General features: G+C 34.0%; 306 protein-coding genes, 1 tRNA gene and 1 pseudogene (1 of these 308 only partly in view). 172 read left to right on the forward strand and 136 right to left on the reverse strand.

Features of this window, described 5'->3' with window-relative positions:
* From WBG07_RS03005 to WBG07_RS03055, 11 genes are all read left to right on the forward strand, one after another.
* On the forward strand, positions 1 to 1,525 hold the 3' portion of the coding sequence (locus WBG07_RS03005; RefSeq protein ID WP_340198999.1) for a 3-hydroxyacyl-CoA dehydrogenase/enoyl-CoA hydratase family protein. The gene continues 881 nt to the left of window position 1, outside the view; only the last 1,525 of its 2,406 coding nucleotides appear in the window; the start codon falls outside the window, past its left edge; the stop codon is at positions 1,523 to 1,525.
* Positions 1,526 to 1,579: 54 nt separating this feature from the next.
* Complete coding sequence (locus WBG07_RS03010) at positions 1,580 to 2,764, forward strand: acetyl-CoA C-acyltransferase (RefSeq protein WP_340199000.1); 1,185 nt, start codon at positions 1,580 to 1,582, stop codon at positions 2,762 to 2,764.
* 27 nt (positions 2,765 to 2,791) lie between these two features.
* Positions 2,792 to 4,594 (forward strand): acyl-CoA dehydrogenase family protein, encoded by a 1,803-nt coding sequence (locus WBG07_RS03015; protein WP_340199001.1) that lies wholly within the window; start codon positions 2,792 to 2,794, stop codon positions 4,592 to 4,594.
* Positions 4,595 to 4,702: 108 nt separating this feature from the next.
* A complete protein-coding gene (locus tag WBG07_RS03020; protein ID WP_340199002.1) occupies positions 4,703 to 5,878 on the forward strand; it encodes a nuclear transport factor 2 family protein in 1,176 nt (391 codons plus the stop codon).
* A gap of 13 nt (positions 5,879 to 5,891) precedes the next feature.
* Positions 5,892 to 7,229 (forward strand): M28 family peptidase, encoded by a 1,338-nt coding sequence (locus WBG07_RS03025; protein ID WP_340199003.1) that lies wholly within the window; start codon positions 5,892 to 5,894, stop codon positions 7,227 to 7,229.
* Between the two features lie 134 nt (positions 7,230 to 7,363).
* Positions 7,364 to 8,161, forward strand: a complete 798-nt coding sequence (locus WBG07_RS03030) for a dienelactone hydrolase family protein (protein ID WP_340199004.1) — start codon at positions 7,364 to 7,366, stop codon at positions 8,159 to 8,161.
* A gap of 177 nt (positions 8,162 to 8,338) precedes the next feature.
* Positions 8,339 to 9,058 (forward strand): hypothetical protein, encoded by a 720-nt coding sequence (locus WBG07_RS03035; protein WP_340199005.1) that lies wholly within the window; start codon positions 8,339 to 8,341, stop codon positions 9,056 to 9,058.
* Positions 9,059 to 9,666: 608 nt separating this feature from the next.
* Entirely contained in the window at positions 9,667 to 11,334 is a 1,668-nt protein-coding gene (locus WBG07_RS03040) for a proton-conducting transporter transmembrane domain-containing protein (RefSeq protein ID WP_340199006.1), read from the forward strand.
* A 51-nt stretch (positions 11,335 to 11,385) separates the two neighbouring features.
* Complete coding sequence (locus tag WBG07_RS03045; protein WP_340199007.1) at positions 11,386 to 13,899, forward strand: YbcC family protein; 2,514 nt, start codon at positions 11,386 to 11,388, stop codon at positions 13,897 to 13,899.
* Positions 13,900 to 15,093: 1,194 nt separating this feature from the next.
* Positions 15,094 to 15,792, forward strand: a complete 699-nt coding sequence (locus WBG07_RS03050) for a hypothetical protein (protein ID WP_340199008.1) — start codon at positions 15,094 to 15,096, stop codon at positions 15,790 to 15,792.
* Between the two features lie 257 nt (positions 15,793 to 16,049).
* Positions 16,050 to 16,349, forward strand: coding sequence for a hypothetical protein (locus WBG07_RS03055; protein ID WP_340199009.1), 300 nt, complete (start codon positions 16,050 to 16,052; stop codon positions 16,347 to 16,349).
* Between the two features lie 114 nt (positions 16,350 to 16,463).
* Here WBG07_RS03055 and WBG07_RS03060 read toward each other — a convergent pair whose 3' ends face one another.
* Positions 16,464 to 17,078, reverse strand: a complete 615-nt coding sequence (locus WBG07_RS03060; RefSeq protein WP_340199010.1) for a TlpA family protein disulfide reductase — start codon at positions 17,076 to 17,078, stop codon at positions 16,464 to 16,466.
* 128 nt (positions 17,079 to 17,206) lie between these two features.
* Entirely contained in the window at positions 17,207 to 18,514 is a 1,308-nt protein-coding gene (locus WBG07_RS03065; protein ID WP_340199011.1) for a hypothetical protein, read from the reverse strand.
* Between the two features lie 683 nt (positions 18,515 to 19,197).
* Between WBG07_RS03065 and WBG07_RS03070 the strand changes: the two genes are divergently transcribed.
* Together WBG07_RS03070 and WBG07_RS03075 are read left to right on the forward strand one after the other, a co-directional pair.
* The gene (locus tag WBG07_RS03070; RefSeq protein WP_340199012.1) at positions 19,198 to 19,698 is read left to right on the forward strand and encodes a hypothetical protein; all 501 of its coding nucleotides are present in this window, start codon (positions 19,198 to 19,200) and stop codon (positions 19,696 to 19,698) included.
* 78 nt (positions 19,699 to 19,776) lie between these two features.
* On the forward strand, positions 19,777 to 20,790 hold the full coding sequence (locus WBG07_RS03075) for a pirin family protein (RefSeq protein ID WP_340199013.1): 1,014 nt from the start codon (positions 19,777 to 19,779) through the stop codon (positions 20,788 to 20,790).
* A 52-nt stretch (positions 20,791 to 20,842) separates the two neighbouring features.
* Here WBG07_RS03075 and WBG07_RS03080 read toward each other — a convergent pair whose 3' ends face one another.
* Entirely contained in the window at positions 20,843 to 22,699 is a 1,857-nt protein-coding gene (locus WBG07_RS03080) for a leucine-rich repeat domain-containing protein (RefSeq protein WP_340199014.1), read from the reverse strand.
* 504 nt (positions 22,700 to 23,203) lie between these two features.
* Between WBG07_RS03080 and WBG07_RS03085 the strand changes: the two genes are divergently transcribed.
* The 3 genes from WBG07_RS03085 (at position 23,204) to WBG07_RS03095 (ending at position 25,768) form a co-directional block, all read left to right on the forward strand.
* Complete coding sequence (locus WBG07_RS03085) at positions 23,204 to 24,484, forward strand: hypothetical protein (RefSeq protein WP_340199015.1); 1,281 nt, start codon at positions 23,204 to 23,206, stop codon at positions 24,482 to 24,484.
* Positions 24,485 to 25,137: 653 nt separating this feature from the next.
* Positions 25,138 to 25,395 carry a TM2 domain-containing protein gene (locus WBG07_RS03090; RefSeq protein ID WP_340199016.1) on the forward strand — a complete coding sequence of 86 codons (258 nt, stop codon included), beginning with the start codon at positions 25,138 to 25,140 and terminating at the stop codon, positions 25,393 to 25,395.
* A 115-nt stretch (positions 25,396 to 25,510) separates the two neighbouring features.
* On the forward strand, positions 25,511 to 25,768 hold the full coding sequence (locus tag WBG07_RS03095) for a TM2 domain-containing protein (RefSeq protein WP_340199017.1): 258 nt from the start codon (positions 25,511 to 25,513) through the stop codon (positions 25,766 to 25,768).
* A 340-nt stretch (positions 25,769 to 26,108) separates the two neighbouring features.
* Here WBG07_RS03095 and WBG07_RS03100 read toward each other — a convergent pair whose 3' ends face one another.
* The gene (locus tag WBG07_RS03100) at positions 26,109 to 27,716 is read right to left on the reverse strand and encodes a lanthionine synthetase LanC family protein (RefSeq protein ID WP_340199018.1); all 1,608 of its coding nucleotides are present in this window, start codon (positions 27,714 to 27,716) and stop codon (positions 26,109 to 26,111) included.
* 339 nt (positions 27,717 to 28,055) lie between these two features.
* On the opposite strand from WBG07_RS03100, the gene WBG07_RS03105 reads away from it, so the two are divergent.
* From WBG07_RS03105 to WBG07_RS03115, 3 genes are all read left to right on the forward strand, one after another.
* Positions 28,056 to 28,256: a class I lanthipeptide gene (locus WBG07_RS03105; RefSeq protein WP_340199019.1), complete on the forward strand. Its 201-nt coding sequence runs from the start codon at positions 28,056 to 28,058 to the stop codon at positions 28,254 to 28,256.
* A gap of 167 nt (positions 28,257 to 28,423) precedes the next feature.
* Positions 28,424 to 28,624: a class I lanthipeptide gene (locus WBG07_RS03110; RefSeq protein ID WP_340199020.1), complete on the forward strand. Its 201-nt coding sequence runs from the start codon at positions 28,424 to 28,426 to the stop codon at positions 28,622 to 28,624.
* 166 nt (positions 28,625 to 28,790) lie between these two features.
* Positions 28,791 to 28,979 (forward strand): class I lanthipeptide, encoded by a 189-nt coding sequence (locus tag WBG07_RS03115; protein ID WP_340199021.1) that lies wholly within the window; start codon positions 28,791 to 28,793, stop codon positions 28,977 to 28,979.
* Positions 28,980 to 29,035: 56 nt separating this feature from the next.
* Here the strand turns inward: WBG07_RS03115 and WBG07_RS03120 are convergent, their stop codons facing one another.
* Positions 29,036 to 29,923 carry a DUF6734 family protein gene (locus tag WBG07_RS03120; protein ID WP_340199022.1) on the reverse strand — a complete coding sequence of 296 codons (888 nt, stop codon included), beginning with the start codon at positions 29,921 to 29,923 and terminating at the stop codon, positions 29,036 to 29,038.
* A gap of 3 nt (positions 29,924 to 29,926) precedes the next feature.
* Positions 29,927 to 30,262 (reverse strand): LytR/AlgR family response regulator transcription factor, encoded by a 336-nt coding sequence (locus WBG07_RS03125; protein WP_340199023.1) that lies wholly within the window; start codon positions 30,260 to 30,262, stop codon positions 29,927 to 29,929.
* 595 nt (positions 30,263 to 30,857) lie between these two features.
* Between WBG07_RS03125 and WBG07_RS03130 the strand changes: the two genes are divergently transcribed.
* The 3 genes from WBG07_RS03130 (at position 30,858) to WBG07_RS03140 (ending at position 34,755) form a co-directional block, all read left to right on the forward strand.
* Positions 30,858 to 31,955, forward strand: a complete 1,098-nt coding sequence (locus WBG07_RS03130; RefSeq protein ID WP_340199024.1) for an amidohydrolase family protein — start codon at positions 30,858 to 30,860, stop codon at positions 31,953 to 31,955.
* 232 nt (positions 31,956 to 32,187) lie between these two features.
* Positions 32,188 to 34,188 (forward strand): amidohydrolase family protein, encoded by a 2,001-nt coding sequence (locus WBG07_RS03135; RefSeq protein ID WP_340199025.1) that lies wholly within the window; start codon positions 32,188 to 32,190, stop codon positions 34,186 to 34,188.
* Between the two features lie 384 nt (positions 34,189 to 34,572).
* Positions 34,573 to 34,755, forward strand: coding sequence for a hypothetical protein (locus WBG07_RS03140; RefSeq protein WP_340199026.1), 183 nt, complete (start codon positions 34,573 to 34,575; stop codon positions 34,753 to 34,755).
* Between the two features lie 518 nt (positions 34,756 to 35,273).
* On the opposite strand, the gene WBG07_RS03145 is transcribed toward WBG07_RS03140, so the two are convergent.
* The 3 genes from WBG07_RS03145 to WBG07_RS03155 all read right to left on the reverse strand — a co-directional run bounded on the left by WBG07_RS03145 (position 35,274) and on the right by WBG07_RS03155 (position 39,129).
* A complete protein-coding gene (locus WBG07_RS03145) occupies positions 35,274 to 36,191 on the reverse strand; it encodes a glycosyltransferase (protein WP_340199027.1) in 918 nt (305 codons plus the stop codon).
* Between the two features lie 162 nt (positions 36,192 to 36,353).
* The gene (locus tag WBG07_RS03150) at positions 36,354 to 37,883 is read right to left on the reverse strand and encodes an ATP-binding protein (protein WP_340199028.1); all 1,530 of its coding nucleotides are present in this window, start codon (positions 37,881 to 37,883) and stop codon (positions 36,354 to 36,356) included.
* A gap of 7 nt (positions 37,884 to 37,890) precedes the next feature.
* Positions 37,891 to 39,129, reverse strand: a complete 1,239-nt coding sequence (locus WBG07_RS03155; protein WP_340199029.1) for an SIR2 family protein — start codon at positions 39,127 to 39,129, stop codon at positions 37,891 to 37,893.
* 1,533 nt (positions 39,130 to 40,662) lie between these two features.
* On the opposite strand from WBG07_RS03155, the gene WBG07_RS03160 reads away from it, so the two are divergent.
* The 5 genes from WBG07_RS03160 to WBG07_RS03180 all read left to right on the forward strand — a co-directional run bounded on the left by WBG07_RS03160 (position 40,663) and on the right by WBG07_RS03180 (position 44,435).
* Positions 40,663 to 41,226 carry a GNAT family N-acetyltransferase gene (locus WBG07_RS03160; protein ID WP_340199030.1) on the forward strand — a complete coding sequence of 188 codons (564 nt, stop codon included), beginning with the start codon at positions 40,663 to 40,665 and terminating at the stop codon, positions 41,224 to 41,226.
* A 173-nt stretch (positions 41,227 to 41,399) separates the two neighbouring features.
* On the forward strand, positions 41,400 to 42,179 hold the full coding sequence (locus tag WBG07_RS03165) for a hypothetical protein (protein ID WP_340199031.1): 780 nt from the start codon (positions 41,400 to 41,402) through the stop codon (positions 42,177 to 42,179).
* Between the two features lie 24 nt (positions 42,180 to 42,203).
* Positions 42,204 to 43,028 (forward strand): sulfurtransferase, encoded by an 825-nt coding sequence (locus WBG07_RS03170; RefSeq protein WP_340199032.1) that lies wholly within the window; start codon positions 42,204 to 42,206, stop codon positions 43,026 to 43,028.
* Positions 43,029 to 43,307: 279 nt separating this feature from the next.
* Entirely contained in the window at positions 43,308 to 43,517 is a 210-nt protein-coding gene (locus WBG07_RS03175; RefSeq protein WP_340199033.1) for a hypothetical protein, read from the forward strand.
* A gap of 711 nt (positions 43,518 to 44,228) precedes the next feature.
* The gene (locus tag WBG07_RS03180) at positions 44,229 to 44,435 is read left to right on the forward strand and encodes a hypothetical protein (protein ID WP_340199034.1); all 207 of its coding nucleotides are present in this window, start codon (positions 44,229 to 44,231) and stop codon (positions 44,433 to 44,435) included.
* A 109-nt stretch (positions 44,436 to 44,544) separates the two neighbouring features.
* Here WBG07_RS03180 and WBG07_RS03185 read toward each other — a convergent pair whose 3' ends face one another.
* The 4 genes from WBG07_RS03185 to WBG07_RS03200 form a co-directional block, all read right to left on the reverse strand.
* The gene (locus tag WBG07_RS03185; RefSeq protein ID WP_340199035.1) at positions 44,545 to 45,468 is read right to left on the reverse strand and encodes a hypothetical protein; all 924 of its coding nucleotides are present in this window, start codon (positions 45,466 to 45,468) and stop codon (positions 44,545 to 44,547) included.
* Entirely contained in the window at positions 45,468 to 52,004 is a 6,537-nt protein-coding gene (locus WBG07_RS03190; RefSeq protein WP_340199036.1) for an FG-GAP-like repeat-containing protein, read from the reverse strand. The genes WBG07_RS03185 and WBG07_RS03190 overlap by 1 nt, the downstream gene beginning before the upstream one ends.
* A gap of 304 nt (positions 52,005 to 52,308) precedes the next feature.
* Positions 52,309 to 53,115 (reverse strand): hypothetical protein, encoded by an 807-nt coding sequence (locus WBG07_RS03195; protein WP_340199037.1) that lies wholly within the window; start codon positions 53,113 to 53,115, stop codon positions 52,309 to 52,311.
* Positions 53,116 to 53,170: 55 nt separating this feature from the next.
* Entirely contained in the window at positions 53,171 to 56,368 is a 3,198-nt protein-coding gene (locus tag WBG07_RS03200; RefSeq protein ID WP_340199038.1) for a cytochrome c biogenesis protein CcsA, read from the reverse strand.
* A gap of 283 nt (positions 56,369 to 56,651) precedes the next feature.
* On the opposite strand from WBG07_RS03200, the gene WBG07_RS03205 reads away from it, so the two are divergent.
* From WBG07_RS03205 to WBG07_RS03245, 9 genes are all read left to right on the forward strand, one after another.
* Positions 56,652 to 57,416: a Rossmann-like and DUF2520 domain-containing protein gene (locus WBG07_RS03205; protein ID WP_340199039.1), complete on the forward strand. Its 765-nt coding sequence runs from the start codon at positions 56,652 to 56,654 to the stop codon at positions 57,414 to 57,416.
* Complete coding sequence (locus WBG07_RS03210) at positions 57,397 to 57,927, forward strand: KdsC family phosphatase (protein ID WP_340199040.1); 531 nt, start codon at positions 57,397 to 57,399, stop codon at positions 57,925 to 57,927. The genes WBG07_RS03205 and WBG07_RS03210 overlap by 20 nt, the downstream gene beginning before the upstream one ends.
* 21 nt (positions 57,928 to 57,948) lie before the next feature.
* On the forward strand, positions 57,949 to 58,869 hold the full coding sequence (locus WBG07_RS03215; protein WP_340199041.1) for a geranylgeranylglycerol-phosphate geranylgeranyltransferase: 921 nt from the start codon (positions 57,949 to 57,951) through the stop codon (positions 58,867 to 58,869).
* A complete protein-coding gene (locus WBG07_RS03220) occupies positions 58,869 to 59,456 on the forward strand; it encodes a Maf-like protein (RefSeq protein ID WP_340199042.1) in 588 nt (195 codons plus the stop codon). The genes WBG07_RS03215 and WBG07_RS03220 overlap by 1 nt, the downstream gene beginning before the upstream one ends.
* 33 nt (positions 59,457 to 59,489) lie before the next feature.
* Positions 59,490 to 60,428 (forward strand): septum formation inhibitor Maf, encoded by a 939-nt coding sequence (locus WBG07_RS03225; RefSeq protein ID WP_340199043.1) that lies wholly within the window; start codon positions 59,490 to 59,492, stop codon positions 60,426 to 60,428.
* 1 nt (position 60,429) lies between these two features.
* Positions 60,430 to 60,960 carry a mechanosensitive ion channel domain-containing protein gene (locus tag WBG07_RS03230; protein WP_340199044.1) on the forward strand — a complete coding sequence of 177 codons (531 nt, stop codon included), beginning with the start codon at positions 60,430 to 60,432 and terminating at the stop codon, positions 60,958 to 60,960.
* A gap of 100 nt (positions 60,961 to 61,060) precedes the next feature.
* Positions 61,061 to 63,592, forward strand: coding sequence for a PIG-L family deacetylase (locus WBG07_RS03235; RefSeq protein ID WP_340199045.1), 2,532 nt, complete (start codon positions 61,061 to 61,063; stop codon positions 63,590 to 63,592).
* A gap of 109 nt (positions 63,593 to 63,701) precedes the next feature.
* Positions 63,702 to 65,423 carry a sodium:solute symporter family transporter gene (locus tag WBG07_RS03240; RefSeq protein WP_340199046.1) on the forward strand — a complete coding sequence of 574 codons (1,722 nt, stop codon included), beginning with the start codon at positions 63,702 to 63,704 and terminating at the stop codon, positions 65,421 to 65,423.
* Positions 65,401 to 66,384, forward strand: a complete 984-nt coding sequence (locus tag WBG07_RS03245; RefSeq protein ID WP_340199047.1) for a Gfo/Idh/MocA family protein — start codon at positions 65,401 to 65,403, stop codon at positions 66,382 to 66,384. The genes WBG07_RS03240 and WBG07_RS03245 overlap by 23 nt, the downstream gene beginning before the upstream one ends.
* Before the next feature lie 94 nt (positions 66,385 to 66,478).
* Here WBG07_RS03245 and WBG07_RS03250 read toward each other — a convergent pair whose 3' ends face one another.
* Complete coding sequence (locus WBG07_RS03250; RefSeq protein WP_340199048.1) at positions 66,479 to 67,318, reverse strand: DUF2911 domain-containing protein; 840 nt, start codon at positions 67,316 to 67,318, stop codon at positions 66,479 to 66,481.
* A 190-nt stretch (positions 67,319 to 67,508) separates the two neighbouring features.
* Between WBG07_RS03250 and WBG07_RS03255 the strand changes: the two genes are divergently transcribed.
* The 8 genes from WBG07_RS03255 (at position 67,509) to WBG07_RS03290 (ending at position 74,480) form a co-directional block, all read left to right on the forward strand.
* Positions 67,509 to 68,168: an MIP/aquaporin family protein gene (locus WBG07_RS03255; protein WP_340199049.1), complete on the forward strand. Its 660-nt coding sequence runs from the start codon at positions 67,509 to 67,511 to the stop codon at positions 68,166 to 68,168.
* Between the two features lie 123 nt (positions 68,169 to 68,291).
* Positions 68,292 to 68,789, forward strand: a complete 498-nt coding sequence (locus WBG07_RS03260; protein ID WP_340199050.1) for an SRPBCC family protein — start codon at positions 68,292 to 68,294, stop codon at positions 68,787 to 68,789.
* 28 nt (positions 68,790 to 68,817) lie between these two features.
* Positions 68,818 to 69,510 (forward strand): SDR family NAD(P)-dependent oxidoreductase, encoded by a 693-nt coding sequence (locus tag WBG07_RS03265; protein WP_340199051.1) that lies wholly within the window; start codon positions 68,818 to 68,820, stop codon positions 69,508 to 69,510.
* A 15-nt stretch (positions 69,511 to 69,525) separates the two neighbouring features.
* Positions 69,526 to 70,836, forward strand: coding sequence for a cryptochrome/photolyase family protein (locus tag WBG07_RS03270; protein ID WP_340199052.1), 1,311 nt, complete (start codon positions 69,526 to 69,528; stop codon positions 70,834 to 70,836).
* Positions 70,837 to 70,885: 49 nt separating this feature from the next.
* Positions 70,886 to 71,101 carry a (4Fe-4S)-binding protein gene (locus WBG07_RS03275; protein ID WP_340199053.1) on the forward strand — a complete coding sequence of 72 codons (216 nt, stop codon included), beginning with the start codon at positions 70,886 to 70,888 and terminating at the stop codon, positions 71,099 to 71,101.
* Between the two features lie 3 nt (positions 71,102 to 71,104).
* The gene (locus tag WBG07_RS03280; RefSeq protein WP_340199054.1) at positions 71,105 to 72,571 is read left to right on the forward strand and encodes a cryptochrome/deoxyribodipyrimidine photo-lyase family protein; all 1,467 of its coding nucleotides are present in this window, start codon (positions 71,105 to 71,107) and stop codon (positions 72,569 to 72,571) included.
* Between the two features lie 45 nt (positions 72,572 to 72,616).
* Positions 72,617 to 73,036, forward strand: coding sequence for a DUF1801 domain-containing protein (locus WBG07_RS03285; protein WP_340199055.1), 420 nt, complete (start codon positions 72,617 to 72,619; stop codon positions 73,034 to 73,036).
* A 10-nt stretch (positions 73,037 to 73,046) separates the two neighbouring features.
* Entirely contained in the window at positions 73,047 to 74,480 is a 1,434-nt protein-coding gene (locus WBG07_RS03290; RefSeq protein WP_340199056.1) for an amidohydrolase, read from the forward strand.
* Positions 74,481 to 74,593: 113 nt separating this feature from the next.
* Here the strand turns inward: WBG07_RS03290 and murA are convergent, their stop codons facing one another.
* The 3 genes from murA to WBG07_RS03305 form a co-directional block, all read right to left on the reverse strand.
* Positions 74,594 to 75,901 (reverse strand): UDP-N-acetylglucosamine 1-carboxyvinyltransferase, encoded by a 1,308-nt coding sequence (gene murA, locus WBG07_RS03295; RefSeq protein ID WP_340199057.1) that lies wholly within the window; start codon positions 75,899 to 75,901, stop codon positions 74,594 to 74,596.
* Positions 75,902 to 75,919: 18 nt separating this feature from the next.
* Complete coding sequence (locus WBG07_RS03300) at positions 75,920 to 76,582, reverse strand: DUF4290 domain-containing protein (RefSeq protein ID WP_340199058.1); 663 nt, start codon at positions 76,580 to 76,582, stop codon at positions 75,920 to 75,922.
* 109 nt (positions 76,583 to 76,691) lie between these two features.
* Positions 76,692 to 76,979 carry a DUF493 family protein gene (locus WBG07_RS03305; RefSeq protein WP_340199059.1) on the reverse strand — a complete coding sequence of 96 codons (288 nt, stop codon included), beginning with the start codon at positions 76,977 to 76,979 and terminating at the stop codon, positions 76,692 to 76,694.
* Between the two features lie 95 nt (positions 76,980 to 77,074).
* Between WBG07_RS03305 and WBG07_RS03310 the strand changes: the two genes are divergently transcribed.
* The 5 genes from WBG07_RS03310 (at position 77,075) to WBG07_RS03330 (ending at position 81,603) form a co-directional block, all read left to right on the forward strand.
* Positions 77,075 to 77,614 (forward strand): AAA family ATPase, encoded by a 540-nt coding sequence (locus tag WBG07_RS03310; protein WP_340199060.1) that lies wholly within the window; start codon positions 77,075 to 77,077, stop codon positions 77,612 to 77,614.
* Entirely contained in the window at positions 77,607 to 79,508 is a 1,902-nt protein-coding gene (locus WBG07_RS03315; RefSeq protein WP_340199061.1) for a RecQ family ATP-dependent DNA helicase, read from the forward strand. The genes WBG07_RS03310 and WBG07_RS03315 overlap by 8 nt, the downstream gene beginning before the upstream one ends.
* Positions 79,505 to 80,455, forward strand: a complete 951-nt coding sequence (gene fmt, locus WBG07_RS03320; protein WP_340199062.1) for a methionyl-tRNA formyltransferase — start codon at positions 79,505 to 79,507, stop codon at positions 80,453 to 80,455. The genes WBG07_RS03315 and fmt overlap by 4 nt, the downstream gene beginning before the upstream one ends.
* Positions 80,456 to 80,642: 187 nt before the next feature.
* Positions 80,643 to 80,915, forward strand: a complete 273-nt coding sequence (locus tag WBG07_RS03325) for an HU family DNA-binding protein (RefSeq protein ID WP_340199063.1) — start codon at positions 80,643 to 80,645, stop codon at positions 80,913 to 80,915.
* 127 nt (positions 80,916 to 81,042) lie between these two features.
* Positions 81,043 to 81,603 carry a YqgE/AlgH family protein gene (locus tag WBG07_RS03330; protein WP_340199064.1) on the forward strand — a complete coding sequence of 187 codons (561 nt, stop codon included), beginning with the start codon at positions 81,043 to 81,045 and terminating at the stop codon, positions 81,601 to 81,603.
* Here WBG07_RS03330 and WBG07_RS03335 read toward each other — a convergent pair.
* Both WBG07_RS03335 and WBG07_RS03340 read right to left on the reverse strand, forming a co-directional pair.
* On the reverse strand, positions 81,600 to 82,445 hold the full coding sequence (locus WBG07_RS03335) for an aminotransferase class IV (RefSeq protein ID WP_340199065.1): 846 nt from the start codon (positions 82,443 to 82,445) through the stop codon (positions 81,600 to 81,602). The genes WBG07_RS03330 and WBG07_RS03335 overlap by 4 nt on opposite strands.
* 51 nt (positions 82,446 to 82,496) lie before the next feature.
* Positions 82,497 to 82,883, reverse strand: coding sequence for an START-like domain-containing protein (locus tag WBG07_RS03340; RefSeq protein WP_340199066.1), 387 nt, complete (start codon positions 82,881 to 82,883; stop codon positions 82,497 to 82,499).
* 139 nt (positions 82,884 to 83,022) lie between these two features.
* Between WBG07_RS03340 and WBG07_RS03345 the strand changes: the two genes are divergently transcribed.
* The 9 genes from WBG07_RS03345 to WBG07_RS03385 all read left to right on the forward strand — a co-directional run bounded on the left by WBG07_RS03345 (position 83,023) and on the right by WBG07_RS03385 (position 95,596).
* Positions 83,023 to 83,096 (forward strand) — tRNA-Met (locus WBG07_RS03345).
* A 718-nt stretch (positions 83,097 to 83,814) separates the two neighbouring features.
* Entirely contained in the window at positions 83,815 to 85,473 is a 1,659-nt protein-coding gene (locus WBG07_RS03350) for a hypothetical protein (RefSeq protein WP_340199067.1), read from the forward strand.
* Between the two features lie 1,361 nt (positions 85,474 to 86,834).
* Positions 86,835 to 87,497 (forward strand): DUF2461 domain-containing protein, encoded by a 663-nt coding sequence (locus WBG07_RS03355; protein ID WP_340199068.1) that lies wholly within the window; start codon positions 86,835 to 86,837, stop codon positions 87,495 to 87,497.
* 2 nt (positions 87,498 to 87,499) lie between these two features.
* Positions 87,500 to 88,816: an MFS transporter gene (locus WBG07_RS03360; protein WP_340199069.1), complete on the forward strand. Its 1,317-nt coding sequence runs from the start codon at positions 87,500 to 87,502 to the stop codon at positions 88,814 to 88,816.
* A 349-nt stretch (positions 88,817 to 89,165) separates the two neighbouring features.
* Positions 89,166 to 91,646, forward strand: coding sequence for an ATP-dependent Clp protease ATP-binding subunit (locus WBG07_RS03365; protein WP_340199070.1), 2,481 nt, complete (start codon positions 89,166 to 89,168; stop codon positions 91,644 to 91,646).
* Positions 91,647 to 91,732: 86 nt separating this feature from the next.
* Positions 91,733 to 92,182 carry a hypothetical protein gene (locus WBG07_RS03370; RefSeq protein ID WP_340199071.1) on the forward strand — a complete coding sequence of 150 codons (450 nt, stop codon included), beginning with the start codon at positions 91,733 to 91,735 and terminating at the stop codon, positions 92,180 to 92,182.
* Positions 92,183 to 92,192: 10 nt separating this feature from the next.
* On the forward strand, positions 92,193 to 93,548 hold the full coding sequence (locus tag WBG07_RS03375; RefSeq protein WP_340199072.1) for a DUF5458 family protein: 1,356 nt from the start codon (positions 92,193 to 92,195) through the stop codon (positions 93,546 to 93,548).
* Positions 93,549 to 93,751: 203 nt separating this feature from the next.
* Positions 93,752 to 94,639 (forward strand): hypothetical protein, encoded by an 888-nt coding sequence (locus WBG07_RS03380; protein ID WP_340199073.1) that lies wholly within the window; start codon positions 93,752 to 93,754, stop codon positions 94,637 to 94,639.
* A 114-nt stretch (positions 94,640 to 94,753) separates the two neighbouring features.
* Entirely contained in the window at positions 94,754 to 95,596 is an 843-nt protein-coding gene (locus WBG07_RS03385) for a hypothetical protein (protein ID WP_340199074.1), read from the forward strand.
* Positions 95,597 to 95,608: 12 nt separating this feature from the next.
* On the opposite strand, the gene WBG07_RS03390 is transcribed toward WBG07_RS03385, so the two are convergent.
* From WBG07_RS03390 to WBG07_RS03480, 19 genes are all read right to left on the reverse strand, one after another.
* Positions 95,609 to 96,616 carry a hypothetical protein gene (locus tag WBG07_RS03390; protein ID WP_340199075.1) on the reverse strand — a complete coding sequence of 336 codons (1,008 nt, stop codon included), beginning with the start codon at positions 96,614 to 96,616 and terminating at the stop codon, positions 95,609 to 95,611.
* Entirely contained in the window at positions 96,604 to 100,416 is a 3,813-nt protein-coding gene (locus WBG07_RS03395) for a PAAR-like protein (RefSeq protein WP_340199076.1), read from the reverse strand. Before WBG07_RS03395 ends, WBG07_RS03390 begins: the two co-directional genes overlap by 13 nt.
* Complete coding sequence (locus WBG07_RS03400; protein WP_340199077.1) at positions 100,409 to 101,296, reverse strand: hypothetical protein; 888 nt, start codon at positions 101,294 to 101,296, stop codon at positions 100,409 to 100,411. The genes WBG07_RS03395 and WBG07_RS03400 overlap by 8 nt, the downstream gene beginning before the upstream one ends.
* 52 nt (positions 101,297 to 101,348) lie before the next feature.
* Positions 101,349 to 102,383: a DUF2931 family protein gene (locus WBG07_RS03405; RefSeq protein ID WP_340199078.1), complete on the reverse strand. Its 1,035-nt coding sequence runs from the start codon at positions 102,381 to 102,383 to the stop codon at positions 101,349 to 101,351.
* 2 nt (positions 102,384 to 102,385) lie between these two features.
* Positions 102,386 to 103,819, reverse strand: coding sequence for a phospholipase effector Tle1 domain-containing protein (locus tag WBG07_RS03410; RefSeq protein WP_340199079.1), 1,434 nt, complete (start codon positions 103,817 to 103,819; stop codon positions 102,386 to 102,388).
* Between the two features lie 9 nt (positions 103,820 to 103,828).
* Complete coding sequence (locus WBG07_RS03415; protein ID WP_340199080.1) at positions 103,829 to 105,613, reverse strand: type VI secretion system Vgr family protein; 1,785 nt, start codon at positions 105,611 to 105,613, stop codon at positions 103,829 to 103,831.
* Positions 105,614 to 106,651: 1,038 nt separating this feature from the next.
* Positions 106,652 to 107,428 carry a hypothetical protein gene (locus tag WBG07_RS03420; RefSeq protein WP_340199081.1) on the reverse strand — a complete coding sequence of 259 codons (777 nt, stop codon included), beginning with the start codon at positions 107,426 to 107,428 and terminating at the stop codon, positions 106,652 to 106,654.
* A 47-nt stretch (positions 107,429 to 107,475) separates the two neighbouring features.
* On the reverse strand, positions 107,476 to 108,168 hold the full coding sequence (locus tag WBG07_RS03425) for a hypothetical protein (protein WP_340199082.1): 693 nt from the start codon (positions 108,166 to 108,168) through the stop codon (positions 107,476 to 107,478).
* A gap of 3 nt (positions 108,169 to 108,171) precedes the next feature.
* Positions 108,172 to 110,958 (reverse strand): OmpA family protein, encoded by a 2,787-nt coding sequence (locus WBG07_RS03430; RefSeq protein WP_340199083.1) that lies wholly within the window; start codon positions 110,956 to 110,958, stop codon positions 108,172 to 108,174.
* A 9-nt stretch (positions 110,959 to 110,967) separates the two neighbouring features.
* Complete coding sequence (locus WBG07_RS03435; RefSeq protein ID WP_340199084.1) at positions 110,968 to 111,450, reverse strand: DUF4280 domain-containing protein; 483 nt, start codon at positions 111,448 to 111,450, stop codon at positions 110,968 to 110,970.
* A 15-nt stretch (positions 111,451 to 111,465) separates the two neighbouring features.
* Positions 111,466 to 112,434, reverse strand: coding sequence for a hypothetical protein (locus WBG07_RS03440; protein ID WP_340199085.1), 969 nt, complete (start codon positions 112,432 to 112,434; stop codon positions 111,466 to 111,468).
* 27 nt (positions 112,435 to 112,461) lie between these two features.
* The gene (locus WBG07_RS03445; RefSeq protein ID WP_340199086.1) at positions 112,462 to 114,246 is read right to left on the reverse strand and encodes a type VI secretion system Vgr family protein; all 1,785 of its coding nucleotides are present in this window, start codon (positions 114,244 to 114,246) and stop codon (positions 112,462 to 112,464) included.
* A gap of 42 nt (positions 114,247 to 114,288) precedes the next feature.
* A complete protein-coding gene (locus tag WBG07_RS03450; protein ID WP_340199087.1) occupies positions 114,289 to 115,044 on the reverse strand; it encodes a hypothetical protein in 756 nt (251 codons plus the stop codon).
* Positions 115,041 to 115,808 carry a hypothetical protein gene (locus WBG07_RS03455; protein ID WP_340199088.1) on the reverse strand — a complete coding sequence of 256 codons (768 nt, stop codon included), beginning with the start codon at positions 115,806 to 115,808 and terminating at the stop codon, positions 115,041 to 115,043. Before WBG07_RS03455 ends, WBG07_RS03450 begins: the two co-directional genes overlap by 4 nt.
* A gap of 9 nt (positions 115,809 to 115,817) precedes the next feature.
* On the reverse strand, positions 115,818 to 116,213 hold the full coding sequence (tssD, locus tag WBG07_RS03460; RefSeq protein ID WP_340199089.1) for a type VI secretion system tube protein TssD: 396 nt from the start codon (positions 116,211 to 116,213) through the stop codon (positions 115,818 to 115,820).
* Between the two features lie 130 nt (positions 116,214 to 116,343).
* Positions 116,344 to 116,730 (reverse strand): type VI secretion system tube protein TssD, encoded by a 387-nt coding sequence (gene tssD / locus WBG07_RS03465; RefSeq protein ID WP_340199090.1) that lies wholly within the window; start codon positions 116,728 to 116,730, stop codon positions 116,344 to 116,346.
* A 199-nt stretch (positions 116,731 to 116,929) separates the two neighbouring features.
* Entirely contained in the window at positions 116,930 to 117,799 is an 870-nt protein-coding gene (locus WBG07_RS03470) for a TssN family type VI secretion system protein (protein ID WP_340199091.1), read from the reverse strand.
* Between the two features lie 11 nt (positions 117,800 to 117,810).
* Entirely contained in the window at positions 117,811 to 118,731 is a 921-nt protein-coding gene (locus tag WBG07_RS03475) for a hypothetical protein (RefSeq protein ID WP_340199092.1), read from the reverse strand.
* 29 nt (positions 118,732 to 118,760) lie between these two features.
* Positions 118,761 to 119,363, reverse strand: a complete 603-nt coding sequence (locus WBG07_RS03480) for a C40 family peptidase (RefSeq protein WP_340199093.1) — start codon at positions 119,361 to 119,363, stop codon at positions 118,761 to 118,763.
* Positions 119,364 to 119,884: 521 nt separating this feature from the next.
* Between WBG07_RS03480 and WBG07_RS03485 the strand changes: the two genes are divergently transcribed.
* From WBG07_RS03485 to WBG07_RS03560, 16 genes are all read left to right on the forward strand, one after another.
* Positions 119,885 to 120,316, forward strand: coding sequence for a GPW/gp25 family protein (locus WBG07_RS03485; RefSeq protein ID WP_340199094.1), 432 nt, complete (start codon positions 119,885 to 119,887; stop codon positions 120,314 to 120,316).
* Positions 120,317 to 120,322: 6 nt separating this feature from the next.
* Positions 120,323 to 122,176 (forward strand): type VI secretion system baseplate subunit TssF, encoded by a 1,854-nt coding sequence (locus WBG07_RS03490; protein WP_340199095.1) that lies wholly within the window; start codon positions 120,323 to 120,325, stop codon positions 122,174 to 122,176.
* Positions 122,173 to 123,171 carry a PKD domain-containing protein gene (locus tag WBG07_RS03495; protein ID WP_340199096.1) on the forward strand — a complete coding sequence of 333 codons (999 nt, stop codon included), beginning with the start codon at positions 122,173 to 122,175 and terminating at the stop codon, positions 123,169 to 123,171. Before WBG07_RS03490 ends, WBG07_RS03495 begins: the two co-directional genes overlap by 4 nt.
* Before the next feature lie 4 nt (positions 123,172 to 123,175).
* Positions 123,176 to 124,336, forward strand: coding sequence for a hypothetical protein (locus tag WBG07_RS03500; RefSeq protein WP_340199097.1), 1,161 nt, complete (start codon positions 123,176 to 123,178; stop codon positions 124,334 to 124,336).
* A gap of 28 nt (positions 124,337 to 124,364) precedes the next feature.
* Positions 124,365 to 124,871 (forward strand): type VI secretion system TssO, encoded by a 507-nt coding sequence (gene tssO, locus WBG07_RS03505; RefSeq protein WP_340199098.1) that lies wholly within the window; start codon positions 124,365 to 124,367, stop codon positions 124,869 to 124,871.
* A gap of 190 nt (positions 124,872 to 125,061) precedes the next feature.
* Positions 125,062 to 126,186, forward strand: a complete 1,125-nt coding sequence (locus WBG07_RS03510; RefSeq protein ID WP_340199099.1) for an NAD(P)/FAD-dependent oxidoreductase — start codon at positions 125,062 to 125,064, stop codon at positions 126,184 to 126,186.
* Positions 126,183 to 126,893, forward strand: coding sequence for a methyltransferase domain-containing protein (locus tag WBG07_RS03515; protein ID WP_340199100.1), 711 nt, complete (start codon positions 126,183 to 126,185; stop codon positions 126,891 to 126,893). Before WBG07_RS03510 ends, WBG07_RS03515 begins: the two co-directional genes overlap by 4 nt.
* 17 nt (positions 126,894 to 126,910) lie before the next feature.
* Positions 126,911 to 127,966 carry a type III polyketide synthase gene (locus WBG07_RS03520; protein ID WP_340199101.1) on the forward strand — a complete coding sequence of 352 codons (1,056 nt, stop codon included), beginning with the start codon at positions 126,911 to 126,913 and terminating at the stop codon, positions 127,964 to 127,966.
* A gap of 30 nt (positions 127,967 to 127,996) precedes the next feature.
* The gene (locus WBG07_RS03525) at positions 127,997 to 128,773 is read left to right on the forward strand and encodes an SDR family NAD(P)-dependent oxidoreductase (protein WP_340199102.1); all 777 of its coding nucleotides are present in this window, start codon (positions 127,997 to 127,999) and stop codon (positions 128,771 to 128,773) included.
* 3 nt (positions 128,774 to 128,776) lie between these two features.
* Complete coding sequence (locus WBG07_RS03530; protein WP_340199103.1) at positions 128,777 to 129,229, forward strand: 3-hydroxyacyl-ACP dehydratase FabZ family protein; 453 nt, start codon at positions 128,777 to 128,779, stop codon at positions 129,227 to 129,229.
* A complete protein-coding gene (locus WBG07_RS03535) occupies positions 129,222 to 130,496 on the forward strand; it encodes a beta-ketoacyl-[acyl-carrier-protein] synthase family protein (protein WP_340199104.1) in 1,275 nt (424 codons plus the stop codon). The genes WBG07_RS03530 and WBG07_RS03535 overlap by 8 nt, the downstream gene beginning before the upstream one ends.
* A gap of 18 nt (positions 130,497 to 130,514) precedes the next feature.
* On the forward strand, positions 130,515 to 130,766 hold the full coding sequence (locus WBG07_RS03540) for a phosphopantetheine-binding protein (protein ID WP_340199105.1): 252 nt from the start codon (positions 130,515 to 130,517) through the stop codon (positions 130,764 to 130,766).
* Positions 130,767 to 130,887: 121 nt separating this feature from the next.
* Positions 130,888 to 131,712 carry an aminotransferase class I/II-fold pyridoxal phosphate-dependent enzyme gene (locus tag WBG07_RS03545; protein ID WP_340199106.1) on the forward strand — a complete coding sequence of 275 codons (825 nt, stop codon included), beginning with the start codon at positions 130,888 to 130,890 and terminating at the stop codon, positions 131,710 to 131,712.
* A gap of 14 nt (positions 131,713 to 131,726) precedes the next feature.
* Positions 131,727 to 132,164 (forward strand): hypothetical protein, encoded by a 438-nt coding sequence (locus WBG07_RS03550; protein WP_340199107.1) that lies wholly within the window; start codon positions 131,727 to 131,729, stop codon positions 132,162 to 132,164.
* A gap of 235 nt (positions 132,165 to 132,399) precedes the next feature.
* Positions 132,400 to 132,789, forward strand: coding sequence for a VOC family protein (locus WBG07_RS03555; RefSeq protein WP_340199108.1), 390 nt, complete (start codon positions 132,400 to 132,402; stop codon positions 132,787 to 132,789).
* 3 nt (positions 132,790 to 132,792) lie between these two features.
* On the forward strand, positions 132,793 to 133,554 hold the full coding sequence (locus WBG07_RS03560; protein ID WP_340199109.1) for a DUF3667 domain-containing protein: 762 nt from the start codon (positions 132,793 to 132,795) through the stop codon (positions 133,552 to 133,554).
* Positions 133,555 to 133,634: 80 nt separating this feature from the next.
* Here WBG07_RS03560 and hisS read toward each other — a convergent pair whose 3' ends face one another.
* The 6 genes from hisS to rpsF all read right to left on the reverse strand — a co-directional run bounded on the left by hisS (position 133,635) and on the right by rpsF (position 139,982).
* The gene (gene hisS / locus WBG07_RS03565; protein ID WP_340199110.1) at positions 133,635 to 135,014 is read right to left on the reverse strand and encodes a histidine--tRNA ligase; all 1,380 of its coding nucleotides are present in this window, start codon (positions 135,012 to 135,014) and stop codon (positions 133,635 to 133,637) included.
* A 47-nt stretch (positions 135,015 to 135,061) separates the two neighbouring features.
* Positions 135,062 to 135,538 (reverse strand): DUF6495 family protein, encoded by a 477-nt coding sequence (locus WBG07_RS03570; protein WP_340199111.1) that lies wholly within the window; start codon positions 135,536 to 135,538, stop codon positions 135,062 to 135,064.
* A gap of 57 nt (positions 135,539 to 135,595) precedes the next feature.
* A complete protein-coding gene (locus WBG07_RS03575; protein WP_340199112.1) occupies positions 135,596 to 138,760 on the reverse strand; it encodes a TonB-dependent receptor in 3,165 nt (1,054 codons plus the stop codon).
* 110 nt (positions 138,761 to 138,870) lie between these two features.
* Complete coding sequence (gene rplI / locus WBG07_RS03580; RefSeq protein ID WP_340199113.1) at positions 138,871 to 139,323, reverse strand: 50S ribosomal protein L9; 453 nt, start codon at positions 139,321 to 139,323, stop codon at positions 138,871 to 138,873.
* A gap of 14 nt (positions 139,324 to 139,337) precedes the next feature.
* Entirely contained in the window at positions 139,338 to 139,637 is a 300-nt protein-coding gene (rpsR, locus tag WBG07_RS03585; RefSeq protein ID WP_340199114.1) for a 30S ribosomal protein S18, read from the reverse strand.
* A gap of 6 nt (positions 139,638 to 139,643) precedes the next feature.
* The gene (gene rpsF / locus WBG07_RS03590; protein WP_340199115.1) at positions 139,644 to 139,982 is read right to left on the reverse strand and encodes a 30S ribosomal protein S6; all 339 of its coding nucleotides are present in this window, start codon (positions 139,980 to 139,982) and stop codon (positions 139,644 to 139,646) included.
* 180 nt (positions 139,983 to 140,162) lie between these two features.
* On the opposite strand from rpsF, the gene WBG07_RS03595 reads away from it, so the two are divergent.
* Positions 140,163 to 140,855: a LytR/AlgR family response regulator transcription factor gene (locus WBG07_RS03595; protein ID WP_340199116.1), complete on the forward strand. Its 693-nt coding sequence runs from the start codon at positions 140,163 to 140,165 to the stop codon at positions 140,853 to 140,855.
* 3 nt (positions 140,856 to 140,858) lie between these two features.
* On the opposite strand, the gene priA is transcribed toward WBG07_RS03595, so the two are convergent.
* The 4 genes from priA to nadC form a co-directional block, all read right to left on the reverse strand.
* Positions 140,859 to 143,312, reverse strand: coding sequence for a replication restart helicase PriA (gene priA, locus WBG07_RS03600; protein ID WP_340199117.1), 2,454 nt, complete (start codon positions 143,310 to 143,312; stop codon positions 140,859 to 140,861).
* A gap of 80 nt (positions 143,313 to 143,392) precedes the next feature.
* On the reverse strand, positions 143,393 to 143,857 hold the full coding sequence (locus tag WBG07_RS03605; RefSeq protein WP_340199118.1) for a DUF2147 domain-containing protein: 465 nt from the start codon (positions 143,855 to 143,857) through the stop codon (positions 143,393 to 143,395).
* A 1-nt stretch (position 143,858) separates the two neighbouring features.
* Entirely contained in the window at positions 143,859 to 144,779 is a 921-nt protein-coding gene (locus WBG07_RS03610) for a YihY/virulence factor BrkB family protein (RefSeq protein ID WP_340199119.1), read from the reverse strand.
* A gap of 3 nt (positions 144,780 to 144,782) precedes the next feature.
* Positions 144,783 to 145,640, reverse strand: coding sequence for a carboxylating nicotinate-nucleotide diphosphorylase (nadC, locus tag WBG07_RS03615; RefSeq protein WP_340199120.1), 858 nt, complete (start codon positions 145,638 to 145,640; stop codon positions 144,783 to 144,785).
* Positions 145,641 to 145,730: 90 nt separating this feature from the next.
* Between nadC and rlmH the strand changes: the two genes are divergently transcribed.
* The 13 genes from rlmH (at position 145,731) to WBG07_RS03680 (ending at position 158,232) form a co-directional block, all read left to right on the forward strand.
* Complete coding sequence (gene rlmH / locus WBG07_RS03620) at positions 145,731 to 146,204, forward strand: 23S rRNA (pseudouridine(1915)-N(3))-methyltransferase RlmH (protein WP_340199121.1); 474 nt, start codon at positions 145,731 to 145,733, stop codon at positions 146,202 to 146,204.
* Positions 146,205 to 146,411: 207 nt separating this feature from the next.
* Entirely contained in the window at positions 146,412 to 146,981 is a 570-nt protein-coding gene (locus WBG07_RS03625) for a non-canonical purine NTP diphosphatase (RefSeq protein WP_340199122.1), read from the forward strand.
* Positions 146,982 to 147,220: 239 nt separating this feature from the next.
* The gene (locus WBG07_RS03630; RefSeq protein ID WP_340199123.1) at positions 147,221 to 149,005 is read left to right on the forward strand and encodes a DEAD/DEAH box helicase; all 1,785 of its coding nucleotides are present in this window, start codon (positions 147,221 to 147,223) and stop codon (positions 149,003 to 149,005) included.
* Positions 149,006 to 149,089: 84 nt separating this feature from the next.
* Positions 149,090 to 149,863 (forward strand): carboxypeptidase-like regulatory domain-containing protein, encoded by a 774-nt coding sequence (locus WBG07_RS03635; protein ID WP_340199124.1) that lies wholly within the window; start codon positions 149,090 to 149,092, stop codon positions 149,861 to 149,863.
* Between the two features lie 93 nt (positions 149,864 to 149,956).
* On the forward strand, positions 149,957 to 151,624 hold the full coding sequence (locus tag WBG07_RS03640) for an alpha-amylase family glycosyl hydrolase (protein ID WP_340199125.1): 1,668 nt from the start codon (positions 149,957 to 149,959) through the stop codon (positions 151,622 to 151,624).
* Positions 151,625 to 151,660: 36 nt separating this feature from the next.
* Complete coding sequence (locus WBG07_RS03645) at positions 151,661 to 152,545, forward strand: SDR family oxidoreductase (protein ID WP_340199126.1); 885 nt, start codon at positions 151,661 to 151,663, stop codon at positions 152,543 to 152,545.
* A gap of 130 nt (positions 152,546 to 152,675) precedes the next feature.
* Positions 152,676 to 153,449, forward strand: coding sequence for a ParA family protein (locus WBG07_RS03650; RefSeq protein ID WP_340199127.1), 774 nt, complete (start codon positions 152,676 to 152,678; stop codon positions 153,447 to 153,449).
* A complete protein-coding gene (locus tag WBG07_RS03655) occupies positions 153,450 to 154,358 on the forward strand; it encodes a ParB/RepB/Spo0J family partition protein (RefSeq protein ID WP_340199128.1) in 909 nt (302 codons plus the stop codon).
* A 41-nt stretch (positions 154,359 to 154,399) separates the two neighbouring features.
* Complete coding sequence (locus tag WBG07_RS03660; protein WP_340199129.1) at positions 154,400 to 154,957, forward strand: DUF5683 domain-containing protein; 558 nt, start codon at positions 154,400 to 154,402, stop codon at positions 154,955 to 154,957.
* A gap of 9 nt (positions 154,958 to 154,966) precedes the next feature.
* On the forward strand, positions 154,967 to 155,668 hold the full coding sequence (dapB, locus tag WBG07_RS03665) for a 4-hydroxy-tetrahydrodipicolinate reductase (protein ID WP_340199130.1): 702 nt from the start codon (positions 154,967 to 154,969) through the stop codon (positions 155,666 to 155,668).
* A gap of 65 nt (positions 155,669 to 155,733) precedes the next feature.
* Positions 155,734 to 157,287, forward strand: a complete 1,554-nt coding sequence (gene lepB / locus WBG07_RS03670) for a signal peptidase I (protein ID WP_340199131.1) — start codon at positions 155,734 to 155,736, stop codon at positions 157,285 to 157,287.
* The gene (locus WBG07_RS03675) at positions 157,287 to 157,913 is read left to right on the forward strand and encodes a WbqC family protein (RefSeq protein ID WP_340199132.1); all 627 of its coding nucleotides are present in this window, start codon (positions 157,287 to 157,289) and stop codon (positions 157,911 to 157,913) included. Before lepB ends, WBG07_RS03675 begins: the two co-directional genes overlap by 1 nt.
* A 1-nt stretch (position 157,914) precedes the next feature.
* The gene (locus WBG07_RS03680; protein WP_340199133.1) at positions 157,915 to 158,232 is read left to right on the forward strand and encodes a DUF6122 family protein; all 318 of its coding nucleotides are present in this window, start codon (positions 157,915 to 157,917) and stop codon (positions 158,230 to 158,232) included.
* Here WBG07_RS03680 and WBG07_RS03685 read toward each other — a convergent pair.
* From WBG07_RS03685 to WBG07_RS03715, 7 genes are all read right to left on the reverse strand, one after another.
* Positions 158,212 to 159,237 carry an endonuclease/exonuclease/phosphatase family protein gene (locus WBG07_RS03685; RefSeq protein ID WP_340199134.1) on the reverse strand — a complete coding sequence of 342 codons (1,026 nt, stop codon included), beginning with the start codon at positions 159,235 to 159,237 and terminating at the stop codon, positions 158,212 to 158,214. The genes WBG07_RS03680 and WBG07_RS03685 overlap by 21 nt on opposite strands.
* A 3-nt stretch (positions 159,238 to 159,240) precedes the next feature.
* The gene (locus tag WBG07_RS03690; RefSeq protein WP_340199135.1) at positions 159,241 to 160,128 is read right to left on the reverse strand and encodes a rhomboid family intramembrane serine protease; all 888 of its coding nucleotides are present in this window, start codon (positions 160,126 to 160,128) and stop codon (positions 159,241 to 159,243) included.
* Positions 160,125 to 160,850, reverse strand: a complete 726-nt coding sequence (locus WBG07_RS03695) for a rhomboid family intramembrane serine protease (RefSeq protein ID WP_340199136.1) — start codon at positions 160,848 to 160,850, stop codon at positions 160,125 to 160,127. Before WBG07_RS03695 ends, WBG07_RS03690 begins: the two co-directional genes overlap by 4 nt.
* Positions 160,851 to 162,710, reverse strand: a complete 1,860-nt coding sequence (gene mutL, locus WBG07_RS03700) for a DNA mismatch repair endonuclease MutL (RefSeq protein WP_340199137.1) — start codon at positions 162,708 to 162,710, stop codon at positions 160,851 to 160,853.
* Positions 162,710 to 163,003, reverse strand: a complete 294-nt coding sequence (locus WBG07_RS03705; protein ID WP_340199138.1) for a hypothetical protein — start codon at positions 163,001 to 163,003, stop codon at positions 162,710 to 162,712. The genes mutL and WBG07_RS03705 overlap by 1 nt, the downstream gene beginning before the upstream one ends.
* Positions 163,004 to 163,207: 204 nt before the next feature.
* Positions 163,208 to 163,690 carry a 6,7-dimethyl-8-ribityllumazine synthase gene (gene ribH, locus WBG07_RS03710; protein WP_340199139.1) on the reverse strand — a complete coding sequence of 161 codons (483 nt, stop codon included), beginning with the start codon at positions 163,688 to 163,690 and terminating at the stop codon, positions 163,208 to 163,210.
* Positions 163,690 to 164,448, reverse strand: coding sequence for a tetratricopeptide repeat protein (locus WBG07_RS03715; protein WP_340199140.1), 759 nt, complete (start codon positions 164,446 to 164,448; stop codon positions 163,690 to 163,692). The genes ribH and WBG07_RS03715 overlap by 1 nt, the downstream gene beginning before the upstream one ends.
* A 130-nt stretch (positions 164,449 to 164,578) precedes the next feature.
* On the opposite strand from WBG07_RS03715, the gene recF reads away from it, so the two are divergent.
* The 3 genes from recF to WBG07_RS03730 are packed head-to-tail and all read left to right on the forward strand — an operon-like array spanning position 164,579 to position 166,376.
* On the forward strand, positions 164,579 to 165,658 hold the full coding sequence (gene recF, locus WBG07_RS03720; RefSeq protein WP_340199141.1) for a DNA replication/repair protein RecF: 1,080 nt from the start codon (positions 164,579 to 164,581) through the stop codon (positions 165,656 to 165,658).
* On the forward strand, positions 165,655 to 166,080 hold the full coding sequence (locus WBG07_RS03725) for a hypothetical protein (protein ID WP_340199142.1): 426 nt from the start codon (positions 165,655 to 165,657) through the stop codon (positions 166,078 to 166,080). Before recF ends, WBG07_RS03725 begins: the two co-directional genes overlap by 4 nt.
* A complete protein-coding gene (locus WBG07_RS03730; protein WP_340199143.1) occupies positions 166,080 to 166,376 on the forward strand; it encodes a DciA family protein in 297 nt (98 codons plus the stop codon). Before WBG07_RS03725 ends, WBG07_RS03730 begins: the two co-directional genes overlap by 1 nt.
* Before the next feature lie 64 nt (positions 166,377 to 166,440).
* On the opposite strand, the gene WBG07_RS03735 is transcribed toward WBG07_RS03730, so the two are convergent.
* Positions 166,441 to 166,860 carry a nucleoside-diphosphate kinase gene (locus WBG07_RS03735; RefSeq protein WP_340199144.1) on the reverse strand — a complete coding sequence of 140 codons (420 nt, stop codon included), beginning with the start codon at positions 166,858 to 166,860 and terminating at the stop codon, positions 166,441 to 166,443.
* A 52-nt stretch (positions 166,861 to 166,912) separates the two neighbouring features.
* A complete protein-coding gene (locus WBG07_RS03740) occupies positions 166,913 to 167,956 on the reverse strand; it encodes an alkaline phosphatase D family protein (RefSeq protein ID WP_340199145.1) in 1,044 nt (347 codons plus the stop codon).
* Positions 167,957 to 168,033: 77 nt separating this feature from the next.
* Between WBG07_RS03740 and WBG07_RS03745 the strand changes: the two genes are divergently transcribed.
* The 3 genes from WBG07_RS03745 to WBG07_RS03755 are packed head-to-tail and all read left to right on the forward strand — an operon-like array spanning position 168,034 to position 170,738.
* Positions 168,034 to 169,053, forward strand: a complete 1,020-nt coding sequence (locus tag WBG07_RS03745; RefSeq protein ID WP_340199146.1) for a DHH family phosphoesterase — start codon at positions 168,034 to 168,036, stop codon at positions 169,051 to 169,053.
* Positions 169,050 to 169,607: a gliding motility-associated peptidyl-prolyl isomerase GldI gene (gene gldI, locus WBG07_RS03750; protein ID WP_340199147.1), complete on the forward strand. Its 558-nt coding sequence runs from the start codon at positions 169,050 to 169,052 to the stop codon at positions 169,605 to 169,607. Before WBG07_RS03745 ends, gldI begins: the two co-directional genes overlap by 4 nt.
* Before the next feature lie 15 nt (positions 169,608 to 169,622).
* On the forward strand, positions 169,623 to 170,738 hold the full coding sequence (locus WBG07_RS03755) for a peptidylprolyl isomerase (protein WP_340199148.1): 1,116 nt from the start codon (positions 169,623 to 169,625) through the stop codon (positions 170,736 to 170,738).
* 57 nt (positions 170,739 to 170,795) lie between these two features.
* Here the strand turns inward: WBG07_RS03755 and WBG07_RS03760 are convergent, their stop codons facing one another.
* Positions 170,796 to 172,256 (reverse strand): aminoacyl-histidine dipeptidase, encoded by a 1,461-nt coding sequence (locus WBG07_RS03760; protein WP_340199149.1) that lies wholly within the window; start codon positions 172,254 to 172,256, stop codon positions 170,796 to 170,798.
* 72 nt (positions 172,257 to 172,328) lie between these two features.
* Between WBG07_RS03760 and WBG07_RS03765 the strand changes: the two genes are divergently transcribed.
* The 3 genes from WBG07_RS03765 to WBG07_RS03775 all read left to right on the forward strand — a co-directional run bounded on the left by WBG07_RS03765 (position 172,329) and on the right by WBG07_RS03775 (position 177,908).
* A complete protein-coding gene (locus tag WBG07_RS03765; protein WP_340199150.1) occupies positions 172,329 to 173,396 on the forward strand; it encodes a DUF3810 domain-containing protein in 1,068 nt (355 codons plus the stop codon).
* A gap of 204 nt (positions 173,397 to 173,600) precedes the next feature.
* A complete protein-coding gene (locus WBG07_RS03770; protein WP_340199151.1) occupies positions 173,601 to 176,597 on the forward strand; it encodes an amidohydrolase family protein in 2,997 nt (998 codons plus the stop codon).
* Positions 176,598 to 176,606: 9 nt separating this feature from the next.
* Positions 176,607 to 177,908: an amidohydrolase family protein gene (locus tag WBG07_RS03775; RefSeq protein ID WP_340199152.1), complete on the forward strand. Its 1,302-nt coding sequence runs from the start codon at positions 176,607 to 176,609 to the stop codon at positions 177,906 to 177,908.
* 50 nt (positions 177,909 to 177,958) lie between these two features.
* Here the strand turns inward: WBG07_RS03775 and WBG07_RS03780 are convergent, their stop codons facing one another.
* The gene (locus WBG07_RS03780) at positions 177,959 to 178,750 is read right to left on the reverse strand and encodes a hypothetical protein (RefSeq protein WP_340199153.1); all 792 of its coding nucleotides are present in this window, start codon (positions 178,748 to 178,750) and stop codon (positions 177,959 to 177,961) included.
* Between the two features lie 86 nt (positions 178,751 to 178,836).
* Between WBG07_RS03780 and WBG07_RS03785 the strand changes: the two genes are divergently transcribed.
* The 12 genes from WBG07_RS03785 to WBG07_RS03840 all read left to right on the forward strand — a co-directional run bounded on the left by WBG07_RS03785 (position 178,837) and on the right by WBG07_RS03840 (position 194,448).
* Positions 178,837 to 179,637: a TrmH family RNA methyltransferase gene (locus WBG07_RS03785; RefSeq protein ID WP_340199154.1), complete on the forward strand. Its 801-nt coding sequence runs from the start codon at positions 178,837 to 178,839 to the stop codon at positions 179,635 to 179,637.
* A gap of 32 nt (positions 179,638 to 179,669) precedes the next feature.
* On the forward strand, positions 179,670 to 180,902 hold the full coding sequence (locus WBG07_RS03790) for a M48 family metallopeptidase (protein ID WP_340199155.1): 1,233 nt from the start codon (positions 179,670 to 179,672) through the stop codon (positions 180,900 to 180,902).
* Positions 180,903 to 180,943: 41 nt separating this feature from the next.
* Positions 180,944 to 183,148, forward strand: a complete 2,205-nt coding sequence (locus WBG07_RS03795) for a RelA/SpoT family protein (protein ID WP_340199156.1) — start codon at positions 180,944 to 180,946, stop codon at positions 183,146 to 183,148.
* A gap of 45 nt (positions 183,149 to 183,193) precedes the next feature.
* Positions 183,194 to 183,637 carry a Fur family transcriptional regulator gene (locus tag WBG07_RS03800; RefSeq protein WP_340199157.1) on the forward strand — a complete coding sequence of 148 codons (444 nt, stop codon included), beginning with the start codon at positions 183,194 to 183,196 and terminating at the stop codon, positions 183,635 to 183,637.
* Between the two features lie 18 nt (positions 183,638 to 183,655).
* Positions 183,656 to 184,927, forward strand: coding sequence for an adenylosuccinate synthase (locus tag WBG07_RS03805; RefSeq protein ID WP_340199158.1), 1,272 nt, complete (start codon positions 183,656 to 183,658; stop codon positions 184,925 to 184,927).
* Positions 184,928 to 185,053: 126 nt separating this feature from the next.
* The gene (locus tag WBG07_RS03810) at positions 185,054 to 186,784 is read left to right on the forward strand and encodes an OstA-like protein (RefSeq protein WP_340199159.1); all 1,731 of its coding nucleotides are present in this window, start codon (positions 185,054 to 185,056) and stop codon (positions 186,782 to 186,784) included.
* An 18-nt stretch (positions 186,785 to 186,802) separates the two neighbouring features.
* A complete protein-coding gene (locus WBG07_RS03815; RefSeq protein WP_340199160.1) occupies positions 186,803 to 187,996 on the forward strand; it encodes an aspartate aminotransferase family protein in 1,194 nt (397 codons plus the stop codon).
* 88 nt (positions 187,997 to 188,084) lie between these two features.
* Positions 188,085 to 189,485, forward strand: a complete 1,401-nt coding sequence (locus WBG07_RS03820) for a tetratricopeptide repeat protein (protein WP_340199161.1) — start codon at positions 188,085 to 188,087, stop codon at positions 189,483 to 189,485.
* A gap of 35 nt (positions 189,486 to 189,520) precedes the next feature.
* Positions 189,521 to 190,495, forward strand: coding sequence for a DUF368 domain-containing protein (locus WBG07_RS03825; RefSeq protein ID WP_340199162.1), 975 nt, complete (start codon positions 189,521 to 189,523; stop codon positions 190,493 to 190,495).
* Positions 190,488 to 191,504: a DUF368 domain-containing protein gene (locus WBG07_RS03830; protein WP_340199163.1), complete on the forward strand. Its 1,017-nt coding sequence runs from the start codon at positions 190,488 to 190,490 to the stop codon at positions 191,502 to 191,504. Before WBG07_RS03825 ends, WBG07_RS03830 begins: the two co-directional genes overlap by 8 nt.
* Positions 191,482 to 192,237 (forward strand): shikimate dehydrogenase family protein, encoded by a 756-nt coding sequence (locus WBG07_RS03835; RefSeq protein ID WP_340199164.1) that lies wholly within the window; start codon positions 191,482 to 191,484, stop codon positions 192,235 to 192,237. The genes WBG07_RS03830 and WBG07_RS03835 overlap by 23 nt, the downstream gene beginning before the upstream one ends.
* 111 nt (positions 192,238 to 192,348) lie before the next feature.
* Entirely contained in the window at positions 192,349 to 194,448 is a 2,100-nt protein-coding gene (locus WBG07_RS03840; protein WP_340199165.1) for a DUF349 domain-containing protein, read from the forward strand.
* Positions 194,449 to 194,747: 299 nt separating this feature from the next.
* Here WBG07_RS03840 and WBG07_RS03845 read toward each other — a convergent pair whose 3' ends face one another.
* The 10 genes from WBG07_RS03845 to WBG07_RS03890 all read right to left on the reverse strand — a co-directional run bounded on the left by WBG07_RS03845 (position 194,748) and on the right by WBG07_RS03890 (position 204,227).
* Positions 194,748 to 195,911, reverse strand: a complete 1,164-nt coding sequence (locus tag WBG07_RS03845; protein WP_340199166.1) for a sigma-54-dependent transcriptional regulator — start codon at positions 195,909 to 195,911, stop codon at positions 194,748 to 194,750.
* Positions 195,912 to 195,920: 9 nt separating this feature from the next.
* A complete protein-coding gene (locus WBG07_RS03850; RefSeq protein ID WP_340199167.1) occupies positions 195,921 to 196,787 on the reverse strand; it encodes a DUF6268 family outer membrane beta-barrel protein in 867 nt (288 codons plus the stop codon).
* 25 nt (positions 196,788 to 196,812) lie between these two features.
* The gene (locus WBG07_RS03855) at positions 196,813 to 197,652 is read right to left on the reverse strand and encodes a mechanosensitive ion channel family protein (protein WP_340199168.1); all 840 of its coding nucleotides are present in this window, start codon (positions 197,650 to 197,652) and stop codon (positions 196,813 to 196,815) included.
* 1 nt (position 197,653) lies between these two features.
* On the reverse strand, positions 197,654 to 199,000 hold the full coding sequence (locus tag WBG07_RS03860; RefSeq protein WP_340199169.1) for an ABC transporter permease: 1,347 nt from the start codon (positions 198,998 to 199,000) through the stop codon (positions 197,654 to 197,656).
* On the reverse strand, positions 198,966 to 199,922 hold the full coding sequence (locus tag WBG07_RS03865) for an ABC transporter ATP-binding protein (RefSeq protein ID WP_340199170.1): 957 nt from the start codon (positions 199,920 to 199,922) through the stop codon (positions 198,966 to 198,968). Before WBG07_RS03865 ends, WBG07_RS03860 begins: the two co-directional genes overlap by 35 nt.
* Positions 199,923 to 200,162: 240 nt before the next feature.
* A complete protein-coding gene (dnaJ, locus tag WBG07_RS03870) occupies positions 200,163 to 201,281 on the reverse strand; it encodes a molecular chaperone DnaJ (protein ID WP_340199171.1) in 1,119 nt (372 codons plus the stop codon).
* A 31-nt stretch (positions 201,282 to 201,312) separates the two neighbouring features.
* A complete protein-coding gene (locus WBG07_RS03875; protein WP_340199172.1) occupies positions 201,313 to 201,861 on the reverse strand; it encodes a nucleotide exchange factor GrpE in 549 nt (182 codons plus the stop codon).
* A gap of 116 nt (positions 201,862 to 201,977) precedes the next feature.
* Positions 201,978 to 202,925, reverse strand: coding sequence for a TIGR01777 family oxidoreductase (locus WBG07_RS03880; protein WP_340199173.1), 948 nt, complete (start codon positions 202,923 to 202,925; stop codon positions 201,978 to 201,980).
* A gap of 133 nt (positions 202,926 to 203,058) precedes the next feature.
* On the reverse strand, positions 203,059 to 203,721 hold the full coding sequence (gene mnmC2, locus WBG07_RS03885; protein ID WP_340199174.1) for a tRNA (5-methylaminomethyl-2-thiouridine)(34)-methyltransferase MnmC2: 663 nt from the start codon (positions 203,719 to 203,721) through the stop codon (positions 203,059 to 203,061).
* A gap of 5 nt (positions 203,722 to 203,726) precedes the next feature.
* Complete coding sequence (locus WBG07_RS03890; protein ID WP_340199175.1) at positions 203,727 to 204,227, reverse strand: DUF4920 domain-containing protein; 501 nt, start codon at positions 204,225 to 204,227, stop codon at positions 203,727 to 203,729.
* A 157-nt stretch (positions 204,228 to 204,384) separates the two neighbouring features.
* Between WBG07_RS03890 and WBG07_RS03895 the strand changes: the two genes are divergently transcribed.
* Positions 204,385 to 205,455 (forward strand): branched-chain amino acid aminotransferase, encoded by a 1,071-nt coding sequence (locus WBG07_RS03895; protein WP_340199176.1) that lies wholly within the window; start codon positions 204,385 to 204,387, stop codon positions 205,453 to 205,455.
* A 35-nt stretch (positions 205,456 to 205,490) separates the two neighbouring features.
* Here the strand turns inward: WBG07_RS03895 and WBG07_RS03900 are convergent, their stop codons facing one another.
* Positions 205,491 to 205,877: a nucleoside triphosphate pyrophosphohydrolase family protein gene (locus tag WBG07_RS03900; RefSeq protein ID WP_340199177.1), complete on the reverse strand. Its 387-nt coding sequence runs from the start codon at positions 205,875 to 205,877 to the stop codon at positions 205,491 to 205,493.
* Positions 205,878 to 206,547: 670 nt separating this feature from the next.
* On the opposite strand from WBG07_RS03900, the gene WBG07_RS03905 reads away from it, so the two are divergent.
* The 5 genes from WBG07_RS03905 to WBG07_RS03925 all read left to right on the forward strand — a co-directional run bounded on the left by WBG07_RS03905 (position 206,548) and on the right by WBG07_RS03925 (position 211,086).
* A complete protein-coding gene (locus WBG07_RS03905) occupies positions 206,548 to 207,576 on the forward strand; it encodes an SRPBCC family protein (protein ID WP_340199178.1) in 1,029 nt (342 codons plus the stop codon).
* A 27-nt stretch (positions 207,577 to 207,603) separates the two neighbouring features.
* Complete coding sequence (gene crcB, locus WBG07_RS03910) at positions 207,604 to 207,972, forward strand: fluoride efflux transporter CrcB (protein ID WP_340199179.1); 369 nt, start codon at positions 207,604 to 207,606, stop codon at positions 207,970 to 207,972.
* Positions 207,973 to 208,237: 265 nt separating this feature from the next.
* Positions 208,238 to 208,576, forward strand: a complete 339-nt coding sequence (locus WBG07_RS03915) for a P-II family nitrogen regulator (protein WP_340199180.1) — start codon at positions 208,238 to 208,240, stop codon at positions 208,574 to 208,576.
* 41 nt (positions 208,577 to 208,617) lie between these two features.
* On the forward strand, positions 208,618 to 209,862 hold the full coding sequence (locus tag WBG07_RS03920) for an ammonium transporter (protein WP_340199181.1): 1,245 nt from the start codon (positions 208,618 to 208,620) through the stop codon (positions 209,860 to 209,862).
* A 138-nt stretch (positions 209,863 to 210,000) separates the two neighbouring features.
* A complete protein-coding gene (locus WBG07_RS03925; RefSeq protein WP_340199182.1) occupies positions 210,001 to 211,086 on the forward strand; it encodes a porin in 1,086 nt (361 codons plus the stop codon).
* Between the two features lie 93 nt (positions 211,087 to 211,179).
* On the opposite strand, the gene WBG07_RS03930 is transcribed toward WBG07_RS03925, so the two are convergent.
* Positions 211,180 to 211,833, reverse strand: a complete 654-nt coding sequence (locus tag WBG07_RS03930; RefSeq protein ID WP_340199183.1) for a DUF1684 domain-containing protein — start codon at positions 211,831 to 211,833, stop codon at positions 211,180 to 211,182.
* A 230-nt stretch (positions 211,834 to 212,063) separates the two neighbouring features.
* On the opposite strand from WBG07_RS03930, the gene WBG07_RS03935 reads away from it, so the two are divergent.
* The 3 genes from WBG07_RS03935 (at position 212,064) to WBG07_RS03945 (ending at position 215,698) form a co-directional block, all read left to right on the forward strand.
* Complete coding sequence (locus WBG07_RS03935; protein WP_340199184.1) at positions 212,064 to 213,299, forward strand: MDR family MFS transporter; 1,236 nt, start codon at positions 212,064 to 212,066, stop codon at positions 213,297 to 213,299.
* A gap of 94 nt (positions 213,300 to 213,393) precedes the next feature.
* Entirely contained in the window at positions 213,394 to 214,059 is a 666-nt protein-coding gene (locus WBG07_RS03940) for a DJ-1/PfpI family protein (protein WP_340199185.1), read from the forward strand.
* A gap of 61 nt (positions 214,060 to 214,120) precedes the next feature.
* Entirely contained in the window at positions 214,121 to 215,698 is a 1,578-nt protein-coding gene (locus WBG07_RS03945; RefSeq protein ID WP_340199186.1) for an amidohydrolase family protein, read from the forward strand.
* Here the strand turns inward: WBG07_RS03945 and WBG07_RS03950 are convergent.
* Genes WBG07_RS03950 through WBG07_RS03960 form a run of 3 tightly spaced genes read right to left on the reverse strand, consistent with a single transcriptional unit; the run spans position 215,672 to position 219,544 of the window.
* Positions 215,672 to 216,292 carry a sugar transferase gene (locus WBG07_RS03950; protein WP_340199187.1) on the reverse strand — a complete coding sequence of 207 codons (621 nt, stop codon included), beginning with the start codon at positions 216,290 to 216,292 and terminating at the stop codon, positions 215,672 to 215,674. The two genes, WBG07_RS03945 and WBG07_RS03950, sit on opposite strands and share 27 nt — an antisense overlap.
* Positions 216,289 to 218,742 carry a GumC family protein gene (locus WBG07_RS03955; RefSeq protein ID WP_340199188.1) on the reverse strand — a complete coding sequence of 818 codons (2,454 nt, stop codon included), beginning with the start codon at positions 218,740 to 218,742 and terminating at the stop codon, positions 216,289 to 216,291. Before WBG07_RS03955 ends, WBG07_RS03950 begins: the two co-directional genes overlap by 4 nt.
* A gap of 4 nt (positions 218,743 to 218,746) precedes the next feature.
* Positions 218,747 to 219,544, reverse strand: a complete 798-nt coding sequence (locus tag WBG07_RS03960) for a polysaccharide biosynthesis/export family protein (RefSeq protein ID WP_340199189.1) — start codon at positions 219,542 to 219,544, stop codon at positions 218,747 to 218,749.
* 101 nt (positions 219,545 to 219,645) lie between these two features.
* Here WBG07_RS03960 and WBG07_RS03965 point away from each other — a divergent pair, with 101 nt between their 5' ends.
* From WBG07_RS03965 to secA, 5 genes are all read left to right on the forward strand, one after another.
* Positions 219,646 to 221,508: an ABC-F family ATP-binding cassette domain-containing protein gene (locus tag WBG07_RS03965; RefSeq protein ID WP_340199190.1), complete on the forward strand. Its 1,863-nt coding sequence runs from the start codon at positions 219,646 to 219,648 to the stop codon at positions 221,506 to 221,508.
* An 18-nt stretch (positions 221,509 to 221,526) separates the two neighbouring features.
* Positions 221,527 to 222,297, forward strand: a complete 771-nt coding sequence (locus WBG07_RS03970) for an O-methyltransferase (protein ID WP_340199191.1) — start codon at positions 221,527 to 221,529, stop codon at positions 222,295 to 222,297.
* A gap of 176 nt (positions 222,298 to 222,473) precedes the next feature.
* The gene (locus tag WBG07_RS03975) at positions 222,474 to 223,049 is read left to right on the forward strand and encodes a cob(I)yrinic acid a,c-diamide adenosyltransferase (protein WP_340199192.1); all 576 of its coding nucleotides are present in this window, start codon (positions 222,474 to 222,476) and stop codon (positions 223,047 to 223,049) included.
* Positions 223,050 to 223,211: 162 nt separating this feature from the next.
* Positions 223,212 to 223,433: a DUF2795 domain-containing protein gene (locus tag WBG07_RS03980; RefSeq protein ID WP_340199193.1), complete on the forward strand. Its 222-nt coding sequence runs from the start codon at positions 223,212 to 223,214 to the stop codon at positions 223,431 to 223,433.
* An 87-nt stretch (positions 223,434 to 223,520) separates the two neighbouring features.
* Positions 223,521 to 226,883: a preprotein translocase subunit SecA gene (gene secA, locus WBG07_RS03985; protein WP_340199194.1), complete on the forward strand. Its 3,363-nt coding sequence runs from the start codon at positions 223,521 to 223,523 to the stop codon at positions 226,881 to 226,883.
* 93 nt (positions 226,884 to 226,976) lie between these two features.
* Here the strand turns inward: secA and WBG07_RS03990 are convergent, their stop codons facing one another.
* The 4 genes from WBG07_RS03990 to WBG07_RS04005 form a co-directional block, all read right to left on the reverse strand.
* The gene (locus tag WBG07_RS03990; protein ID WP_340199195.1) at positions 226,977 to 227,276 is read right to left on the reverse strand and encodes a hypothetical protein; all 300 of its coding nucleotides are present in this window, start codon (positions 227,274 to 227,276) and stop codon (positions 226,977 to 226,979) included.
* A gap of 431 nt (positions 227,277 to 227,707) precedes the next feature.
* A complete protein-coding gene (locus tag WBG07_RS03995; RefSeq protein ID WP_340199196.1) occupies positions 227,708 to 228,397 on the reverse strand; it encodes a peptidoglycan DD-metalloendopeptidase family protein in 690 nt (229 codons plus the stop codon).
* Positions 228,394 to 228,789: a hypothetical protein gene (locus WBG07_RS04000; RefSeq protein ID WP_340199197.1), complete on the reverse strand. Its 396-nt coding sequence runs from the start codon at positions 228,787 to 228,789 to the stop codon at positions 228,394 to 228,396. The genes WBG07_RS03995 and WBG07_RS04000 overlap by 4 nt, the downstream gene beginning before the upstream one ends.
* Positions 228,786 to 229,361 (reverse strand): RNA polymerase sigma factor, encoded by a 576-nt coding sequence (locus WBG07_RS04005; protein ID WP_340199198.1) that lies wholly within the window; start codon positions 229,359 to 229,361, stop codon positions 228,786 to 228,788. Before WBG07_RS04005 ends, WBG07_RS04000 begins: the two co-directional genes overlap by 4 nt.
* 133 nt (positions 229,362 to 229,494) lie before the next feature.
* Here WBG07_RS04005 and WBG07_RS04010 point away from each other — a divergent pair, with 133 nt between their 5' ends.
* The 3 genes from WBG07_RS04010 to WBG07_RS04020 all read left to right on the forward strand — a co-directional run bounded on the left by WBG07_RS04010 (position 229,495) and on the right by WBG07_RS04020 (position 231,438).
* A complete protein-coding gene (locus WBG07_RS04010; RefSeq protein WP_340199199.1) occupies positions 229,495 to 229,836 on the forward strand; it encodes a DUF6249 domain-containing protein in 342 nt (113 codons plus the stop codon).
* A gap of 153 nt (positions 229,837 to 229,989) precedes the next feature.
* Complete coding sequence (msrA, locus tag WBG07_RS04015; protein WP_340199200.1) at positions 229,990 to 230,658, forward strand: peptide-methionine (S)-S-oxide reductase MsrA; 669 nt, start codon at positions 229,990 to 229,992, stop codon at positions 230,656 to 230,658.
* 48 nt (positions 230,659 to 230,706) lie between these two features.
* Complete coding sequence (locus WBG07_RS04020) at positions 230,707 to 231,438, forward strand: sugar-binding protein (RefSeq protein WP_340199201.1); 732 nt, start codon at positions 230,707 to 230,709, stop codon at positions 231,436 to 231,438.
* A gap of 2 nt (positions 231,439 to 231,440) precedes the next feature.
* On the opposite strand, the gene WBG07_RS04025 is transcribed toward WBG07_RS04020, so the two are convergent.
* Genes WBG07_RS04025 through WBG07_RS04035 form a run of 3 tightly spaced genes read right to left on the reverse strand, consistent with a single transcriptional unit; the run spans position 231,441 to position 234,004 of the window.
* On the reverse strand, positions 231,441 to 232,910 hold the full coding sequence (locus tag WBG07_RS04025; protein WP_340199202.1) for a hypothetical protein: 1,470 nt from the start codon (positions 232,908 to 232,910) through the stop codon (positions 231,441 to 231,443).
* On the reverse strand, positions 232,882 to 233,475 hold the full coding sequence (locus WBG07_RS04030; protein WP_340199203.1) for a hypothetical protein: 594 nt from the start codon (positions 233,473 to 233,475) through the stop codon (positions 232,882 to 232,884). The genes WBG07_RS04025 and WBG07_RS04030 overlap by 29 nt, the downstream gene beginning before the upstream one ends.
* The gene (locus WBG07_RS04035; RefSeq protein WP_340199204.1) at positions 233,459 to 234,004 is read right to left on the reverse strand and encodes an RNA polymerase sigma factor; all 546 of its coding nucleotides are present in this window, start codon (positions 234,002 to 234,004) and stop codon (positions 233,459 to 233,461) included. Before WBG07_RS04035 ends, WBG07_RS04030 begins: the two co-directional genes overlap by 17 nt.
* A 599-nt stretch (positions 234,005 to 234,603) precedes the next feature.
* Here WBG07_RS04035 and WBG07_RS04040 point away from each other — a divergent pair.
* The 7 genes from WBG07_RS04040 to WBG07_RS04070 all read left to right on the forward strand — a co-directional run bounded on the left by WBG07_RS04040 (position 234,604) and on the right by WBG07_RS04070 (position 241,008).
* Entirely contained in the window at positions 234,604 to 235,536 is a 933-nt protein-coding gene (locus tag WBG07_RS04040) for an aldose epimerase family protein (protein WP_340199205.1), read from the forward strand.
* 108 nt (positions 235,537 to 235,644) lie between these two features.
* Positions 235,645 to 236,202, forward strand: coding sequence for a DUF2911 domain-containing protein (locus WBG07_RS04045; protein WP_340199206.1), 558 nt, complete (start codon positions 235,645 to 235,647; stop codon positions 236,200 to 236,202).
* Positions 236,199 to 237,290, forward strand: a complete 1,092-nt coding sequence (meaB, locus tag WBG07_RS04050) for a methylmalonyl Co-A mutase-associated GTPase MeaB (protein ID WP_340199325.1) — start codon at positions 236,199 to 236,201, stop codon at positions 237,288 to 237,290. Before WBG07_RS04045 ends, meaB begins: the two co-directional genes overlap by 4 nt.
* Positions 237,291 to 237,348: 58 nt before the next feature.
* Positions 237,349 to 238,062, forward strand: coding sequence for a glycosyltransferase family 2 protein (locus WBG07_RS04055; protein WP_340199207.1), 714 nt, complete (start codon positions 237,349 to 237,351; stop codon positions 238,060 to 238,062).
* Positions 238,063 to 238,683: a lipid-A-disaccharide synthase N-terminal domain-containing protein gene (locus WBG07_RS04060; protein WP_340199208.1), complete on the forward strand. Its 621-nt coding sequence runs from the start codon at positions 238,063 to 238,065 to the stop codon at positions 238,681 to 238,683.
* The gene (locus tag WBG07_RS04065) at positions 238,680 to 240,335 is read left to right on the forward strand and encodes an ArnT family glycosyltransferase (protein WP_340199209.1); all 1,656 of its coding nucleotides are present in this window, start codon (positions 238,680 to 238,682) and stop codon (positions 240,333 to 240,335) included. Before WBG07_RS04060 ends, WBG07_RS04065 begins: the two co-directional genes overlap by 4 nt.
* Entirely contained in the window at positions 240,328 to 241,008 is a 681-nt protein-coding gene (locus WBG07_RS04070; protein ID WP_340199210.1) for a hypothetical protein, read from the forward strand. Before WBG07_RS04065 ends, WBG07_RS04070 begins: the two co-directional genes overlap by 8 nt.
* On the opposite strand, the gene WBG07_RS04075 is transcribed toward WBG07_RS04070, so the two are convergent.
* From WBG07_RS04075 to mazG, 4 genes are read right to left on the reverse strand one after another with little or no spacing between them, the layout of a single operon-like run.
* A complete protein-coding gene (locus tag WBG07_RS04075) occupies positions 241,005 to 241,577 on the reverse strand; it encodes a phosphatase PAP2 family protein (RefSeq protein ID WP_340199211.1) in 573 nt (190 codons plus the stop codon). The genes WBG07_RS04070 and WBG07_RS04075 overlap by 4 nt on opposite strands.
* 41 nt (positions 241,578 to 241,618) lie before the next feature.
* Positions 241,619 to 241,846: a hypothetical protein gene (locus tag WBG07_RS04080; RefSeq protein WP_340199212.1), complete on the reverse strand. Its 228-nt coding sequence runs from the start codon at positions 241,844 to 241,846 to the stop codon at positions 241,619 to 241,621.
* Positions 241,847 to 241,852: 6 nt separating this feature from the next.
* Positions 241,853 to 243,232: an MATE family efflux transporter gene (locus tag WBG07_RS04085; protein WP_340199213.1), complete on the reverse strand. Its 1,380-nt coding sequence runs from the start codon at positions 243,230 to 243,232 to the stop codon at positions 241,853 to 241,855.
* A gap of 57 nt (positions 243,233 to 243,289) precedes the next feature.
* The gene (gene mazG, locus WBG07_RS04090) at positions 243,290 to 244,066 is read right to left on the reverse strand and encodes a nucleoside triphosphate pyrophosphohydrolase (RefSeq protein ID WP_340199214.1); all 777 of its coding nucleotides are present in this window, start codon (positions 244,064 to 244,066) and stop codon (positions 243,290 to 243,292) included.
* Between the two features lie 254 nt (positions 244,067 to 244,320).
* On the opposite strand from mazG, the gene WBG07_RS04095 reads away from it, so the two are divergent.
* Positions 244,321 to 244,974 (forward strand): leucine-rich repeat domain-containing protein, encoded by a 654-nt coding sequence (locus WBG07_RS04095; protein WP_340199215.1) that lies wholly within the window; start codon positions 244,321 to 244,323, stop codon positions 244,972 to 244,974.
* Between the two features lie 63 nt (positions 244,975 to 245,037).
* Here the strand turns inward: WBG07_RS04095 and WBG07_RS04100 are convergent, their stop codons facing one another.
* The gene (locus tag WBG07_RS04100; RefSeq protein ID WP_340199216.1) at positions 245,038 to 245,967 is read right to left on the reverse strand and encodes a hypothetical protein; all 930 of its coding nucleotides are present in this window, start codon (positions 245,965 to 245,967) and stop codon (positions 245,038 to 245,040) included.
* Between the two features lie 178 nt (positions 245,968 to 246,145).
* On the opposite strand from WBG07_RS04100, the gene WBG07_RS04105 reads away from it, so the two are divergent.
* Positions 246,146 to 246,619 (forward strand): hypothetical protein, encoded by a 474-nt coding sequence (locus tag WBG07_RS04105; RefSeq protein WP_340199217.1) that lies wholly within the window; start codon positions 246,146 to 246,148, stop codon positions 246,617 to 246,619.
* 82 nt (positions 246,620 to 246,701) lie between these two features.
* On the forward strand, positions 246,702 to 247,232 hold the full coding sequence (locus tag WBG07_RS04110) for a CIA30 family protein (RefSeq protein WP_340199218.1): 531 nt from the start codon (positions 246,702 to 246,704) through the stop codon (positions 247,230 to 247,232).
* Between the two features lie 5 nt (positions 247,233 to 247,237).
* Here WBG07_RS04110 and WBG07_RS04115 read toward each other — a convergent pair whose 3' ends face one another.
* Complete coding sequence (locus WBG07_RS04115) at positions 247,238 to 247,969, reverse strand: NYN domain-containing protein (RefSeq protein ID WP_340199219.1); 732 nt, start codon at positions 247,967 to 247,969, stop codon at positions 247,238 to 247,240.
* Between the two features lie 132 nt (positions 247,970 to 248,101).
* Between WBG07_RS04115 and rluF the strand changes: the two genes are divergently transcribed.
* Together rluF and WBG07_RS04125 are read left to right on the forward strand one after the other, a co-directional pair.
* Positions 248,102 to 248,833, forward strand: a complete 732-nt coding sequence (gene rluF, locus WBG07_RS04120; RefSeq protein ID WP_340199220.1) for a 23S rRNA pseudouridine(2604) synthase RluF — start codon at positions 248,102 to 248,104, stop codon at positions 248,831 to 248,833.
* Positions 248,834 to 249,039: 206 nt separating this feature from the next.
* On the forward strand, positions 249,040 to 249,231 hold the full coding sequence (locus WBG07_RS04125; RefSeq protein ID WP_340199221.1) for a cold-shock protein: 192 nt from the start codon (positions 249,040 to 249,042) through the stop codon (positions 249,229 to 249,231).
* 139 nt (positions 249,232 to 249,370) lie between these two features.
* Here the strand turns inward: WBG07_RS04125 and WBG07_RS04130 are convergent, their stop codons facing one another.
* On the reverse strand, positions 249,371 to 250,396 hold the full coding sequence (locus WBG07_RS04130) for a quinone-dependent dihydroorotate dehydrogenase (RefSeq protein WP_340199222.1): 1,026 nt from the start codon (positions 250,394 to 250,396) through the stop codon (positions 249,371 to 249,373).
* Between the two features lie 193 nt (positions 250,397 to 250,589).
* On the opposite strand from WBG07_RS04130, the gene pepT reads away from it, so the two are divergent.
* From pepT to WBG07_RS04145, 3 genes are read left to right on the forward strand one after another with little or no spacing between them, the layout of a single operon-like run.
* On the forward strand, positions 250,590 to 251,822 hold the full coding sequence (gene pepT / locus WBG07_RS04135) for a peptidase T (protein WP_340199223.1): 1,233 nt from the start codon (positions 250,590 to 250,592) through the stop codon (positions 251,820 to 251,822).
* Positions 251,823 to 251,856: 34 nt separating this feature from the next.
* A complete protein-coding gene (locus tag WBG07_RS04140; RefSeq protein WP_340199224.1) occupies positions 251,857 to 252,369 on the forward strand; it encodes a DinB family protein in 513 nt (170 codons plus the stop codon).
* A 36-nt stretch (positions 252,370 to 252,405) separates the two neighbouring features.
* Positions 252,406 to 252,996 (forward strand): YdeI/OmpD-associated family protein, encoded by a 591-nt coding sequence (locus WBG07_RS04145; protein ID WP_340199225.1) that lies wholly within the window; start codon positions 252,406 to 252,408, stop codon positions 252,994 to 252,996.
* A 1-nt stretch (position 252,997) separates the two neighbouring features.
* On the opposite strand, the gene WBG07_RS04150 is transcribed toward WBG07_RS04145, so the two are convergent.
* The 5 genes from WBG07_RS04150 to WBG07_RS04170 form a co-directional block, all read right to left on the reverse strand.
* The gene (locus WBG07_RS04150) at positions 252,998 to 254,317 is read right to left on the reverse strand and encodes a Gfo/Idh/MocA family protein (protein ID WP_340199226.1); all 1,320 of its coding nucleotides are present in this window, start codon (positions 254,315 to 254,317) and stop codon (positions 252,998 to 253,000) included.
* 129 nt (positions 254,318 to 254,446) lie between these two features.
* Complete coding sequence (gene yajC, locus WBG07_RS04155) at positions 254,447 to 254,731, reverse strand: preprotein translocase subunit YajC (RefSeq protein WP_340199227.1); 285 nt, start codon at positions 254,729 to 254,731, stop codon at positions 254,447 to 254,449.
* Between the two features lie 23 nt (positions 254,732 to 254,754).
* Positions 254,755 to 255,231 carry a DUF1573 domain-containing protein gene (locus WBG07_RS04160; protein WP_340199228.1) on the reverse strand — a complete coding sequence of 159 codons (477 nt, stop codon included), beginning with the start codon at positions 255,229 to 255,231 and terminating at the stop codon, positions 254,755 to 254,757.
* 43 nt (positions 255,232 to 255,274) lie between these two features.
* A complete protein-coding gene (gene nusB / locus WBG07_RS04165; protein WP_340199229.1) occupies positions 255,275 to 256,219 on the reverse strand; it encodes a transcription antitermination factor NusB in 945 nt (314 codons plus the stop codon).
* A gap of 78 nt (positions 256,220 to 256,297) precedes the next feature.
* Positions 256,298 to 257,395, reverse strand: a complete 1,098-nt coding sequence (locus WBG07_RS04170; protein ID WP_340199230.1) for a Glu/Leu/Phe/Val family dehydrogenase — start codon at positions 257,393 to 257,395, stop codon at positions 256,298 to 256,300.
* 139 nt (positions 257,396 to 257,534) lie between these two features.
* On the opposite strand from WBG07_RS04170, the gene WBG07_RS04175 reads away from it, so the two are divergent.
* The 4 genes from WBG07_RS04175 to WBG07_RS04190 all read left to right on the forward strand — a co-directional run bounded on the left by WBG07_RS04175 (position 257,535) and on the right by WBG07_RS04190 (position 263,176).
* The gene (locus tag WBG07_RS04175) at positions 257,535 to 259,286 is read left to right on the forward strand and encodes an ABC transporter ATP-binding protein (protein WP_340199231.1); all 1,752 of its coding nucleotides are present in this window, start codon (positions 257,535 to 257,537) and stop codon (positions 259,284 to 259,286) included.
* 78 nt (positions 259,287 to 259,364) lie between these two features.
* Complete coding sequence (locus tag WBG07_RS04180; protein ID WP_340199232.1) at positions 259,365 to 259,739, forward strand: PUR family DNA/RNA-binding protein; 375 nt, start codon at positions 259,365 to 259,367, stop codon at positions 259,737 to 259,739.
* Positions 259,740 to 259,832: 93 nt separating this feature from the next.
* Complete coding sequence (locus tag WBG07_RS04185; RefSeq protein ID WP_340199233.1) at positions 259,833 to 262,349, forward strand: M14 metallopeptidase family protein; 2,517 nt, start codon at positions 259,833 to 259,835, stop codon at positions 262,347 to 262,349.
* Positions 262,350 to 262,354: 5 nt separating this feature from the next.
* On the forward strand, positions 262,355 to 263,176 hold the full coding sequence (locus WBG07_RS04190; RefSeq protein ID WP_340199234.1) for an SH3 domain-containing protein: 822 nt from the start codon (positions 262,355 to 262,357) through the stop codon (positions 263,174 to 263,176).
* On the opposite strand, the gene WBG07_RS04195 is transcribed toward WBG07_RS04190, so the two are convergent.
* Positions 263,173 to 264,117, reverse strand: coding sequence for an NAD(P)H-dependent flavin oxidoreductase (locus tag WBG07_RS04195; protein WP_340199235.1), 945 nt, complete (start codon positions 264,115 to 264,117; stop codon positions 263,173 to 263,175). The genes WBG07_RS04190 and WBG07_RS04195 overlap by 4 nt on opposite strands.
* A 31-nt stretch (positions 264,118 to 264,148) precedes the next feature.
* A pseudogene (mnmA, locus tag WBG07_RS04200) lies at positions 264,149 to 265,354 on the reverse strand (tRNA 2-thiouridine(34) synthase MnmA); the annotation flags it as partial.
* Between the two features lie 279 nt (positions 265,355 to 265,633).
* On the opposite strand from mnmA, the gene WBG07_RS04205 reads away from it, so the two are divergent.
* Both WBG07_RS04205 and WBG07_RS04210 read left to right on the forward strand, forming a co-directional pair.
* The gene (locus WBG07_RS04205) at positions 265,634 to 266,665 is read left to right on the forward strand and encodes a fasciclin domain-containing protein (RefSeq protein ID WP_340199236.1); all 1,032 of its coding nucleotides are present in this window, start codon (positions 265,634 to 265,636) and stop codon (positions 266,663 to 266,665) included.
* Between the two features lie 223 nt (positions 266,666 to 266,888).
* The gene (locus WBG07_RS04210) at positions 266,889 to 267,890 is read left to right on the forward strand and encodes a fasciclin domain-containing protein (RefSeq protein WP_340199237.1); all 1,002 of its coding nucleotides are present in this window, start codon (positions 266,889 to 266,891) and stop codon (positions 267,888 to 267,890) included.
* Positions 267,891 to 268,253: 363 nt separating this feature from the next.
* Here WBG07_RS04210 and WBG07_RS04215 read toward each other — a convergent pair whose 3' ends face one another.
* Complete coding sequence (locus tag WBG07_RS04215; RefSeq protein ID WP_340199238.1) at positions 268,254 to 268,949, reverse strand: M57 family metalloprotease; 696 nt, start codon at positions 268,947 to 268,949, stop codon at positions 268,254 to 268,256.
* A gap of 332 nt (positions 268,950 to 269,281) precedes the next feature.
* Here WBG07_RS04215 and WBG07_RS04220 point away from each other — a divergent pair, with 332 nt between their 5' ends.
* Positions 269,282 to 270,316: a fasciclin domain-containing protein gene (locus WBG07_RS04220; protein ID WP_340199239.1), complete on the forward strand. Its 1,035-nt coding sequence runs from the start codon at positions 269,282 to 269,284 to the stop codon at positions 270,314 to 270,316.
* 77 nt (positions 270,317 to 270,393) lie between these two features.
* Here the strand turns inward: WBG07_RS04220 and yidC are convergent, their stop codons facing one another.
* From yidC to WBG07_RS04235, 3 genes are all read right to left on the reverse strand, one after another.
* Positions 270,394 to 272,259, reverse strand: coding sequence for a membrane protein insertase YidC (yidC, locus tag WBG07_RS04225; RefSeq protein WP_340199240.1), 1,866 nt, complete (start codon positions 272,257 to 272,259; stop codon positions 270,394 to 270,396).
* A gap of 82 nt (positions 272,260 to 272,341) precedes the next feature.
* Positions 272,342 to 273,976, reverse strand: coding sequence for a CTP synthase (locus WBG07_RS04230; protein ID WP_340199241.1), 1,635 nt, complete (start codon positions 273,974 to 273,976; stop codon positions 272,342 to 272,344).
* Between the two features lie 136 nt (positions 273,977 to 274,112).
* Positions 274,113 to 274,343 carry a DUF3820 family protein gene (locus tag WBG07_RS04235; RefSeq protein WP_340199242.1) on the reverse strand — a complete coding sequence of 77 codons (231 nt, stop codon included), beginning with the start codon at positions 274,341 to 274,343 and terminating at the stop codon, positions 274,113 to 274,115.
* A 73-nt stretch (positions 274,344 to 274,416) separates the two neighbouring features.
* Here WBG07_RS04235 and WBG07_RS04240 point away from each other — a divergent pair, with 73 nt between their 5' ends.
* Complete coding sequence (locus tag WBG07_RS04240) at positions 274,417 to 274,956, forward strand: hypothetical protein (RefSeq protein WP_340199243.1); 540 nt, start codon at positions 274,417 to 274,419, stop codon at positions 274,954 to 274,956.
* Between the two features lie 829 nt (positions 274,957 to 275,785).
* Here the strand turns inward: WBG07_RS04240 and WBG07_RS04245 are convergent.
* From WBG07_RS04245 to guaA, 4 genes are read right to left on the reverse strand one after another with little or no spacing between them, the layout of a single operon-like run.
* Entirely contained in the window at positions 275,786 to 276,313 is a 528-nt protein-coding gene (locus tag WBG07_RS04245; RefSeq protein WP_340199244.1) for a DUF922 domain-containing protein, read from the reverse strand.
* Positions 276,310 to 276,714 carry an OsmC family protein gene (locus WBG07_RS04250; protein WP_340199246.1) on the reverse strand — a complete coding sequence of 135 codons (405 nt, stop codon included), beginning with the start codon at positions 276,712 to 276,714 and terminating at the stop codon, positions 276,310 to 276,312. The genes WBG07_RS04245 and WBG07_RS04250 overlap by 4 nt, the downstream gene beginning before the upstream one ends.
* A complete protein-coding gene (locus WBG07_RS04255) occupies positions 276,711 to 278,705 on the reverse strand; it encodes an amino acid ABC transporter substrate-binding protein (RefSeq protein ID WP_340199247.1) in 1,995 nt (664 codons plus the stop codon). The genes WBG07_RS04250 and WBG07_RS04255 overlap by 4 nt, the downstream gene beginning before the upstream one ends.
* A gap of 13 nt (positions 278,706 to 278,718) precedes the next feature.
* Positions 278,719 to 280,248, reverse strand: coding sequence for a glutamine-hydrolyzing GMP synthase (guaA, locus tag WBG07_RS04260; protein WP_340199249.1), 1,530 nt, complete (start codon positions 280,246 to 280,248; stop codon positions 278,719 to 278,721).
* Between the two features lie 132 nt (positions 280,249 to 280,380).
* Here guaA and WBG07_RS04265 point away from each other — a divergent pair, with 132 nt between their 5' ends.
* Positions 280,381 to 282,417, forward strand: coding sequence for a glycosyl hydrolase family 95 catalytic domain-containing protein (locus WBG07_RS04265; RefSeq protein ID WP_340199250.1), 2,037 nt, complete (start codon positions 280,381 to 280,383; stop codon positions 282,415 to 282,417).
* A gap of 47 nt (positions 282,418 to 282,464) precedes the next feature.
* Here the strand turns inward: WBG07_RS04265 and rimO are convergent, their stop codons facing one another.
* Positions 282,465 to 283,766: a 30S ribosomal protein S12 methylthiotransferase RimO gene (gene rimO, locus WBG07_RS04270; RefSeq protein WP_340199326.1), complete on the reverse strand. Its 1,302-nt coding sequence runs from the start codon at positions 283,764 to 283,766 to the stop codon at positions 282,465 to 282,467.
* A gap of 84 nt (positions 283,767 to 283,850) precedes the next feature.
* Between rimO and WBG07_RS04275 the strand changes: the two genes are divergently transcribed.
* Positions 283,851 to 284,951 carry a serine hydrolase domain-containing protein gene (locus WBG07_RS04275; protein ID WP_340199251.1) on the forward strand — a complete coding sequence of 367 codons (1,101 nt, stop codon included), beginning with the start codon at positions 283,851 to 283,853 and terminating at the stop codon, positions 284,949 to 284,951.
* Here the strand turns inward: WBG07_RS04275 and WBG07_RS04280 are convergent.
* From WBG07_RS04280 to WBG07_RS04335, 12 genes are all read right to left on the reverse strand, one after another.
* Positions 284,948 to 285,220, reverse strand: coding sequence for a hypothetical protein (locus tag WBG07_RS04280; RefSeq protein WP_340199252.1), 273 nt, complete (start codon positions 285,218 to 285,220; stop codon positions 284,948 to 284,950). The two genes, WBG07_RS04275 and WBG07_RS04280, sit on opposite strands and share 4 nt — an antisense overlap.
* 10 nt (positions 285,221 to 285,230) lie before the next feature.
* Positions 285,231 to 286,880: an amidase family protein gene (locus tag WBG07_RS04285; protein WP_340199253.1), complete on the reverse strand. Its 1,650-nt coding sequence runs from the start codon at positions 286,878 to 286,880 to the stop codon at positions 285,231 to 285,233.
* A gap of 11 nt (positions 286,881 to 286,891) precedes the next feature.
* Positions 286,892 to 287,902, reverse strand: a complete 1,011-nt coding sequence (locus WBG07_RS04290; RefSeq protein WP_340199255.1) for an alpha/beta hydrolase — start codon at positions 287,900 to 287,902, stop codon at positions 286,892 to 286,894.
* Positions 287,902 to 288,762: a DUF2911 domain-containing protein gene (locus WBG07_RS04295; RefSeq protein ID WP_340199256.1), complete on the reverse strand. Its 861-nt coding sequence runs from the start codon at positions 288,760 to 288,762 to the stop codon at positions 287,902 to 287,904. Before WBG07_RS04295 ends, WBG07_RS04290 begins: the two co-directional genes overlap by 1 nt.
* 34 nt (positions 288,763 to 288,796) lie before the next feature.
* Positions 288,797 to 289,750 (reverse strand): signal recognition particle-docking protein FtsY, encoded by a 954-nt coding sequence (ftsY, locus tag WBG07_RS04300; protein ID WP_340199257.1) that lies wholly within the window; start codon positions 289,748 to 289,750, stop codon positions 288,797 to 288,799.
* A gap of 109 nt (positions 289,751 to 289,859) precedes the next feature.
* Complete coding sequence (locus WBG07_RS04305) at positions 289,860 to 290,012, reverse strand: DUF4295 domain-containing protein (protein WP_340199259.1); 153 nt, start codon at positions 290,010 to 290,012, stop codon at positions 289,860 to 289,862.
* 9 nt (positions 290,013 to 290,021) lie between these two features.
* Positions 290,022 to 290,204, reverse strand: coding sequence for a 50S ribosomal protein L33 (gene rpmG / locus WBG07_RS04310; RefSeq protein WP_340199260.1), 183 nt, complete (start codon positions 290,202 to 290,204; stop codon positions 290,022 to 290,024).
* Positions 290,205 to 290,222: 18 nt separating this feature from the next.
* Positions 290,223 to 290,459, reverse strand: coding sequence for a 50S ribosomal protein L28 (gene rpmB / locus WBG07_RS04315; protein WP_340199261.1), 237 nt, complete (start codon positions 290,457 to 290,459; stop codon positions 290,223 to 290,225).
* Positions 290,460 to 290,535: 76 nt separating this feature from the next.
* Complete coding sequence (locus tag WBG07_RS04320; RefSeq protein WP_340199262.1) at positions 290,536 to 291,783, reverse strand: competence/damage-inducible protein A; 1,248 nt, start codon at positions 291,781 to 291,783, stop codon at positions 290,536 to 290,538.
* Positions 291,783 to 292,121 carry an Hpt domain-containing protein gene (locus WBG07_RS04325; RefSeq protein WP_340199263.1) on the reverse strand — a complete coding sequence of 113 codons (339 nt, stop codon included), beginning with the start codon at positions 292,119 to 292,121 and terminating at the stop codon, positions 291,783 to 291,785. The genes WBG07_RS04320 and WBG07_RS04325 overlap by 1 nt, the downstream gene beginning before the upstream one ends.
* A gap of 2 nt (positions 292,122 to 292,123) precedes the next feature.
* A complete protein-coding gene (locus tag WBG07_RS04330; RefSeq protein ID WP_340199264.1) occupies positions 292,124 to 292,735 on the reverse strand; it encodes a fumarylacetoacetate hydrolase family protein in 612 nt (203 codons plus the stop codon).
* A 15-nt stretch (positions 292,736 to 292,750) separates the two neighbouring features.
* Positions 292,751 to 293,527, reverse strand: a complete 777-nt coding sequence (locus tag WBG07_RS04335) for an exonuclease domain-containing protein (RefSeq protein ID WP_340199265.1) — start codon at positions 293,525 to 293,527, stop codon at positions 292,751 to 292,753.
* A 326-nt stretch (positions 293,528 to 293,853) separates the two neighbouring features.
* Here WBG07_RS04335 and WBG07_RS04340 point away from each other — a divergent pair, with 326 nt between their 5' ends.
* Positions 293,854 to 294,294 (forward strand): BLUF domain-containing protein, encoded by a 441-nt coding sequence (locus tag WBG07_RS04340; protein ID WP_340199266.1) that lies wholly within the window; start codon positions 293,854 to 293,856, stop codon positions 294,292 to 294,294.
* A gap of 80 nt (positions 294,295 to 294,374) precedes the next feature.
* Here the strand turns inward: WBG07_RS04340 and WBG07_RS04345 are convergent, their stop codons facing one another.
* Positions 294,375 to 295,700: a dihydrolipoamide acetyltransferase family protein gene (locus tag WBG07_RS04345; protein ID WP_340199267.1), complete on the reverse strand. Its 1,326-nt coding sequence runs from the start codon at positions 295,698 to 295,700 to the stop codon at positions 294,375 to 294,377.
* Positions 295,701 to 295,874: 174 nt separating this feature from the next.
* Positions 295,875 to 296,495: a recombination mediator RecR gene (gene recR, locus WBG07_RS04350; protein ID WP_340199268.1), complete on the reverse strand. Its 621-nt coding sequence runs from the start codon at positions 296,493 to 296,495 to the stop codon at positions 295,875 to 295,877.
* Between the two features lie 81 nt (positions 296,496 to 296,576).
* Between recR and WBG07_RS04355 the strand changes: the two genes are divergently transcribed.
* The gene (locus tag WBG07_RS04355) at positions 296,577 to 298,040 is read left to right on the forward strand and encodes a sodium:solute symporter (protein WP_340199269.1); all 1,464 of its coding nucleotides are present in this window, start codon (positions 296,577 to 296,579) and stop codon (positions 298,038 to 298,040) included.
* On the opposite strand, the gene WBG07_RS04360 is transcribed toward WBG07_RS04355, so the two are convergent.
* Positions 298,011 to 298,370 carry a CoA-binding protein gene (locus tag WBG07_RS04360; RefSeq protein WP_340199270.1) on the reverse strand — a complete coding sequence of 120 codons (360 nt, stop codon included), beginning with the start codon at positions 298,368 to 298,370 and terminating at the stop codon, positions 298,011 to 298,013. The genes WBG07_RS04355 and WBG07_RS04360 overlap by 30 nt on opposite strands.
* Before the next feature lie 118 nt (positions 298,371 to 298,488).
* Here WBG07_RS04360 and WBG07_RS04365 point away from each other — a divergent pair, with 118 nt between their 5' ends.
* The 4 genes from WBG07_RS04365 to WBG07_RS04380 all read left to right on the forward strand — a co-directional run bounded on the left by WBG07_RS04365 (position 298,489) and on the right by WBG07_RS04380 (position 302,333).
* A complete protein-coding gene (locus tag WBG07_RS04365; protein WP_340199271.1) occupies positions 298,489 to 300,894 on the forward strand; it encodes a TonB-dependent receptor in 2,406 nt (801 codons plus the stop codon).
* Positions 300,895 to 301,038: 144 nt separating this feature from the next.
* Positions 301,039 to 301,374 carry an ArsR/SmtB family transcription factor gene (locus tag WBG07_RS04370; RefSeq protein ID WP_340199272.1) on the forward strand — a complete coding sequence of 112 codons (336 nt, stop codon included), beginning with the start codon at positions 301,039 to 301,041 and terminating at the stop codon, positions 301,372 to 301,374.
* Positions 301,375 to 301,403: 29 nt separating this feature from the next.
* Complete coding sequence (locus tag WBG07_RS04375; RefSeq protein ID WP_340199273.1) at positions 301,404 to 301,901, forward strand: ArsI/CadI family heavy metal resistance metalloenzyme; 498 nt, start codon at positions 301,404 to 301,406, stop codon at positions 301,899 to 301,901.
* A gap of 15 nt (positions 301,902 to 301,916) precedes the next feature.
* Positions 301,917 to 302,333 (forward strand): arsenate reductase ArsC, encoded by a 417-nt coding sequence (locus tag WBG07_RS04380; protein ID WP_340199275.1) that lies wholly within the window; start codon positions 301,917 to 301,919, stop codon positions 302,331 to 302,333.
* A 93-nt stretch (positions 302,334 to 302,426) separates the two neighbouring features.
* Here WBG07_RS04380 and WBG07_RS04385 read toward each other — a convergent pair whose 3' ends face one another.
* The 3 genes from WBG07_RS04385 to WBG07_RS04395 form a co-directional block, all read right to left on the reverse strand.
* On the reverse strand, positions 302,427 to 303,434 hold the full coding sequence (locus WBG07_RS04385; RefSeq protein WP_340199276.1) for a 3-oxoacyl-ACP synthase III family protein: 1,008 nt from the start codon (positions 303,432 to 303,434) through the stop codon (positions 302,427 to 302,429).
* 158 nt (positions 303,435 to 303,592) lie between these two features.
* Entirely contained in the window at positions 303,593 to 304,903 is a 1,311-nt protein-coding gene (locus WBG07_RS04390) for an ABC1 kinase family protein (RefSeq protein WP_340199277.1), read from the reverse strand.
* 10 nt (positions 304,904 to 304,913) lie between these two features.
* Entirely contained in the window at positions 304,914 to 305,579 is a 666-nt protein-coding gene (locus WBG07_RS04395; protein ID WP_340199278.1) for a TetR/AcrR family transcriptional regulator, read from the reverse strand.
* Between the two features lie 400 nt (positions 305,580 to 305,979).
* Here WBG07_RS04395 and htpG point away from each other — a divergent pair, with 400 nt between their 5' ends.
* The 4 genes from htpG (at position 305,980) to WBG07_RS04415 (ending at position 310,842) form a co-directional block, all read left to right on the forward strand.
* Positions 305,980 to 307,851, forward strand: coding sequence for a molecular chaperone HtpG (gene htpG, locus WBG07_RS04400; RefSeq protein WP_340199279.1), 1,872 nt, complete (start codon positions 305,980 to 305,982; stop codon positions 307,849 to 307,851).
* A gap of 242 nt (positions 307,852 to 308,093) precedes the next feature.
* Positions 308,094 to 309,881: a DUF885 domain-containing protein gene (locus tag WBG07_RS04405; protein WP_340199280.1), complete on the forward strand. Its 1,788-nt coding sequence runs from the start codon at positions 308,094 to 308,096 to the stop codon at positions 309,879 to 309,881.
* Positions 309,882 to 309,887: 6 nt separating this feature from the next.
* Entirely contained in the window at positions 309,888 to 310,241 is a 354-nt protein-coding gene (locus WBG07_RS04410; RefSeq protein ID WP_340199281.1) for a DoxX family protein, read from the forward strand.
* A gap of 16 nt (positions 310,242 to 310,257) precedes the next feature.
* Entirely contained in the window at positions 310,258 to 310,842 is a 585-nt protein-coding gene (locus tag WBG07_RS04415) for an alpha-ketoglutarate-dependent dioxygenase AlkB family protein (protein ID WP_340199282.1), read from the forward strand.
* Between the two features lie 64 nt (positions 310,843 to 310,906).
* On the opposite strand, the gene WBG07_RS04420 is transcribed toward WBG07_RS04415, so the two are convergent.
* Entirely contained in the window at positions 310,907 to 311,305 is a 399-nt protein-coding gene (locus tag WBG07_RS04420; RefSeq protein WP_340199283.1) for a DoxX family membrane protein, read from the reverse strand.
* Between the two features lie 249 nt (positions 311,306 to 311,554).
* Between WBG07_RS04420 and WBG07_RS04425 the strand changes: the two genes are divergently transcribed.
* The gene (locus WBG07_RS04425) at positions 311,555 to 311,839 is read left to right on the forward strand and encodes a TIGR03643 family protein (protein ID WP_340199285.1); all 285 of its coding nucleotides are present in this window, start codon (positions 311,555 to 311,557) and stop codon (positions 311,837 to 311,839) included.
* On the opposite strand, the gene WBG07_RS04430 is transcribed toward WBG07_RS04425, so the two are convergent.
* Positions 311,840 to 312,607 carry a S1/P1 nuclease gene (locus tag WBG07_RS04430; RefSeq protein WP_340199286.1) on the reverse strand — a complete coding sequence of 256 codons (768 nt, stop codon included), beginning with the start codon at positions 312,605 to 312,607 and terminating at the stop codon, positions 311,840 to 311,842.
* Between the two features lie 116 nt (positions 312,608 to 312,723).
* Here WBG07_RS04430 and WBG07_RS04435 point away from each other — a divergent pair, with 116 nt between their 5' ends.
* The 9 genes from WBG07_RS04435 (at position 312,724) to WBG07_RS04475 (ending at position 322,342) form a co-directional block, all read left to right on the forward strand.
* A complete protein-coding gene (locus WBG07_RS04435) occupies positions 312,724 to 313,584 on the forward strand; it encodes an SPFH domain-containing protein (RefSeq protein ID WP_340199287.1) in 861 nt (286 codons plus the stop codon).
* A 17-nt stretch (positions 313,585 to 313,601) separates the two neighbouring features.
* Positions 313,602 to 314,111, forward strand: a complete 510-nt coding sequence (locus WBG07_RS04440) for a hypothetical protein (RefSeq protein ID WP_340199288.1) — start codon at positions 313,602 to 313,604, stop codon at positions 314,109 to 314,111.
* Complete coding sequence (locus tag WBG07_RS04445) at positions 314,098 to 315,033, forward strand: alpha/beta hydrolase (RefSeq protein WP_340199289.1); 936 nt, start codon at positions 314,098 to 314,100, stop codon at positions 315,031 to 315,033. The genes WBG07_RS04440 and WBG07_RS04445 overlap by 14 nt, the downstream gene beginning before the upstream one ends.
* Positions 315,034 to 315,037: 4 nt before the next feature.
* Positions 315,038 to 315,214, forward strand: coding sequence for a type II toxin-antitoxin system antitoxin (locus WBG07_RS04450; protein ID WP_340199290.1), 177 nt, complete (start codon positions 315,038 to 315,040; stop codon positions 315,212 to 315,214).
* A 52-nt stretch (positions 315,215 to 315,266) separates the two neighbouring features.
* A complete protein-coding gene (locus tag WBG07_RS04455; protein ID WP_340199291.1) occupies positions 315,267 to 317,465 on the forward strand; it encodes a DUF5916 domain-containing protein in 2,199 nt (732 codons plus the stop codon).
* A gap of 7 nt (positions 317,466 to 317,472) precedes the next feature.
* Positions 317,473 to 318,282, forward strand: coding sequence for a Cof-type HAD-IIB family hydrolase (locus WBG07_RS04460; protein ID WP_340199292.1), 810 nt, complete (start codon positions 317,473 to 317,475; stop codon positions 318,280 to 318,282).
* Between the two features lie 68 nt (positions 318,283 to 318,350).
* Positions 318,351 to 320,228 (forward strand): M61 family metallopeptidase, encoded by a 1,878-nt coding sequence (locus WBG07_RS04465; protein ID WP_340199293.1) that lies wholly within the window; start codon positions 318,351 to 318,353, stop codon positions 320,226 to 320,228.
* A gap of 81 nt (positions 320,229 to 320,309) precedes the next feature.
* On the forward strand, positions 320,310 to 321,572 hold the full coding sequence (locus WBG07_RS04470) for a DUF819 family protein (protein WP_340199294.1): 1,263 nt from the start codon (positions 320,310 to 320,312) through the stop codon (positions 321,570 to 321,572).
* Between the two features lie 50 nt (positions 321,573 to 321,622).
* Positions 321,623 to 322,342 (forward strand): DUF4369 domain-containing protein, encoded by a 720-nt coding sequence (locus WBG07_RS04475; RefSeq protein WP_340199295.1) that lies wholly within the window; start codon positions 321,623 to 321,625, stop codon positions 322,340 to 322,342.
* Positions 322,343 to 322,390: 48 nt separating this feature from the next.
* Here the strand turns inward: WBG07_RS04475 and WBG07_RS04480 are convergent, their stop codons facing one another.
* From WBG07_RS04480 to WBG07_RS04495, 4 genes are read right to left on the reverse strand one after another with little or no spacing between them, the layout of a single operon-like run.
* Positions 322,391 to 322,657: a hypothetical protein gene (locus tag WBG07_RS04480; protein WP_340199296.1), complete on the reverse strand. Its 267-nt coding sequence runs from the start codon at positions 322,655 to 322,657 to the stop codon at positions 322,391 to 322,393.
* A 30-nt stretch (positions 322,658 to 322,687) separates the two neighbouring features.
* Complete coding sequence (locus WBG07_RS04485) at positions 322,688 to 323,650, reverse strand: type I phosphomannose isomerase catalytic subunit (protein ID WP_340199327.1); 963 nt, start codon at positions 323,648 to 323,650, stop codon at positions 322,688 to 322,690.
* A gap of 8 nt (positions 323,651 to 323,658) precedes the next feature.
* Positions 323,659 to 324,111 (reverse strand): peroxiredoxin, encoded by a 453-nt coding sequence (locus WBG07_RS04490; protein WP_340199297.1) that lies wholly within the window; start codon positions 324,109 to 324,111, stop codon positions 323,659 to 323,661.
* 3 nt (positions 324,112 to 324,114) lie between these two features.
* On the reverse strand, positions 324,115 to 324,522 hold the full coding sequence (locus tag WBG07_RS04495) for a 6-pyruvoyl trahydropterin synthase family protein (RefSeq protein WP_340199298.1): 408 nt from the start codon (positions 324,520 to 324,522) through the stop codon (positions 324,115 to 324,117).
* Positions 324,523 to 324,593: 71 nt separating this feature from the next.
* On the opposite strand from WBG07_RS04495, the gene WBG07_RS04500 reads away from it, so the two are divergent.
* Entirely contained in the window at positions 324,594 to 325,403 is an 810-nt protein-coding gene (locus WBG07_RS04500; protein WP_340199299.1) for an alpha/beta fold hydrolase, read from the forward strand.
* Here WBG07_RS04500 and idi read toward each other — a convergent pair.
* From idi to WBG07_RS04540, 8 genes are all read right to left on the reverse strand, one after another.
* Positions 325,383 to 325,907 carry an isopentenyl-diphosphate Delta-isomerase gene (gene idi / locus WBG07_RS04505; RefSeq protein WP_340199301.1) on the reverse strand — a complete coding sequence of 175 codons (525 nt, stop codon included), beginning with the start codon at positions 325,905 to 325,907 and terminating at the stop codon, positions 325,383 to 325,385. The genes WBG07_RS04500 and idi overlap by 21 nt on opposite strands.
* 369 nt (positions 325,908 to 326,276) lie before the next feature.
* On the reverse strand, positions 326,277 to 326,948 hold the full coding sequence (locus WBG07_RS04510; protein ID WP_340199302.1) for a response regulator: 672 nt from the start codon (positions 326,946 to 326,948) through the stop codon (positions 326,277 to 326,279).
* A 19-nt stretch (positions 326,949 to 326,967) separates the two neighbouring features.
* On the reverse strand, positions 326,968 to 329,001 hold the full coding sequence (locus tag WBG07_RS04515; RefSeq protein WP_340199303.1) for an ATP-binding protein: 2,034 nt from the start codon (positions 328,999 to 329,001) through the stop codon (positions 326,968 to 326,970).
* 110 nt (positions 329,002 to 329,111) lie between these two features.
* Positions 329,112 to 329,270 carry a hypothetical protein gene (locus tag WBG07_RS04520; protein ID WP_340199304.1) on the reverse strand — a complete coding sequence of 53 codons (159 nt, stop codon included), beginning with the start codon at positions 329,268 to 329,270 and terminating at the stop codon, positions 329,112 to 329,114.
* 212 nt (positions 329,271 to 329,482) lie between these two features.
* The gene (locus WBG07_RS04525) at positions 329,483 to 330,217 is read right to left on the reverse strand and encodes a LytR/AlgR family response regulator transcription factor (RefSeq protein ID WP_340199305.1); all 735 of its coding nucleotides are present in this window, start codon (positions 330,215 to 330,217) and stop codon (positions 329,483 to 329,485) included.
* A gap of 298 nt (positions 330,218 to 330,515) precedes the next feature.
* Positions 330,516 to 332,459 (reverse strand): OmpA family protein, encoded by a 1,944-nt coding sequence (locus WBG07_RS04530; protein WP_340199306.1) that lies wholly within the window; start codon positions 332,457 to 332,459, stop codon positions 330,516 to 330,518.
* 11 nt (positions 332,460 to 332,470) lie between these two features.
* Positions 332,471 to 333,430: a PorP/SprF family type IX secretion system membrane protein gene (locus WBG07_RS04535; protein ID WP_340199328.1), complete on the reverse strand. Its 960-nt coding sequence runs from the start codon at positions 333,428 to 333,430 to the stop codon at positions 332,471 to 332,473.
* A 51-nt stretch (positions 333,431 to 333,481) separates the two neighbouring features.
* Positions 333,482 to 335,720: DUF7507 domain-containing protein (locus WBG07_RS04540; RefSeq protein ID WP_340199308.1), on the reverse strand; the 2,239-nt coding region annotated here is incomplete at its 5' end.

Below are 335,720 nucleotides of genomic sequence, written 5' to 3' on the forward strand. Positions count from 1 at the left end.
CAAATGGTTAGGCAGTAAAACCGGGCAAGGCTTTTATAAAAAAGAAACCTCCGCAGATGGCAAGCGTAACATTCTCGCTTTGGATTTAGAGACTATGGAGTACAGAGCAAGTAAAAAAGCTTCTTTTGCCACTTTGGAACTCACTAAAACTATTGATAATGTAATAGATCGTTTTCCAGTACTTGTGAGTGGAAAAGACAAAGCAGGCACATTTTATAGAAAGAATTTCGCTGCTATGTTTGCTTATGTACAAAACAGAATCCCTGAAATTTCAGATGAGTTGTATCGTATAGACGACGCTATGAAGGCGGGTTTTGGTTGGGAACACGGCCCTTTTGAAATATGGGATAGTATTGGAATAGAAAAAGGAATTGAATTAATGAAAGCCGAAGGTCTAGAAATAGCACCTTGGGTAAATGAAATGATCGCCTCAGGAAATACCTCCTTTTATACGGTAAAAGAGGGCGCAACTTATTATTACGATATCGTTTCTAAACAACAAGTTAAAAAACCTGGGCAAGATGCGTTTATTATTCTGGATAACATTAGAGACTCCAAAGTGGTATGGCAAAACACTGAGGCTATTGTAGAAGATTTAGGTGATGGAATTCTAAATCTTGAATTTCGCTCTAAAATGAACACTATTGGGGGTGGCGTTTTACAAGGAATCAATAAAGCTATTGATCTTGCTGAAAAAGAATACCAGGGATTAGTGATTGGAAATCAGGCAGCCAATTTTTCAGTGGGAGCTAATATTGGAATGATATTCATGATGGCAGTAGAACAAGAGTATGACGAATTAAACATGGCTATTAAAATGTTTCAAGATACCATGATGCGTGTTCGCTATTCTTCCATTCCGGTGATTGTTGCACCTCACGGTATGACGCTGGGTGGCGGTTGTGAAATGAGCCTGCATGCAGATAAGGTAGTAGCCGCGGCAGAATCTTATATAGGGCTTGTAGAATTTGGCGTTGGTGTAATTCCAGGTGGGGGTGGTTCTAAAGAGTTTGCCCTTAGAGCAGCAGATACTTTCCGTAAAAATGATGTAGAACTCAATGTTTTACAGGAATACTTTCTCACCATTGGTATGGCAAAAGTATCAACTTCTGCCTATGAAGCTTTTGACTTAGGAATTCTTCAAAAAGGAAAAGATATAGTGGTGGTTAACAAAGATCGCCAGATTGCAGAAGCTAAAAAACACGCATTATTAATGGCAGAAGCTGGGTATACCAAACCTATTAAAAGAACCGATGTAAAAGTACTTGGAAAACAAGCGCTAGGCATGTTTTTAGTAGGTACAGACTCAATGGAAGCAGGTCATTATATCTCAGAACACGACCGAAAGATTGCTAACAAACTGGCTTATGTGATGGCTGGAGGAGATCTTTCAGAACCTAATTACGTAAGTGAGCAGTATCTTCTTGATTTAGAAAGAGAAGCCTTCCTTTCGCTTTGTACAGAGAGAAAAACTCTAGAACGTATTCAGCATATGTTAAAAACAGGAAAACCGCTTAGAAATTAAGCATTATTTAACGAAGGTTTTAAAAATAGAAGATCACAAATTAAAAAACATAAAATGAGAACAGCATATATTGTTAAAGCATATAGAACAGCAGTTGGTAAAGCTCCCAGAGGTCTGTTTCGTTTCAAAAGACCTGATGAATTGGCAGCAGAGACTATTGAAAATCTGCTAAAAGACATCCCGCAGTTAGATAAAAAACGAATTGACGATGTTATTGTAGGCAACGCCATGCCAGAGGCAGAACAAGGTTTGAATATGGCACGGCTTATTTCTTTAATGGGATTAAAAATTGAAGACGTACCCGGTGTTACTGTAAATAGATATTGCGCTTCTGGTATAGAAACCATTGGTATTGCTACGGCAAAAATTCAAGCGGGTATGGCAGATTGTATTATTGCAGGAGGTGCAGAAAGCATGAGCTATATTCCTATGGGAGGGTACAAGCCTGTGCCAGATTATAGCATTGCAAAAGAAGGTCATGAAGATTACTACTGGGGTATGGGTCTTACCGCAGAAGCGGTAGCAAACCAATTTAAAGTATCCAGAGAAGATCAAGATGAATTTGCTTTTAACTCGCATCAAAAAGCACTAAAAGCACTTAGTGAAGGAAAATTTAAAGAACAAATTATTCCTATCAACATAGAGGAAACCTATGTGGACGCTCAAGGAAAAAAAGCAACCAGAAATTATACGGTAGACACAGACGAAGGTCCTAGAGCAGACACTAGCAAAGCAGTGCTTGGAAAATTACGCCCAGTATTTGCGGCAGGTGGAAGTGTTACTGCCGGTAATTCTTCTCAAATGAGTGATGGAGCAGCCTTTGTTCTGGTAATGAGCGAAGAAATGGTTAAAGAATTAAATCTGGAACCTATTGCACGTATGGTAAACTATGCAGCTGCAGGAGTTGAACCAAGAATTATGGGAATAGGTCCGGTTAAAGCAATTCCAAAAGCCTTAAAACAGGCCGGAATGAAATTAAACGATATTAACTTAATAGAACTCAATGAAGCCTTTGCCTCACAGTCATTGGCTGTTATCAGAGAGTTAAATCTTAATCAAGAAATTGTAAATGTAAATGGAGGTGCTATCGCTTTAGGACATCCGCTAGGGTGCACGGGAGCAAAACTCTCGGTACAATTATTTGATGAAATGCGAAAAAGAGGCGATAAATACGGTATGGTAACAATGTGCGTAGGAACCGGACAAGGTGCTGCCGGAATTTATGAATTTTTAAATTAAAAGAAACTAACAGATTATACAAGAGACATGGAAACAATAGATAAAGAATTAACACGTGGAGGTCAGTTTCTAGTAAAAGAAACCAAAGCAGAAGATATTTTCACTCCAGAAGATTTTACAGAAGAACAACAAATGATGCGAGATTCTGTAAAAGAATTCGTAGACCGTGAAATATGGCCAAATAAAGAAAAATTTGAAAAAAAAGACTATGCACTTACCGAAGAAATTATGCGTAAGGCTGGTGAACTCGGACTATTAGGCGTATCTGTTCCAGAAGAATATGATGGTTTAGGAATGGGGTTTGTAACCACTATGCTCGTTTGTGATTATATCTCTGGAGCTACCGGATCTGTGGCTACTGCATTTGGAGCGCACACTGGTATTGGAACCATGCCTATTACCTTATATGGCACCGAAGCTCAAAAAAAGAAATACGTACCAAAACTCGCTACAGGAGAATGGTTTGGCGCTTATTGCCTTACCGAGCCAGGCGCAGGATCGGATGCAAATAGTGGTAAAACCAAAGCAGTTTTAAGTGAAGACGGCACGCATTATAAGATAAGCGGACAAAAAATGTGGATTTCAAATGCTGGATTCGCTAGTATTTTTATTGTATTTGCCCGTATTGAAGATGATAAGAATATCACTGGTTTTATTGTAGAGAATGATCCTGAAAACGGGATTACTTTAGGAGAAGAAGAAAATAAACTGGGGATTCACTCCTCCTCTACGCGTCAGGTTTTCTTCAACGAAACCAAGGTGCCCGTTGAAAATATGCTTTCCGAAAGACAAAACGGATTCAAAATAGCCATGAATGCTTTAAATGTAGGTCGTATTAAATTGGCTGCTGCTTGTCTTGACGCTCAGAGAAGAGTCATTACAGAATCAATTAAATATGCTAATGAACGTATTCAGTTTAAAACACCCATTGCAAAATTTGGTGCCATCAAATCAAAAATGGCTGAAATGGCCACTGGTATCTACGTAGGTGAATCTGCAAGCTACCGGGCAGCAAAAGATATTGAAGATAGAATCGCTATAAGAGTAGCAGAGGGCAATTCACATCAAGACGCAGAGTTAAAAGGTGTAGAAGAATATGCTATTGAATGTTCTATTCTTAAAGTAGCGGTTTCAGAACATGCACAAAATTGTACGGATGAAGGTATCCAAATTTTTGGAGGAATGGGCTTCTCGGCAGATACCCCCATGGAGTCTGCATGGAGAGATGCAAGAATTTCAAGAATTTATGAAGGTACTAATGAGATTAACAGAATGCTTGCCGTAGGAATGTTGATCAAAAAGGCGATGAAGGGTCATATAGATTTATTAGGCCCTGCTAAAAGTGTAGCAGATGAGTTAATGGGAATTCCTTCATTTGACACTCCTGATTATTCAGCATTATTTGCAGAAGAAAAAGAACTCGTCGCAAAACTTAAAAAGGCATTTTTAATGGTCGCGGGTGCGGGTGTTCAAAAATACGGACCCCAATTAGAAGAGCATCAACAATTATTAATGGCGGCAGCAGACATTCTCATTGAAGTATATATGGCAGAATCTGCCATTCTTAGAACGGAGAAAAATGCCAAAAGATTTGGTGAGGAATCTCAAAAACATCAAATAGCTATGGCGAAGTTAAATCTTTTCCATGCGGTTGAAAAGATAGGTTCTAAAGGCAAAGAAGCAATTGCTTCTTTTACAGAAGGCGATGAACAGAGAATGATGTTAATGGGACTTAAACGGTTTACTAAATATACCAATTTACCCAATATTGTTAAATTGAGAAACGAGATTGCAGAAAAACTTTCAGAAGAGAACAACTATTGCTTTTAGTATTTGAGCTTCCTTAGTTTTTAGATCATAACAATGTATAAAACAAGAGTACCCAAACGCCCTGAAAATTCAGGGCGTTTTTTAGTACCTTTAACCAAAATTGAATTCATGAAAAAAGTTTTATTTCTTTTGTGTTTTATGCTCTTGTATATAAGTGGCAATTCCCAAACAAATACAGAAGTTTATGTTTTTGATTATACCCCGGGATTTGGGTTAACCAATCCAGTAAATATCTCAAACAATCCAGGTGTTTATGACAATCAGCCTTCCTTCATTGACGATGAAACACTCCTGTTTTCTTCTACCAGAAATGGGCAGACAGATATTCGTAAAATGAATATTAGAACCAAAGAAGAAACCTGGCTTAGTGTAACAGATGGCAGTGAATATTCACCTTTAAAAGTCCCTGAAAAAGCCTTGGTTTCTGCTATTAGGCTTGACAAAGATGGGAAGCAATTATTGTATGTATACGATATGGATACCGGTATTTTTAAAGCCTTGAGGGATAGCCTAAAAGTGGGCTATCATGTCTGGTATGATAATCATACTGTGGTATCTTTTGTTTTAGGAGCGCAATCTTCCTTAGTAGTTTCAGATTTAGAGAAAAAGAATGATATCATTTATCAAAAAAATATAGGGCGCTCTCTTCATAAAATTCCCGGCACCAATCTCATAAGCTATGTAAGTAAAAGTAGTGAACCCTGGGAACTGCGATCTTTGGATCCGGCTACCGGAAAAATAGAATTTCTAGTTAAAATGCCAGAAGGAGCAGAAGACATGTGCTGGACCCCCGCCGGAGTAGCTTTAGTTTCAAAAGGCTCTCAAATTTATGAATATAATCCATCTGTAAATCAAAATTGGAACTACGGGCAAAACCTTGCAGAATTTGGACTTAGAGGCATCAGTAGGCTTGCGGTAAATCCATCGGGAAATAAAATAGCAGTCGTTGTTACAGAGCAACCGCCAGAAATAGTGGTACAAGCACAATTGGAAGCTTACAATAAAAGAGATATTTACGCCTTTCTGGACACCTTTGACGACCAGGCAGAATTATATGAATTTCCCCATAAATTTATAAGTAAAGGTAAATATGCCCTGCGAAAAAGATATGAGGAAATGTTCAAAAACACTCCAGATCTTCATTCAAATATTAAAAATAGAATCGTACAGGGAAACACGGTCATAGACCATGAAGAAATTACTAGAAACGGACAAATATTATACATTATTGCTATTTATGAAGTATCTAACGGTAAAATTACCAAAGCGACTTTTATTAGATAAAAACCCACTAAAAATGAAAAAGACACTTTTTGTACTCAGCATACTATGTTGCTTTTTGGTAAATGCGCAAACAGATCAAAAGATTTATGAGATTATCAATGCCGTTTCTGCCGATAGAATTGAAAAAGACATCAACATCTTAGCGGATTTTGGCACCCGAAACACCTTTAGTGATACCCTTTCCAATACTCGGGGAATAGGAGCAGCCAGAAGGTGGATCAAAAAAGAATTTGATCAAATAAGCAAAGATTGTCATGAATGCTTGAATGTGTTCTATCAAAAAGACTTTGTGAAAAAAGGAGATGGACCAAGAATTGTAAAAGATGCCTATATCGTAAATGTACTCGCTGTGCAAACTGGTACTAAATATCCTAACCGCTATATCATTATGAGTGGTGATATAGACAGCCGCAATTCAGATCCATTAGACTATACCAATGATGCTCCTGGTGCCAATGACAATGCTTCTGGAATGGCAGGCGCTATAGAGGCTGCAAGGGTACTTTCTAAATACAAATTTGAAAGTAGCATTCTCTATGTAGGTCTTTCAGGAGAAGAACAAGGCCTCTTTGGAGGTGCTGGTCTCGCCAAACATGCTCAGGAAAAAGGATGGGAGATTATAGGTATTCTCAATAACGATATGATTGGAAATATTGAAGGAGTAGATGGCGTAATTGACAACCGTACGTTTCGTATTTTTTCAGAACCTGTACCACCTACTGAAACCGAAAGAGAGCGAAGACTTCGTAGGTTTTATGGAGGTGAAGTAGACGGAATCTCAAGGCAGTTAGCACGCTATGTACATAAAACAGTAAAAACCTATATGCCCGAAATGAACCCTATGATGATCTACCGCCTAGATCGTTTTGGGCGTGGCGGTCACCATCGCCCGTTTAATGATTTGGGCTTCGCAGGCATCCGGATTATGGAGGCGCATGAAAACTATAATAGACAGCATCAAAACATTCGCGAAGAAAACGGAATTAAATACGGTGATGTGATTGAAGGTGTAAACTTTGCCTATGCCAAAAAATTAACTGCTGTTAATGCTATTAATTTGGCGAGTCTAGCCGCTGCACCGCCAGCACCAAAAGAAGTAGAAATAGGTGGTATTGTAGAAGCTTCTACCAAATTACGATGGAAAAAAGAAGAAGATTCTGAAATAATGGGCTATAAAGTGTATTGGCGATTGACCACCTCTCCTACTTGGGATAACAGCCGTTTTGTAGGTAATGTAGATGCTATCACCTTAGAAGGGATTGTAATAGACAATTATTATTTTGGTGTTGCCGCGGTTGGGAAAAACGGTTATGAAAGTATGGTTGTATTCCCATCAGGGGTTTTTAGATAAAAGTTAGTAGCTTCCATCTGGATGGTATGAATACAAAATGAGACGCCAACAAACCCATAAGGTCTAAAAAAAACAAATTAGAACCCACAGAAAAACGAGTCAGAATTAAGCCAAGCCAACTTTAATTAAATGCTATGAAAACTTTTAACATCCTATTAATAGTTATGGTGCTGTATGCTGCGAATGCATCTGCACAACAAACCTATGCAGAGAAACTTTCTGCCTCACCAAGACATCATGAGTGGATAACAATTGAAAATGGTACTAAAGAACTCTATTGTTTTGTTGCATTCCCAGAAGTGGCAGATAAAGCCAAAGTAGTAATTGTAATACATGAAAACAGAGGTCTCAATGATTGGGCACGACTCTTCACCGATCAATTAGCAGCAAAAGGTTTTATTGCTATTGCTCCAGATTTACTCTCTAACACCAATGATTCTATTGCCAAAACAACCGATTTTAAAAATACAGATGAGGCGCGAAAAGCAATCTATTCCTTAGATCCAGAAAAAGTAACTAGTAATCTTAATGCTGTATTTAAGCATGCAAAATCAGTAGAAGCTGGTAACGGTGAAGTCTCGGTAGTTGGTTTTTGCTGGGGAGGATCTCAAAGTTTTAAGTATGCTACAAATAATCCCGATTTAGAAGAGGCTATTGTTTTTTATGGAACGGCACCCAAGGAAAAAGAAAGCTTGCTGAATATTGATATTCCTGTTTATGGATTTTATGGTGGTAATGACAACCGGGTAAATGCTACCATTGCTCCTACCGAAGAAATCTTGAAAACGGCTTACAAAATTTATTCTTATGAAATCTATGAAGGGGCAGGCCATGCCTTTATGCGACGTGCAGAAGATGAAAACGAAGACAGCCCCAATAAAAAAGCTGCCCGGAAAGCTTGGAGTAAATTGATAGAAATTTTACAATACTAAAGGTCTTTCTTCCTATTTTTTAGTCAAATCAGAAAGAAAAAAGAACTTTCCATTCAATTCTAAAAAAATAAATTAAAAAAACATTACATTTTAGTAATTTTAATGCATACATGTGTTTATGGTGAAAACCAAGTAAACATTTACTTATCAATAGCATTAAAAGTTAAAACGGCCTATATGAATATTAAAATATTTATAAAATTATTTATAATCATCCTACTTTTAAATTTTACGGTTTCTTGTACCAAGGAAGTTAAGGTGAATGACCTACATAAATCAGGAATCAAAGGAGAAGTGAGTTCTTATTTTGAAAAACATTATGAACCGGTCTTAAAAGCCGGACAATGGAAGAAAGGTCGGATTGCCAATTATGGAAATAATAAAGTAATATTTGACTACGATGGTAATTATATCTTGGCTGAATATTATGGTGACCAAAATGAACAAATATTTAAAATTATCCCTAAAAGAAAAGACAAACTGCTAGTTGAAGAGTTATTATTTGACAACTTTGGAAAATTAATTCATCAAACTAAAATTAAAGAACTATCTGACCAGAAAAAAGACTTTACTAGTTTTGATGCGGAAGGCAAAGTAATAAAAAAAGGTAAATCTTTATTAGCGGACCATATATTAGTTAAACAAAAGATTAAAGAGGTTCAAAAAGAAGGAATATCTGAATATTTGTTATTTTATGAATATGATGTAAATGGAAATTTACAGTCCCAAAAAAAAATGAGTCTGGAAGGAAAAGTACTTTCTTTTGAGAGATATGAATACTTAGACTTTGATGAAAAGAATAATTGGATAAAGAGGCACGACTATAGTTCTGAAGACGCAAAAGAACCTTATAAAATAGTCATTCGTGAATTTGAATACCATCAAACTGAATTCTAGGGTATCAAAGAAGATCAAAATAGCACTTAAAAGTTCGTAATGGTCTTTATCGCATTTCTCAGCATATATACGCTAATTTCCTTATTTTAAATAGCTCTTGTATAGGCTATCTCTTCATTCTATGCGTGTAATAAACCTATATCATAAAGCTAGCAACAACTATTTTAGTTAAAAATTAAAATAGTTCTATATTTTTTTAAATAGTTTGGTTTTAACGGAGGCTTACCCCAGATAGACAAAAATAAAAGTACCTAATTCAACTGCTACCTATTCATAAGTTTCTTCAAAGGTCTTAAATGCGTTAAGAACGCTTAAAATTAGTGTACAACCTCAGATTAACCGCTACCTAAAAGCTGTTTTTCAATCAACCAGAAAACAAGCTGAAATTGACACTCCTTCTAAAACATAAGCAAATACTTATGATCTTCATAATAAATATAAATAAAAATTTATCAATTTTTTTAAAGAGCTTTGTACCGTTCATAATCGTTTCTTAAAGAGGCGGCATAAATGTAAGATCACAGAACAATTCGGCAAAAAACGAATGCTAGTATCAAGACCAAACAAAATGATTCATAAACCAGTAATCCAATAAAATAGTAAATGTCATGAATGAAAATTTAGTAGCCCTCATTGCCATCATAGCTCCTCTATTTTTTATTATCACTGCAGTAGTCTCCTGGTTTCAAACGGGTATGCGTCCAAAACTACTTAAAAAACTAAGTGTTACCGCTACGGTTGTAAATATTATAATTGCTACAATCTGTAGTTTTTTTGTGATACAAAACGGATTGCTTGAAACTGCTTTTATGGGGTATGATGATTTAGGCTTTAGCTTAAGACTGGATGCTTTGAGTATGCTAATGTTAGGGATGATTGCGTTACTAGGATTTATTGTAGTAAGGTATAGCCTTAATTATTTAGACGGAGATCATCGTCAGGGTATTTTTATTGGCAGGCTTGCAGCCACCATCGCTTCTGTACAATTCTTAGTACTCTCTGGGAATCTAGGTTTATTATTTGTGTCTTGGGTACTCACCAGTATGTCTTTACACCGTCTATTAATTTTCTATAGAGAAAGACCGGGTGCTATTATCGCAGCGCGCAAAAAATTTATTCTCGCCAGATTAGGAGACCTCTGCCTCTTCCTTGCGGTAATTCTGTTATTCAATCAATTTGGTACTGGTAATTTAGAAATTATTTTTCAGCAGATACAAAACAGTATAACTGCTGGAATCTCTCTAGATGGAATAGAGTTTGTAGCACTTTTACTTGCAGGTGCCGCATTGTTAAAGTCGGCTCAATTTCCTACTCACGGTTGGCTTATCGAGGTCATGGAAACCCCTACCCCTGTTTCCGCTCTGCTGCATGCAGGGCTTTTGAATGCAGGTCCCTTTCTAATTATTAGAATGGCTTTTGTAATGGAAGCTAGTGTATATGCCCCTTTGGTACTAATTGTTTTAGGCGGATTCACTGCTTTATTTGCCTCCGTGGTGTTTCTTACACAAACCTCTATTAAAACAGCTCTTGGATATTCCAGTGTAGCTCATATGGGATTCAGCTTGTTAGTTTGCGGATTAGGCGTTTATCCTGCTGCTATGTTGCATTTGGTTGCGCATTCTTTTTATAAAGCGCATTCCTTTTTATCATCCGGTAGTGTAATAGATGTGATACGTGCTAATAAGATCACCGCTGCCAAAAGAATGGGCAATCCTTCCAGAATACTTCTGGGGATCTTGCTGGCATTAGGTACTTATACAGCTTTTGCTTTTGTTTGGGGTATTGATCCGGTAAATGAACTTTCACTACTGGTTATTGGCGCCATTATTACCCTAGGGCTTTCCAAAATATTTACTACTGCTTTAGATTCAACAGCAAGCATCCAACTCATACTGAGGGCTTCTTTTATGGCCATACTGGTAACCATTGCATTTTTCTCCTTAGAGTCTGCAATGCATTTTTTACTGGATTCACAAGTGCCGGAATTGGTAAGACCCAACTTTACGGAGATGGTTTTAGTAGGTGTATTGTTATTTGCCTTTGCGGCAGTGGTATTCCTTCAAATACTAGCACCCGTACTAACAACTTCACCTTTTTACAGTGCCATCGCTGTTCACTTAAGAAACGGATTCTACATCAATACGGTATTTGACAGAATGGTACGCGCTTTATATGCTCATGGCACACAAACAAAGCCACAGGTAATAGAAAGCGTAGACTACATCAACAACCAAGAAGTAATCTCCATAGAAGATTATCAAGAACAACCTGCCTAAGACACACCAACTATTATAGTTAATAATTCGCATCAAACTAAAGCTAAAAAAATGAGCATACAAACCTTAGAACAGCCACATTTCTTAGAGCATATAAACGGCCAACAGCAAGCTTTTTTAAACACTATGCGGGCAGCTTGTAAAAAGATTGCTCCAGTATGGCCTTTAGAAAATTTTGTAGCTGTGAATCCTTATTTAGGACTTACCGATAAAAAGTTTGAAAATGTAGCACAAGAACTTGCGGCAACGGGTGGCATACAAATGACCTTACCTGCTTCTTTTTATCTACAAAAGCTAAAAGAAGGAAAAATAAGTTTAGACGACATAGCGAAGGTTTTGAAAAAAAGAAAAAGTGCTTATGATGCGCCTACCTTTATAAAAGCGTTAGAAGACAATACCGCAAAAGTAGAAGAAACCGCCACTTTTGCGAACGTAGCAGATATCGCTACTCAGGTAACCAACAAAGACTGGAATCGTTTTGTAATCTCTAGAATATCTACTTGGGCGGCTTCTTATTTTGATAATGGGCAGGCAGTATGGGCTGCCGCCAACCAAGAAGAAGAACTTTTTATAGCTTGGAAAGCAGAAGCTTCTATAGATCGTACGCCTGAATTATCTGGTTTAAAGAATTTTAGAAAACTTATAAAAGCGCTTCCAGATAATCCAGTTCTAGCTACTGAATTCGCAATAGACAGATTAGGCATTCCAGAAAAAGGAATTCCGTTATACCTTCATAGACTCTTGCTAAGTGTGGGTGGGTGGTCTGCTTATGCAGCTCAACTAGATTGGAATAGTGAATTATACGGTGGTAAAGATGGAAAACTCATTTCCTTTTTGGCAGTATTGGTATGCTGGGAAGCTTGCTTACTTGAAAGTTTAGATAGATCTGCACTTTACGAAAAATGGAGCGGTGCCTGCGAATTGTTGGCATTAGCCAATGTACAAAACCAGTTGAACCAGTCACTCACGCAAAAACTAATTCTCCAGGAAGCATTTGATCTGGCTGCACAACGCAACATCATTCATAAATTTGAACAGCAAACCTCTTCAACTGAAAAGGCTACAAAAGAACAAGCCAAAGCACAAGCGGTATTTTGTATAGATGTGAGATCTGAGGTCTTTCGCAGAAATCTGGAAATGGTAGATTCTGAAATAGAAACCTTAGGGTTTGCAGGGTTCTTTGCTTTTCCTATTAAATATGTTCCCATAGGCCATGAAGAAGGAGGCGCGCAATGCCCTGTATTATTACCAACCGGACCTACCATTTTAGAAGAAATAGCAGATAAAGCAACCCATAAAAAAGTATTAGAAACCAGAATCTTAAACAGGCAAGTAAAGCAAGTCTGGAAGTCTTTCAAATCTGGAGCTATTACGTGTTTCAGCTATGTAAGCCCGGTAGGTCTCTCCTATCTTCCCAAATTGTTTACAGACTCTTTTGGATTAACAAGACCGGTACCGCATCCAGATCATGCTGGGATGTCGTTTTCTGCCTCAAAAAAGAAGAATATTACGCTGGAAACGGCTTCTTTTAAGAATGAAATCACTGGTATTCCTTTAGAAAACCAAATAGAAATGGCCAAAAATGCACTCAATGCCATGTCGTTATCAGACGACTTTGCCAAATTTGTGATGATTACTGGGCATGGTTCCAGCATTGTTAACAACCCTCATGCTACGGGTTATGACTGTGGTGCGTGTGGAGGACGCTCAGGAGAATCTAATGCCAAAGTAGCCGCTGCGGTATTAAATAATACCAAGGTGAGGGCTGCGCTTCAAAAAGAAGACATTTTTATCCCTGTGAATACTACCTTTCTAGCTTGCTTGCACGACACAACTACAGACGAGATAACCATTTTTAACGAATACGAAGTTCCTGAAGAGAACAAAGAAGCGCTTCATTCTCTTAAAAAATCTTTGACATTGGCGGCTCAGGCTACCAGAACAGAACGTTCTTTAAGATTAGACAGTAATCTTACCCAGAATATTGACAAAGCGGTGATTGGCAGAAGTAAAGATTGGTCTCAAGTAAGACCAGAATGGGGACTTGCCGGCTGCGGCGCCTTTGTGGTAGCGCCCCGTGAAAGAACCAAAGCTATAGACCTTGAAGGGAAATCTTTTTTACATTCTTACAACTGGAAAAAAGACAAAGACTTTTCTATTCTAGAACTCATCATGACGGCACCTATGGTTGTAACCAGCTGGATAAGTCTTCAATACTACGGATCTACCGTAGACAACAAGAATCATGGTTCTGGTAACAAGACCCTCCATAATGTAACGGCAGGAATAGGCGTTTTAGAAGGGTATTCCGGAGACCTGAGAGTTGGGTTACCCATACAGGCGGTGCATGATGGAGAAAACTATCAGCATGAGCCACTAAGATTAAATGTAGTGATTGAAGCTCCTATAGAAGCCATGAACGCTATTATTGAAAAACACCCTTCTGTAAAAGATTTGTGTGATAATGGTTGGTTACAGCTCATGGCACTTGATGAAGAAGGCAAAGTATCTCATAGATACACCGGAAACTTAAGTTGGGAAAAAATTCAACAAAATGCAGCCTGATGCTATAAGTGGAACCTTTGTTTTTTAGATACCTTAAAAGCACCTTAGCTCTTCTTTGTTCCCCTACAACTAAGCTAAGGTGTTTTTTATTGCTAAATAAATGCTTGTATATGCGTAAATGTTGCATCTAACCTGATTTCTACCCAAAAAATTAGGGTCTTTAAGACGCCCTTGCACAAGGAAACGCTTCATTTAAAAATTAATCTCTTCTTATGTAAAGCCTCCTAAAACACAGCTAACGAGCCTTATTCCCTGCCTATATTTATAATACCATACCTATAGCTAGCCTTCTTAGATTGCCGCTGGAAAGCCCTGCAAGGCTTACCAGAGGAAAAATCATCCTTTTATGGAATACCTAAAAACGTATGGTTGATATAACCTCTATAAAATAATTTTCCATGGTATTTTAAGCTAACCATCTTATTTTTAGAATACTAATTTCATTTTCACTGTGCCAGCAAAAGAAATAAGAATAAATCTTGTGCTACCGTAAAAAAGTTATTTGTGCAAGTACTCCACAAAATTTACTTTAGTTGGAAAAACGGCTATACATTAATACTCCTTCTGCTCCCCTAAAAAAATGTAAAGTATTTACGACGGGCATCCATTATTGATCCTGTAATAGCTGTCTTTGGCATGATACAGACACCCAACTAAAATATGGCAAAAATAAAACCATCACATCTACACTACACAAAAACTTTCTGCAACGTATAGCATCGAGTTTACGCGACAAAGAAGTGTTGGAAGATTTGGTTTGAATACTACCTAATGTCTGTTTTGATAAATATTCCTTTTTAAAACCTTATTTTCCTAGGTTCAACCCCCCAAATACCTTTTTCCCTTCACAGAAAAACCGTTGGTTTTTAGTATGTTTGAAAGGAAAATCCCGCACCCTACTTACGCTCTATACCACTTGTCTGGATGATATGACTGCAATGCAAAATTAAGCAGATTGTGCTACCTGCTGCACCGGGGATTCAAAATGATTACCCTTCTTTACTAAAAAGAAATAAAATCAGAAAAAATGCATTGTTATGCAATTTTACGTACAAACCCTGAAAGTAAGTGCTTGTGCACCGAGGCCTAGGGGTGCTATTCCATTTCTATTTGCTAAATTAGGTGCTTTAAACTTGTTGCTGGTATCGCGCAAAACCACTATTTATTATTTCACCAATAGAATCTTATAAAAGAATGAAAAAAATTAAATGGAGAAAATACGTATTTGAATTCTTATCAATTTTTATTGCCGTAGTTTCTGCTTTTGCACTTACTAATTGGAATGATAACAGAAACAGTAAGCAGTCTGAAGAAAAGATTCTAACTGAAATAAAAAATGGAATTGGGATTGACAAACAAGATTTTGAAGGAAATATAATAGGCCATACCATAAGTTTAAGAGCTAATTATATGTTTAGAGAATTGCTAAACGGGAAGGAGATATCTCAAGATTCAATAGGGCTATTTTACACCTCACTTTTTAGAGATTACACACCCGTTATTAATCGCTCTGGGTATGAATCATTAAAAGAAACGAGTTTAAAAACAATTACAAACGACTCTTTGCGTTTTCAGATCATTTCTCTTTACGATTACTATTATGGTATTATTGAAATTTTAGATAACGTAAGTGAAATGCAATCATTTGAGAATTATTTTGCCTCCGTAAATCTATTATTACATCCATATATGGAATTTGATGAGGATGGAAATTTAATACATATAAATTACCCCAAAGAATTAAGCGAAAATCAACGAAAAGAACTATTAAGCTATCTATGGCGCTTAGAGAATAATAGAAAATTTAAACTTGGGCGGTACAAGTCTATCATTCAAATTATGGACAACGTAAAAAGTAATATTGAAGAAGAAATAGAAAACAATGGCTCATAAGTGAAGTTGCTATACAAACCGCTAGTTTTTAAGCCATTCTTATGGTCTTTCGTGTTTTTTAAATGGATAAGGAGTAAGGAATCTAATTCTAAGACATAAAAAAAACAGCGCTAATTTAATTCAAGGGATATTTCCATTTAGAAATTCAACTAAGATTTCTAATATGCCTTTATTCTTTTTCCAATTTCGGAAGAAGAAACAATGCTGATTCATATAAATTATCAGTACCTTTTTCCAAATTTAAAATTTAATAAACCATGCAAGTCTTAATCAACCTAAAAAACAATTCTTCTACTGATTTGGTTAATCCAAAAGTAATTGGCAATGTAAATCCTCCACCTCCACCTCTTATTGCAAAAGGAGCTTCCTTCACTTGTAATTTAATGATTGGAAATTCATCATCAGACCAAGGAGGGCTATTCTATACAGAAAATGCGAATGGTACAAGTGTTGGAATACAAGTTAGGAATGGAATTACGCCTGAATTTACAATTAGAAATAGAGGTACTTTCAGTTCTAAAATTATCAATGAAGTAACCATTGAATTCAATCCTTAAAATATAAATGGACTACTTGAAAAGTTACCTTTTTAAGAGTAACCAGTAACTAAAAATCCCCTGTGATATTACGGGGATTTTCTTATTTAGACACATACATATGTCTAATGTGTATTACTCTGCTTCCACAAAAGCAATAAGTTCTTCCATATTAAGAACATTCCTTGAACCAACTACGATCCCTTCCTCGTTTATTAAAACAGAAGTGGGAGTGCCTTTTATTCTATAGTTGATTAATTCTTCCTCTGTGGCAGCCAGTACCGGAATATTGATTTTCTTGTTAGCTTTAAATGCCTTGTTAGCTTCCGAAGAAGAATTTAATTGCATCATTACTACTTCTAAACCAGGATGCGATTGCGCCGTAAACTCATTTAATACTGGATAAAATTGCTCGCAATACCCACAACCTTCTTGGGAGAAAACTACCAATACTTTCTTTCCCTTAAAGTCGTTTAAGGCCACTTCGTTATTTTGTTCATCTTTTAAAGCAAATTCAGAAGCTGGAGTGCCAGGCTCTAATGCTTTGTTTAGAGATTCTAATTGTTCTTGTGCCGCTTGCACTTTCTTTATAAAGCTTACAGTAGATAACATGTCTTCTTGGGTATTTACGATGACTCTTTGAGCCGCCTGGATGCGGGCTTTGTTCATATAAGTAAAGTAGGCTGTAGCGGCAACGCCTGCCATAGTGAGTATTTGTAACGAGATTATAATAAGTGTTGACTTTTTCATATTAGAAATATTTTAACTAGTTCCTTTAGTGTTTTTTAAGAAACTGATACAATTGAATGGGTAACTAGCATTTAAAAACAATTGTATCAGCTTATTCTAATTACTATTTATTTGTTAGCATACAACTTTTAATCCTGTTGAGTGGTAGCAGATATATCATCACATTTATTCTTTAAACTATTACAAAGCGTAGCACTTACCCCCCCACTGACAAGTTTAGTAATTATAGATGCTACACAAACTGCCATACTAATATTTCCTATTGGAGTTGTTACACCAAGTGCCGCATTAGCAGCGATACGGGCAGTATCGCCTGCCAAAGTTCCAAGAAGATACCATTGTCCAGTAGTTACAGCATTAATAATATTAGCAGCAAGGCTAAATATAGAGAAGATGCCAGAACAGGTAACTTTTGAGCCAATTGTACTAACTGCACTTAAACTGGTAGTCCAAGCTTTACAAGTTCTATAGCCAGAAAGGCAGGCATTCTGTTCTGCAGCAGAAACCGTTGTAGAACCATCAGATACCCCCAACGCATAACCATTAATAATAGTATTAACAGTACTACTGTCATAATTACTATTAATTTCTAAATCAAAATTTACTTCAGGATAAAAAGCATCAGGAAGTGACGTTAAATCTGAATCATCATTTGTAGCTAATACAATCTCTCTTGAGTCTGAGTCAACTGTTTTATCAGTATCAACAAAATGAATTGCTACACATTCCGAATTGCTAACAGCCTGAAACGAATTAAAATAATTGAAACCAAAGCCTTCAGCTTGCGTTTCACTTAGTCCAGTAGACCTAAACACTGGAATACTTTTACCAGAGCTACTAGCTCCTGTATACGCATAGCCGCATAATTGCTGGGTTGATTTTTCAGAACCACAAGCAATGGTTAAATTTGTAATGTAAGCGCCATTGTTATAAAAAGCTCCTCCAATATCTCCAATGTATCTGGCTGTACTATTACTCCAATTAGTAAAATTTCCACTATTCCCATTACTAGCTGTAATATTAACATTGCAATATGGAGGAATTACCATAGATTTAGCATAGTATGTTCTATTGTTATAATAATGATTTGAATTATTTGGAGAACTAGTTGTCAACCTTCTTTTAGTTCCAGAAAAATTAGTATCAGCAGATAAAATCAATCTGGTATACGTAGAAGTAGTTATTTTTCCTGTAGTTGACTCCCCATCCGCCAAGACTAATTCTTCTGGAGCCTCTTTAACAAAAGTCTCCATTTTAGCTAAAATTTCATCAGGGTCTTCTTCTGTGAAAATTTCTATTGCCAGATCATCTGAAGTTAAACTAATTACCTCATCTTCTGCATCACAACTACCAAATAGCATTACCAAACCTGGCAGGGTGTACAGAAACATTTTTCGTGCTAAGTGCACGTAATTCTTTTTTTTAAAATTTATCATATTTAAATTTAAAAAGGATTAATAATTATATATTAGTGTTGACTAGTACAACCATGTTGAGTATATAAACAGAAATTGTTTATACTAGTACCTGTGTAGATTCGTACCTAAAACGAGATCTCTTAAGAGATTTATTTCAACTTAAATTACACGGATAATTGAAAGTAAAAAGCATCAAAATTGAGAAGGCTGCGCAGATGAAATTTTAGCCTCACTTTTTGCTGGGTAGGTTTTCTTTTCATAATTTTTTGTGTAGCAATTTTTAATCATTAAGATTCAGGTATAGCAATTATTGTATTTTTTATATCAAAAAAAACAACCCTAAATAAGCGTTTTTATTTTCAATAATAAATAGTAATTTTTTCTTTAAATGTAAGATTTTAACACCTAAAAAATGTAGGCGTAAGCAATAAATGAAGCTGTAAATGTAACAAGTGGGAGATTTGACCAATAGCTGAGAATATGATCCTCTAAGAAACAGATTTTTTAATTTAATAGTTTTTTTTTAAAATTTTTATCATAAAAAAAGCTATTTTATTGAAATATTTATAATTTCTAATTGAAATTAATTGTCCTATTCTTAGGATAGATTTTTGTTTCTTAAGATATTCTATTAAAAATTTATAACTTTAGTACCTACTACGTTTACTAAGATGTATTATTTAAAAGGCAACAAACTCAAGATGGAAACTACTAAAAGTAGTATGGCTATTTTTATAGAATTCTTCACGTTGCTTTTAATTGTCACCACGCTTATAATGGTAGTCTTCTATTATGGAAAACTCCCGGAAAAGATTCCTGTTTATTTTAATGAGGCTTCCGAAACTTCAAACATATTTGGATCTAAAAATTTGTTATGGATAGTTCCCATGGTAAGCGGAATTATAACAATACTCTTATCTTATTTAAATCAAAAGACTTGGTTATCTAGTTTTTTAATAAAAGTTGACAAGTTAAATGCTAAAAATCAGTATGACATATTCTTACCATTGATCCGGCATCTTATCTTTATGGTAAGCATTTATGGAGCATCCATTACCCTAAATGCAGTGCTGGAAATAGTAGATCATTCTTCTCCAACTTTAAAAAATGCGCATATTGCTTCCATTATCTTATTGACAGGAGTGTTACTTTTTTATCTTTTTAAATCTATATTCAATAGAAAAAAAAGTGCGGTATCTTAAAAATGAATAGCGTACACTATTCTTCAAAAGAAGGGTGCTCCAAAAAAGATAAGATATAAACTTTGAACTCAAAAAAACATGAAAAAAATAGTACAGATAGCGCCACTTGGTTTTCCTTGGAAAACGCAAGATCCTTTTCTTTTTTGTGCTTACCACAGAGATGAATATCCAAAGGGAAATGCTGAAATGGGAATTGACAGTTCATTCTTGAAAGGCAGAAATCTAGGTCAGGATTTTATAATTAAAGATGGATGGAGAATGTACCATGGTAAAAATGTTCCCGGTTTTCCTTACCATCCGCATAGGGGATTTGAAACCGTAACTATAAATAAAGAAGGCGTGGTAGATCATTCTGATTCACTTGGAGCGGCGGGTCGTTTTATGACCGGAGATGTGCAGTGGATGACTGCTGGAAAAGGCATTCAGCATTCAGAGATGTTCCCTATGCTCTATGAAGAGAAAACCAATCCGTTAGAGATTTTTCAAATCTGGTTGAACCTTCCTAAAGTTTCCAAGATGGTGGCTCCGCATTTTAAGATGTTATGGAACGAAGAAATTCCAGTATACACGCATAAAGATACTTCTGGAAAAACTACCACCATTGAGATAATTGCAGGAAAAATACAACAGGTAAGAGCCATGAGTGCTCCACCCAATTCATGGGCTGCAACTCCTGAAAATGCTGTGGGAATTTATACGGTAAAAATGGAGGCAAATGCTGTCTGGACAATGGAAAAAACCAGTAAAGAGGCAAATCGTTCTATTTTTTTCTACAAGGGAAATGAAATACACATTGAAAATGAAAAAGTAGCCTCTCAACATCTTATTGAAGCACTGGCAGGGGAAGATCTTATCATTAAAAACGGTTCTTCTGATGCTTATTTTTTAATTCTAGAAGGAAAGCCTATTAATGAACCCGTTGTTCAACACGGGCCGTTTGTTATGAACACAGAAGAAGAAATAAGAACGGCTATGAAAGAATATGGTCAAACCCAATTTGGAGGCTGGCCGTGGCCAGAAACAGAAGTGGTGCATCCAAAAAAGAAAGGAAGGTTTGCTTTGTATGCAGATGGAACCGAAGAAAAAAAATAAGCTATTGCATTTACTAAATTGCTGGCAACCTCCAAATGCTTTGTCATACCTGTTACATACTCTTGCTTTTACCGTATTTTTTTGCAAAAGTATTCTTCTTATTTGCTAGTTGCTGGAGATTTCTATTTTGAGTAGAGCCAGAAGCATTTTGTCTATTTTTTGATGAATTCTGAACTACTGTGAAAGCCATTAAGGATGGTTTCTGGTACTTTTTCCCTAAAAATTCAACAGTGGCCAATTGCTTGGAAAGCAATCCTTTAAAAACATCTTCAAGTTGTTCTTTTTCAACGGCATGCAAAGTAGTGGCTAATTTATTTTTTTGGGTATGCAGGTCTAATTCTGGAAGCACATCCTCTTTGTCATAATGCAAAAATAAATCATGTTTTGTTAAGGCTTCTTCCATCATTGCCTGATAGCATTCCAGATAGTTTTCTACTTCGCTACGGGTTACTACTCCATGATCTGATAAGTAAGGTTCTGTAATGGCTCTAAATTTATTCATATCTAGTATCATTTTGCCACTGCTATCTTTTATAAGCTGATTTTGTTCGTTGGTTTTACAATACATTCTGGCAAATGCCTCTGCCAAATCTTTAGATACCGCATTAAATGAAAAATTAATATACCTCGTCTTTGACGGTAAACGATGTCTTTTTCCTGTAATTTTTATTTTATTTCGTATTCTATTTTCTGCATTTTCTAAAAACAAGCTATTGCAAAGACCTTGAACCTGTTCAATCTTTTCTGTATCTTGTAACAACGTCCCTAATGTTTTTTGGATTTTTTCTTCAACAGCTTCCCGTTCAATTATAGCATATAAGAGTTCTGAAATTGCCCCATCTTTTTTAAGTGCTAGCCCAATGGCAGTTTGTGTCAACAGACTTTTAACAGGAGTAGCACAATTACCCAAAGACATGGCCATTAAATATAAATTTTTATTCTCTTCAATACGCTTTGCTTTATCCTTAAACACTCCATCTATCAATTCTTTGGCTGCTGGCACATATACCTCCATGTCAAAAGGATTTTTAACTGGTACTTTTTCTAAAAACTCTTCTAATACCATCCTTCCCGATACGCTCAGAGCCGGACGATTAAGTTCATCATCTCCAAGCTTAAAACTTCCATATGTCAATGCCTTTAGCTTAGCTAATACATCAGGAGCTTTAGCTCCGTACATTTTAGAAAGTACGGCGCTATAGTGTTGGTTTTCATCATTTGCAGTGCCACTAGTTAAAATTCTAACATGGTTAAAAGTAGTATTGATCCAAGAGAGCGTATCTTGAGATAATGGATTATTACTTAACTCTAGATGTAGCAGATTATTGGTTAGATTAGAAAGACTTTCAGGTACGTATTGCAGTTGATTTTGATTCAAATACAAATGTCTTATTCTCAAAAGTCTCCCCATCTCTTCAGGAAGTGCTTCCAATTGATTACGTGAAACCTGAAAGAAGCTTAGGTTTGTTAAATTTCCAATACTAGCGGGTAGGGATTGAAGCATATTTCCAGCTACTTCTAATCTTAGTAAATTAGATAGATTTCCAATACTAACCGGCAGTGTTTGCAGACTGTTCTGTCCCACATCTAAATATTTAAGCTCGGTTAAATTCCCTATGCTTTCTGGTAGGCTTTCAAGTTGATTATGGTTTACTCGTAAAGTCGTTAAATGGTACAATTCACCTATGTTTTCAGGCAAATCTTGAAGGTGATTTCCCGTCAGATCCAATGTTTGGAGGTTCCTGATTTCTTTTATACTCGGAAGTAGCTCTGCCAGTTCATCTGAAGTTAATCCCAACATCTGAAGACCCAAAACCGGAGAACCTTGTACTTTGGCCATATATATAATTCCAAGAGCTTGTTTAAACTCTCTTCTATCACCAATTCCTTTGCATGGAATATTTCCCATAATTTTCAAGGTTTTAGTTTAAATACCATCCTAATTAAATTTGATTTTAATCAATCATAATTTTATGGTAAACAGTGGTTTACAATAACTTTTTGTAAATAAAATATATTCTTATCTTAATATGGAGTACCCTAAAACTTAGAAACCCCCTAGCGTTTAAAATGCTATTTTTTAGTAGAAGTTTATACGCATTTAAAACACGGAATTACCCTTATTAAAAGCAGAAAATCATTTCCTACATAACAGAGAGTAGTTATGGTTTTATCTAAGAGAAAAAACATTTATTTTTGGCGAGTTTGAATGATCTAAATTAGTTATTGATTAATCATTCTAGAAGAATAAATTGAGAAGTATATAGGTATCTATACAAAAAAATAGCCTTTCAAGCCTTAGAAATCTCCTTACATCTTACGTGAAAATACCTGATTTCACTTTTTAACATGAGTAAACCATTCATTTTCATTAACTTTTATTTTTTGTATACAGTGCTAAATTTAAAAAAATATGAATGCCGAGAGTAAACAAGCGTTAGAAAATAAGAGCACATTGGTGCCTAATGAGGCTTCCCAAAGGCAAAGGCAACACCAAAATAAAGCTGTTTCTCCATTTATAGATCATAGACGGCAAGCCATTACCCAAAGAAATATACAGGAAATTGCGAATGATAGTTCTCAAATAAAACAATTAAAAGGACTTCAAAACATAGCTAATAACTATGCTCAAACTCAAAACAACCAACAAGCCATTCAATTAAAACCCGCTACGGCAGTGGGGAGTACACATATAGTTCCTATGAATGGCAAATCACTCATGCGTGCAGAAAAAGGAGAATTTATCACTTCGGGAACCCCTCTTGATGTGGATCCTAATACGAGAGTAATTTCCAGGAGAGGGCCTAATCAGGAACTGGTTAAAGATTACGATACCAGAGGTGAACATATGTACCGTTGGTATAAAATAGATGAATATAACGGTAACAATATTGCTGCTAACAATGAATATATTAGAGAGCATACATTTAAGTTCAATGAAAACAACAGCGAGCCAGAAAAAGCACATAAGAACCTAGATGCAAACCCAGATAAGCGGTCTCGACAAAGTCATGTTGCCATACGATATGATGTTTGGTTCAATAGCAATCGCGCTATTGATAGAACAGCACACATGGTGATGGAAGATTATAGTGCGCATCATCGCAAAGAGAACCCCATGTATGAATATACTTGGGGAGAAAATAAGGAGATACCAAGAGATAGTCCAATAGCAGAACCTACTCCCATGGGGGGTGATATTGAAGAAAGTAAGATTCATAAAGATAGCATAGAAATGTCTGGAGGACTGCCCAATGCTATGCATAAAGAATTACTTAGAAAACAAGAAAGCCATAAGGATAAAGAAGAAAGTATGAAGGGGCAAAAGCGATATGAAAGCTCAAAAACTAAAGGGAAATTCTTTATGAATCCACCCAAAAGTAATCCTGACGCTCAACCCATTCCGCGATTCAACAAGGTGAAATCAGTAGAAATATTAGTCACCATGGAAGAATACAATATGTTAAAGGGTATGTATGAACTGCGAAGAAAAGGTGGTTTTTATTGTCTTTATAGAGAAGCAAGAACGGTTCATGGGTATGAATTGGCAACAAGATGCCTATCCTTTCTTGAAGATATTGCAATTAAACGTAAACAATTGGGTTTAAAACCCGGTCATGGTGCGGACGTTCTAAAAAAGTTTGCAGAATTAAACAAGGTAACCAATGCGCATCAAGGAGAAAAAGATGTTTAATAGCAGACCTCATTAAAGCATTAATGTACCAATCGTACCACCGTCTGTTCTTAAACCAAGCTCCCTTTAATGCACCCGGTGTGAGCTAAAACGCAGCTGCCCGGTAACACATAATTGTAACTCTTCATAGGCTAAATCCTAATAAAATCAACATCATTTAGTGGTTATTATTCTCAACTATTTTATTTTACAAACAAATAAACCTAACCCCCCTTCTAAAAAAGGGACTATTAAAGAGCAAAGTGCTCATTTCTCAGAGACACTCCCCCTATTTCGATAGAAATATCTGCTCATTTTAAAAAAAATTAAAAATTAATGTAACATTTTTAATTCATGTGCGACAAATAAAGTAGACAATGCCAAAAGAGTAGTTTCGGCTGAATAGAAAGACCCACTTACAGTTATCTTATTCGAAATATTCACAAGTATTGACTTCCAAAATTTTTACATTAAATACCAAAGATTAGAGCTGTTTTTCTTTTAATCTTTTCTTGATCGCGTAAATATTATTTGCAATTGTATTGATTTATAAGCTCGCAGCACTGTAAACTGCAAGCAGGAAAACTTGTGTTTAAATGGCAAATTATGGATCTATATAAACAACATTGAATACTAATAATTTTTATTAACTCTTAACTTAAAAACAGATATATATGGAAAACGAAACCGTTCAAATTGAAAATCAAACCATACAAACAGAACAAAAAAGCGACAAAAGCTTTCTCGTAATGATTTTATTATGCTTCTTTCTTGGAACCTTAGGAATACACCGATTTTATGTTGGCAAAATTGGTACTGGCATATTTATGCTCATCACCCTTGGAGGACTTGGAGTCTGGACCTTCATTGACTTGATCTATATAATAACGGGTTCTTTTAAAGACAAAAATGGCCTTAAAATAAAGAATTAGTAGTACCATAACAAAATCCCAAATACTAAAATATACATGATCAATCACGAATGCAGGAAAAACAAAATTTAATACAAATACTTTTATTAATCCTTTAACTTAAAAACAGATACATATGGAAAATCACACCGTTCAAATTGAAAATCAAACCATGCAAACAGAAGAAAAAAGCGACAAAAACTTTGTCGTGATGATTCTATTATGCTTATTTCTTGGAACATTAGGAGTACATCGGTTTTACGTGGGTAAAATTGGTACTGGCATATTTATGATCATCACCCTTGGAGGACTTGGAGTCTGGACCTTGATTGACTTGATCTATATAATAACGGGCTCTTTTAAAGACAAAAATGGCCTTAAAATAAAAAGTTAACCATATGTAAGTAAGCATAAGGGGAGTTGCTGAACCTCCCTTTATGTTATAAACTTCTTCCATGCTAACAGAACTAATAAGCAACTAGGTTTTTACAATACTGGGGAAATTTTAACCATTTAAAGAGCTTTAAATAGACTCTAATGGAAATTTCAAATTCAAAATAGTTGGATATGTTTCCGTCCAAGTTAATAGTTACAGGGATGTTCCCCACCAGCATCGTCTTGATTTTATTTTTTATTAACTAATAATCTAACCTCTTCACATACTTGCAAAAGACTCATATACTTGTATATGTATTTAAACTATTTCAAGCTGAGTTTATTGTTTGATACATCATTTAAGGAGCTACTAAAAACCTATCAAAAATAGCTTCTTCTACAATATCCAAAACCATTTTTTTTACCGATTGAAGTTCAGCATCTGTATTAATTTCAAACAGTGTTAAAAATTCTTCGATCACTTCTATTACCGTTACCGGATACTCAAACAAATCTAAAATGATATATTGATATTCTGAGAGTGACTTTTCATGTATATACGTTTTTCTTTTTGTATCGTATTGAGAAGTTACTTTTAATACTGCATAGTTAACAGAAGTATCTTTATTCATATTCTCTGTTGGATCAAACAAATCCATAAATAATTCAAACTCATCTACTATCCATTTCCATTTGGTTTTTACAAGTAAAAGATTCTTATTTAGTATTAATTCCGTATTTAATAAATGGGCTTCATCTAGCGTAAGAAATACATCTCTTTGCGCTACTTGCACGAGGTCTTCCATTTCTAATAAAGCAAGACTCTTCATAGATTTTTGAAGTTTGATTTTTTTGTACTCCAAACGCAAAATATCCTTGAGTAGATTTGCACCGTGCATGTTAGCCTTTTTTAGAAGTGCTTTTGTGAAAAAGTAAAAAGATTTTAAAGGATTTGTCTTTTTATATAAATCCTCATTGTAATTAACACTAAATTCTTTAACAAGGTCTAGATTTAAGTTCTCAGCAATTTTTAAAGTAATAAAATACGGTACTCTTAAATGACTTCTTAAAACAGTAGCATACGCTATCACTGCCGGTTCTTTTAATGGTAAAACTTCTTGAAATAAAGGAGGAAAAACAATAGTATCACTGTTGTTTAATTGATGTATTAATTTTGTCTCAGATTTGGACAGAAGATGAGAATCCATATGTAATACCAAATTAATTTTTTTAAGTGCCTTTTTAAAACTTTTAAGGTATTTTTCATTATTTGTACACTCAAAAGCTTTTAAGCGCGTAAAAGCAATTCCAATAGCTCCGTTTTTAAAGCCAATATTGTCTCCTGGATTCGACAAATAATCGTACTCTTTATTTAGATATTTTTCTTTACGTATATGATGTTCTTTTAACGATGTGATTTTTTTTCTGTAATCGGGATAATTCTTGGTTTCTGCATTCCATAATGTATCCTCATAAGAAATTAATTTATCTGCTATGATGTATAAAACAGGACTCTTAAAAAAAGTACCCAATTGCATAAAAACCAGAGCCATTCCAGAATTTCCTTCATATAATTCACAAAGAGGTGCTATAGCATGTTCTCCCGAAATGTATATGAGGCTCTCTTTTTGGTATGGAAATAAAGATGCTATAAAAGAATCCATCAAATTTTTTATATAAGAAAGCATCCATCCTTCTTTTAGATACGGAAAGGTATAAAGAAGTATTAACAGAAAGCCCGATTTACCATTTTCAAAACAATGATTTTTAACACCAGATCCCATAAAATTATGGGCTTCTTTTTGGTTCACAAATAAAGATAGAAAAGTAATATACTTCTTCTCTTCTGTTAGTAAATAAGACTGAATTAATATGTTAACTACTATTATTTTTTCTTCTATAGAAGTTTTCTGTTCGCTTAAAGATACCATGAAATCTAGTTGCTTTTGAAACTTTGCTGATTTCAATAGCTCTAAATTTTTCAGGAGCAAGTCATCAAGAATCCCGATTAATTGTTTAGGTAGGTTTTTCTTTAAAAAAGAATTTCCTAAATCATTATTTTGAGTGCTTTTTATCATTATAATACTGAAAATTCAATCAATGAAGGTAGTTAAATTTTAAAGAGTAAAGTCTAAAAATAAAAGTAGTGAAAAGCTATTTACTTATATAAGTTATACGAATATAAAAAAAAGACATACGAATACCGTCAAATAAAGTACAGTTACAAGTTTGACGTAACTTCTTAGTTTTCAGTTATATTATAACGTAACTTTAAGGAGACAATAAATTCATTAAATCTTTAAATTATGAAGAAAAAAAAGTTGAACGCAAAACTTACACTTAACAAGAGAAATGTAAGTGAATTAACCGATGCTTTAAATAACAATGTAAAAGGGGGAGGTACCTGGCAGTCTTGTGTGCCTTATTGTAATACATATTATTCATGTGGTTGCAACCCAAATACCAATTATTGGGATTGTACCCAGCAAGTGCAGTGTACAAACTAATTTAACAATGTAGTCAATTCAAAAACAACGCCATGTGTGAAGGAATTTTCACACATGGCGTTGTTTAATTTCGTATATTGTAGGTAATTTATTCAAAAACACTTTTTTCAGTTACACCATAATGTAACATTCAAAAGGAGTATATAATTAATTTAAATCTTTAAATCATGAAGAAAAAAAAATTAAATTCAAAACTTACGCTTAACAAAAGAAATGTAAGTGAATTAACAGATGCTTTAAATAACAATGTAAAAGGGGGAGGTACTTTTCAGTCTTGTGTACCGTATTGTCAAACATATTATTCATGTGGTTGTAACCAAAATACTAATTTTTGGGATTGTACCCAGCAAGTGCAGTGTACAAACTAATATAGTAATGTAGTGAATTAAAAAATAACAGCTTATTTGAAAGAATTTTCATATAAGCTGTTGTTTAATTTCGTATCTTGTAAGTAGTGTTTTTAAAAATACTTTTTTCAGCTACTCAATAACGTAGCTTTCAAAGGAATATATAATTAATTTAAATCTTTAAGTTATGAAGAAAAAAAAGTTAAATGCAAAACTTACACTTAATAAGAGAAATGTAAGTGAATTGAACGAGTCTTTAAAAGATACTGTAAAAGGTGGAGGACCAACGGATTCTTGTGTACCTTATTGCCAAACGTATTATTCGTGTAAATGTACACAACCAACTTATTATTGGGCTTGTAGCAACGGTTGTTAAGCAATCTTAAACATTCATTTAAAGGCTTATTATCTAAACTTGGGTGATAGGCTTTTCTATTTAAAACCCCACAAAACCTTTTCTATTTTATAATAATATGCTGGAAACTCAGCTCTTAATATGTTTTCTAGTTCAAAACAATAGGAGTTTAATTTCTTACGCATGTCTATGACATGCGTATATTTTTTAGGAGCATACTTATTTTTAAAATCAGATAATTGCTTATAATCAACCGTAAAATCTGGAAAGAAATAGTTGATTTCTAATTGATTTTTCCTTGCCATACAAGAAAACAAATACTGTTCATACATAATAGCAAACCTAGATCCAAATACGTTATCATTTTCTAAACATTTTATATTATTATCAATGAAATCAAATGCTTTCTTTACGTATTCCTGAAAAAAATCAATATTGTTTCCACCAAAAATACCTGCATTACTAGCGTCAATTTTACCGTGTTTTTTATAATCCTGTGTAATAACTTCCGGAATATAATGGTGATATTTAATTAAATCATCATAAGCATCCTGATAGTGTGCCAAATCAATTTCTCTGTGTTGTGCTACTAAAGAAGCAGCTTCTATAGATGCTCCAAGCTTTTCCCAAATAAAAACATCCCCATCCACATGTAAAAAAGGCTCCTCCTGAATTCGGTATGCATGCAATTTACCAATCGCCCAGAGTTTTTCGTGATAGTTGTTTAGAATGTCTAACTCAACCTTGACACTGGTATATGGTAATTCTAAGGTATTAATAAGTAATTCATAACCTGCCTTATCAGTTACTAATTCAATGTTACCATATATTTCTTTGAATTTTAAACAACTTAGTGCCCAACTAAAATAATAGTATTTTTTATGAAGCCAGCCTCCATTACTTTTATGAATACTATTTTCATTTAACAAACTTGGTTTAGACCAATAGCTATGAACAATTTTCATGGTCTATAAATTAGTATAGTTATTGTTTAAAGTTGATAAAAATTTACCTCTTCGCCTTTTTGCTATCGGTAATTCTTGTTCATTTGAAAGTATCACCAAAGAGTTTTCTACTCTTTTTACATAGCGGAGATTTATGATAATAGAAGCATGAATTCTAAAAAAAGAATCGTCGGGTAATTTAAGCTGAGATAAATTTTTACTGAGTATAAAATGATCTCCATTGAGAAAGTTAATTACACAATAACTACCCTCAGCTTTTACATATAAGATTTGGTCTAGACTTCTAATAACAACCCCTTTGGGCGTCTTAATTAGTACTTTTTCATGTGAAGGGGCCATAAGTATTTAATTGATAATGTAAATTTCATTCGTTTCTTTTAACAAGCTATTTTTAAATGCTAAATATCGTACGATTACGGTGAAATAATTAGTCATAAAAACCCATTCATTTATTTAAAATAAAATGAATTTGATTTAAGAAAATTAGTTTTTGATTACAAAAAAAACGGAGCATTTAGTAAATTAAAGTGTTGTATACAGTTTTTTAACTAAACAATCCGCTAGTGAATTCTTACTTTAAAAGTACCAAAATTTTCTGTTATATAAATGACTTTTTTTGAGGAATTTGTCTCGATCTTTTAAAAAAAACACCTTATAAACACAATGGTGAAAGAAAAATCTTATTTTAAAAAACTAATTTATGACGAAAATTTAAAGTTGCTAAAACGACAGGATTTAAGCGGCATTGAATTGGACAAAATAAATTAAGATTTAAAATAGAATCTTTAGCCTTATAAAAAGTATAATAATCAAAAAATACCTCTCCCCCGCTTCTAAAACTTTCGTTAAACTTAGACATTATTTACCTAGAATTAAAGACCTTTAAAAATATCCATTAAATTAAATTAAATTAAACTAACCTAACAAAGTGTTTATGAAATTTATAGTGACCAGCTTCTTTCTTTTTCTCCTCTCCCTACCCTGCTGTATTGCGCAACAAATGAATTTTGAAGACTACAATCCGCCAGCGACCTTAAAAGTACCTGGAAAAGAAATTAAACGTGCCAAGTTCCCGTTTATAGATGTACACAATCACCAGTTTCGTATGCCCACTCAAGACCTCAGCATATTGGTAGAAGACATGAATCAGTTAAATATGGGAGTGATGGTAAACCTTTCTGGCCGTGGACGTGGTTCTGAGGAACACCTCAAAGGTGCACTTAAAAATGTACACACCCACTACCCCAAACGTTTTATTGTTTTTACCAATATTGATTTAAATGGCATAGATGAAGCTAATTGGACGCAACGCACCGTACAACAACTAGAAAATGATGTTAAAATGGGTGCTAACGGACTCAAAATTTATAAGAGTCAGGGAATGGACAATAAAGACAGTCAAGGCAATCGCATTAAAATCAATGATAAAAGACTAGACGCAGTCTGGGCAAAATGTGGCGAATTAGGAATCCCTGTGCTTATTCATGCTGCAGATCCTAAATCCTTTTGGGAACCACACAATCAAAATAACGAACGCTGGTTAGAACTTAAGCTCAAACCCCGCCGTAAACGAGAAAACAATATTACGGGTTCTTGGGAAACTATTATTGGCGAGCAGCATGCTATTTTTAGAAAGCATCCCGGTACTAAATTTATCAACGCACATCTAGGTTGGTATGCCAATGATCTGGCTGCCTTGGCAAAGCTTATGGACGAACTCCCTAATATGTATGCCGAAATTGGCGCTGTAATTGCTGAGTTAGGGCGGCAGCCTCGCTTTGCAAAACAGTTTCTCACTAAATATCAAGACAGAGTGATGTTTGGCAAAGACTCTTGGAATCCAGAAGAATACTACACTTATTTTAGAGTCTTAGAATCTACTGATGAGTATTTTCCATACTATAAACGCTACCACGCTTTTTGGAGAATGTACGGCTTAGGTTTAGATGACCAAGTATTGCGTAAACTCTACTATAAGAATGCTTTAAAAGTGATTCCCAACATAGACAAAAACCTTTTTCCCGCAGATTGAATTAGTTTTTAAAAAAATAAAAGGATAAAGTAATTAAATTACGTGTGGATTAGATGCCACAAAATCAGTAAGTCTAACTAGTTATCCTAATCTACTATCATTTGAAGTTTTATTCTTCTTAATAAAAGAAGTAAATACCTAATTAAAAGTAAATAGTATATTATTTTTAGTTAATTTTAAAGGGTAACTTTTTGGCAGAAAAGCTTACAATCATTTATAATAGTAAGTTCTCATGATGATAGCCGTAAAGTACTTTTTAAAACGCAGCCATAAACTATCTCCTACAAAATTTGCGCTTTATACGTGTTTATGGGTCTTCTTCACGGGCTGCGCCTCCCTAAATAATAACACAAAAACAGCCGTATCTTCTTTAAATACAGAAGTGATACTCATCAAAAATGTGACTGTGGTTGATGTTATAAACAAAAATTTCTTAGCCAATCAGAATATCTTAATAAGAGACGGAAAAATAGCATCTATTAGTAAAGCGTATCCTAAGCCGGGTGTTACCCCTCAAGTAATTAATGGTGAAGACCTTATTGCAATGCCGGGCTTTGTAAATACCCACACACATCTTTGGCAACATTTAACCAGAAGCCTTCAGGCTACTGCAATACTACAAGACTGGGTTAAAGTTATTTACCCGTATGCCCACTATATCAGAAATGATCGGCTCGAAAGAATAACCTACATTGCTGCAAGACAAGCACAACTATCGGGAATTACTACGGTTTCAGATTTTGCTTCGGTTAATTTCCAATACGGTTCATTAGAGGCTACTTTTAAAGGGTTAAGTAAAGCAAATATGGGTGGCTTTGTTACATGGTGGCATCCGGCTGTCTTTTTACCCCCTGATTTACGAAAATTACATTTTGAACAAACTGTTAATAAAGCGAAAGAATATGGTTTGGGTTTATCTATGGGATTTGGCCCTCTTTCATTCATGCCACTACCTGCTGTTTATGATGGTATTCAGCTCGGTTTGGAAAACTCGGTTTTACTCTCTGAACACACTATGGAAAACTTAACAGAGACTCGTGATTTTCAAAAAGCAATTACCAATTATGTCACGGAATACAAAGACCATCTAAAACAGAACGACCTAGAAGTTCTTCGTGCCGTTATAAATACACCGGTACTAGATAGTTCTAACCTAGTGGTAAGAGCTAAGCGTAATCTTGCCATTGCTAATAATAAACCAGCCAGTGAGGGTGTGAAGGTTCCGTCAATGTATCCGCTATTGTACCATCTTGAAGCGCTGAATAAATTTTTAGCTATCCACAGTGTTTGGTTAAATGAGGAAGATCTAAAGATTATGAATCAAACCAAAGCCAGCGTATCTCATAATCCTGAGTCTAATATGTACTTAGCATCGGGTGCCGCACCCCTTCTTGATTATAAAAGGGCAGAAATACCCATAACTATGGGTACAGATGGAGCTGCAAGCAATGATAGAATTGATATGTTTACTGCCATGCGCAGTGCAGCTAATCTTTTAAAAGTAAGTAGGCTTAATGCCAAACAAACAGCTGCTATTGATTCTTGGGCTATTTTGCAGGCGGCAACCATTAATGGAGCAAGGGCTTTAGGTTTAGACAGACAAACAGGTTCCTTATCTGTAGGTAAGGAGGCAGACATTATATTATTATCTAAAAAGCGCCTTTCGGCTTCTCCGTTTTCTTCCCTAAATAATGCAGCTATCTTAGTAAATAGCGCAAGTACAAGAGATGTTCATACGGTACTATCTAATGGCCATGTGGTGGTAGAAAATTTTTCTTTGAAACCAGCCGAAGAAGCAAGTCTGTCTCAAGAATTAAATCAACTTTTTAATACTATAAATACACTAAAAGAAACGGGTATTACTAGGAGTTACCCCTATATTATCAGTAGTAATCCTATTATAGCCTATTTTTCGGTTAGAAAAAAGGATGCCATTGATCTTTCCTTTAATAATGGTTCTTCTGCCGAATCTAGATTTATTCGCATCATGATGTCCGCTCAACCTTTTGGAGGTGCTACTGCGGTTACATTAGCTCCAGAAACCCTTAACAGGTTTCCGCTAAACAATGATTTTGCTGCTTTCGATAAAAAATTTCTCTTAAAACCAAATGAGAAAATAACCATTTTGAAATCAAAAGGGAACTATGATTATATCATCAAAACTCCCCAAGGTGATTATCACTATACAGGAAAAAGCGGACAGATTTCTATAACTACATCCTCTCAGAATTAATAAACCTTTTAACCATCCCAATTGCACCTCAAAAATATTTAAGTGAGGTTTAAATGCTGCTTTGTGCATAACAGCTTTTACATATTAGCGTACTATCCAGTGCAATGCAAACAAAGCCTGTCAACAAATAGCTTGCCATCTATAGGTGGAGGTATTTAATCTTTTTTGTAAACTATAATCTATAGTTACCTGTACGAGGTTTGCCTGTATGAAAATCATTTTTGATTTTTAATGAATCCCATATAGTTACTGCTTCTTTTCATTCACTGCTTTAATTAAAAGCAAAATCTAGTATCTTTCTTCTTGAAACAGCATAAACCAAGGTTTTAAAATCATAACAAGGATATATGAAGAACTGGTTACAGGAAGTTACATTAACAGGAAATGGCGGTTTTCTTTATTTCACATCGCTTGCATTCTTTAAAAAATCTGGCAGATAGAATCTATGTATTAGAAGATGGACATATTAAAGCCAATGGTAACCATCTAGAACTTATGAAATCTGAAAATTTCTACAGTGATTTCTGGAAAGAAATTGATCCAGAAAGAGTTTTGCAACTAAAATAGTGAGGGCTTCACAACGGTCGTGGCTATGAGTAGTTGCGTTTTTTGTGTTCCTTTAATTTCGTTTGTTTCAGACTATACTGAAAGTGAGAAATTCTCCTCTTATTAACCGACTTAAGCAATTGTTTATAGCCATTGTGCCTGTTGCACAACTATTGTTTAAAGATAGGAAAAATCGTATTTTTAGTTATGCAAGGCAAGACTTGTGCTGAGTTTATCGAAGTAACCATAGGCATAAGGCAAGCAAATAAATGCATGCAGCTATCTGCAATCGCTTATAACCCTTCGGTAAACTCAGGGCAGGCCTCAAGAAGTATCTGAAGTTCACACAAAATAAGGTGAAAAGCAGGGCGAAAGGCCTCCACTTTGTTCAAATCATGAAATCATGGCTTCAAAACTGTTTTTCCGCCTATTTAAAACCTGTTAATTTGACAATCTAAAACAATAAACTAAAATAAAAAAGCCCTTCTGAAGGGCTTGAAATAATTAACTTTATCATCGATTATTGGCTTGTGCAACGGTTACCGTTGTTGTAAACCGTACTTACGCACGATTTTGTCGGCTTTTCTATATCCAATTCGTAATCCAATATACTGAAATTTCGCTAAAATCTCATTCGCAAAAGTTCTTTCATTTGGTCGGAATAAAGTAGGACTTAAATCGGTATTCCATAATTCTTCGACAATTCTGTTTCCTTGTCCGTATCTCTTAAATCTCTTGTAGAAACCCACAAATCCATCTGAAAAGTCGTGGATTGCAATACTATCGAAAGCGTATGACAAATTTCCGATTTGTGAAAGTCGTAAGCCTAAATCAACATCTTCGCCACCTGCTATTGCAATTTGCTCATTAAATCCACCAATTTCATCAAATGCTTTTTTCCAAATTAGCGCGTTAGCTGTTATTAAATATTGCGGAACAAAATCGCCATTGTCATCGTAAGTCTTTAAAGGAATTAAAATTTCTTGGCTCTCATAATATTTTGAGAGCTTGTCATTATCTAAAGATTTTATATTTCCAGCATAAGCCACAGAATTATTATCAGCTTTTAAATAGCCTTTAATAATTGACTTTGTTGGGATACAATCGCTGTCATTAAAAAGCAACCATTTTCCTTTCGCAATTTTTGCGCCTTTATTTCGGGCTGAAGCTGGTCCAACTTTTTTGCACTCAATTAATTCAATCGGTAAGCCGAATTTCATAAATTCAGTTTTCAATTCGATTCTTGGACTTGAATTGTTGTCCACAATTATAATCTCTTTCGGAAAGTCAGTTTTTGAGTGAGTTTTAAAGAACTTGGTTAAATAATTATCAATTCCTTTTTGATTGTCTTTTACAGGAATTACAATTGAAATTTCATTTTTTGTAATTCGTTCAGACGATTTTTTTTCCGTCTTCATTTCATTGTTGAAGAGGACTAATTGACTTATTAATGTCATTCGCAGTGTTTTTTGGGTATGGTTTACGGTCTAGTATAAGAATAGTAGCGGATTTGCACGCACTAACTTTTCGGTTAAACACAGACCTTTTTTATATTTTCTTACTTTGGCTTTAGCGATTAAACCGCTATTATTTTTATACATTGTTGTCTGTAGTGCTTTCTATTCTTTCGTAAATATTTTCGGTGTTTCACTTATTGGTAAAGGACTTGCATCAGCTATTTTTATTAGTGATGAAAAAGCAAATGCTTCTCCTAAAACCAAGGCTTGTTGTTGTTTCAAACTTGTAAGTAAATCAATTTGACTTTTGTCGTCATATTCTATTGTGTTTCTTACAAATTCTAAATCCCTATTGTTGGTTATTTTATGAACTATTAAAGAATTACATTGAGAAATTACTGTATTAGAAACCTCAGACGGTCTTTGGGTCGACACTAATAAGTTAACTCCAAATTTCCGTCCTTCTCGGGCTAATTTTTCGATATAGTAATTATTCATTTGGTCAGTTGATGAAGTAGAAATATATCTGTGAGCTTCTTCTAAAACTAATAAAATATTATCCTTGTTCCTATTTGCAGGATTGGACTTGTAATTAAAAATGCTTTTACTAATCATATATACCAAAAGAGCTAAAATATCATTTGAAACTCTTAACGATAATATTAGAACGCTTTCATTTGGTGAGTTTAGAAAATCTTCAATTGAATTTCCTTCTTTTTTGAATACAGAATCAAATCTTTCATCTGACGAAAAATGTTTAATTCTTTTTACAATATGTTTTAAAAAACCAATCGTGAAATTATCTTTATTTCCTTTGTAATCAAGAGGTACAGCATTTTCAATCTCTACTTGTAATTCCGAAAATTCATAGTAGATTTTTGCATCTGCATTTGTGTGATTTTTTAATTTGAGAACAGCCTCTTTTAAATACGGTATTACATTGGGGGAATCTTCTTTAAGTAACTCTGTTAACTCATAAAAGCTTAAATCTTTATGAGACAATTCTAAATCAGAATAGTCCTTCAAAACGACCCAATCTGGCTTTGCAGAGTCTGGCGAATTAAAGATTTCAGAGTATTCTTCATTTGAATCAATAATTATAGTCTTCAGTTTTTTATTAGAAGTATTTAGTAATCTTCCTTTTTCGAGATATACACCTTGAAGAATTGATGTAACTGTACAAGACTTTCCACTACCTGTATTTCCAAATACTGCACAATGTTTGCCAAAAAGAATATTTGGGTCAGCATTTATACTAACTTGATTATAATATATATCGCTCCCAATCTTTAAGGTCGCTGTATCACTTTTGATTGTTGAATTATAAATTGATTCTAACTGTTTTTCATCAACAGTAAAGACATCAGAATCGAGAGTTGGGAAAAAATCAACACCTCTTTTGAAACTATTATTAATAGGATTAAACGAACCAATAAGTCTAATTTTAGATATAATAAGCTCTGTTTTGGATGAAAATAACGCTTCTCTTTCTTTTGATGGTTCAAGTTGTTCGAATATTATACCAATTGCATTTTGAGCATTGAAAAGTGGTATTGAAATGTAGCTATTTAGCATACCTACAATATGTAGTCCATTACCCGAAGATATTGGTTTTGAGAAAATATCCTTATCGTGAATTATTTCTAAATATCGATTTGTAATTCTATAGACTTGTCCGATTTTGAATGCCATACTCTTTTTATTTAGATAATTCTTTTAATGTTTCGATAAGAGTATCTTTTGGCTGAATAAATGAATTTAAAGGAATCAAATATTTCACAATATTTGTAAAATCTCCTACTAAACTTCCTTCAAAAATGATTATTCTGTTATCACTCGAACTTCTGTTTTTAAGAGTTTGTAAAAATTCAGGACTTGTATCATTAATTAAGCTATACGAGTGAATTATTAGAGTTAAGTTAGGATTGTATAAACCTGTCCTGATGATGTCATTTATGTGTTCGTCAATAAATGAATATCCTATTACTACAAGAGTATTTTGGGTCTCAGTTAAAGATTTAGAAAAGTTTCTAAATAGTTCTGAATATGGTAAGTCTAATGAGTATGATTTTTTAGTTTGTATTGGATAAATCATAATAGAGTCAAATCCAATATCCTCTTTTTTTGATGTGTCAGAAATTTGCACCTCTTTTACATTATACAAATCATTGATGTTTTCAGCATATTGCCAAGAAATACTACCGTGAAGTTTGTATATATTTAAATAGGTTGAAATCCTCTTTCCTTTTTGACTTGAATCTTGTTTGATATATGTTTCATTATGGAATGTGTCAGGGTCGAATTTTCTCATATGAACACCTCTAAATCCATTATTATAACTTACTCCTATTTTCTCGCAACCATTTTCAAATGCTAGGTCATAATTTGGTGTGAAAATTTTAGGTCTATTTAAAGTGTCTTTTCTACTAATTATCTTATTAATAAATAATTCGTGAATACTGAGTTTGTCTTTCACATAATCTATTGGAAATGGAACATAATTTTCAACGAAAATCTTTAGAGATTTATCCAAATAATTTTTTATTTCAGTCGCTGAATCTTCATCTTCTTTGTTGTTTAGATAGTATAAATATTCCTGGTTGATTTTATCAAATTTCTTTTCTAATAAATCATCCGATTCTAAAAACTTAATTAGTTGTGAAACATATTCTTTTGGTTCTGATAAAGCTTTTAATTCAGCGATAACTGTAGCAAATGGATTTTCATCTTTATTAATAGTTTTCCCTCCGATACTTACAGATGTTCCTGAGCCACATAAAAAATTCAAACTTTCGTTCAAATAATATTTTGCGAGCTTACTTAACGGAACTTTCTCCTCATCCTTGAAAAAGTTACTTAATTCTGTCTCGTTTGCAATGTTTTCATCAGGAAATTCAGACACTATTGTTTTTCCTTCAATTGTTATTTGATTCTCCATATTATTTTTTTCGCATTACAGACAACGTAAAGTGTAAAAAGCGTTTTAATGCTTTTTTACATAGTGTTAAGTTTAGTTGTTCTACCCAAATGTAAGGAATTTTCCCCTTTCTTACAGTGGGGTAAACTAACGGAGTTTCAACAGGCCGCGCAAATCATGAAAAGCCAACACTTGATGGAGGGATCAGTGGCGGCTATGGGCCTTTATCCCTGATAAGGTACGTAGCTGGCAATGAAGTAGAGCGTTAAAATCAAACCCTGCTCGCGGGCCTATTTTTAGCACAAAGCGGTTCGGGAAGAAAAAAGCATTTCTTGACTTTATCATTTTTTTTCGATATCTTAACAAAGTCTTTAGTACGTTAGCTACGTTTGCAAATGCAAATTTGCACGATGCAATCGAAAAGACTTTGACTTCCCGCTTTTTAAAAAATCTAAGCCTTAAAAATACTTGCCAATCCTTACTTTTTTAACGCGTCCATCCATGAAGTTTTGTCTGATGGGCTGCTTGAAATTAAACTTAACTAGTTAGTAAACGCAATTGCGTTTACTTCTCTTATATTTATTTTTGTAATCAACTTAAAATCAATACTATATCCATTTTTAGTCGTTTGTAAGCGTTTGTAAACATTTAGAAACGCTTAAGGTTTCCATAGATTGCTAATTCAAACTTACCAAAAACCAATGGTTTTTCTTATAGTCAAGCTACAAACACGTATTTATTCGTAAGAAAATAACAACAATAGTTCTTATGCTTGCGGCAAGATAAAGAAGTGGGGTTTAAAAAGGGTACGGGAATCCGTAAGGGTAGGAGTGGGTTTTATTGTTTTGGTTATTGGCATTTTGGTAATCTTCTAAAACCACGATGCTTCGGAGTCCGTCGCTATGCGCCTTTGGAATAGCAGTTTCTAGCTGTACGTATATTGATATAAATAAAGTTTCTCTTTGTATTTTTTTAAGAACATTGTCTTTAATAACGTGAATTCGATCTAAATTCAGTTTTATATTGTAATCTTAAATAGAGTCTTTGAATTATTAAAAATAGGGTATATAAGTCACTTACGTTCATTTTCTTTGCTCGCACAGGGGCGAACGTAAAGAAAACAGCTAGTAGCTGTTTTTAGTGCAGCAGCCAGGCGGCGCGGGGAAACCAAAAGAAAAGACACTTTTTAGTTCATGTCATGTCTGTTTTGCATGAAGGTATTCATGAATCTTCTATTTCCAAGGTATTTTTGTCCAGAGAGTGGACAAAACCACAAGGCTTTCCTATATTTTAGTTCACTAAATTCTATTTTCTGTAAAGGAGTTCATGAATTTACATTTCTCCCCCGAAGGATTGGGGTTTCGAAAATTCTTAACGGAAAATCTTGTTATACTGCGGAAAAAGACAATTTCGCAATCGATTTTAATTCTTGTTTACGTCGAACTGACGTTATTTTATTTTAAAAAGGTTTTGTAATTTTAAAGTATCCATTTAACGCAATATTTGGTAAGCGGGATGAATTGTCCCGTATACTTATAAAGCTAGATACCTGATATGAATCCTACTCCTTTTGTACCTCAAAAAGTAATTCTTAAGAATCATAAAACCGTTCTGCTTAGGCAGGCAGTACTAGAGGATGCTAAAGAACTTAGTAGAATGATTAAGACGTATCTGGAAGACAGTCCCTACATTCCAAAAAACCCAAAAGAATTTAAGCTAACATTAGAAAAAGAAGAGGCTTGGATAGATTCGTTTATCACCAAAGAAAACTCCTTATTATTAGTAGCGGTTTATGAAGGTCAACTAGTAGGTAATATTGATCTTACCGGACATCACCGAGAGGTAATGCAACATACCGCTATGGTTGGTATGGGTATGTTAAAAGCATGGCGAGAAGTAGGTTTGGGCAGTGCACTCTTACATGCTGCCATTATATGGGCACAACAAAACCCTATTTTAGAAAAATTATGGCTTCAGGTCTATACAGACAATAAAGCAGGTGTAGCTTTGTATAAGAAGTTTAGGTTTGAAGAAAACGGTATCCTTACTAATTTTTTTAAACAAGATAATAGGTATTATGACAATCTTACAATGAGTCTGAATCTACTCGCTAAATAATGCATTATCTAAAAACATCCAACACAATTAAAGTTTTTAACCCTCAGAAAACACTATTGATCTGGTTTACCCTATTTTTTATAACGGTGAGTTACGCACAACATTCTCATACTATACAGCCAATACAAAATACTAAAGACTCTGAAGCTTTTTTTAGTAAGGTGGTGCGTTTTATGAAGCAAAAAAAAGCAGATTCTATTTGGTATTTGGCAAATAGCACATTTAAAACTACGATTCCGTTCTATACGTTAGAGGAAGAAGTAGCCAATATTGCCGTTCTTACTGAAATATCTGAAACCGAATTTTATAAGATTGACAACGCAGAAACCGTAAAATTTATAAAAGGACCACCTGCCATAAAACAAGAAACTAAAAAACTGCTCATTGTTCCCCTTTACTTCACTCAAAATACCAGTGCCCTGCTCAATTGTAATGATTATAAAATAGGTGATGAAATTGAACTTGTAGCACAACTGGCAAATAACCAATGGCTACTGCACGATTTTAATTTTATCAATCATAAATTGGAAATGGATTTTAATTTTGAAGAAACCATAACCCACTTTTTTGAAGCCAAAGACCCTATTTCTGTTACTTATAGTAAAATTGAGCAGGATACGAAACGAAGCGGTACTAAAATATTGAATGCTACCGAGGAAAAACAATTATTACCAAAGCTCTTAAAAATACTTAGCGAAAAAGGAGCCGAAGTTTTAGCCAACGATTTAGATGCCACGTCTAATTTATGGTACAGCTTTACTTTCTATAAGAAAGAGACCAACACTAAAAGTATTTTTGAAAAAAACGCTGTAAAAACATTACAGTTTATCTTTGAGGAAGGTACAAATATCCTCTTATTTTCGCCCGGTGATTCTAAATACATTGCCTTTAAAACACCGCAAAAAGAAGCCATAACGTCTTTATTTAATAAATTTAAGGCCATTGAAAACTAACCTGTATACTCAATTATCAATACGATGCAAGCAACCGCAAACCAACACTTAGTAGACACCCAATGGTTATCTGAACATCTTAACGATACAGATCTTATTATTCTGGACGCCACCATTGGCAAAACAACTACGCACACATCTGCCAATGTTTGCATTCCGGGGGCTCAATTTTTTGATCTGAAAAAAGATTTCTGTGAACCAGATGCACCTTTTCCAAGCACCGTACCCACAGCGAAAACATTTGAAAAAGGTTGTCAAAAATTGGGAATCACTGCGCAAAGCACTTTGGTAATCTATGATGACAAAGGCATCTATTCAAGTCCGCGAGCGTGGTGGCTTTTCTCTATTATGGGGCATCCCAAGGTTTTTGTGTTAGATGGAGGCCTACCTGCATGGCAAGCTGCTAATTATCCGGTAACCAATAAGTATGCTGCTCCTAAAGCTCTTGGAAATTTTAAGGCGCAATTACAGCTTGAAAATATCAGGTTTTTTAAAGATATAGAAGAAAATCTACTCCAAAAAGAATTTTTATTGGTTGATGCCAGATCCGCCGGAAGGTTTACTAATACAGAAGCAGATCCAAGACCAGGATTAAGAAGCGGACATATACCGGATAGTTATAACCTTCCCTATACAGAATTACTTGAAAATGGTAAATTTAAATCTGTTGAGAAACTTAAAAAGGTATTTCAACCTTTATTAAAGGAAAAAAGACCGCTAGTCTTTAGTTGCGGCTCTGGCATTACTGCATGTGTTGTATTGCTTGCAAGTGAAGGCATCCTGCCACAGCCCAAATCAGTATTTGATGGGTCTTGGACAGAATGGGCAACGAGAGTTGCTGCTGATTGAAAAGAGGAGTTTTTTTAACAAACCAAAAAGTAGCAACCCACCCTTGCTGCACATGAACGGTGGGTGAGCAGATGGTAACCCCACCCCTGCAGGAAGGAATCTTTACTCAAAAATTAACTGTTGCACCCCTGCGGGAAGGAATCTTTACTCAAAAATTAGCGGTTGCACCCCTGCAAGAAGGAATCTTTACTCAAAAATGGCTGTTACACCCCTGAAGGAAGGAATCTTTACACAAAAATTACTGTTGCACCCCTGCGGAAAGGAATCTTTACTTAAAAATTGGCTGTTGCACCCCTGCAGGAAGGAATCTTTACTCAAAAATTGGTTGTTGCACCCCTGCAAGAAGGAATCTTTACTCAAAAATTACTGTTGCACCCCTGCGGGAAGGAATCTTTACTCAAAAATTGGTTGTTGCACCCTAGCGACAAGGAAACAGCGGGTGAGCGAAGTCTTATCCTGATCTATGGTAACGTAACGGTGGGTGGGTGAGCGAAGTCTTATCCTGACCTATGGTAACGTAACGGTGGGTGGGTGAGCGAAGTCTTATCCTGACCTATGGTAACGTAACGGTGGGTGGGTGAGCGAAGTCTTATCCTGACCTATGGTAACGTAACGGTGGGTGAGCGAAGTCGAACCCCACCGGTGCGGGAAGCTTTTACATAAAGTTTATTCTACAGATAAACTTTCAGTGACTTTTTAATTTGTGTTTTAGGAAAATCGATTATACTTTACACTGTGTTTAAGGTATGGATTAATGATGGATCATTAGGGTTTTATTTACCTTAAATAGTAGCTGCTTTTAACACACTCCAGGATAAATAGAAATAAAAATCACATCTAAGTAGCAATCTAAAATAAGACATCCATGCAAAAAACCTATGTTGGATAGCTTTGGTTGTCCATACTATTGCAAATAAAATGTTATGTTGGCAGACTTCCAGTGCCTCAATCGCCATTTAAAAATACTTTTCTAATCACTACTCCTAGCGTCGAAATAAATGGGAAATTGACCTCAGGTTAGTAGCTCTAACTAGGATTTAACACCCTATCCCCCACTATTATTGAAGTCTAGGTTATGAAAACATTCAAAGCGGCTCGCAAGAGTCGCTTTTTTCTTTATAATTGTTAAATGAGGTAAAACCCTACTTTTGTATAAAGATTTATACGTAACTTAAAGATTGAATCTAAAAATAAAGAGTCATGAAAAAAAAGAGTCTTAAACATTTGTCTTTAGGCAAAAACACCGTTTCCAATTTAACAAAAAATGAGGTCTCAGGAGGTGCTATTACCTTCCCTACCTTTAGGTATTGCCAAACAGCAGGCTGCGGCACCAATATTCAAGGTTGCAACTCCCGTGAAGTTTGTGAAACTATAGAAGTAGATAGATTTACTACGCCAATTTGCTAGATATTTTAGTTTTTTATTGCCCTTTTAAAACGCAAAAAACCCCGATACAAAAAATTACATCGGGGTTTTTAATTGGCTATCTATCAATTTAATCTACTAAATTGGATACTTACTCTAATGTAAAAATAGTACTATTTGTTGTAATTTCCCCTATATAACAATTAAAATCTCCTACTGATGCAGGTAATGGTAGCTTTTTCCTAACCCATTGTTTCTTAACCTCATCCCATTCAGCAGCACCATAAACCAGTCCCTTTAACTCTTTGGTAGCCATTTCAAACTCGTATGAAGCGCCCAATAGTTTAAACCCAATTAGGTTTAATTGAACCTCATAAGATTCGCCAGCTTTTAAGAAAATAAATTGCTCTTTATTATCTTTAATACTAAAGGTTTTTGTAGCTAATTCTGTAAACTGCAAAAGAGGTTCAGGTCTTTGCTCAATAGTTTGTAAAAGTTGTTGTGCTTCTTTATAAGAAATCAATTGCTTTTGAGTACCCAAGAAAAAATGCAATCGCCTTCCCGTATTATAATGATCTAATTTTAGTTGCGTTTGAAGAATTTTATAAAAAACAGCCAATTCACTATTCACCATAGGATATTCTATTTCTTCCTCTTCATCCGCACTTTTTTCTAAAAGTACCAATCCCCCAGAATATTCGTCAAGTCCTTGAAAATAAACATGAAATGCGTGGTTGTGAAACTTTGAATAGAGGCTTTGTAACGAAGAATTGTTATCTATACGCTCCAGCCGATCAGTAACATCCAGAGAACCATTTACTTTTGGTAATTGCCATATATCGCTAATTACAGGTTTAGGAAAATAAATTGCTTCTCCAGTTTGATTTTTAAATCTAAAAACCAGAAAAGGAATTTGCTTTTCCTGTTCAAAAATAGGATTCTCTGGAAGTACGACCGATTCCCTCTTCTTCCATATAAGTTTAGTTTCCAATACTACATTTTGTGCCATGGGCATCTGTGAAGCGCAAGCGCTTAGTATTAATAAAATAGCTAGTATTGGAACTGTTTTCATCATTAATCTAACGGATATTTAAATTTAAAATTGAGTGACCAGGAGAAGTTTAAATGCCCTAAAGCTTTAAACATATCTGGGTTATTAGTCATCCAACCTCTAATTTCAGCAGCCGTAAATGAATTTCCTGTAGTACCGGCTCCAATAACGCTTTGATAATTATAGGCATGAAACTCCATCATATCTCGTAAACTGTTAATATACGTAGAGGTTTGTCCCGCAAGATGTGCAATTTGAGATACATGAATAAGTTCGTGCCCCATTACTTTAAATAATTGTTCTGCACTGGTAAAAGCGGTATCTGGATTAAAATATACATTTGAGTTTCCGGAGGCAATTAATTGTCCATCTACTCTTTGATAAAGTGGCGAAGTTAATCCATCTGCTTTTCCGGCTGCAAAATAATTCTTTGCATTATCACTTAAGTTTTCTACAGAGAAGTTTTTTACGTTTTCCATTGGTGCATCCGGGAACCAGGCTTCTTGTGCCTTCTGTAAAAATTCATCGGTAGCCGGAACAGGATCACTGGCATTAATTCCCATTTCATCTAATGATTTCCTAAACGGTGCTATGTGTTTTTGATAGCGTATTTCACTCACTACTCCGTTTACCAATCCACCAACAATACCTCCTACGAGTCCGCCTACTAGCCCCGCCTTGAGTCCGTCCCCAAAACTGGCACCACTGAGCCATGCATTTCCGGCGGCTCCCACAAAGCCACCGGCAAAACCTCCGGCAAAGCCTGAGGCGGCTCCTGCCCAGAAGCCCACCGTTGTAGCAACCTGACTGCCAAAGAAGGTGCCTCCGGCGACCACATTACCCACACCGGCACCTATGGCTCCTGCCACCGCACCAATAAGAATTCCTCCTAAAATAGAACCAAAAGTGGCTCCAGGTTTGAGTGCCGCAGAAATACCCCCAATAACTGCACCTATAATGACCGCTACCCAGAAGAATTCACCACTAGGGTCTGTGTACATTAAAGGATTGTTTAATACATACCCATATCTATTAAAGTTTTGTGTATTGTATGGGTTCTGCACAAAATTATCTGGCTGTATAAATCTATGTAAAACAGGATCATACAATCTGCCATTCATATGCACGAGTTTTACCCCTTGCAAATGTTCATGCCCTGTATATCCACGGTCTAAAATGCCAAAAGCCGAAAGATTTGTGCCACTACCATTGGTGAGTTTTACCAAATTACCCCAGGCATCAAAATGTCTTTTTTCTTTAAAGGCTCCGTTCTTATCGGTAATCCCAATAATACTTCCCAAATAATCTCTTTGTAAATACAAATAGCTCTGGCTGGTAGTACCTGTTTGTTCTGATCTCCAAATGGCAGTTGCAGCATAGGCATCTCCATTCGCATAACTCACAAAGGTAGTTTTACCAGATTGTGTGTCGTGTGAAATTTCCATGCTACCATCATAGGAATAATGTTTGCGATACCTTCGCTGTAATTTATTACTCTGGGTACCACCATAGAACATATTGGAACGGTTCTCAAATGCATTGTATTCAAAACTAACGCGGTCTTTACCGTGTTCATGAATTTCTACCGGGCTTTTAAATGCGTTATAAGAAACCTGTTGCCGGGTATAATTATTGTAGTGGCTTTGTCCAGAACTGTTTAGGGTTAAGGATGCAAGTTGGTAAGAGCTACCGCTATATACGTAATCACCTATTTTATTGTTCTTTTTAATTCTTCCTTGTGCATCATACGTATGCGTTTTACTTCCTGTATTATCACTAAAACTGGTAAGCCTGTCCATCGAATCATATTGAAAATTCTCTGTCCAGTTAAACAAACTATTCGTGCGACTGTTAAGGATTCCTCGCTGCGAATTAAAATTGTAATTGAGTCTGGTGAGCTCTACCGTGCCGGGATTAGGCGATCCAATAGGCACTAAAGTCACCTTTTTTGTGACCATACTGGTGTGAAAACCATAGGAGTTATAGCTATTGGTTTGCACCAATCCTACCCCCGAAGAATAAGACGTTATTTGTCCTCTGGCATTTATACCAGAAAGGCTCCATAGGTTTTCATTAGAGGTATAATCTTTTAGGGTTCGTAAACCTCCATAGGTGTATGTTTTTTTAACTTTATGTTTGCTTACTTTATTATTAGACAATAAACGCGCTTCATTTTCTACAGTATATTCTCTTCCGTAGCTATCATACGTATATCGTTTTATAAAACGAGCATAGGGTGTGTTTTCTGTGACGGAAGAAATTCTTTTGTAACTATCATACGCATAACTATATGAACTATTATTACCATCACCCGATGTTAAGCTCATACTAGTGAGCAACTTAGTAGAACTATTATAGGTGTAATTAGTAGTCATGTTGGTAGCATCGCCTATAATCTTCCTCTGTGTGATTTTTCCTGTGGGAGAATAGGTATACGTGGTAGTGCCTTTAGGGCCTATTTCTTTAGTAACCTCTCCAAAACCGTTGTATTCATAGTTATAGGTTCCCGCAGAAGGGTCTGAAAGTTGGGTTTTATGCCCCCAACCGTCTTGTTGTTGAGACAGCGTAACAGAACCATAACTGGCCGTTTTCATATTCCCATTTCCAAAATAAGTATAATTGATAGTGCCTCCAGGATCTACTACACGGGTTACGTTACCCATGGCATCTTTGGTAGTAGTAACTGTTTTAGTGCCGTCATTTACTGTAGTCACCAATCCAGAATAACTATAGGTAACTACTTTACCAGAAGGCGAAGTAATTTTGGTAAGCCTGCCATATAAATCAAATTCTTTAGTAGTGTATTGAGATGGAGAACTGGTAAAGGGTTCGCTTTCACGATACATTCGGTCAAACTTATCATATTGATGACTGGTTTGAACCCATTGCCCCATGGCGTTTTTTTCTTTGGAAAGGGTGAGCCTTTTTAAAGGGTCGTATACCGATATTTTACTGGCACCATCATCTGAAGTAGTAGTAACTGTATACGTGTAATTAGATTCTGAATAGCTTGTATTTACATTTTTATTGAGGTAGTCTCTTGCTCTTATCAATCTATTCCAACCATCATAATAGAAATAGGTGTTTTGCCCAAAACGATTCACTTCACGCGTTTGCAAACCTTTAGAAGTGTTGTAATACCAGGTAGTTGTTTGCCCTTCTTCATCTATCTGTTTGGTTCTGAATCTTCCGGTAGCATCATATTCAAATCTAATTTCACGAGAATTAGAGCCATAGGGTGTAATTATTTTTTTAGTTACGTTTCCATAAATATCATAGGTAAACGCTTCTGTATTAAACTGAGTGCCGTCTCCTCTAAATTTACGTTGACTCATATTCCAGCCAGAATAGACGTACTGCTCTTCGCTATTATAGGAATTACCCCCAATAACGGTAGTTTCTACTTTCTTAGTAGGTCTTCCTATATAATAACTAGAACCTGTGCTATTGGCATAAGTCATATCTACTACTTTACTTCCCTGACCTGAATAATTGGTGGTAGTTTTAGTAGGATTATTATAAGAGTCATAAATAAAGCTATTGGTAATCGTAGTTCCTTCTAGTCTGTCTTGCGTAACAATAGAGGTATTGGTAAGTTTAAAAACCTTTGATGCAGATAAAGATGAAGTATAACTATAGGTGTTTTTGTGGGTATAATTAGACGGAATAGAATTAAAATTAATGCTATAAGGCGCCTGATACTCTGAGGTAACCGCTCCCCTAAGGGTAGTTGTATTATGCAATCGCATCGTAAATAACCGATCACTATTACCGGTATGCCAATTACTTTTTGCTATTCCAGTAAACCCTTGAAAACCGCGTTCTACATTAGTTACTGCTCCTTTATAAGAATAGATTTGTTTTAAAGTAGTTGTACCACTGCGAATGCGCTGCAAGGCAGTTACAACTTTTGTACCCGGAGCAATTTCAATATCTATATAAGGATACGTATTGTTATAGGTATATTGATAAACAGGCATATAATCTAGTCCCTGATCACTCGTATTTAATGAATTATACCGAATGCTTTGGGTGACTCCATTGGAGACTACAGATCTTAAGAGCATCTCTTCTCTATGATCTTTGGAAAATCTAAACGAGGAAACCCAACTGTTACTTATAGAACCAAAATCTAAGTTGGAATTAGGACGGTCTTGTGAAACAAAAACAGGTATAGGAAAATGTTTCAGGTTTCCATATTTTGAAGCATAACCACTATAACTAAAGGTTGGCGTACCGTTGGTAGAGGTACTATATCCATTATTATAAATTCTCACATACTGGGTTCCATTACTACTACTGTTATAGGTTCTGGTTTGGTAATCTACAATATCTGTACGGCCATCTCCATTGATGTCTACAGGAATTAGGTTATACCCATAAAGCGTTCCATTACTGCCATTCCAATTGGTTTCTTTATACTGAAAAGACATAGAAGACTCCCTTTTACTAAAGGAGTTTCCGGTAGATAAGAAAGTGGTAAATGTATATGAGTTATTCGCAACAGGTGTCATAAAATCTGTCTTCCCGTCTCCGTTATAATCACCTAGCATGATAGGTCTTGTTGTGGTAATACGACTATCTGATGTAGACCATAATAACTGAATGTAATTATTACTTTTTAGGGTGTACGCATAAATTCTTCCTGCTTTTACATGTAAAATATCGGTTTTACCATCTCCATTTACATCTCCGGTATATAATTTATCACTTGAACCAAAAGAGGAAGACAAAAAACCCGCAGAATTGGCAAAGCCACTCGTAAGTCTTCTATCTAAATTAATAAAGCTCACCCTAGCAGAACTACTGCTATAAGAGTTACATTCACAACAAGTACCACCTCCTCCAATAGGTATTCTGGATTCATCTCTTGGTGGACCCACTAAATCAGGGCTTGACTCTTTTAACTCTTTACTTTCATTTTCATCCAATCCTGTTTTTTCATAATTAGAAAGAAAAGGATCGTCAAAACCACCACATGGGTTGTTTGGATCTGGCAGTGTTTGATAACAAGAAGAATAGGAATAAGGCTTGCTTATTGCAATTACATCAGACAGCCCATCCCCATTAAAATCTCCAGAGATATATTGCTGATTAATCCGGTAAGTATTGCTGCTTCCACACGAATAGCTAGAGGTATAGGTGGGTGCATTCCATAGTTTTTCATACTGATAGTAAATAGGATTGGTAGTACCATTAGAATACACTTTAAATTTTACCTGAGTTGATCCATAATTTTGTGCAATGGCGATTCCTTGGCCTGATAAGATTTTATTATTGTGAGTTAGCCAAGTCACTGGAAACAAAGATTCAAAACGACCTCCTGTATTTACCTCATAAGCAAAGTTTGGATATCCAGACTGGATTTCTTTAAAGACCCAAAATTTATTGCGCAGAGAAGAAGACTTTGGATGTACTACAAAGTCCATTTTGCCATTTCCTGTGATATCTAGTGAAATTGCTTCTGCGTTTCTTTGCTCTATATTACCTACTGAAAGTGAATACGTAGTATTTACAGAGCTTATAGATGAAGAAGTATTGTTATAATTAAAGGTAATTGGGGTATGGCTCAAAGAGTTGTCTCCACTTTTTTCTTGTACACTAGTAAGCCGGTCATAGCCCAATGTGGTATAATTATGATTTAAAATATAGTTACGATACCCTACCCCACTACTAAGGACTTTTATTTCTTTAAGCAAATTGGTACGTACAAAAGACATCCCTCCAACATAAGAATGTTCATACCGTTTACGAGTGCCGTATACAAATTGTATTTCATTCATATGAGAAGAACTACTTCTCGCACCCCATCTTATTTTACTAATGGAAAGTCCGTTGCCACTGGTTGTATAGTTGTAATGAATGAGCACTCCTTGCGGACTTCTCCAATACGTAATTGCATAATCTGTTCTAGAACGGGAATCGCCTCCTAAACCATAATAAGAATAAGAACCATCTGGGTATTTCACCTGAAAATATCCTGGACCATAGGCAGCTCCAAAATAAGAAGTGCCATAGGCGGTTATTTTTATATTTGAATATTGTTCTGTTTCATAGACAGCTCCACTTGCACCATGGGTACCACTTTTTAAGATCATTCGTTGACCGTCAAAAGCAAAACGATCTGAACTATCAAAATCTACCGGATCTATATCCCCATCATGATATTTTGAAGAAGGTATCCGGCTAATTACAGAAACACCTGATACATTCCATCCAAATCCTGCCATTCCATTTCCTGCTTGACTACTATAACTTAAGGCTATAGATGGTTTAATCCCAGCCGGCCCAACAGGTACCGCAATAGGTACCGAATAATTGGCGCCACCCGATAACGAAACAGATAAAGATCCTGACGTTTCTCCTACTCCAGAACCACCAGAGGCAGCCGATAAGCTTTCTTCGGTAACCTTTGCCTGAACATTGGCTGGAGCTTCAGACATAGGTAAATCCTGTTTCTGAATATCAGTGCTTTTAATTTTTTTATACGTAAACGTGTCTTGTGCAAAAACACTGGTATACACAAATAGGAACATTAATAAAAATCCGATTTTTTTCATGGTCTTGTCTTTTTGCAAAAAAAAATTGCTCGTTGGTTGGTTTATGTGATTATTGACTTAAAAAATTTAGGAAATTAGGATTATTAAATTAGTATCGTTTGAATTAAGATTTAATTACAAAAAGAAACGTCTTCTTAATTTTTCCCTTTTTCATTAAAAATTTAAGATATCCTTAACAATTTCGGAAAAAGCAAGAGTATATACAATAAGTAGCAATCGTAATTCATGAATCTCGTGTAATTAATAGTTTTTGTAGTAATAAAGCTTACATCATTATAAAGTAAAAGCTTAAAAATCAGTAGTTTTATAACTGTAAATGAAGATGGTCATCATGTCTTACTGCCTGGCAGCCATGGAATCTTATTTTTTTACTGGAAAGTCTTAATTTGGTTTTTAGATGTGGTTCTATAAATATTTTGCTCGTGTTGCCATTATTGGCTAATAACTGAACAAGATGTGCGGTGGCTTTAGCATGCAGTGATAGTTTGGAATTTATAGTGCCAAACGTAAGATACTTTGGAAAATCATATTGAAAGTATCCTTTAGATTTGCAAAAGGCTGTTTGATTAAAGTTTCGCTTAGTAGGTTCTTCAAAAACACCGTACCCACTTACCGAAGGTTTTTGATTAGTAATCACTCCACTTACGTCCCTATAAATAAAAGCCAAGTCTATTTTCTTTCCGTCATTATGACTGAGATGCGGTAACAAAGGAAAACCGTCAAAAAAAGGAAAAGATGCATCTAAATAGGTTATTTTAATATTCGGATATTGTTTTTGAAATTTTAGTGCTGTTTTTTGAAGTATTTCATGCAATTGTGGTTTTACATAATTACGATTTAAAAGCACGGTGAAGACTGTATGGTAAGTTACCATTGTATTATTTGAAATCTTTTGCCTCCCTGCATATGGAGCTGTAAAAGGAACTAAAAAAAGGGTAAATACTACATAAATTGCAAGGAACAGGAATGTTTGTTTTAAACGGTAGTTTCTGCTCTCCTTTTTTAGAATTAAAAGAGAAATTAACCAAAGTATACCCCCAATCTGAGTAATAGCAGTAAGCAATATGACCAAAAGTAAATGAAATAGAATTTTCAGAAACTTACGTAGCACAGTTAGCGTTTTTAGTAAAACGGAAAGTTTAAATCAATGTTGTTACTTAGGCACCCTATGCCGCTTTTTTACCGTAATGAATTCTATATCTCCAATAGCTAAAAGCCCCTAAAGTAATCACAAATGCAACACTATACCAAACAAATGAAGGTGTAATCACTTTATCTCCACTGGCATAACTATGCAATCCTGAAAGATAAAAATTTACACCAAAATAGGTCATCATAATACTCGCAAAGGCTACAATACTCATAAAATTAAACAACCACCTATTTCTAAGTCCGGGTACCAGACGCATATGCACTACAAAGGCATATACCATAATACTGATGAGCGCCCAAGTTTCTTTGGGATCCCAACCCCAGTAGCGTCCCCAACTTTCATTGGCCCATTGTCCTCCTAAAAAATTACCAATAGTAAGCATAATTAACCCTACAGTGAGCGCTAATTCATTAATAATGGTTAATTCTTTAATATTGAGCTCCATTTTAACCTTATTCTTTTTAGTGGTAAGTAGCATCAGCAATAGCACGGTAATTCCTAATATCATTCCTAAAGTAAAGGGGCCGTAACTACCAACAATCACAGAAACATGAATCATTAACCAGTAACTGTTTAAAACGGGCTGTAAATTAGCTATAGATGGATCAAGCCAGTTCATATGGGCTCCAAACAAAATAATAGAAGTTACAAATGCTGTTGAAGCAATAGTAAGATCACTTTTTCTTCCAAAAGCAAGCCCCATAGCCATGGTTGCCCAGGCTACATAAATTACACTTTCATAGGCGTCACTCCAGGGTGCATGCCCACTAATATACCATCTAAAAGCGAGTCCGGCAGTATGCGCTAAAAACAGTAGCACAATACCTATTTTACAGGCTACTATTAACCATCGAATTACCTTTACATCTTTAAAAATTTGCGCTATTATAGCCAGAAACATAACAATGCCTATAACCATAAACCAGACCAATAGCATCTCAAAGATATTGACCTTATTGTATAAAATTTCTGCTTTTATTTTGTTTTCTGATGGCATTACCTCTGCTCCTATTTTCAATTGATTTTGCTTAAAAGCATCCACCAATTTATTAGAGGTATTATAATCTCCCATTGCTTTTGATCTCTGCAAAGACATTAAATAAAAACGCAGCGATTTATCAATAAAATTAGCATATAGTGAATCCTGAATAGGGTATTTTCCGCCCTTATACTCCACTGCAGAAATCCATTTATTATTTTCATTATCTGGCAATGGATAAATTTTTAAAATTTCTCCTGAAAAAGCACGATTTAGCAAGCCTAGTTTCAAATCAAATTCTCTAAAACCTTTCTGGAATTGATTGGGAGTATTAGTGGCGTATGCACTCTCCAGATAAGGGGCAAGTTTATAGTTTCCGGAGTTGTCAAAGAAATCTGTTGCTTTTACAAATTTCTGTCCGTTTGGCACCCCTATAATTTTTCGAATACTATCATTCTTTTTGGTGATGTATATAAAATCTACATTATACCATGCAGAAGGACTTTGAATCATGGATAGGAATACCTGTACGGCATCCATATCATTATAGGTATTTTGCTTACTAATCTTTCTTACTAGTTCTGAAGCAAACGTATGAAGCGGTTTCATTCTACCTCCATCATCCTGAATAACTAAGGTTCCAAACTTTTCTGCATGTTCTTTAGAAACCAACGTTCTTTTTAGTACCGCAGCTACTTCTTCTTTCGTAGGAAGTGAAGTTTCCGATTTGTGATCGTGTCCATCTCCTTCGCTATGCTCTTGCACGTCTTGGCCTGCCACATTAAAAGTGAACATTAATAGCGTAATTACAGAGAGTGCTGCTTTTTTTGCTTTCACTTTCTCAAGAGATTTTGCCAAGTCTTTAAAGCGGGTTTTTCCATAAAACATAATTCCCAATAGGCCTATATAAAGAAGAAAATATCCAATATAGGTAATCCAAGTTCCCCAAAAGTCATGATTTACAGAAAGTACTGTTCCTTTTTCATCTGGGGAGAAAGATGCCTGAAAAAAACGATACCCTTGATGATCTAAAACATGATTCATAAAGATGTCATAGTCAAAAGACCTTTCATCTTCTACAGTTACCTTACTCATATATGAAGAATACCCACGTTCTGTACCAGGATATTTTTCTGCTATAAAGTCATTTAATTTAATTGCGAAAGGTAATTCTTTGCGTTCTGAACCGTATGTAAGATAAAAATCTAGTACCTCCATCTTTACTTGCTTTGGTTCTGAAGCCGTACCCTGGCCACCCAGTAATTTCACTTCTTGCTTTTCATTTCCGGCAGCAATTTCAACAATCAAAGCATCCAGATCATTCTCTGTTTGTTCATTCAAAGGAATTTGAACTACGTCATACCTGCCCTTAATTACGGGTTCTGGCATTACAAACTGCATGCCAGCGGTATTGTATAAAGAACGTAACATTAATGGCTGTACACTATCTTTTACCACTGCGCCTTTAAACTGGTCTGCCATGCGCATAAAGTCACCTTCAAATGGAGATTCTAGTGTATATATGGAATCTTTTGTATTGATATTAATGGCTCCAGGAGTAGGCTTATTGAGTGCGAAAAGTACGTTGTGAATACTTGCTACTTCACCACTTTTGAGGTAATGATCGTGTCTTGATCCATCACCTGCTTCTACTATTTTTAGATATTCTAAACCATTTTCGTCAGGTATCAGTCCTTCCTTGGCATGTGCCAAAAAGCCTTTGTAGGATACTGAAAATGGTAAACCATTAAATTCTGAATCCCAAGGTAGCGAAGCATCCATTCCTTCCGGTGTTACTAAGATTTTATCTTTTAAAACCTTTCTTCTGGGTTCTCCGTTAATTTCTCCATCTGCAAATACGGTTAAATACGTTTCCTGTGAGTAGAAAACATTTTCTGTTTCGCCCTCGCGTATTGGCATCATGCCTTCATAACTAATATAACGGGTAACAAATGCACCTAATAATATCAAGATAAATGAAAGGTGTATGGTAAGTACAGCCCATTTCTCTTTTTTATAAAGCCGGTATCTAAAAATATTTCCTGAGAAATTAATAACAAAAAATACCATAATGGTTTCAAACCACCAAGCGTTATAAATCCAGATGCGAGCCGTCTCAGTACTGTATTCGTTTTCAACAAATGTGCCAATACCCATAGCGACAGCGAATGATACAAATAGAAAAGCCATTAATTTGGTGGAAAAGAAAATCTTCTTGAGAGAATCAGTCATTACAGCGTTGATTTTTGATAAACAAAAATATGAGTGCAAAAATACAGTGTTTTTCTCTTTTAAAAGCACAAAGCGACGGCATTCTAGCTTCAACAATTGTTAATATTTTCTAAAGTAATCTTAGTTATTAAAAAAGCGGGGCTAATGATTCAAATCTAGACACCAAATTAAAAGCAAGGGCCATTCATTTCATTCTAAATGTTGCTGTCACCTCATAAATGGAATCATTTAAGGCCTGTTATTTCACATAGTGAACAATGTTAAAAATGATTATTTTAGCAACATGATAAAAGTAGTTGTATTTGGTAATGGTAATATGGCGTGGCATTTATGCAACGTATTTAAAAACAACCAAACTGTTGAAGTAATACAACATTATCACTACCAAAAGCGAAATAGTAGCTTTGAGGGTTTCAAAATTCCATTTATTAACGATCTTCATAAACTTCAAAAAGCAGATTTCTATCTTCTAGCTATATCAGATGATGTAGTTAAGAAATTTAGTAGTCAACTACCCCTTTTAGAAGGAATTGTAATGCATACTTCTGGTGCGCTCTCTATAGATCAATTGCATCCCAAAAACCGGAATGGTGTTTTTTATCCCTTACAAACTTTAAGTAAAGGAAAGGAAGTAGATTTTTCACAGATACCTATTTGTATTGAAGCAAGCAATGAAAGAGATCTACAAGCTATAAAAGAGCTGGCAAGTGCCATTTCTCAAACCTATGAAGAAATCACCAGCGAAAAACGAAGTGCTTTACATCTAGCCGCGGTTTATGTAAATAACTTTGTGAATCATTTATATCAAGAAGCCTATCAAATATGTGAGGAGCATCAGGTAAATACAAGTTTATTAGATTCACTTATTATAGAAACTGCACAAAAAGTGATTCAGACCTCTCCCGAAGAAGCACAAACGGGGCCTGCCAAACGGGGAGACTATCAAACTATAAAAAAGCATTTATCCATGCTTTCACAATCCCAAAAAAAAATTTATAAAACCTTATCAGAATCGTTATTAAAAAAGTATGGAAGAGAAGAGTTATAAAGAATACCTGGAACATATTACCACCTTTGTTTTTGATGTAGATGGGGTTCTTACCGATGGAACCATTGTAGTAACTACAGATGGACAAATGCTTAGAAACATGAACATTAAAGATGGTTATGCTTTAAAAACAGCGATTCAAAAAGGATATAATGTTTGTATTATTTCTGGGGGCACCAATGAAGGTGTGCGAGCACGATTAAGGGGCTTAGGTATTACCGACATCTATTTGGGAGCAAGCCATAAAACTGATCAATTAGACGAGTATTTTGACGTGTATGATATAAAACCAGAAAATGTATTGTATATGGGAGATGATATTCCCGATATTCCAGCTATGAAAATGGTTGGATTACCATGTTGCCCTCAAGATGCTGTGGTAGAGATTAAAGAAATTAGTAAGTATGTGTCACATAAAAATGGCGGAAAAGGTTGTGTACGAGATGTTATTGAACAAGTTCTTAAGGTTCAGGAAAAATGGAATGAAAACTATGAGGCTCGCTATGATTAATTAAAAGAAATTACGCGTACTATGCATTTCCTATATCTTATCCGTTACAAAAATTTACTCATTATTGGGTTAACCCAATGGTTGTTTAAATGGATATTAATTGATTTGTTTTTTAAAAATTCTGCGTTGAGTAATACCAGGTTTATATACTTAATACTGGCTACTATTTGTATTGCCGCTGCTGGTAACATTATTAATGACATACAGGATGTTTCCATAGACCGTATTAACAAGCCTGAGAAAGTGATTATTGGAAAAAAAATTTCTGAAAAAACAGCTAATTGGTTCTATATCTTATTGAATATAATAGGTGTTGCATTAGGGTTTTATGTAGCTAGTGTAGTAGATAAATCTAGTTTTGCTGTACTTTTTGTTTTAATTTCTGGCCTGCTTTATTACTACTCAGTAAGCTTAAAAAAAGTCCCTTTAGCAGGTAATATACTTATTTCAATATTGGTAGCTCTCACCGTTTTAATTGTTGGCATCTTTACCCTCTTACCCATTATATCAGATGCAAATCAATTTTTAGTGAAATACGTTTTTAAGATTTTATTCTGGTACAGTTGTTTCGCTTTTTATATAAATTTATTACGAGAGCTTATAAAAGATATTGAAGATGTAAATGGAGACTATACTGGTGGAGTTATCTCTATTCCAATTGTTATTGGTAAGAAACGAACTGTAAAGTTGGTAAGCATACTTTCTATCCTGCCCTGTTCGGCTTTGTTTTTTGTGGTTTATGAATATCTTTATTCCTATCCTTTTCTTAATATTTATTTATTATTTGCTATTATGGGGCCTTTGCTCTATGTATCAATTACCGCATGGAGTGCAAAAAAGAAAAAAGAGTATACCAGGCTTAGCACCTTATTAAAATTAATTATGGTGCTTGGTGTTTTATCAATAATAGTAGTTAGATACACTTTATTCCAGAAATTATAATGCTTTCAACCATTCTTAAAGATTATCATTTGATTCTTGCCTCTGGCTCTCCAAGAAGACAACAATTTTTTAAAGACCTAGGACTTCCCTTTGAGATAAGGTTAAAACCTATTGATGAAATATACCCATTGCACCTTAAACGAGCTGAGATTAGCGATTATCTCTCTAAACTTAAATCTGAAGCATTCAAGGGTGATCTTAAAAAAAATGAAATTTTAATTACCTCAGATACTATTGTATGGCATCAAGAAAAAGCATTAGGCAAACCAGCAGATGAAGCAGAAGCCTTTAAAATGATTCAATCCTTATCTGGCGGTGTACATGAAGTAATTACCTCTGTTAGTTTTACAACACCCCAAAATCAAATTACCAAACATGCTATTACAAAAGTCTATTTTAAAGAACTTTCCAGTGAAGAGATACTTTATTACATCAAAAACTTTCAACCATTTGATAAGGCGGGGGGTTATGGAATACAAGAATGGATAGGATACATTGGCATACACAAGATAGAAGGTAGTTATTTCAACGTTATGGGGCTGCCCTTGCATCTTGTTTATAAAACGTTAATAGCCATGGTTTCTTAATATAGTTTTTTTAATTTCACCTAAATAAATGCTATGAAACTTAAAATACATATACCTATAGTTGCTGTTTTAGCAGCTAGTTTAGCTATAGGGTGCAGTCAGAAAAATAATACCCCAGACCGCAAGGAAATTGCCCCTACCACACTTATTCCTGAAATAGAAAAAAGAACTATCCCCAAAGAGTTTTCTGATTATTGGTATAGGGGAAAAGCAGAAATTACGTCTTATGAATTAACTCAAGCGAGATATGGAGAGCTGAGAGAAGGGACTGCAGTATTTGTATTTGTCACAGAAGATTTTTTACGAGAAAAACAAGTAAAAGCAGACCAGAAAGACCCTGATAATATTCCGGTTTTGAAATTGAATACTACTAAAAATTTTCTTACAGGCATTTACCCTTATTCAATTATGACAAGTACCTTCTATCCGGTAAAAGATAAAAAACATGCTATTAAAATATCCAATTCAGTACAGGAGTGGTGCGGACATGTATATGCACAATTGAACAATAGGGATAATTTTGAAATTATGGCACATTCATATTTTCAAAGCGAAGCGGATCAAGAGTTTGAAGTAGAAAAAAGCTATCTTGAAAACGAATTTTGGACACAAATACGTTTGAATCCAGAAGAGCTTCCAACTGGAAATATTGAAGTGATTCCTTCTTTTGAATATCTACGCCTAAGACATATTGATTTTAGAGCTTATCAAGCCAATGCTTTTATTTCCAAAAGTGATTCAAATACTATTTACACACTAAATTATCCAAATTTGAAGCGAACCCTTAAAATAGAATTTACCAATAATTTCCCTTATGCTATTGAAGGTTGGGAAGAAACGTTTACCAGTGGTTTTGGTGCCGATGCAAAGCAACTAACCACCAAGGGCATTAAAAAAAGCCGGATAAAATCTGCTTATTGGCAAAAAAACTCAAATGTTGATGTACATTTACGCGATAGTTTAGGTATTTAAAATGAAAGAATTTCTAATAGCTCATTATGATGCACTTATTAAAAGTGCTATCACCATTGTTTGGTTAATTCTTATTCGGCTAGTAGCAGACAAATCTATTAGAAGAGTAGGAAAAATTAGCGATATCAATCAAGTACGTACCCGGTTGATTATCAAATATGTTAATGCTGGTATTATTCTTATTGCTATTGCTACATTAAGCTTTATCTGGAGCGTTGACTTTAAGGAAATTGGATTACTTTTTTCTTCTATCTTCGCCATTCTTGGGGTTGCACTGTTTGCCCAATGGTCTATTCTGAGTAATATCACTGCGGGAATTATTCTTTTCTTTTCTTTCCCGTTCAAAATAGGAGATTGCATTCGTATTCAAGATAAGGACTTTCCCACGGAAGCCATAATAGAAGATATAAAAGCATTTCACCTTATTTTAAAAACGCAAGATGGAGAGATTGTTACCTACCCTAACAACCTTATTTTACAAAAAGGAGTATCAATTATCCAAAAATATAATGGAGGTGAAGGAGGTCAATAATTTTTCTATCTAAACCTAACTGCTTGTTAAAGAATCTTTAAAACCATTAGGTTGGTAGTGATTCTTAGTATATTTGACTTTATCTAAATAAAACTCCAAAATGCAAACTTTTTTCTTGCGTGTAGCTTGTTTTCTTGTTATAGGATTCGCACAAGCTCAAAAACCTACAACCTACAGTAGCTCAGATATCTATGAAAGTATTAAAAAACTTAATTTTCTAGGAACCGCCCTCTATATTGCTGCGCATCCTGATGATGAAAATACCAGACTTATCTCTTACATTTCTAACGAAATAAAAGCGAGAACTGCTTATTTATCTATAACTCGCGGTGATGGAGGACAAAATTTAATTGGTACAGAATTAAGAGAGCTGCTAGGTGTAATTAGAACTCAAGAACTGTTAGAGGCCAGACGTATTGACGGAGGAGAACAGTTTTTTACCACTGCAAACGATTTTGGATATTCTAAACATCCAGATGAAACTTTGAAATTATGGAATAAAGAAGAAGTGCTTAAAAACGTGGTGTGGACTATTAGAAATTTTAAACCTGATGTAATTATTAATCGGTTTGATCATCGCACACCAGGAACCACTCATGGACACCATACCTCGTCTGCCATGTTAAGTGTAGAAGCCTTTGACCTTGCCGGTAATGCTAAAATATTTGAAGACCAACTAGACTTTGTTTCTACCTGGCAACCCAAACGATTATTTTTCAATACTTCCTGGTGGTTCTATGGAAGTCAGGAGAAATTTGAAAAAGCAGATAAAAGCAAAATGCTTCAAGTAGATGCAGGCGTATTTTACCCGCATAAAGGGCTTAGTAATGGCGAAATCGCTGCATTAAGTAGAAGCAGTCATAGCAGCCAGGGGTTTGGAAGCAGAGGTTCCAGAGGCACAGACTATGAGTATGTTGAGTTTTTAAAAGGAGATTTTCCCAAGAATAAAAACAATTTGTTTGATGGTATTAATACTACATGGAGTCGCGTTGAAGGAGGAGAAGCAATCGCTTCCATTCTTACCGATATTGAAAAAGATTTTAATTTTAAAAATCCTGCTTTTCATATACCTAAGCTTGTAGAGGCATACAAACTAATTCAAAATCTAAAAGATGATTACTGGAGTGTTCAGAAAATCAAGGAAATTAAAAGTATCATTGCTGCATGCGCTGGTCTGTATTTAGAAGCGTCAGCAAAAAATGCTTCCACTACCCATGGCGAAGAATTTATGGTAGCTATTGAGGCGGTAAATCGCGGTGGTAAAAATATTTTTTTTAAAGAAATTATTATTACTCCAAATCAAGACAGACTAAAGGTTTTTAAAAAATTAGAGCTTAATAAAAGGTTGAATACAGAAATTAAGGCTAAAACCAGATATTTACAGCCTTATACAGCTCCCTATTGGCTATTGAACAAAGGAAGTCTGGGTATGTATACTGTTGATGATCTGAATATGATAGGGAAACCAGAAACACCCAGAGCGGTTAAAGCAACCTTTTACTTAGTTGTAGAAGGCGTAGAAATTCCGTTTCAAAGAGAATTAGTATATAAATACACAGACCCAAAAAAGGGAGAAATTTACCAACCGTTTGAAGTGTTGCCAGAAGCTACAACTTCTATTGCAGATAAAGTGAATATTTTTGCAGATTCAAAAGCCAAAATTATTCCGGTAAAAATAAAGGCACATAAAAAAAATGTAACCGGAACTATCTCTTTAAAAGTACCAGAAGAATGGAAAGTAACTCCATCGCAAGTTTCATTTACCATTGAAAGACAGAATGAAGAAGCTACTATTCCTTTTAAAATAACTCCTCCAGCTTCAGAAAGTGAAGGTTCTTTAGAGCCTATTTTAGAAATTAATGGTGCCAGTCTATCGTATGAACTTACAGAAATAAACTATGATCACATTCCAAAACAATCCGTTTTAATTCCTTCGGTAGCAAGAGTTGTTCGCTTAAATATCCAAACTGCGGGTACTAATATTGCCTACATAGCAGGGGCCGGAGATGCGATCCCTGAAAGTCTCCAACAAATTGGATATAACGTTAGAATAATTGATCCAGCTTCTATAGAACAAGGATCTTTGTCTGATTTTGATGCAATAGTAGTAGGAATACGTGCTTACAATGTTATTGAATCACTAAAATATAAACAAAAGCATCTTTTATCTTATGTGAAGGATGGTGGAAATCTCATTGTTCAATACAATACTTCAGGACGTAGAGGTATAGACATTGAAAATCTGGCACCTTTCCCCTTGGAAATCTCCAGAGATCGCGTAACAGATGAAAATGCGGAGGTCACTTTCTTGGCAAAGAACCATTCTTTGCTTAACTTTCCAAATACAATTACCAAAGATGATTTTAAAGGATGGGTACAAGAACGAGGTTTGTATTTTCCCAACAAATGGGATGCCGCATTTACTCCCTTACTATCTATGAACGATAAAGGAGAAACTCCAAAACAAGGAAGTTTGTTAGTCGCCAAATATGGAAAAGGAAATTATATTTATACAGGACTTAGCTTTTTTAGAGAACTTCCTGCGGGTATTCCCGGAGCATTTAAGCTATTTGCAAATATGCTTTCAATAGGAAAAGATAAAGTAGAAAAGAAAGAAAACTTTAAGGGATAAATTATGTTAGATAAATTTGTCTGGAAAAAATCATACACGTTAGTTTTAGTTGCTAACATTGTCTATATCGTGATTTTTTATTTAGTTATGACCGGAAACCGTTAGTACTATGCAAACAATAGACTGGATCATACTTATAGGTACCTTAATCTTTATTGTAAGCTACGGTGCCTGGAAAACCAAGGGAAGCAAAAACGTCAAAGACTATATTCTAGGAAACAATGAAGCACAATGGTGGACCATTGGGCTCTCTGTAATGGCCACTCAAGCGAGCGCTATTACCTTTTTATCTACTCCAGGTCAAGCTTTTCATGATGGAATGGGATTTGTACAATTCTATTTTGGGCTCCCGCTGGCTATGGTTGTAATCTGTATTGTTTTTATTCCTCTTTATCATAGATTAAAAGTTTACACTGCTTACGAGTTTTTAGAAAATCGTTTTGACCTAAAAACACGAACTTTGGCAGCTATCTTATTCCTTTTACAACGAGGCCTAGGGGCAGGAATAACTATTTTTGCACCAGCAATTGTGCTTTCTGCAGTACTGGGCTGGGATCTTAAAACACTCAATCTTATTATTGGAGTACTCGTAATTATCTATACAGTATCTGGGGGGACCAAAGCCGTTAGTGTTACTCAAAAACAACAAATGTTTGTTATAATGACGGGCATGTTTATTGCTTTCTTTCTTATTCTAAGCTACCTACCTTCTGATATTACTTTTGGAAAAGCGCTAAAAATGGCGGGAGCTAATGACAAACTCAACATATTAGATTTTTCTTTTAATACGAAAAGCAGGTATACTTTTTGGAGTGGGATTACCGGTGGCTTTTTCCTAATGCTCTCTTATTTTGGTACAGATCAAAGTCAGGTACAAAGGTACCTATCTGGTAAATCTATCAGAGAAAGTCAATTAGGCCTTATTTTTAACGGATTGTTGAAAGTGCCTATGCAATTCTTTATTTTGCTTGTAGGGGTAATGGTATTTGTATTTTATCAATACAACCACTCCCCCCTTAACTTTAATCCCGCTGCAAACGAAGCGGTATTGAACTCAGCATATGCAGAAGAATATAACGAACTACAAGAACAACATCTCAAACTTGAAACGGAAAAGAAGATAGCGCAAGAACAATTTTCACAAGCTTTAGATGTTCAAGAATATGATCCCATTGTTTCCGCCAAGCAACACATTATGGCGATTAATAAAGAGGAACGCATTAACCGTGAAAAAGCGAAGCAAATTATTGAAAAAGCAGATGCTGATGTTGAGACCAATGATAAAGATTATGTATTTATTCATTTTATCTTAAACCAGTTACCAAAAGGACTAATTGGTTTATTGCTAGCAGTTATTTTGTCTGCTGCGATGTCTTCTACAGCCTCTGAATTAAATGCTTTGGGAACTATTACTACAATGGATCTTTACAATCGCAATCTCAAAAAAGAAAAAAGTGACACGCAACTTCTAAATGCCTCAAAATGGTTTACGCTAGCTTGGGGAATAATTGCTATCTTATTTGCGAATTTTGGTTCATTAATAGATAACCTTATTCAGCTAGTAAATATAATAGGGTCTATTTTTTATGGAAATGTTCTGGGCGTTTTTCTTATTGCCTTTTTTATAAAATATATTAAAGGAAATGCTGTTTTCTGGGCAGCTGTTCTTACCCAAATTAGTGTACTTTTTATCTACTACCAATTTATATTTAAAGAAGAGCTCATAGGCTATCTCTGGTTGAATTTTATAGGGTGTGCTTTAGTGATTATTATTTCTTTCATACTTCAATTGTTTAACCCTGCAAAACATGTCCAAGCAAACGCAAGTTAACTGGGGGATTTTAGGAGCAGGAAAAATTGCTCGGAAATTTGCTCAGGATTTAGTACGGGTCTCCGATGCAAAATTAATGGCAGTTGCGGCAAGAAATGGTACAGATGCCAAAAAGTTTGCTAGTGAATTCCATATTGAAAATGCATACAATGGGTATGAAGCCATGCTGATGAATTCAGAATTGGATATCGTTTATATAGCTACTCCACATGTATTTCATTGCGAACATGTGCTGCTTTGTATTACCTATAAAAAAGCAGTGCTCTGCGAAAAACCTTTTGCGATGAATACAGCGGAAGTTCAAAAAATGATACTGGCTGCAAAAGAAAATAATGTGTTGCTTATGGAGGCGCTATGGACTGCTTTCTTACCACACTACCAATACACTCAAAATTTTCTCAAAAAAAACACATTTGGACGCATTAAAAAACTAGAGGCAGATTTTGGATTTCCAGCAAATCCAGATCCCTCTCTTAGACTTTACAATAAATCCCTAGGTGGAGGTAGTTTACTAGATATAGGAATTTACCCTGTTTTTGCGGCACTAAGTACCTTGGGAATTCCCAAAAGCATAAAAGCAGAAGCAACCTTTACAGCAACGGGAGTTGATGCAGCTTGCACTATTGAATTTACCTATTCTAATGAAACAATTGCCGTACTGAAAAGTACGTTTCAAGAAGAAACACCAACAACAGCTACGTTTTATTGTGAAAATGGAACTCTAAAAATTAAGAGTCGCTTTCATGAACCTTCGGAAGTTTTATTAATCAATTCAGCAGGCGAAGAAGAAACAATCAGTTTTAATTACCAAACTAATGGATATTCATTTGAAGCTGCGCACATGAATCTTTTGTATAAAAGCGGGGTCACCGAAAGCCCTATCATGAACTTTGAAACTAGTTTAAATCTCATGAAATTATTAGATGATATAAGAAAAAAAATAGGCTTATCTTACACTTAACTTTTATTGAATTATCATTTCAGTATAGCATATAAACCAAAAAAACCCACACTTAAAATAAGTATGAGTTTTGGTATTTTATAGAATTAAGAACCTATTTAGCGCCCCATTCTTTCAATGAATTTTCATTAAGCTTAATATAATCAGCATTGTTGGCTTTCTTAGCAAGCTCTAACGAAGATTTTGCAGCGGCAATTGCTCCTTTTGTATCTCCCATCTTAGCATGAATCAAAGATTTTTGACGATACATCCAGAAAGCTTCAGGTCTTTTAGCAATAGCCATATCAATCCATTCTTTTGCCTTTGCTAAATCTTTATCTTCTTGCAGGTAATAAACTGCGGCACCGTAATAATCATTAGCAGAAGGTCCCGCCATTGTAGCTTCAATACTAGCTACTGCTTTAGCATCAGTAGGTACAGTAAAGGGAACAGCTATATAGCTTTTCTCCCAAAGGATCTCCAGATGAGCTCCGTTATTTGTAAGATTATTAAAATCTATGGCAAACGTTTCAACATCAAAAGGTATAGGCATTACCTCTGCTGTAAAGCTTGCCGCAACTTTAGCATCATCCCATTCTCTTGGGGTACCCCAGTTATCAGTATCACTATAGAAAATTACTTCCCATTGAGTTTCTCCAGGCTTTGTAAAGATGGCATAAGAACCAGATTTTAATTCTTGGTCACCAACTTTCACGTCATCACTAAATGTAATTATTGTATTAGCGTTGGCACCAGTTCTCCACAACTTATTATAAGGAACAAGATCTCCAAAAATGGTTCTTCCTTTCATGGAAGGACGGCTGTAAACTACAGATACGTCTGTAAGACCTACCTTTTGTTCAATTTTTGACACAGGACTAGGTGCAGGTGTTTTTACCTGAGCGGTTATGGATGCTACTATAAATAGCATCGCAACGATCATTAATTTTTTCATTGGAATTTGGTTTAATAAGGTTTATGTAACGAAATTAATCTATTCAAGAGGCATCACATGTTAACGAAAACCTAAAAAAAAGATTTCCATTAAGAATTCTACTTCCGATAAAGACAGACTAAAAAAATTGATCAATTTTTACTTAACACAATGGTAACATGCCTTGTTACAAATATGGTAAATTTGCAAGGTGAAATTACAGAAAAAGCTCTTTGCAGAATTCATAGGAACTTTTGCCATGGTATTTTGTGGTACTGGAGCAATGACTATCAATGAAATAACTAATGGGAGTATTACGCATCCGGGAATAGCTATCACCTGGGGACTTATAGTAATGGCTATGATTTATGCGTTTGGTGAGATTTCAGGAGCTCATTTCAATCCTGCTGTTACCATTGCATTTACCTACGCTGGAAAGTTCAAAAAATCAAACATACTTCCGTATATCGGTGCTCAAATTCTAGGTGCCATTGTTGCGTCTGCTTTGTTATGGATTCTTTTTCCACAAAGTGAGTTTTATGGAGCTACCATACCTTCTATAGATTCATGGCGTGCATTTATCATGGAGTTAGTACTCGCATTCTTTTTAATGGTCGTTATCATTAATGTATCTACAGGCAGCAAAGAAACTGGTACGATGGCTGGTATTGCCATAGGTGGTATTATCTTATTGGAAGCCATGTTTGCAGGTCCTGTTACCAAAGCTTCTATGAATCCGGCAAGATCAATTGGTCCTGCATTAGTTTCAGGCCATTTTGAGCATCTTTGGCTATATCTCACTGCACCAATTTTGGGAGCTTTACTGGCAGTAATAAGTTGCCGGTTGGTAAAAAAAGAACAATGTTGTTAGTGGCTTACAATACTATATTCACTTGTAAAAATCTGAGTATTGGGTAACGATTTAAAATTGTTTAACGTTTTATTATAAAGTTTAAACAATTTATTTGGTAAATTTGGCATATATAATATGTATATGAAACTTTATCAGCTGCACTCCAAACAAAAACTTCCCATTACGGTTCAGGAAGCATGGGATTTTCTTTCAAACCCCAAAAATTTAAAACTTATAACGCCAGATTCGATGGGTTTTGTTATAAAATCAGGAGCAGACCGCCCTATGTATCCAGGACAACTAATACAATATACGGTAACTCCAATAGCAGGAATACAGACGAAATGGGTTTCAGAAATTACTCAGGTAAAAGAACCAGAATATTTTGTAGACGAACAAAGATTTGGTCCTTATGCCATGTGGCATCACAAACATTTTATTACACCTATTGAAGGAGGTGTAGAAATGGAAGATATTGTAGATTATAAACTTCCTTTTGGAATTTTAGGCCAGTTAGCGCACCCTTTATTAGTAAAAAATAAATTACTTGAAATCTTTAAATTCAGAGAAAAAAAATTAGTAGAAATTTTTGGCGAATATAATGATGAGCCTAAAGTAATTACCATGCAATCCATCTAATAAATTACCCTATTAACTATTAAATTTTATGAATAAAAATATACTTCTTATTGGAGGTTCTCACGGAATTGGAAATGCTATAGTGGATGAACTTCAGAAAGATCACAACGTTTATGTAGCCTCAAGAACTAAGGAGAACCTTAACTATGCCAATGTGCATCATATAGTATTTGATGCAGAAACGGAAAACTTAGAGCTTTCATCACTTCCAGATACCTTAGATGGTTTTGTTTTTTGTCCTGGTAGTATCAATCTAAGACCTTTTAAGATGTTAAGTGAAGATGCTTTTGAACAAGACATGCAACTTAATTTTTTCAATATGGTAAAAGTACTCAAAGCAATTATTGGGAGAATGAATCCTAAAAGTAGTATTGTTTTGTTTAGTACAGTTGCTGTGGGCACAGGAATGCCATTTCATACCAGTGTCGCTGCAGCAAAAGGAGCCATAGAAGGTTTTGCAAAATCCTTAGCAGCAGAGTATGCTCCAAAAATTAGGGTTAATGTAGTAGCTCCTTCTTTAGTAGACACTCCTTTGGCAGATAAATTACTTAATAACGATAAGAAAAAAGAGAAAATGAATGAGCGTCACCCGTTAAAACGGTACGGTCAACCAGAAGATATTGCTGCAATTGCTAACTTCTTGTTAAGTGATAAAGCCTCCTGGGTAACTGGGCAGGTTTTTGGAGTGGATGGAGGAATTTCTACCCTCAACTTAAGCTAACAAAGTATATTCTAAATGAGCAAATTAAAAGTGTCTATTTTTTGGTTTAGGAGAGACCTTAGACTAGATGACAATATAGGCTTTCTTAAGGCATTAAAAGGAGATGTTCCTGTAGTACCCATATTCATATTTGATAAAGATATTCTTGATGAGTTGGAAGAAGAAGACCCAAGGGTTACTTTTATCTTCAATACATTGCAAAATATGAGAAATGAATTGCAGCAAGAGTATGGTAGTTCTATTGGATTATTTTATGGCAAACCTTTAGTGGTTTTCAAAAATTTGATTCATGATTTTGAAATTTTAGAAGTACATACGAATCATGATTACGAACCCTACGCTAAAAAAAGAGATAAGGAAGTAGCTCAATTATTAGAAGATCATAACATTGTATTTCAAACTTATAAAGATCAAGTTATTTTTGAAAAAGATGAAGTAGTTAAAGATGATGGAAATCCTTATGTGGTGTATACCCCTTACATGAGAAAATGGAAAGAACGATTCAATGAAGACCAATTAAAAATTCATTATACGAGTCAACATCTATCTAACTTACTGCAAAATTCGAGGCTTCCTACTGTTACTTTAAGTGATATGGGTTTTAAAAAAGCATCTATTGAGATTCCACCATACGATGTAACTCCTACCCTGATTCAGAATTATGAAGATACGCGTAACTTTCCAGCAAAAGATGGTACTTCCCATTTGGGACCACATTTGCGTTTTGGCACCGTAAGTGTCCGCAAAATGATAAAAAAAGCCATTGCAGAAGAAAATGAAGTATTTTGGAATGAACTTATATGGAGAGAATTCTTCATGCAAATTCTCTGGCATTTTCCACATACCACCAAAAAAAGTTTTAAAGAAAAATACGACCGTATTGAGTGGCGAAATAACGAAGATGAATTTAAAAAATGGTGCGAAGGAAAAACTGGATATCCACTTGTAGATGCAGGTATGCGTCAATTAAATGAAACCGGGTATATGCATAATAGGGTGCGAATGTTAGTGGCTAGTTTTTTATGTAAACACCTTTTAATAGATTGGCGATGGGGAGAAGCCTATTTTGCAAGTAAATTATTAGATTATGAGATGTCTAGCAATGTAGGGAACTGGCAATGGGCATCGGGAAGTGGTGTAGATGCTGCACCTTATTTCAGGATTTTCAACCCTATAACTCAGATAGATAAGTTTGATAAAAATCATGAATACATAAATACATGGGTAAAAGATCTTAATGAGTTTTCCTATCCTGAAAAAATAGTCGATCACAAAGAAGCAAGAGAACGCTGTCTTAGCGTATATAAAGAAGCAGTTAGTAATTGAGATAAAATTTTCCTAATTTGAAGGTTTAACTAATTAAACTGCATCTATTATGGCTTCAAAAGAATATGATAATGGTGAAATTACCGTAGTCTGGAATCCTTCCATTTGCACTCATTCAGGAAATTGTGTGAAGGGTTCTCCTAAAGTTTTTAAACCTAAAGAAAAACCGTGGATTAAGATGGAAGCTGAAACTTCTAAATCTATTATGAAAACTATCAATACGTGTCCGTCAGGCGCTTTGAGTTTTTATAAGAACAAAAAATAAACTATGAATATTGTCTGGTTAAAGCGTGATTTGCGCTTAACAGATCATGAACCTATTTACAGGGCTTTAGAAACTTCCTCTAAAGTCCTTTTATTGTATTGCTTTGAACCTTTTATCTTAAATGACCCTCACTACAGTGAAAGACATTTTAATTTTATAAAAGAAAGTCTTAATGATCTTAATACTGAACTATTCAATTATAGCAGTAGTGTTTTGGTTGTAGAAGCAGAAATAACAAATCTACTTTCTTTTCTCCTAGAAAAAATAGGCTCCTTCCAGCTTCACTCTTCTCAGGAAACCGGACTTAACTGTACCTTTAAAAGAGATAAAAAGGTAGCCAAATGGTGTAAGTTACACGATATTTCATGGTCAGAATACGGTCAAAATGGAGTGAAACGCAGAATCAACCATCGTAAAACCTGGAAAGATGATTGGTATGAAAATATGAATGCAATTCCTTTTACCTTTCAACCCTTGGCAAATCAATTATTTGAAATTTCAGAGATACATTCATTGGAAAAAGAGCTACAGATTCCTTCTTTAAAAACTCCAAAATCAATTTTTCAAAAAGGAGGCACCAAAGAAGGAATTAAATATTTACACAGTTTTCTACATAATCGTATCACAGCTTATAATTCTAATATTTCCAAACCCGAAGCCTCCAGAAAGAGTTGCAGTCGTCTTTCTCCTTACATTGCTTGGGGAAACCTCTCCGTAAGACAAGTATACCAGAGTGCCATTGTTCACAAGGAAAAAGTTAACAACAAAAGAAACTTAACTTCGTTCACCTCTAGATTGAGATGGCAGGCGCATTTTATTCAAAAATTTGAATCGGAATGCTCTATGGAGTTTTTGAGTATTAATAAAGGATATCACAAACTTCAGAAAACAGTGAATAGAAATTTTCACGATGCTTGGATTTCAGGAAAAACGGGGTTTCCGCTAGTAGACGCAGCCATGCGATGTCTTAATCAAACTGGTTATCTCAATTTTAGAATGCGTGCTTTATTAGTTTCATTTTATACCCATTTATTATGGCAACCATGGCAAAATGCTTCCTGCCATCTCGCTAGTCAGTTTTTAGATTTTGAACCAGGTATCCACTATCCACAACTACAAATGCAAGCAGGTGAAACCGGAATTAATCTACTTAGAATTTATAATCCTATAAAAAATAGCTACGCCCATGATCCCCATGGAACATTCATACTTAAATGGATACCAGAATTAGAAGTCATTCCTCCCTCTTTTATACATGAACCATGGAAACTAACGATGTTAGAACAACAGTTTTATAATTTTAAATTAGGAGTCAATTATCCTGAACCAATTATTCAACTAAATGAAGCTTGGCGAAAGGCTAGTGATCTTTTATGGTCCTATCAAAAAGAATTAGAAGTAATTAAAGATGCTAAACGAATTTTAAAAAAACATACTATTCCTGAAAGACCTGTTTGGGATGAAGATTAAGAAGCTTTTAGTATCTTTATAAAGCAATCAAGCAAGTAAAAAACCATGGCAGAAAATAAGACCAAGCCTACTCAGGTATCCGTTGTTGATTTTTTAAATAAAATAGAGGATTCTCAAAAGCGAAAAGACAGTTTTGAATTGCTTGAAATTATGAAAAAATTAACTGGAGAAGAAGCCGTATTGTGGGGCCCTTCACTAATAGGTTTTGGCACTTATCATTATAAATATGAAAGCGGAAGAGAAGGCGATTTTTTCCTTACGGGATTTTCTCCGCGAAAACAGAATCTTACCATTTATATTATGTCTGGTTTTAGCAAATACGAAGTTTTAATGAATAAATTAGGGAAACATAAAACTGGAAAATCTTGTCTTTACATTAAAAAACTAACAGATATCGATATATCAGTTTTAGAAGAATTAATAATTTTAAGTGTAGCATATACTAAAAAACTATATCCAAACTAATCTAAAAACTATGAAAAAACTCATTTTTCTATGCCTTGCGGTCATTTGCTTTACAACTCAGGGTTTTAGCCAAAAAATCAGTAAAAACAAAAAAGCCGTTATTCAATCTGTAGAAGAACACAAAGCAGAATTGATTGCACTTAGCGATCAAATCTGGGCAGCAGCAGAAACCGCTTTTAACGAAAGTACCTCTTCCAAATTATTGGCAGATTATGCTCAAAAACAAGGCTTTACCGTAGAAAGAGGAGTTGCAGGAATGCCTACAGCTTTTGTAGCAACTTATGGATCTGGGAGTCCTGTAATAGGCGTTTTAGGAGAATTTGATGCCCTTCCGGGGATCTCTCAAAAAGCACAACCTACAAAATCTCCCCTTCAAGAAGGCGCAGCAGGTCATGGTTGTGGCCATAATTTATTTGGTGTTGCCAGTTTAGCCTCTGCTATAGCAGTAAAAGAACTTATGGAACAAGGTAAATTTACAGGTACTATTAAATTCTATGGTACTCCGGCTGAAGAAAAGTTTTTTGGAAAATTATGGATGGCAAGAGAGGGATTATTTAGCGATTTAGATGTTTGTTTGGATTGGCATCCTTCTGCCTCTACTAAAGCAGATGTACAAAGTTCGCTTGCATTAGTAGATTTTACCGTTGAATTTAGAGGCCAAGCGGCTCATGCTTCTGCCGATCCATGGAACGGACGTAGTGCTTCTGACGCTTTAGAACTCTATACCACAGGAATCAATTATCTCAGAGAACATATTAAACCTACGGTACGTATCCATTACCATATACAAGATGGTGGCCAGGTGGTGAATGTAGTACCTGATTATTCTCGTATTTGGGTGCGAGTAAGAGATACCAAACGAGATGGTATGCTGGAAGTGTATGAACGCGTAAAAAAAATGGCAGAAGGCGCAGCTATTATGGCAAATGTAGATTACGAAGTAAAACTGGTATCTGGCCTTCATGAAGTTTTAGTAAATAGAACAGGTGGTGAAGCAATGCAAAAAAATCTAGAGCTATTAGGTCCTATTACCTATACGGAAGAAGAGGTTGCCTTTGGAAAAACCATTCAAGCGTCTACAAATAAGCCACAGGTAGGTATGGATAGTGAAATAAGACCGCTAGAAGAAACCAAGGAGCATCCTGGTGGTGGCTCTACCGATGTTGGAGATGTAAGTTGGTTAGTTCCAGAAATACGTCTTGGCGTGACTACGGCACCAAAAGATACTCCGTGGCATTCATGGGCAGTGGTAGCATGCGGAGGAATGTCTATAGGGCACAAAGGACTTGTTTATGCTTCTAAAGCACTTGGAATGACGATGACAGACTTATTTGAAAATCCAAAATTGGTAAAAGCAGTGCAAAAAGAATTTAAAGAACGTAAAGGAGATGCAACCTATGAAGCAATTTTACCAGCGGGACCTCCACCTTTAGATCAGGATTAAAGTTTACCCAATAAAATAAAACTGCTTCCAAAAATTTATTTATTTCTGGAAGCAGTTTTTAGCTTGTATCATCATTTGAAAAATTCTGTTTGTAATCTTCTTTGCAGCGTTTTTTAGACCCTTATAATTTTCGCACCAATGGCACGAAGTCGGGTATCTATATTTTCATATCCCCTATCAATTTGTTCTATGTTATGAATAGTTGAAGTGCCTTTAGCAGATAAAGCTGCTATAAGCAAAGAGACACCTGCCCGAATATCTGGTGAGGTCATTACCGTTGCTTTTAAAGATGATTTAAAATCATGTCCTATCACAGTAGCTCTATGCGGGTCACAAAGAATAATCTTTGCCCCCATATCAATAAGTTTATCTGTAAAAAACAACCTACTTTCAAACATTTTTTGGTGAATCAAAACACTCCCTCTTGCCTGCGTAGCAGTAACCAAAATAATACTTAGTAAATCTGGTGTAAAACCGGGCCAAGGAGCATCAGAAATGGTTAATATAGAACCATCAATAAAACTTTGAATTTCATAACCATCTGGGTGTGCCGGAATGTGAATATTATCTCCATCTTTCTCAACAGTGATTCCTAACTTGCGAAATACAGATGGTATCAAACCTAGATTATTCCAACTTACATTATTGATGGTAAGTTCACTTTTGGTCATAGCCGCCAAGCCTATCCAACTCCCTATTTCAATCATATCTGGCAAAATAGTATGCCTACAACCTCCTAAAAACTCTACTCCTTCTATTTTTAATAAATTTGAACCTACTCCTTCTATTTTAGCGCCCATACTTGTAAGCATTTTACACAATTGCTGCAAGTAAGGTTCACATGCTGCATTATAAATAGTAGTAGTACCTTTTGCCAATACTGCTGCCATTAAAATATTTGCAGTTCCAGTAACAGAAGCTTCATCTAATAACATGTAGGCGCCTTTTAGCTCCTTTGCTTCTACTCCATAGAAGTGTTCTTCGCGATTGTAGCGGAAACTAGCACCCAATTTTACAAAACCTTCAAAATGGGTGTCAAGTCTGCGACGCCCAATTTTATCTCCTCCAGGTTTTGGGATATATCCTTTTCCGAATCTGGCCAATAATGGTCCCACAATCATTATGGAGCCTCGAAGCCCTCTACCATCTTGTTTGAACTGTTCTGACTGAAGATAGTCCAGATTTACATCATCTGCCTGAAAAGTATAACTGCCAGATCCATTTTTTTGGATTTTAACACCTAGATTTTCTAATAAGTTTATAAGCTTGTTGACATCAATAATGTCCGGAATATTCCGTATTTCTACTTTTTCTGAAGTTAACAATACGGCACATAATATTTGAAGAGCTTCATTTTTTGCCCCCTGAGGCGTAATCGATCCTTTTAAACGATGACCGCCTTCTATTTGAAAAGTTCCCATAAAAACTGAAGACCTATTTTAGTAACGCTTTTTATTTCGGTTGTTTCGGTAGTTCTTTTTACCCCCCTGATTATTGGATGGGCGATTATTATTGGTATTGGCTTTACCTCTACTACGTAAAAGTTCTGAACTGTTAACCAAATCTTCATCCCATTTAGCCAGATTAATCTTTCCATCACTTAATTCAAAAAGATGTTTAAAAATAACATCGTCATCAACCGTATCTTTATTCCAGTTAAGGAAGCTTTTTTTCATGTGGTTGGCAATGGTGTATTTAAGTGCTTGCTTCATATCTCCCTCTTCCCAACTATTAGCAACATCAATCATCTTCTTGATATTGTTGCCATAAAAACGATATTTTGGAAAATTCTGAGGATAATCAAGTCTCTCAGGACGCTCCATAAGCTTTTCTTTGGTAAGGGTTTCATAAGGACAGTCTACATCCAATTGAAAATCAGACATAATAAAAAGCTGATCCCATAATTTATGTTGAAAATCTGGAACATCTCTTAAATGAGGATTGAGGTTCCCCATAACTCCTATGATTGCTTGAGCAACTTTATTGCGCTCTTCACGATCATCAATAGATATAGCAAAATCTACCATTTTCTGAATATGCCTTCCATATTCTGGTATAATAAGCTTAGATCTTTCTGTATTGTACTCTAGGTCGTCTGTCAAAATATTAGAAATTTATTTCAAAGAATTGAACGGATTTCATCCGTAAACTCGAAGTAGTGCAAAATACTAAAAATTAAATAAGCATACATAAAAAAAAGACAAAAATTGTTTATAACGAAATTACTCCTTCCACAACAGACACTTCTTTGTACAAACGAATCACCTCATCCGGATTTTTTAAGTGAACCGTAATGGAAACACTTGTATACTTTCCATTAGATGATTCTTTCTTTTGAATCACAGCACCCATATATTGAAAAATATCCTCAATCTGTTTAATTTTAGTGAGATCTGTAGTTACTATAAATTTATATAAATAATCTGATGGCCAAGTAGTGCTATTTGCCAATTCATCTTTTAATCGCGTATAAAATTCGTCCTGTTTTGATGCATCCATAGTCTTTTTTTTACGCTACAAAGATATAAATTTACAACCTTTTAGATTCTCGGTTGATTTCTGTAATTTGCCTATTCAAATCGCTAACTGAAAGGATGCGCAAAATTGTAATTACTGGAGGCCCGGGAACAGGTAAAACATCTATAATAACTTCACTTGAATCAAAAGGTTACACTTGTATGCCTGAAATTTCAAGGCAAATTACCCTAGAAGCACGAGAACAAGGTATTGATCAACTTTTTCTTGAAGACCCTATGCTGTTTAGCAATAAATTATTGGAAGGAAGAAAAAAACAATTTCTTGAAACTAGCCGGTTAAATGCTACTGCTGTTTTTTTAGACAGAGGACTCCCAGATGTACTTGCTTATATGGATTATATAGGAGATGTTTATCCACAAGAATTTGTAGAAACTTGTAGGATTCATAGATACGATCAGGTTTTCCTTCTTCCGCCGTGGAAAGAAATTTATACGGAAGATAATGAACGTTACGAAAGTTTTGAGCAAGCAACTCTTATTTATAAAGCATTAAAAGAAACCTATCTTAGTTTTAACTATGAATTGATTGAAGTTCCTATTGGAAAATTAGAAAACAGAATAGATTTTATAATGAATAGTTATCATAAAAATGAGTAATGCATTAGATATTCTTCAAAAATATTGGGGCCATAAGACTTTTAGATATCCTCAGGAAGAAATTATCAATTCCGTTTTACAAAAAAAAGATACGCTCGCCTTACTTCCTACCGGAGGAGGGAAATCTGTGTGTTTTCAAATTCCAGCATTATTACAACCCGGAATTTGTATTGTTATTTCGCCTTTAGTAGCTCTTATTAAAGATCAGGCAACAGCTCTTAGTGATAAAGGAATTAAGACTATTGCACTTACAGGGGCTATCAATTATAGTGATTTGGATGCCGCGTTGGACAATGCCATTTATGGAAACTACAAATTTTTATACTTGTCTCCTGAACGGCTTAAGCAAGAATTAGTAATGGATCGTATTCGGCAAATGCCCGTAAATCTTATTGCTGTAGATGAAGCACATTGTATTTCTCAATGGGGTAATGACTTTAGACCCTCCTACAAAGAAATTGCTTTATTAAGAGACCCTTTTCCTCATGTTCCCATAATTGCTTTAACGGCAACTGCGACTACTAAAGTACGTGAGGATATTATTGAATCTCTTAATTTTCAAAATCACCATACTTTTGTCAACTCTTTTGAGCGAGCTAATATCTCCTATCAAGTAATCAGGCATGAAAATAAATTACAAACTACCATCCATTTATTAGGTAAACATCCCGGAAGTGCTATCATCTATGTACGAAATAGAAAAGCTACTTTAGATATTAGTACTTATTTGAAACAACACCGTATAACAGCCGACTTTTATCATGGAGGTATCTCATCAGAAGACAAGCAAAATAAACTACGTGCGTGGCTTAAGAATGAGATTCGTGTAATAGTTGCAACTAATGCATTTGGTATGGGGATTGATAAGCCAGATGTAAGAAGTATATTTCATTTGGCAATGCCCGAAAATGTAGAAAATTATTATCAGGAGGCTGGACGTGCAGGAAGGGATGAAAAACCTGCTTTTGCTTATCTTATAGTGAGTGAAAGTGACGGAATCCTTTTAAAAAAACAATTTCTTACGCATTTACCAGATGTAACCTTTGTAAAACTTGTGTACAGAAGGTTAAATAATTATCTTCAAATACCTTATGGTGAAGGAAGTGAAAGTACCCATCAATTAAAATTTGCCCATTTCTGTTCCGTATACGAATTGCCAAGTAAAAAAACGTACAATGCCATGAAGCTTTTAGACCGACATGGTGTATTGCGACTTTCTGAGAGTTTTCACAGAAAAACTAAGGTTCAGTTTAAGGTCTCTACAAATCAATTGTTTGAATACCTAAATAGAAATCGAAATTTTGAAGAAATCACAAGGGCTATCCTTAGAACTTATGGAGGGATTTTTGATTTACAAACTCCAATCAATCCTACACTCATAGCTAAAAAAACGGGGAATTCAGAAAAAAAAATACTAGATATTCTAAATCAATTAGAGAAAGATAATATCATCTACTATACTGCAAACCATACCGATGCAGAAATTACTTTTTTAGTACCAAGGGAAGACGAGCAAACCATTCATCTTTTCGCCAATGATATTAAAACACATTTAAAATTAAGGCACCAACAGGTAGAAGACATGATCTCTTATGTGAATACCAATAATGTTTGCAGAAGCATCCAATTATTAAGGTACTTTGGTGAAACAAATGCATCTTCTTGTGGTATTTGCTCTGTTTGTATCTCCCAGCCAGATAAACTTACGGAAGAAGTTGCTGTTTTGGTTGGAGAGGCAATTATTGACCTTTTAAAAAAGAAACCTGAAACTTCAGAAAATATTTTGAAATCTCTTACTTTTAAAGAGCAAACCGTACTTTTTATTTTGCGATCACTTTTAGAAAAAGGAAAAATTAAATTAAACAACATCAATCAATATAGTCTTCACAAATGAGAAATTTAAGAATTGTATTTATGGGCACACCAGATTTTGCGGTGGCCATCTTAAAAAAAATGCTAGAAGAAAAATTAGTCGTCGTGGGGGTTATTACTGTACCAGACAAACCTGCGGGGAGAGGTAGAAAGCTTCAAGAGTCTGCAGTGAAAAAGTTTGCAGTTACTAAAGAAATTCCTGTGCTACAGCCTACAAATCTTAAAGATGAAGAATTTATAAAAGAATTGAAAGATTTAAACGCGAATTTGCATGTAGTAGTTGCCTTTCGTATGCTTCCAAAAGTAGTATGGGACATGCCATCCTATGGTACTTTTAATTTACACGCCTCCCTCCTTCCCAATTATAGAGGAGCTGCTCCTATTAACTGGGCACTTATTAATGGGGAAACTAAAACTGGTGTTACTACATTTTTTATTGACGAAAAAATTGATACCGGAGAAATCATTCTTCAAAAAGAAGTCTCCATAGATAATAGTATGAATGCTGGTGAATTACATGATTTGCTAATGTATACCGGAGCTGAATTGGTAATAGACACCATTAGAGCTATTGAAAAAGGAACCGTTAAGACAAGGAAACAACCGGGAACAGACGTCCATAAAGCAGCACCCAAATTATTTAAAGACAACTGCAAGATTGACTGGAAGAACTCGGCTGAAAACGTTCATAACAAAATTCGTGGTTTAAGTCCATATCCTGCAGCTTGGAGTTGGTTGGTAAATGAAGAAACTAAAGAAGAGAAAGTTAAAATTTTTAGATCCCAACCTGAAAAATCTAGTCATACGTTGGAACCAGGTCAATTAATAATAGAAAAACATAGTCTTAAGGTAGCAGTTAAAGATGGGTACATACACATTTTGGAAATGCAGCTTCCCGGAAAGCGAAAAATGAACATAAAAGATGTGCTTAATGGATACTCATTTGATAATAATGCCAGAATGCGGTAAACCCTTGCTGCTAAAGGGTTGAACGAAAAAACCGATAATTCTGCTCACTTTATTAACAAAGGTGTTAAGTTATCAACAAAATAAGCGTTTTCCCTTGATTTTACTTGCGTGATACATAAATCCATATAAATTTGTCACAATAATTAAAATAAATGTTTAACCAACAATTAGTTTTAAAAATTTTATTATGAACAAAACAGAATTGATCGATGCTATTGCAGCAGATGCTGGCATCACTAAAGCAGCAGCAAAAAAAGCATTGGAATCTTTCTTAGGCAACGTTGAAGGTGCTCTTAAGAAAGGTGGAAGAGTTTCTTTGGTAGGCTTTGGTACTTTCTCTGTAACTAGAAGAGCCGCTAGAGACGGAAGAAATCCACAGACAGGAAAAACCATTAAAATTGCTGCTAAAAATGTAGTTAAATTTAAGGCAGGAGCTGATTTAAGTAAGTCAGTGAATTAATTTTTCCTTAGAAAATAAATTATTAAAGCACCTTTTTAGGTGCTTTTTTATTGTCTTATATCGAAATAAACACGCTAAAATTTGATTTTTTTGATTTTTTATTTAGCTTTAGGAAAACTTTATATGTATGGTAGCTACTAAACCGCAGAAAGGGCATTTGCTTATTTCGGAACCATCTATTATAGGAGACGTATCATTCAATAGGTCGGTAGTACTGCTAGCTGAACATAACGAAGAGGGATCTATAGGTTTTATTCTTAATAAGCCCCTTGCTTTTCATCTCAATGAATTAGTTCCGGAGATTAAAAAATCAATGAAGGTATATAATGGAGGTCCCGTAGAGCAGGATAACTTATACTTTATTCATCGTGTCCCTGACCTTATTACCAATAGCATTGAAATTTCACATGGTGTATATTGGGGAGGAGACTTTGAAGAAATTATAGACTTAATTAACCAAGGAACTATCAAATCTTCAGATATTCGTTTCTTTCTTGGGTATTCAGGATGGGAAATTTTGCAATTAGACAAAGAACTACAGTCCAGTTCTTGGATTGTATTGGAGAATAAATACAAAAGCAATATTATCCGTAAATCTGCAAATTACTTCTGGAAAGAAAAAATGTTGGAATTAGGGGGAGATTATATGCTTTGGTCTAATGCTCCTGAAAATCCCAATCTCAATTAAGAGATTCTAATGAATACATTCAAATCCTGAACCAGTTTTGTACTGATTAAATTGCCGAAAGATTTTTTACGATATTTGGTAACTGGTTGTATCCCCGAAATTACATTTGTTATAAATAGCTCGTCTGCTTTCTGCAACTCAAAAGGAGATACCGAAGATTCCTCGAAATGTAAATCGGGATTTTTATTAATCATCTTAATCAATTGCTTTCTTAAAACACCATTGAGACAACCATCTGTTAACGGAGGTGTTTTAACCGTGCTCCCAGAGACTACAAATAGATTCCCATTAAGAGCCTCTACTACATTTTTTTCATGATTTAACAAAAGACAATTATCATATCCATTTTCATCTGCGAAAATACCTGCTAAAACATTGATAAGTTTATTGGCAGATTTAAGCGTAGAAAGCAACCCTGTATTCACCCAATGATCTTTGAAAAGTTCTACTTCATAAGGTTCAGAAGACAGTTTATAAAATGGATTTGACATAGGTGCCGCCTCTATAATGTAAGATATGTCATGATTCTCTGGAGTATATAAACCTCCTCCATTTCTAAAAACTGTAAACCTAATTCTTACCGTTTTCAATGCGAGTCCGTTTGCATTAATGGTTGTAAGAATAGATTCTTCCAGAAATTCCATGGTAAAGTTCATGGGGATATCCATTCTTAATATGCGCATAGACGCCATTAGCCTTAGGTAATGATCTTCCCAAAAGATAATTTTTTTATTCACCACTCTTATGGTTTCAAAAATTGCATCTCCATATTTTAGAGCACGATTAGACTCAGCTAAAAAAGCTGTTCCATCTGCAAGTAGTTTACCATTAAAATTAACCATAAAAAAACCCTGATTTAAATCAGGGCAAATATACTTTATTTAAGGATCATTTTAAACGGAACCTATTACATGTTTTAAGTCGGAAATTTGATTATCCCATAGCATTTTGGCTTCTTCAACTTCGTCTTCCTCTGCAAAATCTGTCACAACCAAAGAAACGTCTTTAGTTATTTCATCAACTACAATACGTAGTTCAAAAAATGATTCATCATCTTCTGCTTCTTCCCATCTAAATTTAACCATCTCTCCATTCTTCTTTCTCAACAACTTAGCCTTTTCTTCGGTGTCATCCCAGATAAATGTAAACAATTCTCCTCTTGAATTTACATTATCTGCAAACCATTCAGACAATCCCGAGGGTGTTGAAATGTATTGATATAATAACGTTGGTGAGGAATGAAGGGGAAACTCTATTTCGTATTTTATTTTATCCTGCATGGGTTTGTTGTTTAATAATTGACAATATAATTATTTCTGTTTAATACTAACAAGTTATTATCAAAAATATTTTCTCGCAATCATTTGACATACGTTATTTTGTTTTTATATTTGCAGCCGCGTTCAAGGAGCGTTATTTGGCGAGGTAGCTCAGTTGGTTAGAGCGTCGGATTCATAACCCGGAGGTCTCGGGTTCAATTCCCGATCTCGCTACATTACAAAAAACCCGGTTTATCCGGGTTTTTTTTATTTATAGAAATCCGTGGCGATTGTAATCGTCTAAGGATTGAGATAAATAAAAAAAGACAGCGCAAAGCGATGGCGGTTTTGTGAAATGTAAAGCTTCCCCCCAAAGGAATCACCGAAGGTAATTCTCGATAATAGATATAAAAACTCAATAATTAAACAGCGTTATTAAATTTCACTCAAACATAGCTTAAACTTCCCGTGGCGATTGTAATCGTCTAATGATTGAGATAAATAAAAAAAGACAGCGCAAAGCGATGGCGGTTTTGTGAAATGTAAAGCTTCCCCCCAAAGGAATCACCGAAGGTAATTCCCGATCTCGCTACAGGATACAAAACCTGGTTATACTAGGTTTTTATTTAAATGTCTTATCTTGAAAAAAGCGAACAATACATTCCAAACTCTATAAAAAATATAGACTTATCAAGTATAAGTAAAGTTTATAGCTACCCAAAATTCGTCCTGAAATTAAAGAAAGTTAGTATTCAATTAGAGATATCTTATCAAGTATTGTGAAAAAACTTACGAGAAAAGAAAACAATTGTAAGTGATTAGATTTAAACCCCTTAGGTCTTTTTTACATTCAACTCATTTATTACGAAATAGCGCACAGTTATAACTTACAATGAATCACAAGCAATTATTTCTCATTATATTAAAATGTTTTATAATTTATTTAAAATACATGGCTCAAGAACTAAATGACTTCTTAACTCCTGCACAAATAGGAGTGCTTAAAAGAGCTGCAGCACAAGTAACAAAATCTTTTGTTACAGATATGCACCAAAAATCCATTACTGCCTTTTGTAAAAAAAACAACATAAGCTTATCAATTCGAGAAACTGGCTTATTTTCTCTATTGAGAATAGAACAAGGTGCCAAAGCCAAACCTCATTCCATTTTAGAAAAAACGATAAAATCTAGCTCTTTAGAAAAAAATTATCCAGAAGTTTCGGAAGTAATGAGTACTATCAGTAGTCAAAACAGCATCAATCGTAGGGGAAGTATTGAAGATATAGGTCGTATGAGCATTACAGAAAGTATGGGTGATAATGCTAAGGCTTACACAAATCGAAGGAGATCTATGGACGGCAGTAATATTAGTTCCTATAAGAAAAGTACGGCTGGTAAAAGTGGTAAAGACAATGTCCATCGTTCCAGCAGTATGACAAGTATGGATAACATTTCTGGGGAAGACTTAAGGAAAAGTGACTTTATGAACCGCAGAAATAGTAGGGTACTCAGTAAAAGTAATAAGAGTAGTACTGGTCCTTTAAGTAGTATGAGCAGTATGAGTAGCGGTTTGAGCAGTATGAGTAGTTTGAGTGATAGTGGTGCAAGTGACAGTAGTGTAAGTGATAATGGTGTAAGTGAGAATGTTGAAAGTAATAGTCTGAATCAAGAAATTTCATCACAAATAGATAGTCATGATATAAAAGGGGTTTCCACAAGTGACCTCGTTGGATTTGTAGGTCACTGGTCTGAAGATAAAACATTATTAGGCCTTGCTATAGATAAAAGGGATTTATTAGACGAATCAGATCCCATATTAGAGAACAAAAACGATCCATTAACAATACTTCAGAAGTATCTCAGCATAGATCCTGTTCAAAATGAAGAGGGTTCAATAGAATATATACCTTATTTGGAATTAGAAAATCTTGAGCCTTATCAAAAAGAAATGGAAGACAAATGGCAACATCTTTTATATACTGGTGATTATGATATTGGTGAAATATATAAAGATGGGAAACCTATTCCAGAAGGGTCTAAGGAAAAAGCTGCAATATTATCAGGTCTTAATAAACAAATTGCGGATGACCAAAGGAAAGATCCAAACAACAAACTACCTATTAGATCAGGAACCTTTCGTGTAGATAAAACAGTAAATAAAGGTGACAAGAAGAGACGAACTCAAGTAGCCTTCTTAATTAATATTGAGAAAGGATCAGACTATGCTATGTTCCAACATGGCGATCAAATGGGCTACTTAACAAATCAAATGAATGAGAATATAGCAAAAGCAGCCAAAAGTGAAAATAAGGAAAAGGGGAAAGCAGAACTTGTTCCAGCTGTTGCGCAAGAGCCTGATGAACCCTTGGCATGGTGCATTAAAGGAGATTGGTTTTGCTCTCAAAATGTTCAAGAACATAAAATAGTAAGACAACACCATAACTTAAAAGTAACTTCTGGTTGGAGCGCAAAAACCCAAAGTTTAATCCGTGGAGAACATACTCCGCTAGATAAAAGAAGAATCGAAGAAAAAAACAAAGGAAAAAAGAAAGGAAAAAATAAAGAAGAACCTCCAAGAAGAAGTAGCATATTTAAAATGAAGGGCATGTAAGGCACTATGCTACAAACGGTATGAATTAAAATAATGGACTTCAACTTTATTTAAAGTCTGTCCTTTTTTTCTTAGATGGTCAGGAACTGATTTAGTATTATGTCCAAGCTATTGATGAGCATTGATAATTTTTTGACAGACTTCGTCTATATTTTCACTAATGAGTTTTTCAATCATACTTCTTAGCTTGGCTCGGTCTGTAGTTGCTAAGATTGCTAATTAACGTCAGTTCGATGTAAATAAGAATTAAAATCGAGTTCGAAATTGTCTTTTTCCGCAGTATAACAAGGTTTTCCGTTAAGAATTTTCGAAGCCCCCGTATTCTATGGTTAAAACAAGTAAATTCATGAACTCCTTTGAAGAAAATAGAGTATAGTGAACTAAAATTTAGCAAAGCCTTGTGGTTTTGTCCACTTTCTGGACAAAAATACCTTGGAAATCAAAGATTCACGAACACTCTAATGCAAAACAGATATGACATGAACTAAAAAGTGTCTTTTCTTTTGGTTTCCCTACACCACCTGGCTGCTTCACTAAAAACAGCTACTAGCTGTTTTCTTTACGTTCGCCCCTGTGCGAGCAAAGAAAATGAAAGTAATAATCTAAAAATAAGATTGTTAGATTAAAATAGTGTAAAATTTTCGAGATTATATTTTATGGAGGTTATATCATAGAAATCACGTTAATTAATATTTACTTCCCATTATAGATCTAATTTTAAATCACTCAGGCAGGAGCATTGATCTACAACTTAAAGTCACTCATCAATTCCTATGAGATCAATAATAGCAACCTGTGAATCTTTATATATGATTTCTCTTGTGATCTATTTCTTTTTAATTCTCTCGATACCGTACCCTCATTAACAGTAATTAATGGTCTCTATTTGGATACTCCTTATTCATATCTCCTAAGAAACGGAAGTTTAATACCCTCGTGACAAGGTAATTTGTTTGTAATGTTTTATCTAAAATTAATATAAACATTACGCCTAAAATAAATGGTGATCGCGTTATCCATTTTTAATGTTCGTGTTGCACTTAGAATTCAATTAAACTTAAAAAAATAAAAAACCATGAACAAACATAATTTTATCCATAGTTTTTAGATAGAATAAATCTACTTATAACGATACCGTTGTTACTAGTATTATAACAGCCTTGCCTAATTATCAAATAATAAAGTCATTCGCTACTTTCGATTTTTAGTAAATATAAGTTAAACAATCTGGTAATAGTAAATTCAGAAACATCATATTGATCATCAAAATCATTAAGGTTCACTTTGTATGCAATAAGGATCTTTTTCTAACATTAAAGAGCTTTATAGTGATGTAAATTATTTATTTTTATACAAAAATTATGAGTTTTCATAAACTTTATACTTTCTTAAATGCTTTGCAGGAAAATAATTCCAAAGATTGGATGGATACCAACCGCAAAAACTATCATGAAGTAAGAGGTTGGTACATCAACTGGCTAGATAAGATGAATTTAAAACTTGCACATATTGATCCTGAATATACGGATACTCCTGGAAAAAAAGCCATTAATAGAATAAACAACAATTTAATGTTTCATCCAGAAAAACCAATATATAAAGATCATTTTGGAGCGGGTTTAGATCAAGAATCAAAACAAGGTGATTTCTATATACATTTAGGAACCAATGAATCTTTTATTGCGGGTGGTTATTATCGTCCATCAAACAATATTTTAAAAAGTATTAGAGATGCAATTGATTACGATGGCGAAAAATTTCTAAAAATCATCCACAAAGAAAGTTTTAGACAAATTTTTGGAGGTTTACTTAAAGATGAAGAAAAATTAAAAACAGCACCAAAAGGATATTCACAAGACCACAAACATATTGATCTTTTGCGCCATAAAACTTTTGCCGTGCAATATGATCTCAACCAAAAAGAAGTAATGAAAGAAGATTTTGATCAAAAAGTAATTGCTATTTATAAAGAGATGTTACCATTTAGACGTTATCTAAATCTTGCCGTTTCTGTTCCTGCATAAATATGTCAAAAAAAAGAAATCCCATTCTAGACCGTTTTTATGACTTTATAAATAAAGAAAATGAAAAACGGATTTGCAAAGATATTACTGAAGACGCCTGTAAAGAAACTCCAAAGAATTACTTTCTACTTCTAATTAGTTTTTCTTTAACCAAATTAGGAGATACGTTAAGCAATCCTAAAACTGTTCTTGCTTGGCTTATGACTTATGTGAATGCTCCAGTATATTTAATAAGTTTTATAGTACCTATTCGAGAGTCCGGTTCAATGCTTCCGCAGATTATAATTGCTAATTATGTGAAAAAAAAGCAAATTCGAAAATGGATTTGGGTTCTTGGATCTGTTTTACAGTTTATCTCCATAATTACTATAGGCATAGTGGCTCTTTCATTTACGGGGGTAAATGCCGGCTGGTTGATCATAATATTCATCGTGACTTTCAGTCTGTCTCGCGGTCTATGCTCAGTAGCTTCAAAAGATGTACTTGGGAAAACCATCCCTAAAACACGTAGAGGTAAACTCAAAGGGTATACCGCATCTGTATCAGGTATTTTAGTTCTTGTAGCAGGACTATATATGATCTATAAATCCAAAGGTGATGTAGATGTACAATTTTATTCTAATGTAATTTTCTTCGCGGGTTCTCTATGGCTTTTAGCCGCAATTATTTATGCCAATATCAAAGAATTTCCTGGAGCTTCTGATAATGACAATAATGATTGGAAAGAAGCTTTTAAAAAGTTAAATCTAGTACACACAGACAAACACTTCAGAAACTTCATAATTTCCAGATCTCTGCTTCTTTGTTCTGCTTTAACAGCTCCTTTTTACATAATTTTAGCCCAAAATTACCTTGGTACAGAAAGTTATATACTTGGCTTGTTTATCATAGCAAATGGAATTGCTTCCATTATTAGTGCACCCATTTGGGGTAAAATGGCAGATATTGCAAGTAATAAAGTAATGGTAAGAGCAGCATTGCTTACAGCTTCTATTGGTATTTTCATGTTTATTATCTTAGTTGGCTTTCCTTATCTAAGAACTCAAGTGTGGCTCTACCCTATTGCATTTTTCTTACTAGGTATTGCCCATAGCGGTGTTCGGTTAGGGAGAAAAACCTATATAGTTGACATGGCTAAAGGAAATAAAAGAACTGACTATGTGGCGGTTAGCAATACGCTAATTGGTTTTATATTGCTCATCACTGGAGGAATTAGTGCTTTGGCATCTCTTATTTCAACTGAATGGGTTATTCTAATCCTATCTCTCTTTGGTTTTGCAGGAGCTTATACTAGTTATAAATTGCCTCAAGTAGAGTAATTCTCTTTACTTAAATCAATAGCATCCCATTTAAAAAAACTATTTGCAACTAAATCTTTCATATGCGTAAAAACCATATATAAATGTAAGTTAAAAGCTTATTTAATTAGAAAATAATAACAAAAAAATAGTAGTTTTTTTGTTAAATAAATAGTTTATTGTACTTTCCCTTCATGAAGTAATTCTTATTTATTTCGCTTTAATCATAACAATAAACGAACTGTGCCTACTAATGCACATCAAAAGTTAGCTCAAGACAGGGCAATCTATTTGATTAAATGGTAATTAAGATTTTCTTTATACATGAATTTTCCAAAATAATCATCGGTAATAATAGTTTTCAATCTTTATGCAAGTATTAGACTATCCAATCTCAAAGAATGTAGAAAGTATCATTCACATTGCTCAATCCATTTCAAGAGAATTTCATAATAAAGAGTATAATTCTGCACATCTTTTAAAAGCATTACTGCATAAAGATGCACAACTCAATAGTATTTTTTCTGCAATAGATGCAGATATATACTATGTAGAAGAATGGTGCGAAGTTCGTATAGAAGCATTACCAAGGTCTGCCGTTATTCCAGATAAAATACTAGGAGATAAAACAATTGATGCTATTTTTAATGAGGCAGACAACATCAAACTTAAACTTGGAGAAGATGAGATATCTCCGGTATCCTTATTGATATCCATATGCACTCCTGGTGTAGGATTTTCTTATGAACAATTAAAAACGCTCCCGCTTAAATCAGATGAAATTTTAATTTCTGTCAAGCAATCTACTTCCAATTCAAACACCTCCTCTTCTACATTAAAACAGAAAAAATCTGGTATTAATAGTAAAGTTGATCTAAGTATCCTAGATGAATACTGTATTGATAAAACCCATGAAATTCACACAAATACATTTCAAAATATTTTTGGAAGAGATGCCGAAATAAAAATGATTATTGAAATATTAGGAAGACATTCAAAACCCAATGTTTTAATTATGGGCGAGCCAGGTGTTGGTAAAACTGTTTTGCTTGATGGTTTTTCTGAAGCAATTGTTAAAAGTACGGTTCCAAACGCCTTGCAAAATGCTCAGATATACGAGTTAGATTTTGTTCATTTAGTTTCTGGTGCCAGTTACAAAAGTGAAATAGAAGATAGATTCAAGAAGATTATCAATGCTTTAAAAGAATTTGAAAAGCCTATTTTATTAATAGACGAAATAAATAATCTTACCAATAAAGATTCAGGCAATCAAGGTTTGGTAAATATTTTAAAATCGGAATTAGCTAAAGGTGAAGTTACTTTTATCGCAACATCAACTAATGATTCGTATAGAAAATATATTGAAATAGATGAGGGATTATCTCGCCGATTTGAAAATGTATTATTAGAAGAACCCTCAGAAGATGATGCATTAGAAATGATCTCAAACACCATTGATAAGTACAAGCAGCATCATAATCTAGAGATAGATGATGAAACAATTTCTGAAGCAATTAGACTGTCAAAAAGATTCAGTAAAAATAGAAGTCTGCCAGATTCTGCTATCGATTTAATAGATCGTACTATGTCTGCTTCTCGTTATATGATTGAAACTACCATCTCAAAAATCACACTCGTAAAAAATAATTTAAAAGGGATTGAGGATAGTGATAAAACGGTTCTTGAAAAAACTGAAAGTATTAACTGGCAATTGAAAAATCTAAAAAATATTTTTAGCTATCTTTTGTTTACTGATCTCAATGAAGATGATATATTCCATCCGAGTGATGATTACAATTTAGGTGTTAGCAAAATAGAAAATATACTGGATAAATTTTCGGAAAAAGCAAATACCAAAAAAGACGTTATTGACAAACACGATATTTCCTCAACAATCGCAAATAAAACAGGGATTCCAGTAGGAAAACTACAAGCAGATGAAAAAGAGCGGCTATTAACTATGGAAGATCACCTAAAAAAACGTGTTATTGGTCAAGATCATGCTATTAAAACAATTACAGAAGCAATTCTGGAATCTCGTTCAGGATTAAGTAAACCTGGATTACCCATAGGCTCATTCTTTTTTACAGGACCTACAGGCACTGGAAAAACAGAGTTAGCCAAAGCACTTGCAGAATTTCTATTTCAAACGGAGGAGGCTATTATCAGGTTTGATATGTCAGAATTCAAAGAAGAGCACTCAGCGGCCTTGCTCTATGGAGCCCCCCCTGGTTATGTTGGCTATGAAGAAGGTGGCTTATTAGTGAACAAAATAAGACATAAACCCTATTCTATAGTACTGTTTGATGAAATTGAAAAAGCGCATCCTTCCGTTTTTGATATTTTTCTTCAGATTTTAGATGAAGGCAAGTTAAATGATCGTCTTGGAAAAACAGGTGATTTTTCAAATGCAGTTATTTTATTCACCTCAAATATTGGGAGTGAACATGCTGTAAAATCTTTTGAGCAAGGCATTATTCCAAAATCATCAGATTTGTTAGAACTAATGTCTAATCATTTTAGACCCGAGTTTCTAGGACGTTTAACCGAAATAGTTCCATTTTCTCCTATTACTAAAGATAATGTAATTAAGATTTTTGAAGTTCAAATGAAAGATTTACATAAGGCATTAGAAAAACAGGAAATTACGCTCGAATTAACCGAGGATGCCAAAAAATTTCTTGCCTATAAAGGTTTTACACCAAAATATGGTGCGAGACCCTTACGGGGTATTATAAGAACAGAATTAAGATCTCCTTTATCAAGACAACTAATTACAGGGAAAATTCAAAAAGGAAGTTTAGTGCATTTAGATGAAAAGAAAGAAAAGTTAATATGGAATTATAGCTAATGATATCATTATACATACGTATTTATATATTAATTTGTAATATTTTTTTTATTTTTATAAAATACTAACACTTAATCTAACATTAGATGGATAAAACTTACGGACTAGGAGGAACTGAGGTAAAAACAGATGCGGGTGAAGCTATTCTTGAAATTGGACAGAATAAAACACTCCTCATTCAAAAACTAACTCAGGATCAGCCGTTAAAGCCAAAAGTGGTTACAGGACTAAAAACTATAGATGATGTTTTTGAGAACTATAAACCTGAAGTTGAAGTGGCATTTGAAGATGCAGATGGAGTTCAATCTAAGGAAACATTAAAATTCAGTCACCTGGGAAATTTTGGAAAAAAAGGAATTATAGATCAAAGTAAATACCTTAATGATCTAGATACTGAAAAAGACCAGTACCTGAAAGTTGTTAAACAACTCAAATCAAATAAAATTTTGAAAGCTGCCCTTACCGATCCAGATGCAAAAGATGCTCTTTTGAAATCTATTAAATCGTTAATTGCTGAAATACAACAACAAGGCTAAAAAACATACCATGGCAATATTAGGAAAGAAGTCAAAAGAAACTATTCAAATAGAGAATCCTGCCCAAGAGCTAAAGATAAATGAGGAAAAGTTAGCTAAATATGGTGGGTTTGATCTTTTAGAAGCATGTATTGATGACGTTCAAAACATGAATCCAGACCGAAAAGCAAGAAAAAAAATATTCTTAACCGAATCATCAAAAAAGTTAGAGCGCCAGAAGTTGGTGAAAACCTTGGAGATATGGGATGAAATACTTTCTTCTTCAGACGATTTATCAGCAATGGTAGAAGAATCAGAAAAAAGATCTGATGTTGCTTCTAAATCCTTAAAGAGAAATTTGGGTGCCGCACTAGAGCAAACCAGAGACCTTGAACAGTCTTACAGATCTGTTGCCTTATTCTTTAAAAATACGGAATCTCAAAAAGTTAAAAATATAAATATCTTAAATGCAGAACTGGAACAGCTTAAGGATCTTGACAATACAAGGTTTATTGATGCAGTACAAGAAGAACTAGTGCAAGGATATGATCGTTTAGACCTTAGAGACAACTACGGCCTTTTAATAGTACCTGGGTACTTAGGTTCTAACAAAGTAGTAGAAAAATGGGCCAAAATTGCACATGAAAACAAGGTGATGATGGTGACAGATTTTGAGCATCTAGACGAACCAGATGATGTAATGGAGATGTTTGAAGCTGCTAACCTTACCGGAGGGGATAAATACCGTTCCAATGTGATTATGGCTTGCAATTGGTTGGTTGGACGTGGTAAACACGATGAAATAGGTGAAGATGAAGACTTGTTTGTTCCCCCATCCAGTGCATTGGGAGGGAAAATATATAAAACCTTGATGTCTCAGGTAACAGCTGGTAAGAAATTTGGAGGAATGAATGAAGTGGATGGGGTTCGTTTTGATCTTAAAAAAGGTGAAATTTCACAATTGGAAAAACTAGGTCTCGTTCCTATGGTTAACGAATATGGTAAAGTAATGGCCTTTTCTGCTAAAACACTGTTCAATGGCGATAATCTAGGTTTACAAACCTATTCTGTTGTTAGAGTATTTGACTATGTAACCAAAGTATTAATGGACTTCTTAAATAGAAGAGCTTTTGAAAACTTTAATGCAAAAACCAGAAGAGAATTAATGGATGAAATTGTTAAATTTCTGGATGGCATTACTGGACCAGATCAATTGATTGAGGACTTTTCTATCAAAAGATTTGAACAGGATTTACAAGAAAAAGACCGGATTCATCTGGATATTCATATGAAACCCTACTTCCCCGCTAAAAATTTTATGATCAAAATGGATGGTCAAAAAGGAGACGACGGATCCGAATGGAATTCTGATTATGAACAACAATAAAAAGTGTTACCCTTATATTATAACATAAGGGCTGACTATTATTAGGTTAGCCTTTATGTTAAATATATATCATAATACAAGCGTTTCTCTGATAACAATCACTATCCAAATTTAAAGAGAGAAGCTAAAAAACTAGTAAGTATTAGCGGTGAAATTTCTTTTCTACTATTAACTATTTCATTAACTCACAAGATTATTCATCAATGCTCTCTAAGCGTAAAAGTTTTATAACAATCATATTCCTTCTCGTTTATTCTTCACTACTTTTTAGTCAGCCAATCACCAATAATTGGGTTTCTGGAAAGTGGAAGATTGAAGAGGTTATTTTGCCAGAAAACAAATTCAATGATAAAAGAGAAAAAAAGCTGTTTAATGAATTAGCTAAAACCATTTTGCATTTTAAAGGAGATGGTTCCTTTTTATTCATTTATGATGGCAGTGAGGAAGAAGTCAAAAGAAATATTAAGCAGTTTGAGAATTCTATTTGGCGAATTATTGAAGGAGAAAATATAATTTCTTTAGAGAAAGAAGTCCCATTGGCCTTTATGCCTGTTGAAAACGGTGAAAAAATAATATTTGGATTCATAAAACCCGTAAAATTTCAGGTACAAAAGATAGAGGACGAAAAAGTTAATTTTTTACTTAAATCGACAAATACGCAGGAGAACACCATTGTAGATGTAGAACAAAAAATTGATTCTGTTTTTAAACAAGTTAACATAAATGAAGAAATTCTTAAAAATGATCTCATATCAAGATATCCCATTGTAGAAACCTGCGAGGATTTTGAAAACACCAGTCGTTTAAGGACTTGTTTTAATCGAGCTATACGGGAAATTATTTCAGATAAACTTGATTTAAAAAAATATGAGTCCTTAGCGGGAAACAGTAGGTTTAGATTTTTTTTGGATTTTGTAATTGATATAGATGGAGTTATAAAAAATATAAATGTCGAATTTCCAGATGCAGAGCTTTGTTATGATCTCAAATTAATTGTGAATAATATTAAGGTGATAAGTCCTGCAAAGAATAAGGATGGAGAACTCATGCTAAGTACTTATACAATTCCGTTAACTTTGATGATGCAGTAAAAACTTTTGATGTTGTAATTTTATAAAAAAATCTTTTACGTTATAATAAACTAACCAAAGGATTGTTAAGTAAGACATACTTAGGTTTTATTAATTTTAAAACAATGATTTAAAGTGGTATCTAAAAAATACAAATTTCTAATTTCCATCAGTGTAAAAATATTCTATGTTGTAGCATTGGTTATTTCTACATCTTGTAAATCAGGTCTTGATAAAAAATATCAAAAATCTTCATTAGAACAAGATCTGGAAAATATTTCAGAGCAAGTTTCAAAGCAAGATTTAATTCTTGTACGTGATTATATTGGAGAGCTGGAAGCAAACAATATATCTGTTGAGAATAAAACTTATTTTGATCTTTTAATTGAAGCTGAAAATAGTGATCGAGAAAGGAAAAGAAAAATTGAAGAAGAAAAACAACTATTATTAGAGCAAAAAAATAAGAAAATTGCTGATTCGTTTGTAAAAATTCTAAGTTCCAAAAAATGGATTGTAACGGATTATGCTTTTCAGCTGGAAATACCAGATGATTCCGAAAAGAATATTGAGATAGCAAAAAACATATTGAATAAGGCGATGTTTCTGAAAGATGAAACCGTGTCAGTTTCAGTAAAAAAGGTATCAGCAAAGACAATTGTGGAAGGGCGTAATGAACGCTTTACCCGTCTTTTTAGCCATAATGGAAAACGCTGGAAAAAGTATTTGGCAGATGGAACTTTTGAAGAGAATTCAGAGGATAAAACTATAAAAGGAACCTGGGAACTTACCGATGTTAATGAAATACAGGAAAAAAAGAAAACATACAATCCCACCAATCCAATGAAAGCCGATATTGTTTATCTTGAAATAAAAAAATTAAATGATAAGTTTTTTAATTTTGTACAAACAAAATATGATTACTTAAACCCGAACTCAAGAGTAAGTGTCTATATTTCTATGGAAGCAAAAGAAGATTGAAATTTACTGTTTTTATTTTTTGATATTGATAAACTGCATTTCGAAATTCTCATGCTCTGGTGGTTCAAAAAGACTTCCTTTTTCGTTTGTTTTTGAATATATGATACGACCGTCATTAAAAACAAACTTCACATATCGATTGGCAACAGGTATCTCTGTGTTCGGTTCATAAAAAATAGCTTCATGCCAATTTGTATGCTTCTTCGGGTCATACCGTTCTGATCTATCTTCTCTTTCAAATTTTTCAGTATACTGCTCATCTGTCCAGTATTGTTCTCTCTCTGCTTGTTGTTCTGGAGTGGCTTCTGGAGTAGGGATATAGCTTTTATAGAGTGGAGGAGGAAATCCCTCCGCTTTTCGTCTTAAAAAATCTTTTTCTCTATATGGATCAAAGGCATCTCCAGGAGGTAAAGGCCTGTTTTTATCCATATACCATACATAGAATGACCAAATTTCATAGTAAAATTCTACATGAGCACTAAGATACGTTCCTAAAAGCTTATTATTAGGATATGCTACTGCAAGTTTCATATCTATGTTACCAGATGCTCCACCGGTTCCTACCCAATATACTACAGCTTTATCGAATTCAATTGTAAATGGTGGCCCATATAACTTTCGTGGAAATGTAAATAATCCATTAACTCTATCCAATATTATATATTGTTTTGATAATGTAAGCGCATATATTGTGAATAGAACAAACACTAAAAAAAGTATTGAATAAAAAACAATCCACGGAATTGTGAGAAAACTATTGTCAGGAGCAATAATAAATAATAAAATAAGTCCGAAAACAGATAGAATACCTCCTGCATAGGCTGAAAGAATTCTCATAGTATCGATAACAACTGTGCGGTCATCAATTTTTTCAAAAACTTCCCTTTTCTTATATTGTTTTAGAAATTTTTTATCAATTTTTTTGAAGGAATCTGTAATCTCAAATTTAAGATACGTGTTTAACCTCTTTTTTATTTTCTTTTTTAATTTTTTAGAACCCATTGGATTTACTTCTTCCACGCATTTCCAGATTTTAGACTTTCTAAAGTATTTACACGTGCGTTGCTATGGTAGGTGTGATTCATTTTAGTAATACCCATATTTCCTATAGTTTCAGATTTTAATTGGTTAACACCCGCTATAACTCCAATATATCGTTCTGCTGTATTATAACGATTCGGATAGTATTTGCCTTGACCAATATCTAGGTAACATACTACTAATACTTGGCTTTTTTTATTATCACCGACCAGATATTGATCTGGTATTTCAAAATTAATAATCGCTTGTGGTGGTTTTTCTTTAGTTCCTTTTTTACGGGTAACGGACGCATTAATATCTAATTTAATACCTCCACCTTTAAGGACACCTTCTTGGTAGTAATATACTTCATACGATAACTGACTAGGGTCTGTAAAAAATTGTCTAAAGCTAATAGTAGCTGTAAACTCCTTGATATCACCTTCTTTGATAGTGGTTCCTACTATATGTCTACTATAAGATTGTATATAGTCTTTGGTTTGATTTACTACTTTACCAGGAGTTAATCGTATATCTGCACAAACGATAAGATCCGTTAATTCTGCAGCTGCTAGCTTAAAATCTGTATAGCGCTGGTACTCGTTATCAGAATCTCCCATTAACTGTAATCGATTATCGTAAAAACGTTGGTTATATCGCCAGGTCAATTCACCAGGATTTTTATCTAGTGCTTTTTCATCACTAAAGGCAAAATGTTTAAAATAGGCTTCTAGTGGAGAATCTTTCAAATAATAGGCCAAGATGACTAAACCAACTCCAATGCCTGCAGCAATCCATCCAAAAGGACCTAACACTGAACTTGAACCCATAATTGTTGCTGCGGTAGCAACTGAGAACGCGGCACTAGCACCAACCCAAGCCCACATAGCATCCTGATCACGTCTGCCATAACTTTCTATGGCTTCCCATCCGCATACAATAACAGTCACCCCCATACCTGCAATTTCAGCTCCGAAAGCTAACCTAGAAATAAGTTTTGATGAAGAGCCGCTCAACTGATTTGCTAATAAAGATTTACTGAAATATGCAGATGCTGCTAATAGTTCAAAACTCACACCAGCTAAAGCTACTCCATTTTTACCACTCTCCTGATCACTAAAGGAGTCATAGGCAGCAGTTATATTAAATACTTGTAACAAGGCTACTACTCTTCTAAATGGAGTTCCATTTACGAAACCAACAACACGTTTGGCTAATTTGGTAGGTTGTTTTGTTGTAGTTTCTGTATAGTTTACGATCTCTCTTTCCACTTCTTCTATGACAGGGATGTCAAAAATATGATTTCCTCTTTTGGAATCAACTAATATAATTTCTGGAGTATTGGTTTTAAAACGTATGATTTCATTTTTTTTCCTGCCACCATAAAATCCAAAAATGTCTTTAGAACGATCCAGTTTCATTCCTTTGTCTCCTAATTTTTGGATTATTTCCTTATTTTTTACTTCGTATAATTTTACGCTTCCTCCATCGGGTCCTTTAGTTTTTAGGTTGATGGTGTTCATTCTATTTAAGGTAAGTTTATACCTGCCCTGAACTGGAACTTTTTTTAATGTGATATTTGATTCAACCTTCACCACATCTTCTAATGCAAATTTAGCATAGGCTTCTAAACTAGCTTCAGCAAAAGCAGCCATTTTGTTAGAGACATCTATACCTTGTTTAATCAATTCTTCATCAACCGTAGCTTCTTTATTAAGAACAGCTTTATAAGAGAAATCTTCACCTTCTTTTAAAGAATCTTCAACTAAAGAATCCCATTTATCATTTTTCTCATACTCATCCTTAAGATCTAACGTACGATCAATATCATGAGGGTTTATGACTAATAGTCTGATATGTTGCATGATGGTATGTTTCCCATCAATTATATTTAAAACAGAACCTTCTAAATAATCTACATAAGCATCTTTATAAAAATTAGTACTCATAAAGTTTCCAAGATCATCCCTGAAACCATTAACTATTTTTCTTTGCGCTTTTCTTTCTTCAACACCTAAGACTGCTAGTAATTTTGGTTTATAGATACCACGAAATCTTCTGATTTTCCCTCCATCGTAGTCATCAATCATATCTTCGCTGTTGTAGACTAATTGATAGGTTGTTAGAGCGAGATTAAACATGGCATTAATTTGCTCTTTCTCTCCAGATAGTCTTTCAGGTGTTCCTCTAGACAGCATTCGTTTATGAATCTGATTAACATCAGATGCTGTTTGGATAGACTCAAGAATAGCACGATGCCTAATGATTTCTGTTGCCAAAACAGTAGCAATTTCATTGGCATTTCCTATTGGATCATCTAAGGTAACAAACATATCTGTCATTACTTCAGGTTCTTGATGATCTGGATTTTCATTTCGATTTTGCTGTCTCTTTTCTTCTATTCTCTGAATGGTATCTATTTTTTGCTGAATACTGCGACAAAGGTTTTTATTTTCGGAAGAAAAATATGCAGTAATGCTAGCATATGGAGCGTGATCTGTTGAACTTTGTATAGTTCCTAACGGAAATCCATTAGCTTGTATCTGAGTCATCCGATCTTTACGCTTGGCACTATCACTTACCAATGAATCATAATACTTTTTTGTCCATTGAATAGGAGAGTAGGCGGCCCAAACTACAGATTCAAATTCCGCTTCGTAATATCCGTTATTGTTGTTTTTTCCATCTACTGTTCTAATATCGGGAAAACCTTCTTCTCCCTTTTCCCAGGAAATGGATTTAAAATTACCGTTTTCATCAACTTCAAACTCTATAGGTTCACCTAGTTTGTTTTCGTCTATGATATAAACATACCCGGGATTTATACCCGTATGGACGATGCTAAAATTCTCTAATTTAGGATTGAAAACAATTACTTCTTCCAGAATGATATTACCGTTCTCATCTTTTTGAGCCTTTCCCGACTCGGTTTTTACTTTAGCTTGTAGATGACTTTCCTCCGGATTCTCCAGCAATACACCAAAACTTAGAAAATGCAATTTAATTGTAGGTTTGGCTTTGCATTCCAAAACCAAAGTCTGATCACTAAAATCAAAAAATCTTCCTTCAGCTTCTATTTGTAATGATAATTTTCTAGTTCTACTGCCAATATTATAAGATGTTATTTTCTCTTTATTCCAATCTTCTTCTGTTTTCAGTTGTTTTAATTCAGCGGTACCATCTGCTTTTACAGTTCCGGAATATACTAGCCGATTTTGTTTTCCATCTATCTGTTTTTCTTCTTTTTCTGAAATATTTAATTTTAAATATTTTCCAGGATTCATATGCTCTGTCATGACAAAAATGGAAGCTTTTTGACCATAGCTTATACGACCAACTCTTTCTTTTCCAGCCTCATCCATCCAATAACTTTCAACTACTTTTGGAGCTTTATCATTACCAAGCATCGCTCCGGGGATAGCCATCACAAGATTTTTAAATTCTTCTTTTACATTACCTGCACTATTTACCTGCATAGGTTGTATGATGGTTACTTTACCTCCTGTAGCGCACATACACTCTGAATCTTCATATAAAAATTTCTTCCTTCCGCCTAGCGTCACTTTTTTAGTAGTTTTTGTCCATTTCTGCAACCCAGGTATGCAAGGCAAATATCCGCTATTGGTAGGTTTCAACTTGCATTTTCCAAAAGTAGCAGGAACCTGCACATCCATATCGGTTGCCTTAAATTTACCTTGTATTTTTACTTTTCTATTTTCTGTAACCAGCAGTTTAGCTGGCGTAAACCCTTGGTTACATTCTAATAAAGCACCGTCTAATACATATATTTTACTACTCATCGTGCTGTAGGTTAAAAGTTATTCTGGAATTTTTGGTATATACATCCTTTACATCAAAACTATATTCTAAATGTCCTTCTGTAACTAATCCTTCTTGTGGCTTTACCTGATAGGTTCCTGCATACTTAAATTTCAATGAATGTTGACTGTTAGGTTCTGTTGGAAGCTTGCCCAAAAAAATATTTAATTTTGCCAATGGGAAATTCTCATCTTTGGTATGCATATCTCCATTCATGGAAATGGTTGCTTTGCTAAAAAACATATCTTGCTTGGTAATATTTCTTTGTTCTTTTATGGGTATAGAAATGGTGTCTAATGCATTGCTAATACTTTTTTCTTTTACAAGCACTTCTTTACCAAGGAAATCTTGATTGAATACATCCGCAAACAAAAAGCTAAAGAAATTATCTTCTAAAAATACTTGTTGTATGTGATCTTCTTGTAGTTGCCAGTCAAGATCTTCTACCATTTTAGATAAATCAGGAAATTCTTTTAACAAATCTGATTTCACCTCCTGCCATTTTGATCTTATTTCCTCTGTGTTGGTAATTGAAATCAGTTTAAAATTTTTATTTACTAATATAGCTAAGGTATTGTTAATAGAAGCCGCTTTAAGTGCTATTTGCTGTGCCTTAGAATGTTTTTTGATAATATTAAATTTCTCGTTCAGCAAAAAACGCTTTGTTGTGTTAAGTGTATATTTTAATAACCCATCTTCATTCAAACCATAAAAAGTAAGATCAAATTCCAACCCTATTGCGTTATAATACTTCTTTTTTCCTTGAATAATCTCACTACTTATCTCTGCTATATAGCTTCTCGTTACACGTTCACTACTAAGCTTTATTTGCTTTTTGATTTGAGATAGGGTTTGGTTCATACTTAATAATCATTTTAATGAAATTGCCAAAAAAACAGATTATGCCTTCCTGTTAACTTTGAGCCTCGTATATCTTAACTTTTACATTTTTAAGAGCAATCTTTTCTGATTTATTTTCAACAAACACTACAATCATGCTATTGTAGCGATCTATTTCTATGGCAATCCGCATTTCATTATGGCTTTCTTCAGACTCATATAGTTTTTTAAACGTTTCAAAAATTTCATCCTTATCTAAATAGACCTTACTCGCATATGAATTATGATTTTTATCATCCCAAGCTATTCTAAAATAATTAGGAATCGCCGTTTCTTTAAATTCTGTAATGTTGGTTTTAATAAAAACCATCTCTTTTTCTCCATTGACCATTTCTATCATTGCTGTTTTTGAACGAAAATTGTCTTTATGAGTAAGTTTAAGCTCCCAGTTATATTTTTTTTGATATTCCTTCCATTTCGTTAAGGGAATATTGCCAGCTGTTATTAATTGTCTTGTAGCCGCATCTGTATCTTTGTTTAAAATAAATTCAACGTACTCTTTTCGATTCATTTGCATTGCTGGAAATAACTCATTCCATTCTATTTCATTTTCTAAGGCTCTAAAACTCGCTACTTCTTTTTGAATACCTGGTCCTGCTAACCAAATACTTATAAGACCTCCCGGAGCTAAACCAGTTATAATTCTCTTATACTTTACTTTCTGTTGAGTTCTAGTATGAATTGTCTCAACTTCAAATAAAGCTTGAATTATGTTGGTGGGTAATATATAGTTTCCTTCATAGTACTTATTTTCTGCTACGGAAAACCAACTAATGAATAATTCATTTGGTATTGCTTTTAAAGCATCACCCACAATGTGTGTAGATCCAATAGTACCCCATCCGTTTTTCACCAATCTTTTATTGGGTATGGAAATTACATTTCCATTATTGGTTTTAAAGTGTGCTTTATGTAAATAAATAGGATAATCTTTGGGCGCACACTCGGAGGGAAGCCAATTGTACTCTTTCATCGTCATTGTTTTAGTTTGGGAATATCCATTTCCAATTATAAAAACTAGTAGTATTAAATAAAGTGTTGTTCTCATTGCTATCCATCAATAATTTTTCTAACGCGTCTTCTAGTAAATAATGTTTTATTGGGGAAGTTGACTGGATGCCAATTTTGGGCAGAAAAATGTAAGAATTGATTTCTAAGACTTTTATAGGCTTCTCTATCGGAAACATTTTCAAAAGAAAATGCAGGTCCTCCGTTATAAATCCAATCAAAAATTCGGGTTTTGACAATAGTCAAACGTGGATCTTCAATAGGATGAACTGCTTTTAGTCCGGCTCCATCAAGGGGTACGCCCTTTTCAAAAGCCTTATCTGTCATAATCGTTAAGGGAATTCTTGCGTACTCATAAGAGATATTGTCTCTTCTTGCAATTATTTTATCTCTACGTAATCTACGTGGCACATGGGTAATTTGACTCTCCAAATACCAACCTTGGGAAACTAAATATTCTTGCTCTGCGGCTGAATATGTTAACTCGTCTGCTGTTATAGGATTATAGGCTCCTCCTAAGTCTCCATGTGACCCTGGTAAAGTATATTCTTCACCTCTTCCTATCAACCGTGCACTATTTATATTTGTTAATGCAAAATTTCTTCTATGTTCATCTCCTGCAGTTAGGTGTAATGTGAAATTAGCTCTCCTCACAGCATCAAGGAACAAGGCACTCACATCATTCTGATAGCCTGTTATTGCTCCTGCACCATGAGAGGATACCGTATCATAAAGTCCTACAAAATTCACTTTTAATCTATTTGGCAAAACCTCTATTTGCTTTGAAGCCAAGCCTTCTCCCAAAGCTCCATGATCAACCTCATAATAGGTTATTTTGTTATTTCTGGGGTGTCTACTTTTAATACTTCCTGCTCTTTTGTTTACCTCATGAATTAAATATCTTGCTGCGGCAGCTCCCCTGCTAAATCCAAAGACATCAATGCGAAATTCTCCAATTTTTTCAACTCCAAGGCTACTAATTAGTTCTACTGATTCCTCCAGAGCTTTATAGACTTTTGCTTTCACACCCGTACTTCCAACTCCCATTGCACCACCGTTCAATGCATCATCGTTCTCAAAATCTTCTGTACCTATACCTTCTATGTAAACCTTATTAATTATTAGCTCTTGTGTCTGATTAACATCATAATAGGGCTCCATTCTGGCTACATTCGTGGCATAATTAGTTCCGCTTGTTTGTCCTTCTACCCATAAATTGGCAAGTTCTTCATCATAATCTTCGGCACCACTTTCTCTTTTTTCATGTTCTTGTCTAGCTCTTGTATTGTTACGGTTATTATAAGTACCATCAATATAGATGCCTAATTGTACCCTATGACTTTCTTCTGGTATTAGTTCATTATATTCTGAATCACCAACAAGTACTGGAGCAGTAGTTGTATTAACTCCGCTTAAAACTTCTCTTGTCTCTTGAGCACCTGCAGGTGTAGACGTTAAATTTACTTCTTCGGCCATGGTAAACTATTATTCTCCGTATTCTATACTTTCTGCACTGGCAATGGTAATTTTGCCTCCTGCATTGGTTTTTATTTCACCGCTGGTGTCTGTTGTAATCTCTTGTGCTTCTTGTTTATACTTGCTACTGATTACTTTAATCGTTTCTCCAATTTGTCTATCCTCATTGGTTGCACTTATAAAATAATTATCTGTTATACTTTCAGTTTTATTTTTACCTACTGAAACATCCAAATTTTCTTCTACATTAATCTGCATATTTTTTGCATTCAATGTCATATTTTCTCCTGCAGAAATGGTAATATCGTTATTCTTGGTATTAATATGAATTAGGTTTTTGTTCTTATCTGTAATTGTTATAAACTCTGCTCCATTCGTGTCATTTAATTCAATAGTATGCCCACTACGTGTGCGAATGGCTTTGATATCATTCTTATCTGTTTGCCAGCTATCCGGTTTTTTGGTGCCTGTATATAAGGCTCCCATGACATAAGGACGTTCTGCATTTCCTCCTTCAAAACCCACCAACACCTCTTCTCCTACCTCGGGTATAAAATGAAATCCTTTATCTCCTCCGGAATGTGGAGTTACCATCCTAAGCCAAGGGGTCATCTCTCCATCTGGCTTTTGCCAGGGAAACTGTACTTTGATCCTACTCAATCCATCCGGATCCGCATTCTCTGTTACTAACGCTACCTGTGATTCACTTCTTGGAAATGCTAAAGGATTCGTGTTTGGATACACATCAATAGCTGCCGTAACTCCTTCAAAACGATTTATATAATTGCCATTTTCGGTAGCGGTATGCATTACTTTTGTAATACGATAGCTCCCTTGGGCACCTACTGCTTCTTGTATTTTTATAACTTGACCTAGATATACGCCAGGGTTATCACTAACCCCTTTTATCAATACCTGTTTAAGTTCCTGCACTTTCTTTTGTTTTTCTACATGCGTATCAAAACGTTGTTTTAATTGGGAATCGTTGTAGGTATTTAGATACACATTGGTTTCTTTCGCATAAATTGCTTCGCTCTTATTACTTGCAAAACCAGTATACCCATTCACCCCAGTATTTACCTCTGTAGTTGCTTTTTGATGCACCCCATCTGTTAGATAATCATTGGTGAAATAGTTGAAGTTATTGGGAATTGGATTGAGTTCTAAGGTGAACTTTTTAAGATCATGTCCATACGTGAGCGGCACTTCTCCAGTATCTTTAGGTTTCCCAAAGACTAGAGATTTGCCATCGTAATAAAACCATTCGCTATATTGAGCAGCCAATCTGCTAGCGTATTGAAAAGCACTATCATTATGTTGAACACTATAATGAATACTGCTTGTTTGTCTGGGGTTAAAACTCGTTTCTAATTTTGATTGGTCATACCCCTGAAAGGTCTTATTGAGTATTTCTGATAAACCTACATTGTTATGAGAAGCGAAATGAGGCCCGTCGTCTGCTAAAATACTAGCACTCTGTGCCTTGATTTCAATATTATCTTCTTCTCCATTATCAAAACCTTTTGTATTGTTGATTTGCGTTACTATGCCTTTAAATTCCAGTTCTTTATACCCAGAGAAATTTTCTGCCGAACCTATTTGCAATGTAATAATCTCTCCTAGAAAACTTTTACTCTCTGAAGCCATTTCCTTGTCTATTCGTTCAAGCATATCCATACGACAGACTAGTGTCAAAAGATGATGAGCGTCTAGGTCTTGTTGCAACATAAATCGTTTATACGCAAGTATAGGAGTGCCTCCTATAAATATTTTAATGTTAGATTGTAATGCCATAGTAATTTTTATTTCAATACCTCCATACTTAGTACGAGATAATGATTTAATATTGTTTTATAAAGTTCATCCAATACTCCAATTTCAATGGTAGTAGATTACATCAGTTCCTTTGCAATAGATATTGCTTTTCATGTATTGAGTTTTTAGTGAAATATTTATAAGAATTAAAAATTAAATCAAGCAAAGTGAGTTAGACTCATAAGGGATGTATTTTTAGAGAGCAAAAGCAAAAAATTAAATATGCAAAAAATCTGATTTTCATAATTATAACTCCATTTTTTACTTTAATTTCTATAACTAAAATACTAAATTTTACTATTCTATTGATATATTTTGTAGGTATTTTATTTCTTTTTATCGAAAAGACTGGTTCTTAGTGAGAAAAAGAGTATTCAAATATCAAATATTTTCTTTTTAAAAGTGAAATTCACTCAGGTGCTATTCCATGTCTTTTTTGATATATAACTTTCAAGTAATTCTAGACCTTTTGCATACCTATAATAAATAGGAATCAATTGCTTAAAGAAGTCGGTAGATACATTTGCCAAATAATCCGAAATACTTAAAAAATCAGATATCTCATAATAATACAAATTAGTAATAGTAACATTAGAAATTCAGATTTTGAAATCCGTAGTGATCTGAAACTTCCTTTAAATCGCCTTTATCATAAAACTTTAGTGGATGAAAAGAATTAAAACGGATATCATTGAAAGTGGTCTTTGTTCCTTTTGTATCTGAAAATTTAGTTCCCTCAAAATTAATTTCTTCCAATGTTGAATCTACAAATGTACAATGGTTAAAATGAGTCCATCTAAAACACACATACCGTAGGAAATTGCGCCTCCAATTGCATCGGTAATCAATGTTCTGCTTGCTAATCGAGCTATGGCTTTTTGTATTGAATGTTTTCCAACAGCATTGAGATGAGCAGAACGTAATCAAATTGTTGCCCTAAAATGAAAAATTCTCTTTAAGAAAGATACTATTTTCAATGTAAGTTGTGTCCCATCATTTTTATTTCAATTCAAAAGATTAAATTACTTCCAATACAACTGTATTTTGTGGTAAATAGAACTCTACATCTAAAAGTAATTGCTTTCCTTTTTCTCTATTCACAAAGGTTAATATAGGGTCGCCATCTAATTTTTTAAGACTTGCTTTTTTACCATATGCCGAATAAACAATTATAGAGTCTTTAATTAATGGTAAAACATTATATCCATTAGAAAACTTGTCAATAAGATTGTTTATTCTAGAAGCTGCCCTATTTGGTTTTATATACATGGATGTTACCATATTATCTTCTCTATCTTGAAGTCTTTTTTTAAAAATATCATAATTACCAGTTGAAATATCATTAGAAAGTCTGCTATATGCTTTTTCTAGTTTTTCTCTAAGATTATCAACGTCTTTTAAGTCTTGACCTTCTTTCCAAAAATCTTTAACTTTATAGGGAATCGTAGCTACGAAAATATTCTCATTAATTACAATAGGTTTTACCTCATCTTTTTTAATTTTTTGAGATTGGTAGGATATTATTTCATCTTGGTATTTAAAACCATTGGTAGTATCAAAAAGTTCCAATTTGTATTTTAACTCTGAACCTTCGAGTAAATTAGTATTTCCCAACACAGGTAACATCTTAATGGAAATATGTTGCTTACCAGATTCGGTGATCGCATAATTCACTGGAATTCTTGTGGATATTTGATTCTTCATGTTCATACAAATCACAGGAATATCATTTACACGCATCTCGAATAAACAGGATACGGCGGTAAATTCTATCATATAATATGGTTGAAGCATTTTGATATATTTTAATTAGTTTATTCAGTATCTAATAATAACTTTGTTTATCTAGAAAAGCGTTTCATCAATCTTTTTTCGATTGTTTCAACTTGGCCGTTAGGATATTCAATTTTCGCATCATTCTTATAAATATAGACTAAAAGCGTTTGTATTTTTTGCGAGCCTTCTTGTTTTGTCAACCCTCCTATTGTGAATTCTGAGTATTGAGAAGTAATAATAGATTGGCCTTCAATATAATTTTTCCAATAAAAATTCTCTCTACGTTTCATAGTATTTATTGACTTATCATCATTAAGCTTGTTATTTTGACCGAGCTTTTTGCTTAGCTCGTTTATAACAGCATCTTTGTTTCCTATATAGTTTATTTTAAGGTGTATCGATATAATTTCATTTGTGCTATTACTTTTAACAAAAGAAACATAGTTTCCATTTGGCAACTTATTACCTTGGTAAGAATATGCAGTATCTATAGGAATAGCTCCAAGTGTATAAGGAATTTCTTTTTCCGTTTTAAATGATATAAGATATTCTGAAAATTCACTTGGGGATTCGTTAAATCCGTTTTCTAGTCTAAACTCATCTGGACTAAGAGTAGATAATTTAGTTTCAAGCAAATCTTTAATTATCAATTTCTCATTATTTTCTTTTTTTTTAGCAATATTATTTTCTTTTTTTTGTGCGTTACAACTAGCTAGTAAGCTTAGAAAAAGTGATAGGTAAAAAAAGTGTTTTTCCATATTTTAAGAATCATTTCTCATTAAAGGAACTTTAGGTTCAAAACCAGTAAGATCCGCAAGGCTTTTAATAACATCAAACTTAGGGACTAATCCTTTATATTCTCCTCTAGATATCTCCCAACTATTATCCCAATCAATTTCAGGACTATTATCTAATACATCTTTCTCAATTGAAAGGCCAGCCGCAGCAGAAACCTCATATTCCACATCTAATCCATCAAATCCTAATTGTGGAACATAAAATAATCCATTATTATCATATTCGACACCATGACCAAATGTTACAGATGTTTTCCCGCTGGCATGTGCTTTAAAGTATGCATTAGCTTTTACTACCCAAGCTCTTATTTCTCCTTCAACAAGAACTCCTGCTTTTAATTCAATTCCTATTTTACTAGCCAATTCTAATTCTACGCCTGGGTTAGGGTCTCCAATAGTATTGAATGAAAAACCAATTTCTGAAGAAATTTCACCTGAGAGTACTAAATCTATATATACGTCTGCTTTAACATCAACACCAGCATTATCATTTCCTACTCCTACTCCTTTGTTAAGCGCACCATCAATATTTTGCCATAATTCTACGGCTTTTGGAGCAGCAGATCCACCACTTATTGCTCCAACTCCTAATCCGATTGCTGCACCTATTAGATCTATTGTTATCTCTAAACCAATAAGTGGGCTCGCGCTAAAAGCAATTTCAACCTGTGTCCCTATTTCTTTTATTACTTCATTTTCTTTTTGAGCTCGTTTTAGGAACCATTCTCCTTTTAAACTTAGGTTAGGAGGGAGTATAACAAATACAGCCGGAATACCACCTAACCCTACATTTCTTACGGTACCTTTTGTTTTGTTTGTAATACCATTCACAACATTTCCTATGGAAGCAAACATATCATAGAGTTTCTTAATTTTTGTTTCAAACTCTAGTTTTAGCGACTGATCTCTTTGATAACTATCTTCTCCACTTTTATTCCATTTAGCATTAATTTCAAAACCAAAGGAAGCATCTTTTTGTTGCCATCTTCTTTCAGCACCAATTCTTCCAGCCTTTTGTTGTAATTCTCTATGCTGTACTGGGTTTTGATTTTGCCAACTCACAGCCAGTTCATTGGTAAGGTTTAAAAAGAATTCTAGTTTCCATTTAATATCTGGATATATTTTTGCAACTACCGTCGGGATATCGGGAAAAGCATAATATCTACAACTATGTATATGGAATAAAAATTGATTTATACTAGCACTTATTGGCCAAATATATCGTATCGGAGTTAGCCTTAGTCTTGACATGTCAGAAAACACCTTTGTAACAAAAGGTGTTTTTCCATCTATACTATCTGTATTAGATACATCTTCATCAATAGTCAATAATTTAATATCTACTATTGTGCTATGATCTGCGGTTTCTATACCTCTCCTAATACATTGATCTGTATTAAAATCGTCGATCTTTACGTTAAGGTCAATTGAAAAATCTTTATCACCAGAAATAGTTTCGAAAATAATACTTTGTGCATCCGCTCCAAAAATTAAAAATTCAATGGTAACACGTCTGTTTAATTGATGTTCATCTTCCGTTAATTCTCTTCCTTTTTGTTCGATTAAAGGACGTCTTTCTCCATAACCTCTGTAACTTATTCGATCTTCATTAACGCCTTTACCGACTAAATAAGAAACCGATGAGGATGCTCTTCTCCAAGATAACTCATCATTATATTCGTCTGAACCTCTATTATCGCAATGAGCACCCAATTCAACAGGTATCTTAGGATTATCTAGTAGCAACCTAGATATCCCATCAAGTATAGGTTTAGCATCCGCTCTAATTACATCTTTATCTAGATCAAAGTGAATGGATTCTGAAACTGCAAATTCACGTTTAGTATCATTTTCATCAATTTGTAAGGTTCCTTGGTCAAATAATACGATGTCTTCTTGACCATCATTGATTGATATCTTTTTGAACCTGCACAACTCGTACCTTTCAAAATTAATTTGATTTTGTTCTATAGTAGCTGGTCTGTCAGTGGTAGAAGATGTAACATCTCTACTGCTTACTTCATTGTTAATTCTTAAATATCTTGCGTGTTCTTCATCATCATTACTATCCTTAAGAAAATCCGAGCTACCTCTCTTTTTTATTTGTATGTAAAATTCATCTTGCCCAACCTGAAAACGACTTTTCCAAGTAAAAGTATTAGCAAATTTGATATTTACCTCACCATCAATACATCTTGTTGTTTCGGTGGCTACCTTACTATCACTCCATGCCGTATTTTTATCATAAACTTCTATAGTGAGATTTGTACCATTTAGTCCTTCTGTTTGAATATTTAGCCAAACATCGTCCCCATATTTAATTGGCGAGTTGCGTATATCTTCGCCTCCTTTAGAATTGCTCCACACTGTACTTATAATTTTTTCAGGAGCATATCCTCGAAATGTAAGTTGTTTTGGGTATTGATTTGTAGGATTATCGAGAAAAGCTTCTATAGTATACTCTTGAGGCCCACAATACTTTGGTTCAATTGATAAATGACCTACATCTCCAATTTTATCAATACGGTCATTAGAAGTGTAACCTGTTGCTTTTTTTGGGCCAATAATCCATTTTGCTGAGTTCCTAGCTGATTCTGGGGTATCTGGATAATACTCTGCTCTAAATTCTACGCTTTTATTGGCTCTTATTATCCAGTTAGTGTTTGGATTTGAATTGCCAAAAGACAAAAAATTATCCCAATTAATGTCGCTTGGATTTGCAAATACTATTTTTTCAACTCCTTGAGGCATAAACTATTATTAGGTGAATTTTACTTGTTTGATTTCAGAAGAATTTTGTTCCTCAGTTTCAGATAGTGGATTTAGTTGATTTTCAACTTCTTTATTGTCATTATCCCCAGAAATGCTACCTTCGGTACTCTGGCCGTGGTTTGTAACACTTATGCAGGGACTACCGGCAATTGGACAAATAGCTTTGCTTTTGTCAGTTAAGATCTTGCCTCCATTTCCGAGTTCTACATCTTTATAAAAACCATCCCACTGTGTAATGACTATCTGACAAGGTTTAAAGCTACTTCCTGTAGGTTGTAATTTACACTTTCCAAAGGTATTAGATTCAAAGGTATTTGCTCCGAGTTCTATAGAGGTTGCTATTAATTTATCTTCTGCATTTTGATCACTAGCATAGTACTTACTATGAGATAAAACTTTTAATTTATCTGGGCTATCACCAAACTGACATTTACACAGTGCTCCTTGAACTAATACATATTGTTTGCTCATATTATATATGTCTTGTTATCCCTTAAATAATTTACTAAAGAAATTCTTTTTAGGTTTGGTTTTAGTTGTGTAAGTCTCATCTTCAATAATCACAGATTTTTTTGTTGAAATATGCTCTAATAAAAACATTTTAATTGTCACTTTTTTAGGAATATAGAAAGAGGTCTCAAAAACAGCATTATATCCTTCTATTACTCCAGAATTTTTGTTAACAAAGTATAAAATGTCATTCGTTCCTTTCAGTTTTTTTTCTTTAGGATTAATTATACTGAAATATGGAGTGTTTGAACCTTGTTCAATATCCAACGCGCATCTAGGATCATCAATTTCACCATTTAGTGTTATTCTAATATCTTTAGGTGATTCTATTATCTTCTGTTTTATCTGATAATTTATTGGGGAGATTCCTTTTATTATAGGGTATCCTATTTGTTTGAAGGTATATAAATCATCTGAATATGATGTGTATATTGGAGCGAAATACAAATTGAGAAACCAATCTTGAAATATCCTTTTTTCAAAACTTTGAATAGATCTCAGATAGTTTTCTGATTGTTTTATATACTTTGCTAGAATAGCATTATCATATTTACGATTTAGAGTGTTTTTTAATTTTTTCCATCGAATTTTTATTTCATCAAAATTATTAATTCTGGAAATATTCCCTTGGTAATTGGTCTCAACAACCAAGGGGTATATAAAACTACTCACTTCAAAAGGGATAATCTCATTTAAATTATTAGGAATTTTGTCATTAATAAAAAAATCTGGCTCACGATCAACCAGCAGAGTAGATGTAAACTCCTCTTGTTCTAAAAATGTGACATTTAGTTTATAACGTAGCTCATTTATAACATCATCCTCTTCAAATATGATCATACATCCATATTGAGCAGAAAATGATTCAGGTTCAAAATGAAGTTTTGACAACCTAAATGAACTTTTTTCAAATTCTAATGTCGCTTGACTTTGAGGATTAGACATTACTTTTTAATTTTGAAAATCAAATTATTAAAATAACTTAACTTTCTCTTCACTCTGCACATCAACTGTTTTTCCAGAGACAAGGGTAAGGTTTTGTTTATTGCTACTTATAGTTATTTCATCAGAAATATTTTGCTGTTTCTTAGAATCAGTAGAAAGTTTTTCTTCAACGATTAATGTATTATTTTTAGTCATTATATTATAATTCTCAGAAATACTTTTGGTAAAATCTTTCCCAGCTACCATATCGATATTCTCATCTGCTCTAATTTTTATGTTTTTAGCAGTAAGTGTCATTGTTTCTCCTGCAGAAATGGTAATATCGTTATTCTTGGTATTAATATGAATTAGGTTTTTGTTCTTATCTGTAATTGTTATAAACTCTGCTCCATTCGTGTCATTTAATTCAATAGTATGCCCACTACGTGTGCGAATGGCTTTGATATCATTCTTATCTGTTTGCCAGCTATCCGGTTTTTTGGTGCCTGTATATAAGGCTCCCATGACATAAGGACGTTCTGCATTTCCTCCTTCAAAACCCACCAACACCTCTTCTCCTACCTCGGGTATAAAATGAAATCCTTTATCTCCTCCGGAATGTGGAGTTACCATCCTAAGCCAAGGGGTCATCTCTCCATCTGGCTTTTGCCAGGGAAACTGTACTTTGATCCTACTCAATCCATCCGGATCCGCATTCTCTGTTACTAACGCTACCTGTGATTCACTTCTTGGAAATGCTAAAGGATTCGTGTTTGGATACACATCAATAGCTGCCGTAACTCCTTCAAAACGATTTATATAATTGCCATTTTCGGTAGCGGTATGCATTACTTTTGTAATACGATAGCTCCCTTGGGCACCTACTGCTTCTTGTATTTTTATAACTTGACCTAGATATACGCCAGGGTTATCACTAACCCCTTTTATCAATACCTGTTTAAGTTCCTGCACTTTCTTTTGTTTTTCTACATGCGTATCAAAACGTTGTTTTAATTGGGAATCGTTGTAGGTATTTAGATACACATTGGTTTCTTTCGCATAAATTGCTTCGCTCTTATTACTTGCAAAACCAGTATACCCATTCACCCCAGTATTTACCTCTGTAGTTGCTTTTTGATGCACCCCATCTGTTAGATAATCATTGGTGAAATAGTTGAAGTTATTGGGAATTGGATTGAGTTCTAAGGTGAACTTTTTAAGATCATGTCCATACGTGAGCGGCACTTCTCCAGTATCTTTAGGTTTCCCAAAGACTAGAGATTTGCCATCGTAATAAAACCATTCGCTATATTGAGCAGCCAATCTGCTAGCGTATTGAAAAGCACTATCATTATGTTGAACACTATAATGAATACTGCTTGTTTGTCTGGGGTTAAAACTCGTTTCTAATTTTGATTGGTCATACCCCTGAAAGGTCTTATTGAGTATTTCTGATAAACCTACATTGTTATGAGAAGCGAAATGAGGCCCGTCGTCTGCTAAAATACTAGCACTCTGTGCCTTGATTTCAATATTATCTTCTTCTCCATTATCAAAACCTTTTGTATTGTTGATTTGCGTTACTATGCCTTTAAATTCCAGTTCTTTATACCCAGAGAAATTTTCTGCCGAACCTATTTGCAATGTAATAATCTCTCCTAGAAAACTTTTACTCTCTGAAGCCATTTCCTTGTCTATTCGTTCAAGCATATCCATACGACAGACTAGTGTCAAAAGATGATGAGCGTCTAGGTCTTGTTGCAACATAAATCGTTTATACGCAAGTATAGGAGTGCCTCCTATAAATATTTTAATATTAGATTGTAATGCCATTTTTTTATCCTTTAAGCAGGTTCATTTAAATATGAACACTTTTTATTTGATTTTTAAAAACATTCCGGCTTTGTATTCAAGGGTAATTGTGTTTCCAGTTGGCTTTAAGACACCTGTTTCTTCATCCTCTGTATATTCTGGATAAATTATTGTTTTAGATTTTGAGTCATACGTGGGAGATGCTTTTTCGGTTCGATTTTTTTCGAATAGCAAATAGTTTTTTCCATCAAAACATGCTTTACAATCAACGAGTTTATTATCCCTGAAAGAAAGTAACCGAAACGTGTAGAAATCTAGTCCGCCACCATGAGTACCATAGCTTTTTACGAGATAAGTATTTGTATCAAAATCATAAATTTTAAAGTGATATGAATCTGTAAAATCAATAATTTCACCAGATTTATTATTCTTAGTAAGTAAACCTGTATAAATTTTATCATTATTTAGAAACTGATACATTGAGTTATAAATATGCCACGTTCCCATATTGAAGGTATCCCAAGAAAATAGTTTTAATTTAGCATCTTTCGAAGAAACCACAGAAACTTGTTTTGACTTTGTTAAAGAGTCAAAAGAAAATCCTATAAATCTCTTATCACTTAACGCCGTTTCTAATTTCTTGGTAAACTGTGATAACAATGAATCTTTTTCATGACCAAAACCTAATCGATCTTTATAATATTCCTGATAGATATTTGTAAGCTCTAAATCCTTTTCATTTAATACTTTAATAGTTGAGTCCTGCGCGTTACAAGCAGAAAAGAAGTATAAAACTACTATCAAAAACAAGTATTTCATCTTGAAAATATTTTAAATTCTTGTAAATATCGCCAAGATGCTAAATTGGACAAGGCAACATCATTTGGATCTCTTTGCTCCTTTGTTATGGTTCTATTTGATGCCAAAGTAGAATTAATTTTAAAAATATCAAGTCCGTTATTCTTTAAACTCTTATATGCTCTACCTTCTCCTTGATAATACATATAGGTCCAATATGCTAGCTGATCTTCTGAAGGTTTTGAATACCCTAACTGTGCTACATGTTTTAAAAATAAATCTCTTCTATGGGCCAAGGTTGCTCCACAAGCCCAAATCAAACTTTCCATATTATTGAAATCTGCCGTAACAATAGATTCTCCTCTTTCATTACTTTGATAAACCTTCATAAACTCCGCTCCGCTCTTTAAATCTGATTTAGAAAAACCTTCGTTAAAACTTTTTGGGAGATATTTTTTATAGCGATCTTTAAAATGATACCCAAAATCATCTACTCCTCCTAATTGATATCCTTCAACAATAATGTCATTTCGAAGGTTATAAGGTGCAGTCTTTGAATAACTTGAAGCCAAATCTAAATAAGTGATACCTAAGCCTTCAGTCAACACTATAGTAGCAAAATAAGAAGGTATAAATCCATTTTCCAAAGCTACCTTTTCAATGATTTCTTTTGCTAGACTTTCCCTCTCTTCATTCACATATCCTGCAACAGCAATTACTTTCCACGCTTGATAGTGTTTTCTAATTTCTTCTTTACGTTCTAGCTTAGATTTTTGCTTACCCATGACATACTATTAAGCTTTCAATGGCCAGTTATTGCTAAAAGTAGTTCCTCTCATCACTAATTCCTTAGCTGAAAGCACTAACAATATTCTTAACGGCTGTGAATCTACCGCATTAAAAACTTCTCGATATTTCAAGCAATAGGCTTCTTTAAATTCCAACTTTTTAAGACTGGAAATATTATCTCTTCTAAAAAAAATAATTTCTCCTGATTTAGTTGCAGATCGAGAAGATGCCCATTCAAAAAAATCTATCTTCACGGTTGACTCAACTAACAACTCTATTTGACCTCCTTTTGGCTTGGCGCTTGGTCTCCCTGATTCATCTGCGTTTTGATCTATTCCAAAACTACATTCTAATATATTAAATTCTTCTCCGTCCAGACTTAATTTTGCTAAAAAAGACATATTACAACTAATTTAATTAAATAGGTAAGTGATAAAGTTTAGAGAAATATCATTTAAAAACTTGTAAGACAACAAAGGGAGCTAAAACACCCCCTTTGAAATTTTTAAATGTATTTAAAATCTTGAGGTTTTAAACCCATTCATTTGCAAATGATCCATTTCCTATACTTATTTCTCTTGCAGAAATAGTGATTGATTCAGTCATCGGATTTTTACCAGTAGCATCAAAGTTTTCCTTGTATTTTACTGCATACGCATTTTTAAAGTTAAGTTCTTTGGCAGTTGCATTGGTATCTCTCTTAAAGAAGGCAATTGAGCCATCTCTCATTTCGAAGTTATTAAACATCCAATCAGAAAGATCCGTATCCGCAGTAGATTCTACCGTGATAGTAATCATACCACCTCTGGTTACCGAAGATGGTCTACCAGTAGCATCAGTTTCCTGAGCCATACCGTAATTACAGCTCAAAACGTTAAATTCTTTACCACCTACTTTAAGTTTTGCTTTAAAAGACATAAAAATAAAATTTTAATTAATAATTATTATAAAACGTGACTCGCACACAGCTAATATAATAAAAAAACAATAAAATAAGGTTTTTTCTTATTATTTATGTACTTAAAATATTCTAAATTATCAAGTGTTAAAAACCTACAAATAAAAAATTATTATTTGAATAATTAAACCATAACTTAAGAATGGTTAAACAGGAATCTTAAGCTCTACGGCATACGATAACATCTTTCTCTTTTATGTTATTCCCTATTACAGTTCGTGCAAAATCAATATGCCTTTGCCCTTTAAACCAATTAGGTTTCGTATGAAAAATCCATCCATTAGGATTATTATGCGCATCTAAATAACTAATCATCCCTTCAGGATGACGTTCATTATAATCATTTATAAAAATGTAAAATAATCTACCAAATTCCATTCTTTCGGGCGCTTTAAGACTAAAACGACTAAACTCATCTTGACTTTCACCCTTATTAAATTCAAAAAAGATCACATGCGGATTCTCAAATTCCTCAGCCTTAGGATCCTTCACTTTTTGATGGATTGGATAAAACCATTTTTTATAAATAGGAACTGGCACAGAAACTGCAAATTCATAAAGTTTTACAATCAAAAAAGGAATAACAAAGTAGATCGCCGCAACTGTAAAAATATAAGTATAAGCTGGCTTGTAAATATCATTAACAAACATGAATGAAATTAAACCGATACCACACACCACAATTGTATATAAAAATTCTGTCCAGAAAAACGTTCTATTTTCTGAAATATCTGGGAAAAATTTACGAAGTGCCAACACATGTAATACGCCAAGAATTAAAAAGATTACTTGAAAACTAATAAAGTTATTAAGAGGTACATCGTTTAATACTTTATCATTGCTAAGCAATGCGGTAGCCCCAAAAACAACAAGAATTACTAGCACATAGAGGAAAAATCTTTTTTTATTTTTTGTAAACAGTCTTTTCAAGCCAGAAACAAAACCCATAAGAATTGCGCCCAAAATCAAAAAAACAATTCCAATTTTGAAGATATCTGCATTAACAGTCATAAATAACTTCATACTCATTACCTTATCATTTATATAGTTGTTGTTAATCCCATTCTTGGGCTATTCTGTTCATGAAGCACAAAGCCACTATCTGCATTTGAATAAGTAACATTTACATTTGTTTCTATTTCAAGAGGGATAAAAAAATCGCAAAAAACATCGATAAATTTTTTAGCGATCCCATTTTCCAAATACTTTTCTTCGTCTTTCTTTTCTACAGGACCAATATTAATTTCGTAAAAAGGATAAACCAAAGAAGACTCATCTAATGCAAGAACAAAATCTATCCCTAACCTATTCCTTTTCTCAAGGTCTCCATTACATTTCAAAGAAGTAATTACCTTTTCTACAGTGACCTGTTCTCCCAGTATTTTTTCCAAACAAAATGCTATTAATTCTGGCTTACCAGATATTTTATGCGCAAAGGGTAATAATTGGGATAGAACTAAACCATAATCTTTAGCCACTGTATTATTAATACCCCAGAAATTTCTTAAAAAGTCATTTTTAAGATTTAAAAACCCATCAATTAAAGCTCGCTCATTTTGTTCTACTCGAACTTTCTGAACAAAAAATTCATTCTCCAAAGGAGCAAAAAAAGCTCTCGCATCTTTTTCTTCTTTTTTATGCTTTTGCCTTATTTCTTTGTAGGAAAGCGAAGAATTTGTTTTTAAGGGTTGGTGAAACATTCCTTCTGGAAGAATATCGTAGAGACCATTACGTGCCAGATTGAATACCAATTTCTCCTTTTCTCCAGAATGTGTATCGTAGATATAATTAATTACATCTCTTCTAAAAGGTCTTGAAAAGGCACTTTTGTTTGCAATATCTACGTCCTCAAACTTAATATTTGAATTCTCTAATAACTCCGCAAAAATAGCTTCTGCTTTAAAATTTTTGTAAGCAGAAACCAGTTCTCTAAATATGTTATCAAGCTCTTTGTTACCCATAAAGTATCAGTAATTCGTTGTTTTCTGAATTAATTGCTACCAGATGTTGTAACTCTGGAATTATTCAAAGATTTTCTCCCAGCCGCCACAAACATATCTTGCCATCGCTTATCCTTAAAATTACTGATTTGAACTCCGTTACTACCAGAGGCAGTTCGGTTAGATGAAGAATGCACAAATTTACCATGTCCTAAATAAACCCCTACATGCGTTATTGCATAATATTGAGAACCGTTGGGGTTAAAAAATAACAAATCACCTTGTCTTAAGTATTCCTGACCTATAAATTTATCAGTGCTGGGTGCCATAAACTGCTTCTCTGCAGTTCTTTCTATCAAACTCCCATAAACATCATGGAATAAAAACTGTGCAAAGAAAGAGCAGTCTATTCCTTTTTTTGTTTCTCCTCCCATTTTATAAGGAGTTCCCATCCAACTATCTATAAATTCATATAGAACAACTGGTTTAACTTTTTCAGGAGTTACACCAATAATAGCTCCATATTTTTCCTGAATTGGCAATATTTTCACCAATTTATTGCTGTCATTATAAACAACCTCATCAGTGCTTTTACAACTTACAAAGCCCATGAGTAGTATCCAAATAACTACATTTTTAAAAAAAATTCTCATACCTAAAATTCTAAAACCAATCAACAAACACTTACATTTCGCTATTCTTTTTAAGCTTTCTGTCTAGATTAAAAATTATTCTTAACAGAATCATCATCTGAACTCACTACTTAATATAACCTAAGCAAAAAATGTCATATTCAACATTATTTCTTATTAAGAACATACTACTTAAACTTAAATTTTATAATCTTTTTCTTATCGAAAATATAAAATTTTCAGTAAATTGCCTTATATTTATTTCTTTATTTTTAATAGTTATATTCTTTCGATTACTAAATGTTAAACTTGCGTGATTAAGAATATGAATTGAAACACTTGAACCTCAAATAGGTACCTATAATTTATTTATTATAAAAATGAGAGAAAGACAAAGATGATAATTTATAAAACTAATATCGCCATTTAAACAAGCAAATGGTATTATTAAGAGTAGAATTAGCGTTTGCTCAGTGAAGTGAACGACAACTTATCCTAAATCTAAAATTCCGTAATACTTATTATAGCCCCACCTAAGAAGTATGATAAATTCTTATTACAAAATACCTCTAGAGACCAAGAAGATCATTGACAATGAAAATGTTAAGAAGTCTAATATCAGAGAATCTATTTCTGACTATATCCATTTAATTGTTACAACGCATTTTGGAGAATGCAGTTTTGACGAATCTTTTGGATGTTCTATTTGGGATGTAGACTTTGACAATTTAACGAGTACCAATAAGCTTAGAGATCTCATTAGTGAATCTTTAAGGTTAAATATTTCTACCCAAGAGAAAAGATTAAAAAAAACACAAATAAAAGTTACGATAAGACAAGAAGAATTTAATGAAGGAAAAAAATTAAAAAGAGTAAAAAAACGTGTTGATATCAAAATAGATGGAATTGTTCGTCAGACAAATGAAGCGTTTTCCTGTATAGAAAGATTTTATATTGCTCCACTTTCATATTAACCACTCATGAATATAGAAAATAAAACACAGATCAAAAACCGGATGATCAAGAAGGCTGCCGATCTTTGGGGAGTCACACCAAACGAGATAGAGAGTTCTTTTGACCCTGTTGTTTCTTTACTTATTAGCGCCTGTTCATCAGAAATGGCGAAAATATCCAATCAAATCAACAACTCAGAGACTCGGGTTACAGAAAGACTTATACAATTAATGACTCCTGAAAGCTTATACGGAGTTAAACCTGCCCATGGAATTGCTTATGCTGAACCAACGAGTCCAAACGGTTTAATTAAACCTGAAAACCTTTTCTATTTTAAAAAGAAGATCAGTGATCCACAAACCGGTGAGAAAGTTAAAAATATATTTTTCTCTCCTGTTCATGAAAACAAATTAATTGATGCACGTATAACCCATCTTGTTTGTGGAAAAGAAGGTTATGAATTAGACGGAAAATCAAAAGCGACCATTTTTACGCTCAAAGAGAATTCCTCATTACCTCCTTCAACACTGTACCTAGGAATAAAAACAAGTGATCAAAAGATTGCTTTAAATGATATTTCAATTTTTTTTGAATCCTTAAATCTCATAGATAAAGAAATATTCTATCACAATCTAAAACAAGCACAGTTTTATTATAAAGATGCCCCATTAGAAGTGTCGCCAGGTTTTATTAATAGTTTGGAGTTTGAAAAAAACGAATTGAAATCTATTTTTTCTAATAAACCTAAAAAAACGCAAACCATTGAGAATTACATAGAAAATACCTATAAGAAATATTTTATGACTTTAAGGTCTGATGTATCTCTTGAAGATCCTTTAAAAGTTCCTGTAGAATTTGCAGACCTCATTGATTTAAAAACCCATTCTGATTTTCAAGAACTTCATTGGATTAAAATCGTTTTTCCAAGAATTATTAACAATACCATCTTAAACGGTTTGTTTTGTTCTTTTAATGCTTTTCCGGTGTTGAATCGAAAAATTGAAAGTATTACCTATCAATTAAAGGATTATATCCATATTATTCCTCTAAGCACAATGGATTTGTTTTTGGATATTAAAGAGGTAAACAATACTTCTGGTATGTCTTATAAATTTAGAGAAAATGACACTGAAAAGGATCAAAAAGGCACTTTTATTATAAGAAGAGACAACACTAGCAAATTAGATTCAAGAAAAGCCAAAGAATACCTCTTACATCTTATTGAATTATTAAAAGATGAAAGTGCCGCTTTTTCAATCTACGGTAATGACTTTTTACAATCTAGTCTTAGAGAATTGAATCAAAATATTGCAACGCTAGAAAACAAACTCAAAGATATGACTAGAAATGTAGCCGAGATGAACTACATATCTATTAAACCTTATGCTAAGAAAGATACGTTAATGATAAAGTATTGGACTACTAACGGGGAAGAGGCCAACCATATTAAATCAGGAAGTGCTTTAGCAGTTTATAAAGGAAGTGAATTGAAACAAAAAAATAGTTTCTTCCTCACCCCTACTTTTCAAGGTAAAAATAATCTAAGCATGGAAGAGCGCTTATATACCTATAGAAGTGCCTTGTTATCAAGACAAAGAATTGTTAGCAAAGAAGATGTAAAAGCACTTTGTTTTGAATTATGCGGGTCTAAAATTCAAAAAGTAGAGATCCAAAAAAGTTTTAAAACAGCTATTGATGTTAACAAAGGATTAATACCTGCTATTGAAATACTCATCTACCCCAAAAGAACTGACAATACTTCTGAAACGGAATGGGATTTCCTGAAAACAAATATTTTGTCCATTTTAGAAAAAAGATCTCTTAATGTCTTCCCCTACTACGTAATGATCATGAACGAACTAAAAACAGATTCCAAATGAAAACAGAAAACAATCCCAATAACCACTATTTAGACAGAAGCATTGTCTTATTCTTCATTATTACGATTTTGATTACTACTTCTGTTTTTTCGTATAAGTATATCAACTATTTTCCATGTGATGTAGTGGATTTTGAAATCAATACAAAGAGCTACCGAGTGGGTGATATTATAAGGTTTAGAGATAACACACAAAATGTCTTAGATAGAGTTTGGGATTTTGGCGACAACTCTTATCAAAAAACCGGCATCGCCACATTTCATACTTTTGAAAAACCTGGAGAATACCAAATTAAACTTAAAGTTAATGGGAAATGTGAAAGTGTTAAAACAATTACCATCAAAGAAAAAGCCTTTATTCTTGATTCCTCAAAATTAGCCCGTTTCAACGTGCCTGAAACCATTAAAGTAGGTGAAGTATTAAAAATACAAGATGAAACGAAAGATGCGTACAAATGGGAATGGCGATTTGGAGAAACTGCAGAGGTGAATTCCACTGATAAGAATCCAGAATACACCTATGAATCCCCAGGATTAAAGACTATCATACTTATTGTAAACGGTAATTCAAAATACAAGGGTAGAAAGCAAATAGAAGTTTTACCAAAAGAAAAAGAAACACGCAAACCTAAAAGAAGAATTAGAAGATCTGAAGAGAGCAAATCTATAATTAAATATATTCCTGGAGACACTACTTCAACAACTGAGTTAATACCCATAAAAAGAGCGCCCAACATCACGGATAAAAAATTTAAAGACCGAATTGAAAATATTTCGAAAAAAAGAATAAATGATGTTGAAGAAAGTTTCAGTAAATTTCTTTGTGGTAATCTCCAACTGCCCATCATTGCCAAAGGTAAAAAAACCACTTTTGCAGAATTTTGCGAAAAGATCAGAGGAAGAACCATCAAGATTAAAGAATTAAAAATCACTAGAAATCCAAATACTAATTGTATTGAACATATCAATATAGATTATCGTAAAAGTTTATTTTAGACCTATGAAAATAGAAGATCAGAATCATTACCAGGTTAACTGGATAAATGGGATGAAAATCAATAAAGAACACTTTATTGAGGCCGAAAATGCCTTTACCCAAAGGACTCAGCTAATGAATTCTAAAAATATTAATGAATTCAATTACGGTTTATTACCGCAGACTGGGCTAGAAAGGTCAATTGAAATGAGTTTATCTATAGATGGGCAAGGTACAGTTAAGATACAACTCCAGAAATGCAGCGCCATAACCTCTGGAGGACATTTAATTTACATAACTAAAGAAATCTCAGAATTACTGGAAAGAAATAACCGTGTTATTGAAACAGATTATAAGATTGAAGGTGAAACAGAAGCCTGTTATATTATTATATCGGTTAATCCGTACCAAAGGATTCCTTTGGGAGATTCTTTACCTAATGAAGAACCTCCACGACATCCCTTTGTGATCCCTGAATACAAACTTAGCATTGTTCCAAAATCTGAAACAAATGATGAAGAATTGGGCAAATACCATATTACTTTAGGTAAAATACGCTTTGACGAAACTACAAATGCCGAACTGGCAGAAGAATTCATCCCTCCATGCACATCAATACAAAGTCATCCAGATTTAATACATACTTATCAAGAAATAGGTGTTTTCTATAACAGAATAGAAAATTACTCGATGCTTATTATTCAGAAGATATATCAAAAAAAGCAATCTAATGAACTTGCCAAAATGGTATTAACACTTTCTCAAAGCGTTCTGCAGTATATTGGAGGAATGTTGTCTGAATATCGTCTTAATGACAAGTACGCCCATCCAGTTGTTTTAATTAGTAAACTCATGTCTTTAGCCCGGGTAATAAAAAATAATTTGGATGTATACAATGGAACCGGAAAAGAAGAATTATTAAACTATCTATCAGATTGGTGCGATCTTAATCAGGGTGCATTTGAAAATACACTCATTGATTTAATAGAACTACAATACCAGCATACAGATATTAATACCTCACTAAACCATGTTTCTGAATTTACCAGATTGATGCATACGCTGTTCAAAAAATTAAGTGAACTGGATTATATAGGTAAGAAGTTAGACCCAAATATCTTTGTAAAAGAAGAAGTTATTGCAGAAAAAGATTCAAAACCCCGTCGTAGTTTTTTATGGGACTAATCAATATTAATCATTCTTAACATTCAAAATGAAACCAAAAAACAACAAAGAAAGAAGAATCAGTATCTTAAAGTTTGCCCTTTTATTTCTTTTTACTACCGCCTTAATTGTGGTGTCTTTCTTCTTTGATTTTAACAAGGTGCCCCTAAAAGAAAATAAAGTATTAAGAGATAGATCAGAAGTAATTGAAAAAGAGGCTGAATTTCAACGAGAATTCTCAGAAGAGATGGTTAAAATTAATTCCTTACTTGATTCGCTAGATACTCCTGGGCAAAATGACCAATATATTAATGCACTCATAAATTCAGGAATAGTAGATTTAGAAAAATCAATTCCTAAAGAAGGTTCTAGCGATAGATATGATATGTATAAAAATATTATAAAGTCTTATGTGCAATTGCACCAATTTAAAAACAAACTTAAAGAATATGAGGATATAGATCAACAATTAGACGAATATGAAGAAGAGTTAGAAAGAGTGAATACAGAATTAGAAACAGCTAAAAGAAACCTAGACGCGATGAGAATAAGATAGCTCATTGATGACCTATTCACCTGCGCTTTCATTATGAAACAAAAATGATATAAATACGTTTAGACTTTTAATCATCTTAAGTATTCTATTTCGATATACAAATATGGATAATTAAAAAAATAACACCTACTTATTCGCTTTTCAATAAACAATATCTTTAAAAGATTTAGATATATGTATCTTAGCAAAAGTGAATCATTACAACATAGTTATTATTGGAGGTGGATTGGCTGGTCTTACAGCAGCATTAGATTTATCCAAAAAAAAATACCGCGTTCTTTTAATTGAGAAGCATATATATCCGCATCACAAAGTGTGTGGTGAATATGTATCTAATGAGATTCTGCCTTATTTAAATACTTTAGGCATCTCCTTAGAAAAAGTAGGAGCTGTTTCCATTACAAATTTTCAACTAAGTACAAAAAAAGGTACTTGTACCTCAACTAAGTTGCCTCTTGGCGGAAAAGGTATTAGTAGATATGCCTTTGATAATTTACTCTTCAAACACGCAAAAAAACAGGGTGCAAAATTTTTATTTGATACGGTTAATACTATTAATTATGAGAATAACCTTTTCACGGTAAGTACAGCTTCAAACCAACAATATACAGCAGAAATCACTATTGGAGCCTATGGCAAAAGAGCCCATTTAGACAAACAACTAAATAGGGACTTTTTTAAAGAAAAGTCTTCTTGGTTAGGCGTTAAAGCACACTACCAAATTGATCATTTTCCAGATAATTTGGTTGCTCTTCATAATTTTGATGGTGGGTATGGAGGATTGTCTAAAACCGAAACCGGTGCTGTAAACTTTTGCTATCTTACTACTTACAATAGTTTTAAACCCTACAATACTATTGAAGCGTTTCATAAAAATGTAGTTTCGGAAAATCCGTTCTTAAAAGAATTTCTTGAAAAAGCTACTCCTTTGTTTGAAAAACCATTAACCATAGCTCAAATAAGTTTCCATAAAAAAAAACCAGTTGAAAACCACATATTAATGTGCGGTGATACCGCCGGACTTATTCACCCCTTATGTGGTAACGGCATGGCTATGGCAATTCATAGTGCCAAAATTGCTTCAGATCTAATTCATGAATACTTTATAGGAAATCTTAAAAATAGATCTGATTTAGAAAAAGCATATCATCGCTTGTGGAATTCTACATTTAAACGCAGATTGTGGATGGGTAGAAGACTACAGGCATTGTTATTATCACCAACACTTTCAAAGCATTCCATGACGCTTGCTAGCAAAGCTCCTAAACTCCTGCAAAAGCTTATTAAACTCACTCATGGAAAACCAATAGTATGATAAAAGATCTTTCTAAAAGGAGCCATGATCCTGAGATTATGGATGACTTTGATACACCTCTTCCCGATTTAAAAGAAGTACTTGACGATATTAACCGTGTGAATACCATACTTGGTGGTTTTGAGATTACTAACAAAGCAGTTACTAGACTTATTCAAGAAAACCCAAAACAAAGTTATACCATAGTAGACGTTGGTTGTGCTGAAGGAAGTATGCTAAGAAAATTGGCTACTTCTTTTAGAAAAAAAAGACATCAAGTAAATTTTATTGGAATAGATCTTAATGAAGAAGCATTACTTATAGCGAAAGAACGATCTAAGAACTTCCCTGAAATAAGCTATCTCAAACAGGACATTTTTACTGCCAATTTTCAAAATTTAGGATGTGATATCGTTATAAGTACTTTAACTATGCATCATTTTAATGATGAGGCTATTGTACGTTTTATAAAATATTTTATTAAAATAGCCACTATTGGCGTCGTTATAAACGATTTGCAAAGAAGTGTCTGGGCGTATTATCTTTTTAAATTGTTTAGTCTTATTTTTATAAAAACACGTGTTGCCAAAATTGATGGATTAATTTCAATCAGAAGAGCATTTATAAGGAAAGAATTAATTTCCTACACAAAAAATTTACCTGGAGTAAATCATAAAATTGAATGGAAATGGGCTTTTAGGTATCTATGGCTCATAAGAAAAACCTAATAAACAAACCTTTATTAATGAACGCTACACATATTGTACATTGCGCTAAACAACTCCCCCCCTATTGCAGAGAAACCAAAAACATTTTACCCTTCGTAAAACTTTGGCTTTCAAATGAAGATGAAAGATTTCAACGCAAAGTGATGAAAATTTTTGAAGGTGCTGCTGTAGATAAAAGATATGGAATCATGGATATTGAAGAAGTATTTACTGCGACCTCTTTTGAGGATAAAAATAATATTTATGTACGTGAAGCTAAAAAACTAGGTTCTTCTGTATTAAGGAAGGCATTGCAAGAAACAGATTGGTCCCCAGACTCTATAGATTATGTTATCACCGTAAGCTGTACCGGAATCATGATTCCCTCTTTGGATGCATATCTTATTAATGAATTAAATCTTAGACAAGATGTGGTAAGGCTTCCCGTTACTGAAATGGGTTGTGCAGCCGGCGTCTCGGGGCTTATTTATGCACATAATTTTTTAAAGTCTAACCCAGAGAAAAGAATTGCGCTGGTAGCTGTGGAAAGCCCTACCGCTACCTTTCAGCTGAATGACCACTCCATGGCAAATATGGTAAGTGCTGCTATTTTTGGAGATGGTGCAGCTTGTGTATTACTTTCTTCAGAAAAAGATGCTTCTGGGCCAAAAATTATAGGGGAAGAAATGTTTCATTTTAAAGATGCTACCCATCTTATGGGGTTTGATTTGACAAATGACGGATTAAAAATGATTTTAGACCCCGCAGTTCCAGAAACCATCACAGAAAAATTTCCGGAGATTGTGCATCCCTTTCTTGCCAAACACCATAGCAGCATTGAAAAAGTAAATCACCTCATCTTTCATCCGGGAGGGCGCAAAATTGTGCAAACAGTAGAAGAACTCTTTGGAAAACTGGGCAAAAATATTGATGATACTAGAGAAACACTACGTTTGTATGGAAATATGAGTAGTGCTACTGTCTTATATGTTTTGGAAAGGTTTCTATCAAAAGAGATCCATTCTGGAGAACAAGGACTCATACTCAGTTTTGGCCCGGGATTTTCTGCACAAAGAGTATTAATTGAATGGTAACTAAAAGTTTTTCCTAATTTTATAAAGGATATGAAGAACAATCATTGGGCATTAATCTTAGGAGGTAGTTCTGGACTTGGGCTTGCAACCGCAAAAAAGTTGGCTAGCCATGGCTACAACCTTATTATAATTCACAGAGATCGTAAACTAGATCTTGAAGAGATTAATCGTTCTTTTAATGAAATAAGAAAGACGGGAGTTACACTGATTTCATATAATAAAGATGCAGTAAACTTAAAGGTTAGAGAAAATCTTTTATCCCTTATCTCAGCAGTACTGCCTAAAGAAGCAAAAATAAAAGTGCTTGTTCACAGTATTGCTAAAGGCAGTTTAAAACCTATGAATTCAAAAGAATCATTAACTAATGAAGACTTTCAAACCAGTATTCAAGCAATGGCATTAAGTTTATATGACTGGACCAAAGCATTACATACAAATGATCTGTTTGATACAGACACCAGAATTATTTCTTTTACCAGTGAAGGAAGTAGTAAAGCATGGAAACATTATGGAGCCGTCTCCATTGCTAAAGCTTCGCTAGAAGCATTAACCCGAAGTATTGCATTAGAATTTGCCTCATGCGGGATTAAGGCAAATTGCATTCAAGCAGGAGTAACAGAAACCAAATCTTTTAATCTGATTCCTGGTTATGAGGAAATAAAAGAATTTAGTTTGAAAAAAAATCCATTTGGCAGGTTAACAACCCCACAAGACGTGGCAAATGCTGTATATTTATTAACCACTCCTGAAGCTAAATGGATTAATGGTACCATAATCAAAGTAGATGGAGGTGAAAGTTTACAGTAATTGATGAATTTTGAGCAAATCATACAAAAACTCCCTTATCAACATCCATTTTTGTTTGTAGATGAATTAAATAATATAACTAACGATGGAGTTTCTGGTACTTATACATTTCATCCAGAATTGGACTTTTATAAAGGACATTTTATTGAGAATCCTATAACACCCGGAGTGATTTTAACAGAATGCTGTGCTCAAATTGGACTCGTATGCCTAGGTATCTATTTGTTATCACAAGAAAATTCTATAGAGACCACTCATTTTAAAATAGGGTTTAGCAGTTCTAAAATGGATTTTTTGTTACCTGTCTTTCCAGGAGAAAAAGTAGTGGTTACTTCAAAAAAAATATACTTTAGGTTTCAGAAATTAAGATGCAAGGTTGAAATGCATAACGAAAAAGGGAATTTGGTATGTAAAGGTGAATTAGACGGAATGCTTATTACTAAAAAAAATGCGTAGAAGAGTTGTCATAACAGGTATGGGAGTTTGTGCCCCAAATGCCAATAATATTAATGAATTTGCACATGCCTTAAAAATAGGAAAAAGTGGTATTAAACACCATCCAGAATTAGAAGAACTTAACTTTCGCTGTCAAATTGCTGGAAAACCCAATATTCCTGAAGAGCACATCAAAAAATATTTCACTCCACTGCAACTTCGCGATTTAAAAGCAAGCGGAATTGTTTATGGGGTTATTTCCGGTGTAGATGCCTGGAAAGATGCGGGACTGGAAATTGCTACAGATCTTGCGCCAGACTGGGATAGTGGTATTATTTTTGGAACCGGAATTTTAGGTGTAGATAAATTTCGTGATGCGATTTATAAGGTAGATGCTAAAAATGTACGCAGGTTGGGCAGCACAACCGTCCTTCAAACAATGGCTAGTGGTATTAGTGCATATCTCGGTGGGCTGCTAGGCTGCGGAAATCAGGTCACCACCAATTCTTCTGCTTGCAGTACAGGAACGGAAGGTATTCTAATGGCTTACGAGCGAATTGCTTCTGGAAATGCTGAAAGAATCCTCACCGGTAGCTGTAGCGACAGTGGTCCCTATGTATGGGGCGGATTTGATGCCATGCGCATTCTTCCTAGAAAATATAATGAAAATCCTGAAGATGCCAGCAGACCCATGAGTGCTTCTGCCAGTGGGTTTGTTCCAGGAAGTGGTGCTGGAGCCCTGGTACTTGAATCTTTAGAAAGTGCCCAAAAAAGAAATAGTAAAATCTATGTTGAAGTACTTGGTGGAGCAGTAAATTGTGGAGGACAGCGGGGCGGTGGCACTATGACCGCACCTAATTCAACAGCTGTAAAACGATGTTTAAAACAAGCCATTGCTTATGCTGGAGTAGCAAAAAGCGAAATTGACGTTATAAACGGACATCTTACGGCGACTTCCAAAGACCCAGTTGAAATACAAAACTGGCAAGAAGTCTTAGGCTGCTCTAAAGAAGACTTTCCTTATATAAACTCTTTCAAAAGTCTTATAGGCCATTGCCTTGCTGCTGCTGGTAGTATAGAGTGTGTGGGTGCTATTTTGCAGTTCACTGAAAAAATGGTTTTTGGAAATAGAAATTGTGTAGATCTACATCCAGAAATTTTAAAAATGGTATCTAAAGAAAAAATTCCTATTAAATCCGTTGTATTTGATCCTGAAATTATGGCAAAAGCAAGTTTTGGCTTTGGGGATGTAAATGCTTGTGTTATTTTTAAAAAATATAAATCTTGACGACTTAAAAGAAATCTCATGAACGAAGAGCATTATCAAAAACTCAAAGAAATTATTCAAATATACTTACCTGAAGATGTTTCTGTGGAAGCAATTACTCCAGAAAGTAATTTGGTAACTGAATTAAACATAAATTCTGCAAATCTTGTTGATATCATTCTTGATGTGGAAGATTCCTTTGACATCATGATTGAAGATGCAGATATGGATCAAATGCAAACAGTAAAAAATGCACTTGACATTGTAGAAAAGAAATTAGCTGAAAAGTAGATATTAGCACAACTTTCAAAAAATTAATTCTCTGGAAACCAAAAAACTAAAAAGCTGGCGTTTATATTTACAGTATCCTTTTTAATTTTACTGAAGCTATAATTGTTAAAATACAAGCACTATGAATCAAAAATCGATTTCAAAGCGCAATGCTAAGTTATTTGAAGTTGTAAATGCCGGTATAGGGTATAAAGTTGGACATCTAAACAGTGAAGATGACACTTTTAATGGAAAAGAAATAACAATTGATGGAAGAAAAATGATCAATTTTGCCTCTTGCAGTTACCTGGGATTAGCTCTGGATGAAAGGCTAAAACAAAGTGCAAAAGAAGGGCTGGAAAAATATGGAAATTCTTTCCCTACTTCTCGATCATTTATCTCAATGGGCTATTTAGACCAACTGGAAAAAAGACTGGAAGTACTTTTTGGTCATCCCTGCTTACTTACTACTTCAACTTCTCTAGGGCATGTGGGCTGGCTGCCACTATTGGTAGGTCCTAATGATCTTGTTATTCTAGATCACCAAGTTCATAGCAGCGTTACTGCTGCATCAGAACTTTTAAAAGCACAAGGTACCAAATTAGAAGTCATAAGGCATAACCGTATGGATCTACTGGAAGAACGACTCATTACTAACAAAACTAATTATAACAAGATTTGGTATCTGGCTGATGGTATTTACTCTATGTATGGAGATCTGGCTCCCATGGATGAAATTACCAGAATGTTAAACACCTATGATCATTTTCATGTTTACATGGATGATGCGCATGGAATGAGCTGGAAAGGCAAAAACGGTGAAGGCCATGTGCTGGAAAAATACCCCCTTCATGAGCGTATAGCTTTAATTACCTCCTTAGGAAAAAGTTTTGGTTCGTTGGGAGGTGTGATGATTTTTAAAGATGAAAAAGCAAAAAATGAAACTAAATTCATGCAGGACCTTTAATTTTTTCTTCACCTATGGTTCCCGCAGTAATTGGGGCGTCTATGGCTTCTGCTAATATTCATCTAAGTGATGAGTTACCAGTCTTACAAAATCAACTAAAAAATAAAATTAGTTTCTTTAGAACCCGTGCTACAAAATATGGTATCCCATTTTTAGGATTAGGAAATACTCCCATTTTTTTTATCCCTATTGGAGACCCCGAAGACGTATTTGTCCTTGGAAAAAAAATGATGGAAAAAGGCTTTTATCAAAGTCCTTCAGTTTTTCCCAGCGTACCATTAAAAAATGCGGGCCTGCGTTTTACCATTACGAACTGGATTTCAGAAGAAAATATAGATAGTATGCTTAAACAGCTTTCTGAACTCTATCAGCAACAATTAACCCCAGCGCAAAGAAACCTCTCCTTTCTTCAAAAAAGGTTTAAGGGTTCATTAAGAGAATTTAGTGTCTAAAGAATATAAACTCAATTAAAATAATTTAACCGCAATTTTTGATTCGGTTGCATGTTTAACCACTAATTTGCTGTAAAACAAATAAAAGAAGCTGTTTACATACTTATTTTAAAAAGCAGGTTCTGGTTGTGATGGGTTATCTTTTTAATTCTACATTAGAAATACAGGTAAATTCTTATAGCTTTGTAAAGCAACAACTTAGTGAAATCCATTCATTAACAAATAAACTCATACAATGCCTACCTTAATTCCATACATCGTATTTTCAGGAAATTGCCGCAAAGCATTAGACTTCTATTGTAATGTATTTAATGGCACCATACAATCCATTGAAACATTTGATGATTCTCCAATTCCGGTAGATGCAGAAAATGCCAAAAGAATTTTTGACTCGGAATTTTTTGCTAATGGAATTCATTTCAAAGCTTCAGATGATCTGCCAGAACACAAAGTTACTAAGGGTACGAATATTTCCATGTTTGTTGCTTTTGATGATATGCTGTTTAGAAAAGAAGCCTTTGAGAAACTCGCTGAGCATGGAAAAGTCTTATTTGAATTAAACGAGAATTTTGGAATGGTAAAAGACCCATTTGGTATTCAATGGATGTTTACCATAAATACGTGAGCAATGAATTTTAACACTCAAAACTCTAAAAAATGCCTTAATTGCTTGTCTGATCTATCAGGGAATTTCTGTTCTCAATGCGGACAAAAAGGAAATTTAGGACGTATCACTTTTAAAGAAACTTTAAATAGTTTTATGAGTGCTTCTTTTGCGTTGGAGGGACCTCTTTTTTATACCATTAAAGGACTTATTCTTAAACCTGGGGACGTGTTTAGGGAATATTTTTCCGGTAAACGAAAAACTTACTATAAACCGGTTGCATTTTTTATTTTGATGACTGCTTTGTATATCATTCTAAGAACTATGATTAATTTTGATCCTTTAGAAGGACAGGTAGCTATAGACCCTTCCAGCAATGAGCTGCCAAGGAGCGTAGTCAAAACAAGACAGGCGGCCAGATTTATGGTAGCTCATATTAATCACATTATGTTTTTTCTAGTATTTTCTATAGCAGTAATCACTAAATTATTTTTTTGGAAAAAACAAAATTTGGCAGAATATATAGCTATGGGTTTTTATATTTCTGGAATGTATATTCTATTTGGTATTCCGCTAATGTTTATTAGCAAGTATAGTAGTTTTAACGCCAATGAAATACAATTAATTCTATTAGCAATATACATCTTATTTTGTATAGGTTCTTTTTTTAAGAAAAGGTCTTTTCGCAATATAGTCACCTATTTTTTTACAAGTATTTTGAGTATTCTTTTATATATTTCTTTAGGGTTCGGCTTTTCCCTATGGATAGTTTTGTTAAAAGACTAAAAAAATCTGCTATTAAAGAGAAATACCTGAGTAATGAATTAAATAACGTTAATTTTTAACATACAAACTCCTATCAAATTTTATTTTTGGGACACCAACTTATTCAACAATTCTTCCAAATCCAAGATATCCTGCGAGCCGTCTATCATATTTTTTAGCGTAAATTGATTATTTGAGATTTCTTCGCTTCCTGCAAGAACAACATACGGAATAGCTCTTTTATGTGCGTATTTAAGCTGTTTTTGCGTTTTTGTTGTGTCAGGATATAACTCAGCTTTAATTCCCTCTTTTCTTAATTTTTGAATTGCTAGCATAGCATACATGGCCTCTTTTTCACCAAAATTAACAAAGAGTACTTGTGTTCCAGTAGTAACCGCTTCCGGGAAAAGGTTTAGTTCTTCCATGACTAAGTAAATACGATCTAATCCAAAAGAAATTCCTACTCCACTAATGTTTTTCAAACCAAAGATTCCGGTAAGGTCATCATAGCGTCCACCACCTCCTATAGAACCCATTTTAACCCCTTTTGGTGCTTCCACTTCAAATATGGCGCCCGTATAGTAATTTAAACCCCTTGCAAGAGTTACATCAATCCCGAGGCTAGCTGTTTGTAATCCCAATTCTTGTATTGATTTCACAATAAATTGAAGCTCTTCCACTCCCTTTTGTCCCTCCTCAGACGAAACCAGAATACCCCTTAACTGTTCCAGTTGCTCTTCATTAGTCCCAGATAGGTCTAAAATAGGTTCAATAGCCTTTATTGCTTTTTCTGAAATTCCTTTGTTTAACATCTCTTTCTTAACACCTTCCCTTCCAATCTTATCCAATTTGTCTAAGGCAACTGTAAAGTCAATCAGTTTATCTGCTTCACCAATTACTTGGGCTATACCCGAAAGTATTTTGCGATTGTTTAATTTAATATGTACCCCGCTAATTCCTAAGGATGTAAATACGGCATCATACAATTGCACAAATTCAACCTCCTGCCATAATGAATCTGAACCTACTACATCTGCGTCACACTGGTAAAATTCTCTAAACCTTCCTTTTTGTGGACGATCTGCTCTCCATACAGCTTGTATCTGATAACGTTTAAAAGGAAAGTCAATTTCATTCTGATGCATTACTACATATCTGGCAAAAGGAACGGTTAAATCATACCTTAATGCTTTTTCAGATATTTTTGAGGTAAGCAAACTTGAAGACTTCTCATTGTATAAAGCAGTATCTACCTTTGAAAGGTAATCCCCAGAATTTAATATTTTAAAAATTAATCGGTCTCCCTCATCTCCATATTTACCCATTAGGGTTTCCGAGTTTTCAAAAGAAGGGGTTTCTATGGGTTGGAATGCGAACGTCTCAAAGTGTTTTTTGATAGTGTTTATGATATAAGTACGCCTTGTTACTTCTTCAGGAGAAAAGTCTCTGGTTCCTTTAGGAATTCCGGGTTTCTGTGCCATTAATCACCAATTTATCTGGGTGCAAATATCTTAATTTCTATGGGAACTCAGGTTGCTTTAATAAATTTATCTAAAGATTGATAAAGAGCTCCTTTAGTAATAACAGATCCTTGTAAAATTAACTGAAATATATCTTCATACTTATCTTCAGAGAATTCTTTAGAAGCTGTAAAAAATTCTACACTATCCTCCTTCAGATTCTCTTTGAACCACTGGAATCCACTCTTAGTGGTAAGATCATGAGATTTATGGGTAAGTTTAACCGCTATCAGTTCCATTTTTTTATCGCCAATATGAAATAATTGCATGGAATAAGCAGAAATATTTTCAAGATAGCGCACCTTTTTTAAAACTCCTTCCCAGATCAAGTCACTAAATATATCTAATTCTTGTTCTACAATATCAGACTTATTAACTTTCAACTCTTTCCATTCCGAAGCAGTAATAGACTGTGTTGCTAAAAAATTAATAAACTCCTGATGGAGTTCTTCAAATTGCTCTCGTGTTAATCTTTGGTACTTCATACTAATTAAAAAAAACCGCCCCTAAAACGGAACGGTTCAAAAATACTTATTTTGCTATTAATTAAATATGTAACGCAACCCAAATTGCGCTTGCCATCTGGAAAGCAAACTAGAGTCATATACAAACGTTTCCTGCAGTTCTGGGTTAAATGTAAATGTTGGGTTATTGTTGGAATCAACGGTTACACCTAAAGGCTGAACATTTGTTGGTTGCTGAATAAGTCCCCAGTCTGAACTAATAAGATTCCCTATATTTAATACATCAATACTAAATTGAATGGTATTTGTTTTATTACCAGAAACCTTGAAGCGATAATCTTGAAGAAAACGTACATCCCATTTTCCTCTCCAAGGGGCTAAAGCCCCGTAACGTTCTGCATATTGACCTCTTCTTCCGCTTAAATAGTCGTCTTGGAGTATAAATTGTTCAAAAGCTTCTGCTTGTCCAGAACCCGTAAATTGCATTTGAGATACTTCTGCTTGCGTAGGTATATAGATAAGATCGTTTAAATTAGAACCATCATTATTAATATCTCCTCCATATGTATAATTAAATCTTCCACCTTGTGCATACTCAAAAAAAGTAGAAATAGTAGTAGACCATGTTTCCCCTCCATAATTGAACTTCTTACTGGCAATACCAATAATGCGATGTTTATCTCCATATCTTGAGTTGGCAAGCACATCATTATTTACATTGCCTAAAGCAGGATTAAAAGCAAATGCATCACCTGTTATCTCGGCTTCTATGGAGTTAACATCTTTTGCATCCAGATAATTGTAGGCAAGGCTCGCATATAATCCATTCGTCCATGTTTTTTGCGCTTTGATAGTCGCATTAAAGATGCGTCCTTTATCAGAGTTTGTAAACACATAGGCATTATTAATCAAATCAGCATCTGCATAAATTGGTCTGGTATCTACCCCACTTAAATTTTCAGATGGCTCCAAAAGTCCCCAATTCTGAACGTGGGGTGCGTTTATGTCTTTTGTGTAGGCAAAATCTGCCGAGAGAATGGTACCATCTTTTAACTTATAATCGGCACCTAGGCTAGACCTCCATACCTGTGGAAATTTAAAATCGGGGTCAACCACCTGATAGAAAAAGACATTTGGGTTTGCAATTTGATTTCCTATCCAAACAAACGGCAATCTACCAGTAAAAACCCCTGTGCCTCCTCGAACCTGAAATGAATTATCCCCTTTCACATCCCAATTAAAACCAACACGGGGCGAAACTAAAACATCATTTGTTGGTAGCTCCGTAGAGTCAAAAAATACGGTTTCTCCTGTTTCAGGATCTACATATGGTATATCTGGGACGTATGCTGGAGCAACGTCTATAACATCCTGTGCCTTTTCTGAAGAATCAAAATACAAGGGTTTATCGAAACGAATTCCATAAGTTAATTTGAATTTTTCATTTACATTCCATTCATCCTGAAGATAAAATGCTAATTGACCTACATTAGTCTCTGCAAGTGCCCAACCTCCAGCATTTCCTTCCCCATTAGCTTCTAAACTTGCATTAGCTGCAATAGCAGCATCAAAAGCATTCTGGTAAAAATCTACCAATCCAGGAGTATTAGATGGATCTCTAAAATCTGAAATGTTACCCGTTGGGAAGAAAACTCCCTGCGCACCATAAACTCCAAGATTGAATGAATTATCAAATTGGAATTTTTCAAAAGAAATACCAATAGTAAATGTATGATCTCCTTTAAAAACGTTCAAATTATTTGTAAACTGAAATACTTTTTGGTCAAGTTTGTTATTGATAGAAAAAGGCTCATGACCAGCGATTATATAATTGGAACCACCCTCCTGCAATGTTATGGTAGGTGCGGGTGTGGAAAGTGCATTTCTAAAATCGTCAAAATGTGTGTATCCAACTTGCAATTTATTAACTGCTGTTTCTGATAAAGTTGAGTTTAATTCTAATTGGAAAGATTGAATGCGATTATTAATTTCATAACCTGCATTTTCAAACTGAAGCGTAGTTGCGTTAGGTCCTCTAAAACCTAATGCACTAGGGTGTGCCGGCTTTTCTTTGGAAGCATCCAGAAAATTGTATATGAATGCTAGGCGATTATTTTCATTGATATTCCAATCTAGTTTAAAAATACCCTTTGTAGAAGAAGCATCGTAGGTAAAGCCTTCAAATCTTCCGGGATTATAAAAAATATCATTTCCTTGAGAATCCTGTCCTATAACTACTTGACGTAATACATTATCGACCAATTCAAAATCTGAAGCCAGCACTCTAGATTCATTCACCGCTCCGGTACCTCTGTTAGGTACAAAACCAGCAGATCCCAAATCACTTCGTTCATCTTTTTCAAAGTTGGCAAAGAAAAATAGTTTATTTTTCACTATTGGCCCACCAATACTTATTCCGTATTGATTTTGACTTAAATCTGGTTTCACCAAATCCTCTCCTCTTATTTTACCTCCGGTAAGATCTTCATTTCTAAAGAAACCATAGACTGTTCCATAAAAATCATTTGTACCACTTTTAGTAACTGCATTAACAGACGCCCCTGTAAATCCTGATTGTGTTACGTCATAAGGAGCCGTAGAAACCTGAATTTGATCAATCGCATCAAGTGATATGGGTTGCGAATCTGTTTGACCTCCAGGAGTTGCTGCGTCTAGCCCAAATGGGTTATTAAAAATGGCTCCATCCAATGAGAAATTATTAAATTGGTCATTTCTTCCTCCAAAAGACCCCCCACTTGCGGAAGGTTCAATACGGTAAAAATCAGATGCCGATCTTGTTATGGTAGGCAATCTAGTGAGTTCTCTTCTTCCTACATTTGTTTCAGCTCCAGTGCGATCATTCCCAAAAACACCATTTCTATCTACAGTTACCACCACTTCTTCTAAGGCCTGACTGTCTGAAATCATTTTTAATTCTACATTATAGGTTTGCCCTAAAGAAAGAAATACATCTGAAATTAATTGTTCTTGAAAACCTATGTAGCTTACCGATATCGAATAAGGCCCACCTACCCGAAGATTAAGCATATTAAAGCGTCCATCTTCATTAGAAGCTGCTCCATATTTAGTACCTGTTGGAGTATGTATCGCTACAATATTTGCTCCTAACAGAGGTTCTCCTTGATCATCTAGTATAAGTCCCCTTATATTAGAAGTAGTTACTTGAGCATTTCCTGCCAAAATCACCAGAAGGAAAAGAACACTCGCTAATATTTTTTGCATTTTTATTTAGTTAAATAAATACTGATTAATACTATAATACTTACAAAACTAAAACAAAAAAAGGCTGCTCTAAGAGCAACCTTTAACAAGTTATTAACGAAAATTGTTTACTATTTTGCTTCCGCAATTACCTCAAATGGCACTTCAACAATAACATCTCTATGCAATCTTACAGTAGCTTCATACTTACCGGTTCTTTTGATATTACCCCCAGTAACGCTAATGTATTTACGATCTATACTAAATCCTTCTTTTTCAAAAATCCCTGCAAGGTTTGCATTGTTAACAGATCCAAACAATTTATCTCCGCCACCAGCTTTTGCAGTAATTTTTACTTCTAATTTTTTGATGCCGTTTGCTATTTTATTGGCTTCATCCACAATTTTTTGCTCTTTAAAAGCACGTTGTTTCAAATTTTCTGCTAATACTTTTTTAGCAGAAGGAGTAGCCATTACAGCAAGACCTTGAGGAATCAAAAAATTACGACCATAACCATTTTTAACGGCTACTACATCGTCCTTAAATCCTAAATTTTCTACGTCTTTCTTTAATATAAGTTCCATAGTTTGCCTTTCTTTTATTTTAATAAATCAGCTACATAAGGCATTAAAGCCAAGTGACGTGCTCTTTTAACTGCTACAGAAACTTTTCTTTGATACTTCAATGAAGTTCCAGTAAGTCTTCTTGGAAGAATTTTACCTTGATCGTTTACAAATTTCAGAAGAAAATCAGGATCTTTATAATCAATATATTTAATACCTGATTTCTTAAAACGACAATATTTTTTCGTTTTTGAGGTCTCTATGTTTAATGGAGTTAGATATCTAATTTCTCCATCTTTTTTTCCTTTAGCCTGTTGCTCTATAGATGTTGACATAATTCCTTAAGCTTTTTGTTTCATTTTAACTCTTCTTTTTTCCGCCCATTCTATAGCATATTTATCAAGCTTTACGGTTAAGTATCGCATAATACGCTCATCTCTTCTGAATTCGGTTTCAAGAGGATCAATAGCTTCTCCGGGAACTTTGAATTCAAAAAGATGGTAAAATCCACTTTTCTTGTTTTGAATTGGATACGCTAATTTCTTTAGCCCCCAATCTTCTTTTGATACAAACTCAGCGCCCTTCGCAATTAAGAAATCTTCGAACTTCTTAACTGTTTCCTTTATCTGTACATCAGATAAAACGGGATTGAGAATGAAAACAGTTTCATAATTGTTCATAAATCTTGTTTTATAATTTAAGGCTGCAAAACTACGAATAATTAATCTATTGACCAATTAAAATAGACACAATACTTTGAAGCACGAGAAAAACCCCCTTTTTATAAACAAAAATTGTAGCCTTGCAATATTTTCACTAAAATTGTGTTAAATTTACAACCCGGATTATCCATAACAAAAATGAGGTTAAACTGTATTATTGTCGACGATTCCAATCTACAACGCATGGCGGTGGCAAGATTAATTAAGAATCATCCTTCGCTAAATCTAGTTGCAGAATATAGCAATGGGATAGAAGCTAAGAATGGATTAAAGAACGAAAATATAGACCTCATCTTCTTAGATGTGGAAATGCCTGTAGTAAGTGGTTTTGATCTTATAGAATCTCTGGAGTCACCTCCTCAAATTATTTTAGTAACTGGCAAGGCAGATTATGCATTGAAGGCATTTGATTATGACGTTACTGATTATCTTCATAAACCAATTACTAATGAACGTTTTGAAGCTGCTGTTAAAAGAGCAATTCAAAACTACCAATTGAAACATGCATCAAAGGAAGATGAAGAGCACATTTTTGTAAAAAGCAATCTTAAGAAACGTAAAGTTTTACTTAGTGAAATAAATTGGGTAGAAGCATTAGGTGATTATATTAAGTTGGTTACAGATAATGCAAATATTGTCATTCTATCAACAATGAAATCTTTTGAGAAAGAACTTCCAAGTGATCGTTTCCTAAGAATTCATAAATCCTACATTGTTAATCTTGATAAAGTACAGAAGTTTAATAGTAAAAATGTAGAAGTAAATGGAAAACAAATCCCTTTAAGTCGGAACAAGAAAGCGGAACTTACTGAGGCACTAAACAACGCCTAAAACTTAATAAGGATCCACATTGTAAATTACTCGAATACTCCTGTAGAAAGTTACTGCTTTGAAACTTTTGTCTATCCTTTTAATAACTACTTTAGTTTGTCCTAATGGTTGTTTTTTCGGAATCTTTAGTGTGATGTGTTTAATATATTCATTTCGTATTCTCCCAATAGCAGGCTGCTCTGGACCAAGCACATAAGCTCCAAAATTATTTCTCATCGCTTTGGCAAACCAAGCTGCTCCTTCATTGAGTTTATTAAAATCTTTATGACGAAACGTAATCCGAATCAATCTAAAAAACGGTGGATATTTAAATTGTATTCTATCATTTAACTCATCACTGTACATACCTTCATAATCATTGGTAGATGCTTGTTGTAAGATTTGATGAAACGGATTGTATGTTTGGATTAGCACCTTTCCTCTTTTTTGGGTTCTTCCTGCTCTACCTGCCACTTGTTGAATTAGTTGAAAACTTCTTTCAAAAGCTCTAAAATCAGGATAATTTAATAATTGATCTGCATTCATAACACCTACCAGAGAAACATTTCTAAAATCCAATCCTTTAGTAAGCATCTGTGTACCTACTAGAATATCTGTTTCCATTTCTTCAAAAGAGCTAATTATCTTCTCATAACCATACTTCCCTCGGGTGGTATCAGAATCCATACGGGCAGTTTTAGCTTTTGGAAAAAGAGTATCCAACTCATTAGCAATTTGCTCCGTTCCAAACCCTTTGGTATCCAACTCATTACTACCACACGCTCTGCACTGTTGCTGCCATGCCATATGATAGCCACAGTAATGGCATCGTAACTGCTTTCTGAATTGATGATACGTAAGACTCACGTCACAATTGGGGCATTGAGGCGAGTGTCCACAAATGTTACATTCTACAATAGGTGCATACCCTCTTCTATTTTGAAAAAGTATTACCTGTTCTTTGTTAGAAAGTGCTATTGAAATCTCTTCTATTAAACGGTCTGAAAAATGCCCTTTTATTTGTTTTTTTCTTCGTTTTTCTTTTAAATCTACCAACTCCATTTCAGGGAGTAAAACATTACCATATCTCCTTTTAATGGCTGCAAACCCATATTTGTTTTCTTTGGCATTTAGATAACTTTCAATAGAAGGTGTAGCAGATCCAAGGAGTGTTTTGGCATGATGTTGAGCGGCCAAAACAATGGCACTATCACGGGCATGATACCTAGGTGCTGGATCATGCTGACGAAAAGAAGTTTCATGTTCCTCATCTATAATGATAAGTCCAAGATCTGTAAAGGGTAAAAAAATAGCAGATCGGGCCCCAACAATAATTCTGGCTTTTTTTTGTTTATTTAGAATATTATTCCAAACTTCAATCCTTTCATGAACATTATATTTGGAATGATAGATACTGATCTGATCTGCAAAATATAATTTTAAGCGACTTATCAATTGTGTAGTCAATGCAATTTCAGGTAACAAATACAAAACCTGCTTTCCGGAAGCAATAATTTTTTCTATGAGTTTCACATAAACTTCTGTTTTCCCAGAAGAGGTGATCCCATGTAACAGGGTGACTTCTTTCTGTTCAAAGGATGTATTAATAGCTGCTAACGCAGTTTGCTGGTATTCATTTAGTTCTTTTGATTCTGACAATATCTTCTGGTCAAAAGAAATTCGGTCTTTACGAATGGAATACACATCCAAAATACCCTTGTCTTGCAAGGCTTTAATAATAGCAGCAGAAGCACCGCTTTCTGAACTCAACCTTTTTATTGTAATAGGTTTACGATCAATAGCTTTCATTGAAAATAAAGCGAGTATTACTTTTTTTTGTTTTGGAGCTCGATCAAGTTCATCTAATAATAAATGCAATGCTTCATCAGACTGGTAACTCTCATGGAGCCTTGCATATTTAACCATTTTTGGCTTGTATTGCTCGTAAAGTTCTTCTTTAAGTGTGATTACCTGTTTTTCCATTAACCTATGTAAAACAGGTAAGGCATTTTTACGATCAATAATATCACTAATCTCTTGTATACGAAGTATAGATTGATGCTGAAGGGCTTCATACACTAACCACTCATCATCCTTTAAATCAAGACTTTTATCTGTAAAATTTTCACCACGAGTTATTATAGTTTCGCTTTCTAACAAAAATGCACTGGGTACTGCAGCTCTAAAAACTTCTCCTAGCGTACACATATAATACGCACTTATCCATTTCCAATGTGCTATTTGATGTTGTGTTACTATGGGACTTTCATCTAAAATCTGATGAATCTCTTTTGCTTCATAAATTTCAGGGGGTGTTTGATGTACCTTATACACTAAAGCTGTGTAAATTTTTGATTTTCCAAAAGGCACAGATACACGCATTCCTGTTTTCAAGAAGGCCGCTTCAGCCTTATTGATTTCGTATGTAAAAAGATTTTCAACCGGAATAGGAAGAATCACATCTATAAAATACCGCATTCTACAAATTTACGGTTCTTCAAAAATTTTTATAAAAAAACCATCTAAAAATAGATGGCATCTTGTTTATTGTTAATAACTTATTTGCTTCTAGGCCAATATTGAGTCTTGTAAAAAAGAGACACGTACCCACGCACATTAAGCACATCTGGTTTAGCCGGATCTACCCAAATTTTGCAACGGTATTTTTTTCCCTTCGCAGGGTCAATTATAGTACCCCCAGAATAGGCATCCTCCTCTTTTTCCAATCCTTCTATTATTACTAACCCTTTGAGTGGTTCATTCTTTTTATCACCAGGGCATAGGGTACACTTTCCATTTTGTCTGCCCTTTGCCAATACTTTTATAATTTTCCCAAACACTTTCCCTTCTTCTTCATAAACTTCTATAATAGATCTTATCTCTCCGGTTTCATGATCTATACTTTTCCATTTTCCAAAAATATCCTGTGATTGCATTGGCATAGCAAAAAGAAGTATGATCATGAGGACTATAGACTTAAACAAGTCTATTTTTTTTGTTGTTTTGTTTTTTTGTTTCTTCATATTATTTTTTCTTTTTAAGACTATTAAGACTCGCATTTAATTCAAAACCCAGTAAGAGTATATTACTGTTAATCCATATATAAAGCATCATAATAAGTAACGCACCTATAGAACCATATATTTCATTGTATTGAGAGAAATTTTCTATATAAATACCAAATAAAAAGGTGGTGACTATAATAAGAAAAGTAGTTAACATAGCTCCAGGCGAGAAGAAATTAGATTCTTTTCCAGTAGTGGTTCCAAAATAATAAAGCAACGCTGTAGAGATATAGATCATAAAAACCAAAAACACATATTGAGCAATGTTAACTGCTAATTCAAGATCACTCAAGTACCCCTCTTTCTCAAGTGCCTCCAATACGTATATTTCAAAATAAATAAACCCTACAACAGTAACTAGCAACAAAACTGACATAATCAAAGCTACTCCCAATGCCATGAAATACTGTCTTATTACATTACGCGTTATTGTGATATGATAAGAAGTTTCAAATCCCCCAAAGATGGCATTGATTCCGTTGGCCATTAAAAAGATGGACAGAATGAAAACAGAGGAAAGAAGACCCCCACGTCTGTTTTTTGCGATATCTTCAAAAATAGCATCAAAAAAATCAGAAGTTCTAGGCGGAAGTAATCCTTCAATAAAAGCAAGGAAGTCATTTTGAAATTCAGCAATAGGAACAAAGGGAACCAGATTTAAAATAAAGAGTAAGAACGGAAAAATTGCCATAAAGAAACTAAAGGAAATAGCACTCGCTCTATAGGTAAGCGCTCCTTTCAAAATTCCAATCACATACATTTCCATTAAATCGTATAGCGAAAGTCCTTCAAAAGCACCGAGTCTTATTTTTTTAAGTCCTATAATTACCCATTTTACAATGGGTACTTTTTTCAGTCTAGCTTCAATTTCTTCAGACATAACTTATACAGCCTTTAAACTGAGATCCATATTGTATACGGAGTGAGTAAGTGCCCCCGAAGAAATATAATTGACACCACATTCTGCATATTGCCTGATAGTATGTTCATTTATACCACCAGAAGATTCAGTAAGGCATTTATTTCCAATTAAAGCTACTGCTTTTCTTGTGGTTTTGTAATCAAAATTATCAATTAGAATACGATAAACTCCTTCATTCATTAAAATTTCTTTTACTTCTTCTAAGTTTCTAGCCTCTACAATAATTTTAAGGTCCTTCCCTTTTTCTTTCAAATACTTCTTAGTTTTGGTAATAGCATGGCTAATCCCTCCAGCAAAATCTATATGATTATCTTTTAGCATGATCATATCATATAATGCAAATCGATGATTTTCACCACCACCTATTTTTACCGCCCATTTTTCAAGAGCTCTAATTCCAGGAGTTGTTTTTCTAGTATCTAATATTTGCGTATTTGTTCCCTCTAACAGATTTACAAACTTTCTAGTTTTAGTAGCTACTGCACTCATACGTTGCATGGCATTTAAAACCAACCTTTCTGCTTTTAGAATAGATTGTGAATGCCCTTCAATATAAAATGCAATATCACCATGCTTTACAGGAGTACCATCCTCAATCAACACCTCCATTTTCATTTCTTTATCCACAAAAGAAAAAACCATTTCAGCAAATGCTACTCCTGCCAAGATACCAGTATCCTTCACCAATAATTTTGCCTTTCCCATTGCTTCAGAAGGGATGCAAGCAAGTGAACTATGATCTCCGTCTCCTATATCTTCTCTTATCGCATTTGCTATAATAAGCTGTAACTCTTTTTGAAATTGAACTTCTGAAATCATTCCTTTTACTGTATTTTACGCTAAAATAAGCATTAGCCTTCAAATAAAAAGCATCTGTTTTTGAAACACCATAATTCGTACATTTGGAGTATGCAAATAAAATTGATCGCCATAGGCAAAACAGATAATTCCGCACTGGCAAATTTGATAAATATCTATCAAAAACGACTTCAATTTTATATTCGTTTTGAGATAGTATTAATTCCTGATATAAAAAAGGCAAAAAGTCTCTCTGAAAATCAACAAAAAGAAAAAGAAGGAATGCTTATTATTTCTAAAATAACAGGTTCAGACTTCCTATTGTTATTAGATGAGAAGGGAAAACAGTATAGCTCCATAGAATTTTCAAACCTATTACAAAAGAAAATGAATTCAGGGATCAAACAACTGGTATTTGTAATAGGAGGCCCCTACGGCTTTTCAGATGCTGTTTACAAAAGAGCGAATGGTCAATTGTCTTTATCTAAAATGACTTTTTCTCATCAGATGATTCGTCTTTTCTTTACAGAACAGCTTTATAGAGCATTTACGATATTAAGAAATGAACCTTATCATCATCAATAATTCAAGAAATAAATATTAAAATTATCTTCCCTGTAAACATTTCTCATTTTCTGTGGTACTCTATCTTTAGGATACTTAAAGAAAATAATTGCAAAAAATAATTAAGGAATGATTGGTTACCCTCTGCTTATATTATTAAAAATCAACTCCCAACTAGCAACCTAACTTTCAAAATTGATATCTTTGCCTTCAATTTTAAAAGTAGCTATGGAACTTGTTTTCGCCACCCATAATAAGAACAAACTTATTGAAGTAAAGGCATTATTACCTCATTCGTTTACCATTTTGAGTTTAACAGATATTGGTTGCGATGAAGAAATTGAAGAAACAGGTCAAACCATTGAAGAAAATGCTATTATTAAAGCCAACTATGTTACCGAGAAATACGGATATGATTGTTTTGCAGATGATTCCGGATTAGAAGTAAAAGCATTAAATGGTGCTCCAGGAGTACTTTCTGCAAGGTATGCTGGCAATGCTAAAAGTACAGAAGCTAACAATCAATTGTTATTAAAAAATCTTAATGGTGTTTCACTTCGCAAGGCGCGGTTTAAGACGGTTATTGCTTTGAACCTTCAAAACACCAAAGTAATGTTTCATGGAATCATTAATGGTACTATTCTTCAAGAACAAAGAGGGAAAGGTGGTTTTGGCTATGATCCTCTTTTTTTACCAGATGGTTATGACAAAACTTTTGCAGAACTCCCTCTTACCGTTAAAAACGAAATTAGTCATAGGGCAAAGGCAATGCACCAATTAATTGATTATTTAAAATAGATTTCTTCCTAAGAAAACAATGTTTCATTTTACCAATTAAATTTTCAAGGTTTAGCGTTTTAAAGCAATGAATTGAAGTATAACATTTTTTTACCAACTTAAATACACACTTTAAGGTCTTTTAAAACGCCTGCAAACCCTTCAAAATCAGCGTCCACCGTCAAGCCCTAAATAAAACCTGAAAACAACTAATAATCAGTTAAATAAGAGTACCTTTGCAGCTTATTTTAAAACAGTATATGAATAAATTTGAACAATTAGGACTGAACGAACAGCTATTAGACGCCATTAAAGACATGGGGTTTGAGACACCTTCTGAGGTGCAGGAAAAAGCTATTCCGGTCCTACTAGAGCAAGACATCGATATGGTTGCACTTGCACAGACCGGTACGGGTAAAACAGCTGCTTTCGGATTTCCAATGATTCAAAAGATTGACGCAGGAAGCAAAAAAACACAAGGTTTAATACTTTCCCCTACAAGAGAATTATGTCTACAAATCACAAACGAGCTTAAGAATTACTCTAAGTATGTCAAGGGTTTACACGTAGTCGCCATTTATGGAGGCGCTAGTATTAGTGAACAAGCCAGAGATGTGAAACGCGGTGCCCAGATTGTAGTTGCTACTCCTGGTAGGATGAAAGATATGATTAACCGTAAAATGGTTAACATTAATGAGATAAACTACTGTGTACTAGATGAAGCAGATGAAATGCTTAACATGGGGTTTTATGAAGATATCACTTCCATTCTATCACACACACCTAAAGAGAAGCTTACATGGCTTTTTTCTGCAACGATGCCGAGAGAGGTGTCTAGTATTGCCAAAAAGTTCATGAAAAAGCCGCTTGAAATTACCGTTGGAACCAAAAACTCCGGCTCCATTAATGTCCAGCATGAATATTATTTAGTTAGTGGTAGAGAACGTTATCAGGCGTTAAAAAGGTTGGCAGATGCCAATCCTGATATTTTCTCAGTAATCTTTTGTAGAACAAAAAGAGATACCCAAAGTGTAGCAGAAAAGCTCATTGAAGATGGTTATAACGCTGCAGCTTTGCATGGCGACTTAAGCCAGAATCAAAGAGATCTCGTTATGAAATCTTTTCGGAGTAATCAAATCCAAATGCTCGTAGCAACAGATGTTGCTGCCCGAGGGATTGATGTAGATGATATTACGCATGTAATTAACTACCAACTTCCAGATGAGATAGAAACCTATACACACCGAAGTGGCCGGACTGGAAGAGCTGGAAAATCTGGTATCTCCATGGTTATTCTTCCCAAGAGTGAAATTCGTAAGATAAGAGCTATTGAGAAAAAGATACAAAAAGAGTTCATTCAGAAACAAATTCCTAGTGGAATGGAAATCTGTGAAATTCAATTATACCATCTGGCAAGCAAGATTAAAAATACGGAGATAAATCCAGAAGTTACTAACTATCTGCCTGCTATTAATGATGTTTTGCAGGAGATAGACCGGGAAGAACTGATTAAAAAAATGATTTCAGTAGAGTTCACCAGATTTTTTAACTATTACAAAAATGCCCGTGATCTCAATGCAAATTTAAGTGGAAATGACAGAGCTGGTGATCGTGAATCTAGAGGCAATCGTTCTGGAAATAATGGTGAAACCAGATACTTCATCAATGTAGGCGAACGCGATGGATATGATTGGAGAAGCTTAAAAGATTTCTTAAAAGAGACCATGAATCTAGGAAGGGACGACGTATTTAAAGTAGATGTTAAAGAAAGTTTTTCTTTCTTTAACACAGATGAAAGCCATACTCCGGCTTTTCTTGAAATGTTCAAGGACTTCAAAATGGATGGCCGTTTTATCAATGTAGAAGTGTCAAGCCAGCCAGCAGGAGGAAGAGGAAGAGATCGAAAAGGAAAAGGAGGAAGAAAACGCGTTGGAGAAGGATCGGGTGGTTTTAGTAAACGCAAAAAAAATAATGATTTTCAGAAAGATTCTTTTAAATCGAAAAACAATAGATCAGGAGATAAAAAACGAAAACGCTCGTATTAATTCTGCTGTTAATTTTAGTATAAAAAATGCGCTCCGGCGCATTTTTCTTTTTTTGTTTATTACTTTTATGCGCTAATTTGAAGTATGAAAAAAGGTTTTTTACTGTTATTTCTTTTCTTTACTCTAATAGGGTATTCACAAGAAACACAATCTTCTGAAGAACCTTTAAAAGTTGTTGGTACAGTAGTTAATGCTGAAGATGATTCTTCTTTAGCTAATGTGCATATAGTAAACCTCAATAAAGTTATTGGAACTATTACAGATGATGAAGGTTCTTTTACGATAACAGCCGCCGTGAATGATACACTTTATTTTTCTTTTCTTGGCTTTAAATCTATCAAAATAAGAGTTACTAATGACATTCTTAAGTTTGAAGGAACCAGAATAGGCCTCACCGAACTTGCATATGCCTTAGAAGAAGTAGTAGTAAGACCTTATAAACTTACCGGATACCTAGAAATAGATGCAAAAAACATACCTATAAACAAGGGATACAGATACAGTATTTCTGGCCTGCAAAAAGGGTATGAAGCACGAAGTTCAAGTGGTGTTTCAAATGTACTTGGTGCTATTTTTGACCCAGCTACTACTTTGTATAAAATTTTTGGCAAAAAACCACGACAACTCAAAAAACTCAGGCAAATGAAACAGGACGACGAGATTAGAAATCTGCTTGCCTCCAAGTTTGACCGAGAGACACTTACGGAGTTAATACAAGTAGACAAAGAAGATATTGAAGAAATATTAAGGAGTTGTAACTACTCTAAAGATTTTATTAATTCGGCTAACGATCTACAAATACTAGATGCAGTAAGTCAATGTTACGAGGAATTTAAAGTTTTAAATAGAAAAAATTGAACCTACGGTAGCCATACCAACTTACCATTTTCCGAACCTATTAACTATTTTTTCTCGTTTATTTTTTTAGCTTTACTCTTTAAACTTTTTTTGATGCGAAAATTCCATCTCCTAATCCTGAGTTGTATGTTGTTATCTCAATGCCAAAAAAAACAAGACACCCCAAAAGAAGAAATTAAAGAAAATACTCAAACTCCTTTTTTGTGGGAAGCTGCAAATGTGTATTTTTTACTTACCGATCGTTTTAATATTGGAAATACGAATCCACAGATGATTCTAGAACGAAATAAAGAAACGGGTAAGTTGAGAAACTTTTTGGGTGGCAATATCACAGGTGTAACCCAAAAAATAGAAGAAGGATACTTTGATGAATTGGGTGTAAATGCAATCTGGCTTACTCCCTTAATAGAGCAAGTTCATGGTTCTGTAGATGAAGGTACTGGAAATACATATGCCTATCATGGATATTGGGCAAAAGACTGGACTGCACTTGACCCAAGCTTTGGGACTATGGATGAACTAAAAATGATGGTGAAAAGTGCACATGCCAGAGGCATCCGGATTTTATTAGATGTAGTAATTAATCATACGGGGCCTGTTACAGATAAAGATCCGGTTTATCCTGAAAACTGGGTTAGAACCGGTCCGCAATGCGAATACACTAATTACGCCAATACTACTTCCTGCACGTTGGTAGCAAACCTTCCAGATATACGGACAGACAGCAACGAAGAAGTAATGCTTCCAGACATGTTAGTTGAAAAATGGACCAAAGAAGGCAGGCTTGAAAAAGAAATTTCAGAATTGAATACATTCTTTAAGAGAACCGGGTATCCCAGAGCGCCTAGGTTTTATATTATTAAATGGCTTACAGATTATATAACAGAACTTGGTGTAGACGGTTTTAGAGTAGATACGGTTAAACATACGGAGGCTCATGTCTGGGCAGAATTACAAACAGAAGCGACGTATTGCTTTAAAAAATGGAAAGAAGCAAATCCTGATAAAGTTCTGGACAACAATCCTTTCTATATGGTTGGTGAAGTATATGGATATGGTGTTTCAGGAGGTAGAATGTTTGATTTTGGAGATAAAAAGGTAGATTTTTTTGCCCATGGTTTTAAAAGCCTTATTAATTTTGATTTCAAATATGATGCTGCTAAAGACTATGAGACCGTTTTTGAAAAATATGATTCTATACTTTCTAATACCTTAAAAGGTAAATCTATCTTGAATTACCTAACTTCCCATGATGATGGGGAACCTTTTGATAAATCGAGAGAAAATTCATTTAAAGCAGCTAATATGCTTTTGCTAAGCCCGGGAGCTTCACAAATTTATTATGGAGATGAAACTATTAGATCTTTAATGATTGAGGGAACCGAGGGAGACGCTACACTTAGATCTTTTATGAATTGGAATGCTTTACAAAACGATTCCAAAACCCAAAAAATATTTGAACATTACTCCAAACTGGGCAAATTTAGAAAACGTCATCCTGCCATAGGAATGGGTTCTCATCAAATGATCAGCGAACATCCGTATGTATTTAAAAGAAGTCTTACAGTAAATAACTTTAAAGATATGGTTGTAGTAGGTCTAGATTTAGCTGTAGGATTAAAATCATTAGATGTTTCAACCGTTTTCCCGGAAGGCACTAAACTAAAAGACACCTATAGCAATTCCTTTTCTATAGTCAAAAACGGAGAAGTTTTAATTGATTCACCCTACAAAATTGTACTTTTAGAAAAAAGTAATTAACAAATCTAATACGATTCTAATAAAGAATATATCTATATGAATTACACATCAAAAATGCTTCGAGATGATGCCTTAAAAGGTAAAACTATTATTGTCACCGGAGGAGGAAGCGGACTCGGAAAAGCTATGACCCGTTATCTTCTGGAATTAGGTGCAGAAGTAGCTATTACTTCCAGAAACCTGGAAAGACTCAAAGAAACCGCCTCAGAATTAGAAAAAGAAACTGGTGGTAAGTGTCTTCCGTTGCAATGTGATGTTAGGCATTATGATCAAGTAGAAAATATGCTCCAAGGTGTCTTAGATTCTTTTGGCAAGGTAGATATTCTTTTAAATAATGCTGCTGGTAATTTTATTTCTCCTACAGAAAGACTCTCATCCAATGCATTTGATACTATTATAGATATTGTTTTAAAAGGTACTAAAAACTGTACATTGGCCGTTGGTAAACATTGGATAGATTCTAAAACTACCAATGCAGTGGTACTTAATATTGTAACCACTTATGCATGGACAGGATCTTCTTATGTAGTACCTTCTGCTACCGCCAAGGCGGGTGTTCTAGCTATGACTCGTAGCCTTGCGGTGGAATGGGCTAAATACAATATTAGGTTTAATGCTATTGCTCCAGGACCATTCCCTACGAAAGGTGCTTGGGATAGATTATTACCAGGAGACTTAAAAGAAAAATTTGATTTGGCTAAAAAAGTTCCTTTAAAAAGAGTGGGAGAACATCAAGAACTTGCTAATCTAGCTGCATATCTGGTATCTGATTTTTCTGCTTATATAAATGGAGAGGTAGTCGTAATAGATGGAGGCGAATGGCTAAAAGGAGCTGGACAATTCAATTTACTGGAAGCCATACCTGAGGAAATGTGGGATATGCTGGAAGCCATGATTAGAAGCAAAAAAAATAAAGATTAGATTCTCCTAAAAAATACATCTTGAAAAGAGCGCTGTAAAGTCGCTCTTTTTGTTTGAGAAGTGTTAACAAAATTCATTTTCAAAACCCATAAATAATTGTATTTTTACCTCTCTAAATCTGAAAGAACACATGGGCAAAATTATTGCTATTGCTAACCAAAAAGGTGGTGTAGGTAAAACTACCACTACTGTAAATCTTGCTGCCTCATTAGGCGTCCTTGAAAAAAAAGTACTGCTTATTGATGCCGATCCACAAGCAAATGCCACTTCTGGTTTGGGTATTGATGTAGATAATGTGGAGAAAGGAACATACCAACTTCTAGAGCATACCAGTAGTGCAAAAGAAGTGATTATAAGAACAGATTCACCAAATGTAGATTTAATTCCCTCTCATATTGACTTAGTTGCTATAGAAATTGAGTTGGTTGATAAAGATCGTCGAGAGTACATGATGAAAAAAGCAATCTTGGACTTAAAGAAAGTATACGATTATATTTTAATTGACTGCGCTCCTTCCTTGGGCTTGCTAACATTAAATGCACTAACGGCGGCAGATTCTGTAATCATTCCTATTCAATGTGAATATTTTGCACTGGAAGGACTCGGAAAATTATTGAATACAATTAAAAGTGTACAAAAAATACATAATGCTGAATTAGATATTGAAGGATTATTGCTAACTATGTATGATTCCAGATTAAGATTGTCTAATCAAGTGGTAGAAGAAGTACAAAAGCATTTTAGCGATATGGTTTTTGAAACTATTATACAACGTAATGTAAGATTAAGTGAAGCTCCAAGTTTTGGGGAAACCATTATTAATTATGATGCAACCAGTAAAGGTGCCTCAAATTACTTAAATTTGGCTCACGAAATTATCAAAAAAAACAAGGAGAAGGTATAAATGGCAAAGGCAACAAAAAAACAGGCATTGGGCAGAGGACTTTCAGCATTATTGAAAGATCCTGCAAATGACATCAAGTCTGTTGAAGATAAAAATGCAGATAAAGTTGTTGGTAACATTGTAGAATTGGATATTGATTTTATTGAAGTTAATCCTTTTCAACCAAGAACAAACTTTAACGAAGAAACTCTTAAAGAACTTGCCTCCTCTATAAGAGAACTAGGTGTTATACAGCCTATTACAGTAAGAAAACTTGACTTTAACAAATATCAATTAGTTTCTGGGGAAAGACGCTTTAGAGCTTCAAAATTAGTTGGACTTGAAACCATCCCTTCATATATTCGTATTGCTAATGATCAAGAATCATTAGAGATGGCTTTGGTTGAAAATATTCAACGTCAAGATTTAGACCCTATTGAAATTTCATTATCCTATCAAAGACTCATTGATGAAATACAACTTACCCAAGAACAATTAAGTGAAAGAGTAGGCAAAAAACGATCAACCATTGCCAATTACCTGAGACTTTTAAAACTAGATCCTATTATCCAAACTGGCATGAGAGATGGTTTTGTTACCATGGGACATGGCAGGGCTCTAATTAATATTGAAGATAGAAATAAACAGCTTGAGATTTATGAAAAAGTAATCTCAGATCGTTTATCGGTAAGAGAAACTGAAAATTTTGTAAGGTCTTTTCAATCACCAGAGCAACAAAATACTTTGGGGGCAACAAACACTTCTAAAGCGCATGATTTACCAGATTACATCTCTGAAAGTATGGGAGATATAAAAGACTATCTTTCATCTAAAATTGATATAAAAGTAGCTAAGAACGGTAAAGGTAAATTGATTATTCCTTTTCATTCAAAAGAGGACTTCATTCGTATTAAAAAACTTCTCAAATAGTGGCAGCGCGGAAATTGCTTCTGTTTTTTATACTATTTTCTGTGTTTTCGTTAAACGCACAGAAGAAAAGTAAAGACACCTTAATTGTAGAGGAGCGCATTTCATTTAAAAGACCAAATCCCAATCCATTGGCTCCAAGCAAAGCAGCATTTTATTCTGCCATCTTGCCAGGCTTAGGTCAGGCTTACAACAAGAGATACTGGAAAATACCAATAGTCTATGCCGCTATTGGCACTGGTGTTTATTTCTATATAGACAATACAAATGAATACAACAGATATAGAGATGCCTTTAAAAGAAGGCTTGCCGGTTTTACAGATGATGAATTTTACGATCTTAATGGAGATAATGTTGCAGGTGCTGCCCCAGATGTTTCAGAGCAGGCATTAAGAGATGCTCAAGAAGTATTTCAAAGAAATAGAGAATTATCATTACTTATAACTGTTGGTCTATATCTATTGAACATCATTGACGCAAATGTAGATGCGCATCTTCAACAATTCAATGTTAGTGAAGACCTCTCTTTTAAACCCGTTATTTACCAAAATGATGTGAATTTTAAATCCTCTTTAGGGTTTAGATTTTCGTATCGTTTTTAAATTAATACCATGAAAATTGCATTATTAGGATATGGAAAGATGGGTAGAACCATCGAAAGACTCGCGATAGATAGAGGTCATGAAATTGTATTAAAGGTTGATAAAGGTGATAAGGATTTTGCCATTGATGTAGCGGATGTCGCCATTGATTTTAGCTTACCAGAAGCGGCTTTTGGTAATATCTCTATGTGCTTTGAAAATAAGGTTCCTGTAGTATCAGGAACAACTGGATGGTTAAAAGATTATGAAAAAGCCGTTGAACTCTGCACAAGTAAGCAAGGTGCTTTTATTTATGCCTCTAATTTTAGTTTGGGAGTTAACCTATTTTTTGAGTTAAATAAACAGTTAGCTCAAATGATGCAGTCCTTTAACGAATACAAAGTAGGTATGGAGGAAATTCATCATACCAAAAAATTGGACGCGCCCAGCGGTACAGCAATAACGTTAGCAGAAGGTATTATTGAGCACACAAAGCTTACAGGATGGCAATTGGGTGAAGCTAAGGAAAATGAAATTCCCATAGTGGCTAAAAGAATAGAAGATGTGCCAGGAACTCATAGTATTTTTTATGAAAGTATCGTAGATCAAATTGAAATAAAACACACGGCATACAATAGAGATGGTTTCGCTTTAGGCGCTGTAATAGCAGCAGAATGGCTTGTTGGCAAGACAGGAGTTTATGGTATGAAAGATGTGTTAAATCTTGGTTAAAACAAATAACTACTGTAACGAATCGGTTAGATTTAACCCTAACTGACATATAGATTATAAAAGAAATGGAAGTTTTATTATACGTTATTGCAATTACCGGCCTTTTAGTAGGCGCTATTTTTTGGAAAGGATATATTAAAGCAGGGAGAAAAGCATGGGAAGCATTTATTCCGTTTTACAATATTGTTATTCTTTTAAAAATTATTAAACGACCTGGCTGGTGGGCGATTCTTCTGTTTATTCCTGTTATTGGAAATATTATATCTGTAGTTCTCATTTATGAATGGCTGCATGTATTTGGGTATCGTAAAAAAAGGCATACATTTTATGCTTATATCACCATACTTTTATATTTAGTTTATGTAAATTATTCCGCTTCTACTAAATATATTGGCAAGGACAACGAAACTATTTTGAAATCTGTTACCGCATGGACCAGTGCCGTTCTTTTTGCTGTGGTCGCTGCAACGATTGTTCATAACTATTTTATGCAACCCTATGTAATCCCTACTCCTTCTTTGGAAAAAACCCTTTTAGTAGGAGATTTTCTGTTTGTGAGTAAATTTCATTATGGGGCGAGAACACCTATGACACCAATAGCATTACCTATGGTGCATGATTCCATACCCCTTACCGGATTGAGATCATATCTAAAAGAACCGCAACTACCCTACTTCAGGATACCTGGATTTCAAAAAATTAAACGCAATGATATCGTAGTCTTTAATTGGCCTACGGATACGGTACGTTTTTTTAGAGATCCTTCAAGAATTCATGTCTATAAGCCTATAGACAAAAGGTCTAACTATGTTAAACGTTGTGTAGGGATTGCCGGAGATTCATTGGAACTAAGAGATGGCTATGTATTTATTAATGGAAAACGCTCAAAGCTTCCAGATCGTGCAAAAACTCAATTTGGCTACTACGCACAAACTAATGGTTCAAATTTGAATCCGAATTTCCTTTACCAAAGGTTTGGTGTGAGACCCGGAGAATCAGGTTATATTGATAATGAAAAACAAATCTACTATTTTCAATCACTTACAGAAGAAGCCGCTCAAAAATTAAAAAACAACCCTAAGATTGTAAATCTAAAACGAGAAATTACTCCCGCCGGAAATTACGATAATAAAATTTTCCCGCATTATTCAAAATATGCGTGGAGTAGAGACAACTTTGGCCCTATTTATATTCCAGAAGAAGGCAAGACCGCAGAGATCAATAAATCAACCCTTCCTTTCTATCGTAGAATTATTGAAGAATACGAATCAAACACCTTGGAAGTTAATGGAGATCAAATCAAGATTAACGGCAAAATAGCAGATCGCTATACCTTTAAACAAAATTACTACTGGATGATGGGTGACAACCGTCATAATTCGGAAGATAGCCGCTATTGGGGCTTTGTTCCTTTTGATCATGTGGTGGGAAAACCTGTTTTTATATGGTTTAGTTGGGATTCTTTTGGCGAGAGTATTACCAATAGGATTAGACTAGACAGATTATTCACTACAGTAGGTGGCGAAGGTAAACCAGTTTCTTATTTCTGGTATTTCCTTATAGGTGTAGGAATATGGATGCTCGTGAATTTTATTCGTAACAAGCGAAAAGAGGCTTAATGACTCCTTCTCTGTTGCATCCGGCTTATTTTCCGTCTGTTGCCAGTTTTGCTGCCATTGTTCAAGCAGAGACCCTTCTCTTTGAAGCTATGGATAATTATCAGAAGCAAACCTATAGGAATAGATTCTATATCTATGCTTCAGACGGAAAGCAAACTTTAACAGTTCCTATTAAGCATTCGCGCTCCACCGCGAAACAAAAGTATAAGGATGTCCTTATAGAAAATAATTTTAATTGGCAAAAGCAACATTGGAGAACGCTAGAAACAGCTTACCGTACCTCTCCTTTTTTTGAGTTTTATGAAGATGAAATTTCGCCATTGTTTCAAGAAGTTCATACCTCTCTTTATGAATTAAATTTAAAATCGATTCAGCTAATTTGTGACTGCATGCAGTTTGATCTTTCTTTTAATCGCACTAAAGAATATCTAAAAAATTATTCTAAAGATCTAAATGATTATCGCTATTTAATCCATGCGAAACAACCTTTACCTTTTGAGTTGACTGCTTATACACAAGTTTTTGGTGAAAAATATGGATACCTAAAAAATCTAAGCATTCTAGACCTTCTTTTTAATGAAGGGCCACAGGCACTAGATTTTTTAAAGACTCAAAAACTTCCATAATATGTTACGCTTCTTGTTACATTATGGGATTCATTTTGTAGCGCCCATTCTAGTAGCTTACTATTTTTATAGGGATAGATTTACCAAAACGGCTTTTCTATTAGTTTTAGGAATTTTAATAGATCTAGATCATTTATTAGCAACACCCATTTTTGATGCAAATCGATGTAGCATCAATTTTCATCTATTGCACTCCAATCTTGCCATACTGGTCTATATAATTCTATTTACTGTAAAACGCACCAGAATAGTAGGTTTGGCTCTTATAATCCATATAATAGCCGATAGCGTAGACTGTTTATTTATTCTTCAAAGTTAGATAAGCAGCAATTGGAAAATGGTCTGAATATTGCTCAGAATAGTTTTTGTGTCTGTTCACTTCAATACTTTCATCTACCAAAATAAAATCTATCCGCACCGGAAAATACTTAAAATTAAAAGTTCTTCCAAAACCAGATCCAGCTTCCATAAAAGTATCTTGCATCTCGCCTTTTACCTGTTTGTAAATATTAGAATACTGTGTATTATTAAAATCCCCACATACAATTTTCGTGAGTTCGCATTGATCTCTATGTGCATTAAAAATTTCCGCTTGTGCTTGTTGTAATCCAAAAGAAGCTCCCATGCTCTTAAAAAGTTTTTCAGATTCTTCTTTTGTTACCTGTTCTTGGGTATTAATTCTTAAAGATTCTAAATGCAAATTATATATTCTAAGTGAATCTTTTCCATTTGCTATATCTACAAAAATGGCATTGTTTCCTGTGCTTGGAAATTCTAAAGAACCTTCATTATAAATAGGGTATTTAGAAAATATGGCTTGACCAGTCTGTTGGTTTTTGGTCTTATATCGAATATATTTATAGGGATAAGAATCAAACAAATGCTCCTTTTCATATAAAAACTCTTGAAAACACAGTATATCTGGTTGTTCTTTTTCAATAAAACGTACGATCTTTTTGTCAATACCTTTTTTCGGAATCCATTCGTACTTATTAAAAATTCTAACATTATAACTCATTACAGAAAATGTAGCTGCTTTTATGGGTTTGTCATTTCCAGAAATTCCATAAAACGCAGTAATGTGCTGATAGCCCAACACCAAGATTATAAAGGATAATAAGAATTGTTTTTTTAACTGTAATGCCCAATATAACAGAAACAACAGATTACAAGTTATCAATACAGGAACAGTAAGACTTAAAACCGATAAAGAGGGGAAACTTTTTGGAAATAAATAAGGTAGCACATAAGAACCCAATAACAGAGTTGCAAAACAGGTGTTGAGTATAAAAACTATTTTGTTTAAAAAACCAAGTTTCTTCATTTTCTAGTCTTTCCCTGCCTGAAACAGGTAATCTTTCTCTGCTTTAGATAAACTTTCATAACCGCTTTTACTTATTTTATCTAAAATATCATCAATTTTTTGCTGGTGATTGTTCTTTTCTCCTTTAACTACTGAAACCTTCTTGACCGTTTTGGCACTAGATTTAGACTGTTTTTTGTGTACCGTACGCAATGGAGATTTTTTCCTAGGTTTATAAGTGTTAATAATTGCAGATATTCCGTTACCAAACCAGGCGCCTATATCTTTTCCTTCCCCTAATTTTCTTGCATACATAAAACCAAGTAATGCGCCTCCTAGATGTGCCAACCGCCCGCCTGCATTTCCATTAGGGAGTAATAAAAGGTTTAATACTACCAGAAAAGCACCCAATTGCCATAATTTAAGGTTAAAAAAGAATACGCGTACTTCTTGTTTAGGTAGATATGTACATATAAAAATAAGTACTGCGTATACCCCAGCAGAAGCACCAATGAGTGCTGTGTTTGTATTTTGAAAAACAGGGAAAAGGTTATAGCTTATTAAAAAGAAGAGACCACCTGCAATCACACCCAGAAAATATACGTTTAAAAATGTTCTTCCCTGAAACAAGTTCAAAAAGATGCGTCCAGAAAAATATAAGACCATCATATTGAAAAGAATATGAAAAAAACCTCCGTGAAAAAAAGAATAGGTTACCAAAGACCATGGTTGTATAATAAATTCAGATAAATCTTTGGGTAATTGAAACCACTGAATAATTAAATGATCTGGTAAACCAGAAAGAAATATAGTCAATCCGTGTACAATAAAAACTGCTACGTTAATAACGATTAGCTTTTCTGCAATGGAAAGCATTGAATATTTATAACGAATATCTTGCATTGAACTCATTGATCCCAACGATTTTTATTAAACTGATTTCTTTTCCAGTACCACATCATAATAAAACCAAACAGAGCTCCGCCTACATGAGCAAAATGTGCAATTCCAGATCCAAAGATAGAATACCCCGTAATTCCTGAGAATAAGTCCAGACCTACAATTACTGGTATAAAATATTTAGCTTTGATAGGAAAAGGTATAAAAATAAGAAACAGTTCTGAATTAGGAAACATCATACCAAAAGCTACTAATATACCATAAATTGCACCCGAAGCCCCTACGGCGGGTATGTAATAGGAAATAAGCATCTTGTGAAACTGCTCGGGAGCACTTACACTTGATTCCTTTATAAATTGTTGTATCTGTTCGTTTGAGAGCCCCATATTCACCAAATCCTGATACCCAGATTCAAAATGAAAATAGTTTACAGCCGTATGTATGATAGCAGCCCCCAGACCGGCAGAGATGTAAAAAAATATAAATTTGTTACGCCCCCATATCTGCTCTAAAGGCGAACCAAAAGCCCAAAGCGCATACATATTAAAAAAGATATGCATAATACCTCCATGCATAAACATATGTGTAAGAAGCTGCCATATTTGAAAATTTTCATACTTGGGAAACCATAATGCAAACTGTTGCATCATGAAATCTTCATAGAAATACGTAGCAACAAAGAAAAGTATATTGATAATCAATAAATGTTTTACAACTTCAGTAATTCTTCCCATTTATAAAAATTTTTTATCTAATTCATCAACCGTAATGGTTATATAGGTTGGTCTGTTAAAAGGTGAAAGATCTGGTTCTTTGCATGCAAATAAATTATTCACCAATGCTTCTTGTGATGCAGCGTTTAAAAGTTCACCCGTTTTTATAGCTAAAGATTTGCACAATGCTTTGGAAAGTCTATCTGCTTGAGAAAAAGCTGAATCTGGAATATCTTCTTTAAAATCTGCTATCATTTGTTCTAATATAATACCTACTTCACTTTCATTTACATGCATTGGAATTCCCGTAATGTGAACCGTATCATGCGTAAAATCATCAAATGCAAAGCCAGTATATTCAAGACTCTCTTGGAGTTCTGTAATTAATTCTATATCTGCCTTAGAATAATGTAATTTTAAAGGAAACAGTAATTGCTGACTCAGTGCTTGTTTAACAGTAATGTTTTTTAAATATTGTTCGTAAAGTACTCTTTGATGTGCTCTTTGCTGATCTATAATAACCATTCCAGACTTGATAGTACTCACTATGTACTTACGTCTCAACTGATAGGTTGTATGACTGTTTTCAACTTTTTGAAGTGTCTCATCAAAGAAAGATTTTTCAGTGACTTCTGATTCAAACTCAATTGAACTAAACCTATTATCTTCGTTTATATCTGTTTTAAGTCCCGAGTAGAGGCTTTCCCAACCAGCTATGTTTTCTTTTCTAAATGTATTTGATACTTGCTTAGCACCGGGTTTATTTTCTTTTTGGAAAGGGTTAAAAGAAGAATCTACTTCTATAGTAGGAAAAGATGCGCTTTTATTTTTAAAATTATAAGGCGTATCTAGATTTGAATCTCTTTCAAAATCAAGTACAGGTGCTATATTAAATTGTCCTAAACTATGCTTTACGGTAGATCTTAACATTGCATAGATGGTATGTTCATCATCAAACTTAATTTCCGTTTTAGTAGGATGAATATTGATATCAACACTTGCTGGATCCACCTCCAAAAAGATATAATAGCTAGGATATGTTTGTTCTTTTATTAATCCTTCAAATGCTGCTACTACTGCATGATGCAGATAAGGACTTCTAATAAATCTATGATTAACAAAAAAGAATTGTTCTCCTCTGCTTTTTTTGGCAAAAGCTGGTTTACAGACAAAACCATTAATTCTAACTACTTCTGTTTTTTCACTTAAAGGAACCAATTTTTCGTTTGTTTTAGCACCAAAAACATTAACAATTCGTTGTCTAAGGTTTGAAATTGGTAAATCAAACATCTCACTGCCGTTATGATACATTTGAAAATGAATGGAAGGATGCGCTAATGCAACGCGGTGCAATTCGTCTATAATATGCCTTAACTCAACTTGATTTGATTTCAAAAAATTCCTTCTTGCCGGAATATTATAAAAAAGATTTTTAACTAAAAGAGAGGTGCCTATAGGGGTAACTACTGGTTGCTGAGAAACTACCTTGCTTCCTTCTATTTTTATTTGCGATCCTAAATCTTCCGCATTAGGTTGGCGGGTGTTCATCTCTACATGTGAAATAGCAGCTATGGAAGCAAGTGCTTCTCCTCTAAAACCTTTGGTATGCAAATTGAAAAGGTCTTCAGCTAGCTTAATTTTGGAAGTAGCATGTCTTTCAAAACTGAGGCGGGCATCTGTGCCACTCATACCTGTACCGTTATCTACTACTTGTATAAGTGTTTTGCCTCCATCTTTAACAATCAATTTTATTACTGTAGCACTTGCATCTATTGCATTTTCAAGCAATTCTTTCACTACAGAGGCAGGTCTTTGTACCACTTCTCCTGCCGCAATTTGATTTGCAACATGGTCTGGCAGAAGCTCAATAATATCAGGCATTAAAAAAGTTTGTCAAAATTAATATACTTCACGGCCGCAGCAGCAAACATAATTAAAAAGGCGAGGATCACATAAAAGCGCAAGCGGGAATTCTTATCTGCTTTTGCATTTCTAACAGCCTTCCAATCTTCGCGATAACTTTTCTTTCGGTATCCTTCAAAATAGTCTTCATCATGTTTTACTTCTTTGCTTTTAATCAGTCGTTCTATACGCTCTTTTCGTTCATCATAATACCTAGGCGTATAACTATACGACTTATTTCGATGTTGCTTAAAAAGTGTTGGAAGCTTCATGATACCAAAAATGTATATTTCAAAATTACTTAAAATAGCAGATATAGCAGGAGATTTACTCCTAAAAAATGTTAATACTAGTAATCCTTATTCTTAATTCTTAAAAGAAAGAATAAGAATTCATGATTACTTACTGCTTATACAATAGGTGTCAAAAATAATGCCCAAATTGAAAAGAAAATTATTTCTACTAAAAAAGAAGGATTATTTACCTAATGATGCCATTTTAATAGCAGCGATAGCAGCCTCCGCACCCTTATTTCCGTGCTTACCTCCGCTTCTGTCTATTGCCTGTTGCATTGTATTGTCTGTTAAAACACAGAAAATAACGGGCACATCATAAACTACGTTGAGATCTTTGATTCCCTCTGCTGTAGCACTACACACAAAATCAAAATGCTTAGTTTCTCCTTGGATAACGCTGCCTATTGCTATAACTGCGTTGGGCTTTTCTTCTTCTATAATTTTTTTGGAACCAAACGTTAGCTCAAAACTACCTGGTACGTTCCATCTTATAATATTTTCACTTTGTGCCCCACAATCCACTAAAGCATCATAAGCTCCTTTATAAAGACCTTCTGTTATTTGTTCATTCCATTCAGAAACAACAATCCCAAACCGAAAGTTTTTCGCATTTGGGATTTGTTCTTTTATATATGCTGAAAGATTTTTGTTAGCAGTGGCCATTACTTTAAATTTTCAACCTGTCCTATCATTACATCTACTTGATTCGCTTGATCACTAGTAGGAAACTCTTCTTTGATCCTATTAAAGAAACCAAGTGCTTTTTCATATTTTGAAAGTGCCTTTGCTGCAATTCCAGCCTTCAAAAGGAATAATGGAGTCGTAAAATCATTCACTTGCATAGCAATTGCTTTTTCATAATACTCTAATGCATCACTTGGTTGATCTAATTGCATAAATGCATCTCCAATGGCTCCTTTAGCAATGGGTCCCATCATAGCATCCTCAGAAGAAAAATCTTGTAAATAATCTATGGCTTTATCATATTGTCCCGTATTTAGGTAGGCCATACCCGCACTATAGCTAGCTATATTTGCAGCATCTGTGCCACTGTAAGTATCAATGATATCTAGCAATCCATATTTACCTTCAGCGCCAGTAAGTGCTAAATTATATAACGAATCACTATCTGCAGTATTTAATGCTTTATCAAAATATTGTTGTGCAAAATATAGCTCATTAGAAGCCTCTATCTCTTTGGGCTTCTGTACAAACTGATTATACGCCAGATATCCAAGTACTACCAATGATATCACCCCAATGAGGCCTACGATATAATTCTGATTTCTAGCAACCCATTCTTCTGTCTTAGATGCGCCCTCATCTAGTGAGCTAAATACCTCCGCAGTTGTGCTGTCAAGTTCTTCAACTTGATTTTTATCTCTCCCCGGTTTTCCCCCTCTTTTCTTATATGTTGCCATAATTATTTATTTGTGCCGCAAAAATAAAATTTTATTTGAAAAAGGAAAGGTAATTGTTTTGATTAATTTCAATAATTTGCGATATTTTTAAATCCTATTACACAATTACCCACCTATTGTAAATAAAGTCATGTTTATCAAAAAATTAGCCCTTATAAATTATAAAAATTTTGCGTCTGTAACTTTTGAGTTTGATGCAAAGATAAACTGTTTAGTTGGGAATAATGGTAAAGGAAAAACGAATGTACTAGATGCCATTTATACCCTGGCTTTTGGAAAAAGTTATTTTAATCCTATCTCTTCCCAAAATATTAAACACAACGAATCTTTTTATGTGGTTGATGGTCTTTTTGAAAAGCAAGAAAGAGAAGAAAGAATTATTTGTAGTCTCAAAAAAGGACAAAAAAAACTAATTAAAAAGAATGATAAGGCATATGATAAATTATCAGAACATATTGGTTTTATACCATTAGTCATTATTTCTCCTGCAGATAGAGACCTTATCACAGAAGGTAGCGATACAAGAAGACGTTTTATAGATGCTGTGATTTCTCAATCAGACAAAGCCTATCTTTCAGATCTTATTAATTACAACAAAATACTGTCGCAACGTAATTCTCTTCTAAAATATTTTGCTTTAAACAGTAAATTTGATGCTACAACTTTAAGTGTCTATAATGAACAACTTCACTCTTATGGCACCACTATTTTTGAAAAACGCCAAGCATTTCTAACCTCTTTCATTCCTATTTTTGAAGATCATTATCAAAGTATCGCTGCAGCTAAGGAAAAGGTTAGTCTAAGTTACCAAAGTCAACTAGCCAATGATTCCCTTCAGAATCTATTGGAAGCAAATATTCAAAAAGACCGTAGTCTTCAATATACTTCGCAAGGTATCCATAAAGATGATCTAAATCTTGAAATTGAAGGGTACCCAATTAAAAAATTTGGTAGCCAAGGACAACAAAAATCTTTTTTGATAGCATTAAAATTGGCTCAGTTTGAATTGATAAAAAAGCAATCAGGAATAACGCCTATTTTACTATTAGATGATATCTTTGACAAATTAGATGAAACCCGTGTTGCCCAGATCATTAAAATGGTAGATAGTGATGATTTCGGACAATTATTTATTAGTGATACGCATGCAGACCGCACGGAAGCAGTCGTTAAAGAAACCCATCTATCGTATAAACTATTTCAATTATGAGAAAAACAGACCTCTTGGTTTTGATTTTGGTATTCTTAACAAGTTGTCAAGGTATTACAAAAGATGATGTAGTTACCAACATATCTGGTTATTGGGAAATAAAAGAAGTGAAATTAAAAGATGGCACCCTTAAAGAATATAAAATAAGTACTACAATAGATTTTATTAAAATGCTAGATTCCACCAAAGGGTTCCGAAAAAAATTACAACCTAATCTCATTGGGAAATTTTATGGAAGTGATGATGTTGAACAATTTACTATATTAGAAATGGATAATTCCTTTTGGCTACAATATGCTACCAATCTAACAAAATGGAAAGAAAGAATTCTGGAAATTGAAGAAAACTTGCTAGTAGTAGAAAACGAAAATGGAATTACCTATTATTACAAACGTTTCAAACCTATTAATGTATCAGAATAATGGCAAAACGCATCAATAATAATCTTTCTATGGCAGACGCACTCAAGGAATTTATTTCTGAAAATCACCTAGAGAAAGGAATGGATAAAATTGAGGTGCAAAATGCATGGAAACAATTAATGGGTAATGGAGTAAATAATTATACTACCGAAGTTAGATTACAAAACACCACTTTATATGTACAGCTTTCTTCTGCGGTTCTTAGAGAAGAACTTAGTTATGGCAAGGAAAAAATCATTAAATTAATCAATGAAGAAATAGGTAAGGAAGTAATTAAGAAATTAGTACTCCGATGAATAAAAAAAGCATCTGATATACTAATATATTAGATGCTTTTTTCTTATGTTTTAGAAAATTTAATTAGAAAATTTCTCTTCCTGAAAAATGAAATGCGCCTTCTATTGCAGCATTTTCATCACTATCAGAACCATGTACTGCATTTTCACCTATAGAAGTAGCAAACAATTTACGAATAGTTCCATCTGCTGCTTCTGATGGATTTGTAGCTCCTATAAGGGCTCTAAAATCTTCTACTGCATTTTCTTTCTCAAGTATTGCTGCTACAATAGGTCCCCGAGTCATAAATTCTACCAATTCTCCAAAAAACGGACGCTCTTTATGAATTGCGTAAAATTGTTGCGCATCTCTTTTACTTAGCTGCGTATACTTCAATGCCACAATTTTAAATCCTGAAGCCGTTATTTTTTCTAGTATAGCACCGATGTGTCCGTTTTCAACCGCATCAGGCTTAATCATTGTGAATGTTCTATTTGTTGCCATTGCTTTCATAAAATTTGCGCAAAAATAAGACTTTTAATATTAAAAACGAGTATTAATATAATTGCTTTAATGTTTGTTGAATTTCCCCATTATCTCCTTTCATTTGCATAATTACTGCTCTACTTTCAAAATTAAACCTCAAAAGTCCGTAAGATTTTTTATTTACCAAGCTCCCCACTCTATATGGATTCTCTTCCCCCTTATTATTAGTCGCAGAATGGGTTAACCCACTAGATGTAAAATCTATTAATGGATAAGAAACCCCTTTAATACTCGTTTTTGAAAAGTCTGAAATATGTCTATCACCAGAAAGTACTATAACGCCTTTGGCTTTACTTTTACTAATGACGGATTTAAATTTATCTACCTCATGTGGAAAATTACCCCAAGTTTCATATCCATGTTTATCTGATAATAATTGAATACTGCTTATTACAATATTAAAATCTGCTTCAGAAGAACTCAATTCTTCAATGAACCATTTCCATTGTGCATCTCCAAGAATGGTACCCTGCCCATATGGGTTTGGTTTGTAACGATTTTTACTTTCAAGGTCATCTGTTAAATTATCACGGAAATATCTAGTGTCAAGCACAATAACTTTTACTTTCCCCGCCTGTAAATCATACTCCACAGAATGATAGACACCTTTACGCTCACGACGGGAATCATTGGCGGGAACATGTAAAAAATCTAAAAATAGTTCTTGACTTTTTTCCTTAAAATCAAAAAAAGCACCTCCATCATTTAAACCATAATCATGATCGTCCCAAGTACCTAAAACCTCCATCTTTTCCATTATTTTTTGGTATCCAGGAATGGCTAATTGTCTGTCGTAAAAGCTTTTTAATTTTTCTGGGTTATCTGTATCTGCGTAAACGATATCTCCGCCCCAAATCCAAACATCAGGATGATCATTTTGAATATCATCCCATAAATTATTGGGAAGACTTGTATTGTTACAAGAACCAAAAGCAATAGTAAAATCATAACTTTTTTTTGGTAATTTGGAATCTATGTTATTTTTAGTAGACAAAGAACTATTGCTCTTACAGCCTAGAACCATCAAGCACAGAATCAATAGGAATCGCTTCATTATATTCATTTGAATTTTATGTAAATGTAAAGAATGTAAGGTTAAATCTATATTATAAAATTGTATATTAGCCGCCTATGCAAATGAAAGATATTAACATACTTAAAGAAGTTTTATCTTCTCCTAAAAAAATCGCTATCATTCCCCATAAAAATCCGGATGGCGATGCTATAGGCTCTACTCTAGGTCTTTATCATTATTTAAAAGGTAAAGCTCACAATGCAACCGTTATAAGTCCAAACGATTATCCTGAGTTTTTAAAATGGATGCCGGGGGAGCAACAGATTGTTAAATTTGATGATCAAAAAGAAAAGGCTGTAAAGATATTAGAAGAGGTAGACCTGATTTTTACATTAGATTTTAATCATTTGGATCGTATTGAAAACATGAAACCCACATTGCTAGGTGTTAAGGCTACTTTTGTGATGATTGATCATCATCAACAACCCGCAGACTATGCAAAATTTATGTATTCAGATACTTCTATGAGTTCTACCTGTGAAATGATTTATCACTTTTTGAGTCATTTAGATGAGCTTGACAACGTAACTCCAGCAATAGCAAATTGCCTATATGCTGGTATCATGACAGATACTGGTTCTTTTCGTTTTCCAACTACTACCAGCAAGACACATAGGGTAATTGCCTCTCTAATAGATAAAGGTGCTCAAAATGCAATGATTCATAATGCAATCTATGATTCCAGTTCTTTAAATAGACTGCATTTGTTAGGTTGTGCATTAAGTAATTTAGTGATGTTGGAATCACTAAATACCGTTTTTATAACCCTCACACAAAAAGAGCTAGATCAACATCATTTTAGAAAAGGAGATACAGAAGGATTTGTGAATTATGGTCTTTCATTAAAAGGAATTATTTTCTCTGTTATTTTTATAGAGAATGGACAAGATGGCTTGATTAAAATATCTTTTAGATCTAAAGGTGATTTTAACGTAAATGAATTTGCAAGGCAACATTTTAATGGTGGCGGACATATAAATGCCGCGGGAGGTCGCAGCAACAGCACTATGGAAGCTACGGTTTCAAAGTTTAAAAAAATTGTAAACTCTTATGAATCAAAACTTACAATTGCATGAAAAAAATAGGGTTATTAATTCTAATTTCATCACTACTCATAGGGTGTAGTGACCCTGAACCCAGAAGACCTATCTCCATAAAATCTGGAAGTTTCAATCAAAAATCTGTAGATAGAAATATAGAATTACTCGCAGCAGAAGAAAAACTTTTCTCTGAAATAATTGAAAAAGATAGCACTACCAACTATTTGAGGTCTTCAAATGGTTACTGGTACTTTTACAATATTAAACAAGATAGCTCGGCTTACCAGCCTATGGAAGACGACTTGGTTAAAATTAGTTATGATATTCGCAGTATATTAAATGATACTATTTACTCCAATTTAGACATTGGTGTAACTACCATAAAAGTGGACAAAGAAGAACTTTTCCCTGGATTAAGAACAAGTATTAAATTATTACGAGAAGGTGAAACTGCTACTTTTCTTTTCCCTTCTTCCATGGCATATGGTTATCATGGAGATAATGAAAAAATTGGGATTAATGTCCCTTTAATAAGCACAGTGAAACTCATTGAGGTAGTGGAACGTGCTAAAGATTCTATTATAAATTAATCTATTTTAAAAATCATGAAAAACCTTAAAGTACTAACACTTCTACTCATTCTTGCATTAGTAGGTTGTAAAGACAAAAATTATAAAGATTTAGGCGATGGCCTTTTTGCTGATATTCAAACGAATTACGGTGATATGATTGTACAACTCACCTATGATAAAACTCCAATTACTGCTGCGAATTTTGTCTCATTGGCCGAGGGAACTAATCCCTATGTTGCAGACAGTTTAAAAGGCATTAAATTTTATGATGGCGTTATTTTCCACAGAGTCATAAAAGATTTCATGATTCAAGGTGGTGACCGCAGTGGCACAGGTGCAGGGAGCCCCGGATATCGTTTTGATAATGAAATTGCCGATAGTCTTACTCATAATAAAGCAGGAATTATATCCATGGCAAATGCCGGTCCAAACACCAATGGAAGTCAATTTTTTATTACTCATAAACCCTCTCCTTTTCTGGATGGTCAGTATAACATTTTTGGGGAAGTTGTTTTGGGTCTAGAAACCGTAGATAGCATAGCGGTAGTAAAAACCGAAAATGAAAAACCCGTTTCAGAGGTTATCATTAGCAAAATAACTATTGTTAGAAACGGTAAAGAAGCCAAAAACTTTGACGCACCACAAGTAATGAAAAACTATTTTGATGGAGTTTCTAAAAAAGAAGAAGAAATTAAATCTGCTATTTCCTCCATTAAAGAAAACTTTGAGAAACAAAAAGCGGAAGCAAAAGAATTACCGAGTGGTCTTAAAGTATATTTTATGAAAGAGGGCGAAGGGAAAAAACCTGCCATCGGTCAATCTGTATTAGTAAATTACGCAGGATTCTTGGAAAATGATGCAAAATTGTTTGACACATCTTGGGAAGAAGTGGCAAAAAAATATGGCACTTATGATAATATAGCAAGAATGAGGAGAGGCCATTTTGAACCATCTCCAATGCTTTACAGTCCAGAATCTCCATTGGTAGCAGGATTTAGAGAAGGACTTATGGAGATGAAAGTTGGCGATAAAGCCAGGCTGTTTATTCCTTCCCATTTAGGGTACGGGTCTGCCGGTGCTGGAAATGTAATTCCACCAAATGCTAGCCTTGTATTTGATCTTGAAATTATGGAATTGGTTAAAGAATAAGTTTGTTCATTAACGAATTAAAAAATGCCCAAAAAGTAAGTTTTTTGGGCATTTTTTTTATTTATGAGGAATATTCTTTAGTATTTCTTTAGTGAATTTCCAAAACTTTTGAACCGATGCAATTTCTGCACGTTCATCCGGAGAATGAGCTCCTTTTATGGTTGGACCAAAACTAATCATATCCAGATCAGGATAATTTTGCCCCAAGATACCACATTCAAGCCCGGCATGGCATGCCACTACTCTTGGTTTTTCATTAAACAATTCTGTATATTTCTTTTCAAGAACTTCTAAAATTGGTGAATTAACATTAGGATTCCAACCAGGATAATCACCATCTAAACTCACTTCAAAACCTGCAAGTTCAAAGGCAGATCTTAATGCATTTGCAAGATCTAATTTTGCGGTCTCCACAGATGAACGTGTTAGGCAACCTACTTTAATAAAACCATTTTTCACTTTAATTCGTGCAATATTATTAGAGGTTTCTACCAATCCACTCATAGAATTGCTCATGGCGTAAACACCGTTATGAGCTGCATATACAGCTCTTGTAAAACCTTCTTGAACGCCTAAATCCATGACGCTTTCTGGTAAATCTGTTACCTCTGCCGTAATTACCAGGTCTGGTTCTACATTGCGTAATTCTCTTTTTATAGTTGCAGCTAATTGATTAAACTCAAAAGCAAAAGCATCATGCTGTAATTGATCTACTGTTACCACAGCAAAACTTTCTCTTGGAATAGCGTTTCTAAGGCTTCCTCCGTCTATTTTGGCAATTCTCAATCCAAATTGTTCAAACCCTTCAAAAAACAAACGATTCATAATTTTGTTAGCATTCCCTAAGCCTTTATGAATATCCATACCACTATGTCCACCTTGTAAACCTTTCACTGTAATTGCATATGCCATGCTCCTTTCAGGTACAGGTTCTTCTCTATAACTCCTTTCGGCAGTTAAATCTATACCTCCCGCACAACCAATATCTATTTCATCATCCTCTTCTGTATCTAAATTGAGTAAAATATGACCCGTAAGTATGTCACCTTTTAATCCTTTTGCACCTGTCATTCCCGTTTCCTCATCAATAGTAAATAAAGCTTCAATAGAGGGATGTGGAATATTGGTACTCTTAAGGATAGCCATGATTGCAGCAACACCCAAGCCATTGTCTGCTCCCAAGGTAGTTCCTCTGGCTCTTACCCAACCATCTTGAACATACATTTCGATACCTTGGGTATGAAAGTCAAAATTAGTTTCCGCATTTTTTTGATGTACCATATCTAAATGAGACTGCATCACCACGGTCTGTCTGTCTTGCATCCCTTTAGTAGCTGGTTTCTTTATGATCACATTCCCAACATCATCTTTGATGGTTTCAAGACCTAGATTTTTACCAAAATCCATGATAAAAGCAATCACTCTTTCTTCCTTTTTAGAAGGTCTTGGAACCGCATTTAAATCTGCAAAACAATCCCATACTTCAGAGGGTTCAAGTGCACGTATTTCTTTACTCATATGTTTTTTGATTAGTTGTACAAATGTAAGTATTGGAACCCAATATACCATTAATTTGGTTATTTTTGGCAGATGATTAAACGGATTAAAACTATTATTGCACTGTCAATTATACCTCAAATTTTTGTGGTTAAACAGCTTGCAAACTATCCGGATCTCATTGAAAAATATTATAGTAACGGGATTTATCCTTGGTTATCCAAAGCATTCAGGCTTGTATTTGGCTGGATTCCATTTTCAATAGGAGATATTTTCTATACCATTGCATTTATTCTCATTATTAGGTTTCTGATACTCAACTGGAAAATGTTTTTATATGAGACACGCAATTTTTTTAGAGAAGTTTTTACCGTAATTTCTTTGTTATATTTTGTATTTCATCTTTTTTGGGGACTTAATTATTATCGCGAACCTATTAGTAAAAGCCTAAATCTGGGAGACGATTATACCACAGAAGAACTCCTCGATTTCACTAAAAAACTGATTGCAAAGTCTAATCAAATTCAAATAGAAATAACTCATAGCGATACAACTATTGTAAAAATACCCTATAGCCAGAGAGAAATTTATCAAATGACCACTAACGGGTTTTCAAATTTGGCAAAGAAAATGCCTAATTTGACTTATGATTTCAGAAGTATCAAATCATCCATCTACAGCATACCACTTACGTATATGGGGTATGGGGGCTATTTGAACCCTTTTACTCATGAAGCACAAGTAAATCGTCTTGCATTTAGTTATAAATATCCTACTGTTGCTTGTCATGAACAAGCACATCAACTAGGTTTCTCAGCAGAAAATGAAGCGAATTTTATAGGATATCTTGCAGCGGTAAATAATGATGACATATTTTTTAAATACTCGGGCTATGTTTACACATTGCGTTATTGCCTTGGTGAATTAAAACATCGCAATGAAGAATTATTTGATGAACTCAATTGTCTTATCAATCCGGGAGTGATTAAAAATTACCTGAATGTTGCTAAATTTTGGAGCAAGTATGAAAATAAGGCGGAACCTGCTTTTAAGAGTTCTTTTAATACTTTTTTAAAAGCTAACAATCAAAAAGATGGCATAAAGAGTTACAGCTATGTAGTTACTTTGCTGGTTAATTATCATAAGGACAATCCGCTATAATCTCTTATTATTTCTAGAAGAGCATTCATGCGCTTTGAATACCCATAAAGTTATTAAGAGTTAAAGTACGAAATTGTTGTAAATACAAAACTGAGTCCTCTTTACATTTTCGTTGTAAAAACTTCACTTTCCCTAACAAAAAGTTAAAATTCAAACATTTATATTTTTTACCTATAACTTTAAAGCACTAAACCCAACTAACTTATGAAAAGAAAATTACTGGTTTTCACCATCCTTTTAGGCTCTTTTTTGTCTGGATACACACAAGAATACTTTCCTAAAAACAATGGTGTTAAAAGTGTAAACAAAAATTTCACCGCTTTTATTAATGCAAAAATTCAGCAATCCTCTTCTGAAATTGTTGAAAACGGCACCTTACTCATTCAAAATGGAAAAATTATTGCTTCAGGGACAGATATAAAGATTCCTGAAAATTCAGTTATTGTTGATTTACAAGGTAAGTATATTTATCCTTCCTTTATTGACATTTTTACTGATTTTGGTATTGAAAAACCAAAAAAAATGACGCCTTCTAGGCGTTCTACACAATATCATTCTACTCGTGAAGGGTACTATTGGAATGACCATATTATGCCAGAAAATAATGCCATTGATAAATTTAGCTACGATAGCAAAAAGGCTAAAAAATTACAAAAACTAGGTTTTGGAATTGTCAATACTCATATTCCAGATGGTATTGTACAAGGCACTGGTCTTTTAGTGGCGTTGAATAACCATGCAACTAATAATAAACGTATTCTCAATCAGAAATCCTCTCAACACTTATCTTTTAAAAAAAGTGTAACCTCAAATCAAAGTTATCCTACCTCTCAAATGGGTGCTATCGCATTACTAAAGCAGCTATATCATGATGCTGAATGGTATGCACAGGGTAATTCTGACCAAAAAGATATGTCTATTGAAGTTTTATTAGAGAATAAAGAACTTCCTCAGATATTTGATGCAGGGGATAAAAAAAACGGATTGAGAGCGGCTAAAATTGGAAATGAATTCGGTATACCTTATATCATTAAAGGGTATGGAAATGAATATGAACGCCTTGCCGAAGTAAAAAAAACGAAAGCCACTTATATCTTACCCTTGAATTTTCCAAAACCTTACGATGTAACCAATTCGTTTGATGCAAGTAAAGTAGATTTGGCTAGCATGCGTTATTGGAATCAGGCACCATTTAACCCCGGTAAACTTGCTCAAAATAATATTGTATTCGCACTTACTACGGCAGACCTTGAAAAGCCGGAAGACTTTCTTAAAAATCTAAGAAAATCTGTTGATCACGGACTTTCTAAAGCAAAAGCGCTGGAAGCATTAACTAGTACTCCGGCTAAACTCTTAAAACAAGAAAAATCATTAGGTAAGCTTAAGGCCGGATTTGATGCAAACTTTTTAATTACCTCGGGCGACATTTTTGAAGAAAACACCCATCTCTATGAAAATTGGATTCAGGGTGATAAACATGTAATTAATGACATGACTATTGTTGATATCACTGGAACTTATGATCTTAAAGTAGCAGGAACCATCTATAAGCTTGTTATTAGTGGTAAGCCAGACAAATTAAATTCAAAAATAATACTAGACAGTATTAAATTAAATTCAAAACTCAATTTTAATCAAAATTGGCTCACGTTATTTTACAATAGCAATAAATCTTATAAAAACCAATTTATAAGGCTTTCGTCTCTGGTTACAAATCAAAATAGCATAGAAGGTAAAGCTACCTTAGCAAATGGATCTAAAATAAACTGGGTAGCTACCAGGCAAAAAGATGAAACACCTTTAAAGGATAAAAGTAAAGAAACAGAACATCTTTTGTCTGAATTTATTCCGGTTAGCTATCCTAATAAAACCTATGGTTGGGATAAACTGCCACAGGCACAACCTATGCTCATAAAAAATGCCACTGTTTGGACCAATGAGAACACGGGAATTCTAAAAAATACCGACGTACTTGTGAAAAATGGAAAAATTGTAGCCATTGGAAATAGTTTAGATGCAGGAGGAGCTTTGGTGATTGATGGAACTGGAAAACACCTTACCTCTGGTATTATAGATGAGCATTCACATATTGCTGCGACCAGTATCAATGAAGCAGGTCATAATAGTTCTGCAGAAGTAACCATTGAAGATGTTATAGATCCAGATGATATTGATATCTATAGAAATTTATCAGGAGGCGTTACTGCCATTCAAATATTGCATGGTTCTGCAAATCCTATTGGCGGGCGCTCTGCTCTAATTAAACTTAAATGGGGTGAAAGTGCAGATAATATGATTATTAATAATGCTCCCGGTTTTATAAAGTTTGCTTTAGGCGAAAATGTAAAGCAATCCAATTGGGGTAGCACCACCCGTTTCCCTCAAACCAGAATGGGAGTTGAACAAGTTTTTATAGATTATTTTCAACGTGCTTCTGATTATGACAAAAAATGGAAATCTTACAATAAGCTATCTTCCAGAGAAAAGGCAAAAACCAATGCACCTCGTTTTGATATAGAAATGAAAACACTAGCAGAGATTTTGAATAAAGAGCGATTTATCTCCTGCCATTCCTATGTACAAAGCGAAATAAATATGCTGATGAAAGTAGCGGAAAGTTTTGGGTTTACGGTAAGTACATTTACCCATATTCTTGAAGGTTATAAAGTAGCAGATAAAATGGCAGCGCATGGTGTAGGCGGTTCTACTTTTTCAGATTGGTGGGCTTATAAGTATGAAGTAAATGATGCCATTCCTTATAACGCTGCTATAATGCACAAAGAAGGAGTCCTGGTTGCTATCAATTCAGATGATGCAGAAATGTCTAGAAGACTTAATCAGGAAGCGGCTAAAACCATAAAATATGGAGGTGTTTCTGAGGAAGATGCTTGGAAGTTTGTTACGCTTAATCCTGCCAAACTGTTAAAATTAGATAAGCAGATGGGAAGTATTAAAGAAGGTAAAGATGCAGATTTAGTTCTTTGGAGTGATCACCCATTATCCATATACGCAATTGCAGAAAAAACCATGATTGATGGTATTGTTTACTACGATTATAAGAAGATGAAAGAAATGAAAGAACAAGCAAGTCAAGAACGTAATAAACTGGTCAATCTGATGATTGCTGCTAAAAATAAGGGGATGGCTACAAAAACTCCTGAGAAAAAAGAAAAGAAACATTTTCATTGTGATTCACTTTAAAAAAAAACTATGAAGAAATATTTATATAACCTATTGTTCTTTTTATTCTTATTTAATATTGGAACAGCACAGCAAACCCCAGCACTACCGCAAACTGAAAGTATCTTGATTGAAGGAGCTACCATACATATTGGTAACGGTGAAGTTATTAATAATGGTGCTGTAGGCTTTAAAGATGGGAAAATCACATATGTCGGAAAGGCTTCCAATGCGAATACATCCAATTACTTAAAAATTGTAGAAGCCTCCGGAAAACACATTTATCCTGGTTTCATTGGAATGAATACCACCTTAGGTCTGGTAGAAATTGATGCTGTTCGTGCCACAGATGATGATGGAGAAATTGGAGGAATTATACCTCATGTTAGAAGTCAAATTGCCTACAACGCAGAATCTAAAGTAGTAGAAAGCGTTAGACCTAACGGAATTTTACTTGCACAAGTTGCACCAAGAGGAGGTAGAATTTCTGGAACCTCATCAATTATGCAATTAGATGCATGGAATTGGGAAGATGCCACTCTTAAAAAAGATGATGCGATTCATATGAATTGGCCAGACACCTTTAAAAGAGGTCGCAGATGGATGGGTGAAGACCCTGCATTAAAGCCAAATAAAAATTATCCCAAAGAAGTTCAGGAAGTAAAAAACTTTATAACTCAGGCCAAAGCGTATCTTCTAGGAGAGAAAAAACCTAAAAACTTACCTTTTGAATCGGTAGCAGGTCTTTTTGATGGAACTCAAAAGCTTTTCATTAAAGCAAATGATACAAAGCAAATTACAGAAGCTGTTAACTTTGGAATTGCATTTGGTATTAAAAACATGGTAATTGTTGGTGGCAATGAAGCACATTTGGTTACCGATTTATTGGCAAATAACAAAGTGGCCGTTTTGTTAAGTAGACCTCACAGATTACCCAATACAGATGATGACAATGTTAAACATCCGTTTATGCTTGCAACACTGCTGGAGGAGGCTGGCATACTTACAGGAATTGAAATGAGCGGCCAAATGGAAAGAATGAATACCCGAAACCTTCCGTTTTATGCTGGCACTTTCGCAGCATATGGGTTAGCAAAAGAAAAGGCAGTTAAACTTATTACAGGAAATGCTGCACAAATTGCCGGTATTGCAGATAGGGCAGGAACGCTACAAGTAGGAAAAGATGCTACCTTATTTGTTTCAGAAGGAGACGCCCTAGACATGCGGACCAACCAACTTTTGCATGCCTTCATACAAGGTAGAGAAATTAGCCTTGAAACCCATCAAACTAAATTATGGAAACGTTATTCCAAAAAATACCAAAGTGATTAAACAATAAGACATCACAAGAAAGGGAGTGCCTAAAAAGCACTCCCTTTTTTTTATTGTACCGGATATATACCTTTTTCCGGTTTTTTAAAAATATCCATAGAAACCCTTTCTTCCCTGATTTCAATATTTTCAAAAGAACGTGTAGTTACTGCCTCCTTTATTATTGTTCCTTCATTGTTATGCCACGTCAATGATTTTGGTAATAACAACCCATTTATTGTTTTCCAGTCGTTATAACGTATAAAGTGTATATCACTGTTAGTTGCTCCTTTACCAAACGTAACTGTATATCCAAGCCATTGCATTTTATGGCTAACGGCATCATAATATATAAAGTAATTATCATCAGGGGAATCACCAATACTGTTTTCATAAGAAATTTTAAAACCTGGATACCTTATTCCTCCATATTCCAAAGGTTCTACAGGTTCATAAATTATGCCATCATCTGCTAACACAAAAGGCATTGCATAAAAGTAAAACATCAGATTATGGTAAAATCTGGGATTGCCTCCAAAAAAAGTAGAGTCTTGCAAAATCCATGATCTAACACCATCAAAACCAATTTTATAATTTGAAGTCTCTATTAGATCGTTTCTGGAAACAAGATCAATTGTTTGCTTCTCATTTTCACCTTTTTTAACCAACTCATAGCGAAGTGTTTTTTTAGATTTCCAATGCTTTAGTCCTCCATGTGCATCAAATATTTTGGCTATTTTTTCTGGATACTCAATTCTACTTTCTTTAGAAGTAGTAATTACTCCAGACTCTTCTTCTTTTTTATTTTGATTGCAACTAAAATTTAGAAGAATCATTAAAGTGATTAAAGCTATTTTTTTCATTTTAAAGACACATGAATTCATTCCTTTTGTCGTTACTTCGTGTTTGATATTACATTAATAAAATTATTTTTGCAATAAATAATCTTTTGAAAGAAATAAGTAGTCTACAAAACCCATTGGTCAAGCAAATACTATTGCTTCAAAGTAAATCTCGTGAGCGCCGAAAAACTGGCTTATTTATAATTGAAGGACAACGGGAGATTCAATTGGCTATAGATAGTGATTATGAGTTACAAACATTACTCATAGAAGAAAATAAATACAAAGAAGGCACTGATCTATTTCTTGAAAAAAATCTTGGAGGCACTAATTTTATTAAAGTAACAAGCAATGTCTATGGTAAATTGGCCTACCGTCAAAATACCGAGGGGCTCTTAGCAATTGCTAGAGCTCATGATCACACTTTAGAAAATTTAGTAATTGAACAAAAGAATCCGTTATTACTAATTGCAGAAGCACCAGAAAAGCCGGGTAATATAGGGGCTTTGCTTCGCACTGCAGATGCTGCGGGTGTTGATGCAGTAATAATTGCCAATCCAAAGACAGATTTGTACAATCCAAATATCATTCGAAGTTCTGTAGGTTGTGTATTTACAAATACAGTTGTTATGGGTAGTACAAATGATATTATTTCTTTTTTAAAAGAAAAAGAAATTCCGTTATATGCGGCTAGCTTAGAAGCTTCAGCGTGCTATTCAAATATTGATTTTAGAGAAGCTGCTGCTATAGTGGTTGGAACTGAAGCTACCGGACTCGAACAAGAATGGCTTTTGAGCTCTAAACAAAATATCATTATCCCAATGCAAGGAAAAATTGACTCCATGAATGTTTCTGTTGCAGCTGCTATTATTATCTTTGAAGCCTGTAGACAACGAAGTTTTGAATAAATTATAACTAAAAAAACCCAAAAACCAATTAAATGACCCCTACCCTACTTTTCTACATTATTATCGCCATTCTTGTGGTTGATTTTGCAGTAGATCTTATGTTAACCTACCTTAATGCCCAAAAGTTTGATGCACCCATACCTAAAGAATTAGAAGGCCTTTATGATGAAGAAGCGTATAGAAAATCTCAAGCATATAAAAAGGCTAATTACCGGTTTGGACTTGTGAATGGTTTTGTAACCTTTACCTCTACCCTTTTATTTTTAATTTTAGGAGGTTTTCAACTTGTAGATAATGTAGCTAGCTCAATCAGCGAAGAGCCCATTATAAATGCTTTGTGTTTTTTTGGTATTATTTTACTGGTATCTGATATCTTGGGTACCCCTTTTGAATGGTATCACACATTTGTAATTGAAGAAAGATTTGATTTCAATAAGACAAATAAACGCACTTTCATAACAGATAAATTAAAAGGCTGGCTACTTACTATCGTAATAGGAGGTGTTGTTTTGTCTCTAATTATTTTTTTCTTTCAATTATCTGGTTCCTTATTCTGGCTTTATACCTGGGGGTTAGTTACCATTCTAAGTGTTTTTGCAATCATGTTTTATAGCAGGCTCATTGTACCTCTTTTTAACAAACGTTCACCTATAGAAGAAGGAGAATTGAAAACTGCCATAAAAGAGTACGCAGAAAACTCTGGATTTAAGCTTAACCATATTTATGTAATAGACGGTTCTAAGAGATCTACTAAAGCTAATGCCTATTTTTCTGGAATAGGTTCGGAGAAGCAAATCACTTTATACGACACCCTAATTAAAGACCTTAAAGTTCCTGAAATTGTGGCAGTGCTAGCCCATGAAGTAGGACATTATAAAAAGAATCACGTATTGTACAATTTAATTGCATCAACTCTTTCTACCGGAATAACCTTATTTATTTTAGGAATCTTTTTGAATTATCCAGAGTTATCTACCGCTATTGGAGTAAAGACACCAAGTTTTCATGCTGGGCTCATCACATTTGGAATTTTATACACTCCAATCTCCAGACTTACGGGACTTATAATGAATTATTTTTCAAGAAAATTTGAGTATGAGGCAGATGCCTACGTTAAAGAAACTTATAACGAGGCGTATTTAATTGAAGCACTTAAAAAATTATCTAAAAACAGTTTAAGCAATCTCAATCCGCATCCTGCATACATATTTACGTATTATTCTCATCCAACACTTCGGCAGCGCATAAAACAACTTAAGGCATAGATTTTGTTGTATAATAAGAAAGTTTGCGTTAATTTTAATTTATGACGGAATTAGATCTTGAAGAGGAAAAAAAGGCAATAGCTAAGCAATACAAAGAGTTGTTGCGTATTAGTTATCAAACACTTTCTGATGATGATAAAAAATTAATAAGAAAGGCATTTACTACTGCTGTAGATGCCCATAAAGATCAACGTCGCAAAAGTGGAGAAGCCTATATCTTTCATCCCATAGCTGTTGCAAAGATAGTAGCTTCAGAAATTGGTATGGATGCCACGTCTATTGCAGCTGCACTCCTTCATGATGTTGTTGAAGATACTCCTATAACTCTAAATGACATTGAACGCTTGTTTGGAGAGACCGTTGCGCGTATTGTTGACGGACTAACTAAAATCTCTAACTTAAATGTTGATAAAGATGTTTCTTTACAGGCAGAGAATTTTAGAAAAATGTTACTAACCCTTAATGATGATATAAGAGTTATCATTATTAAAATTGCAGATAGATTACACAATATGCAAACCATGTCATCTATGCCTGAACACAAGCAGGTAAAGATTGCATCAGAAACTTTATACATCTATGCTCCACTTGCACATAGAATTGGGCTTTATAATATAAAAACAGAACTAGAAGATTTAGGACTTAAATATACGGAGCCTGAGGTTTATAAGGATATCCTGAGTAAGATAGAAGAGAGTAATGAAGAACAGGTGAAGTATATAAAAGATTTCTCCTCTGTAATTAAAGAATCTCTTGACAAAGAAGGCATTGATTATGAAATTAAAGGACGTTCCAAATCAATTTTTTCTATACGTAGAAAAATGAAAGCTCAGAATGTTTCTTACGATGAAGTCTATGACAAGTTTGCTATTCGAATTATTTATAAGTCAGATACTAAAAATGAAAAATTTCTGGCATGGAAAATCTACTCGGTTGTTACAGACCATTTCAGGCCTAATCCTATAAGGTTACGAGATTGGATATCTTCACCTAAATCTACAGGGTATGAAGCATTACACATCACTGTTATTGGTCCAAAAGGAAGATGGGTAGAAGTTCAAATTCGTAGTGAGCGGATGCATGAAATTGCTGAAAAAGGATATGCTGCTCACTTTAAATATAAGCATGGTGAACAACAAGAAATGGGTATTGAAATTTGGCTCAATCGTCTTCAAGAAGCTTTAGAAAATTCAGAAGGTAGTGCGGTAGATTTTGTAGAAGAGTTCAAGTTGAATTTATATGCAAAAGAAATCTTTGTCTTCACTCCCGGGGGAGATTTAAAGTCGCTTCCTAAGGGAGCTACTCCTTTAGATTTTGCATTTCATATTCATACAGAAGTTGGAATGCATACACGTGGAGCTAAAGTAAATGGTAAATTGGTACCGTTAAGCTTTCCCTTAAACAGTGGTGATCAAGTAGAAATTATAACTTCAGAACATTCAAAACCCAATTCTAACTGGCTAGACTATGCAACTACGGCAAGAGCAAGAACCAAAATCAAATCTTCGTTAAAAGAAGAAAAGAAGAACCTTGCAGAAGAGGGAAAAGAACTATTGAGAAGAAAACTAAAGCAGCTTAAAATCACTATGAGTGAAAAAGTGGTTAACGAGTTGGTATTATTCTTTAAACTCAAAACAAGTTTAGATCTTTTTTATAGAGTTGGTATTGGCACTATAGAAAACCAAAAGTTAAAAGATTTCGCGGCTGCAAGGAATAATACCTTTATAAATTTCTTTAAAAACAGAATGCGCAGACCAGCGCAAACCAAAGAACTAAATAAAGAAGAGATTACTTCTAAATATGATTTACTCGTTTTTGGAAAAGAAGAAGAAAAACTAGATTATAAATTTGCAAATTGTTGTAATGCAATTCCAGGTGATGATGTATTTGGTTTTGTGACCATTAATGAAGGAATTAAGATTCATAAAAAAGACTGCCCGAATGCCATCACAATGCAGTCTAATTACGCGTATCGCATTTTACCTGCCAAATGGGTAGACTCATCTCAAGAAGGATTTACTTCTATTATACAATTAAATGGTATTGATAACCTAGGTCTTGTGAGCGATGTAACAAAAATCATTTCTAACAATATGCATGTAAATATGAAAAATCTTAGTTTTGATACAGATGATGGTATTTTTACAGGTAAAATAACAGTTGAAGTAAAAAACAATACCATTCTCAAAAAACTTATTGACAATCTTAGGAAGATAAGTGGTATTGATAAAGTAACCCGAATTTAATTTTTAACTGTACCTTTGTAGCAGTTTTATTTTTCAAGGTATAATATGGCGAATGAGAAGAATCAAGAAATTGTAAAAAATGTTTTTACCAAATTTCTGGAAGAAAATGGTCATCGTAAAACCCCAGAACGGTTTGCGATTCTTCAGGAAATATATCATAGCGAAGAACATTTTGATATTGAGTCACTTTACATCAAAATGAAAAACAAGAATTATAGGGTTAGCAGAGCTACCCTTTATAATACTATTGAATTATTACTGGATTGTAATTTGGTAAGAAAACATCAGTTTGGGCAAAATCAGGCACATTATGAAAAGTCTTATTTCGACAAACAACACGATCACGTAATTCTTACAGATACAGGAGAGGTTATTGAGTTTTGTGATCCTCGGATTCAAACTATCAAGAAAACCATAGAAGAAGTCTTTGATATCAAAATTCACAATCATTCCCTATATTTTTACGGAACCAAAAACGAAACTAACTAATATAACCAAGCATTACCAATGGCTGTAGATTTATTACTGGGACTACAATGGGGCGACGAAGGAAAAGGCAAAATTGTAGATGTTCTAACTAAAAATTATGATATAATAGCTCGTTTTCAGGGAGGACCAAACGCAGGTCATACGCTTGAATTTGACGGAATTAAACATGTCTTACATACCATTCCTTCCGGAATATTTCACGAAAATGCAATTAACGTGGTTGGCAACGGGGTTGTTATAGATCCTGTTATTTTCAAGAAAGAACTAGATAATTTGGAACAATTCAATCTTGATTTGAAATCTAAACTACTCATCTCAAGAAAAGCACACCTTATATTACCAACGCATCGTTTGTTAGATGCCGCCTCTGAAGCAGCTAAAGGGAAAGCCAAAATTGGATCTACTCTTAAAGGAATTGGCCCTACTTATATGGACAAAACCGGTAGAAATGGAATTAGAGTGGGAGATCTTGAAATGGCAGACTGGAAAGAACGTTACAGATCTTTGGCCGACAAACATGAGGCAATGATTCATTTTTATAATGTTGATGTTCAATACGACCTAAAAGAATTAGAAGAGGAATTTTGCGAAGCTGTTGAAGTTTTAAAATCTCTTACTTTTATAGATAGTGAAGAATATATACATCAAGCACAAAAAAGTAAAAAAACAATTTTAGCAGAAGGGGCACAAGGATCTTTATTAGATATAGATTTTGGCACCTATCCATATGTTACTTCTTCAAATACCACAGCAGCAGGTGCTTGTACAGGTTTAGGAGTGGCTCCAACAGCAATAGGCGAAGTATTAGGTATCTTTAAAGCCTATACCACTAGAGTAGGAAGTGGTCCATTCCCTACAGAGTTGTTTGACGAAACAGGAGAAGCATTAGGACGGATTGGCAATGAATTTGGAGCAACTACCGGTAGACCAAGAAGATGCGGATGGTTAGACTTGGTGGCTTTGAAATATGCTGTTCAAATTAATGGAGTAACTCAGTTGATGATGATGAAAGCAGATGTATTAAGCGGTTTTGAAACCCTAAAAATATGTACTGCATATAAGTATAAAGGAGAGACTATTTCACATTTACCCTATAATATAGAAGAAGAAAATGTAATCCCTCTGTACACTGAAATGCAAGGGTGGAACAAAGATCTTACCAAGCTAAATTCCTCAGAACAATTGCCGCAAGCACTGCATGCTTATATTGATTTCTTAGAAAAAGAGCTTCAAGTTCCTATAAAAATAGTTTCGGTAGGTCCAGACCGTACACAAACAATTCACAGATAAAATATTCTCATTTAAAAATTAGGTAGCATAGATTTATTTCAGGGTACTTTTAGAGCTCTTAAAATCATCTTAATACACATGTTGCTTTGTACAAAATGTCTATTTTTGTTATAAAGTAAATTTCGGTTGAAAAAAGTAAGCAACATATTGTTTATCATACTATTTGTGTTGGTATATCAGTTTACCTTTTCACAAGAGAAGAAGACTATTACGGTAGTTTATGGAGGTACCTACACAAAAAATGAAGTGAAATATCCCGGTGCATCCATATTTGCCAAAGATGGCACTAGACAAGTACAGTTTGAGCATCAGGGAGGAGAGCTATGGTGTGATCTCGCTATATATAATCAGAAAAAAAATAGTGTAAGAGCTTTTGGCAATGTAAGATTCCAGCAAGGTGATTCCTTAAAAATGACCAGCAAAAAACTTGATTATGATGGGAACCTTAAATTGGCGATAGCAAGAGAAAATGTTACATTGCGTAATTCTCAAATGACGCTACAAACAGATTCTCTTTTTTTTGACAGAACAATTCAAGAAGCTTTTTATGAAACTTTTGGCACTGTAAGAGATTCTATCAATGTACTTACAAGTGAGAAAGGACGGTATCTTTTAGAAACAAAAAAATATCAATTCGTAAGCGATGTTATTATTACCAATCCTGATTATGTTTTAGAGTCTGCACAATTAGACTATTACACTTCTACTAAACATGCCTATATGTATGGGCCCTCCACCATTACTGGCAAAGACTACGTAACCTATTGCGAAAGAGGCTTTTATGACACTCAGGATGAAAATGGATATTTTGTAAAAAACTCACGTATAGATTATAATAACCGTATTATATATGGAGATAGTCTTTATTTTGATAAGTTTGAGAATTTTGCCTCAGCTACTAATAATATCAAAGTCATAGATACTATTAATAAAGGAGTAGTAAAAGGACATTATGCAGAAGTATTTAAACAGAAAGATTCTGTCTTTATCACTAAAAGAGCAGTTGCCATAAATGTCATTGAAAAAGATTCCCTATATATTCACGGAGATACTTTAATGGTAACAGGTCCGCCAGAAAATCGTATCATTAGAGGCTTTAGAAATGTAAAACTATTTAAAAAAGACCTCAGTGGAAAATGTGATTCAATTCATGTAAATCAAAAAACTGGCCTCACACAATTAATTGGACAACCCTTAGGACTTTTAGGTGATGAAATGCCATTGTTAGAACGGAAAAAGAAAAGCCCCGTTTTATGGAATGGAACGAATCAAATGACAGGTGATAGTATCCATCTTATAAGTAATGTTAAAACAGAAAAACTCGATTCTTTAAAGGTACTCAACAATGCGTTTATAGTAGAAAAAGATTCGTTAAGCACCAATGGTTACAATCAGGTGAAAGGAAAAGACTTATATGGAAAATTTATTGATAATGAATTGAAGATTGTAGATGTAATTAAGAATACAGAAGTTATTTATTACATGTATAATGATGATCAAAAATTAATTGGTATTGATAAAACTATTTGCAGCGCAATCAATATGACTTTTGAGGAAAGCGGAATAGAAGATATTACTTTTATTACCAATCCTGATGGGGATATTTTTCCAGAAAAAGATTTACCGCCAAACGCAAGGAAATTGGCAGGTTTCATTTGGCGAGATGGAGAGATGATTCGTTCAAAAGAAGATCTTTTTGATGAAGATGATAACTCCATAGAATTAGTAAAAATAAGAGGAGTTGATAATCCTATTGATATAGAAGCAGAAGAACTGGAACGTCAAAAAAATGAACTTGATCAGGTACCAGTTAAAAAAAACGCCTCCAAATCAAAAAAAGCAGAGAGGAAAGAATAAACATTAGAAAGAGGGATTATGCTAGAAGATTTTTTAAAATTTCAGGCACAAACTACACCACATCCGCTAGCCATGGAAGTCTCAAGTGCAAAGGGATGCTACATTTATAATTCTAAAGGTGAAGGGTTTCTTGATTTTGTTGCAGGAGTATCTGCTTGTAGTCTTGGGCACTCCCACCCTGCTGTGGTTAAAGCTGTAAAAGAACAGGCAGAAACTTACATGCATGTAATGGTCTATGGAGAATATATTCAAAAACCAGCAGTAGAATTTACAAAATTACTAGGTTCTTTGCTCCCCTTTCCCTTAGAAACTACCTATTTGACCAATTCAGGAACCGAAGCTACCGAAGCAGCAATAAAATTAGCAAAAAGAGTTACTGGAAGAACAGAAATGATTGCGGCTCATCACGCCTATCATGGTAATACACAAGGTGCAATGAGCGTGATGGGGTTTGAAGAAAGGAAAAATGCATTTCGCCCATTAATTCCTGGCACACGATTTATTCACTTTAACAAAGACGAAGACCTAAATAAAATAACTACTAAAACAGCTGGAGTCATATTAGAAACAATTCAGGGGGGAGCAGGTTTTATAACTCCTAAAAATAATTTTCTAAAAAAGGTAAGAAAAAAATGTGATGAAAATGGGGTGCTTTTAATTCTTGATGAAATACAACCTGGTTTTGGCAGAACCGGTAAACTTTTTGGATTTCAGAATTATGGAATTGTTCCAGATGTGATTATTGCTGGAAAAGGTATGGGTGGAGGAATGCCAGTAGGAGCATTTATTGCGTCTAAAGAACACATGGATATGCTTAAAGAAAAACCTAAATTAGGGCATATTACTACTTTTGGAGGTCATCCTGTGATTGCCGCCGCCTGTTTAGCAACACTTAGAGAACTTACAAAAAGTAATCTCATTGAAGCAACACTTCAGAAAGAAGCTCTTTTCAGATCACTTTTAATTCATCCGCTTATAAAAGAAATAAGAGGAAAGGGATTAATGCTTTGTGCTATTATAGAAAATGCCGATATTGTTAATTATATAGTTTTGAATGCTTTAAGACACCAACTTATTTTATTCTGGCTTTTATTTGAGCCCAATGCTATTCGTATAACACCTCCTTTAACTATTTCTGAAGATGAAATCAGAAAAGGATGTAAGGTGATATTAGACTGCCTTGAAAATTGGGAGCAAGAGAATGTTAACTAATTTGTTAATAAGAAAAACCTATTTTACCTGAATTAAAGCTACCATATTTTAATTTTAAGTACAATAGAAATCTAAAAAAGCATTGCTTATGCAATTTAGTTCTAGTGACGATAAAAATTTACCAATTGACAAGTTTGAATCAATGTTGAAGACAGATGATGTCTATTTCTTTGATTCAGAAGATTTTGAAGAAATTATCCATCACTATCTTGATTCTGGTAAAGTAAGCCTCGCTAAAAAGGCGATTAAAATTGGGCTTCAACAGCATCCAGATACGACCAATTTAAAATTACTTCAAATAGAAGTATTTGTTTTTGAAGATAAATTAGAAACAGCAGAAAGTATGCTTAATGCTTTATTGGCTTATGAGCATTCAAATGAAGAAATTTACATCCAAAAAGCAAATATCTATTCTAAAAAAGACAATCACCAAAAAGCGATTGATTTATTAAAAACAGCATTAATCTTTACAGAAGAAGTTACAGATATTTACCTTCTTATTGGAATGGAATATCTTTTTATGGATAATTATGCATCTGCAAAAGAATATTTTATAAAGTGTCTCCAGGAAGATCCACAAGATTATGCCTCACTTTACAACACCGTGTATTGTTTTGAATTTTTAGAAGATCATGATGGTGCTATTAATTTTTTGAACGAATATTTAGAAAACAATCCTTATTGCGATGTAGCATGGCATCAACTAGGTAAACAATTCTTTGAAAAAGAGATGTTTAAAGAAGCATTAGCCAGTTTTGATTTTGCTATTATTGCAGATGATACATTTGTAGGTGCCTATTTGGAAAAAGGGAAAGTATTAGAAAAATTAAATAGGCATAATGAAGCAATTGAAAACTATGAAGTTTCCCTTTCATTAGATGATCCAACCTCATTTGCCTATTTACGTATTGGTAAATGCCATGAAAAATTAGGAAATACAGAACTCGCTCAAAAATTTTATTATAAAACGGTTCATGAAGATCCGCTCTTAGATAAAGGCTGGCTCGCCATTACTAATTTTTACTTCAATCAAGAAAACTATCAAAAAGCAAGATACTATATTGATAAAGCAATCAATATAGACAGTGAAAATGTTCTGTACTGGAAACTTTCAGCACAAATTAACCAACAACTCAAACGCTATGAAGAAGCAGATATTGCTTATAAAAAAACCGTAGAGTTAGGAAACTATGAATTAGAAACATGGATTCAATGGAGTGATGTTCTTTTAAAGCTTGGCGAATATAATACTGGGGTGATAACACTCTTGCAAGCATTTGAATTTTATCCTGAAAAAGCTGAACTTGAATTTAGAATAGCAGGTTTCTATTTTGCACTCACAGATAGTCTCAAAGGTACATACCACCTTAAAAACGCATTGAGGAATGACTACAAGAAAGTCACCATATTACAAATGCTTTTTCCGGAGGTTTTTATCCGAAATAGTGTTAGGAATATTATAACAAAATTTAAAAATGCTTCTTTGTAATAATTCCATACTTTTGTTCGTGTTAAGTTAAAAGTATGCCTAGAACATTTAAAGAATATGTATTAATTTCCTTTAAAGGTATAGCTATGGGAGCTGCGGACGTTGTTCCTGGAGTTTCTGGTGGCACCATTGCCTTTATATCTGGTATTTACGAAGAGTTAATTAAAACCATTAGTAACCTTAATTTTGGTGCTTTTACCATATGGAAACGCAAAGGTTTTAAAACCATGTGGGAAAGTATTAATGGAAGTTTCTTATTGGCACTCTTTTCAGGTATTTTTTTTAGTATTCTTTCACTTGCAAAAGTGATTAAATGGCTTTTAGAGAATGAAGCAATTCTTTTATGGTCTTTCTTCTTTGGTTTGGTAATTGCCAGTATTTTTCTCATTGGGAGAAGTATTTCAAAATGGTCTCTACCTGTATTTTTATTTTTAGTAGCTGGAACCATTATTTCTTATTTGGTGACCATCCTAGAACCTACCAGTTCGCCGGATAGTTTTTATTATCTATTTTTTTGTGGGTTTATAGCCATTATTGCAATGATTCTTCCAGGTGTTTCAGGAGCATTTATACTGGTGTTGTTAGGAGCATATAGTACAGCAATAAATACCGTAAATTTATTTATTGAAAGTATTTACGACCTTAGTCTTGATAAATTTATTGAAGCCTCGGTTAAATTTTTTTCATTATTTTTTGGTGCAATTCTAGGGATTAAAACGTTTTCAAAAATTCTAAACTGGATGTTTAATCATTATAAGAACTTAACCCTTGCAGTACTTACTGGTTTTATGATTGGCTCTCTTAACAAAATATGGCCATGGAAAAAAACATTGAGTTGGTTTGAAAATTCTCATGGTGAAAAAGAGCCATTATTACAACAAAATGTTTTCCCTATTAATTATGATGGAGATTCCAAAATAATGTGGGCAACCATACTTGTGACTCTGGGCTTTCTTACTATTTATTCCTTAGAAAGAATAGCAGATAAAGCAAAGTCATCAAATGAATAATCATACACGCACACTTCAGGATAAAGTTTTTTTAGTAATAAAAGGCCTTGCTATGGGGGCAGCTAATAAGGTTCCAGGAGTATCGGGTGGTATTGTCGCATTTGTTGCAGGGTTTTATGAGGAGTTCATCTACGCACTAAAAAAAGTAAACTTAAAAGCTTTTAAATTATTAATAAATGGAAGATTTAAAAGTTTTTATCGATATATAAACGGACATTTTTTATCCCTTCTATTTTTTGGAATGCTAATCAGTTACTTTAGTGTTTCTAAATTGTTAGATTACTTTATTGAAAAAAAAGAACTATTTGTATGGGCAAGTTTTTTTGGTATGATTATAGGCTCCATCTACTATATAGCCAAGGACTTTAACCATTGGAATAGAAAAACCATCATATCACTTATCGTGGGGGCCGTTATAGGGGTATCTATTAGCTTTTTAAATCCTGCTAAAGAAAACACCAATCTAATATTTATTTATATATGTGGCATTATTAGTGTTTCTGGAATGACACTTCCTGGTTTATCTGGTTCTTTCATACTCATTTTACTTGGTAATTATGTATTATTACTTGTTGATTCTGTAAACGCTTTATATGATACCATTGCAGATATCTTTAGAGGAGATTTTAGTTTTGTACATAATCAAACCCGGATAGATACGCTAATCATTCTTGCTGTTTTTACCGCTGGCTCCGTAACTGGACTAGTTACATTTTCACATCTACTTTCTTACGTTCTTAAACATTTTAAACACATTACAACTGCTTTAATCATTGGTTTTATCTCTGGATCATTAGGCGTAGTATGGCCATGGAAAAAGCCTATTTATATGACAGATCAAAATGCTAACTTTGTACTAGATAGCAATGGTAAAAAAATAATACAAAATTATAAACGTTTTCTTCCAGATATTTCTTCTGCAGAAAACCAGTATACTTTAGGGTTTATTATTTTTGGAATTCTAATTGTACTCGCACTAGATTGGTATGGAAAAAGAACTACAAAATAACATCCAATTATTTGGATTAATTGGAAAGAATATATCTTATTCGTTTTCCGCAGGCTACTTTGCCAAAAAATTCACCGAATTAGAACTTTCAAACTACCACTACCGGAATTTTGATTTAGAGACCATTGAAGAATTAAAATCCATGTTAGCCCAGCATCCAAATCTTCAAGGTTTTAATGTAACCATTCCATATAAGGAAAAAATAATCCCTTTGCTAGATTTTATAGATCCGGAAGCTGCTAGTATAGGTGCAGTAAATACAGTAAAAATAAAGAACAATAGACTTGAAGGATTTAACACAGACTGTTACGGTTTTGAAGCTTCCATTTCTAAGTTCTTAAAACCTTCACATACCAAAGCACTCCTGTTAGGTACCGGAGGAGCTTCCAAAGCAGTTGCCTACGCTTTAGCGAAAAAATCTATTGATTATCAATTTGTTTCAAGAAAACCAGCAGATAATCTTATCACTTACCATGAAGTGACCCCTGCACTAATTGATAACCATCCTATTATTATCAATTGTACACCTCTTGGAACCTATCCAAATATAAATGATAGCCCAGATATTCCCTACAGTGCGATGAGCTCTAAACATTTACTTTACGATCTTATTTATAACCCAGAAGAAACCTCTTTTTTAAAACAAGGTAAAAAGCAAGGAGCAACCATTTGTAATGGACTATCTATGCTAGAGTTACAGGCAGAAAAGGCTTGGGAAATTTGGACAAGCTAATACACATATACCTAATTGCTTTATACGAGAAAATCTAAAATACTTTGCTATTTTAGTAGTTGTTAGTATCTTTCAAGAAGAAAGCATTGATGAACCTAAAACATTATCCAAATGTTAGACGAGGAAAAGGACCAACTTCATAACCATAATGATCTTCCAGACAAGGAAGAGAGCACTAATAACAGTGTTAAAACTTCTGTTAATACAACCTCAGAAAATAATGATTCTTCTGAAGTTACAGATAAAATAGTTGAAAGTAAAACTGAGCCTGCCGAAAGTATTAGTCCAATAGAGGGCACTGATAATCAAGAAGATTCTAATAATGTAGAAGTCCAAACTTCAACCGAAACTAATCTATTAGAAGAGAGTTCATCTCCTTCAACTAACCTTACGCCTGAAAATAAAGAGGAGGAAGAAAAAAAATTAGAAGATGAAATAGATGCTACCAATGCAGAAGATGCAGAAGACGAATCAAGCAAAGAAAGGCATACAATACCCCTTTTAGATTATCATGCAATGAGCATGGATACTTTAACAGAGGAGCTGAAAAAATTATTAAAAAATGAAAAAATACAAGCGATAAAAACGCATGTAGATCAAATTAAATCTGAATTTGATCTTAAATTTCAAGAATTGCTAGAGCAGAAAAAAGAGGATTTTTTAAATGAAGGAGGCAATGAAATAGATTTTAGTTTTCATTATCAACCAAAAATTGTCTTTAATGATCTTTATAAAGAATACAGAGATCAAAGAAATAAATACTATAAAGATTTAGAATCTAAGCTCAAAACAAACCTCGCCAATAGACTAGATATTATTGAAGAACTCAAAGGACTTATCAATGTTGAAGAAAACATCAACACTACTTATAAACATTTCAAAGAACTACAAGAACGATGGAGACATGCAGGACCTATTCCAAGAATGGAGTATAATAATGTTTGGCGTACATACCACCATCATATAGAGCGTTTCTATGATTTTCTAGATATCAATAGAGATTTAAGAGATTTAGATTTTAAACATAATTTAGAAGAAAAGCAGAAAATTATTTTAAGAGTTCAAGAACTCGGTTCTGAACCCGATTTAGGTAAAGCATTCAGAGAATTACAAGAACTTCATAAAATTTGGAAGGAAGAAATTGGTCCCGTAGATAGAGAACATAGAGAAGAAATTTGGCAACAATTTAAAGAGGCTACAAAAGTTATTCATGATAAAAGACAAGAATACTTTAAAAGCCTTGAAGCCAGTTATCAAGATAATCTAATAAAGAAAAATGAGATCATCGCTAAAATAACAGAAATTGGGGCTCAAAAAGTAACAACTCATGGTGTTTGGCAGAAGCAAATTAGGGAAATTGAATCGTTAAGAGAAGAATTTTTTAACGCTGGCAAGGTACCTCTAAGAGTCAATGAAAAAATATGGGCAGAGTTCAAGGAAGCGGTTAGAAACTTTAATCGTAAAAAGAATGCCTTCTATAAAGGTCTCAAAAAGGAACAGCATCACAATTATGAGCAGAAATTAGCTTTGGTAAAGCTAGCAGAATCTTTGAAAGATAGTGATGATTGGACCGAAACCACTCCGGTTATGAAAAAAATTCAAAATGACTGGAAAAAAATAGGGCACGTACCGCGTAAATTTTCAGATAAAATCTGGAAAGACTTTAAAACCGCTTGCAATCATTATTTTGATAGATTACACTCTCAAAAGAATGAAGCGTATAAGGAAGAGTTGGAAGCTTTTGAGAAAAAGACCAAGTTCTTAGAAGATCTTAAGAATTTCAAGCTTAGCGGAGAGAAAGAGAAAGACTTAGAACAAATTCAAACTTACATTGCTTCGTGGAAAGCCATGGGTAAGGTTCCGTATAATAAAAAAAATATAGAAAGTAAATTCAATAAAATTCTAGATGCTTTGTTTGGAAAAATAAATATTGAAAAAAATGAAGCAGAGCTCATTAAATACGAAAATAAACTTGAACAACTCGCTAATTCAGATAGTGATTATGCTTTAAATAATGAGCGTGTTTTTATAAGAAGAAAAATTGAAGAACTCAAAGGAGAGATTCGTCAACTTGAAAATAACCTACAATTCTTTTCAAATGCATCAGAAGATAATCCTATGGTTAAAGAAGTAGTGAAAAAAATCAATAATCATAAAAAAGATCTTGATTTACTAAAAGCGAAATTAAAACAAATCAAAACATTTAAATAGAAGAAGGCTAGTATCTAAACAGAGTAGCTCTATCTAACAAAGTTATGTCAATATTAAAATATAGCGGTGGCATACCACCGCTATATTTTGTTTACATCGTTTATGAAATAATACGATTTGACTCTTGGGTAGCTACTAAAAAATGGTCAACACCTATTAGTTCTAAAAACTAGAGAAGGACATAATTCTGAATTGACTCCACAAGATCTAAAAAAAGGGCAGACTTTAAACACATAAACCCCTTGTTATTTTTAGCTTGTACACTTTGTGGGATAGGGTACTCTAATACGGCTTTTATATTACTTAGTTGCAAAAAGTTTTACATCTTCTTTTGTAACCTCCTTGCCACCTAATATAATTAATCTTTCCACCACATTTCGTAACTCTCTAATATTACCAGTCCAATCATACTCCTGTAAAAGTTTAATTGCTTCATTTGAAAACACCTTTTGAGTAGTGCCATTTTCAGAAGCAACCTTAGCCGCAAAATATTTAATTAGTTCTGGAATATCTTCTCTCCTTTCATTAAGCGCAGGTACCTTAATAAGTATTACCGCTAGCCTATGATATAAATCTTCTCTAAATCTTCCTTCTTCAATTTCTTTCTTTAAATTTTTGTTAGTGGCCGCCAGTACGCGTACATCTACTTTAATATCTTTATCACTACCAACTCTTGAAATCTTATTTTCTTGTAGTGCTCGCAAAACTTTGGCTTGTGCAGACAAACTCATATCTCCTATTTCATCTAAAAAAATAGTACCCCCATTAGAAGCTTCAAATTTACCGGCTCGATCTTTATTTGCAGAAGTAAATGCACCTTTTACATGACCAAAAAGTTCACTTTCTATAAGTTCTGATGGTATTGCTGCACAGTTTACTTCCACCATAGGCCCTTTAGATCGCTCACTTTTTTGATGAAGCCAATGAGCAACTAATTCTTTACCTGTGCCATTAGGCCCCGTAATAAGTACTCTAGCATCTGTAGGAGCTACCTTTTCAATCATATCCTTAATATGATTTATGGACTCACTATCACCAATCATTTCATAGTTCTTACTTACTTTCTTACGTAGTTCTTTATTTTCAACCACGAGCACTTTTCTATCTAGAGCGTTTCTTACTGTATTTAATAAGCGGTTAAGGTCTGGAGGTTTTGATATATAATCAAATGCACCTAATCTCATTGTATTAACAGCTGTATCTAAATCTCCATGACCAGAGATCATTACGAACGGAATTTCTGGTTTTATTTTCCGAGAAGCTTCCAAAACTTCAACCCCATCCATCTTTGGCATCTTAATATCACAAAGCACTAGATCAAAATCTTCTTTTTTAATCTTTTCCATTCCAACCAGTCCGTCTTCAGCTTCTTCTACTTGATATTTTTCATTTTCTTCCGATAAAATCTTGACCAGTACTCTTCTGATAGCCGCTTCATCTTCTATAATTAGTATTTTTGACATGTTTACATATTAAAAATTAAACTTAAAACCTCCTCTTACATAGTAGGTATCTGCAAGATCAAAATTAAAAACCTCTGTGCTAGAATTCTCTTCAAGCCTGAGCTCATTCCTAAGTAAATATCCTCCTTTTACAAAAAAATTGAGTCTTTTCCCTACGTAATAATCATACCCAAAACCAATTACCACCGCAGAAAGGTTTATCTGTTTGGCTTGTTCTTCCCCAATAGAAATAGAATTACTCAAATTAGCAAAAAAACCTGCTAGCCTAACAAAACTTTCCACTGCGTGCTTTTTATCGCCAAAAAAATATTTCATTTTGGTTATAGGTACTCCAACCGTGTAAGATAGGTTGGGGCTAATTTCTTTAAAATAAGTTATAAAGGGCAGTGGAAAAGCGATTCCGCTTGTTTGATTATAAGCAAGTCCTACAGTAAGTCTATTTTTTTTGGGCGACTCTATGGTTCTAATAAGAATAACACTTCCATTCAATACAAAATCATCCGTAGTTACCTTCGCTGCAAAATTAGAAGCCAAAGAAGGCGTAATTTGTGCGGTAAATCGCCAGGTTTTACTTAAGGGAAATGTGTATCCTAAAGTATATTTTAAAATATGAAAGCGATCCAACTGTTTGCTATCAAAACTATAAGTGCTATTGTAATTAACATGAACATTTGAATAAGAAAAACCATTTACCAAATAGTGTTCTTTTTTTGATAAAGGGATTGGAATGTTCATTTCTATTTCAGCGATACCAATAAACGGATCATTTTTAGATCCAAAAAAAGCAGTGTACTCTATACCACCAAGATCATTAATCTGAGCCTTTATTGCGTAAGTTAAAGAAATAAAAATAATACATAAAAAAAACTTTTTCATTAATTAAAGCATAGTTTTAAAAATTTTAATTTTTATCAGAAGCTAAGTTAAATAGGTGTACATCTCTTTGAGGGAAAGGAATGGTGACATTATTTTCTCTGAATTTAGCATCTATCCTAAATCTAATATCACTTTTTATTCTTGGGTCTGAAAAACTATCATTGATATAAAAACAAACTCTAAAGTTAAGTGAAGATTCTGCAAAATCCTCAAAAAGTACAAAAGCCTTAGGCGTTTTTAACACTCCTTTTTGCTCTTCAACACAGGTTAACAATAATTTTTCAACCAGTCTTACGTCACTCCCATAAGCTACACCAACTAAAATAGATTCTCTTGTAGTACGGTGATTTTGGGTGTAATTATAAATACTATCCGTTAGAAATTTATGATTTGGAATTACAATAATTTTATCATCTCTCGTAACCGCTCTTGTAGTTCTTAGTTTTATATCAATTACTTTACCTACTTTTTCTTCAATTTCAATAATATCTCCCACATGTAAGGATTGATCAAGAATAATTAATATTCCAGAAATAATATCCTGAAATAAATATTGAAGTGCAAATCCTAAACCAACGAATAAAGCAGCCGATGCGGTGAGCAAAACAGTTAAATCCACACCTGAGGAGCTCAAAACTACAATTACAACAATTATATAGACGAGATAATTGAAGAATTTAAAGATACTAATGAACTTATTCCTGTCACCAATGGGCAACTTAGAGGTAATAAGATGCCTTATAGTTTTGAGAACGTAATAGGCAAAAATACAACCAAAAATAATTAACAACACCGTACCAATAGTAATAGATATACTGGCACTTTGATAGATTACAAAAGATAAAAATTCTTTAACCTTATCCATCTTAGTACTTTAACCATTTATACAACTCCTTATAAGTTGGCTTTTTTCCATACATTAAAATACCAACCCTGTAAATACGGGCTGCCAACCAAACAATAAACATAAAGGTAACGATTAGAAAAAACAGCGATAAGATAAATTGCCACCAGGGCACCCCTCCTTCTCCAATACCGGCAGGTAATCGCATCAACATTACTATAGGAGAAGTTAATGGAAATAATGAGAAACCAACAGCTATAGGGCCGTGTGGGTTATCAAAAACTGAAAAGAAACCTACATATATGGCAAGCATCAAAGGAGTAATTACTGGAAACATGAATTGCTGCGTATCTGTTTCATTATCTACAGCGGCACCAATAGCTGCATAAATTGAGCTATAAATCAAATAACCTAAGATAAAATAAATTAGGAAAGAAAGAAATAAGGTAATCCACGGAATTCCTAAAATTTCCTGAACATAAAGGCGTATGATATCTTCATTTTCTGGAATGCTATTAAGTGCATCTGTTGCACCTGGTGTAAGATTGCTGGTAGCACTAAGATCTGCAGAGTCTACACCCATGATGATTAAAACAATAAAAGAAAGAATACCTGCGGATATCGTCCAGATTACAAATTGAGTTATTCCGGCCAAAGAAGTTCCTATTATTTTGCCTAGCATCAAATCAAATGGTTTGACAGAGGATATGATTACTTCTATGATTCTACTGGTTTTTTCCTCTATAACACTCCGCATTACAAATGCTCCATAAATAATTATGAACATCATGATAAGATATCCAAATCCTCCTCCTATAATTGCTTTAAACTCTGTTATTCCCTTAAGATTTTGTTGTCCACTAAAAGATTCGGTTCGTATCTCGAATTGAGCATACAAGTTTTCAAGATCTTCAGCTGGCACCCCATAGCTTTTTAATTTTTCTTCCTTTATTTTGTCTTCTATTTTATTCTCAATTTTACTTAATATATTGATGGAAGGCGGATCATTAGAAAAGAAAGATATTCCCTGTGCAACCTGCTCCATTGAACTACCGCTTGGAATGTATAACAATCCAAGATAATTAGCATTTGAAACAGAATCTTTAGCGGTCTCAAAAGAAATATCTTGAAACTCAACATAGCCCACTGAGCCAACCGGTTCAAAGATTCCAGAAAACAGGCTACTTTCATCAAGAATAGCAATAGTCTTCTTTTCATCGTTATTAACTCTAGCTAAAAAAACCACTAATGCTACCATAGCCACCATCAATACCGGACTTAGAAAAGTCATCACAATAAAAGATTTATTGCGAACTTTTGCGAGATATTCTCTCCTAATTATTAGTAAAAGCTTGTTGTTGTTGCCCATTTGTATTAATTGTTTCTATGAATATATCATTTGCACTAGGAATCACCTCTACAAAATGCGTTATTTCGGCAGTTGTATTTAGATACGAAATTAATTCTTTAGATGAAGTACCGTTTTGTAATTGAATGTTAACCTTCAGTTCATCTCCCAAGGTTTTGAATTTAGCAGAACTAACTTTAAATTTTGAAGACAGGTCATGAAACAAAGCATCTTTGTTAGCGGTTTCAAGTGCAATTTCATAAGTGCTGTTTTTATAGGCTCTTTTTATGTCTGTTAACCTACCATCCAAGATTTTTTTTGATTTATGAATGAGTGCTATATGATCACATAATTCTTCTACAGATTCCATTCTATGTGTAGAAAAAATAACTGTTGCCCCATTATTGCGAAGATTAAGAATTTCTCTTTTAATAAGATTCGCATTTATAGGATCAAATCCACTAAAAGGTTCATCAAAAATTAACAATTTTGGTTCATGTAATACAGTCACTATAAATTGTATTTTCTGAGCCATTCCCTTGGAGAGCTCTTGAATTTTTTTTCCCCACCAATCACCTATTTCTAATCGGTCAAACCAATAATTCAATTTGGTTTTAGCTTCTTGTTTTGACATTCCCTTGAGCCTTGCCAGATACATTGCCTGCTCTCCTACTTTCATGCTTTTATATAAACCACGTTCTTCTGGCAAATACCCAATCTTACTTACATCATTAGGGCTTAACCGCTTCCCTTGCAGTAAAATTTCTCCTTTATCAGGATATGTAATTTGATTTATAATACGAATAAAGGTAGTTTTTCCCGCCCCATTAGGTCCTAATAATCCAAAAATACTTCCTTCTGGTATACTAATATTTATGTTATCTAAAGCCGTGAAATCTCCAAAGTTCTTATTTACGTTCTTAGCCTCCAGCAAATTACTCATATATAGCGTAGATTAATCTTTTTAAGTGAAAATTCAGCAAATTCCGATTTATTCCAAAGATATTGATTTAAGGTATATTAATTCAAAATTTAAAGATTATTTAGGAGCCTTAAAAAACAAAACCCACCCTTAATTAAAATCAAGGATGGGAAAAAATTGCTATGAAAAAGAAAAAATTAACACTAGATTAAACTAGCGTTAAGTCAAAGATACATTTTTTTTGCAAACCTTAAAGTGAAATTAAGAAAACATATCTTTAACTTTATCAAAAAATGATTTTTCTCCCTTATCTGGACTTGGATTAAAATTATCATCATCCATCATTTTTTCAAAGAAATCTTTCTGTTCTTTACTTAAATGCTTTGGTGTCCATACATTTACATGTACCAGAAGATCTCCGTTACCATATCTATTAATACTTGGCAATCCTTTACCCCGTAATCTCAATATTTTTCCAGATTGAATCCCTTCTTCTAATTTAATACGCACTTTACCTGTTACGGTATCTATTTCCTTTGATGTTCCTAATACCGCCTCTGAAATACTAATATAAAGATCGTAGTGTAAATTATCTCCTTCCCGCTTTAATGTTTCATGCTCTAATTCTTCAATAGCTACAATCAAATCTCCCGCAATCCCGTTACCAGGAGCATCATTACCTTTTCCAGTAACCTTTAATTGCATACCATCTACAACTCCTGCTGGAATCTTAATAGAAACTGTCTCTTCTTGTAATTTGAGTCCTTGGCTATCTGCATCAGATGGTCTTTTATCCATCACTTGACCTGCGCCTCCACAAGAATTACATGTAGCGGCCGTTTGCATTCTTCCAAGAATAGTATTGGTAACTCTGGTTACTTGACCTTGACCATTGCAGGTAGAACATGTTTTATAGGTAACCCCTTGAGCCTGAATTTTTCTTTTAACTTTAACCTTTTTCTCTACACCGTTGGCAATTTCTTCAACCGTTAATTTAACTCTAATGCGAAGGTTACTACCTTTTACTCTGCGTTGGCCTCCGCCACCAAAACCACCAAAACCACCAAAACTTCCGCCAAAAGCACCACCAAAAATATCTCCAAACTGGCTGAAAATATCGTCCATATTCATGCCTCCTCCATTGAAGCCTCCTGCACCTTCAAAAGCGGCGTGACCATATTGGTCATAACGTGCTTTTTTATCGGCATCACTCAACACTTCATATGCCTCAGCAGCTTTTTTAAAGCTTTCTTCCGCTTCTTTATTTCCGGGATTCTTATCTGGATGAAATTCAATCGCTTTCTTTCTGTAAGCTTTTTTAATTTCAGCAGCAGAAGCTCCTTTGCTAATTCCTAATACTTCATAATAGTCCTGTTTCATAAGTTCTTTGTGAAAATTGATTGAATTTAGATTATTGTCCTACTATGACTTTTGGATAACGTATGATGCGATCTCCTAACTTATACCCTTTTTCTATAACATCTACTATCTTACCTTTTAATTCCTCGGAAGGTGCTGGTATTTGTGTAACTGCTTCATGAATATCAGCATCAAAACTATCACCCTCTTTTGTATCAAGGTTTTCTAACCCTTTACTTTTAAGTGTTTCCTTTAGTTTGTTACTAATGAGCTCTACTCCTTTAAAGAGTTCGTTATCTTCTACTTTTCCAATTTCTATAAGTGCTCTTTCAAAATCGTCTACTACTGGCAATAAAGCTTGTACTACATCTTGATTTGCAGTTTTAAATAATTCAATCCGCTCCCTTGCTACGCGCTTTTTATAATTTTCAAATTCTGCGAATAGCCTTAAAAATTTATCTTTTTCTTTAGCAAGCTGCTCTTCTACATCTTGTGTTTCAGTATCCGCATCGTTATCAGAAACCTCTGTATCAGTTTGGGTTTGTGCTAATTTTCTTAAAACATCCTCTTGCTCTTCGGTGTCTTTTTGTTTTTCACTCATAATTGTTACAACTTTTTAAACCTCTTAAAAGAAGGCAAAAGTACTGCCAATTCTTTTAAAATGTCAAAATGTCACAAAAAATAAGGTGAATTTAAAAAGAAACTATCTTATTTTTTTCAAGAAGCAAGTTCTTGTTTAGAAGTTAATTCTCTATCAGGCGACAGAATATCTTCCAAAGCTCCAGAAATATTTGGATATGTAAAACTGAAACCTAATGTTTCAATTTTTTTAGCACTTACACGCTGGCTGTCAAATAGTACATTTGCCATTTCACCTAGAACCAACCGCAAAAACCATTCTGGGACATGGGGTAAAATAAGTGGTTTTTTGAGTACCGTAGCTATTTCTTTAGTAAGTTTTGAATTGGTAACAGGATTTGGTGCTACGCCATTGTAAACACCTATTAGATTTTTCTTTATGGCAAAAAGAAATAATTCTGCTAGATCGGTAATATGAATCCAAGATTGCCATTGCTCACCAGAACCCAAAGGAGCTCCTGCATAAAATTTTATAGGCTTTGCCATTTTAGGCAAAGCTCCTCCTTCTTGAGCAAGCACTAAACCTATTCTAATTTTAGATACTTTTAAATTTAGATCTAAAAATTTATCGGCAGCATTTTCCCATTCAGATACTACTTTATTTAAAAAAGACGTTTCTGAAACATCATCTTCTTCTTTATAATAATTTGAAAGAGAACTTGGGTAGATTCCTATGGCTGAAGCAGACACCAAGGATGTAACCTCATGATTTTGTTGTCTGCTTAGCAGAGAATACAATGTATGAAGTGAATCTACTCTGCTTTGTAAAATAGTTTTCTTATAAGATTTGGACCAACGCTTAACGATGGTTGCTCCTGCTAGGTTTATGATTGCCTGCACCCCTTCAATACAATTTGCATCTATTTCTCCTTTCGCAGGATTCCATAAAAAACCTTGAAGAAAATCTGAATTTTTAATTTTACTTTTACTGGTGGTTAAATAATTAACTTCAATACCCCTCAATTTACATAAATGGATAATTTCGCTGCCAACCAGACCGGTTCCCCCCGTAATTAAAATTTTCATTATTTAATTCTTTTTCAGGTATTAAAGTTACAGTTTTAAACATCATATTAATAAAAATAAAGAACGTTTAACAGGGATTTAACCGCTTTTCTTACAAGCAAACAGCATTCCTAAGCACACTTCCAATTATCCTTTATTGCTTAGTTGCTCTTAGCATTTCTCTTTTACCTGGAGGCCCTTCAAGTCTCTCCACATAAAAGCCACATGACTGCATTGCTCGTCTGACACTGCCTTTTGCTGAATAGGTGACAAGCACCCCATTAGCTTTTAAAGCAACGTACATTTTTTGAAAAATAGCTTCCGTCCACAATTCAGGTTGTACTCTGGCTCCAAAAGCATCAAAATAAATTAAATTAAATGAATTTTCATCTGAGATCTCCTGAAAAAACTTTTTTTCTTTTCGTAGGCAAAAGTCACTTGTAATTTTATGATTTTCTTCCCAATTAACCCTATGTAATTTCTCAAAAGTTTCATTAGATTGAGTTGGATCGAGTAATGAAATATAATTTAATGCTGCCACCTCTTCTTCATTAATAGGATACGCTTCTACGCCTTTATAATTAATTTTAAGATGCAAACGGGGTGACTCTAAGAGCGTAATAAATGCGTTAAGCCCAGTACCAAAGCCAATCTCTAAAATTGAAATTTCTCTATTAGAAAAAAGTTGGAGACCATTTTTTATAAAAACATGTAACGATTCATTAATTGCTCCATGCTTGGAATGATAATGTTCATTCCATTCTTCTAAGAAAATGGTGGTAGCACCATCACCAGTTGTTACTATTTGACGCTTCAAATTACCTATTCCTTAATTTTAACACCATCTGCTAAAAACGAATAGGTCTTTTTAGGCTTTGTAATTGAAGTAATATACTCTTTTGATTTTCCAGCATCCTTAGCATAATGTCTTTGTTCTTCTACAGACACTAAATTTACAAATGCTTTTCCTTGAATAATTACTTCCTTCCCTTCTATATCTTTAGGCACAAAAAAGCTGTAGTCTTTAAATTTAACCATTACTTCTTCATTATCTATTAGGGCAAGTTTCATCCAACAACCTTTCGCCTTGCAAACAGCATTCACGTTTGCTTTCATAGTTAGTTGCAAGCTATCTTCGGTTTCCATGTAAGAATACATATCAAATATTTTTTCATTGGAAATAGTACCCAAGACAGTAAAGTCGTTACCATAACTATTATAAGTAACTTTTTCTTCTTGAGCATTCCCTGTGAATAAAATAAAAATAAAAATTGTCGTAAAAATTAAACGGTATCCCCTAGATTGTCTTATTTGTTTTTTCATGAATTACTATTTTCCACAAAAATAATGGCTTTTGTCATAATATTGAGTTCTCCAAGCTGTTAAATTAATTAACTTTGTATAGAAAACCATTTTTTGTATTTCTATTTCGGAAAACAAAAGTGTTTTTAAATTCAATAGACTCATAAATTAATGCCAGATGAAGAATCAAACTATATTAAAGATTGATGTGGAAAAATCTAAAACTTCAAAAATAAACGAGGTTGATTTTGAAAATTTAAACTTCGGTAGCATATTTACAGATCATATGTTTGTATGTGACTATAGAGATGGTGTTTGGGAAGCACCAAAAATTCTTCCCTACCAATCTATTTCGCTAGACCCTTCTGCAAGAGTCTTTCACTATGGTCAGGCAGTATTTGAAGGAATGAAAGCTTTTAAAGATGATAAAGAAAAAGTTTGGCTATTTAGACCAGACGAAAATTTTATGCGTATCAACAAATCATCTAAGCGATTAGCAATACCAGAATTTCCAGAAGAGTATTTTTTTGAAGGATTAAAAACGCTTTTAAAACTAGACGATGTGTGGATTAAAAAAGGATATGGTAACTCCTTATATATAAGGCCATTTGTAATTGCAACACAACCAAGTGTTCTAGCGTCTCCTGCCTCAGAATATAAATTCATCATCATTTGTTCACCTGCCCAATCTTACTATGGTGGAGAAGTAAGAGTGAAAATAGCAGATCACTACAGTAGGGCTGCTAGTGGTGGTTTTGGTGCTGCAAAAGCAGCTGGGAACTATGCGGGACAGTTTTACCCTACTAGTTTGGCTCAACAAGAAGGCTATCAACAAATTATTTGGACCGATGCCAATACTCATGAATACATAGAAGAAGCCGGCACTATGAATATATTTTTCCGAATTAACGATACGTTAATTACCTGCCCCGTAAGCGATCGTATTCTTGATGGTGTTACCAGAAAAAGTGTGATTGATATTGCCAAAGATGCCGGAATTGATATTGAAATTAGACCTATAAAAGTTTCTGAAATTTTAGATGCAGCCAAATCCAATCAACTTAAAGAAATTTTTGGAAGTGGAACCGCTGCCGTTATCAACCCGATAAAGGGTTTTGGATACAAAGAAGAAAAATACGAGCTACCCGTAATAGATAAATCATACGCAGATTTCTTTAAGAAAACTTTAATGGATATTCAGTATAATAAAGCGGAAGATAAATTTGGTTGGCGATATGGTATAATATAATAATGAAAAAGGCTATCCTTTCAAGATAGCCTTTTTCATTTGTTAAGAATTTTTTCAATATTTGGCTTAAAATAATCTGGCCCTTTTAAGACCTTACCATCATCTCTATAAATGGGCTTACCATCTTTACCCAATTTGCTCATATTACTTCTCTGAATCTCGTCAAAAACCTCTTCAATTTTATATTGCATACCATGTTCCAATATTGTGCCACATAATATATAAAGCATATCTCCAAGAGCATCTGCCACTTCTATTAGATCATTTTCTAATGCCGCTTCAAGATATTCTTCATTTTCTTCTGCCATTAAATTATAACGCAATTTTAATTTTTTTTTATCCAAATTTGCCTTAGGCTGTGTTTCAACACCAAGACCAAATGCAGTATGAAATTCTTCAACTGATTTAAGTGCGTGTTTCATAGTTGTATTTTAAGTAATTTTGCTTAAAAATAATAATATGTTTAGTACAGGGCAATATATTTTTGCAATTCTCTTTATAATAGTTTTTACCTTTTTCATTGCTTTAAGCTATATAAAAGACAAAAATCTGCATGCAAAGTTTTATAAAAATTCTTGGCTGATACTTATTGGCTTTATCATTTTCGTAATAATTCTTTTCCTAATTAAGTATTTTATCAAGAATTAATATCCGAATTTCCTTTATTCTTAAATATAATCTGGTTGACTTTAATTTATAAGAAAATTCACTTTTTTATCACCAAAAAGAACTAATTTCGAAGAGTGGTCTTAAATTAAATGCAATGATAATTTTTTTTGTTATTTTATCAGTGCTTCTTTGTATTAACATTTTACTTTTAAGTTTTAGTGTTAATAAGTTGCCAGATAAAAATACTGCTAAAAATAAAAATACAGTACTTAGGAATGAGGTTCCAGTAGGTGCGAATGAGTACAATTTCCCAAAATATTCTAAGGCAGTCTAATATTTTTTTAAGTTGAAATAATTTATTTATTCCAAAACATTCAAATCTGGATGTCACTGAGCATTTTTCAATGTGAATTATTCACTTTGAAAAAGTATGGTTGTTTTTATTATTTTGTATCTTAGTAAGCAAGCAATTTTAACAACCCTATGAAAGCTTTAAAATATATTATTTTTTTAATACTCATTGGTATAATAGCCATTGCAATTTATACTTCTTTACAACCTTCTGAATACGATATTCAAAGATCACGGGTAATTAATATTCCAGAAGAAATTGTTTACAATAATATTATTGATTTTAAGAATTGGGCTTCTTGGGGACCTTGGCAAGAGCAAGACCCCACTATGACTTATACCTATCCAGATAAAACTAAAGGTATTGGTGGCTCTTATTCTTGGATTGGAAAGGATGGAAAAGGTTCTATGGAAACTCTTAAGGAAGTTCCTTTTTCAAGTATAGAACAGAAAATTACTTTTGAAGATTTTGAACCTTCAACTGTATATTGGAATTTTGAACCTGAAGAAAATGGCACAAAAGTAACTTGGGGCATGAAAGGCACCAAAAACTTTATGTTTAAATTATATACCCTTGTTGCTGGTAGTATGGACGAAACAGTAGGCCCTATGTACGAAAGAGGTCTTGAAAAATTAGATAGTATTCTTCTAGATGACATAAGCAAGTACAGCACCACTATTAATGGGGTAACCCAACACGGGGGAGGTTACTATATTTACAAAAGTACCTCTACAAAAATGAGTGATGTGGCAAGAGGAATTAACAATACAATGCCAAAAATTATCGCATATGCTGCTAAAAATAATATAACCGCCGCAGGTGCGCCTTTTATCATTTATCACAAATGGGATGAAGAAAATAATGCCACTGTTTTTTCAGTGTGCTACCCAACTACAGATAGAGTTATCACAGCTGATGAGAGTTCTATTCTAACTGGAGAATTGAAACCTTTTACTGCTTTGAAAGCTACATTAAAAGGGAATTATTCTAACCTACAAGAAACATGGAACCAGGCAATGGAACATATTAAACAAAACGGATTACAAGAAAATACAGAAGGAACCTATATAGAATCTTATTCAAATTATCTTTTAAACCATCCTAATCCTTCTGATTGGATTACGGAGATTTATATACCATTACAGCCTGCTGATAAGTAATTTTTTTGTTTTTCTGAACGTATTTACATGAAACAATTATTGTTAGTCTTTTTAGGTGGTGGTTTAGGAAGTAGCCTTCGTTATATGATTACCAAATGGCTGAATCCTAATTTTACGATTCCACTTGGAACCCTCGCGGTAAACATTATAGGATCACTATTAATTGGTATTATACTAGGTCTGGCATCTAGAGGTAATACTATTTCAACCTCGCAGACGTTACTTTTAGCAACCGGATTCTGCGGAGGATTCACAACTTTTTCTACTTTTTCTTTTGAAAACAATGCGTTCCTTAAATCTGGTGATTTTTTGAATTTTGCGCTCTACACTATTCTAAGCATATCAGGCGGAATTTTTGCAGTTATGACGGGCTTTTGGATCTCTAAGCAGCTGTAAATAAATATCTTACACTAACCAAAATGAAAATCATTTCTTCTAAAACGTTTTAGTTCTTTTTCTTAAATTTTTGTATTCTCATTATTTTGAAAAAAATACAAAAAACGGAGTATCAATCTGCTAATTTTTACCGCTGATAATTCTATTACCCTAATTTTTTATAGGGTAAATTTCATAATAACATAAAAATGCCTTCACAAACCCTATTATTTTTTGGGTTAATATTCTTTTAACATAGATTTAACCCAATCAAATTATTTTATTTATGAAAAAAATAGAGGCTATTATTCGTAAGTCAAAATTTACTGAAGTCAAAGATGCACTTCATGAAATTGAGGTTAATTTTTTTAGCTATTGGGATGTTACCGGAGTGGGTAACGAAAAAGAAGGACACGTTTATCGCGGTATTACCTATAGTACTACCGACATTCAAAGAAGATACGTTTCCATAGTTATTTCAGATGATTTTCTGGAAAAGGCTGTTGAAGCTATTTTGACCGCCGCATACACAGGAAATGTAGGGGATGGTAAAATATTTGTTTCAGAAGTAGAAGAAACATATAGAATTAGAACCCGCGAAAAAGGCCCTGAATCTTTGAAATAAACCTTCTTTCTAACACTTTACAATTTAATAAAATAAAAATTATGGAAGTTATTACACTCACAGCAAATAATATATGGATGATGGTTTGTACCGCTCTAGTGTTCTTTATGCACTTGGGCTTTTCTTTCCTAGAAATAGGACTTACCAGACAAAAAAATACAATCAATATTCTTTTTAAAAATATCTTTATTATTTGCGTTGGATTACTATTATACTGTTTTGTAGGATTTAACTTGATGTATCCTGGCACTTTTTGGAATGGCATTTTACCAGATTATTTTATCAATCTTTTTGGATTGAGCGCACCAACTGTGGAAGGAGCATTAGATTTAACCTATAATGAAGGATATACCTATTGGACAGATTTTCTCTTTCAGGGTATGTTTGCAGCTACCGCAGCTACTATAGTTTCTGGAGCTGTTGCAGAACGTGTTAAAATAGGAAGCTTTATGATCTTTACTATTTTATATGTAGGTATTGTTTATCCCATCGTTGGTTCTTGGAAATGGGGCGGTGGATTTTTAGATAATTGGGGTTTTTATGATTTTGCTGGTTCTACTCTTGTACATTCCGTAGGAGGTTGGGCTGCACTAATTGCAGTATATCTTCTAGGGTCAAGAATTGGGAAGTTTGACAAAGATGGTAAGCCACAGGCGATTCCTGGTCATAATTTACCTCTTGCCACTGCCGGTGTACTAATACTATGGTTAGGCTGGTTTGGATTTAATGGTGGTTCTGTACTTTCAGCAGACCCTGGAGCAACTTCACTTACTTTAGTAACTACTTGCCTTGCCGCTGCCGCCGGAGGTGTTTCCGCATTTCTATTCTCTACAATGCTTTACAAAAACTTAGATTTAACTATGTTTCTTAATGGAATTTTAGGAGGTCTTGTAGGTATTACTGCCGGTGCTGATCAAATGACACCTACCAGTGCTATTTTAATTGGACTTATTGCCGGAGTAATTATTGTTTTAGGAGTTGCGCTTATAGACAGATTAAAATTGGATGATCCGGTTGGAGCAATTGCGGTACACTTAATTTGTGGAATATGGGGAACGTTAGCTGTTGGTATCTTTGGAGCCATGGCAGGGTTTGATCAATTCTTGGTTCAACTTTATGGAGTTCTCATTATTGGTGGCTTCTGTATAGTTACCTCTTTTATCTTCCTTTTCATTTTAAAGAAAACTATTGGTATACGAGTGAGCCGTGAAGAAGAAATTGAAGGTTTAGATCTTCATGAACATGGAATGGTTTCATATTCAGACTTCCGAATGAATCAACATTAAGATATCATAAAAATAAAACGGAGCACTCCGCCAAGTGCTCCGTAAGTAACTATTTCATTAAGAAATTTATTGATTAAACGAAACATAACTATTGATCTTAAGGATCAACTAACTATCAAACAAATTACTTTTTATATTATGAAAACAATTACAATTACAAATATCGTAAAAAAAGTATTTTTTCTAACACTTTTTTTATCAAGTTTACAAATTTTCGCTCAAGAAGAAGAGAAAAAATCAAAATTTACCTTTAGCGGAAGCGTAGATGGATACTTTAGAACCAACTTTAACGGTCTCAACAAAGTAGAAACCGATGAGTTTGGAGATATTGTTGCTTTACCTCAAGCACCCGCTTCATCATTTGCAAATGATCCAGGTTTTGCTCTTGGGATGGTTAACCTTATTGCTGGTTATGAAGGTGAAAAAGTAGGTTTTGTAGCGGATCTTGTTTTTGGTCCTCGTGGTGAAGACGCTGTCTTTGCTTCCGTTGCACCTAACAATATTGTAAACCAATTATATGTATACTGGAATGTTTCAGAGAAAGTAAAACTTACCTTTGGAAATTTTAATACATATTTAGGTTACGAGGTAATTTCACCTGCAGCTAACTTCAACTACTCTACATCTTACATGTTCTCTTATGGACCATTTTCACATACAGGTCTTAAAGCAGACTTCGTTCTTTCAGATAAATGGAGTGCTATGTTAGCTATTATGAACCCTACAGATCTTACAGAGTTTAATCCTTCTTCAAAGTATACCTTAGGAGCACAAATAGGATATGCTGGTGAGAAGGGAAGTACATACCTTAACTTTCTTTACGGAGAGCAAGCTCCAGATAGCGAAGCTACTTTTCAAGTAGACCTTACTACTGGTGCTGATATTTCAGATACATTTTACTTAGGTTTCAATGCTACCTATAATGATACAGATGGAGTAGGTTTTTATGGAGCTGCACTTTATCCACAGTTAAAAACATCAGAAAGTTTTGCAATAGGACTTAGAGCAGAATATTTCAAAGAATTAGAAGATGGTGGCCCTGTTTATGGAGGAGATGTAAGCACAGTAGATTTTACGCTTACCGGAAGCTATACTGTAGGGGATTTAACTCTCAAGCCTGAATTGAGATTGGATAGCGTATCAGAAGAGGTATTTCTAGATAGTGATCTTGATCCAACAGATAACCTAGCTTCATTTGTTTTAGCAACTATCTACACATTCTAACTTAAAACAATTTTTTTTTAAATATTCATTCAAGAATATTTAGTCTTAGTTCGTTTTTATTACTAGAGCCAAATAAAAATTATTTGGCTCTAGTTATTTTTTAAAAGACTTTACTCCTGCCAAGACCTCCAATGCTAAGTGATTTTCTGAAGGCACCTTAGGGCATGAATATTTCTTATTATATGCACAATAAGGGTTATATGCCCTATTGAAATCTATAACTATCGTATCTGTTTTAGGTATTGACAGGTTGACATATCTACCTCCTCCATAAGTTTGATTGCCATTGGTTTTATCAGTAAAAAGAAGAAAAAGATCATCTCTATATTCTGGGTCTAATTTTAGCTCCTGATTTTGGTAGATATTTAATTGATATGTTTTATCAAAAAGTTTAAATTCAACTATTCCATACTTTTTATACTCCGGGGTACGTGAGGTAGTGGTAGGCATCAAAAAAGGAACTGCATCTGGTGTTCTATTTAAAAGCGCTGTAACCCTATAAAGGCTATCAGGCGAGAAAAAATCTAATCCGGTAAAAGTTTTACGCTGTTTCTCCGTTAGAGGTGATGTTTCAGGGTTTTTAAAGTCATTATTCATTTCCAACTGAAACTTTCTAACTTCATAAATAAAATCTGTTGTATCCGATACTGGCAAATAAGAAGTTTCAATTTCATCATGGTAGCGTTTTTCTTTTTTACATGCTATCAAGACTACTAACATAAAGAGAACAAGTAATTTTTGCATCATACTATTAGATTTTGAGATTAAAAGTACAACATATTCAATTTTTAACTAGCTTTACACCATAATAGAAAATAATCATGCAAACCACAGTCAAAAATAATGTCTATACCTCTTGGTTTAAGAGCAGGGCTTTTTTGATTTGTGAATACATTATATAGATATAACTAAATTCAATTACAAAAAGCCCGGCATACACGCCGGGCTTTTTAATTTTACAATGATTCCTACATCGTATGAAAAAATTATATAACGGATATATAGACTCTTTTAGAGGTTTTTCCAGAGAAATATGGATATTAGCACTTATTACACTTATCAATCGAGCGGGTACCATGGTGATTCCATTTTTAACCAAGTATCTAAAAGAAGACATTGCTTTTAGCCTAGATGAAGTAGGTACGATAATGATATTTTTTGGACTTGGTTCTTTAGCAGGTTCTTGGGTAGGGGGAAAACTTACTGATAAAATTGGTTTTTATCCAGTAATGATTTTTAGTCTTTTGATAAGTGGGTTTATGTTTTTAGGGCTTCAATTTATTCGGTCTTTTTGGGGTTTCTGCTTTGCCATATTTGCCATTATGAGTGTTGCTGACATGTTTAGGCCTGCTATGTTTGTTTCGCTTAACACCTATGCCAAACCCGAAAACAGAACAAGAGCACTTACACTCATAAGACTAGCTATTAATCTTGGCTTTGGAGCAGGACCTGCTATTGGTGGACTCATTATTATTACGCTAGGTTATGGTGGCCTTTTCTGGATTGATGGCATTACATGTATCACTGCAATACTTATTTTTAAAGCAATGGTAACCGAGAAAAAGGTAAAACAAATTAATGAAGTGGCGTCTAAAAGTAGTTCTAAAGATTCTGTATTATCAGATTATCCATTTCAAATCTTCCTAATAATTAGTTTTCTTATGGGACTTGTCTTTTTCCAATTTTTTACCACTATCCCACTCTATCATGCAGATGTTTATAAACTGAGCGAATTTGAAACCGGACTTCTACTCGCTATGAACGGACTCATTATTTTTGCTTTTGAAATGCCTTTGGTACACCATGCTGAAAAAGCAGGTTTTAACAATATAAAAATCTATGGAGCTAGTATGATTCTACTTGCTGTTGGGTTCTTTCTACTGGTTTTTGAAGGGGGGATTGAATTTCTGATTTTAAGTATTCTTTTTCTAACGGTAGCAGAGATGTATGGCTTCCCATTTGGAAACGATTTTGCCATGAAGCGTGCAAAAGAAGGTAAAGCTGGCAATTATATGGGAGCTTATACGATGGCATTTTCTATGGCACACATACTGACTTCAAAAACCGGACTCTTTGTAATTGACAATTTTGGATACAGAGCAAATTGGTTATTCATGGGATGTCTAGCTATGATAGGCTTTATTTTGGCAGTATATTTACGTCGTATTTTAAACAAAGAGAAGGTCTCTGAAGAAATAAAAGTGTCCCTATAAATAAAATGGTCTTATGAAAAACTACTGCTTATTTTTTCTTTTTTCAATCTTAAGTATCGGGTGCAATCAAAAAATTAAAAAGGCGAATCCATATATGCTAGACATTAATAACAAACGAGTACTTCCTAGTTTGAAACCAGACCGTTATAATATTGCATTTTTGATTATGGATGGAACGTATAATACCGAATTTACAGCTCCCTTTGATATTTTTCAGCATACGCAATACCGAGATAGCATTAAAGCAATGAACGTATTTACGGTAGCAGATACTCTTGCCCCTATTTATACCTTTGAAGGCCTACGAATTCTTCCAGATTTTGATTATACCAAAGATATACTACCCAACATAGATATTTTAGTCATCCCTAGTGCAGAGCATCATCTGGATACCGATCTAGAAAATGAAACCATGCTAAACTTTGTCAAAAAAGTAAGTGAGAATGCACTCTTTGTAACCTCTCATTGTGATGGAGCTTTTGTGCTAGCGAAAACTGGTTTATTAGACAGTGTGGCTTCTACTACATTTCCTTCCGACATTGAAACTTACAAAAAAGCTTTTCCGTTTTTAGATGTTAGAGACAGTGTCTTATTTGTACATGATGGTAAATTTATCACCTCTGCTGGCGGTGCTAAAAGTTTTGAAGCAGCTCTTTACTTATGCGAGTACTTGTATGGAGCAGAAATAGCACGTTCCCTAGCCAAAGGCTTGGTTATTGATTGGAATTTGCAAGAAATTCCACATACAGTTCTCAGATAATGGTAGTCACAAAATTAAAATAGATTAAAACTGTATCTTAGTTCAGCTTAAATTTCAATCTATGAAAAAATCTGCATACTTTATACTTTATTTACTTTTTTGCTTTTGCATTCCTATCTCCACATGGAGTCAGGTTAAATCATCTCAAGAAGGTCCGTTTCCACAATTAATTATTAGAGGGGTTACCCTAATTAATGGAGATGGTTCACCGCCTAGAGGTCCTATTGATATTGTTATTGAAAATAATATCATTACCGCAATTGAAGTTGTGGGATATCCTGGGGTTGCCATATCAGATGCCAATCGCCCAAAACTGAAAAAGGGTGGTAAAGAATTAAATGCAGAAGGCATGTATCTACTCCCAGGCTTTATTGACATGCACGGCCACATTGGAGGAGTAGCGCAAGGTGCCGATTGGGATTATGTATTCAAACTTTGGATGGCACATGGAATAACTACGGTCAGAGAACCTAGTGGAAGAGGAGTAGAGTGGTCTTTAAATCTTAAAAGAAAGAGTGCTGCCAATGAAATTATTGCGCCTCGTCTTTTTATTTATACAGGTTTTGGACAGGGAAGCAAAAAACCAATTTCAACAGCTGAAATGGCAAGAGAATGGGTTAGAAATAATGCAAAAAAAGGAGCAGACGGTGTGAAATTTTTTGGAGCAGAACCAGAAATTATGAAAGCAGCCTTAGATGAGAATAAAAAACTAGGACTTCGCTCTGCTTGTCATCATGCACAGCTAAGTGTGGCGCGTTGGAATGTATTAAATTCTGCCAGAGCAGGACTCACAAGTATGGAGCATTGGTATGGTTTACCAGAAGCTTTATTTCATGATAGAACAGTACAGAATTACCCATTAGATTACAATTATCAAAATGAACAAAATCGTTTTGAAGAGGCGGGCAAACTCTGGAAACAAGCAGCCAAACCTTACTCAGACCATTGGAATCAAGTAATGAATGAGTTACTTAATTTAGATTTCACCATAGATCCTACTTTTAATATTTATGAAGCCAGTAGAGATTTGCATCGTGCAAGAAGAGCAGAATGGCATGAAGACTATACACTTCCATCGTTATGGCGTTTTTATCAACCTAGTAAAATTTCGCATGGATCTTATTGGCATGATTGGGGTACAGAGCAGGAAATTGAATGGAAAGAGAATTATGGTTTATGGATGACATTTATTAATGAATATAAAAACCGGGGTGGAAGAGTAACCGCAGGTTCTGATTCTGGTTTCATATTTCAATTGTACGGTTTTGCTTTTATAAGAGAGTTGGAATTGCTTAGAGAAGCTGGTTTTCATCCTCTTGAAGTTATAAGGTCGGCTACACTCAACGGAGCAGAGGCTTTGGGAGCAGAAGATAAAATAGGAAGTGTACAAATAGGTAAACTTGCGGACTTTATTTTGATAGAAGAAAATCCATTAAAAAACTTAAAAGTATTATACGGTACAGGAGCCATTAGACTAACCAAGGAAAATGAGGTAGTTAGAGTTGGAGGTGTAAAATACACTATTAAGGATGGAATTATATACGATGCAAAAGCATTGTTAAAAGAAGTTAAACTTATGGTTTCTGAAGCCCGAAAAAAAGAAGGTTTTAAATTATTGCAACCTGGAATTAAAGAATGATAAGAATGGGAAAAGTGTTTTTAGAAGAATTTGAATATCCTTTATAAAGGACCAGTTTTCAATGTAATTTCTATTTATTTTTACTTTATCTGGCCAGATAATTTCTCTATTAAATACTTCAGGATTTGATTGTTTACTAAGCATAGACAGTTCATTACGGTATTTTAAAGTTGCCGGACCTGTAAGACCGGGTTTAACCTCAAGGATTATTCTATCCTCTCCTTTCAGTTTATCCGCAAAACCCTTTACATCTGGACGCGGACCTACAAAACTCATATCCCCTATTAAAATATTTACTAGTTGCGGTAATTCATTCAATTTGTATTTTAATGTCCATTTTGAAATACCAGAAATTTGCAAATGAGTACCAGCCATAGATATAGGGATGTCACCTTTAATACTTCTAAATTTATATAAAACAAATTCTTGTGCATTTTGACCTATTCGTTTTTGTTGAAAAAATGGATTCTCTCTAAAATACCCTGCTAAAATTAAAGTGAGTAATAATCCGGGAATAAATAAAATAATTAGTAAAAAAACACTCAGAGAAATGTCAAAGCTACGTTTTAATATTTGTGCTTTGCGATTATTCACGCCTTACTTCTTTTAAATATGCTTCTAATTCTGCTCCCCAATCTAGGCTTATTGGCTTCTTCGTGATATCCATTACCATAGCCTCCATAACCATAGCCATATCCATAATTATAACCATAGCCATATTGTGATTTATGTCTATAATCATTTAAAACAAAACTTATGTTTTTAATTTCTCCACTTTTATACTTATCATTAATATGATTCAACATTCCCTTTTTTGTTCTTCCTTGCCTAACAATATATAATGTAGCATCTGCATAGTGGGAAAGCTCAACGGCATCTGCTACCAAACCAAGAGGAGGAGTGTCAAAAATAATATAATCGTAATGTTGCTTTAGTTCTTCTACAAATGTTTTCATGTCTTCACCAATGATAAGTTCCGCAGGATTTGGAGGTATGGGTCCAGAAGTGATCACATCCATATCCTTAAAGCGGGTTTTTTGAATAATACCATTCAAATTCTCATCCCCCATCAAGTAATCAACAACTCCCTTATCATTGGTAATATCAAAATCACCAAAAATTTTCGGCTTGCGCAGATCTAAACCTACCAGAATAGTTTTTTTACCACTTAAAGCAAAGACAGATGCAATATTTATGGAACAAAAAGTTTTACCCTCTCCACTTATAGAAGATGTAATCATAAGGATTTTACTCCCTTGTAAGGACTTACTTCTGTAAAAGTATTGCAAACTACTTCTCAATGCTCTAAAAGCTTCTGATACCGCAGATCTGGGCTGATCAAATACTACTAAATTACCTTTTAGATGACTTCTTCCAACCACACCTAGAACTGAAATACCCGATAATTGCTCTATTTCATGAGTACTTCTAATAGCTTGATCTGCAAAAGAAATCGTCATAATCACCAATGTGGGTAACAAAAGACCTATTAAGAAAGCAATCAGATAATTTTTTGGAGGATTCGGCGAAATTGGTTTTTGCATCAGGTTAGTTGCAGGGTCTAGCACACGTACATCTGAGACATTTGCCGCCTTTACAATACCTGCCTCATTTCGTTTTTCCAATAACATACTATAAGAAGTCTCACTAAGCTTATAACTCCTTTCAATATTAAAAAGCTCTTGTTCTTCTGCCGGTAATTTATTGAATTCATAATTCATGCGTGAAATTCTTCTTTCCACATTATTTACTTCAATAGTGTTTTTGGCCTTCGCACTTGAAATACTTTGAAATAAAACATTTTTTAATGCGTCAATTTCTCTATCAATCTGTTCATAAAAAAGTGGGTTTTTAACCTTAGATTGAAGATTAGATCTTTTAATCGATAAATTAACAATATCGGTAACACTTTTAACCAAAGTAGGATCCTCAAATCCGGAAACTGCCGGTGCTGGTAAATCTGAATAGTCTTGGCTATTTTTTAAATAATTTTCTAACTGATTTAGGTAAGCTAATTTTATAGTTATTGCATTTTTTTCAACATCTAACTGAGACATTTGATCAAAAATAGAACTCCCTTGAGAGGAAAGATCAAAAATTTGATTTTTTTGCCTGAAGGTCTTTAACCTATCTTCATCTTGTTTTAAAGAATCTGATACTCTCTTAATCCGTTTGTCAATAAAAGCAATGGTATTGGTAGCAAAAAGATTTTTTTGGTCTAATTGCTTTTGACTTAAAAGAGCTACTGTTGTATTAAGATAATCAGCAAGTATATCTCTATTAGCACCTATTTTACTTAGAACTAACATAGAAGCACCTTTCGTTTTCAAACTTACACGTACGTCTTGATAATTATTAATTTCTGAATTAATATCTGTAAATTCTATAAAATATTCTTCCCCTTTTTCTGGAATCTGTTCCCCTCTTTTCTCAACCACAAAGTCTAAAAAAGAGGTTTTAATAGGAGTACCTACCTGAAAGGTTTGTTTAAAGGATTTAGGTAGCTCCTGCTCAACAATTGAAGGTTTAATATAGTTAATTAATTTAGCTTCTGATTCCTCCAATTGATAAGACAGTTCAAATGAATCTTTATCTAAAAACTGAATCTTAACAGGAACATTCAAAAGTTGATCTCCACTTTCATTTAAAACTACCTTAAATGGTGCTTTGGTATGGATATCTTCCAATCGAAATCGCCCTTCTTTCTTATAATGAATATACAATTGCAGTAAACGCACTACCTCTTCATTATGCGCTCTTGAACCTAGTATTGTTCTAATAGTTTCTACTTTATCACTTGCGCCACCCCAATTAAATGTAAGGTTAAGAGTACTGGTAAAAAACGGATTTTGCTCTTCTTTAATGGTTATAAGTGTTTCTAACTTATACAAACGTTCTGCTCTCAAATTAATATAATAAGCAATTCCTAGGCCTACACTAATACAAGCCAAAATAACATACCAATAACGTATTGCACGTAGTAAAAATCCTTTAAAATCAAATGAACCTTGAAGTTTTCGAATATCGAGTTCGTTTTCCAGCATGTTTCTATAGGTTTCTTATCAATAAAACGGTACTTGTGATGATAGATACAATTGAAAGCACAGTTGTAAGTGTTTGGGTTCCGGTAGTGCCAACTCCCCATGACTTCTGATTTAATGGTTTTACGTAAATCATATCATTTGGGAGGATATAAAAATAAGGAGAATTTAACAATCCCTTATCGGTCAGGTCTACATGATGAATTTGTTTACCGTCTGGGTATTGCCTAATAATAAGAACATCTTCGCGGTCTCCGGTTACCAATACATCGCCTGCATTCGCAACAGCTTCTAAAACATTCACTCGTTCTTGAAATAACACATTATTTCCCGGTCTGGTAACCTCCCCTAAAACACTATAATTTAGACCTGCAAGCTTAACGGTAACAAAAAGATTTGAAGAGCTGTTTAGATAATTTTCCAGTAAGCTTTTCTCTATTCTCTGCCGTACTTCATTAGCGGTAAAGCCTAATACATTTAGCTCATTTAGAATTGGAAGTCTTATATTTCCATGAACATCCACTACATAACCTGCAAAATAAAGACCCCCATTGTTAATTAAATTCGCCTCGTTTTCGGATTTAGAGATATTAAACATGGCAACCAATTCGGGTTCAGATGCTTTAATATCAATATACAAAATATCATTTACCTGTATTTTGTAAGGCTTAGACATTTCACTAACAGTTCCTTCAATTACTCTCTTTCCGTCTTTGTCTTGAAGATAGATAAGTTTCTTATTTGGAATACAAGACTGTAAAACCAAAAGCACAGATAAGCAATAAAAGAAAGACCTAAATTTCATAGTACTGGGTTTGTAGACAAATATAGTTTTTTAGTTATCAATAATAAAACGATCTCTGGCGATATCTAACGGATTTATGTTACTTTGCACAAAAACAAAAAGTGAATTATCTCTCGGTTGAAAACATCTCAAAATCTTATGGAGAACGTATCTTATTCTCTAATATTTCTTTTGGTATAAATAAAGATCAGAAAATTGCGTTCGTAGCTAAAAACGGAACCGGAAAAACATCACTATTAAATATCCTTACCGGTTTAGATACGCCAGACAGCGGGCAAGTTATTATGCGCAAAGGCTTGCAAATGGCATTTTTATCACAAGAACCCAATCTTGATAACAAGTTAACCGTAGAGGAAACCATTTTCGCTTCCGATAATAAGATTCTAAAAGTTATAGAAGCCTATGAAAATGCGCTTAAAAATCCAGATGATGCAGACAATTATCAAAAAGCTTTTGAAAAGATGGAAGCGTATCAGGCTTGGGATTTTGAAACACAGTACAAACAAATTCTTTTCAAACTTAAGCTTCAAAAACTAGATCAAAAAGTAGATTCACTTTCTGGAGGACAAAAGAAAAGACTCGCACTCGCAAGAATTCTTATTAGTAAACCAGATTTATTAATTCTAGACGAGCCTACCAATCATTTGGATCTTGAAATGATTGAATGGCTTGAAAACTATTTTGCGAAAGAAAATATTACTCTTTTTATGGTAACACATGATAGATACTTTCTAGAGCGTGTTTGTAATGAAATAATTGAATTAGATCAAGGAGAGTTATTTACATATAAAGGGAATTATTCTTATTATCTAGATAAAAAAAATATACGTATTGAAGCCCAAAAAGCGTCTGTAGAAAAGGCAAAAAATATATATTCCAGAGAACTGGAATGGATGCGACGTCAACCCAAAGCAAGAACCACAAAATCTAAAAGTCGTATTGATGACTTTTATGAAATCAAAGAAAGAGCTCACAATCGCCGGAAAGAGCATCAAGTGCAACTTGAGATCAATATGGAACGTTTAGGTAGTAAAATTGTAGAGTTTCACAATGTTTCCAAGTCCTTTACTAATAAGCCTATACTTGACAAATTCAATTATAATTTTAAAAAAGGAGAACGCATAGGTATTATCGGAAAAAATGGAACAGGCAAAACCACTTTCTTAAACCTTCTTACCGGAAGCATAAAACCAGATTCAGGAAAAATAATCATTGGAGAGACCATTCGTTTTGGCTATTACACGCAAAAAGGAATAGAAATAAAAAAAGGGCAAAAAGTGGTTGAGGTGATAAAAGAGTTTGGTGAGTTTATACCCCTTACCAAAGGAAGGCAAATCTCTGCCGGACAGCTCTTGGAGCGTTTTATGTTTGATCGTAAAAAACAATATGATTATGTAGAAAAACTAAGTGGTGGCGAGCTTAAGAGGCTTTATCTCTGCACCGTTTTAATTCAGAATCCTAATTTTTTAATTCTAGATGAACCCACCAATGATCTGGATATTATAACCCTTAATGTACTAGAGTCTTTTTTACTTGATTTCCCTGGCTGTTTATTAGTAGTTTCCCATGATCGCTATTTCATGGATAAAATAACAGATCATCTTTTTGTTTTTAGAGGAGATGCCATTATAGATGATTTCCCTGGTAATTATTCTGATTTCAGATCATACGAAGAAACCAATGTTCCTGAATCAATTTCAACTGATGTGAAATCTGAAAAGAAAAGCTGGAAAAAAGATCAAACTGCCGGACTTACATTTAATGAGCAAAAAGAGTATAATAAATTGGAGCGGGAAATTAAAAAGCTAGAAGAAGAAAAAGAATCTCTTGAAAAACTATTTATTACTGCTTCTTTAGATGGTGAAGCTATTGATGAAAAATCAAAAGAATTACAACAGATAATTGCACAAATTGAACAGAAAACAGAACATTGGTTTGAACTTTCTTTGAAAATGGAATCCTAGATAAATTAGCTATTTTAAATGAATCTTATTGTTTCTTACAGTAAATTTTTAGTACGCTCTGTTAATCAACATGGTATTCACTCACCTTTTATTTATGATTTAGTCACAAAATGCTTTTATGACGCTAAAGAACATGAAGATTATAAAAGACTGAAAGCATATCGGTTAGACCTTTTAAACAGTAAAGAGGTGATTCATGTTACCGATTACGGAGCGGGATCAAGAATATTTAAATCCCCAGAACGTAAAATTCGTAAAGTAGCCCTCAATGCGGGTATCAGCCTTAGAAAAGCCAAACTACTCCATAGACTTACTTCGTATTTAGATTGTAAAAATGCACTTGAATTAGGAACTTCTGTAGGCCTAGGTAGTGTTGCTATTGCAACGGCAAATGACAAAATTAAATTGACAACTATTGAAGGATGCCCGGAAACTTCATCCATTGCTATAAAACAACTCCAAAAATATCATATCACCAATGTGCAGGTTCTGAACAAAACATTTGAAGAATTTTTAATTACACCTCAACTACCAGTTTTTGACCTTATTTACATAGACGGTAATCATAGAAAAGAGCCTACCCTCACATATTTTAGAAAACTTTTAAATAACGTTCATAATAATAGTGTGATGATACTAGATGACATACATTGGTCTAATGAAATGGAAGAAGCATGGAGCGAAATTAAAAAGCATCAAAAAGTTAAGGTGTCTATTGACATTTTTAAATGGGGAATTCTTTTCTTTAGAGAGGAACAGGTAAAGGAACATTTCACCATTAGAGTTTAACCGAGTTCTTTTACAAGTTAAAACCTTATTTTTGCACTAATTGCAAAATTGAAAATTTCTGTATTTTTCTCTTTTTAAGATGGGCATTTATTAAATAAAATAGCAACTTAAAGGAATAAAAATTACGAAAAACAAGAAAAGAAAAAATAAACCCTCTAAGAGCAACAAAGAATCACATGAAAATTTATACAAAAACGGGTGATAAAGGCACTACGGCACTTTTTGGTGGAACCCGCGTTCCAAAGCACCATATTAGAATAGATAGTTATGGAACCGTAGACGAATTAAATTCTTGGATTGGATTGTTAAGAGATCAAGAATCTAGTGAACATATTAATAAGATTCTAATTGAGATACAAGACCGCCTCTTTACAGTAGGGGCAATTTTAGCAACCGATCCGGAAAAGGCTATCTTAAAAAATGGTAAGGAAAGACTTAATATTCCAAAAATAAGCGAAAACGACATTAATTTACTAGAACAGGAAATAGATAACATGAATACTAGTTTACCACCAATGACGCATTTTATTTTGCCAGGTGGTCATCAAGCAGTGTCATTCTGTCATGTTACTCGTTGTGTCTGTAGACGAGCCGAACGATTATCAACAGAACTTTATGAAAATGAGCCCTTTGACGAAAGAGTTTTACAATATTTAAATCGTCTCTCCGATTATCTCTTTGTATTGGCACGGAAATTGTCGTATGAATTGAAGGCAAAAGAGATAAAATGGATTCCTAAAAAAGAATCATAAAGTTTTACGAAAAACGCTAAAAAATAGCTTTTTTACCTCTATATTGCTATTTTAACCGTTATTATGCTGACGTTCTTGTAAATTGTGTGTATTTAATATATTTTTTACTTGACTTTTTCACATAAAAATTTATTTTTGCAGAAATTAAAAATTGCGTAGCACATGTATTGGACCTTAGAACTTGCATCCTATCTCAGTGATGCTCCCTGGCCTGCAACTAAAGATGAATTGATAGATTACTCTATCAGAACAGGTGCTCCATTGGAGGTAGTAGAGAACCTTCAATCTATGGAAGATGAAGGAGAAATATATGAATCAATTGAAGAGATTTGGCCTGACTATCCGACTGAGGAAGATTATCTTTGGAATGAAGATGAATATTAACAGGCATTAACAGTATTAAAATTAAAAAGTCTCATTAGAGGCTTTTTTTTTGCTTAATTTTGAACTTTAGAATTACACAAGAATATTATGAAATTATTAGATTCCGTTATCAAAATATTTGTTGGAGATAAGGCGAAAAAAGACATAAAAGAGATACAACCTATTGTAGACCAGATAAAGTCTTTTGAAAGTAGCTTGTCTGGTTTGTCTCATGATGAATTACGCGCAAAAACCAATGAATTTAAAAGCAAGATACAGGAAGCCCGCCATACCTTTAATGAGGAAATTGAAAAATTAAGAAAGGAAGCAGAAAGTTCAAGTGACATTGACCGTAAAGAGGATATTTACTTAGAAATAGATGCTTTAGCAAAGGATTCCTATGAAGCAACGGAAGGGGTTCTCAATGAACTTCTCCCTGAAGCATTTGCAGTAATGAAAGAGACTGCTAAGCGATTTACAGAGAATAAAACACTCAGTGTTGAAGCAACTGCATTTGACAGAGAATTATCGGCTTCAAAAGATTTTGTTTCGCTTAGTGGAGAAAAAGCAATCTGGGCAAATTCTTGGGATGCTGCTGGTAAAGAAATAACCTGGGATATGGTGCATTATGACGTTCAGCTAATTGGAGGTATTGCTATGCATCAAGGTAAAATAGCCGAAATGATGACAGGTGAGGGTAAAACACTTGTAGCAACCCTACCCGTTTATCTGAATGCACTCACCGGAAATGGCGTGCATTTGGTAACGGTTAATGATTATCTGGCGAAAAGAGATAGTGCTTGGATGGCACCACTCTTAAATTTTCATGGTCTCACTGTAGATTGCATAGATTATCATCAACCAAATTCAGATGCTAGAAGAAAGGCATATGAAGCAGATGTCACTTATGGAACCAACAATGAGTTTGGTTTTGACTATTTAAGAGATAATATGGCACATGCCCCTAAAGATCTGGTACAAAGAAAACACAACTATGCTATAGTAGATGAGGTGGATTCTGTTTTGATAGACGATGCAAGAACTCCGTTAATTATATCGGGGGCCGTTCCGCAAGGAGATCGCCACGAATTTAATGAGTTAAAGCCAAAAGTAGCAGATATTGTAAGTAAACAGCGTCAATACCTTATTAGTGTTCTTGCAGAAGCCAAAAAACTTATTAAAGCTGGAGACACCAAAGAAGGAGGTCTTCTCTTATTACGGGTATACAGGGGGCTCCCAAAGAACAAAGCACTTATTAAATTCTTAAGTGAAGAAGGGGTTAAACAACTCTTGCAAAAAACCGAAAATTATTATATGCAAGACAACAATCGGGAAATGCCCATTGTTGACGCTGAACTGCTATTTGTTATTGAAGAAAAAAATAATCAGATAGAATTAACAGATAAGGGTATCGAGTACCTTTCTGGAGATGCAGATCCTGATTTTTTTGTAATGCCAGATGTAGGCTATGAAATTGCTCAGATAGAGAAAAAAGGCATGCCAATTGAAGAAGAAGCAGAACTTAAGGAAAAATTGTTTACTGAATTTAGTGTAAAAAGCGAACGTATTCATACCATGAATCAGTTACTTAAGGCATATACGATCTTTGAAAAAGATGTGGAATATGTTGTCATGGACAATAAGGTTATGATTGTAGATGAGCAAACTGGTCGTATAATGGATGGAAGAAGATATTCAGACGGTTTGCATCAAGCAATTGAAGCTAAAGAAAATGTAAAGATTGAAGCTGCTACACAAACTTTTGCTACGGTTACTTTACAAAATTATTTCAGAATGTACTCCAAACTTTCAGGTATGACAGGTACTGCCGTAACTGAAGCAGGAGAATTTTGGGAAATCTACAAGCTAGATGTGGTTGAAATACCTACCAATAGACCTATAGCCAGAATAGATAAGGAGGATTGTATTTATAAAACAAAAAGAGAAAAGTATAATGCTATCATAGAAGAGATAGACCATTTAGTACAACAAAAAAGACCCGTACTGGTGGGTACTACTTCGGTAGAAATATCAGAACTTTTGAGTAGAACACTTACTATTCGTAAAATTCCGCATAATGTTCTGAATGCAAAACTTCATAAAAAAGAAGCAGATATTGTTGCTGAAGCTGGTAACCCTGGAGTAGTTACCATTGCCACGAATATGGCAGGTAGAGGAACAGATATTAAATTGTCTGATGAAGTGAAAGAAGCTGGAGGACTTGCTATTATTGGTACAGAGCGACATGATTCTAGACGTGTAGATAGGCAATTAAGAGGTAGATCTGGACGTCAAGGAGATCCAGGAAGTTCACAATTCTATGTTTCATTAGAAGACAATCTAATGAGACTGTTTGGTTCAGATAAGGTTGCTAAGTGGATGGACAGAATGGGTCTTGAAGAAGGGGAGGTAATTCAAGCCTCGTTAATGACCAAATCTATTGAAAGAGCACAGAAAAAAGTGGAAGAAAATAACTTTGGCGTTCGTAAAAGATTATTGGAATATGATGACGTAATGAATGCTCAAAGAGAGGTAGTTTACAAAAGAAGAAGACATGCCTTAGAAGGAGAAAGACTCAAAGTAGATATCGCAAATATGATCTTTGATACTGCTGAGCTGATTGCCGACACAAATAAACAGGCTAATGACTTTAAAAATCTGGAGTTTGAACTAATTAAATATTTCTCGATTAGTTCACCAGTTACAGAAGAAGAATTCGATAAAATTACGGCAATAGAACTCGCATCAAAAATTTATAAGGCTGCACTGCTGCAATACGAATCTAAAACGGAGCGAAACGCCAAGACCGCTTTCCCAATCATAAAAGACGTATTTGAGAATCAGGGAGATCGTTTTGAGCGGATCGTAGTGCCGTTTACAGATGGTATAAAATCACTCAATATTGTTACCAATCTTAAAGAAGCATACGAAAGTAATGGTAAAAAATTAGTGGCAGATTTTGAAAAAAATATTACCCTAGCCATAATAGATGAAGAATGGAAAACGCATTTGCGAAAAATGGATGAATTAAAGCATTCTGTACAGTTAGCTGTACATGAGCAAAAAGATCCGCTCCTTATTTATAAATTTGAAGCTTTTGAGCTTTTTAAAGCCATGATTGATAAGGTGAATAAAGAAGTGATTTCATTTCTTTTTAAAGGAGAACTTCCTTCACAGGGTGCTGACGCCATACAAGAGGCAAAAGCAGTTTCAAGGCCAAAAGAAAGGTTGCAAACCTCTAAAGAAGAAGTTTTAAATAGCGATGAGCTTGCTGCGAGAAATCGTCATGCAGGACAAAGCCAATCTCGCCAGCAGCAAGTAACAGAAACTATCGTTAGGGACAAACCTAAAATAGGGCGTAATGATAGGGTTACCATAAAAAATGTAATGAGTGGTGAGAATAAAACTCTTAAATATAAACAAGCAGAACCTTTAATTAATAAAGGCGAGTGGGTTTTGGTAGAATCCTGATTAAAAAAATGTATTTATCAAAAAAGCAGTAATCAATTGTGATTACTGCCTTTTCTCTCTCATTAAACTCAAAAAATCTAAAAAAAATCAATCCTAATTCAAAAAGGAGGGGTCTTGATATATGTATAATGCTTTTATATATAATTCAACAGCCTTGGAGGCCGATAAACCTTGAAGCGCATCTGTAACATTCTTATTGCCCTGTATTTCAAAAAACATAGGCGCCTTATATTTCCATGGTAAAGAGTTAAAATGTTGCATTTTACCATCTACTTTTGCCCATAGCTGGTTAAGTCCTTTATCTATATAAACAGAGACAGTGCTAGCGGCATCAAAAGAAAAACAGTAGGTTAATAAATGTGGTGTTTGTAAGTGACTAATATCGGGGTTCATATTTGTACGTTTATAAGGCAAATATAGAAACCTCTATAAAAGTTGCTACTTCAATATCGTTAGATGGAAGATTTATATAGACGAATGGTAGCCAACAAACTATTAATGGTTTTTTAATCTTAAAAGATATAACAATTTAGTAATCTACCTAAGTTCAATATTGCCAATTATTGATTAAATCGTCTTTAAAATTTAAAATTCAAAAATAAACATTGGTAATTTTTGTGAAAATTCAATAAAAATCTATCTTTGTTAAATAACCCCACTTCTTTTGTTCAGATTAAAAATAATTCTGTAGGTGTAATATAATATCCTAGTAGAGTTTTATTAAGTGTTTATTTAATTGATTAATAGAGCGAGGGGGTAGTTTCTAAATGAGCTGCCTCTTTTTTTATCTTATTTTCACTTTTAGGCTATCATGACTGAACTGTTTAGTCAATTGCCAACACTAAAGTAGGATTGGGACAATTGTTATAAAAAAAGTTTTTGTCTTCATTACTACATACACCGGGATAATCTCCTTTTCTACCCTCTAGATCAAGAATAAGTTGAAAATGAAGGTGAGGAGCATAATTTACATTCTCTTGGGGTCTTCCTAATGTTCCTAACAAATCTCCGGCCTTAAAAGTCTTTCCAATGTATAATGGTTCTAAAGATAATTTGGATAAATGCCCATAGAGGGTATAAAAAACTTCTTCCTCAAACTTGTGTTCTAATATGATTGTAGGACCATAATCACCGCTGCTACTATTATCATTAAAACTATGCAAAACACCATCCAGAGGGGTAATTACCTGAGTTCCTGCCGAAGACCAGAAGTCAACCCCTAAATGAATATTTCTTGGAGCTAATGAATTATGCTGAAATAAAGCACTACTCTTATAAAGGTTTCGTTTTTCCAAATACCCCCCATAAGCAACTTGCCCATTGTTTTGAATAAGATATTCCTTTATATAGCTTTCCATTTTGTCTGGATCTGACATATCCAGATTTACCAATTCTGGATTATCTGATGACAGATCTATAGGTATGTATTCAGTCCTAGAAATTGTTTTATTAAGAGGTGCTATAAAACTTGGTGTAAAAATTTGTTTAAATCTGGTAATAAAGGACGAATTCATTTATTCTGGTAATGATTTTGATACTGATTTCTAATAACTAAAATTTGAACGAAAAGCATGATCACAAAGAAAAGTATTCCATAAATAGCCGATTTAGGAATCGTAAAATTGGTAATTTCTAAGGAAACAGCCTCTAAGGGTAACAGAATTCTATCAAAAAAATTTGTTGACAAATAGGTGTCTTCTGATCCAAAATAAGCCACTCCCAATAAGAAAGCGCTTCCTAAGAAAATTAAAACCCATGTAGACTTTGAAATTAAGGGTTTTGAATTTGACACATATGCCGCCTCTTCTTCCAACCTTGCCATAAAATTCTTTTCAAAATCATTAGATGGGCTTTCTAATCCAGCCTCCTTTATCCATGATTTTAGTTGCTTTTCTTCCCTATTCATATATTTTTATATTTAAGAGTAGCTTCATGCCCTTTTAATAAATGAGCTAGTTTACCACGACTTCTATGCAAGCGTACTTTAATGGTATTTTCTTTTAAACCAGTAATCTCTGCTATTTCTATTAAAGATAAGTCTTCATAATAATATAGCATAATCAATGTTTGATCTTCTTTACCTAAAGAAGCTATTGCTGCCTTAATCAACCGTTTTCTGTCTTCACATTCTAGATCTTCCAATACTTCTATTTCCAAATTAGGAATCTGTAAGTTGTTGTCCTCCCCCTTTTTTATAAAGGAGAATCTTTTACTTAGTTTAATTTTATCTAAACAACTATTGTAAGCAATACGATACAACCATGTAGAAAATTTTGAATCTCCTTTATACTTATGTAATGAACGATATGCCTTTATAAAAATTTCTTGTGCAATATCTTCTGCCTCCTCCCTATCTCTTAATAATTTCAAAGCGATACTAAACACAAGATCTTTGTATTTTCTTAGTAAAAAGGCAAAAGCATGCTTATTACCTTTTAAGGTTTGTTCAATATAATATTGGTCTAATTGGTCAGCCATTATTAATAAGACGATAAAACGTCCTGTAAGGTTACATTTTGTTATTTTATTTTTAAATGTTGTAACCTAAACAAGATAATTAGAGTCATAAGAATAAAACGAACATTTATTTAATCAATTAAAAAAGTATCAAATGGAAGCAGTAGTTGTATTTGTCAGTTTATTTTTAGTGATCTTTGGGATTGCCTATTTAGCCTATTCAACCCGTAATAAAGAAAGGCTTGCACTGATTGAAAAGGGAGCAGACGCTTCCATTTTCTTCAGTAAAAAACCTAAAGAGCCATTTCCAGTATGGAAAGTTATTATTTTAAACTTAGCATTATTATTATCAGGTATTGGTATTGGCATTTTTATAGCTGGAATTTTACATAATCACTTAAATGTAGATGCAGAAATTGCCTTTCCTGGTACCATATTCTTATTAGCCGGAATAGGTTTATTTACGGGGTTTCAACTGTCTAAAAATATTAAATAATTTTAGTTATTTCATGCTCAGCAAAGGTGTGAAAAATACAGAAGTATGGCTATTGCGATACTTCTGTATTCAAAATCTTAACATATTTTATATCCTTTAAACGAAAGGAATTTAGTAATATGCAGACTATCTATGTCCAAAATCTTATAGAATATGTATAAATTTAAATCAAATACCGTAGCATTGCTCTCGATATTTTTGTTGATCTCATGCCAAATAAATAGCAATTCGAAGCAAGATAAGCTACCTCAAAATTTAACGGATGTTTCTCAAGACTTACAAGAGTATGAAACTGCATACTTTGCTAGTGGGTGCTTTTGGTGTGTAGAAGCTATTTTTGAAAGCGTAGTTGGAGTTAAAGAAGTAGTGTCTGGATATTCTGGTGGAAAAGAAGAAAACCCAACCTATCAACAAGTTGGTAGAGGTTTAACTAGCCATGCGGAAGCAGTTGAAGTATATTATGATCCAGAAGAAGTGAGTTTTGAGACACTCGTAAAAGTTTTCTTTGGTTCTCAAGATCCAACTACACTCAATAGACAGGGGCCAGATAGAGGTGCTGAATATAGATCTATCGCATTCTACAAAAACCCTAAAGAACAGCAAATCATTACTAATTATATTAAAGAATTGGAAAGTAAAAAGGTTTTTGACAAAAAAATAGTTACCGAAGTAGTTCCCTTTGAAAAATTTTGGAAGGCTGAAGATTACCATCAAGACTATGAAAAAAAACATCCCAACAATGCATATATAAGAAATGTGTCCATTCCAAGATTAAAAAAGTTTCAGAAAAAGTTTCCTGATTTGCTTAAAAAAGACCACTAGTAAAAGCCCCAAATTATGGGGTTTTTCTTTTTTAGTATCTTTATAGCTATGAAAAAGTTTACTTTGTTTCTTTTGGTTTTATTCATCTCCGGATGTTCAAAACATGCAAAACAGGATCATCAAATAATAACCGTTAAAAAAGCTACAGAAGCGCCTATCTTAAACGGAGTTGAAGACGATCAATGTTGGGAAAACTCAGTTTGGCTTCCTTTAGACCAAAAATGGCTGGGAACTGATTATACCGAAAAAGACTTCTCTGGAAGGTATAAACTTTCATGGAGAGAAAGCTCTTTGTACTTACTGGTTGAGATTGTAGATGATAGTTTATTTGATCAAAACAAAGACCCCTTGAAACTTTGGTGGGATGATGATTGTGTGGAAGTTTTTATTGACGAAGATAATTCTGGAGGAGGGCATCAATACACGCACAACGCATTTGCTTATCATGTTGCTTTAGACGGCAATGTTGTAGATATTGCACCTGATAAGGAACCCAGACTTTACAATGATCATGTTGTTTCTAAAAGAACGCTAAAGGGTGATAAGAGTATTTGGGAACTTTCAATAAAACTGTATGACGATTCTTTTATGGATGGTAAAGAAAATATACCTGTATCACTTGAAAAAGGAAAGAAGATAGGATTTGCCTTGGCTTATTGTGACAATGACGCTAGTAAGGAACGTGAGAATTTCATAGGTTCTGTTTTTGTTCCTGGTGAAGATAAAAATCAAGGATGGATTAATGCTGATATTTTTGGAACATTGCAGTTGGAGGAATAGATTTATTTAAAAAGTATTTTACTGTACCTAGCATTTAAAGTGATAGATTTTGGGGTATTTGCATTTTTATAATATCCTTTAACGATTTGATTTGAGTATTTGTCTTTCATAGACATTGTGAGATACTCAGGATAGCTTATCTGACTGTCGGCCGAATTAACCGAAAGTGTAAATGCTTCCTTAGGTAATATAAAAACTGCATCTGTATTTTCAAGGCCAATATCCAAATTTGAAAAAGTTTGAGCAATCGCATCAATACTAAGTTTTCCAAAAGACCCATTAATATAGCCTTCTCCTTCTAAAACACCAATATTCACATCAGAAGAGTTGGACGTAAGTTTAAGACTTTTTACACGATCAATAGCTACATCACGGATATAGTTAACTTTAAGCTCTCCATACTTCCAATTCTCAACCAATACAGGTGAATAAGAGGCCTCTATTAAGGTTTCACGACCATCCACAATACGGGCAAACAACCTTGTATGAGACAAGGTTGCTTTAATATTTTTTGTATTCTCTGCGAGCTTTACTTCTCCGTGCCGAACATTTAATTTCAATTTTGTTCGCTTGGGCATTTTTATTTTAATCGTTTTTTTGACTTTTAGATTTTTTTCATTTCCATCAGACGAATAAAAATAAAAATTGCTGTTTGATTTCCCATTTTCTCTAGCTTCTTCTAGTATCTCAACCCTAAACTTTCTAGCTTCCTCACGAGCTTTTCTACTTTCTTCGCGAGCAACTTTTCTAATTTCATCCCGCTCTTTTCGTTGCGCTTCACGAACTTCAACCATCTCTTTTCGCATTTGGGTGCGTTCTTTAGATTGCTCCTCTCGCAGTTTCATTACCTCTTCTTTGTACTTTTTCACTTCCACTTTCCAAGCTTCCATTTCCTTCTTAAAATCTTTATCAAAATTCTTATTAAAAGCTTTCTTCCACTTCTCTAGGTACTTATCTCCATCTTTTTTATAAGCTTCATAATCAAAAGAAAAAGAGTTAAATCCGTTCATAGGTAATGGAGGCATTGGTGGAATTTCTGGAAGACGCATTACCAAAGGTGCTATTTCAGGAATTTCTGCAATCTCTGGGAGTTCAAATACAAAATCAAAATCATCCTCACTAATAATAGTATTCCCATTAGAAATAAACGTAAAACTACGGTTTGTATCACAACTTACAGCTACTTCCTTACTATTTCCGGTTGCTTTAAAATTCCAATTTTTAAAATAGGCCTCTGCTGCTTCCTTTGTAGCATCTTCAATTTCAATTACACCATGTACTTCAATTACGTCTTTGTCCCAGGTCTCAAATTCAATATTGGTATGGCTGGTATTAATATTTAATTCAACCTCATCACCTACTTTAAAAGTCTCCTTGTATTTTTTACTTTGCTTTTGCGCATTTGCAACAAAGCAAAGGCAAAAAACAGCGTAAAATAGAGAATTATACCTGTTTATCTTTAAATTTATCATCTTTAGTTTCTTTAAGTTCTTTAAGTTTTTCTTTTAACTGATAAAGCAATTGTAATCTTAATTGTAAATTATCTATGAGGGCTGTAATGGTCTGTTCATTGGGGCCCATATTAACTAATTCTTCAGAGAGGTTTTGATATTCATCATTGAGTTCAGATAATTTGGCCATATATCCATCAAAAAGTTTTTTATTGGTGGCTGTTACTTCAATTTCTGAAAGTTCTATATGAATGTTCGTTACATAATAATCTTCTACTTTCTTCAAACCAGGAGAAATATCGCCTAATGAGATCGTTGTTGGATTTTTGGCTTCCTTATCTATTGTATTAACAATATCTGGGGTATCATTTATAACCTCTGATTTTAAGGATTTCAATAAAAAATATCCAGTAGTTATTAAAATCAATAGCGAAGCAGCAACCTTAAGATAAAAAAAGGTGTTCGTGCGTGTTCTGGGAAAGTTCTGATCTAATTTTTGTTCAAAACGCTTTTCATGCCCTTGTCTTAACTCAGGTAGTTCTATTTTGTTAGACTCCTTAAATAATTCCCTAAGATCTCGTTCCATGATACCTGGTATTTAATAGTTCTCTTAACTTTTGTTTTCCTCTTAAAAGCTGTGTTCTTGAGGTCACTTCCGAAATTTTTAAAATATCTGATATCTCGGCATGATCATACCCCTCAATAAGGTAAAGTGTAATTACGTATCTGTATTTATCAGATAAAGTTAAAATGGCCTTTTTCACTTCATCAATCGTTATTTCTGAAGAAATTTTCCAATCTTCATTTTTGTCGGTTACCTGTAAGAAATTTTCTTCTAAAGAAAAAGTATCTATTTGCTTTCCCTTTAAATGATCTATACATTTATTGATAACGATACGTTTCAACCAAGCACCAAAGGTTACTTCTGCTTTGTACTGATGGATCCTTTGAAAAGCTTTGATAAATGCCTCTTGCATGACATCTTCTGCGTCTTCCTGATTTTTTAAAAAACGCATTGCGACAAAATACATGCCCTCACTATATTTTTTATAGAGGTTCAATTGTGCCTTTCGGTCATTTATTTTACACTTTTCAATCAGTTCTGTCTGAAGCATCGCTGCTGGTTTCCGGTTGAGTTACAATTGCTATTCATCTTAAAGACTAGATAAAAAAGAAGACGTTGCAATAAATACAGAATTTAATTCTTTTTTAACAATTTCATAGAAAACTACACTGTGTAATAAAAACATTAACACATATTTAAAATAAGGTTTATATGCATGTCTTAAATTTCTAAAAATGAAACTAAATTAAATTACCTTTTAGAAAAGAGTATGAACGCCTTTTAGAAACAAGTGTAAATAGACATTGCATTATTAGTCGCAGTCTCAAAAGAGATCATTCTGTTTTTGTGTATGACAAAATGGGATGACCAAAAAGCAACTTCAGGAAATAGGTGCTGATTTGCAAATACCAATCCGTTGGGTCGTTATGAAAATTCAGATGAAATTGCTTCTGGAATAGTGTATATGGATTCTGATAATGTATTTTACATGAATAGTATTGCATTCATAATTGATTGGAAGAATGAGTCAGGTATAATTTAGTATTTTACTTTTAATAATTATAAAAAGACATCTCAAACGAAGTCTTTTTATGTATCTATTTTTTGGAATAGAGTACTATATTTGTTTAAATTTAGTAATTTAGTGTAATGCCAAATAACCAAATCATACCCTATCAAATTACAACGGATTCTATTAAACTTACCGCACTAAACTATGGGGCGATTATTAAAAAACTAGAAGTTAAAAATAATCAAGGAGAGTTTCTTAATATTGTAATTAATTTTAAAAACAACCCAGACTATTATAACAACCCAAAGTATCTTGGTGCTTGTGTTGGTCGTTACGCAGGAAGAATTGCAAATGGCATTTTTAACCTTAATTCCAAAGAAATACATTTAGACAACCAAAACGGTGTGCATCTTCATGGTGGCAAAAATGGCTGGAGCATGCAATATTGGGAACTAGAAGAACTTAATGATAGTAATCCAGAACCCTTTGTTCGTTTCCGTTATATTTGTAAGCATTCTGATACTGGTTATCCAGGAAATGTTGAAGCATTTGTTACTTACAAAATTACTAAGAATAATAGTTTGGTTATTTTGCATGAGGCAGAAACAGATAGAGATACCATTCTCAATTTGACAAATCATTCTTATTTTAATCTTAGCGGAAATGGTAAAAGCATTGATACACATTTGTTAAAAGTAAACGCTGATTCTTATTTAGAAACTAATAAAAAATTAGTTCCTACAGGAAATATACTTTCGGTATCTAATACAGAAAAAGATTTCAGACAGAAACGTCCTATAATGCTCACCAGAGTAGATGATACATTTATTTTTAAAAATAATTCTTCCAACCAGATAGAAATAGAAGCTCCGGATACTGGTATCAAAATGCTTGTTACTACCAACCAACCAGCAGCGGTGATTTTTACCCCAGATTCATTTCCCGCTATTTGTTTTGAAACTCAGAATTATCCAGATGCGCCCAATCACTCTAATTTTCCATCATCCATATTAAAAGCGGGGGAAAACTATATAAACAAAAGTGTTTTTCAATTTTTAACTAAAAGCTAAAACCTGAAGAGGCACCTTAAATGAAGTTTCAAATTTCAATATCTTTGTAAGAGGGTAACCCAATCAAACTCAAAGAGTTTTTCAACTCTTTCCAAATAAATATAATCAATGAAAAAGCTAGGTATTATTTTTCTAATCGTTCTAGGCATTGTAGTAACTGCATATTTTTTTGTAGGTCCTATAATGAGAAAAATAACAAAAAAACATAGTCCAGAAACCACTATTTATTATCAGGAAAATGGGCATGACCTTTCCCTGTACTATAACCAGCCTTCAATGAAAGGTAGAAAAATTTTTGGGAATTTAATTCCTTATGGTAAGGTTTGGAGAACTGGAGCAAATGAAGCTACCGCTTTTAACACCTCCAAAGATATTAATGTTGCGGGAAAGCCTCTACCCTCCGGTACATACACGCTGTGGACTATTCCAGAAAAAGAAAACTGGACTGTTATTTTTAATAGCAAAAGCTATGATTGGGGTGTTGCCTTAAAAGGCACTAAAATTGAACCAAGCCGAGAACCAGAATTTGATGTACTCGCTATTACTGTTCCTGTTATAGAACAAGCCAAAGCAACAGAGAGATTTACTTTTGCTTTTGAAAACACAGATGAGCTAATGCTTACTATGATATGGGAAAACACAAAACTTGAAATTCCTATTAAATAATTTCATTGAAAACACCAGAAAAAAAATCATCATTAAAGGAGAAACCTGGAGTGGTTGCGCAACAAAACATCAATAGACAAACTATTCTTAGTCTTCAAAAAAAAAGACGCAACCAACCTAGTATTGATGAGTTGGTACTTGGTATAATTCAACAAGACAAAGTTGCTCTCAGCCGTGCGATTACATTAGTTGAAAGTACAAATCCTTCACATTTGGAAAAAGCATCCCAAATTATCAAAAGATGTCTTGTTTTTTCCAATGATGCCATTAGAATAGGCATCACAGGTGTACCTGGTGTTGGTAAAAGCACTTTTATTGAAGCCTTAGGAAAACATCTCACTAGAATTGGCAAAAAAGTAGCGGTCTTAGCTGTAGACCCTACCAGTTCTATCTCAAAAGGAAGTATTCTTGGTGATAAAACCAGAATGGAAGCCTTAGTTAAAGACGATAATGCATTTATTAGACCTTCCCCCGCAGGTGATTCTCTTGGTGGTGTGGCGAGAAAAACAAAAGAAGCGATTGTTTTATGTGAAGCTGCTGGTTATGAAATTATTCTTGTAGAAACTGTTGGAGTTGGTCAAAGTGAAACTGCCGTCCATAGTATGACCGACTTTTTTTTACTACTTAAACTAGCAGGAGCAGGAGACGAATTACAAGGGATTAAAAGAGGTATCATGGAAATGGCGGATGCCATTGTAATCAATAAAGCAGACGGAGAAAACCTTAAAACAGCCAGACATGCAAAAGCAGCTTTTTCTAGTGCATTACATTTATTTCCACCTAAAGAGAACGGATGGATTCCTAAGGTTGAACTCTGCTCTTCCATTGAGAAAACAGGAATACAAACGATATGGGAAATTATTGAGAATTTTATTAGTATAAATAGCGCGAATCAAAGCATCCAGAAGAATAGAATTAAACAAGATAAATTCTGGCTAATGCGCACGATAGATGAGCAATTAAAACTACAGTTTTACAATAAACCAGCGGTTAAAAAAGAGCTGGACCTACAATTAAAAGCGATTGAAAATAATGAGATTAACCCATTTGAAGCAGCCACTATCATTCTAAAGCTTATACATTCTTAAAATTGCTTACACTATTTATAATAAAACAATACCTTTGCAGCACCATTTTTGACATCTGATGAATTACGAGTTTACGATTGTTATTCCTGTTTATAATGAAGAAGAAAATCTACAAAGAGTGGAAAAGGAGCTGTTGGGTTATCTCAGAATTGCAACAAAAAAGACCAGAGTTTTATTTGTAAACGATGGTTCAAAGGATGGCAGCCAGCAACTAATTGAAGAGATTTGTGATAAGAATCAAGATTTTGGGTATCTTCAATTTAAAGAAAACAAAGGTCTAAGCGCTGCTATTAAAGCAGGTTTTGATTATGTTGAAACACCTTTAGTTGGTTATATTGATTCTGATTTGCAAACAGACCCCGAAGACTTTAACTTGCTTTTAGAACATATTGAAGATTATGATCTTGTTACTGGTGTAAGAACAGAAAGAAAAGACAAATTTGTTAAAAATATGTCCTCCAAAATTGCCAACGTAATACGCCGAACTTTTACCAATGACGGAATGGACGATACTGGGTGCCCATTAAAAGTTATCAAAACTTCCTTTGCAAAAAGAATTCCTATGTTTAAAGGACTACATCGGTTTTTACCTGCAATGATTCTATTGCAAAATGGGCGCATTATTCAAATACCTGTAAGGCATTACCCTAGGGTTGCTGGAGAAGCTAAATTTGGACTATGGAATCGCCTGTTAGGACCTTTGGCAGATTGTTTTGCTTATTTGTGGATGAAAAAGAAGTATATTAATTATGATATAGCTAAAAAGAAATAAATGGGAGAATGGCTCATTTATGCAATCGGATTTCTGGCTCAATTACTATTTTCAGGTCGTATGTTACTTCAATGGATCTTATCTGAAAAAAACAAAAAAGTACTTACCCCTAGACTGTTTTGGCAACTTAGCTTATTTGCTTCTTTTTTATTATTTGTTTATGGTTGGTTAAGAGATGATTTTGCGATTATGCTAGGCCAGACACTTACTTATTTTATCTATATCAGGAATATTCAATTACAGGGTGAATGGGGTAAGCTTCCGAAGGCTTTTAGATTGTTTTTATGGATCTTTCCTTTTTTGGTAGTAGTTTATGGGTATAACAACAATGCCTATGACATAGATGACTTCTTTAGAAATGATCAGATTCCTTTGTGGTTAATTTTACTTGGTAGTATCGCACAAATTATTTTTACATTTAGATTTGTATATCAATGGATTTACTCTGAAAAGAAAAAAACCTCCAGTCTTCCTTTTGGCTTTTGGCTCCTTAGCCTTCTAGGAGCTTCCCTAATACTTACTTACGCAATTATCCGTAAAGATCCTGTATTGTTTGCAGGACATGCTTTAGGACTTTTTATTTACTCAAGAAACCTTTTTATTTTAAAGAAGCAACAATGACCCAATGGTTTACAGATAATCCAGTAAAGACAATCCTTTTAGCAGGAATCTTTATTTTTCTTTTGCATTTGAATGTTCTTCCCGTAACCATCATGGAAGCCCGTAATTTTATTACTGCAAGGGAAATGGTTAATGAAGGGAATTGGTTATTAACTACCATGAATGGTCTTCCTAGGTATGAAAAACCTCCTTTACCTACATGGTTTACTGCCTTTGCTGGTAAATCAATAGGAATATCAAATCTTTATGCGCTAAGACTCCCCACGGCCTTAATGGCCATTTTTACGGCACTTATTGTATTCAAGTTTTCTTTAAAACTTACTAAAGACCGGCAACAAAGCTTAATTAATGGTCTCATTCTAGTGACTTCCTTCTACATTATTGCCATCACAAATGAGGCTCCTTGGGATATCTATGCCCATGGTTTTATGTTAACAGCTATCTATTTTTATTTTTCGCTATTCCAAATGCAAACCAACATCTGGCGTAATGTATTTATGGCTGCTTTTTTTACAGGGCTTTCTTTTATGAGTAAGGGACCTGTTTCATTATATGCACTTTTTTTGCCATTTTTAATAGCTTATGGATTTGCTTTTGGTTATACAGGATTCAAATCAAAACGATTCCCACTTAGTGTATGCCTACTAGTTGCCATTATTGTAAGTATATGGTGGTACTGGTATGTTAGAATGGCAGATCCAGATTCTTTTCTAAAGATTGCGCAAAAAGAAACCGGTAATTGGAGTAGTTATAACGTACGCCCCTTTTACTATTATTGGAGTTTTTTTACTCAAAGTGGTGTATGGACGATACCCTCATTTTTTGCCTTGTTATACCCTTTTGTTCGAAAAAAGATAATTCATCCTAAGGCATATCTTTTTACCTTTTTATGGACGCTACTTTCCGTAATTCTGTTATCTGTAATTCCCGAGAAAAAAACACGTTACCTATCCCCTGTCCTCATTCCTATGGCAATGAATACCGGATTTTATATACTCTACTTTATTAGAGAGTTTAAAAAAATGAAAAGCTGGAAAGAAAAAATCCCTATTTATCTGCATTTTGGATTGATATCCTTAATAGGAATCGCTTTTCCTTTGGTAGGATATTTTTTTCTAAAAGAATTACCTGTACAGCCATGGGTATGGTTTGCAACCACATCGGTATCCTTATGGATCATTTCAGGTACAATGCTGTATTACCTTAAAAAGAATAGTCTTTACAAAGTATTCTTACTAAACATCGCTTTTATAATGAGTATTACCACTTTTGGTTTACCTATTGCTAAATCGCTAAAAACAAATACAGCCTATAACAATATAGCCATATTATCTCAAGAAAAATCAATTGGAATACCCCTTTATGCTTTTGGTGAGATAGCCCCTGAAATGCTGTGGCATTATGGAAATGTCATACCTGAAATTGAAGACGATGCCATTGCTTCAACACTAGAAGAACTAGATATTTTTGGAGTATTAGTGAACAGTAAAGAAGAAGAACGATTTAAACGTATCTTTGGAAAGGAATTTACAATCTCGTTAAAAGATACTTTCGACTTAAATTATGGAGCTTCGCCGGAAGATAAAAAACATAAAAAAAGATTGGTAAGCCTCTACTATCAAGTTGAGAAAAATAACATTCAATATGATTAACATACTTACTAAAACCGAAAAAACAGGATACTTATTTTTAATTTTGGTATTCGCTGCTGCTCTTTATTTTGGATTTACTAATTTGAATTATTTTGATACTGGGTTTTCCGTTGAAGACGGTCCTGTAGAATGGGGCACTACCATTATGTTATTTTGCCTAAGTATTTTATGTTTTTATCGTCTAGCAACCATTGGAAAATACAAGAATAAACTTTGGCTATTGGGAACCTTTCTTTTTGGGCTTTTGTTCTTTTTTGCGGCAGGTGAAGAGGTCTCATGGGGTCAAAGAATCTTTGATGTAGAATCAGGAGCTTTTTTTAAAGAAAATAACGCACAGGGTGAAACCAATTTGCATAACTTGGTTGTTGAAGGGAAAAAAATAAACAAGATTATTTTTAGCCAGTTATTAATGTTAGTGATGGTTTTATATCTTATTGTCTCTCCTATCTTGTATAGAAAAACCAAATGGTTTAAAAATCTTGCAGATCTTTTTGCTGTACCTATGGTAAAATGGCATCACACTATTGCATTTATAATAAGTACTATACTGGTTGCTCTTAATCCATCCAGTAGAAAATGGGAAGTGTATGAACTCGCTTTTGGTGTTATCTTTTTTCTTATTTTTCTAAATCCATTTAACCCTTCTATTTTCAAAAAAAACGCTCCGGACTAATTTTTAAGAAATTTCATAGTAGCTAGCTGATAAAGGGAATAGAATAACCAGCCAGACAACATACCTATACTTATGCCTGTTACTACATCTAATGGAAAATGAACGCCTATATAAATTCTACTATAGGCAACTAGTAAAGCCCAAGCTAATAGGAGAAATGGAATCCATTTGAATTTATTTTTTAAGAGCAAAACAAAAAATGTAGCAACTGCAAAGGAATTGGCAGCATGTGCAGAGAAATATCCATATTTGCCTCCACAGTATGATTTTACGAGCCGCATTTGATCTAGTATAGTTTCATCATGACAAGGTCTAAATCTCCCGATTCCATATTTGAAAAAATTTGCTAATTGATCTGTTGCAGTAATCATTAGTGCAACACCTATTACCATCAAGCCAACACGTTTCCATCCAAACTTGTAAATACTAAGTGTTAACAAGAGAAGATATAATGGGATAGAAGCCCATTTATTGGACATAAACATCCAGAAAGCATCCCATGGTTCTGTACCTAAATTATTTAGGTACAAAAACAAATTTTTGTCTCCTTCAATAAGTTTCTCTAACATCTTTAATTGATAAGCATCCTTAGTCTTCTTTACAAAACCAATTAATCTTCATAACGCTTAACTTCCCTGTCGTAAAAATCAGTAGCTGCTTGTATTAGGGAGGTCATTTCTTCTTCTAACTCTTTTGCTTCCGCAGTGTCTAAATCTTCCAACCATTCTACTTCGTCTGTTGTCAAATCGATCACAAACCTGGGGAAATCAGTATGAATTACAAAAATAGCATCTTGAAAATCGGTATTATCTCCCAACAGAAATTTAGGTATTTCCATAAGTATCTATTTGTTAGGTTTACGTATTAATTGTTTTGTGAGTATGTTAAAACGAATATACAACAAAACTGCAGATGCACTAAGTCCGGCAAGCAATCCAATCCAAATACCCGTGCTGGCAAAGCTTGTATGAAGCCCTAAATACCAAGAAATTGGAAAACCTATTACCCAATATGCAATAAACGTTATAAACGTAGGCACCTTAACGTCCTGCATTCCTCTCAATGCTCCTAACACTACCACTTGAATACCATCTGAGATTTGAAAAAAAGCAGCAACTATTAGGAGTTGAGCAGCTATTTCTGCCGTTTCCATAGTATTTGCATAATCTGCCATATTTGAACTATCCATATACAACCATGGCACATTCTGATGAAATATCAAAAACAGAATCCCGAAAAAAGTTTGAATTAAAATACTCATTAAAAAGAATGAGCGCGCAATTCGTCTTAAGTCTTTAAATCTTTTAAGTCCTTTTTGATTCCCAACTCTTATCATGGTTGCAGACCCCAGTCCCATAACAAACATAAAGGTAAAAGAAGAAAGATTTAAAGCAATGTTATTTGCCGCCTGAGCATTTTTACCAAGCATACCACTCAACCAAATGGCAGCAGTGAAAATAGCAACTTCAAAAAGCATTTGTAATGCAGACGGAAAGCCTAAAGCAATTATTTTTTTAAGTACCGAAATTTTTATAATCCTAAAATTAAGATGAGAGATATAGGGTCTTAAATTGTCTTTTTTGTAAATAGTAGCCCAAAGAATACCTACCATCAAAAAACGAGAAATTAATGTTCCCATAGCGGCTCCAACAATACCCAAGGCTGGAAAACCAAATTTCCCATAGATTAGCAAATAATTCAGTATTATATTGATCACGTTTCCTAAAACCGCCGCATACATAGCATATTTAGTTTGTGATAGGCCATCTGTAAATTGTTTGAAACCTTGAAAAACAATTAAAGGTATTAATGAAAAGGCTACTAAATCTAAATATGGTTTCGCAAGTATCACCACCTCTACAGGCTGATCCAGTGCATACATTAATGGTTTTGCTAAGAATATAATTAGAAATAATAAGGTTCCTAAGACTGTACAAGATAAAATACCATGTTTAAAAGCCTGTTTTCCTTTTTCAAAATCATTCGCACCATCAGCTTCCGCAACTAATGGCGTTATAGCCGTTGAAAACCCAATTCCAATACTCATAGCAATAAAGACAAAACTATTTCCCAAAGATACGGCTGCCAGTTCTGCAGTACCCAACTGCCCAACCATTACATTATCAAAAAATTGCACCAGCGTGTGCCCTAGGATCCCTGCTATTACAGGTATTGCTAACCTAAGGTTGTATCTAAATTCTTTGGTATAATTTTGTAGAGACATCTTTACTTAAAAGATAGCAAAGATACCATATTTAAATACCCTATTGTAGTATTGAAGTTAGGATAATTTTTTTGCTTCTTCCCAAAAAATATCCATTTCCTTCAAGGTCATATCTTGTAGGCTTTTCTTATTATCCTGAGCCTTTTTTTCTAGATATTGAAATCGTTTAATGAATTTTTTATTGGTACGTTCCAATGCATTCTCTGGATCAATATTCAAAAATCTGGCATAGTTAATCATGCTAAATAACACATCTCCAAACTCATCTTCCATTTTCTTTTGACGACCAGCAGTTACTTCTGTTTTAAACTCTCCCAACTCTTCCTGTAATTTTTCAAATACTTGAGTTGGTTCTTCCCAGTCAAAACCTACACCGGCTACTTTGTCTTGTATTCTGTTTGCCTTCACCAAAGCCGGAAGACCTTTTGGAACTCCTTCTAATACGCTCTTTTTACCTTCTTTTAACTTTAGATTTTCCCAATTGCGCTTTACCTCCTCTTCATTGGCTACATCTACATCTCCATAAATATGAGGATGACGATTAATGAGTTTATCGCAAATACTATGCGCTACATCTGCCATATCAAAGTGGTTTGTTTCACTTCCAATTTTAGCATAGAATACTATATGTAATAATAAATCACCCAATTCATTTTTGACTTCAGTAAGATTATTATCCAGAATGGCATCGCCCAGCTCATACGTTTCTTCAATAGTGAGATGTCTTAACGTTTGTAGCGTTTGCTTCCGATCCCAGGGACACTTTTCCCTTAGCTCATCCATAATAGTTAATAACCGATCTATCGCTTCTAATTGATCCTTTCTGGAATTCATCTTTAGATGTTTTGTCAAAAATAAGGAATTAAAAAATCCTTTAGGATGAGAAAGATATTCATTATTTCTTTTTACAATTTACTAAAATATTTATGCTGTTTTTCCTTTTAACATATCTTAACCTTAGACCTATGTAATTTGTAAAACATTACTAAACAGAAAATTGTATCTTTGAACTACACTTTTATCTTATTACAAAACATTAAATACGGAAACTTAGGATTCCTAAATTGCTACGAAAAAAAATAAATGTTATGAAAAAATTCTTTGTGAGCGCAGGGCTTTTGTCTATTGCTGTTTTAACTTCATGCTCATCAGACAGTTCAGATAATACGACTATAATTGAACAAGACCCCGTGGTAGAAACTACGGAGCTAAAAGATCCGGCTTTTGAACAAAGTCTTATAGATCTTGGTTTTGATACCACATTAGACGGTAGTGTTCTGACCGCAAATATTGAAAATATTAGAGACCTTATTCTAAATGACAAAGGCATTACTGATTTAACGGGGATTGAAGATTTCATAAATCTAGAAAATCTTTGGGCAAATGATAATGCACTAACTACTCTTGATGTCTCCAATAATGGCAAATTGAAATTTATTTTTGTAGATAATAATGAGATTACATCTTTAGATGTAGCTAATCTCTCAAGCTTAGAAAAAATTGGAGCTGCAAATAATGGACTTTCATCTATTAATGTTTCAGGTAATTTAAATCTCCAATTACTCGTAATCCCAGATAATAATATAACCGCTATTGATGTCGCTAACAACAGCCAGCTTAATAGTTTTTCAGTAGTTAATAATCCATTAACTTGTATAAAGGTTAGTGCTTCAAGACTTAACAATATTCCATCTCAATGGGAAAAAGATGAAGAAGACACCTATGCAATCAGTTGTAACTAACCTCTACTATTTAATGGGTGTACATTTCAAAATGAAAGCTATTTTTTAGAAAGGGTAGCTCCCTTAATTTTTAGTATACTTAAACTCTTTAAATCCTAAATGTTTAAGTAATGTTCCATCTGCATAAAAGATATCTACATCGCATTTTACCATATGCTCCCCTGCCGATAAATTCAATTTATTATACGGCATAAAAACGGCTTTATCATTATATACTGTGCTTGCGTATGCTGGTGTCAAACTTTTCTTTAATTCAATCTGTCCAGAAATGTTTTTGTATGCAACATCAGAGGTTTTAAGAAAGTCCTCTCCTTTCATGAATCGAATAGTAAAGTAACATTTTTGTTTCTCCATATTATAAACAAAAAATTTGGTGTGAATTCGCATTCCATAATTTCCACTATCATCATAAACATCGTAATCTATCCATGTTTTCTCAAACTTAGCAGACACTTTAGATTTGTCTAAAGAGCTTGTGTTTACATAGGTGGTTTTAGTTTTATTACTGCTGCTACTGCTACTGCTATTACTATTAGAAGAAGAATTTACTTTAGTAGTACCTGTAGAAATTTTAATGTCATAAAAATTCCAGCAATTGGTTCCATCACAATCAACCTCTGTTAATGAATAAATATCATTAACATTCTTCAGTCGGTTAAAGAAAAGTTTGACATACTTTTTCTTATATGCTTTTAATTGTGCGCTTCCAAAACCTCCAGATAAGCTTCCCCCCCAACCCGTTTGACTTATCAATGCATATCTATTGCCTTTTTTGTCTGTTATAACATAAGGAGATTTTCCACTAGGAGCATGCAATGTACCGGAAGAATTGGAAGTTGGATTAAACTCCAACATGACTTCTGTCCATGCTTCAGTATTTTCAACTTCAACAATTTTAATGTAATTAGAGTAAGAAGTTCCTACAGTTATCTTATTTTGAGCATTAAGATTGAGGAACAAAAAAAATACTCCGCTAAATAGTAAGTTTTTCATTTGAGTGGTATGTTTTGTGGTAAAATTCAATTTAATAAAATAAATTTGTTACTGATAACTTATTTAGATAAAATACAAAATTTATCTTTTAATGACCAAAACTGCATAATACATTCAAATTGTTTTTAATCAATAAGTTAATAGGAGTAACCATATCTTTTAATAGTAAATTGAACGTATGAAAGCCGTTACCGTTAAACAATTAAAAACTGAATTACAACATCGCTCTGAAAAAGATCTTATTGATATTTGTCTTACGTTGGCCAAGTTCAAAAAAGAGACCAAAGAGCTTTTAACTTATCTTCTGTTTGAGGCCGATGATGAAACTGGATATATAAATAGTGTAAAGGAAGAAATTGATCTACAATTCAATTTAATTAATCTAAAATCTGTTTTCTACATTAAAAAGAGTGTACGGAAAATACTTAGATTGACTAAAAAGTACATTCGATATTCTAAAAACAAAGAAACCGAAATAGAACTCCTCTTATACTTCTGTATGAAAATAAGAGACTTTACGCCCAGTATTCTAAAAAACAGGGTATTATACAATATCTATGATCGCGAATTAAATGCAATTAGAAAAAAGATTTTACTGCTGCATGAAGACCTGCAATATGATTACACTAGAGAATTAGAGCAATTTGATTGATAGCGCTATTATTTTATGAGATTGATAACACTCTTATAAATAAAAAATAAATACCTTATCACTTTAAATTTGTCTTTAAATCATGAAAATATTTATTCATTTTTTTATTTTACTTATGATGTTGCCTACCCTAACTATTTTTGATTTTCATAAAAATGCTAACCTTGACAGATGGAATGTAGTTGATGATGTGGTGATGGGCGGACGGTCTAACGGTAACTTCTTTATTAATGAAAATGGACATGGTGTTTTTAAAGGTAACGTTTCCCTTGAAAATAATGGTGGATTTTCATCGGTAAGATATAGACCCGAAAGTATTGAAACCCAATCCTATAAATCTATTTTAATTCGTCTAAAAGGTGATGGTAACAGATACCAATTTAGAATAAAGTCAAATACTCAAGATTATTACTCCTATATTTCTTATTTTGAAACTAATACTGATTGGCAAATTATTGAAATTAATTTGAAGGATATGTATCCTACATTTAGGGGTAGAAAATTAGATATGCCCAAGTATTCTGATAATCAAATAAGCGAGATTGCTTTTCTTATCGGAAACAAGAAAGCTCAAGATTTTGAACTCGTTATAGACAAAATTACATTGCAATAAAACTATTAGCCTTTATTACGCACATAAACAAGTTTAAACCTGGTATTTCCTTGATCGCGTCTTTCTAATTCAAATTGGTTTAACGACTTAAATAAAGGAGTAAGCTTTTCAAAACCAAAATTTCTAGAATCAAAATTAGGTTGCTTTTTTAAGATGAGTGATCCTACATCTCCCAAAAAAGCCCAACCATCTTCGTCTGCTGCATCGTCTACAGAATTTCTTAATAATCTAATCACAGCTGGTGTGATTTTATCATAAGTACGTTTTTGCTTTTTACCATCGGCACCTTGTTTTTCAGTATCCGATTTAAGTATCTCAAGGTAAATAAACTTGTCACAAGCTACTATAAAAGGGTCTGGAGTCTTCTTTTCGCCAATTCCATATACTTTCATTCCTGCTTCCCGAAGCCTTGTTGCCAATTTTGTAAAATCACTATCCGATGATACTAGACAAAATCCATCTACTTTATCAGAATAAAGTATATCCATTGCATCTATAATCATGGCAGAATCTGTTGCATTTTTTCCAATAGTATAGCCGTATTGCTGAATAGGATTAATAGCATTTTCAAGCAACACATTCTTCCATTTAGACAAATGTGGTTTGGTCCAGTCGCCATAAATTCTTTTAATAGTTGGCGTTCCGTACTTCGTGATTTCTTCCATCATTTCCTTTACATATCTGGAAGGAATATTGTCGCCATCAATTAAAACGGCTAATTTAGTATCTACAATCATAGGCGTTAAAGATAAAAATAATAGCGTTTAAAGTATTTATTATTGATAAAATAAATAATTTTAGAGATCCTAAAGACATCCCAAAAAACAATATCTTCGTTTAAAATAATTTTTTGATTATCATACACTATTGTGGAAGAACCTGTACTGAAAAGAATTAACAAGTATTTAAGTGAAGTAGGATATTGTTCCCGTAGAGCCGCAGACAAGCTCATTGAAGAGGGAAGAGTAACTATTAATGGGGTGGTTCCAGAAAAAGGAACAAAAGTTGGCCCTAATGATGAAGTGCGCGTTTATGGAAAGTTAGTTAACGTACCACAAGAAAAATCAGTTTATATTGCATTTAATAAGCCCATAGGAATTGTTTGTACCACAGATACCAATGTAGAAAAAGACAATATTATTGATTATATTAAGTATCCCAAACGCATCTTTCCAATAGGAAGATTAGATAAACCTAGTGAAGGGCTTATCTTTTTAACGAATGATGGTGATATCGTTAACAAAATTCTAAGAGCAAGAAATGAGCATGAAAAAGAATATATTGTTACCGTAGATAAACCTGTAACTAAGCGCTTTCTGGAACAAATGAGTAATGGAGTACCCATTTTAGACACAGTAACCAGAAAATGTAAGGTGACAAAACTCGGTACTTTCAAGTTTAAAATTATTCTTACCCAAGGGCTTAATCGTCAAATAAGACGTATGTGTGAATACTTCAATTATGAAGTACTAAGCCTTAAACGCACCAGAATTATGAATGTCAAACTTGATGTACCAACAGGACAATGGAGAGATCTTACCGATAAAGAGCTTGAAGAAATTAATAGATTGGTTGCTAGTTCTACCAAAACACATCAATAACAAGCAATTATTTAAGGGCGTTTCTTACACAAAAAATATGCATTTAAACAGAACTTAATTTACTGCTAAAAGCAATTTTATCTTCATTATTTTGATTTTCAATAATTTGCTTTAAAAAAATACTTTGTTAAAAAAATCGCATAATTTCTGTAACTCCAATTTTTTAACACTACATTTGCACTAATATTATATTATAATTTATAACAATGAACAAAGGAACCGTAAAGTTTTTTAACGAAACTAAAGGATTTGGCTTTATCGCCGAAGAAGGATCAGGCAAAGAACATTTTGTACACATTTCAGGTTTAATCGATGAAATACGCGATGGAGATGAAGTAGAATTTGACTTGACAGAAGGAAAAAAAGGATTAAACGCAGTGAATGTAAAGGTGATTTAATATTTACGCTAAGACTTTTAAACGAAGGTTTGCTTAACGGCAAACCTTTTTTTATGGTGCCTTTTTGAATAGAAATACGCTATTATTTTTTATTTTTAATATTATTTCTATCCAGAAAATTTGAATTTAACACTACTTTCTAACCCTTCGTCAACAACCTTTTGTTAATTTCTTTTATCAAAGCAGGACCTTCATAAATAAACCCAGTATACAATTGTATTAAAGAAGCACCTGCTTCTAATTTCTCCAAAGCGTCTTCTGCATTATCAATACCTCCTACACCTATAATAGGAAAAGAATGCTTGCTTTTTTCTGCTAAAAAACGAATGACCTCAGTACTTCTCTTACCTAAAGGTTTACCGCTTAGCCCACCCGCTTCTTCTGTGATCTCTAAAGGAGATTTTAAACCATCTCGAGAAATTGTTGTATTGGTTGCAATTACACCCGCAATACCTGTAATTTTTACAATTTCTATAATATCAAGCAACTGTTCATCAGAAAGATCTGGCGCAATTTTAAGTAGAATAGGTTTTACCTTGGGTTTTAAATTGTTTTTATGCTGTAACGTATTTAGTAGTTTGGTAAGCGGTTCTTTATCTTGAAGATCTCTTAAATTTGGAGTGTTAGGTGAACTTACATTTACTACAAAATAATCCACATAATCAAATAAGGCATCAAAACAAAAGGTATAATCGTCAACAGCATTTTTATTGGGTGTTGCCTTGTTCTTTCCTATATTACCTCCTATAAGTACATTTTTATTCTTTTTTAATCGATTCACTGCATCCTTTACCCCACCATTATTAAAGCCCATTCGGTTAATAATAGCTTTATCTTCTTTTAATCTAAACAGCCTTTTCTTAGGATTACCCTGCTGGGGAAGAGGTGTCAGAGTTCCTATTTCTATAAAACCAAAACCAAAATCAGATAATTCATTAAACAATTTTGCATCCTTATCAAATCCTGCGGCCAGTCCAACAGGATTTTTGAAATGCAGACCAAATACATTTCTTTCTAGCTTCTTATCCGTTATTTGATATGTTTGTCTACATACCAAAGAGACTCCAGGAATACGGAAAACAAAACGAATTAATTTAAACGTAAAATGATGAACACTTTCTGGATCAAACAGAAAAAGGAAAGGCCTGATTAAATATTTATACATAGATATGTAAACATGAATTGCACAAAAATAATTCTTAATTAGTCCATAGCAAAGCTAGTATCTTATAAATTGTAGCTAGCTTATCAACAATGTACGGTTCTACCATAAAAGAGATCACTGACACTCATTTTTAGCTTTGCGTTGTTCTAAATTTTATTGAATAGTAGTATTTTTGAATAAACTAAATTCTTCCATGCAACAGCTCATTGATCGTTTTATTAAATACGTTAAAATAGATACACAATCAGACCCAGAATCAAAAACCACTCCTAGTACTAAAAAGCAGTGGGATCTTGCTCACAAATTGGTTTTAGACCTCATGGAAATAGGTATGCAGGAAGTTACCATAGATGATTATGGCTATATTATGGCTACTTTGCCATCTAATGTTGAAAATGAAGTGCCTGTAATTGGTTTTATTTCACATTTTGATACTACCCCAGATTATTCAGGAACTAATATAAATCCTCAAATTATCACTAATTATAATGGCGGGGATATTGTACTTAATAAGGAAAAAAACAAAATACTATCTCCAAAATACTTTGAAGACTTAAATCTATATAAAGGCCAGACGCTTATCACTACAGACGGAAATACCTTGCTTGGCGCAGATGATAAAGCAGGTATTACAGAGATTATAGAAGCCATGAAATTTCTTATTGAAAATCCGCAAATAAAGCATGGAACCATTCGTGTGGGGTTTACACCAGATGAAGAAATTGGTAGAGGTGCGCATAAATTTGATGTGGCTAAATTTGGTGCAAAATGGGCATACACTGTAGACGGAAGTCAGATAGGAGAATTGGAATATGAAAATTTCAATGCTGCGAGCGTTAAAATAAGTATTGACGGAAAGAGTGTGCACCCAGGATATGCAAAAGATAAAATGATTAATGCTGTTCTTATTGCTAACGAATTTTTAAGTCTGCTGCCGAAAACAGAAGTTCCACAGAAAACTGAAGGAAGAGAAGGTTTTTTCCATTTTTATGATCTTAAAGCAGGAGTTGAGCATGCAACTATTGAAGGGATTGTGCGAGACCATGACAAAGAAAAATTTGAAGCCAGAAAAGAACTTCTTTTGCAAATAGCTGATGATTTAAATACTCAATATGAAAATGCAGTAAAGGTTATTATTAAGGATCAATACTTTAATATGAAAGAAAAAGTAACCCCTGTATTTCATATTGTATCTATTGCGGAAGAAGCAATGAAAGCCGTTGGAATAGAGCCCATTATTAAACCCATTAGAGGAGGCACAGATGGCTCTCAACTTTCTTATATGGGCTTGCCTTGCCCTAATATTTTTGCAGGAGGGCATAATTTTCATGGTCCCTATGAATATGTACCCGTTGAAAGCATGCAAAAGGCTGTAGAAGTTATTGTGAAAATTTGTGAATTAACCACTTCTAGCGATTTCAATTAAAATTGTTATATTTGTTTTGCCCAAATCTTAACAAATGCATGAAGTAGCTATACTCCAATTGCGGAAAAACCTCGATGTTTTCCTGAACCTTATTAAAAATGTTAGTGAAGAACAACGCCTTTGGCGCAAAACAGAAGATGCATTCAGCATGCACGATATTCTTTGCCATTTATATGAGTTAGAAATTAATTACTACAGATCACAAACAGATTGGTTACTTTCCAATTCCGAACAGCCATTGCCTGAAATTCAGACACAAAATTGGCGATATTCTAAAATGTATGCTTCTAAAGACTACCGTATTACGTTAAGAAGGTTCGTAATTGAACGTGAAGCTTCGGTACGTTGGTTGTTAGCTATTGACGAAACTCAATGGGAGCGTTCTTTTCTTGACCCGAAGTTAGGGAAACTTTCTGCCAAGTTATTTTTGATGAATTGGCTTGATAATGATTATACACAACTTCAAAAGATCATTAAGCTCAAATATGAATATTTAAACATTTCCTCGGCACAACAACAACCTTTGCGGTTTGCAGGAAATTTTTAGTTTTTTGTATCTTTATAGGTAACAATATCAATACTTATGAATGCTGTTAATTCTGTAGAATCATTTTTTAAAAATGATATGTTTTTTAAAAAAGAATTACAAATACTCAGAGAAATTTTATTGAATTGTGATCTTGAAGAAACACTAAAGTGGAATGGCCCGGTTTATACCTACCAGAAAAAAAATATTGTGGGAATTGGCTGCTTTAAAAGTTATGTTGGTTTGTGGTTTTTTCAAGGAGTTCTTCTTTCTGACCCCTATAAAGTACTGGTAAATGCACAAGCAGATAAAACAATTGCTATGCGGCAATTAAGATTCACACCTAACAGTACTATTAATAAACTGTTGATTACTGAATATGTACTGGAAGCCATTCAAAACTGTAAAGACGGAAAGCATCTTAAGCCCCAAAGGAAAAAGCCATTCCAAATTCCAGAGAGGCTAAAAAATATATTGAAAGCAGACGAAAAAACAGAAAAAGCATTTCATCAGCTTTCATTAACACAGAAAAGAGAGTTTGCAGCGTATCTTAGCACAGCAAAGAAAGAAGTTACTTTAAAAAAACGTATTGAAAAAATTATCCCTCTTATTCAAAAAGGTATTGGTCTGAATGATAAATACAGATAAACTAGGGCTTAGGAAGTTTCCATCCATTATGATATCTGGCTTTCATTAATTTATTTGCTTTACCACTTGCAAATCTTTTTATCTCTCCATTCCAATGAATCCGTTTTCCAGTTCTAAAAGCGATATTACCAAGTTGTGAAATAATTGCAGCATCATAGCCAATTTGGATAGGAGCATTTAAGAGGGAGGCATTATCAGATTTCATTGCCTCCAAAAAATTCTTTGTGTGACTGTCCAATCCATTTCCTACTCCTTTCTGGAGTTCAATTTTTTCCATTTTATCTCCTTCTGGAATTACTTCCCATCCTCTTCTATCTAAAATAAGCGTTCCATTATTGCCTAGAAAAGCAATTCCGTGATCTCTGCCGTAATTACCCCCACCAATTCCCATAGCATGCTCCCAAAGCAAAGAGAATGTTCCAAAATCATAAATTGTTTGTAATGTATCTGGGGCTTCCTGTGCATCATCTGGATAGGCAAACTTCCCTCCCATTGACATCACAGAATTGGGGTGCACTGCTTTCATACCATAAAGTGCATAGTCTAATAAATGCACTCCCCAGTCTGTCATAAGACCCCCGGCATAATCCCAAAACCACCTAAAATTAAAATGAAACCGATTGGAATTAAATGGTCTGTCTGGAGCAGGCCCCAGCCACATTTTATAATCTACCCCATTTGGAATAGATGTATCTGCAACTATGGGTAAGGGATTCATCCAGCCCATATACGCCCATGATTTCACCAATCTTATTTCCCCGAGTTTTCCTGTATGTACAAAATTAATTGCGTCCTCAAAATGGGGTTCACTTCTTTGCCACTGTCCTATTTGAACTATGCTATCACTTTCTTTAACTGCATCAAGCATTATAGCTGCTTCTTGCATACTATTTGCAATAGGTTTTTCGCAATATGCATGTTTACCGGCGCTTAAAGCATCAGTGAGTTGTAAACAATGCCAATGATCTGGAGTTCCAATGATAACCGCATCCACATCTTTATCTTCTAATAACAACCGATAATCTGTATACCATTTGGGTTTTTTAATCCCAGCTTTTGCCAGATCATCACTTCGTTTTTCCAATACCCTGATATCTATATCGCATAACGCCACTACAGATGCTTCACTATTTTTAAGTACCGATATTAGATTTGAAAATCCCATGCCTTTACAACCTATCAAGCCAATTTGGATACGATCATTAGGCCCAACATACTTCCTGTAACTTGCCAATAGTTCTACTGGAAACAACATAGAAGCTCCTGTGCCTAGCATAACTAAAGAACTTTTTTTGATAAAACCTCTTCTGGTATAATACATATTCATAAGGTATTAAAAAGATTGTGATGCTTTAAGTTACTTAATTTTTAAGATATTAGTTATAAAATTTAGGCATAAAAAAAAGCGTTCATTTATATGAACGCCTTCTTAAAGATATTTGTTTTTGTTTTATTTTTTGGCAGGCACTTTTAGTTTTGACGACAGCTCCATTGAGATGGCTGATCGTTCAAATTTAATTTTACCAGCCGTAGTTTCTAAAATACAGGTGCCGTCTTCATTAAGATCTAATACTTTAGCATGCACTCCGCTTTTAGTAATGACTCTATCTCCCTTTCTAAGTTCATTTGCAAATTTCTTTTCGTCTTTTTGACGCTTCATTTGTGGTCTTATCATAAAGAAATAAACCACTGCAAACATAAGTATAAAAGGAGCAAACGAGTTGAGTGTTTCCATCAAAATAGTTTAAATTATATTATTTATTGTAGCACAGGACTCGCTGCTGCATTTTTTGGAGTAACAAAAGCCTTAATCATTAATGTTTCAGAACCTTTCTCCGTATTCGCTGTAACCGTTACTGTTTTAGTTACCTGATTTGCACCGTTTCCATTAAACTTAACTAAAAGTTCACCAGACTCCCCAGGAGCTATAGGCGTATCTTTAGGATAGCTAGGCACTGTACAACCACAACTACTTTTAGCATCTGTAATAATTAATGGCCCATTACCAGTGTTGGTAAATGTAAAGGTCGTTTCAACCGGAGTACCTTGATCAATGGTGCCAAAATCATGTTCTGCTTTATCAAAGGACATTACAGGCACTAACTTAGCTGCTTCATCTCTTTTTGCTGCGGTTTCAACATTTTCGGTCTTGATTTTACTTGTAGCATCTTCTTTTTTACAAGACGTAAACACTACTACCGCCATCATTCCAAGAATAAAAAAAGTTTTTTTCATTATTCAATTTTTAAATTTATGGTTAAAATTACTAATTATTTTTCTACATTAAGCCTCTACCGGTCTTATTTAACGAATTCTCAATCTTATACTCTTTCACCAATTTATCTAATATTCCATTAATAAAAATACTGCTTTTAGGTGTAGAATACTCTTTGGCGATTTCAAGATACTCATTCATGGTTACCTTCACGGGAATTGAAGGGAAAAACTTAAACTCACTAATAGCCATTTTTAATAGAATTGCATCAATTTCTGTAATTCTTTCCATATCCCAATTAGGAGTTCTGCCCTCTATTTCGGCTAAGAGTTTGTCATCATTTAAAACCGTTTTCCGGAAGAGTTGTATTGCAAACTCTTTATCATCTGCATCTTTATATAAACGAGGCATTAACCAATCTTGCGCTGCATTTTCCTTTACTTTCCTAAACATTTTAAGAATCATTGTATTTACCAAAGGCAAATCATCAACCCAAGTTAATCTGCTATCTTCAATATAATCATAAAGTTTATCATCAACTGCCACTATTTCTTTGTAAACATCAATAATAAATTTAACATCTTCTTTGAAACCTTCCCGATTAGATTCCATATAATTTTTATAAATTTCACTTTCCTTAATTTTTTGGAAAATGATCTTTATATAATCCTGTTCTATATCCCATTCTGTAAGTTTTCGCTTTTTCGCAGCGTCATGCAACAATTTATTATCTGTCAATAACCTGAGTAATTTATTATCAACAAACTTCCTGTTGGGATTTTTTTCTTCTTCTGTAGCCAGGTATTTTTTACTGGAAACATTTAAATACTCATCTGCTTTGAACTGAAGGGCTACTAGGAGATTCATTAATTCTAGGTAGAGATTGTACATGCTCTCCATGCTATACGAAATAAATTTTTCTTCCTTGGCAAGATCTGTATTATTAGATTGCCTAAACGCATAGATAGATTGCATTACTTTGACTCTGATATGCCTTCTTGTTAACATAGATAAGAACTTAAAAATAAGGACGAAAGTGCTTCTTTCGTCCCGCAAAAATAGTATTATTTTATAAAAACCATATATTTATTTCTCTAATTTTCGAGCATCAATTCTGGATTTAGCAATACTTAAAGCTGCTTCATGAGTAGTACAGCCAATAGCATTGGCATGTGCAAAGATTTCAAGTGTGGTATTATAGATATTTTCAGTTTTACGAATAATTTCATTCTTGCCATATCCTTCTAATTCTGCATATACATTTATGATGCCCCCGGCATTGATTAAAAAGTCTGGGGCATACACAATACCCCGTTGAAGTAATAGCTTACCATGTGTGCTTTCATCTGCCAACTGATTATTAGCTGCTCCTGCAACTACTTTTGCTTTAAGTCTGGAGATACTCGCATCATTTAATGTGGCTCCTAAAGCACAGGGAGCATAAACATCCACTTCTGCACTAAAGAGATCTGCTCCATTAAAAATTTCTGCTCCATATTGATCTCTTACCCTTTCTAAACGCTGCTGATTGATATCTGTAATAATTACATTTGCACCTTCTGCCACCAGATGGGCTACTAAAGTTTCGCCTACGTGCCCTACACCTTGAACCAATACTTTTTTACCTGATAAGTTATCGGTTCCAAATTGATGATTCACTGCTGCTTTTAGTCCCATAAAAACACCATAAGCCGTAATAGGTGATGGATTTCCTGCTCCACCTAAAGATTCTGAAATACCCGTTACATAAGGCGTAACCTCTCTTACCAAATCCATATCTGTGGTTTCCATACCTACATCTTCTGCCGTAATGTACTTTCCACTTAAGGAATGCACATAAGCTGCAAAACTTTTCATTAACTCCGGTGTTTTGTGAGTTTTAGCGTCTCCAATGATAACAGCCTTTCCTCCACCTAAATTTAAACCTGTTATTGCTGCTTTAAAGGTCATGCCCCTAGACAGTCTTAATACATCATTAAGAGCCTCCCATTCATTTTGGTAAGCCCACATTCTAGTGCCTCCCAAGGCAGGACCTAGTACCGTATTATGAATTCCAATTATTGCTTTTAAACCTGTATCTTTGTCATTACAGAAAACGATCTGTTCATGATTATCAAAGGAAAGTTGACCGAAAACCGGATCAACTTTTTTAAGTTCTGTAGTAGTAAGGACTTCAGATGTCATAGTTGTATCTCATTAAAAAGGTTATTTTAATAAATTTTGAATTTCGTAAAAATAAAGGGTAAAAATAATAAATAATATAATTTTAATCTTTATTTATATTAAAAATTACGAATTTCATAATTTTAAAGTCGCTAATCCCATGAATGAACTCAAATATATTAATAAGTATTTCTCTAAATACAAGTACAAATTACTTATAGGTATTCTTATCACCATAGTTGCCCGTATTTTTTCATTGGTAGTACCTCCCTACGTAAAAAAATCTATTGAAACCGTTGAAAAATATATACGAAACCCTAAAGAGGTTCCTTTTGTTGAGGATCTTTTAATGGAATATATTTTAGTGATTATAGGTGCAGCACTACTTTCTGGTTTTTTTACCTTTCTCATGCGTCAAACTATTATCAACGTTTCACGATACATTGAATTTGACCTTAAAAACGAAATTTTCAAACAATATGAACGTTTGTCGCTCAATTTTTACAAACAAAACCGTACGGGTGATTTAATGAATCGAATAAGCGAAGACGTAGGTCAAGTGCGGATGTACGCAGGACCTGCTATTATGTATAGCATTCAAACTATTACGTTGTTTGTTTGTGTAATTCCTCTAATGTTTTACTCATCTCCTAGTATGACAATGTACTCGCTATTACCGCTACCTATACTCTCTTTTCTTATATATAAAATAAGCAGAATTATTCATAAAAGAAGTACCGTTGTACAGCAATACCTTTCTAAACTATCTACATTCTCACAAGAGTCTTTTTCCGGAATTTCTGTAATTAAAGCGTATGGTATTGAGGAACGAATCAATGAAGAACTAGAAATGCTAGCTAATGATGGAAAGGATAAAAGTATGGATCTTGTGCGAGTGAATGCATGGTTTATGCCCTTGATGGCATTACTAATTGGTATCAGTACTATTTTTGTGATTTGGATTGGAGGCAGACTTTACATTAAAGGAGAAATTGAATCTATTGCTGTTATTGCAGAATTTATCATTTATGTAAACTATCTTACCTGGCCGGTGGCTACCGTAGGATGGGTTACTTCCATTGTAAAAAGAGCAGAAGCCTCCCAAGAGCGTATCAATGAATTTCTAGGACAAACTCCTCAAATTCAAAATGAGGTAGAAAAAATTACTCCTGTAGCGGGTAAAATTGAATTTAAAAATGTCTCTTTTACTTATGAAGATACAGAAATAACAGCTTTGAAAAAGCTATCCTTTGTTGCCGAACAGGGAAAAACTACCGCTATAATTGGCAGAACAGGATCTGGCAAGTCTACTATTCTAGATCTTGTAGGAAGACTATATGATGCTACCGAGGGAACTATTTTAATAGACGATAATCCTATTAAAAATTTAAATCTTTACAGTGTTAGAAACGCAATAGGCGCCGTACCACAAGACGCTTTCTTATTTTCAGACACCATAGGAAATAACATAAGATTTGGAAAGGAAAATGCAACGCAGGAAGAAATTATGTCGGTAGCAAAAAAAGCAGCTGTTCATGAAAATATTATGGCTTTTACAAAGCAATACGATACGATACTTGGAGAAAGAGGTATTACACTAAGTGGAGGCCAAAAACAACGAATCTCTATTGCTAGAGCACTTATAAAAGACCCTAAAATATTTCTTTTTGATGATTGTCTTTCTGCAGTAGATACCGAAACAGAAGAAGAAATTCTTTCCAATTTAGAGAATGCCATTGAAAGTAAAACAACGCTTATTGTAAGCCATAGAATTTCTACAGTTAAAAATGCAGATCTTATTCTGGTGCTTGAGGATGGAAAAGTTGTGCAACAAGGAACTCATAATCAACTCATAAGCACAAATGGATACTACAAAGAGCTCTATCTTAATCAACTATCTGAAAAAGAATGATAAAAATAGTTGTTTCATTAAGATTTTTTTCACATTTTTGATTCACAACATTATATCAACCAAAATTAAAGAAGGATTATGAGCGAAAAAGAATTATTAGAGAAGGATGAAATATTCTCTAAGGTACTTAGAGCAGGCAGAAGAACATATTTCTTTGATGTAAGATCCACAAAAGCAGGCGATTACTATCTTACGATTACAGAAAGTAAGAAGTTTACGCATGATGATGGTTCATTTCATTACAAAAAGCATAAAATCTATCTGTACAAAGAGGATTTTCAATCATTCAAGGAAATCCTTGGTGAAATGACGGATTATGTGATTAGCCATAAAGGCGAAGAGGTAATTTCTGAAAGACATCAAAAAGATTACAAGAAAGAAACTTATGAAGATGACAATTCGGTTTCAAGTGAAACTGATAGTTTTACCGATATAAGTTTCGAAGATATTTAGTACCATCTGTACTTTTAAAAAACAAACCGCTTTACTCTGAAGCGGTTTTTTTATATTTACCAATCAGCCAAGACAATTAAACTTTTTTGCACTATGAAAAGAATTGCTTTCCTATTTTTTATACTTGTCTCCATAAACTTACAATCCCAAAATACGCTTTCACTCTCTTATTATTTACCCCAAAATGTAAGTTACAACCCAGAAATACCTACACCTAAATCGGTAATTGGGCATGAAGTTGGTGAATGGCATGTTACCCATGATAAATTGGAGTTATACATGAGACAGCTCGCAGTAGCATCTAATCGCATATCCATAGAAAACAGAGGAACCACTTTTGAAGGAAGACCTTTATTATTGCTTACCATCACTTCGCCTTCTAATCAAAACAAGATTGAAAACATACGCCAAAATCATTTAAAACTTACTGAATCTGGAGGTCAAAATCTGGATACTTCTAACATGCCTGCCATTTTGTATCAGGGATTTTCTATTCATGGTAATGAGCCTAGTGGGGCAAATGCTAGTATGTTAGTTGCCTATTATCTAGCGGCGGCTCAAGGAGCAGAAATTGAAAATTTACTAAACAATGTAGTAGTCCTTTTTGATCCTTCTTATAATCCAGATGGGCTTCAACGTTTTGCCTATTGGGCAAACACTAATAAAAGTAAAAATCTTAATCCTGATAATAATGAAAGGGAATACCATGAAGTTTGGCCAGGCGGAAGAACAAATCATTACTGGTTTGATATGAACAGAGATTGGCTTCCTGTGCAATTACCTGAAAGTCGTGCTAGAATTAAGTCTTTTCATCAATGGCTACCCAATGTGTTAACAGACCACCATGAAATGGGTACTAATTCAACTTTTTTCTTTCAGCCGGGAGAACCTATGCGCGTTCACCCTTTAACCCCAGCCAAAAATCAACAACTTACTGCAAAAATAGCTACCTACCACGCTAAAGCCTTAGACGCAATAGGCTCATTATATTATTCTGGTGAAAATTTTGATGATTATTATTATGGAAAAGGTTCTACATTTCCAGATATAAACGGTGGCATTGGAATTCTTTTTGAACAGGCAAGCTCACGCGGACATATTCAGCAAAGCGAAAATGGTATACTCACATTTCCTTTTACCATCAGAAATCAATTTACTACGGCACTTTCCACTTTAGAGGCAGTTAAATCTTTGCGCAAAGAACTTTTAGATTATCAAAGAGAATTCTTCGCAAAAAAGAGTAACAGCTCAAAAACCAAAGCATACGTTTTTGGAGATGAGAAAAATGCTGCAAAATCTTTCCACCTAGCAGAAATCCTTAAGAGACACCAAATTAAAGTACATGCCTTGAAAAATAACTTTACAATCAATGGAAAAAATTACAAAAAAGGATTTGGGTATATTGTTCCAACCAATCAGAAAAATAGCACCATCTTAAAAGCAATGTTTGAAAAGAGAACAACTTTTAAGGATAGTATCTTTTACGATATTTCTGCTTGGACTTTTCCACTGGCATTTAATGTAGATTATGCACCTTTAACCAATTTATCTCGAGCTGAGCCGGAAGCAACAGAACCTCTTTTATCAAGCGGAAAAGTTACTATTAAAAGTAACTACGCATATCTTTTTGAGTGGCATGAATACTATACTCCAAAAGCACTTTATACCTTGCTTAAAAAAGGAATTCGCGTAAAAGTAGGTCCTACTCCATTTACACTTAATAATAAAAAGTATGATTACGGTACTATTATGATTCCAGTTCAAAATCAGAAGATAGAAGCAGGTGAATTATATACTTTGTTAAAAGATATCGCAAAAGATAATCACATTACTATTGATGGCGTGAGCACAGGGTTTACTCCAGAGGGTATAGACTTAGGGAGCAGTGATTTTGACACGCTAAAACTTCCAAAACTCGCAATGCTAACCGGGGCAGGAGTGACTTCTTATGATGCAGGAGAAATTTGGCATCTACTAGATCAACGTTATGATATTCCATTAACTAAAGTGGATGCTTCTTATTTTGACCGAATTAATTTAGAATCTTATACACATTTCATTATTCCTAATACCAGCGCATCTACTTTAACCAATAATGGAAGAGAAAAACTTAAAAATTGGATTAAGAATGGAGGAACTCTTATTGCCTTCAGAAACACACTCAATTGGTTAAAAACTCATAATTTTGTAAGCCTCGAGTTTAAAAAGAAAGACCTTCTGGCCAGCAATATAAGTTTTGAACAACGAAAGGATTTTAGAGGAGCTCAGGTTACAGGAGGCGCTATTTTTGAAGCGCGTTTAGATCGTTCTCATCCAATAGCTTTTGGATATAAAAATGACAAACTTGCACTATTTAGAAACACAAACGTTTATTTAGAACCTAACAAACAAAGCTATAATAATCCTATACAATACACCAACAACCCTTTATTAAGTGGATACATTAGTGAAGAAAATCTGGAACTCCTTAAAAGTTCTGTTCCTTATCAAAACTTTACATCTGGCAAAGGTCATATTAGCCTTTTTACCGATAACACAAATTTTAGAGCATTTTGGTATGGTACAAATAAATTGTTTATGAACGCTATTTTCTTTTCAGATATAATGTAGCAACCATGAAAAAAATCTTTTTAATATATAGCACCTTTTTTATAGCTCTATGGGCTTATGAAAGTTATGGTCAAGAACAGGTAATTGCAGGTTATGCCGACTTTAAGGTAGGTTCTACATATGCACTCTTTGGAGACAATGTAAAAATGAGAACTGGTGCTGGAACTGAGCATGCGGTCATCAAATTACTGAAAATTGGTGAAAAAGTTGAAATAGTGAATGCTACAGAACTATTTATGCAATTTAAAGGATATAACTCAAGATGGTATAAAATAAGACATAAGGACGAGGAAGGATATATTCTAGGGGCACTTATTTCATTTGTTTCATTTACAGATCAGAACATTCAATTACTAGCTGGAATCCAACAGTCTAATGATATGGACACCCAGTTGCTTTTAAGAACTAAAGAAAGTAATAATCCTTATAAAGAATTTGTCTTTGACTTAATAGGCAGTGAGTTTTACTTAAGAATATCCGATTCAAAAGGATTAAAGGATATTCAAAAACTTATAAGTGTAGATTATATTTCTGAAGCTTGTGGTGTAGAAGGTGGCATTAGTTATTTTACATGGAATGGCAGTACAATAAAACATTTTGTAAATCTAAGCAGTATTAGTGATGCCGGAATCTACAGCTATGAAGAAAGATTTATTTTTCCAGACGAGAACGGTTTAGCCGCAAACAAAATTGTTTATAAGCGAAATCGTACGGTGGTGGAAGATGAATTGACAGAATGGATGGTTGAAACCAACGAAAGTAGAATCATAGAATGGGATGGAAAGAATTTTTCTCCTGCTTTTCCATTTATAAAGTTTGAAAACTAAAAATCAGCTACCTTTTCTTTTGCTTCTTCAAACTCCATCATCATATCCGTTACTATGGTTGTAGCAGGCTTGATATCGCGGATAAGGCCCGCTATCTGTCCTATTTCTAATTCTCCTTCTTCCAAATCTCCTTCAAACATACCTCTTTTCGCTCTGGCGCGACCTAATAATTCTTTGAGCTCTTCCTTTGAAGGCGCTTTGTGATAAAGGGCTTCTACGTCTTTATAAAATTTATTTTTAAGTAAACGTACAGGCGCCAGCTCTTTTAACGTAAGTACGGTATCGCCTTCTTTGGCATTTACCACTTCTTGCTTAAATGCAAGATGGGAAGAGGCTTCTTCACTTGCCACAAATCTACTTCCTACTTGAACCGCATCCGCACCCAATACCATAGCTGCTAGCATTCCTCTTCCAGTAGCTATTCCCCCCGCTGCAATAAGAGGAATCTCTATTTTTTCTTTTACCATTGGAATTAAAGTGAAAGTGGTGGTTTCTTCTCTCCCATTATGCCCCCCAGCTTCAAAACCTTCTGCAACTACTGCATCTACTCCAGCATCTTGTGCTTTTAACGCAAACTTTACACTACTCACCACATGTACAACCGTTATACCATGCTCTTTTAAAAAAGAGGTCCATGATTTTGGATTACCGGCAGATGTAAAAACAATTTTCACCCCTTCCTCTACAATAATATTCATATGTTTTTCTATGTCGGGATACAACATGGGCACATTGACTCCAAATGGTTTATCTGTAGCTTCCTTGCATTTTTGAATATGGTCTCTTAGCACATCAGGATACATAGAGCCTGCACCTAATAATCCGAGTGCTCCTGCATTGGAAGCTGCAGACGCAAGTCGCCAGCCACTTGCCCAAATCATACCTGCTTGAATTAAAGGATATTTGATATTAAAAAGTGCTGTGATTCTATTTTCTGACATTCAAAAAAACGTTTAAAATTTAATAAAATTCTTATGATATCACTCCAGAGCCAATAAGCTCATCTCCCAGATACCAAGCTACAAATTGTCCTTCTGTTATAGCACTTTGAGGAGATTTAAAATCTACATACACCCCACTATCAATTGCGTAAATTGTAGCTTCTTGTAATGGTTGTCTGTATCGTATTCTAGCCATGACTTTCATTGCTGCATCATTCTTAACCGCCAAATCAGTTCGCACCCAATGTAATTCATCAGCTCTCACAAACAATGTCTTTCTATACAAACCTGGATGACTTTTACCTTGACCAGTATAAATTGTATTTGTGTAAACATTGGTATCAATTACAAACAATGGCTCAGGGGTTCCACCTACATTAAGACCTTTACGTTGTCCTTTCGTAAAATAATGAGCTCCCTGATGCTTCCCCACTACCTTTCCACAAGAAGGATCATACTGATATTTAGAAGCAAAGAATGCCAATTCCTCTTGCTTGCTATTAAACTGTGGTGCTGTACTGTTGTATAGCGCTATATTGGAGGGCACCTCCACAATATCGCCTTCTTTGGGCTTCAATTTTTGTTGTAAAAATTCTGGTAATCGTACCTTCCCAATAAAGCATAATCCTTGTGAATCCTTTTTATCGGCAGTCACTAAACCTTCTCTTGACGCTATTTCACGTACTTCTGGTTTAAGGAGTTCTCCAATAGGAAACAGTGTTTTACTTAACTGCTCTTGCGAAAGTTGACAAAGAAAATATGACTGATCTTTATTTGGATCTTTTCCGGATAACAAATGATAGATCTCTTGATTGTTTACTCTAGATACCTCTTTTCGACAATAATGACCTGTAGCCACATAATCTGCTCCCAAACCAACAGCAATTTTCATAAAGACATCAAACTTTATTTCTCTATTGCATAATACATCAGGGTTAGGGGTTCTTCCTTTTTCATACTCCCCAAACATATAATCTACAATCCGTTCTTTATATTCTTCACTTAAATCTACTGTTTGGAAAGGTATTCCAAGTTTTTCAGCAACAATTAGTGCATCGTTACTATCATCCAGCCATGGACATTCATTAGAAATAGTTACGGAGTCATCATGCCAATTTTTCATAAATAAGCCAATAACCTCATATCCCTGCTCTTTAAGTAAGTAAGCAGCAACACTAGAATCTACTCCTCCAGACAAACCTACAACTACCCTTTTCATATGATTAATTTTCAGTACAAATTTACAAAATAATAAGTGTTCAAAACAGGTCGTTTATACCTCCTAAATCTTACATAGGAACTAATTAAATATTGGATAAAAATTACCTTATAATCATTTTTGGTAGCTTATATTTTGTTTATAATTATATAAATAACTTTAAACAAAAAAAATGAATGCTTTTACTTAGATTATGGTATTTATAAGTTAAATTAATCTTAAAAACCTCAAAAAGACTTCTCTTAATTCTTTGAATACAGAATCTTTAATATTTTTACCATAACTCAAAAATTTTTTATGATGAAAAAAATAGTTCACTTTAGCTTAAGCTGTATTGCAGCTTTTGCCATTATTCTAACTACAAATAGTTGTAGTTCTGATGACGAGGGACCCGTTACTTCTAATCTTACGATTACCCAAACATTGTTGGTAGAATCTAATTTATCCACCTTATCACAAGCGATTGAACTCGCCGGATTAAGTTCCGACCTTAATGGTACTCTATTTTTCACTTTACTTGCTCCGGATGACGCAGCTTTTAGTCGTTTTTTCAATGCGAATGGTTTTCCTAATGGCTTAAGTGATTTTGACACTCCAGATGAGGTAGCTTTGCTTAGACAAATTCTTTTATATCATGTCTCGGAAGGCAGTGTTAGAGCAGAAGGATTCTTAAATGTTGGGGCGGCATTTTTTAATACCCTATCTGTAGAATCACCAAACGGAGCCAGATTAAGTATGTTTTTTAACACGATTAATTCCAGTGATATCACTTTAAACGGTGGTGAATCCAATGGAGGTGCTGTTGTTACCAGAACTAATATACCTGCCTCTAATGGTACCATTCATGTGGTAGATGAAGTGATTGCGTTACCCACAATTACTAGCCTCGCCGTGGCAAATATTGGTTTAACATCGCTAGTTGCAGCATTAACTCGTAGTGATCAACCAGACTTTGCTGGTATTCTTGCAGGTACTACCGATAGTCCTTTTACCGTATTTGCACCTACTAATGATGCCTTTACGGCTTTAATAAATTCAAATAGTGAATGGAATAGTCTTGAAGATATCCCTACAGAATTACTAACAAGTGTATTGCAACACCATGTTATTGCTGGTAACAATATTGTTTCCTCGGCTATTTCTAACGGCCTAGTTTCCCCTGCTACTTTGGAGGGTGATACACTTACCTTTTCGGTAGTAGGAGACATCATTACTATAGAAGATGGATCTGGTGTAGACAATATTCAAATTGTTGTGGCCAATATTCAAACTTCCAATGGTGTGATCCATGTAATTGAGAATGTATTGATTCCTGATACGACCAATTAATAAAAAACTTCATTTTACTAATCAAATCCTGCCTAGGCAGGATTTTTTATTTTAACCCAACTTTATCTTAATTTTGTTAAACTTATATTAAAAAAGATTAAACAAAAGCAACCTTTTAAAAGTGAAGGTATCTTAACAATGGAAGAGGTACTTAAACTTATCCAATCGGATAATAAAAGTTATACTTTCTGATAAAAGAAAATCTAATTTAAATTAAACTTAAATGAAAAATTTATTAAAAATTGCTAAAATTTTCACGATTGCTTTAACCTTTCTTGCGGCAGGATCTTGCAGCAGTGATGATGATGGTACCACGTCATCTTCAGATCGTAGTATTACCGCGAATGCCATACTTAACTCAGACCTATCCATTTTAGTTGATGCTTTAACTAGAGCTAACCTTGCAGCTACTTTAGATAGTGCTGGTGCTTACACTGTTTTTGCCCCTACTAATCAGGCCTTTTCTAATTTATTGAACGATCTTGGTTTCTCAAGTCTTGAAGAAGTTCCAGTGGAAACTTTAACAGACATCCTTTTAAACCATGTTATTATAGGAGTAATCTCTTCATCAGATCTTAACACACTTGAGGCTGGATATGTTTCCACATTATCTACAGCAGGACCTAATGATACCAATATAAGCTTATACTTCAATGCTGGGAGTGAAGTAGTTATTAATGGTGGTGCAGACAATGGTGGTGCCACTGTAGATACAGCAGATATTCTTGCCAATAATGGAATCATTCATGTGGTAGATAATGTGATTACATTACCTACTATAGTTAATTTTGCTTTGGCAGATCCTGATTTAAGTGTTCTAGTATCAGCATTAACCAGAGAAGATCAACCTGATTTTGTTGGTACACTTTCTGGAACTACTAATTCTCCATTTACCGTTTTTGCTCCAAACAATCAAGCTTTTCTTGATTTGTTAGAAGAGCTAGATGTTACTGCTTTAGGAGATATTGATACAGCAACGTTGGAAGCTACTTTAAACTACCATGTTGTTGCGCAATCTAATGTTCTTTCTACCGGCTTGTCTGATAATTTTACCGTACCTACATTGGGTGGTGATATCACCGCTAATACAACAGGTGGGCCAACACTAACAGATGCAAATGGCAGAATAAGTAATATTATTATCTCTGCTCTTGATATTCAGGCTACTAATGGAGTAATTCACCAAATTGACAAAGTAATTTTACCACCCCTGTCGGAAGAATAATTAATTCGTTAATATAAAGCGATCTAGAATAGATTGATAGGTTTAAATAGTTAAATAAATCCAGCGATGTTAGTTTCGCTGGATTTATTGTTATAGCTAAAACTAGCTGTTTTAGTTCTTTAGAAGCATTTGTTCCACTAATTAATGTGGGTTCAATCTAATTTCAGTTTTATATTTTAATATTAAATAGGGTCTTTGAATTATTAAAATGGTACTTAAGCTACTTACGTTCATTTTCTGCAAAGGAGTTCATAAATTTACATTTCTCAGAGGCTTCCAAAATTCTTAACAGAAAACCTTGTTATACTACAGAAAAAGACAATTTCGAACTCGATTTTAATTCTTATTTAGGTCGAACTGACGTTAATTAAATACTGAATAAAGATCTTCTGCATTGAGTGTTGCAAAAACAGGATTTGCAGGAGGGTTTACAGTTGACTCTCTTCGAAGTCTCAGGTTTGTATGTCTAAAACCAATACATTGTCCTAACTCATGCATCAAATTCCATCGTTTTTGCCCAGCAGTCAATTTCAGTCCGTTTAAAAAATCTCCATTGATAATGATTTCATCGTAAGGGTTTCCATTCGAAGGAAAACCTGCAGCCGCAACTGTGGTGTTTGGGAGCGTTCCATTATCTCCTTTAATAACAATATCTGTTCCTGCTGGAATACTTCGCCATGCCATTAAATCAGAGATGGTTAGATTAACCCTTTCAAATTTAATTTTAAGGTCTGGAAACCTATTCCAAAATTGGAGCATTGCAAATCCAAGTTCTTTATACCAAGTACTATATACAGTATCTAAAACATTAAAAGATTCAGAAGCTGGTAAATCACTGCCTCCTTGAAAATAAACCTTTATAACTCGGTAGCCTGTGGTTGGCGTATTGATTACAGAAGTAAAAAAATGTCTTTCAGCGGAAGGTTTTTTATTAAGTCTGTTCCCTTGATTTATATAGTTATGAAAATCATTTTTAGAAATAAGAACATCATTTTCTACGAGGAATGAGTATCCTAAATCTTCAATGTTATCAAGACTATTATCAATCATTTCTTGCATAGATATCAACTGTCGCTCACTTAAATCAGTAGCATCTAAATAAAGTTCTTGCTCTTCCTGTTTATTACATCCACAACAAACAATTATACCAACAAATAAAGATTTTTTATCATACTTTTTTTGATTTAAAATATGTTTTAACCTACAGCAATAAAAATATTAAACTTACAGTTAAAAGATGTGATATCATATTTCTACCAATTCTAATATAATTACTCACAGAATACTCAAAACAATACCATTCAAAGAAAGTTCCGGTATTTGCTCGGAACTTTTTTTTGTTCACAGTGATTATGCATAGATTCGTCTCACCAAATTTTAACCTACTTATTATGAATAAAAATGTACTTTTCTTGGCATTGCTATGCCTTTTTTCTTTTTCAACTTTTAATGCATGTACTCCTAGTGATGACGATTTTATAGATGTTATTGACAGCTCTGGAGACGAAAACCCTTTAGACGACGATAGTGATGATCAATCTGATGATGAAGAAACCAACACCGAGGTAACACTTACTGCTTACTTTAAAGCAAATGCAGAATATAGTATTCTAAGTACAGCAATTGAACAAATTGGCTTTTCGGCAGCACTAGACAACCCAAGTTCTTTTACTTTCTTTGCACCAGATAATGACGCATTTCAAAGATATCTGGCCGTACTTGGTGTAAATGATGTTAGAAATATTAGCACCTCGGTGCTTACACAGATTGTTCAATACCACATGTTAAGTGGAAAGAAAACCATATCACAATTGAACATAGGATACAGTATTTCACTTGCCAAAGAGTTTTCCTCCCAAGGTAATCTACATATGTATTTAGACAAAGTGTCAAATACGTTACGTATTAATAATATTGCCGAAGTAACTACCGGAAATATTCAAGCAACAAATGGTACCATCCATAAAGTAAGTGAAGTTTTAGGACTACCAACCCTTGCCACATTTATTAGAGCAGATCCTCAATTTGACAAATTGGCAACCGCAGCTAGTAAAGATTCTGAGGATACATTATTTGAACTCCTTTCATCTCTGGATACCGATTTTACATTTCTTGCTGCAGATAATGATGCTTTTGACGCTATCGTAAACGAATTAGAATATCAAAGTCTTAATGATATTCCAGCAAGCACTCTTGCTACCATCTTAGACAATCATATTCATTTAAACAGTGTTAAACGAGATAATAGACTAACAGACGATTTGATGCTTTTAATGAAGAATAATAATGATGTAACAGTTACCAATAATAACGGCGGAATACAGTTCATTGATGAAAATCAACGATCCAGCACATTACTCACGGCAAATCTACAAGCCTGGAATGGTGTTATGCATGTAGTAGACAAAGTTTTACTGCCAAAGTAAGGCTTACAAAATACTATTCGTAAAACAATAAAAGCTGCCATTTGGCAGCTTTTATTGTTTTTAAAAAAGGAGTTTACCTATTTTTTACCTTTAGCTTTTTGCTCTTCAGCTTGCTCCATCATTTCACGCATTTTACGTTGAAATTTGTTTTCCTTTTTAGGCTTTTTCTTATTCTCTTGAATCTTAGCATGTATTTTATCTTCGTCTATAATAAAACGTTTAATTGCTAACATTATAAAGATGGTAATTAAATTAGAAACAAAATAATATAAACTTAAACCACTCGCATAATTGTTGAAGAAAAATAACATTAATAATGGAGAAAGATACATGATAAATTTCATGTTAGGCATCCCTGGTTGAGTCTGCATATTTTGTCCAGTTGTCATCATCATATAAAAGAAAATAGCTATGGAGGCTAGTATGGGAAACAAACTTACATGGTCTCCATAAAAAGGAATGTTAAACGGAAGTTGTGCTATAACATCGTAAGACGATAAATCTTCTGCCCACAAAAAACTTTTTTGCCGTAAGGCAAACGCTGTCGGGAAAAACATAAATAATGCATAAAAGATAGGCAATTGCAACAAAGCAGGTACGCAACCACTCATGGGGCTCACCCCAGCCTTACCATATAATTTCATGGTCTCCTGTTGCTTTTTCATTGCCTCATCTTTGAACTTTTCATTAATCTCATTAATCTCTGGACGCAAGACCTTCATTTTTGCCTGAGAGAGATAAGATTTATAGGTTACAGGAGAAAGTGCTAATCTTACAATTATGGTCATTACAATAATAGCAATTCCAAAAGGTAAAAATCCGCTAAGCCATTTATACATGGGCGTAAAAACATACTTATTAATCCCCCCAAAGAGTCCCCAGCCAAATGGAATAGAATCATCCAGATCTAATCCCTCATACTTTTTAAGTACCGCAATATCTGTTGGACCGTAATACCATTTTAAATTTTGATTAAGCTCTCCTCCTTCAATGGATAAAGGAATAGTAGCGCTATAACCTTTGGTAAATTTGGTATTTTCATCTTCTTCATTATCTACAAAATCTTCTGAAGAAAGTACTGCCTTGGTAAAAGGTTTATCTGCTACCAAGATTGAACTAAAAAAATGTTGACGATAGGATAACCATTTCACTTGAGATTCTGTTTCTTCGTCTGCACCAGACGGACTCAGCTTATCTAATTTACCGTCTTCGTATTGATAGGTAAGTCTGGTATACCTATTTTCATAGGTAACACTTTTAGAATGCCTTATTCCTTTTAATTTCCATGAAAGATCTACTGGCTTAGCGCTATTGAGAACGGTTCCTAAACCTACAGAACGAACCGTAAAATCAACCATATAATCGTTAGGTTTCAATTCATATCGGTACTCTAAGTATTTATCGGGAGACACCTTTAACTTCATAGAGAGCACTTGATTTTCTCCATTTTTAAAGAGTGAAGGCTCAAAATAAAGATCCTGTGTATTTAACGTACGGTTATCTGTAGTAGACAAACTTAAATTGAAAGAAGCATTTCCATCCTTTATTAAATATACCGGTATGGAATCATACGTCACATAATCCTTCATTCTGGCTTCTGTGATTTGTCCTCCTTTTGTACTAATTTTAAAGAAAACTAATTCGTTTTCAAATACCAAAGAATCCAATTTGGCAGAAGGCAATGTCGCAGAATATGCAAAAGAGCCAAGAGAACTTTTGTATTGTGCTAATTGAGTAGAATCTTGAAAATTTATTAGGTTTTCCTTTGGTTCTGGAGCTTCCTGAATTTCATCTACTGCTTCTTTCTGAACTTGTTCTTTTTTGTCTTTTTCTTGCTGTAATTGTTCGGGGGTAGGCTGGTTATTATAAAAATACCACATTACTATCAATCCAATCAGCACAAAACCTATAATTGAATTGAGGTCAAATTTCTTTTCTTCCATTTAAATATTCTTAAGTATAAACAACGTACAATAACTATTTGCCGTCATTTTAAGACTGCAAAGATATTTCCAAATATTCATTTTATGCCAAAGTGACGTTTGTTTTTTCTAGTTTATTGGCAAGCGCAGCTTTTATAAAGGCTACAAACAGAGGATGTGGACTTGCTACCGTACTTTTATACTCCGGATGATATTGAACACCTACAAACCATGGATGGGACGGAATCTCTACGATTTCAACCAACCCAGTTTCAGGGTTAATACCAGTAGCTATTAATCCTGCTTCTTCTAACTGGTCTTTATATTTATTGTTATATTCATATCGATGTCTATGTCTTTCAGTTATTAATTGACTTCCATAAATTTCTTCAGCCAAACTATTTTCTTTGAGTTCACAATTCCAAGCTCCTAAGCGCATGGTGCCGCCTAACTGTGTAATATCCTTTTGCGCTTCCATGAGATCAATCACTGGGTTAGCAGCTTCAGGATTCATTTCAGTTGAGTTAGCATCTTTAAGATTAACTACATTCCTGGCAAATTCTATAACTGCCATTTGCATTCCCAGACAAATCCCTAAAAATGGAATATTATTCTCTCTTGCGTATTTAACCGTTGCAATTTTACCTTCAATTCCTCTTTCTCCAAAACCAGGTGCTACGAGAATCCCATCTAGATGTGCTATTTTGCCTTCAATATTTTCTATTCCTATATATTCAGAATGAACCGTTTCTATGATAACCTTCACCTCATTTTCAGCACCTGCATGAATAAAAGCTTCCAGAATAGATTTATAAGAATCTTGAAGCTCTACATATTTACCTACTAATCCTATTTTTACGGTATTCTTAGGATTTTTGTGGCGTTTTAAAAATTGATTCCACCTTGTTAGATCAGGAGCAGTGTCATCTGGCAAATGGAGTTTTTTAAGTACTACAGTGTCTAATCCTTCTTTAAGCATCATATTAGGAACATCATAAATAGTAGACGCATCTATAGATTGTATAACTGCTTCTCTTTTAACATTACAAAACAAAGCCAACTTCTGCCTTAGATCATTTGAAAGCTCATGCTCTGTACGACATACTAGAACATCTGCTCGAATCCCACTTTCCATGAGTGTTTTTACCGAATGCTGCGTTGGTTTGGTTTTCAATTCTCCTGCTGCAGAAAGAAAAGGAATCAAGGTGAGGTGAATTACCATTGCATTGTGTTCTCCCAACTCCCACAAAAGTTGTCTTACAGCTTCAATATAGGGTAGTGATTCAATATCTCCAACAGTACCACCAATCTCAGTAATCACAATATCATATTCGCCTGTATTACCCAACAACTGCACTCTTTCTTTGATTTCATTGGTAATATGAGGAATTACCTGTACCGTCTTCCCTAAAAACTCTCCTCTGCGTTCTTTGTCAATTACGCTTTGGTAGATTCTTCCAGTAGTCACGTTGTTAGCCTGAGAAGTACGTACATTGAGGAAGCGTTCATAATGTCCTAAATCCAAATCAGTTTCTGCACCATCATCAGTAACATAACACTCACCGTGTTCATAAGGATTTAGTGTTCCCGGATCTACGTTAATGTACGGATCCAGTTTTTGAATGGTTGTTTTATAGCCTCTTGCTTGCAATAGTTTTGCCAGCGATGCTGCTATAATTCCTTTTCCTAAAGATGAGGTAACTCCTCCCGTAACGAAGATGTACTTAGTACCAGCCATGAAACAATTCTTTGATATTCTATTTACGGGGTGTAAAGGTACAAATTGCGAATGGAATATGAAGAGAAAAAAATTGAATCATTTAGTTTTATTATTCAAGAGTAGATTAGTTAGAAATACTTATAAACAACTCTTTTTATGGATATTGGTTTCTTATATTTTCAATAATGGCTTCAAGTCCATTTATTTTAATTTCATAAGCGGCTTCCATCATTTTACCTAAATTACCATCTGGAAAACCCTTTTTGTAAAACCAAACTAAATAAGCTTCTGGTAGCTTAGTTAAATAACGGTCTTTGTATTTTCCAAAAGGCATTTTATAATGTGCAAGTTTCACCAGAAATTCTTTGTTTTGAGAAAGATTCATAAAAATAATTAGCTAACAATTACGTTTGATCATTATATTTACCGACAAACTTACTAAACCCAAATTTTAATTTATGAAAATTTTACGCCTATTTTCTTTTGTTTTTTTTCTTTTTTTACTTTCATGTAGTAGTGAAGATAAACCTTTGATTGACATAGCCAATCTGACCGGAACTTGGAATCTTCAAAGTTTTGATACTGATATTAAAACTACTTTTAATCTTCAAGGTATTCCCATAAGCTCTGATACCGAAGTTATTGCCCAAGATATTCAATTACAAATCTCTTTCTCTGAAAACCCTGATATTGTAACTTCCAATGGGAGCTATACATTAGTAATCACAACCACTGTGCTTACCGAAACAGAAACAGAAGAGATTATAGGTACTGATGATTTATTGTCTGGAACTTGGTCTGCTACTCCTGAATTTATTATCATTCAGAGTAATGGATCGGAAAATTTAGACTTTTTAGAATTACAATCCGTTTCTTATAGAATCATTGAACTTTCAGCATCAAGACTAGAGCTAAGAGCAGATTTTAGTACCTCAAGAACAGTAGAAGGAATCGAGACAGATTCAAAAATCAAATCTAAATTGGTAATGACTCGATAATTAAAAAGAAGGAACAAAGTTATGATTAATTCCAAGTTATTATACTTAAGAAGATTCAGCTATGAAGAAATCGTTTATGTTTTATTGAATAATTTTTTGAAACTGAAACAATGGTAATCATATAGAAATCCCATACATTAAATAACGTAAGTTCGATATAACCTCTATAAAATATAATTTCAAAATTTTTACACTATTTTAATCTAACAATCTTATTTTAGATTATTACTTTCATTTTCTTTGCTCCCACAGGGGCAAACGTAAAGAAAACAGCTAGTAGCTGTTTTTAGTGAAGCAGCCAGACGGCGTGGGGAAAACAAAAGAATCCCGAAGGAAGTCGGGAGCGCTTTTAATTCATGTCATTTCTATTTTCAGTTAAGGAATTCATGAATCTTCGATTTCCAGAGGTGTTTTTAGCCGAAAAGGCTAAAACCGCATTCATTTTTCTAAATTTTAGTTCACTAAATTCTATTTTCTGTAAAGGAGTTCATGAATTTACATTCCTCCCCCGAAAGATCGGGGCTTCAAAAATTTTTAACGGAAAAGGCTTGATACACTGCGAAAAAGAAAAAAATCCATAAAAAAAATAGTTCTTTTTACATCGAACTCAGGTTAGTTATGTAACATGCAATGAACATTAATTTGTTTCATGGGTAATCACAAAACTTGATAATTCATCTAAAAACTAATTTATTCACTTTTCAAACATTGAAAGCAATAGTAAAAAGTTGAAATTAAGCTTCATTCCATTAAGTTACTTTTTCAGAGGATCATAAATTACCTTTGGAATATCATTTGAACTTCCATTAATTGAAGTTCTTTTTTGCTATTAAAACTTATACTGTTTTAGTAAAGCAGCAATTTTGGCTTCCCATTCTAACTGACCTTCAGGATTTCGTGAAAAATCACTCTCCGCATCATATTGCTTTTGCATTGCTTGGAGTTGATCTATGATCTTATTGTACACAGTTTTTATTTCTTTACGGACCTTATCGGTAAATTTCATTTGACTTAGAATAGTTCGCATTTTTCGAGCATGTAACTCCGTAATATCAAAATGCAACTGCTCATGCCTCAAAACAGAGACATCTGCCAACTCTTTTACAAACCATGATTTTTTAGGAAAAAAATAACTGTTTACTTGATAATCCACCAACACTTTCTCCCCTTCTATAGTTGCGCTAAATTCATAAGATATTCCAGATGCCGTAATGGCAGCAGCATAAGCACCCACCTCAGGGGCACCTTTAAAATCTTTCCATGAAAGCTTTCTTGAAGAAGACCATTTAATCGACTCTTCTTGTGCACTCATAGGTGCTACCAAACAAAATGCCAACAAAAAGATAAAACATCTCATACGCCCCAATTAAACGTAATCTCCTTTTTAATATCAGGATGTAAGCTAAAGTGAACAGGGCAGGTATTTGCTGTTTTCTCTAATATAATTTTTGTTTTGGTATCTGGATTGATTTTGAAATCAAACACAATATGAATTTCAGAGATTCTTCTAGGTTCAGAAGCCATCACTTTTGTTACAAAAGCCAAACTATTGGAAAGATCAACTTTCATAGCCGTTGCTTTAATGCCCATTACCGTCAACATGCAGCTTGCCAATCCTGTAGCAACAGTATCGGTTGGTGAAAATGCCTCTCCCTTACCGTTATTATCAACAGGGGCATCGGTAATAATTTCATTACCCGATTTTAAATGCACACAGGTGGTGCGTAAATTTCCGTTATAAGTTACTTTTGAAGTCATTCCATCGTATATAAAGTGGTTTCCGGAACTTTTTTTACCTCTAAATCTTCGTAATAAAGAATGTGCACTGAGGTATTTGCATAAGTTCCAGACCAGTTACGTTCATAGTTAAATTTATTTTCAACATAGCGAGTTTCTCCTACTTTTAAAGAGGCCTCAAATATATTTTTTTTGTAGGCAAGCTTCAATAAGACGTCTAACATAAGATCATAACCTCTTACTGCAAATTTACTAGGAAGTGTTTCAAATTTTTTCCTATATGCCTTTACAAACCTGCTGTTAGAGGAGATATTTTCATTGACAGATGGAAAATAAAAATTCAGATTAGATAAGTAGGCATTAGAGATATTAACATCTTCAAAAGCATTACTTTTATTTGTAGTAAGCATACGTATTTTGAATTCCTCTGTTAGTGCAGAATTTAAAACGGAAGTAATATTTGCAATTAAAGAAACATCTTGTGTTTCTACTAGAATCCAATTCGTTTGATTTTTCACCATTAATGGGTTAATATCTTCTATTCTAATGAATTTGTCCTCATGGGGCTCCAAGGTTTTAATATCGGGGAATCGCAATTTAAGACGATCTCTTACAGCCTCATTTTTTTTATCTGAAATAACAATAAGATTAACAGAGTCTTTAGATTTAGCAATGTACTGAGTCATCTTAACATACATTGATTCTGAGTTTGGATAGCTTAGAAACACATTGCTTCCTTGTTTGAAATCGTTACTGCCCACCAACGCAAATATTGGTATATTCTTTTCCGACAACTTTTCAGCAACCACATTGAAAGTCTTGGGCAGAAGTGGACCAATCACTGCGTCTGTATTTTCAAAATTAGTATCGTAAAAAAGTCGTGCAACCGCCTGCTCATCCATTTCGCTATCCATAACTCTGACATTAGCAGAGATTCCTAACTGCTTTACGGTATCTAGAGCTAACAACGCTCCGCTATAAAAATCCAGCGCATAATTCAATATCTTATCTCTTTCTATTTTATCTTTAATAATTCTATCAGATGCAACCTGTATGGTATTTAATTTAAAAGGAAGGATAATTGTTACTTCTGGAATATTGTTAGCATTGATGCTATCAAAAAGCGAAAAATTTTCTACCAACAATCCTTCTTTTACATTAAAATTTCCATCAACTTGCTTATCAATTCTTAATACCATGTTCGCTTTTAAACCCAAGGTATCAAGTCCGGGGTTCAAAGCCTCCAACTCTTCTTGTGTGAGACCAAGTTTAACTTTTAACCTGTAAAAACCTTCTTTGGGTTTTACAGTATAATAGTTATATAAACTATCGTTCACTTTTGGTTGTTCTAGCGTAGCTTTTTTAGGTATAAACAATTCTTGTCCTTCAATTAGGCTTTCTCCAATTTCGGGGTTGAGCTTTTCCAGTTCATCAATGGTTATTCCATTTTCATATGCAATACGCCACTTCCCTTCCTTAGGTTTTACTGTATATTTTTCTAAGCCCACCGGAATTGAATCTGGACCAAATTCTATTGGCGGAGGTTCTGGAAATTGCGGTATTCTTATACGTTCACCCTTCTTCAATTCCCTTCCATATAATTCTTTATTATATTTTTTTATATCATCAACGGTTACATCATACTTCTTAGATATTCTGTACAGCGTTTCTTTTCTGCGCACTTTATGCCAGATAAAACTAACTTCTTGCTTAATAGTGACTTTTGGCTTTTTGGCTTTTGCAATGGTATCGCTAATAGTAGATTTTTGATCTTCTGTTTTGTTGATTATGGTCTTTTTTGCGTTTAACCGAATGATCAAAATAGTATTTGGCCTAACCCCTCTTCTCACTTCTGGGTTTAGGCGAATGATATCTGATTTAGAAACTTCATACTTAGCTGCAATACTTTCTAGCGTCTCTCCTTCTTTAACAGCATGTGTTTTAAATTGTTGAGCATTTGCTATAGAAACAGCACTAAAAATAACAAGTAAGAAGATAAATAGTTTTTTCATTTGGCTGTAATTATTATTCCCATTCAATGGTTGCAGGGGGTTTTGAACTAATATCATATACTACTCTATTAACGCCTTTTACCCTGTTTATTATTTCATTTGATGTTTTTTGTAAAAATTCATAAGGCAAATGCACCCAATCTGCCGTCATTCCATCGGTACTTTCTACTGCGCGTAATGCCACGCATTTTTCATAAGTTCGTTCATCTCCCATCACTCCTACTGAATTTACTGGCAGCAACATAGCTCCTGCCTGCCATACACTATCATAAAGACCCGCATCTTTGAGACCATTAATAAAAATAGCATCTACTTCCTGAAGCATCTTTACTTTTTCTTCGGTTATATCACCTAGAATCCTAATAGCAAGTCCTGGTCCTGGAAAAGGATGTCTTCCTAACAGTTCCGAATCAATTCCCATGGAAGCTCCTACACGTCTTACCTCATCTTTAAACAACATTCGTAAAGGCTCTACCACTTTCAATTTCATAAAATCTGGCAACCCTCCCACGTTGTGGTGCGATTTTATAGTTGCTGAGGGTCCTTTTACTGAGATTGACTCTATAACATCCGGATAAATAGTTCCTTGAGCCAACCATTTTACATCGGTTAATTTATGTGCTTCGTCATCAAAAACTTCAATAAAAGCTTTACCTATTGCTTTTCTTTTCAACTCTGGATCATCAATCTCTTTTAAAGCTTCCAAAAAACGTGCCGAAGCGTCTACACCTATCACATTTAATCCCATGCCTTCGTATTGATGTAAGACATTCTGAAACTCATTCTTTCGCAATAAACCATTATTAACAAAAACACAATACAGTTGACTGCCTATAGCTTTATTCAATAAAACCGCTGCTACTGTGCTATCTACTCCACCAGAAAGTCCAAGTACCACTTTTTCTTTACCTACTTTTTTCTGCAAATCTGCCACCGTCATATCCACAAAATTATCTGGTGTCCAAGTTTGAGGAACTCCCGCTATCTTTACTAGAAAGTTCTCTAAAAGTAGTTTTCCCTGTTTAGAATGATATACCTCAGGATGAAACTGAATTCCAAAAGTTTGTTCCCCTTCAAAGCGATAGGCTGCATTTTCTACATCAGAAGTACTAGCAAGTCTCACAGCACCCTTAGGCAGTTTTTTTATAGTATCACTATGACTCATCCAAACCTGACTACCCATTGAAATTCCCTCAAAAAACATCTCATCACTTTTAATGTCTGCAAGACTAGCACGACCATATTCTCTGGTATTAGATGGAGCAACCAAGCCATCATTAAAATGAGCCAGATATTGCGCCCCATAACACACCCCAAGTAAAGGCACTTTACCTCTAATTGAAGATAAATCTGGATGTGGAGCATTATCTGCTCTCACAGAAAATGGCGAACCTGATAAGATAACTGCTTTGAAGATGGTAAGATCTTCAGGTAAATGATTGTAAGGATGAATTTCGCAGTAAATATTTAATTCCCTCACTCTTCGGGCAATTAACTGTGTGTATTGTGATCCGAAATCTAAAATTAAAACGTTCTGTTGCATGCGCAAAAATACTATTTAATGTGAAAATGTAAAGGAAGCCTTATAAATAATTATAAACAGCATCTTAAAATATATTCTTTATAGGTTTTTTCATATTTTTAAAATGCAATTATTCTTTTTAAACCTTCAAATATGAAAAAACTTCTGTTACTTCTTATGCTGATTTCAGGCTTTGCTGAAGCTCAGCAAAACAAAGATGGATGGACACTTAGTGCTGGGAAAGTAGATAAATACACTGGGGTTGTAACCGCCAACGGAAGAATTGGTATTCTGCCCTCTGCCAAGCCGTTTGAGGTTAAATCTATTATTTTGAATAATGTATACGACAAGGAATCTCCATTGGGGGTAAGTAGAATTTTATTAGGAATGAATTTTGGTAATCTTGAAATGAAAATAGATGGAGAGCTTATTACCGAAAATAATATTTCTAATTGGAATCAAACTCTATATATGAAAGAAGCAGGGTTTACTACTTCTTTTGATTTTAAAGATAAAGCAACTATAAGCTATACAATCTATGCACTACGTAATGTGCAATATACAGGCTATATAGATGTAAACATTGTACCTAAAAAGAATATTGAAGTTGAAGTTGCCGGAAAAATTATAACTCCAGAAGAATACAAAAATCCACTTAGCACTTTTAGAATATTACAAGATCTTGAAACCACTATGCCTATTCTCCAAACGGTAGCTAAAAGTCGCTTAGAAAAACATACGGTAAGTACCTCGGCAACTTTTATATGGTATGACATAAATTCTACAAGAGAAAATCAAAGACCTGAATTAACACCTAAAAAAATTAATAAATTTGAACATCAGGTATCATTTAAAAAATCATTAGCCAAGGGAAAAGCTTATGGCTTTGCGTGGACAGCTGCTCAATGCACTACACAAGATTTTGAAGATCCGCAATCTGAATCTGAAAGGTTTGTGATCTTTAATCTTTTAACTCCTAAAACAGAGTTATTAAAACAACATAAAAAGTTATGGGAGGAACTGTGGGAAGGAGATATTATAATAGAAGGTGATTTACAGTCGCAATTGGATGTTAGACTCGCATTATACCACTTATATGCTTTTGCTCGTGGAGATTCAAATTTAAGTATTGCTCCTATGGGACTCTCTTCCCAAAATTATAATGGGCATATCTTTTGGGATACAGAATTATGGATGTTCCCTCCTCTTTTAATGCTAAATCAAGATATTGCAAGATCTCTGGTGAATTATCGTTCAGATCGTTTACAAAAAGCCAAGGAAAAAGCCATTAATTTTGGGTACAAAGGAGCTATGTTTCCTTGGGAAAGTGATGATACCGGCGAGGAAGCAACCCCTGCTTGGGCTCTTACAGGCACTTTTGAACATCACATTACCGCAGATGTTGCTATTGCTTTCTGGAATTATTATAGAGTTACCAAAAATAAAAAATGGCTCTTTGAGCGAGGATATCCAATGATGAAGGAAATTGCAGATTATTGGGTTAGCAGATCTTCAAAAAATAAAGATGGTAGTTATTCTATAAAAAATGTTGTGGGTGCCAATGAGTTTGCCCCTAATGTAAATGACAATGCATTTACCAATGGTTCTGCCATTACAGCTTTAAAATTTGCAGTACAAGCGGCAAAAGAAACCAGTAATGCAGCAAATCCTTTATGGGAAGAGATTGCAGATAATATCATTATCCATAAATTCTCAGACGGTACCACCAAAGAACACAAGGCTTATGATGGGGACATTATTAAACAAGCTGACGTAAACTTGTTAACTTATCCATTATCTATTATTAATGACAAGGAGACCGTTTTAAAGGATTTAAAATATTATGAACCAAGACTCTCCCCGGAAGGTCCTGCCATGGGGCAATCTGTTTTTGCAGTAATCTATGCTAGGCTTGGTAATTCCAAAGAAGCGTTCCGATTATTTAAACGTTCTTACGAACCCAACAAGAGACCTCCTTTTGGAGCATTAGCTGAAGCAGCAACTAGCAACAATCCATATTTTGCAACGGGTGCGGGTGGAATGCTTCAGGTTGTATTGGCTGGTTTTGGTGGTCTTCATATAACTAAAAATGGGATAGAACAAATAAATCCAATACTACCAAAAGAATGGAAATCATTAACTTTAAAAGGCATTGGCACGGAAAAGAAGACATACCGTATTACCAAATAAAAAGAGAGATCTTAAAGCTCCTCATTTTTATGATTATTTGTTGGTACCTAAATTGGCTCCGCGTATAAATCAAAATCAGCAGCATCTATAATTTTCAAAGTCGTAAAGTCTCCTATTTTAACATAGAATTTTGAAGCATCAATAAGTACTTCATTATCTACATCCGGAGAATCAAACTCTGTTCTACCCACAAAATAGCCTCCTTCTTTTCGGTCTATAAGACATTGAAAGGTCTTCCCTATTTTTTGCTGATTTAGTTCCCAAGAGATTTGTGATTGTATTTCCATGATTTCTGATGCTCGCTGTTGTTTTACTTCTTCTGGCACATCATCTTCCAGATTATACGCATGGGTATTTTCCTCATGACTATAGGTAAAACAACCCAATCGCTCAAAACGCATTTCACGAACCCACTCTCTAAGCACTTCAAAATCTTCTACTGTTTCACCAGGATACCCCACAATCAATGTGGTTCGTATCGCCATTTCTGGAACCATTTTTCTAAATTCCTGAAGTAGTTTTGTGGTTTTTGCTTTAGTAGTGCCCCTTCTCATAGATTTAAGAATAGGATCTGCAATATGTTGTAATGGAATATCTATATAATTACAAATTTTAGATTCCGATTTCATAACTTCCAAAACATCCATTGGAAAACCGGTAGGAAATGCATAATGCAATCGTATCCATTCTATACCATCTACTTGTGCTAATGCTTTTAAAAGAGCGGCTAAACGACGCTCTTTATAAATATCTAACCCATAGTATGTAAGATCTTGAGCAATTAAAATGAGTTCTTTCACTCCTTTTGCAGCCAGTTTTTGTGCTTCTAAAACAAGATTCTCTATGGGCGTGCTTTTATGTTTACCACGCATTAATGGAATCGCACAAAATGAACAAGGCCTGTCACAGCCTTCTGCTATTTTTAGATAGGCATAATTTTTAGGGGTCGTAGTAAGACGTTCCCCTATAAGTTCATGCTTATAGTCTGCTCCTAAAGCTTTTAATAAAACGGGGAGGTCTGAAGTTCCAAAATACTGGTCTACATTTGGAATTTCTTTTTCCAGATCTGGCTTATAGCGTTCACTAAGACAACCTGTTACAAAGACCTTATCTACTTCTCCTTCTTCTTTTTTCTGAACATACTCAAGAATGGTATTTACACTTTCTTCCTTTGCATTTGCAATAAAACCACAGGTATTGATTACAACAATATTTCCGTCTTCTTCATGAGCTACTTCCTTTCCATTGGCTTTTAACTGTCCCATGAGTACTTCTGAGTCGTAAACATTTTTAGAACAACCAAGTGTAACTACATTAATTTTATTCTTTTTGAGTGATTTTGTTCTCATTGCTTTTTCTTTAGCGCCTGCAAAAATACAACTTTTTAAACCTTTTGTATCTTTGAGAGTCCTATAAATCAAAACCACCTCACTATGCGCCATTTCCTTTTCATGTTAAATTTCTTTTTTCTATGCTTAACGGTAGGCTCCTGTTCTTCACAAACTGATGTTTTAACTGATACTGAAACTGAATCTGACCCAAATGAATTGTATTTTCCTCCCACTAATGATGATGATTGGGAATCTGTTTCTATAACTTCTTTAGGCTGGAATGAAAATGAGCTTCAGCCGCTCTACAATTTCTTGGAAGCGAAAGAATCACAAGCATTTCTCATTTTAAAAGATGGAAAAATAGCCGTTGAAGCCTATTTTAATGGTGGAAGTGCATCTCAAAATTATCCTTGGTTCTCTGCGGGTAAAACTTTATCTGCATTCACCTTAGGAATTGCTCAGCAAGAAGGTTTTCTGAATGTAGATGATTCATCTTCATTATATCTTGGGAATGGATGGAGTAGTTTGAGTGGCTCTCAAGAAGATCAAATAAGTATCTGGAATCACCTTACAATGACAACTGGCATTGATTATAATATTTCTGATACCAATTGTACCGATCCAGAATGTCTCACTTATTTAAATACTCCCGGTAGTTTTTGGTTTTATCATAATGCCACTTACACCCTTACACAAAATATTGTAGAAGGTGCAACAGGGCAAGAATTTTCTTCTTACTTTAATTCCAAACTTCGCAATCCAATTGGAATGAATGGTGCTTGGTTATCCATTAACTTTAATAACATTTACGTAAGCACAGCGAGAAGTATGGCGCGTTTTGGTCTTTTAAATCTCAATAAAGGAAACTGGAATGGCAACGTAATCCTTTCAGACATGCAATATTTTGAAGAAATGGTGTCTACCTCTCAAACACTTAATAAAGCGTATGGTTATTTATGGTGGTTAAATGGGAAAGATAGCTATAGAGTACCGGGTGGCACAACTCTTTTTCAAGGAAATTTAATTCCCGCCGCTCCACAAGATCTCATTGCTGGTTTAGGAGCAAATGATCAAAAATTATATATTGTACCTAGCCAGAATCTTGTAATCGTAAGATTAGGACAAGATGGAGGAGAAACACTTTTAGGCCCTTCAAGTTTTGATACTCTTTTATGGGAAAAAATAAACGCCTTAATTAATTAAAAGTTTTCATACAAATAATTAATGAGTCTAATTTCGTAAATTCTTAATAAGACAATAACAATAGCTCCAATAATCGCAAAAGGCCAATTGTACTTTTTAGACCGGATAATAAGCCATCCTGCAATTCCAAAAACACTTAAGATCCCTACAATAATCAAATTAGGTAAAAACCACATTCCTGTATAGATACCATACAACTTGACTCCAATATAAAAGAGACAATAAAAAGCTACTATTTTGGTGATTATAATTAGGTTTCTCTGTGACATTAACTTGCTTTTATTTATAATTTTTTGGCGATTTTCTCACTTTTGTGGCATTCTCAAATGCATATCCTAATTTTAAAAGATGCTCTTCTGTAAAAGGCTTTCCTATAAAAGTAAGACTAATAGGCTCTCCAGACTCTTTATACCCCATAGGCACCGTTAAACAAGGATATTTGGCTACCGCCGCATAAGCCGCATGATAATTATTAATTGATAATACCGCATCCAATTGGTAGGTATCCATTACCCTATCAAAAAACTTTCTAGCATCTTCCTCTAAATTTTGTTTAATCTTTTCAAGTTCTTCAAGCGTTGTAGAATCTTTAACAATTCCCTGGAATAATTGTTGCCCGTAAGGGGCTCTTACAAGAGAATCTTTAAGGTTAAACATCACTACATCTTCAATACTTTCCACTTTTATATTATCTTTTGCATAGGTTCTAAAGTACTTTGGAAGGTCATATTTCATATCAATATTCAACAAAGTTAAAAATCCTTCCAACTGGATATCTTCGGGTTCAAATTCAACTATCTCTACGCCTTCTATTTTTAATTTTTCAATGGTTTCGCTGTAGATTTTATTTTCCAAAAGTGGCTTTAGCACACCCATTTTTTTTCCTTTAAGAGAAGCTTTTAATAAGTTTTCTAGATAGTCCTTGTTGGTTTCAATAGATGCTGCATCTGTCTTATCTTTCCCTAACATTGCGTTGAGAAAAATAGCATTATCTACAACACTCTTAGTCATTGGCCCTGGAGTATCTAGTGTACTTGAGATTGGAACAATACCAGACCTACTAAGCAATCCTATAGTAGGTTTTAATCCTACCACTGAATTTTGACTTGAAGGAGACAGAATAGAACCAGCCGTTTCTGTTCCAACAGCAACCACTGCATAATTAGCAGCTACCGCAACTCCACTTCCCGAGCTTGAACCTCCCGTTTCAAACTTTTTTCTTCCATAGGGATTTAAGGTTTGTCCGCCTACTGCGCTATACCCTAAAGGGCAACCACTACAGAAATAATAAGCCCATTCGCTTAAATTTACTTTTCCTAAAATAAGTGCACCAGATTCTTTGATTTTACTGGTTATAAAAGCATCCTCCGTATAATTATCTTTCAGTACAAAAGCACCTGCGGTGGTAGGCATCCCTAAGGCACCAATATTATCTTTTAAAAGCACAGGCATGCCATACATTGAGTACAAATCAACATCTTGTATATTTTCATCTTTTTCTTTTGCTTGTTTAAGTACATCAGGATTTAGTGCTATGATTGCATTTAGTGAAGACGTATTATCACTTTCATATTTTCTAATTCGGTATAAATAAAAGAGTATTAATTCTTCATAAGTTAACGTTCCGTCTTTGATTTGCTTTTGCAATTCTGGAATATTCTTTTCAAGGATACTCGCTTTTAAACTTTCGTATTTCTCATTTCCAAAAGCGGATAGTGCTGTTTCAAAAGGTTTCCAAAATAAATTTTTGTCTACAAATTTTGAGTTCAGCAATTTAAAGCGCATTCTAGCTATCTCGTGGGTTTCTTGTTCTTCTAACTCTTCAGTTTCATCATAAGAAGACCAGACCACAGGATCTTCTACTATCTTAGATTCTTGTTTACACGCCACTAATAACAATACTAAGAGAAGGTATTTAAAATAATTCATAACAAAAAGATTTATTGTTTGTGCGGACTCAGTCCCATATGATTTTCTAAAAAGTAAAAAGTTTCTTTTGTAACAGAAGAGATATCTTTTGAAATAGTGTGTGATGCCAAAACGTGATGTCCCGCCTCTGCAAATGCTTTTTTATGTTTAGCTGATTCTGGTGTTCCAAGTTGGTCAAACATTCTTAACATAGCCGCTACAGAAACTACTTTATCTTGTTCTTCTTCATTTTTAAAATAATACCCCATAAAAACAGGCTGCTTGACTTTTTCAAACGTTTTAGGAACCATCGTATAATTCAATAATACCTGAAGCTGGGGTAATGCTTCTACGTTATATCTGTGAGTCCAAAATTTTCTTCTAACAGCATTCACCTGAAATTCATAATAATCGCCATTGATCATTCTTGCAAATTGTAAACCCCAGGGGCCTCCTAACAATTTTGCAGCAGAAGCATACAACTCAATGTTAGGTGAATACATAATAATTCCAGCTATACAAGGGTTTTCTCCGGCTAAATACAATGCTAAAGAAGCGCCAGTTGAAGTAGCAATCACTATTACTTTATCTCCTAATTTTGAAGCAATGGCAACGGCTTCCTTGGCTGAATCCATTAATTTTACTGCTGTCAGATTTCGCATACCATTTATACCCTTAAAACCATGACCTTCTAAGCGAGGTAGGTAAAGATTACAATGATATCTTCTTGCTGTTTCTGTGTGCAGCGGAGCACCTTCTTCACTACTAGCAGACCAACCATGTAAATATACAATACTGTATTTGGTTTTGGAAGGCACGCTATCTGCCCAAATAATCTTAGATTCATTACCCGGTTTTAATTTATTACTATAACGAGCTTCTTTATCCTTAACCATCTCCTCCAGCTCTGCGAGATCTTCTGAGACTTCTGGCAGAAGCGGACTCAAGGACTTAATGGAAATTACAGGGCCTGAAAAATACAGAACTAAAAGCACTCCCATTAAAATGATTATTCCTCCTATCAAGTAAAGCATTTGTTTCATCAATTAATGAGTTTCACCTTCCACTTTTTTATGTTGTACATATTTATTCTAACAAATTCATCTTTACCCAATGCTTGTGACATCTTCAATGAATTTTCAGCTGAATTTATCGCTTTTTTATATTGCCCTAAAGAGGCATAAACGAGAGAACGTACCCTGCTAATATAGTATTTTGAACCTTCAAGAGTTTCAGCTTTCTTTAACCAAATAAGACTTTGATTTAATTGTTTATTTTGCTCTTGTAAATAACGAGCTGCCTGATAGAAGCTAGTTGCATTTGGATTGTTTTTCAATTGTTTTTCTATTTCTTCCATCATAAGCAGGTGGGTGTTCAATTTAATAGGAATGCGAATACGCGTATATGCCCACCTCCAATCCATATAAAGCGATTCATAACCTATTTCATTAAAACTTATAGTGAAATTTTCCTGAAAATCTTTGATTTCTTCTGGACTCACTTCTATTCTAAAAGCATCTTCTGCCGGATTGTACTCTTCTCTTCCATCGCCCCAATGTGATGTGTTTTTATGGAAAACAATCTCCCATATATTTTCTTTAGGAAAAGCATACAAAGCATAGGTACCTGCCCGAAGCTTATTCCCCATAATGGTTACTTCTTGGGAAATTGTTAGCTTGGTAGACTCATTAGCGCCAACCCGCCAAATTCTTCCATAAGGAACCAATTCTCCAAAAATTTCTCTACCTCGAACCGCAGGTCTTGAATAATCAACTATAAAATTGGTGAGCCCTGCTTCTTGCTGGATTATTGCATGAGGACTAGACTTTGGGTGCGTAATTTGTGCATTTGTGAATGTTCCGAAACATAAGAATAAACCTATTAAAGAAAAATTTCGGAACATTTTTGAAGTCTTAGTTTGCCAACTTTTATTAAAATTATTTGAAAAACGAATCTACAAATTCGTATTTATTAAATATTTGTAGATCTTCTATCCCTTCACCTACTCCGATATACTTGACAGGAATTTGAAACTGATCTGAAATACCTATTACAACGCCACCTTTGGCAGTTCCATCTAATTTAGTTACCGCAAGAGAGGTAACCTCGGTTGCTTTGGTAAATTGTTTTGCCTGTTCAAAAGCATTTTGCCCTGTAGAACCATCTAGTACCAATAGCACTTCATGGGGAGCATCTGGAACCACTTTTTGCATTACCCTTTTCACTTTAGTTAGTTCATTCATTAAATTTACCTTATTATGAAGACGTCCTGCCGTATCAATAATCACTATATCTGCATCTTGAGATACCGCAGATGTAAGTGTATCAAAAGCAACTGATGCGGGATCACTACCCATATTTTGACTTATAATAGGAACTTGCACTCTGTCTGCCCATATTTTTAACTGATCTATAGCCGCTGCTCTAAAAGTATCTGCTGCTCCAAGCACTACTTTTTTACCTTGTTTTTTAAATTGATTTGCTAATTTACCTATCGTAGTTGTTTTTCCTACACCATTCACCCCTACCACCATAATAACATAAGGTTTTTGGTTGGTATCCAATTCAAAATCTGTAGCTTCACCGCTATTAGTTTCAGAAAGTAGTGCCGCGATTTCTTCCCTTAAAATTTTATTGAGCTCTTCTGTTCCTAAATATTTATCTCTTGAAACTCTGGCTTCTATGCGTTCTATAATCTTTAGTGTTGTATCCACACCTACGTCACTACTCACCAATATTTCTTCGAGATTGTCTAGCACCTCGTCATCTACCTTTGATTTTCCTGCAACTGCTTTACTTAGTTTAGAAAAAAAACTGGTTTTTGATTTTTCAAGCCCTTTATCTAGGGTTTCTTTTTTATCTGATGAAAATATCTTCTTAAATAGACTCATTGATAGATTATATTCTATTGGGGATTCCCCGGTTGATTGCTCAAAGATATAAAACAAAAAGCTACTTTCATTACGAAAGTAGCTTTGCTATATCTGAAAATAGATGGTATTATTTTTTATTCAACCAATCGTTCACTGCCTCTGGTGACATTACCGATTCTACAAAAACATAAGCACCTGATTTAGGAGACTTAACCATTTTTATAGCTTTGGTCAATCTTTTAGAAGAAGTCTGTAATGTTGCTACTGTTTTCTTTGCCATGACACTTACTTATTTAATTTCTTTATGAACAGTCATTCTCTTAAGGATAGAGTTGAATTTTTTAATTTCCAATCTATCTGGAGTATTTTTCTTATTTTTTGTAGTTATGTAGCGTGAAGTACCTGGCTTCCCAGACTCCTTGTGCTCTGTACATTCCAGTATTACCTGAATTCTATTGCCTTTTTTTGCCATTTTGTATCTCTTTACTTATTACTTGATAAACCCTTTTGCTCTCGCTTCTTTGAGTACCGCTGTAATACCTTTTTTATTTATATTTTTTATTGCCGAAGTTGAAACTTTCAGGGTAACCCAACGATCTTCTTCTGGTATATAAAAACGTTTTTTGGTAAGATTGGCGTCAAATCTGCGCTTGGTCTTATTCATTGCGTGAGAAACATTATTTCCCACCATTGCTTTCTTTCCTGTAAGTTCACAAACTCTAGACATGTACTTAGTATTTTTCGTTATTTCAAAACAGGGTGCAAATTAACGAATTTTTTAACTCTCAGACAAATAAGAATTCTCAATTTTTCAAAATTTCTTTTTGCAACAATTCAAAAGCCTTATTTACTGCTTTATTTACCACTTTTTCTCGGTGATTTCCTAAATTGGCTCCCACAGAGAAAACACCAGCAGGACTTGCAATAGCGATATACACCATACCTACCTCAGCATCAGCATCTCCTTTAGATGGGCCTGCATTACCCGTTGTAGCGATTGCATAATCTGTATGCATTATTTTTTTTACTTGTATAGCCATTGCCTCAGCAACCTCCGCACTGACAACAGAATATGTATCAATGAGTTCTTGTGAAATGCCTAACACTGTAGTTTTTATATTTGTTGCATAAGAAACAATACTCCCTAAAAAATAAGCAGATGCCCCAGGAACAGAAGTGATTCTTTCTGCTATCATTCCTCCAGTACAGCTTTCTGCCGTTGCCAATGTTTGTTTTTTTTCGGTTAAAATTCGCCCAATAAGAACTTCTATGATTTCATCATTCTCATAGCCATAAATAATATCGCCTATAAGTTCATGAAGTTTATTCACTTCTTCTTTAATAGCCGTTTCTATAAGTTCTTTACGATCACTTTTAGCAGTTAACCGAAGTCTAACCTTGCCTAAATTAGGAAGGTAAGCTAATTTTACAAAACTTGGCAGGTTTTCTTCCCAATGCGCTATCCTTTCTGCTATTGCGCTTTCTCCTAAACCGTACGTTAATACTGTTTTATGAAGTATATAAGGACGCTGGAAATGTTTTTGAATCTTGGGAATCACATACGTACTCATCAAAGACTTCATTTCATACGGGACTCCTGGTAACGAGACAAACACCTTATCTTCGTGTAACAACCACATACCGGGTGCTGTACCATACAAATTCATTAATACTTCTGCTTTAGAAGGAACCAATGCCTGAGCTCTGTTTATATCTGAAATTGGTGTACTTATATATTTTTCAAATAAACCTTCTACATGCTTTAAAACCTCATCATTCTGCACCAATTTATCTTCAAAGAATTCACAGATGGTATGTTTTGTGATGTCGTCTTTTGTAGGTCCCAGTCCACCAGTAATTATAACTATGTCTGCTCTAGAACTCGCCTCACTAAAAGAATTTAGAATATGCTGTTTTTCATCCTGTACAGATGTAATCTGGAATACAGAAACCCCAATTTTATTGAGTTCTTTTGCAATAAAAGCAGAATTGGTGTCCACTATTTGCCCTATCAGGATTTCATCACCAATAGTAATTATTTCCGCATACATTAGAGACTAAAATTGTCTTTTAGCTGATGGATTGCTTTATGAACACTGGCTTCCACCTCTGGAAAAAGAGCATTGATAACTTCCATATCTTTATCCCCTTTTCCTTGAGTCTCTATAGCTAACACTTTTATTCGTGTATCTTCCATACCCAAAAGATCTACATTAGGTTTCATTTTATGAGCATGCTGGTAAATATCTTCAAAATTTTCATTTTCAACGGCATTTTTAAGGTTACTCAAGTCTTGAGGTGTTTCTTCTAAGAAAACACTTATCACAGAGAGAATAAATTCTTCGTCTCCTCCGGATAGTTCTGTAAGTTTATCTAAATTATAAAGCATTTTTATTTAATATAAAGGGAGAATATTTTTTTCTTTTCAATAAAGCCTTCAAGATAATCATTAGCTACGACTTTACCAACCCCCGCGGGGGTTCCTGTAAAGATCACGTCTCCTATTTTTAAGGTAAAATAAGAAGACACGTAGGCAATAAGCTCATCTATTTTCCAAAGCATCAACGAAGTATTACTATTTTGAACGGTTGTACCATTTTTCTTTAAACTAAAATTAACATTCTGAAGATTATTAAATTCTGTCTTAGGAAGCCATTTTCCTATAACAGCAGAGCCATCAAACCCTTTTGCTTTTTCCCATGGCAAGCCTTTTTTCTTCAAATCACTTTGTAAATCACGAGCTGTAAAATCAATACCCAGTCCAATTTCATCATAATAATTATGAGCAAATTTTTGGAAAATATGCTTACCTAGTTTCTTTATTTTTATCAGAATTTCAACCTCATAATGAACATCATTTGAAAAATCAGGTAAATAAAAATCCTGCTGCTTAGGCAAAATAGCAGAATCAGGCTTCATAAATACTACTGGGTTTTCCGGTTTTTCATTTGCGAGTTCTTTGATATGCTCTGCGTAGTTTCTTCCTATACAAATAAGTTTCATATTGGTTGTAATAAATCAATTAAGCTTGTTATTAAGTTTTCGAAGTTTAATATTTGTTAATACCTTTTTTGTGTACAACGGAAAATCTGCGTTAAGCAACCAACCAAAATATCCTGGCTCCTGCTCCATAACATCTTCTACTTTTTTACCTTTATGCTTCCCAAATGAGAATATCTCTTCATTGTCTTTATTGTAAATGATATATCCCGCAAAGTCTGCGGCGTGTTTTCGTTTAGTAAACTCCGATAATTGCTTCATATCATTCTCAATATCATCATATCTATCCAATTGTGATTTTAAAACTTCGTAGGTTGCCATTGTATCAGCTTCCGCACTATGAGCGTCTTCAAGGTCTTTGTCACAATAAAATTTGTACGCAGCAGATAGCGTTCTCTTTTCCATTTTATGAAAAATTGTTTGAACATCTACAGACACTTTGTTTTTCATATCAAAATCTATATCAGATCTTAGCATTTCTTCTGCCAAAAGCGGGATGTCAAACCTATCTGAATTATAGCCTGCTAGATCGCTATCCTTAATCATTTGATATATTTGGTGGGCCAGTTCTTTAAACGTGGGTTCCCCAGCTACTTTTTCATTTGTAATTCCATGTACGGCAATTACATTATCTGGAATTACCATTTCTGGATTAACAAGCCATGTTTTACTTTCTTTATTTCCATTGGGAAATACTTTAAGAATAGATATCTCAACCACTCTATCTTTTGCTACGTCTGTACCTGTAGTTTCCAAGTCAAAAAAACATATAGGCCTAGTTAATTTTAATTCCATATCCCCAAATTTATAGCGCATAAAGATACGCATTGATTGGCGAATGCTTTAAGTTATTCATCAAACAATATTTCAAAAAAAATATCATTTCCATACATACACCATCAATAGTACCTAAGTTCACTTATTTTTTAAGTAAAGTGTATTTTATTACAATTGTCATTATTTTTTAAGAATTATTCAAAATATTATGAACTAATTAACCATATATTAAGTTTTTTAAGTACATTTATAATAAACTCTTAAACTTAATTTTCCTACTTGCTGGCCCACTCCAAACCAAAATAAAGCTTTAAGCTTTACTGAACATTTAATGGAAGGTTTATATGTATTATTATCTGTGTTATATCAGCACTGCAACTTATGATTTCACAAATCATCAATTGAAAAGTTTATTATTAGAAAGTAGACAAAATAATGAGCGCAAAGGAATTACGGGTATGCTAATTCATTTTGATGGTAATTTCATTCAATACATTGAAGGGGATAAATATGATGTGACAAACTTATTTGAAACCATCAAAAGCGATTTAAGACATCGATCCATCTATAAAATTACTAGCGGAATTACAAGGGAAAGAAAATTCAAAAACTGGAATATGGCATTTGAGAGACTGGGTATTAGGGATGCTGAAAAAATTCCAGGTTTTAAAATGTTTAATTCTAAAACATTACTTGAAGAGTTTCCTTCAACTGAAAATCATCCAGGAATTATTTTGCTAAGATCTTTTATGAACCAAAATAAGAAATATAACAGTATCATATAAAATATTGACTGCGATTGAACTTGGCCAAAATTATAAGCCTGTTTTTATTTTGTGAAAACAGGCTTATTCATGTTTCTATTTTAAATGTCTCTATCAGAATCCCAGGCTTCAAGATACTCTGCAACTCTTTTTACAAACATTCCGCCTAGAGCACCATTTACAACTCTATGGTCATAACTATGAGATAAAAACATTTTATGACGAATTCCAATAAAATCTCCTTCCGGGGTTTCTATTACGGCAGGTACTTTTCTTATACTTCCTAAAGCCAAAATACCTACTTGCGGTTGGTTTATAATAGGAGTTCCAAATACACTGCCAAAGGTCCCAACATTGGTTACGGTATAAGTTCCATCTTGAATTTCATCTGGCTTAAGTTTATTTTCGCGGGCTCTGCTAGCAAGATCGTTTACTTTTTTAGCTAAACCAACTAAGTTTAACTGATCTGCATCTCTAATGACTGGCACAATAAGATTCCCATCTGGCAAAGCAGCTGCCATACCCAAATTGATGTTTTTTCTTTTAATGATGCGGTCACCATCTACAGACACATTCATTAAAGGAAAGTCTTTGAGTGCTTTTGCCACCGCTTCCATAAAAATTGGAGTAAAGGTCAATTTATCCCCTTCTCTTTCCAAAAATATTTTCTTTGCTTTATTTCGCCAATTGACAACATTTGTAACATCTACCTCAACAAAACTCTGTACATGTGCTGATGTATTGATACTCTGACGCATGTGATGAGCTATAAGTTTACCCATTCGTGTCATTTCTATCACCTCATCTTGACCATTAACAGAAATTGGTTGTGGTGTGGACACCACTGATTTTTCAGAATTCATCGCACTTGAAACCTCACTAGATTTAACCTCTTGTGCGGCGGGTGCGACACCTCTGCTTTCAATATATGCTAATATATCATTCTTTGTTACCCTGCCATCTTTACCTGTACCCGCAACTTGTTCTAATTCCTGCATGGTAACGCCTTCTTCCTTGGCGATATTTTTTACCAATGGAGAATAAAATCGGTCTGAAATTTCAAAGTTAAGCGGCTCTGAAGTCATTTCTTGAGCATTAGTAAGCAGTTTAGAAGCAACTTCAGCGTTGGCTTCAACAACTTCGCTTTCTGGTTGTATGGCGTCTTTTAATTCTTCTTCAATTTCACCTTCTATTTTAATAACCGCTAAAACTTCACCCACTGCAACCACATCATCCTCCTTAAAACGTTTTTCTACGAGAACCCCTTCTACTTCACTTGGCACCTCAGAATCTACTTTATCAGTAGCAATTTCAAGCACGGCTTCATCCATCTCAATGGTATCCCCCACTTCTTTAAGCCAGTTCGTAATAGTTGCCTCTGCAACACTCTCTCCCATTTTCGGTAATTTGAGTTCAAAATTTGCCATATCAATAATAAGAAAGTCTTTTTTTGTTTTAAGATTGCGAAATTAATTAAAAAAATGAAATATTTTTAAATTATATCTAATTCTCTTAATATTATTGTTTTTGTTGAGTATTTCATTAAATATAGATGATTTAGACCTCAAATTAGCATTTATATTAAATGATTTCTAAGCCTGTTAAGAACTTTTAAGCGAATTCTCAAAAGGAATTCTATGCAATATACTCCGTCCTAAAGTCACTTCATCTGCAAACTCAAGTTCATCTCCTACAGATACCCCTCTTGCTAAAGTAGAAGTGGTTATATTTAAACCTTCTAACTGCTTATAAATATAAAAGTTAGTGGTATCTCCTTCCATAGTAGAACTCAATGCAAAAATAACTTCTTTTATCTCTTGATTTTTTACCTTATTAATTAATGGACCGATAGTAAGGTTATGCGGGCCAATACCGTCTACAGGTGATATTTTTCCTCCCAATACATGATAATGCCCTTTAAAATGACCCGTACCTTCAATTGCCATTACATCACGAATGTCTTCCACCACACAAACTGTTGAAGTATCCCTTTTAGGATTGGCACATATCTCACATAATTCTACATCAGAAATATTGTGACAATTCTTACAATATTTAATTGTCTTTCTCAAAAGTTGTAAAGCATTGGCTAATTTATCTGTTCGATCTTCGGGTTGCCTTAAAAGGTGAAGCACCAGCCTCAAAGCAGTTCGCTTACCTATTCCAGGCAACTGCGACATTTCATAGACCGCATTTTCTAGAAGTTTAGAAGAAAATTCCATGAAGACAAAATTACAACTTTTAAATATATCCAAGTTCATATTTGTACAGGAGTTTGTATTTTGCAACTCTAATTCTAACCTATGAAACCCTTTCATATCTTGCTGCTTATTGCAGTTTACTTTGCTGTATTAATCTTTATTTCATTTCTCACAGGAAAAGAAGATTCAAACGAAGATTTTTTTAAAGCAAAAAGATCGTCTCCATGGTACATTGTAGCATTTGGTATGATTGGCGCATCGCTTAGTGGCGTTACATTTATTTCGGTCCCAGGCTGGGTTAAAGATGCTCAATTTAGTTACATGCAAGTGGTTTATGGGTATTTGGCTGGTTACTTTGTAATTGCTTTTATTTTATTGCCTATTTATTATAGGCTTAATGTTACTTCCATTTACGAATATCTCGCAGATAGATTTGGCACCTATAGTCATAAAACTGGTGCTTTTTTCTTTTTTATCTCTCGTATTATTGGAGCTTCTTTCCGGCTTTTTCTGGTAGCCACAGTATTACAATATTTTGTGTTTGCCAGTTGGAACGTTCCTTTTCCAGTAACCGTTATACTTTCAATACTACTTATTTGGATCTATACTTTTAAAGGAGGCATTAAAACTATTGTTTGGACAGATACTTTACAAACCTTATTTATGTTAACTGCAGTAGGATTAACTATCTATATTATTTTAGGTGAACTCAATTTATCGCTAAACGATTTCTTGAATAATCCTAAACTAACTAATTACACGAAAACTTTTTTTACAGATGATATCAACTCAAAAAAGCATCTGCTTAAATCATTTCTTGGGGGTATGTTTGTTACCATATGTATGACGGGTTTAGATCAAGATATGATGCAAAAAAATCTTACCTGTAAAAGTCTAGGCGATTCCCAAAAAAATATGATCACCTTTAGTTTTGTGCTTATTTTTGTGAATCTTGTTTTCCTTGGGTTAGGAGCATTACTTTTTGTCTACGCAGAAACAAATGGTATTCCAATACCATTAATGGATGGTAAACCCAAAACGGATTTATTATTCCCGGAAATAGCTCTAAATCAAGATTTGGGAATGGGGCTGGGAATTATTTTTATTTTAGGGCTTATTGCCGCTGCATACAGCAGTGCAGATAGTGCACTCACCTCTTTAACCACTTCATTTTGTATTGATTTCTTGAAAATTGAACAAAGAGAAAAGAAAACTCAAAAATCGCTGCGAAAAAAAGTACACGTTCTTATGAGTATGGTTCTTGTTGTGGTGATTATCTTGTTTAATTATATTTTAGAAAAAAATGTCATAGATGGTCTTCTTACCGTAGCCGCTTATACCTATGGACCTCTATTAGGCCTATTTGCCTTTGGAATAGTAACAAAATATAAAATTAAAGATTCTTTTGTACCCATAGTGGCTATTACATCTGTTATACTAACCGCCTTCCTAGGTTACCTCCCTAAAGAGTCGCTAGGAGGTTATGAATTTGGTTATGAATTATTGATTATCAATGGGTTATTTACCTTTTTGGGACTAATATTGATTCGTAGAAAGCATGACTAATGTGCAAGCCTCCTCTACCTTTATATTATTAACTTCTAATAGTTTATAAAACTCCATATTCTCTGTACCTGGATTAAAAATCACCCGTTTAGGCTTTAATGATATTATATATTGATAATAAGATTCTTGCCTTACAGGGTTCAAATAGAGGGTTACCGTTTCCACATCAGTATACTGAATTAATGTGTTCACAACAGTAACATCCAAAACCTCGCCCTCACGCATTCCAAAAGCTACCACTTCTTGATTTTTTTTTCGCAAATTCCTAATTGCCATATTAGAATATCTATTTGTGCTCAGAGAAGCGCCCATTACGAGTGTTTTTGCCATTTGTTAATTTTTGTTAAAGAATGTTAATTGCTGTAACATAGTTTGCTATAAGTCGTCAATTCAATATGAACTTAACGCAAGTTAGGGAATCATCATCAATCAAAAAACAATCAAACCAATGAAAAAATTAGTAATGCTTATCGCATTGTTATCATGCTATGCGATACTTGCACAAACCGCTCCGGTAGAGCCAATTCGTATTGGTACTGTTTCCGGGAAAGTAATAGACAATATCCTTAAACAACCTGTGAGTTATGCTGCAGTTGTAATTAAATCACTTGCAGACCAAAGTACTATTACTGGTGGAATTACAAAAGAAGATGGATCTTTTCAAATTGAAAAACTTCCTGAGGGCAAAATGATTCTTGAAATCCAATTTATAGGTTATAAGACCTTTAAAAAAGAAATAGAAATATCCAGACAAAATAGAGATCTCAATCTGGGCATCATCATCATTGAAGAGGAGGTTGCCGCGCTAGAAGGAGTAGAAGTTATTGCAGAGAGATCTACTATTGAACAAAAAATAGACAGAAAGGTAATAAATGTAGGTAAAGACCTTACCACTGCCGGAGCTACAGCGGCAGATATTATGAACAATATTCCTTCTGTAAATGTAGATCAACAAACGGGAAACATCACCTTGAGGGGAAATTCTAATGTGCGAGTTATGGTAGATGGTAAGCTCTCCAATGTTCCAATTGCACAGCTGCTTCAACAGATACCATCTTCTTCTATAAAAAGCATTGAGCTCATTACCAATCCCTCAGCAAAATACAATCCAGAAGGAATGAGCGGTATTATTAACATTGTGCTTCACCGTAATGCAAACATTGGTTTCAACGGAACTATAAACATGGGATTAACTCAAGGAATAGAAGCAAAATTCAATACATCTCTAGATCTTAATTACCGTAATGGCAAATTTAATGTGTATGGAAATATTGGTACCAATATAGGAAAGTACATCAATGATGGGCATATTTTTAGAGTAGTAGAAAATTCGGAACAATTTTTTGATTTCTTCAACAACAATAAATCGTATTTGTATAAAATAGGATTTGACTTCTACATTAATGATAAAAATACTTTTTCGTTTTTCACCAACCAGAATATTTTTGATGGGAATGGTAGAGGTATTACAGATATTAGATATTACAATGGCGATTTCCCTGATGAAAAACAGTTTTTCAACAATATCAACTCAAATCAGAGTGAGCAATACAATTTTGATTATAAATTAGAGCTCGAAAAAGAAGGTCATAGTATTGAGCTGGAGGTTGATTATAACCGATTCAGCAGTAACGAAGATGCCGGTTTTGACTTTGAAGGAGGCACCGGAATTATTCCAGATTACAAAGATTTTGTTGACACAAAAAGAGATCAGACTTTTGTTAATCTTGATTATGTAAATCCGTTATCAGAAAAATCAAAACTAGAAGCTGGATTAGAAGCTCGTTATTTCAATACGAATGTGGACTATGAATCAACAGGGCTTACCTTTAATTCTAATGGGGTGCTTAGACCTACTCCGGACACGGAATTTGATTACAAAATGGATATTTACTCAGCGTATGCAACATTTGGTCAGAATTTTGAAAAATGGTCTTATCAGGTAGGTGTGCGCGTGGAAGATGTACAAGTAAAAGCAGATACAAATGTTGTGCGTGCTTTTACAGATAAATACACGCAGATATACCCATCAGCATTCATCACATACAAACCCTCAGACGAGAATCAATATCAAATAAGTGTGAGCAGAAGAGTAGATAGACCAGGGCTTGAGCAGGTAAATCCAATACGTGAATGGGCAACTCCTCTTATTTCATCGTTTGGAAACCCACAACTTATTCCGCAATTCACAAACTCTATTGAAAGTAATTACACCCGAAGACTTAAAAAGGGAAGCATTACTGCAGGAATCTTTTATCGCAGAATTGAAGATGAAATCAACAGAGCTGTCTATTTAGATGAATTAGATGAAAATAAATTGATACTTACTTTTGACAATTTTGATAATAATTCATCGTATGGTTTTGAGTTATCTAGTAATTATAAACCCACAAAATGGTGGAATTTTAATGCCAGTTTTGATTTTTTCTCCCAAAAACAAAGGGGATTTGTAGGAACAGAACAGGTGGAAATTAACAATACTGCCTGGAATGCTCGTATGAATAATAATTTTATAGCAACCAAGAAACTAACTTTCTCTGTTTTTGGTTTTTACAGAGGCACCAACAAAACCTTACAGTTTGAGATGAAGCCTATGTATTTTGTAAACTTAGGGGCGCGTTACTCTTTTGCAGAACGCAAAGGCACTATTAGTTTTAATTTGAACGATATTTTTAACACCATGCAGTTTGCTTTTGACGGGCAGCGGCCTTTTAGACAAGTTGGAGACTTTAATTGGGAAAGCAATACTATTTATGTAGGCCTTTCTTATAGATTTGGTAGTGGTAAAAACAGGGCGTTACGAAGAAAAAACAGAGATGATAATACCAAGAGAGGAAGTGGGGGTATTTTATAATGTATAAATATGATCTTAGCAATTTTTATAGTTGATGGTTAGTTTTTTAATTGCTAAGATTTAAAAATCCGAAGAGAAATTTCTCTTCGGATTTTTTTATTCCATTCATTAATCGTAATATTGCTATATAGACATAAACAAATCATGGGAATTACAAAAACTTCAATTTATACAGATGCGCAGAATGATCTTGCACTCCTTGCAAAAGCGATAGCCCACCCTGCAAGAATTGCAATTCTGCAACACATTATAAAAACACAGGCCTGTATTTGCGGAGATCTTGTGAATGAGATTGGATTAGCCCAGCCAACCATTTCACAACATCTAAAAGAACTTAAGCATGCCGAAATTATTAAAGGTTCCGTAGAAGGCACCAGTATTTGCTATTGCATTAATACCCAAAAATGGAATCAAATAAAAACTCAATTTTCTAATTTTTTTGAGACATTTAAAACCGATAACAGCACAAATTGTTGTTGAATAATTCCTTATAATAAATTTTAATACTTATGAAAACAAACACATTTCCGCGGATGCATGCATCTTTATATGTAAGCAATCTCGCCGCTACAATTAATTTTTATACCGCATTTTTTGGCAAACCCGCCGACAAAATAAAGTCTGGATATGCAAAATATATTCTTGAAGAACCTTCTTTAATCATCTCATTTATAGAAAATCCGGAAAGGGTTCAGGCAAATTTTGGTCACTTTGGTTTTCAAGTTGCTACTAAGGAAGCGCTTGAAAAAAGACTTGAAATTGCTAAAAATTATAACCTTATAGATCGCGTTGAAACTGGCACCGCTTGTTGTTATGCAGTACAGGATAAGTTTTGGGTTAATGACCCAGATAATGTGCAATGGGAAGTTTACTATTTTCATGAAGATGCAGAATTCAATGACCCCAAATATGAGTTATCAGATACCAGCGCTTGCTGCCTGCCCGCAGAAGAAAAGGAAACTAATATAGCAACTTCAGACTGCACTTCTGATTGTGCCTGTAATTAAATCATTTATAACTTTATGAAGAAAAATATTTTGGTCTTATGCACAGGTAATTCTTGTAGAAGCCAAATGGCGCATGGGTTTCTGAACCATTTTGGTCATGAAAAATTTACGGTATACAGTGCCGGAGTTGAAATACATGGTTTGAATCCATTTGCAATGGGTATTATGATGGAAGATGGTATTGACATAAGTAGCCATACCTCAAATCATCTTGATGAGTATACTAATATTACTTTTGATTATATCATTACAGTATGCGATCACGCAAAAGAAAGTTGTCCTGTATTTCCCTCATCAGCTATAAAATATCATCACAATTTTTCAGATCCATCTAAGGCTAATGGAACTGCCAAAGAAATTATTGAAGCCTTTAGAAGTACTCGATCAGAGATTAAAAAATGGTGTTTAGATTTTATAGAGAAGAATCATTAGGCAGTACGTCTCTAATTAATAAATCCGCTCGAAGTATTAAATACTTCAGCGGATTTATTATTCCACAGTTAAAACGATCTATTTAAAGCATACCTACCACTTAATGATTGCACTACCCCAGGTAAAACCACTACCAAAGGCAGCTAAAACCACTGTATCGCCTTCCTTTATTTTCCCTTTTTCCCATGCCTCTGTTAACGCTATAGGAATAGATGCTGCTGTTGTATTACCATAATACATGATATTATTGTAGACCTGATCATCTGATAATTGAAATTTCTTTTGTACGAATTGAGAAATCCTAAGGTTTGCTTGATGAGGAATTAACATATCTATATCTGCTGGAGTAAGACCATTTGCCTGAAGACCTTCCATAATTACTTCACTAAAGCGTACCACGGCGTTTTTAAATACAAACTGGCCGTTCATATATGGTGTAAAAGAAGTATCCTCCGGATCATTATCTTTAATAATATCTGTTACCCATCTTTTCCCCATTCCAGGAGCAATAACCGTTAATTCCTCTGCATGCTGACCTTCAGAATGCATATGTGTAGATAAAATACCTTTAGAATTATCTGTCTCTCTACTGACAACTGCGGCACCAGCTCCATCGCCAAAAATCACAGAAACTCCTCTTCCACGAGTTGTCATATCCAATCCCGCAGAATGTAATTCTGAGCCTATCACTAAAACATTCTTATACATGCCTGTTTTTATAAACTGATCTGCCACAGAAAGTGCATAAATAAACCCTGAACATTGATTTCTCACATCAAGCGCCCCAACAGTATCAATTTCTAAATCTCTTTGCACTAGTACCCCTGGTCCTGGAAAATAATAATCTGGACTCAAAGTTGCGAATATTATAAAATCTATATCATTTTTTGAAATGCCTGCTCTGTCAATAGCTATTTTAGCAGCTTTAACACCCATAGAGGTGGTAGTATCTGTACCTGGTATTACATGACGTCTTTCTTTAATACCAGTTCGCTCCTGAATCCATTGATCATTGGTATCCATTAATTTTGACAGATCATCATTAGTGACCACATTATCGGGTACATAATATCCCAATCCTGTTATTTTCGAATTATACATTTTATGATTTTCTATATACTGTTAATACTTCACTTGAAACTACAATTGTTTTAAAACAACTTTGCAATTTAAGCAATATTACTAAATCTTTATTTAGGGTTTAATTGACTAGTAGCCTAAGAACTAAAAAAAAGTAGCAAAATTAAGAAGTAGTCAATCTAATCAAGGTATTTTCTAAAATTATTCACCTCAACTTTCGCTTTGAGATCGTGAAGTAAATTATATAAGCCAAAAAATGTACGGTTTATATATAGGAAGTGTCTAGATCCTCTATTGCCATTCATTTTTTTGATTTGATCATCTTTAGAGTATCGTTGACTTAAGTCAGTAATCTTGTCCCAGAATATATCACTACCAAAATCAAAAGTATCTGAATTAAAAGGAGACGTAAATAGACTTAACATTTCCTTGAATAATGCTTTGAAAAATTTTAATTCAGACGGAGAATCTTCTTTTTTAAGAATCTCCAACTCGTACATTTTCTCCATGAAGATTACATCATTCTCAAAATTTTCTTTGACCGCCAATTCAAAATAAGGAATATAGAAGTCTTCTGGAATCTCTTTAATACAGCCAAAATCAATTGCAATTAATGAATTTTTATCACTCACAAGAAAATTTCCTGGATGAGGATCTGCGTGTACTTTTCGTAAAATATGCATTTGAAACATATAAAAGTCCCAAAGCGCTTGCCCAAGCATATTTCCGGTTTTTTCACTAAAACTCGTTTTTGTGTATTGGCTCAAATGCAAACCATTCATCCAATCCATTGTAATAATTCGCTCACTTGACAACTCCGGATAATAAGAAGGAAACTCCATATTAGGAATAACAGAACAAGCATTGGTTATTTCTTGACTCTGCTTAATTTCTAAAATATAGTTGGTCTCTTCAATTAATTTATCTTCTACTTCTTTAAAATATTTATCAGAATCTTTTCCTTTTAAATTAAACATTCTAATTGCAATAGGTTTCACAAGAGCCAAATCACTACTAATACTTTCGGCTACTCCTGGATACTGTATTTTTACAGCTAAATCTTTCCCATCTTTTGAAGCCTTATGTACTTGACCTATGCTGGCTGCATTGATTGAATCTGGTGAGAAGGTATCATAAATTTCCTCAGGATATTTTCCTAAATATTTTTTAAATGTTTTTCTAACTAATGGGGCTGACAAAGGCGGTACAGAAAATTGAGCCAACGAAAATTTTTCAACGTAAGCACTTGGAAGCAGACTTTTTTCCATACTTAACATTTGTGCTACTTTCAACGCACTGCCTTTTAAGCTTTTTAACCCGTCATAGATATCTTCAGCATTGTTCTCATTTAATTTATCTTTATTAACTTCAGGATTGACTAGTTTTTCACCATAATATTTTAGGTAATTACCACCAATTTTCACTCCCGTTTGCACCAATTTTCCGGCACGTTCTATTTTACCTGTAGGTATTCTATCTAATGTTTTCAATAGCAGTTGTTTAGGCCTTGTTTTCTTTCCATAAAAATTTTCCGAAATCTAAAATACTATCTAGAGGTGTATTATCAAATACATCAAAAATGGTATTAACTGACTTCTCTATTGCGATGTCGGTTTTTTCAAACCCTGATGAAGTATCCTCCATCCAAAATTTCAGTAAAAACAAAAACTGCAACCAAGCACCTTCTGAAAATATCTGTGGTGAACGCTGTGTAATTTTAAAAGCCTTATCTGCATTTCTTTCATCAATCAATTCTGTTGCATATTCTTTAATATGGACTCTTAAACCTTTAAGTTGATCCAAATTTTTTAGCATATTTTTATGGGAATGCAGCACATAAAGAATATAGCTTCTATTGAGTGTAAGATTTTCAAAGAAGGTAAAAAAGAACGCAAGCATTTTTTCGCGGTTTGCATACTGCTCATAATTTTTATCTTTCTCAATAACATGCAATGTTTGTGAATAAAAATGCTTCCAAATAAACTTTTTTAATGCATCAATTGAACCAAAGAATTTATAAAATTGCGCTTCCTCTATTCCTATTTCTTTGCATAGTTTATAAACCGATTTTGGCTCCTTTTCATGTTCCAGAACAAATTGCATATAAGCTTCCATTATTTTAGATGCGTCTGGCTTGGAATCTGCCTTTTTCTTTGTCGCTGCCATAATTTTTTATTTAAAACAAAAGTACAAAATGTTTGATTATTTGATAATAAGTTTCAACAATATTTAACATGAAATACAGTAATCTCAACATTATTTTGCAAAAAGAAAAAGCGCACTTACAAGAATAAATGCGCTTTTTAACAACCTAACCAATAAATAAACAAACCAATTATAGGAATTTTAAATTTTTTCTTTTCATAGCAATTCTAATCCCAATAACATGGTGTAAATATACATAATGTTTAAAGGATATGCAAATATGTTAAACAATTTTATATGTTAAACTTTTCCGAAAATAAAGTATCAACTTATTAAATGACAACTTGGCAGAAAATTCACCTATGGTACTTTTTTTGAAACCTTGATGTATGATTAATTATAAAATTTAAAAAACATACATATGGCAAAAGGTAAAATTAATGTTTCGGTAGATAACATTTTTCCGCTTATCAAAAAGTTCCTATACAGTGATCATGAAATCTTTTTAAGGGAACTTATTTCTAATGCTACAGATGCAACTTTGAAGTTAAAACACTTAACCAATATAGGTGAAGCAAGTGTTGAGTATGGTAATCCAAAGATTGAAGTGAAGCTAGACAAAGAAGGCAAAAAAATTCACATCATTGATCAAGGAATTGGTATGACTTCTGAAGAAGTAGAGAAGTATATTAACGAAGTTGCTTTTTCAGGAGCTGAAGAATTTGTTGAAAAATACAAAGACAGCGCTAAAGATGCTGGCATTATTGGTCATTTTGGACTTGGATTTTATTCAGCCTTTATGGTAGCTGAGAAAGTTGAAATAATTACTAAAAGCTATAAAGATGAACCCGGAGCACATTGGGTATGTGATGGAAGTCCGGAATTCTCCATGAAAAAATCTGATAAAACAGAACGTGGAAGTGAAATTATTCTTCACATTGCCGAAGATTCTACTGAATTCCTGGAAGAATCAAGAATAAGAGAACTGTTGGTTAAGTACAACAAGTTTATGCCCGTGCCTATTAAGTTTGGTACTAAAGAAAAGAAAGTAAAGGTTGAAGGAAGTGAAGAAGAAGAAACAGTTGTTGTTGATGATATCATTAACAACCCAAATCCTGCATGGATTAAGCAACCAGCAGACTTGAAAGATGAAGATTATAAAAGTTTCTATCGAGAATTGTATCCTATGCAATTTGAAGAACCACTCTTTAATATTCACCTTAATGTAGATTATCCATTTAATCTTACGGGTATTCTTTATTTTCCAAAACTTAAGAACGAGCTTAATATTCAAAAAGATCGTATTCAACTTTATCAAAACCAAGTGTTTGTTACTGATAATGTAGAAGGAATTGTTCCTGAATTTCTTACCATGCTAAAAGGGGTAATAGATTCTCCAGATATTCCATTAAATGTCTCGAGATCTTATTTACAGGCAGATGGTAATGTTAAGAAGATAGCGAGCTATATCACCAGAAAAGTTGGGGATAAACTTAATTCTTTATTCAAAGAAAATCGAGAAGATTTTGAAAGCAAATGGAATGATATCAAAATAGTGATTGAATACGGAATGCTTTCCGAAGACAAATTCTTTGAAAAAGCCAATAAGTTTGCTCTTTACCCAAATGTAGAAGGTAAATTTTTTACGTTTGATGAATTAAAAGAAAAAATTAAAGATCATCAAACTGATAAAGATGAAAAATTAGTAGTTCTATACGCCAATGATAAAGAAGCGCAACACGCATATATAGAAGAAGCAAAGGCTAAAGGCTATGAGGTCTTACTATTAGATTCGCCTATAGTACCTCACCTAATTCAAAAGTTGGAATCTGAGAACGAAAAAACTACTTTTGTAAGGGTTGATAGTGACGCAGTAGACAATCTAATTAAAAAGGAAGAGGAAACCGTTTCTAAACTTTCAGATGAAGAAAAAGAAAAACTTAACGGTTTACTAGGTGAAATTATTCCAAAAGAAAAATATTCCGTACAACTAGAGGCAAGAGATAGTAATGCAGCTCCTTTTATTATTACTCAGCCAGAGTTTATGAGAAGAATGAAAGAAATGAATGCTACCGGTGGTGGCATGTTTGGAATGGGTAATATGCCTGAAATGTATAATGTGATTGTAAATACGAACCATGAATTGGTTTCTCAAATTCTGAATACAAAAACCAAACCTAAACAAGAAAGGTTGGTAAATCAATCATTAGATCTTGCTAGATTATCTCAAGGACTATTGAAAGGTGAAGAATTAACTAAATTTGTAAAACGAAGTTTTGATATGATCAAATAACTTTAAATCCAAATGTTTGAATAGCCGCTTTTGACATAAAGGCGGCTTTTTTATTGATGTACAACCATATTTGAAAGTTAATTCTTTCTACAATAGAAAGAATTAATTAATCAAAAAAAAAGTTCCCATGCATATGCAGCTAAGTTAATAATTGACACCGTTTCGCAAATAATATTTTTTATCTTTGAGCACCTCATTTTTCCTTACGCTTTACAACTTATTTATATTAAAATTCAAGGATCATGAAAATCAGATTAATAAGTATTTTTGTTTTCGTACTTATTTTAACTTCTTGCAAAGAAGCACCTCAAGTAGAAGTTACAGAAGTAAAGCTCCCTTCACTGCAGGAAGTACTTTCAAATTACCATGAGGCTTCTCTTAAGTTAAACCCTCTTAACGCTACTTATTCTGGTGATACTCGCTATAACGATCAATTACCTATTGATATTTCAGAAAATCATAAAACAAAAGTATGGGTGTTTAATATGCGATATAGAGATACATTAGAAATGTATCCAGACCAAAACCTAACGGAAGAACAGCTCATGAGTAAAGCTGTTTTGAATTGGGAAATCGAGCAAGCACTTAATAGACATAAATTTAGTTCTGAACTTATTCCTATTAATCAAATGTTTTCATTACCGCTTACCATTGGGCAGCTAGGTAGTGGTAGTGGAGCACAACCTTTTAATAATCATCCAGATTATATGAATTGGCTTGCAAGATTAGAGCGTTTTGCTAGTTGGTGTGACACGGCAGTTGTTAATATGAAGAAAGGTGTTGATGCTGGTTATGTTCTTCCTAAAAGCCTTATCAAAAAAGTGATTCCTCAACTAGAAGACCTTACCAAAGGTAAAACAGAAGAAAATCTTTTTTACATTCCGGTACAAAATATGCCTGATATTTTGACAGAACGTGAGAAAAAGCAAATAATTGAAAGTTATACCACTACTCTTGAGCTTAAAATAATTCCGGCAATTGAAAGATTAAATGAATATATAAAAACAGAATATAAAGAAGCTGGAAGAACATCTTCAGGGATTGATATGATTCCTGAAGGAAAAGAATATTATAAATATCTAATCCGCTATTATACTACTACTAATATGACGGCTGATGAGATACATGAACTAGGATTGAAGGAGGTAGAAAGAATTGCTTCCGAAATGGAAAAAATAAAAAATGAAGTGGGCTTTGAAGGAAGTCTAAAAGAATTTTTTAATCACGTACGAAGCAAAAAAGAGCTGATGCCTTTCAAAGAACCACAAGAAGTTATTGATAACTTTTATGCGATTCATGAACGAATGAAGTCTAATTTGGAGAATATGTTTGATCTAACTCCAAAAACTGACTTTGAAGTAAGAAGAACAGAAGAATTTCGTGAAGCCTCTGCCAGTGCAGAATATAATCCAGGCTCATTAGATGGTACTCGTGCGGGTATTTTTTATGTTCCAATTCCAGATGTAAAAAGTTATAATTTATTTTCTGATGAAGATTTATTCTTACATGAAGCCATTCCAGGACATCATTATCAAATATCCTTACAACAAGAAAACACCCAATTGCCAGAATTTAGAAAAACAATATGGTATAGTGCTTATGGAGAAGGCTGGGCATTATATGCTGAGTCTCTTGGAAAACAATTAGGTCTATACACAGATCCTTATCAATATTTTGGAATGTTAAGTGCAGAAATGCATCGAGCTATTAGATTGGTAGTTGATACTGGATTACATAGCAAAGGGTGGACCAGAGAACAGGCAATTCAATACTCGCTGGATAATGAAGCTGAAGGTGAAGCTAGTATAATTTCAGAAATTGAAAGATATATGGCTATTCCAGGACAAGCACTATCTTATAAGATTGGTCAATTGAAAATTCTGGAATTAAGAGAATTAGCTAAAAAAGACCTTGGTAGTAAATTTGATATTAAAACCTTTCATAATAAGGTCTTAGAGTCTGGATGCATTCCTTTACAGTTATTGGAGACTAAGATTAAAAAATGGATTTCAAAACAAAAATCCGAATAGACTTGTATGAAAGCTAACTGGCATATGTATTTATTGGCACTCATCCTTTTAATTGCCGGAATCTTTCATTTTATAAGACCAAAGGCTTTTATGCGAATAATGCCACGTTATTTACCTGCCCATAAATTTTTGGTATTGCTAAGTGGCGGGGTTGAAATAGGTGCTGCCATTATGCTCCTTTTACCACAAACCCGATCCTTGGCCGCTTGGCTAATTATTCTAATATTAATAGGATTTATCCCTGTACACACTTATATGATTTCTAATATAAAAGCTGGATTAAATCTCCCCAAACCAGTATTATACGGCCGCCTAATCCTCCAGGCTTTTCTAATTTTCTGGGCGTTTCAATATACATAAACTCTTAAATACTTTTATGGAATTACTTCCTACTGAGCTTCCTAATGCAAAAATTCTTTACTTGGAAAACTTTATTTCTGAGAACGAAGCTAATCAGTATTTCACATCTATGCTGAAAGAAACTCCATGGAGACAAGATTTTATTACTGTATTCGGCAAAACATATCCTCAACCTCGTAAAACCTGTCTTTATGCCTCTAATTCAAAACCGTACTCGTATTCTAACATTACTATGCAACCACTTCCTTTAACAAAAGATTTGACAATTATAAAAGAAAGGATTGAAAACAGGTTTGATGTAAAATTTACAACTTGCTTATTAAATTTATATGAAAATGGAAACCATAGCAATGGCTGGCATGCAGATAATGAAAAAGCGCTAGGTATAAATCCCATTATTGCCTCCGTGAGCTTTGGTGGTTCCAGATGGTTTCACCTAAAACATAGGTATAACAAAGAGTTGAGATATAAAATTGAATTAAAACACGGTAGCTTGCTTTTGATGAGCGGGGAGACACAACATTTTTGGCTCCATCAAATACCCAAAACAAAAAAAATCGTAATGCCTAGAATTAATCTTACTTATAGGCTTATAAATTAGAAACACCTTCTCTTTCATAAGAAGGTGTTTCTAATTAACCAAAAACTCAAATTATGAAAAAACATTACGAAACCCGTTGATCTAATGACCAATTATTATAACGGATTTTAACTAATAAAAAGAAAACCGCGGTTGCCATAAGAACATATAAAAAAGCTACATCTAATTTATTAACCCAAATTAAGAACAATGCAACGCCCATAAACGTATAATGAGAAGTTTTTAAAATTATTCTTGTAAGAAAACCTGTAAATAAGAGTATTCCTAATAAAACTTCTACAAATGGTAAGACTATCATAAATTCCAGAATCCATTTGGGGATTAATAATCCAATTTCATTAAAATCAGTAGTAGACTCTTCTATAAAACTATCTAAATGCAAAATGTTAGTCACAGCACGAATCACCAAAACCATTCCTACCAAAATTCTAACCAACAAATATCCCACTTCTTTAATATTCATTACTTCTTACTAACGGACGGCAAATATACTATGCTTGCATAATAAATTATGTTAAAAAAAATCATAAATAATGTAGTTAATCGAGATTATATAAGCCCCTAATAAAACTTATTATTTATAGCAAATTTCCTAGTTTAGACCCCCGTTACTATATAAATTCTCAATGTATAGCTTGTTTAATTATCAATAACTCAAAATCATTGCTTTATAAGATTGTATTTAATCTATTATCTTTGTTAAAAAATTCAAATGAACACCCAAAAAGAATGGAATGACCGTGATTTAGATCGTATAATTGAGATGGCTTGGGAAGATAGAACTCCTTTTGAAGCTATTACTTTTCAGTTTGGCATCTCTGAACAGGAAACCATTGAAATCATGAGAAGGGAAATGAAACCTTCTAGTTTTAGAATGTGGAGAAAAAGAGTTCAAGGTCGTGCTACGAAACATAGCAAGTTAAGAAACCAAGAGGTAAAAAGGTTTAAGTGCAGTAGACAGAAAGCGGTAAGTAGTAATAAAATATCAAAAAGATAATTAAAAAATATCATTTAGTATTTTTGCCAAACGAACTCCTCCCTTGAGCAGTTGACTTCTTACCGTACCAAAATAATCATACATATAACGGTAACTCAGTTTTTCTCCTTTATTTGCTGATTTATATACTTTTTGAGCAAGACTTTGAGATTCGTAGACCCAGTCTAGTAAAGAGCCAGACTGCATTTGTTTACGCTCCTTTCTAGTAACTACCGGAAGGTTTTCTGATAATTCTTCGTAGCTCATACCGTATTCTTCTATCATATTAGTATCCCAAACTCGGTGGAGATTGCTACCCCTACCAAACCATTGTACCTGAATATCATTTCCTCCTTTATCTTCACCCCTACCCACATGCAAAGGTTGATGCAAATCTCCTATAAAATGGATAAGCAATTTTAAATAAAATAATTTATCATCATCACTTGTAGTATTGCTTTTAAGTAGTACAATACACCTTTCAATACCCATAATTAAGTCACCATACTCACTGGGAGGTTCTTCCCCATATTTTTTATCAAAAGGAAAATTCACGTAATGCCAAGGGCTAAATGATTTGTAACGAGCGTCACTTTTAATTTCGTCTGCATAAGTAGATACAAATGCAAGACTCTGACCTCCTAATATCTTTGCTATTTTTCGTTTTGCACTTCCAGACAAATACTCTGTAGCCACATCTCCAACAACTCTATGTCCTGTCTTACCCCACATGGTATTTCCTAGACTTAACTGTGTGACTAAAAAGAACAGAATTAATAAATATTTCATAAGATTTTTTTCAAAAATAAGATAATCCAATGATACTGTTGAAAAATAATTGTAGAACTTCCAAAAAAAAATCATATCTTTATGATATCATTTTAATATCATTTAAAAAAAATATCATGAGTGACGAAAAAATAATTATTCCTTCTAATGGCTATTTAATGCTTTCTGTTTTTATTATTCTCTTTTTGGGAAGTATTCTTGGACTTATTCTTGTCAAGATGACTTTTCTATTATTGGTAATGGTATTTAGCATCGTTTTGCTTCCAGGCTTCATACTGGTGAACCCAAATGGATCAAGAGTTCTTTTATTATTTGGCAAGTACATTGGTACAGTAAAAGAAAATGGATTTTATTGGGTAAATCCCTTATTTGTTAAAAAGAAAATTTCATTGCGCGCTAGCAATTTTGATAGTGAAAGATTGAAAGTGAACGATAAAATTGGAAATCCAATTATGATAAGCACCATTCTAGTGTGGCGAGTGAAAAACACCTATAAAGCAGCCTTTGAAGTAGACAATTATGAGAATTTTGTTAGAGTACAAACGGATGCAGCAGTTAGAAAACTTGCAAGCATGTATCCTTATGATAATTTTGCCGATGAAGGTCATGTAGAAGATATTACTTTGAGATCTGATGTTAATGAGGTAAGTGAAGCCCTTGAAAAAGAGGTTCAGGAAAGATTATCAATGGCTGGTATAGAAGTTTTAGAAGCTAGAATTGGATACTTAGCTTATGCGCAAGAAATTGCCAATGCAATGCTTAAAAGACAGCAGGCAACTGCTATAGTAGCAGCACGACACAAAATTGTAGAAGGTGCAGTAAGTATGGTTGAAATGGCATTGGAAGAACTTAGCAAAAAAGAAATAATTACGCTTGATGAAGAACGAAAAGCGGCCATGGTAAGTAATTTAATGGTGATTTTATGCGGTGACAAAGACGCTAGCCCTATTGTTAATGCAGGTACCCTTAATCATTAAAATTAAACAAACACCCAATGAAGGTTTTTACAGAAATACAAAAAATACCTAAATGGATGTACGTTTTAATGATAGTTGGTTTAATAAGTCCCTTGGTCATTATTCTTTCTTCCTATACAAAGTCAAATTCTGAAAGTGAAAAGAGCGAGTTAATTCTAGTATCAATTCTTATTATTTGTACAGAAGCACTTGCCTTCTGGCTTATAAGTTCTATGAAACAATATGTTCAAATTAATAGAAATGGAATTCACTTTAAATATCCGCCATTTAAAAGAAAGGAAGTTGTAATTGCGATGAAAAATGTGGAAAGCTTCGCCATTCAGGATTACCATATTCCAAGTTACGGGTATAAGCTTGGGGCTTGGAATATTTTAAACAGCACGCCATCCATTACTATGATAGGACTAAAAAAAGTTATTAGAGTGAACTATAACAACGGAAAAACAATATTAATTGGAACGCAACGTCCTGAAGAAGCAGTAGAGATTATAAAACATTATAAATTGCTAGAAAATGAAAATTATTAAAATCCTCTCTATTTTACTTTGCGTCTGCTCTATTGCAGAAGGGCAAGACTTGATCTCCGAAGAGATTTCACTTTTCAATGGTAACATTAGTCTGCCAGGAACGCTCTCTTATCAAAAAACCGAGGGTAAAATTCCCTTGGCCATATTCATACACGGATCTGGAAATATTGATAGAAATGGTAATCAGGCAGGCGTAAATGTGCAAGCAAATTATATAAAAATGCTTGCGGATAGTTTGAATAAAAATGGGATTGCTTTTTATCGTTACGATAAAAGAACTGCGAACCCTGCCAATAAACCTTTTATAAATAAGACTATTTCATTTGATGATTTGGTTGATGATGCGCGGGTTGCTTTAACACATTTTCAGGGAGACTCTAGGTTTAAAACGATTACGGTAATTGGCCATAGTCAAGGTTCACTTACCGCCATCTTAGCCTTAACAGATATTGCCTCTAAATATATCTCACTAGCTGGAGCCTCTAAAACACTTGAAGAAACTGTAATTTCACAAATTACTAAGCAGAGTAAAGAACTGGGAATTATTGCTAGCAAACATTTTGAAGAACTTAGCACTACCGACACTATTCAGGAAGTAAATTTTATGCTTCAAAGTATTTTCAATCCCAGAAATCATCTATTTATTAAAAGTTATAATAAGTACAACCCCATAGAAGAAATAAAAAAAGTAACGATTCCTACTCTTATTATAAATGGAAATGCTGATCTTCAAATTATGCAAGAAGATGCACAAAGACTAAAAGAAGCAAAGCCAGATGCAGAATTAGTTATTATTCCAGAAATGAATCATGTGCTTAAAACGGTTAAAAACCTTCAGGAAAACCAAGCTTCATACATTCAGGAAAATTTCCCGCTTTCCATAAAATTGGTAGAAGTAATTACTGAATTTGTAAAAAAATAAATCCATGGCAAAGAAGAAAGCCTTTGCGCTACGAATTAATGAAGAAATGCTTAAGTCCATTGAAAAATGGGCTGGAGATGAATTTCGTAGCACCAATGGTCAAATAGAATGGATGCTAATGCAAAGCCTAAAAGAAGCCAAAAGAGCTCCTAAAAAACAGGAAGATAAAAGCTCTGGTTGAGGAATGAATGTAAACATAAAATATTACATTTGAAAGATCAACCATTTGTAAAATGATTAAAACCCTTTTAATTTTACTTCTTCTAGGTTTTTTTTGTAATACCTATTCGCAGGAAAACCAAAAAGAGTTTCTAGTTAAATTTACAGACAGTTCCTTAATTTTAGATGGATCTCTTGAAGAAGTCTTCTGGCTAAATGCAGATAGTGCTAAAGATTTTTATCAATATTTCCCAACCGATTCTGTTCTTGCTAAAAGCCAAACTACTATTAAAATGTTATATGATAATGCATACCTTTATATTGGTATTGCTGTAGAAACCTTGGGTGACAATTATGTGATCCCTTCTTTGCAAAGAGATTTTAGAGCTGGTGGAAATGATAATATTAGTTTGCTTTTTGACACTTTCAACGATGGCACCAATGCCTTTCTATTTGGGGTGAACCCTGCTGGTGTTCAAAGAGAAGCTTTAATTTCTGCTGGAGGCTCAGAACTAAGAGGTTTTAATACGACATGGGATGTAAAATGGAAAAGTGCTGTAAACGTCTTAAAAAATGGATATAGTGCTGAAATAGTGATCCCACTTACCTCTTTTAAGTTTAAAGAAGGAGAAACTAAATGGAGGTTTAATAGCTATAGGTTTGACACACAGGGAAACGAACAGAGTACCTGGATGCGAATCCCTCAAAATCAATTCATCTTCAATCTCGCCTTTATGGGGAATATGAAGTTTGAAAGACCTCTTGGTAAATCCAGAACTCCTTTTACACTTATACCATACGTTAATACTGCATTAGCTAAAGATTATGAAGAAAATGAGAGCCTTTCTGAATTAAATGTAGGGGGTGATGCCAAAATTGCTATTGGGAATGGAATGAATATGGATGTTACTTTTAATCCAGATTTTTCAAATGTAGAAGTAGATAATCTGGTAACAAATCTTACTCGTTTTGAAATTGGACTTCCCGAAAGAAGGCAGTTCTTTATAGACAATAGTGATCTTTTTGCTGATTTTGGGGATAATTCTGAAGCAAATCCATTTTTCTCAAGAAGAATAGGAATTTCTGAAAACGCAGAGGGTAATAATATCCAAAACGGTATTATAGGAGGCATTCGCCTAAGCGGAAAATTAAATCGGAACTGGCGTTTGGGATTTTTGAATATTCAAACGGAAGAAGATCAAGAAAATGAAATTCCAACCAATAACAACATGGTGTTAGCGCTTCAAAAAAAAGTATTTAGCAGATCAAACTTGGGATTTATTTTTGTAAATCGTCAAAGTTTTAACGAGTATTCTTTTCTAACAGAAGCAGAACGATACAACCGGGTTGTTGGATTAGATTTTAATTTGGCATCTGCCGACAATACTTGGATAGGGAAGTTTTACACACATAAATCTTTTACACCAGAAAGTGGAAATAAAGATTTTTCAACAGGAGCTAGGTTATTTTACAATTCCAGATTTTATCAAGCAGGCATTTCCGGACGTTATGTGGGTGCCGATTTTAACTCTGATCTTGGGTTCATTCGCAGGAAAGATGTTTTTGTGCTTAATCCAGAATTTACCAAAATCTTAAGACCCATAAGAGGTATTATCAATAATCATGAGTTTTCAGTAAATTCTTCCATACTTTGGAGACCTGATCTTGATTTTCAGAATACAGATTATACCCATGAGTTTTCATGGGAAGCAGAATTTAACAATCAAATTGAAATATCTGCAGGACTTCAAGATCAATTTATATTTCTTGCTGAAGATTTTGATCCTACTGATACGGAAGACGCAGCTCCGCTCCCACTTAATACAAGCTATAAATTTACTCAAGCATCGGCTTCCTTTAGATCAGACAGAAGAAAAGTATTCGCTTATGAAGTGAATCTTTCTGGAGGAGAGTTTTTTAATGGATCTATTTATTCCATAGCTGCTCAAACAAGTCTTAGACTTCAACCCATTTTTTTTACATCAATAACTGTTAATTACGATCAGATTAATTTGCCTGATCCTTATCCAGACGCTAAAATACTTATTGTGAGTCCACGTTTTGAAGTTACATTCAACAAATCTCTTTTTTGGACTACCATTGTTCAGTTTAGTAATAGAAATGAAAACCTTGGTCTAAATACAAGACTCCAATGGAGATTTGCTCCTTTATCTGACCTTTTTATCGTTTACAATGACAATTATCGCACCAATAATTTTGCGCCTCGAAACAGATCACTTAATATTAAACTAACCTACTGGCTTAACATTTAACATACAAATGCAATATAAAATCGTTTTTACCGACCTTGATGGAACACTCCTTTCTCAAAAAAAAGATATCTCTCCCTTTACTGCAGAGCAGCTCTCTAGATTGCAAGAAAAAATACCTGTAATTCTTGTTTCTGCACGAATGCCAAAATCTATGACCTATATACAAACTCAAATTAATGGTTTACATCACCCTTTAATCTGCTATAATGGGGCTTTGGTTATTCATAATGAAGTTGAAATTTTATCAAAAACTATAGCACCAAAGCTCACAAATCAACTTTTTGAAACAACCTCTTTATTAGCTATTAATTTAGGTTTATATCACTACAATGAATGGTATACAGAAAAGGTTACTGAAAGAATTGATAAAGAAATTTTCAATACAAAAGCAAAGCCCTCAGTTACTTCTACCAAAAGAATAATTGATTCTTTTGATAGTCAAAAAAAGGGATTTCATAAAATCATGTGCATGGGCACCAAGTCACAAATGGATGAGTTGATAACGGTTTTAAAAAAAGATTTTACAGCACATTTTCAAATTTATCGTTCAAACGATACTATTATAGAAATTAGCCCTAAAGACACTTCCAAACTTTTAGGGATTAAGGCATTGCTGAAAAATCGCTTTCAAATTTCACTATCAGATGCAATGGCCTTTGGTGATAATTATAATGACATTGAGATGATAAAAGCGGTGGGACATGGGGTAGCTGTAGCAAATGCCAGAAATGAAGTAGTAAAGGTAGCAGATGCCGTTGCTGAAGATTATAAAATGGATGGAGTTGCCAAATATGTTAAACAAATGTTTAATTTATAGGCAATCAATAGAAATAGAGTTCCTTTGTAACTACGTAATTATGTTTTAAAACTTCAACGAAATTTTTTATGAAGAATTTATTTATCGCATTTATAGCTATTATTCTAATTAGTGGCTGTACTCCTAAGCCAAATGATCTTGTAAATTCTCGTCCGGTAGTAGCTACCATTGATTTAGTAAATGTTACTGATGATAAAGTTATGGTAGAAATGAATCCTGGTAGATTTACCAATGAGACGGTCACTTTTTTTATTCCCAAAACAGTGCCAGGAACTTACAGCACAGATAACTATGGGCAGTATATTGAAGATTTCAAAGCCTTAAGCTATACTAACGAATTGCTTGAAGCAACTCAAATAGATGAAAATTCATGGCAAATTACAAATGCTCCAAACTTAGATAAAATTACTTATTGGGTTAATGACACCTATGATAGCGAAAAGACCAAAGAAGAACCGGTTTTCTCTCCAGCAGGCACAAATATTGAAAAAGATACCAATTTTGTTTTAAACCTTCACAATTTTGTTGGTTATTTTAACACCCTTGAAAATCTTAATTACGAACTCCGTATTAAATCACCTAACAATTTAGAAGGTTATACAACGCTTAACCGAGTTGAAGCGCAAGAAAATCTTTCAAGCGAAAACCATCACACAGATATTTATTTAGCTAATCGATATTTTGAGGTGATTGATAATCCCATACTTTATACTACTCCAGACTCGGAAACTTTCATTGTAAATGATATTGCCGTAACACTTAGTGTTTATTCCCCCAACAAAATATACACTGCTACTTCCATCAAAAAAGAAATGGAAAAGATGATGAAGGCTCAAAAAGCATTTTTAGGAGATATTAACAGCACAAAAAAATATAATATTTTGTTGTATTTATCTTCCATGGATAAAGATGATGCGAGAGGTTTTGGTGCATTAGAGCATCATACCTCTACAACCGTTGTTTTACCAGAGTCAATTCCCGCAAAAGCACTAGCAGATGCTATGGTAGATGTGGTTTCTCATGAGTTTTTTCATATTGTAACACCTTTAAGTGTTCATTCCGAAGAAATTCATAACTTTAATTATAACAATCCAAAAATGTCAAAGCATCTTTGGATGTATGAAGGAGTCACAGAATATTTTGCAAATTTATTTCAAATAAACCAAGGTCTTATTGGTAGTGAGGAGTTCTACAATAGGCTCATGACGAAAATAGAACGGGCAGATAGTTTTGATGACAACATGTCTTTTACTGAAATGAGTAAAAATATTTTAGAGGAGCCCTACAAAGAAAATTATGCTAATGTTTATGAGAAAGGAGCGCTTATTGGAATGTGCCTTGATCTTATCATTAGAGAGCAGAGTAATGGCGAGAAAGGTATTCTTTGGTTAATGAAACAACTCTCCCAAAAATATGGTAAAAACCGACCTTTTAAAGATGATGAAATAATACCACAAATTGTAGCATTAACCTATCCTGAAGTAGGCACCTTTTTTGAAACTCATGTTGTTGGTAATACACCTATAAATTATGAAAAATACTTTTCCAAAGTAGGTTTGACTTTTGGTATGGAAACCCAAGAAACCGGATTTTTATTTCAGGGGCAAGAACCGTTTATCAATGTAAATGAGAGTACTAAGGAAATTTTTATTAGATCTGGGATTCCTTTAAACTCCTTTTTTACAGAACTACAATTAATGCCAGAAGATGTTATTAAAAAAATAAATGGTATGGAGTATTCTCTTGACAATATTAGAGATATGGTAGGGGTTTCTTTTACATGGAAGCCGGGAGATACAATTGAGTTTATGGTTAAAAGGAAGGATGAAGAAATGATTATTAAAGGAGAGATAGTTGCCCCTGTGAGAACAGTTAGAAAGCTACAGGAAGATGCCAATGCAAGTACCGCTCAGGTTGACTTAAGAAATTCGTGGTTTAGAAATTGATTATAAAAGTATGCTTTTAAAAAAGGTAATATTAAGCTACCTTTTTTTGTTTAATATTTTTTGTACTTTTCAAAAAAAACAATGCACGATCCCCTCATAAAAGACGATACTATTGTATTTGGTCTGTTATTCCTTTCTCTAGGCTTAGTTTTTTATACTTCTTCCATCAAAAAAGGTTTTTGGGCTAAATTCTATAAATACGTACCAGTATTACTTATGTGCTATCTTATACCAGCCATTTTAGCAACTACTGGACTAATTTCTGATGAAATTTCAAGAACCTATTTTATAGCCAGTAGATATTTACTTCCAGCGGCTATTATTCTCATGACACTGAGTATTGACTTAAAAGCCATTTTCAACTTAGGTCCTAAAGCACTTATTATGTTTTTTACGGGTACCGTAGGCATTATTATTGGAGGTCCTATAGCAATATTACTGGTATCATTAGTTTCACCAGAAACCGTAGGAGGAAATGATTTTGATGCCATCTGGAGAGGTCTTGCAACCATAGCAGGTAGTTGGATAGGAGGAGGAGCCAATCAAGCGGCAATGCTAGAAATATTTAAATTCAATGGCGACAAATACGGAGCTATGGTATTAGTAGATATTGTAATGGCAAATGTATGGATGGCTGTTATTCTATTGGGAATAGGTAAAAATACTAAAATAGATAATTGGTTGAAAGCAGATAGTAGTGCCATTGAAGAGCTTAAACAAAAAGTAGCTCTTTTTACTGAAAAAATAACCAGAAATCCCTCTTTAACTGATATCATTATCATATTGTCTTTAGCATTTACAGGAGTTGGATTGGCTCATTGGGGTGCAAATGGTATCTCCGAGTTTCTCAAAACTACTTTTGAAGCCATCCAAGATAAAAAGAATGCTTTGTCTTCTTTTGGATCTCAGTTCTTTTGGATGATTACAATAGCTACCATACTAGGCATATTTCTGTCTTTTACAAAAGCGCGGAATTATGAAGGAGCAGGCGCTAGTAAAATAGGTAGCTTATTTATCTACATTCTGGTTGCCACTATTGGAATGAAAATGGATTTAACCAAGGTAGTAGAAAATCCAGGGCTGCTAGTTGTTGGTTTTATTTGGATTTCCATTCATGCCGGTTTGTTAATTCTAATTGCCAAACTAATTAAAGCCCCGTATTTCTTTCTTGCAGTAGGGAGTCAGGCAAATGTTGGTGGAGCTGCCTCAGCACCAGTAGTAGCGGCTGCGTTTCACCCTTCTCTTGCAACAGTTGGTGTGCTCTTAGCTGTCTTTGGATATGTTGTTGGTACTTACGGAGCTTTACTTTGTGCATATTTGATGGAAATAGCTTCAAATGTTTAGTTTTTTAAGGAGAATTGAAGATATTTGCCCATCCAAATTTTTAAATATTTATGAAGCAATTTATACTCGTAGTCTTTAGTCTATTTCTTATTACCTCATGCAGTAATGATGAAACTGAGAAAACAATGACCGTATCAGGTAATGTGAAAGGGTTAAAAAAAGGAGTCCTTTACCTTCAAAAAATTCAAGACACTACGCTAGTAGCGGTAGATTCTTTAGTTGTGAATGGTGATAGTAATTTTAAATTTTCTACAGAGCTAGAAAGCCCGGAAGTCTTTTATTTATATCTCAATAAAAAAAACGGTGATGAAATTAATGATCGGATTACCTTTTTTGGAGAACCAGGGAATATCACCATCAATACAAATCTCGATTTCTTTGAAGTGTCATCTAAAGTTGAAGGCTCTGTTACCCATGAAAAGCTGGAACAATACAAGAAAATGATGTCTAAGTTCAAAGAGCGTAATCTGGAACTCATAAAAAGTGATTTTGAAGCTCGAAAAGCAAAAGATACCATAAAAGTAGATTCTATTCAGAAGCAGGCAGATAAAAATTTGATGCGTGGTTATCTGTATACTTTAAACTTTGCCTTGACCAATAAAGACAGTTATATTGCCCCTTATATTGCCCTTTCTGAAGCTTTTGATGCTAAGGTTAAATATTTGGATACCATATACAAATCGCTTTCTCCTGAAGTAGCAAGTTCTAAGTATGGCAGAAGCTTAAGAGAATACATCACACAGATTAAAGCTCAGGAAAAAGATAAATAGTAAAACAAAGCCTCCATTTTCTGGAGGCTTTTTATAGTTTTAAAAAGTTTAAAGATTATTTATTTTTTCAGCAAGAGTTTTACTTTTCTCTTCCAGTTCATTGTAAACCCCTTTTAGGTGTTTTTGCCTGTTTTCTACGGCTCTATCGTTAACTTTAATTATCAATTCATCAAAAGTAGCTATGGCCTCGTCAATTATAGCATTTCCTTTTTCGTTGTTATAATTTTGAGTTGACATCTCCCATACATATACTGCATCAATAATATCTCCCAGCACATTATTGATGTCTTTTTTTAAGTTTCTTATACTTCCCATAATATTAAAGTTTTTGCAAAAATACATTTATTACATATATACCTGAAGAATTTCCACATTTTTGGTATTGAAAATTAGCTCTTTTGAATTTGCTGGAATTAACACTGTTTCTCCTTTTTTCAAAGAAGTCTTACCATATTCATTAGCAATAGTTGTTTCACCATTCACACAAATGTAAACGCTGAAAGAATCTAGATTTTCAATGTTAATAGTGAGATCTTGATTCGCTTTTAGAAACTTGGTAGTGAAATATGGACATTTAACCATCTCAGTTATTTCATTGGATCTTTTTTCGTAAGAAACCTTAAAATCATCTTTCTTACTGTAATCAATAGCGTCTAAGGCTAATTCTGTATGTAATTCTCTTGAGTTGCCATCCTTATCCTTTCTATTCCAATCATAAACACGGTAAGTGATGTCGGAAGTTTGTTGAATTTCAGCCAATAAAACCCCTGCGCCAATTGCATGAATTTTACCTGTATTTATAAAAAAAGTATCTCCCTTGGTAACCTTTTCACAATTAAGAATTTCTGATAGTGCATTTTTATCTAAATGCGTTTGATATTCTTCTTTGGTTACATCTCTATTGAATCCTACTATCAGCTCTGCATTTTCGTCTGCCTGCATTACATGCCACATTTCCGTCTTGCCAAAACTATTGTGTCTTTTCTTTGCTAATTCATCATTTGGATGCAACTGAATAGATAGATCCTGTTTTGCATCAATAAACTTAATGAGCACTGGAAACTCTGTGCCGTAAGCATCATATACCTTCTTCCCTAGCAATGATGATCGGTACGTTTCTATAAGCTCATTTAATTTGGTGCCTTTAAGCTCACCGTTAATTACCTCAGAAATAGAACCTTCAACTCCAGAAATTTCCCAACTTTCACCAATTAAATCTCCTTCAACAGATTTACCCAGTTTATCTCTTAGCTTAGTGCCACCCCATAATCGTTCTTTGTATTGGGGGGCAAATTTTAAAGGATACAAATTCATCATTATTCATTTTTTAGTATTGCAAGTGCTTTTTTCATGTGTATGGATCCACTCATATTATTGAACACCATTATCGCTTTGCCTTCTTTATTAAAAACATAAGTTTCTCTACCAGGTAATATTCCTAATAGCGATTTTGGTACTCCAAAGAGTTTTCTGACCTTATTACCTTTATCTGATAAAAGCCTAAAAGGTAGTTTATAATAATCAGAAAATTTCTGGTGACTTTTTTCAGAATCTCCACTAATTCCTATAACCTCTGCTCCAAGCTTTTGAAATTCTTCATAACTGTCCCTAAAAGAGCATACTTCCTTGGTGCAACCAGGAGTAAAGTCTTTAGGATAAAAAAAGATAACCACTTTTTTATGCCCTATTAAATCCTTACTTAAAAATGAGTCTCCATTTTGATCTTTCAAGCTAAATTCCGGTAAAGTACTTCCTGCTTTTAAACTCATTGTTTATCCCCTATAGGTTACATAATTCCTTGGTGTCTCATACAAAACCACCTCAAGTTCCAATTCAGGAGTAATATACTTACGCAATTTATTCCATATCACCACTGCAATATTCTCGGCAGTTGGATTTAACGATTTGAATTCTGGAACTTCTACATTCAAGTTTTTATGATCTAAACTATCTTCTACATGCTCTTTTATTAAATCTTTTAGAACTTTCATATCCATTACAAATCCTGTTTCAGGATCTATTAATCCCTTTACTCCCACAATTAATTCATAATTATGACCATGATAATTGGGGTTACTACATTTTCCAAAAACGTTTTGGTTTTTTTCCTCTGAATAGTCTTCACGATAGAGGCGATGAGCTGCATTAAAATGAGCCTTCCGATGTACAGTAACTTTCATTAAATTAGCTTTTAAATATATTAATCTTGAAAATTTTTACAAAAATTCTACACGTTTTAAGTTGGTTTTTCTTGATAACGCTAATAAGTCTTATAATTAGTTTTTATTGGTTTTCAAAAGCACCTAGCAATGAGAAAATTATAGATGATTTCAATGAGTTAGGAGTCTCAACAAAGATACGGTATTTAAATTATGATTCCAGAAATGTTCGTATTGTTTCAGAAACAAAGTATGATACATCAAAACCTACTCTTTTGTTTATTCATGGTTCTATAGGTTCTAGTCTAGATTTTATGTATTACTGGAGTGATCCATATCTAAGACAACAAGTAAATATTGTTAGCTATGATAGAATAGGATACGGCCCAAATCAACAAGGAGAAGTTCTAAATTCTATAGCTAAAGAAACGGATTTAGTAAAGAAAATTATCAATCGTTTAAAACCAACTAGTTTAATTATCGTTGGATATTCCTATGGCGGCCCTATTGCATTAAACTATGCATTGAAAAATGAGGTATCAAAGATTGTATTGTTAGCTCCTGCTCTTTATTCAGAATATGAAATGATCCCGCCTATGGCTCATTTATACAAGAATAAAATCCTAAGAACTATAGTTCCTGATATTTGGAAAAGTGCTTCCAAAGAAAAATTAGATCATCAAAAACAATTGAAAGAATTAGAACCAAATTGGTCTAAAATAAAAACAAAATTACTTGTAATTCATGGTAAAGATGATTGGATCGTTCCTGTTGAGAATAGCATACTTTTAAAAAAACAAATCCCAGATATCAAATTTATAAAATTATCTAATGAAGGTCACGGACTCATTTGGAGCAGCGCCAAAAGGATTCAAAAAGAACTATTTGAGTTTCTCCAATGAATGATAAAAACGCTCAAAAATAATTTTAAACCAAGCTGTATATACTTCTGGGTTTTTCAATAAGTCTTTATGCACATCATCTAAAGCCATCCATTTCCAAGATGCTACTTCTTCTTGATTAATTTTAGGTTCATTTTCAAAACTTCCGACTAATACATGATCTAACTCATGTTCAGTGAGTCCATTATCAAATGGAGCTTTATAAATAAAACTAAGCACCTCCTCTAAATCTGTAGTAAAGCCCATTTCTTCAAATAGCCTTCTTTTACCGGCATCTACGTTAGACTCTCCATCTCGTTGATGACTGCAACAAGTATTTGTCCAAAGACCCGGAGAGTGGTACTTATGTAACGCTCGTTGCTGCAACATTAATTCATCTTTGGAGTTTACTATAAAAACAGAAAAAGCCCTGTGTAAAACACCTTTTTCATGTGCTTCCATTTTAGGCATCAATCCAATAGGATTGTCATTCTGATCTACTAATATTACTTTTTCTTCTTTCATAATCAAAAATATACATTTGAAGGAAAAACAGAAAAATTTTATGATAAAACGTTAAATAAAAACTTAAGAAGACATGATTTCCGGATCCCCTCCAGGATTATCCCAATGGATAACCCTGAGAGTTTCACCGTTGATTGTTGGCCCCCCAACAATTACTCTTAAACCATTTTGAAGAATGATAAGTTCTTCCATTAATGAGAGTCTGATTAATAACTACTCATCAATAACTAAATCTGTAAAACTAAAGTTTGACGGACTTTAATTGCTTTACAAGCCAAAAGTATTTATAATGAATGTATTTAAGGTGTAGCAAAAGCACAAAAAAAGTACGGTTATACCGTACTTTTTAATAAAATTGAGCGAAATTTCCTATATAAACCCTCTATTTCTGGCTTCCCGTAATAAAATCTCATCATCACCATCGCCAATTCCGAAAAGTTCTTTGATTTGATTCTTCCGTTTTTCTATAGCACTTAAAGACAACCCTACATGATCTGTTAGGTTCTTTGTCTTTACCCCACGAGAAAGGTGATAGAGAATTTTCATGTTTTTTTCATCTAAAGAAAAGTCGTTTTTAATTCTTAATCTTTGATGGTTTTTAACTGTACTGCTATAATAGGGCGGATTGTTTAGAACCATTTTAAATGCCAAAAGTAACTCACTAGAGGTAAGATCACTCTTAATTAAGAAACCATCTGGATCAATATTTTTAAGAATATTGTGTATTCTATGGTTTTCATTATACATAGTTAAAACAATAATCTTAGTTTTTGGCATCAATTGCCTAACCTTTAGAGCTAAATCCTCACCAGAAGTAATAAGTTCTTCTCTTGATGGAGGCAGATTAATATCAACAAAAACAACATCAAAGGGCCTAAATTGAGCCGCCGATTTAATTTCGTCATAGGCACTATCGCAATCGGAAGCTGTAGTAACTTCAATATAATACTCCAAATCGTCTGCACCAAGTAAGGTATTTTTATATCCTTCAAGAATCATCGGATGGTCATCCACCATCAAAATATTCAATTTCTTTTCCATTTATGAGGCTTAAAATAAATTATGCTGAAACGTTTATACTAATGTTTGTACCCCCTCCCACAGCAGAGTTAAGTTGTAGCTTCCCTCCAATTTCTTTCACTCTAGATTTAATATTTTTAAGGCCAATACCATTTTTGATCTTATTACTATCAAAGCCTACACCATCATCGGAAATATCTATTTGAAGGGAATCATCATTCTTTTTAAATGTTAATTTAATATTTCTAGCATTGGCATGCTTATTTATATTTTGGAGGGCCTCTTGAATAATTCTATAAAGATGAATCTTAACTTTATTAGACATCGTCTCCCAGCTAATATGGGAATCACTCTGAAATTTATATTCCAAATTCCCTAGTTGCGCTTGAGAGGAGATCAAGTTACTTATAACTTCTGTATATCCCAAATTTGAATCATAAATTTCGGTATTAAGATCATGAGATATTTGTCTTATCTCCTGCTCTATAGACTTTAATTCATCTATATACTTTGTGCGAGTTTGAATTGTTTGTTCATCGTTTCTTAAATTTAAGCTATCTAAATTGAGTCTCGTGCCAAACAATTTACTTAGAACCCCATCATGGAGTTCCTGAGATATACGTTTTTTCTCCTGCTGCCTACCTTCTTCTAACTTTTGCTGTTGCGATAACATCAAATTATAAATCTCTTCATTCTTCTCTTGTTGCGCTTTACTAAATTTTAACTCTTTATTTTTTTCCTGCTGCTTTCTTATAATATAAATAAAGATCCCAAACATAAGTAACACAGCTGAAATACCTATAAACAAGTCTTTCTGTTTAGATATTTCTTTATTCTTCTGCTCTATTTGATCTGTTTCAAACCGAATTCTTGCAAACTTATTTCTTATTTTACGTTCTGCTTCTTGTAAGCTTTCGCTTATTTCCATGTGCTGTTTGGCAGCTTTCCAACCATCCTTCCCGTTATCGATATCTGATAATAACTTTAGTGGAGTTAACATATCTCCATAACTTTGTGTGTCTTCCGCTAATGTTAATGCGTCAGTTACATACTTCTTTGCTGATAGCGTGTCTTGCTGCGAAAGATAGAATTCCGCAATATGCACATTATTAATTATTTGACCTGGAACATCACCAATACTGTCTCTTATCTTTAGAGAATATAAAAAAAATTCCGGTAGCCCTTGGGTTTCGCCTAAAAGTAATTGAGCATAACTTAAATTATCTAATAACATTGCATACTGTTTGGTATGCAATGTGTCAATTTTTTCAAATGACAAAGCCTTCTCATAATATTCTATTGCTTTGGCATACATTTCCAGATTCTGGTAAACCACACCTAAATTATTCAAAGAGGTAATTTCAGATTTACTGCCCACCCCTGCTATTTTTGCATAATCCAACGATTTATTATGATATTCTATTGCTTTATCATAATCCTTTAATTCATTAGATATTATCCCTAAATTATTATAGACCGAAGAAAGTTGCTCATCATCCTTTAGTTTTTTATAAATTGGAATAGCCTCAATCGAAGCGACCTCTCCTGCAATAAAATCCTTTTCATTTTTTTGAATAATACTCATATTTAATAAAGCATCCGCTAATTCTCTTTCCTTTTTAATTTTCCTTAGCATTTTTGTCGCTTCGTAAAAATGAAAATAAGCACTATCGTTTTTGCTAATATTGTAATAATAATTTCCCAAATAACTACTTGCCTTTCCTATACCGAAAGAATCTTTAACCTTTTCAGAATAGTTTTTGATAATCAGAGTAAACCTTTTGAACTCTTCCTTATCATTACTGAAAAGAGCTCTTGCCAGATTAAATCCAGATTTAATATAAATAGAATCCTGTGCCAGTTCTTTTGATTTATTAAAAGCTTCTTTTGCATAATTTATCCTGTCAACTTCAGATAATTTTGCGTCGAGGGAGAGTTCTATAAAAGAGTTTATACTATCCCTCAAATGATCAGATTCAGCAATAGAGTCTGGGTAAGTCTGTTTGCATGAGAAAGTAAGGAGAATAAGTGAAAATACCCCAATAAAAAAAAATAATATAGTAAGATTTTTCATATTTATTTATTGAAATAAAAATAAAAAATTTATTCCAAATAAAACCTTTATAACAAAAAATCCCCAATATTAAATAATATTGGGGATTTGAATATGTATATTAGTTCATCTTATCTTGGTCCTACAGGTTTGTCACCTTGATCGCCTGTTTCTGAACCTGTTTCAATATAAACTTCTTCATCAACGTTATTAGGTTCACAAGATACAAAAACACTAGATAAGGTAATAAATGCCACAGCAATGTAAAGTAATTTTAAATTTTTCATCATTCTTTAGTTTTAATTATAGTTATTACGTTTGGTTGAGCTCATTTTATTAAGACTCTAATTAACACTTTCAGCTAGCACGGTGTTTGATATTATACTCAAATATAGGTGTTAAAAATGATCGTTTTATGGAAGAAAAACCTTATTTAGTAGGTGATAGAAGAATCAGAGTAACTAGCAGACAAATAGGGGTGAATGGACTGATTTTCTACTATTTAAAATTCTAGTACGTTTTTATTTTTCATTAAATTTTTCATAGTTTCTACATTTTGCTTATAAGTTCTGGAAAAAGGTATTAGTTCATCCGAAGACTTTATTGAACATTTAGATTTTCCAAAATGAATACGAGAGACATAGTGCGTATTTATAATATAGCTATTATGAACCCTAACAAAATAGCTGGGAAGAGATTCTTCAAAATGTTTCAATGTTTTAAAAGCACTAACTTTTCTACCGTCACTAAGAAAGAAATCAGTATTGTTATTATCGGCTCTTAAATATTGAATATCATCGATCTCTAAAAACTTGTAATCCCCATAAGATTGCAAACACAGTGTATCCTTTCTTTGTTCGCGCTTTTTAGAATATCTAAATAATGCTTTTCGTAGTTCCCTCTTACTTGAAGGTTTTACGATATAATCCAATACACTATGCTTAATAGCCTTCAGTGCGTATTTTTCTGTTGCGGTTACGACAATTACATCTGGCAATTCCGTTAAATAATGAACTAATTCATTTAAAATCGTAAATCTACTAACCTGATCATTTTCTCCAGGAATGTCTGGATCTAAAAATATTAGCTGAGGTGTTTGTTCCAAAATAAGATCTAATGCATCCTCTTCATTATGAGCAATCCCACGACAATAGAAATCAGGAAAACCACTTAAGACACTATGCAAATTGTCTACTGATTTCTTATGGTGATCTACTATGATATAAGAATACTTCATAAATTTTAAGCTCCAACTAAAAAAAATAATTCTTCATGAATCCATCCTTGATAAAGAATACATTTAGTTTATAATTTTCAACTATGAAGTTACTACTATATTCTCTAGCAGAGTTACGGTTTTCCCGCAAAATATTTCAGGACAACCCCTTAATAATAAATTGATTATAAGTATTTTAACTTAATTTTTCTTATTATATACATACGATAAATTAGATACAATAAGGCATCTTTTTCTAACAAAAAACGCTCCTTACAAATAAGGAGCGTTTAAAACTTTAATAAAATGCTTTCTATCTCTATTCTAAGATGACAAATTCAGATCTTCTATTAAGTTGATGTTGTTTGTCAGTACAATTCGCATTGTTTTTACATTCATTAACTAATTGCGTTTCCCCATATCCTCTGCCTGAAAGTCTTGAAATATCAATACCCTTGTTAACCAGGTAATTTATAGTAGCCTTTGCACGACGATCTGATAATCTCATATTATACGAGTCCTTGCCCCTACTATCTGTATGCGATCTTATATCAATCTTTAAGGTAGGATATTTTTCTAATGCAGCTAACACTTTGGCCAACTCCACTTCTGCATCATTTCTAATTTTAGATTTATTTAAGTCGAAATAAATTGGCTGAAGATTTAAAATCTTGGCTAAATCGTCTCCTACTCCAGCTGTTACTGTATCTTTTTCCAATTCAAAATCTAGCTTTAATTCTTCTTTATCATAACTAGCTTCCATAAACTTCTCTTCCGTAGAATATCCTAACTTGGAAGCACGTACAAATAAATCTTTCGTACAGTCTAATATCAAAGAGTAGTTTCCAGTTTGATCTGTAAGTGTTGACTCTAAAATTTCATTCTCTGTATTTCTTACCTCTACTTTAGCATTCTCTAAAGGATCTCTTGAATTCTTATTTAGAACAGTTCCTGCTAAAGGCTTTTTACACGTCTCTATAAGTGGTGCTAATTCCGTTAAAACATAAATATCATCACTTCCCATTCCGCCTGGACGATTAGAGGCAAAGTAACCGCTTTTCGTAGCATCGTCTATAATGAATGTGAAATCATCAGAAGGACTATTAATTGGCTCTCCAACATTGTATATATTTAAAGCTTTTCCTTCTTTATTCAGCCTAGAAACAAAAACATCAAGCCCACCTAAACCAGGATGCCCATCAGAAGCAAAATATAAGTTTCCTCCAGTACTAACGTAAGGAAAGGTTTCTCTACCTTCTGTATTTATTGAAGATCCTAAATTAAGAGGCTCTCCAAAGCTACCATCTTTATTGATTTCAACCATGTAAATATCAGAAAAACCCAAGGTTCCAGGCATATCCGAAGCAAAATACAAGATATTTTCATCCATATTTAAAGCTGGATGGGCTACTGAATAATCATCGCTATTGAATGGCAATTCCTCTTCTTCCTGCCATTCACCTTCTATAAGTGTAGAACGGTATATCTTTAATCTATTAATACCTTCTTTATCTTTACCATAACCATCACTTGAAAAATTATTCCTTGTAAAATAGACGGTGGTTCCATCTTTCGTAAAAGCAGTAGTAGATTCATGATACCTTGTATTGATTCCATCAGAAAACTTAACAACTCCTTCTACAATCTCAGTAGAACTCATTGGCCCACCATATAAATCCAAAAATGGTTCTTGGTTCCATGCATGCTTATATCGAACAAATCTTCCTGTGTCACGTGCTGACGAAAATACCAGGCTTCTTTCATAAAATGAAGGAGCGAAATCTGAGTATTTTGAATTTAAAGGAAATTCTTCAATTTGATATCGCCCTGATTGAAATTTAATAACCTCCAAATATTCCCTTTGTTCTTCAAACAACTTTGCTCTTAAATCTGAATCTTTAGATTTATTAAACTTTGTCATCATTTGATCTGCTTCTTCATACCGCTTTTCAGACTTTAGAGATTGTGCGTATCTGAAATAATATTCAGGTTCTACCTCCACATCTTTAAGTAAAAATAGCTCTCCATACCATTTTGAAGCAGCCGCATAATTAGCATTATAATAATGTGAATTACCGAGCTTTTTAAAAAGTTCAGGTGATTTATAGCCATTATTTGCTACTTTTTCATAAATATCAATTGCCTTTATAAAAGAATAAGTATCGTACTTTTTCTCTGCTCTATTTATTTTGCTTTCTTGAGAAAACAGTGTAAACTGAAGAAGAAATAAAGGGATAAAAAATATAAGTGTAATTTTTCTCATAGTCTATACATTTAGAAGAATCTGGGGGACACAATTTTTTCGAAATTCTTAAATAATTCAAATCTTAAAAATACTTCAAAAGACCCGTTATTAAATTCTGTTCTACCTAGTTCTGTTGTTTCTCGATCATACGCTAAACCAAGCATTAACTGATCTGAAATTTGAAATCCTACTAATGCGCTGACAGCGGCATCCCACCTGTAAGCTGCTCCTAAGGTAAATTTATCATTAAATAAGAAATTAGCAGATAAATCTACTTGTAAAGGTGCTCCTGATACCGCCTTGGTTAGCAAAGCTGGTTTAAACTTTAAATTACTATTTAAATCAAATACATAACCCGTTATTAAATAATAATTAATTCGCTCACCTGCAATATAGGAGACATTTCTCCCCTCAGAATTAAAGGTAGGAGACTCGTCAAAATGATCGGTTTTAAGAAAATTTGGTGCAGACAAACCCAAGTAAAATTTACTGGTATGATAATAAATACCTGCTCCAATATTTGGTGAAAATTTATTGTCTATATTATTTTCCTGTCCTAATTCTGTGGTAAACTGATTTAACTTGGTAAAGTCTATGCTTAATAGATGCCCTCCTGCTTTTAAACCAAAAGATAGCTTTCCTTTTTCTGATGTCTGCACGGTGTATGAAAAAGCAACATCAAAATAGGTCTCTTCATTTACCCCTTCACCTATTCTATCATTAACTATAGAAAGTCCTAAACCTACCTTCCCTTTAGGGCCAATAGGTGAATGTATGTTAAAAGTACCTGTTTCAGGCGCACCATCTAATCCTACCCACTGACTCCTGTATAGTCCGGCAATACTTAAGACACCTCTGTTACCAGCGTATGCAGGATTCACGCTTAAAGTGTTATACATATATTGAGTGTATTGGGCGTCTTGTTGACTCTGCATAAATTGTACAGAAAACATCAACAAAACGATTAAAGCTACATAGTATTTTTTCATCATTTATAACTGTTTATAAAAGATGGAGGGTATTTACTACACCCTCCGTATCTATCTGTTAATATATATATAACCTGCTTTACTCTTACTTTCACCATTTGCAACATAGTCTATGACATAGAAATAGGTGCCAACGGGCAATAATTCGTCTTTTTGAACCGTAGATCTTCCGCTTGATCTTCCATCAAAGAAGTTATTTGAAGGGTTATATCCTTCTGTTTCAAAAACGAGTACACCCCAACGATTATAAATTCTAACCGTATTATCAGGGAAGTTTTGAATATTTCCAATTACCAACACATCATTACTTCCATCTCCATTGGGTGTAATCAATTGATAAACGGTTAAGTCTCCATCACCAGTAGGATTATTAGGATCTAAGTAATCAGGAGTTCCGTCACCATCTGTATCAAAAGCATCGTCTGGATTACCATCACCATTAGGGTCTGGATTCTCATCAATAGTTTCAATAGTATCACCATCGTCATCAGTATCTAAATAATCTGGTGTACCATCATTGTCCGTATCGTCTGGATCCCCTCCATCTCCAGAAGGGTCTAATTCGTATACCGTATCTACTCCGTCACCGTCATCATCAATATCTCTATAATCTACATCTTCTGTGCCGTCAGTATCAGGATACTCATCCTCTGGATTGGTTATACCGTCATTAGAAACATGTCCATCTTCATCATCAAAAGCATCATCTAATCCATCACCATCTTGATCATCTCCAGTTAAAACGCTATCTGCAAAACCATCTCCATTAGAATCATTAGCTTCAATAATATCATCTACGCCATCGTTGTCACTATCTTCGTCTACATAATCGGGCATTCCTTCCCCATCCGTATTAACAGGGTCAATACCTGTATTTGAACCATCCGTATCATAAGCATCGTCTAATCCATCATCATCACTGTCATTCCCAGAAGGTGGTACATAACCATCTGTGGTTTGTGCTTCAATATTATCTGGAATTCCGTCATTATCGCTATCAATATCTAAGAAATCAGGAATGCCATCATTATCAAAATCTCCAGTTCCTTCCAAAACATCAACAATTCCATCATTATCATCATCAATATCTACAGTATTTGGAATGCCATCTCCATCAGTATCTAATAAAACTACTGTTGGATCATCTGGTTCTCCATCACCGTTCGCATCAATATCCGCGCTATTTTCTGGGTCATCTGAATCATCACTCACAGCGCCAATTACTGAGTCTGCTGTCACTTGTGCGATGTTAGTAAATTGCTCGTTATCTATATCCGATTGAGTAATTACATATTCTGCAGTTACTATTCCGGTTTCTCCAGGTAAAAGTGAAGTAATAGGACTTCCACCTGTAATTGTAGCTAACACATCTGTTACCACAATGTTTGTTAAAGTCACATTTCCTGTATTCTCAACAGTGAGTTCATAAGTTACTAGATCTCCTACTCTACTAAAACCTGAAACCGTAGCTCTTTTTAGAAGACTTATAGTGGCTTCTCTATCTATAGTTGTAATTGTTGGATCATCTGGATTACCGTCACTGTCGCTATCAGTATCGGTAGCATCGTCTGGATCATCAGACAAACTTGTTACCGGATTGTTATTTGGATCTTCGCCGGTTACTGTCGCTGTATTGCTAAAGCTTCCCGCATCTATATCGGCTTGTGTAATCGTATAGGTAGCTGTGAAGGTGGTAGTATCACTTGCTCCAGCGGCCAAACTTGCCAGAGGACCTCCACTTACCGTTACTAATGGATCGGTTACCGTAACATTGGTCAATGTAACGTTTCCGGTATTGGTTACTGTAAATACATAACTAATGGTATCGCCTGCATCTACTCGTCCGTCTCCTCCATCATTCAAGGTATCTACTTTGGTGATCGTTATATCGGGTGACTGAGTAATCGTGGTCACTGTTGGATCATCTGGATTACCGTCACTATCGCTATCAATATCGGTAGCATCGTCTGGATCGTCAGACAAGCTAGTTACCGGATTGTTATTTGGATCTTCGCCGGTCACTGTGGCGGTGTTGCTAAAGCTTCCCGCATCTATATCGGCTTGTGTAATCGTATAGGTAGCTGTGAAGGTGGTAGTATCACTTGCTCCTACAGCTAAACTTACCAGAGGACCACCACTTACCGTTACCAATGGATCTGTTACCGTAACATTGGTCAATGTAACGTTTCCAGTATTGGTTACCGTGAATACATAACTAATGGTATCTCCTGCATCTACTCGTCCGTCTCCGCCATCATTCAAGGTATCTACTTTGGTAATGGTGAGTTCG

It is taken from the genome of Ascidiimonas meishanensis (assembly GCF_037782385.1).
Classification (GTDB): Bacteria; Bacteroidota; Bacteroidia; order Flavobacteriales; family Flavobacteriaceae; genus Ascidiimonas; species Ascidiimonas meishanensis.

Bases quoted from the DNA above. Each gene is read 5' to 3' on its own strand.
- WBG07_RS03010 (WP_340199000.1), top strand. From the start codon at position 1,580: ATGAGAACAGCATATATTGTTAAAGCATATAGAACAGCAGTTGGTAAA.
- WBG07_RS03015 (WP_340199001.1), top strand. From the start codon at position 2,792: ATGGAAACAATAGATAAAGAATTAACACGTGGAGGTCAGTTTCTAGTA.
- WBG07_RS03020 (WP_340199002.1), top strand. From the start codon at position 4,703: ATGAAAAAAGTTTTATTTCTTTTGTGTTTTATGCTCTTGTATATAAGT.
- WBG07_RS03025 (WP_340199003.1), top strand. From the start codon at position 5,892: ATGAAAAAGACACTTTTTGTACTCAGCATACTATGTTGCTTTTTGGTA.
- WBG07_RS03030 (WP_340199004.1), top strand. From the start codon at position 7,364: ATGAAAACTTTTAACATCCTATTAATAGTTATGGTGCTGTATGCTGCG.
- WBG07_RS03035 (WP_340199005.1), top strand. From the start codon at position 8,339: ATGAATATTAAAATATTTATAAAATTATTTATAATCATCCTACTTTTA.
- WBG07_RS03040 (WP_340199006.1), top strand. From the start codon at position 9,667: ATGAATGAAAATTTAGTAGCCCTCATTGCCATCATAGCTCCTCTATTT.
- WBG07_RS03045 (WP_340199007.1), top strand. From the start codon at position 11,386: ATGAGCATACAAACCTTAGAACAGCCACATTTCTTAGAGCATATAAAC.
- WBG07_RS03050 (WP_340199008.1), top strand. From the start codon at position 15,094: ATGAAAAAAATTAAATGGAGAAAATACGTATTTGAATTCTTATCAATT.
- WBG07_RS03055 (WP_340199009.1), top strand. From the start codon at position 16,050: ATGCAAGTCTTAATCAACCTAAAAAACAATTCTTCTACTGATTTGGTT.
- WBG07_RS03060 (WP_340199010.1), bottom strand. From the start codon at position 17,078: ATGAAAAAGTCAACACTTATTATAATCTCGTTACAAATACTCACTATG.
- WBG07_RS03065 (WP_340199011.1), bottom strand. From the start codon at position 18,514: ATGATAAATTTTAAAAAAAAGAATTACGTGCACTTAGCACGAAAAATG.
- WBG07_RS03070 (WP_340199012.1), top strand. From the start codon at position 19,198: ATGGAAACTACTAAAAGTAGTATGGCTATTTTTATAGAATTCTTCACG.
- WBG07_RS03075 (WP_340199013.1), top strand. From the start codon at position 19,777: ATGAAAAAAATAGTACAGATAGCGCCACTTGGTTTTCCTTGGAAAACG.
- WBG07_RS03080 (WP_340199014.1), bottom strand. From the start codon at position 22,699: ATGGGAAATATTCCATGCAAAGGAATTGGTGATAGAAGAGAGTTTAAA.
- WBG07_RS03085 (WP_340199015.1), top strand. From the start codon at position 23,204: ATGAATGCCGAGAGTAAACAAGCGTTAGAAAATAAGAGCACATTGGTG.
- WBG07_RS03090 (WP_340199016.1), top strand. From the start codon at position 25,138: ATGGAAAACGAAACCGTTCAAATTGAAAATCAAACCATACAAACAGAA.
- WBG07_RS03095 (WP_340199017.1), top strand. From the start codon at position 25,511: ATGGAAAATCACACCGTTCAAATTGAAAATCAAACCATGCAAACAGAA.
- WBG07_RS03105 (WP_340199019.1), top strand. From the start codon at position 28,056: ATGAAGAAAAAAAAGTTGAACGCAAAACTTACACTTAACAAGAGAAAT.
- WBG07_RS03110 (WP_340199020.1), top strand. From the start codon at position 28,424: ATGAAGAAAAAAAAATTAAATTCAAAACTTACGCTTAACAAAAGAAAT.
- WBG07_RS03115 (WP_340199021.1), top strand. From the start codon at position 28,791: ATGAAGAAAAAAAAGTTAAATGCAAAACTTACACTTAATAAGAGAAAT.
- WBG07_RS03120 (WP_340199022.1), bottom strand. From the start codon at position 29,923: ATGAAAATTGTTCATAGCTATTGGTCTAAACCAAGTTTGTTAAATGAA.
- WBG07_RS03125 (WP_340199023.1), bottom strand. From the start codon at position 30,262: ATGGCCCCTTCACATGAAAAAGTACTAATTAAGACGCCCAAAGGGGTT.
- WBG07_RS03130 (WP_340199024.1), top strand. From the start codon at position 30,858: ATGAAATTTATAGTGACCAGCTTCTTTCTTTTTCTCCTCTCCCTACCC.
- WBG07_RS03135 (WP_340199025.1), top strand. From the start codon at position 32,188: ATGATGATAGCCGTAAAGTACTTTTTAAAACGCAGCCATAAACTATCT.
- WBG07_RS03140 (WP_340199026.1), top strand. From the start codon at position 34,573: ATGGCGGTTTTCTTTATTTCACATCGCTTGCATTCTTTAAAAAATCTG.
- WBG07_RS03145 (WP_340199027.1), bottom strand. From the start codon at position 36,191: ATGACATTAATAAGTCAATTAGTCCTCTTCAACAATGAAATGAAGACG.
- WBG07_RS03150 (WP_340199028.1), bottom strand. From the start codon at position 37,883: ATGGCATTCAAAATCGGACAAGTCTATAGAATTACAAATCGATATTTA.
- WBG07_RS03155 (WP_340199029.1), bottom strand. From the start codon at position 39,129: ATGGAGAATCAAATAACAATTGAAGGAAAAACAATAGTGTCTGAATTT.
- WBG07_RS03160 (WP_340199030.1), top strand. From the start codon at position 40,663: ATGAATCCTACTCCTTTTGTACCTCAAAAAGTAATTCTTAAGAATCAT.
- WBG07_RS03165 (WP_340199031.1), top strand. From the start codon at position 41,400: ATGAAGCAAAAAAAAGCAGATTCTATTTGGTATTTGGCAAATAGCACA.
- WBG07_RS03170 (WP_340199032.1), top strand. From the start codon at position 42,204: ATGCAAGCAACCGCAAACCAACACTTAGTAGACACCCAATGGTTATCT.
- WBG07_RS03180 (WP_340199034.1), top strand. From the start codon at position 44,229: ATGAAAAAAAAGAGTCTTAAACATTTGTCTTTAGGCAAAAACACCGTT.
- WBG07_RS03185 (WP_340199035.1), bottom strand. From the start codon at position 45,468: ATGATGAAAACAGTTCCAATACTAGCTATTTTATTAATACTAAGCGCT.
- WBG07_RS03190 (WP_340199036.1), bottom strand. From the start codon at position 52,004: ATGAAAAAAATCGGATTTTTATTAATGTTCCTATTTGTGTATACCAGT.
- WBG07_RS03200 (WP_340199038.1), bottom strand. From the start codon at position 56,368: ATGACTGATTCTCTCAAGAAGATTTTCTTTTCCACCAAATTAATGGCT.
- WBG07_RS03205 (WP_340199039.1), top strand. From the start codon at position 56,652: ATGATAAAAGTAGTTGTATTTGGTAATGGTAATATGGCGTGGCATTTA.
- WBG07_RS03210 (WP_340199040.1), top strand. From the start codon at position 57,397: ATGGAAGAGAAGAGTTATAAAGAATACCTGGAACATATTACCACCTTT.
- WBG07_RS03215 (WP_340199041.1), top strand. From the start codon at position 57,949: ATGCATTTCCTATATCTTATCCGTTACAAAAATTTACTCATTATTGGG.
- WBG07_RS03220 (WP_340199042.1), top strand. From the start codon at position 58,869: ATGCTTTCAACCATTCTTAAAGATTATCATTTGATTCTTGCCTCTGGC.
- WBG07_RS03225 (WP_340199043.1), top strand. From the start codon at position 59,490: ATGAAACTTAAAATACATATACCTATAGTTGCTGTTTTAGCAGCTAGT.
- WBG07_RS03230 (WP_340199044.1), top strand. From the start codon at position 60,430: ATGAAAGAATTTCTAATAGCTCATTATGATGCACTTATTAAAAGTGCT.
- WBG07_RS03235 (WP_340199045.1), top strand. From the start codon at position 61,061: ATGCAAACTTTTTTCTTGCGTGTAGCTTGTTTTCTTGTTATAGGATTC.
- WBG07_RS03240 (WP_340199046.1), top strand. From the start codon at position 63,702: ATGCAAACAATAGACTGGATCATACTTATAGGTACCTTAATCTTTATT.
- WBG07_RS03245 (WP_340199047.1), top strand. From the start codon at position 65,401: ATGTCCAAGCAAACGCAAGTTAACTGGGGGATTTTAGGAGCAGGAAAA.
- WBG07_RS03250 (WP_340199048.1), bottom strand. From the start codon at position 67,318: ATGAAAAAATTAATGATCGTTGCGATGCTATTTATAGTAGCATCCATA.
- WBG07_RS03260 (WP_340199050.1), top strand. From the start codon at position 68,292: ATGAAACTTTATCAGCTGCACTCCAAACAAAAACTTCCCATTACGGTT.
- WBG07_RS03265 (WP_340199051.1), top strand. From the start codon at position 68,818: ATGAATAAAAATATACTTCTTATTGGAGGTTCTCACGGAATTGGAAAT.
- WBG07_RS03270 (WP_340199052.1), top strand. From the start codon at position 69,526: ATGAGCAAATTAAAAGTGTCTATTTTTTGGTTTAGGAGAGACCTTAGA.
- WBG07_RS03275 (WP_340199053.1), top strand. From the start codon at position 70,886: ATGGCTTCAAAAGAATATGATAATGGTGAAATTACCGTAGTCTGGAAT.
- WBG07_RS03280 (WP_340199054.1), top strand. From the start codon at position 71,105: ATGAATATTGTCTGGTTAAAGCGTGATTTGCGCTTAACAGATCATGAA.
- WBG07_RS03285 (WP_340199055.1), top strand. From the start codon at position 72,617: ATGGCAGAAAATAAGACCAAGCCTACTCAGGTATCCGTTGTTGATTTT.
- WBG07_RS03290 (WP_340199056.1), top strand. From the start codon at position 73,047: ATGAAAAAACTCATTTTTCTATGCCTTGCGGTCATTTGCTTTACAACT.
- murA (WP_340199057.1), bottom strand. From the start codon at position 75,901: ATGGGAACTTTTCAAATAGAAGGCGGTCATCGTTTAAAAGGATCGATT.
- WBG07_RS03305 (WP_340199059.1), bottom strand. From the start codon at position 76,979: ATGGATGCATCAAAACAGGACGAATTTTATACGCGATTAAAAGATGAA.
- WBG07_RS03310 (WP_340199060.1), top strand. From the start codon at position 77,075: ATGCGCAAAATTGTAATTACTGGAGGCCCGGGAACAGGTAAAACATCT.
- WBG07_RS03315 (WP_340199061.1), top strand. From the start codon at position 77,607: ATGAGTAATGCATTAGATATTCTTCAAAAATATTGGGGCCATAAGACT.
- fmt (WP_340199062.1), top strand. From the start codon at position 79,505: ATGAGAAATTTAAGAATTGTATTTATGGGCACACCAGATTTTGCGGTG.
- WBG07_RS03325 (WP_340199063.1), top strand. From the start codon at position 80,643: ATGAACAAAACAGAATTGATCGATGCTATTGCAGCAGATGCTGGCATC.
- WBG07_RS03330 (WP_340199064.1), top strand. From the start codon at position 81,043: ATGGTAGCTACTAAACCGCAGAAAGGGCATTTGCTTATTTCGGAACCA.
- WBG07_RS03335 (WP_340199065.1), bottom strand. From the start codon at position 82,445: ATGGTTAATTTTAATGGTAAACTACTTGCAGATGGAACAGCTTTTTTA.
- WBG07_RS03340 (WP_340199066.1), bottom strand. From the start codon at position 82,883: ATGCAGGATAAAATAAAATACGAAATAGAGTTTCCCCTTCATTCCTCA.
- WBG07_RS03350 (WP_340199067.1), top strand. From the start codon at position 83,815: ATGGCTCAAGAACTAAATGACTTCTTAACTCCTGCACAAATAGGAGTG.
- WBG07_RS03355 (WP_340199068.1), top strand. From the start codon at position 86,835: ATGAGTTTTCATAAACTTTATACTTTCTTAAATGCTTTGCAGGAAAAT.
- WBG07_RS03360 (WP_340199069.1), top strand. From the start codon at position 87,500: ATGTCAAAAAAAAGAAATCCCATTCTAGACCGTTTTTATGACTTTATA.
- WBG07_RS03365 (WP_340199070.1), top strand. From the start codon at position 89,166: ATGCAAGTATTAGACTATCCAATCTCAAAGAATGTAGAAAGTATCATT.
- WBG07_RS03370 (WP_340199071.1), top strand. From the start codon at position 91,733: ATGGATAAAACTTACGGACTAGGAGGAACTGAGGTAAAAACAGATGCG.
- WBG07_RS03375 (WP_340199072.1), top strand. From the start codon at position 92,193: ATGGCAATATTAGGAAAGAAGTCAAAAGAAACTATTCAAATAGAGAAT.
- WBG07_RS03380 (WP_340199073.1), top strand. From the start codon at position 93,752: ATGCTCTCTAAGCGTAAAAGTTTTATAACAATCATATTCCTTCTCGTT.
- WBG07_RS03395 (WP_340199076.1), bottom strand. From the start codon at position 100,416: ATGAGTAGTAAAATATATGTATTAGACGGTGCTTTATTAGAATGTAAC.
- WBG07_RS03400 (WP_340199077.1), bottom strand. From the start codon at position 101,296: ATGAACCAAACCCTATCTCAAATCAAAAAGCAAATAAAGCTTAGTAGT.
- WBG07_RS03405 (WP_340199078.1), bottom strand. From the start codon at position 102,383: ATGAGAACAACACTTTATTTAATACTACTAGTTTTTATAATTGGAAAT.
- WBG07_RS03410 (WP_340199079.1), bottom strand. From the start codon at position 103,819: ATGGCCGAAGAAGTAAATTTAACGTCTACACCTGCAGGTGCTCAAGAG.
- WBG07_RS03415 (WP_340199080.1), bottom strand. From the start codon at position 105,613: ATGGCATTACAATCTAACATTAAAATATTTATAGGAGGCACTCCTATA.
- WBG07_RS03420 (WP_340199081.1), bottom strand. From the start codon at position 107,428: ATGCTTCAACCATATTATATGATAGAATTTACCGCCGTATCCTGTTTA.
- WBG07_RS03425 (WP_340199082.1), bottom strand. From the start codon at position 108,168: ATGGAAAAACACTTTTTTTACCTATCACTTTTTCTAAGCTTACTAGCT.
- WBG07_RS03430 (WP_340199083.1), bottom strand. From the start codon at position 110,958: ATGCCTCAAGGAGTTGAAAAAATAGTATTTGCAAATCCAAGCGACATT.
- WBG07_RS03435 (WP_340199084.1), bottom strand. From the start codon at position 111,450: ATGAGCAAACAATATGTATTAGTTCAAGGAGCACTGTGTAAATGTCAG.
- WBG07_RS03440 (WP_340199085.1), bottom strand. From the start codon at position 112,434: ATGTCTAATCCTCAAAGTCAAGCGACATTAGAATTTGAAAAAAGTTCA.
- WBG07_RS03445 (WP_340199086.1), bottom strand. From the start codon at position 114,246: ATGGCATTACAATCTAATATTAAAATATTTATAGGAGGCACTCCTATA.
- WBG07_RS03450 (WP_340199087.1), bottom strand. From the start codon at position 115,044: ATGAAATACTTGTTTTTGATAGTAGTTTTATACTTCTTTTCTGCTTGT.
- WBG07_RS03455 (WP_340199088.1), bottom strand. From the start codon at position 115,808: ATGGGTAAGCAAAAATCTAAGCTAGAACGTAAAGAAGAAATTAGAAAA.
- tssD (WP_340199089.1), bottom strand. From the start codon at position 116,213: ATGTCTTTTTTAGCAAAATTAAGTCTGGACGGAGAAGAATTTAATATA.
- tssD (WP_340199090.1), bottom strand. From the start codon at position 116,730: ATGTCTTTTAAAGCAAAACTTAAAGTAGGTGGTAAAGAATTTAACGTT.
- WBG07_RS03470 (WP_340199091.1), bottom strand. From the start codon at position 117,799: ATGAGTATGAAGTTATTTATGACTGTTAATGCAGATATCTTCAAAATT.
- WBG07_RS03475 (WP_340199092.1), bottom strand. From the start codon at position 118,731: ATGGGTAACAAAGAGCTTGATAACATATTTAGAGAACTGGTTTCTGCT.
- WBG07_RS03480 (WP_340199093.1), bottom strand. From the start codon at position 119,363: ATGAGAATTTTTTTTAAAAATGTAGTTATTTGGATACTACTCATGGGC.
- WBG07_RS03485 (WP_340199094.1), top strand. From the start codon at position 119,885: ATGATAAATTCTTATTACAAAATACCTCTAGAGACCAAGAAGATCATT.
- WBG07_RS03490 (WP_340199095.1), top strand. From the start codon at position 120,323: ATGAATATAGAAAATAAAACACAGATCAAAAACCGGATGATCAAGAAG.
- WBG07_RS03495 (WP_340199096.1), top strand. From the start codon at position 122,173: ATGAAAACAGAAAACAATCCCAATAACCACTATTTAGACAGAAGCATT.
- WBG07_RS03500 (WP_340199097.1), top strand. From the start codon at position 123,176: ATGAAAATAGAAGATCAGAATCATTACCAGGTTAACTGGATAAATGGG.
- tssO (WP_340199098.1), top strand. From the start codon at position 124,365: ATGAAACCAAAAAACAACAAAGAAAGAAGAATCAGTATCTTAAAGTTT.
- WBG07_RS03515 (WP_340199100.1), top strand. From the start codon at position 126,183: ATGATAAAAGATCTTTCTAAAAGGAGCCATGATCCTGAGATTATGGAT.
- WBG07_RS03520 (WP_340199101.1), top strand. From the start codon at position 126,911: ATGAACGCTACACATATTGTACATTGCGCTAAACAACTCCCCCCCTAT.
- WBG07_RS03525 (WP_340199102.1), top strand. From the start codon at position 127,997: ATGAAGAACAATCATTGGGCATTAATCTTAGGAGGTAGTTCTGGACTT.
- WBG07_RS03530 (WP_340199103.1), top strand. From the start codon at position 128,777: ATGAATTTTGAGCAAATCATACAAAAACTCCCTTATCAACATCCATTT.
- WBG07_RS03535 (WP_340199104.1), top strand. From the start codon at position 129,222: ATGCGTAGAAGAGTTGTCATAACAGGTATGGGAGTTTGTGCCCCAAAT.
- WBG07_RS03540 (WP_340199105.1), top strand. From the start codon at position 130,515: ATGAACGAAGAGCATTATCAAAAACTCAAAGAAATTATTCAAATATAC.
- WBG07_RS03545 (WP_340199106.1), top strand. From the start codon at position 130,888: ATGAATCAAAAATCGATTTCAAAGCGCAATGCTAAGTTATTTGAAGTT.
- WBG07_RS03550 (WP_340199107.1), top strand. From the start codon at position 131,727: ATGGTTCCCGCAGTAATTGGGGCGTCTATGGCTTCTGCTAATATTCAT.
- WBG07_RS03555 (WP_340199108.1), top strand. From the start codon at position 132,400: ATGCCTACCTTAATTCCATACATCGTATTTTCAGGAAATTGCCGCAAA.
- WBG07_RS03560 (WP_340199109.1), top strand. From the start codon at position 132,793: ATGAATTTTAACACTCAAAACTCTAAAAAATGCCTTAATTGCTTGTCT.
- hisS (WP_340199110.1), bottom strand. From the start codon at position 135,014: ATGGCACAGAAACCCGGAATTCCTAAAGGAACCAGAGACTTTTCTCCT.
- WBG07_RS03570 (WP_340199111.1), bottom strand. From the start codon at position 135,538: ATGAAGTACCAAAGATTAACACGAGAGCAATTTGAAGAACTCCATCAG.
- WBG07_RS03575 (WP_340199112.1), bottom strand. From the start codon at position 138,760: ATGCAAAAAATATTAGCGAGTGTTCTTTTCCTTCTGGTGATTTTGGCA.
- rplI (WP_340199113.1), bottom strand. From the start codon at position 139,323: ATGGAACTTATATTAAAGAAAGACGTAGAAAATTTAGGATTTAAGGAC.
- rpsR (WP_340199114.1), bottom strand. From the start codon at position 139,637: ATGTCAACATCTATAGAGCAACAGGCTAAAGGAAAAAAAGATGGAGAA.
- rpsF (WP_340199115.1), bottom strand. From the start codon at position 139,982: ATGAACAATTATGAAACTGTTTTCATTCTCAATCCCGTTTTATCTGAT.
- WBG07_RS03595 (WP_340199116.1), top strand. From the start codon at position 140,163: ATGAGGTTAAACTGTATTATTGTCGACGATTCCAATCTACAACGCATG.
- priA (WP_340199117.1), bottom strand. From the start codon at position 143,312: ATGCGGTATTTTATAGATGTGATTCTTCCTATTCCGGTTGAAAATCTT.
- WBG07_RS03605 (WP_340199118.1), bottom strand. From the start codon at position 143,857: ATGAAGAAACAAAAAAACAAAACAACAAAAAAAATAGACTTGTTTAAG.
- WBG07_RS03610 (WP_340199119.1), bottom strand. From the start codon at position 144,779: ATGTCTGAAGAAATTGAAGCTAGACTGAAAAAAGTACCCATTGTAAAA.
- nadC (WP_340199120.1), bottom strand. From the start codon at position 145,640: ATGATTTCAGAAGTTCAATTTCAAAAAGAGTTACAGCTTATTATAGCA.
- rlmH (WP_340199121.1), top strand. From the start codon at position 145,731: ATGCAAATAAAATTGATCGCCATAGGCAAAACAGATAATTCCGCACTG.
- WBG07_RS03625 (WP_340199122.1), top strand. From the start codon at position 146,412: ATGGAACTTGTTTTCGCCACCCATAATAAGAACAAACTTATTGAAGTA.
- WBG07_RS03630 (WP_340199123.1), top strand. From the start codon at position 147,221: ATGAATAAATTTGAACAATTAGGACTGAACGAACAGCTATTAGACGCC.
- WBG07_RS03635 (WP_340199124.1), top strand. From the start codon at position 149,090: ATGAAAAAAGGTTTTTTACTGTTATTTCTTTTCTTTACTCTAATAGGG.
- WBG07_RS03640 (WP_340199125.1), top strand. From the start codon at position 149,957: ATGCGAAAATTCCATCTCCTAATCCTGAGTTGTATGTTGTTATCTCAA.
- WBG07_RS03645 (WP_340199126.1), top strand. From the start codon at position 151,661: ATGAATTACACATCAAAAATGCTTCGAGATGATGCCTTAAAAGGTAAA.
- WBG07_RS03650 (WP_340199127.1), top strand. From the start codon at position 152,676: ATGGGCAAAATTATTGCTATTGCTAACCAAAAAGGTGGTGTAGGTAAA.
- WBG07_RS03655 (WP_340199128.1), top strand. From the start codon at position 153,450: ATGGCAAAGGCAACAAAAAAACAGGCATTGGGCAGAGGACTTTCAGCA.
- dapB (WP_340199130.1), top strand. From the start codon at position 154,967: ATGAAAATTGCATTATTAGGATATGGAAAGATGGGTAGAACCATCGAA.
- lepB (WP_340199131.1), top strand. From the start codon at position 155,734: ATGGAAGTTTTATTATACGTTATTGCAATTACCGGCCTTTTAGTAGGC.
- WBG07_RS03675 (WP_340199132.1), top strand. From the start codon at position 157,287: ATGACTCCTTCTCTGTTGCATCCGGCTTATTTTCCGTCTGTTGCCAGT.
- WBG07_RS03680 (WP_340199133.1), top strand. From the start codon at position 157,915: ATGTTACGCTTCTTGTTACATTATGGGATTCATTTTGTAGCGCCCATT.
- WBG07_RS03685 (WP_340199134.1), bottom strand. From the start codon at position 159,237: ATGAAGAAACTTGGTTTTTTAAACAAAATAGTTTTTATACTCAACACC.
- WBG07_RS03690 (WP_340199135.1), bottom strand. From the start codon at position 160,128: ATGAGTTCAATGCAAGATATTCGTTATAAATATTCAATGCTTTCCATT.
- WBG07_RS03695 (WP_340199136.1), bottom strand. From the start codon at position 160,850: ATGGGAAGAATTACTGAAGTTGTAAAACATTTATTGATTATCAATATA.
- mutL (WP_340199137.1), bottom strand. From the start codon at position 162,710: ATGCCTGATATTATTGAGCTTCTGCCAGACCATGTTGCAAATCAAATT.
- WBG07_RS03705 (WP_340199138.1), bottom strand. From the start codon at position 163,003: ATGAAGCTTCCAACACTTTTTAAGCAACATCGAAATAAGTCGTATAGT.
- ribH (WP_340199139.1), bottom strand. From the start codon at position 163,690: ATGGCCACTGCTAACAAAAATCTTTCAGCATATATAAAAGAACAAATC.
- WBG07_RS03715 (WP_340199140.1), bottom strand. From the start codon at position 164,448: ATGGCAACATATAAGAAAAGAGGGGGAAAACCGGGGAGAGATAAAAAT.
- recF (WP_340199141.1), top strand. From the start codon at position 164,579: ATGTTTATCAAAAAATTAGCCCTTATAAATTATAAAAATTTTGCGTCT.
- WBG07_RS03725 (WP_340199142.1), top strand. From the start codon at position 165,655: ATGAGAAAAACAGACCTCTTGGTTTTGATTTTGGTATTCTTAACAAGT.
- WBG07_RS03730 (WP_340199143.1), top strand. From the start codon at position 166,080: ATGGCAAAACGCATCAATAATAATCTTTCTATGGCAGACGCACTCAAG.
- WBG07_RS03735 (WP_340199144.1), bottom strand. From the start codon at position 166,860: ATGGCAACAAATAGAACATTCACAATGATTAAGCCTGATGCGGTTGAA.
- WBG07_RS03740 (WP_340199145.1), bottom strand. From the start codon at position 167,956: ATGAAGCGATTCCTATTGATTCTGTGCTTGATGGTTCTAGGCTGTAAG.
- WBG07_RS03745 (WP_340199146.1), top strand. From the start codon at position 168,034: ATGCAAATGAAAGATATTAACATACTTAAAGAAGTTTTATCTTCTCCT.
- gldI (WP_340199147.1), top strand. From the start codon at position 169,050: ATGAAAAAAATAGGGTTATTAATTCTAATTTCATCACTACTCATAGGG.
- WBG07_RS03755 (WP_340199148.1), top strand. From the start codon at position 169,623: ATGAAAAACCTTAAAGTACTAACACTTCTACTCATTCTTGCATTAGTA.
- WBG07_RS03760 (WP_340199149.1), bottom strand. From the start codon at position 172,256: ATGAGTAAAGAAATACGTGCACTTGAACCCTCTGAAGTATGGGATTGT.
- WBG07_RS03765 (WP_340199150.1), top strand. From the start codon at position 172,329: ATGATTAAACGGATTAAAACTATTATTGCACTGTCAATTATACCTCAA.
- WBG07_RS03770 (WP_340199151.1), top strand. From the start codon at position 173,601: ATGAAAAGAAAATTACTGGTTTTCACCATCCTTTTAGGCTCTTTTTTG.
- WBG07_RS03775 (WP_340199152.1), top strand. From the start codon at position 176,607: ATGAAGAAATATTTATATAACCTATTGTTCTTTTTATTCTTATTTAAT.
- WBG07_RS03780 (WP_340199153.1), bottom strand. From the start codon at position 178,750: ATGAAAAAAATAGCTTTAATCACTTTAATGATTCTTCTAAATTTTAGT.
- WBG07_RS03790 (WP_340199155.1), top strand. From the start codon at position 179,670: ATGACCCCTACCCTACTTTTCTACATTATTATCGCCATTCTTGTGGTT.
- WBG07_RS03795 (WP_340199156.1), top strand. From the start codon at position 180,944: ATGACGGAATTAGATCTTGAAGAGGAAAAAAAGGCAATAGCTAAGCAA.
- WBG07_RS03800 (WP_340199157.1), top strand. From the start codon at position 183,194: ATGGCGAATGAGAAGAATCAAGAAATTGTAAAAAATGTTTTTACCAAA.
- WBG07_RS03805 (WP_340199158.1), top strand. From the start codon at position 183,656: ATGGCTGTAGATTTATTACTGGGACTACAATGGGGCGACGAAGGAAAA.
- WBG07_RS03815 (WP_340199160.1), top strand. From the start codon at position 186,803: ATGCTAGAAGATTTTTTAAAATTTCAGGCACAAACTACACCACATCCG.
- WBG07_RS03820 (WP_340199161.1), top strand. From the start codon at position 188,085: ATGCAATTTAGTTCTAGTGACGATAAAAATTTACCAATTGACAAGTTT.
- WBG07_RS03825 (WP_340199162.1), top strand. From the start codon at position 189,521: ATGCCTAGAACATTTAAAGAATATGTATTAATTTCCTTTAAAGGTATA.
- WBG07_RS03830 (WP_340199163.1), top strand. From the start codon at position 190,488: ATGAATAATCATACACGCACACTTCAGGATAAAGTTTTTTTAGTAATA.
- WBG07_RS03835 (WP_340199164.1), top strand. From the start codon at position 191,482: ATGGAAAAAGAACTACAAAATAACATCCAATTATTTGGATTAATTGGA.
- WBG07_RS03840 (WP_340199165.1), top strand. From the start codon at position 192,349: ATGTTAGACGAGGAAAAGGACCAACTTCATAACCATAATGATCTTCCA.
- WBG07_RS03845 (WP_340199166.1), bottom strand. From the start codon at position 195,911: ATGTCAAAAATACTAATTATAGAAGATGAAGCGGCTATCAGAAGAGTA.
- WBG07_RS03850 (WP_340199167.1), bottom strand. From the start codon at position 196,787: ATGAAAAAGTTTTTTTTATGTATTATTTTTATTTCTTTAACTTACGCA.
- WBG07_RS03855 (WP_340199168.1), bottom strand. From the start codon at position 197,652: ATGGATAAGGTTAAAGAATTTTTATCTTTTGTAATCTATCAAAGTGCC.
- WBG07_RS03860 (WP_340199169.1), bottom strand. From the start codon at position 199,000: ATGGGCAACAACAACAAGCTTTTACTAATAATTAGGAGAGAATATCTC.
- WBG07_RS03865 (WP_340199170.1), bottom strand. From the start codon at position 199,922: ATGAGTAATTTGCTGGAGGCTAAGAACGTAAATAAGAACTTTGGAGAT.
- dnaJ (WP_340199171.1), bottom strand. From the start codon at position 201,281: ATGAAACAGGACTATTATGAAGTATTAGGAATTAGCAAAGGAGCTTCT.
- WBG07_RS03875 (WP_340199172.1), bottom strand. From the start codon at position 201,861: ATGAGTGAAAAACAAAAAGACACCGAAGAGCAAGAGGATGTTTTAAGA.
- WBG07_RS03880 (WP_340199173.1), bottom strand. From the start codon at position 202,925: ATGAAAATTTTAATTACGGGGGGAACCGGTCTGGTTGGCAGCGAAATT.
- WBG07_RS03890 (WP_340199175.1), bottom strand. From the start codon at position 204,227: ATGAAAAAACAAATAAGACAATCTAGGGGATACCGTTTAATTTTTACG.
- WBG07_RS03895 (WP_340199176.1), top strand. From the start codon at position 204,385: ATGAAGAATCAAACTATATTAAAGATTGATGTGGAAAAATCTAAAACT.
- WBG07_RS03900 (WP_340199177.1), bottom strand. From the start codon at position 205,877: ATGAAACACGCACTTAAATCAGTTGAAGAATTTCATACTGCATTTGGT.
- WBG07_RS03905 (WP_340199178.1), top strand. From the start codon at position 206,548: ATGAAAGCTTTAAAATATATTATTTTTTTAATACTCATTGGTATAATA.
- crcB (WP_340199179.1), top strand. From the start codon at position 207,604: ATGAAACAATTATTGTTAGTCTTTTTAGGTGGTGGTTTAGGAAGTAGC.
- WBG07_RS03915 (WP_340199180.1), top strand. From the start codon at position 208,238: ATGAAAAAAATAGAGGCTATTATTCGTAAGTCAAAATTTACTGAAGTC.
- WBG07_RS03920 (WP_340199181.1), top strand. From the start codon at position 208,618: ATGGAAGTTATTACACTCACAGCAAATAATATATGGATGATGGTTTGT.
- WBG07_RS03925 (WP_340199182.1), top strand. From the start codon at position 210,001: ATGAAAACAATTACAATTACAAATATCGTAAAAAAAGTATTTTTTCTA.
- WBG07_RS03930 (WP_340199183.1), bottom strand. From the start codon at position 211,833: ATGATGCAAAAATTACTTGTTCTCTTTATGTTAGTAGTCTTGATAGCA.
- WBG07_RS03935 (WP_340199184.1), top strand. From the start codon at position 212,064: ATGAAAAAATTATATAACGGATATATAGACTCTTTTAGAGGTTTTTCC.
- WBG07_RS03940 (WP_340199185.1), top strand. From the start codon at position 213,394: ATGCTAGACATTAATAACAAACGAGTACTTCCTAGTTTGAAACCAGAC.
- WBG07_RS03945 (WP_340199186.1), top strand. From the start codon at position 214,121: ATGAAAAAATCTGCATACTTTATACTTTATTTACTTTTTTGCTTTTGC.
- WBG07_RS03955 (WP_340199188.1), bottom strand. From the start codon at position 218,742: ATGCTGGAAAACGAACTCGATATTCGAAAACTTCAAGGTTCATTTGAT.
- WBG07_RS03960 (WP_340199189.1), bottom strand. From the start codon at position 219,544: ATGAAATTTAGGTCTTTCTTTTATTGCTTATCTGTGCTTTTGGTTTTA.
- WBG07_RS03970 (WP_340199191.1), top strand. From the start codon at position 221,527: ATGAATCTTATTGTTTCTTACAGTAAATTTTTAGTACGCTCTGTTAAT.
- WBG07_RS03975 (WP_340199192.1), top strand. From the start codon at position 222,474: ATGAAAATTTATACAAAAACGGGTGATAAAGGCACTACGGCACTTTTT.
- WBG07_RS03980 (WP_340199193.1), top strand. From the start codon at position 223,212: ATGTATTGGACCTTAGAACTTGCATCCTATCTCAGTGATGCTCCCTGG.
- secA (WP_340199194.1), top strand. From the start codon at position 223,521: ATGAAATTATTAGATTCCGTTATCAAAATATTTGTTGGAGATAAGGCG.
- WBG07_RS03990 (WP_340199195.1), bottom strand. From the start codon at position 227,276: ATGAACCCCGATATTAGTCACTTACAAACACCACATTTATTAACCTAC.
- WBG07_RS03995 (WP_340199196.1), bottom strand. From the start codon at position 228,397: ATGAATTCGTCCTTTATTACCAGATTTAAACAAATTTTTACACCAAGT.
- WBG07_RS04000 (WP_340199197.1), bottom strand. From the start codon at position 228,789: ATGAATAGGGAAGAAAAGCAACTAAAATCATGGATAAAGGAGGCTGGA.
- WBG07_RS04005 (WP_340199198.1), bottom strand. From the start codon at position 229,361: ATGGCTGACCAATTAGACCAATATTATATTGAACAAACCTTAAAAGGT.
- WBG07_RS04010 (WP_340199199.1), top strand. From the start codon at position 229,495: ATGGAAGCAGTAGTTGTATTTGTCAGTTTATTTTTAGTGATCTTTGGG.
- msrA (WP_340199200.1), top strand. From the start codon at position 229,990: ATGTATAAATTTAAATCAAATACCGTAGCATTGCTCTCGATATTTTTG.
- WBG07_RS04020 (WP_340199201.1), top strand. From the start codon at position 230,707: ATGAAAAAGTTTACTTTGTTTCTTTTGGTTTTATTCATCTCCGGATGT.
- WBG07_RS04025 (WP_340199202.1), bottom strand. From the start codon at position 232,910: ATGATAAATTTAAAGATAAACAGGTATAATTCTCTATTTTACGCTGTT.
- WBG07_RS04030 (WP_340199203.1), bottom strand. From the start codon at position 233,475: ATGGAACGAGATCTTAGGGAATTATTTAAGGAGTCTAACAAAATAGAA.
- WBG07_RS04035 (WP_340199204.1), bottom strand. From the start codon at position 234,004: ATGCTTCAGACAGAACTGATTGAAAAGTGTAAAATAAATGACCGAAAG.
- WBG07_RS04040 (WP_340199205.1), top strand. From the start codon at position 234,604: ATGCCAAATAACCAAATCATACCCTATCAAATTACAACGGATTCTATT.
- WBG07_RS04045 (WP_340199206.1), top strand. From the start codon at position 235,645: ATGAAAAAGCTAGGTATTATTTTTCTAATCGTTCTAGGCATTGTAGTA.
- WBG07_RS04055 (WP_340199207.1), top strand. From the start codon at position 237,349: ATGAATTACGAGTTTACGATTGTTATTCCTGTTTATAATGAAGAAGAA.
- WBG07_RS04060 (WP_340199208.1), top strand. From the start codon at position 238,063: ATGGGAGAATGGCTCATTTATGCAATCGGATTTCTGGCTCAATTACTA.
- WBG07_RS04065 (WP_340199209.1), top strand. From the start codon at position 238,680: ATGACCCAATGGTTTACAGATAATCCAGTAAAGACAATCCTTTTAGCA.
- WBG07_RS04070 (WP_340199210.1), top strand. From the start codon at position 240,328: ATGATTAACATACTTACTAAAACCGAAAAAACAGGATACTTATTTTTA.
- WBG07_RS04075 (WP_340199211.1), bottom strand. From the start codon at position 241,577: ATGTTAGAGAAACTTATTGAAGGAGACAAAAATTTGTTTTTGTACCTA.
- WBG07_RS04080 (WP_340199212.1), bottom strand. From the start codon at position 241,846: ATGGAAATACCTAAATTTCTGTTGGGAGATAATACCGATTTTCAAGAT.
- WBG07_RS04085 (WP_340199213.1), bottom strand. From the start codon at position 243,232: ATGTCTCTACAAAATTATACCAAAGAATTTAGATACAACCTTAGGTTA.
- mazG (WP_340199214.1), bottom strand. From the start codon at position 244,066: ATGAATTCCAGAAAGGATCAATTAGAAGCGATAGATCGGTTATTAACT.
- WBG07_RS04095 (WP_340199215.1), top strand. From the start codon at position 244,321: ATGAAAAAATTCTTTGTGAGCGCAGGGCTTTTGTCTATTGCTGTTTTA.
- WBG07_RS04100 (WP_340199216.1), bottom strand. From the start codon at position 245,967: ATGAAAAACTTACTATTTAGCGGAGTATTTTTTTTGTTCCTCAATCTT.
- WBG07_RS04105 (WP_340199217.1), top strand. From the start codon at position 246,146: ATGAAAGCCGTTACCGTTAAACAATTAAAAACTGAATTACAACATCGC.
- WBG07_RS04110 (WP_340199218.1), top strand. From the start codon at position 246,702: ATGAAAATATTTATTCATTTTTTTATTTTACTTATGATGTTGCCTACC.
- WBG07_RS04115 (WP_340199219.1), bottom strand. From the start codon at position 247,969: ATGATTGTAGATACTAAATTAGCCGTTTTAATTGATGGCGACAATATT.
- WBG07_RS04125 (WP_340199221.1), top strand. From the start codon at position 249,040: ATGAACAAAGGAACCGTAAAGTTTTTTAACGAAACTAAAGGATTTGGC.
- WBG07_RS04130 (WP_340199222.1), bottom strand. From the start codon at position 250,396: ATGTATAAATATTTAATCAGGCCTTTCCTTTTTCTGTTTGATCCAGAA.
- pepT (WP_340199223.1), top strand. From the start codon at position 250,590: ATGCAACAGCTCATTGATCGTTTTATTAAATACGTTAAAATAGATACA.
- WBG07_RS04140 (WP_340199224.1), top strand. From the start codon at position 251,857: ATGCATGAAGTAGCTATACTCCAATTGCGGAAAAACCTCGATGTTTTC.
- WBG07_RS04145 (WP_340199225.1), top strand. From the start codon at position 252,406: ATGAATGCTGTTAATTCTGTAGAATCATTTTTTAAAAATGATATGTTT.
- WBG07_RS04150 (WP_340199226.1), bottom strand. From the start codon at position 254,317: ATGTATTATACCAGAAGAGGTTTTATCAAAAAAAGTTCTTTAGTTATG.
- yajC (WP_340199227.1), bottom strand. From the start codon at position 254,731: ATGGAAACACTCAACTCGTTTGCTCCTTTTATACTTATGTTTGCAGTG.
- WBG07_RS04160 (WP_340199228.1), bottom strand. From the start codon at position 255,231: ATGAAAAAAACTTTTTTTATTCTTGGAATGATGGCGGTAGTAGTGTTT.
- nusB (WP_340199229.1), bottom strand. From the start codon at position 256,219: ATGTTAACAAGAAGGCATATCAGAGTCAAAGTAATGCAATCTATCTAT.
- WBG07_RS04170 (WP_340199230.1), bottom strand. From the start codon at position 257,395: ATGACATCTGAAGTCCTTACTACTACAGAACTTAAAAAAGTTGATCCG.
- WBG07_RS04175 (WP_340199231.1), top strand. From the start codon at position 257,535: ATGAATGAACTCAAATATATTAATAAGTATTTCTCTAAATACAAGTAC.
- WBG07_RS04180 (WP_340199232.1), top strand. From the start codon at position 259,365: ATGAGCGAAAAAGAATTATTAGAGAAGGATGAAATATTCTCTAAGGTA.
- WBG07_RS04185 (WP_340199233.1), top strand. From the start codon at position 259,833: ATGAAAAGAATTGCTTTCCTATTTTTTATACTTGTCTCCATAAACTTA.
- WBG07_RS04190 (WP_340199234.1), top strand. From the start codon at position 262,355: ATGAAAAAAATCTTTTTAATATATAGCACCTTTTTTATAGCTCTATGG.
- WBG07_RS04195 (WP_340199235.1), bottom strand. From the start codon at position 264,117: ATGTCAGAAAATAGAATCACAGCACTTTTTAATATCAAATATCCTTTA.
- WBG07_RS04205 (WP_340199236.1), top strand. From the start codon at position 265,634: ATGATGAAAAAAATAGTTCACTTTAGCTTAAGCTGTATTGCAGCTTTT.
- WBG07_RS04210 (WP_340199237.1), top strand. From the start codon at position 266,889: ATGAAAAATTTATTAAAAATTGCTAAAATTTTCACGATTGCTTTAACC.
- WBG07_RS04215 (WP_340199238.1), bottom strand. From the start codon at position 268,949: ATGCAAGAAATGATTGATAATAGTCTTGATAACATTGAAGATTTAGGA.
- WBG07_RS04220 (WP_340199239.1), top strand. From the start codon at position 269,282: ATGAATAAAAATGTACTTTTCTTGGCATTGCTATGCCTTTTTTCTTTT.
- yidC (WP_340199240.1), bottom strand. From the start codon at position 272,259: ATGGAAGAAAAGAAATTTGACCTCAATTCAATTATAGGTTTTGTGCTG.
- WBG07_RS04230 (WP_340199241.1), bottom strand. From the start codon at position 273,976: ATGGCTGGTACTAAGTACATCTTCGTTACGGGAGGAGTTACCTCATCT.
- WBG07_RS04235 (WP_340199242.1), bottom strand. From the start codon at position 274,343: ATGAATCTTTCTCAAAACAAAGAATTTCTGGTGAAACTTGCACATTAT.
- WBG07_RS04240 (WP_340199243.1), top strand. From the start codon at position 274,417: ATGAAAATTTTACGCCTATTTTCTTTTGTTTTTTTTCTTTTTTTACTT.
- WBG07_RS04245 (WP_340199244.1), bottom strand. From the start codon at position 276,313: ATGAGATGTTTTATCTTTTTGTTGGCATTTTGTTTGGTAGCACCTATG.
- WBG07_RS04250 (WP_340199246.1), bottom strand. From the start codon at position 276,714: ATGACTTCAAAAGTAACTTATAACGGAAATTTACGCACCACCTGTGTG.
- WBG07_RS04255 (WP_340199247.1), bottom strand. From the start codon at position 278,705: ATGAAAAAACTATTTATCTTCTTACTTGTTATTTTTAGTGCTGTTTCT.
- guaA (WP_340199249.1), bottom strand. From the start codon at position 280,248: ATGCAACAGAACGTTTTAATTTTAGATTTCGGATCACAATACACACAG.
- WBG07_RS04265 (WP_340199250.1), top strand. From the start codon at position 280,381: ATGAAAAAACTTCTGTTACTTCTTATGCTGATTTCAGGCTTTGCTGAA.
- rimO (WP_340199326.1), bottom strand. From the start codon at position 283,766: ATGAGAACAAAATCACTCAAAAAGAATAAAATTAATGTAGTTACACTT.
- WBG07_RS04275 (WP_340199251.1), top strand. From the start codon at position 283,851: ATGCGCCATTTCCTTTTCATGTTAAATTTCTTTTTTCTATGCTTAACG.
- WBG07_RS04280 (WP_340199252.1), bottom strand. From the start codon at position 285,220: ATGTCACAGAGAAACCTAATTATAATCACCAAAATAGTAGCTTTTTAT.
- WBG07_RS04285 (WP_340199253.1), bottom strand. From the start codon at position 286,880: ATGAATTATTTTAAATACCTTCTCTTAGTATTGTTATTAGTGGCGTGT.
- WBG07_RS04290 (WP_340199255.1), bottom strand. From the start codon at position 287,902: ATGAAACAAATGCTTTACTTGATAGGAGGAATAATCATTTTAATGGGA.
- WBG07_RS04295 (WP_340199256.1), bottom strand. From the start codon at position 288,762: ATGTTCCGAAATTTTTCTTTAATAGGTTTATTCTTATGTTTCGGAACA.
- ftsY (WP_340199257.1), bottom strand. From the start codon at position 289,750: ATGAGTCTATTTAAGAAGATATTTTCATCAGATAAAAAAGAAACCCTA.
- WBG07_RS04305 (WP_340199259.1), bottom strand. From the start codon at position 290,012: ATGGCAAAGAAAACAGTAGCAACATTACAGACTTCTTCTAAAAGATTG.
- rpmG (WP_340199260.1), bottom strand. From the start codon at position 290,204: ATGGCAAAAAAAGGCAATAGAATTCAGGTAATACTGGAATGTACAGAG.
- rpmB (WP_340199261.1), bottom strand. From the start codon at position 290,459: ATGTCTAGAGTTTGTGAACTTACAGGAAAGAAAGCAATGGTGGGAAAT.
- WBG07_RS04320 (WP_340199262.1), bottom strand. From the start codon at position 291,783: ATGTATGCGGAAATAATTACTATTGGTGATGAAATCCTGATAGGGCAA.
- WBG07_RS04325 (WP_340199263.1), bottom strand. From the start codon at position 292,121: ATGCTTTATAATTTAGATAAACTTACAGAACTATCCGGAGGAGACGAA.
- WBG07_RS04330 (WP_340199264.1), bottom strand. From the start codon at position 292,735: ATGAAACTTATTTGTATAGGAAGAAACTACGCAGAGCATATCAAAGAA.
- WBG07_RS04335 (WP_340199265.1), bottom strand. From the start codon at position 293,527: ATGGAATTAAAATTAACTAGGCCTATATGTTTTTTTGACTTGGAAACT.
- WBG07_RS04340 (WP_340199266.1), top strand. From the start codon at position 293,854: ATGTATTATTATCTGTGTTATATCAGCACTGCAACTTATGATTTCACA.
- WBG07_RS04345 (WP_340199267.1), bottom strand. From the start codon at position 295,700: ATGGCAAATTTTGAACTCAAATTACCGAAAATGGGAGAGAGTGTTGCA.
- recR (WP_340199268.1), bottom strand. From the start codon at position 296,495: ATGGAATTTTCTTCTAAACTTCTAGAAAATGCGGTCTATGAAATGTCG.
- WBG07_RS04355 (WP_340199269.1), top strand. From the start codon at position 296,577: ATGAAACCCTTTCATATCTTGCTGCTTATTGCAGTTTACTTTGCTGTA.
- WBG07_RS04360 (WP_340199270.1), bottom strand. From the start codon at position 298,370: ATGGCAAAAACACTCGTAATGGGCGCTTCTCTGAGCACAAATAGATAT.
- WBG07_RS04365 (WP_340199271.1), top strand. From the start codon at position 298,489: ATGAAAAAATTAGTAATGCTTATCGCATTGTTATCATGCTATGCGATA.
- WBG07_RS04370 (WP_340199272.1), top strand. From the start codon at position 301,039: ATGGGAATTACAAAAACTTCAATTTATACAGATGCGCAGAATGATCTT.
- WBG07_RS04375 (WP_340199273.1), top strand. From the start codon at position 301,404: ATGAAAACAAACACATTTCCGCGGATGCATGCATCTTTATATGTAAGC.
- WBG07_RS04380 (WP_340199275.1), top strand. From the start codon at position 301,917: ATGAAGAAAAATATTTTGGTCTTATGCACAGGTAATTCTTGTAGAAGC.
- WBG07_RS04385 (WP_340199276.1), bottom strand. From the start codon at position 303,434: ATGTATAATTCGAAAATAACAGGATTGGGATATTATGTACCCGATAAT.
- WBG07_RS04395 (WP_340199278.1), bottom strand. From the start codon at position 305,579: ATGGCAGCGACAAAGAAAAAGGCAGATTCCAAGCCAGACGCATCTAAA.
- htpG (WP_340199279.1), top strand. From the start codon at position 305,980: ATGGCAAAAGGTAAAATTAATGTTTCGGTAGATAACATTTTTCCGCTT.
- WBG07_RS04405 (WP_340199280.1), top strand. From the start codon at position 308,094: ATGAAAATCAGATTAATAAGTATTTTTGTTTTCGTACTTATTTTAACT.
- WBG07_RS04410 (WP_340199281.1), top strand. From the start codon at position 309,888: ATGAAAGCTAACTGGCATATGTATTTATTGGCACTCATCCTTTTAATT.
- WBG07_RS04415 (WP_340199282.1), top strand. From the start codon at position 310,258: ATGGAATTACTTCCTACTGAGCTTCCTAATGCAAAAATTCTTTACTTG.
- WBG07_RS04420 (WP_340199283.1), bottom strand. From the start codon at position 311,305: ATGAATATTAAAGAAGTGGGATATTTGTTGGTTAGAATTTTGGTAGGA.
- WBG07_RS04425 (WP_340199285.1), top strand. From the start codon at position 311,555: ATGAACACCCAAAAAGAATGGAATGACCGTGATTTAGATCGTATAATT.
- WBG07_RS04430 (WP_340199286.1), bottom strand. From the start codon at position 312,607: ATGAAATATTTATTAATTCTGTTCTTTTTAGTCACACAGTTAAGTCTA.
- WBG07_RS04435 (WP_340199287.1), top strand. From the start codon at position 312,724: ATGAGTGACGAAAAAATAATTATTCCTTCTAATGGCTATTTAATGCTT.
- WBG07_RS04440 (WP_340199288.1), top strand. From the start codon at position 313,602: ATGAAGGTTTTTACAGAAATACAAAAAATACCTAAATGGATGTACGTT.
- WBG07_RS04445 (WP_340199289.1), top strand. From the start codon at position 314,098: ATGAAAATTATTAAAATCCTCTCTATTTTACTTTGCGTCTGCTCTATT.
- WBG07_RS04450 (WP_340199290.1), top strand. From the start codon at position 315,038: ATGGCAAAGAAGAAAGCCTTTGCGCTACGAATTAATGAAGAAATGCTT.
- WBG07_RS04455 (WP_340199291.1), top strand. From the start codon at position 315,267: ATGATTAAAACCCTTTTAATTTTACTTCTTCTAGGTTTTTTTTGTAAT.
- WBG07_RS04460 (WP_340199292.1), top strand. From the start codon at position 317,473: ATGCAATATAAAATCGTTTTTACCGACCTTGATGGAACACTCCTTTCT.
- WBG07_RS04465 (WP_340199293.1), top strand. From the start codon at position 318,351: ATGAAGAATTTATTTATCGCATTTATAGCTATTATTCTAATTAGTGGC.
- WBG07_RS04470 (WP_340199294.1), top strand. From the start codon at position 320,310: ATGCACGATCCCCTCATAAAAGACGATACTATTGTATTTGGTCTGTTA.
- WBG07_RS04475 (WP_340199295.1), top strand. From the start codon at position 321,623: ATGAAGCAATTTATACTCGTAGTCTTTAGTCTATTTCTTATTACCTCA.
- WBG07_RS04480 (WP_340199296.1), bottom strand. From the start codon at position 322,657: ATGGGAAGTATAAGAAACTTAAAAAAAGACATCAATAATGTGCTGGGA.
- WBG07_RS04490 (WP_340199297.1), bottom strand. From the start codon at position 324,111: ATGAGTTTAAAAGCAGGAAGTACTTTACCGGAATTTAGCTTGAAAGAT.
- WBG07_RS04495 (WP_340199298.1), bottom strand. From the start codon at position 324,522: ATGAAAGTTACTGTACATCGGAAGGCTCATTTTAATGCAGCTCATCGC.
- idi (WP_340199301.1), bottom strand. From the start codon at position 325,907: ATGAAAGAAGAAAAAGTAATATTAGTAGATCAGAATGACAATCCTATT.
- WBG07_RS04510 (WP_340199302.1), bottom strand. From the start codon at position 326,948: ATGGAAAAGAAATTGAATATTTTGATGGTGGATGACCATCCGATGATT.
- WBG07_RS04515 (WP_340199303.1), bottom strand. From the start codon at position 329,001: ATGAAAAATCTTACTATATTATTTTTTTTTATTGGGGTATTTTCACTT.
- WBG07_RS04520 (WP_340199304.1), bottom strand. From the start codon at position 329,270: ATGATGAAAAATTTAAAATTACTTTACATTGCTGTGGCATTTATTACC.
- WBG07_RS04525 (WP_340199305.1), bottom strand. From the start codon at position 330,217: ATGAAGTATTCTTATATCATAGTAGATCACCATAAGAAATCAGTAGAC.
- WBG07_RS04530 (WP_340199306.1), bottom strand. From the start codon at position 332,459: ATGAGAAAAATTACACTTATATTTTTTATCCCTTTATTTCTTCTTCAG.
- WBG07_RS04535 (WP_340199328.1), bottom strand. From the start codon at position 333,430: ATGAAAAAATACTATGTAGCTTTAATCGTTTTGTTGATGTTTTCTGTA.